386 protein-coding genes, 4 tRNA genes, 6 rRNA genes, 8 pseudogenes and 2 riboswitches (2 of these 406 cut by a window edge) are annotated in these 461,373 nt (G+C 61.4%); of the genes and pseudogenes, 214 read left to right on the forward strand and 190 right to left on the reverse strand.

The genetic code is table 11. From position 1 onward, the window contains the following. Positions 1–1,328, reverse strand: partial view of an alkaline phosphatase family protein gene (locus tag OH764_RS20940; RefSeq protein ID WP_498850614.1) — the 5' portion only. 16 nt of this gene lie to the left of the window's left edge; the window shows 1,328 of its 1,344 coding nt (coding positions 1–1,328); the start codon lies at positions 1,326–1,328; its stop codon lies off the left edge, out of view. 266 nt (positions 1,329–1,594) lie between these two features. Between OH764_RS20940 and OH764_RS20945 the strand changes: the two genes are divergently transcribed. Further along, positions 1,595–3,277 (forward strand): phospholipase C, encoded by a 1,683-nt coding sequence (locus OH764_RS20945; protein ID WP_498850615.1) that lies wholly within the window; start codon positions 1,595–1,597, stop codon positions 3,275–3,277. A gap of 312 nt (positions 3,278–3,589) precedes the next feature. On the opposite strand, the gene OH764_RS20950 is transcribed toward OH764_RS20945, so the two are convergent. Further along, positions 3,590–3,913 (reverse strand): DUF4148 domain-containing protein, encoded by a 324-nt coding sequence (locus tag OH764_RS20950; RefSeq protein WP_498850616.1) that lies wholly within the window; start codon positions 3,911–3,913, stop codon positions 3,590–3,592. Between the two features lie 457 nt (positions 3,914–4,370). Between OH764_RS20950 and OH764_RS20955 the strand changes: the two genes are divergently transcribed. From OH764_RS20955 to OH764_RS20965, 3 genes and pseudogenes are all read left to right on the forward strand, one after another. Then, positions 4,371–5,033, forward strand: coding sequence for a winged helix-turn-helix domain-containing protein (locus OH764_RS20955; RefSeq protein WP_408417171.1), 663 nt, complete (start codon positions 4,371–4,373; stop codon positions 5,031–5,033). Then, the gene (locus tag OH764_RS20960; RefSeq protein ID WP_498850617.1) at positions 5,030–6,433 is read left to right on the forward strand and encodes a sensor histidine kinase family protein; all 1,404 of its coding nucleotides are present in this window, start codon (positions 5,030–5,032) and stop codon (positions 6,431–6,433) included. The genes OH764_RS20955 and OH764_RS20960 overlap by 4 nt, the downstream gene beginning before the upstream one ends. A 130-nt stretch (positions 6,434–6,563) precedes the next feature. Then, positions 6,564–6,662 (forward strand): annotated as a pseudogene (locus OH764_RS20965) (H-NS histone family protein); the annotation flags it as partial. 3 nt (positions 6,663–6,665) lie between these two features. Here the strand turns inward: OH764_RS20965 and hutG are convergent. From hutG to OH764_RS20995, 6 genes are all read right to left on the reverse strand, one after another. Beyond that, positions 6,666–7,634, reverse strand: a complete 969-nt coding sequence (gene hutG / locus OH764_RS20970; RefSeq protein ID WP_498850618.1) for a formimidoylglutamase — start codon at positions 7,632–7,634, stop codon at positions 6,666–6,668. Continuing rightward, a complete protein-coding gene (locus OH764_RS20975; protein WP_498850619.1) occupies positions 7,631–8,407 on the reverse strand; it encodes an amino acid ABC transporter ATP-binding protein in 777 nt (258 codons plus the stop codon). The genes hutG and OH764_RS20975 overlap by 4 nt, the downstream gene beginning before the upstream one ends. Beyond that, the gene (locus tag OH764_RS20980) at positions 8,404–9,072 is read right to left on the reverse strand and encodes an amino acid ABC transporter permease (protein ID WP_020068394.1); all 669 of its coding nucleotides are present in this window, start codon (positions 9,070–9,072) and stop codon (positions 8,404–8,406) included. Before OH764_RS20980 ends, OH764_RS20975 begins: the two co-directional genes overlap by 4 nt. A 17-nt stretch (positions 9,073–9,089) precedes the next feature. Further along, positions 9,090–9,845: a type 2 periplasmic-binding domain-containing protein gene (locus OH764_RS20985; protein WP_498850620.1), complete on the reverse strand. Its 756-nt coding sequence runs from the start codon at positions 9,843–9,845 to the stop codon at positions 9,090–9,092. 85 nt (positions 9,846–9,930) lie between these two features. Further along, positions 9,931–10,683 (reverse strand): IclR family transcriptional regulator, encoded by a 753-nt coding sequence (locus OH764_RS20990; protein ID WP_498850621.1) that lies wholly within the window; start codon positions 10,681–10,683, stop codon positions 9,931–9,933. Between the two features lie 366 nt (positions 10,684–11,049). Continuing rightward, positions 11,050–12,192, reverse strand: coding sequence for an extracellular catalytic domain type 2 short-chain-length polyhydroxyalkanoate depolymerase (locus tag OH764_RS20995; RefSeq protein WP_498850622.1), 1,143 nt, complete (start codon positions 12,190–12,192; stop codon positions 11,050–11,052). Positions 12,193–12,670: 478 nt separating this feature from the next. On the opposite strand from OH764_RS20995, the gene OH764_RS21000 reads away from it, so the two are divergent. Together OH764_RS21000 and OH764_RS21005 are read left to right on the forward strand one after the other, a co-directional pair. Then, entirely contained in the window at positions 12,671–13,273 is a 603-nt protein-coding gene (locus OH764_RS21000) for an SRPBCC family protein (RefSeq protein ID WP_498850623.1), read from the forward strand. Between the two features lie 370 nt (positions 13,274–13,643). Beyond that, the gene (locus OH764_RS21005; RefSeq protein WP_498850624.1) at positions 13,644–14,108 is read left to right on the forward strand and encodes a hypothetical protein; all 465 of its coding nucleotides are present in this window, start codon (positions 13,644–13,646) and stop codon (positions 14,106–14,108) included. 167 nt (positions 14,109–14,275) lie between these two features. Here the strand turns inward: OH764_RS21005 and OH764_RS21010 are convergent, their stop codons facing one another. From OH764_RS21010 to OH764_RS21035, 6 genes are all read right to left on the reverse strand, one after another. Then, positions 14,276–15,454 (reverse strand): porin, encoded by a 1,179-nt coding sequence (locus tag OH764_RS21010; protein WP_498850625.1) that lies wholly within the window; start codon positions 15,452–15,454, stop codon positions 14,276–14,278. 671 nt (positions 15,455–16,125) lie between these two features. Next, a complete protein-coding gene (locus OH764_RS21015) occupies positions 16,126–16,716 on the reverse strand; it encodes a hypothetical protein (protein WP_498850626.1) in 591 nt (196 codons plus the stop codon). Between the two features lie 518 nt (positions 16,717–17,234). After that, on the reverse strand, positions 17,235–19,535 hold the full coding sequence (locus tag OH764_RS21020; protein WP_498850627.1) for a beta-glucosidase: 2,301 nt from the start codon (positions 19,533–19,535) through the stop codon (positions 17,235–17,237). A gap of 976 nt (positions 19,536–20,511) precedes the next feature. Further along, a complete protein-coding gene (locus tag OH764_RS21025; protein WP_498850628.1) occupies positions 20,512–21,105 on the reverse strand; it encodes an energy transducer TonB in 594 nt (197 codons plus the stop codon). 32 nt (positions 21,106–21,137) lie between these two features. After that, positions 21,138–21,494, reverse strand: a complete 357-nt coding sequence (locus tag OH764_RS21030) for a hypothetical protein (RefSeq protein ID WP_498850629.1) — start codon at positions 21,492–21,494, stop codon at positions 21,138–21,140. An 18-nt stretch (positions 21,495–21,512) separates the two neighbouring features. Next, the gene (locus OH764_RS21035; RefSeq protein WP_498850630.1) at positions 21,513–21,695 is read right to left on the reverse strand and encodes a hypothetical protein; all 183 of its coding nucleotides are present in this window, start codon (positions 21,693–21,695) and stop codon (positions 21,513–21,515) included. A gap of 849 nt (positions 21,696–22,544) precedes the next feature. Here OH764_RS21035 and OH764_RS21040 point away from each other — a divergent pair. From OH764_RS21040 to OH764_RS21055, 4 genes are all read left to right on the forward strand, one after another. Further along, entirely contained in the window at positions 22,545–23,138 is a 594-nt protein-coding gene (locus tag OH764_RS21040) for an MDR/zinc-dependent alcohol dehydrogenase-like family protein (RefSeq protein ID WP_498850631.1), read from the forward strand. Positions 23,139–23,198: 60 nt separating this feature from the next. Further along, positions 23,199–24,035 carry a polyphosphate kinase 2 family protein gene (gene ppk2 / locus OH764_RS21045; protein WP_498850632.1) on the forward strand — a complete coding sequence of 279 codons (837 nt, stop codon included), beginning with the start codon at positions 23,199–23,201 and terminating at the stop codon, positions 24,033–24,035. A gap of 251 nt (positions 24,036–24,286) precedes the next feature. Next, positions 24,287–25,072, forward strand: coding sequence for a potassium channel family protein (locus OH764_RS21050; RefSeq protein WP_498850633.1), 786 nt, complete (start codon positions 24,287–24,289; stop codon positions 25,070–25,072). Positions 25,073–25,266: 194 nt separating this feature from the next. Next, positions 25,267–26,988, forward strand: coding sequence for a SulP family inorganic anion transporter (locus tag OH764_RS21055; RefSeq protein WP_498850634.1), 1,722 nt, complete (start codon positions 25,267–25,269; stop codon positions 26,986–26,988). A gap of 41 nt (positions 26,989–27,029) precedes the next feature. Here the strand turns inward: OH764_RS21055 and OH764_RS21060 are convergent. Beyond that, positions 27,030–27,239: pseudogene (locus tag OH764_RS21060) on the reverse strand (IS3-like element ISBvi4 family transposase); the annotation flags it as partial. 342 nt (positions 27,240–27,581) lie between these two features. On the opposite strand from OH764_RS21060, the gene OH764_RS21065 reads away from it, so the two are divergent. From OH764_RS21065 to OH764_RS21085, 5 genes are read left to right on the forward strand one after another with little or no spacing between them, the layout of a single operon-like run. Continuing rightward, entirely contained in the window at positions 27,582–29,918 is a 2,337-nt protein-coding gene (locus tag OH764_RS21065) for a DUF3141 domain-containing protein (RefSeq protein ID WP_498850635.1), read from the forward strand. A 31-nt stretch (positions 29,919–29,949) separates the two neighbouring features. After that, positions 29,950–30,888: a phosphate acetyltransferase gene (locus tag OH764_RS21070; RefSeq protein WP_498850636.1), complete on the forward strand. Its 939-nt coding sequence runs from the start codon at positions 29,950–29,952 to the stop codon at positions 30,886–30,888. A gap of 4 nt (positions 30,889–30,892) precedes the next feature. After that, a complete protein-coding gene (locus OH764_RS21075) occupies positions 30,893–32,071 on the forward strand; it encodes an acetate/propionate family kinase (protein WP_498850637.1) in 1,179 nt (392 codons plus the stop codon). 12 nt (positions 32,072–32,083) lie between these two features. Next, positions 32,084–32,875 (forward strand): enoyl-ACP reductase, encoded by a 792-nt coding sequence (fabI, locus tag OH764_RS21080; RefSeq protein WP_498850638.1) that lies wholly within the window; start codon positions 32,084–32,086, stop codon positions 32,873–32,875. Positions 32,876–32,898: 23 nt separating this feature from the next. Further along, complete coding sequence (locus tag OH764_RS21085; protein ID WP_498850639.1) at positions 32,899–33,153, forward strand: RNA-binding protein; 255 nt, start codon at positions 32,899–32,901, stop codon at positions 33,151–33,153. Positions 33,154–33,179: 26 nt separating this feature from the next. On the opposite strand, the gene OH764_RS21090 is transcribed toward OH764_RS21085, so the two are convergent. Continuing rightward, entirely contained in the window at positions 33,180–34,544 is a 1,365-nt protein-coding gene (locus OH764_RS21090) for a sensor domain-containing diguanylate cyclase (RefSeq protein WP_498850640.1), read from the reverse strand. A 403-nt stretch (positions 34,545–34,947) separates the two neighbouring features. Here OH764_RS21090 and OH764_RS21095 point away from each other — a divergent pair, with 403 nt between their 5' ends. After that, positions 34,948–35,652, forward strand: coding sequence for a TMEM175 family protein (locus OH764_RS21095; protein ID WP_498850641.1), 705 nt, complete (start codon positions 34,948–34,950; stop codon positions 35,650–35,652). A gap of 311 nt (positions 35,653–35,963) precedes the next feature. On the opposite strand, the gene OH764_RS21100 is transcribed toward OH764_RS21095, so the two are convergent. Next, on the reverse strand, positions 35,964–36,776 hold the full coding sequence (locus OH764_RS21100) for a DNA-binding transcriptional activator MhpR (RefSeq protein WP_498850642.1): 813 nt from the start codon (positions 36,774–36,776) through the stop codon (positions 35,964–35,966). Positions 36,777–36,995: 219 nt separating this feature from the next. Between OH764_RS21100 and OH764_RS21105 the strand changes: the two genes are divergently transcribed. From OH764_RS21105 to OH764_RS21135, 7 genes are all read left to right on the forward strand, one after another. Then, the gene (locus OH764_RS21105) at positions 36,996–38,840 is read left to right on the forward strand and encodes a bifunctional 3-(3-hydroxy-phenyl)propionate/3-hydroxycinnamic acid hydroxylase MhpA (RefSeq protein ID WP_498850643.1); all 1,845 of its coding nucleotides are present in this window, start codon (positions 36,996–36,998) and stop codon (positions 38,838–38,840) included. 1 nt (position 38,841) lies between these two features. Next, positions 38,842–39,804 (forward strand): 3-carboxyethylcatechol 2,3-dioxygenase, encoded by a 963-nt coding sequence (locus tag OH764_RS21110; RefSeq protein ID WP_498850644.1) that lies wholly within the window; start codon positions 38,842–38,844, stop codon positions 39,802–39,804. After that, positions 39,794–40,582, forward strand: a complete 789-nt coding sequence (gene mhpD, locus OH764_RS21115; RefSeq protein WP_498850645.1) for an FAA hydrolase family protein — start codon at positions 39,794–39,796, stop codon at positions 40,580–40,582. Before OH764_RS21110 ends, mhpD begins: the two co-directional genes overlap by 11 nt. 9 nt (positions 40,583–40,591) lie before the next feature. After that, positions 40,592–41,533, forward strand: a complete 942-nt coding sequence (locus OH764_RS21120) for an acetylating acetaldehyde dehydrogenase (protein WP_498850646.1) — start codon at positions 40,592–40,594, stop codon at positions 41,531–41,533. A 12-nt stretch (positions 41,534–41,545) separates the two neighbouring features. Further along, complete coding sequence (dmpG, locus tag OH764_RS21125) at positions 41,546–42,568, forward strand: 4-hydroxy-2-oxovalerate aldolase (RefSeq protein ID WP_498850647.1); 1,023 nt, start codon at positions 41,546–41,548, stop codon at positions 42,566–42,568. Between the two features lie 87 nt (positions 42,569–42,655). Beyond that, positions 42,656–43,891 carry an MFS transporter gene (gene mhpT, locus OH764_RS21130; protein ID WP_498850648.1) on the forward strand — a complete coding sequence of 412 codons (1,236 nt, stop codon included), beginning with the start codon at positions 42,656–42,658 and terminating at the stop codon, positions 43,889–43,891. Between the two features lie 77 nt (positions 43,892–43,968). After that, positions 43,969–44,835: an alpha/beta fold hydrolase gene (locus OH764_RS21135; RefSeq protein WP_498850649.1), complete on the forward strand. Its 867-nt coding sequence runs from the start codon at positions 43,969–43,971 to the stop codon at positions 44,833–44,835. A gap of 94 nt (positions 44,836–44,929) precedes the next feature. On the opposite strand, the gene OH764_RS21140 is transcribed toward OH764_RS21135, so the two are convergent. Next, positions 44,930–45,655: a Crp/Fnr family transcriptional regulator gene (locus OH764_RS21140; RefSeq protein WP_498850650.1), complete on the reverse strand. Its 726-nt coding sequence runs from the start codon at positions 45,653–45,655 to the stop codon at positions 44,930–44,932. Between the two features lie 195 nt (positions 45,656–45,850). Here OH764_RS21140 and OH764_RS21145 point away from each other — a divergent pair, with 195 nt between their 5' ends. The 3 genes from OH764_RS21145 to dctA all read left to right on the forward strand — a co-directional run bounded on the left by OH764_RS21145 (position 45,851) and on the right by dctA (position 49,262). Next, a complete protein-coding gene (locus OH764_RS21145) occupies positions 45,851–46,741 on the forward strand; it encodes a hypothetical protein (protein WP_498850651.1) in 891 nt (296 codons plus the stop codon). A 239-nt stretch (positions 46,742–46,980) separates the two neighbouring features. Further along, complete coding sequence (locus OH764_RS21150; RefSeq protein ID WP_027777719.1) at positions 46,981–47,949, forward strand: LysR family transcriptional regulator; 969 nt, start codon at positions 46,981–46,983, stop codon at positions 47,947–47,949. Beyond that, positions 47,946–49,262: a cation:dicarboxylase symporter family transporter gene (gene dctA, locus OH764_RS21155; protein WP_498850652.1), complete on the forward strand. Its 1,317-nt coding sequence runs from the start codon at positions 47,946–47,948 to the stop codon at positions 49,260–49,262. The genes OH764_RS21150 and dctA overlap by 4 nt, the downstream gene beginning before the upstream one ends. Before the next feature lie 40 nt (positions 49,263–49,302). Here the strand turns inward: dctA and OH764_RS21160 are convergent, their stop codons facing one another. Together OH764_RS21160 and OH764_RS21165 are read right to left on the reverse strand one after the other, a co-directional pair. Then, positions 49,303–50,085 (reverse strand): substrate-binding domain-containing protein, encoded by a 783-nt coding sequence (locus OH764_RS21160; protein ID WP_498850653.1) that lies wholly within the window; start codon positions 50,083–50,085, stop codon positions 49,303–49,305. A gap of 54 nt (positions 50,086–50,139) precedes the next feature. Beyond that, positions 50,140–51,438 carry an MFS transporter gene (locus OH764_RS21165; RefSeq protein WP_498850654.1) on the reverse strand — a complete coding sequence of 433 codons (1,299 nt, stop codon included), beginning with the start codon at positions 51,436–51,438 and terminating at the stop codon, positions 50,140–50,142. A 214-nt stretch (positions 51,439–51,652) separates the two neighbouring features. Here OH764_RS21165 and OH764_RS21170 point away from each other — a divergent pair, with 214 nt between their 5' ends. The 5 genes from OH764_RS21170 to OH764_RS21190 all read left to right on the forward strand — a co-directional run bounded on the left by OH764_RS21170 (position 51,653) and on the right by OH764_RS21190 (position 57,939). Then, the gene (locus OH764_RS21170) at positions 51,653–52,540 is read left to right on the forward strand and encodes a LysR family transcriptional regulator (protein WP_498850655.1); all 888 of its coding nucleotides are present in this window, start codon (positions 51,653–51,655) and stop codon (positions 52,538–52,540) included. A 111-nt stretch (positions 52,541–52,651) separates the two neighbouring features. Then, on the forward strand, positions 52,652–53,668 hold the full coding sequence (locus OH764_RS21175; protein WP_498850656.1) for a succinylglutamate desuccinylase/aspartoacylase family protein: 1,017 nt from the start codon (positions 52,652–52,654) through the stop codon (positions 53,666–53,668). A gap of 29 nt (positions 53,669–53,697) precedes the next feature. Next, on the forward strand, positions 53,698–55,071 hold the full coding sequence (locus tag OH764_RS21180; protein ID WP_498850657.1) for an MFS transporter: 1,374 nt from the start codon (positions 53,698–53,700) through the stop codon (positions 55,069–55,071). Positions 55,072–55,114: 43 nt separating this feature from the next. Further along, positions 55,115–55,990 (forward strand): MBL fold metallo-hydrolase, encoded by an 876-nt coding sequence (locus tag OH764_RS21185; protein WP_498850658.1) that lies wholly within the window; start codon positions 55,115–55,117, stop codon positions 55,988–55,990. Between the two features lie 431 nt (positions 55,991–56,421). Beyond that, a complete protein-coding gene (locus OH764_RS21190) occupies positions 56,422–57,939 on the forward strand; it encodes an MltF family protein (protein WP_498850659.1) in 1,518 nt (505 codons plus the stop codon). Between the two features lie 60 nt (positions 57,940–57,999). Here OH764_RS21190 and OH764_RS21195 read toward each other — a convergent pair whose 3' ends face one another. Beyond that, positions 58,000–58,578, reverse strand: a complete 579-nt coding sequence (locus OH764_RS21195; RefSeq protein WP_498850660.1) for an ester cyclase — start codon at positions 58,576–58,578, stop codon at positions 58,000–58,002. Between the two features lie 532 nt (positions 58,579–59,110). On the opposite strand from OH764_RS21195, the gene OH764_RS21200 reads away from it, so the two are divergent. After that, positions 59,111–60,316: an NHL repeat-containing protein gene (locus tag OH764_RS21200; protein WP_498850661.1), complete on the forward strand. Its 1,206-nt coding sequence runs from the start codon at positions 59,111–59,113 to the stop codon at positions 60,314–60,316. Positions 60,317–60,727: 411 nt separating this feature from the next. Here the strand turns inward: OH764_RS21200 and OH764_RS21205 are convergent, their stop codons facing one another. Both OH764_RS21205 and OH764_RS21210 read right to left on the reverse strand, forming a co-directional pair. After that, positions 60,728–61,600 (reverse strand): endonuclease/exonuclease/phosphatase family protein, encoded by an 873-nt coding sequence (locus tag OH764_RS21205; protein WP_498850662.1) that lies wholly within the window; start codon positions 61,598–61,600, stop codon positions 60,728–60,730. A gap of 385 nt (positions 61,601–61,985) precedes the next feature. Beyond that, positions 61,986–62,906, reverse strand: coding sequence for a LysR family transcriptional regulator (locus tag OH764_RS21210; protein WP_498850663.1), 921 nt, complete (start codon positions 62,904–62,906; stop codon positions 61,986–61,988). Positions 62,907–63,003: 97 nt separating this feature from the next. Between OH764_RS21210 and OH764_RS21215 the strand changes: the two genes are divergently transcribed. Continuing rightward, positions 63,004–63,621 (forward strand): NIPSNAP family protein, encoded by a 618-nt coding sequence (locus tag OH764_RS21215; protein ID WP_498850664.1) that lies wholly within the window; start codon positions 63,004–63,006, stop codon positions 63,619–63,621. A 499-nt stretch (positions 63,622–64,120) separates the two neighbouring features. Here the strand turns inward: OH764_RS21215 and OH764_RS21220 are convergent, their stop codons facing one another. The 5 genes from OH764_RS21220 to OH764_RS21240 all read right to left on the reverse strand — a co-directional run bounded on the left by OH764_RS21220 (position 64,121) and on the right by OH764_RS21240 (position 69,822). Continuing rightward, entirely contained in the window at positions 64,121–65,128 is a 1,008-nt protein-coding gene (locus OH764_RS21220) for a zinc-binding alcohol dehydrogenase family protein (protein ID WP_498850665.1), read from the reverse strand. 9 nt (positions 65,129–65,137) lie between these two features. Continuing rightward, the gene (locus OH764_RS21225) at positions 65,138–66,196 is read right to left on the reverse strand and encodes an aldo-keto reductase family protein (protein ID WP_498850666.1); all 1,059 of its coding nucleotides are present in this window, start codon (positions 66,194–66,196) and stop codon (positions 65,138–65,140) included. Positions 66,197–66,263: 67 nt separating this feature from the next. Then, positions 66,264–67,211 (reverse strand): ABC transporter substrate-binding protein, encoded by a 948-nt coding sequence (locus OH764_RS21230; protein ID WP_020068425.1) that lies wholly within the window; start codon positions 67,209–67,211, stop codon positions 66,264–66,266. Positions 67,212–67,250: 39 nt separating this feature from the next. Then, positions 67,251–68,282: an ABC transporter permease gene (locus OH764_RS21235; RefSeq protein ID WP_498850667.1), complete on the reverse strand. Its 1,032-nt coding sequence runs from the start codon at positions 68,280–68,282 to the stop codon at positions 67,251–67,253. Further along, positions 68,275–69,822, reverse strand: a complete 1,548-nt coding sequence (locus tag OH764_RS21240) for a sugar ABC transporter ATP-binding protein (RefSeq protein WP_498850668.1) — start codon at positions 69,820–69,822, stop codon at positions 68,275–68,277. Before OH764_RS21240 ends, OH764_RS21235 begins: the two co-directional genes overlap by 8 nt. Positions 69,823–70,073: 251 nt before the next feature. On the opposite strand from OH764_RS21240, the gene OH764_RS21245 reads away from it, so the two are divergent. After that, positions 70,074–70,775, forward strand: a complete 702-nt coding sequence (locus OH764_RS21245) for a FadR/GntR family transcriptional regulator (protein ID WP_087754384.1) — start codon at positions 70,074–70,076, stop codon at positions 70,773–70,775. 167 nt (positions 70,776–70,942) lie between these two features. Here the strand turns inward: OH764_RS21245 and OH764_RS21250 are convergent, their stop codons facing one another. The 7 genes from OH764_RS21250 to OH764_RS21280 form a co-directional block, all read right to left on the reverse strand. After that, a complete protein-coding gene (locus tag OH764_RS21250) occupies positions 70,943–73,207 on the reverse strand; it encodes a xanthine dehydrogenase family protein molybdopterin-binding subunit (RefSeq protein ID WP_498850669.1) in 2,265 nt (754 codons plus the stop codon). Then, complete coding sequence (locus OH764_RS21255; RefSeq protein WP_020068430.1) at positions 73,204–73,716, reverse strand: (2Fe-2S)-binding protein; 513 nt, start codon at positions 73,714–73,716, stop codon at positions 73,204–73,206. Before OH764_RS21255 ends, OH764_RS21250 begins: the two co-directional genes overlap by 4 nt. Further along, positions 73,713–74,990, reverse strand: coding sequence for a c-type cytochrome (locus OH764_RS21260; protein WP_498850670.1), 1,278 nt, complete (start codon positions 74,988–74,990; stop codon positions 73,713–73,715). Before OH764_RS21260 ends, OH764_RS21255 begins: the two co-directional genes overlap by 4 nt. A gap of 114 nt (positions 74,991–75,104) precedes the next feature. Further along, entirely contained in the window at positions 75,105–76,247 is a 1,143-nt protein-coding gene (locus OH764_RS21265; RefSeq protein ID WP_498850671.1) for an alkene reductase, read from the reverse strand. A 162-nt stretch (positions 76,248–76,409) separates the two neighbouring features. Further along, entirely contained in the window at positions 76,410–77,624 is a 1,215-nt protein-coding gene (locus OH764_RS21270; protein WP_498850672.1) for an MFS transporter, read from the reverse strand. A 43-nt stretch (positions 77,625–77,667) separates the two neighbouring features. After that, positions 77,668–78,816 (reverse strand): FAD binding domain-containing protein, encoded by a 1,149-nt coding sequence (locus OH764_RS21275; protein WP_498850673.1) that lies wholly within the window; start codon positions 78,814–78,816, stop codon positions 77,668–77,670. Then, a complete protein-coding gene (locus OH764_RS21280) occupies positions 78,813–79,466 on the reverse strand; it encodes a DsbA family oxidoreductase (protein ID WP_498850674.1) in 654 nt (217 codons plus the stop codon). Before OH764_RS21280 ends, OH764_RS21275 begins: the two co-directional genes overlap by 4 nt. A gap of 118 nt (positions 79,467–79,584) precedes the next feature. On the opposite strand from OH764_RS21280, the gene OH764_RS21285 reads away from it, so the two are divergent. Further along, complete coding sequence (locus OH764_RS21285; RefSeq protein ID WP_088175343.1) at positions 79,585–80,517, forward strand: LysR family transcriptional regulator; 933 nt, start codon at positions 79,585–79,587, stop codon at positions 80,515–80,517. A 156-nt stretch (positions 80,518–80,673) separates the two neighbouring features. Then, positions 80,674–81,984, forward strand: coding sequence for a chloride channel protein (locus OH764_RS21290; protein WP_498850675.1), 1,311 nt, complete (start codon positions 80,674–80,676; stop codon positions 81,982–81,984). An 88-nt stretch (positions 81,985–82,072) separates the two neighbouring features. Here OH764_RS21290 and OH764_RS21295 read toward each other — a convergent pair whose 3' ends face one another. Beyond that, complete coding sequence (locus OH764_RS21295) at positions 82,073–83,041, reverse strand: LysR family transcriptional regulator (RefSeq protein WP_498850676.1); 969 nt, start codon at positions 83,039–83,041, stop codon at positions 82,073–82,075. 359 nt (positions 83,042–83,400) lie between these two features. Here OH764_RS21295 and poxB point away from each other — a divergent pair, with 359 nt between their 5' ends. From poxB to OH764_RS21350, 11 genes are all read left to right on the forward strand, one after another. After that, positions 83,401–85,122 carry a pyruvate oxidase gene (poxB, locus tag OH764_RS21300; RefSeq protein WP_498850677.1) on the forward strand — a complete coding sequence of 574 codons (1,722 nt, stop codon included), beginning with the start codon at positions 83,401–83,403 and terminating at the stop codon, positions 85,120–85,122. A gap of 203 nt (positions 85,123–85,325) precedes the next feature. Continuing rightward, positions 85,326–87,497, forward strand: coding sequence for an FUSC family protein (locus OH764_RS21305; RefSeq protein ID WP_498850678.1), 2,172 nt, complete (start codon positions 85,326–85,328; stop codon positions 87,495–87,497). Further along, positions 87,494–88,993 carry an outer membrane factor lipoprotein domain-containing protein gene (locus OH764_RS21310; RefSeq protein ID WP_498850679.1) on the forward strand — a complete coding sequence of 500 codons (1,500 nt, stop codon included), beginning with the start codon at positions 87,494–87,496 and terminating at the stop codon, positions 88,991–88,993. Before OH764_RS21305 ends, OH764_RS21310 begins: the two co-directional genes overlap by 4 nt. Continuing rightward, positions 88,977–89,177 carry a DUF1656 domain-containing protein gene (locus OH764_RS21315; protein WP_498850680.1) on the forward strand — a complete coding sequence of 67 codons (201 nt, stop codon included), beginning with the start codon at positions 88,977–88,979 and terminating at the stop codon, positions 89,175–89,177. The genes OH764_RS21310 and OH764_RS21315 overlap by 17 nt, the downstream gene beginning before the upstream one ends. A 49-nt stretch (positions 89,178–89,226) precedes the next feature. Continuing rightward, entirely contained in the window at positions 89,227–90,189 is a 963-nt protein-coding gene (locus OH764_RS21320) for an HlyD family secretion protein (RefSeq protein ID WP_498850681.1), read from the forward strand. A gap of 196 nt (positions 90,190–90,385) precedes the next feature. Further along, positions 90,386–90,823, forward strand: a complete 438-nt coding sequence (locus tag OH764_RS21325) for a PRC-barrel domain-containing protein (protein ID WP_498850682.1) — start codon at positions 90,386–90,388, stop codon at positions 90,821–90,823. 333 nt (positions 90,824–91,156) lie between these two features. Further along, entirely contained in the window at positions 91,157–93,361 is a 2,205-nt protein-coding gene (locus OH764_RS21330) for a PAS domain-containing sensor histidine kinase (RefSeq protein ID WP_498850683.1), read from the forward strand. Then, positions 93,351–94,043: a response regulator transcription factor gene (locus OH764_RS21335; protein WP_498850684.1), complete on the forward strand. Its 693-nt coding sequence runs from the start codon at positions 93,351–93,353 to the stop codon at positions 94,041–94,043. The genes OH764_RS21330 and OH764_RS21335 overlap by 11 nt, the downstream gene beginning before the upstream one ends. Before the next feature lie 346 nt (positions 94,044–94,389). After that, positions 94,390–95,340 carry a helix-turn-helix domain-containing protein gene (locus tag OH764_RS21340; protein ID WP_498850685.1) on the forward strand — a complete coding sequence of 317 codons (951 nt, stop codon included), beginning with the start codon at positions 94,390–94,392 and terminating at the stop codon, positions 95,338–95,340. Then, complete coding sequence (locus OH764_RS21345) at positions 95,327–95,584, forward strand: hypothetical protein (protein ID WP_498850686.1); 258 nt, start codon at positions 95,327–95,329, stop codon at positions 95,582–95,584. Before OH764_RS21340 ends, OH764_RS21345 begins: the two co-directional genes overlap by 14 nt. 24 nt (positions 95,585–95,608) lie before the next feature. Beyond that, the gene (locus tag OH764_RS21350) at positions 95,609–96,022 is read left to right on the forward strand and encodes a DUF3331 domain-containing protein (protein WP_498850687.1); all 414 of its coding nucleotides are present in this window, start codon (positions 95,609–95,611) and stop codon (positions 96,020–96,022) included. A 76-nt stretch (positions 96,023–96,098) separates the two neighbouring features. On the opposite strand, the gene OH764_RS21355 is transcribed toward OH764_RS21350, so the two are convergent. The 4 genes from OH764_RS21355 to OH764_RS21370 form a co-directional block, all read right to left on the reverse strand. Continuing rightward, on the reverse strand, positions 96,099–97,088 hold the full coding sequence (locus tag OH764_RS21355) for a cytochrome d ubiquinol oxidase subunit II (RefSeq protein WP_498850688.1): 990 nt from the start codon (positions 97,086–97,088) through the stop codon (positions 96,099–96,101). A 24-nt stretch (positions 97,089–97,112) separates the two neighbouring features. Beyond that, complete coding sequence (locus tag OH764_RS21360) at positions 97,113–98,510, reverse strand: cytochrome ubiquinol oxidase subunit I (RefSeq protein ID WP_498850689.1); 1,398 nt, start codon at positions 98,508–98,510, stop codon at positions 97,113–97,115. Beyond that, positions 98,497–100,848 carry an FdhF/YdeP family oxidoreductase gene (locus OH764_RS21365; protein WP_498850690.1) on the reverse strand — a complete coding sequence of 784 codons (2,352 nt, stop codon included), beginning with the start codon at positions 100,846–100,848 and terminating at the stop codon, positions 98,497–98,499. The genes OH764_RS21360 and OH764_RS21365 overlap by 14 nt, the downstream gene beginning before the upstream one ends. A gap of 84 nt (positions 100,849–100,932) precedes the next feature. Beyond that, on the reverse strand, positions 100,933–101,232 hold the full coding sequence (locus OH764_RS21370) for a hypothetical protein (RefSeq protein WP_498850691.1): 300 nt from the start codon (positions 101,230–101,232) through the stop codon (positions 100,933–100,935). A gap of 490 nt (positions 101,233–101,722) precedes the next feature. Between OH764_RS21370 and OH764_RS21375 the strand changes: the two genes are divergently transcribed. Beyond that, on the forward strand, positions 101,723–103,228 hold the full coding sequence (locus OH764_RS21375; protein WP_498850692.1) for an ATP-binding protein: 1,506 nt from the start codon (positions 101,723–101,725) through the stop codon (positions 103,226–103,228). A gap of 10 nt (positions 103,229–103,238) precedes the next feature. Continuing rightward, positions 103,239–103,625 (forward strand): response regulator transcription factor, encoded by a 387-nt coding sequence (locus OH764_RS21380; RefSeq protein WP_498850693.1) that lies wholly within the window; start codon positions 103,239–103,241, stop codon positions 103,623–103,625. Between the two features lie 91 nt (positions 103,626–103,716). Here the strand turns inward: OH764_RS21380 and OH764_RS21385 are convergent, their stop codons facing one another. Further along, on the reverse strand, positions 103,717–105,180 hold the full coding sequence (locus OH764_RS21385; protein ID WP_498850694.1) for a catalase: 1,464 nt from the start codon (positions 105,178–105,180) through the stop codon (positions 103,717–103,719). Between the two features lie 1,019 nt (positions 105,181–106,199). Between OH764_RS21385 and OH764_RS21390 the strand changes: the two genes are divergently transcribed. Next, on the forward strand, positions 106,200–106,472 hold the full coding sequence (locus OH764_RS21390; RefSeq protein ID WP_498850695.1) for a DUF3072 domain-containing protein: 273 nt from the start codon (positions 106,200–106,202) through the stop codon (positions 106,470–106,472). Positions 106,473–106,594: 122 nt separating this feature from the next. Here the strand turns inward: OH764_RS21390 and OH764_RS21395 are convergent, their stop codons facing one another. The 3 genes from OH764_RS21395 to OH764_RS21405 all read right to left on the reverse strand — a co-directional run bounded on the left by OH764_RS21395 (position 106,595) and on the right by OH764_RS21405 (position 109,328). Beyond that, entirely contained in the window at positions 106,595–107,668 is a 1,074-nt protein-coding gene (locus OH764_RS21395) for a sensor histidine kinase (RefSeq protein WP_498850696.1), read from the reverse strand. Positions 107,669–108,188: 520 nt separating this feature from the next. Beyond that, entirely contained in the window at positions 108,189–108,779 is a 591-nt protein-coding gene (locus OH764_RS21400) for a hypothetical protein (RefSeq protein ID WP_498850697.1), read from the reverse strand. A 99-nt stretch (positions 108,780–108,878) separates the two neighbouring features. After that, positions 108,879–109,328 (reverse strand): glycine zipper family protein, encoded by a 450-nt coding sequence (locus OH764_RS21405; protein ID WP_498851253.1) that lies wholly within the window; start codon positions 109,326–109,328, stop codon positions 108,879–108,881. A gap of 397 nt (positions 109,329–109,725) precedes the next feature. Here OH764_RS21405 and OH764_RS21410 point away from each other — a divergent pair, with 397 nt between their 5' ends. Both OH764_RS21410 and OH764_RS21415 read left to right on the forward strand, forming a co-directional pair. Beyond that, a complete protein-coding gene (locus OH764_RS21410) occupies positions 109,726–111,537 on the forward strand; it encodes a SulP family inorganic anion transporter (protein ID WP_498850698.1) in 1,812 nt (603 codons plus the stop codon). 136 nt (positions 111,538–111,673) lie between these two features. Further along, positions 111,674–112,204, forward strand: coding sequence for an RT0821/Lpp0805 family surface protein (locus OH764_RS21415; RefSeq protein ID WP_498850699.1), 531 nt, complete (start codon positions 111,674–111,676; stop codon positions 112,202–112,204). Positions 112,205–112,325: 121 nt separating this feature from the next. On the opposite strand, the gene ppk2 (OH764_RS21420) is transcribed toward OH764_RS21415, so the two are convergent. Then, complete coding sequence (gene ppk2, locus OH764_RS21420) at positions 112,326–113,141, reverse strand: polyphosphate kinase 2 family protein (RefSeq protein ID WP_498850700.1); 816 nt, start codon at positions 113,139–113,141, stop codon at positions 112,326–112,328. 212 nt (positions 113,142–113,353) lie between these two features. On the opposite strand from ppk2 (OH764_RS21420), the gene OH764_RS21425 reads away from it, so the two are divergent. Then, on the forward strand, positions 113,354–113,551 hold the full coding sequence (locus OH764_RS21425) for a DUF2964 family protein (RefSeq protein WP_498850701.1): 198 nt from the start codon (positions 113,354–113,356) through the stop codon (positions 113,549–113,551). Positions 113,552–113,561: 10 nt separating this feature from the next. Here the strand turns inward: OH764_RS21425 and OH764_RS21430 are convergent, their stop codons facing one another. Together OH764_RS21430 and OH764_RS21435 are read right to left on the reverse strand one after the other, a co-directional pair. Continuing rightward, positions 113,562–116,051 carry a two-partner secretion domain-containing protein gene (locus OH764_RS21430; protein WP_498850702.1) on the reverse strand — a complete coding sequence of 830 codons (2,490 nt, stop codon included), beginning with the start codon at positions 116,049–116,051 and terminating at the stop codon, positions 113,562–113,564. A gap of 516 nt (positions 116,052–116,567) precedes the next feature. Continuing rightward, positions 116,568–116,852 (reverse strand): hypothetical protein, encoded by a 285-nt coding sequence (locus OH764_RS21435; protein ID WP_498850703.1) that lies wholly within the window; start codon positions 116,850–116,852, stop codon positions 116,568–116,570. A 40-nt stretch (positions 116,853–116,892) separates the two neighbouring features. On the opposite strand from OH764_RS21435, the gene OH764_RS21440 reads away from it, so the two are divergent. Both OH764_RS21440 and OH764_RS21445 read left to right on the forward strand, forming a co-directional pair. Then, entirely contained in the window at positions 116,893–118,221 is a 1,329-nt protein-coding gene (locus OH764_RS21440; protein ID WP_498851254.1) for a hypothetical protein, read from the forward strand. A gap of 489 nt (positions 118,222–118,710) precedes the next feature. Further along, a protein-coding gene (locus tag OH764_RS21445) for an IS5 family transposase (protein ID WP_498846769.1) occupies positions 118,711–119,522 on the forward strand; the annotation gives its coding sequence in 2 pieces (ribosomal slippage) (positions 118,711–119,050 and positions 119,050–119,522; 813 coding nt in all). A 15-nt stretch (positions 119,523–119,537) separates the two neighbouring features. On the opposite strand, the gene ligK is transcribed toward OH764_RS21445, so the two are convergent. The 3 genes from ligK to OH764_RS21460 are packed head-to-tail and all read right to left on the reverse strand — an operon-like array spanning position 119,538 to position 122,146. Further along, a complete protein-coding gene (gene ligK / locus OH764_RS21450) occupies positions 119,538–120,221 on the reverse strand; it encodes a 4-hydroxy-4-methyl-2-oxoglutarate aldolase/4-carboxy-4-hydroxy-2-oxoadipate aldolase (RefSeq protein ID WP_498850704.1) in 684 nt (227 codons plus the stop codon). 2 nt (positions 120,222–120,223) lie between these two features. Next, the gene (locus OH764_RS21455; protein WP_498850705.1) at positions 120,224–121,249 is read right to left on the reverse strand and encodes an amidohydrolase family protein; all 1,026 of its coding nucleotides are present in this window, start codon (positions 121,247–121,249) and stop codon (positions 120,224–120,226) included. Positions 121,250–121,306: 57 nt separating this feature from the next. Then, positions 121,307–122,146 (reverse strand): IclR family transcriptional regulator, encoded by an 840-nt coding sequence (locus OH764_RS21460; protein WP_498850706.1) that lies wholly within the window; start codon positions 122,144–122,146, stop codon positions 121,307–121,309. Between the two features lie 210 nt (positions 122,147–122,356). Between OH764_RS21460 and araD the strand changes: the two genes are divergently transcribed. The 9 genes from araD to OH764_RS21505 all read left to right on the forward strand — a co-directional run bounded on the left by araD (position 122,357) and on the right by OH764_RS21505 (position 134,979). After that, entirely contained in the window at positions 122,357–124,147 is a 1,791-nt protein-coding gene (gene araD, locus OH764_RS21465) for an IlvD/Edd family dehydratase (protein WP_498850707.1), read from the forward strand. Positions 124,148–124,165: 18 nt separating this feature from the next. Further along, positions 124,166–124,900, forward strand: a complete 735-nt coding sequence (locus tag OH764_RS21470; protein WP_498850708.1) for a ribonuclease activity regulator RraA — start codon at positions 124,166–124,168, stop codon at positions 124,898–124,900. 88 nt (positions 124,901–124,988) lie between these two features. Then, positions 124,989–126,317 carry an MFS transporter gene (locus OH764_RS21475; RefSeq protein WP_498850709.1) on the forward strand — a complete coding sequence of 443 codons (1,329 nt, stop codon included), beginning with the start codon at positions 124,989–124,991 and terminating at the stop codon, positions 126,315–126,317. Positions 126,318–126,449: 132 nt separating this feature from the next. After that, positions 126,450–127,517 (forward strand): LacI family DNA-binding transcriptional regulator, encoded by a 1,068-nt coding sequence (locus OH764_RS21480; protein ID WP_498850710.1) that lies wholly within the window; start codon positions 126,450–126,452, stop codon positions 127,515–127,517. A 348-nt stretch (positions 127,518–127,865) separates the two neighbouring features. Then, positions 127,866–128,759, forward strand: coding sequence for a cytochrome ubiquinol oxidase subunit II (gene cyoA / locus OH764_RS21485; RefSeq protein WP_498850711.1), 894 nt, complete (start codon positions 127,866–127,868; stop codon positions 128,757–128,759). 3 nt (positions 128,760–128,762) lie between these two features. After that, positions 128,763–130,778 (forward strand): cytochrome ubiquinol oxidase subunit I, encoded by a 2,016-nt coding sequence (gene cyoB / locus OH764_RS21490; RefSeq protein WP_498850712.1) that lies wholly within the window; start codon positions 128,763–128,765, stop codon positions 130,776–130,778. Between the two features lie 3 nt (positions 130,779–130,781). Further along, a complete protein-coding gene (gene cyoC, locus OH764_RS21495) occupies positions 130,782–131,390 on the forward strand; it encodes a cytochrome (ubi)quinol oxidase subunit III (RefSeq protein WP_498850713.1) in 609 nt (202 codons plus the stop codon). Beyond that, positions 131,391–131,723 (forward strand): cytochrome o ubiquinol oxidase subunit IV, encoded by a 333-nt coding sequence (gene cyoD / locus OH764_RS21500; RefSeq protein ID WP_498850714.1) that lies wholly within the window; start codon positions 131,391–131,393, stop codon positions 131,721–131,723. Between the two features lie 1,933 nt (positions 131,724–133,656). Then, a complete protein-coding gene (locus tag OH764_RS21505) occupies positions 133,657–134,979 on the forward strand; it encodes a hypothetical protein (RefSeq protein WP_498850715.1) in 1,323 nt (440 codons plus the stop codon). Positions 134,980–135,106: 127 nt separating this feature from the next. Here OH764_RS21505 and OH764_RS21510 read toward each other — a convergent pair whose 3' ends face one another. Together OH764_RS21510 and OH764_RS21515 are read right to left on the reverse strand one after the other, a co-directional pair. After that, entirely contained in the window at positions 135,107–136,129 is a 1,023-nt protein-coding gene (locus tag OH764_RS21510; RefSeq protein WP_498850716.1) for an ATP-grasp domain-containing protein, read from the reverse strand. 104 nt (positions 136,130–136,233) lie between these two features. Further along, positions 136,234–137,115 (reverse strand): GlxA family transcriptional regulator, encoded by an 882-nt coding sequence (locus OH764_RS21515; protein WP_027779766.1) that lies wholly within the window; start codon positions 137,113–137,115, stop codon positions 136,234–136,236. A 1,125-nt stretch (positions 137,116–138,240) separates the two neighbouring features. Between OH764_RS21515 and OH764_RS21520 the strand changes: the two genes are divergently transcribed. Genes OH764_RS21520 through OH764_RS21545 form a run of 6 tightly spaced genes read left to right on the forward strand, consistent with a single transcriptional unit; the run spans position 138,241 to position 146,822 of the window. Continuing rightward, entirely contained in the window at positions 138,241–140,559 is a 2,319-nt protein-coding gene (locus OH764_RS21520; protein WP_498850717.1) for a P-loop NTPase family protein, read from the forward strand. A 45-nt stretch (positions 140,560–140,604) separates the two neighbouring features. Then, entirely contained in the window at positions 140,605–141,720 is a 1,116-nt protein-coding gene (locus OH764_RS21525; protein WP_498850718.1) for a glycosyltransferase family 4 protein, read from the forward strand. Between the two features lie 21 nt (positions 141,721–141,741). Beyond that, a complete protein-coding gene (locus OH764_RS21530; RefSeq protein WP_498850719.1) occupies positions 141,742–143,184 on the forward strand; it encodes a hypothetical protein in 1,443 nt (480 codons plus the stop codon). Between the two features lie 42 nt (positions 143,185–143,226). After that, positions 143,227–144,237: a glycosyltransferase family 2 protein gene (locus tag OH764_RS21535; RefSeq protein WP_498850720.1), complete on the forward strand. Its 1,011-nt coding sequence runs from the start codon at positions 143,227–143,229 to the stop codon at positions 144,235–144,237. A 28-nt stretch (positions 144,238–144,265) separates the two neighbouring features. After that, positions 144,266–145,582, forward strand: coding sequence for a lipopolysaccharide biosynthesis protein (locus OH764_RS21540; protein WP_498850721.1), 1,317 nt, complete (start codon positions 144,266–144,268; stop codon positions 145,580–145,582). Between the two features lie 52 nt (positions 145,583–145,634). Further along, the gene (locus tag OH764_RS21545) at positions 145,635–146,822 is read left to right on the forward strand and encodes a glycosyltransferase family 4 protein (RefSeq protein ID WP_498850722.1); all 1,188 of its coding nucleotides are present in this window, start codon (positions 145,635–145,637) and stop codon (positions 146,820–146,822) included. Here OH764_RS21545 and OH764_RS21550 read toward each other — a convergent pair. Both OH764_RS21550 and OH764_RS21555 read right to left on the reverse strand, forming a co-directional pair. Beyond that, on the reverse strand, positions 146,798–147,433 hold the full coding sequence (locus OH764_RS21550; protein ID WP_498850723.1) for a phosphatase PAP2 family protein: 636 nt from the start codon (positions 147,431–147,433) through the stop codon (positions 146,798–146,800). The genes OH764_RS21545 and OH764_RS21550 overlap by 25 nt on opposite strands. A gap of 77 nt (positions 147,434–147,510) precedes the next feature. After that, the gene (locus OH764_RS21555; protein WP_498850724.1) at positions 147,511–148,758 is read right to left on the reverse strand and encodes an O-antigen ligase family protein; all 1,248 of its coding nucleotides are present in this window, start codon (positions 148,756–148,758) and stop codon (positions 147,511–147,513) included. A gap of 612 nt (positions 148,759–149,370) precedes the next feature. Between OH764_RS21555 and OH764_RS21560 the strand changes: the two genes are divergently transcribed. The 4 genes from OH764_RS21560 (at position 149,371) to OH764_RS21575 (ending at position 153,794) form a co-directional block, all read left to right on the forward strand. After that, entirely contained in the window at positions 149,371–150,885 is a 1,515-nt protein-coding gene (locus OH764_RS21560) for a mannose-1-phosphate guanylyltransferase/mannose-6-phosphate isomerase (RefSeq protein ID WP_020068490.1), read from the forward strand. A gap of 39 nt (positions 150,886–150,924) precedes the next feature. Further along, complete coding sequence (locus tag OH764_RS21565; protein ID WP_498850725.1) at positions 150,925–152,301, forward strand: sugar transferase; 1,377 nt, start codon at positions 150,925–150,927, stop codon at positions 152,299–152,301. Between the two features lie 79 nt (positions 152,302–152,380). Beyond that, positions 152,381–153,445 carry an ATP-grasp domain-containing protein gene (locus OH764_RS21570; RefSeq protein WP_498850726.1) on the forward strand — a complete coding sequence of 355 codons (1,065 nt, stop codon included), beginning with the start codon at positions 152,381–152,383 and terminating at the stop codon, positions 153,443–153,445. 22 nt (positions 153,446–153,467) lie between these two features. Beyond that, the gene (locus OH764_RS21575) at positions 153,468–153,794 is read left to right on the forward strand and encodes a hypothetical protein (RefSeq protein ID WP_498850727.1); all 327 of its coding nucleotides are present in this window, start codon (positions 153,468–153,470) and stop codon (positions 153,792–153,794) included. Positions 153,795–153,822: 28 nt separating this feature from the next. Here the strand turns inward: OH764_RS21575 and OH764_RS21580 are convergent, their stop codons facing one another. Next, on the reverse strand, positions 153,823–154,689 hold the full coding sequence (locus OH764_RS21580) for a hypothetical protein (RefSeq protein ID WP_498850728.1): 867 nt from the start codon (positions 154,687–154,689) through the stop codon (positions 153,823–153,825). A gap of 276 nt (positions 154,690–154,965) precedes the next feature. After that, positions 154,966–155,475: a phasin family protein gene (locus tag OH764_RS21585; protein ID WP_498850729.1), complete on the reverse strand. Its 510-nt coding sequence runs from the start codon at positions 155,473–155,475 to the stop codon at positions 154,966–154,968. 511 nt (positions 155,476–155,986) lie between these two features. On the opposite strand from OH764_RS21585, the gene OH764_RS21590 reads away from it, so the two are divergent. Next, positions 155,987–156,373: an ester cyclase gene (locus OH764_RS21590; protein ID WP_498851255.1), complete on the forward strand. Its 387-nt coding sequence runs from the start codon at positions 155,987–155,989 to the stop codon at positions 156,371–156,373. Positions 156,374–156,396: 23 nt separating this feature from the next. Here the strand turns inward: OH764_RS21590 and OH764_RS21595 are convergent, their stop codons facing one another. From OH764_RS21595 to OH764_RS21610, 4 genes are read right to left on the reverse strand one after another with little or no spacing between them, the layout of a single operon-like run. Continuing rightward, complete coding sequence (locus OH764_RS21595) at positions 156,397–157,890, reverse strand: outer membrane factor lipoprotein domain-containing protein (RefSeq protein WP_498850730.1); 1,494 nt, start codon at positions 157,888–157,890, stop codon at positions 156,397–156,399. 10 nt (positions 157,891–157,900) lie between these two features. After that, positions 157,901–159,043 (reverse strand): ATP-binding cassette domain-containing protein, encoded by a 1,143-nt coding sequence (locus OH764_RS21600; RefSeq protein ID WP_498850731.1) that lies wholly within the window; start codon positions 159,041–159,043, stop codon positions 157,901–157,903. Beyond that, positions 159,040–159,990 carry an ABC transporter ATP-binding protein gene (locus OH764_RS21605; RefSeq protein WP_498850732.1) on the reverse strand — a complete coding sequence of 317 codons (951 nt, stop codon included), beginning with the start codon at positions 159,988–159,990 and terminating at the stop codon, positions 159,040–159,042. The genes OH764_RS21600 and OH764_RS21605 overlap by 4 nt, the downstream gene beginning before the upstream one ends. Then, positions 159,987–160,958 (reverse strand): HlyD family secretion protein, encoded by a 972-nt coding sequence (locus OH764_RS21610; RefSeq protein WP_498850733.1) that lies wholly within the window; start codon positions 160,956–160,958, stop codon positions 159,987–159,989. Before OH764_RS21610 ends, OH764_RS21605 begins: the two co-directional genes overlap by 4 nt. Before the next feature lie 181 nt (positions 160,959–161,139). Between OH764_RS21610 and OH764_RS21615 the strand changes: the two genes are divergently transcribed. Next, complete coding sequence (locus OH764_RS21615; protein WP_498850734.1) at positions 161,140–161,964, forward strand: TetR/AcrR family transcriptional regulator; 825 nt, start codon at positions 161,140–161,142, stop codon at positions 161,962–161,964. A 2-nt stretch (positions 161,965–161,966) separates the two neighbouring features. Here OH764_RS21615 and OH764_RS21620 read toward each other — a convergent pair whose 3' ends face one another. Both OH764_RS21620 and OH764_RS21625 read right to left on the reverse strand, forming a co-directional pair. Next, positions 161,967–162,755 (reverse strand): class II aldolase and adducin N-terminal domain-containing protein, encoded by a 789-nt coding sequence (locus OH764_RS21620; RefSeq protein ID WP_498850735.1) that lies wholly within the window; start codon positions 162,753–162,755, stop codon positions 161,967–161,969. Positions 162,756–162,773: 18 nt separating this feature from the next. Beyond that, the gene (locus OH764_RS21625; RefSeq protein ID WP_498850736.1) at positions 162,774–163,478 is read right to left on the reverse strand and encodes an HAD family hydrolase; all 705 of its coding nucleotides are present in this window, start codon (positions 163,476–163,478) and stop codon (positions 162,774–162,776) included. 121 nt (positions 163,479–163,599) lie between these two features. Between OH764_RS21625 and OH764_RS21630 the strand changes: the two genes are divergently transcribed. After that, entirely contained in the window at positions 163,600–164,451 is an 852-nt protein-coding gene (locus tag OH764_RS21630) for a LysR family transcription regulator (RefSeq protein WP_498850737.1), read from the forward strand. 55 nt (positions 164,452–164,506) lie between these two features. Here OH764_RS21630 and OH764_RS21635 read toward each other — a convergent pair whose 3' ends face one another. The 6 genes and pseudogenes from OH764_RS21635 to OH764_RS21660 all read right to left on the reverse strand — a co-directional run bounded on the left by OH764_RS21635 (position 164,507) and on the right by OH764_RS21660 (position 174,531). Continuing rightward, positions 164,507–166,309, reverse strand: coding sequence for an NAD(P)-binding domain-containing protein (locus tag OH764_RS21635; RefSeq protein ID WP_498850738.1), 1,803 nt, complete (start codon positions 166,307–166,309; stop codon positions 164,507–164,509). An 84-nt stretch (positions 166,310–166,393) separates the two neighbouring features. Then, positions 166,394–167,566 (reverse strand): sigma-54-dependent Fis family transcriptional regulator, encoded by a 1,173-nt coding sequence (locus OH764_RS21640; protein WP_498850739.1) that lies wholly within the window; start codon positions 167,564–167,566, stop codon positions 166,394–166,396. A gap of 254 nt (positions 167,567–167,820) precedes the next feature. Beyond that, complete coding sequence (locus OH764_RS21645) at positions 167,821–169,587, reverse strand: methyl-accepting chemotaxis protein (RefSeq protein WP_498850740.1); 1,767 nt, start codon at positions 169,585–169,587, stop codon at positions 167,821–167,823. A 202-nt stretch (positions 169,588–169,789) separates the two neighbouring features. Beyond that, positions 169,790–170,734, reverse strand: coding sequence for a DUF2950 domain-containing protein (locus OH764_RS21650; protein ID WP_498850741.1), 945 nt, complete (start codon positions 170,732–170,734; stop codon positions 169,790–169,792). A gap of 20 nt (positions 170,735–170,754) precedes the next feature. Further along, a pseudogene (locus OH764_RS21655) lies at positions 170,755–172,063 on the reverse strand (DUF3300 domain-containing protein). 464 nt (positions 172,064–172,527) lie between these two features. After that, positions 172,528–174,531: a bifunctional DedA family/phosphatase PAP2 family protein gene (locus OH764_RS21660; protein ID WP_498850742.1), complete on the reverse strand. Its 2,004-nt coding sequence runs from the start codon at positions 174,529–174,531 to the stop codon at positions 172,528–172,530. A gap of 202 nt (positions 174,532–174,733) precedes the next feature. On the opposite strand from OH764_RS21660, the gene OH764_RS21665 reads away from it, so the two are divergent. Next, complete coding sequence (locus OH764_RS21665) at positions 174,734–175,084, forward strand: hypothetical protein (RefSeq protein WP_498850743.1); 351 nt, start codon at positions 174,734–174,736, stop codon at positions 175,082–175,084. An 87-nt stretch (positions 175,085–175,171) separates the two neighbouring features. Then, positions 175,172–175,648, forward strand: coding sequence for an OsmC family protein (locus OH764_RS21670; protein WP_498850744.1), 477 nt, complete (start codon positions 175,172–175,174; stop codon positions 175,646–175,648). A 126-nt stretch (positions 175,649–175,774) separates the two neighbouring features. On the opposite strand, the gene OH764_RS21675 is transcribed toward OH764_RS21670, so the two are convergent. Then, positions 175,775–176,026 (reverse strand): hypothetical protein, encoded by a 252-nt coding sequence (locus tag OH764_RS21675; RefSeq protein ID WP_020068515.1) that lies wholly within the window; start codon positions 176,024–176,026, stop codon positions 175,775–175,777. A gap of 67 nt (positions 176,027–176,093) precedes the next feature. Further along, positions 176,094–176,561, reverse strand: a complete 468-nt coding sequence (locus tag OH764_RS21680; protein ID WP_020068516.1) for an Lrp/AsnC family transcriptional regulator — start codon at positions 176,559–176,561, stop codon at positions 176,094–176,096. A gap of 155 nt (positions 176,562–176,716) precedes the next feature. Here OH764_RS21680 and OH764_RS21685 point away from each other — a divergent pair, with 155 nt between their 5' ends. Next, positions 176,717–177,382 carry a LysE family translocator gene (locus OH764_RS21685; protein ID WP_498850745.1) on the forward strand — a complete coding sequence of 222 codons (666 nt, stop codon included), beginning with the start codon at positions 176,717–176,719 and terminating at the stop codon, positions 177,380–177,382. Positions 177,383–177,399: 17 nt separating this feature from the next. Here OH764_RS21685 and OH764_RS21690 read toward each other — a convergent pair whose 3' ends face one another. Then, a complete protein-coding gene (locus OH764_RS21690; RefSeq protein WP_020068518.1) occupies positions 177,400–177,573 on the reverse strand; it encodes a DUF1289 domain-containing protein in 174 nt (57 codons plus the stop codon). Between the two features lie 172 nt (positions 177,574–177,745). On the opposite strand from OH764_RS21690, the gene OH764_RS21695 reads away from it, so the two are divergent. Next, on the forward strand, positions 177,746–178,066 hold the full coding sequence (locus OH764_RS21695; RefSeq protein WP_498850746.1) for a YnfA family protein: 321 nt from the start codon (positions 177,746–177,748) through the stop codon (positions 178,064–178,066). 80 nt (positions 178,067–178,146) lie between these two features. Here OH764_RS21695 and OH764_RS21700 read toward each other — a convergent pair whose 3' ends face one another. Next, a complete protein-coding gene (locus OH764_RS21700; RefSeq protein WP_498850747.1) occupies positions 178,147–178,656 on the reverse strand; it encodes a DUF1993 domain-containing protein in 510 nt (169 codons plus the stop codon). Between the two features lie 309 nt (positions 178,657–178,965). On the opposite strand from OH764_RS21700, the gene OH764_RS21705 reads away from it, so the two are divergent. From OH764_RS21705 to OH764_RS21725, 5 genes are all read left to right on the forward strand, one after another. Beyond that, complete coding sequence (locus OH764_RS21705) at positions 178,966–180,525, forward strand: S53 family peptidase (protein WP_498850748.1); 1,560 nt, start codon at positions 178,966–178,968, stop codon at positions 180,523–180,525. Positions 180,526–180,579: 54 nt separating this feature from the next. Further along, entirely contained in the window at positions 180,580–182,235 is a 1,656-nt protein-coding gene (locus OH764_RS21710) for a S10 family peptidase (protein WP_498850749.1), read from the forward strand. A 163-nt stretch (positions 182,236–182,398) separates the two neighbouring features. Beyond that, positions 182,399–183,037: a hypothetical protein gene (locus OH764_RS21715; RefSeq protein ID WP_498850750.1), complete on the forward strand. Its 639-nt coding sequence runs from the start codon at positions 182,399–182,401 to the stop codon at positions 183,035–183,037. Positions 183,038–183,193: 156 nt separating this feature from the next. Continuing rightward, the gene (locus tag OH764_RS21720) at positions 183,194–183,553 is read left to right on the forward strand and encodes a hypothetical protein (protein WP_498850751.1); all 360 of its coding nucleotides are present in this window, start codon (positions 183,194–183,196) and stop codon (positions 183,551–183,553) included. Positions 183,554–183,991: 438 nt separating this feature from the next. Beyond that, complete coding sequence (locus OH764_RS21725; RefSeq protein WP_087754310.1) at positions 183,992–184,258, forward strand: hypothetical protein; 267 nt, start codon at positions 183,992–183,994, stop codon at positions 184,256–184,258. A gap of 158 nt (positions 184,259–184,416) precedes the next feature. On the opposite strand, the gene OH764_RS21730 is transcribed toward OH764_RS21725, so the two are convergent. Then, positions 184,417–185,228, reverse strand: a protein-coding gene (locus tag OH764_RS21730) for an IS5 family transposase (RefSeq protein ID WP_498846769.1) whose coding sequence is annotated in 2 segments (ribosomal slippage) — positions 184,417–184,889 and positions 184,889–185,228 — 813 coding nt in all. Because the reading frame shifts where the segments join, the coding sequence is not laid out codon by codon here. Positions 185,229–185,314: 86 nt separating this feature from the next. Beyond that, on the reverse strand, positions 185,315–186,175 hold the full coding sequence (gene nadE, locus OH764_RS21735; RefSeq protein ID WP_498850752.1) for an ammonia-dependent NAD(+) synthetase: 861 nt from the start codon (positions 186,173–186,175) through the stop codon (positions 185,315–185,317). Between the two features lie 334 nt (positions 186,176–186,509). Between nadE and OH764_RS21740 the strand changes: the two genes are divergently transcribed. Further along, the gene (locus tag OH764_RS21740; RefSeq protein ID WP_498851256.1) at positions 186,510–187,463 is read left to right on the forward strand and encodes a L,D-transpeptidase; all 954 of its coding nucleotides are present in this window, start codon (positions 186,510–186,512) and stop codon (positions 187,461–187,463) included. Positions 187,464–187,619: 156 nt separating this feature from the next. On the opposite strand, the gene OH764_RS21745 is transcribed toward OH764_RS21740, so the two are convergent. After that, entirely contained in the window at positions 187,620–189,179 is a 1,560-nt protein-coding gene (locus OH764_RS21745; protein ID WP_498850753.1) for an ABC1 kinase family protein, read from the reverse strand. A gap of 588 nt (positions 189,180–189,767) precedes the next feature. On the opposite strand from OH764_RS21745, the gene OH764_RS21750 reads away from it, so the two are divergent. Beyond that, positions 189,768–191,189: a UbiA family prenyltransferase gene (locus OH764_RS21750; protein ID WP_498851257.1), complete on the forward strand. Its 1,422-nt coding sequence runs from the start codon at positions 189,768–189,770 to the stop codon at positions 191,187–191,189. A gap of 77 nt (positions 191,190–191,266) precedes the next feature. Here the strand turns inward: OH764_RS21750 and OH764_RS21755 are convergent, their stop codons facing one another. Further along, positions 191,267–192,589, reverse strand: coding sequence for an IS5 family transposase (locus OH764_RS21755; RefSeq protein ID WP_498847578.1), 1,323 nt, complete (start codon positions 192,587–192,589; stop codon positions 191,267–191,269). 567 nt (positions 192,590–193,156) lie between these two features. On the opposite strand from OH764_RS21755, the gene OH764_RS21760 reads away from it, so the two are divergent. Next, positions 193,157–193,849, forward strand: a complete 693-nt coding sequence (locus OH764_RS21760; protein ID WP_498850754.1) for a phosphatase PAP2 family protein — start codon at positions 193,157–193,159, stop codon at positions 193,847–193,849. 197 nt (positions 193,850–194,046) lie between these two features. Next, positions 194,047–195,612, forward strand: coding sequence for a hypothetical protein (locus OH764_RS21765; RefSeq protein ID WP_498850755.1), 1,566 nt, complete (start codon positions 194,047–194,049; stop codon positions 195,610–195,612). Between the two features lie 98 nt (positions 195,613–195,710). On the opposite strand, the gene OH764_RS21770 is transcribed toward OH764_RS21765, so the two are convergent. Next, positions 195,711–196,883, reverse strand: coding sequence for a TIGR03118 family protein (locus OH764_RS21770; RefSeq protein WP_498850756.1), 1,173 nt, complete (start codon positions 196,881–196,883; stop codon positions 195,711–195,713). A 284-nt stretch (positions 196,884–197,167) separates the two neighbouring features. Here OH764_RS21770 and OH764_RS21775 point away from each other — a divergent pair, with 284 nt between their 5' ends. Together OH764_RS21775 and OH764_RS21780 are read left to right on the forward strand one after the other, a co-directional pair. Beyond that, complete coding sequence (locus tag OH764_RS21775) at positions 197,168–197,725, forward strand: carboxymuconolactone decarboxylase family protein (protein WP_498850757.1); 558 nt, start codon at positions 197,168–197,170, stop codon at positions 197,723–197,725. 35 nt (positions 197,726–197,760) lie between these two features. Beyond that, positions 197,761–198,606 (forward strand): helix-turn-helix domain-containing protein, encoded by an 846-nt coding sequence (locus tag OH764_RS21780; protein ID WP_498850758.1) that lies wholly within the window; start codon positions 197,761–197,763, stop codon positions 198,604–198,606. 263 nt (positions 198,607–198,869) lie between these two features. Here the strand turns inward: OH764_RS21780 and OH764_RS21785 are convergent, their stop codons facing one another. Further along, entirely contained in the window at positions 198,870–199,079 is a 210-nt protein-coding gene (locus tag OH764_RS21785; RefSeq protein WP_498850759.1) for a hypothetical protein, read from the reverse strand. Positions 199,080–199,552: 473 nt separating this feature from the next. Between OH764_RS21785 and OH764_RS21790 the strand changes: the two genes are divergently transcribed. Beyond that, positions 199,553–200,308: a DeoR/GlpR family DNA-binding transcription regulator gene (locus OH764_RS21790; RefSeq protein WP_498850760.1), complete on the forward strand. Its 756-nt coding sequence runs from the start codon at positions 199,553–199,555 to the stop codon at positions 200,306–200,308. Between the two features lie 256 nt (positions 200,309–200,564). Here the strand turns inward: OH764_RS21790 and OH764_RS21795 are convergent, their stop codons facing one another. After that, complete coding sequence (locus OH764_RS21795) at positions 200,565–200,843, reverse strand: hypothetical protein (protein WP_498850761.1); 279 nt, start codon at positions 200,841–200,843, stop codon at positions 200,565–200,567. On the opposite strand from OH764_RS21795, the gene phnS reads away from it, so the two are divergent. From phnS to rrf (OH764_RS21860), 13 genes are all read left to right on the forward strand, one after another. Then, positions 200,842–201,930 carry a 2-aminoethylphosphonate ABC transporter substrate-binding protein gene (gene phnS / locus OH764_RS21800; RefSeq protein ID WP_498850762.1) on the forward strand — a complete coding sequence of 363 codons (1,089 nt, stop codon included), beginning with the start codon at positions 200,842–200,844 and terminating at the stop codon, positions 201,928–201,930. The genes OH764_RS21795 and phnS overlap by 2 nt on opposite strands. Positions 201,931–202,044: 114 nt before the next feature. Continuing rightward, positions 202,045–203,145 carry a 2-aminoethylphosphonate ABC transport system ATP-binding subunit PhnT gene (gene phnT, locus OH764_RS21805; RefSeq protein ID WP_498850763.1) on the forward strand — a complete coding sequence of 367 codons (1,101 nt, stop codon included), beginning with the start codon at positions 202,045–202,047 and terminating at the stop codon, positions 203,143–203,145. After that, positions 203,123–204,076 carry a 2-aminoethylphosphonate ABC transporter permease subunit gene (locus tag OH764_RS21810; RefSeq protein ID WP_498850764.1) on the forward strand — a complete coding sequence of 318 codons (954 nt, stop codon included), beginning with the start codon at positions 203,123–203,125 and terminating at the stop codon, positions 204,074–204,076. Before phnT ends, OH764_RS21810 begins: the two co-directional genes overlap by 23 nt. After that, on the forward strand, positions 204,066–204,929 hold the full coding sequence (gene phnV / locus OH764_RS21815) for a 2-aminoethylphosphonate ABC transport system, membrane component PhnV (RefSeq protein WP_087754299.1): 864 nt from the start codon (positions 204,066–204,068) through the stop codon (positions 204,927–204,929). Before OH764_RS21810 ends, phnV begins: the two co-directional genes overlap by 11 nt. An 85-nt stretch (positions 204,930–205,014) precedes the next feature. Further along, entirely contained in the window at positions 205,015–205,761 is a 747-nt protein-coding gene (locus tag OH764_RS21820) for a phosphonate utilization associated transcriptional regulator (RefSeq protein ID WP_498850765.1), read from the forward strand. Between the two features lie 97 nt (positions 205,762–205,858). Then, positions 205,859–207,136, forward strand: a complete 1,278-nt coding sequence (phnA, locus tag OH764_RS21825; protein WP_498850766.1) for an alkaline phosphatase family protein — start codon at positions 205,859–205,861, stop codon at positions 207,134–207,136. Continuing rightward, complete coding sequence (phnY, locus tag OH764_RS21830; protein WP_498850767.1) at positions 207,133–208,584, forward strand: phosphonoacetaldehyde dehydrogenase; 1,452 nt, start codon at positions 207,133–207,135, stop codon at positions 208,582–208,584. Before phnA ends, phnY begins: the two co-directional genes overlap by 4 nt. A gap of 4 nt (positions 208,585–208,588) precedes the next feature. Next, the gene (locus OH764_RS21835; RefSeq protein ID WP_498850768.1) at positions 208,589–209,149 is read left to right on the forward strand and encodes an HD domain-containing protein; all 561 of its coding nucleotides are present in this window, start codon (positions 208,589–208,591) and stop codon (positions 209,147–209,149) included. A 530-nt stretch (positions 209,150–209,679) separates the two neighbouring features. Continuing rightward, positions 209,680–211,212 (forward strand): 16S ribosomal RNA (locus OH764_RS21840). A gap of 75 nt (positions 211,213–211,287) precedes the next feature. Beyond that, positions 211,288–211,364, forward strand: a tRNA-Ile gene (locus OH764_RS21845). Positions 211,365–211,418: 54 nt separating this feature from the next. Continuing rightward, positions 211,419–211,494, forward strand: a tRNA-Ala gene (locus tag OH764_RS21850). A gap of 302 nt (positions 211,495–211,796) precedes the next feature. Further along, positions 211,797–214,675, forward strand: a 23S ribosomal RNA gene (locus OH764_RS21855). A 227-nt stretch (positions 214,676–214,902) separates the two neighbouring features. Beyond that, a 5S ribosomal RNA gene (gene rrf, locus OH764_RS21860) occupies positions 214,903–215,016 on the forward strand. The 16S, 23S and 5S rRNA genes sit together here with 2 tRNA genes alongside, the layout of an rRNA operon. A gap of 136 nt (positions 215,017–215,152) precedes the next feature. Here rrf (OH764_RS21860) and OH764_RS21865 read toward each other — a convergent pair. The 4 genes and pseudogenes from OH764_RS21865 to OH764_RS21880 form a co-directional block, all read right to left on the reverse strand. Continuing rightward, positions 215,153–216,090 (reverse strand): annotated as a pseudogene (locus tag OH764_RS21865) (IS3 family transposase); the annotation flags it as partial. 266 nt (positions 216,091–216,356) lie between these two features. Further along, complete coding sequence (locus OH764_RS21870; protein ID WP_498848681.1) at positions 216,357–217,382, reverse strand: IS110 family RNA-guided transposase; 1,026 nt, start codon at positions 217,380–217,382, stop codon at positions 216,357–216,359. Positions 217,383–217,428: 46 nt separating this feature from the next. Further along, positions 217,429–217,737 (reverse strand): annotated as a pseudogene (locus OH764_RS21875) (transposase); the annotation flags it as partial. A gap of 122 nt (positions 217,738–217,859) precedes the next feature. Further along, positions 217,860–218,855: a LysR family transcriptional regulator gene (locus OH764_RS21880; protein WP_498850769.1), complete on the reverse strand. Its 996-nt coding sequence runs from the start codon at positions 218,853–218,855 to the stop codon at positions 217,860–217,862. A 195-nt stretch (positions 218,856–219,050) separates the two neighbouring features. Between OH764_RS21880 and OH764_RS21885 the strand changes: the two genes are divergently transcribed. The 3 genes from OH764_RS21885 (at position 219,051) to scpC (ending at position 223,234) form a co-directional block, all read left to right on the forward strand. Further along, a complete protein-coding gene (locus tag OH764_RS21885; RefSeq protein ID WP_498850770.1) occupies positions 219,051–221,216 on the forward strand; it encodes an FUSC family protein in 2,166 nt (721 codons plus the stop codon). Between the two features lie 138 nt (positions 221,217–221,354). After that, complete coding sequence (locus OH764_RS21890; RefSeq protein WP_498850771.1) at positions 221,355–221,567, forward strand: hypothetical protein; 213 nt, start codon at positions 221,355–221,357, stop codon at positions 221,565–221,567. A gap of 152 nt (positions 221,568–221,719) precedes the next feature. Further along, the gene (scpC, locus tag OH764_RS21895) at positions 221,720–223,234 is read left to right on the forward strand and encodes an acetyl-CoA hydrolase/transferase family protein (RefSeq protein WP_498850772.1); all 1,515 of its coding nucleotides are present in this window, start codon (positions 221,720–221,722) and stop codon (positions 223,232–223,234) included. Between the two features lie 64 nt (positions 223,235–223,298). Here the strand turns inward: scpC and OH764_RS21900 are convergent, their stop codons facing one another. After that, positions 223,299–223,553, reverse strand: a complete 255-nt coding sequence (locus tag OH764_RS21900; RefSeq protein WP_020070279.1) for a GlsB/YeaQ/YmgE family stress response membrane protein — start codon at positions 223,551–223,553, stop codon at positions 223,299–223,301. Between the two features lie 357 nt (positions 223,554–223,910). On the opposite strand from OH764_RS21900, the gene OH764_RS21905 reads away from it, so the two are divergent. Continuing rightward, positions 223,911–224,447, forward strand: coding sequence for a hypothetical protein (locus OH764_RS21905; protein ID WP_498850773.1), 537 nt, complete (start codon positions 223,911–223,913; stop codon positions 224,445–224,447). Positions 224,448–224,522: 75 nt separating this feature from the next. On the opposite strand, the gene OH764_RS21910 is transcribed toward OH764_RS21905, so the two are convergent. Further along, positions 224,523–225,686 carry a metallophosphoesterase gene (locus OH764_RS21910; RefSeq protein WP_498850774.1) on the reverse strand — a complete coding sequence of 388 codons (1,164 nt, stop codon included), beginning with the start codon at positions 225,684–225,686 and terminating at the stop codon, positions 224,523–224,525. 399 nt (positions 225,687–226,085) lie between these two features. Between OH764_RS21910 and OH764_RS21915 the strand changes: the two genes are divergently transcribed. Next, positions 226,086–226,424 (forward strand): hypothetical protein, encoded by a 339-nt coding sequence (locus tag OH764_RS21915; RefSeq protein ID WP_498850775.1) that lies wholly within the window; start codon positions 226,086–226,088, stop codon positions 226,422–226,424. 11 nt (positions 226,425–226,435) lie between these two features. Here the strand turns inward: OH764_RS21915 and OH764_RS21920 are convergent, their stop codons facing one another. Continuing rightward, complete coding sequence (locus OH764_RS21920; protein ID WP_498851258.1) at positions 226,436–227,020, reverse strand: nitroreductase family protein; 585 nt, start codon at positions 227,018–227,020, stop codon at positions 226,436–226,438. Between the two features lie 197 nt (positions 227,021–227,217). On the opposite strand from OH764_RS21920, the gene OH764_RS21925 reads away from it, so the two are divergent. The 5 genes from OH764_RS21925 to yjfF all read left to right on the forward strand — a co-directional run bounded on the left by OH764_RS21925 (position 227,218) and on the right by yjfF (position 233,125). Continuing rightward, the gene (locus OH764_RS21925; RefSeq protein ID WP_498850776.1) at positions 227,218–227,832 is read left to right on the forward strand and encodes an alpha-ketoglutarate-dependent dioxygenase AlkB family protein; all 615 of its coding nucleotides are present in this window, start codon (positions 227,218–227,220) and stop codon (positions 227,830–227,832) included. A gap of 309 nt (positions 227,833–228,141) precedes the next feature. Further along, positions 228,142–229,128: an ABC transporter substrate-binding protein gene (locus OH764_RS21930; RefSeq protein WP_498850777.1), complete on the forward strand. Its 987-nt coding sequence runs from the start codon at positions 228,142–228,144 to the stop codon at positions 229,126–229,128. A gap of 243 nt (positions 229,129–229,371) precedes the next feature. Further along, positions 229,372–230,991 carry a sugar ABC transporter ATP-binding protein gene (locus OH764_RS21935; RefSeq protein WP_498850778.1) on the forward strand — a complete coding sequence of 540 codons (1,620 nt, stop codon included), beginning with the start codon at positions 229,372–229,374 and terminating at the stop codon, positions 230,989–230,991. Continuing rightward, positions 230,988–232,031, forward strand: a complete 1,044-nt coding sequence (locus OH764_RS21940) for an ABC transporter permease (protein WP_204523412.1) — start codon at positions 230,988–230,990, stop codon at positions 232,029–232,031. The genes OH764_RS21935 and OH764_RS21940 overlap by 4 nt, the downstream gene beginning before the upstream one ends. Beyond that, the gene (gene yjfF, locus OH764_RS21945; protein ID WP_498850779.1) at positions 232,028–233,125 is read left to right on the forward strand and encodes a sugar ABC transporter permease; all 1,098 of its coding nucleotides are present in this window, start codon (positions 232,028–232,030) and stop codon (positions 233,123–233,125) included. Before OH764_RS21940 ends, yjfF begins: the two co-directional genes overlap by 4 nt. Before the next feature lie 85 nt (positions 233,126–233,210). On the opposite strand, the gene OH764_RS21950 is transcribed toward yjfF, so the two are convergent. Together OH764_RS21950 and OH764_RS21955 are read right to left on the reverse strand one after the other, a co-directional pair. Next, a complete protein-coding gene (locus OH764_RS21950) occupies positions 233,211–234,512 on the reverse strand; it encodes an MFS transporter (RefSeq protein WP_498850780.1) in 1,302 nt (433 codons plus the stop codon). Between the two features lie 66 nt (positions 234,513–234,578). After that, positions 234,579–235,358: a putative hydro-lyase gene (locus OH764_RS21955; RefSeq protein ID WP_498850781.1), complete on the reverse strand. Its 780-nt coding sequence runs from the start codon at positions 235,356–235,358 to the stop codon at positions 234,579–234,581. A 178-nt stretch (positions 235,359–235,536) separates the two neighbouring features. Between OH764_RS21955 and OH764_RS21960 the strand changes: the two genes are divergently transcribed. Then, entirely contained in the window at positions 235,537–236,478 is a 942-nt protein-coding gene (locus OH764_RS21960) for a LysR family transcriptional regulator (protein ID WP_498850782.1), read from the forward strand. Between the two features lie 12 nt (positions 236,479–236,490). On the opposite strand, the gene mdcH is transcribed toward OH764_RS21960, so the two are convergent. From mdcH to OH764_RS22000, 8 genes are read right to left on the reverse strand one after another with little or no spacing between them, the layout of a single operon-like run. Continuing rightward, positions 236,491–237,423, reverse strand: a complete 933-nt coding sequence (mdcH, locus tag OH764_RS21965) for a malonate decarboxylase subunit epsilon (RefSeq protein ID WP_498850783.1) — start codon at positions 237,421–237,423, stop codon at positions 236,491–236,493. Continuing rightward, positions 237,423–238,130, reverse strand: coding sequence for a phosphoribosyl-dephospho-CoA transferase (locus tag OH764_RS21970; protein WP_498850784.1), 708 nt, complete (start codon positions 238,128–238,130; stop codon positions 237,423–237,425). The genes mdcH and OH764_RS21970 overlap by 1 nt, the downstream gene beginning before the upstream one ends. Then, the gene (mdcE, locus tag OH764_RS21975) at positions 238,130–238,945 is read right to left on the reverse strand and encodes a Clp protease/crotonase-like domain-containing protein (protein WP_498850785.1); all 816 of its coding nucleotides are present in this window, start codon (positions 238,943–238,945) and stop codon (positions 238,130–238,132) included. Before mdcE ends, OH764_RS21970 begins: the two co-directional genes overlap by 1 nt. Then, positions 238,942–239,829 carry a malonate decarboxylase subunit beta gene (locus OH764_RS21980; RefSeq protein ID WP_498850786.1) on the reverse strand — a complete coding sequence of 296 codons (888 nt, stop codon included), beginning with the start codon at positions 239,827–239,829 and terminating at the stop codon, positions 238,942–238,944. Before OH764_RS21980 ends, mdcE begins: the two co-directional genes overlap by 4 nt. After that, positions 239,826–240,140: a malonate decarboxylase subunit delta gene (locus OH764_RS21985; protein WP_027780258.1), complete on the reverse strand. Its 315-nt coding sequence runs from the start codon at positions 240,138–240,140 to the stop codon at positions 239,826–239,828. The genes OH764_RS21980 and OH764_RS21985 overlap by 4 nt, the downstream gene beginning before the upstream one ends. A 5-nt stretch (positions 240,141–240,145) precedes the next feature. Further along, entirely contained in the window at positions 240,146–241,108 is a 963-nt protein-coding gene (locus OH764_RS21990; protein WP_498850787.1) for a triphosphoribosyl-dephospho-CoA synthase, read from the reverse strand. Beyond that, entirely contained in the window at positions 241,108–242,769 is a 1,662-nt protein-coding gene (gene mdcA / locus OH764_RS21995) for a malonate decarboxylase subunit alpha (protein WP_498850788.1), read from the reverse strand. The genes OH764_RS21990 and mdcA overlap by 1 nt, the downstream gene beginning before the upstream one ends. Before the next feature lie 8 nt (positions 242,770–242,777). Further along, on the reverse strand, positions 242,778–243,551 hold the full coding sequence (locus OH764_RS22000; RefSeq protein ID WP_410802524.1) for a GntR family transcriptional regulator: 774 nt from the start codon (positions 243,549–243,551) through the stop codon (positions 242,778–242,780). A gap of 169 nt (positions 243,552–243,720) precedes the next feature. Here OH764_RS22000 and OH764_RS22005 point away from each other — a divergent pair, with 169 nt between their 5' ends. Continuing rightward, positions 243,721–245,019, forward strand: a complete 1,299-nt coding sequence (locus OH764_RS22005; protein ID WP_498850789.1) for an MFS transporter — start codon at positions 243,721–243,723, stop codon at positions 245,017–245,019. A gap of 71 nt (positions 245,020–245,090) precedes the next feature. Here the strand turns inward: OH764_RS22005 and OH764_RS22010 are convergent, their stop codons facing one another. Then, positions 245,091–246,023 (reverse strand): DMT family transporter, encoded by a 933-nt coding sequence (locus OH764_RS22010; protein ID WP_498850790.1) that lies wholly within the window; start codon positions 246,021–246,023, stop codon positions 245,091–245,093. Between the two features lie 102 nt (positions 246,024–246,125). Between OH764_RS22010 and OH764_RS22015 the strand changes: the two genes are divergently transcribed. Continuing rightward, complete coding sequence (locus OH764_RS22015; protein WP_498850791.1) at positions 246,126–247,013, forward strand: LysR family transcription regulator; 888 nt, start codon at positions 246,126–246,128, stop codon at positions 247,011–247,013. A gap of 46 nt (positions 247,014–247,059) precedes the next feature. On the opposite strand, the gene OH764_RS22020 is transcribed toward OH764_RS22015, so the two are convergent. Further along, the gene (locus tag OH764_RS22020; RefSeq protein WP_498850792.1) at positions 247,060–248,619 is read right to left on the reverse strand and encodes a carbohydrate porin; all 1,560 of its coding nucleotides are present in this window, start codon (positions 248,617–248,619) and stop codon (positions 247,060–247,062) included. A 262-nt stretch (positions 248,620–248,881) separates the two neighbouring features. Between OH764_RS22020 and OH764_RS22025 the strand changes: the two genes are divergently transcribed. The 8 genes from OH764_RS22025 to hutC (OH764_RS22060) all read left to right on the forward strand — a co-directional run bounded on the left by OH764_RS22025 (position 248,882) and on the right by hutC (OH764_RS22060) (position 256,686). Further along, positions 248,882–249,565 (forward strand): hypothetical protein, encoded by a 684-nt coding sequence (locus tag OH764_RS22025; protein ID WP_214881613.1) that lies wholly within the window; start codon positions 248,882–248,884, stop codon positions 249,563–249,565. A 28-nt stretch (positions 249,566–249,593) separates the two neighbouring features. Next, the gene (locus tag OH764_RS22030; protein ID WP_498850793.1) at positions 249,594–250,430 is read left to right on the forward strand and encodes an arylamine N-acetyltransferase family protein; all 837 of its coding nucleotides are present in this window, start codon (positions 249,594–249,596) and stop codon (positions 250,428–250,430) included. Between the two features lie 331 nt (positions 250,431–250,761). Beyond that, entirely contained in the window at positions 250,762–251,622 is an 861-nt protein-coding gene (locus tag OH764_RS22035) for a transporter substrate-binding domain-containing protein (RefSeq protein ID WP_498850794.1), read from the forward strand. An 88-nt stretch (positions 251,623–251,710) separates the two neighbouring features. Beyond that, complete coding sequence (locus OH764_RS22040; RefSeq protein ID WP_027780247.1) at positions 251,711–252,433, forward strand: ABC transporter permease; 723 nt, start codon at positions 251,711–251,713, stop codon at positions 252,431–252,433. A gap of 13 nt (positions 252,434–252,446) precedes the next feature. Beyond that, positions 252,447–253,202: an ABC transporter permease gene (locus tag OH764_RS22045; protein WP_498850795.1), complete on the forward strand. Its 756-nt coding sequence runs from the start codon at positions 252,447–252,449 to the stop codon at positions 253,200–253,202. Between the two features lie 34 nt (positions 253,203–253,236). Further along, positions 253,237–254,028 carry an ABC transporter ATP-binding protein gene (locus tag OH764_RS22050; RefSeq protein ID WP_020070309.1) on the forward strand — a complete coding sequence of 264 codons (792 nt, stop codon included), beginning with the start codon at positions 253,237–253,239 and terminating at the stop codon, positions 254,026–254,028. A 38-nt stretch (positions 254,029–254,066) separates the two neighbouring features. Beyond that, positions 254,067–255,743, forward strand: a complete 1,677-nt coding sequence (locus tag OH764_RS22055; RefSeq protein ID WP_498850796.1) for an HAL/PAL/TAL family ammonia-lyase — start codon at positions 254,067–254,069, stop codon at positions 255,741–255,743. A 259-nt stretch (positions 255,744–256,002) separates the two neighbouring features. Continuing rightward, positions 256,003–256,686 carry a histidine utilization transcriptional repressor HutC gene (gene hutC, locus OH764_RS22060; RefSeq protein ID WP_027780245.1) on the forward strand — a complete coding sequence of 228 codons (684 nt, stop codon included), beginning with the start codon at positions 256,003–256,005 and terminating at the stop codon, positions 256,684–256,686. Positions 256,687–256,740: 54 nt separating this feature from the next. On the opposite strand, the gene hutC (OH764_RS22065) is transcribed toward hutC (OH764_RS22060), so the two are convergent. The 5 genes from hutC (OH764_RS22065) to OH764_RS22085 all read right to left on the reverse strand — a co-directional run bounded on the left by hutC (OH764_RS22065) (position 256,741) and on the right by OH764_RS22085 (position 260,755). Then, a complete protein-coding gene (gene hutC, locus OH764_RS22065; protein WP_498850797.1) occupies positions 256,741–257,571 on the reverse strand; it encodes a GntR family transcriptional regulator in 831 nt (276 codons plus the stop codon). A 51-nt stretch (positions 257,572–257,622) separates the two neighbouring features. Continuing rightward, positions 257,623–258,486: an amino acid ABC transporter ATP-binding protein gene (locus OH764_RS22070; protein ID WP_498850798.1), complete on the reverse strand. Its 864-nt coding sequence runs from the start codon at positions 258,484–258,486 to the stop codon at positions 257,623–257,625. 18 nt (positions 258,487–258,504) lie between these two features. Further along, positions 258,505–259,167, reverse strand: a complete 663-nt coding sequence (locus OH764_RS22075) for an amino acid ABC transporter permease (protein ID WP_087754507.1) — start codon at positions 259,165–259,167, stop codon at positions 258,505–258,507. A gap of 19 nt (positions 259,168–259,186) precedes the next feature. Next, entirely contained in the window at positions 259,187–259,837 is a 651-nt protein-coding gene (locus tag OH764_RS22080) for an amino acid ABC transporter permease (RefSeq protein WP_498850799.1), read from the reverse strand. Positions 259,838–259,927: 90 nt separating this feature from the next. Further along, complete coding sequence (locus tag OH764_RS22085; RefSeq protein ID WP_498850800.1) at positions 259,928–260,755, reverse strand: type 2 periplasmic-binding domain-containing protein; 828 nt, start codon at positions 260,753–260,755, stop codon at positions 259,928–259,930. 226 nt (positions 260,756–260,981) lie between these two features. On the opposite strand from OH764_RS22085, the gene OH764_RS22090 reads away from it, so the two are divergent. Then, positions 260,982–261,956, forward strand: a complete 975-nt coding sequence (locus OH764_RS22090) for an isopenicillin N synthase family dioxygenase (protein ID WP_288827778.1) — start codon at positions 260,982–260,984, stop codon at positions 261,954–261,956. A 28-nt stretch (positions 261,957–261,984) separates the two neighbouring features. Then, complete coding sequence (locus OH764_RS22095; RefSeq protein WP_498850801.1) at positions 261,985–263,418, forward strand: FAD-binding oxidoreductase; 1,434 nt, start codon at positions 261,985–261,987, stop codon at positions 263,416–263,418. Between the two features lie 9 nt (positions 263,419–263,427). Here OH764_RS22095 and OH764_RS22100 read toward each other — a convergent pair whose 3' ends face one another. Together OH764_RS22100 and OH764_RS22105 are read right to left on the reverse strand one after the other, a co-directional pair. Further along, positions 263,428–266,838, reverse strand: a complete 3,411-nt coding sequence (locus OH764_RS22100; RefSeq protein WP_498850802.1) for an alpha/beta fold hydrolase — start codon at positions 266,836–266,838, stop codon at positions 263,428–263,430. A 193-nt stretch (positions 266,839–267,031) separates the two neighbouring features. Then, entirely contained in the window at positions 267,032–267,823 is a 792-nt protein-coding gene (locus OH764_RS22105; protein ID WP_498850803.1) for a hypothetical protein, read from the reverse strand. A gap of 341 nt (positions 267,824–268,164) precedes the next feature. Here OH764_RS22105 and OH764_RS22110 point away from each other — a divergent pair, with 341 nt between their 5' ends. Beyond that, positions 268,165–270,102 carry an ATP-binding response regulator gene (locus OH764_RS22110; RefSeq protein ID WP_498850804.1) on the forward strand — a complete coding sequence of 646 codons (1,938 nt, stop codon included), beginning with the start codon at positions 268,165–268,167 and terminating at the stop codon, positions 270,100–270,102. Positions 270,103–270,254: 152 nt separating this feature from the next. Here OH764_RS22110 and OH764_RS22115 read toward each other — a convergent pair whose 3' ends face one another. The 4 genes from OH764_RS22115 to OH764_RS22130 all read right to left on the reverse strand — a co-directional run bounded on the left by OH764_RS22115 (position 270,255) and on the right by OH764_RS22130 (position 273,927). Further along, the gene (locus tag OH764_RS22115; RefSeq protein WP_498850805.1) at positions 270,255–271,016 is read right to left on the reverse strand and encodes a response regulator transcription factor; all 762 of its coding nucleotides are present in this window, start codon (positions 271,014–271,016) and stop codon (positions 270,255–270,257) included. A 342-nt stretch (positions 271,017–271,358) separates the two neighbouring features. Continuing rightward, a complete protein-coding gene (locus tag OH764_RS22120; RefSeq protein ID WP_498850806.1) occupies positions 271,359–271,511 on the reverse strand; it encodes a hypothetical protein in 153 nt (50 codons plus the stop codon). After that, entirely contained in the window at positions 271,486–272,490 is a 1,005-nt protein-coding gene (gene cydB, locus OH764_RS22125) for a cytochrome d ubiquinol oxidase subunit II (protein WP_408487100.1), read from the reverse strand. Before cydB ends, OH764_RS22120 begins: the two co-directional genes overlap by 26 nt. Before the next feature lie 24 nt (positions 272,491–272,514). After that, a complete protein-coding gene (locus OH764_RS22130; protein ID WP_498850807.1) occupies positions 272,515–273,927 on the reverse strand; it encodes a cytochrome ubiquinol oxidase subunit I in 1,413 nt (470 codons plus the stop codon). A gap of 601 nt (positions 273,928–274,528) precedes the next feature. Between OH764_RS22130 and OH764_RS22135 the strand changes: the two genes are divergently transcribed. The 3 genes from OH764_RS22135 (at position 274,529) to ilvD (ending at position 278,854) form a co-directional block, all read left to right on the forward strand. Further along, the gene (locus tag OH764_RS22135; protein ID WP_498850808.1) at positions 274,529–275,383 is read left to right on the forward strand and encodes an NAD-dependent epimerase/dehydratase family protein; all 855 of its coding nucleotides are present in this window, start codon (positions 274,529–274,531) and stop codon (positions 275,381–275,383) included. Positions 275,384–275,409: 26 nt separating this feature from the next. Continuing rightward, positions 275,410–276,708: an MFS transporter gene (locus OH764_RS22140; protein WP_498850809.1), complete on the forward strand. Its 1,299-nt coding sequence runs from the start codon at positions 275,410–275,412 to the stop codon at positions 276,706–276,708. Positions 276,709–276,994: 286 nt separating this feature from the next. Further along, the gene (ilvD, locus tag OH764_RS22145) at positions 276,995–278,854 is read left to right on the forward strand and encodes a dihydroxy-acid dehydratase (RefSeq protein ID WP_481354776.1); all 1,860 of its coding nucleotides are present in this window, start codon (positions 276,995–276,997) and stop codon (positions 278,852–278,854) included. Positions 278,855–278,938: 84 nt separating this feature from the next. Here ilvD and OH764_RS22150 read toward each other — a convergent pair whose 3' ends face one another. From OH764_RS22150 to garL, 3 genes are all read right to left on the reverse strand, one after another. Beyond that, positions 278,939–280,852, reverse strand: a complete 1,914-nt coding sequence (locus OH764_RS22150) for a glycoside hydrolase family 28 protein (RefSeq protein ID WP_498851259.1) — start codon at positions 280,850–280,852, stop codon at positions 278,939–278,941. Positions 280,853–281,157: 305 nt separating this feature from the next. Beyond that, the gene (locus OH764_RS22155; protein ID WP_498850810.1) at positions 281,158–282,051 is read right to left on the reverse strand and encodes an HIBADH family dehydrogenase; all 894 of its coding nucleotides are present in this window, start codon (positions 282,049–282,051) and stop codon (positions 281,158–281,160) included. Positions 282,052–282,115: 64 nt separating this feature from the next. Then, on the reverse strand, positions 282,116–282,922 hold the full coding sequence (gene garL, locus OH764_RS22160) for an aldolase/citrate lyase/malate synthase family protein (protein WP_498850811.1): 807 nt from the start codon (positions 282,920–282,922) through the stop codon (positions 282,116–282,118). A gap of 221 nt (positions 282,923–283,143) precedes the next feature. Between garL and OH764_RS22165 the strand changes: the two genes are divergently transcribed. Then, positions 283,144–284,751, forward strand: coding sequence for an aldehyde dehydrogenase (NADP(+)) (locus OH764_RS22165; protein ID WP_498850812.1), 1,608 nt, complete (start codon positions 283,144–283,146; stop codon positions 284,749–284,751). Positions 284,752–284,858: 107 nt separating this feature from the next. Here the strand turns inward: OH764_RS22165 and OH764_RS22170 are convergent, their stop codons facing one another. The 3 genes from OH764_RS22170 to kdgD form a co-directional block, all read right to left on the reverse strand. Further along, entirely contained in the window at positions 284,859–285,602 is a 744-nt protein-coding gene (locus OH764_RS22170; RefSeq protein ID WP_020070333.1) for a FadR/GntR family transcriptional regulator, read from the reverse strand. Between the two features lie 163 nt (positions 285,603–285,765). Beyond that, entirely contained in the window at positions 285,766–287,115 is a 1,350-nt protein-coding gene (locus tag OH764_RS22175; RefSeq protein ID WP_498850813.1) for an MFS transporter, read from the reverse strand. Between the two features lie 183 nt (positions 287,116–287,298). Next, the gene (kdgD, locus tag OH764_RS22180; protein WP_498850814.1) at positions 287,299–288,216 is read right to left on the reverse strand and encodes a 5-dehydro-4-deoxyglucarate dehydratase; all 918 of its coding nucleotides are present in this window, start codon (positions 288,214–288,216) and stop codon (positions 287,299–287,301) included. 233 nt (positions 288,217–288,449) lie between these two features. Between kdgD and garD the strand changes: the two genes are divergently transcribed. The 3 genes from garD (at position 288,450) to OH764_RS22195 (ending at position 291,957) form a co-directional block, all read left to right on the forward strand. Next, positions 288,450–290,039: a galactarate dehydratase gene (gene garD, locus OH764_RS22185; RefSeq protein ID WP_498850815.1), complete on the forward strand. Its 1,590-nt coding sequence runs from the start codon at positions 288,450–288,452 to the stop codon at positions 290,037–290,039. Positions 290,040–290,164: 125 nt separating this feature from the next. Beyond that, the gene (locus OH764_RS22190) at positions 290,165–291,007 is read left to right on the forward strand and encodes an NAD-dependent epimerase/dehydratase family protein (protein ID WP_498850816.1); all 843 of its coding nucleotides are present in this window, start codon (positions 290,165–290,167) and stop codon (positions 291,005–291,007) included. After that, on the forward strand, positions 291,004–291,957 hold the full coding sequence (locus OH764_RS22195) for an SMP-30/gluconolactonase/LRE family protein (protein ID WP_498850817.1): 954 nt from the start codon (positions 291,004–291,006) through the stop codon (positions 291,955–291,957). Before OH764_RS22190 ends, OH764_RS22195 begins: the two co-directional genes overlap by 4 nt. Positions 291,958–291,972: 15 nt before the next feature. Here the strand turns inward: OH764_RS22195 and OH764_RS22200 are convergent. Beyond that, positions 291,973–292,784 (reverse strand): IS5 family transposase gene (locus tag OH764_RS22200; RefSeq protein WP_498846769.1). Its coding sequence is split into 2 segments (ribosomal slippage): positions 291,973–292,445 and positions 292,445–292,784, totalling 813 coding nucleotides; the frame shifts between segments, so codons are not numbered across the junction. Positions 292,785–293,517: 733 nt separating this feature from the next. Between OH764_RS22200 and OH764_RS22205 the strand changes: the two genes are divergently transcribed. The 4 genes from OH764_RS22205 (at position 293,518) to OH764_RS22220 (ending at position 297,778) form a co-directional block, all read left to right on the forward strand. After that, a complete protein-coding gene (locus OH764_RS22205) occupies positions 293,518–294,510 on the forward strand; it encodes a TRAP transporter substrate-binding protein (protein WP_498851260.1) in 993 nt (330 codons plus the stop codon). Between the two features lie 152 nt (positions 294,511–294,662). Then, on the forward strand, positions 294,663–295,133 hold the full coding sequence (locus tag OH764_RS22210) for a TRAP transporter small permease (RefSeq protein WP_498850818.1): 471 nt from the start codon (positions 294,663–294,665) through the stop codon (positions 295,131–295,133). Positions 295,134–295,140: 7 nt separating this feature from the next. Further along, on the forward strand, positions 295,141–296,493 hold the full coding sequence (locus tag OH764_RS22215) for a TRAP transporter large permease (RefSeq protein ID WP_027779400.1): 1,353 nt from the start codon (positions 295,141–295,143) through the stop codon (positions 296,491–296,493). Between the two features lie 79 nt (positions 296,494–296,572). Then, the gene (locus OH764_RS22220; protein ID WP_498850819.1) at positions 296,573–297,778 is read left to right on the forward strand and encodes a porin; all 1,206 of its coding nucleotides are present in this window, start codon (positions 296,573–296,575) and stop codon (positions 297,776–297,778) included. 110 nt (positions 297,779–297,888) lie between these two features. Here OH764_RS22220 and OH764_RS22225 read toward each other — a convergent pair whose 3' ends face one another. The 3 genes from OH764_RS22225 to OH764_RS22235 form a co-directional block, all read right to left on the reverse strand. Beyond that, positions 297,889–298,080 carry a 4-oxalocrotonate tautomerase family protein gene (locus tag OH764_RS22225; RefSeq protein ID WP_498850820.1) on the reverse strand — a complete coding sequence of 64 codons (192 nt, stop codon included), beginning with the start codon at positions 298,078–298,080 and terminating at the stop codon, positions 297,889–297,891. Positions 298,081–298,182: 102 nt separating this feature from the next. Next, positions 298,183–298,959, reverse strand: coding sequence for a class II aldolase/adducin family protein (locus OH764_RS22230; protein ID WP_498850821.1), 777 nt, complete (start codon positions 298,957–298,959; stop codon positions 298,183–298,185). 54 nt (positions 298,960–299,013) lie between these two features. Beyond that, positions 299,014–299,877, reverse strand: a complete 864-nt coding sequence (locus OH764_RS22235; protein ID WP_498851261.1) for an urea transporter — start codon at positions 299,875–299,877, stop codon at positions 299,014–299,016. Between the two features lie 246 nt (positions 299,878–300,123). On the opposite strand from OH764_RS22235, the gene OH764_RS22240 reads away from it, so the two are divergent. Further along, positions 300,124–300,678, forward strand: a complete 555-nt coding sequence (locus OH764_RS22240) for a putative glycolipid-binding domain-containing protein (protein WP_498850822.1) — start codon at positions 300,124–300,126, stop codon at positions 300,676–300,678. On the opposite strand, the gene OH764_RS22245 is transcribed toward OH764_RS22240, so the two are convergent. The 7 genes from OH764_RS22245 to OH764_RS22275 all read right to left on the reverse strand — a co-directional run bounded on the left by OH764_RS22245 (position 300,653) and on the right by OH764_RS22275 (position 307,786). Further along, entirely contained in the window at positions 300,653–301,597 is a 945-nt protein-coding gene (locus OH764_RS22245; protein WP_498850823.1) for an alpha/beta fold hydrolase, read from the reverse strand. The two genes, OH764_RS22240 and OH764_RS22245, sit on opposite strands and share 26 nt — an antisense overlap. Beyond that, positions 301,594–302,475, reverse strand: coding sequence for a metal-dependent hydrolase (locus tag OH764_RS22250; protein ID WP_498850824.1), 882 nt, complete (start codon positions 302,473–302,475; stop codon positions 301,594–301,596). The genes OH764_RS22245 and OH764_RS22250 overlap by 4 nt, the downstream gene beginning before the upstream one ends. 70 nt (positions 302,476–302,545) lie before the next feature. Next, the gene (locus OH764_RS22255) at positions 302,546–303,454 is read right to left on the reverse strand and encodes an SDR family NAD(P)-dependent oxidoreductase (protein WP_498850825.1); all 909 of its coding nucleotides are present in this window, start codon (positions 303,452–303,454) and stop codon (positions 302,546–302,548) included. A 49-nt stretch (positions 303,455–303,503) separates the two neighbouring features. Further along, complete coding sequence (locus tag OH764_RS22260) at positions 303,504–305,099, reverse strand: flavin-containing monooxygenase (RefSeq protein WP_498850826.1); 1,596 nt, start codon at positions 305,097–305,099, stop codon at positions 303,504–303,506. Between the two features lie 159 nt (positions 305,100–305,258). Next, positions 305,259–306,104: a MerR family transcriptional regulator gene (locus OH764_RS22265; RefSeq protein WP_498850827.1), complete on the reverse strand. Its 846-nt coding sequence runs from the start codon at positions 306,102–306,104 to the stop codon at positions 305,259–305,261. 59 nt (positions 306,105–306,163) lie between these two features. Continuing rightward, the gene (locus tag OH764_RS22270; RefSeq protein WP_498850828.1) at positions 306,164–306,772 is read right to left on the reverse strand and encodes a GNAT family N-acetyltransferase; all 609 of its coding nucleotides are present in this window, start codon (positions 306,770–306,772) and stop codon (positions 306,164–306,166) included. A 126-nt stretch (positions 306,773–306,898) separates the two neighbouring features. Continuing rightward, entirely contained in the window at positions 306,899–307,786 is an 888-nt protein-coding gene (locus OH764_RS22275; protein ID WP_498850829.1) for a DMT family transporter, read from the reverse strand. A 113-nt stretch (positions 307,787–307,899) separates the two neighbouring features. Between OH764_RS22275 and OH764_RS22280 the strand changes: the two genes are divergently transcribed. Further along, positions 307,900–309,342 carry an aminotransferase-like domain-containing protein gene (locus OH764_RS22280; RefSeq protein ID WP_498850830.1) on the forward strand — a complete coding sequence of 481 codons (1,443 nt, stop codon included), beginning with the start codon at positions 307,900–307,902 and terminating at the stop codon, positions 309,340–309,342. Positions 309,343–309,395: 53 nt separating this feature from the next. On the opposite strand, the gene OH764_RS22285 is transcribed toward OH764_RS22280, so the two are convergent. From OH764_RS22285 to OH764_RS22295, 3 genes are all read right to left on the reverse strand, one after another. Next, positions 309,396–310,469 (reverse strand): TAXI family TRAP transporter solute-binding subunit, encoded by a 1,074-nt coding sequence (locus tag OH764_RS22285; protein WP_020070356.1) that lies wholly within the window; start codon positions 310,467–310,469, stop codon positions 309,396–309,398. Positions 310,470–310,527: 58 nt separating this feature from the next. Further along, positions 310,528–311,577, reverse strand: a complete 1,050-nt coding sequence (locus OH764_RS22290; RefSeq protein ID WP_498850831.1) for a hypothetical protein — start codon at positions 311,575–311,577, stop codon at positions 310,528–310,530. A gap of 350 nt (positions 311,578–311,927) precedes the next feature. Next, positions 311,928–313,508, reverse strand: coding sequence for an MDR family MFS transporter (locus OH764_RS22295; RefSeq protein WP_498850832.1), 1,581 nt, complete (start codon positions 313,506–313,508; stop codon positions 311,928–311,930). Positions 313,509–313,582: 74 nt separating this feature from the next. On the opposite strand from OH764_RS22295, the gene OH764_RS22300 reads away from it, so the two are divergent. Further along, positions 313,583–314,386, forward strand: a complete 804-nt coding sequence (locus OH764_RS22300; RefSeq protein WP_498850833.1) for a TetR/AcrR family transcriptional regulator — start codon at positions 313,583–313,585, stop codon at positions 314,384–314,386. A 319-nt stretch (positions 314,387–314,705) separates the two neighbouring features. Next, on the forward strand, positions 314,706–315,227 hold the full coding sequence (locus tag OH764_RS22305; RefSeq protein WP_498850834.1) for a response regulator: 522 nt from the start codon (positions 314,706–314,708) through the stop codon (positions 315,225–315,227). A gap of 61 nt (positions 315,228–315,288) precedes the next feature. On the opposite strand, the gene OH764_RS22310 is transcribed toward OH764_RS22305, so the two are convergent. Together OH764_RS22310 and OH764_RS22315 are read right to left on the reverse strand one after the other, a co-directional pair. After that, a complete protein-coding gene (locus OH764_RS22310; protein WP_498851262.1) occupies positions 315,289–315,900 on the reverse strand; it encodes a Fur family transcriptional regulator in 612 nt (203 codons plus the stop codon). Between the two features lie 147 nt (positions 315,901–316,047). Further along, entirely contained in the window at positions 316,048–316,674 is a 627-nt protein-coding gene (locus OH764_RS22315; protein WP_498850835.1) for a glutathione S-transferase family protein, read from the reverse strand. 199 nt (positions 316,675–316,873) lie between these two features. On the opposite strand from OH764_RS22315, the gene OH764_RS22320 reads away from it, so the two are divergent. Continuing rightward, positions 316,874–318,568, forward strand: a complete 1,695-nt coding sequence (locus tag OH764_RS22320; protein WP_498850836.1) for a DEAD/DEAH box helicase — start codon at positions 316,874–316,876, stop codon at positions 318,566–318,568. Positions 318,569–318,581: 13 nt separating this feature from the next. Here OH764_RS22320 and OH764_RS22325 read toward each other — a convergent pair. Further along, positions 318,582–319,031, reverse strand: a pseudogene (locus tag OH764_RS22325) (phosphoribosyltransferase); the annotation flags it as partial. Positions 319,032–319,112: 81 nt separating this feature from the next. Between OH764_RS22325 and OH764_RS22330 the strand changes: the two are divergent. Beyond that, positions 319,113–319,924, forward strand: a protein-coding gene (locus tag OH764_RS22330; RefSeq protein ID WP_498846769.1) for an IS5 family transposase whose coding sequence is annotated in 2 segments (ribosomal slippage) — positions 319,113–319,452 and positions 319,452–319,924 — 813 coding nt in all. Because the reading frame shifts where the segments join, the coding sequence is not laid out codon by codon here. A 17-nt stretch (positions 319,925–319,941) separates the two neighbouring features. Here the strand turns inward: OH764_RS22330 and OH764_RS22335 are convergent. After that, positions 319,942–320,451: pseudogene (locus tag OH764_RS22335) on the reverse strand (phosphoribosyltransferase); the annotation flags it as partial. Positions 320,452–320,671: 220 nt separating this feature from the next. Here OH764_RS22335 and OH764_RS22340 point away from each other — a divergent pair. Both OH764_RS22340 and OH764_RS22345 read left to right on the forward strand, forming a co-directional pair. After that, positions 320,672–321,214, forward strand: a complete 543-nt coding sequence (locus OH764_RS22340; protein ID WP_498850837.1) for a putative pterin-binding protein — start codon at positions 320,672–320,674, stop codon at positions 321,212–321,214. After that, positions 321,184–323,034, forward strand: coding sequence for an ATP-binding response regulator (locus OH764_RS22345; protein ID WP_498850838.1), 1,851 nt, complete (start codon positions 321,184–321,186; stop codon positions 323,032–323,034). The genes OH764_RS22340 and OH764_RS22345 overlap by 31 nt, the downstream gene beginning before the upstream one ends. 27 nt (positions 323,035–323,061) lie before the next feature. Here the strand turns inward: OH764_RS22345 and OH764_RS22350 are convergent, their stop codons facing one another. The 3 genes from OH764_RS22350 to OH764_RS22360 form a co-directional block, all read right to left on the reverse strand. After that, a complete protein-coding gene (locus OH764_RS22350; RefSeq protein ID WP_027779377.1) occupies positions 323,062–323,916 on the reverse strand; it encodes a helix-turn-helix domain-containing protein in 855 nt (284 codons plus the stop codon). A gap of 280 nt (positions 323,917–324,196) precedes the next feature. After that, positions 324,197–325,537, reverse strand: coding sequence for a type II toxin-antitoxin system HipA family toxin (locus OH764_RS22355; protein WP_498850839.1), 1,341 nt, complete (start codon positions 325,535–325,537; stop codon positions 324,197–324,199). A 2-nt stretch (positions 325,538–325,539) separates the two neighbouring features. Then, positions 325,540–325,794, reverse strand: a complete 255-nt coding sequence (locus tag OH764_RS22360; protein WP_498851263.1) for a helix-turn-helix domain-containing protein — start codon at positions 325,792–325,794, stop codon at positions 325,540–325,542. A 257-nt stretch (positions 325,795–326,051) separates the two neighbouring features. Here OH764_RS22360 and OH764_RS22365 point away from each other — a divergent pair, with 257 nt between their 5' ends. The 5 genes from OH764_RS22365 (at position 326,052) to zwf (ending at position 331,464) form a co-directional block, all read left to right on the forward strand. Then, complete coding sequence (locus tag OH764_RS22365; RefSeq protein ID WP_498850840.1) at positions 326,052–327,392, forward strand: NAD(P)/FAD-dependent oxidoreductase; 1,341 nt, start codon at positions 326,052–326,054, stop codon at positions 327,390–327,392. Positions 327,393–327,440: 48 nt separating this feature from the next. Further along, positions 327,441–328,073: a cysteine peptidase family C39 domain-containing protein gene (locus tag OH764_RS22370; RefSeq protein WP_498850841.1), complete on the forward strand. Its 633-nt coding sequence runs from the start codon at positions 327,441–327,443 to the stop codon at positions 328,071–328,073. Between the two features lie 151 nt (positions 328,074–328,224). Continuing rightward, on the forward strand, positions 328,225–328,488 hold the full coding sequence (locus tag OH764_RS22375; protein ID WP_498850842.1) for a hypothetical protein: 264 nt from the start codon (positions 328,225–328,227) through the stop codon (positions 328,486–328,488). 201 nt (positions 328,489–328,689) lie between these two features. Further along, positions 328,690–329,625 carry a delta(1)-pyrroline-2-carboxylate reductase family protein gene (gene lhpI / locus OH764_RS22380; protein WP_498850843.1) on the forward strand — a complete coding sequence of 312 codons (936 nt, stop codon included), beginning with the start codon at positions 328,690–328,692 and terminating at the stop codon, positions 329,623–329,625. 357 nt (positions 329,626–329,982) lie between these two features. Next, entirely contained in the window at positions 329,983–331,464 is a 1,482-nt protein-coding gene (zwf, locus tag OH764_RS22385; protein WP_020070374.1) for a glucose-6-phosphate dehydrogenase, read from the forward strand. Between the two features lie 75 nt (positions 331,465–331,539). Here the strand turns inward: zwf and icmH are convergent, their stop codons facing one another. From icmH to tssJ, 3 genes are all read right to left on the reverse strand, one after another. Beyond that, on the reverse strand, positions 331,540–332,319 hold the full coding sequence (icmH, locus tag OH764_RS22390) for a DotU family type IV/VI secretion system protein (protein WP_498850844.1): 780 nt from the start codon (positions 332,317–332,319) through the stop codon (positions 331,540–331,542). Then, positions 332,316–333,662: a type VI secretion system baseplate subunit TssK gene (gene tssK / locus OH764_RS22395; protein ID WP_020070376.1), complete on the reverse strand. Its 1,347-nt coding sequence runs from the start codon at positions 333,660–333,662 to the stop codon at positions 332,316–332,318. The genes icmH and tssK overlap by 4 nt, the downstream gene beginning before the upstream one ends. Before the next feature lie 121 nt (positions 333,663–333,783). Further along, the gene (gene tssJ / locus OH764_RS22400) at positions 333,784–334,410 is read right to left on the reverse strand and encodes a type VI secretion lipoprotein TssJ (protein ID WP_498851264.1); all 627 of its coding nucleotides are present in this window, start codon (positions 334,408–334,410) and stop codon (positions 333,784–333,786) included. 372 nt (positions 334,411–334,782) lie between these two features. Here tssJ and OH764_RS22405 point away from each other — a divergent pair, with 372 nt between their 5' ends. From OH764_RS22405 to tssA, 9 genes are all read left to right on the forward strand, one after another. Beyond that, positions 334,783–335,469, forward strand: a complete 687-nt coding sequence (locus tag OH764_RS22405) for a tetratricopeptide repeat protein (RefSeq protein ID WP_498850845.1) — start codon at positions 334,783–334,785, stop codon at positions 335,467–335,469. Between the two features lie 36 nt (positions 335,470–335,505). Continuing rightward, on the forward strand, positions 335,506–336,054 hold the full coding sequence (tssB, locus tag OH764_RS22410) for a type VI secretion system contractile sheath small subunit (RefSeq protein ID WP_498850846.1): 549 nt from the start codon (positions 335,506–335,508) through the stop codon (positions 336,052–336,054). Between the two features lie 14 nt (positions 336,055–336,068). Continuing rightward, on the forward strand, positions 336,069–337,559 hold the full coding sequence (gene tssC / locus OH764_RS22415) for a type VI secretion system contractile sheath large subunit (protein WP_027779364.1): 1,491 nt from the start codon (positions 336,069–336,071) through the stop codon (positions 337,557–337,559). A gap of 72 nt (positions 337,560–337,631) precedes the next feature. Continuing rightward, positions 337,632–338,135, forward strand: a complete 504-nt coding sequence (locus tag OH764_RS22420; protein ID WP_020070381.1) for an Hcp family type VI secretion system effector — start codon at positions 337,632–337,634, stop codon at positions 338,133–338,135. An 85-nt stretch (positions 338,136–338,220) separates the two neighbouring features. Beyond that, on the forward strand, positions 338,221–338,700 hold the full coding sequence (gene tssE / locus OH764_RS22425) for a type VI secretion system baseplate subunit TssE (protein ID WP_020070382.1): 480 nt from the start codon (positions 338,221–338,223) through the stop codon (positions 338,698–338,700). Between the two features lie 111 nt (positions 338,701–338,811). Continuing rightward, positions 338,812–340,650 carry a type VI secretion system baseplate subunit TssF gene (gene tssF, locus OH764_RS22430; protein WP_498850847.1) on the forward strand — a complete coding sequence of 613 codons (1,839 nt, stop codon included), beginning with the start codon at positions 338,812–338,814 and terminating at the stop codon, positions 340,648–340,650. Continuing rightward, the gene (tssG, locus tag OH764_RS22435) at positions 340,614–341,708 is read left to right on the forward strand and encodes a type VI secretion system baseplate subunit TssG (RefSeq protein ID WP_498850848.1); all 1,095 of its coding nucleotides are present in this window, start codon (positions 340,614–340,616) and stop codon (positions 341,706–341,708) included. Before tssF ends, tssG begins: the two co-directional genes overlap by 37 nt. 33 nt (positions 341,709–341,741) lie before the next feature. Beyond that, positions 341,742–344,414, forward strand: a complete 2,673-nt coding sequence (gene tssH / locus OH764_RS22440; protein WP_498850849.1) for a type VI secretion system ATPase TssH — start codon at positions 341,742–341,744, stop codon at positions 344,412–344,414. Positions 344,415–344,449: 35 nt separating this feature from the next. Next, positions 344,450–345,568 carry a type VI secretion system protein TssA gene (tssA, locus tag OH764_RS22445; protein WP_498850850.1) on the forward strand — a complete coding sequence of 373 codons (1,119 nt, stop codon included), beginning with the start codon at positions 344,450–344,452 and terminating at the stop codon, positions 345,566–345,568. A gap of 94 nt (positions 345,569–345,662) precedes the next feature. Here tssA and OH764_RS22450 read toward each other — a convergent pair whose 3' ends face one another. The 4 genes from OH764_RS22450 to OH764_RS22465 all read right to left on the reverse strand — a co-directional run bounded on the left by OH764_RS22450 (position 345,663) and on the right by OH764_RS22465 (position 352,610). Further along, complete coding sequence (locus tag OH764_RS22450) at positions 345,663–346,628, reverse strand: OmpA family protein (RefSeq protein WP_498850851.1); 966 nt, start codon at positions 346,626–346,628, stop codon at positions 345,663–345,665. Positions 346,629–346,632: 4 nt separating this feature from the next. Continuing rightward, on the reverse strand, positions 346,633–347,625 hold the full coding sequence (gene tagF, locus OH764_RS22455) for a type VI secretion system-associated protein (RefSeq protein ID WP_498850852.1): 993 nt from the start codon (positions 347,623–347,625) through the stop codon (positions 346,633–346,635). Beyond that, complete coding sequence (tssM, locus tag OH764_RS22460) at positions 347,622–351,491, reverse strand: type VI secretion system membrane subunit TssM (protein ID WP_498850853.1); 3,870 nt, start codon at positions 351,489–351,491, stop codon at positions 347,622–347,624. Before tssM ends, tagF begins: the two co-directional genes overlap by 4 nt. A 273-nt stretch (positions 351,492–351,764) precedes the next feature. Beyond that, positions 351,765–352,610 (reverse strand): M15 family metallopeptidase, encoded by an 846-nt coding sequence (locus tag OH764_RS22465; RefSeq protein ID WP_027805001.1) that lies wholly within the window; start codon positions 352,608–352,610, stop codon positions 351,765–351,767. Positions 352,611–352,735: 125 nt separating this feature from the next. Here OH764_RS22465 and OH764_RS22470 point away from each other — a divergent pair, with 125 nt between their 5' ends. Both OH764_RS22470 and OH764_RS22475 read left to right on the forward strand, forming a co-directional pair. Continuing rightward, on the forward strand, positions 352,736–353,710 hold the full coding sequence (locus OH764_RS22470) for a hypothetical protein (RefSeq protein WP_498850854.1): 975 nt from the start codon (positions 352,736–352,738) through the stop codon (positions 353,708–353,710). Positions 353,711–353,861: 151 nt separating this feature from the next. After that, positions 353,862–354,998 carry a nucleoside hydrolase gene (locus OH764_RS22475; protein ID WP_498850855.1) on the forward strand — a complete coding sequence of 379 codons (1,137 nt, stop codon included), beginning with the start codon at positions 353,862–353,864 and terminating at the stop codon, positions 354,996–354,998. Positions 354,999–355,042: 44 nt separating this feature from the next. On the opposite strand, the gene OH764_RS22480 is transcribed toward OH764_RS22475, so the two are convergent. After that, a complete protein-coding gene (locus OH764_RS22480; RefSeq protein WP_498850856.1) occupies positions 355,043–355,999 on the reverse strand; it encodes a LysR family transcriptional regulator in 957 nt (318 codons plus the stop codon). A 785-nt stretch (positions 356,000–356,784) separates the two neighbouring features. Then, positions 356,785–357,837: an NAD(P)-dependent alcohol dehydrogenase gene (locus tag OH764_RS22485; protein ID WP_498850857.1), complete on the reverse strand. Its 1,053-nt coding sequence runs from the start codon at positions 357,835–357,837 to the stop codon at positions 356,785–356,787. 342 nt (positions 357,838–358,179) lie between these two features. Here OH764_RS22485 and OH764_RS22490 point away from each other — a divergent pair, with 342 nt between their 5' ends. Beyond that, the gene (locus tag OH764_RS22490; RefSeq protein ID WP_498850858.1) at positions 358,180–359,169 is read left to right on the forward strand and encodes an AraC family transcriptional regulator; all 990 of its coding nucleotides are present in this window, start codon (positions 358,180–358,182) and stop codon (positions 359,167–359,169) included. Positions 359,170–359,179: 10 nt separating this feature from the next. Here OH764_RS22490 and OH764_RS22495 read toward each other — a convergent pair whose 3' ends face one another. Together OH764_RS22495 and OH764_RS22500 are read right to left on the reverse strand one after the other, a co-directional pair. Then, positions 359,180–359,521, reverse strand: a complete 342-nt coding sequence (locus tag OH764_RS22495) for a zinc ribbon domain-containing protein YjdM (RefSeq protein ID WP_027805005.1) — start codon at positions 359,519–359,521, stop codon at positions 359,180–359,182. An 84-nt stretch (positions 359,522–359,605) separates the two neighbouring features. Next, a complete protein-coding gene (locus OH764_RS22500) occupies positions 359,606–361,084 on the reverse strand; it encodes a sensor domain-containing diguanylate cyclase (protein ID WP_498850859.1) in 1,479 nt (492 codons plus the stop codon). Positions 361,085–361,268: 184 nt separating this feature from the next. On the opposite strand from OH764_RS22500, the gene OH764_RS22505 reads away from it, so the two are divergent. The 3 genes from OH764_RS22505 (at position 361,269) to OH764_RS22515 (ending at position 365,279) form a co-directional block, all read left to right on the forward strand. Beyond that, positions 361,269–362,201, forward strand: a complete 933-nt coding sequence (locus tag OH764_RS22505; RefSeq protein WP_498850860.1) for a 2-hydroxyacid dehydrogenase — start codon at positions 361,269–361,271, stop codon at positions 362,199–362,201. Positions 362,202–362,334: 133 nt separating this feature from the next. Further along, positions 362,335–363,444: an ABC transporter substrate-binding protein gene (locus OH764_RS22510; protein WP_498850861.1), complete on the forward strand. Its 1,110-nt coding sequence runs from the start codon at positions 362,335–362,337 to the stop codon at positions 363,442–363,444. Next, positions 363,444–365,279, forward strand: coding sequence for a sensor histidine kinase (locus OH764_RS22515; protein WP_498850862.1), 1,836 nt, complete (start codon positions 363,444–363,446; stop codon positions 365,277–365,279). The genes OH764_RS22510 and OH764_RS22515 overlap by 1 nt, the downstream gene beginning before the upstream one ends. 219 nt (positions 365,280–365,498) lie before the next feature. Here OH764_RS22515 and OH764_RS22520 read toward each other — a convergent pair whose 3' ends face one another. Further along, a complete protein-coding gene (locus OH764_RS22520; protein WP_498850863.1) occupies positions 365,499–366,896 on the reverse strand; it encodes a PQQ-dependent sugar dehydrogenase in 1,398 nt (465 codons plus the stop codon). A gap of 510 nt (positions 366,897–367,406) precedes the next feature. On the opposite strand from OH764_RS22520, the pseudogene OH764_RS22525 reads away from it, so the two are divergent. The 4 genes and pseudogenes from OH764_RS22525 to OH764_RS22540 all read left to right on the forward strand — a co-directional run. Further along, positions 367,407–367,970: pseudogene (locus OH764_RS22525) on the forward strand (DUF4382 domain-containing protein); the annotation flags it as partial. A gap of 80 nt (positions 367,971–368,050) precedes the next feature. After that, positions 368,051–369,004: an IS5 family transposase gene (locus OH764_RS22530; protein WP_498847679.1), complete on the forward strand. Its 954-nt coding sequence runs from the start codon at positions 368,051–368,053 to the stop codon at positions 369,002–369,004. 200 nt (positions 369,005–369,204) lie between these two features. Next, a complete protein-coding gene (locus tag OH764_RS22535) occupies positions 369,205–369,372 on the forward strand; it encodes a hypothetical protein (RefSeq protein ID WP_408475218.1) in 168 nt (55 codons plus the stop codon). A 633-nt stretch (positions 369,373–370,005) separates the two neighbouring features. Next, positions 370,006–370,902 carry an alpha/beta fold hydrolase gene (locus tag OH764_RS22540; RefSeq protein WP_498850864.1) on the forward strand — a complete coding sequence of 299 codons (897 nt, stop codon included), beginning with the start codon at positions 370,006–370,008 and terminating at the stop codon, positions 370,900–370,902. A gap of 92 nt (positions 370,903–370,994) precedes the next feature. On the opposite strand, the gene OH764_RS22545 is transcribed toward OH764_RS22540, so the two are convergent. Both OH764_RS22545 and OH764_RS22550 read right to left on the reverse strand, forming a co-directional pair. Next, the gene (locus OH764_RS22545; RefSeq protein ID WP_498850865.1) at positions 370,995–373,580 is read right to left on the reverse strand and encodes an adenosylcobalamin-dependent ribonucleoside-diphosphate reductase; all 2,586 of its coding nucleotides are present in this window, start codon (positions 373,578–373,580) and stop codon (positions 370,995–370,997) included. Between the two features lie 215 nt (positions 373,581–373,795). Beyond that, on the reverse strand, positions 373,796–374,083 hold the full coding sequence (locus OH764_RS22550) for a DUF3331 domain-containing protein (protein ID WP_027779345.1): 288 nt from the start codon (positions 374,081–374,083) through the stop codon (positions 373,796–373,798). A 362-nt stretch (positions 374,084–374,445) separates the two neighbouring features. Here OH764_RS22550 and OH764_RS22555 point away from each other — a divergent pair, with 362 nt between their 5' ends. Then, on the forward strand, positions 374,446–375,546 hold the full coding sequence (locus tag OH764_RS22555; RefSeq protein WP_498850866.1) for an AI-2E family transporter: 1,101 nt from the start codon (positions 374,446–374,448) through the stop codon (positions 375,544–375,546). Positions 375,547–375,630: 84 nt separating this feature from the next. On the opposite strand, the gene OH764_RS22560 is transcribed toward OH764_RS22555, so the two are convergent. Beyond that, positions 375,631–376,503, reverse strand: coding sequence for an alpha/beta hydrolase (locus OH764_RS22560; protein ID WP_498850867.1), 873 nt, complete (start codon positions 376,501–376,503; stop codon positions 375,631–375,633). A 180-nt stretch (positions 376,504–376,683) separates the two neighbouring features. Beyond that, a complete protein-coding gene (locus OH764_RS22565) occupies positions 376,684–377,793 on the reverse strand; it encodes an OpgC domain-containing protein (protein WP_498850868.1) in 1,110 nt (369 codons plus the stop codon). Between the two features lie 474 nt (positions 377,794–378,267). Here OH764_RS22565 and OH764_RS22570 point away from each other — a divergent pair, with 474 nt between their 5' ends. Continuing rightward, the gene (locus OH764_RS22570; RefSeq protein WP_498850869.1) at positions 378,268–379,428 is read left to right on the forward strand and encodes a porin; all 1,161 of its coding nucleotides are present in this window, start codon (positions 378,268–378,270) and stop codon (positions 379,426–379,428) included. Between the two features lie 140 nt (positions 379,429–379,568). Here the strand turns inward: OH764_RS22570 and OH764_RS22575 are convergent, their stop codons facing one another. After that, positions 379,569–380,012, reverse strand: coding sequence for a hypothetical protein (locus OH764_RS22575; protein ID WP_498850870.1), 444 nt, complete (start codon positions 380,010–380,012; stop codon positions 379,569–379,571). A 158-nt stretch (positions 380,013–380,170) separates the two neighbouring features. Here OH764_RS22575 and OH764_RS22580 point away from each other — a divergent pair, with 158 nt between their 5' ends. Both OH764_RS22580 and OH764_RS22585 read left to right on the forward strand, forming a co-directional pair. After that, complete coding sequence (locus OH764_RS22580) at positions 380,171–380,587, forward strand: hypothetical protein (RefSeq protein ID WP_498850871.1); 417 nt, start codon at positions 380,171–380,173, stop codon at positions 380,585–380,587. A 455-nt stretch (positions 380,588–381,042) separates the two neighbouring features. Further along, positions 381,043–381,975: a peptidoglycan DD-metalloendopeptidase family protein gene (locus OH764_RS22585; protein ID WP_498850872.1), complete on the forward strand. Its 933-nt coding sequence runs from the start codon at positions 381,043–381,045 to the stop codon at positions 381,973–381,975. A gap of 20 nt (positions 381,976–381,995) precedes the next feature. Here the strand turns inward: OH764_RS22585 and OH764_RS22590 are convergent, their stop codons facing one another. Then, positions 381,996–382,823 (reverse strand): alpha/beta fold hydrolase, encoded by an 828-nt coding sequence (locus OH764_RS22590; RefSeq protein WP_498850873.1) that lies wholly within the window; start codon positions 382,821–382,823, stop codon positions 381,996–381,998. A gap of 427 nt (positions 382,824–383,250) precedes the next feature. Continuing rightward, positions 383,251–383,649: a hypothetical protein gene (locus OH764_RS22595; protein WP_498850874.1), complete on the reverse strand. Its 399-nt coding sequence runs from the start codon at positions 383,647–383,649 to the stop codon at positions 383,251–383,253. Between the two features lie 316 nt (positions 383,650–383,965). On the opposite strand from OH764_RS22595, the gene OH764_RS22600 reads away from it, so the two are divergent. The 3 genes from OH764_RS22600 to OH764_RS22610 are packed head-to-tail and all read left to right on the forward strand — an operon-like array spanning position 383,966 to position 387,977. Next, positions 383,966–384,421 (forward strand): (2Fe-2S)-binding protein, encoded by a 456-nt coding sequence (locus OH764_RS22600; protein WP_020070414.1) that lies wholly within the window; start codon positions 383,966–383,968, stop codon positions 384,419–384,421. A gap of 1 nt (position 384,422) precedes the next feature. Next, the gene (locus OH764_RS22605) at positions 384,423–386,672 is read left to right on the forward strand and encodes a xanthine dehydrogenase family protein molybdopterin-binding subunit (RefSeq protein WP_498850875.1); all 2,250 of its coding nucleotides are present in this window, start codon (positions 384,423–384,425) and stop codon (positions 386,670–386,672) included. A gap of 12 nt (positions 386,673–386,684) precedes the next feature. After that, on the forward strand, positions 386,685–387,977 hold the full coding sequence (locus OH764_RS22610; protein ID WP_498850876.1) for a c-type cytochrome: 1,293 nt from the start codon (positions 386,685–386,687) through the stop codon (positions 387,975–387,977). 92 nt (positions 387,978–388,069) lie between these two features. Here the strand turns inward: OH764_RS22610 and OH764_RS22615 are convergent, their stop codons facing one another. From OH764_RS22615 to OH764_RS22645, 7 genes are all read right to left on the reverse strand, one after another. Further along, positions 388,070–388,726 carry an amino acid ABC transporter permease gene (locus OH764_RS22615; protein WP_498850877.1) on the reverse strand — a complete coding sequence of 219 codons (657 nt, stop codon included), beginning with the start codon at positions 388,724–388,726 and terminating at the stop codon, positions 388,070–388,072. Between the two features lie 2 nt (positions 388,727–388,728). Next, a complete protein-coding gene (locus OH764_RS22620) occupies positions 388,729–389,475 on the reverse strand; it encodes an amino acid ABC transporter permease (protein ID WP_214881402.1) in 747 nt (248 codons plus the stop codon). A 40-nt stretch (positions 389,476–389,515) separates the two neighbouring features. After that, positions 389,516–390,352, reverse strand: a complete 837-nt coding sequence (locus tag OH764_RS22625) for a transporter substrate-binding domain-containing protein (protein ID WP_498850878.1) — start codon at positions 390,350–390,352, stop codon at positions 389,516–389,518. Between the two features lie 55 nt (positions 390,353–390,407). Beyond that, positions 390,408–391,481, reverse strand: coding sequence for an ABC transporter ATP-binding protein (locus OH764_RS22630; RefSeq protein WP_498850879.1), 1,074 nt, complete (start codon positions 391,479–391,481; stop codon positions 390,408–390,410). A gap of 40 nt (positions 391,482–391,521) precedes the next feature. Next, entirely contained in the window at positions 391,522–392,412 is an 891-nt protein-coding gene (locus tag OH764_RS22635) for an ABC transporter permease (RefSeq protein ID WP_498850880.1), read from the reverse strand. Then, on the reverse strand, positions 392,409–393,332 hold the full coding sequence (locus OH764_RS22640; RefSeq protein ID WP_498850881.1) for an ABC transporter permease: 924 nt from the start codon (positions 393,330–393,332) through the stop codon (positions 392,409–392,411). The genes OH764_RS22635 and OH764_RS22640 overlap by 4 nt, the downstream gene beginning before the upstream one ends. A 77-nt stretch (positions 393,333–393,409) precedes the next feature. Continuing rightward, a complete protein-coding gene (locus OH764_RS22645) occupies positions 393,410–394,504 on the reverse strand; it encodes an ABC transporter substrate-binding protein (RefSeq protein ID WP_131317538.1) in 1,095 nt (364 codons plus the stop codon). A gap of 529 nt (positions 394,505–395,033) precedes the next feature. Between OH764_RS22645 and OH764_RS22650 the strand changes: the two genes are divergently transcribed. Continuing rightward, positions 395,034–395,927 (forward strand): LysR substrate-binding domain-containing protein, encoded by an 894-nt coding sequence (locus OH764_RS22650; protein WP_087754440.1) that lies wholly within the window; start codon positions 395,034–395,036, stop codon positions 395,925–395,927. A gap of 46 nt (positions 395,928–395,973) precedes the next feature. Here the strand turns inward: OH764_RS22650 and OH764_RS22655 are convergent, their stop codons facing one another. Continuing rightward, positions 395,974–397,056: a calcium:cation antiporter gene (locus OH764_RS22655; RefSeq protein ID WP_498850882.1), complete on the reverse strand. Its 1,083-nt coding sequence runs from the start codon at positions 397,054–397,056 to the stop codon at positions 395,974–395,976. Between the two features lie 401 nt (positions 397,057–397,457). After that, complete coding sequence (locus OH764_RS22660) at positions 397,458–397,823, reverse strand: BON domain-containing protein (RefSeq protein ID WP_020070427.1); 366 nt, start codon at positions 397,821–397,823, stop codon at positions 397,458–397,460. A gap of 433 nt (positions 397,824–398,256) precedes the next feature. On the opposite strand from OH764_RS22660, the gene OH764_RS22665 reads away from it, so the two are divergent. Further along, positions 398,257–398,904 (forward strand): DNA-3-methyladenine glycosylase, encoded by a 648-nt coding sequence (locus OH764_RS22665; RefSeq protein WP_498850883.1) that lies wholly within the window; start codon positions 398,257–398,259, stop codon positions 398,902–398,904. 264 nt (positions 398,905–399,168) lie between these two features. Further along, the gene (locus OH764_RS22670; protein ID WP_498850884.1) at positions 399,169–399,513 is read left to right on the forward strand and encodes a DUF4148 domain-containing protein; all 345 of its coding nucleotides are present in this window, start codon (positions 399,169–399,171) and stop codon (positions 399,511–399,513) included. A 435-nt stretch (positions 399,514–399,948) separates the two neighbouring features. Here the strand turns inward: OH764_RS22670 and OH764_RS22675 are convergent, their stop codons facing one another. Next, the gene (locus OH764_RS22675; protein ID WP_020070430.1) at positions 399,949–400,392 is read right to left on the reverse strand and encodes a CBS domain-containing protein; all 444 of its coding nucleotides are present in this window, start codon (positions 400,390–400,392) and stop codon (positions 399,949–399,951) included. Positions 400,393–400,692: 300 nt separating this feature from the next. Between OH764_RS22675 and ribA the strand changes: the two genes are divergently transcribed. The 3 genes from ribA (at position 400,693) to OH764_RS22690 (ending at position 402,392) form a co-directional block, all read left to right on the forward strand. Beyond that, a complete protein-coding gene (gene ribA, locus OH764_RS22680; protein ID WP_020070431.1) occupies positions 400,693–401,343 on the forward strand; it encodes a GTP cyclohydrolase II in 651 nt (216 codons plus the stop codon). 328 nt (positions 401,344–401,671) lie between these two features. After that, positions 401,672–401,953, forward strand: a complete 282-nt coding sequence (locus tag OH764_RS22685) for a hypothetical protein (RefSeq protein WP_498850885.1) — start codon at positions 401,672–401,674, stop codon at positions 401,951–401,953. A gap of 202 nt (positions 401,954–402,155) precedes the next feature. After that, complete coding sequence (locus OH764_RS22690; RefSeq protein WP_498850886.1) at positions 402,156–402,392, forward strand: hypothetical protein; 237 nt, start codon at positions 402,156–402,158, stop codon at positions 402,390–402,392. 105 nt (positions 402,393–402,497) lie between these two features. Here the strand turns inward: OH764_RS22690 and OH764_RS22695 are convergent, their stop codons facing one another. Beyond that, on the reverse strand, positions 402,498–403,766 hold the full coding sequence (locus tag OH764_RS22695) for an IS256 family transposase (RefSeq protein WP_408968216.1): 1,269 nt from the start codon (positions 403,764–403,766) through the stop codon (positions 402,498–402,500). Next, on the reverse strand, positions 403,744–404,496 hold the full coding sequence (locus tag OH764_RS22700; RefSeq protein WP_498850887.1) for a hypothetical protein: 753 nt from the start codon (positions 404,494–404,496) through the stop codon (positions 403,744–403,746). The genes OH764_RS22695 and OH764_RS22700 overlap by 23 nt, the downstream gene beginning before the upstream one ends. A 126-nt stretch (positions 404,497–404,622) precedes the next feature. On the opposite strand from OH764_RS22700, the gene OH764_RS22705 reads away from it, so the two are divergent. Both OH764_RS22705 and OH764_RS22710 read left to right on the forward strand, forming a co-directional pair. After that, the gene (locus tag OH764_RS22705; RefSeq protein WP_498850888.1) at positions 404,623–404,994 is read left to right on the forward strand and encodes a M15 family metallopeptidase domain-containing protein; all 372 of its coding nucleotides are present in this window, start codon (positions 404,623–404,625) and stop codon (positions 404,992–404,994) included. A gap of 63 nt (positions 404,995–405,057) precedes the next feature. Continuing rightward, positions 405,058–405,513 carry a C40 family peptidase gene (locus tag OH764_RS22710; RefSeq protein WP_498850889.1) on the forward strand — a complete coding sequence of 152 codons (456 nt, stop codon included), beginning with the start codon at positions 405,058–405,060 and terminating at the stop codon, positions 405,511–405,513. A gap of 278 nt (positions 405,514–405,791) precedes the next feature. On the opposite strand, the gene OH764_RS22715 is transcribed toward OH764_RS22710, so the two are convergent. From OH764_RS22715 to OH764_RS22730, 4 genes are all read right to left on the reverse strand, one after another. Beyond that, positions 405,792–406,793: an NADP-dependent oxidoreductase gene (locus OH764_RS22715; RefSeq protein WP_498850890.1), complete on the reverse strand. Its 1,002-nt coding sequence runs from the start codon at positions 406,791–406,793 to the stop codon at positions 405,792–405,794. 47 nt (positions 406,794–406,840) lie between these two features. Further along, the gene (locus OH764_RS22720; protein WP_498851265.1) at positions 406,841–407,671 is read right to left on the reverse strand and encodes an alpha/beta fold hydrolase; all 831 of its coding nucleotides are present in this window, start codon (positions 407,669–407,671) and stop codon (positions 406,841–406,843) included. A 145-nt stretch (positions 407,672–407,816) separates the two neighbouring features. After that, entirely contained in the window at positions 407,817–408,605 is a 789-nt protein-coding gene (locus OH764_RS22725; RefSeq protein WP_498850891.1) for an SDR family NAD(P)-dependent oxidoreductase, read from the reverse strand. A 52-nt stretch (positions 408,606–408,657) separates the two neighbouring features. Next, a complete protein-coding gene (locus OH764_RS22730; RefSeq protein ID WP_498850892.1) occupies positions 408,658–409,740 on the reverse strand; it encodes an alkene reductase in 1,083 nt (360 codons plus the stop codon). Between the two features lie 129 nt (positions 409,741–409,869). On the opposite strand from OH764_RS22730, the gene OH764_RS22735 reads away from it, so the two are divergent. After that, complete coding sequence (locus OH764_RS22735) at positions 409,870–410,463, forward strand: TetR/AcrR family transcriptional regulator (RefSeq protein ID WP_498850893.1); 594 nt, start codon at positions 409,870–409,872, stop codon at positions 410,461–410,463. A gap of 305 nt (positions 410,464–410,768) precedes the next feature. Here OH764_RS22735 and OH764_RS22740 read toward each other — a convergent pair whose 3' ends face one another. The 5 genes from OH764_RS22740 to OH764_RS22760 form a co-directional block, all read right to left on the reverse strand. Then, a complete protein-coding gene (locus tag OH764_RS22740) occupies positions 410,769–411,002 on the reverse strand; it encodes a hypothetical protein (protein ID WP_498850894.1) in 234 nt (77 codons plus the stop codon). 129 nt (positions 411,003–411,131) lie between these two features. After that, entirely contained in the window at positions 411,132–411,365 is a 234-nt protein-coding gene (locus OH764_RS22745; protein ID WP_088173780.1) for a hypothetical protein, read from the reverse strand. Positions 411,366–411,491: 126 nt separating this feature from the next. Then, entirely contained in the window at positions 411,492–411,725 is a 234-nt protein-coding gene (locus OH764_RS22750) for a hypothetical protein (protein ID WP_020068015.1), read from the reverse strand. 363 nt (positions 411,726–412,088) lie between these two features. Then, positions 412,089–412,214 (reverse strand): hypothetical protein, encoded by a 126-nt coding sequence (locus OH764_RS22755; RefSeq protein WP_498850895.1) that lies wholly within the window; start codon positions 412,212–412,214, stop codon positions 412,089–412,091. A 51-nt stretch (positions 412,215–412,265) separates the two neighbouring features. Continuing rightward, entirely contained in the window at positions 412,266–413,162 is an 897-nt protein-coding gene (locus tag OH764_RS22760; RefSeq protein WP_498850896.1) for a Rossmann-fold NAD(P)-binding domain-containing protein, read from the reverse strand. Between the two features lie 202 nt (positions 413,163–413,364). Between OH764_RS22760 and OH764_RS22765 the strand changes: the two genes are divergently transcribed. Further along, the gene (locus OH764_RS22765) at positions 413,365–414,246 is read left to right on the forward strand and encodes a helix-turn-helix domain-containing protein (RefSeq protein ID WP_498850897.1); all 882 of its coding nucleotides are present in this window, start codon (positions 413,365–413,367) and stop codon (positions 414,244–414,246) included. Positions 414,247–414,270: 24 nt separating this feature from the next. Here the strand turns inward: OH764_RS22765 and OH764_RS22770 are convergent, their stop codons facing one another. From OH764_RS22770 to OH764_RS22780, 3 genes are all read right to left on the reverse strand, one after another. Continuing rightward, the gene (locus OH764_RS22770) at positions 414,271–415,098 is read right to left on the reverse strand and encodes an anti-sigma factor family protein (protein WP_498850898.1); all 828 of its coding nucleotides are present in this window, start codon (positions 415,096–415,098) and stop codon (positions 414,271–414,273) included. After that, positions 415,095–415,613: a sigma-70 family RNA polymerase sigma factor gene (locus OH764_RS22775; RefSeq protein ID WP_020071522.1), complete on the reverse strand. Its 519-nt coding sequence runs from the start codon at positions 415,611–415,613 to the stop codon at positions 415,095–415,097. Before OH764_RS22775 ends, OH764_RS22770 begins: the two co-directional genes overlap by 4 nt. 138 nt (positions 415,614–415,751) lie before the next feature. Beyond that, positions 415,752–416,483, reverse strand: coding sequence for an anti-sigma factor family protein (locus tag OH764_RS22780; protein WP_498850899.1), 732 nt, complete (start codon positions 416,481–416,483; stop codon positions 415,752–415,754). A gap of 259 nt (positions 416,484–416,742) precedes the next feature. Between OH764_RS22780 and OH764_RS22785 the strand changes: the two genes are divergently transcribed. From OH764_RS22785 to OH764_RS22795, 3 genes are all read left to right on the forward strand, one after another. Then, complete coding sequence (locus OH764_RS22785; protein WP_498850900.1) at positions 416,743–417,009, forward strand: DUF4148 domain-containing protein; 267 nt, start codon at positions 416,743–416,745, stop codon at positions 417,007–417,009. A 118-nt stretch (positions 417,010–417,127) separates the two neighbouring features. Next, the gene (locus OH764_RS22790) at positions 417,128–418,222 is read left to right on the forward strand and encodes a catalase family peroxidase (protein WP_498850901.1); all 1,095 of its coding nucleotides are present in this window, start codon (positions 417,128–417,130) and stop codon (positions 418,220–418,222) included. Continuing rightward, positions 418,219–418,758 carry a cytochrome b gene (locus OH764_RS22795; RefSeq protein ID WP_498850902.1) on the forward strand — a complete coding sequence of 180 codons (540 nt, stop codon included), beginning with the start codon at positions 418,219–418,221 and terminating at the stop codon, positions 418,756–418,758. Before OH764_RS22790 ends, OH764_RS22795 begins: the two co-directional genes overlap by 4 nt. A gap of 10 nt (positions 418,759–418,768) precedes the next feature. Here the strand turns inward: OH764_RS22795 and OH764_RS22800 are convergent, their stop codons facing one another. Then, complete coding sequence (locus tag OH764_RS22800; RefSeq protein ID WP_498850903.1) at positions 418,769–421,249, reverse strand: GcvT family protein; 2,481 nt, start codon at positions 421,247–421,249, stop codon at positions 418,769–418,771. Positions 421,250–421,524: 275 nt separating this feature from the next. Here OH764_RS22800 and OH764_RS22805 point away from each other — a divergent pair, with 275 nt between their 5' ends. The 10 genes from OH764_RS22805 to OH764_RS22850 all read left to right on the forward strand — a co-directional run bounded on the left by OH764_RS22805 (position 421,525) and on the right by OH764_RS22850 (position 435,656). Beyond that, on the forward strand, positions 421,525–422,379 hold the full coding sequence (locus tag OH764_RS22805; protein WP_498850904.1) for a DeoR/GlpR family DNA-binding transcription regulator: 855 nt from the start codon (positions 421,525–421,527) through the stop codon (positions 422,377–422,379). A gap of 236 nt (positions 422,380–422,615) precedes the next feature. Further along, the gene (locus OH764_RS22810; RefSeq protein WP_498850905.1) at positions 422,616–426,080 is read left to right on the forward strand and encodes a DEAD/DEAH box helicase; all 3,465 of its coding nucleotides are present in this window, start codon (positions 422,616–422,618) and stop codon (positions 426,078–426,080) included. Between the two features lie 232 nt (positions 426,081–426,312). Then, complete coding sequence (locus OH764_RS22815; RefSeq protein ID WP_498850906.1) at positions 426,313–426,585, forward strand: hypothetical protein; 273 nt, start codon at positions 426,313–426,315, stop codon at positions 426,583–426,585. Between the two features lie 193 nt (positions 426,586–426,778). Then, positions 426,779–427,060, forward strand: coding sequence for a hypothetical protein (locus OH764_RS22820; protein WP_498850907.1), 282 nt, complete (start codon positions 426,779–426,781; stop codon positions 427,058–427,060). A 177-nt stretch (positions 427,061–427,237) separates the two neighbouring features. After that, entirely contained in the window at positions 427,238–428,053 is an 816-nt protein-coding gene (locus OH764_RS22825) for a peptidoglycan DD-metalloendopeptidase family protein (protein WP_498850908.1), read from the forward strand. An 89-nt stretch (positions 428,054–428,142) separates the two neighbouring features. After that, complete coding sequence (locus OH764_RS22830) at positions 428,143–428,823, forward strand: septal ring lytic transglycosylase RlpA family protein (protein WP_498850909.1); 681 nt, start codon at positions 428,143–428,145, stop codon at positions 428,821–428,823. A gap of 1,206 nt (positions 428,824–430,029) precedes the next feature. Beyond that, on the forward strand, positions 430,030–430,767 hold the full coding sequence (locus OH764_RS22835) for a response regulator transcription factor (RefSeq protein ID WP_498850910.1): 738 nt from the start codon (positions 430,030–430,032) through the stop codon (positions 430,765–430,767). Beyond that, on the forward strand, positions 430,764–432,329 hold the full coding sequence (locus OH764_RS22840) for a FecR family protein (protein WP_498850911.1): 1,566 nt from the start codon (positions 430,764–430,766) through the stop codon (positions 432,327–432,329). The genes OH764_RS22835 and OH764_RS22840 overlap by 4 nt, the downstream gene beginning before the upstream one ends. A gap of 76 nt (positions 432,330–432,405) precedes the next feature. After that, positions 432,406–434,985: a CHASE2 domain-containing protein gene (locus OH764_RS22845; protein WP_498850912.1), complete on the forward strand. Its 2,580-nt coding sequence runs from the start codon at positions 432,406–432,408 to the stop codon at positions 434,983–434,985. 47 nt (positions 434,986–435,032) lie between these two features. After that, complete coding sequence (locus tag OH764_RS22850) at positions 435,033–435,656, forward strand: DUF4136 domain-containing protein (protein ID WP_498851266.1); 624 nt, start codon at positions 435,033–435,035, stop codon at positions 435,654–435,656. Positions 435,657–435,662: 6 nt separating this feature from the next. Here the strand turns inward: OH764_RS22850 and bluB are convergent, their stop codons facing one another. The 5 genes from bluB to cobA are packed head-to-tail and all read right to left on the reverse strand — an operon-like array spanning position 435,663 to position 439,413. Further along, on the reverse strand, positions 435,663–436,343 hold the full coding sequence (gene bluB, locus OH764_RS22855) for a nitroreductase family protein (RefSeq protein WP_498850913.1): 681 nt from the start codon (positions 436,341–436,343) through the stop codon (positions 435,663–435,665). Next, positions 436,327–437,625: a hydrogenobyrinic/cobyrinic acid a,c-diamide synthase gene (locus tag OH764_RS22860; protein ID WP_498850914.1), complete on the reverse strand. Its 1,299-nt coding sequence runs from the start codon at positions 437,623–437,625 to the stop codon at positions 436,327–436,329. The genes bluB and OH764_RS22860 overlap by 17 nt, the downstream gene beginning before the upstream one ends. Before the next feature lie 2 nt (positions 437,626–437,627). Continuing rightward, positions 437,628–438,230 (reverse strand): cob(I)yrinic acid a,c-diamide adenosyltransferase, encoded by a 603-nt coding sequence (gene cobO, locus OH764_RS22865; RefSeq protein ID WP_020071504.1) that lies wholly within the window; start codon positions 438,228–438,230, stop codon positions 437,628–437,630. Beyond that, entirely contained in the window at positions 438,227–438,649 is a 423-nt protein-coding gene (locus OH764_RS22870) for a cobalamin biosynthesis protein (RefSeq protein WP_498850915.1), read from the reverse strand. Before OH764_RS22870 ends, cobO begins: the two co-directional genes overlap by 4 nt. Next, a complete protein-coding gene (gene cobA / locus OH764_RS22875) occupies positions 438,646–439,413 on the reverse strand; it encodes a uroporphyrinogen-III C-methyltransferase (RefSeq protein ID WP_498850916.1) in 768 nt (255 codons plus the stop codon). The genes OH764_RS22870 and cobA overlap by 4 nt, the downstream gene beginning before the upstream one ends. Before the next feature lie 230 nt (positions 439,414–439,643). Continuing rightward, positions 439,644–439,888, reverse strand: a riboswitch (cobalamin riboswitch). 69 nt (positions 439,889–439,957) lie between these two features. Next, positions 439,958–440,239: riboswitch (cobalamin riboswitch) on the forward strand. A gap of 157 nt (positions 440,240–440,396) precedes the next feature. Here cobA and cobW point away from each other — a divergent pair. The 4 genes from cobW to OH764_RS22895 all read left to right on the forward strand — a co-directional run bounded on the left by cobW (position 440,397) and on the right by OH764_RS22895 (position 447,126). Further along, positions 440,397–441,500 (forward strand): CobW family protein, encoded by a 1,104-nt coding sequence (gene cobW / locus OH764_RS22880; RefSeq protein WP_498850917.1) that lies wholly within the window; start codon positions 440,397–440,399, stop codon positions 441,498–441,500. Between the two features lie 6 nt (positions 441,501–441,506). Then, positions 441,507–445,322 carry a cobaltochelatase subunit CobN gene (gene cobN, locus OH764_RS22885; protein ID WP_498850918.1) on the forward strand — a complete coding sequence of 1,272 codons (3,816 nt, stop codon included), beginning with the start codon at positions 441,507–441,509 and terminating at the stop codon, positions 445,320–445,322. Then, positions 445,319–446,401, forward strand: coding sequence for a magnesium chelatase ATPase subunit I (locus OH764_RS22890; RefSeq protein ID WP_498850919.1), 1,083 nt, complete (start codon positions 445,319–445,321; stop codon positions 446,399–446,401). Before cobN ends, OH764_RS22890 begins: the two co-directional genes overlap by 4 nt. Positions 446,402–446,487: 86 nt before the next feature. Further along, the gene (locus OH764_RS22895; RefSeq protein WP_498850920.1) at positions 446,488–447,126 is read left to right on the forward strand and encodes a vWA domain-containing protein; all 639 of its coding nucleotides are present in this window, start codon (positions 446,488–446,490) and stop codon (positions 447,124–447,126) included. 35 nt (positions 447,127–447,161) lie between these two features. On the opposite strand, the gene OH764_RS22900 is transcribed toward OH764_RS22895, so the two are convergent. Beyond that, entirely contained in the window at positions 447,162–448,106 is a 945-nt protein-coding gene (locus tag OH764_RS22900) for a flagellar brake protein (RefSeq protein WP_498850921.1), read from the reverse strand. A gap of 496 nt (positions 448,107–448,602) precedes the next feature. Here OH764_RS22900 and OH764_RS22905 point away from each other — a divergent pair. From OH764_RS22905 to rrf (OH764_RS22925), 5 genes are all read left to right on the forward strand, one after another. Further along, positions 448,603–450,135: ribosomal RNA gene (locus tag OH764_RS22905) — 16S ribosomal RNA — on the forward strand. Positions 450,136–450,210: 75 nt separating this feature from the next. Then, positions 450,211–450,287: transfer RNA gene (locus tag OH764_RS22910), tRNA-Ile, on the forward strand. Positions 450,288–450,341: 54 nt separating this feature from the next. Next, a tRNA-Ala gene (locus OH764_RS22915) sits at positions 450,342–450,417 on the forward strand. Positions 450,418–450,719: 302 nt separating this feature from the next. Beyond that, positions 450,720–453,598, forward strand: a 23S ribosomal RNA gene (locus OH764_RS22920). A gap of 227 nt (positions 453,599–453,825) precedes the next feature. Next, a 5S ribosomal RNA gene (gene rrf / locus OH764_RS22925) occupies positions 453,826–453,939 on the forward strand. 99 nt (positions 453,940–454,038) lie between these two features. On the opposite strand, the gene OH764_RS22930 is transcribed toward rrf (OH764_RS22925), so the two are convergent. The 3 genes from OH764_RS22930 to OH764_RS22940 are packed head-to-tail and all read right to left on the reverse strand — an operon-like array spanning position 454,039 to position 458,547. Continuing rightward, the gene (locus OH764_RS22930) at positions 454,039–455,238 is read right to left on the reverse strand and encodes a lipocalin-like domain-containing protein (protein ID WP_498850922.1); all 1,200 of its coding nucleotides are present in this window, start codon (positions 455,236–455,238) and stop codon (positions 454,039–454,041) included. Next, entirely contained in the window at positions 455,238–457,811 is a 2,574-nt protein-coding gene (locus OH764_RS22935) for an ABC transporter permease family protein (RefSeq protein ID WP_498850923.1), read from the reverse strand. The genes OH764_RS22930 and OH764_RS22935 overlap by 1 nt, the downstream gene beginning before the upstream one ends. Beyond that, positions 457,798–458,547: an ABC transporter ATP-binding protein gene (locus OH764_RS22940; RefSeq protein WP_498850924.1), complete on the reverse strand. Its 750-nt coding sequence runs from the start codon at positions 458,545–458,547 to the stop codon at positions 457,798–457,800. The genes OH764_RS22935 and OH764_RS22940 overlap by 14 nt, the downstream gene beginning before the upstream one ends. A 647-nt stretch (positions 458,548–459,194) precedes the next feature. Between OH764_RS22940 and OH764_RS22945 the strand changes: the two genes are divergently transcribed. Next, positions 459,195–460,748 carry an NADH-quinone oxidoreductase subunit M gene (locus OH764_RS22945; protein ID WP_498850925.1) on the forward strand — a complete coding sequence of 518 codons (1,554 nt, stop codon included), beginning with the start codon at positions 459,195–459,197 and terminating at the stop codon, positions 460,746–460,748. A gap of 120 nt (positions 460,749–460,868) precedes the next feature. Continuing rightward, on the forward strand, positions 460,869–461,261 hold the full coding sequence (locus tag OH764_RS22950; protein WP_087750799.1) for a carboxymuconolactone decarboxylase family protein: 393 nt from the start codon (positions 460,869–460,871) through the stop codon (positions 461,259–461,261). A gap of 6 nt (positions 461,262–461,267) precedes the next feature. Here OH764_RS22950 and OH764_RS22955 read toward each other — a convergent pair whose 3' ends face one another. Beyond that, positions 461,268–461,373, reverse strand: partial view of an HAD family hydrolase gene (locus tag OH764_RS22955; RefSeq protein WP_498851267.1) — the 3' portion only. The gene runs 584 nt beyond the window's last position; the window shows 106 of its 690 coding nt (coding positions 585–690); the start codon falls outside the window, past its right edge — the gene reads right to left on this strand; its stop codon occupies positions 461,268–461,270.

The following is a 461,373-nucleotide window of genomic DNA, read 5'->3' on the forward strand; positions in this document are numbered from 1 at the left end:
AGGGGCAGAAAGGGGTCCTTCGACCGCGGAGCGCCTTCGCTCGTGGGCCGCGAGTCACCGCTCGCAGCGACGGGCGATGGGCATTGCGGGATATCGGAGCGAGGCGTAGAAAGGCTCAACATCTTCGAGAAGCTGTCCGCTACGCGCACGCGCGCCGTCACGTTGAGGGCTCCGTTGAGCCCAAGCAGCGTGTCCGTTGTTTTCAGAATTGAGCTGTGGTCGTACACCGAATGGTCAATGGTGCCAGCAGGAACGAAAGGAGAAACGACGATGGCCGGTACGCGTACGCCTAGCTTGTCAAACGCAAAGTTATGGGTTTTCAGGCGGCCATTTTCCGGCGAGCCCGGCGGCTCAGCATTCGGAGGTGTCACATGGTCAAAGAATCCGCCATGCTCATCGAAGACGATGAGCAGGACACTGCTCGACCATAGTTTGCTGCCACTGATGGCATCGTACACTTGCTTGACTAACGCTTCCCCATTCCGAACGTCGCCGGCCGGATGCATCGAATTGCCGTTCCTGAAGTCATTCTTCGCATCGTACGTTGGCTCTATAAAGATAAATTTCTCGGTCAATGAATTATCGGCAAGCCGGGAAAGCAGCGTATCCATCCGAACGAAACGGCTGAGCAGATTTTGCATCCCGTGAATACCGCGGGCCTGTGCAACATCGCCTTGCACGATAAGCCAGTCGGAGTCCTGAAGCTTTGAGAAAACGGTCCCATTCGGAAAAGTGAAGAGTGGCGCGTTGAAGAACACCGCTTCCACAACTTGCGCGTCACTCGGAGAATGGTCGAGCCCGGACGAGGTGCCCGCTACGGCAAAGAAACGATTCGGCCACGTTGGTCCCGGCATCGATGCGAACCAGTTATCGCACACACCGTACTGGCGGGCCAGGAAGTTTAGTACCGGGAGCTGGTCGGGTGTGAAGGCGTTGAAAGCGTCGGCTACTACGTCGGAATGGTCCTCGTACGTCGCCGCAAAGCCCATCGTCGAAGCGTCCGTCGCAAAAGGTGGATAGCCGTTCGGACCCAAAACGAGGGAGTCGTTACGCACGGTGTCTCCGCTGGCAACCTGTAGCCCGCACAGCTGGACACAGGCGTCGGTAAATTCGTGCCCCGGGTCAAAGCCCAGCGCGTAGGGCGCACCTTTTCCGAGCTGATAGGCGGTTCCTGACCGTCCGAAATTGACTATGGGCGTCGTCGGCAGTCCGTTGGCGGTTGTGGTCTCACCTGACGGTGTGACGCCAGTCAGATTTGACCATCCAAACACGCTGTCGTAAGAACGATTCTCAAGCATCAGAACGAAAACGTGCTGTATCGCTGCCATAGGTCACCTCAGAGTCCTGTTGGCCGTGCTCTTTCATGTTGGCGGCAAGCCAACACAGAAGGCGCTCGGGCCACCACTGTCAGTTCGACTTCGTGCCACCTACTGTTAGACGTAAGGAACTGGTTTATTTATATGCTGGCTTCCCGAAAACGCAATGACAATACACACGCTACCCGAGTGCCGGCTGCGTCTTATTCCGCTATCAGGCAGCATTGGGAAATCAGACGGGTAAGATCTAGCCCAAAGACCTTCTTGGGAGTTGGCCAATGTTTTTCAGAACCGTTCTGCGAGGCGTTGCATGCATCTCTTTCGCCCTGTCGCTATGTGCGTGGGGCGGTAGCAGGAATGCATCGGCCCCGGCGTCGACACAAGACCAGCTGCCGACGACCACACCCGTGAAGCACCTCGTTGTGATTTACAACGAGAACGTCTCTTTCGACCACTACTTTGCCACCTACCCAAATGCAACCAATCCGTCGGGGGAACCTGTTTTTAATGCTGCTGCGGGGACTCCGGCGGTGAACGGTCTGAGCGGCACACTGCTGACTAACAATCCAAATTTCATCAATAAGCTCAACGGTGCGGGCGCAGCGAATCCGTTCCGGCTGGACCGCATGCAGGCTGCCACAGCCGACCAGGGCCACGCCTATACGGCAGAGCAGCAGGCCTATAACAATGGCGCGGCGGACCTGTTCCCGTTGTATGCCGGTAAAGGGTCACGCGGAGGTGTAGGCGCATCCCGCACGACCGGGCAGGTTATGGGCTACTTCGACGGCAACACCGTGACTGCCATGTGGAACTACGCTCAGCATTTTGCGATGAGCGACAACGCATACACGGATACGTACGGTCCGTCGACGCCCGGTGCGCTGGAGGTTATCTCCGGCCAGACTAACGGTGTGCAACTGGTCAAGACCAGCCAGCAGCCGTTCAATCTGAAGTCCGCCCCCGATTCGTACTACGTCAACGACGGCCATGGCGGCGTTACGCTCATCAATGATGTCGACCCCGCGAATGACCTTTGCTCGAGCAGGAGCGACCAGGTCCTGATGTCGGGCAAAAACATTGGCGACCTGCTCAACGCGAAAAACATAACCTGGGGTGGCTTTATGGGCGGCTTCAACCTGTCGACGATCAACCGCAACGGCACCTCTGGTTGCGAGCGCAGCACAGTAACGCCGGCGGTCGGCCACACAACAGCCGATTACATCGCCCACCACAACTGGTTCCAGTATTACGCATCGACATCGAATCCAAAGCATCTACGTCCGAGCTCGACCGCAGTCATCGGCTACACGCTTCAGTCCGACGGCAAGACGGTTGACCCGGCAAATCACCAGTACGACTCTGACGATTTCTTCACAGCGGTGAAGGCCGGGAACTTCCCGTCGGTCAGCTTCATCAAGGCTCCGGCGTTCCAGGACGGACATGCGGGTTACTCGGACCCGCTTGACGAACAGGCGTTCACGGTCAAGGTAGTCAACTTCCTGCAGCAACAGCCCGACTGGAAGAGCACGGCGGTTATCGTCGCGTGGGACGACTCCGATGGCTGGTACGACCATGCGTATGCGAATCCTACGAACTCGTCGTTCGACCCTGAGGCTGACCAACTGAATGGTCCCGGAAAATGCGGTACGGGTGCGGCTCCGGTAGGTCTAAACGGCGCCGGAGTGAACGGCCGATGCGGCCCCGGTACGCGTATCCCATTCATCGTGATTTCGCCTTGGGCCAAGGCGAACTACGTCGACCACACGCCGATTAGCCAGGCATCGGTGATTCGCTTCATCGAAGACAACTGGCTCGGCAGTCAACGCATCGGCGGCGGCTCGTTTGATGCAACGGCCGGCAGCATCATGGGCCTGTTTGACTTCAGCGGCAGCGGCCAAAATCCGACTCTGTTCGTGGAACCGAACCTAGGCTCCGTGGTTCCTTCCGTACCCGCTATCTAATCACGATTCCCATCCGAGCTGACGCGAGGCGAGCGGGCCAACAGCTGGCATTGCCAACCTTTGAGAGTTGGCAATAACTGTTCTTTTCGGACTGCCGGGTCAATGGCTCGATGCCTGTCCCGCTGGCGGCCCTGACGAGGACCGACACTCTTCAAGACCGAACCCGACCGAGGCTCGAATTGCATCTCGCCAGTTAGCGTCGTGAAGAGCCGACGGCGCGACGCGCTGGCTGCTAACGCTGGCAACGCGCTCGCATTGCACCGTTCGTCGGTGCGGCGCCGCATACATCAATCGGCGAGCCGGTCCACAGCATTAGTGATGTGCAAACAGTGTGTTTGCGCGGGTAGCGGCCGAAGTGCGCTGCCCCGACTGCACCGCTCCGCTGGGCGCTCCACCCACTCCTTGCGTATTGGCTTGCGCCGAAGAGTGTCCTGCTGCCACGCGCGAATCAGCTGCTTGAATGTCAGCGGGATAACGAGCTTCGTCGCGTTTTGCCGGGTTGTAGCCCTCCTTTTCCAACTGCACGACTTCCGCGCGTACCTGTGCCCGGTCGACCGGTACGTTCGACTGCTGGGCGAAAGAGGAGAGCGGTGTGGCCAGCGCGACAACTATAACGACTGCTTGAAGTGATTTCATGATTGGTACCTCCACAGTGATTTCCGTTGCGAACAACCCTGTTCGACCGGTAAATGCAGGTTAAGGTACACATGCTTAAGCGCACATTATGCAAGCCAAAGGAATTGCTAGTCGTGTAAGTCCCAAGCCTTTGTTCCCCTCGTCTGGCTTCCCCATCAGCATGCCTTAAGCTGGAATTGGCAATATGTGATTACAGGCACGGCACGACGGAGGACGAGATGCATCAACTGCTGTTAACCGGATTGATGCGTTGATGTCCGGTCTGCACGGGAATGGCACGACGACGGACCGACAGGCGATAGATATTCACTCTTGACGCCGGTGAGGCACTTCTTTTGCCGGCCTTTTGACCCCCGAAGTGTCGGCCAACGGCATACGTGCGCGGTCCGCACTTATGTCATGCATCATCAAGCATAAAGCTGAAGTACCGCACACTTTGTCGTTGAGGAGACAACGCATGCGCCTACTACTCGTTGAAGACGACATCATGATTGCCGAGACTGTACTCGAAGCATTGCGAGGGCTTGGCCATGCAGTGGACTGGGCGCGAGACGGGCGAGAAGGTGAACTCGCGCTTGGAAATGACGTGTACGACCTGGTCCTGCTGGACCTGGGGTTGCCCAAACAGGACGGCCTGGCCGTTCTTAAAGGCTATCGGGACGGCGGCGGAAGCGCCGCCGTCCTCATCATGACTGCGCAGGATGCGGTGACCGACAGAATCTCGGGGCTCGACGCGGGCGCAGATGACTATCTGGTAAAGCCGTTCGACTTGAATGAGCTCGCCGCACGGGTGCGCGCGCTGCTTCGGCGGCGGGTCGGACAATCGCGGCCTGTATACGTGCACGGTGCGCTCACGCTAAACGAGGTTTCGCACGAGGTAATGGTTCGCGGCGCGCCTGTCACGCTCGTCGCGCGCGAGTTCAGTCTGTTGCGCGCGCTTATCGAAGAGCCGGGCAAGGTTTATAGCAAAGCGGAACTGGAGGAGAAACTCTACGGTTGGAACGAGGAGGTAGAGAGCAATACCATCGAAGTGCACATTCATAATCTCAGGAAAAAGCTGGGCGCCGAACAGATCGTGACAGTTCGAGGCATCGGCTATCGGCTTGCCAGCACAGCATGAGGTCAGTGCGTACACAACTGCTCGTTGGCCTGATTCTGGTGCTGGGCGCAATGAGCAGTCTTGCGGGATATGGCATCTTTCGTAGCGCGCTCGGAGAGGCAAACGAGCTGTTTGACTATGAACTGCGCTCGGTCGCCATTTCTCTGCCGCAGTCGGTGGCCGATACGGAACTGGCGAGTAGGGCGTCTGGCGACTTCGAGGGATTACAAGAGGACCGTGTTGCCATCCAGGTTTGGGACGCGTCCAACCATCTGACCTACGAGTCTATGCCGAGCGCCAAACTGCCGCGCCTCCACGCGGGATTTCAGTCCGTCGAAGTGGGCGAGCGTCACTATCGTGTTTTCGGATTACAGCAGCCTTCCCGCTTTATTCAGGTTGGGCAGCCCCGGTCGGTCCGTGACGAGGCTGCCCTGAAACAGGCGTCAAAGACGCTCTGGCCTCTGCTGGCTATATTGCCCCTTGAAATCGCTCTCGTCCTGCTGGTTGTGAAGCGGGCGCTGCGACCTCTCACTATCATCTCCAGGTCCCTGGCAGCCCGTTCGATTGAAACGTTGGCACCCATCGGTATGGCCGATACTGTACCGACCGAAATCGAGCCGCTCGTTGAGGCATTGAATGACCTGCTAATACGTCTCGACAAGGCACTGTATGCACAGCGCGTCTTCGTTGCCGACGCGGCACATGAACTTCGAACTCCTCTAACGGCGCTGAAGCTTCAGATTCAGGTGGCGCGGCGGCACCATGCGCAGCCCGGTGACGAGGACCTGCTGCGGAAACTGGAAGACAGGGTGAACCGCGCAATCCATCTCGTCCGGCAGTTGCTGACGCTCGCGCGCGAGGATGCGGAGGCGAGCGTGCGCGCGGGGAATGCCGACCTCCGTCGTGTGGCCACGCAGGTTGTCAGCGACCTCTCGGTGATGGCGGAACATAAGGGTATCGACCTGGGTCTGGACTGCGCCGGTCTCGCGGGGTCGAACAGTCCAATCGTCGTAGTTGGGGACGACACCTCGCTCGCGACGATGGTCACCAATCTGGTCGACAATGCCATCCGGTATACCTCTTCCGGCGGCCAGGTCGATGTCCGACTTTGCGTGAACGACGTTGACGTGACGCTGGAAGTTATCGACAACGGACCGGGGATACCGCCGGCCGACCTTGAGCGCGTTTTGGACCGCTTCTATCGTGCGGGAAACACGACTGGACAGGGTAGCGGACTCGGATTGGCCATCGCAGCAAAGGTGGCGGCCAAGCACCACGCGAGGTTTTCTTTGCGTAACCGAACGGATGCCCAAGGATTAAAGGTCTCTATAAGCGGACTGCGTCGTGCTTCTGCGGACGCTCCAGCCGTACCGAGGTCATCAAATGCGCGTCGCGAGCCGGACGGACGCACGCGCACCTGACTGCCGCGTAACACGGCGTGACTTGCAATGCCAGCCGGCCTCCTCGTCAACATGGCATAGTGCAGCATCTCAACCGCGGAAACGGCAATGACGACACTCGAATCCTTGCAAGCAAAAAAACGCAGTGTGTTCCGCTCCTGCTGCCCGGAAGTCAGCGAAGGCCGGAAACTATGTCAGGGGCCCGCAGCCAGCGCTCTATCGTGACCCCAAGAGCGGCGCGACGTGGAGTGATTCAAAGCAACCGGTACGCGAGTCGCGCGGCCGCTCTCGCGGTGCGTCTGTCCTGATCGAGCGTCGGGTTGTACTCTGCGATATCCGACGCGCGGAGCTTGCCCGAAGCCCGCACGCGCAGCACCATCGCTTCAACCACCGATAGCGGTACGCCCAGCGCAGCGGGTGCCGACACACCCGGCGCCGTGGCGGCCGGCAACACGTCGAGATCGATCGTCAGATAGACGTCATCCGCCGCGTCCAGCAACTTCTGAAGCTCATTCAGGCGCTGCGGCAGTTTCGTTTCCTGCATATCGACGTCTAACACGTAGTGCACGCCGAGTCGCTCCGCATGCGCGAATAGCGACGCTGTATTGCCGAGATCGCTGATGCCGAAGCACACATAGTTGAACGACACGCCTCGTTCCACACAGTCAAGCGCGATCTGATCGAACGGCGTGCCGGAATTCGCAGGACGCTTCTGACGCAGATCGAAGTGAGCGTCGAAGTTGATGATCAGCAGCTTGCGCGATATCAGTGGCGTGGCCTTATTCTCCGCTTCACGCTGCTGATGCAGTCGTAAACCGCTATACGTGCCCCACGCGACCTCATGGCCGCCGCCGAACACCAACGGGCGTCCGCCGCCCGCCAGCACCTCGCTGACCACGTGGGCCAGTTCCGCCTGCGCGGCTTCGAGGTCGCCGTCATCGCACACCACATCGCCTGCGTCGGCAAGCGCCGCTATCGCCGCTTTGGCCGGCAAGCCTGCCAGCATACGGCGCAATTCCTTGGGCGCATGCGCTGCGCCGATCCTGCCTTGATTGCGGCGCACCCCTTCATCAGAGCTGAAGCCCACGATCACCGGCGCATCGCGCTGCACCTGCGGCGCGCTACCGAACGGCGTCACCTGATTGAAAACACGCCGCGTGTCGCCGGGTTCGCCGTCGTCGGAACGGCCTGCCCACACCTTGCCATCGAATGGGACTCTCATGCGCGTGACAACACCGCCTGCAGGAATGCGCGTGTGCGCGGCTGCGATGGCGCAGAGAAAATCTCAGCCGGCGGCCCCGCTTCGACGATCACACCGCCGTCCATCACGACCACCACGTCGGCCACTTCCTTCGCGAAGCCCATTTCGTGCGTGACGACCACCATCGTCATGCCTTCGCTCGCGAGCAACTTCATCACTTGCAGCACTTCGCCGACCAGTTCGGGATCGAGGGCAGACGTCGGCTCGTCGAACAGCATGACCCGTGGCTGCATCGCTAGCGCGCGAGCTATCGCAACGCGTTGTTTCTGACCGCCCGACAGACTTGCCGGCATCACGTCCGCCTTGTGCGCGAGCCCGACTTTCTCCAGCAACGCGATCGCAGCCGCTTCGGCCTGCGCCTTGCTGGCGCCACGCAACATGCGCGGACCCACTGTAATGTTATGCAGCACCGACAGGTGCGGAAACAGATTGAACGACTGAAACACCATGCCGACTTCGGTGCGCAGCGCATTCAGCGAACGCTCCTTGAGCATCTCGCCCTGGTCGACTAGCCGATGCCCACAAATGTCGATCGTGCCGCGTTCTGCCTGTTCGAGTCCGTTACAGCAGCGTAGAAATGTACTCTTGCCCGAGCCGCTCGGCCCGATCACCACCACGACCTGCTGCGGATGGATATCGAAGTCGATGCCGTTGAGCACGGTATGCGAACCGAACGATTTGGTCAGCCCGCGAATGCTAACGATGGGCTCATTGAGCTTGGCCACGGTATTCATTGCACCATTCCTCCAGCACGCAAGCGGCGTTCGACGCGATGCAGCGCGTAATTTGTCGCCTGTGTCAACACCAGATACACCAGCGCGATGGCGAGATACACCTCTAGCGAACGATAGGACACACTGATGATCTTTTGGCCTTCATGCATCAGATCGTCGATTGTCAGCAGCGACACCAGCGCCGAGTTTTTGATCAACGCAATGAATTCGTTGCCGAGCGGCGGGATCATCCGCACGATCGCCTGCGGCAGAATGATCGCGCGCATCGCCTGCCCGGACGACATGCCGATCGAACGCGCCGCTTCCATCTGCCCGCGATCGACTGACTGAATCGCGCCGCGCACGATCTCCGATACGTAAGCCGCCGAATACAGACCGAGCCCCAGCATGCCGCACAAAAACGCCGGCAGCAGAATGCCGAATTGCGGGAGGCCGAAAAACAGCAGGAAGAGTTGCACGAGTAACGGCGTGCCGCGGAAAAACGTCAGGTACGCGGTGCAGAACCCGTACACGATGCGCCGCTGCGGCGTCAGCCGGCCGATGCCGATCAACAGACCAAGCACGCAACTGAGCGCGAGCGACGCGGCCGTCACTTCGACCGTCACTATCGCGCCGTGCATGATGTCCGGCCAACCGGCAATCACCGGCGAGAAGTCAAGTTCCATTTGGTTTGTCCAGCCGCTTATTGCGCACTCGCGCCGAACCACTTCTTGACGATCGCCGCATACGTGCCGTCAGCCTTGATCCTGGCGAGCGCGGTGTTGAAGGCTGCCTTCAACTGCGGCTCGTCTTTGCGCACGGCGATGCCGTAGGCTTCGGTTGTCAGCGTTTTGTCGAGTACGCGGAAGCCGGCGCGCGTTTTCGCAACTTGATACGCAGCTGGCTTACCCGTCACAGCAGCGTCGGCACGACCGATGCCCACCAGGTCGAACATTTCCTGGTTCTTCTCGACCTCGACGCGATTGATTTGCGGGAAGTTATCGCGCAGGAAATTCACCGACTTCGTGCCCACCTGCACTGAGACTTTCTTGCCGTTCAGATCGGTCACCGTCTTGATCGGTGAATCGCTTTTGACCAGCACGGCCAGACCCCCGGCGTAGTACGAATCGGTGAAGTCGACCACTTTCGCGCGCTCGTCGGTAATGTAGATGCCGGAGATCGCAGCGTCGAAACGATGCGCGATCAGACCTGGAATCAGCCCTTTGAAGTCAATGTCGGTCCATTGCACGCGTTTGCCCATCGCTTTCGCGAGCGCATTCATGAGGTCGACGTCGAAGCCGGTGCGCGCGCCGTTCTCGGTGTACTCCATCGGTGGGAAAGTAGCGTCGGTGGCGACGTTCAGCACATCCGGCGTTTGTGCTGACGCCGCGCCGGAAAATCCGCCAAACGTCACGGCGAACGTGATGCATGCGAGGGACAACAGTCGTTGCAGCTTCATGGAGTAGGCTCCTTGTGGTTTTATCAAGTCGTGCGGTTAAGTCGAGACCCGAATCGAAGAACGCAATTGAAAACGCTTCGTCCCGCTAGTCGGTTTGCATATGCTCGGAAATGGCGCGGGCCGTACGTAGCGTCCCGTCGATGAATTGGCTTTCTCGTCCGATGGCGCGCGTTGATGGCGCCATCAACGTGATCGACGCGCCGCTACCGGTGCCGCGTCCACTGTGATGAAAGATGGGGGCGCTGACGCCCCACACGCCCGGGTCGACTTCGCTGTCGCTAACGGCGTAACCCTGGGCTCGAATCTGTTGAAGTTCTTCTTCGATCGCGGCCCGGCCGACGGGGTCGTTGTCGAACACGATGTCGAGCACTTCAGCGCGTGCCCTGCCGGCCATGAATGCCAAAAGGCATTTCGCCGACGCACCCGCCTTGAGAGGCACGGCGCGGCCTTTCTCGAACGAGCAGCGCAACGAATGCTGGCTGTCGACCATCTCAAGACACATCACCTGATGCCTGACCGCGACCACCAGCCCAATGCTTTCCTGCGACGCGCGCGCGAGTTGCTGCATCTCACTGCGGCTCGCTTCGACAAGCAGTGAATTCACATCGAAGCCAAGCGCGAGTTGCAAGCTGATCGGACCGGGCGCGTAGTACCCAGCGTTTTCGGCGACGAAACCCCAGCGCTTGAGCAGTGCGATCTGACGGTACAGTGTGCTTTGCGCAAGCCCGGTTACGGCTAGCAGGTCCTTAACCGACATCGCCTTGCCATGACTGGCGAGCGCGGCCAGCACCAGCAACACCCGTTCAGCCCCTGTCACATTCTGTTCAACGTTCACCATCACGCCGCCCGCGACCTATCATGACCGCAGAATGCCAGACCATTCTCGATTTGCAAAAATGATATTCCCACTCAATGGGAACAATAGGGCAGGGATTTCCCTTGGAGCGGCATCGGCGCGCCATACTCGCACGCGAAACGATCTGTTGATTCACGTCGTTGGTGGGCAAATCGTTACCACCGCCGATCGCGCTCGAACGCCCATTTCATCATTAAGCCGCGAGCGTCGGCGCAGCCTGCTGCATGGAATTTCACCAGTGGAAACGGTTTAGCTGACGGCGGACTGAACTAAACCGAAAACCCGTTCCGTTGATAACTGAGTGTTGTCCGCGGCCATCGGCGCTCCGGTCGAACCGCCAGGACGACCCTACGGTCGGCCTGTCACGCGCTGCACCATCCCGTAGAGCACGGACATCTGCAGACCGCTTTTGAGTGCGTAGTTCGGGTCGTATTGATTGGAGTAGCCCCACCAGTCGAAGCATGCGTTCGGGTTGGTCGGCCCCGGCGCAGACGACGCGCTCGTGTCGGGATACACCACCACAAGCTTGTTCGTGTCGGCCCATTCGTTGATGCCGGCCTCGCTGACCCAGCGGTTTCCGATAAGTGACGCCTCCTGCAGACAGCCGTGCAGAGCGAGCACGAATCCGCACGTTTCACCCTTCGCACAGGCTTGGGGAACAAAAACGCTGCCTGTCGAACTCATCGAAACGTTTGCGGACGCCCCGAACTCCGTTTGATCGAATGAAGACAGCGTACCCGTCAGCGCTCCGGTTTTGCGCGGTTTCAATGGGCCGAGGAACATCGTCAACCACGTCTTGACTGAATCGTAGACTTCGCCGTTGGCCGAACAGCGCACCATGTAGGGACTTCCGAGAGTGCCGCACGCAAGTTCGCCGTCAGGCGATTCCCAGCCGTGCTCGGCGGGAAACGTATTGTCAAAATGAACATTCGCTCCGTAATGTGCGTATTCCGAGTCGAGGTCGGCCATCTCACGTGGATTGACGACTTCGTCCAGTGTGCCGGACCACAGATAGACCGGCTGTCCACGCAGATTCGTTGCGGGGTCGATGGTCCCGAGGGACGATTGCGCGTCAAGGTACGCCTCGGATGGCACCAGCGTGCTGTTATACGACGCCTGATTCGTCGGAAGCGTCTCGCCGCCACAGTTTGCCAAAGCCGTAGCGGCTCCGCCGGTGCCTGCACACCAATACACCCCGCCAGCGTAAATAGCGGCTCCTTTGAAAGTAGAAGAGTGGGCAACGTGCATCTGCACTGCCGCGAAACCGCCGGACGAGATACCTGCGACGAACACCTTCGCCGGGTCAATCTTGTAGCGCTGAAGCTTGACGATTGCAGAAGGGGCCGACGCACTGTCCGAGGTGAGACTCGCGGAGCTGGCTACCGCCTTTGCCGACGTTCCGGCCGAATCGCCACTACCGCTGCACCCGGCAAGGCCGATCGCAAATACAAACGCCGGCGCTAACCGCCGGGCCAAAGTCTTCGTTGTCACTGTCGTCTCCTCGGCGGAGCAACGTACACAAGCAGCATCACTCCGACTGTAGAACTGGCCGCGGTTTCGCCTCCCGCCAAAATCTCACTAGCACTAGTGATCGACAAAGCGCGCATGTCTGCGGCGTACGATGCGCCCGACGATATCCCGCGCAGCAAAAACCGCTCCTGCAGCACGGCACTCCTGGAACGTCGGTTCTGACCGCACGCTCCGTCGACGGACCGATGAGCGATGCGGGAACGCCCAGGCTGCTGAGGCAGCAACCACAAAAATAGTGCACGAGCACGGGTACCTTCCGCGCCGCGAATCTCGATGAGATTCCACGAAAATCGACATCCGCTCCGACTCAAACGTTGAACGTCCGCTTTCCCGGCTCGTCTTCGTCTAGTTGTGCTTAGGGTGGGGCACCGCCAATCGTCGGCCCAAGTACTCCGCCGTAAAATAGCTTCGCCTGTTACAGCGAAGGCCACGAGGCACTATGAAAACCCGTACACGGTTCGTTACCGCAATATTGGGGGTGCTCGTCGCGGTTGCGGTGCTCTTTTTCCCGTTGCCGCAGCGGCTCGAGTTCGATACGCGCATCGTTACCGTTGCGTCGATACAGCGCCCGCCCTCGGAAGTGTTCGACTATGTAACGACGCCGGCTCACTGGCCACTCTGGCATCCGTCTTCGCTCGCGGTCAGCGGATCGGTGGACCATTCTCTCGATGTGGGCGAGCAGGTGACGGAGGAGTTCAGGGTGGCGGGGAGGCGCGGCCGGGTTGTTTGGACAGTCGCTGCACGTGTTCGGCCGAGCAAATGGGTGATAGCAGGAAAGATCGACGGCAGATCGGCCGGCACGGTCACTTATTCGCTGACGTCGACCGTGAGCGGAACCCGTTTTGAACGTGACTTCACTTATCGCGCGCCATCGTTGTGGTTTGCGATATTGAACTGGTCCGTGCTGCGCGCGCGGATTCAGTCTGAATCGGATACGGCAGTCTTGCAACTCAAAAGCCTTGTGGAAGCGTCGCCGCAGCGTAAGGCGTTGCTCTATAACGTGATCAGATCGGACTGCTGGTGCGGTTCCTCGCTCCGTTGATCTATCTCAATGGGCGGGCAGCAGAAAGCGACAACATCGAAGACAACCGGATCGCCATTGCGCAACATGCTTCATTCATTCTTTGCTTTTCCCGCCGACGTTCAGCGATTTACCGCCAGATAAACCCGGGCATTTTCACTGCACAGAGCGAGAGCGAAGGAACACGCCGCATGACAGGCCGATGAAGAGCGAACTCGCGTGTATTTTTCAGCGTTGCCGTCGTGAACCGGCGTGCGCTCCGACGATCCAATTCGTTTGCGCAAGCTGGTCGCACCGTGCATGAAAGCAGGATTCCGCGTGCCGCTCCGATCTCCGACGGACCAACCCGCTTGCACCAGCCTGGACCATACTTTCGATCGAGTCGGCGACGATGTTCAATCTTTCTCGCAGTGCAAGGTACTGGCGCAATGCTGTCGGCGTCGCGCTTCTGTCCAATGCGGCGCTCTTCGCGTCGGTCTTCGGCGCAGAAGCGCTTGACGCAAAATTCGACTGCGAACAGCCGCCGCACGAGTTCATCACGGAACTCGTCAATGAGCACGCGATCGCTCCCACTCCAATGCATGTCGAAGCCAATTCCGTGAACGCATTTCGCGCCATCTCCGGAAGCGATCTGAGCGCCTTCGGTTTTCCGGTCTACGCGGTGCTCGGCTATGAGCTCCACGACCCAATGTTCAGGAAAGGCGGTGGGCAGGCAATTTCCGGTCCGGTATACGGCGCCGTACTATCGGGCCCGCGGGAGACGATCGAAACCCGCGTGCGCGAAGCAGGTAGCAAAGCGACGGTACGTTCGGTGGTGCCATTCTTGTTGACGGCCGTGGTGTGCGGACCACCGTAATACCACCGGCCGGCGCGCGCAATCGCAACCAGTTCAGGACAACGGGGGCGCGCGAATGCCGCCGGCCGGCTCGCTGTGACGCTGCCGGTTCGCCGTGCGTGCACTCGCGCGTGGCGCGCATTCCGCACCCCTACGCGTTTTGCTGCATACGGGATCGATGCTTCCGTTCAGAAACGGTGGCGTAGGCCGACGGTCGCTTGTACCTGGTTAGTCGTGGAAGATGGAGCACTCACACCGTTGATCCACGCAACGCCGAGTGGCGAGCTCGAGCTGGCGCTCACACTTTGCCAAGCACCTTGAAGATAGATATCCGTGCGTCGTGACAGGCGGTAGTCCGCCAACGCGCTTACCTGATTCCAGTGCGGGGCGCCGCCACCGGCGTTGCCGCCCGCGCGCGAGTACGTGTAAGCGGCCGCGAGTTCTACCGCGGGCGTCAGCGCATAGCGGATGTTCCCTTCATAGTTCTGGAAGTGTGTACTGAAGCCGGTCAGGAACAATTGGGTCAAATTCGTCTGGCTGTACACGAAGCCGGCTACCGCAGGACCGAACGAGTAGTTGATGCCCGCTCCCCATGTTTGTTGCCGGCTAGCCAGTGCACCCAACGGAACAGGTGTCGGCGTCAACAGTCCGGACAGCGTGGAGCCGGTCGTATCGGTGACCGCACCACCGGTATTGATCTGCGCCGGCGTTGCGGCGGAGTTGTTCAGGTGTAGATATCCAGCGCCGAAGTTCAGTGGCCCCCACATATACGAAAGACCGACACTGTACGCCCGATTATTTGCAAAGCCGTTAGCCTGATTCGAAAAACCGTACAAAGCGCCCAGTTTGAATCCGGCATATTCGGGACTCATGTACTTAACCGAGTTGTTGATCTGGAACGAATCGTTGAGGTTGTCGACATCGAACGGATGGGCAAAGTGAATCCCGCCGTACTCGGTGCCGGTCAATGCGAGCGGCGCCACGAAGTCGACCATGCCATCGGTTTGACGTCCCAGCGTCAGTGTGCCGAAGTCCTGACTCGACACTCCCACGTAAGCGAGACGATTAAAGATCCGATTGCTGGACGCCATCTGTCCGTTGTTCAAGTTGAAGCCGTTTTCCAGAGTGAAGATCGCCTTCAATCCTCCGCCGAGATCTTCCGCACCACGCAGCCCCCAGCGGCTGTACTGGATCCCGCCGCTGGTCATCTGCCAGTTGCTGTGGCCGCCCGATCCTGTCCCGCTGATCTGGCTATTCGTGTAGGTCAGGCCTGCGTCGATCAGACCATACAGTGTGACACTGCTCTGCGCGTGCGCGACGCCTGCCAAGGCGGTTAGCGCAGCGCCGGCTATCAGGGACTTTTTCATCAGAGACTCCGGATTGAACTGCTCACAGGTTCATTGGAACACTTCACGCCCCGTATTAGCGACATGCTTACTGTGAATATTTCTACCGTCGCTTTCAGACGTTAATCCATTTCGTGTACCGGCAGCTATCGTGTGATAGGAGGTGTCGCTCGATGGCAACAACGCGATCCGCAATATGAGTCAGCGTACGCCAACTTCGCGGTAGTACACGCCATTTGCGCCGTATGAAGGCCTGAATCGGGAACCACCCCACGTGTTGTACATACTGCTCTGCACAGGGCCCCGCGCACAGCCGGGAGCAGCGTTGCGTAGATCGCGCCTATCGGGAAGTTAGCACTGCGTGCCGATCACAGGCAGCCGGAAGTCGCGCTCTATCCGCGACTCCGCTTCAAGAAAGCGCTCACGGAGGCACTAGCCGAGGTCGCCAGGCAGAAGCCGCACACCCCCAACCGAACGGGTCGGGCCGACATTGGGCGCCGTCTGGTACCGTGGATCAAGTGTTCGTCGGACGGGGTCGCCGCAAAGCCCCATATCGGGGGTTGTGAAGTTCAACGATGAACATCGACAGTAGGAAGGATTGCCTGACCGCGCGTCGACGCCTTCGACCGCGCAACTGCGATCGGCATGACGACAGAACGCTCAGCGCGCGCCGCGGACGGCTGGGTTCGACCCTACCTGCCCACAGCCGGCTGCATGCCTTGTTCTGGCGGCGGTTCGACGCTATTTTCCGGTGATGGATGGTCCTCTTCTTCCGGAAGTGGCTCGACGCTCTCCACGGTGGCCGGCGAAATGTTCTTGACTACGACGGGCGGCTCAACGCTCTGCACGGCGGTCGGCGGATTGCTGTTGCCCGCGACGGGCGCCGCAACAATTGGCGCCGGGGCTCTGTGCTGCAGTTCGGTGCTCAGGCCCGTTCCGACGTTCGAGGTGGTGGTGTTCGCACTCTTGAGGACGCCGCGCGCATCGAACAGGAACACCGCCGCCGACGTGTGGGTGTCGGCGCCACCGACCAGGGACCCGATAAACGGGATGTAGTTTTCGGGGTGCGGCCTCGACGTCACATACGTGTAAACGAGCAGCATCGAACCATCGTCGAGAGCGGTCTGCACTGATGCCGGGCCGAGCGTGGCCGTCACTTCCTGAACCGTCGTCACGCCACGCCTGAAGGTCGCCATCTGTTCAGGCCTCACTTCGACCCCGGCGGACATGCAACCGACCAGCAGCGCACCGCTCAGCAGCCCGAGTACCAGTCCGTGTTTCATGTCGCCCCCGCCCCGTATTATTTAATTCTAGGACGATGCAGTGCGCTCGGCACGCTGCGAGAAATCGGTACCGGTACACCTGACCTTGCCGGCCACGCAGTTGTGCGCTTCAACCTCGTCCTGGCGTGCGATGCCAATTTCCGCCACGGCCGCGCACGCACAAGCTGTGGTGGCTTTACGCCTGATGTGCGGACATTTCGTGCCAACTCGGACGCGTGATTTCCGTCTCGCTTAGAGCGCCAGAGCATTTGCGACTGGCGCCACAGGTTTGCGGCTCTGCGACAGAGTAGTGCAACTGGGCTACGCCGGTAGACCTGCGACGGCTCGCGGCTAGTTCCGGTCGTTCATTCTGAGAAAGCGGAGACGTTCGAACGGCTCGCCGACGTCGAAAGAGGCCATTCCCCTGCGCACCTTCCGCGTTAGCGCTTGCCCTGCATGCCGTGCCAACGGCTCCCGTTACAACAGTCCAAATGATGACTCGCGAGCGTGCAAAGCGTTCCGGCATAACACATGGGCGTTCATTGCCGTTGAGCCCAATCCCATCCGAACGGATCGGGATCACGGCTTACGTTATCGTCTCCGTCGCCCGTATCGCGCATTGCGGCATTTACCGTAAAAGTAGCCTGAGCGATGATGTTGTCGGATGCATTGCCGACATAGACCGTATAAGTCCCCGGGCCAATCGTCCACGCTTGCGAGGCACTGTCCCAGTAGCTAAGTGCATGGAAAGCATTAATGGGGTAGATGGTCAGCACAAGGTTTTGCTTTTCTCCTGGCTTGAGAGACACCTTCTGGAAAGCAATAAGGCGCTTTGGGGGTTCGCCGATTTTCCGGGGTAACCCAAGATAAACCTGCGCTACCTCCGCGCCTTCGCGCAGCCCCGTATTCGTTACAGACAAACGGACCTGAATAGGGCCATTACCCGTATAGCCACCCGGCGCAACGCTTACGTCAGAGATCTTGAAAGACGTGTACGACAGGCCATGACCGAAAGCGAACAACGGCTTGATCGCGCGAGAGTCGTACCACCTGTAACCCAACAGAAGGCCCTCCGAGTACTGCACCACAGGATTCGGCCCTGACGTGCCGGGATAACGGTCGGGTGTACTCGTCGGGGTATCCGTCGCCAGCTTCGGGTAGGTGACCGGCAGTTTGCCGGAGGGATTCACCAGTCCAAACAGCAATCGTGCGACGATGTTTCCGTCTTCCTGTCCGGGATACCAGGTCTCGAGAATGGCAGGAACCTGGTCTGCCCACGGCATCAAGACCGGGTCACCGTCCTTCAACACCACGACGGTCCTTTTGTTGCTACTTGCGACGGCCGCGATCAGTTTGTCCTGGCCTTTGGGCAATGACAGGTCTGGACGATCACTGCCTTCACTGGTGACGACGCCCGCCATCACGATCGCGACGTCGGCTGATGCTGCAGCCGAGGCGACGGAGGCATCCATGCTGCCGTCGTTCGCTGCAGCCAGCACCTTCACGGTCGCGCCGGAACCGATCTGCTGGAGGACGTTCTTTATCCCTTGCTGCGGCGTTACCGTGTAGGTCGGCAGCACGTTCGAACTCCCCCCGCCGCCGCTCAATGCGCCATCCACATAGGTATTGTGACCGACAATCACAATGGATTTGATCGACTTTGACAGTGGCAGCAGATTACCGCTGTTCTTCAGCAGCACAGCAGATTGTTCACCGACCAGGCGAGCTTCCGCTCCGTCAGTCTGGATCGTTGAAGAATCAAGCGGCGTTCGGACGACTGGGCGATCAAAGATTCCGGCCCTGAACATCTGGGTATAGCGACGGGTCAGCGCCTGGTTGATTGCCGATACTGTCAGTGCACCTGTCGCGAGCGCCTGGCCAACATTGTCTGGCGTGAACCAGATACCCGAAGGCATTTCGAGGTCGAGACCCGCGTCCATCGACGGCGCGGTTGAGTGAGTTGCGCCGAAGTCGGATTGAACGTAGCCGGCAAAGCCCACCTCGCCGCGCAAAATGGCATTTAACGTGTGAGGCGTTTCGCAAGCGTACGTTGGACCAATCTTGTTGTAGGAGCACATCACCGACGCGACGTTGCCGCGTCGTATAGAGACCCCGAATGGGAGCAAATAGATCTCGTGAAGCGTGCGATCGTCGACAAGCACACTGACGGTACCCCGGTTCGCTTCCTGCTCGTTGAGCAGGAAATGTTTCGCCATTGCAATGACGCCGTTCGCCTGCTCAGCGCGGATCTCGTTTTCGGCCATGACGCCCGCGAGAACGGGATCTTCACTGAGGTATTCGAAGTTTCGGCCGCCTTGCCCGACGCGAATGGCGTTCATACCGGGAGCCTCGACGACGTGCAGGCCGAGAATGCGCGCTTCGTGGCCCACGACGTTCCCATATGCCCATGCGAGTGTGGGATCGAAACTCGCGGCGAGCGCCATCGACATCGGCAATGCCGTCGCCCGATCCTGTGGCACGCAATCTCCCGCGCCCACGCCAACAGGGCCATTTGTAATCCGGAAGGTCGGTATGCTTAAGGACGGAATACCCGGGATATGACGCGTACTACTGCCGCACGCAGGTACTTCCGGGATCGGCCCACTTTGGCCGTGTAACTGTTCCACCTTCTGATCGAGTGTCATTGCACCGACTAGCAATGCAGCGCGCTGGCCAGGCGCAAGGGCCGCATTCATCCATGGCAAGGTGCCCGCTGCGATACCGGGCGCGCTGGACAACAGCGCAGCGACTGCTGCGAGAGACAGGGCACTCTGAACTGTAATGTGGATCGCACGTCCTGACGCCCGGTACCAACGCGATGTTGTAGTCAATTCACACATTTCATTTCCTCGCCCTAGTGAACAAGGAAATCGGGGCACGATATGCAGTGAGCCTTTTTCTTTTTCGCCACGCCTCATTGACTATTTGGCGGCCTTCTTTCTTGAGTCACTATTCGCGTGAGGGACAGTTATTGCGATTCATATCCAGGAGTCGACGCTATCCACTCGCATTAAACACGCGCATGGATGATCGGCATATGGATGATTCTAGTTGGCACGTTAGAGGCGACCCCAATGTCGTAAACCCTCAAACGGTGGTCCGCTTTCTGATGGTTAGCACGGTCGGCCCAAGCATCATGACCATACGATTTACCTTCACGTTGCCAGCCTCCACGAACGCTTGGCCCCACGTGAAGCTGGTAGCATTCGCGCAGAAATCGCTGTCATCGCTGTTCGTCTTCACGCGCACAAGACCGGGCATATCCGGACGCACTCATCAAAGTGAGTCTTGCGGGCGACCTTGTCGCCAGGTAGGACGGCGCGCGTCTCGGCCAGTTGGTCACGACTCTGCCATACAGGTCCAATCTACGGAGAGCGGGACGATCTTCGCCGTGCAGATGCCCCGTTTTCCGTCGTTCACCTGCTGACCAGGCTGGTGGCACCGATATATGCTTCAGCTAGCCATTGGGCGGATCAGCCGTAGATCGGACTCGTGCTTCGAATGGCCGTCGTACTCAGGAAGCTGTCCCGTAATGGACATGCAGGTCAATGTCGTCCTCGGGGCGCTTTGTGTCTTTGCATGAGAGGCCGCGCCCGTGGCGATCGTCGCGCTCTGTCGTTAGGCGCCAGACGGCCAGTTTCTGGTGCTCGCCTGAATCATAGGGCGGCCACTCGAACGGCCGGCGCACTCCGGGCCCGGCCACTCGCCGCCCTCGAATTAAAACGACTCCAGCGGTCCCACAGCGCGCCGAACAACGGCAGTGCCAACGTGAATGCCCGATTACCCGGGCAGCACATTCGCAAACGCGCCCGATTACTACCGAAGCTCGGCGGTTTCCTGCATCGCCGACTGCATCTTCTGAACGGCGTCGAGCGTGGCTCGTTGAGCGGCCAGTCCGAAGTTGCGCTTGAATTCGCTGAATTCAGCGTGGCCCGAGCCCGTAACTGCCTTCTTCGCCACGATCTTGCCGCTCGGGTCAGTCACGGTGCATTCGAGCGTCACCGTGAAGTCGGTCGGCGGCCAAGTGAGCAGGCTCGGCGAAGACGAGGTAGTTGTAATCGTCGGGATCACGATGTAGCTCACGTTTTTCGACCGCAAGGTCGCCGCGTCGGGCGTGGTGTTCAGCTTGACGACGTCTTTGAAGATGTTGCTCAGTTCGAGATAGATCGGCAGTTCGAGATCGTGATAGGGCTTGTAGGCGACCTTGTCGCCGCCACCGCCCGGTGTGACGACTTCCTTGTTGCGCTCTTCGTCGGTGATGACGAGACCGACCGTCTTGTCGATCGGCGCAACTGTCTTCGAAACGAGCGCGGCGTTGTCGCCCGAGATCGTTATGTCGTGCGCGCAACCCGACAGAAGCGCGATCACGCTGGCCGCGCATGCCGCGCGGAATACTTTGCTGAATGCCATGAAAAAATTTCCTGATTGAAGTAATGGACGGATTAGCGGATGGCGCTGATGAACGCCGGATCGGAATAGAGTTCGCCGAGAAGCTTCTGCACGATCAGCGGATATTGTTGAGTAGCTCTCGGCACGGCGATTGCCGCCGCGAACGAGGAATCCCATTCGCTGCGCACGGTTTTCACTTGGTCGTAGCGCACGGCATCATCGCGCTTGACGACAAAACGGGCCGCAATCGTCCCAGTAGCCGTGCCGATGCCAACATCAACATTGTTTTCGAGGAGTACCCCATCCAGCTCGACCGATGCGGACGGTGAAAGCGTGCCGGAGAGCCTCAACTCCTGCGTAACAGCATTCGACAGGTACTCCGCGAACGAATTGCCGACGGGCGAGCGCATCACGTTTGCGCGCACGGCTTACGGGTAGCGATTGTTGCCGCCATCCAGACTGCTGAAGTCGCCGATGCGCGCGTGCACGGGCGCTGCGCTCTTGAGCGTCTGGATATTTTCAACGGAAGGCGAATAAGGTGTCGCGACGACCGAACATGCAGCAAGCATGGTCAATGGCGCGAGTAAGGCAAGTATTCTCGGATTGGTCATATTGTTCTGGTCATTGTGCTAGTGAACGGACGGGGCCACGAATCGGTCTGCGGACCCTCTCGTTATATCGGCAGCAATTTGGAGAATTTAAGCGTCGGACGGAGAGATCAGTGCGATGTCGCATTCCGTCGCCTTTGTCAGTGCGCGAATACTTGCGCACGCTGAACTCTTACATCACGATTGCGGACATCCAATGCCAATAAGGCCAGCTGAAGCTGCCTCACTAACGCAGACAGCTGACCGTTAGTTTTTTGGCTGAGCATCCACCGGCCGACGCTGCAACCGAATGGCCGTTGTAGTCAAGTAACTGCCATGGAAGCGTCGCTGGGTCGCGTGACGCTTGCGGGTCGAGCTAAGCCGGATGCGAACTGATGAGCCGCTACTCGTATCGCCGCGTTCCGCGGCGGGCCTCAGGCGGCCGACTCTTGTTGCTGTCGGACCGACGCCGAGCAGTTCGCCGGCGCGTTTGGCGACATCGCTGAACGCGCCAAGAAAGCGATCGGCTTAACGTGCATCCCCCAAACCCAGCTGTCTTATGCCGGCGATCGCCATCCGTTCTCGGATTCAAGCTTTTGGTAAGTTTTTTTCATCGGCGCACCCTACACAGGGTCGGGTGTTGCACTTCAAATCCGATGGCGTGGTTCATCTGTTATCTACACTGGCTAGCTAAGAAAAATAGATCGAAGAAGTGCCTAAACCGTTCGGAGCGGGCAAATGCGCGGGACGGCGCCTTAATCCAGACACACATCATCTCGCTTCGCTATCGGGTTCGAGGCCAACTGACCTATGTCAAGCCGCATTGTGTTCGCGCATGCATACTGCAGTCACGGAGGATGGTCGGAGAGTCCCATGGCACAGTTGATGAAGGCCGCGGCCGTGGACGCATTTGGCGAACCGCTACGCGTCCAGGAGGTCCAGGTGCCCACGCCGGGCTCGGGTCAGATCTTCGTCAATATCAAGGCGCCGCGCGTTCGCCATACCGACCTGCATGCAGCTGACGGTGATTGGCCCGTTAAGCCGACGTTGCCATTCATCCCCCGTCACGAAGGCGTCGGTTTCGTCGCAGCAGTCGACGCGTCGACTACCGATCCGGACGAGGTCATTCAAAAGGAGATCGGGGGAGCTCATGGCGTACCCGTGACCGCCGTATCGCGCGGCGCCTTTGCGCAAGCGCTCGGCGTGGTCCGCCGCGGCGGCACCGTGGCGCTGAACGGGTTGCCGCCGGGCCATTTCCTCTTGCCGATATTTGCAACCGTGCTCAACGGCATCACCGTGCGTGGTTCGATTGTCGGGACACGCCGCGACTTGCAGGAGTCGCTTGAGTTCGCCGCAGATGGCCGTGTACGCGCACGCATTCATCGGGACCGGTTGGAAAACATGAACGCGGTGCTCGCCGATCTGAAGGGGGAGATCGACGGACGCGTGGTGCTGGCGCTCGATTGATCGGCGCCAACGCCTGTTGCAGTGAGGCACGTGTTGACGGTTGTTTTGGAGGACAAAGCAATGTCTGAGATCCAGAAGGAGGCGCAGGTCGCCGGTTCCAAATCGGGCAACAAGCCAGGAAACAAGGAATTGGGCAGCAAGGCATACCAGAAGGAATTGGCTCTATTGCATGCCGAACTGGTGAGATTGCAGGAATGGGTAGTGAAGAGCGGTGCCAAGATCTGCATTGTGTTCGAAGGGCGCGATGGCGCGGGAAAGGGTGGGGTGATCAAGACCATCACCGAACGCGTGAGCCCGCGAGTTTTCCGGGTGGTCGCGCTTCCAGCGCCCACGGATCGGGAAAAGACCCAGATGTACTTGCAGCGCTATCTTCCGCATCTGCCGGCGGCCGGGGAAGTCGTGCTGTTCGACCGCAGTTGGTACAACCGCGCAGGTGTCGAGCGGGTCATGGGCTTCTGCACGGAGGCGGATGTGCAGATGTTCATGATGACTACACCGCTCGTGGAGCGTGCCGTCATCGATTCCGGAGTTATCCTCATCAAGTACTGGCTCGAAATCAGCGAGAAAGAGCAGACGCGCAGGCTCGAAGCCCGGATTCACGATGAGCGCAAAATCTGGAAACTTTCGCCAATGGACATCGAGTCCTACCGCCGCTGGTACGACTATTCGCGGGCGCGCGACGCGATGTTCAGCATGACCGACACTGACTTCTCGCCTTGGTATGTCGTACGGGCGGACCGAAAGAAGCGCGCGCGCCTGAACATCATCAGCCACCTGCTCAACGTGGTTCCGTACGAGACTGTTCCGCGGGAGAAGGTGTCGTTGCCACCACGACAGAAGGCGGGGGGCTATCGCGAATCGGACCATCATTTCAGGTATGTGCCCGAGAAATTCTGAGCGATGCCACATTGGGTCTCGCAAGGAACGGAGATTGATGAGCGCCCACTGTAATCGCCGATGACGCGCCCAGTCCCCTTCCTGTTCCTGCATCGCGTCTTCGCACAGGACCAGAGTCCCCTTTCCGCTGACGGGCCCGGCTGACATGATCTATTCGGCAAAACGGGTCGGATGGCGAGCATGGTGTGCCAGGTGCTCCCTCCGAATGTTTCGAACTGCGATTCGAAGAACGGATTCGAGGAACGATCGGGATGTACCGGATCGAAGAACCCCGGCTTGGCGGCCTGCGTATCAAGGAATGGCGGCGCAGAGCACGCCTCGCGCTCGGCTTGTTGTTTCTGGTGTCGCTGGGATCGTCGGCAGGGCTTGTGCTGCTCGACCACTCGGATTCGCCGTTGCCCACGAAGATGTTCACGGCCTTGTGGGATGCGGTCAACCTCGTTACGACTTTAGGCGACTTCTCGGATTTCAATCCGGACCAGAAGAGATTCATGCTGGTCGCCATACTGGCAACGGTGGTGGTTGCCGGCTACGCGTTGCGCCAGTTGACAGGGATGTTGTCGGGCGACGACGTGATGGTTTTCTGGGAGAACAGGACCATGGAGCACAAGCTGGAAACGCTGAGCAACCATGTCGCAATCTGTCCGTTTGGTCCGGTCGGCCAGGTGGTCGCCGCCCGGCTGCGGGATTTGGGAGCAACGGTGCTCGTGCTAGATACCGACGTAAAGCAGGCTGAAAAGGCGTCCGGACTGGGATACATGGCTATCCTGGGCGATCAGAGCACGTTCGACGACGTACTCGAACGTGCGAGGCTGGATACCGCCAGTGCGCTTTTTTTGACGGGCACCGATCCGAACAGCAATCTGGAGATCACGCTGGTGGCGCACACGCTAAGCCCCGGGCTCCAGATCGTAGTGTCAGGTGAGAATGATCTTCGCAGAATGTTGCTAGCGAAGGCCGGCGCGTCGACCGTTATCGACCAGAACGACATAGTTGCGTGCGCCATGGTCGGGCAGTTCTATACGCCAAAGGCATGAAGCATGAGTGCTCGGCAAGCGCGATTTTCTGGCGCTCTCTCGGCTGTATCGACAGGGTTTCGCATCGGCTGCACGGGTTGCCCTGATGACTGCGGGGTAGCACATGTTCGGGCGATGCGGGCGTCCGAATGGTCGCAGCAACACTTTGAACTTGCTCACTGCCCGTCACGCGATGCTAAGGAGTCCGCTCGATTATGGGACGCGATTTATCAACACATCCCGCTGCCGGCGTTCGCATTCCGGTGCTGGAATGGGTCCGCGACTATCAGAAGGAGTGGATCAAGCCAGATATCATGGCCGGTGTGACCGCTGCAGCGGTCGTTCTTCCGAAGGCCATGGCATACGCGACGGTCGCGGGGCTGCCCGTGCAGGTCGGGTTGTATACCGCCTTTCTTCCGATGGTGATCTACGCGTTCCTGGGATCGTCGCGGCCGCTAAGCGTGAGCACCAGCGCAACGATCGGCATCCTCACCGCGGCGGCCCTGGCCCAGGTAGTCCCCGATGGAGGGGCGGCAGAGCTGCTGAGAGCTTCTGCAACGCTGACCTTAATGGTCGGGGCTATTCTCACGCTCGCCGCGCTCCTGCGGTTGGGATTCGTTGCCAACTTCATCTCCGATCCTGTGCTGACCGGGTTCAAGGCCGGTGTCGCGGTCGTCATCGTGCTAGATCAGTTGCCGAAGCTGCTCGGCATTCACTTTCCGAGGGGGGCGTTCTTCCACAATGTACTAGCCATCGTCACGGGGATTCCACACGCGTCAGGGACGACAGTCGCTGTGGGCGCGATGACGGTGGGCATTCTGGTGGCAATCGGGCATTTCTTTCCGCGCGCACCCGCGCCGCTGGTTGCCGTGGCTTGCGGGATCCTCGCCGTGGGCCTGTTCGGCCTGCAGTCTCACGGGGTCGACACTGTCGGCCGCGTGCCGACGGGCTTCCCTTCCTTCACCATGCCGGACCTTTCGCTCGTCGCGTCGCTTGGGCCATTTGCCGCCGGCATTGCACTGATGAGTTTTACCGAAACGATCGCGTCCGGGCGAGCGTTCCTGGCGCCCGGCGAACCGACGCCACAGGCGAACCGGGAGTTGCTGGCGATCGGTCTTGCCAATGGGGGAGGCGCGCTGCTGGGCTCCATGCCGGCGGGCGGAGGAACGACCCAGACGGCCGTGAACCGACTCGCAGGGGCTCGCAGCCAGCTTGCCGAACTGGTCACGGCTACCGTCGCGCTCGGCACGATGCTTCTGCTCGCGCCGTTAATCGGACTGATGCCACAGGCCACGCTGGCAGCGGTTGTCATCGTCTATTCGGTCGGCCTGATCAAGCCCTCGGAATTTCGCGCGATTGTCGCTGTGCGACGTACAGAGTTCGTGTGGGCACTGGTCGCGCTCTCGGGCGTAGTGCTCTTCGGCACTCTGCTGGGCATCCTCGTCGCCATTGTCGTGTCGCTCCTGGCGCTTGCTCACCAGACGTCCGACCCACCGGTATATGTGCTGCGCCGCAAGCTTGGCACGAACGTGTACCGTCCTGTATCCGCGGAACACCCCGACGACGAGGATTTTCCCGAACTCCTGCTATTGAGGCCGGAAGGACCTATCTTTTTCGCTAACGCTGAGCATGTCGGCCAGAAGATCCGCATGCTGATCGAGCGAACTCATCCACAGACTGTCGTGCTTCACATGCGCGCCGTAATCGATCTCGAGTACACGGCGCTCAAGATGCTGACGGAAGCGGAAAAGGAATTGCGCAGGCAGGGCATAACCCTCTGGCTCGTTGGTCTCAACCCGGGCGTGCTGGCAATGGTGCAGCGTTCACCGCTCGGCGAGACGCTCGGACGCGACCGGATGTTCTTCAATCTGGATCGGGCAGTCGCCGCATGGGAGGCGCAGCGACCACAGGGGGCGGCGCGGGGAGCGACGCACTGATTACGCGTAGTGTGCGTCGGCCGCAGGTTGCGGTGCCAAGGTTCAGCCAGCGCACGCTTGACCGGCGTCAGTTTAGCTTCACTTTCCGTCAACGGCCTCTGAGGTTGACGAGTGTGCGCCAGCCTGCCGGCTTTCGACAATCGATGCGCAGCCTCTTATCGCCCACCATCGGTTATCGCCAACTTCACGGCCTCTTCACGACATTCCTTCGTATAAACAGCCTTCGGGACTCGATTTACTAAAACGTCCAGTCCTTCATTTTACGGAATGTTGGCGTCCACTTTTTTCAACCGCTTCAGCTCGGCCACCGGAATAGATGAGGTTGTGCTCAGTAATGATGATATAGTCAAGTATGGGTCTAGGTTCAATACTTGGTCCCCATGTCGACATTCGCGCGGAGCGCCCGGTCCAACCTGCAGGCGCTGGGTCGAGGTGTCGAAATATGGCCACGTTTGACCTGTGTCATAGCTCGCGAATGGCGCAGGAGCATGCTGCACGAGTTGCGGTGTACGCACAGACGGGCGAGCCCGTGAGCAAACACCGGGGCGGCCGCGGGCCGGGCCTTGATCAATTTCGCAATGGAGGATCGTGTCATGGACGCAGCCACGCAATCGGTGCGCAGTCAGGAAGTTGCCGGAAACATCTTGCTCGGGCTGCAAAAGCGTGTGCAGAACGCGATGGCGCGGTATGAGAAACGGTTGCATGGAGCCCTGGATGGCGGGGCCGGCTCTGACGAGGGCATTGCTACGTTCGCATCGGGATTCAACCCGTGGAACACATGGCATTACGCCGTCGACGTTGCGCAACGCTCCATTCTGTTCTGGGATACCTTGCGCGAGCGCGGCACTGGCTTCGTCGAGAGCGCTGCACAGGGCCTCAAGCCCGCGCTGCATTTCGACTATGAGATCGTGCTCGACGGCAGGCAATTCGGGCGACCTGTCAACTACGCGCTTTTATGCATTAAAGCGCCTGAGGGCGTGGCCATCGACGCGAAGAAGCGCCCCTATCTGATCATCGATCCGCGCGCCGGCCATGGCCCAGGGATCGGCGGCTTCAAGGACGATTCGCAGGTCGGCGTAGCGTTGCGCGCGGGCCATCCCGTCTACTTTGTTGTGTTCTTCCAGAATCCGGAGCCCGGCCAGACCTTGCTCGACGTCTGCGCTGTCGAGCAGGAGTTCGTCAGGAAGGTGCGCGCGCTGCATCCGGACAGCCCCAAACCAGCGATCATCGGCAACTGTCAGGGTGGCTGGGCCGCGATGATGCTCGCAAGTTCCTCTGCAGAAGACACGGGACCGATCGTGATCAACGGCACACCGATGTCTTACTGGAGCGGCGCGTTCAGCGAAGGCGCGGGCGACAATCCGATGCGCTACGCTGGCGGCATACTGGGCGGCACCTGGCTCGCGTCGTTCTCATCGGATCTCGGTAACGGCAAGTTCGACGGCGCTCACCTCGTGCAAAATTTCGAGTATCTGAACCCCGCCAACACGCTGTGGGACAAGTACTACCACCTTTACAGAGACATCGATACAGAGTCGCCGCGTTTCCTGGAGTTCGAGCGCTGGTGGGGCGGCTACTACCTGATGAACCGCGACGAGATCGAGTGGATAACGCGCAACCTGTTCATCGGGAACAAGCTCTGGTCGGGCGAAGTGCGTGGCGCCTCGGGCAAGGCGTTCGACCTGCGGGATATCCGCTCGCCGATCATCCTGTTCGCCTCGATGGGCGACAACATTACGCCACCGCAGCAAGCCTTCAACTGGGTAGCCGACCTCTACGGCAGCACCGAGGAAATCAAGGCGCGTGGCCAGGTCATCATCGGTCTGATGGACGAGGAGGCCGGACATCTTGGCGTGTTCGTGTCGGGCAAGGTGGCGAAGAAGCAGCATGCGCAAATCGTCAACGTGCTCGAGACAATCGAGAGGCTCGCACCGGGCCTGTACGCGATGTTAATCGAGGAGGCGGAGAGCGCCGACGGGAAGGTTGCCTACGAGGTGACGTTCGTCGAGCATCGTCTCGAGGAAGTCGTCCGCCGTTTAAACCGCTTCGGGCGCGAGGACGAAAAGCCTTTTGAAGCCGTGGCGGAGCTTTCCGAATTCAACCAGCGCCTCTACGAACTGTTCGCCCAGCCATACGTGCAACTGGCGTCGAACGAGACCACAGCGCATCTGCTGCGGGAATTTCATCCGCTGCGCTTTCAGCGCTGGGCCTTTTCGGACCTGAATCCGTGGCTTGCCTGGCTGCAGCCGATGGCCAGCGCGGTCAGGGCGAACAGGCAGCAGAACAGCGACATCGGGCCGTGGCGCGAGGCAGAGCAGCGCGGAGCGGAAGTCATCAGCGCCTCGCTGGATCACTACCGGGCGATGCGCGATGCCGCGGCCGAGACGCTGTTCTTTGCTGTCTACACCCATCCCTGGCTGACCCATTTCGCTGATCGGCACCGCACTCGCGAAGCAGCCGCGGCCGTCTCCAACGATCCGCGCGAGCTCCCTTTCGTGAAGGACGCGCTTGCATCGATCGGGCAGGGCGGCTACGCCGAAGCGGTCGCGCGCACGGCATTCCTTCTGTTCGCTCGCAAAGGAGAGCCTTTGCCGTTTGCGCTGCTTGCGACGGCGCGGGAGGTAGTGGACAGCTACGCGGAATATCTGCCGAGCTTGCCGCTCGACGAGTGGCGGCGCATCCGCGGCGAACAGGAACTGGTTGCCACCTACGAGCCGCAGCAGGCGATTGCGACGTTGCCGGCTTTGCTCGCCAAACCGGAAGACCGCGAGCGGCTATTGGCGTTGATGGACAGGTTGCTGGCTGACGAGCGCCTAAAAGGCGTGACGCCGACCGCACAGCGATGGGAGGCGTTACAGCGCATTCGCGCGGTGCTCGGCGGGCCGCCGGCAGCTCGCCCTGTTGCGGGGCTCGAGCGTGCGCCGTCGTGAACGTGCCACTCTTTTCGTAAACGGATCCGCCATGGAAGCCAGACACTCGAAGTATCACGAACTCATTGGCCACTGCCGGACGCTGGCGCCGATACCCACAGCTGTTGCCCATCCATGCGACAGGAGCTCGCTGGAAGGCGCCGTGGAAGCCGCGCGGGAAGGTCTGATCGCACCGATTCTGGTCGGGCCGCGCGCGCGCATCGAATCGATTGCCGCGCAGTGCAACCTGTCGATCGGCGATTACCCGATCGTCGATACGCCGTTCAGTGAGGCTTCGGCGGCAGCCGCCGTGCAACTGGTGCGCGAGGGCAAAGCCGAGGCGCTGATGAAAGGTAGCCTTCACACCGACGAGTTCATGGCGGCGGCGGTTCGGCGCGATGCCGGGCTCCGCACCGGCCGGCGCATCAGTCACTGCTTCGTCATGGACGTGCCTGCGCACGCAGACCCGCTGATCGTGACCGACGCCGCCGTGAACATCGCGCCGACTCTCGAGGAGAAGGCTGACATCTTGCAGAACGCGATCGACCTCGCGCACGCGCTGCGGTTTCCGCAGGTACGCGTGGCCATCCTTTCGGCGATGGAGACCGTCAATCCGAAAGTGCCTTCGACGATCGAAGCCGCCGCGCTGTGCAAGATGGTGGACCGGCGGCAGATTACGGGAGCGCTCGTCGACGGCCCGCTTGCGCTCGATAATGCCATCGACCCCAAGGCAGCGCGCATCAAGCAGATCGATTCGGCCGTGGCCGGGCGGGCCAACGTCCTGATCGTGCCGGACCTCGAAGCGGGCAACATGCTCGCCAAGAGTCTCTCGTTCCTCGCGGGCGCGGACGCGGCCGGCATTGTGCTGGGTGCGCGCGTGCCGATCATCCTGACGAGCCGTGCCGATTCGCTCATTACGCGGCTCGCGTCGTGCGCGGTGGCGGTGCGCGTCGCGCTTGCGCGGCGCGACGCCGCTAAGATCGTCGGGTGACGCCATGGCAGACGTGATTCTGGTATTGAATGCCGGCTCGTCGAGCATCAAGTTTTCCGCATTCGAAGAGGAGGGCGACGCGCTCGAACTGGTCGTGCATGGGCAGGTCGACGGCCTGTACACGTCAAGTGCGCGGTTTGAAGCCGTCGACGGTCACGGCGAGAAGCATGCGAGGGAATGGAGCGACGGCGGCGAGCTGGATCATCGCGAAGGCCTCGAGCACATCGGTGCGTTCCTGAGTGAGCACCGCGAAGGACACGAACTCGTCGCGGTGGGCCATCGCGTCGTGCACGGCGGCCAGCACTTCAGCGGTCCGGTGCGAGTCACGCCCGCCGTAGTGGACGAGCTGGCGAAGCTCACGCCGCTTGCGCCGCTGCATCAGCCGCACAACCTGAAGCCCATCCGCATCCTCGAAGAGATGCAACCGGACGTGCCGCAGGTGGCGTGTTTCGACACGGCTTTCCATCGCACGCAACCGGAGGTGGCACAGGCGTTCGCGCTGCCTGCGTCGATCACCAGCCGGGGCGTGCGCCGCTACGGCTTTCATGGGCTGTCCTACGAGTACATCGCGAGCGTGCTGCCTGACGTCGATACGAGAGCAGCCAGCGGACGCACTGTCGTCGCGCACCTTGGCAATGGCGCGAGCATGTGCGCGCTCGTCGCGGGCAAGAGCGTGGCTAGCACGATGGGCTTCACGGCCGTCGACGGCTTGCCGATGGGCACGCGCTGCGGCAACCTGGACCCGGGCGTAATGCTCTACCTGATGGAAGAACTCGGCATGGACGCGCGTGCCGTCGAGGATCTGATCTATCGCCGTTCGGGGCTGCTCGGCGTGTCCGGCGTATCGAGCGACATGCGCGCGCTGCTGGCAAGCGACGATCCTCACGCCCGTTTCGCCATCGAGCTCTACATCTACCGCATCACGCGCGAACTCGGCTCGCTTGCTGCGGCCATGGGGGGCATCGACGCGCTCGTTCTCACGGCGGGAATCGGCGAGCATGCAGCGGCGATCCGCGAGGGCGTGGTGCGGCATGCAGCGTGGCTCGGCGCGGAGCTCGACGCCGAAGCGAACGGCAAGGGCGCTCCCCTCATCACCACTGCGTCGAGCCGGATAGCGGCGTGGGTTATCCCGACTAATGAAGAGCTGATGATCGCGCGCCATACGCGAGCGGTCCTCGAATGAAGGAGAAACGCCATGTCACCCGACGACACTGATCGATCACGCCCGGTACTTGCGGGCATGAAAGCGCTGATCACCGGCATTGCCAACGAACATTCGATCGCCTACGGTTGCGCGAAGGCGTTTCGCGAGCTTGGTGCGGATCTGGCCATCACCTACGCGACGGAAAAGGCCCGGCCTTATGTCGAGCCGTTGGCGAGCGAGCTTGAAGCAGATCTGTTCCTGCCGCTCGACGTCGGCGACGCGGCGCAGCTGGAAGCGGTATTCGGGCAGATCCGGCAGCGCTGGGGACGTCTCGACATCCTGCTGCACTCCATTGCATGGGCGCCGAAAGACGATTTGCAAGGCGGGCTGTTGCATTGCTCCGCCGAGGGCTTTGCGCGCGCGATGGACATTTCGTGTCATTCGTTCGTGCGCATGGCGGCGTTTGCCGCGCCGCTCATGGACAAGGGCGGCACATTGCTCACGATGAGCTACTACGGTGCGAACAAGGTCGTGCCGAACTATAGCGTGATGGGGCCGGTTAAGGCCGCGCTCGAAGCCTGTGCGCGCTATCTCGCTTACGAGCTTGGACCGAAGGGCATTCGCGTGCATGCCATTTCGCCGGGTCCGCTCAACACACGGGCGGCTTCCGGCCTCAAGAACTTCGACCTGCTGCTCAACGAGGCGGCCGAGCGCGCGCCGCTCGGCGAGCTGGTCGACATCATGGACGTCGGCTATACCTGCGCGTTTCTCGCAACCCCCTACGCGCGTCGGGTTTCGGGCGAAACGCTGTATGTCGACGGCGGCGTCAACATCATGGCCTGACATGGCTTCGGAAAGGAAACACCATGACTCAACTTTTACTGGGTAACGTCGAAGAAAACGTGCGTGACGACGAAATCAACGAGTTCCTGCAGAGATACGGATTCCCTCCGTTCGATTCGATCGAACGCGTGCCCGCGGGAAGCGGACAACCCATCGCGCTGCTCAGGTTCGGCGACCTCTCGTCTGAGGCGCTGAACCTGCTTCGTTCGAGGATTCACAACATGTTCTGGAAGGAACACACGATCAGTGCGCAGATCCTGCCGGAAAGGCAAGATTGAGCCTCAAGGTTGCGGCCGAGAATCTTCTAATGACCGAAACGATGGGAAGCGCCACTTTCGCAGAACGACTGCCGCTCGGCAGTGTCCATAGCATCGACCACCCGATTGCGACCGTTTGCCTTCGCTCGATATAGGGCTGTGTCTGCCTGCCCCAAAAGGGCGGGCGCCGATTCGGCCGGATTTGGGAACGTGCTGGCGAGGCCGACCGAGACGGTGACGGGCGCCCCGGTCGGTGATGCCGATCTGATCCCAAGTTTCTCGACAGCAGCTCTTAGCGACTGCGCGACGCGCAGTCCCGCCGCCGGTTCGCACGTCGGCAGAACCACCACGAACTCTTCGCCACCGTAGCGCGCGACGAAATCGCCCTGCCGCCGCAGGGTGCCTGATAGCGCCCCTGCGACCCTCTTCAGGCAGTCGTCGCCGGCCATATGTCCATACGTGTCGTTGTACTGCTTAAAATGGTCGACGTCGAGCAGCAGGACGCATAACGGCTGTTTGCTTGCCGAAGCTAGTGAAAATTCATGCGCGAACCGGTCGTCGAAATAAGCACGGTTGAAAACACCGGTGAGGCCGTCGCGTGCCGAGGTCTCAACGAGTTTCCGGTGCGTCTCGGACAGTCGCCGATAGAGGCCCGTAGTCTCGTAGATGAGCATGCCGAGTACGGCGCTTGATGACACCATAGAAGCTACACGCGCTGCGTACCATCCGACGCTGTATCGCGCGCCCGCCGAAAGGGTGAGCGTCACGTCAATGAGCGCACCGACCAACGCGACGGCGAGCCACAAGTCCATCAACGAGCGCACGCGGGTTGTCGACACATGCAGCCCCAGCGCCGCGAGGCAGAGCGCTTCGACAATGATCCCTGCGGGGCTGTCCGACAACTGGGTGTACGAACCGGATGTCGCGACCAAAGGCGGGAGGTGAGATTGTCCCGCGGTGGCGAGGATGCACAGTCCAACCGCCACACCGACGGCGCCAACTGCGACGACTCTGGCACGAGCGCGGTGTTCCATGCTCGCGGGAACCGACCGGGCGAACAGCGATGCTGTAACCAACGCGGGAAAGCCGCCGTGCCAGAAAACCCAGATCCATACCGCCGTCTGCGGTCCCGCGCCTAACAGGCCGGTAGGCGAAAACACGCCCGGAAAGACGAGCAACTGGATGGCGGCGATGACACTGGTGAACGAATATGCGCCGCTGAGCGCCGCGAACAGCAGCCTGCCTGAGACCGCGTACTGTGTCCACAGCAGCAGGGCCGTCAGGGCTTCGGTCAACGTAACCAAGGTTGAGAACACCGGGAGAAACGGCGGAACGACCGGACCCGGATCTTTGGCATACGGCCAGACCAGAGCGGCGGCGGCAATCGCCAGTACGGCGACAACCGCGGCCATAACTTTGTGTCGGGGCGTGGACGGCAGGTGGACAAGCGTCGTTTGCATTGGAAGAAGAGTCGCAAGTGCGGCGGGCGCCACTATAACCCGGGCCGCGGAGGGAAACCCTTCGCTTTGACGGCAGCATGCGGAATTTCTTGAGCACCGACGCCTTCCAGGCGGGTCTCCTTGCCCGCTTTCTTCCGAAGCGGTGTTTGTCATTCTTGCCGCGAGGCAGGCGCAATTGGACATGTCACGCACTCGAGCCATAGGCAATTGGCGGCCAAAGCCGTCATACTTGGTCGCGGACAATTCGATGCTTATTTTGCAACCTTCCCATGGAAGGATGTAATTCAGATCGTCGAACAAGGATTGTGCATGGTGTGCCGGGAAGAGCGGCTCCGGCTTGCGCGAAAGGACTCACATGATGCCAGGTAATAAGCGTAACCAATCTACCGACGCGCAAACGCATGGAGCCGAGCGCGGACTTGACCGCTTCGAGGGATTCAGCGACGCGGTTTTCGCGATCGCGCTGACCCTGCTGATCGTCGAGATCAAGGTCCCCGGATCTCCCGAGGGCACGCATGGCTACAGCGACCTGGCACGCGCCATGGCGGAGCAATGGCGCGAATTTCTCGCGCTCATTCTCTGTTACGTCGTGATCGGGGCGTACTGGCTGCAACACCATTATTCCGGTCGCATTTATGCGAAGAGTGATCACTGGTTCGGCGTGATCAACCTCCTGTTCCTGCTGGCGATCGTCGTCATTCCTTATCCAATCCGCGTCTGGTGCTTCCACCTCGGCACGGCCTTCGAGCCCGTCGCGTCAGTGACCCTGGTTGCCGGTCTTGCCCTGACCGCCTGCACCTGGATGGCGAAGTGGTTCTATGCAATACCCGGCCGCCGGCTGATGGACGAACGGCTCGCGCCCGATTTCCTTCAGCAGATGACACGCCGCTACGGCGTTGCAACGCTGGTCCAGATCGCTGCAATTCCCGTCGTGATCGCGGCGTCGCGCATCGGAGTGGCCATTGCACTGCTGTGCGTCGCCTTCTTTCTGCTGCCACAGCCCACGCCGCGCTACAAACCGAAAGAGGAGCCGAGCGAGGCTGAGAAACTGAACAAGTAGCTATTGCGCAAGGTGAATCCAGGAACAGTAGGTGAAGACGACCAGACTGGAGGACGCGTGATCATGGAAACAGTCGCGACAACATCTCACCGAAGAGGGGACGCCGCAGAAGAACAGGCACCGCGAATGTCCGCTTCCTGGTGAATGGGAGGTGACTTAAGCGTCGGTTTGACGTCTTCGCCGACGGTCCGATGGCGGTCAGGCGTCGGCGGTCGCCATCAGGCGGAACACGGCCACTCGCGAACGTTCAACGACCTACTACCGATGACTGGAGTACTTCCCAAAGTGGCCAGGAGACGCAACCACTTTCGCTACGCCTTCCCACGCGGGTTTGCATCGTCCTGGGCTTCCAACGCCGCGACCATTTCACCTGCGGCCAATTGCAGTTCCGGTACATAACGACGCGTCGCTTCCACAAGTGTCACCGCGCGTGACAGAAAAACGACGTTCAAACTCGCGAGGACGCGCTCGCGCGATACGATCGCGACCGCAACGGCGCCGATCCTGCTCTGAGCCGCCCAATCACCGTGATTCGACCCGAAACCATCGGCGCGCACGCGTCGAATGAGGTTGCGAACTAGTGCATCGCTGGATGCCAGCGCCTTTTGTTCATCCCCGCCCGCACCCGAGCGCAGCAAGTCGAGAATATCCTCACGCTCGCTGTCGGGACACATCGCGAAATAGGCGCGGCCCGCCGCCGTCAAAAGAATCGGCAAGCGCCGGCCTACCATCGACCGATGAAACGATAGTTGGCTGAACCGGTGCGTCGTCTCGCGGATGATCATCGCGTCGCCGTCGGGCGTCGTCAGATCGGATGGCCACGCTACGCGCTGCAGCATCCGACCCATGATGGGCGGGGCGACCGTCGCGATGCGTTCGTCGTCGGTGAAGCCTTCGCTCAATGAACGGACATTGAGCGTCAGGCGAAAGCTGTCGTCCGACGCGCTGCGCCGCACGAACCCTTCTTCGACCAGCGTCTCGAGCAAGCGCCGCACGGTGGTGCGGTGCAAGCCGATTGCGTCGCTGATCTGCTGGCTCGTGGCGCGTCCACTTTCCATCGCATTGAGCGCACGCAGAACCTGCAGTCCGCGCGCCAGACCTCGAACGTTCGTGTACGTCGCCACAGAAAAATCCGTTTGAAATCAACTATGTGCATTGTATGCACATTTCTCAGATTTTGTTGAGGGTGCGGGTGACGCTCCCTAGACTTGCATCAAAACCAACTATTCAAAAGGAGACGCACCGGGTGACCGACGTCACGTGTGCCTCTCCTGAATCTGACTGAACGAACCAGTATCGGACGCGACCACGGACCTCATCCGGGCGCGATCAAGGAGACAGACATGGAACCCGCCGTCGACACGGTGGCCGCTAGCGGCCGCCCCGAGATTGTGTCAACCGACATCGCCATTATCGGCGCCGGACCGGTTGGCCTGATGATCGCCAATTATCTGGGACTACAGGGCGTGCGTGTCGTGCTGCTCGAAAAGCTCGATCAGATCATCGATTATCCGCGCGCCATCGGCCTCGACGACGAAGCCTTGCGCGTGTTCCAGTCCGTCGGGCTGGCCGACGACCTGCTGCCGCATACGACGCCGGAACACTGGATGCGCTTCGTCACGCGCACTGGTCGCTGTTTTGCTTCGATCGAGCCGCGCACCGATGAATTCGGCTGGTCGCGCCGCAACGCCTTCATTCAACCACTGGCCGATCGCATTCTGTTTCAGGGATTGCAACGGTTCCCGCACGTACAGGTGCTGTTCGGACACACGGTCGATGGCTTCACACAGGACGACACCGCCGTAACGATCTACGCGCACGATGAAAGCGGCGTGAGCAAATCGATCCGCGCGGCCTATATGATCGGCGCGGACGGCGGCAACAGCTTCGTTCGGCGCACGCTCGACGTGCCGTTCGAAGGACGCACCAAGGCGAATCAATGGATTGTCGTCGATGTACGCAACGACCCGATTGGCTCACCTCATGTCTACATGCATTGTGATCCGGCGCGGCCATATGTGTCGGCGGCTTTGCCGCACGGCATCCGGCGCTTCGAGTTCATGGTGATGCCGGGCGAGACGGAAGAAGAACTCTCGACACCGGAGAACATGGCGGCACTGATCGGTAAGGTCGTCGCCGACCCCGATCAGGTCGACTACATCAGAAAGCGCGTGTACACGCACAATGCGCGCCTTGCGAGCACGTTCCGCATGAAGCGCGTGCTGCTCGCGGGCGACGCCGCGCACATCATGCCTGTGTGGCAAGGACAGGGCTACAACAGCGGCATCCGCGACGCGAACAATCTTGGCTGGAAGCTCGCCATGGTGGTCAAAGGTCTCGCGGGCGACAGTCTGCTCGACACCTACACGACGGAGCGCCGCGCCCATGCGCGCTCGATGATCCATCTGTCGGAAGTCGCGGGCGACATCTTCGCGCCGACGAGCCGCCTCGGCACGACGTTCCGCGATGCTTTCGTGCGTTCGCTCGCCGTGCTGCCGTCGCTCAAGCGCTACTTCGTGGAAATGCGTTTCAAACCCATGCCGCGCTATGAATCGGGGGTGGTGCTGCTGCCTGAGCGCGAGCGCCGTGACGGCTTTCTCGCTCGATTGCTGGAGCGCTCTGGCCATTCGGCAACTGGTCGCATGCTTGGCCTGATGAGCGAGAAGCGCGAGTCGCTGATCGGGCGTCTTGTGCACGGACGCGATCCGCAAAGCCAGTCGCCCGTGGGCCGCATGTTCATCCAGCCCCCCGTTCGCACGGAGGACGGCGCAGTGATGCGCCTCGACGATGCGATCGGCAATCGCTTCGCCATCATCGGATGGGGTACGGAGCCGACGTTCGGACTGACACGGGAGGCACGCGAGACGTGGGCGCGAATGGGCGGCTGCTTCGTGATCGCCAAGCCCGACACGCAGTTGGACTATCGCGACGACGTGCCGGCAGACGTGATCGCCATCGGCGACGTGAGCGGTCGTCTGAAGGAATGGTTCACGCGCGCCCCAGAGTCGGTCGTGCTGCTGCGCCCGGACCGCTTTGTCGCAGGCATATGCATGCCGCAGCAGGTGTCGCGCAGTATCGCGGACCTGGCTGGCAAGCTTGATTTGCGATCGCTCGCTACGCCCGCCGTTCAGTACACAGACGATGAAGCTGGCTGTGCCGCGACCGTCGCAGTCGAAACAGGAGCCTGACATGCCGATCCTTCTCGAATGCCTGTCCCACACGCCGCTTCACGGTTACTTCGACCCCGCGCCGGAGATCGTCGCCGAGGTAGAACGTGTGCAGCGCAAAGCGCGCGCGCGCGTCGAAGCATTCGATCCGGAGCTGGTCGTGGCCTTCGCGCCTGATCACTACAACGGATTCTTCTACGACGTGATGCCGCAGTTCTGCATCGGCGTCGCCGCGACGGCGATCGGCGATTTCAATAGTCTCGCCGGCCCGCTCGACGTGCCGCAGGACATCGCGCTGGCGATGGCAGAGCACGTGCTGGCGAGTGAAGTCGATGTGTCGGTGTCGTACCGGATGCAGGTCGATCACGGATGCGCGCAGGCGTTGGAAGTGTTGACTGGCCGCCTCGATCGTTACCCGGTTGTCCCTGTCTTCATCAATTCGGTGGCGTCGCCGATGGCATCGTGCCGCCGTTCGCGCCTGCTCGGCGACGGGATCGGCCGCATTCTCTCGCGTACAGACAAGCGTGTGCTCGTGATCGGCTCGGGCGGCATCTCCCACGAACCGCCCGTGCCGGACATCGCAGGCGCAAGCGCAGAGGTCGCCGAACGATTGATCGACGGACGCAGTCCGTCGGCTGAAGCGCGCGCGGCTCGGCAAGCAGCCACGGTAGCCGCGGCGAAGTCGTTCACGAGGGGCGACAGCCATTTGCATCCCTTGAATCCCGATTGGGATCGCGCGTTTCTCAATCGGCTCGCAGCGGGCGAAGTCACCGCCGCCGACGGCATGACCAATGCCGCGATCACGCGGGACGCCGGCAAGTCCGCACATGAAATCCGCACATGGATCGCGGCGTTCGGCGCGCTCGCCGCGTACGGCCCGTACCGCGCATCGCTTGATTACTACCGTCCTATTCCCGAATGGATTGCGGGCTTCGGCGCGATGCATGCGCAGCCTGACACACAAGGAGATGTTCATGTCCAATGAAGCAATCGAACGTGCATTGGCTGAACGCCTGCGCGATGCCGAACACACAAGGCAGCCCATCGCGCCGGTGCGCGGCGAGATTTCCACCGACGATGCCGCACTTGCGTACGCCGTGCAGCGCGCGAACGTCGACGCGCGATGCGCTGCCGGCGAGCGCGTGGTCGGCCGCAAGATCGGTCTCACGTCGCCTGCCGTGCAGCAGCAACTCGGTGTCGATCAACCCGACTTCGGCACGCTGTTCGCATCGATGGCCTACGGCGACAACTCGCCGATGCGGCTATCGCGTCTCATCCAGCCGAAGGTCGAAGCGGAGATCGCGCTAGTACTTCAGCGCGACCTCGTGCAGGACGAGCACACGTTCGCCGACCTGATCGGCGCGACCGCCTACGCGCTTGCTGCGATCGAGGTCGTCGACAGCCGTATCCGGAACTGGGACATCCGCTTCGTGGACACCGTCGCCGACAACGCGTCGAGTGCGATGTTCGTGCTCGGAAGCCGTCCGGTGCCGCTCTCCGCAATCGATTTGAGAGCCTGCGCAATGACGCTTTCGCAGGACGAAGAGGTGCTGTCGCGCGGCAATGGCTCGGCATGTCTCGGCAATCCGCTCAACGCAGCCGTGTGGCTTGCTAATCGCATGGTGCAACTCGGCACGCCGCTTCGCGCCGGCGACGTCGTGCTGACGGGCGCGCTCGGACCGATGGTAACCGTCACGCGCCCCGGCACGTTCACCGCGCAAATCGACGGACTCGGCAGCGTCTGCGCCACTTTCACCGACTAAGGAACTCACATGGCAACCGACAAACTCAAGGCCGCTATCATCGGCTCCGGCAACATCGGCACGGATCTGATGATCAAGATCATGCGACACGGCAAGCATCTGGAAGTGGCCGCCATGGTCGGCATCGACGCGGCGTCCGATGGTCTCGCGCGCGCTGCGCGCCTCGGAGTCGCGACGACGCACGAGGGCGTTCAGGGACTCGCACGTCTGCCCGAGTTCGACGACATCGACTTCGTGTTCGATGCGACCTCTGCTGGCGCGCACGTCAAGAACGACGCGTTTCTGCGCGCGCTCAAGCCAGGCATTCGCCTGATCGACCTGACGCCAGCGGCGATCGGCCCGTATTGCGTGCCCGTCGTGAATCTGGACGCGCACATCGACAGCAGCAACGTCAACATGGTGACCTGCGGCGGGCAAGCGACCATTCCGATGGTGGCGGCTGTGTCGCGCGTGGCGAAGGTTCATTACGCGGAGATCGTCGCGTCGATCAGCAGCAAGTCGGCCGGACCCGGCACTCGCGCGAACATCGACGAGTTCACGGAAACCACGTCGAAGGCGATCGAAGCGGTGGGCGGCGCCCACAAGGGCAAGGCGATCATCGTGCTGAACCCGGCTGAGCCTCCGTTGATGATGCGCGATACGGTCTACGTGCTCTCCGAGCTTGCCGACCAGGCAAAGATCGAAGCATCGATCGAAGCCATGGCCGCCGCCGTGCAGGCCTACGTGCCGGGCTACCGTCTCAAGCAAAAGGTTCAGTTCGACGAGATTCCCGCCGCCGAGCCGCTCAGCATTCCCGGGCTCGGCCGCGTCAGCGGATTGAAGACTTCCGTGTTTGTCGAAGTGGAAGGCGCCGCGCACTATCTGCCGGCCTATGCCGGCAACCTGGACATCATGACCTCGGCCGCGCTTGCGACGGCGGAACGCATGGCCAAATCGCTCGCGAACGCATAAAGGACCATCGAAATGAGCAAGAAACTCTATATCTCGGACGTCACGCTGCGCGACGGCATGCATGCGATCCGCCATCAGTATTCGCTAGAGAACGTGCAGGACATCGCCCGCGCGCTGGACCGCGCGAAGGTCGACAGCATTGAAGTCGCACACGGCGACGGCTTGCAGGGCTCCAGCTTCAACTACGGCTTCGGGGCGCACAGCGATCCGGCATGGATCGAAGCGGCCGCCGATGTCGTGAGCCACGCGAAGATTGCGACGCTGCTCTTGCCCGGCATCGGCACGATTCACGATCTCAAGGCCGCCTACAACGCGGGCGCGCGCGTCGTGCGCGTGGCAACGCATTGCACGGAAGCCGATATTTCGAAGCAGCATATCGAGTACGCGCGCGAACTTGGCATGGACACTGTGGGCTTCCTGATGATGAGTCACATGACCACGCCGGAAAAGCTGGCCGTCGAAGCGAAGAAGATGGAGAGCTACGGCGCGACCTGCATCTACGTGGTGGACTCGGGCGGCGCGATGAACATGAGCGACATTCGCGCGCGCTTCAAGGCGTTCAAGGCCGTGCTGGAACCTGCCACGCAGACGGGCATGCATGCGCATCACAACCTCAGCCTCGGCGTGGCAAATTCGATCGTCGCAGTGGAGGAAGGATGCGACCGCATCGATGCAAGCCTTGCAGGGATGGGCGCGGGAGCCGGCAATGCGCCGCTCGAAGTGTTCATAGCGGCGGCAGAACGGCTCGGCTGGCATCACGGCACCGACCTCTACACGCTGCTCGACGCCGCCGACGACCTCGTACGACCGCTGCAGGACCGCGCCGTCCGCGTGGATCGCGAGACGCTCGCGCTGGGTTATGCCGGTGTCTATTCGAGCTTCCTGCGCCACTCGGAAATCGCGGCGAGGAAGTACGGCCTCAAGACCGTGGACATCCTCGTCGAACTGGGAAGGCGCCGCATGGTGGGCGGCCAGGAAGACATGATCGTCGACGTCGCCCTGGATCTCAAGCGCGGGCTCAACACGCCCAACTAGCGCAACTTCTCGTTTGAACGGATGCAGTCATAGACCGCAGCGCTATCGCCGCCAAGAGCGATGCTGAACCTACATTGGAGACATCATATGAAAACCTCAAGACCCGCTCGCGCGAGCGGCGCCATTACCGTCGGTTTGTGCCTCATCGTCGCATTGCTCGAAGGACTCGATCTGCAATCCACAGGGGTCGCCGCGCCACGCATGGCGCGCGAATTTCACCTCTCGGTCGCGCAGATGGGATGGGCGTTCAGCGTCGGCGCCCTCGGCCTGCTGCCAGGCGCGGCAGTTGGCGGGCGCCTCGCGGACCGGCTCGGCCGCAAGCGTGTGCTGATGCTCGCGGTGGCGCTGTTCGGCATTTGCTCGATTGCGACGACTCAGGTCTGGAACTTCGAGAGCCTGCTCGCCGCGCGCTTCCTGACGGGCCTCGGACTCGGCGCCGCGATGCCGAACCTGATCGCGCTCTGTTCCGAAGCCGCGTCGCCGCATCAGCGCAGTTCGGCAGTCGGCGCGATGTACTGCGGCATGCCGTTCGGGGCGGCAATCGCAGCCGTGATCGGGATCGTCAGCCCGGGCGATGAAGGCTGGCGGCACATCTTCTATGTCGGCGGGGTTGGACCGTTGCTGATCCTGCCGCTGCTCGCGTTCTTCCTGAAGGAATCCGCTCACTTCATCGCGGCCAGGTCGACCGAATCTGCGCATCATGATCCGGCACCCGGTGTCGCTCAGGCACTCTGGAAAGAAGGCCGCGCCGCTACGACGCTCGCGCTGTGGATCAGCTTTCTCGGGACGCTGATCGTGCTGTACTTCTTGATCAACTGGCTGCCGTCGATGGTGCTGAGCCGGGGCCTCACGCGCGTGCAATCGAGCGTCGTGCAGATGATGTTCAACATCGGCGGCGGCATCGGTGCCATCGTCATCGCGGGGCTGATGGACCGGATCGGCCGGCGGCCTACCGTCACGGGCATGTACATCGGGATCGCAGTGGCGCTCACCGTGCTCGCGAGTGCTGGCTCGAGTATGGGGATGGCGTTCGGCGGTCTGCTGGCGGGTCTGTTCCTCGTCGGCGGACAGTCTGTGCTGTATGCGCTCGCCAGCAACATCTATCCGACGCAGGTTCGGGGCACGGGTGTCGGCGCCGCCGTCGCGGTGGGGCGCATGGGCTCGATCCTCGGGCCATTGATTGCCGGCCAGTTGCTCGCGATCGGGCGAAGCGCGTCGGTGCTGGTTACCGCAAGCATCCCGATGATCGCGGTGGCTGCCATCGCGGCGCTGTTCGTGGTAGCCAGGTTTCCGCGGGCCTCATACATGGCGGTGGCGCAGTAGGTCGCGCGCACTCGAATCATCCAATGCAGCGGGCTTTCGCCCGTTCCGATACCGACTCTGAAACGAGGTGACTTGAAATGACAGCAACGAAGGTTCAAAGCGAAACGGCGACCAGCAAATTCGTGAGCATCAAGGAAGGCGAGGGCGAACTGCGCGTGCATTACAACGATGCCGGCCAAGGCGACGAGACGGTCGTGATGTTGCACGGGTCTGGTCCCGGCGCGAGCGGTTGGGCGAACTTCAACCGCAATGTCGACGCATTCGTCGACGCCGGTTATCGCGTGATTCTGCTGGACTGCCCCGGGTGGGGAAAGTCCGATTCCATCGTGTGCCGCGGTTCGCGTTCAGAACTGAATGCACGCGTCCTGAAAGGACTGATGGATGCGCTTGACATTGAACGCGTCCACATAGTCGGCAATTCGATGGGCGGTCACAGCGCGGTCGCGTTTGCCCTGGCCTACCCGGAACATGTGGGCAAGCTGGTCCTGATGGGCGGCGGCACGGGCGGCCCTAGCCAGTTCGTGCCGATGCCGACGGAAGGCATCAAGCTGCTTCAGGCGCTCTACCGTGAGCCGACGCTCGGCAACCTGAAAAGCATGTTGAACGTCTTCGTGTTCGACACCAGCACGCTGACCGATGAGCTGATGCAAGCGCGGCTGGAAAACATGCTTGCGCGGCGCGATCACCTTGAGAATTTCGTCAATAGCCTCGCGGCCAATCCGAAGCAGTTCCCGGACGTCGGCCCACGTCTCGGCGAGATCACCGCGCCGGCGCTCGTCATCTGGGGGCGCGACGACCGCTTCGTGCCAATGGATATCGGACTGCGTCTTGTGTGGGGAATGCCGAATGCCGATCTGCATGTTTTCGGTCGATGCGGCCATTGGGCGCAGTGGGAGCATGCCGGGAAGTTCAATCAGATGGTGCTGGAATTCCTGGGGCGTTGAGGCGATTTACAACGGCGTGTGCGTGCGGTCGGCGTTCGATCGAAAGACCAGGCGCCGAGCCGCTGTGTGCGTCGGCGTCACTGGAAACGCCGGTCTAGGCAGTCCGATTTGCGCCTCGAGGACCGGGATCTTCGGCACTGGCAGCGTGCAGGCGTTCAAAATCAAGAATAACAATTTCCCCGAATTTCAGATCGACGATACCTTGACTCTCAAGGTTCTTCAGTAGCTGGTTCGTCGTCTGTCGAGTAAGCGAAACCATTGAAGCCAAGGTATCTTGCGAGAGCTTTATCCTACTCCGTTCAGCATTAATCCCGCCGTAGCCACCAGCGATCAGCAATAAGCGACTTGCCAGGCGCTGAGCGGCGGGCAACAGTATCATTGCTTCGTTGTTCTCAAAGGAGATCCGGATTTTTTGCGCCATCAACAAGCCAAAATTCCGCCAGTAACCAGGGTGAGATCTGAGCAGGCTTTCCAACGCGGGACCGGGTACGTGAAGCACGAGAGTCTTACTTAATGCTGAGGCATCGTGTGGGCGAGGCAGCCTGTCGAACATTGAGACTTCTCCGATCCAGGCGGTCGGCCCAAGTACGGCGAGCAACGCTTCTTTTCCATCCGCACCGACGGTGCCGATCGACAATGCACCATCGAGAATCGCGTACAGGCCGAACGACTGTTCTCCGCGCCGATAGAGCTGTTGCCCCTTCTTCAATCGGAGCAGGTCTGAGCGATCGACAAGATAGTCCTGAAGCTCGGTCGGTAGATCCTTGAACCACGGTGTTGTTGCAAGTTGTGGCCGGTAGCGTTGTACATCGGAATTCATAGGGTGCCAATCTGTCGGGTAGCCGATAGATATTAGCCGCTTTTGACGGCATGATCGGGGCTCATATCTGACGACGCGAGAAGGCCATCGCGGGCGTCAGCCCTGATCCCGCGGCACGAGCGGCAGTGATGGCAAAGTGGCCAGGCCTGCTGCCCCACGCGCGCGGAACGAATGACTCCCTCGAGGTACACAGTCGTGGAACATAAACACATTCCGGGTCTTGTCGATGTCATCAAGGTAGACCAGCCTGCTGGCATTCTTCAAATCGCACGTGATGGCACGGTTGACCGTGCCTTTGGCTCTGGTAAGCCATTGCTCAACAGCCTGTTGGTCCGCCGCATACTTGGGGTGCTGTCCTACAATGGACATCGATTCCCAACGATGAGCGCGAGACAAGCGATCCGACGCGAGGTTCAACAAGACGCGTTGTGGCAGAAGCTCAACGCAACCGCACCGGATATCCGCGCGGCCCCCGCCGACCTGGAACCATTGGCGGTATGGATTCGCGACTCGAACCCCAACATCGCGGTCGGGCCGCTCGTGCAGCAGGTCATCGGCCGCTTATTCAGTCCCACCTTCGAAGCTGGCGAGGCCACCTGGGCCGCTGCGCAAATTATCGCTGCGTCGTTAGCGCCGGGTAATGCGCTGCGTAATCTGGCCTGGAAAGTCACGGGCAAGGTGACGCGCGCCAAGGCGTTACTCGCTTCGATGGTCGGTGGAGACCTTGCAGGCGTCCACGCGGTCAGTGTAGCAATACACAATATCGTAAGAGGCCTGGATCGAATGCGCGATCTTTATCTCGACACCTCCATGCGGCAGACACTCACGCCCGAGATGGCCAGCCAACGCTGCCTTTTTGCCCCGAACGTGGTCCTTCGTCAAGCGACATCGAGTGGAACGGTGGGTGGCTGTCCCTACGCCGCGGGTACGCTGCTGTTGCTGGAGCTGGAGAAGGCCCGGCAGGCGAGTGGTGACGAATCGATGGTTTTCCTTGCCGACACATGGAGTCGCTGCCCGGCCGAGCAATGGGTACCGGCGATGCTGGAAGGCGTATGGAGACGAGCCACTCACGCTCACGGACAGTAAGACTCGCGTCGTCTGTCGCCCGACGTGCGCCAGTTGAAGGCTAGCGATTCGACGATCAGATTAGACAGCGGTCGATTCGATAAACAGCGTGCCCGCTTCCGACAGTGCCAGTCCTGCAGTTCGGCGTTTAGCTGCGGGGGAGAGGGAAGCAAGGCTTTTGTGTAGCGAACTGGTGGCTATGCCAAAAAATCCAGCCGCGTCATGCAAAATGAGCACATCTAGGATGTGGAGAGTGACTCGTGGGCGTCAATTTCGATTTGAACGACTTGCAGGCGTTTCGCGCGGTGGTGGAACTGGGGAGCTTCCGCAAGGCCGCCGAGGCTGTCAGCATCTCCCAGCCGGCCCTGAGCCGTCGCATTGAGAAGCTCGAGGAAGCGCTCGGCGTGCGTCTCTTCGAGCGCACCACGCGCAGCGTCACGCTCACCACCGTCGGCCGCGTGTTCGCTCCAAGCGCCGAACAACTGCTCGACGATCTCGACGTCGCGTTGCTCGGCATCCGCGATGTCTCTTCTAGCCGGCTGGGTCATGTGACCATTGCCTGCGTGCCGTCGGTGGCGTACTACTTTCTGCCCAACGTCGTCGCAAGCTACCATCGCCGCTTTCCGCGCATCAGGGTAAAACTGCTGGATTCGAGCGCGAATGAGGTGCTCGGCGCTGTGATCAGCGGTGAGGCCGATTTTGGCGTGAGTTTCATGGGTAGCCAGGAGTCCGAGGTCGAGTTCAAGGTGCTGCTGCAGGAGCGCTTCGTTGCCGCTTGCCGTCGCGATCATCCGCTCGCGCGCAAGAAGCGCGTCACCTGGAACGAGCTTTACGAGCATGAGTACGTGTCAGTGGACAAGACTTCCGGGAACCGCCTGCTGCTCGATCAGGCACTCTCGGCAGTGGCGCCGCGCGCGCCGAGCGTTTGCGAGACCCGTCATGTCACGACCATGCTCGGCCTCGTTGAAGCGGGGCTCGGTGTCGCCGCCGTACCGTCGATGGCCATGCCCGGCCGCGATCATCCGATCCTCACGAGTGTGCCGCTCGTTGAACCGGTGGTGAAGCGGCGCGTGGGGATCGTGAGGCGCCGGGGGCGTCCGCTTACTCCGGCCGCGCAGGAATTTCACAGAACGATTGTCGAGATGAGGCAGGGCGGGGTCGAAGGCAGCGATGGCTCTGACGTCAACACGTCTGCGAAAGAACGGCCAGCCCGGAAGACCGCATCGTGAGGTCGGCGAGACCGCTTCGTTCGCTTTATGTACAGGTGCTGCTGGGCATGGTGCTCGGCGTGGCAGTCGGTCATTTCCTGCCGCAAGCGGGCGCGCTGCTCAAGCCTTTCAGTGATGCGTTCGTCGGCCTTGTGAGGATGATGATTGCGCCTATCGTCTTCTGTACGATCGTCTCCGGCATCACGTCGCTTGCAAGCGGTAAGGCTATCGGGCGCACGATCTTGAAGGCGCTGGCGCTCTTTTACTTGCTCACCGTCGTGGCGCTAGCTTTCGGGCTCGTCACCGCCATCGTTCTGCGACCGGGCGCGGGTATGCACATCGACGCGCACGGTCTGGACACGAGCATCCTCGCGCAATATGTGAAGCACGCACAGCCGGGCGGCCTGGTCGCATTCGCGCTGAGCGTCATTCCGGAGACGATGCTCGGCGCCTTCGAGAAGGGTGACGTACTGCCAGTACTGCTGCTCTCGCTACTCTTCGGCTTTTCGCTGAACTCCTGCCCGAAGGCGGCCCGGCCGGTGCTCGCGCTAATCGACGGCGCCGCGCACGTCCTGTTCCGGATTCTCGCGATGATCATGCGACTTGCCCCGCTCGGCGCATTCGGTGCGATGGCGTTCACGGTGGGCCGCTTCGGCATCCGCTCGGTCGGCTCTCTCGGCATGTTGATGGTGTGCTTCTACGTGGCATGCCTGCTGTTCATTGCGCTGGTGCTCGCTTCACTCGCGCGGCTGCACGGTTTCGCGCTTTGGCGGCTGTTGCGTTATATGCGGGAGGAGTTGCTGATTGTTCTCGCGACATCTTCCACGGAGCCGGTACTGCCGCGCCTGATCGTCAAGCTCGAGGCGCTGGGTTGCGACAAGGGAGTCGTGGGGCTCGTGCTGCCCGCCGGATATTCGTTCAATCTCGACGGCACCGCGATCTATCTGACGCTGGCTTCAATGTTCATTGCGCAGGCGTGCGACGTGCCGCTTTCCGCGCCTCAGATCGCAATGATGCTCGCGGTTATGCTGCTCACGTCAAAGGGGGCGGCCGGCGTGTCGGGTAGCGGACTCGTCGCGCTCGTGGCGACGCTGACGGTGATCCCGGATCTGCCCGTAGCTGGTGTGGCGCTATTGGTGGGCATCGACCGCTTCATGTCCGAGGCGCGTGCCCTGACGAGCGTGATCAGCAACGCTTGCGCTGTGATCTTCGTTTCGATGTGGGAAGGGGCGTGCGACCGTCCGCGTCTCGCTCAGATGCTCGGGCCCGCAGCGGAAACTGCAGGCGACGCGGACGGTGCGGAAGACTCGGCGAGACGAACCCCAGGAATGTGACAGGAAGGCCGCAGCGAGCAAGCCTTCCTTCAGGTTTGCGTCAATGAGCGGAAACGGTATCCAGCCCGGTCGACTTCACTTCTGGCTGGACGCCGGGCGAAGCGAGATAGTCGAGCAGCGCTTTTGCTTCTTTCGGGTGCTGCGCACTGACCGGAATGCCGGCCGCGAAACGCGTGACTGACTGCAGCGATTCGGGGATCTTGCCGACGAAGGTCGCGCCCTTGACAGGCAGCAACTCGCTCACCTGCTGGAAGCCGATTTCGTAGTCGCCGTTCGCCACGACCGAGGCCACTGGAATGCGCGGGATCATCTTCGCCTTCGCTTTGACCTGATCCTCGATGCCAAGCTTCTTGAACAACTCCCGCTCGATATAGACACCGCTGGCGCTGTCCGAGTAGGCGATCGACTTCGCATGCAGCAGCGTCTGCCGGAGCCCGTCTACGGAACTGATATCGGGCTTCGTCGCGCCTTCGCGCACGACCATGCCGATGCGCGAATCGGCCAGCTCGACGCGCGATCCGGGGACGACCTTGCCTTTCTGGATCAGATCGTCAAGCGCATATCCGACCATGATGACGGCGTCCGCCGGCTCACCACGCTCCAGCCGGTTGGGAATCGCTTCAGGCGATTTGCCCATCGACGGACCGAGCGCGGTGTCGAGCGTGTTGCCCGTCTCCGCCGAGAATTTCGGGCCGAGCACCTTGTACGCCGCAGTAAAGCCGCCGGAACTCATGACGTGCAGATCGGCGGCTTGCACGTTCGCCGCGGCGGCCGAGGTTGCAACCAGTGCTGCGGCGCACAGTTTTCGAATCAGGTTTCTCATGATCGTAGTGTTGTCGGAATGTGGGTGTTTCTGGATGCGGAGCGCGGAAGCGGATCAGTGCGCCGGAGTCAGCGTCGTTGCGCGGCGGCGATACAGTGCGAACGTGGCCATCAGCGCGCATGCAGCGGCGAAGCTCATCCAGTAGCCGGGTGCGGCCTTGTCGCCCGTCATGTGAATGAGCGCCGTGGAGATCGCCGGCGTGAAACCGCCGAACACCGCCGTCGCGAGGCTATAGGCGAGCGAGAAGCCTGCGACGCGTACTTGTGCCGGCATCACTTCTGTCAGTGCGACGACCATCGCGCCGTTATAGATGCCGTACATGAACGAGAGCCAAAGAAGCGCGAGCAGCATGTTGAGGAAGCTCGGCGCGTGCGCGAGGAGTGACAGCGCCGGGTACGCGGTCGCGATGGCGAGCACCGTCATCGCGACGAGGAGCGGCCGGCGGCCGAGCTTGTCGGAGAGAGCCCCGCCGATCGGCAGCCACACGAAATTCGACACGGCGACACACAGCGTCACAAGCAGACTGTCGGCGGTGCTCAAGTGCAGAACGGTCTTGCCGAAAGTCGGCGCGTAGACGGTGATCAGATAGAAGCTCGCGGTGGTCATCGCCACCAGCATCATGCCTGCAATCACCACGGTCCAGTTCTGGACCAGCGTGCGGAACACTTCCTTCATGCTCGGACGATGCTGGCGCGCCTTGAACTCCTCGGTTTCCTGCAGATTACGACGCAGCATGAAGATGAAGGGCACGATCATGCAGCCGACGAAGAACGGAACGCGCCATCCCCAGGACGCAATGGTAGCGGCGCTCATCGACTGGTTGAGCGCGAAGCCGAGGGCCGCGGCCACGACGATCGCGACCTGCTGGCTCGCGGACTGCCAGCTCGTGAAGAAGCCCTTGCGGCCCGGCGTGGCCATCTCGGCGAGATACACCGAGACGCCGCCCAGTTCCGCGCCCGCCGAGAAACCCTGCAGCAGCCTTCCGATCAAGACGAGCGCCGGCGCCACGAGGCCAAGCGTTGCGTAGCCCGGCACGAACGCGATCAGGATGGTGCCGCTCGCCATGATGGAGAGCGTGACGATAAGACCTTTGCGGCGACCGACGTCGTCGATGTATGCGCCCAGCACGATCGCGCCCAGCGGTCGCATCAGGAAACCGGCGCCGAAGACCGCGAACGTCATCATCAATGAGGCGAATTCGCTGTCAGCCGGGAAGAAGACCTTGGCGATCTGGGTGGCATAGAAGCCAAACAGGAAGAAGTCGAACTGCTCGAGAAAGTTTCCGGCCGTTACGCGGAAAACCGCCGCGGCCTTTGAACGGCCCGACGTAAGAGTAGAGGGCGAGGGGTGCATCGTTGTCTCCTGAAATCCCGAAAGATGCTGTGGTTCCGCTCTTTGTGGATTCGGGAATATTGACTCTCGCCAGTCAAAACGATAAGTGCAATCTTTTTAACGATTGATGTTCATTGGTTATCAATCGGCGCTGTGCCGGCTCTGCCTGGCCGAGCAGGGTGGTTGCGGCGCAATTCTGCGATCATTGCTGACAATCTGAACTGCTGGAATGAGCATGGAACTTCGGCATCTTCGCTATTTCATTGCTGTTGCTGAGTTGCGCAGCGTGCGGGCGGCGTCCGAGCAGCTGCACGTCACGCAACCGGCGATTTCCCGCCAGATACAGGATCTCGAAGACGCCATCGGCGCCGCGCTATTCGAGCGCACGCCGCGCGGGCTGAAGCTGACGCCCGCCGGCGAGGCGTATCTGCTGGAAGCACGCGAGATCCTTGCGCGTGTCGATGCCGCGAACCGGCTGGCGCGGCGCATCGCATCCGGCGTGCAGGGTCACCTGCGCATCGGTTTCGTTGAAAACGCCGTGTGGAGCGGCCCCGTTTCGAGCGCGTTGAGCGCTTTCGAACAGGCGGCACCGAATGTCGCCCTCGAACTGACGCCGATGAACACGCCCGAGCAGCTCGACGCGCTCGCCGCGGGACGGCTCGACGGCGGCTTCTGCTATCGCTTCGGCGCGTTGCCGGAAGGCATCGCGAGCCTGCATGTGCTCGACCAAAGCGTGGTGCTTGCCGTGCCGCAAGCGTGGCCGCATGGCAGCGCGGGCGCGGTCAGCGCACATGAACTCTCCGGCAGGCCGTTCATCGCGTTCCCGCGCCGCGTCTATCCCGCTTACTATGATCGCCTGCTGTCCGCCTGCGCCGAACGCGGGCTCACGCTCGATATCAGGCAGGAGGCGTCGACGGAAACCGCGATACTTTCGCTGGTTTCGGCGGGGATGGGCGCGGCCATCGTCAATGCCGCGAATCGCGACCGGCCGCCCGCGCGCGTGCGTTTCGTCGACTTGCCCGACCTGGAGATTTCCTTGCCGCTCGAATTCTGCTTTGTCGCACAGGAGGCGGCGCACGAAGCGAATCCCACGCTGAAACGTTTTTTGGGCCTGCTGACATAGCGGCGGGCAAGCGATGCCTGCAAGGCATCGCCCAGCGCAGAAAACGGCATTGGCCGGACGTTTTTTCGTCGCCGATAGTAAAGGCACCCCAAGCTCTTTACTGTTCGAGCCATGTCCACTTCCGCTTCGCTGATCACTACAGATATCGACTTCGAACGCTCCGGCTTCCAGACCGGCACGCTCCGTCTGCCGTATTCGCATGACCGCTCGGCATACGGCCACGTGCCGATCCCGCTCGCCGTGCTGAACGCGGGTGCCGGCACGGGCCCGACCGTTCTTCTGACGGGCGGCAATCACGGCGACGAATACGAAGGACCCGTCGCGCTGATGAAGCTGATGCAGCGCATGCCGTCGATGACCATACGCGGTCGCCTGATCGTGATACCGGGTCTGAACTTTCCAGCCTTCATCAACGGCACGCGAACATCGCCGATCGACCGGGGCAACCTGAACCGCCTGTTTCCCGGCGCCCGAAATGGCCCGCCGACGGAAATGATCGCGCACTACGTTGAAAGCGAACTCCTGCCGCGCGCCGATGTCGTGATCGACCTGCATGCCGGGGGCGCGTCGTTCGAGCATGCGCCCACGCTGCTCGCGTCGCCGCCTGCCGAAGGCGAGCGGCACGCGTTGTATATGGACCTCGTGCGCGAGTTCGGCGCGCCGAACACGATGATCATGGACCTGCTCGGCGAAGACCGCACGTTCGCGGCCGCAGCCGAACGGCACGGCAAGCTCTTTCTGTGCGGCGAGTTCGGCGGACATGCGGGCTGCGACGCGGCGAATCTGGCGATTGTCGAAAGCGGCTTGCAGCGCGTGTTGGTCCGGCTCGGCGTGGTCTCCGACACGCAGCCGGAACCGGCCGGCAAGACGCGCTTTCTGCGCGTAGAAGGCGCGCGTGCGTACGTGTACGCGCCGCTTGCGGGTGTATTCGAACCCGCGTTCAGACTCGGCGATCAGGTGCGCAGAGGTCAGCTGGCGGGGCGCCTGTACGACCCGCACCGCCCGTGGCAGGCGCCGGCCGATATCACGTTTGGCAGCGACGGCATGGTCATCTGCATGCGGACCTTTGCACGCGTGGAGCCCGGCGACTGCATCGCGCTACTCGCTGCACGAGCCAACGCCGATTGAGCTAAGACTACCTACGCCGGAGACCGCGCATGAACGTTCACCCTGTTTCACCCCAGCCCGCCGATGTCGTTGCACGCACCGGATCTTTCGATAGCGTGCGCCATCCCGTGTATGTCGTGCTGCTGTTTTTCGTCTGTTTCGCATTTTCGTATCTGGACCGCCAGGTCGTCAGCATTCTCGTACAGCCGATCAAGCAGTCGCTCGCGCTTACCGATACGCAGATCGGCCTGCTGCAAGGATTTTCATTCACGATGTGCTACGCAACGGCAGGTGTGTTCGTCGCGAGGCTCGTCGATCGCGGCAACCGCGTGAAACTGATCGCCGCGTGCATCGCGATCTGGGCGATTTCGACAATGGCGTGCGGCTTCGCGACCAACTTCACGGAACTGCTGCTCGCCCGCGCCGGGACGGCGGTTGCCGAGGCCGCCTTGAGTCCCGCGGCGCTGTCGATCTTCAGCGACATATTTGCTCCGCGCCGCGTTGCGCGCGCGAGTAGCGTGTTCATGCTCGGGCCATACGTAGGCGGTGGCGCCGCGCTGTTCGGCGGCGGTATGCTGTTGTCGGCGGCAGCTGCGGACGACGGCAGCGCATGGCTCAGCGTACACGGCTTTGCGCCGTGGCAAGCGGTGTTTGTTGCCGTGGGCTTGCCCGGCATACTGCTGGCCGCGCTCGTCGCGTTCACGGTTCGCGAACCGGTGCGGCTCGAAACCAGCATGCGTGGCGCGCATGTGCAGAATGAGATGCCGTCGCTACGCGACGTGCTTGCCGAACTGTTCGTGCGTAATCGCTTCTGCCTGCCTTACTTTGCGGCCTACGTCGCGCTGATCACGCTGTTCTACTCGCACGCCGCATGGTTCCCGACGTTGCTGATGCGCCATTTCCACCTCGCGCCGAAAGCCGTTGGACAGATGGCCGCACCTGCGTACATGGTCGGCGGAATTCTAGGTGTGGCATGCGCGGGAATGCTCGCAACGCGCGTGACCGACGACACCACCTTGCGCAAAGTGCTGGGCTTCTCCGCGTGCGCCGTTGCCTTGCTCGTGCCCGCCGCCATCGCAATGCCGCTCGTTGCGAGCAGCAGCCTTGCCATCGTGCTCTATGGCGTCAGCGCTTTTACAGCCAGCATCGCAATGGGGCTTGCACCCGTGCCGTTGCAAATCGCCGTGCCGAACCGCATGCGCGGCCGTTCGCTGGCGCTCCTCGTCTTCATGACGAATGCGATCAGCGGTGGCGTGGGCCCGCTCTCGGTTGGCTATCTGAACGAACGGCTGGGGCACACGGGAACGAGTCATGGAAGCGCACTGGCGCTGGTCGGTGGCGTGTCGGCGCTCGTCAGCGCGTTACTCTATGCAGTGGCGACCCGGCGCGTTCGCGCTGCGACGGCTGAGCGAAACGCGCACTGACACACACTGAAATCTGCAGTCGAACCGAAGAGAACGGATTGCCATGAAACCCGTCTCACAAGTCCATCACGTCGGCGCCGCGACCATCACGCGGGTCGATGAAACCGGCTTCGCGCTCGCGCCGAACCTGTTGTTCCCGGCGTGGAGCGATGAAGATGGTCGCGAGCTCGAGGAACGCTTCGCCACCGAAAGCTTGGATTTCACTAACGCGCGAGTGTCATTGAAAACGCATCTGTGGGTCGTGGAAGTCGGCGGTGTGAAGATGGTCGTCGATACGGGTATCGGCAATGGCAAGTCACGGCCGTTCAGCGCGCTCTTCGACAAGCTCGACAATCCCGTCCTCGACCGCTTCGAATCGGCCGGCTTCAGGCGCGAGGACATCGACTACGTGCTGCTCACGCATCTGCACGTCGATCACGTCGGCTGGAATACGCATTGGCAGGACGGCCGCTGGGCGCCCGTGTTTCCGAACGCGACCTACGTGTTCGGCGAGCGCGAACGCGACTTCTTCGCTACCCCGGAAGGCGCGGCGCGGCGAATGGTATACGACGACAGTGTGCTTCCGGTCATCGAGTCCGGTCAGGCGCGTGCCGTGCCGGATGCTGGCGCGGAGATTCTCGACGGCATCCGTTTCCTGCCGACTTTCGGCCATAGCATCGGTCACATGGCCATCGAGCTTCGTTCGCGTGGCGAGACAGCGCTCTTTTCCGGCGACGTGATGCACAGCGCGGTGCAAGTGCATCGGCCCGAATGGAATTCAATGTTCTGTCTCGATCAGGAGCAGGCGCGCGCTTCGCGCGAGCGTCTGCTCGCGCATGCAGCGGACATGGGCGCGACGGTGTTTGCCGCGCATTTTGCCGAGACATCGGCGGGGACCGTGCGGCGCGTCGAAAAGGGTTTTGAATGGCGCTATGCGTGAGGGCGGGGAAGTGATCTTGCCGTGCGGTGCATCGGCGATACAGCACGCACGAATCCGCGCAGGACGCATCGGCTTCGGACTCGCGCCGTGCGCGAAGTATGGCGGCCCTTCCAATCACGGAATCTGTCGCGTCGATCGCCTTGAAGTTGGCGACGCCGACGCAGAACTGATGAAAGCCAATCATGAGCGATGAAGAACAGCGCGAAGCCAGCCGACGGAGACCAGTTTTGCCATCAGCTTGAAACTACAGCTGTATTCACCGCTTCGCAAAGCCGCGATAAACCTTGAACCGTTTTCGCAGGCAACTATGCTTTAAAAGAGCCGGAGCGCAATGCTGAACCGGCTTCCCGCTCGAATCGACCGCCCCGCAGGACGACGGTCAACATGGGCTAACGCTGACGCGGCGGCCCGGAACCGCAACGGTGTTCATCATGCGTTCTGCTCGTTTCTGGACGGTGGCAGGCCTGCTTGCGCTGTGCGCGTGGAGTACGGTTTGCGCCGCAGCTGGGCCGGCATCCACGGCTTCGGCTGCGTCGTCGCCGTCCATGCCTTCCAAAGGAGTGCGCGCAAGCCCGCCGCGCCGGATGGATCTGACGAACAAGCCTCGGCGCGGCGATTTCGACGCAATGCTCGAACGCCGCGCGATCCGCGTGCTCGTACCTTTTAGTCGTACGCTGTATTTCAATGACCGGGGACGTGAACGCGGATTGAGCGCAGATTTCGTGCGCGATTTTGAACGGTACGTCAACAAGACCTACGCCGATCGCCTTGGCAAGCGCCCGATCACCGTGTTCATGATTCCGACGACGCGCGATCGGCTGCTGCCCAGCCTCAACAGCGGCATAGGCGATATCGCCGTTGGCAACCTGACGGTCACCGACGAGCGTCTGAAACAGGCCGACTTCGTCACGGCGCGCGCCATGAAGCCAACGCGTGAGCTGGTACTGACGGGGCCGAAGTCGCCGGAATTGTCGAAGCTCGACGATCTGAGCGGAAAGACCGTCGACGTGCGTCGCTCCAGTAGTTACTACGAAAGTCTGAGTGCACTTAACGGCCGCTTCCAGAAAGCCGGTAAGCCGCCGATGCGGCTAGTGCTGCTGCCGGATGCGCTCGAGGACGAGGATGCGATGGAGATGCTGAACGTCGGTCTGCTTCAGATCCTGGTCGTGGACGACTGGAAGGCGCGGATGTGGGCGCAGATGCTGCTGCATGTGAAGGTGCACGACAACATGTCAGTGCGTGATGGAGGCTATGTGGGTTGGGCTATTCGCAAACAGAGTCCCAAGCTCAAGGCTGTGATCAGCGATTTTTACGACAATTTCATCACGAAGCAAAGCGTCGCTGAGGTTCGCCTCAAACAGTACATGCAAGGCATCAAGCAGATCCATAACAATGCTGAGAGTGCCGAACTGAATCGCTTCAATCAGACGGTGGCCTTATTCGCGAAGTACGGCCATCAATACGACTTTGATCCGCTCATGCTGGCGGCCCAGGGTTTTCAGGAGTCTCAGCTCGACCAGCAGGCCAAGAGCCGCGTGGGAGCCGTCGGCATCATGCAATTAATGCCGGCCACGGGTAAGGAACTCAATGTCGGGGACATCCGGGTAACGGAGTCGAACATTCATGCCGGCGCCAAGTATCTCGATCGACTCATGACACGTTACTTCCAGGGCGCGCACTTCTCGGAGGTCGACCGCCCGCTGTTCGCCTTCGCGAGCTATAACGCGGGGCCTGGAAGCATCGCGAAGATGCGCAAGGAGGCCGCGGCCCGCGGCCTCAACCCGGACGTCTGGTTCAACAACGTCGAGATCGTCGTGGCAGAGAAGATCGGCATCGAGACAACCACATACGTGCGAAACATCTACAAGTACTACGCGTCGTATCGCCTGCTCACGGAAGCGCAGGCGCAGCGAAGCCGTGCAGGGCAGCAACTGGGCCGCCAACCTTGACGTTAGGTGAATGCCTCGCGGGTTGCTTCGGGCGCGCGTGACGTGGTTGCGTACCGGTGATTACTCTACGACGACGCCGAGTTGCTGAAGGAATGTCAGGTTGTCTTCGAGATGCCAGTTGTCCGTGATCTTGCCTTCACGAATGCGGTAAATGTCCGTTGCGATGAAATCGACTGTTTGGCCTTTGCCCTGAGCGCCGTTGAATGTGCCGGTGAAGTGGCCGGTGAAATGCAGATGCGTCACGACGCGATCGCCGGCCACGATCATCTGCTCGACCGACGCCTTAACGTCGGGCACGGCCGCATGGAACGCCCTTGATGCTGCGAGCGGTCCGGCGATACCTTGCGGACGGCCCGGCGGCAAGGTGCGATCCGTGAAGTTCTCCGCTAGCGCGGCGCGGGCCTGCGCTTCGTCGCCGGTGGTCCAGAAGGTATCGTAGGTACGCGCCGCGCGAATCTGTGCGTCGAGCTGCTTCTTCGGAAGCGTGCGATCGACAATCAACGTTTGCGGCTCTACGAGATCGTGGTCAGGCGCGGACGACGTGGCTGCGGCTGCAGGTAATGCGGCGGCAAACAGCATGATGGCCGAAGCAGCGAAAGCGGCACCGACTTGCGAAACGAATGGGAAAGCGCGGGGCATGATTGTTCTCCGGATGCGTAGGTGTGGTGAGAATCGGTTTTGAGTTGCTCGGTGGCCACGGAGCGCTGGGAACCGAATGCATTCTCCATTCAGCAGGGCCTGTTTGATAATTGGTCTAGAGGTTGATTGTTTTTCAATCAAAACTGAATAATGCTTCGCCTCGCGAAGGCGCAAAAAGCATAGGTATCGGCATGCATCGGCGAGGCGGGTGTCTATTCTTCAGACACTATGACCAACGCGTGTCAGGTCAGCTCTGCAGTCGTCGTCAGGCATTCCGCGCCTCACGCGGAATGGGGGCTGACATTCTCCAAACTACCTCGGCCCGCGCGGGCGCAATGCGCCGCCGGCCGGCAAACGGACGCGTGTGGCTCGACATCGGAGCGCGCTCACGGGCTGTCCTTTTACCCATGCGACGCTCGCGAGTGAGCTGGCCAGTAGATGGCGAACGTTTGGCTGCAAGCGCATGGACCTCGCCATGAAGCAAATGCTTCCGTGAAAATCGTTTCAGCTGTTCACCTCAGGGAGGTCAGCGATGAAATGCTCCTTTCGTGCAAGGCTTATCCAGTCTGCCTGTATCGTGCTGCTCGCCGTACCTTATGCAGCATGGGCGCAATCTCAAACAATAGTCACGATCGCTGGCACTGGGGTGCAAGGGTACGCTGGCGACGGCGGGCAGGCTACGTCAGCGCTCATTGCTCCAGAGGGTCTGTCTGTCGACCACCACGGCAACCTGTTTGTCGCCGAACCGGTGAACCACGTGGTCCGGCGTATCGACCACGCCACGGGGATCATCACCACCTTCGCGGGCACCGGTCAAACGGCCTATAACGGCGATGGGTTGGAAGCAACAGCGACAAACCTCGGCTATCCACAAGGTGTCGCGGTCGGACCAGACGACGATGTGTATATCGCCGATTATGGGTCGACCAGTCGCATCTGGCGCGTCGATCATCACACACTGACGATTCACACGGTTGTCGGAGGAAGCCAACGTGGGTTCTCAGGCGACGGAGGACCGGCAAGCGCTGCATTGATCAACGCGACGGACATCGCCTTCGATCGCGACGGAAACCTCGTGATCGGCGATTCTGGCAACCAGCGCATTCGCCGCGTCGATCGACGCACCGGCATTATCGCGACAGTGGTGGGCGGTGGCATAAATGGAGCGGGTCCGGCCAGCGGCCCTGCGGCCGCAGCCGGCTTCCTGTACTACATCACGACGGCGTTTAACCAGCGCAACGACATGTTCTTTGCCGACGCTGTTCTTAGCACCGTTCGCGAACTGGACAGACAGCGTCAAACATTTACGACAGTCGCGGGCGTCTATCCGGGGACGACAGGAGTAGCTTTTCAGGCGGGCTACAATGGTGATGGACAGCCTGCCACACAGGCGCTACTTAACTATCCCTCGCATATTGCGACAGATTGCGCAGGAAACCTAACCATCAGCGATAGCGCCAATTACCGCGTGCGGCAGGTGGACCGGGAGACAGGAACCATTGAGACTATCGCCGGCACGGGTACGGCGGGCTACTCGGGTGACGGAGGTCTCGCGATTCAGGCTATGGTCATGCAGCCACGGGGCCTCACGTTCGCGCGTGACGGTGCCCTGTATGTCGCCGATGGTTTTCGGATTCGCAAGATTGCCGGGCTACCGGGCCATCATCGCTGGGATTGCCGCGATAACCGTCGCTACGGTCTTGACCGCGACGGTCATGACGGTGACGACAAGCACTGAGGAATTGTGACCGGCCGAAGTTCGTTGTGCGCCGCTAGGTGCAGTGGGCCGGTTTCCGGCCGCTCGCTGGAGTCATGGGGCGGCCAGCCGAAGGGCCGGTGCTCGCAAGACCATTGGCGAACTTACCGGTTTCTGCCTGATCACGCCGGTCTCTGGTACCTATGCGAAGCCGCATCCAGACGCGCCTTGGCAGACCGATCATCGGTCGGGTTCCCGGATGAGCAGCCGCAGTACCGCTGGGGAGACGTGGGCTGCCAAACACGTCTGGCCCTTTCGCGCCTCTGACAAAGCGGTCATCTGGCCACATACGAGATGCCCGGCGTGCGTCTTGCAAAGAGGTTGCCGCGGGGTTCGGCGCTTGTTGCCTTGGTCACGCGGTAGCCATGGCTTGCCCACATCCGTGTTCGTGGATCAGCGCAGTTCGAGCCACAGCGGCTGATGATCGGACGAGCGGCTATTCTGGTCCACGTCACAATCCACGATGCGCGGCTTCAAATCCTCGGTGACAAAAACAAAATCGCATGCGAATGGTCCGTCGGACCATTGCTCGTGATCATACAGACCGACTGTCGCAGCCCGCGGGGCACCGGGGTGCGCGCAGGTCCATGCGTCGGCGAAGGCGGGCGCGCCAGGGATCGGCTCCAGCATTTTGCAATAAGCAGAACTTTCGAACGCGCTGTTGAAATCTCCGCACACGATGGCAGTCATCGGACGTGCCGTGTCGGCGAACGGACTGTCCAACTTTTCCGCTTGTGCGGGACGGCGGGCATGGTCGCACGCTTCCTTATGCAATTCGCGCAGCCTCGTCACTTGCGCCAGCCGTTGTGCTTCGGAGTAGAACTCAAGATGAGTGCTGATGGCGCGCAGCGGGCCAATATCTGTCTCGATCACAGCTTCGAGAGCGACACGCAGCATCGACGGCTTGGCGGGGTCGGCTGGCCACGGGAGCGAATGACGCAGCACCTGCTTGACAGGCAGTCGGCTCACGATTGCATTACCGAACTGACGCCGCTGTCGTGCTGCCCCGATAGGCGGAAGATCGGAACCGATCGCATCGACCACAGTCGCGTCCGGCAGCAACGCGGCGAGTTCGGCGAACTGATCGGCAGACGGGCCGCCTGCCAATCCGCCCTGCGCCTGTCCCTCATGAAAGCCGCGCGTGACTTCCTGAAGGCACAGGATGTCGAAATCGCACAGCGCCTTTGCCTCGCGCACAATGCGGGCGAGGTCGACGCGGCCGTCTACGCCGCGTCCCCACTGGATGTTCCAGTCGACGAGACGCATGACATCCTCCTGCAGAAGTCATGATTCACAGTTTACCGCCGCGATGTCCAATAGATAAGCCGTGAATGCCCAGAAAACGACAAACTGTTTGCCTCGTTGCGAGCGTGCCCTCCTCATAGACGTTAGGTTATTCCCGGCGACGCTGCACGTGACGCCATTCCAGCCGTCAAATCGGGCCGGTCGATGCTGACGTGCTTTCCAGGAGGTTTGAATGCAAGCAGAGGCGGATAGCGGCCGGTCGTTGGTCCCTGTTCGGTCACCCGCGGACGTTCGACATCGCCGCGCATACTGCCCACAATCAGCGATGGAGATGCGAACCGTGACGGCAGACGTAGATGCCAGTTGTTCTACAGATTTGACGACGCCTCATGCGCGGGTGCCGGAATTACACCGGGCGGGCCGTGTCAGCACCAAACCGCTCAACAACAAACTCAATAAAACCGCGAAGCTTCGGCGATCTCTGTCGCTCTTGCAGATAGAGAAGACTCATCGACCGTTTGGGCGCGGCAAAGTCTGGCAAGATCTCGATCAGACGCTTCTCGCGAATGTCCTCTCGTATCAACATCGAAGGGAGCAGCGCGATACCTAGTCCTCTCAATGCTGCCCGGCGCAAGGCTTCGGCGTTGTCGATTTTCAATCTGCCATCCACGGGGACGCTGACCGGCCCATCCGGTCCGTGCAGCGTCCATCCGGGTCGCGCCGTGTGCCATTCCGATCGCGGCGGGTATGCATAGGTGAGGCATTGATGGTCGCCAAGCGCTTGCGGTGTGGTCGGCGTTCCGTTTACGTCGACATAGCCGGGCGACGCGCATAGCACCAGCCGATACGGAGCAAGAGGACGCGCCACCGCTTTCGGGTTGGCCAGAGCGCCGATGCGAATTGCAGCCTCAAAACCCTCGTCGAACAGATCCGCGAGCGCGTCGGTGGCGACGATATCCAGCTTGATCTCGGGGTAGCGCTCGTAATAGTCCGCAAGCGCGGGAATCAGGCATTCGTTTGTAAACACCACCGGCGCAGTGACGCGTAAGCGTCCTCGTGGCTTCGCGAGGTGGTCGAGCGCCAGCCGCTCTGTGTCGTCGATCAGGTCGAGTATCTCAATGCATCGCTCGTAATAAACCTGTCCGAACGCGCTGATTTTCTGTCGGCGGGTCGTGCGGTGAATGAGCTGCGTGCCGAACCGATTTTCCAACGCCTGAAGATAGTTGCCGACCATGGTTGGCGACAGGTCGCATGCCTCCGCCGCCGCCGTCAGGCTGCCAGTTTCCACGACACGTGCGAAGACGGTCATCGCCTTGAGAAGGTCCATTGCTCAATGGTAGTGGATTCTGCTTCAAGACGTGGTGCGTTTATCGATCTGCAATCGAGGAATACATTGCTGTTACGTGAGCGAAAGGAGAGGCGAAATGCTGTATGAACTGGCGACGTTGTCGTGTCCGCTCGTGGAACAGGACGCGGTGTCCAATTGCGCCCATCGCTGGGTATCAAATGCCGACGCGGCAGGCAGGCTGCTCGGAGCATGGCGCACGGAAATCGGCGAACTGTCGCGCATTGTGGTGATGCGCAGCTTTGAGACGATGGATGAGCTGCAACATGATAGAAATCGCGCATTGACCGCCGAGCAACCCTTCGGAATTGAAAGCGCGTGCGTTCAATTCACCATGGAAAGCTACGCTCTTTTTCCCTTCTTACCGGATATCGAGCCGGCGGCGACCTTTGGCAACTTCTACGAGATTCGCCGTTATTGGCTGAAAGCCGGAGGGATTGCACCAACCATTACCGCCTGGGAACGCGCACTGGGTCCGGCCGAAGCCTACACATCGCACCTCATTTGCAACATGTACGCACTCGATGGACCACCGCGCATTACGCATATCTGGGGATTCTCGAGTCTTGAGGAGCGTATGACATTGCGAAGGCGGCATTACGCTGAAGGCCTTTGGCCGCCCAAAGGCGGTCCGGAACAGATTACAAACGCAACGTCGGCGATTTGCCTGCCGGAGGTGTGGTCGCCTCTGCGTTGAATGCTTGCTGGCGCAGCGCTCCTGAGCGGATTGACAGTTTGCCCACGCACCAAAACGTGTTCTCATGCCTTCGGCTTGGCGTAAAAGCCACACGGTATGTCTTGGCGGTATGAGAGAGGCATGAATGTCCGCTCCAGAGGAAGGCGACCGACCGCTCCGGCTCGTACAAGCGTCTCTCGTTCTAACTTTGCGCAGGTAAGCGGCAACGAACGTTGGCGTTGATTCGCGGCACGGCATCCAGTGTTTATCGGCTTGCCCGAGCGATGTGTGCAACGCCGGGGAGACGGGCGCGACTGCGCGCGCCCGGCACAGGCGGCCTGAGTCGTTCAAGCACGCCCGAGCGTCTCAAGCCATCCGCGCGCAAGCGTTGCACCAGTCATCAGATGGCATTACTTCGAACGTGACGCTTTTCCGTTTTCTCTCGAACCACATTAAGAGCGAGCGGCATGCGATCTGAAAGAGCACGTCCGCCCGTCTCGAACAACTGCAACGAATCCAGTCAGCACTCGACCAGCGCCTTCACGACGGTCCGCCCAGGCTCCATCAGCTTCGGAAATTCGGTAGGCACGTCGGCCAGGCTCATGCGGTGAGTGTTGAGCGCTTTGTCGGGAATGCGGCCCGCACGCATCGCTTCAAGAACCGTTTCGAAGTCTTCGGCGGTCGCATTGCGGCTGCCGAGCAGGGTCGCTTCGCGCTTGTGAAACTCTGGATCGGAAAACGTGATCTGGCCCGGCACGATCGAAATCAGCACGTACTTGCCGCCGTGGGCGATGAACTCGAAGCCGCGGTTCATCGCATTGACGTTGCCGGTTGCATCGAACACTACGTCGAAGAACTCACCGTCTGTGAGCGCCGCAAGTTCTTCCACGTCGTTCGGACCGATCTGAACTGTCGAAACGGCAATGTGCTCGCGGCAGAACGCAAGACGGTCCGCGCGCGTGTCCAGGCATGAGACCTGCCCGCCGCGCAGGCTCGCAAACAGCATGGCCGCCATGCCGATCGGCCCCGCGCCTACGACGAGAACCCGCTGACCGGCCGACACGTCGGCGCGCCGGACCGCGTGAGCGCCGATCGCGAGAAACTCGAGCATCGCCGCCTGGTCCAGTGTCACGCCATCGGCCTTGTGCACGAACTGCGCGGGCACCGACAGGTATTCAGTCAGCGCGCCGTCACGATGCACACCGAGAACCTTGATGTTGACGCAGCAGTTGGTTTTCCCCTGCCTGCAGGCAATGCACTCTCCACACGACAGGTAGGGCATCACATAGACGGCGTCGCCGGGCGCGACGTGCGCGCCGGGGTCCGCCTCGGCGACGATGGCCGACAGTTCGTGTCCCATCACCCGCGGGTATTGCAGGTAAGGCTGATTCCCCGAGTAGATGTGCATGTCCGTGCCGCAAATACCCACGCGGCTGACCCGCAGAAGTACTTCGCCGTCTGCGCGGCGAGGTGGTTCGCGGTCTTCGCGGCGCAGCACGCCAGGCGATTCACAAATGACGCTGAGCATGGGCTTCCTTTATTGGGCTTGTCGATCGCCGGACGGCCGATCGGTTGTGAAGAAACGGCGGGCCTCGGGAACCGGAGCCGATCCGGCTATCAGCCCTTCGTGCTGCAAGGCCTGCCACAGCTCTGGCGGAACTGGCGTTTCAAGCCATGCGATGTTCTTTTGCAACTGCTCGATACTGCGCGCACCGACAACGCACGACACGACAGCGGGGTGGGCCAACGGAAACTGGAGCGCCGCTGCAGCGAGCGGAACCTCGAACTTCGCGCAGGCGTCGGCAAGACGCGCGACTTTCCGTGCTACTTCGGGCGGCGCGTCGGTGTAGTTGAACTTGCCGTTGCCCACGAGCACACCGGAATTGAATACGCCGCCGGCGACGATCCTCACGCCGTTGCTCACACACTGGTCGAGTAATGGCGAGAGCGCTTCCTGTTCGAGCAGCGTATAGCGGCCCGCCAGCATGATGAGGTCGAGATCCGCTTCCTGCATCGAATCGACTGCGACCTGCCATTCGTTCACGCCGAGTCCGATCGCGGAAACGGCATGCGAGTCTCGCAGTTCCGCGAGAGCCCGAAAGCCGCCGCCACGTGTCAGCTGTTCCCAGTAGCGTGAATGCGCATCGCCGTGCGTCGCCGCGCCGATGTCGTGAACATAGAGGATGTCGATCGTCTGCATGCCGAGACGTTGCTGGCTATCCTCGTACGAGCGCATGATGCCGTCGAACGTATAGTCGAAACGAGGCCGGAAGGGCAGGGGTTGCGCCCAGTTGTCATCGCCTGGCTGCACCGTGTCGTCGGGCCGCATGAGCCGCCCGACCTTGGTGCTCAGTACGTAGCGTTCGCGCTCGCGCATCTGCAGCGATTGTCCGACGCGCCGCTCCGAAAGCGTATAGCCGTAGAACGGCGCAGTGTCGAAATAGCGGATACCGGCGTCCCACGCCCGCTCGAGGAGCGCATTGGCCTCGGCGGTCGACATGGGCTTGTAGAGGCCGCCCAGTTGCGAGCAACCGAGGCCGAGTGTGGTCATCGCCAGCCCGCTTCGCGGCAGCGCGTGAGTTGCAAAAGCTTTCATGAAGGCGTGTCTGAATGGAGAAGATGCCGGCGAACGGCTTCTAAAAACCGCTGCGCCGGCCCGTTCGTCAATAAAGAACGTTCTTTGCTTCTGACGAATCGAGGTTCTGTTTCTCGACCATCATGACGCCCGTGTCCACCTGCTTCGAAACGGGCTTGCGTTCAATGACGTTGACGAGGGTCTGGATGCCCTTGTAGCCCATCTGATAAGAGCTTTGAACCGCAATGGCCTGAATCGTGCCGTCACGAACGAAGCCTTGCAGGTCCTGATTGCCGTCGAAGCCGATTGCAATGACCTTGCCGCCTTTTCCGGACTGCTGAAGAGCGCGTCCCATTCCCACGGCGGTGGGCTCGTTCGCGCCGAATATGCCCTTGAGATCGGGGTTGGCCGACAGCACGTCGGTCGTCTGATTCAGAGCGTTCGCCATCTGCGACTGCGAGTAGAACGGACCCACCAGTTGCAGCTTCGAATGCGCCGCGATGTACTTGCGGAAGCCGCCGACACGGCCCACTTCCGAGCCTGCCCCCGGCACGTACGACATGACCGCGACCTTGCCGGTCTGCCCAACCCGATCAATCATGGCCTTCGCGCAGAGTTCGCCGGCTTTCACGTTGTCGGTAGAGAGGAACGACTGGTAGTACTGCTTGCCGGCATCGGACACCGTCGAGTCGATCAGCACGACAGGGATATGGGCTTCCCACGCTTTCTTCATGGCGGGAACGAGCGCATCGGGGTCGGACGGCGCCAGCACGATGCCCGCGACATGCCGGTTCACGGCATTCTCGACCATGTTGACTTCATCGGCGATGGCGGATTCGGCTGCGGGACCCTGGAAGGTCATCGTATAGCCCTTAGCGTCGGCCATCGCGGCGGTCGCGCCTTTCTGCACGTTCTGCCAGTAGTTGGAGTTCGCCGTCTTCACGATGACTGCAATTTCGCCGCCCGCCGCCTGCGCATACGCGCTGAACATTGCACACATTGCTGCGGCCGCAGCCAGCACGGATACCTTTTTCATGTCTCGCTCCTTGATTGTGGTCTGTACTTCGTCTTCTGATTACAACTTCCGGTTTCGGAGTTGATCGATCCATACGGTGCCGAGAATCACGACACCGATGATGATCTGCTGGATAAAGCTCGATACACCGTTCATGTTCAGGCCGTTGCGCAGCACTCCGATCACGAATGCGCCGATGGTGGTGCCGGAGATCGTGCCGACGCCGCCCATCAATGACGTGCCGCCGATCACTGCGCTTGCAATGGCGTCGAGTTCGTACATCACGCCTTCGTTCGGCTGGGCGGTGACGAGGCGCGACATCAGTACGCAGCCGGTAGCGCCTGCCAGCAATCCGGACAGCACATAGGTGAAGAGCTTGACGCCCTGCACGTTGACGCCGGAAAGCCGCGCGGCTTCTGCGTTCGATCCGACCGCGTAGATGTGACGGCCGAGCGAGGTTCGCGACAGCAGAACAGAAACCGCCACGAATAGAATCACCATGATGACGACGGGATAGGGAATGCCTGGGAAGACCGTGTCGGGAAAGCCGTCAGCGCCGATATGCGAGACCTTGAAGAGGGCGCCGTTGCCCAGTTCGCCAAAGGCGTCGCCGAGCCCGGAGACGGGTCTTGCGCCCGTGATCTGCAGCGCGAGACCGCGAGCGACCAGCATCATGCCGAGGGTCGCGATGAACGGAGGCAGCCCCATGCGCGTGACGCAGATGCCGTTCACCCATCCGCAAGCGGCGCCGACGAGCATGCCGCCCGCCATCGCGACGGGTACCGGCACGCCGGCCTTGACGAGCAGGGCGGCCGCGACACCCGCCAGCGCCAGCACCGATCCAACCGACAGATCGATGCCGCCGGTGATGATGACGCACGTTGCGGCCACGCCGAGATACGCAATGGACGTGACCTGCAGCGCCACCGTCATCAGGTTGCCGACAGAGAAAAATGCAGCGCTGGTGAGCGAAAATGCGACGATCAGTACTACGAGGCTACCCAACGCGGCGAATTTTTGTATCAGATCGCGGCGGCGCTGTCGTGCCTGTTTGTCCAGGGCCTGCGTGCGGCCCGATGTGATTTCAAGCATGACTTCTCCCGGATGCGTAGTGCAAGATCTCCTCCTGACTGGTCTGTCTGGTCTCGAGTACTGCGGTAATGAGCCCCTCGTGAAACACGGCGATGCGATCGGTCATGCCGAGCAGTTCGGGCAACTCGGAACTGATCAGGACAACGCCGACTCCGTCCGCGGCCAGCCGGTCCATCAATTTGTAAATGGCGTACTTCGCGCCGACGTCGATGCCTCGCGTCGGCTCATCGAAAAAGAGGATGCGCGAGCCGCGGTACAACCATTTGCTGATAACAATCTTCTGCTGGTTGCCGCCAGAAAGATTTCTTGCGATCTGCTTCACCGTCGGTGTACGGATCGCGAGTTCGCGAACGTAGCGCTCGGCAATAGCCGTCTCTTCCGAAAAACGCAGGAAGCCACGCGACGATATAGCGCGGACATTAGACAGCGTGATGTTTGCGGCCACCGGCATCGACAGTGCAAGTCCGTCTTTCTTCCGGTCCTCCGACAGATAGGCGATCCCGTGGCGGATAGCCTCGCGCGGCGAGCGGATCGTCACGGGCGTGTCACCCAGCTGGATCGAGCCGGAGTCGAGCCGCTCCGCGCCGAAGATCGCGCGGGCGACTTCGGTGCGCCCAGCGCCCATCAGGCCGGCGAAACCGAGAATCTCGCCCTTGCGCAGGTCGAACGAGAGCGGGCCGAAGGTGTCCGTCCGCTGCAGATCGCGCACCCGCATCAGAACCTGTTCCGTCGGGACCGACTCGCGCGGCGGATAGGCGTCGTCGAGCGCGCGCCCCACCATCCGGGCCACGATTTCGTTGATGGTGGTCGATGCGAAATCGCTCGTTGCGATATGGCGGCCATCGCGCAACACGGTGACGCGGTCCACGATCTCCGCCATCTCGTCGAGACGATGCGAGATGTAAAGAATCGCTACGCCGTCGGCGCGCAGTTCCCGGATGATGCGAAAGAGTTGGACCGTTTCCGATTCGGTCAGCGATGACGTGGGCTCGTCCATGATGAGTACACGTGCATCCAGTGACAGCGCCTTTGCAATCTCCACCATTTGCTGCTGCGCAATCGAGAGGGCGCCGACCAATGTAGTTGGCGACACGTTCAGCCCGATGCGCTGCAGGCAGCGCTGCGCATTGGCGTTCAGCGTGCGGTAGTCGACGAACGGGCCGCGCTTGGGTTCGCGCGCAAGGTAGATGTTCTCCGCGACCGACAGGTGCGGCACCAGGTTCAACTCCTGGTGGATGATCGCAATACCTGCGGCCTGGGCGTCCGACGTGGAGGCGAACTGCACCGGCTTGCCCTCGTAGCAAATGACGCCGTCGTCCGCGTGATATTGGCCGCTGATGATTTTCATCAGCGTCGATTTGCCCGCGCCGTTCTCTCCACAGACGGCGTGTACCTCTCCGGAGCGCAGATCGAGATCGATGCCATCGAGCGCCACGACACCGGGGAATCGCTTGCTTACACCCTTGAGTTGCAGGATTTCCCGAGGGGGCGGCACATCGGGCGCACGGCCCGGCCTCCGCTGTGTGGTCGCTTCTGTCAATCCCGTCTCCAATATGTTCAGGACTTCACCGTTCGACCCGTCGAAAGCCAAGCCAGCGGTCAGTCCAATTTGGGCAGATTAAAACGCACAAACGGTTGTTTGGTCAAGCCAATGTAGAATTTCATAACTGTTCATTCCAGTAGGGAAAACCCCGGCGGCGACGCCGCTGCTTGGCCTGCCGAGGCCATCGGACCCCATGCTAGACTTTGGTGCGGTCCGTTTCGCGGCTCGTCGACAGGACATTTTGAACAATGAAGCAAACTGAACCAAAGCGGCTTTACCAATCTGTGGCCACGCAGATCCTTTCTCTCATTCGAAAGGACGAACTGGCGCCCGGCGCACGTCTTCCGCCCGAGCGCGAGCTTGCCAATACGCTGGGTGTCTCACGCCCTTCATTGCGCGAAGCATTGATTGCGCTCGAAATCGGCGGCCAGATCGAGATACGGATGGGGTCGGGCGTGTACGTGCGCGCTCCGGACGAAGGCGGTGACAACGCGGTGCCGGCTCTGGGCGAAAGTCCGTCCGAATTAATGCAGGCCAGAGCGGCAATAGAAGGAACAGTGATCGTACTGGCCGCCGGCAAACTTTCGGCGGCCACGCTCGACAGGCTGCGGCGCACGGTCGAGCGAATGAAACGCCTCGCATCTGCCGGAAAGTCGCCCGTCGATGCGGACCGGCAATTCCATATGCTGATCGCGGAGACGGCGGGCAATTCAGTGCTGAGCCGCTTCGTTGCCGAAATGTTCGATAGCCGCCACGACCCGATCGCTGCGGCAATTCGTGACCACTCGGAAAGCACCGAAACATGGTCGGTCGCGGTAAGGGAGCACGAGGAAATTCTGAAAGCGCTGCAGTCGGGAGATCCGATCGCGGCGCAGACGGCGATGCGGACGCACCTCAAAGCGTCGGAGGAACGCTGGATAGCAGGTGCATTGCGGCAGGAAGACGTTTGAGTCTCCAGCCGACGCATCGGTCGGCCTAAGCGCCTTTCCGTGAACTAGCCGGCGGTCACGTTCAGTAGTGAGCCGCCGGTCGTTCAGCAGATAACGTGCAGTGCGTCAGGCGATCGTGTCGGCCACTGCACCATCCAGCGCGCAACGCCGTGCCGGTGGTGAATGTTCTAGGCGTCGATCTGCCGACGCAAGCTCTCTCCGGCCAACGGCATGTCGCGCAGCCGCTTGCCGGTCGCATCGAATAACGCATTGGCGATCGCGCCCGCGGTCGGACCCATCGATGCTTCTGCGGCGCCGAGAAACGGCGCGCCCGGCCGGTCGATCAGATGCACATTGACGCTGTGCGGCGCCGCCGAGTACCGCAGAATGGGGTAGCTGCTCCAGTCGAAACTGCGAATTCTCGATGTATCGAACTGCAGCTCCTCGTAGAGTGTCCAGCTCGCCGATTGAATCACACCGCCTTCAATCTGGTTGCGTATGCCGTCAGGATTCACGATCTGGCCCGAGTCCACGGCGACTTCCGCGTGTTCGAGCCTGACCTGGCCGGTCTCGGGCACGACCGACACCTCGACGGCGATCGCGACATACGCCATCAGATTTTTATACTTCCCGAACGCAAAACCCACGCCGTGATTACGCTTGCGCGGCGGTCTGGGCCAGCCGAATCGACGCGCGGCTAGCTCGATCACGTCGCGGGCGCGCGGATCTTGCATATGCTTGAGCCGGAACGCCACCGGATCGGCGCCAGCGGCCGCGGCGAGTTCGTCCATGGTGGCTTCGATCGAGAAGACATTCATGTGCGCTCCCAGCGAACGCATGGCCGACGTGTGCAGCGGCATGGTCGGCGAGAAGTTGTTCGTCACATGCATGTTCGGGAATGCGTAAAGCGGAATCGCGTTGCGGTCGCCGCCGCCTTCCGGTTGCACCATTGGCACCGACGGCGCCGGCGCGAACGGCTTTTCCAGCATCTGCGCGGGAATGAGCCGCCCCGCGTTGACGATACGTTCATTGTGGGAACTGCTCCACAGCGAATAATTCCAGTCGACGATCGTGCCGCCCGCATCGAGCGACGCGCTGACCTCCGTGACCATTGCAGGTGTGAAGTGATCCCACGTGTGTTCCTGCTCGCGCATCCACTGCACGCGCACGGGTGCGCCATCCATCTCGCGTGCGATCAACGCCGCGTGCGCGGCTACGTCGTCGGCGCCGTTATGGCCGTAGCAGCCTGATCCCTCGACATGGACGCAGCGAATCTTCTCCTTTGGCATCGACAGCATTTCGGCGAGCCCGTCGCGCAGCGGATAGACGCCTTGCGAATGCGTCCAGACCGTCATCGCGCCGTCTTTATAGAGCGCCACCGCGCACGACGGTCCAATCGAGCCGTGCATCATGTAGCGTTTGCTGTACCTCGCGCTCAATGTCCTGGCCGGCGTTCCGGCCGGTGTATGAACGTTGGCGATCTCGATGTGTTCAGTTGAAATCTGCTTCAGGTCGCGATGCACCGTAGACGGATCGGGCAAGCTGCGCCCGGCAGTCCATCTGGAGCCCGCCGACAGCGCGCGCTGTGCTTGCACGGCCTGCCATTCACCTTTCGCAACCACCGCGAGCATGCTGCCGTTGCGAACCACCTTCACCACTCCCGGCATCTTCAGAATCTCGGGCGCGTTGGTCTCCAGCAGTTTCGCCTCGTAGACGGGCGGCATGACGACGCGTGCGTGCAGCATGCCAGGCATCGTCATGTCCTGGACGTAGCTTGGGAGGCCGGTGACCTTCGCCGGAATATCCAGCCGCTGCAGCGAGGTGCCGATGACATCGAACTTCGCCGGGTCCTTCAGCGGCGAAGCAGGCGTGGCCACCCGATGCAGATTCACCAGACGGACCGCTTCACCGTACGTCATGGCGCGGCCATCGGGTGCCTTGATCACTGCGTTGCGGGCGGTCAGTTCGCCGCTCTGCACGCCGAAATGCGTCGCTGCCGCGTCGACCAGCAGGCCGCGCACCTGGGCTGCGGCGTTCAACAGGGCGCTGCCGCTGTCGGCAATCGTGTGGCTGCCGGCGGTGAGACCTTCGTCCGGCGACGCACCGGTATCGGCTGTCAGAAACGTGATCAGCGAAGGTGCCATGTCCAGTTCTTCCGCCGCGACCTGCAACAGCGCAGTGCGCACGCCGGTGCCGAGTTCGACCTTGCCGGTATGCACGGTTACCTTGCCCGCCGCGTCGATCCTGATCCAGGCGTCGAGATACGGATTGGTCTTCAGGCTGCCTGCGAGCGCTTGCGTTGCCTTGCCGATATGTACGGCGGCGCCTTCGTCGGCGATCACTTCCTGCGCCATTGCCTTGACGCCCGGCAACATGCTGAAGCTCACCATCAGCGCGCCGGACATCATGAAGCGGCGGCGCGTTTCATCGATCTTTTCGTCATTGCCGCTCATTGCGCGCCTCCGCGGCTTGCCGTGTGTAACGGTTCGTTCGTGAGCGTGCCGCCGGCGGGCAGATGCGCAACCTCGCGAATCGCGGCGAGAATTCGCAGATGCGTGCCGCAACGGCAAAGGTTAGGCTCCATGTGTTCCAGCATTTCCCGCTCGGTCGGCCGCGGGTTGCGATCGAGCAGAGCCTGCGCGCGCATGATCATGCCGGCGATGCAGTAGCCGCACTGCGCCGCCTGATGATCGATAAACGACTTCTGCAACGCTCCGGGGTGCTCGACGGTGCCGAGGCTCTCGATGGTGCGAACCGGCCGCGCGCCGATCGACGAGACCGGAATCAGGCACGAAAACACGGCCTGATCGCCCACGATAACCGTGCAGGCTCCGCATTGTCCGAGCCCGCAGCCAAACTTTGCGCCATGCAAATGCAGGTCGTTACGCAGCGCATACAGCAACGGGGTGGACGGATCGATATCGAGCGAGTGCTGCACGCCATTGACGGTTAGGGTGATCATCGCGCGTCGTTCTCCTTTCTGACTTTAGCTACCGACTCTTCGACGTCGTCCCACGGGCTGCGCTGCGAGTAGGTTGCGCGAACGTACGGCGCCAGGTCGGCGACCTGCCTGTTGTTGTAAATCTGTGCGAAGGCGGGCATGTAGTTGAGCGCATCTTCGCCATGCCAGTTGATGCCCCCAAGGATCATCTGGATCGCGTTGCGCGGCGTCGAGGCGTTGACGGCCGTGCTGAGCGCGAGACTCGGGCGCTCTCCGATGGATTGCATCGGCGCTTGCGGACCATGGCATTGCGCGCACGACGCGCCGAACAGCACGGCGCCCCTTTGCGCTTCGGCTGGAAGCGATGTGCTGACCACCGGCCTTGCATCGGCGGATCGCGGCTTCTGGATCGACAGGATGTAGGTGGCGATAGCCTGCACATCCTGCTCCGGCACGGTGGCCAGATCGCGCGTGACGGGCAGCATCGGCCCAGCTGCGGCGCCATGCTCGCTGGCTCGGCCGGTGCGCAGGTAGGTCACCAGTTGCGCCTGCGTCCAGGGCTTGGGCGCAGCATCCAGAGCATTGAGCGCGGGGGCTTCCCATCCGTCCACGATGCCACCGTCGAACGCGTGGCCCGACTTTTCTCCACCGATCGGATTAAGCGGGGAGTGGCACGACGCGCAGTGACCCAGGCCATCGACGAGGAGCTTGCCGCGATTCCACTGCGCATCTTTGCTTGCGTCCGCCGCTTCGGGGCCGGGGCGCAGGAACAAGATGTTCCAGAAAGCGAGCAAAGGCCTGAAGTTCAACGGAAAGATCAGTTCGTTGGCCGGCGCGTTTGCCTTCACCGGCTCGCGCGTCATCAGATACGCGTAGGCGGCCGAAATGTCTCCGTCCGACATGCGGGTGAAGTGAATATAAGGAAACGCGGGGTAGAGCAGGTGCCCGTCACGGGCGACGCCGTGGCGCATCGCGCGCGTGAACGCGTCAAGAGACCAGTTGCCGATACCCGTGCCGACGTCGGGCGTAATGTTTGTCGAGTAGATCGTGCCGAAGGGCGTCGCGAGTGGCAGGCCGCCTGCGAACGGCTGACCGCCCTTGGCGGTGTGGCAGACGATGCAATCGCCGAGCGCCACCACGCGCGCGCCGGCAAGTTTCGTCTGTGCGTCGAACGATGCAACTGGCGGCGCACCGATGGGGGCGATGGCCGGCTTCCACATCAAGGCCGCGGCGATAGCCAGCACGGCCACGACGGCCCCGCCGGTTCCCCACAGCAATCTGGGTCCTGGAGTCATTCACACGCCCTTTTTCAGATGGATTGATTGCAAACTTCGGATGCCTTAGCGTATGCCTTGGCGCATGTTTGAATGCATGCGCTGATAGATGCGCAGGCGCACGCCTGCGCGCTGTCAGGCTTCAGCAGCGCCGGCTCGCACAGCGTGGCCGGCGCTGCTGCCGAACGGATAGTCGATATAGCCGCTCTCGCCGCCGCCATACCAGCCGGCCGATTTAGGCGACGCGAGCGGCGTTGCTGTTGCAATCCGCGCGACGAGGTCCGGGTTGGCAATGTACGCACGGCCGAACGCGACGAGGTCGGCGTCGCCAGCGCGGATCAACGCGTCGGCCCGGTCGATGTCAATGCCGCCGTTGACCATCAACGTGCCGTCGAAAACCTTGCGGGTGCGTTCGATAATGCGCGGCAAGTCCGGTGCGCCGCTCCAGCCGTTCGTATCAGCGGCATGCACATACGCGACGCCGAACTCGTCGAGCATCGCGCCGACGTAGTCGTAGGTGCCGTCGGGGTTCGTGTCGCGAACGTTGTTGTAATGCGCGTACGGGGAGATGCGTACGCCGACCTTGTTCAGCGGAACCGCCGTGCCGATTTCCGTCAGTACATCGCGCAGGAAATTGGCCCGTTTTGCAATCGACCCGCCGTACCGGTCGTCGCGGGTATTCGTTGTGGACGAGAGGAACTGGTGCGGCAAGTAACCATTTGCAGCATGTACTTCCACACCGTCGAATCCTGCGGTGATCGCGTTGACCGCGCCTTGCCTGAACGCATCGATCGCGAATCTGACTTCCTGCAGCGACATGGCGCGCGACGGCGTTGCATGAATGCGCGTGTAGTGGCCGTTCTGCAATTGAGCCCACACCTGCAACTGTTCCAGGTCGTCATTCACGCCGGAGGGCGACAGCGGCACGTCGCCTTCGAGCAGCGTGAATGAACTGACGCGCCCGCCGTGCCAGAGTTGCATGAAGATTCGACCGCCGGCGGCATGCACGCGGCTCGTGACCATGCGCCAGCCGTCGATCTGCTCAGCGGTCATGATGCCCGGCGTGAGTTCGAATGCAACCGATGCGGGACTGACATTCGTCGCTTCGGTAATGATCAGTCCGGCGGACGCTCGCTGCGCATAGTATTGCGCCATCATTTCGGTTGGCAGCCCACGCACGGGTGCGCGCGAACGCGTCATGGGCGCCATGACCACGCGATTAGGCAGACTCAGGCCATTCAGGTCGTAGCTGTTCAGCAGGGACGATTGGGAAGACATGTTCTATTCCTTTTGCACGATCGGGCGTTGCTCAGACGCGGCACTGCACGCAGTAGCGTATTCGCAGTGCCGCGCTTATTCCTGAAATCGCGCTGAATTTTTGTTAAGCCGGTCGGCATGTGCGCCGGACCCGGCGGCAACTCGCATCTCTGCAAGATCGGCTTATGCGTTGCGTGCGGCGTGCGGCCGTCCGATGACGAGGTAATGAATCAATGCGACGACCGGGAAGGCCGTGGCCACTGCCGCGACCAGCGGCCAGCCGCCGTGCTGATACAGCGGGCTTGCGAGTGCGGAACCGGAAGCGCCGCCGACGAAGATGCTCGTCATATAGAGCGCGTTCAGACGGTTCCTGCTCGCTGCGTGTAGCGCGTATATCTCGCGTTGACCCAACACCATGTTCATCTGCACGGCGAAGTCCAGAATGATTCCCGTCGCGACGAGGCCGAACACGCCCCAAGCCGGATGGATCAAGGCCGGCGTATAGGCAAGCGCGCCTACGACGAGTGCGATCAACGTGGCGCGGACCGTATGCCCGGCGTCGGCGAGGCGTCCTGCGACCGGTGCGGACGTCGCGCCGATTGCGCCGACTAGCGCGAAGATGCCGATTGCCGTTTGCGACAGCCCGAAGTGCCGCGTCAACTCGACGGGAATGGCCGTCCAGAACAAACTGAACGAAGCAAACATCAGCCCTTGATACAACGAACGGTGACGCAGAATGGGCATGGTGCGCAGCAGATGCGCAAGCGAGCCGATCAACTCGAAGTAGGTGGCCTTATGTTCCGGCTGGCGGCGTGGAATGGTCAGTGCAAGCACGCTCGTCACCAGCGCCATGAGGACGGCGGCGGAACCGAACACGGCGCGCCAGCCGAAGTGACCGGCGATCACGCTGGAGATCGGACGCGACAGCAGGATGCCGAGCAGCAAGCCGCTCATGATCGTGCCGACTACCTTGCCGCGCGATTCGTCCGGCGCAAGATGGGCGGCGAGCGGAATGAGGATCTGCACGGCTACGGAACTGAAGCCGACCAGCAGCGAGATACCGAGGAACCAGCCCGGCTGATGCGCGAACGCCGCAGCACCCAGACTCGCGATGGACACGAGCGCGGTCGTAATCATCAGCTTGCGGTTCTCGAGCAGATCCCCGAGCGGCACGAGAAAGAACAGGCCGAGTGCATAGCCGATCTGGGTCAACGACACGATCAGACTCGCCGTATTGGAGGACATGTGAATGTCCGGGGCGATCAGCTCGGTGATCGGCTGAGCGTAATAGAGGTTGGCGACGATAGCGCCGCAGCAAAATGCGAACAGCGCGATCAGTGATTGCGTTAATTTGACGGTACTCGTGCCGGGAGTGGCAACAGATGCCTCGATTGACATGACAGCTCCTTGAACTGGGGAAACAAAATAGCGAAAGCGAAAATCAGCGCGCGATGTTCATCAGCCGGTTGCCGAGCGATATGCCCAGTTCGGTCATGCGCCTGCCGCGCTCTAATTGCTGGGTCTCCCAACGCTTGAGCGCCGAATCGATCGAGTCGCCGCTTTGCTGTGCCGAGCGCAGCGCGAGCGCCAGCGCGTGCGCATTGGAAGCGGCCTTTGCCGTGCTGCCTGCCGTATGCGGACGCGGCACCGAGGCGGCGTCGCCGAGCAGCAGGGCGCGGCCGAAGACCATCTGCGCAGCGCGCAGATCCACGATAGGCTGCATGAACGGCTCGTCGGTCGCATCGACCAGCGCGCGGAATGTCGAACCCATCATGAGCTTCGCGTCGTCCCGCAACTGGGCGATGTCCGCACGCTTCGTCGAGCCCGGCGGCAACGAAAACGACCGCGCCACGCCGTCACGGTCCATGAGCAGCGCGTCTAGTTGCGCGCGGCTGTATTTGCGGTACCAGACCCAGTTCCAGCGACGCTCTCCGGCCACCGTCGAATCATCGTCGCCGGGTATCAGGTACGACAGCGCCGAATGGCCGTCGCCATGCTGGAACGAAAAGCGCTCACGCAGCGTGTCGGCCGCGTGAACCGGCAGATCGCGCTCCTGGACGAGTCCACGCCACGCGACATAACCGGCGTAGGCTGGCACCACTTCAGGCAGCAGGCGGCCTCTCACCGTCGAGCGGATACCGTCGGCGCCGATCAGCAGATCCGCCTCTTCATGGCGGCCGCTTTCAAAGAGCGCGATGGTTTGCTCGCCCTGCACGCGATAGTTGACGAAGGCTTCGCCAGCATGCAGATGTTCAGCCGGCAGTGCATTCTTCATTGCGCGATACAGCAGACTCCACGACGTCTGCATCTGCGGCATGTGAAGCTTCTCGACAATGTCGTCATGCCGGTCGAGATAAATGCGCTCGCCCGAAGCGACGCCGGGCGGGTCGGGCAATTCGACGCCGGCAAAGTGGAGCGCCTCCAGTACGTCGGGCTGCAGCACGACGCCGCCGCCGCGGCTCTCGAGTTCGTTTGACGACGTCTCGAACACGTCGACGTGCCAGCCCACCGCGCGCAAGGTTGCGGCTGTCAGCAGGCCGCCGAGCGAACCGCCAATAATCACGGCGCGAAGTCCGGAAGGGGAACTCATGCTGCGCTCCTCAGCGCTGCAGATCGCAGCGCATGCGCGAAGACGGCAGCTGGCTGTGCGCCGCTCACTGTTTCGCCTTCGATCACGGTGGTCGGCACTGCCTGTATGCCGAGTTTGTCGGCCCGTGCGCGCGCAGCGTCGATCTGCTCTTCGCCTGCGTTCGACAGCAGATACGCGCGCGCCGCCTGTTCGCCGAAGGCATGCGCGGCGGCAATTGCAGCAAGCGTGTCGAGCGAGCCGATGTCGCGTCCTTCGGAAAAGTAGGCGCGGTAGATGGCTTCGTAGAGCGCCGCTGTCGTGTTCGGTTGGTCGCGCTCCTGGGCGAACTGCATCAGATGATGCGCAAGACGCGTGTTCGGTGTGAGCAACACCCGGCTGTAGTCGAAGTGCGCGCCGGCTGTCAGTCCGGCGGCTGCGACCTGCGCGTCCATTGCCTGCGAATGCGCCCAGCTGCCGAACTTCTTGCTGCGATAGGCGCGCCGGTCCATTCCTGCGACCGGCATCGACGGATTCAACTCGAACGGCACATAGCGGATCGAAACCGCGTGAGCCAGGCCCGAATCCGCGAGCGCGGCGGCAAGGTTGCGTTGCCCGATCCAGCACCACGGGCAAATGAAGTCGTAATTGACCTCGATATCGACGGTTTGCATGTTTCACCTCTCACTATGTATAGGAATGCAGCATAGGCGTTGCGCACTGATGGCGGAATGGGCCTAAAATGCAATCTCGCGTTGCGCTGGACGCAATGAATCGTTGGTCGGGCCTTATATGGACAAACTCCTCGCTCTCACTACATTGCTCGAAGTCGCCGATGCGGGCGGCTTTTCAAAGGCCGCACAACGTCTTGGAGTGGCGACCTCGTCGGTCACGCGCCTGATGGATTCACTCGAAGCCTCGTTAGGCACCGCTTTATTGACTCGCACGCCGCGCAAGGTGAGCCTGACTGACGCCGGCATTGCTTATGTGGAACAGGTGGGCAAGGTGCTCGACGATCTGGCCGAGGCGGACGAAAGTGTGTTCGACAGCGGCGCCTCGCCGGTGGGGGCGCTGCGCATATCGGTGCCGTCCACGTACAGCCGGTTGCGGCTTGCCCCGCACCTCGCGGCGTTCCTGTGCGCCAATCCCCGCGTGTTTCTCGACGTCGTCGTTGCGGATCACTTCTCCGACCTCGCGCTCGACCGGATCGACGTCGCAATCCGCATCGGTCTGCCTGATCGCGACGCCAACCTGATCGTGCGCAAACTGACGGACAACCCACGTTATGTCGTGGCGAGCCACGACTACCTTGCGCGTTGCGGCACCCCGCCAACTCCAGACGCGCTCGCCTCACACGAGTGCCTTCGGATTGCATACGGCGGTGGCTATCGTTCGCGTCAGGTGTGGACTTTCCGGCGCGAGTCGGTTGAAGGGCGCGTCGAAGAGCGTGTCGAGGTGCGAGGCCATCTGCTATCCAACAGTCTCGATATCCTTCACGAAGCCGTTCTTGCAGGACGGGGCGTGGCCTTGCTGCCGGAATGGCTCGTCGGCGACGAGATTCGTGCGGGACGTTTAATGCGACTCTTCGAAAACTTCGACGCAAGCCCTCATCAGGGCGACGCAATCGTGTACGCGGCGTACCTGCCGAATCGACGTCATTCGAGCAAGGTGCGCGCGCTCGTGCAGTTTCTCGAAGCCCGGCTCCAGATGGCGCTGGAAGGCTGAGCGCCGACGTGGCAATCAACGGTACTTTTGCAGGCGTTCCTATTCGAACATTCAGTGCGTTTTCTACAGGCTGCATTAAAACCGCGTCGGTAAAATGGGCCTCCATTTAGCCGGCACGCACGCCGGTTTCTGAATCCCTTAACTCCAACCTTCCACATGCAACCACTAGAATCGCGCTCCATTGGGCACTCGTTGCGCTGGGCCGCAGTGGTGGTTCTGATCGGAGTAGCCGGCGGCGTGGCCGGGTTGGGTCTCGCCGCGCTCTTGCATACGGTTCAGCATGTCGCCTACGGCTACAGCATCGAAACGATCTTCAGCAAGGAGAGCTTTCAACAGGGCGTGACGGCTGCGAGCCGCTCACGGCGAGTGGAAATGCTCGCGCTCTGCGGGCTGGTCGCGGGAGTCGGCTGGTGGGCGGTCTATCGCTGGTGCCGACCGTTGGTGAGCATCGCGCGAGCGGTGAGCAGCGACGATCCGCGCATGCCTGTTTTCGCGACTGTCTGCCACGCATTGCTGCAGATTGTCACCGTCGCGCTGGGCTCGCCGTTGGGGCGGGAGGTCGCGCCTCGCGAAATCGGCGTGATGCTGGCGGGCAGACTGACGTCGTTCGCCGGACTCACGGTGGCCGAGTCCAGAATCATGGTCGCATGTGGCGCTGGCGCGGGCCTTGCCGCCGTCTACCACGTGCCGGTGGCGGGTGCGGTTTATGTGCTTGAAGGATTGCTTTTCACTATCGGCCGGCGAGCCGTTGTGCCGGCCGTCGTCACTTCGGCGATCGCGGGGTTCATCGCGCGAGCCGGTCTCGGCGACTTTCCACAATACGACGTGCCGCATTATGCGTGCACCGCTTCGTTGATCGTGTGGTCGGCGCTGGCGGGGCCGCTGATTGGCCTCGTGGCCTGGCAGTTCACGAGGCTCACCGACCATGCACGCGCCCGCGCGCCGCGCGATAGCAGGCTGATGCTGCTGTGCGCGGTCAACTTTCTCTGTATCGGGGCGCTCGCCATCAAGTTCCCGCTGTTGCTGGGTAACGGTAAGGGACCGGCGCAGGTAGGGTTCGACGGCTCGCTCACACTGCAGTTCGCCGCTGTTCTGCTCGTGCTTCGCGTGCTGATAACGTGGACGAGTCTGCGTGCCGGCGCGGCAGGCGGACTGCTGACGCCCGGCTTGTGCAACGGCGCATTGTTCGCCATCGTGCTGGGCAGTGTCTGGTCGGCGTGGTTGCCCGGTGCGCCGTTGGGCGCGTTCGCTGTGATCGGCGCGGCGGCGTTTCTTGCTACCTCGATGCGCGTTCCGTTGACGGCGATCGCACTGATTTTCGAGTTCACCCGGCCGTCGCCCGAATTCATGATCCCGGTAGCGATCGCAGTTGCCGGATCGGTCGCCATGTCGAGCTACGTTCGCCAGGTGTTCGACCCGGCGCGCCGCCCCGACTTGTCCGCGAAAGTAGAGCGCGCGAACGTGTAGCCTGCTTCCTGTTCGAGTGTGGATTCCGCCTCGCCTTCGATATGTCCGCTCAGACACGTCGGGCGCAGGTTGTCGGCATCACGCCGACTTATTGCAACGCGGCGTATTGTTGCCTGCTAACGGTCTGTACCGGCCGCCCTGGCTGCAAGCGTGCAACCTGCACATCCAGTTTCTGCCGCAACGAGGTGGTGAGAAATTCAACGAACGTTTTGACCTTCGCATCGACGTACTGGCGCGACGGATAAATAGCGAACACATTCACGGTTTCAAGTGGGTAACCGGGGAAGAGCTGAACGAGCTTGCCCTCCTTGATGTCCTCCGCGACCGAATAGGTCGGCACCGCGCCCACGCCGGCGCCTTCGAGCAATGCGATCCGAAGCGCCTGCATATTGTTGACGATGAAATGCCCGGCCAGTTCCGTGCCGACTGGAGTGCCGGCCGTGTCTGCTGGCCACTCCGGCGGCGCGTCGAACGCGGAGCTGACTTGCATGAGCGTGTGATTCGCGAGGTCTTTCTCTGCGGCGATGGGATGCCGTGCGAGATATTCGGGCGCGGCCACGAGAATGCGTTCGCACTGCCCGATCAGCTTGCTGATATTGCGAGAGTCCGGCAACGTCGACGCCGATACGATCGACACGTCGAAATCGTCTTCGATCAGATTAGCCATGCGCGGCAGCAGTTTCAGGTCCACGGAGACAGCCGGGAATGCCTCGCGATATTCGACGATCGTCGACGTCAGCTGTTTGAGCCCAATATCCGGTACGGCGTGAACGCGCAATCTGCCGCGTGGCAGGGTGTGCGCATTGCTCGCTTCCGCCTCGGCCGCGTCGAGATCCGCAAGAATCTTCTTGCAACGGTGGTAGTAGCGTTCGCCGCATTCCGTCAGCGATACGCTGCGTGTCGTTCTCTGCAGGAGCCGCGTGTGCAGATGTCCTTCGAGCGAAACCACCGCGCGCGAAATGTTGCCGGCGCTGCAGTCCATATGTTTTGCCACTGCGCTGAAGTTGCCGGTCTCCGCGACTCGCGAGAACACGCGCATGCTGAAGATTCTGTCCATAACCGCTTCGCCTCCCGATCAGATTGAGCCGGGCATTCAATGTCGCCCGTTGAGAGAACAATACTTTTGGCGGCAAGCGCGCACCATCACCTCAAATGGATGCGCGGATCATCAATGCATTCAGCCATCTAATCCGGAGGTATAGGTAGCCTTCGTGCCGCCGGGCGACTGACACAATTCTGCCGGGGCAATTAAGTAGTTTTTAGATGCGTTTCAGGACATCTGGCCGCAACTCACATAATGTTGGACAGGTCTCAAAGCATTTGCCCCCGCGCATGCGGGGGCGCATTCGCGTCGGTCCGGACACGCGTTCGAGTTCGGCGCCCAGTCGATCTTCATCTTGCGAGAAGGAGTCAAACATGGCTAGCAACACGATCGCCGCATATCTTGCGGGCAGTCTCGCCGCGGCAGGCGTCGAGCGGATTTGGGGCGTGACCGGCGACAGTCTGAATGGGCTGGCGTACAGCCTCGACCAGATTGGCTCGATCCGCTGGATGCACACGCGTCACGAGGAAGCGGCGGCCTTCGCGGCCGGCGCGGACGCGGCGTCGACCGGGCGTCTCGCCGTATGCGCGGGCAGTTGCGGACCGGGCAATCTGCATCTGATCAACGGTTTGTTCGATTGCCATCGTAATCATCAGCCGGTGCTCGCCATTGCGGCGCACATTCCGTCGACGGAAATCGGCACAGGCTACTTTCAGGAAACGCATCCGCAGGAGTTGTTCAAGGAATGCAGCCATTACGTCGAGCTGGTCTCATCCGCGTCCCAGTTTCCGCGTGTGCTGGCGCGCGCAATGCGCACCGCGATCGAGGAACGCGGCGTGGCCGTCATTGTCTTGCCAGGCGATGTCGCGCTGAGCGAAGGGCCGGCGGAAGCGCCTCTATGGGTCGACAGTGCACCGGCGCGCATTCTCCCGGCCGAGGCGGATCTGGACCGGCTCGCGCAAATGCTCAATGAGTCCGACGCGGTGACGATCATGTGCGGCAGCGGCGTGCAAGGTGCGCACGACGAAGTGGTCGCACTCGCCGACACGCTCGGCGCGCCGGTGGTTCATGCGCTGCGCGGCAAGCAGTTCATCGAATACGACAATCCCTACGATGTCGGCATGACAGGGCTGATCGGCTTCAGTTCGGGCTATCACGCGATGATGTCGTGCGACACGCTATTGTTGCTGGGCTGCGACTTTCCCTATCGTCCGTTCTATCCGGCTGACGCGAAGGTCATTCAGATCGACTGGAAGGGCTCGCAACTCGGACACCGGGCGCCGCTTGCACTCGGACTTGTCGGCACCGTGAAGGAAACCGTAGCCGCCACGTTACCCAGGCTGCAACGTAAAGCGGACCGCGGCTTCCTGGAAAACGCCCGCAAGCACTATGCGTCGGCACGCAAGGGTCTCGACGATCTGGCGACGCCATCCGGCGCGGGCCGCCCGATCCATCCACAGTACCTGGCGAAGATGATCGACGAGACCGCAAGCGACGACGCCATCTTCACAGCCGACGTCGGCACGCCCACGGTATGGTCCGCCCGCTATCTGACCATGAACGGCCAGCGCCAGTTGCACGGTTCGTTCAATCACGGGTCCATGGCGAACGCCATGCCGCAGGCGCTGGGCGCGCAAGGCGCGAACCTTGGGCGGCAGGTGGTCTCGCTCTCGGGCGACGGCGGGTTGTCCATGATGCTGGGAGACCTGCTCACTGCCCGCCAGCTCGATCTGCCGATCAAGGTCGTGGTGTTCAACAATAGCCTGCTTGGATTCGTCTCGATGGAACTCAAGGCGAGCGGTTATCTCGACACGAACGTCGATCTGAGCAAGACCGATTTCGCGGCGATCGCGAAGGGCGCCGGCATCTTCAGCATTCGCGTCGAGGAATCGGAAGACGTAGCGGGCGCGTTGCGGCAGGCGTTTGCCCATCCTGGGCCGGCGTTGGTCGACGTCGTCGTCTCCAAACACGAACTCGCCATGCCGCCAACAATCGAGCTCGCTCAGGCAAAGGGCTTCAGCCTTTACATGATGCGCGCGATCCTGAACGGCCGGGGCGACGAGATCGTCGAGCTGGCGCGGACCAATCTGCGCTAGCCGTACGCGTAACAGGCGTCACATGAAAGCGGCCGCTACCGGCCGCTTTCTCTTGAACGTCGCATAGACAAAAACAGTGCATTTGCGCAAATCGCAGCGGTCCGTCTATCGCAAGCTAGACGCGTGAGAAGGCCCGGCGCGGCACTGGTCAGGGCCGCGCGGAAAATCAACGCTTCCGAAGCCCACGCCCCGAAGAACAAGCCATGAATGTGCAGACGGACAGCGTCGTTCTCCCGCGATGGCGGGACGAGTTGACGGCGTACTGGAAAGACGACGGGCCGCGCTTCTTGCATATCGCCAAAGTTGCGGTCGCGGTGACGCTCGCAATGGGGCTATGCATGCGACTGGAGCTTCGCGCGCCCGGCACGGCGATGGTCTCGTGCGTCATCGTCATGATGCATCAGCAGAGCGGCATGGTCATCGCGCGAGGCTTTTACCGCGGCCTCGGTATGGTGTGCGGTAGTTTTGCCGGCCTCGTGATCGTCGCGCTGTTCCCGCAGCAGCCCCTGATGTTTTTTCTTGCGTTGGCAACGTGGATCGGCGTCTGCGTTTTCGGTGCGTCGTACTATCGCAACTTCCAGTCGTACGGTTTCGTCCTGACGGGATACGGCAAAGCCATCACGGCGATGCCGGCCTGGTCCAACCCGTATGGCGTGTTCGACAACGTCGTGTTCACGGTCAGCGAAGTCGTGATCGGCGTAGTCAGTGCCTGCCTGGTGAGCGCGCTCGTGTTCCCCCGGCGGGTCACGCCGGCGCTCCTGGCGGCGGGCAGCAAAAACTTTTCCGAATTGCTCGAAGCGCTGCACACGATGCTCGGACGGGCGCCCGCAAGCGTTGGGTTCAAACCGTTTGTCGATCTGATCAGCGAGCGCGCCGGTATCGAAAGCCTGCGCAGCGGCGCGTTATTCGAGGATCCGTCGATCCGGCTGCAACACCATGTCCTGCTGGCGCTCGATCGAAGCTTTCTCGACATGGTCGCGTGGATTCACGCGCTGCATCAACTGAAAGCGCGCGCTTCAGCTAACGCGCACCCGCGCGCCGTGGCCGCGGTCGACGAACTGATCGACGCGTTGCTCGCCATTGTGCCGGGCCCGGTTCAACCGGAGATCGTCACGCTCGACCAGGTACGGGCATTGTGCAGCCGGCTCGCCGCGTTCGAGCAGGCTCTGCCTGCGCGGCTGAGCGGGCTGCTCGAGTCGCTGGCGGACCTGTCGCCGCATCAACGGCAGTTCGTTGCGACGACTGGGGCCGCGTTGTTTTATTCGATTGCCGACCTTCGTGTGTTGTGCAGCAGCTATCTGCAGATACGCACGACAGACGGGCGCTCATGGCCGCAATCGGTGATTCAGGCGCTCGGCCGTTTCGGGCGCACACGTGCAACCGCCAATCGAGTCGCCGCGCTGATTGCCGGCGTGCGCGCTGCCGCCGCGGTGTCGGTGGTCGCGGCGGCGTGGCTCGCGTCGGGCTGGCTCGGCGGATCGAGCGCGATTGTTGCGGTCGCGATCACGAGTTCGCTGTTCGCGCTCGTGCCCAATCCGACGATTGCGAGTCGGCAGATTTTCGTCGGTTGCCTGCTCGGCTGGGCGGCCGGCTTCGCATTCAACTTCCTTCTGTTACCGCACTTCGACACTTTTGAGTTGCTCGCCCTGTCGATTGCGATTTTCGTGATGGTGGGCAGTTACCTGAATACGTTTCCAAAAACCGCGATTCTCGGACTCGGCTTCAGTCTGTATTTCTGCTTCATCGTGAATATCTCGAATCCCACCGTATATAACCCGAGCGCTTATCTCGACACCGGGTTTGCGTTGCTCGTCGGCATCGGCACTGCGGCGGTTGCGTTCTCAATCATCGTGCCGCGTGCAGGAGACTGGATCACGGCTCAGTATCTGAAGCAGATACGCGCGTTGGTCGCAACGGGCGCGCGCGACGGTGCGCTGGACGATCTGCTTTTCACTTTTGAATTGAACGTGCGCGATTTCATCATCGAGATCGCGTCGGCGCCCACGGATGCCCGTGTGGATCGCAGCCGGCTGATCGGCTGGGCGTTCGCAGCGCTCGAAATCGGCCGGGCGATGATTCAAGTGCGGCTCGACACGGAGGAACTCGGCGAAACGCTGCCGGCGAAGTGGCCCGCCGTCCAGCAGGCGTGGCTATCGGCAACCGCCAATGTATTCGCGCAGTGCTCGCCGCAGGCCGCAGATGCCGCGCTCGCCGCGACCCTGGAAGCGCTCGAAGCGCTCCCGCTCGCGCCGAACATCACGGTCGATGCGACGATGCTCGCGCACTGTCGGATGCGCGCACTGCTGCATATCACTGAACTGACTTTGCATGACGGTACGTTGTCCTTCTGGGCCAACGTGGAGAAGCCAGCATGACGGCCCGCTGTCTGTCGTTTGGCGCGGCATGCCGCTCGCCGGTCGTCGCGCTCGCGTCTGCGCTGCTTCTGAGCGGATGCATCAACAGCGGCGGCATCCATACGCGCGAGTCGATGATCGATCCCGCATCACTCGATCCAGGCGCCGCGCTCAGCGCGACGCAACATGACGCGAACTGGCCAACCGATCACTGGTGGCAGCGCTGGAACGACCCTCAACTCGACGCGCTCGTGCGGGACGCCACCGCCGGCAACCCCGGCTTGCGCACGGTCGAAGAGCGGACCGAGGCGGCGCGCTATCAGGCGCAGATCGCCGGTGCCGACGAACTGCCACAACTCAACGCCGGCGGCACTTTCGAGCGCAGGCGTTACGCGCGCTACACGACGCCTGCGCCGCCCGGCGGAACAACCGTGTGGAGCAACAGCGTTCAGGCGGACCTGTCGTTCGACCTCGATCTATGGGGCAAGACACGTGCGTTGCGCGAGGGCGCGCTCGACAACGTGCGGGCTGCTGCCGCGGACGCGCGCTTCGCCGAGATCGAATTGCAGACCGCGGTGGTGCGCAGCTATGTGCATCTATCGCTGCAATACGCGCTGCTCGACGTTTATCGCGCGGTTCAGGAGGAACAGCAGCGCACGCTGGACATTGCGACTCGCCGCTGGCGCGCGGGCGTCGGCAGCCAGCTTGAAGTAAGCCAGGCAGCGACCCAGTTTCAGACCAGCGCCACGCGGGTACAGCAGGCGCAGCAGCAACTGGCGTTGAGTCGCATCCAGATTGCCGGCCTGGCGGGCAAGGGGCCCGGCTACGGCGAGGCACTGCGCCGGCCCGTGCTGGCGCTGAGCGTACCGGTCGCGCTGCCGGCATCGCTGCCGGCTGAACTGATCGGGCATCGGCCGGACGTCGTTGCCGCGCGCTGGCGAGTGTTGGGCGCGGACAAAGGCATCGACGCCGCGCATGCCGACTTCTACCCGGACATCAACCTGATAGCCACCGCATCGCTCGGTTCGGCTGCGACCTTCGGCGGCTTCTTCAATTTCATCGACAGCAACGGTGTCGGCCACGGCGTCGGAGCGGCGATCTCACTGCCGATCTTCGATGGTGGACGCCGGCGCGGCCAGTATGGCGTGGCCGTCGCGTCTCGCGACGCCGCAGTCGACGCTTACAACCAGAGTGTCGTGAGCGCAATGCAGGCCGTCGCCGTGCAGGTCGTGTCGTTGCGCTCGCTCGCGCAGCAGCAGGCATCGATTGAAAGCACGCTGGAGTCGTCGCGTCGCTCGTTCCGGCTCGCCGACGCCGGCTATCGCAGCGGCATCTCCGAATTCCTGAACGTGCTGGCGGCGCAGAACGTTCAGCTACAGCAGGAAGAAAACCTCGCGAATATCCAGGCCGGGCAACTCGACGCCTGGGCGCTGCTCATGAAGGAGCTGGGTGGCGGATTCACGCCGGAGCAGAGCGGTTCCGCTTTTGAAGGAGCGCAACGTGCCGGGCGAGATTGAATTCTTTTCCTTGCTGCTGCCCGGACTGCTGCCGATTCTCGCGGTGTGCGCGGCGAGCTTCGTCGTGATCGACCTGATTCTGGCGAAGCTGGGGCTCTATCGCTATACGTGGCACCCGAGCCTGTTCCGCGTCGCGCTGTTCGCCGCTATGTTCAGCGGCGCGTCGCTGCTTTTATGGCGATGACCCATAGCCGAGGAGAGACCATGAAATCAACGACCGCCGACCCCTACCAATGACGATAAACAAGCAATCGATCTTACGCGCGGTGTTCACGCTCACGGCTCTCGCCGTGGCGGTCGTGCTGGTCCGCCTGTTATGGCTCGACTACATGTTTTCTCCGTGGACGCGCGACGGCAGGGTACGGGCGAACGTGGTGCAGGTCGCGACCGACGTCTCCGGCCTCGTCGCCGAGGTGCGGGTCAAGGACAATCAGTGGGTACGCAAGGGCGACGTTCTGTTCATTCTGGATCCGGCGCGATTCCACTATGCGCTAGCGCAGGCCGACGCCGACCTGCTGAGAGCCGAGGCTCAGGTCGCACAAGCGAAGGCGCAGATGGCGGCCAGCGAATCCAGTTTTGCGATGAAGCGTGCGCAGGCCGCGCGCCGGGCTAATCTGGCCGGCGATGTGATCTCGGACGAAAGCCGGGCCGATTCGGCTTCGCTTGCGAGGCAGTCGGGCTCGTCTTACGCCGCCGACGCAGCCGCGTATAACGCCGCTCAGGCCGCGTATAAGGCAGCCGGGGTCGCGCGGCAGACGGCGGCATTGAACCTCGCGCGCAGCGAGGTTCGAGCGCCTTCGGATGGCTTCATCACTAACCTGAATCTGTATCCCGGCGACTTCGCAACAGCCGGCACGGCGCGCATGGCGCTGATCGACTCGCATTCTTTCTGGGTGTACGGCTATTTCGAAGAAACCAAGCTGCCGAAGGTCCATGTCGGCGACCGGGCGGTGGTGCGACTGATGTCGGGCGGAAAGGAGATCCAGGGCCATGTGGAAAGTCTGGCAAGCGGTATAGCGGACCGCGACAACCCGACCGGCAGCGACCTGCTTGCCGACGTCAACCCGATCTTCACCTGGGTGCGGCTCGCGCAGCGGGTTCCAGTGCGCGTACATCTCGACCGGATTCCGGCGGATATCAAACTTGCCATGGGAATGACCTGCACCGTGACGCTGCAGCCACGAAACATGGATTAAGCAAGAGAAGGCGCGCCCGCGGGGACGGTTGAGTGACCATGCCGCCGACGCCGTGCGAATTCGAAAACAGACCGGCCGAAATGACGCGAAACTGCGGGACGGCGCAATGCATTCGAGCCGTCACGCGGCTGCGAGCGTGCGAATGGGTAGGCAGTGAGCGGGCATTTTTAACCGGTTGGTCTTTTGGAGAAACAATATGAAGCTCAAGTGGGCACTGGTATTCGTAGCGGCATCGACCTTCGGTGCTATGTGTCAATCCGCGAGCGCACAGGTGGCGGGCGCTCAGCCCATCGGCATCAGCGTTGAGCAGGCTGAATTGATCATTGAAGGCTGGAGCGCCAAGAAGAGTTTGCTGGGCAAGAGCATCTACAACGATAACGGTGAAAAAGTGGGCGTACTGCACGACATCATCATCGCGCCTGACAACGCCGTTTCGTTCGCAATCGTTGCGGCGCATCAGTTCCTTGGCGTATCGGCGCACGATGTGGCGATTCCCTTGTCGCAACTGGATTACGTGAACGGCAAGCTGGTGTTGGCGGGCGCGACTCGCGACGCCGTCAAGGCGATGCCTGTCTTCCAGTACACGAAGGTCCGTACGGTCCCGATCGCGCGCAAGGACTTCGGCCACCATTGAGGCATCCTCCCGCCTTGGCATGACGCCCGCAAACCGCCGTGGAACATGGCTTTCACGGCGGTTTTCGGTTCTACGACGGCAACTCGTCGTGCAACGTTTAAGGAAAAATAAGTATCACCTTTTGACGCGGGCTCGCGCATGATGCCATCAGATTTGAAAGGGGTTGGTTCCGGTAGATCTGAGTGTCATGTGCCCGGACAGCCGCGCCGGCTGACCGGTGACGGACAGGCTGCCGGTATTCGTTCACGAACGCCCGTTCCAAAAAGTCCTATGTCCATGGTTGTCAGCCTCGTCACGCCCGGTTTTCACCTGGTAGCGCGTTGATCCGCCGGCATGAAAACTTACCCAAGCGTTCTACTCGCCGCGAACCGCGACACCAGCATTCCCATGGCGCTCGCCGCGCTCATCGCGCTGGTCGTGTTCCTGATCGACGCGCTCACGCCGCTCGACATCGCCATCGCAGTCCTTTACGTGGTGGTGGTGCTGCTCGTCGCGTCGACCAACAATCGAGCGGTCACTGTCGCGACAACCTGGGGCTGCGTGGCGCTCACGCTGCTCGGATTCGTGATGTCGCATGAAGGCGGCTATCTGAACGGTGCGGCCGCGCGCTGCCTCGTGAGCCTGGTCGCGATCGGCACCACGTCGGTCCTCAGTCTGAGGAACCAGGCCTCCGCGATGACGCTGCAGGAGCAGATCCAGCTGCTCAACCTGGCTCATGACGCGATCGTCGTTCACGACATGAACGACCGCATCACGTTCTGGAACCACGGCGCGGAAGCCTTGTATGGCTGGACTGCGCAACAGGCGCTCGGCCAGTCGATTCATCAACTCACACAGACCTCTTTTCCGGTTTCGCCCGAAGACATCAAGGACGAACTGCTGCGCACCAATCGCTGGCATGGCGAGCTTCAGCGCGTTCGACGCGACGGCCGCGTGGTCGCCGTTTCGACCCGCGCGGCGCTCTGGCGCGACGCGACCGGCACACCTCGTGCAGTGCTCGCCACCAACAACGACATAACCCGCCGCAAGGAGATGGAGGCTCGGGTCCAGCGTCAGCAGGAAGAGCTGCGCGCCACCATCGACGCGATTCCCGGCATGGTCTGGAGTTCATCGGGCGACGGCACGCTCACGTTCATCAACCGGCGCTGGACCGACATGGGTGTGACGCTGGAAGAGGGCGGGAGCGGCGCGGATGTCTGGCCGGCGATCGTGCATCCGGCCGATTTGCCGCAGATGCAGCGCACCTGGCGCTCGGCAATCGCAACCGGCGCTTCGTTCGAGAACGTGTCCCGAGTCCGCACCGGCACCGGCGCCTACCGGTGGATGCACCTCGGTGCGGAGCCGCTGCGCGACGAAGCCGGTGCGATTTTGCACTGGTATGGCGTCAATACCGACATCGAAGACCGTAAGCAGGCCGAGCAGGCACTGGAACGCAGTGAGGCATTCCTCGCCGACACCCAGCGTTTGAGCCGCACAGGCAGTATTGCCACGCATTTTCCCGACGCGTCGATGTGGTGGTCGGACGAGTCCTACCGGATCTTCGAATACAGCCGGGAAGTCGTCCCGTCCTTCGACGCGATCCTCGCACGGACCCATCCCGCAGACGTCGCGACGGTTCGTGGCGCTTTTGAGCAGGCGAAAGTCGGCGTAGCACTAGTCGATGTCAAGTACCGCCTTGCAATGCCCGATGGCTCCGTCAAATATGTGCACTACGTTGCCCATTTGACCAGGCCGCAATCCGGCGGCACGGAATATGTCGGTGCGCTGATGGATATCACCGAAACTACGCTCGCTCAGGAAGCACTCGCGCGCTCGAGCGCCGAACTCGCGCACGTGACCCGAATCACCATGCTCGGCGAACTCGCGGCGTCGATTGCACACGAAGTCACGCAGCCGATCGCGGCCGTCGTGGCATGTGGCGGCGCAGCCTTGCGGTGGCTGAACAGACCGACCCCCGAGTTGGACGAAGCCACGCGATCCGTCACGCAGATTGTCCGGGACGCAAAACGTGCCGGTGAGATCATCCAGCGAATCCGGGCAATGGCTAAAAAGCGCGACAGTGTTCCTGCACCGGTCGCTCTGAACGGCATCGTCACCGAATCCGCGGAATTGATGCGGCGCGAGTTCGAGTGGCATGCAGTCGAAGTGCAATGGGACCTTAGCGAGCCGTCACCGGAAGCGTGTTGCGACCGAGTGGAATTACAGCAGGTGTTGATCAACCTGCTAATGAACAGCGTGCAGGCAATGGCCGACGTGAGCGGCCCGCGAAAGCTTCGTATTGCCACAGGTATGTTCGACGCCGGCCATGCGCTCGTGAGCGTGCAGGATTCGGGCACGGGCATCAGCGAGGACAATGCGGACCGTATGTTCAGTACGTTCTTTACGACGAAGTCCGAAGGCATGGGCATGGGACTGTCGATCTGCCGCTCGATAGTCGAGGCTCACGGCGGCCGTATCTGGGCGGAATCGCCGGCGACAGGCGGCGCTCTGCTGCAGTTTATCCTGCCGATCGACGATGGGAGATGTCATGAGCAGTAGCAATACGAGCCAGGATCAGCCCGACGGTGCGGCCGCATCGGTGGTCTACGTAGTGGACGACGACGAGTCGATGCGCGGCGCCGTCAGCATGTTGCTGCGTTCGGTGGGGCTAGCCGTGCAAACCTTCGCCAGCGCGCAGGAATTTCTTGCCTTCGAGATGCCCGACGTGCCCAGTTGCCTGATTCTCGATGTTCGCCTGAAAGGCCAAAGCGGACTCGCGGTTCAGGAGCAAATCGCGGCGAACAAACTGGGCTTGCCGATCGTTTTCATGACGGCGCACGGCGACATTGCAATGACCGTGAAAGCCATGAAGGCTGGCGCAATGGATTTTCTGGCGAAGCCGTTTCGCGACCAGGACATGCTCGATGCAGTCACGCACGCGCTCGCGCGCGATCAGGAGCGGCGCGAAGCCAATCGGGTCGTCGACGATCTGCGCCGCTCTTATGAATCGCTGACCGCGCGCGAACGCGAAGTGATGGCGTTCGTCGCCGCCGGGCTGATGAACAAGCAAATTGCGGGCGAGATGAACCTGAGCGAGATCACTGTGAAGATCCATCGCGGGCAAGCCATGCGCAAAATGGGTGCACGTTCGCTTGCGGAGTTCGTCTTGAAGGCCGAAGCACTCGGCGTAAAAGCGCCGCAAAGTACCGCTGGTCCGGCGGCGCGCGGCTCGCGTAACTGAACAGGCAGCGCTTTCGACTTTAACCGTCGTCGGAGCGCTGTTTCGCCCCGAAGACGATCCGCGTTATACGCGCGTATAGGTCATATATCCGCTTCGCTTTAGAAAAAAGCGCGGCAATGCTTTCTTTCTTGACACGCTAGAACCCCAGTGCGCGCGACGCACAGCGAAGGGCCGCATCCGCACGTCCGTTGCGCAATTAAACCTGCAGATGAGTCGACCTAACCATTGGTCATTTGACTCAACCTTATGTAGGGCTAGTGGGCGCATTTGCGGTGCGTTACCTTGTCGTCACTGCAGCATTCATTCCAATTCGCACTATCACATCACTTATTCTGGATGACCGATCATGACCAGTTCGATGTCTTTGCCCGCCGTGGATGTCATCCATAAAAGAAGGGCGAGTTCGATTGGCAGCGAGCGTCAGTGGCGCTGTCCCGACGACGAATGCGACGAGAACACGCCGCAGAAAAACGCTATTGTCATATCGCGGTGGATACGTAACGACAGCGAGCGGATCGAGGTAGTCAATGAGGGCAATACCGCGCATCATTGTATTGCGATGAATCTGAAATGCACGTCGCTGACTTTCTCTCACGCGGGGCAGATCTTGGTTCGCGGACGCGTCACTGCTGGGGCCATTCAAATTACCGCTCCCGACGTGCCATGCGGCGCGGTGTTCGACTCTGCCGCCGACGTGCTGCATCTATTCGTCTCCCAGCAGGTTCTGGGCGAGTGCTTCGAGGACACATTCGGCCGTCCGCACAAAGGCGAATTACGCATCGACGATCCGAAGCTGGTGCGCGATCCCGCTCTTGAACGCCTCGCGCAGGCGCTAGCCGTATCGCAGTCGGACGACGCGACGCTCGGCAAGCTCTTTACCGATAGCGTCAGTCTCGCGATTGTTTCGCGTGTCATTGCGCGGCACTTCACCGTGACGGAGCGCAAGTCGCGAGAAGCAAGCGCACTGCCGCCGTGGCGGCTGAGTCGCGCGATCGAATATGTCGACGCCCATTTGTCGGAGCCGATCGGACTCGCGGACATTGCCGGCAGCACGGGTCTCACCCGCATGCATTTTGCCTCGCAATTCCGGCGTGCGACCGGCATGCGACCTCACGAATATCTGTTGCGTCGGCGGATCGAGCACGCACAGCAGCTTCTTCTCAACTCGCGCCACAACGTTCTCGACGTGGCGCTCAGCTGTGGTTTCCGCTCGCAAGCTCACTTCACGACCGTATTCAAACGGCTGGTTGGAGAGACACCGTATTGCTGGAGGATGAAAAAGAATGTCGATCGCTAAACAGATCCATGCGTTTCTGCAAGTCAGTGAAGCCTTCTTCCGGCAATCAGGCACGCCCATGCATTTCTTCCCGATGCCTCGCAACCAACATGCTCTCGAGGCAATTGACGCTGACGGCAATGAGGTTGCGTGCAGCGACGGCAGCAGGGCGTACGCACATAACGACATGAGAATTTCAAATGACGTGCTGGCGGGTTCGGGCGCTGCGATATCGAACGACGAACGGCGCACGCTGATCGGCTGATTCACCTGATAGAGGAGTGTCATCATGCTGGACAAAGCGAACTACACGGACCCGTGGCTGCGCACACTCGGCTTGCTGTCCGCGCTGTCGGGCGACACGGATTTCGACGACCACGAGTTCGTGGCGGCTCTTACACACAACGGACAGTGGGATCGCCGCGCGTCGGTCCGGGGACAGCATCGCGAAGTCCAGGTCCGCGTGATCGACCGGCCTTCGCCGTCCACCGCGACGCTGGCGTGGCGCGACTCGACGCACTGCTCATATGGCGATCAGGTCTGGCACATGAGCCATGCACGCGTTGCCGGCGTGTGTGCGATGAGCGGACGGCCGATCCAGCGCGGCGATGCAATTTACAAACCACGTCCGTGCCGGCCCGCGCCGCTCAATGCCGGTGCGATGATTCTGTGTACCGTCCTGAACACTGCCCTTGAGGCGTGATCGGCAAGCAACAAAGCCGGCACGAGGCCGGCTCAGTTTCCTCGGATCGGCGAGGTATCAGGAGAAGCACGTTGCGCTAGTCGCCCGCATGTGATCCGGTCACGACCTTGCCCCGGAAGATGTAGTACTGGTAGAGGTTATAGCCAATCATCACCGGGAACAGAAAGCCAATCCCGATCAGCATGAAGACCAGCGTCGACGTGTCCGAGGCGCTTTCCACGATGCCCAGCTTGCCTGGCACGAAGTCTGGAAAGAGGCTGATTGCGAGGCCGGCGAATGACAGTACGAACAGCACGACAGCGCCCCGGAACGGGCCGCGCGAACTGCCCAGATACAGCGCGGCCAAGATGAACGCGAAGGCAACGGCGGCGGCGAGCCCCAGCATGACGAGTACGTGGAACACGCCTGGTTGACTCCAGCGGACGTGCCCCACGTCGCTGACAAACCACGTAGCAACGGTCAGAATCACGGCGGCCGCCACAGTGACGAATGCGCTTAGCAATGCAAGCCGCCGCGACCATTGTTCGATCGTACCGACTGTCTTGTTGACGAGATAGGTCGAGCCGAGCAACGAATAGCCGGCCACCACGCCGACTGCCGACACCACGACGAACACGTCGCTCAAACCGCTGGGCGTGAGACCCGTAATGACTTTGCCGAGCACGATGCCCTGCGCGATAGCGGCGACCAGGCTGCCGACTCCGAATACCTTGTCCCAGAGCGGACCGTGGCTCACGCTGTGCCTGAATTCGATTGCCGCGCCGCGCATGATCAGGCCCGCGATCAGCAGCATGATGGGCAGATAAAGATCCTGCAGAAGCAGCGCATAGGCCTCGGGAAAAGCGCCAAAAAGTGCGCCGCCCAGCACGACGAGCCACGTCTCGTTGGCGTCCCACACAGAGCCGATTGTCTGCACCATCACATCGTGATCTTCGCGCCGCTTACGCAGCAGGCTGAGTATTCCGATGCCGAGGTCGAAGCCGTCGGCGATGACATAGAACACGAGCATGAGACCGATCACGCCGAACCATGTGATCGCGAGCATCGTGTGAGTCGAGCTGTCCATTGGAGGGCCTCGCAATGAAGTGGTTTAGTACTCGGTGACTGCCGAATCGCGCTCTGCCAGCGCGGCGGACTGCGGATTCACGCTGAGGTCGGGGCCGGTTCGCAGCCAGTTGCGCGCCAGTACGAAAAACGTCAGCAGCAGAACCACGTAGAAGACGAAGAACATAACCATGCTCAACGTTACCGACGAAGCCGACACGGTGGAAACGGCGTCTTTCGTGCGCAGCAGACCATAGACGACCCAAGGCTGGCGTCCCACTTCGCGCACGATCCAGCCGGCCTCAACGGCTACGTAAGGCAGCGGGATACATAGCACCCATGCAAGCAGCAGTTTGCGCCGCGCGAGCAACTGTTCGAGATTGCCGCGCGTCTTGCGCAGAACGTATGCGGTCCAGAATGCCAGCACCATGAAGAGAAAGCCGATGCCGGCCATCACACGGAACGCGTAATAAAGCAGCGGAAGCATCGGCGGCTGGTCGTCGGGCGCGAAGTCCTTGAGCCCCTTCACCTGGCCGTGCAGCGAATGGGTGCCGAGAATGCTCAACATGCCCGGAATTTCAATCGACCAGTCGTTGCGCTGCGCCTGCTCGTTCGGCCACGCGAGCAGCGACCACGACGCGCCGGTGCCGGGCGCATTGGTGACCCAATGTCCTTCGATCGCCGCGCCTTTGGCCGGTTGAGTCTTGAACACGCTACCGCCGCTCGAATCGCCTAACCAGATCTGGATTGGCGCTGCAAATACGAGCACGAGCAACGCGATCCTGAACGACTGCGCGAAGAATTCCGGATGGCGACGCTTGAACAGATTCCATGCGGAAATTCCCGCGATCACGAACATGCCGGTTTCGATCGCCGCGACCCACATGTGGGTGACGCCCCAAACCATATCCGGATTGAAGATCGCGGCGGCATAGTCGGTGACGATGATCTTGCCGTTCTCGACCGTTACGCCCGCGGGTGTCTGCATCCACGAATTGGCAACCATGATCCAGAACGCCGAGATACTCGAACCGAGCGCGACCATCGAGGTGGCGAACAGGTGCACGCCGCGCGGCACGCGTCCCCATCCGAGCACCATCACGCCGATGAAGCCCGCTTCGAGCATGAAGGCCATCGCGCCCTCGAAGCCGAGAATGTTGCCGAAGAACTGTCCGCTATAGCGCGAAAAACCCGCCCAGTTCGTGCCGAACTGAAACTCCATCGGAATGCCGCTGACCACGCCGACCGCAAAGTTGAGCACCAGCAGCTTGCTCCAGAAGCGCGCCTGGCGGTAATAGGAGAATTTGCCGGTATGCAGCCACAGTGCCTCGATCAGGACCAGAAATGCAGACAAGCTGATGGTGAGAATCGGCCACAGGATGTGAAAGATGGCTGTCATCGCGAACTGCGCACGCGACAGATCGAGCACGTCACTCAGATGCATGATGAACCCTCACAGTATCGAGAACGGTCGCATGGTGGGAAGAGTCGGCGCCGACGGCCGCGGCGCGCGAGATCTTCACCGGCACGGACTTGTAGGATGGCGTACGGCTTTGCGGGTCGAATGCGTACAGTGGAACGAGAGGGTTCGCCTCCGGATAATAGGCGCCGCAGCAGCCGTCGGGCAGCGAGTATTCGACGACCTTGAAGCTTCGAATCACGCGCTCGATTCCGTCGGTCGACAAGGCCCAGACATCGATGCGTTCGCCCGGATGCAGGTTGCGCTTGTGCAATTCGCGCGGATTCATGAAGACGACATCGCGCTGCCCAAAGACGCCGCGATAGCGGTCCGAGTGCGAATAGAGCGTGGTGTTGTACTGATCGTGACTGCGCATCGTGGTGAGCCATAGCGCGTCGGGATCGTGGTGTGCCGGATTTTCGTCGAGTCCTTTGAAAACCAGAAAGTTGGCCCGGCCGTTGGGCGTGGCCCAGACCCGCTCCCGGGCAGTCGATGCAAGATGAAAACCGCCTGGCACGCGAATGCGTTCGTTGTATGCCTGGAACATCGGATAGACGATTTCGATTTTCTCGCGGATGCGGTCATAGCTCGCCACAAGGTGTTCCCAGTCGACGTGTGAGCCGGCTCCGAGAGTGGCGCGCGCAATGCCCGCGACAATCGCCGGTTCGCTTTTCAGATGCGGCGAGGCTGGCTCGTTCCGGCCGCCTGAAGCATGCACCATCGACATGGAGTCTTCGACGGTGATCGACTGCGGTCCGTCTGCCTGAATATCGATCTCGGTGCGGCCGAGGCACGGCAGGATCAACGCTTCCTTGCCATGCACGAGATGGCTGCGATTGAGTTTCGTTGCGATGTATACGGTCAGGTCGAGTTTGCGCATTGCGGCCTGCACGCGCACCCAATCGGGCACCGCTGCGGCGAAGTTTCCACCCAGCGCGACGAAGACTTTCGCGTCGCCGCGCATCATCGAATCGATCGTGGCGATCACGTCGTGGCCGTGGTCTGCGGGCGGCCGGAAACCGAACGCTCGCTCGACGCCGTCGATCAACGCCGCCGACGGCTTCTCCGTGATCCCGACGGTGCGATTGCCCTGCACGTTCGAATGTCCGCGCACCGGGCACACGCCCGCGCCGGGGCGGCCGATATTGCCGCGCAACAGCGCGAGATTCGCGACCTGCTGAACGTTTTCCGTGCCGCGATGATGCTGTGTCAGCCCCATGCCATACACGAGAATCACATTCTTCGCGCTCATGTAGATGTTGGCGGCGTTCTGAATATCGTCGCGCGACAGGCCGCTCTGCTGGACGATGAGATCCCACCCGGTGGCGCGCAGATCGGCGGCGAGGTCCTCAAAGCCGTGTGTGTGTCCTTCGATGAACTCAATGTCGAGTACACGGGGCTGGTCCGCGGCGAGCGCCGCATCGTCGGCCTCGACGAGCGCTTTCATCATGCCTTTGAGCGCGGCGACGTCGCCGCCGACGCGGACCTGATAGAGAAACGAACTGATCTGCGTGGAGCCGAGCGTCGCCATCTCCACAGGATCTTGGGGTGCCGCGAAGCGCTCCAGCGCCCGTTCGCGGAACGGATTGAACGAGACGATTTTCGCGCCGCGCCGCGAGGCGCTATGCAGATCGCTCATCATGCGCGGGCTGTTGGTGCCGGGATTCTGGCCGAAAATAAAGATCGCATCCGCATGCTCGAAGTCCTCGAGCAGCACAGTGCCCTTGCCGACGCCGATCGATTGAGGCAACCCGACACTCGTTGCTTCGTGGCACATGTTCGAGCAGTCGGGGAAATTGTTGGTGCCGAATTCGCGCACGAAGATCTGATAGAGAAACGCCGCTTCGTTGGATGCACGCCCCGACGTGTAAAAGTCCGCCTGATCAGGATGGTCGAGACCGTTCAGATGCTTCGCGACGAGCACGAACGCGTCGCTCCATTCGATCGGCACATAACGGTCAGACGCCCGGTCGTACACCATTGGATGCGTCAGGCGGCCGGCCATTTCGAGGTCGTAATCGTCCCAGGCGCTCAGCTCGGAAACGCTATGCGCTGCGAAGAACTCCGGTGTGCAGCGATTGACGGTGGCTTCCCAAGCCACTGCTTTCGCGCCGTTCTCACAGAACTCGAACGACGATGTGTGCTTGGGATCGGGCCACGCGCAGCCGGGGCAGTCGAAGCCTTCGGGCTGATTCATTCGCAGCAACGTCTTCGCGCCCGATATCGCGACGCCCTGCAGTGTCAATGCCTCGCCGGTTGCCTTGAGCGCACCCCAGCCGCCGGCGGGTTCGCTATATATACGGATCTGCTTCTTCTTTGCCATCACCATTTCCCGCCGTTTTGTAGAGGGCACGGGCGCAGCATGGCACGCCGCCCGACGCGGCAATTGTGCAAACGCCCGTCCGTTTCAGATTCGCACGCCGGTCTCCGGCTTGCCTGCGTCGCGCGCGACTGGCAGGCGGCTCGAAGCGGCCAACGATCCCGACGTTGAACAAGGGGATTGCGCCTGGATCCTGGAAGCTCGCTGCGGCGCCTCCGATCGGCCGGCTTCGAGCGCGATGCGTTCGAGCGGTAGCCGGGTGTCGCGGTCGGTCTGTTCGAGCGCTTTGCGCAAGTCCGGTGCGCAATGGCTAGTCGCGACACACCACGCCGAAATCAGAAGGCCAGCCGCAACGGCTGCAAGGCGATAACCGGGACGAAATTGCATTGCTCTGCGGGCGGCCATGTCGTGCAATCCCCAAAAGGAGGCCGCAACAGGCCGTGCGGCCAGAGCAGCAAGTCGGATGATGGCGGCCAGTATGTCGGCCGTTGCACATGCGAGCTTTCGTTCCAGCACGGCTAATTGTTTATTTGCACGTGGGCGGCCGTTGCGCGGCGCCGGCTTTCTGTTTCGCGCGGCCACGGCTCGCGTCGAGCATCCGCAAGCATGACGGTCTCATACGAAAGTGTGAGTAGGCGCATGTAAACCACGACGCGCCACGGGCGAGAGCCCGTCGCGCGCAATGGGACAGCGGGAAGGATGCGGCAGCCTGCCGAGGCGGTGACTGCCGTATCCCTATGGATAGTGGTTTCGGCTGACGCCTCCTATTACCATGACTTAACCGGCGCTGGCCTCGTCACCGCCTCGTGGGCAAGGTTGCGAAAGCATGAAAGCTATTGCTTCGCCGTCCCGCTAATCAACCAGACGTGAATCCCGCATGATCAAAATCGGTCGAATAACAGTGTCGCTGGAAATGCGCGAGGTCTATTTCGGTGCAGAATTGGTACCGCTGGGAGCGCGCGCGTTCGGCATCCTCGAACTGCTGATCCGGGCTCGCGGCGCAACCGTTACGAAAGACGAGATCTTCGAGCACGTGTGGTCGAAGTCGGTGGTTGGAGAAAATAACATCCATGTGCAACTGTCCGCCTTGCGCAAGATTTTCGGCGAAGATAAGCAGGCTATCCGCACGATTCCCGGAAGAGGTTATCGCCTGACCCTGGCGGTGGAGATAGAAGACTCTCTGGAAGTGCCCGCGTCTACGCCGACGCCTCGCATTGGGGCCGGTCGCCTCAACAGTTTGCCGGCGATGCAAGGGCCTTTGATTGGCCGCGACAGCACGACCGCGGAACTCGCGCGGGCGCTCACTACGGGGCCCATCGTGACACTGGTGGGTGCGGGTGGCATCGGCAAGACACAACTGGGTATCGCAGTCGCGCGGTCAATCGCGGATGCGGCCGGGATGGAAGTGTGTTTCGTGCCTTTGGCATCGGTCGCAAGGGCGCAGAGCATCGTCAGCACCGTGGCAGCGGCGTTGGGTATAGCAGGCGACAATGGCGACGCTCCCGAGTTGAAAGATCTGGCTGCGGCCGTTCAGGGCCGCAAGCTGCTCGTTCTACTGGACAACTGCGAGCATGTCATTGAGTCGGCAGCGACCGTTTGTGACGTACTGGTCCAGGCAAGCGCCGATGTGCGGATTCTTGCGACCAGTCGCGAGCCGCTCCGAACGAGGGGCGAAATTACGCATTGGGTCGATCCAATGGAGACGCCCGCCGTGGGGGCGGGACTGCATGCCATCCTCGCATGCAGTTCGGTGAAGCTCTTCCTTGCGCAATTGAGCGCGTTCGATGCCGCCGCAATAAGCGACCGTTGCAGTCTCGAGATGATCGCTGCAATCTGCCGTCGGCTCGACGGCGTACCGCTCGCTATCGAACTGGCGGCGGCACGCTCAGCAGTGTTCGGCATCGGCAGGCTGATATTCGAACTCGACGACCGGTTCCAGTTTCTGACTGGTGGGCGCCGTACCGCGCCGCGCCGTCAGCAGACCCTGGAGGCATCGCTCGATTGGGGCTATGAATTGCTGAGCGACGTCGAGAAACTCGTGTTGCAACGGCTCGGCGTATTTCCCACTCGTTTTTCACTTGAAGCGGCATGTGCTGTCGCCGCCTTCAGTCAATTGTCGTGCAACGAGGTCACGGAAGCGATCGTCGGCCTCGCGTCGAAGAGCTTCGTGAGTACCACTGGCGGCAGCAACACCAAGGAATATTTTTTGCTCGAAAGCACCCGGGAATACGCGCTGCGCAAGCTGTACGGATCCCGAGAAGCGAACGAGGCGTTGTCGCGGAAGGCGGCGTTTCTCGCGAAATCGGAAACCGTGCCCGAGCGCAGTCTGGGGATGGTCGCGCGACGCAGCCTGACTGTGGTTGAAGCCGTGGCCTCCTGGTAACGGCATTGGAGTGGTGGCAGCTATGAGTTTTGTGTGCATCGTTGACGATGACGCCTCCATACGGAGCGGCGTCGGCGATCTTCTTAAAGCCGTGGGTTACAGCACGTTGGCTTTCTCTTCCGGCGAGGAGTTTCTCGCGTCGCCGCTGATTGACGATGCGCTTTGCGTATTGCTGGACGTCAGGATGCGCGGCATGCCGGGACTGGAAGTCCAACGTCGATTGAACGCGGGCCACCGGTCGATACCTGTGGTATTCATGTCGGCGCATGGCGACGGGCAGACGGTCGAACGGGCCATGCGCGACGGTGCGGTGGGATTTCTTCGAAAGCCCTTCGCTGAGGAAGTGCTGCTCGATTCGATCGAGCTTGCCATTGCGCGGAAGAATGACGAGGCTTGATTCCATGATCGATCGCTGCGAGCTTTTCGTAAAGGCTCGCAGCGATCGCATATCAACTGGTTGGTCGACTGCTAGTCAGCGTGATGTGACATCACAACCCACGATTCGGCGTCGGACTCGCTCTGCTTGCCGACTCGATAGCCGCCGCGACTCCCTGACCGTAAGCCGGATCGGCCTTCGTGCAGTGCTCGATGTGCAGCTTTTGAATCGGTTCTGACACGCCCGCCATCGCGCGTGCAGTGTTGTCGAAGAGCGCCTGCTTCTGCTCCGGCGACATCAGGCGGAACAGCGCACCTGGCTGCGAGAAGTAGTCTTCGTCGACGCGATGGTTCCAGTGATCCGCAGCTCCTTCGAGCGAAAGCGGCGGCTCGCTGAAATCCGGCTGGTCGAGCCATTCGCCGCGGGTATTCGGGTTGTACGGCGTCGTGCCGCCCATGTTGTTGTCCACGCGCATCGATCCATCGCGATGGTAGCTGTGGGTCGGACACCTAGGCGCATTGACAGGAATCAGGCTGTGATTCACGCCGAGCCGATAGCGCTGGGCGTCGCCGTACGAGAACAGGCGACCTTGCAGCATCTTGTCCGGAGAAAAGCTGATGCCCGGAACGACGTTCGCGGGATTGAACGCGGACTGTTCGACTTCGGCGAAATGATTGTCCGCATTGCGGTTCAGCTCCATCACGCCCACTTCGATCAGCGGATACTCTTTTTTCGACCAGACCTTGGTGAGATCGAACGGGTTGAATGACGTCTTTGCGGCATCCTGCTCGGGCATGACCTGCACGAACATTGTCCACTTCGGGTGTTCGTTGCGCTCAATTGCTTCGTACAAGTCGCGATGCGAGCTTTCCCGATCCACGCCTACAAGCGCCGTCGCTTCGGCGTCGGTCAGGTTCTGGATGCCCTGTTGTGTGTACAGATGGAACTTGACCCAAAAGCGTTCCTTGTCCGCGTTAATGAAGCTGAACGTGTGGCTGCCGAAGCCGTGCATATGCCGGAACGACTTGGGAATGCCCCGGTCGCTCATCACGATCGTGATCTGATGCAGCGCTTCGGGCAATTGCGTCCAGAAGTCCCAATTGCTTTCAGCGCTGCGCAGGCCGGAACGCGGATCGCGCTTGATCGCGTGATTCAGGTCGGGGAACTTGAGCGGATCGCGCAAGAAGAAAACCGGCGTATTGTTGCCTACCAGATCCCAGTTGCCTTCGTCGGTATAGAACTTCACTGCAAAGCCGCGAATATCGCGTTCGGCGTCGGCGGCACCGCGCTCGCCGGCAACCGTTGAAAAACGCGCGAACAGGTCGGTCTTCTTGCCGATCTGCGAGAAGATCTTCGCGCGTGTAAATCTGGTGATGTCATGCGTAACAGTGAAGGTGCCATATGCGCCCGACCCCTTGGCGTGCATACGCCGCTCGGGAATCACTTCGCGGTCGAAATGCGCGAGCTTTTCGAGGAACCAAACGTCTTGAAGCAATGCGGGGCCGCGCGGCCCGGCTGTTTGAACATTCTGATTGTCTACAACAGGTGCGCCAAAAGCAGTCGTTAGCTTCTTCACTTACTACCTCCAATGATGGAAGAAAAACTCCTGAATGCGGGGCCATGACGTACCGCGGCGTTATGCGGAACGGCTGCCGCCGGTTCGAACGGCTTGACAAGCCCACGCGAAAGGTCCGCCGCGCGGGTCCTACGGCTGCAATCTTAGCGCTCGCCTGGTAGCGCGGGGTGCACACCCGTGCTGTTTTGGGGCGAGGCATGAATCATGTGCAAGACAGTCGGTATTGAAGGATACCAATATGAATCGCTTTTAACATGTTCGTTAGCTCCGCTCCGATTTTCCGGGAGACACCGACGAGCGGCATTGGTCGGCGCGACACCTGAGGCGACGGGTTTATTCCATTGCATGACAACAAGTTTGTGGACCGTCCATTTCAGGAATTCCAGCGTGCTGTGAAATAGTCGCGCTGCGTCGACTGTTATGGATGGGCGGTGATGATCGGCATGTTGGCGCGACCGTTCCGCTCGATTTGAACGGAGCATCCGGCTCTGCTGGTAACTCGCCCTATCCGGGCGAACATGTGTTCTATAAGTGGCGCGTTTCGCCCCGACGATCCTGTCCAACGGCGTCGCGCTGTCGTCGGATCCGCTGCTTACGCGTGCCGGATCCGCGGCCGCCAGGATTGGCGTTCAAGTCGGCTGAGCGCTTGCGGTATGGAGGCAAGCCGCTGGTTCAGATGGTTTACCTGCCCGAGCGCGGCGTGCCCGTCACGCTTTGCGTAATCAAAGATTCGCGGCCCGATGAGTCGATCGCGCAGAAGAAGGTAGACGGCATGACTGCCGTGTCCTGGCGGCAAAACGAACTTGCATATGCGTTAATCGGCACTCCGCTGACGCTGCCGCGTTCGCGCGACCTGCATTTGCGGGGTCGTCGCGGCATGACTCGCGACCCGCGCCGCTTCCTCAATGCTGCGGCCACTGCAAAAGGCATGCGAATTGCTCACCTCCTGAGACCGTTGCGACGGTCGCGATTGCAGGCGGGCCACGTCAGCGTCGCGCAACATGACGGAGCAATTCAATATGACGCAAAAGAAAATCGCACAAACGGAAGATGAATCGACGTTGAACGCCGGCTCTGGCGACGACAATCCGAAGGTGCATCCCACGTCCAATGCCGAGAAAGATCCGGACGACTGGGTCACGGGCGAAGAACCGATGACGGGCGCTCAAGCCTCGTACTTGAAGACGCTGTGCGAAGAAGCAAAAGAGCCGTTCGACGGCTCGCTGACGAAGGCAGAAGCGTCTCGACGCATTGACGAACTTCAGGGAAAGACCGGTCGCGGAAAGCCCTGATCGGGCATTCTTTCGCCATCCATGTGGTGCGGCGCGCGCGTGGAGTAGTCCAGGGCAGTGAGGTGGTTCTCTGCACGCCGTCCGCGTGACCGGCATATTTACTAATCGCCTGCAGTTGGCACCTATTCCGGAAGCGTCAAATCCCACGCAGTTCCAGGGGCGGGTTGCGAGCGGTGATGAAGCTGGCCGCCGATGCTCGACAGTATCCTACGGCTCGTACGCAGGCCGATGTGTTCAAGAGCACTCGGGAGCAGGCCGCGTCCATTGTCGGCTACGCAGATTGAGTATCCGCCAGACGGGTTTCGCGTCAAACTTATTGTCAGCTGCCCAGGAGTCCCGGCGAAAGCATGTTCTACCGCGTTCGCAACGAGTTCGTTCACCACTGTCCCGATTGCGGTGCACGTGTCCAGAGTCACGGAGATGCCCGATACGAGATTGATCTCAAGCGTGATACCGCTCTCGCGCAAGCCATAAAAGTCGTGGAAGCTGTCGGCCATCGACGCGAGGTATCGCCCGAGATCGACAAGTTCGCCATGATCGCCTAGCCCCAGCAGATGGTTGTAGAGCGAAGCCATGGCGAAGACGCGGCGCTCGACTTGCTTGAAGCTATCGCGCACATGCGGATCTTTGGCTAGCGCGCCATTGCGTTGAAGCATTGCAACGATGAGCTGGAAGTTGTTACGTATGCGGTGCTGCTGTTCCCTTAACAGGTCTACCTTGGCATCGCGATCGGCGGTGAGCATGGAGCGCGTCCGGTACTTCTCGATACTCTCCGAGAGTGCGCTCGCCACCGACGCGAGAAACGACATCTCCAATGCCCCGAAGTGCGTCGGCTCGCGAAAATCCACCTCGAGAATCCCGTAGGCGCCGCTGCGATTGATAAGAGGAAGGTTGACCGACGTGACGACCTGGTACTCGATGAGAATTGCTGGGACCTTATCCTGCGGACGCAGGCGAACGTCTGGCTCGACCACCGGCTTCGCATTGGCCAGTGCCTCGCCGGCTGGATTCCAGGCCTGAACGGCGCCCGCAGAGCGGCCAATCACTTCTGCGCCCATGCCGTATTGCCCCCTGACGACTAGCGCGCCGCCGTCTCCTTCGACTTCGAGCACCTTTGACATTGGCGCATTGCAGCCGAGCGCGGCGCATTTTGCCGCCTCGTCGAGGATGGTTGCGAGAGAGACGTTGTCTTGCAAGGCCTCTGTCATTCTTGCAAAGGCTCGCCAATGGCGCAGAACGTCGGTGAGCGCAGCTGTCTCGCCGGGTGCTGGCCGAAGCTCGTCGATAGATGCCGCCAACGTTGCTTTGCGTGCGTAATGCGCCATATGCGTACCGTCGTCTGTAAGCCCGATGATGCATCCTAGCACTTTGCACAGGTGGATCCGATTGACGTGGTCATGAATGCGGCCAGACGCGGCATGCGGATCATGCTGTGATGCAAAGGAAAACGGGATCGACGCTGCGCAGTAGTCAGCGGGCGCACCATGTGGTGAGCGGACAATGTTGGCGCACATGTCCGGTTTGTCGGAGCTTAGGAGAAGCTTCTGCCATGCACGCAGAACAGTGAAAGTCGTCAGTTCTGGTATCTATCGTGAATCCGAAATAAAACATTGACCTTGCACAATTCAGGTCACTGCGGTCCGCTCGATCAATCAGCGCGCGCAGCTCCGCAACACGGCGGAGCGCGCACGTGCGTCTCGTGACTTCCCGCCGTTCCTATTTGCTGATCTGCTGCGGCTCCACCGATATGGCAACGGCTTCGTTGTAGACGACTTCTACCTGATCCCCTTTCTTGACGCGCTTGAACTGTTCAGGATCTTCTACCACGATATCGACCAAATTGCCCTGCGGACCCTTCAGCGTCACCGTTCTGGTGTGCGGGTTCAGGGCGACGACATTGGCCATCACCGTGATCGCACGGGCAGCCGAGCCTCCGGGTTTTGCGCCTTCTGGTGCGCGGTTGAGCGTTTCACTCTGGCTGATTGTCGCGGGTCCGGTGGTTTTCTTCAGGCTCAGCGTGAGCGCTTGTGTGTATTCGGCTGCGACCGTATCGCCGAGCTTCAACTGGTCGAAGTTCTTCGCTTCTTCTCCGACCGTGAGTTGCACGATCTTCCCTTTGGAGTCTTTCAGCCAGACAGTCCGGGTATCGGCTTCGATGCCGACGATGGTTGATTTTGTCTTGACAGTTCCAGTCACGGAAACCTTGCCCGGCTCTCTCGTCACGTCGTACTGCGGTGTCGTATCGGCGATTACTCCATGTGAAAAGGCCGCAGCCAGCGCGACGATAACGAGCTTTGTGGTGTTCATTGCTGATCTCCTCGAGTGTCCGACCGGGGGCCGCCGCGCGAATTACGCGGCGACGGCGTCACACATAGGCATGTGTGCAGCGCCATCACCAGGCGCTGTTCATTTGATGGTGTAGCCTCGCCCTTCCATACATGCGGCATACGCGCGGTTGAACGTATCCATGGCGCCTTGAGATTGCGCCTGACCGGAAGCCTGCGCTGCACGCTTGTTCTGCCGCGCCCTGGCGCCGCCGACCATGGTGCCCGCGGCTGCGCCGACGGCCGCGCCTTTCCCGGCATCTCCGCCAATAGCACCGATCACTGCGCCACCGGCCGCGCCCCGCGCGGCACCTTGAACGCGCTCGCCACCGCCCACAGCGGGGCCCGATGGCGGCGGCGGAGCGTTGGCGACCGCAGCGGGGTCGACGCCCGTGTTGTTCTTCGCCCAGGAATAACACGCACTGTCGTCCTGCTGCTGCTTCTGGGCGCTTTGTCCTTTGGCCGGGTAGGCTATCGGTTTGGCCTGCGGCGCGCCGGAGCCTAATAGTATGCAAATGGCGAAACCGTACACGGAGCACTTCCTTAGTGTGTTCACAGCACCTCCTCGGTCGGGCAATGTGCCGTAGCGGCCCGTCTCCTGATGATTGCGTTCATAGGCCGATGCACACAATGAGACCATGGTCCTATTCGGCCAGGTGCGACTCTACATCGGCCTCCCATCGGGGCCTCTGGTCATGCATTCGCAGTGACGTTGCCTTTACGCCCCATTTGCACGCGGTGCTGTGACCGCAATGTCAGGTGGCAGAACCCGCAATTCGCTTAGGACCAAAGTCCGATTCCAGGTCTCTGAGGAGCGGCTTACGCTTGAGTGCGAGTACGGTCATGGGCGCTGCCAGTGGCGCTAATGCAGCCGTCCCAGTTGCTTGGGACGTGCTGCTCGCCGGCTCTCGCACTGGAGGAAAACTTTCGTGACCAATAAAGTGCGCGCCGCTGGCCGGGCGACGGATGCGGCCGCGCCCAGCGGTTGGCGCTCGGTCTTTCCGCCTGCACAATGGCTCGCTTCCTATCAGCGAAAGTGGCTAAGGAAGGACGCGATTGCCGGCGTCACGTTAGCCGCGTATGGCATTCCTGTGTCATTGGCTTATGCGTCGCTGGCCGGCTTGCCGCCGCAATACGGTATCTATTGCTATCTAGTGGGCGGCGCGTGCTACGCGCTTTTCGGATCGTCGCGGCAACTTGCGATCGGCCCGACGTCGGCTATTTCGATGCTGGTCGGTCTCACCATTGCAGGCATGGCGGATGGCGATCCCGCCCGGTGGGCCTCGATTGCCGCGCTGACTGCCTTATTGATTGCAGGCATGTGCTGCATTGCGTGGCTGCTGCGTCTGAGTTCGCTCGTCAACTTCATCAGCGAAACAATACTCGTGGGCTTCAAGGCGGGCGCTGCGCTGACCATCGCGTTGACCCAGCTTCCGAAACTTTTGGGCACGAAAGGAGGGGGCGAGTCATTTTTCGAACGTCTCATGGTTCTCGGCGGACAGATCCCCACTACTTCGCTGACGGTGCTGATTTTCGGTCTCGTCTGCATCGCCGTTCTAGTGTTGGGCGAAAAGTACCTGCCAGGCAGGCCGGTCGCGCTCGCGGTCGTTGTCGTCTCGACCATTATTGTTTCCGTTACTTCATTGGCGGCGCACGGCTTCTCTGTTGTAGGTGCCTTGCCCCGAGGGCTGCCCGAATTCCATCTGCCGACGCTGCGCGTGCGAGACGTCGATGGCATCGTCTCGCTTGCTTTTGCCTGTTTGCTGCTGTCTTACGTCGAGAGCGTCTCCGCTGCGCGCGCGCTCGCGCAAGCCAATGGTTACGAGATCGACGCCCGTCAGGAATTACTGGGCCTCGGTGCGGCGAACCTGGCCGCCGGGCTGTTCCAGGGCTATCCGGTCGCCGGTGGACTGTCTCAGTCTTCCGTGAACGACAAGGCCGGTGCACGAACACCATTGGCGCTCGTGTTTGCATCGTTGACGATCGCCTTGTGTCTGATGTTTCTGACCGAACTGCTCAGGAACTTGCCGACCGTGGTTCTCGCGGCAATTGTGATGGTCGCGGTCAAGGGACTGGTCGACGTGAGAGAGATTCGTCATCTCTGGCGCGTAAGTCGCTATGAGTTTGCCGTCTCGTTTGTCGCATTTGCGGCAGTTCTGATGCTCGGCATTCTGAAGGGCGTGATCGTCGCCGTTCTCGTCTCGATGCTGTTGATTATCAGGCGGGCCGCACGCCCGCATGTTGCGTTTCTTGGCCGCATTCGCGGAACCCGGCGCTTTTCCGATATCCAGCGTCATGCGGACAACGAATCTATTGCGCACGTGCTTGTGTTTCGGGTTGCGGCGTCGCTGCTGTACTTCAACATCGAGCACGTGCGTCAGACAGTATGGGCAAAAGTCCACGAAGTCACCGAACCGATCAAGCTCGTGATATGCGATCTGTCGACGTCGCCCGTGGTCGATCTTTCAGGAGCGCGCATGCTGTCCGCATTGCATGGCGCGCTACTAGCTGAAGGGATAGGCCTGCGGATAGTCGGCGCGCACGCTGAGGCGCGCGACATACTCCGCGCCGAGAATCTGGAGGCACGTGTTGGTCCGATTGGACGCCGGTATTCGGTGGCAGACGTTGTCGATGAATTCGAATCCGGCCGTGCGGCAGGCTCGAAAGGGGCGCTGCGCGACACCGAACAAGCGGTGACGACGGTCGTGACTAAACCGGACCGAAGCGGACAAGGTTCTTGACGGGAAAGGCGCCAAAGCGCACTCGAGCGAGACAGGCGATTGGCGCTGCATATCCTGGCGTGCCGCAATAATGCCGCGCAACAGGTCAGCGCATGTTAAGCACTCAACGCAGTTTGGCAGCAACGAGGAGAACGAGATGAACAGACAGATGAGCGATGACTCGCGCGTTCGTGCGATCGCGGCAGCTCCGGTTCCGGCTGCGGTTGCTTGTTTCTTTCAGCCGGTGCGTTCCGAGCCGTCTCCTTCAATGGCCGGGCGCCCCGCACTTGCCCAGATGCGACCGACACGCTCGCTTGCTCGCCTGTTTCTACGGTGCCTGACTGGGGCTGCGCTGCTTGCCGTGAGCGCGGGCAGCGTTGCTTCGAATTTGAACTTCCTGAAAGACACGCCGATCAGCTTCATGAGAGAAGCTGATCGCAAGGCACTCAACGACGCCGCGCAAAAGGCGCTGGAAAAGAAAGACGGCGAGGTGGTTCCGTGGAGTAACGAAGGAACCGGTAACCCGGTTGCGATCAATGGCACCATCACGCCGCACGACACGTCGACGAAAGGGGACCGGACGTGCCGTACCACGACGCTCGTGGCAAATGCGAAAGGTCAGACACAAAGTTGGACACCGACTGTCTGCAAGACTGCCGGCGGACCGTGGAAAATACTCAAGAAATAGCGGATCGAAGGCATCAGGGCGTGCAGATACGCAGGTATCTGCGCGCCATGTCCGGCGGGTCGTTCAATTCCAGTGACAGCGTCGCGCTCCGCTGCGCCAGAGAGCAACGCAATCGGCGCGGTCAGAATCGTTCGGCCACGTATTTGAATGGATAGTCGGGCTCCTTGTAACCGTTCGGCTTTTGCCGGGCCGGTAGGGTGACCTTTTCGCGCGCGATCGCCTTATAGGGAATCTTTTGTAGCAGATCGCTAATGATATTGAGTCGCGCACGCCGCTTGTCATTGGATACCGCGACAAACCATGGGGCGAAATCGGTGTCGGAGGCTTCGAACATTGCGTCGCGCGCACGCGAATAGTCGTACCACCGGCTATAAGACTTCAAATCCATGCCGGAGAGTTTCCAGACTTTACGCCCGTCGGTGATGCGATCTTGCAGACGGCGAGTCTGTTCTTCTTGACTGACTTCGAGCCAGTATTTGAGCAGAATAATGCCGGACTGAACGATTGCACGTTCCACCAGCGGCACCGCTTTGAGAAAGCTCACGGCTTCATTTTCCGTGCAAAAACCCATTACGCGCTCAACGCCTGCACGGTTGTACCAGCTGCGATCAAAGATCACTATTTCTCCGGCCGCGGGCAGGTGAGGCAGGTAGCGTTGCACGTACATCTGGCTTTTTTCGCGGTCCGTGGGTGCAGGCAATGCGATCACACGGAATACACGCGGACTCACTCTTTCGGTGATTGCCTTAATCGCGCCGCCCTTGCCGGCGCCGTCGCGCCCCTCAAAAACGATACAGATCTTTTGCCCGGTTTGAACGACCCATTCCTGCAGCTTTACCAGTTCAACCTGCATTGGCGTGAGTTCGCGCAGATATTCCTTGTTGGATAACGTCTCACGCTTACCTGGCTCGTCCTGCTTACTTTGGTGCTTCGTCATTGCAATCTCTCCGCGCGCCGCCACAGCCTCGGTTGATGATTCACTAGAGTAAGCGGCGGCGTCGAGTCGAACAATGAGCCTTTGGTCCAATAGCGCGGCTGGTCGTCCTGTTCTATCCTCGGGACGTCCCGACGGGTGCAAGGGTAGAGCAAGACGCGCCGCGAACACCGGGCATGCCAGGTCGTTCGTGAAGCTAACGAACCGGAACCGCGATGAGACGATCCGAAACCAGCATAGCGTTTGCATTACTCGGCGTATTTGTCTGGCTTGGCGGTCTTTACGCCACGATACGCGGCCTTATCTATGAAACACCGGGTTGGTTCCGCTGGGGCGTGCTGGCCATCATTCTCGGCGTAGCGACATTTGTCATTGCGCTGAATCCGCTTGCGAATCGTGGGTCGCGAAAATGACAGAGGTTACCTACTGGGCAACCTGCCATCGCAACACCGGATGCGTCGCACCCGCAGGCATGGCCCACGCGCCAGTGGAGCTGAAGTCGTAGGTGGGACCGAAGCTCGACGGCATGCTCATCTGTGCCGTGGTCAACCCCTTTGCTGCCGAGGTGCCCGCGCCACTATAAACATCGCGTGTTGCCAAGGTGGTTTGAATGTCCCAGTACACGTCACCCGCAATGGTGCCGTTGTTGGTGCTTGCGACGCCTAGCGGGGGCGGGCCGAGCGTCGGATTGGTGTTCTGTACAACTTTCCCGGTGGCGAACGACTGCTCGATGGTGCCGCCGTTTCTTTGAACCAGCGCGGCACTGCCGTCCGAACACTGTGCGCCGTTTCCGCCGCCGCAATAGTTCGGCTGGAACGACACCTGTCCTGTCGCGTATGACTGCGAGATGAGTCCCGAGTTGCTGCCGACCAGTCCTCCGCCTCCTCCTGTATGCGCCTGCGCCGCCACTGCGCCCGTTGCATACGACTGCCGGATCGTCCCCACGTTGATTCCGACCAGTCCGCCGAGCGAGCCTTCGGCGGACACGTCCACGTTGCTGCCAGAGCGCGTGATCGTGCCGTAGTTGTATCCGATCAGCCCGCCTGTGCTGGAGGCGTAGCGGTAGCCCCCAAACGCGGAAGCGGATCCATTAGTGCGTACGTAAGTGACGAGTCCATAGTTGAATCCGGCCAGCATGCCGTAGGAACCGTAGTCCTGCTGATTATTGATCTTCCCATTCACGTCTACATGACGCACGACACCCGCCGCGCCGATCACACCGAACAGGCCGGCTGCGCGCTGATCGGGACCGCCGGTCATGGAGCCGGGTGTGACGAGCACCGTGCTCGACAGTGAGAGTCCATTGATTGCATGCCCCATGCCGTCGAACTGACCCGAGAACGGCGTCGCGCCGTCGCCGATCGGTGTAAACGGAAACGGTGGAGGGAAGCCCGAGGTCGCGCTTGCGTCGATGTCTTTGCCAAGCGCGTAGCTACCGGCGAGATCCGTCGAGATCTGCTGCAGGTCGCTCAGCGAATTGATCAGTTTATAAGCTGTCTCCTGGGTCAATAGACCGCTGTATGGCGCGGCCGTCCACGCGCTATTGGTAAGTACTGTGCCGGGGCTGTAACTGCCGTTCATATCGTATAGCGCGCTGACGATGCCCGTACTCGCGGACCAGTCGAGCGTGCCGCCGTTCACGACGCTGCCGGTGTTGTCGATGCCCGACGCGTCCGCGCGCAACGTCAGATTGCCGGAGCCCGAGTTCTTGAGGGTGACGCCCGGCGCAATCGACACATCGTGGTAGGCCTCGAGCGATAGGGCGGCGGGGCCCTGCCAACTGATGCCTGAAGCGACGCTTAGATCGCCGGATGCACCGTTCGCGCCCGTGGTCGTTACGTTCACCGATGTGCCCGCGTCGAGGCTGCGCCGAAGTGCTCCGGCAGCCGGCTGGTCGATCGTAAAAGCGGGAGTCGTTACGTTCCATTGCGACGCTAGCACTCGTGCGCCGGGGACGAACGAAAGCACTCGTGCCTGTGTATCGACAGTGCCGCCGCTGCCATTCGCATTGAAGGCGGAGATCGTGCCGCCCTGCGTGATCCCGCCCGTATCGGCGACGAGCCAGACGTGTCCATCGCGCGTTGCGGTGCCGGTTGCGCGTGTGCGTGTGCCGCCGCCCGCAAGCGCATAGATGTTGCCATCCGCGGCTTGCAGGTTGATCTGTGCGGCCAGCAAAGGCCCCTCGTTCGCGATGGTGCCGTTGCTGCCGGTCTGCACGAAAAGCTGTTTGCTACTCGACGAATCCTGCAGCAACAGTTTTGCGCCGACACCGAATTCCGCTGTCCCGTTAGGTGCCTCGACGGTACCCGCGTTGACGACAACCTGCCGAGCGATCAGAAATACGTCGCCGCCAGTCGAGCTGATTTTGCCCAGATTGACCACACTCGCATTCGAGTCGCCGGAGAACGTCAGCGAGCCGCCGTTCATGAACGCGCAGTTGCAGACATTGAGCGTCGACGCGAGGAAGCGTCCACCCGTGCTCACGACGCCGGACGGTCCAACGACGATTCCTTGCGGGTTGATCAGATAGAGGTCGCCTGTCGCGCCGAGCTTTCCAAGGATTACGGAAAGCGAGCCGCCCGTCACGCGATTGAGCGTTGCGCCCGAGCCGTTCTGGAACGTGACGGCATTGTCCTTGCCGATTGAAAAGCTACGCCAGTCGATCACGCCGCGCGTGGAGCCGGGCTGGGTCACGACCAGGTTGTTGCCGCTTGCGTTAATGGAGCCTTGCCCGCTAACGAATTGACCACCTTGCGGTAGTACGCCACCTGCGAGGGCGACCGTAGCCGAAGAGACTCCCGCAAGTGCAAGTGCAAGTGCGAGTGCGAGTGCGATGGCGATCGAGCGATGCGATGTGCCACAGACTCGGCAAGCGGGATTTCCAGGTGGTGATAGTGGTAACCGAAACGACATGGATGCCTCCTCGGTATCAGTCTGATTTCGTCTGCGGCGGTAAACAGCTGCTGATGGCTAACGACGCATCGTCTGACGTAACTGGCTCAGATCAGCTTAGCAGCGCGGTTGGCTGACACGCCGTAATAATCACATCAATTTGCGCCTGACGATGCCGCTTTTGGCGGATGTGTCGGCAGGCGGCCAATGCCTGCCGCTTGGCATGCGCTTTCGCGCTCAACGTTTTTTTTGCATCCGCACCCTACGCAAGCAGCAATTTATTGCCGACATCCAGACATGAGTTGCATCGCCTGAAGCAGGCGACGGGAAGAATTACCGAGCCCCATTTCTCGTGGCGTTCTTCTTATTGGCGCGAACGCCATAGATAAGGATGTCGAAGGAAATCGGCGCTCCTCCCGGACACGCATCCCACATCCCCTGATCGCGGATTTTTTCTGGGCGCGCCCCGGCGCTGGATTGCCTTGTCATGGTTAAACGACGTGAGTTTATCGGCTTGCTGACGGCTGTCGGCGGCAGTTATATGTTGAGCGCCTGCGGCGGCGGTTCGGGCGGAAGCGCTGGCGGCACGGCCAATGCCGGCGTGACCAGCAGCGCGGCGCCCGGTTCGAACGGCGCGGGTGCCGGCACAGGCAGCAACGGAACGCCGGCGACAACAGGAAGCCCTGCGAGCACCCAGACCAGCGCGACGTCGACGGGCACGAAGGGCGGGTCGTCAGGGTCGAGCAGTAACGGCGGCGCGTCGAACCACGGTGCGCCTGCATCGGCGGACGGCACGTTGGTCCCGCCTGCCGTGTCGATCATCGACAACCAGGCGGCGGTCTGGACGCTCGTCGGCGGATCGGTGTACCGGAATGGCGCACGGGCCGGCAGTACGTACAACGTGTCTTTGCTGCTCTGGTACGGCGGCGGCATCTATCACGAGGGAACCGGCGGCCAGTTCTACGGCTGGAACGGTTCCAACTGGTTCGCGTGCAACGATCCGCGCCTTGGCGGCACCTCGGCCGACGGTACGACGATCCCCGGCGCGTCGTACATCATCGACAAAGTGGGCGCGATCTGGAGCGTCGCAAATGGAGTCGTGCTTCGCAACAACGCCGCGGTCGGCGTGACCTCCAATGTCTCGCTGTTGCTGTGGTACGGCGGCAAGCTGTGGTACAGGGCAACGGGCGGCCAGTTCTATGTGTGCAACGACATTGAGCAATGGCTGCCTTGTACCGATCCGCGCATTTCCGTGGCGGCTACTAGCGGCACGTTCCATGGCATCAACGGGCATTACGATTATCGTTACACGCCCGCGCAAGTCGTGTCCATCATGACGAACATGGGATGTTCGACCTATCGCGTCGGCGCCACGGACGATCCAACGCAGCTCGGCGCGGTGGTCAGTCTTGCGCAGGCGTTCCAGGCAGCAGGCTTGACGCTGTTCGTGCTGATCGACATCGGTGTGCGGGACTGGAGCAACGTGCTCTTTGCCAGCGAGTCAGTGGCGTACGCCCGGGGGCACTCGTGCGGCGCGACGGTCGCTGCCGCGCTGGCGCCGTATGGCGTGGTTATGTACGAGTGCGGCAACGAGTTGACCCGAGATCCCGCGATCATTCTCGACTCGACCAATGCGGGGACGAAGGCCGTCGACTTCAACAACGGCAACTGGCCAATCATGCGTGGCGTCATGCGGGGCATGATAGAAGGCGTGAAATCGGCGCAGGCCTCGGCGAAGTGTGGAATCAACTTCTGCGTCGCCGACGTCGGCGCGGCCGACGCGTTGTGGGACGGCACGCAGCCGGACGGCACAAGCGGTTATCCGACGGTACGCTGGGACCTCACGACGTGGCACAACTACGAGGTATACGGGGACATCTTCGATATCGGCTCGGACGGCTCCGGCCCCGGCTTCGATCTGCCCGCGTACTGTAAAGCGCGCTACGGTGCGCCGTTTCTGCTCACCGAGTGGAACACTGGACCGGAGAAGACTCAGGCGTATCGCGCGGATTACATCAGCTCGCGCTATGCGACCTACTATCAGGCGAGAAAAACGAAGAACGTCCAGTCGGTGATGTATTACGTGCTCGATAGCGGTAACGCGACATATGGCCTGATGATAGATGGCGTGACACTCAATCTGCCGTACAACGCGTTTGTCAGTTTTGTTGCGAGCCATCCCGACAACTAAGCCTCGGGCTGGACGAGTGGCTCGCTCTATGGACAGCGATTAAAGCCCGGTCCGGCGCTGCGAACACTGGTAGAAAAAGAGCGGCGAGGGCGGGGCAACGAGCGGGCAGCTTCAGGTCAACCGCTACTGCTTACGCAGGCTTCAACAGTGTCCGCCATTCCCGCAGGCTGCCTGTGGCCGGTGGATTGTGGGAATGACTGAGGCATACAGGAGCTCCGGAAAGAGCCTCGCGCATCTCACGAGCGCGAAGCCGGTCAGCAATGACATGAGCAGCACAGGCAGGCTGTCATCGCCGTCGACCGCGGAAAACAACTCGTGCGAAACGAACGGCGAAAATGCCTGTGAGCGGGAATCGACCGCTCGCGCGCCGCGTTGGGCCGGCAAAAGCCCAACGTCATACTTAGAAGCTGTTGCGAAATTAAGTTCTGGGCCTGTTAACTTTTCTGACTTGGTGTTAACTTCCTGTCTTGTTTTGTCCAACAGGAAGCGATGCCTAAAGAACTCATCGACGACGAATTGTGGTTGCTCATCGAACCGCTTTTACCTGCTCGGGCACCGCGCAATCGCCAGTATGCGGGCCGCAAGCCGACTCCCGACCGTGCCGCGCTGACGGGCATTGTGTTCGTACTGCGCTCCGGCATTGCGTGGAATCTGCTACCGCAGGAGATGGGATGCGGTTCGGGCACCGCCTGCTGGCGGCGGCTCGTGGCATGGCAAGAAGCAGGAGTCTGGCAACGCATCCACGAAACGCTGCTGGCCGAACTGCGTCGCCGTGGCGAAATCGACTTGTCACGAGCGCTTGTAGACAGCTCGTCGATTCGCGCGATGCTGGCGGGAAAAAAACCGGCCCGAATCCCACGGACCGGCGCAAGCTCGGCAGCAAACACCACCTCATCGTCGACGCGAAAGGCATCCCGCTCGCGGTCATTCTGAGCGGGGCGAACCGCCACGACGTCACCCAGCTTGATGCACTCGTCGATGCCATTCCACACATTAGAGGCAAGCGGGGACGCCCGTTGCATAAACCGCAAATCGTTCAGGGCGACCGGGGCTACAGCTCGGAACCACATCGACAGCGTTTGAGAGAGCGCGGCATCACGCCGGTGCTCGCAAAGATTGGCTCGCCCCATGGCAGTGGTCTGGGCAAAACGCGTTGGCCAGTCGAGCGCTCGATTGCATGGCTTCACTCGTTTCGACGCCTGAAGATTCGCTACGAACGTTATGCCCATGTCCATGAAGCCTTTCTGTCCCTGGCTTGCGCCTTGATTTGCTGGACGCGACTCAGGCCAATGTTTAACTAATTTCGCAACAGCTTCTTAGTCGACGTAGCGCAAACCCAACTGTTTCAACGGCTCGCGCATCTGATACATGTCGAGGCCGAGCACGCCCGAGGCAAGCTTTTCACGCTTCTGCCCTTCGTTTGCCTCGCGTGCGGTGGCTTTATCGAGCGTGTCTTGTGCTTTTGCCGACGGCACCACGACCACGCCGTCCTGATCCGCAACGACCACGTCGCCCGGTGTGACGAGCGCGCCCGCGCAGATCACCGGGACGTTGACCGAGCCAAGGGTCGCCTTGATGGTGCCCTTCGCCGAGATCGCCTTGCTCCACACCGGAAAGCCCATTTCGGTGAGCACGCTCACGTCGCGCACACCCGCATCGATGATCAGCGCCCGTGCGCCGCGCGCCTTGAAGCTCGTTGCAAGAAGGTCGCCGAAATAGCCGTCGGTGCAGTCGGCCGTGACGGCTGCCACTACGATGTCGCCGGGTTGAATCTGCTCGGCCGCAACGTGCATCATCCAGTTGTCGCCGGGATGCAGAAGCACAGTGACGGCAGTGCCGCTCACCGGCGCGCCTGCATAGATTGGGCGCATGTACGGCTTCATCAGGCCCACGCGTCCCATGGCTTCGTGAACGGTGGCACTGCCGAGAGCGCCGAGGGCGTCCGCGACACGGCTGTCCGCACGCGCGATATTGCAATAAACCACTCCGAGTTCGTACATGTTCAACGTCCTTGTGCTTTGAGTGCGGCATCGAGGCGCGGATAGACGCGCCGTGCGTTGCCCTCGTAGATCTGGTCGCGCTGCTCCGGATTGATGGCCGCTGCCTCTACGTAGCGCTTCGTATCGTCGAAGTAATGGCCCGTTTGCGGGTCGATGCCGCGCACCGCGCCGATCATCTCGCTCGCGAACAGAATGTTGTCGACGGGAATCACGTTCGTAAGCAGGTCGATGCCCGGCTGGTGATACACGCAGGTGTCGAAGAAAATATTCTTGAGCAGATGCTCTTCGAGCAGCGGCTTCTTCATTTCCTGCGCGAGGCCGCGAAAGCGTCCCCAGTGATACGGCACTGCGCCGCCGCCGTGGGGAATCACGAAACGCAACGTCGGGAAATCGCGGAACAGGTCTGACGTCAGGCACTGCATGAACGCCGTGGTGTCCGCGTTCAGGTAGTGCGCGCCCGTAGTGTGAAAGCACGCGTTGCAGCTGGTGCTCACGTGGAGCATTGCCGGGATGTCGTATTCGACCATCTTCTCGTAGATCGGATACCAGTAGCGGTCGGAGAGCGGCGGGCTCGTCCAGTGGCCGCCCGACGGATCGGGATTCAGATTGATCGCGACATTGCCGTACTGTTCGACGCACTTCACGAGTTCGGGAATGCAGGTAGCCGCGTCCACGCCGCGGCTCTGCGGCAGCATCGCGGCGGGAATGAAATGCTCGGGGAACAACTGGCTTACGCGATAGCACAGTTCGTTGCAGATCGCGGCCCACGTGCTCGACACGTCGAAGCTGCCGATGTGATGCGCCATGAAACTGGCGCGCGGACTGAACACGGTGAGGTCGAGCCCGCGTTCGCGCATGAGGCGCAACTGATTCGTTTCTATCGACTCGCGCAACTCGTCGTCGCTGATCCGCAACTCGGACGGCTTGGGCGCCTCGGTGGGGTTGCCCAGTGCGGCGATCTGGCGGTTACGCCACGCCTCCAGCGCTTTTGGCGCGGTCGTGTAATGACCGTGAATGTCGATGATCATTTATGTACTCCGAAATAAAATGCGGTATGACGGGACTTTTCGCGTGACTACCTAGGCCTACTCGTTCGCCTCGGTCTGTCCCAAGGCGTCGGGACGCCCGTCGTTCAATGACTGATGCTCACGTCGCGCGTTTGCAGATGCCGCGTCAAGAGAAGCCGCTTTGAGCAAAGGCTCTTGGTCGCCGCCTAGCGCCTTCGTCGCGCGCGCCGCGAATTCGAGCAGGCGCGGGCGGTAGCGCTCCATTTCCCGCATGCCCATGCGCGCGGACGGTCCGACAATGCCGAGCGCGCCGACCAGTTCCTGACCGACGCGGAACACGGGGGCCGAGATGCCCGACGTTTCGCGGTCGCGTTCGCCCATCGACAGATAGACGTAGCGCGAGCGGACCGTCTCGTACGGCTCACCCGGTTCGCCTGCAAACGCGAGCAGCACCCGTCCACCCGCGCCGCGTTCGAGCGGCTGAGTGTCGCCTTGCTGCACTTCCGCGCGAATCGAATGACGCGATGCGATGCGGTAGAGGCACACGCGGTGATCGTGCTCGCGCACGTGAAACGAGACGGCCTCGCCGGTTTCCGCGCTGAGTTCCTTCATGGCGGGCAGCAGGACGTCGCGCAGATCGAAGCCGGCTTCGTAGACGGCGCTCAGATGCACTGCCGCAGACCCGATCCAGAAGCGGCCGTCGTCGCGGCGAATCAGAAGCTGGTGGTGGCAAAGCGCCTGCGCGAGCCGCGAGAGGGTGCTCTTGTAGAGTCCCGTGCGCTCGGACAGCTGGGTTAGCGTGAGCGGTTCGTCGTCGCGGCGAAAGGCGAAGAGAATCGACGCCGCACGGTCGAGAACGTCGATTCCACTGGCCGTGACGCCTTGCGGCGCGCGCACAGTTTCGCTGTTGCGAGGCATATGTCCGTTTCCGTTTAGTTCTATCAGATAGAACTGATAATCGCAGAATGGAACAATGCTATTCCGGTCGCTTGTGTCCGTCAATCACTCAGCCGCGCGGCGTGTCGGTGATATCCCTGAGCGACAGGTCGGAATGGTATCGCTACCATCGCAATCATCCCGAAAAGCTCCGCCCGCCGGCAGGATTTGCGGCGTGATGGTAGCGCTACCATGGAGACATCAGTGGCGAACCGTAAAACCTCGGAACAGCTGCGCAGCTATCGCTGGTATGGCGTCAACGACCTTCGCTCATTCGGCCATCGGTCGCGCACTGCGCAAATGGGCTATCACGCGTCCGATTACATGGGCAAGCCGGTGATCGCCGTCGTCAACACGTGGAGCGAGATCAACTCCTGTCACACGCATTTCAAGCAGCGCGTGGAGGAGGTCAAGCGGGGCATCTGGCAGGCCGGCGGCTTCCCCGTCGAGATGCCGGTCATGACGCTCGCCGAGCCGTTCCAGAAACCGACCACGATGCTGTACCGCAACTTCCTCGCGATGGAGACCGAGGAAATTCTGAAGTCGTATCCGTTCGACGGCTGCGTGCTGATGGGCGGCTGCGACAAGACCACGCCCGGCCTGTTGATGGGCGCAATTAGCATGAACCTGCCGTCGATCTTTCTGCCCGCCGGCCCGATGCTGCGAGGCAACTGGAACGGCCGCACGCTCGGCAGCGGGTCGGACACGTGGAAGTACTGGGCCGAACTGCGCGCGGGCAAGATCACGGAAGACGAGTGGAAGGGCATTGAGAGCGGCATCGCGCGCTCGCCTGGCCACTGCATGACGATGGGCACCGCGTCGACCATGACGAGCGCTGCCGAAGCACTCGGCCTCACGTTGCCCGGCTTTTCGTCGATTCCCGCGGTCGACTCGCGGCATGCGCAGTTCGCGTCGCTGACGGGGCAGCGCATCGTCGAAATGGTGTGGACCGATGTGAAGCCGTCGGACATCCTCACCGCGAAATCATTCGATAACGCCGTGACCACCGTGCTGGCCATGTCGGGTTCGACTAACGCGATCGTGCATCTCGTGGCGGTCGCGCGCCGCGCCGGTATCGACCTGACGACGGCAAGGTTCGACGAGCTTTCGCGCATCACGCCGGTGATCGGCAATCTGCGCCCGTCGGGTCAGTATCTGATGGAAGACTTTTTCTATGCGGGCGGCTTGCGCGCGCTGCTGCTGGAACTCGGCGATCTGATCGACGGCTCGCAGATGACGGTCAACGGTTCGACCCTCGGCGAGAACATCGCGGGCGCTGAAATTTTCAATGACGATGTGATCCGCAAGCGCAGCAATCCGGTGGTGGCGAGCGACGGCCTTGCGGTGCTGACCGGCAATCTCGCGCCGGACGGCGCCGTCATCAAGCCCGCGGCGATGGAAGCGCATCTGCTGAACCATCGCGGCCGCGCCGTGGTGTTCAAGGACTACGCGGATATGGCGGCGCGCATCGACACGGAGGACCTCGACGTCACCGCCGATTCGGTGATCGTGCTTCAGCACGCGGGGCCTGTGGGCGCGCCCGGCATGCCCGAATGGGGCCAACTGCCGATTCCGCAGAAACTGTTGAAGCAGGGCGTGCGCGACATGGTGCGTATTTCCGACGCGCGCATGAGCGGCACCAGTTATGGCGCGTGTGTGTTGCATGTGGCGCCGGAGTCGTTTGTCGGCGGCCCGCTTGCTCTCGTGAAGGACGGCGACATGATTCAACTCGACGTGGCCGCGCGACGTCTGCATCTCGAAGTGAGCGACGAAGAACTGAGCGCGCGCAAAGCCGCATGGCAGCCGCCGAAGCTTCCCTTCGAACGCGGCTTCGGCGTGATGCATCAACTGCATGTATTGCAGGCGAATAAGGGTTGCGATTTCGATTTCCTCGAAGAGCCGGTGAAAACAGCGGCTGCGCCAAGCGCGCCGACCACGCACGATGCGCCGGGTGCGAAAAGCAGCGAACCCGAAATTCACTAATCAAACCGGAGCCCTGAGATGACCGCATCCGAAATCGTCTTGAGCGAAGAGACGCTCGAACAACTGAGACACGTGAGCACGGCGACGTTGACCACACAACTTTTCAAGCGCGGCTTGCGCAACGTGTTTTTGCAAGGCGTCGCGCCGCTCGCCAAGCCGGCACCAGGCACGCCGAATCTGGTGGGACCCGCGTTCACGTTGCGCAATATCCCGGCGCGCGAAGACCTCGATCACGTCGGCGTGTTTCAGGACCCGGACCATCCGCAACGCAAGGCAGTCGAGACCGCGCCTGTCGGCAGTGTGCTCGTGCAGGACTGCCGCGGCGAGCGCTCGGTGGCGTCGGTGGGCTCGATTCTCGCGCTGCGCCTCGCTAAGCGCGGGGTCGCGGGCATGGTGTCCGACGGTCCGGTGCGCGATAGCGGGACCATCGCGGCATTGGGCTTGCCGATCTGGTGCGCGGGCGCGAGCGCGCCGCTGAATCTGGCGAAACATCATGCGGTCGACATGAATGTGCCGATTGCCTGTGGCGGCGTGCCGGTTTATCCGGGGGATATCGTCGTCGCGGATGTGGACGGTGTCGTTATCGTGCCGCGCGAGATGGCCGCCGATGTCGCGCGCGATGCGGCCGAACAGGAACAGCTCGAGCAGTTCATCGCCCAGCGGATCGACGAAGGCAGGCCGTTGCGCGGCACTTATCCGCCCAATGAAGAGACCATGGCCGCTTATGCGCAGTGGCGCGCACAACGCCAATGAGCCGCTGCGCCGCCCGAGTACACATCATTCACGCTTGATCTATCGCAGGACACAGGTCCGCGCATCGAACGCGGCCGGAGGAGACGCTGTGAGCACCACGACACCGGCAATCGCCGAATCGCGCCTGATCAACCGCCTTGCGCTGCGCCTGATCCCGCTGCTGGGGCTGCTCTATCTGGTCGCTTATATCGACCGCTCCAATATCAGCTTTGCCAAGCTGCAAATGCTCGGAAGCCTCGGACTTTCCGAGGTTGCCTATGGGCTTGGCGCGTCGCTGTTCTTTATCGGCTACCTCATTTTCGAAGTGCCGAGCAACGTGATGCTGCACAAGTACGGCGCTCCGCGCTGGATGGCGCGCATCATGTTCACATGGGGCGTCGTGACGATACTGCTCGCTTTCACGCAGAACGCCACGATGTTCTATGTGCTGCGCTTTCTTCTCGGCGCATCGGAAGCCGGTTTGTATCCTGGTGTGATCTATTACCTCACGCTGTGGTTTCCGGCGCGGCATCGTGTACGTATGCTCGGCTACTTCACGGTGGGCAGCAGTCTCGGGAATATGCTCGGCGCGCCGATCTGCGGCTGGCTGCTCGATAAGGGCGGGATTGCCGGGCTGCATGGCTGGCAACTGGTGTTCATCGTCACGGGGCTGCCGTCGGTTCTCTTGACGGTCGTTGTGCTGTTCCTGCTGCCGTCGTCGCCGAAACAAGCAAAGTTTCTTTCCGCCGACGAGAAAGCGTGGCTCACGCACACACTCGACGCCGAACGCGCGCAGATCAAGTCGGGCGTCGCGACGCACGGCTCGTTGCTCAGCGTACTGACCGAGCCGCGCGTGATCGGCATGGCGCTCTACTACATGATGCTGTCGATCTCCGTCTACGGCGTGAGCTACTGGTTGCCGACGCTGGTCAAAGGCTTCGGCGTGAGTAATACGACGAACGGGCTGCTGAACATCATTCCATGGCTGATGGCGACCATTGTGCTTGCGTGGCTGCCGTCCAGACTGCGCGGTGCCGGCAATCGCGCAATCATCGCGATGCTGGTTTCGGCTCTGCTGGGTGTTGTGTGTTTTCTGAGCGCGGTGTTTCTGCCGACCAACACGCTGCGATTCATCGCGTTGTGCTTCGGCGCGCCGTGCATGTATCTGCTGATTCCGTGCTTCTGGACCTTGCCGCCGAAATTCCTGTTCGGCGCGCGTGCCGCGGCCGGCATCGCCGCGATCAATTCGCTCGGCAATATCGGCGGCTTCATCGCGCAGAATCTCGTGCCGTGGGTTCGGCAGACAACGGGCAGCGTGAAGGCGCCGATGCTGATTCCCGCGACCTGTCTGCTCGTGTTCGCCGTCATTACGCTGTTGATCTTGCGCCGGGAAAGAGGCGCACGCGGGGCGCAACGTGCTGTCCCTCTGACCGAGTAGGCTGTGCGACCACGCTTTGACATGCGGGGAGTCTGGCCGGGCCGCGTTTCGGTTGCCGCGATTTAGCGAAAGTCGGCGTGGTTCAGCCAGTTTAGAATACGGCGCGCGATCCATTAACTTCCGTCAGCACCCATGCCGAACCAGAAACCGCCCGCTGCCGCCGACGCCGATCTGCCCGACGCGGCGGCGCGCGCCAGACGCATGCGCGGCGGCCCGAAAGGCCTGCGCATCACCGACGTCGCGGCGCAAGCGGGTGTCTCCCCGATCACGGTATCGCGCGTATTCAATAGTCCTGCGACGGTGGCGCCGGAAACGCTCGAACGCGTGCGCCAGGTCGTGCAAAAGCTCGGCTATGTGCCGAACAGGCTTGCGGGCGGCTTGTCCTCGTCGCGCTCGCGGCTGATTGCCGCGATCGTACCGACCATCGCCCACTCTCTGTTCTCGGAAACGATCCAGGTCTTCAGCGAGACGATGTCGCGCGCGGGCTACCAGGTGCTGCTCGCCTTGAGCGGCTACGACGATTCGAGTGAAGAGGCGTTGCTCGACGCAGTGCTGAGCCGGCGACCCGAAGGCGTGCTGCTGACCGGCGTCGCGCACACCGACTCCTTGCGCGAGCGGCTTGCGAACGTCGGCATTCCGATCGTCGAAACGTGGGACATGACGGATCAGCCTATCGACATGCTGGTCGGTTTCTCGCATTACCGGATCGGCGTGGCGGTGGCCGAGCACTTCCTGCAAAGGAACGTGCGCAAGCCCGGGCTCGTGTCGGCAAACGACGAACGGGCGCTCGCGCGTCGCCGTGGCTTTTGTGAGCGGCTCGCGCAGGCGGGCATTCGCGATATCGCGGAAGTACTCGTCGCGCCGCCTAGTTCGGTTGCCCTCGGTAAGGCGGCATTGCCCCGGCTCGTTGAGCAGTCCCCCGATATCGACGCGGTTTTTTGCGGGTCGGACCTGCTCGCCATTGGAACGTTGAGCGCGGCCAGACAATTGGGGTTGAGCGTGCCGTCGCAACTGGCGATCTGCGGCTTCGGCGATCTGGAGTTCGCGACCGAGACGACGCCCGAGCTTACCTCTGTGCACGTCGACGGCACACGGATCGGGCTCACCGCGGCGCGCTGCCTGCTAGACCGGCTGGCCGGCACAGAGCAGAACAAAGTAACCGACGTGGGCTTCCAGATCGTGGAGCGCGCAACGACCTGATCCGGCTTCGGCCATATCTCCATCACGCCGTTGCATATGCGGCGCCTGTCAGGCCGTCATGGCCTCTTTCTCCTGGTGTCTTTGCGATTGACGAGGCGGCGAATCGAGCACCGCGAGCGCGCAACACTTGACGCAGATCAGAAATACACTCACTCGCGACTATTGCGCATGAGCACGCGCACGTGCATCGAATGCCGATGCGGACATTGTTTGATTTAGCTTGTCCGAGATCATGTTCCAGTCCGGTGGGCGCTCTTAGAATCCGACCGCGCATGAAGTAATTGGTCTGGTCTTCATGGCGAGAACATTTTGTAGCGTTCCAGATCGGTCCATGGAAATCAGGCAGATATGGTGAATAAGAAGACCATTGAACGGGTGTTGGTACCCGTGGGGGCTGGACTCGTCGCGTGTCTTGCGGGGTGCAGCAATCTCGACGTGCTCGATCCAAAGGGCAGCGTAGGTGTGGCCGAAAAGTCGCTGATCAGTACGGCGACAATGGCCATGCTGATCGTCGTCGTGCCGGTGATCGTCATGATCCTGGTGTTTGCCTGGCGTTACCGCGCAAGCAATCGTAGCGCGACCTATGCACCAGAGTGGGCGCATTCCACGGCAATCGAAACGGTGGTGTGGACCGTTCCCACTCTCATTATTCTGTTCCTCGGAATTCTGACGTGGAATACCACGCACGAACTCGACCCATACCGACCCATCGAATCGGCGGTCAAGCCGATCAAGGTCGAGGTCGTGGCGCTCGACTGGAAGTGGCTTTTCATCTACCCGGAACTCGGCGTTGCTTCGGTCAATCAGCTTGCGTTCCCCGTGGGTACACCGGTTGATTTCAAGGTCACGTCCGATTCCGTGATGAATTCGTTTTTCATCCCGCAACTGGGAAGCCAGATCTACGCAATGGCGGGCATGCAGACGCAACTCCATCTGATAGCCGACCATGCCGGCGATTACGCCGGTATCTCCGCGAACTTCAGTGGTAAAGGTTTTTCCGACATGAAGTTCCGCGCGCTCGCCGTGACGCCCGCTCAGTTCGACGCGTGGGTCGAAAAAGTGAAGGCCTCGCCGCGCCGGCTCGATATGAACGAGTACAACTCGGTGGCGCAACCGAGCGAGAAGGAGCCCGTCGGCTATTTCTCGACGGTGGACCCGAAGGTCTTCACGAACATCATTGCAAAGTACAACAACGGCAATGTCCTCGATTTGCAGAACAGCAATTGCCGCACAAGGGGTTAGCATATGCTCGGAAATCTGACACTCTCCGCGATCCCGTTCGATCAGCCCATCATCATGGGAGCGGGCGCACTCATGATCGTCATGGTGCTCGCCGTGGTCGCGACACTGACGCGGCTCCATAAATGGAAATGGCTATGGCACGAGTGGCTGACTAGCGTCGACCACAAAAAGATCGGCGTCATGTATATCGTGGTCGCGGTGCTGATGCTCGTGCGCGGCTTCGTCGACGCGGTCATGATGCGTCTTCAGCTTGCTCTGACGTATCACTCGCCAGGCTATCTTCCACCGCACCATTACGATCAGATCTTTACGGCTCACGGCGTCATCATGATTTTTTTCATGGCAATGGCGTTGATGGTCGGCCTGTTCAATCTGGTGGTGCCGCTGCAGATCGGAGCGCGCGACGTCGCGTTTCCCTTCCTCAATTCGCTCAGCTTCTGGATGACTGCGATTAGTGCGATCCTGATGAATCTGTCGCTCGTGATCGGAGAATTCGCGCAGGTCGGCTGGCTCGCGTATCCGCCGTTGTCGGAGTTGAAGTTCAGTCCGGGCGTCGGGGTGGATTACTACATATGGAGTCTGCAACTGTCAGGTGTCGGCACACTGATTACGGCGATCAACTTCTTCGTGACGATCGTGCGGATGCGCGCGCCCGGCATGACGCTGATGAAAATGCCGGTGTTCACGTGGACGGCGCTCTGTTCGAACGTGCTGATCATGGCCACGTTCCCGATTCTCACGGTGGCCTTGGCGCTGCTCGGGCTCGACCGCTACATGGGCATGCACTTTTTCACGAACGAAGCAGGCGGCAACGCAATGCTTTACCTCAATCTGATCTGGGCATGGGGCCACCCCGAGGTCTACATTCTGGTGTTGCCCGCATTCGGCATTTATTCGGAAGTCATTGCGACCTTTTCGAAGAAGCCGTTGTTCGGCTACCGGACGATGGTTTATGCAACGTGCGCAATCATGGTCCTCGCGTTTCTCGTCTGGCTGCATCACTTCTTCACGATGGGCTCGGGTGCGGACGTCAATGCATTCTTCGGCATTATGACCATGGTCATTGCCATTCCAACCGGTGTGAAGATATTCAACTGGCTGTTCACGATCTACCGCGGGCGACTCGAGTTTTCCGCGCCCGTGTTGTGGACGATCGGTTTCATGATCACGTTCACTATCGGCGGCATGACCGGCGTGATGATGGCGATTCCCGGTGCGGACTTCGTGCTGCATAACAGCCTCTTTCTGATCGCTCACTTTCACAACGCGATCATAGGTGGCGTGGTCTTCGGCTACCTCGCAGGCTTCCACTACTGGTTCCCGAAAGCATTCGGTTTCAAGCTGAACGAGAAGCTCGGCAAGTGCGCGTTCTGGTGCTGGTTCGTGGGCTTCTATGCTTCGTTTATGCCGCTCTACGTGCTGGGCTTCATGGGTGTGACTCGCCGTCTGAACCATTACGACAACCCGGCGTGGCATCCGTGGATGATTGCGGCTGCATGCGGAGTAGCCCTGATCGCGGTCGGCGTGGTCTTCCAGGTGGCGCAAGTATGGGTCAGCGTGGCAAACCGCAATAAACCCGAGTACCGCGACGTAACGGGCGACCCTTGGAACGGTCGTACTCTGGAATGGGCGACCGCGTCGCCGCCGCCGGTCTATAACTTCGCCGTCATTCCGACGGTGCATGAACTCGACGCCTACGCTCACATGAAGGAGACGACAAGCGGACTCGCGAAAGTCCCGGCCTATCAGGCGTATCAGGACATTCACATGCCGTCCAATACCAGTGCGGGGTTGCTCATCGGTCTGTTCAGCCTCGTGCTCGGTTTTGCCGGCGTCTGGCACATCACCTGGCTCGCTGTCGCGGCACTGCTGGCTATCGTGGCCACGCTAATTGCACGCAGCTTCGGCGACAACGACGGTTATTACATCTCCGCCGACACCGTGCGGGAAATCGAAAGTAAGCGTGGCCCGGCGGCCGCGGCGGTCCAGAGCCGCGAATTCGAAGCTGTGGAGGCCTGATCGATGTCGCAAAAAACAATCCCTATGGCGCACTACGGCGCACACGATGACCACGGTTCGTCGGATACGGTGTTCGGCTTCTGGCTGTATCTGATGACCGATTGCGTGCTGTTCGCATCGCTATTCGCTGTGTTTGCGGTCATGTCGCATCAGTTCGCGGGCGGCCCGTCGGGCAAGGATCTGTTCGACATGGGCGACGTCGCGGTAGAGACTGCCGCACTGCTGTTGAGCAGTATCAGCTATGGCTTCGCGATGCTAGGCGCCCGGCGCGGCAGGTCCGCCGCCGTCCTGGGCTGGCTTGCGGTGACCTTCGTGCTCGGTCTTGCGTTTCTCTTTCTGGAAATGCGCGAGTTTTCGCACCTGATTGCCGAAGGAGCCGGACCTGGCCGCAGTGCATTTCTGTCGTCGTTCTTCACGCTGGTGGGCACGCACGGACTGCATGTTACGGTGGGCCTCGTATGGATGGCGGTACTGGCCGTGCAGATCATGCAGAGTCCGAAATTGTCGGAACGCCAGATCACGCGTCTCACGTGTCTAAGTCTTTTCTGGCATTTCCTCGACATCGTGTGGATCTGCGTCTTTTCCTTTGTCTACCTCGGGAGCGTGCTGTAAATGGCTCATATGCAATCAGTTCCGGCGCAGCAGGGCAACGGCAGCATGCGCGGTTATGTTGGTGGATTTCTGCTTTCCGTGGTGTTGACCGCCGCTGCCTTCGGGCTTGTGATGCGCGGCGCTTTCCCGGCGCAGACGGCGATGATCGCGCTATCGATTCTTGCTTTCGTGCAGATCGTCGTGCATCTGGTGTTTTTCCTGCACATCGACATGTCGGCCGGACAACGCTGGAACGTCATGGCGCTCGGTTATACCGCATTAGCCGCATTGTTCCTGATCGGCGGCACCGTGTGGGTCATGCATAACGTCAGTATGAACATGATGTCGCGGTAGTCCGTCGCCCGTGCGGTCTTGCGGAACATGGTCGGTCTGCTTGGTCGCGACGTACGGACCAACGCCGGCCGATAGTGCGAGGCGGTCGCAAAGAATGCGCGGGTAGCGCGCAGTTGCGCCGCGACACTGTCGCGGCGCGATTGGATATGCTCGTCTTCGTGGATGAATGACCCGCTCACGTCGACAATGCACCACAATCCCTGCGGATATTCGAGACTTCCTGGGCTGCTCGATTCCGAGCCGTTGCTGTTGAGGATCGTTTTGCCGAACAGGGTGGTGAGTTCGTCACCGGTGACGTTCGACGTCCGCGACATCGGCCGTTGACGTGGCCGCGGCTTACCGACGCATCGAGTTGATAACCGACGCCGAACATCAAAGCAGTCGTGTTCGGGCCGCCGAACGCATGCACGTAGTTAAATTGCGCCTGGGCGATCCAGCGTCGGGCGAAATCATAGGCGGCGCGCACACTCCCCAATACCCCCCCAGCCGTGTGTGTTGGAATAGTCACCTCCGGCGGTATGGCCCGCCGACAGATCGAGCCGGTCGTTCCATGACGACAGGCATCCCGATGCTTGCAGTGCCTGTCCGTCGCGATGATAGTTGGGCAGATGGCCTTCGCTGAGCCATGAAAAACTCCATGCCGCGTATCGTCCCGAGCGCTCGCGATAAATGGCGCTCTATGAACAGGTGTTCGTGCCCGCACTGAAGAGCGGTGGGGCCAGCAGCGAGAATTCCTGTGCCTGCGCGTGCGGCGACAGGCGACGGGCACGTGCGCGCGCCGGCCTATTCGTTTCGCAATGTCGTTGAACGGCGGCGAGCAGTTGAGCCGGCATCTATATACGGCGCACACCTTCTCCTGCGCGAAGTTCGCGAGGCGCGGTACGGCGCCGGCCGCCATCTCCGTGGTGTCTACTCGCCGTTTACATTCGACGACGCGCCAAAGATCAGCGCGATTTCTTCAAAAACGCGACGGCGGGTATCGTCATGATTTAATTTCGCGCGGTTCAGTGTCCAAGATTAAAACTGGACGCTTGATGAATTAATCTGGATTACTACCGCGTTAAATCTAAAGGGCGACGCGGTCGCCGAGCATCAGGACATTTTGATCGCGTTAGTTCACTCGTGGAGTGAGTCGACCACACCCCGTGGTTGGACACTGCCTCTGGCCGCCGTTTCGCCCCGAGCGCTGGAAACTAAAGCGGAATAGCGTAAACCACGAGAAAGGAAATTTCTTCAGAAGATTGAAAGAGGAAATTTCCATCCGTGCGGATATCAAACGACGATGTTGTCCGGTCTACAATCATCTGATTTAAGAATAAATTTCCCGTTCGTTCGATGACGCGTGTCAGATTGGGAAACTATTACTGAAAGTGGCGTCAAAAACGAAACGTCTTACCGGGGTCAGCTAACCCTACGTGCTATCCATCTAATCTTCCGATCATCATCAGAAAGCAGAAATTTTTGCGAAATGCGAAGTTCACGGAAAGGATCGTGCTTTTTGGCCGAAAACGACTATTTTCCATGTGACCTACCTGACATAAGCGGGTACGATTTACCCCTGTCGCGGCATGGAAGCGAACAACTTTCCGAGCAGTGCAGTCACTTGCGTTCTCTTGGTTAAACGTTTGCGCGGCAATGCGACGTGTTCCAGCGGCGAAAGCGCCGCAGCGGTTGTTCCAGATGGTTCATTAAGTATCGCGGCGTCAAGCGCAGCGCGATAGGCGCAGCTTTGTCTGTTTGCCTGGGCATGTCAGTCCACGTTGTCTTTGGCAATGTGATTGCAATTACAGCGGTTGCTGGCGATATGACACGTCATTCTGGATCACTAAGTACAACGAATTAATAAGAGCTGTTTAAAAACAACTCTGCTGAACTTCAAAAACTCATCTTCGGCTTTTTTATCGAGACTTTCTCGACAGTGGGAAAAACAAACATGGTAAAACGACGACAATTTCTTGGAGGCCTGACGGCCCTTGCCGGTAGCTATCTTTTGAGCGCCTGTGGTGGCGGCGGTGAAGACGGCGGCGCGAGCCTGGCAGCCAAGGCTTCCGCAAGCCCAACGGCGAAAGCTGCCGCTGCATCCGCGAACGGAACTGCCATCCCTTCGGCCGCTTCTATCACCGACAGCTCCGGCGACGTATGGACGCTCGCCAACGGCGTGATCTACAGAAACGGCTCTACCGTTGGCAATACGTACAACGTGTCGCTTGTGCTCTGGTATGGCGGCAAGATCTGGCATTGCGGCACCGCCGGTCAGTTCTTCGTGAACGCGGATGTTGCAGAGCAATGGCTCCCTTGCAACGATCCGCGCATCGACGTGGCTCCTGTTCCGGGCAGCTTCTATGGCATGAATGGCCACTACGACTATACGTACACGCCCGAGAAGGTCGTGTCGATTCTGAAGGCCATGAATTGCACGAGCTACCGCGTTGGCGTGTCCGACGATCCGAGGCAATTGAATGCTGTAGTCAAGCTCGCGCAGGCTTTCCAGTCGGCAGGACTCACGCTGCTCGTGTTGATCGACGAGGGTGTGTATGACGCAAGCGGCGCTGTGATCGGAAGTGAGTCGACCGCGTATAGCCGCGGTTACTCCGTGGGTTCGACTGTCGCGAATGCATTGAAGCCCTACGGCGTCACGATCTACGAATGCGGTAACGAGTTGACGCGGCAAGACGCGACCGTAATGGACTTCACCTACGCCGGCTCAAAGGCGAGCGACTTCAACAATGCAAACTGGCCTGTCATGCGCGGCGTCATGCGCGGAATGATTGACGGTGTGAAGTCGGTGCAGTCGTCCGCGAAGTGCGGCATCAACTTCTGCGTTGCAGACGTGGGTGCAGCCGACGCGCTATGGGACGGCAGGCAACCCGACGGCAGCGGTGGTCATCCGCAGGTACGTTGGGACATTACGACCTGGCACAATTACGAAGTCTATGGCGACCTGTTCAACATCGGGACCGACGGCGCAGGTCCGGGCTTCGACCTCGCAACTTACTGCAAGGCCCGCTACGGGGTGCCGCTTATCGTCACTGAATGGAACGCAGGTCCGGAGCGCTCGGAGAGCTACCGCGGAAATTACATCTCGGACAGGCTTGCCGCATTCTACGGCGCACGAAAGACGCACAACATTCAGTCGGTCATGTACTACGTGCTGGATAGCGGGAACAACACCTACGGCATCATGATCAACGGCACACCGATAGACGCGCCGTACAACGCATTCACCAGCTTTACGTCGAGCCACGCCGACACCTGAGCGCGCTTCACCGCTCATCGGTTAATGAACCTGGTTCCCGCCTGCGTTGCAGGCCGGGGCCGGGTTCATTTCGCATCTGATTGCTATTAATAATTGGTTCGTGCTGGGACGATGCGACTGTCCGATGTCAGCGGCAGAACGTGTCCGGAACGAGTCTTCCCCAGTCGTAATCGGTGCTATCCGGCGTGAAGGGCAGAACACCTGCTCCCGGCGTAAAAGTTAGTTCCCCGAAGTACACCAGGTTGTCCGGTGCGTACAGGTCGACGCGAACATAGTCGAAGTCTTCGCAGAGCTTCGTGGCCGCTTGCAGAATCGCGTCGAGGTTCTCGGGGCGGGGTGCCGGCACCGGACTGCGTTTGTAATAACCGATTGCTATGTCGAGATGGTTCCAATCGACGTCGTACACATCGCCTCTTGTGTTCCCGCCAAATCTGTCGGAGATCACCAGGATGTAGATGATGGGTCGTCCGCTACGGCCGCCGAAGCAGTGCAGTTTGTAGTCGGCGGGAATGTTGCCGCTGCTGTCGAGTAGCAGCTGCTCGAAGAAGATGCGCGGCTTGATCTTGCGGTAGTGCCTTTCACGAGCAATCTTGTAGAAGTCGAGCGACAGCCAGTAGTTTGCAAGGTCCCGCAACTGTTCGAATGAAGTTGCCGACTTGTTTTTGACGACCTCCACATAGCTGCTGCCGTGATTTGCCTTCATTACGAATGCATTCGGCAGAGCATCGAACACTTCTTGCGTGAAAGCGTCGGGGACGGCTAGCAACGGTATAACGTGCTTTTCGCCCAGCTTTTTCGCGACATACTCACGGACCGTGAGCTTGTCGGTCAACTCGACGAACCATGGATCCGGCCGCAAGTTCTTCTGCAGGATCTTTTCGTTGAAGGTGGTGGGCCGACGCAGATTCGGGTAGCGGCCAATCTCCTTGTGATGTAGCAGACTGAGAAACAACGGCGCCGGCAGCATCGATTTGGCCGCTTCCTTGAGCCTTCTAACGCTCGATTGTCTGCGCGGTTGCGCTGGCTTTCCGGCGTCGTGCGACAGCAGCCAGTCGTCGGGTACGTCGTCTTCCGACATGCCGGCCTTCCTGCCCCGCAGGGTAGATGTACCGGCTTCGTTGGAGAACCGCGCAGATTTGGTGGTTGTCATTTTCTGTTCCATATCTGATAGCTTGGCGACGCTCGATTCGCGCGCAAAGCCGGACGGCACGGTCTCTCAACCGCGCGCCGCCTGGCTGTGTTGATGCCGGACCGTCAGTCGTCGATTGCCACGCATCGTTCTGCCACTTCCAGGCGCTGTTGCGCGCGGAATTGAGTGGGAGACATGCCGTAGCGTTCCTTGAATAAGCGGCCGAGGCGATTGCCGTCGCCCATTCCACACCGCCGGGCAATCTTGTCTACCGGCAAATCGGTGTTGCGCAGCATTGCGCGAACAACTTCAAAACGGGTGCGCAGCAGGTATTCGAGCGGGGTCATGCCGAACTCAAACTTGAAACGACGCTGATAATTTCGTTTGCTCATGGCCGCGCACTCCGCAGCCTTTGCCACGGAGATAGGGTTGCTGTAGTTCTCCTTGATCCAACGCGCAGATTCGCGAATCTTCTCTGTCGTGGTGGTAATGCTCGCATCGTCCAGTTCGAATTTGTCCGACTCGACATAGGTCGTCTGCAGCATGTCGGCAATCTTTCGGGCGATCTCGGTACTGAGGTCGCGTTCGATTTGCGCAAGGGCGAGGTCTGTCGGCGTGGCACTGCTGGTCCGCGTCGTCGTCGGAGCGTCGTCGAACACGAAGATCGGCACTGTGGAATGCAGCGGATCCTTGCAAATGACGACCATGTTCGCGCCTTGCTGGATATCGAACGATGCAATAGAACCTTGACGGGCTATCCATGAGAGCAGACGGTCGTTGGATTCCAACGCCCTGGCCGCGTCGCGACAGGCGACGAACAACGCGTGGAATTCGCCGAGCCGATGACGCTCGATACTTTGGGTCCAGATCGATATGCCAGACGAACTGGTTACGAGTCCGCCGCTTTCAGAAAGCACTGAAAGCGAATAGGGAGACCCGGGTGCTGTGTCTTCTGACAATTCGTTTGCCAGACGGAATGCGTCGCCGATAGATCCAGCAGTCGCCATGGAGCATTCCTGGGACACTAAGAGTCCAATTTGTTTCGCTGCTTTCCGTGTTGCAGCCTTTGGACTGGTCCGGTGCGCATCAATGTACGACCTGAGAAAATCGGTGGAAGTCGTCACGCTTAGTTCTCCAAACAGGGTGAATCACTGCCTACGTGACGAGATTAGCGTACTCAAATGACCCTGGCGATGGTGGCCGGTAATCGATGGTGTTTTGGCGCAATTCGGATGATTGGAGAAATACTTACCTTGTGTGGCTGAATAAAGGCATACGAAAGCCTGTCCGAGTCAGCAACAATTGCTTGATCGAGCGAATGAGTGGTTGCCGGGGAAAAGACCGCTTTTCGCCCCGAAAGGCCCGTGGCAGAAGGGATTGCGAGGCATTCGACACCAGCAGCGTCGGATCGGCCCCGTCAGAGGAGACAGAAATGGCGCATAACGCTGAATGCGCAGACCGGTATCACTCTGTTACATCCATTGCAGATAGCTACAACACTTTCTAAATTGTGTGTTGCGTGGTGATCTCTTCCACGGAATCGGCCATTAGCACCCGAATTTACGCCCCGGATGATGCACTCATTCGAACCGACGCTATGCTTCACTGCAGCATCTGTAGAAAAGTAGCGGTTGCCCCGGTAGGCGCTATCGAATGCCAGCAATGCGCAATTTCTTCACCTTAGTCATGTAAAGAAGTTGGTTGGGGTGTAGTAATTGCCGTGTCTTTAAGTGCTTTGCACTGACGACGTACGACGAGGCATCGCTCACGTGAGTCCGGGGCGGACCGCGCTTTGCGAAGTCGATCGTAGGTCGGTCTCAGGTGTAATAAAAAGCTAACGATTTGTAGTACGGAATTAAACGCGGAGCGCGGTGTCAAGCGTATCGCTTCGTGATCTGGGGGATTGAAAGTCTGGAGACGGGGGCGAGCCGTGTTGCCAACGGCGCAGCCTTTGATCAATTCAAGCAGGTGGACAGCCACTTGGCTTGGCAAACCATGACGTAGTCCCCGATCAAACGTCGGGCCTACGCCATATGCGTTCCTGTCAGAGACGGCGGGAGCCGCGGACCGTTGGTTGAGCCAGGCGGTGTCGACTCATTACTGTGCCCATCAAACATGGAAGGATCAAACCGGTGGACTACTATCCTCTGAATTCGCTCCCGGCGACTGCCAGTACAGAGCGCGGCCAACTTAGCCCCAGTGCCATGTTGCGTCTGATGCGCGACCATATCTGGGAGATCGTACTTACCACGGTCGTCGTGTTCAGCCTCGCCGCCGCTTATCTGCTCATCGCGTCACCGATCTATTCGGCGGATGTACTCATTCGCGTAGATCCGCCCGAACCGAATGCGCTTGGTCTCGCACTCCAGAATCAGGAGAACCTGCCTCCGCCTGCACCGTCTACTGTGACGGAGATGGGGGTCATGCGCAGCCGCTCCGTGCTCGAGCCAGTGATCCAGCGTTTCCGGTTCGACGTCTCGGTGACGCCGCACAAGCTACCGCTGCTCGGCGACATTGCAGAGAAGTTTGCGACGCCTGGTGAACCATCCCGGCCATGGCTTGGGCTCAAGTCATACGCATGGGGAGGCGAACAGGTAAAGATCGGCACGCTTGACGTTCCCAAAGATCTGGAAGAAGAAAAAATGACGCTGGTTGCTGGAGAGGACAATACCTACGAATTGCGCGGGCCGCAAGATCAGGTATTCCTCCATGGCGTTATCGGCAAACAGGTGTCCAGCAATGGCATTTCAATGCGCGTGGACGAACTTGTCGCGCGCCCGGGCACCGAATTCACGGTAGTGCGGTGGAATGCTGTGGACGCCATCAAGCGTTTCGACGCGACCATCAAGGTTAGCGACAAGGTCAAAGACTCCGGTCTTCTTCAGATCGAGTACACCGACAAGAGTGCGGCGAAGGCTGCTGAAGTCGCGAATGCGTTGGGTCAGCAATACCTGGCGACGGCGATTGCTAGCCGGCAACTCAATGACACCACTACGCTTGCGTTCATCAACGGAGAACTTCCTCGCCTGCTCGCAGACCTGAGGAAAGCCGAAGAAGCGCTAAAGGCATTCCGGGCCAATTCTCAGTCGATGCAGCCGACAGCAGAGGCGCAGGCCTACCTGCAAGGCGGTCTCGACATCGACCGGCAAATCGCAACGCTCCAGCTGCAACGCACACAACTGCTCGAGCGTTATACGCCGCAGAGCCGTTGGGTACAAAGCGTCGACACGCAGCTCGCGCAGCTGAAGAACGCAAAGGCGAGTTTCGACGGACATTTCAACGGTATGCCCGCGTCCGAACGTTCGAGCGTCGATCTGATTCGCGCGCAGAAAGTGGCGGAAACGATCTACCTGGGCATGGTGCAGAAGGCCGAGCAATTGCAGGTGCGGCGCGCAAGTACCACTGGCGGAGCGCACGTGGTCGACGAAGCGATTACGCCGCATCGTCCGGTTAAACCCAAGCCGATTCTGGTGCTTCCTGGCGGTCTCGTACTCGGCCTCGTATCCGGCGTTGTGCTTGTCTTCATGCGCCGACATGTGCTGACGGGCGTAACGGATCCGCGTTATGTGGAACGCAGAATGAGCGTGCCGGTATTTGGCGAAATCCTGTTTAGCCAGCAGCAGTTGTTGCTCGACAGAACGAACGCCAACGCGAAATCGCTGCCTGGTGCTGCCGCGCGAGCAGGACTGCCTCAGCCGGCCACGGGCGGCGTGCCAGAAATCCAGGTGGCGGGCGGTGGCACCAAGGTGCTTGCTGAACGCTTCCCGAACGACACTTCTGTGGAGGCGTTACGAGCAGTGCGCACTTCGCTGGCTCGCGATCTCGCGCATTCACGCAACAACATCTTGATGGTAATCGGGCCGACTCCATCGGCGGGGAAGAGCTTTGTCGCGGCCAACATTGCGACTTTACAGGCCGAGATCGGCGCGCGAGTTCTTCTGATCGATGCCGACATGCGTCGCGGCCATCTTGCATCGCTCTTCAATCAGAGCAATCGCGGCGGACTTTCCGAGGTGCTCTCGGACCGTATGCCACTGCGCAATGCGCTGCGTCATACGGGTATCGACGGTCTCTCGTTCATGTCGTGCGGTTCGCGCCCTGACAATCCAGCCGCCTTGCTCGCGAGACCGCGTTTCAAGGAAGTGCTGGAGCGCCTGAGCGGGCAGTTCGATCTGGTGATCTTCGATACGCCGCCGTTCCTTGCGGTCACCGACGCGTCGATTATTGCGAGCGAAGCGGGTGCATCGCTACTCGTGTTGCGCTCGGGCATGCAATCGGAGGAAGAGATCGAGGACACCGTGAAGAAGATGGAGCGCGCGGACGGCCGCATCGCTGGTGCGGTGTTCAACGGTATTCCGCTTCGACGCAGTACTCGCACGTACGGTTATGCAACCAACTATGCGAGCGACTATGGCGATGCCGACGCAACCAGTGGATCCCTGCGAACGTGAGCGAGTTGCTACGTCGTTCGATGAACTCGCAAAACGGAGAAGCAGATGGCGTTTGCAATCAACGGTAAATTCACTTCGCAGCCGGTCACGGGCGTGCAGAGAGTCGCGTATGAGTTGACGAGAGCGATGCAAATGCGGGTTCCGCCGGGCGAGAAGCTCGAGGTATTCGTTCCGCGCGATGCAAAGGAGCCGGGCGCGCTGCTGAAATGGCAGCGACGCTTCCCATGGCTTCGCGGCACGCTGTGGGAACAGATCACACTGCCCATTGCCGCGAGAGGCGTCAGGCTCGTCAACCTGTGCAACATGAACCCGGTGTTGAAACGCCGGCAGGTGGTGATGCTCCACGACATGGCGGTGTATGACGTACCGGGCGGGTTCTCCAAAAAGTTCGTGCTGTGGTACCGCCTTTGTTTCTTCATACTGCCACGAATGCAGCCGATGATTCTGACGGTGTCGAAGTTCTCCCGATCGCGCATCTGCCATCACCTGAAGATCGACGAATCGCGAGTCGCGGTTGTAAGTCCCGCTGCGGACCACCTGGACCGCGTTACCTCGGACCCTGCGGTGATCGAGCGACTCAATCTCGTCAAGGACGCCTATTGCGTCGTGGTCGGCAGTCTCGATCCACGCAAGAACCTGCAACGCGTTCTGGAAGCGATAGAGAAGCTCGGGCATCTCGACCACGTCAAGTTCGTAGTGGTCGGCGGCAAGAATGCACGCGTCTTCAATAGCGAACTCGCGGAAGAGAAGCCGCAATCGGAAAGAGTGGTGTGGGCCGGGTTCGTCACCGACGGCGAGCTGAAAGCACTCTACGAAAACGCAGGGTGCCTTATCTTTCCGTCGCTGTACGAGGGTTTCGGCTTGCCTCCGCTCGAGGCCATGTATTGCGGCTGTCCCGTAGTCGCATCGTCGCTGACCTCTATACCGGAGGTTTGCGCAGATGCGGCGATGTATTGCGACTCCACATCGGCGGACGACATTGCCGCGAAGATCTCTCTAATGATGACAGACGACGTATTGCGGCAACGTTATAGGGCAAAGGGACTCGCTCGTGCGCGCGAATTTCGCTGGGACGTGACCGCGCAAACCGTGCTCGAGATTCTCAAGGGGCAGGCGGGCGTGCGGTTGTCTGGCGTGCCGGCCCGCGCGTCGGCGGGCTAGCGCATGTCGGTAGGCAGGCCAATGTTTCGCATTCGAAAGAGTGTTGGCAGACGTCGGGCGTTGGGAACAATCGCGGCCCTTTTTGGTGCGGCCATAACGCCTGCGCGCGGCAAGACTTCGTCGTCGGCCGGTACAGTGCCGCAAGCGCAAAATACGGGCGGTCGCAGGATCACGGACCTGATCGGCTCGAACGGATGGGCTGGCGCAAGCAACGACGTCGAGATGTGGCGGCAAATGGGCATCACCTGGGGGCGCGATTCGGTCGGCCCCGGCCAGCCGGATTCACCCGCGGAGCCAATGCGTGTCGACAAGACTGGATCCCAGTTCGACAACGACCTTCCGTCAGCGCTGCTGCTGAACAATCGCAATGGCATCAAGTCGCTGTTGCTGCTTGGCTATACGCCACCCTGGAATGCCACCGTGCCCGGTGACAGCAATTCTGCGCCCGTGGATGTCCGGGCGTGGACCCGTTACGTCGAGGCAGTCGTGCGCAAGTACTCCGCACCGCCGTTCAACCTGCGCTATTTCCAGATCTGGAACGAGGCGGCCGGGAAATTGTCCGGCGGTTTACCGCAGGCTACGTTCTGGCACGGTCCGAACTTCAATAAGGACGAAAAGCACGCGAAGCCGTACGAGCGTGCGATGCAGGACTACGTTGAACGAGTGCATCTACCTGCCGCCCGCATCATCCGGAAGTACAACGCGTATATCGTCTACGGCGGTTGGCCCGATCAGGGCGGCGTGTCCAACTTCTGCAAGTGGCTCGAGTACCGAAGTCCCGCTTCGAATGAACGCATGCTGGACTGGGTCGACTATCTCGACACGCATTACCTGGGCGTCGCCGATCTCGATCCGCTGTATCAGCAATACGTGAAGAACGGGCCGGCGCGCGGTATCTGGCAGACCGAAATCGGCGATGCGTACATGAAGAATCCGCATTACCTGCCGGAGTACTTCTTCGACTTTGCGGTGTGGGCGCTCGATCGTAACTGGAACGAACCTAACAAGTACGTGTCCATGATCTATCACTGGGACGGATACGAGCCGTTCCGTCTTACTCATCGCGGTCCACCCAGGCGGACCTACAACGTGTCGGGCAGAAGCCTCTGCGTACTTCATCAGACTGTTTCGGGCTCGCTGGCAAGTTTGGCGAACCCGTTGAAATTTGGTGCAGGCGCGTCCGGCAGCGGTCTGCGCTCCGGCAATGACATCGTGCTTCAGGTTAATGGATCCGCCGGGTGGCGCACTGTGACAGTTGCGGGGCTTAAGCGGCCTTCGGGCCGCGAAGTAAAGATTGATTTCATAGACGCGGTGACGGGCACAGTAAGTGCACCTGATGCCATTACGACCACTTGGAGTGACGACAGTTTGCAAATGCGATTCAAGGTGCCGGACAAGGTCAATGGCGCCGAAAACGATCCGCCAACCCACCTTGCTTACATCGCCGTCCGCTCGCTTGCGTAGCAATTCCGACTCACCGAAAACTTCAAAATAGCGTCGAATGCCATGAACCAGGTCACAGTTGTCATATGCAACTACAACTACGAACGCTATCTAGCGGCCGCGATCGATTCCGCACTCAACCAGGACTATCCAGGCACGCAGGTTGTCGTGCTCGACGACGGTTCGACTGACGGATCGCGGAAAATTATAGAAAGCTACGGTAGTCGGATTACCGCGATCTTTCAGGAAAACGGCGGCCAGGTCGCCGCATACAACCACGCGATCAGTGCGCTGGAAACGGAATACGCGATCCTTCTCGATTCGGACGACATCCTGTATCCGAGCGCCGTGTCGGAGGTAATGCAAGTCTTCAATAGCGGCTCCTGGGCGAAGGTGCAGTTCCGGCTCGACGTCATGGACGCAAGCGGAGCGGCGACAGGTGCTTACGTGCCGAACACCGAACCGCCCGTCAATTGCGGAGAGCTGCTGCAGGCGGGGTGGCTCTATCCGTCGCCGCCGGCCTCTGGGAACGCGTATCGGGTGAGCGCACTCAAGCAGGTATTTCCTATTCCCGCGCCGGGAATCAATCGCTACGGCGCCGACTTCTTCGCGATCTACGGTGCTGCATTAGTCGGCCCGGTGGCCACGGTGCGCAAGTCGCTTGGCGGCTATCGCGTGCATAACGCCGACGGCGGCACGGTGTCCTTCGCAAATTCGGAACAGATCTCCAAGGCGCCGAAGGCGCTGGGCATGCGCTGGGCGATCCTGAGAAATATCGCGCGGTCGCGTCTGGAGATCGAGCTGCCCGCGACGTTTCATGATTTTGGCCACGAGAAGGCGATCTTCTGTTCAAGCGTGTATCGGGCGACGCTCGTTCATCGGTGGCGCTGGATGTTGCACGATTCGCGCGGCTACCTGCATGCGATCGTGGCCAACCCATTCTGGAGCGTGAAGAAGAAGTTCGGCACGCTGTTTCTTTCCGGCCTGTGCCTCGTACCGTACTCGCCACTTTCTGACTTCGTCGTTCGCTACATATCGAACCCGCTCGCACGCCGACGCGTGGCACAGCGCTAAGGTCAGGAATACGCAATTGGAGAACGGAATGGAAAGACGAGACAACGCAAGCGTCATTGCGTTCGTTTACGGCGGATATTTGATGAGGTACGTGTACCTCATCATCGTGGTGCCGTTTTATGGAAGAATTCTCGGCGTGTCCGAGTACGGGCGGGTGCTCGCGTCGATGTCGCTCATGAACGTGATCTGGATGCTCGTGAGCTACGGATTTACGTTTGTTGGAATGCGCGAAGTCTCGAAGGCGCATTCGGTGCAAGAGTGCAATTCCATCTACTCGCTGCACGTCAGCGCGCGTCTATTGCTGGCCGCGCTCGGCGGATGCATTGGCCTCGTCGCCACCATGTGCTCGCCGACATTGTCTGAGCGACCTCTTATCGGTGTACTGGCTACATTGCTCGGCATCGTCTCGGCGCTGAATCTGGGCTGGCTATTCCAGGGGCGTCAGCGTTTTCGTACGCCGATCATGATCGAGGTCTTCGGCTTCGCCTTGAGCCTAGTTCTAGTGTTGAGCTTCGTGAAGGAGCCTTCGGATTCGGTGTGGGTGCTTGCGAGCCTGCTGATAGCGGGAGTGGCGTCGTCGATCATTTCGTATGGCATTACCACTTCACAACTGGGATTGCCGCGTCTGAAATTAGAAGGCGTGATGCCGCTGATTCGCAGCTCGACGATGCTGTTCTGCTATTCGTCCGGCTCCGTGGTACTCACGGCGTCGTCGACGTATCTGCTGACGCTGTTGTCCACGCCTGCGCAGGTCGGGTATTTCGGCGCGGCTGAGCGCTTCGCGACTATCGCGCTCAGCCTGATGGGCCCCGCATCGCAGGTATTCGTCCCGACGATTTCGCGGCAGCTTGCTCATGGCGATAAGGACGGCGCGCATGCAACCACTCGCCAGGGCGCGGCGCTTCTGCTCGGCTATGGCCTACTCGTTTTTTGCGGCGCAATGACGTTGTCGCCTTTTGTCTTGCCGCTGATTCTCGGGCCGGCGTTCGAGCCTGCCGCTCGGGTTCTTCAATGTTTCGCATGGATGTTCCCGTTCGTCGCCTTCAACGAGTTCGTCGCGTTCTATGTATTCGTTCCGCGCAGAAAGGACCGGCTCCTTGCGTTTGCGGGAGTGGCCTCCGGCCTCGTCAATCTGGCCGCGGCGCTGCTTCTCGCGCCGCGTTTCGGGGCAATTGGCATGGCAACTGCGCGGGTCATCGGCGAGGCGACCCTCGCCGTCATCCTGATGGTCATCATGGTCCGGCTCGAATTGGTTGGGCTCGTGCCGGGCGCACGGCGCGCTGCAGGAATGCTGGGGCTTGCATGGGGCGCAAGAGCCCAAGCAGGCGCGACCAAGGACGACTGAACCGGACTGCCGGCGCTGAAGCGTCCGGCGCGTAATCTCACAGGAGGTTGAAGTGAAAGTCGCTATTGTTCACGATTGGCTCGTGGTTTCGGGCGGCGCAGAGAAGGTTTTAAAGAGCATCGTCGAATGCTTCCCGAAAGCGGACATCTTCTCGATTGTCGACTTTCTCGAAGATCGCGATTGTGTGAAGGGTAAACCTGTCAACACATCGTTCATTCAGAAGATGCCTTTTGCGCGTAAACGTTATCGGGCGTATCTGCCGTTGATGCCGATCGCGATCGAACAACTGGACCTGTCTGCCTACGACCTCGTTATTTCGAGCTCGCACGCGGTGGCCAAGGGCGTGCTGACGGGCCCCAATCAGATTCACATCAGCTATGTGCATTCGCCGATTCGCTATGCGTGGGATCTCCAGCATCAGTATCTACGCGAATCGCACCTGAACAAGGGCTTCAAGTCCATTATGGCCCGTGCGCTGTTGCACTATATCCGAGGGTGGGATTCGCGTTCGGCGAATGGAGTGGACCATCTGCTTGCGAATTCGCACTTCATTGCGCGAAGAATCAGGAAGGCGTACCAGCGAGACGCTACGGTTATCTATCCGCCGGTCGATCTCGACAACATGGTCATGTGCACGCAGAAGGAGAACTTCTACGTGACCGCATCACGCATGGTGCCGTATAAACGCATAGACCTGATCGTGCGGGCTTTCTCGCAGACGCCGGAGCGCAAGCTAGTGGTGATCGGCGACGGCCCGGAAATGAAGCGCATCAAGGCGGTCGCGGGCCCCAACGTGACGATACTGGGCCACCAGCCTCTGGAAGTGCTGGTCGATCATCTGCGGCGCGCTCGCGCTTTTGTGTTCGCTGCGGAAGAGGATTTCGGCATCTCCGTGGTGGAGGCTCAGGCATGCGGGACGCCGGTGATCGCGTTCGGCAGGGGAGGCGCACTGGAATCGGTTGTAGGCTTGCCACTTGAGCAACCAACCGGTGTCTTCTTCGGTGAGCAGACGGCTGAATCTTTGCTCGAAGCAGTAACACGGTTTGAGCGCAATGCTACGTTGTTCGACCCGGTCAATTGCCGCCAGAATGCCGAACGGTTCTCGACTGAGAACTTTAAAACCGCATTGACGGATTTCATTGACGCACGGCTTCTTCGCAGCTCAATCGAACAGCTCCGCCCATACCTCGTGCGCGAGCGGGCTGTTGAAGAACGTCATCTGGCGAGCGTGCCTTCGTAAGTCTGAAGGCGATATTTGACGCGGCCGGCAAGAGCCATGATCGAGTGAGCGTGGCTGTGTATTTGCGGGGACCGCGTTTCAATAAGCCGCTGAAGCGGCGCCTGGTGTCCATAGGCGAGCGCGCAGACGAACAGAAGGCTCGCGGCCAACCACGCGGGCCGCGCACGTTCGGACTGCTCGGAAAGGGCCTTTCGCAGGAACATCAGGCCTACGATCGCGCCAAGAATCCACCCTGCAATCACCTCCGGCAAGGTATGCGAGAGGTCCATCAGGCGCGATACGCCCGTTAGCGCGCCGATTCCCATTCCAGCCGCAACTCCTAGCGACGGCGGCAGACGCCACCACTTCAATTGCAGTGCGAGCGCGACCATCCACACGCATGTCGACAGCATCGCGTGGCCGCTAATCACGCGGAAATGCGAGGCGGGAAAAGAAATGCCCCAGCCGGCGTAGAAGATCTTGCTCGCGCCGACAATGGCGATGCCGGCAGAAAGCATGACGATCCACCGGCAGGCGAGCTTAACGTTAAAGAGAGCGATCCAGCAGGCGCAGACAGCGGCCACGGGTAAGGTGACGGCGGCATCGCCTATGTTGGTGAATACTGTCCACATAGGGTTCCCGTTCTTGTTGGGTTTCGCTATAGCGGGAACTGACGTTCCCGCTACAGCGCGGCAGGCGTAGCAACTTCTTAGACGCGACGGCGGACCAGCGATTTGCGCCGATTGAATTCCGCAGTGATCGCATTGGCGGATTGTGACGCCAGCAGCAGGGAGATGACGAGCGAGAGTATCAAAACGTTCGAAGGCGACACGAGCCGATGCTCTGTTGCCGCCATGACCAGCAAACACACGGACGAGATTTCGACGAAGCGGAACGCAGAAAAGTTCTGGCCGCCTCCGACCAGTGCACTGGCAGCCGCTCCATCTTTACTCCACTCCACCAGCTTCCAGAAGAAGCTCAGCGTGAGGAACAGACCCACCACACCAGTTTCGGCGAGCGCATTCAGGTAAGAGTTATGAGCGTGCGAATCACTGTGTTCGACCACGATGTCGGAAGGCGCACCGAACAGGTGAAAGTACGACGTTACAGTGCCGATGTGATCGTCGAATGAACCAAAGCCGAGGCCCACGATCGGGCTTTGCTCAAAATAGGCGAGGGCGCGCGGCCACAGCCATTCGTAGCGGATGTTGAGGTTGGCGACCTTGGCATCCTGATTGTGGATATTGAACGGGTAGCCCATGTAGTCGATGGTCCCGTCGGTGTGGAAGACGGCCATTGCAAGGGAGCCTGCAATCAGACCGCCCATCAACACAGCCAGTAGCCAGCGCTTACGGCCGAAGTAGAGGTATGGCAGTACTGCTGCGGCACCGAGCAGAGAGCCGCGACTGTATGTTGAAAACAGCATCATTGCGTTGGCCGCGATCAGCGCGAGCAGCAGTTTGCTGCGCTTTTGCAGATAGCATCCAACACCCAGGCAGAACAGCATTGCGAAGAATCCGCCCGCTGCGTTGCGCGCGATGAAGTAACTGCCGAAGCTGTTGTCGGGGTTCGTGAAGATGCTCAGTATGCCGGTCTCGACGACGTAGTAAGCGTACGGCGGAATATTGATCCCGACCGCGAAGATGAAGAACGTGCGAAGCACTTTGTTCAGATCCAGCCGATGCACATAGAGGCAACCGGCAAAAATGGGAGCGTAGGAAATGAAGAAGTTGCCGTCGCGCCGGTAAAACTCGAATTCGGTAAACGATTTCGGATCGTAAAGCAGCGTGGATACGACGATTAAAGCGGTCAGCGCCGTCAATGGTGTAATAAAAGCCGGATAGCGCCGGCCGAAAAAACGCCATGAGCAAAGAACGATCGGTACAAAGCCGACCGCGCTAAGAGGCACGAGATTCGTAACAGTAAGAAACAACGCAAGTAGCGAAATGTAAGCCATTGCGACTCCCGAAAAACAAATGGCGCATAGCCTGCAATGACATGGCCATTACGTGCGAACACAACCTGGTTGGAGATGCGGCGCGCTGCAGCGGGGCGGCGAACCTGAATTGAATTGGGTCCTGCGTATGGATGAATGAGCTACCCAAGCACCCACGAAGGTACCACGTATAGGCACTGATTTCCACGCGCTGCCGCACAGACGGCGGCGATAACAATGGTCTCGCAGACGTGCGCGCTCGCTAATGCCACCACGCTGGCCAAAACCTCAACTGTTCGCGCCACGATTGCTGTGGTGCAGCGTGAGGTGTCTATGATTGATCACATCGAGTAATGCTTCAGTGGCATCTGCATTCTGGCGCCACGCCGATATGTATGCCGTTTGTTTTTTCGTGAGCGACCCGCTGCTGCCTGAGTGCGCAAGGGTGGACGCTCACGGACGAGAACCCGGTGTGCATCCTTGCTTTACGCGGACAGAACGGCTCGCGTAGCCCGTTGATGCCCACACCCCGTCATTGATCACATGTGAGACCGGAAAGTGCCGACGTATAGCGTATTTCGTCGGCGCTTATGCGATTAATCGCTGTCCGGCCCATATGTCTTGGAGCGATAAATGGATAAAGTTTTTGCAACCGCCGGCGAGACGGACTTCGAAGCTCAGCACGTAGCATCCCAGGAATGCCCACCGCTCGCGCAAGTCATTCTCGCAGGCGGCTCGGGCACGCGTCTATGGCCTGTGTCGCGTGAGCAGTTCCCGAAGCAGCTGATCGATGTGATTGGCGATAAGACCTTGTTGCAGGCCACGATGAACCGGATGGATGACTTCAATCCGCTATGGAGCGTCGTGCCCGATCCGGTAATTGTGTGCGGTGCCGAACATTATTTCGCAACTTCTGAGCAGGCTCGCGAAAGTGGCGTGAATGCCCGTATCGTCGTCGAGCCCGGTCGCCGCGATACAGCGCCTGCGCTGACCCTTGCCGCGCTGACAGCAGCATCTGAAGGCACGGACGTAATTCTCGTCGCGATGCCTGCGGACCATGCGATTGCAGATCTGACGGCGCTCCATAAGGCAATTGAAATTGCGGCTCGCCACGCGGACGCGGGCGCTATTGCCACGCTGGGCGTTCCGCCTACCGGCCCGGACACGGGCTTTGGGTATATCCGCCTCGGCAGTGCACTGTCGGACGGCGCACATCGAATCGAACGTTTTGTCGAGAAGCCGGCGCCCGAGCTGGCCGCGCAGTACGTCGAGTCCGGCAATTACTGGTGGAATAGCGGGATGTTCGTAGTGCGCGCATCCGTATGGCTCTCCGTGATCCGTCAGTTCCAGCCGCAAATACACGATGCATGCGTGCGAGCTTATGAAGGCGCCAAGGTCACCGACGGCTGTGTCGTTCCCGATGCTGAAGCGTTCTTGCAGTCGCCGTCGGACTCGATCGATTATGCGGTCATGGAACATTTAGGTAAGCCCGAATCGCCGTTCTCGGGCGTGGTCGTGCCTCTGGAAGCCGGATGGTCGGATCTGGGCTCGTGGGACGCCGTGTGGCAGGCGATGGAGAAAGACGATTGCGGCAACGCGTCGAGCGGACGTGTTCTCTTCGAAGGCGCGACGGCAACTTACGCTCGCTCGCAAGGTGGCCGACTGCTCGCATGCGTCGGTACGAACGATCTGATTGTCGTCGAGACGGACGACGCTGTCCTGGTGGCTGACCGTTCGCACGTGCAGGACATCAAGGGACTCGTGTCGCGTATCAAGGCGGAGAAGTCACCCGAAGCGGATGCGCACAGAAAGGTGCGTCGCCCGTGGGGCTTTTACGATTCGATCGATCAGGGCGACCGTTTCCAGGTGAAGCGAATTGTTGTGATGCCGGGCGCGCGCCTGTCGTTGCAAATGCACCATCACCGCGCAGAGCATTGGATCGTGGTGAGCGGTACCGCTCTCGTCACGCGCGGCGAAGAACAATTTCTTCTTGGTGAAAACGAGTCGACGTATATCCCGCTGGGTATTCGTCACCGGCTTGAGAATCCCGGTTGCGTTCCGCTTCAGATCATTGAGGTGCAATCCGGAACCTATCTCGGCGAAGACGACATCGTTCGATTCGACGATAAGTATGGCCGTGCTGGTTGATCGGCCGTGGCGAACCAGAGAGCGTACGAGGGAACTGCTATGCGATTGATCACAGGTCTAATGGCCAGGCTATTCGATGTGGCGATGATCCTCGGAGGCGCGGTTGCCGCGTCTCACATCCGCTTCGACGATTTCGCGCAACGAAACTTCTACCTGGCATTTGTCGCGTTTGCGGCGGCGTTTTCGCTCGCTGTGTTTCCGGCACTGGGCGTCTATCAGTCGTGGCGCGGCCGGTCGAAACGCGTTCTCGCCGGGCAGGTGGCGCTTGGCTGGCTCGTGGTGCAGGCCTGCGCACTTGCGTTGATGTTCTCGCTGCACCGCATCGATTTCGTGTCCCGGTTATGGTTTGTGTACTGGACCGGCATCGCTGGCGGTGCAATGATCGCAGGGCGCATGGTCACCCACGTTCTTCTCGGACGAGTGCGCAACGCAGGATTGAATCTCCAGAAGGTCGCTGTCGCCGCGTGTGGAGAACATTGCGACGAAATCTTGCGCAAGATGGAGATGGAGCCGGCTGCGGGCTTTCGTGCAAACGCTGTCTACAACCTGCGTCCGGACAAGGAAACCACGATGTCCGTGCCCGTGTTCGAGCAGCGCGCCGCGTTCGCGAAATACGTGCGCGAACAGCAGATAGATGAAGTGTGGCTGGCGTTGCCTTTGTCGGAAGAACGGGCGATTCTGGAACTGGTCGATGAATTCCGCAACGATCTGATCAATGTGCGCTTTATGCCGGATGTCCGGGCGCTGGCCCTTTTCGATGGAAGCGTGACCGAGTTGCTCGGCTTTCCAACCATCAACCTGGCCGCCTCGCCACTGCCGCCGAACGCTCTCGTGAAGAAAGAACTGTTCGATCGCATCTTCGCACTGATTGCGTTGATTGCTGTCTCGCCGATTCTTCTCGCGTGTGCGATAGCGGTGAAACTCAGCTCGCCCGGTCCTGTGTTCTTCAAGCAATGCCGAAAGGGCGCGGACGGCCGCGTCTTCATGATTTACAAGTTCCGGAGTATGCGCTTGCATGCGAAGAAGGAAGGAGTGCTAGAGCAGGCTACGCGTGGCGACCCCCGCATCACAAGGGTCGGACGGTTCTTGCGGCGTACGAGCCTCGACGAGTTGCCGCAGTTCTTCAACGTACTGCGTGGCGACATGTCCGTCGTGGGGCCGAGGCCGCACGCGCTCGAGCACGACGACCTTTATCAGCACATCGTATCGGGCTATATTCACCGCTATCGGATCAAGCCCGGTATTACCGGGTGGGCACAAATCAATGGCTTTCGCGGGGAGACGGACCGCATCGAGAAGATGGAAGGCCGCGTAGCGCACGATTTGTACTATCTTCGGAACTGGTCGTTCGCGCTCGACGTCAAGATCATTTTCGCGACTATATTCAAGGGGCTGCATCATCCCAACGCTTACTGATCCGTCCGTTGGATCGAGGCCCCAGTAATGCAGTGAAGTACGTGCGGAGCTCAAGCATAATCAGCAGGGGGAGGGGACTATGAAACTGATCGACGTGGAGACAGTAGCCAGACGTTCAATAAAGAGCGTGGGGCGATACGCATTCCACCGGGTGCATGGCGTCCAGGCTAAGCGCGTCCTGCGGCAACTGGAGAAGAAATACGGACCAGCGGACCCGGCGACTCTCAAGCAGGCCGATACGTACGCACTGGACGTATTCGGCGATGCGATCTACGCACCCTGGCTTCGCGTTTATGCTGCGTTCAGCGGCACGTTCAAGGAAGGCTGGATCCCCGACAACTTTTACGGCGGCGTGGTCGTGCCCAATATGAAAGGCGGCTACGGCAGGATCTCGAATCTGAAGCCCATGTCGCGGGTTATTTTTGGCGGTGACGCGTTTCCCGACATTGCCTACTTCGCGAATGGCCTGTTCTTTACGGACCGCAACGTGGTGGTTCCTGAAAGCGAACTAGCAGACGCGGTGTTCCGCGACTGCGATAAGGTCGTCTTTAAACTGGACGGCTCAGGGCAAGGCAAAGGCATTCATTTCTTCGACCGGAAATCGTTTGACTGCAATCTCATCAAATCGCTCGGCAACGGAGTACTACAGAAGTTCATCGTTCAGCATCCATTGTTGAGCGCGTTCGCCGCCAACTCGGTCGCGACCTTACGCTTGACCACGGCGGTGGATGACCTTGGTCGCGCCTCGCTGCGCGCCGCATTTTTGCGCGTGGGCAGGGCGAGTCATACCCATATCACGGTGGATGACGAAGTCTGTGTGCCCGTGGACCTGGTAACGGGTGAATTCGCTCGCAAAGGTTTCATGAGCGACTGGGGCGCGACTGAAGAGCACCCCGATTCTAAAGTCAGGTTCGCCGGATTGAAGATGCCTGCGTTCAGCGATTGCATCGACACCGTTCTGCAACTCCATCGCAAGGTGCCGTTTGCGCGCTGCATCGGGTGGGACGTGACAGTCGATAGTGACGGCAAAGTGCAGATTATGGAATGGAACGGCGAACACAACGATGTGAAGTTCAGTGAGGCGACGCAGGGCCCCTGCTTTCAGGACCTGAAGTGGGAACTGCTGAAGGGTAGCGCCCTATGACGGTATTCAGCGAGGAACGCGCGTGAGCGAACAATTGTGGTGCGTCCATATTGAGGGGCCGGACGACTTTATTGCTATGGCTTCGCGAGAAGCGGCGCAGCGCGAAGCGTCGGCTATCAATGAGTATGTGGAGCGCTCAGGCCAAGCTCAGGGCGCCGCGCGTGCGCGCGCGGTCGCAATGGAATGGCCGTTCCCGCCGGAGGGCCACGCCCGCGCGCTGGAGAGCGACTGGGAAGACTTGCAGCGCATGCCGCATCGTCAGCAGCAGGGCGGGTCGTCGCAACAGGGCCTGTTGACGAATATCGCGCGGCGCGTGAAGGAGCTCATCGAAGTCGCGCGAGGCGCATGACTGAACGGCCACGCGGCCGCTCAAGTGTTCAAACCCCCAGACGCTTCACAATTGCCGTCTTTACGACCGGCATGCCAATCTGCAAGAGCTTGCGGAAGCCTTCGTCGCGCCCAACCTTTTGCTCGACGTTATCTATCATCGCCTGCATGACGTTCGCGGGATAAAACTCCCGGAAAAGACTGTTCGCCCCGATTTGCTCGAAGACGTGATGAAGGAATGAGCCGCGCGGCGGTCCCACTCGTTTGAACAAGCCCATCTTCACAACGCGATTATTCCAGAGGTGCAGCGAGTACGAATTGGCGCACAACGCTGCGCACTCGTCGAAGTACTGCGGAAGAAATACCTTGTAGTAATCGTCGAAATGTACCGGATAGAAGTCGCTTTCCGGTACTCCGGCATCTACGCCATATATGGACGTCAGCAAACGCGGACCTGTGTCACCCCATTTTATGGAGGTGCCTTTCATCGCTTCGATCCGTTGTAAAAGCTCCAGCAGGCGCGGATCGGTGGGGTCGAGGCGCAGCAGAGCAGTGCAAATGCTGGTGGCCGACTCCCGCCCGATAATGTTGCCCTCCAGGCTGCGATCAAACGCGCGCAAAAGCAGCATGTCGGTGTCAATCCAGATTTCGTCCGTCTTCGTAAACATGACGAAGCGAAAATAGTCGGTGAAATGCGCTATTGACGGGGTACCGTCAATAGAAAATGCTGTTAACGCGTCGGGTTTCACAATTTCGCTTGCGTCCTTGACGATCACGCCCTTGGGTACGTTCTCTACCTCGCCATAGGTATAAAGCGCGACATCACTGCCATAGGCGGTGAACGAACTCAAACAGGCCACCTCATAGGCCGAAAGCTCTGGGCCATGCCAAAACGACGCGAAACGTGCGCTACTCATAGTCTATCCATTGGGAAATATCTGGTGCGGTGGGAAGCAGGCGGGACCCGAAACTGGTCGGGCCACTAGAGGGCGGACGGCGCACGCGCCTCTGCCTGGAATGCATGTGGCCCAATGATAAACACGCGACAGATTTTCATATTAGTAAAGACCCTAAATGTAGGACATTTGTCGCGAAACGTTGAGTGTAATGGCCGTTAATGTCCTTTCGCATCGCTACCGGACGCGACGGCGCGGCAGGCCGACACGCCTTTGCCGCGCCACTTTTGCGCTACGTCAGTGCAGATCGGTTCGTCCTGTGGACGACACGACATTGCCTGCACCGTCCAGGATTGCGACAGGCCCGCTTTGCGTGGCTGGCGGCTCGTCAATCACGAGCGGGCTTGTTACGGTTGTGCGTTCCGCCGGTGCAATGCCGATCGCCCCAGCGCTGCCAAGAAACGAAAACAGCGTGGACAGGTAACTGCTTACGCTGTCCTGGAGCACACCTGCTAGCTCGTTATGCGTATCCACGGCGATGTCTTCGACATGCCCCCAATACGCGCAGGTCTTCTTCATTGCGGCGGGGATTTGCTGGAACTGCAGATCGATTACCTGATCCAGGGACACCGAAGATAGCGCGGCATCGACAAGCGCCTGCTGCTCGGACAAGGACGTCTTGACGGTCTGTACGTTCAATTCGACAACTTTCTCGAGGCCGGCAACTGCTTTGGCTGCCATTTCGTAGGCGACAATTGCATTGTCTTCGTGGCGAATTTCCGGCTGGGTCAATACAACAGCGTTCATAAGGGTGCTCCGTGTCAGTGCGAGGGGAGGGAATGCGCAACAACGCGCAGTGTTTAAGCAACGGCTATTCCTCGCCATGCAAACGGATCGAACGCATGTCGGCAATTTCGCCAGTGGCGCGGCTCCCAGCGTCAAAATACTATTGACTTGCGCCGGCAGGCGCGTCGCTTGCCGCAGTGGCGGGCGCCGACACGGCAGGCCCGCTTTGCGCGGCGCCACTCACTGCGGCCGCGCCGCTCGCCTGGTCTGTTGACGAAGTACCGGAGCGGTTGCAACCGGCCAACGCCATGGCAAGCGAGACTGCGCACGCGGTGACCCACAAAGCCGAATTTTTCATGGTCGTGAAATAACGTGTGTTGAGGCGACACAAGGAGCGCGCCGCATCGCCACGGTGCAGCAATGCGTATGCCGCGCGCGCAGTACTGTCGTCTCGAACAGCGCGACCACGCAACCCAGCTTTCGAGCGGTTATGCTGGAACCCACTCACCTAGACGACAAATGGAAACTTGCCATGACTGAGCCCGACCTCTCAAACGTGTATCGAGGCTACATCGCCTGCCTTAACAGTCAGGATTGGATAAGGTTGGCGCAATTCGTCCACGACGACGTTTACTACAACGATCAGCGGATCGGCTTGTCGGGCTATCGCACGATGCTGGAGAGGAATTTTGCGGAGATTCCAGACCTTCATTTCGACATCGAACTGATGGTTACCGACCCTGCGTATGTGGCGGCGCGGCTGCGCTTCAATTGCACACCGAAAGGGAAATTTCTCGGTCTCGAAGTCAACGGCAGAACGGTGACTTTCACCGAAAATGTGTTCTACGAATTCCGCGGCGAAAGAATTGGTCAGGTGTGGTCCGTGATTGATAAGGCGGCTATCGAAGCGCAGTTGTAATTCCAAGCAAAGCGAGCAGACTGTTATGGGTTGCTGCCAAGCGGATTGCCAAGCGGATCCCCAGGCGAATTCCCAGCCTGGCTGTCAGGCTGCGTGCCAAGCGCCTGAAACAGCGCAGCAGTGTCGGTGAAGCGGTTTGCTTGAGCCCGCGTTTGATCGAGTGCAGTTTGCAACATCTGACGTTGAGCATCGAGTAGAGCAAACTGGCTGATTCCGCCGGCCGCATATTGTTGAGCCGCAACGCCAACGCTTGCCTCGGCCTCCTGTGCGGCCTCGGTGCGCGCCTGAAGTTCTCGAGCGTCGTTCTGCATTGCCGTCAGCGAGTCGGCGACCTGTTGCAATGCTTCGAGCACGGTTTGCCGATAGCTCGCGAATGCGGCGTCGTATGCGGCCTGCGCCGCGCGTTTCTTCGCGTGCAGTTCTCCGCCGTGAAAGATCGGCTGAGTCAGATTCAGGCCGATATTCCACACGTTCAGCCCATTCACGATGTCGCCAATGCGCGTGCGTTCCGAGCCGATTCCCGCCGACAACACGAATTGCGGATACAGGTTCGCCGTGGCGACGCCGACATTTGCGCTGGCTTGATGCAGCAAAGCTTCCGAAGCCTGGATGTCCGGCCGCGCACGAGCGAGTGTTGACGGCAGAGCGACTGGAATATCGACTGGCAGATGCAGCGCGTCGAAAGTAATTGTGTCGAAATCTGCTTCAGATGGCGCTCTCCCGAGCAGAATGGCCAACTGATGATCCGCAGCGGCCAACTGGGTTGCCAGCGGCGGCAAAGACGCGCGAGTCTGTGCAAGCAGCGTGCGCTGGCTGCGTACGTCGAGTTGCGACACGCCGCCGGCAGCTAAACGCGCTTCCATGATCGACAATTGATGAGCCTGTGCGTCGACAAGCCGCTGCGTGAGCGTTATCTGTAGTTGCAGCGAGGCGCGGCGCACGGCGGTAGACACCACATTTCCCGCAATCGCGAGCCGTGCCGCATCGAACTCATACGATTCGTAGTCGACTTGGGCCATGCTTGCCTCAAGCGCGCGCCGATTGCCGCCGAAGATATCGAACACATACGAAACGCTGACCGATGTGCTAAATAAAGAGAACGGCCCTGGGTTCTCGACATTCGGAATGCCGAACGCAGCGGGGTCAACCTTTTGCCTTGCACCCGAGACAGTTGCGTCGATGCCCGGGAATTGCGTACCGCCCGCGAGTGCGGTGTAATTTTCGCGCGCTTCGAGCAGCTTGGCGCGCGCTTGTGCGAGCGTCGGACTTTCACGCAATGCGGCGTCCACGAGACGGTTCAGCGCGTCTGACTGGAATTGACGCCACCACATCGACGTTGGCCTTGGCGTGAGGCTGAATTTCTGCGCGGCGCCCGCCGCTCCGTTGGACGCGACAGTACGCTCGGGCAATGTCTCGCGTGTATAACTTTGCGTGCCGGGCGCCGCCGGTGCCTGAAAGTCCGGTCCCAAGGTGCAGCCGCTCAAAGCCACTGCGCAGGCAAGAAGAAGTGTTCTCATGGACATTCTCCTAGTCGAGCGTGCGCCGGTAAAAGCGTAGCGCAATTGCCATGACGATGGCTGTAAACAGAGCCATGGGCCACACCGAAGGCCAGAGGTCCACCCATCCGACGCCCTTGAGCAAAATTCCGCGAATGAGCCGGTTGAAATACGTCAACGGCAACAGGTTGCCGATGAATTGAGCCCATTGCGGCATACCCGCAAACGGGAACATGAAACCGGATAGAAGAATATTCGGCAGGAAATAGAACACGGTAAGCTGCATGGCTTGCAGCTGATTCTGTGCGAGCGAAGACAATGTGATCCCTACCGTCAGGTTCGCGGCAATGAAGAGCAGCGCCGCGAGGTAAATCGCCACCGGGCTGCCGACAAAAGGCACATGAAACACGAACCGCGCCGCAAACAGAATGATCGATGCCTGGATAAGCCCGATGGCGACGTACGGCACGATCTTGCCGGTCATGACTTCGATCGGCAGAACCGGCGTAGCCAGCAGGTTTTCCATGGTGCCGCGCTCACGTTCACGGGTGACGGCGAGCCCAGTCATCATGACGAGTGTCATCGTCAGGATTACGCCCATGAGTCCGGGAACGACGTTGTACTGGGTAATGCCTTCGGGGTTGTACAGATTGTGAACCTGCACGCCAAATGCGCTCTGCCCGCCATTCAGATGTGCGAGTGGTCCTGTGATGTCCTTGTCGGCGACCGGTTGCACAAGGTGCGGGAGCGCGGCGACGGCGGTTTGCGTTGCGGTAGGGTCGGTCGCGTCGGCTTCGAGCAGCAGCGAAGGGTGCTCGCCACGCAGCAGCTTTCTGGAGAAGTCGATGGGTATATTCAGCACGAATTGCACGCGGCCCCTCGCAAGCGCGCGGCGCCCGGCTTCTTCGTCTGGCAGCGTCTCGACGATGTCGAAATAGGCCGAGTTGGTCATTGCAGCAACGAAGCTGCGCGAAAACTCGCTCTCATCGTGCACGATGATGGCAGTGGGCAAATGCTTCGGGTCGGTGTTGATTGCGAAACCGAAGAGCGCGAGTTGAATAATGGGCACACCCACGATCATCGCGAATGTGACGCGATCGCGCCGCAGTTGAAGGAACTCTTTCAGTACCACACTCCACCAGCGCGTCAGCGAAAAAGCAGTACCGGTGCTCACGTTTGCCCTCCAAAGTTGTCTTTCGAATGACTCATCAGATAGATGAATACGTCTTCAAGACCTGTTTCTATGGGCTCCATGCGAAGCGTCGTGCCTGCGGTGGCCTGCCTGATGGCGCGTTCGAGCGCCGCGTGATCCCGCCCGCTCGCATGCAGTGCGGCGCCGAATACAACGGTCTGATCGACACCGGGCGTTGCACGTAGCTTCTCCGACAGTTCGGTCAGGTGCTCGCCTTCAATCGACCACGTCGCAAGATCCTGCGACTCGATCACCTCTTTCGACGTGCCTTGCGCGAGCAGCTTGCCGTAGGCGATATAGGCGAGCTTGTGACAGCGCTCGGCTTCATCCATGTAATGTGTGCTGACGAGTACGGATATGCCGCGTGCCGCGAGGCGGTGCAGTTCTTCCCAGAAGTCGCGGCGTGCAGTGGGGTCGACGCCCGCAGTCGGCTCGTCGAGCAGCAGCAATCTGGGTTCGTGCAGCATGCATGCCGCGAGCGCGAGACGTTGCTTCCAGCCTCCTGAAAGCGACCCTGTCATCTGATTCGCGCGGCTTTGCAGCCCGAGTGCTTCGAGCGATTTATCGACTGTTTCGCGCCGGTTGCGCATCTGGTAAATGCGTGCGACGAAGTCGAGGTTCTCCCGAATGGTCAGATCTTCCCAATACGAGAACCGTTGAGTCATATAACCGACATTGCGCTTGATCTGCGCACTGTCGCGACGGATATCGTAGCCGAGGCATGTGCCGGTGCCCGAGTCGGGTGTGAGCAGTCCGCACATCAATCGGATGCACGTGGTCTTGCCGCTGCCGTTCGGGCCGAGGAAACCAAAAATCTGGCCACGCGCCACTCGCAATGAAACGTTGTTTACGACGTGCTTGTCGCCGAAATGTTTGTTGAGTTCATGCACGTCGATGACGTACTCGCGGGAGTCGGAGTCACTGCTCATTTGAGCACCACCGTCACCGGCTGACCGGGATGAAGTTTTGTTGCATCCGCAACGGAGGGGTGCGCCTCGATCATGTAAACAAGCTTTGCTCGGCTTTCGTTGCTATAGATGACTGGCGGCGTGTATTCCGCGTTGTTCGAAACGTAGGTGATTTTTGCCGGCACATCCGCCGCACAACCGTCGCAATGCGTGATCACCTCGCGACCCGGCGTGAGTGCGCCAACCAGCGTCTCGGGCACGAAAAAGCGTACCTTGATGTTCTGCGGCGGTAGCATCTGCACAACTGGGCTGCCCGCCGGTACCCATTCGCCGTTGCGATAGAGCGTGTCGTAGATCAGTCCGTCGGCGGGCGCATTGACACGCTTCTGATCCAGCTTCCACTGCGCCTGCGCGACCACGGCTTCAGCCGCTGCGACCTGCGCCTGCTGGGCGCTGATCTGCTGCGAACGCCTGGGCAAACGCGCGACTTGCACCTGATTCGTAAGTTCACGCACTTGCGCCGACGTGGCGTCCGCATTCGCACGCGAATCGTCGAGTTGAGCTTTCGAAATGCCGCCTGCGCTGTACTGCGCTTCGTCGCGTGTGAGTTGCAGCGCCGCCTTACGCGCGTTCGCGGCAGCCTGAGCGAGCTGTGCGCGATTGACGTTGACTTCCGGCACGCGCTTGCCGGTCTGGATATCGGCGAGCTGGGAGCGCGCAGCCGCGAGTTGTTCCTGCGCCTGCTGCAGGGCGGCCGTTTCGTCGACGACGTCCAGAGCGAATAGCGGTGCGTCTGCTTTGACGGTTTGTCCGCGCGTGACCTGCAACTGCGTGAGCTTGCCCGCCTGCGACGAACCCAGGTAGACATATTCGCCCTCTACATAGCCCTGATAGGCATTCTCGTCGCGATGCGAGCACCCCACGACGAGCAGGACGCCGAAGAGGAGCGTCCATGCGGAATGCCTGATTGATTTGATGAAGTTCTTCATTGATCTGGTTCCACTCTACGCACCGCGGTCGCGGCGCGTGCTCAGCGGGCATTCCATTCTCATCGCCGGGAAGTGTCATTCCTGATGCTTCCCCGAATGCTCGATCTGCAAGGATGAAGTAAAATGAATGCTATGTGAATTTGAATTCAAATTCAAACTGTTTTTCGAGCGAAACTGAGTCATGCCAACAAAACCAGTGACGACCCCAGGACACGTCGACCGCAAACAGAAAGCTGGAAAGCCGCAGGGAACAACACCGGCCCAAGCGACGAAACCGACGAGCCGGGCAGTGCAACCCGACGCCAAACCTCGTGCAAAACAAGCAGCAGAGCGTGAGACGCCACCGCGGCCGAAAGCAGTGAAGCGCGCGAGCCGGCCTGACGGAGCGGCGACACGCCAGCATCTGCTCGACATTGCGGGGCAGGTCTTCGCAGCGCGCGGTTTCGCCGAAGCCACCAGCAAGGAAATATGCGAGCGTGCGGGCACGCCGATGGCGTCAGTCAATTATCACTTCGGTAGTCGCGAGGCGCTATACGAGGCGGCACTCGTGGAGGCGCATCGTCAGGTAGTGAGCCTCGACGAATTGACCGCACTGACAGAAGGGGCGGGCGACCCTCGCGACAAGTTGCGCGCGGTGATCTCGCGATTCGTCGGCCTGTCCACCAGCACGAGCGCGCCGTGGGGATTCATGCTGATGTTGCGCGAGATGCTGTCGCCGTCGCCCGCTATTCCGGCGCTCATCGAAAAGGCGGTCCGGCCAAAAGCTGCGGTTCTGCTCGGTTTGATGGGGGAAGTATTGCAGCTGAATCCGCAGGAGCCGACTGTGCAGCGAGCAGTGATGTTCACCGTGCTGCCCTGCATCGCGTTAATGATTGCCCCCCGGCAGGCGCAGGCAGCGTTGCTGCCCGCCGTTGCCAAAGATAAGAATGCGCTCGTGGAAGACTTCGTCCGCTTCGTCATGGCGGGGCTGGATGCAGTCGCCGCAGCGCACCGGGCGCGCAAGTAATTCTATTGGTCGAACGCGATTGCGCGCCTGCGCAGTTCTCGCATTGCGCTGTCCAGATGAGCGCGCGCGCTCTCCTTGTCGCCGTCGCGCATCTGTTCATAAGTGCGCTGCGCTACGTCGTGCGGCACGGCTTTGAGTGGGCGATTGCTGCTCATCGCCTTTAGCTGGACTTCCGCGGCGCGCTCCAGGTAGTAGAGGTCGTCCCACGCTTCTGCAATACTCGCGCCGGCTACCATTACGCCGTGATTCTTGAGGAACAGGATATCCGCATCGCCGATCGTCTCCGCAATGCGATCGCCTTCCGAATCGTCGAGCGCAAGCCCGTTGTAGTTCTCGTCGACTGCGGTGCGGCCATAGAACTTGAGTGCTGTCTGCCCGAGCCACAATAGCGGCGGACCTTCGAGCAGGCACAACGCCGTGGCATTCGGCATATGCGTGTGAAACGCGGCCTTCACGCGCGGCTTCAATCGATGCAAACGTGCGTGAATATAAAACGCGGTTGCTTCCGGCTGGCCCTGGCCCGCTACGACATGCCCGTCGACGTCGCAAACCAGCAGCCGTGAAGCCGTGATTTCGGAGAACGCATAACCATACGGATTGACGAAGAACAGGTTGTCGTGCCCGGGCACCACAGCCGAGAAGTGATTGCAGATTCCCTCTTCAAAACCGTACTGCGACGCCAGTTGAAAGCATGCCGCGAGTTGAATTCGTGCTTCGTTGATGGCGTCGGATTCGAGCCGCAACGTCGGTTGCGGATTCGCCGCGCCAATGGATGAAAGCGTGTGCGCCATGGTCGTAGTTCCTGAAAGTCACCAGCCGAGCGAAGCGAAAAGTGCCGGTACCTGATCGAGTGTGGAGAGCGTTGCATCGGGTGTGTAGTCGGGCAGCAGCGTGCGGCCTGTTGCACGATCTATCCACACGCAGCGAAAGCCGACGTCGCGAGCGGCCGCGTGATCGAGATGCGGACTCGCGCAGATATGTACGACTTCGTCGCGCGTCACGCCGAGTTGCTCATGCGCGTAATCGAACAGCCGTCGCGCGGGTTTGTAGGCACCCGCCTGTTGAGCGGTGATGACGCGGTCGATATGGCCGCCGAGTTGGGCGACGTTGCCGGCTATGACGTCGTCGTCGGTATTCGACACGATGCACAGACGGTAGCCATCCTGCTTCAGTCTCTGCAATGTATCGACCACTTCCGGAAACGGCGGCATGGCGGAGATGCGGTCGGTCAATGTGCGGACATCGCGTTCGTCAGTGGGCAGCCCGAGTTCCGTGAGTGCGAGATGAAGCCCAGCGCCTGCCACCTCGCGAAACGAGCGATGCGGCGCAGTCTGTTCGAGCGCATGCTCGTGCCGGTCGTACACTGCGATGAGCCGTGCCGGATCGACGTCGTGCCCGCGCTTGGTTTCGAGAATTTCGCGGACGGCCGCCTGCAACCCTTCGTCCCACTGGATCAGCGTGCCGTAGCAGTCGAACGTAAGCCAGCGGGGGCGGGCGGTGTTGTGCAGTGACATAAATGGACTCCGACGTAAGTAGATCTGTGAATGACGTCAGATTAAGCGGATTGACAGATATTTGAAAATTAAATTAACCTCTCGACGTCAGTTGCATCTTAAATAAGGAGGCGAGTCCGTCATGCTTGATCTCGACCTGCTGAACACGCTTATTTGCGTCGTCGACGAAGGCAGTTTCACGCGCGCGGGCGAGCGCGTGCATCGCACGCAGTCCACGGTGAGCCAGCAGGTTCGGCGGCTCGAAGAACTCGTCGGGCGCACGTTGCTGATGCGGGACCGCACCGGCAATCAGGTGACGGCAACCGAGCACGGCGAACTGCTCGCGCAATACGCGCGGCGGCTGCTCGCGCTGGCGCAGGAAGCACAAGATGCGTTGACGAGCGACGTCGCGGTCACGCCGCTTCGAATCGGCGTACCGGAAGATTTCGACGCGCGCCGCATGTCGGCGATGTTGTCCGGCTTCGTCAAGACGAAACCAGGCGTGCGGCTCGAAACGGTGGCCGGCATGAGCGCCGAACTGCAACGCAGGCTCTCGGGTGGTGAGATCGAGATCGCACTGGTCAAACGCGAGCCGGCGAGCGGGGAGTGCCTGGCATCATGGCCGGAGTCGCTCGTCTGGGTGCGAGGCGCGCATGCTCCAGCGCCGGAGGAGTCGTCAGACGAACCCGTCCCTCTCGCGCTATTTCCGCAAGGCTGTGTCTACCGGCAGCGCGCGATCCGGGGTCTCGACAAGGCGCATCGCCGCTGGCGAATCGCATTCGGAAGCCATAGCCTCACGGGTATCCAGGCGGCGGTTTCTTCAGGGCTCGGCATCTCCGTTCTGCCGACCACCGCGGTCCTCCCGGAGCACCGCGTATGCAACGGCTTTCCGCCTTTGCCGCCGACAGAGCTCGCACTTGTCAGCTCCGGCGGCGTGCTCAACGTGCATCAGCGCGCGCTGGTCGACTTCCTGCTGGCGGAGATGGAGGCGTAGAAGGGCCGGTGGAATGACAAACAAGAATTGAAAAACCGGCCCGACTGCTCGACGCCTACGACAGGTGATGCACTTCCTGCAACCCGAACACTGGCGTTGGAATGCCTTCCATGCGAGCCTTCAGTTGCAGAGAGAGATACTGCGAGTAATGCCGCGACTGATGCAGGTTTCCACCATGAAACCACAGCGCCTGCTGCTGTGTGGGCTTCCACATGTTGCGCTGTTCACCTTCCCACGGACCTGGATCTTTCGTCGTATTCGAGCCGAGTCCCCACACCTTGCCGACCTTGTCGGCCACTTCGCGTGAGATGAGATCGGCGGCCCAGCCGTTCATCGAACCGTAGCCTGTGGCATACACGATGAGGTCCGCTTCGAGTTCGCTGCCGTCGCTGAGCAGCACCGAATGCTCTTTTAGTTCCACCACGTCCACGCCGCTTTTCAGCTTGATCTTGCCGTCGGCGACGAGTTCGGACGCACCGACGTCGATGTAATATCCCGAGCCGCGACGCAGGTACTTCATGAACAGACCCGAATCGTCGTCGCCGAAATCTAGCATGAAGCCGCTCTCTCCGAGCCGCGCGTAGAACGCAGCATCGCGTTCGCGAATTGCGTTGAAGACCGGGATCTGGAACTCGTGAAGAATCGCATATGGTATGGAAGCAAAGGTCAGGTCAGCCTTCGCGGTCGTCATTCCCGCCGCCACTGCGCGCTCCGAATAAAGATCGCCGAGCGCGAACTCCATCAGCGAATCCGATTTAACGATGTGCGTGGACGAGCGCTGCACCATGGTCACGTCGACGCCGGCTTCCCACAGGGCCGCGCAGATGTCGTGAGCCGAATTGTTCGCGCCGATCACGACGACTTTCTTACCGTGATACGCGTCCGGACCGGGATGCCGCGACGAATGATGCTGCTCGCCCTTGAACACGTCCATGCCCTTGAAGCTCGGGATATTCGGCTTGCCGGACATACCGGTGGCGAGCACGAGTTGCTTCGGCCGAAGTGTGAGATTGCGGCCTTCCCGTTCGACTTCGACGATCCATTCGCCCTTGGCTTCGTCGTAGCGCGCGGATTGACACACAGTCGAACCCCAGTAGTTCAACTCCATGACCTTCGTGTACATCTCGAGCCAGTCGCCGATTTTGTCCTTCGGTGTGAAAACCGGCCAGTTGTCCGGAAAGGGCAGATAGGGCATGTGGTCGTACCAGACCGGATCGTGCAGGCAGAGCGTCTTGTAGCGCTTGCGCCATGCGTCGCCCGGCCTCTCGTTTTTGTCGATGATGATGGTCGGCACGCCAAGCTGCCGCAGCCGCGCACCCAGTCCGATACCGCCTTGTCCGCCGCCGACGATCAGGCAGTACGGCTCTTCCGAGGTGCCGAGTGCGTCCAGTTCCGCCTCGCGCCGTTCTTTCCAGCTGGTGCGGTCGCGGCGTGCACCGTGCTCGGCGCCCATAGGCCGCCTCGGGCCTTTCGGCTCCTCATGGCCTTTCAGTTCCGCCATGGTCGTGAGCAGGGTCCAGATAAGGCCGTCCTTCAGGCGAATGAAACCGCTGCCTCGCGCGACTCCGGTTTCGAAAGTGATCCAGCCTTGCGCAATGCCGTCGGCTTGCGTCGCCGTTTCGTTCTCTGCAAGCCGGAGTCTCGACGGCTTGATCGCGTCCAGCTGCGCATCGAGCATCGCGGCGATTTGCTCGCGGCCTTCGAGTGTCTTGATGTTCCATGTGAACGCGACCAGATCGCGCCAGTAACAATCCGGCTGAAACAGGTCGACGGCGGCCTGGGTGTCGCCGCGTTTCAGCGCGGCTTCGAGGCTTTCGAGCACCTGGGATATGGCTTGATTTGCAGTGTTTTCAGACATGGTTGCTCCTCCATTTGAAACGGATAGTCGGACTTCATTGGTAGCGCGGGTTCTACGCCCGCTAGGGGAATCGGGGCAGCGCCGCTAGCACTTGTGCGGCGGCAGGATGCGCAGCTTCGCAATCCGCCGGTACAAGGTTGCGCGGGACATGCCGAGCGCTTGCGCGGCCAGTTCAGTGCGCCACTTCGCGTCGTTCATTGCATCGACGATGCGGCGGCGTTCGAGCGCGTCGCTTTCGGACAGAACCGGTGCAGCGTGTGGCGCGGCACTCTCAGCGTTATCGCTACTGCTGTTCTCTCGCGGCGCGGCCGTCCTGCTTCGCGCAAGCCGCGCGGCGGAGGGCTGACGCACGCGTGCATAGAGCGGCGAGCCGGTGTCGCCCAGTCTCAGCGAGACGAGGCCGCGGCCCGCTTTCGCGTTGAAGAGACGCTCGGCGGGAACGTCGAAAATCTCCGACACCTGGCGCGGCAACTGGTTGAGCGCCGGCACACATTCGCGTGCGCGGCGGTTTGCGGCGACGACGTGGCCGCGGGCGTCGATCGCAATCAGGATCTCGGGCTGCGCTTCGACGTAATGGCGGTTGCGATGCGCAAGCAGCACCCAGCAATCCGCGGCCGCGTTGAGAAAGCAGGCGTCTTCGATCAGCAGCGCGCTTTGCCGCACGATGTGATTGACGAGCCGCTGGCTTTCGCGATCGTCGGGGGAGCGCACGGCCGACGCATCGAGTACGCCAAGCAATTCGCCATGCAAACCGAAAATCGGCGATGCGCTGCATGTGAGGGTGGTGAAGGCCGCACGGAAGTGATCAGTTCTATGCACGGTAATGGGTTCGGCGTCGAGCAGCACCGTCGCGACACCGCAGGTTCCTTCCTCGCTTTCGGACCAGCATGAGCCGAGATAGAGCCCCGCGCGTTTGAAATCGTGCCGGCGGTCTTTATCGACGCGGTAGTCGATCGTCACGCCCTGTGCGTCGGTCAGCATCACGCAGTAGTCGGCTTCCCGCACCATCTCGTGCAGCCGCGACAGGCACTGGCCCGACGCGCGCAGAAACGATTCCTCGCGATGCTGCACGTCGCGTAATTCCGGCACGGTCAGAATGCGCGGACCGGCGGTCGCGCCCGGATCGAGGTGATATTGTTCGAGCGAACGTTTATACGACGACGCAAGCCGCTTCCCGTCGGCCCCCGCACGCGTCGTCCGTCCTTCTATGACGTTGCATATGCGGTCGATATGTCTCGTTGACGGAACGTAGGGCATGACGAGTCTCCGGGCGAACTCAGCGCGAACTGGGTGCTGGAGACATTCTGCGCCTCTACCCGGCGCGTGTCTCCGAAGCCTGAAACGTACGGTACGTTTGTAGCATGCGCGAATCGGCAGAGCACATTGCAGTGCACCATCGTCGCCGGTGAGATTTTTTTCTCAGCGTGCAAACGCGCGCGAACGCGGTGTGCACGCTTGCCGGGAGCAATAAAAAACCGGCCCGCAGGCCGGTTTTTTATCAGGTGTAAAACTCAGAATGTTTGCCAGGTGTCCGCGCCTGCGCTCTGTAATTCACGTTCTTTGGGCTGCGTTGGCGCCGTGAGCGACGATACAGCGGCTTTTGCGAAAGTCGTGACTGGTTTTGACTGCGACGTCGCGGGTTTCCTCGACGTCGCAATGGCGCGCGCCGGCTTCATTCGAACGCTGTGCGCCGTGTTTTGCACCGCCTGCTGTGCCGCGTCGACACGGAAGATAGATACCGCCGCACGGAGGCTTTCCGCCTGGTCCGACATGGCCTGTGCAGCGGCGGTGGCTTGCTCGACGAGCGCCGCGTTTTGCTGCGTCACCTCGTCCATTTGTGTGACGGCCACGTTGACCTGCTCGATACCCTTCGTCTGCTCGGACGATGCCGACGCTATCTCGCCCATGATGTCGGTCACCTGTCTGACCGAGTGCACCACTTCACCCATCGTTTGACCCGCATTTTCAACGAGCAGCGAGCCGTTTGTCACATGAGACGCCGACGCTTCTATCAGGTCCTTGATTTCCTTTGCCGCTGTCGCGCTGCGCTGCGCGAGCGTGCGGACTTCGCCGGCAACCACCGCGAAGCCCCGGCCGTCTTCGCCTGCGCGAGCGGCCTCGACCGCCGCGTTGAGGGCGAGAATATTCGTCTGGAACGCAATTCCTTCGATGACCGAAATGATTTCGGTCACCTTCGCCGAACTCGAAGAAATGTCTTGCATGGTGGCCACGACCTGCTGAACCACTTCGCCACCCGAGGCCGCCGTCGCCGACGCCGCCGACGCGAGCGTGCTGCCCTGGCGCGCGTTATCGGTGTTGTTGCGCACGGTCGAGGTCAGTTCTTCCATGCTAGCCGCGGTTTCCTGCAGCGATGCGGCCTGTTCCTCGGTGCGTTGCGAGAGATCCTGATTGCCTTGTGCGATCTCGCCGGCAGCCACGGAAATCGACTCCGCCGATGTTTTGATGCCTGACACAATCGACGTGAGCTTCTCGCGCATTGCCTCCAGAGAAGCCATCAAACTCGTCCGATCGCCTGGGGCCACTCGCACGCTGACGGTGAGGTTGCCTTCGGCGATCTGTGCCGCCATTTCTTGCGCGGCGCTCGGCTCGCCACCCAACTGGCGCAGAATGCTGCGCGAGATCAGCGCGGCGGTGACGATTCCCAGCAGCACGGCGATACCCGCAATGACCGCGACCATCGTGCGGACCTTCGCGTAAGTGGCGACAGCGCTCTCTCGAGCTTCCTTATTCTGCTGGTCCTCTAAAGCCGCCAGCTCGACTGCGCGTGCGAGCCACACTCGCTGCGGCGGACGTGCGTTCTGCAACAGCTCCTGCATCGCGCCGGCGGTGTCGTGCGCCAGTGCGAGGTCCATCGCCTTGCGCTGCGGCGCGATCGCTGCAGCTTCATCCTGCTTGATCTGATCGAGCAGCGAACGCTCCTTTGGCGCCGTGTCGGGCTCTTCAGCGAACATACGTGCGAGTTGCTGGAATGCGTCCGCATAAAGCTGGTCCTGCTTTTTCATGCGTTCCGCCTCTTGCGCAACGTCGCGCGGATCGCTGATCAACGCGAGGTTGCGAAGCGCGATGGCGCGATCCTGTATCGACGAGCGCAACTCGTTCGCAAGACGCGTTTCCTCGTTATTCACGCGAGCGATGCCGTCCAGACTCGCGTCCAGTTCCGAGAGACCATATAAGGCAATGGCGGCGAGCACCAGCATGAATGCCGTCAACAGCCCGAAGCCGGCTTGCAATCGTGTCGATACCTTGATGTTGTTCATTTCCGTCCGCATTAAGAAAAGGCGTATGTCTGGTTTACGTCTGCCTGACGGAATACTGAAGGTTTGTAATCGACGGCGTCATGTCGCGCCGCGACGGACCGGTGCAAGGACATCGCGGCAAGATGGGGACCAGCAAAATTTGCCGGACGTGTTGCGCCGATGCGTTACTGCTGTCATCGGCGTCGCATGATTCGCGGCCCGTTCAAGGCTGAACCGGTATCCATGTCGGGTCGGGATCGAATGCTTTCAGCGCTGCCGCTTCTCGCGCCGAATTCGGCCCGAGGTTCTTCTGATAAACCTGGCCGTCCTGATTAACCATAAAGCTCATCACGCCGGTCTTGCCATACTCGCTCGGCCACGCAACAAGGCCGCAGCCGTTTGTCATCGCGCCGTTTTCGACGTAGTTGAGCGCGCCGCGTTTCGCGTGCGGTCCTTGTGCGGTCAGGATACGGAAGTGATAACCGTGGTAGCCGTCCTTGCTGAGCGAGCCGGTTTTCGGCATGGCGACAGCGAGCGGGCCGAGCGGGCTCTCGGCTTCGCCCTCAGCGGTGGGCCAGTAGAGACCGTCATGCTTGCCTGGCGTGCTGAGCAGCCGCTGCGCATAGTGACCGGTCGACGCACGATAGTCGCGCTGAGCGTCGAGATAGGCAAGCGAGGTCATGATCGCTGCGCGTTCGTTGCGGCCGATCCTGCGCGTCAGAATTTCGTCGCTGCCGGCCGGCGGATCGAAGCGCCAGCCGTTGGCCGCCTGCACGAGCGGAATCGGCAGTGTCCAGCCGCTCGTGCCCACCGACAGGTGCTTGCTCGGACGGCCGTGAAGCGGCGCTGCGTCGTCCACGATCCGATGGCCCGCAGCCCAGGCGCCGAGGAATTCGTAGATGTCTTCTTCGCCGACGTCCTTCGTCGGAATGAAGCGGTTGTAGTTCGTGCCAAGCACGTGTTGCATGGCCGCGTGATCGTTGGTGGCGATCGCGTCGACGAGTGCGTCGGCGGCGGCTTCCGGTGTCGGATACACGGCTTGGGCCTGCGCCGGTGCGGTGCAAAACAATAGCGTTGACAGTGCGATTGCAGCGCTGGCAAGACGAGGTGATGAGCGCCGTGCGGCGACGTTCGCGAGGAAAACGCGGGTCGAGTGAATGCGGTTCATGAGCGGCTCCTGGGTATCGTTCAACGTTGCCGGCCAAGGTGGCGCTGTCCGCCGCCGCCCGCACCAAAGCCGCCGTGCGGCTGTCCGCCTCCCCCCGCGCCGAAGCCGCCAGTGGGCGGGTGTCCGCCGCCGCGAGATTGCCCACCGCCGCCAGCACCCAGGCTACCGCCGTGCGCTTGTCCGCCGCCGCCCGCGCCGGAGCCGTTGCGTGCGCCGGCTTGCGCTTGCCGGCTCTCTTGCCCGCGGTGCATGTCCTGCTGCGCCGCCGCGCCGTTGCCGGCACCGCGCAGCGCATTGTCGCGATTCACATTCTGTGCGCTCGACCGGATATTGCTCGCGTCGGCGCCGCCGTGCTGGATGCCCTGCAAACGCTCGCTCGCGCTGCCGCCCAGATTCTGGCCAGTGCGGTTCTGCAAGGTCTGTTGCGCCTGCGCGCGAGATGCCGACATATCGCGCCCCCGGTAAGCGTCGCGCTGAGCGTTACCCATATTTGTGGACGCGTTACGGTTGAACGTGGTCTCGCGGTTCCATCGGGTCGTGTTGCTGTTCACATCGAGGCGCCGGTTGACGTTCACGTTGTTGTACCGGTTGACGTTGATATTGACGCTGTGATTGTTCCAGTTAACGTCGCTCCACAGCGCGCTCGTGATCGCGATGCCCGCGCCGAACGCAAGGCCCGCGGCGAGTCCGCTCGCGACCGCGTAGCCCGGAGGCGGTGGTACATACACAGGCGGATACGCGGGATAGGGCCACGCACCGTAGACCACAGTCGGGTTATACGTCGGCACGTACACGACTTGTGGATTGGCCGGCACGATCTGGATCGTGCTCTGCTCGACGATAACCTTCTGTTGTTCGGATGTCTTCAGATTGCCCGCCTGTTGCGCCTGCTTGCGCAGCCGTTGCACGGAGTCCATCACGTCGTTCGGCTGCGCTAGAAACGCATTGCCGAGCTGCGCGACCCAGTCGGGTTTCGAGGCCATCGTGGCAAGCACCTGGGGGAAGGCCACCAGTGATTGCACGCTCGGGTCCCACGGCTCTGCTGCGACCGCTTTGACCGCATCGCCTTTGATGTTGGGGTTTGCTTTCGACCAGGTCGCGGCGGCCCCGACGTCCTGTGGAAAGGTGGATGCCATCAGCACCTGGGCGAGCAGTGCGTCGGGGTAGAGCGCGATCGGCGCGGTGAGCGAATCGAGTTGCTGCTTCGACACGTTCGCTGCGGTTTGCGCATGAGCCGCGGGAACCGCGACCTGAAGCATGACCGGCAAACCATGCCAGCATGGCGAGGGCGATCAGCGTCGCTCTCTGGTTTGCGCGTGAGCGTTTCACGATGGACTCTCCCTATTTCTAAGCTGCGTCAACTCATTACGGCGTACAACATATATCGGACTTCGAAAGACGTGGCGTCTGCAGGAGACATACGTACCGTATTTCATGCACGCGTTTTGAGGTCCGGTAGTGCGCCAATGGAGAGATTATTAACCGGCTTTTATATGGAATTTCAATGCGCGGGAAAATATATTCAGGTTGAAGTTGGCGAAACGATCACCTAAGAGCACGATTTATCTATTGCTTCAGGGCATAAAACCGGCGGTCGCGAAAATACAGACACGTCTAATTGTTTCCTTGCGTTTCGTCCTGAGTTTTTCTATCTTCGATGCAGGAAGCTGCCACCTCCGGCATACGCCGCGGCGTAAAATGCGGCTTGCAAATGCGCGTACAAACGCGGCTTACTAGCGAATAAGGCGATGCAATACAGCGCTCGCTTCAACGCGTCGTTCGAATGACGTGGGTCACTCTGCAATGGAGGCAAGCAGCGATACCGGCACGCCATGACAGCTCACTGTCGCGACAACCCCGACGCCGAGGCCTTCGACGAACTTCACGCGAGTGTCGAACGGCGACACCTGTTTATCGACGCGCAGAATGTTGAGCGGCCACGTTGAATGCGATAGCCGTTCATGCGCAATGGCGCCGATCCACAGCGGCACGGCTGCCGCGCCGTCGCCGACCGCATAACCGCTCGGCCAGAAGCGCAACACGTCGCGCTCAGAGCGCGTGTCGCCGGGACGCATGAAAACGAGCGACGACGGCACTCCGTTGTTCAGCCTCGGCAGTACGGGCAGAGCGATCGCGGGCACGTCGGGCGAGGCCAGCGAGAGCAGGCTATGGGCGGACACGTCCGTGCCTTCGAGCCATCCCTCACTGCGCAATTGACGGCGGATCGCGTCGCCATCCGATACCCATTGCAGCGTGAGCGGCTCCTCGCGGTCGCCGCCCATATCCGAGCGATAGCACGGCAGATGCTTCCACACGGAATGCGTCCATTGCTGCTGCGTCACGCGCGCGAGCGGCAGAGGCGCTGGCGTGCCGGGCGGCGTCATCATGCCGAGACCCGACTGCAGACCCATGCTCGCGAGCACCACCACGAGGACGATTGCCGGCATCCAACGGCGGGTCGGTGGCGGCTGCGGATGTCGCAATATCGCAGTAAGCGCGACGATCGCCACCCACACGTACGAGAGCGCGGCGCCGCCAATCGCGTCCGATACCCAGTAGCGGCCGAAGTACACGCCCGCAAGCGCGACCACGGATACGACAAGCGTGCTCGCGGTGACCACCAGCAATCCTTCGAGCATGCCGACCCGCCGCGCGAGCAGGAACGCAAGAAATCCATAGACGATGACCGTGGCCGCCACGTGGTTGCTCGGAAACGCGTAGGTATTCGTCATGAGCGCGTTCGGCGCGGCGCGTTGCATTGCGAACTGCAAGGCGAAGATCAGCATCTGCGAAAAGACGACGGCCGCGAGCCAGTAGCCCACGGTGAGCCAGCGCCGCTCCAACAGCATCCACAGCGTAACGGTAATGATCAGCGCGGCGAGCGTCGCGCTGCTGCCGAGCGTCGCGAGAGCGGCGAGCACCGTGTCGCCCCACGGCGTGCGCACCGATTGCATGAAGCGGTACACGGACTCGTCGACATGGGTGAGCGGATCTCCGGCGATCACCTGATGAAGCACGCCGAAGAACAGTGCGCCGCACACCAGCACGACCAGCGACGCCAGCAGGACGCTGGTGGCATCCGGCGCTTGCGGGTCCAGCAATCTTCGCGCAACACGGCCAAGCGGCCCGGGATGACGGCAAGCCCAGCTGCCGAGATGCCGCCCGGCCGCGTTCGACCACGCGCTGGCGTGCGACAGCAGGAATGCAGCGGCGCGATAGCTGAGCCAGACGCTGCCGACGAGCAGCGCGAGGACCACCACGAGCCGGAACGAGACGGCCCCGGCGAGCAGCACCGAAGCGCCGAACACGACGCCCGGCAGGATATGCGCCGGTGCCCATAGCAGCGCCGAGAGCACGTTCATCGCGTAGAAGCGCACGGGCGACATGCCGAGCATCCCGGCGACCACCGGCACGATCGCGCGCAACGGTCCGACAAAGCGCGCGAGCACTACGCTCTTTGCGCCGTGCTTGTCGAAAAAGCGGTAACCCGCTTCGAGCACTTCGGGATGTCGGGAGAAGGGCCAGAGCTTGACGATGCGTTTCTTGTAGCGGCTGCCGAGCCAGAAGCTGAGGCCGTCGCCGGCAATCGCGCCGACGATTGCCCATACGAGGACCCAGCCGAGGCTCAGCGAGCCGGTGCCGGTCAGTGCGCCCGCGAGAAACATTGCGGTGCTGCCGGGAACGAAGGTACCGACGACCGCGACCGACTCCAGAAAGGCCGCGAAAAATACAACCGTGAGCATCCATTCCGGATGGCCGGCCAACTGATGCAAGAGATGAAGGTAGGCTTGCTCCATTGTGCTCGATCGGCCGTTATGGCGTCACGATCGATCATAACGCGCATGGAGCGTTTCTATTCCCCAACCGGTCCTTTTCGCGGGCGTCGGGTTGCACGAGGACCTCGGTAACCCGTCCCGTAGAACCTGTGACGGCGTGAACGAAGTGGGCAACGGTTCGTCATACTGGTCGAGGGGCGCGTTACCTAACGGAGTGCAGCAAATGAAAATCGCAACTGGCGGTGTGGGGCGGACGGTGGTGATTGCGGCATGCTTCGCCGGCTTCAGTGGAATGGCTTGCGCGCAGTCGGGCAGCACGAGCGCGGGCGTTGGCGGCTTGAGCGCTACGCCGTCGGGCGGAAACGTCAATGACGGTGGAGCAGTGGGCACTACTCTGGCCCCCACGCCTGGCCTTGCAACGCCGGGAGGCGCTGCGGGAACTGCCGGGACCGGCGTGATGGGTGCCGGCGCTGGCCGCGTGCCCAACAACATGCGTGCGAACGGCACGAGCCTGAACCAGAACCCCGATCCCCGCGTACCGAATCTGAGCGGAAGGCCTCCGGCGCCGCGATAGATCGAGCCGCGCGAGCTAAATCAACTGGCGCGGCCGGCTTAAAATGGGCGTTCCACCAACCGGTTGATTCGACTACAGGAAGCGCCCATGGCATACGGTGAGCACAAATACGAAGTGTCCGTGCAGTGGACAGGCAACCTCGGCAGCGGCACCTCAGGATATCGCGACTACAGCCGCGATCATGTGATTGCCGCGGGAGGCAAGCCCGACATTCCAGGCTCGTCCGATGCCGCGTTTCTCGGCGACGCGAAGCGATGGAACCCGGAAGACTTGCTGGTCGCATCGGCTTCGGCCTGTCACAAGCTGTGGTATCTGCATCTTTGCGCGGACACCGGAATTGCCGTGGTGCAGTACCAGGATCACGCCGAAGGGACCATGCTCGACAGTCCGCAGCAAGGGCGCTTCTCGCAGATCGTTTTGCGCCCGCGCGTCGTGATTCAGTCGGGCGGCGACGTCGAACTCGCGCGGCACCTGCATCACGTCGCGCACGAGAAGTGCTATATCGCGAATTCGGTGAACTTCCCGATTCGGTGCGAGCCAGTGATCGAGACGAACCCGGGCTGAGCGATCCATTGCCGGGCGCTGCTGGCTGCAAGTAACCGGAAGCTAGCGCGCCTTTCCTGTTGAGCGCCTATCAAGCGCCTATCAGGCGGCTATTCAGCCGCTATCGCACGGGACACCCCCAGCGCTTTAGCGATTGCCGTCGAGCAGATCGCCCAGCAGTTCGTCGAACGCGGCCTGCGCGTCTTCCAGTTCCTGCAGCGCGGCGTCGAAAGTCTGCAGCGCGAATTGCGAAGGATTGCCGCTGCCGGCCGGCGGAAATTGCGATTGCAACGATGCAAACGCTGTCTTCACGCGTTGCGTCGCGGTCAATACGCGCTCCATTGCAGCGCTCTCTTCGGCGCGGGCCTTGTCGTGATCGATGTTGCCGGTGTTGTCCATTCGGTACTCCGTGTTCGTGGGTGCGGCGCGCGCCGCGTGAAATGGCGTGACTATGCCACGTTCGGGCTCACGATAGCGGCAAGCCGCCGTCGGCCTTTACTTCGCGCAACGACAATGCCGATTCGACCGACGTCACGCCCGGCAGACTGCGCATCTGGTCGCGCATGAAGCTGCCGTAGTCGTCCAGATCACGCGCCACCACCTGCAAGATGTAGTCTGCGCTGCCCGACACGTTGTGACAGGCGATCACCCGCGGTATGGCCTGCACCTCGCGCTCGAACCGGTTGGCCAGATCTTTGTCGTGCACGGCAAAGCGCACGAGAATGAATGCGACCACGCCGAAGCCGAGCGCCGAACGTGCGAGCACTGCGCGGTACTGGCCGATGTAGCCGTCGTTCTCCAGACGCTTGAGGCGTCGCGCGCACGGTGTTTCACTCAGGCCGACCAGTTCGGCGAGCTTCGCGTTCGACATGCGGCCGTCTTTCTGCAGCGCGGCGAGGATCGCGCGATCGGTCTTATCGAGGTCAGTTGACATGGGTTGGCGGGCGCTTTTCGGGTTTTAGTGGGAAGCTGACGGAAACAGCGCGATGTTAGCGCATTCCGCCAAATTTCCAGTCTGAACTCCGGAAATTCGCCAGCAAAACCTCCGTCGACAATAGCAAGATAGAGCCTCGAAACAACGAGGCTCTCATGATTTCCGCACACCTTCTTGCTGTCTATATTGCCGCGCTGCTGGTCGTCTATGCCGTACCCGGTCCCGACATGGCGTTGATCCTCCAAACCAGTATTGGACGCGGTGTGAGGAGCGGCTTTGCGGCGGCTTGCGGACTTGGTCTGGCGCGTGCGACTCACGTCACGCTCTCGGCTTGCGGCGCCGCCGCGCTGTTGCGCAACGCGCCGTGGCTGTACGACGTGGTGCGTTATGGCGGCGCGGTTTATCTCGCCTGGATCGGCATCCAGATTTTCCGCTCGCCGATGTTCGCCTTACCAGAAGGCGGCGCGGCGGGCGTCGAAGCTAACCGCTCGACGGACGCAGTGGCGACAGCAGGCATGCGGCAGTTGAGGGCGGCGTTCGTCAAAGGTTTGCTGACCAATCTGCTAAATCCGAAAGCGCTGCTGTTCTGTTCGGTCTTGTTGCCGCAATTCGTGCGTCCGGAGGCGGGGCCCGTTGCGTTGCAGATGATCGAGTTGGGTTCGGTGCTGCTCGCGGTAGGCTTTTGCTTCGACCTCACGTATGCGATCGGCGCGGCGCGGATCGCGGGATGGATGCGCGCGCACCCGCTTGCTCAAACGTTGCAGCGCTGGACTTTCTCCGCGGCGTTGATCGGATTCGCACTGCGACTTTCTCTGGATTGACGCGGATTCAACCGGCTCTAGCGGTTCAGCTTGCGTTCGCGGCGCGAACGGTCGTCGATAATTTTTCTGCGGTGCTTGTCTTTCATCTTCTTCCAGGTTTTGCATTCGTCGCGGGTGCGCAAGCAGCCAATGCAAAAGCCGGTTTCACTGTCGAATTTGCAGATGTCGATACAGGGCGATGCTGTGCTCATAGCCGGTGGACAGGTTGTGAAGGGCAGTGGAGGTGAGGCGACTTTCGCACGCCGCATGCCTGTGCGCCAAGTGATTGTGTTAATAAAGCTGATAGAGCGCCGATGGAGCGCCCATTCAGCGGCCATGTCCGGCCCGCAATTACACGAACACCACCGACATGCTTCGCCTTCGATGAAAACTTTTCTGCTTTATGCAATTACCGCCCTCGCCGAGATTATCGGCTGCTATCTGCCGTGGCGATGGCTGAAAGAGGGCGGCTCTGTCTGGCTGCTCGTGCCGGGCGCGCTCAGCCTCGCGCTCTTCGCCTGGCTGCTCACCCTGCACGGCACCGCCGCGGGCCGCGTGTATGCGGCGTACGGCGGCGTGTATGTGGCGGTGGCGATCTTGTGGCTATGGGGCGTCGACAAGGTGCGGCCTACGTTCTGGGACGCAGCCGGCGTCGCGGTGACGCTTGCCGGCATGGCAATCATCGCATTTCAGCCGCGCGCCTGAGCGCGTGAACCAGCGCGCCCGGCTGCCGATGCACCGCGGCGCAATGCCGGCGCGGCCCAGCGCATCCCTATTCCTATCGCTTACTTCAACCCGCCCAGATAGTCGAGCTTGCCGAGTTCCACGCCGTTGTGGCGCAAGATGTCGTACGCCGTGGTTACGTGGAAAAAGAAGTTCGGCAGCACGAAGCCCAGCAGATACGACTGTCCCGTGAACTCGACGGGGCCGCTGCGCATTTTCAGCGTGACTGTGCGCTCCTCCGATCCGTCGATCTGCTGCGGGCTGAATTCCTGCAGATAGTCGATCGTTTTCTGAAGGCGGGCATGCAGTTCGTCGAAGGTCTGTTCGACGTCGTCGTATTTGGGCGCTTCGACATTGGCGAGGCGCGCGGCGCAGCCCTTTGCGGTGTCGCTTGCGATATACACCTGACGCACGAGCGGCAACATGTCCGGCGCGAGGCGGGCGTTCGTGAACACCGACGGATCGATCTGCTTTTCGGCTGCGTGTGCCTGAGCCTTGCCGAGGATGGCCTGCAGATTGGTGAGGCCGCGAATCAGCACGGGCAGTGATGCTTGATACATCGAAATTGACATGGGGTTCCTCTGATTCTTCGATTGCCCGCGCGGACGGCGCGTAAGGCAATGTAACGGCGGGATAGCCGCTGCAGCATCATAGCGGAGCGACGCGAACCGCGCATGACGCGCCGCCGCGTTAGCCATTCGGCCTACTGCCGCCTGCGCCGGAACTGTGTTCGAATGCATTGGTCCGAGGGTTTGCGAAGTCCTGCAAGCCGCACCTTGAAATCAGCAACGTGCCGTCTGTCGTCGGGCAGAGAGCGGACAGGGCGCCCCCGCCAGTCCCTCGTGCATCCGGCGCCGTCACGCCAACAGGAGAGTCGACACATGGCCACCAAGCACCCGCTGCCCGGAAGCGAGCGAACGGTAGAACAAGGTTCGAAACTCATCGGAGCTTGCGATCCGTCGGAAAAGATCGAGGTTTTCGTGATGCTGCGCCGCCAGCAGCAGGCGCAGTTCGACGCGCTGATGAAACGCATAGAGGCAGGCGACCCGAACGTGGAACCGCTGTCGCGTGAGACGTTGGCCAAAGACTATGGCGCAGCCCCGGGCGACATCGCCAAAGTCAAGGCATTCGCGGCTGCGCACGGCCTGAGCGTGGTGCGTGAAGACCCGGCCGCGCGCTCCGTGCTGCTCTCCGGAACCGTCGCGCAATTCCAGAGCGCATTCGGAGTCAAGCTTGAAAAGTATCAGCACCATACGGCCGGGGAATTTCGCGGCCGTACCGGCTCGGTCAGCGTTCCCGACGATCTGCACGGCGTCGTGGAGGCGGTGCTCGGGCTGGACAACCGTCCGCAGGCACGGCCGCACTTTCGCATCCGCCCGCCGTTCCGCCCGGCCCGGACGCATCAGGCTTCGTTCACGCCGATTGAACTGGCGTCTCTCTACAAATTTCCCGAAGGCGACGGCGGCGGCCAGTGCGTCGGCATCATCGAACTGGGCGGCGGGTATGACCCGGCTGACCTCTCGTCGTACTTCAAGAGCCTCGGCGTGCCGTCGCCCACGGTGAAGTCGGTGAGCGTCGATCAGGCGCGCAATGAGCCGACTGGCGACCCCAACGGTCCCGACGGTGAGGTCACTCTCGACATCGAGATCGTCGGCGCGATCGTGCCCGGCGCGACCATTGCCGTGTACTTTGCGCCGAACAGCGACGCGGGTTTCATCGACGCCGTCAGCCGTGCGGTGCACGATACGGTCAACAAGCCGTCGGTCATCTCGATCAGTTGGGGCGGTCCAGAATCCATCTGGACCAGCCAGTCGCTGAAGGCGTTCAACAGCGTGCTGCAAACCGCGGCCGCGCTCGGCGTGACGGTCTGCGCCGCGTCGGGCGATAGCGGATCGAGCGACGGCGCGGGCACGGGAGATCAGGTCGATTTCCCGGCGGCGAGTCCGTATGTACTCGCGTGCGGCGGCACGAGCCTGAGCGCATCGGGTACGTCCATCACGCATGAGGTAGTCTGGAATGACGGCCCGCAAGGCGGCGCCGGCGGCGGAGGCGTGAGTGGCGCTTTTTCGTTGCCGGCCTGGCAGGAGGGCTTGTCGGTTGCGATGTCGAAAGGAGGCAAGAAGCCGCTTGCGAAGCGCGGCGTGCCCGATGTCGCGGGCGACGCCTCACCGCTGACCGGCTACACCGTGCTCGTCGCGGGCACACAAACCGTAGTTGGCGGCACGAGCGCGGTGGCGCCGCTCTGGGCCGCGCTGATTGCCCGCATCAACGCAGCGAAAGGCAAGCCGGCGGGCTTCGTGAACCCGAAGCTCTATAAGGCGGCGGGCGTCTGCAACGACATCACGCAGGGCAACAACGGCAGCTTCGCGGCGTCGGCGGGCTGGGACGCCTGTACGGGACTCGGCAGCCCCAATGGTCAGAAAGTGGCCGGAGCACTATAGTCAGCAGGAATCCGCAGCACCGGCACAAGACGTGAACGTACCCAGGGAGTCATCATGACAAGCACAGAGTCAACGTCCGTTAGTCCGCAATCGTCGCAGAATTCTCAAACCTCGGGCACGCCCCCAGCGGCCGGTGCGAAACGCAAGGCGGCGGATCAGCCTTTCTTCGATCCAGTTGCATACGGCAACGGGCCTGACGACTCCGTCACGGCCACGGACGAGAGTGCTGCGATCACGCATCACTCGGTCACGATAGGCGGCAAGAAGATCAATTACACGGCGACGGTGGGTCATCTCGTGATCGTCGACCCGAGCAGTTCGGAACCCGCCGCGCGGATGTTCTACGTCGCGTTCACGCAGGACAACCAGAAAGAAGAAACGCGGCCGCTCACCTTCTTCTATAACGGCGGACCGGGCTCGTCCGCGGTGTTCGTGCTGCTCGGCTCGTTCGGGCCGCGCCGCATCAAGACGTCGATGCCGAACTTTACGCCGCCCGCGCCCTACACGATAGAAGACAACCCCGACAGCCTGCTCGACAGAAGCGACCTGATCTTCATCAATCCGGTCGGCACTGGCTATTCGGCGGCTATCGCGCCGAAGAAGAACCGCGATTTCTGGGGCGTCGACCAGGACGCGGATTCGATCGCGCAATTCATCAAGCGCTTTCTGACGAAGAACAACCGCTGGAATTCGCCGAAGTACCTGTTCGGCGAGTCCTACGGCACGGCGCGTAGTTGCGTGGTCGCCTACCGGCTGCACGAAGGCGGTGTCGATCTGAACGGCATTACGCTGCAATCGTCGATTCTCGACTACACGCAGGCGGGCAATCCTGTCGGCGCGCTGCCCACGGCCGCCGCCGACGCGTGGTATCACAAGAAGCTCGGCATCGCGCCGCGGCCGACCGATCTGGGCGCATTCGCTGAAGAAGTCGCGCAGTTCGCGCGCACCGACTACCTGGCGGCGCTGCGCAAATTCCCGACCACCGATTCTGCGACGGTCGAGAAACTCGCCGAATACACGGGCATCGACAAGACAACCTTGCTTGCGTGGAGTCTCGATGTCGCGTCGTACGACAGCCGCGGCAATTCGCTATTTCTGACCACGCTGCTCAAGCCGCAAGGCCTCGTGCTTGGTGCATACGACGGCCGGGTCACCGCGATCGGAACCGGCATAGCCGGCAAGGTCGATCCCAATTCGGGCGGCAACGACCCGACCATGACGGCGGTTTCGGGCGTCTACACGACGATGTGGAACGTCTATCTGAACGAGCAGTTGAAATACACGTCGAACTCGGCGTTCACGGACCTGAACGATCAGGCGTTCCAGTTCTGGGACTTCAGTCATATCGACCCGACCGGTGCTCAAAAGGGCGTAGACGACAAGGGCAACGTGATTCTGTACACGGCCGGCGATCTGGCCGCCGTCATGGCACTGAATCCGGACCTCAAGGTGCTGTCGGCAAACGGCTTCTACGATTTCGTCACGCCGTTCTATCAAACTGTGCTCGACCTGCAGCAGATGCCGCTGCTCAGTCAGCAGGTTCGGCAGAATCTTTCGGCGCGCTTTTATCCGTCGGGTCACATGATTTATCTCGACGGCGGCTCGCGTACCGCGTTGAAGGCGGATCTCGCGGCAATGTACGATTCGGCGGTGGCGAACACCGAGGCACTCAGCCGTATCCGGGCGCTGCAGGCTCGCGTGGCACAGTAGGTCGGGCGGTGGTGAGTCCGCGGCGGCATTTCGTCGCCGTGGAAGGTCCATCGCAATGCGCGTCGTGCATCCGGCGGGCAAGCATTTTTTTCGCATGCGTATTGAATGTGTTTTAATTACCTTGCGAATTGACTATTGCGTGCCTCCGCAGGCGCGCCGACGAATGAACGCAGACATTGCAGACAGGCGTCGCAGCGGCTATTCCAGCGACCACACAGGTAGGATCTTTAGAGCACATCTGCTCGCGCTTGCGTCCCGGCGTCCGCGCTCGTTGCGGTTCGCCATGGCGCTGAGCGCCACCGCGCTTTTCGCGTTGCGCGTTGGTGGCGCGTACGCGCAGGAGGCACGCATGCTCGACGAACGCGTCACGCAGCAATCGATCGGCGAAACGATATGCCGCCCTGGCTATGCGAGCGCGGTCGCGCCGCCGTTCGATGAACTCATGGCGCACAAAGACCGGATGCTTGCCGAGCGCGGTATCGATGCCGACGATGGCGCCGATTTCGCACTGGACAGGCGCGTACCCGTGGTGCTGGGCGGTTCACCGGACGCGCCTGCCAACCTCGGTCTGTTGCCGTGGGCGGGCCGCCAGGGTGAGCGCCGGAAAGCGCGCGCGGCGGTCATGCTCAAGCGCTGTGTCTGCGAGGGCAAGGTCAGTCTCGCGGAGGCGCAAGCGGCGATCGTCGGCAACTGGTCGGTGGTCTATTCGGGCTTCAGCCAGACCTCGTGTGACGTCAGCCGGCTGGACGTCGCCACCAGCGCCGAGAGCGGGCGAGCCGCCGGACATGGCTCACAGCCTTGAGGCTGTGTTCCCCGGAACCTGCGTGCCGCTAATTAAATTCGTTCGCATGGGCCTGGCCGCGCTTATGTGCAGACTGAAGAGGGTTTTCTCTCGATGTGCGCCCGTGAGTCGCTTGCCGTTCATCGCGCCATCTGAACTTATTCCTGGAGAATCATCATGATCCATTCACCTCTTGCCCCGGCGACGCTTGCCGCACTGACCTTCGCGTGTGCCGCCGGCAGCGCGTCCGGATTCGCCGCCGAGTCGGTTCATTGCGGTAAAGCCGACGCGCTGCAGATTCGCGGCGATGTGCCTGCAGCCATCAGCTTCGACGTGTATCGCCAGTTGCGTCCGTTGAATGCGCAACGCGTTGCGCTGTTCCAGTCGGCTGGCGAAGTGAAGCACCTACCCGATGGACTTGCGGTGTGCGAGGTCGCGGACGACGGCGTCGACGATCCGTCCGCAGTCCTGGTCGAACTGCCGCAAGGCAAGAACGCATGGTGGGTGAGCGCAGCCAACGTTCAACAGGCTGATTGATCCTCTTGCGATAAGCCGGGTTGGCCCGTTGCACCGGCGTGATCACTGCGGCGATGGACGCGGCGGTCCGTTTCTTGCCGCCCGCGTCCGCAGGCCGACAGGCGCGGTCCCTAGCCCGGCGGACCCGAAAAGCATGCGGCTTCGCTACCCAGCGAATGTTCCGCTGTTCAGGTACAGTGCACTGACTGCGTCTTTAACGCGGGGTCTCCAAGACGCCGTGACGTGCTGCATGCGTGGACGCAAGTGGCTTTCTGAAGCAGGGCCAGCCCAATTACCGGAGATTCGAATGATTGCCTTCTACCTGTCATTGGCCGCGCTTGGCGCAGCGGGCGCCGCACTCATCCGTGAACTCGCCGCCGCGCAGGCCAGACAGCGTGCCGCCTTGCGCCGCGTACACATACATTCCGCCGACCGCAGTACCCGTCGAGGATAGGCCGCATGAACCTGATCGTGCGCAACATCGCGCCGTCGTGCAGCGAGCAGGAAGTGCGCGAATTCCTCCAGCGCGAACTGGGACACTACGCCCGGAATGTAGAGGTCGTCGACGCCGGTACGCCCGGCGCCTATGCCACGGTCGAACTGGACGCGCAGGTGCCGTATGTCGGCGACGTTATCGCGCGCCAGATTCATGGCAAACAGCTGGGCGGCATGGTGCTCGAGGCGAGCGCCGATCTGTTCACCGACGAGCCGCCACCGGAGCAGTGACTGCTGGGCCTTCCTCTGGCGTCTTCCGCAGGGAAGGCGCGAGTGGGGTGCGGACGATGCGCAGAAAGAAGCGCTTCAAGACTTGAGCCGGCGGCGCGCCCAACTGGTGTTCGCTGCGTTGCTGTGCGCCTCGTGCCGTCTTAGAAGCTGTTGCGAAATTAGTTAAACATTGGCCTGAGTCGCGTCCAGCAAATCAAGGCGCAAGCCAGGGACAGAAAGGCTTCATGGACATGGGCATAACGTTCGTAGCGAATCTTCAGGCGTCGAAACGAGTGAAGCCATGCAATCGAGCGCTCGACTGGCCAACGCGTTTTGCCCAGACCACTGCCATGGGGCGAGCCAATCTTTGCGAGCACCGGCGTGATGCCGCGCTCTCTCAAACGCTGTCGATGTGGTTCCGAGCTGTAGCCCCGGTCGCCCTGAACGATTTGCGGTTTATGCAACGGGCGTCCCCGCTTGCCTCTAATGTGTGGAATGGCATCGACGAGTGCATCAAGCTGGGTGACGTCGTGGCGGTTCGCCCCGCTCAGAATGACCGCGAGCGGGATGCCTTTCGCGTCGACGATGAGGTGGTGTTTGCTGCCGAGCTTGCGCCGGTCCGTGGGATTCGGGCCGGTTTTTTTCCCGCCAGCATCGCGCGAATCGACGAGCTGTCTACAAGCGCTCGTGACAAGTCGATTTCGCCACGGCGACGCAGTTCGGCCAGCAGCGTTTCGTGGATGCGTTGCCAGACTCCTGCTTCTTGCCATGCCACGAGCCGCCGCCAGCAGGCGGTGCCCGAACCGCATCCCATCTCCTGCGGTAGCAGATTCCACGCAATGCCGGAGCGCAGTACGAACACAATGCCCGTCAGCGCGGCACGGTCGGGAGTCGGCTTGCGGCCCGCATACTGGCGATTGCGCGGTGCCCGAGCAGGTAAAAGCGGTTCGATGAGCAACCACAATTCGTCGTCGATGAGTTCTTTAGGCATCGCTTCCTGTTGGACAAAACAAGACAGGAAGTTAACACCAAGTCAGAAAAGTTAACAGGCCCAGAACTTAATTTCGCAACAGCTTCTTAGTCTCCGCTTCCAGCCTCCGGCCAATCGAACAGCGTGTACGGCAACGCGCGCTTGTGCCGCGTGATCTCGTAAAACCGCAAGATGATCTTGCGGGCCTCATCGCTTACGGATTTTCCTTCCAGGAAGTCGTCGATCGTCTCGTATGGAACGCCGTAGGCGTCTTCGTCGGGCCGTTGCGGGCGCAACGCTTCGAGGTCCGCGGTCGGCACCTTGTGAGCGAGCGCGTCCGAGGCGCCCAATGCTTTCGCGACCGCACGCACCCGCCGCTTGTTGAGTCCGGCGAGCGGCAGGACATCGGCGCCGCCGTCGCCGAATTTCGTAAAAAATCCCATTAGCGACTCGGCCGCGTGGTCGGTGCCGATTACCACGCCCATGCGCGTGCTGGCTACCGCGTACTGCGCGATCATCCGTTGCCGAGCCTTGATATTGCCGTGGACGAAATCTTCCTGCGCCTCGTCCGCGAACGGCAGTCCGCTCTGATGCAACGACGCGAGCATCGCGTCGGCGGCGGGCTTGATGTCCACGGTCAAGGTCTCGTCCGCGCGAATGAAGCTCAGTGCCTGCTGCGCGTCGGCTTCGTCTTTCTGCTCGCCGTGCGGCAAGCGTATCGCGACGAAACGCGCGTCGTAGTTCGCGGCGCGCAGTCGCTCGACGGCCAGTTGCGCGAGGCGCCCGGCGGTAGTCGAATCGATGCCGCCGCTGATACCCAGAACGTAGGCTTTCAGGCCGTTGCTGCGCAGATAGTTCGCGAGAAAAGAGGCGCGGCGCTCGATCTCCGCGTGGGCGTCGAACTCGGCGGTGACGTGCATTTCGGCGGCGATGTCCGCTTGAATCGCGGCCGGATCGGTTTGCTTCATGATCTTCTGCTCCTCGCGCCCGGGCGCAATGTCAAAGAAACAACTTCAGCGCGACAGTGGCGAGCACGTAGCGGACCCGCCGAAGGTCCATCCGCCGAAGGTCCATCGACAGATTGCCATACGCTGAGTAACATCCTCGTTCCGAGCGCCGCATCAACCTGCGAGCAACCAATAATAATCACATCAGTGCGAACCCGCGATGAACCATCTCAAGCGGCCTCGCCCGCCTGTATTCGTCTGTCCGACTTTTGCGCGAGTCGCCGCGCAGTGCAAAGCCGGCTGTATGCCGTATGCATTTTCCTTGCCGCTTGCCACGCGCGAGTTGTATTGCGTCATGCGGCGGACGCCTGGCCAGGTGCTATCCACCTTTGCCAGGCTGTGCAAGCTCACATGCGGCGTTGCGCTTGCCGTCTCCGCTTGTGCGGCCTTCGCTGCCGGGCCGCCCGCGGCAACGGGCGACGCGGCGTTTTCCGTCGATGCGTCGTCCGTCGCGGCACCCGATGCGGCCGGCGGCGTGGACCCGCGCCGGGCATTCGCGTTGCGCGATGTATTCGCCCACCACGTGACGCGTCGGCTCAATGTACCGGCCTCCGAGCAGCGCGCCTACGCCGCTCGTCTGCAAGCGGCGTTGCATGAGCACGAGCTCGGCGAACTGTCCGGGGAATACGTCGTGATGGTCGACCGCAATGCAAACGTGCAGGCGCTGCTGATCTATTTTCGCGCGGCGCCCGCCGACGCCTGGCAGATGATCGGCGCGTCGCCCGTGTCCACCGGACGGCCCGGCGAGTTCGACCACTTCGTCACGCCACTCGGCGTGTTCGAGCACACGCCGTCCAACATGGACTTCCGCGCTGAAGGCACGGAGAACGAGAACCATATCCGCGGCTACGGCAAGCGTGACATGCGCATTTTCGATCTGGGCTGGGCGCAGGCAGAGCGTGGCTGGGGCAAGGGCGGGATCTCGCAGATGCGGTTCCAGATGCACGCCACCGACCCCGACCGGCTGGAGCCGCTGCTCGGCGTGCGCCACTCGAAGGGTTGCGTCCGGATCCCCGCATCGCTCAACACTTTTCTGGATCATTACGGGATCCTCGACGCGGAATATGAGGCGCTCGTCGACTCGGGCAAATCGCTGTGGGTGTTGAAGAGCGATCGGCAGATCATGCCGTGGGCAGGGCGGTATATCGTCGTGGTGGATTCGGCGCGCAAGGCCCGTCCGGCGTGGGCGCCGGCGCCCGACGCAAGGACGCGCGCCAAAGTGCCGGCAGCGGCGGACACGGCGGATTGATGTGCGGCGTTTGGCCTGCGGTCAGCGTCTCGAGCGCCATGCGATCCGCGCATTAGTGCAGTCGACACGATGCCGTCCGCGCATCACCGCAGCTGACGCCTTGCCATCAGTGCATTAGTGCAACCAACGTATGCCATCAATGCGTCAGCGCAGCCATCAACGCATCAGCAACATCGTGCCCGCGCCAAGGATTCCGCCACACAAAGCGCACGCCCACAACAGCGCCCGCGTACGCCGGTATTCGCGGCCGATGTCGGCGAGCAGTTGGGCGTTGTGCCGCGGCGTGCGCGCGCGGTCGTGTTCGTGCTGCAGATAGCGCACGGCCAGTTGCGGCACGCGTGGCAGCATATGGGCGAGATGCGGCAGCTCGCGTGAAATGCGCTGGAACCAGCCCCGATGATCGACGTCGCGCCGCGCGATGTCCGCGAGCACCCGCCGCGCGATGTTCCATGTATCGACGCCCGGATGCAGCGCGCGCGCGAGCATCTCTGCCTGATGGAACGATCGTTGCGCGGTAGCGAGTCGGCCGGAGACAACACCATCGAACGGAAGCACCGCGTGCAGCAGTTGATGGAAGAGCGACCCGGCGGAGCGGTCTTGCGCAGCCGCCGCAAAATGCGCTTCGGCTCGGGTACGCAATTCCGCTTCGAGCATTTCGGGGCGAGTCTGATGCGGCACATGCCCGGCGTCGCGATGCAGTTCGGCGAGCCGGCCGTAGTCCTGCTCGAATAGGGCGGTCGCGCCATGAACGAAGAACTCGCGCTCGCCGGTCGAGAGGCTCGACATGATCGAAAATTCGGCCAGCACGAGTCGTCCTAAAGAATTGGGCTCGATGCTTACGCGAACCCGTCGCGCGTCAAGCGTCGCGTGAAAGAAGCCGTGTTCGAATGCCTGCTCGGTCACCACTTCCACAATGTGGGCAGCGAGCGGTGCGAGTTTCACCTGATGCGCATGTAGACCGCCGAGGTCGGTAGCCGGCAGCGTGTCGATGCGCTGCATAGTGAGCGTGTGACTGGTGCAAAGGTCCCAGATCACGTCCGGTACGGCGAGGCGCGTGTCGCCCTCGAAATGATGGCCCGTCTGGCTCAGGTTGGCGGCTTCGGATCGTAGATCGAAGCGGCGCTGAATCTCGTCCGCGAAGGTTTGAGTCAGCGCCCGCAGCCGCAGGCGGCGCGCGGTGCTCGACAGCTTTTCCAGCCAGCGGGCGACCCAGCGCAAAAGCGCAAGCTCGTCGCCGATCTGCTGCAACTGGCCGGCGCGTAGCAATTTGATCGCCACTTCGCGATGCCCGTTGACCGGCATCAGCAATCGCGCGAAATGCGTCTGTTCGGCGAAACCGCTGCGCACCGGTATCAGGTCGACCGCGCTGAAGAGGGTGGCGAGCGGCCGGCCGAACGCTCGAGTCAAGGCTTCCTCGGATTCGCGCGGCGGCAGCGGCGTTTCCATATGATTGATCGCGTCGATCGCGTCGTGCAATGTCGAGGTTGCCAGTTCAGGGCGCTCGACCAGCGTCTTCGCGAACTGGCCCGCAAGTGGGCCGAGCGCGGGCAGCAGGCTGTGAACACTGCGCGCACTGCGTGTCGACGAATGCACGCGGCCGACGAGTTCGACCAACCAGTGCAGCTTGCGATTGGCTGGCGCGGCGAGCCAGATCAGGCGCGCGCCGTAACGCAGTGCGTGGTAGAGCAGGAGTAAGCGGCGAAACAGTGGGGGCATCGGCAGTTCGGTTGGCGGCAATGCGGCGCACAAGAGCTGGGCGCGGCGTGGCCAGGACAATCAGATTATCAGGAATGCGCGCCGACGGCGCATCTGCGAACCGGCAGCTCGGTCTTGCCAGGGAGTCCGCGTGCTGGACGCGTCAGTCTCGCTATGCGCTCTATGGTGATCGCATCTGACCATTGTTCGATCATCAACACTGGTTTTTCCCGAAGCCAATGAGGCTCGCGATTGCGCTGATTGATTCGATATCGAGCACATGCCGGAAGAACGAACGAAGCTCATAACCCACATAAGCAACACGTGTCAGCGCCGTTGTCTTCTGAGGAAAACAGTTCTCGAAATAGTGTTCTCGCGGCGGCGGCGGCGGGGAACATACATCCGTCACGATGCTATGGCGAAAAACTTAAGGAAAACTGAAGGAAATTGCTTTGCAGATTTTATGACGGTTTTTTTAACGACGCAGTGACAAATGTGTTCTGACGCACAGTTTGGAACAACTAGACCACTATTCTCGAAGCGGGAAGTGTATGCAGTGCGCGTTGCGTGAACGTATCGAGCATCCAAACACATTCACACGAGGAAATGATGGCCGAAGCGAGCGTACCCCTTTGTGTCGATCTCGATGGCACGCTGACGAGCACCGACCTCCTGGTGGAATCGTTTCTCGTGCTTGTAAAACGAAATCCGCTGTATGCGTTCTTATGCATTGGCTGGCTGTTGCGCGGTAAGGCTCATTTGAAGGCGCAGATCGCACAGCGTGCCGCGATCGACGTGACCTTGCTTCCTTATAACGCGCGCCTCGTGGAGTTTCTGCGAGAAGAACGGTCGTATGGCAGAGATCTTTATTTATGCACCGCTGCAAACCGCAAGTTCGCTGAAGAGATAGCCTCGTATTTTGGCTTCTTCAAAGGGATTCTAGCGAGCACTGACGCCCACAATCTGTCGGGTGTTCACAAGGCGTCTGCGTTGTCCGAAGAATTCGGTCCGCACGGTTTCGACTATTGCGGCAACGCGCTGTGTGACGTGCCGGTCTGGAAGCAATGTAGACGGGCGATCGTTGTGGGAACGCGCCAGATCGCCGAGGCGGCCGAACTGGTCAATCACAAGGTTCTCTTCTTCGAGGATCGGCGATCGCTAATCGGCCTTACTGTCAGGGAAATGCGTGTTTACCAGTGGGTCAAGAATCTCCTGATTTTCGTGCCACTGCTCGCATCGCACCGATTTACCGAGGGGGACACGCTGCAAGCCGAAGTCATTGCATTTTTTTCTTTTTGCTTCTGCGCTTCGTCTGTATATCTGCTGAATGACATGCTGGACCTCGACGCGGACCGACGCCATGTTCACAAGCGCGATCGGCCGTTTGCGTCAGGACAGTTATCGCTGGCTTTCGGCATGCTTCTCGGTTGCGCGCTTCTTATCGCCTCGGCGGGATTTGCTCTGCTGCTGCCTTTTACCTTTCAGCTGGTACTGGCCGGTTACTTTGCGACCACGCTTGCTTATTCGCTCAGGCTCAAACGGTTCATGCTTGTCGACGTCTTCGTTCTAGCGGCTCTTTACACCGCGCGCGTCGTGGCCGGCGGCGCCGCAGGCGACATCCCGCTTTCCGACTGGTTGATCATGTTTTCGATTCTGATCTTTCTGAGCCTCGCCATGGTCAAACGCTATGCCGAGCTCGACGCACTATTGCGTGAAGCGAAGGCCTGCGCAGTGGGGCGCGGGTACGTCACACAGGATCTGGGCATTCTGCGTTCGTTCGGCACGGCCTCCGGTTATGTCGCAGTGCTGGTTCTCGCGCTGTATATGAATTCGTCCGATGTACGCGCGCTTTATCGACATCCGCATGCACTCTGGCTGCTATTCGGGCTGCTGCTCTTCTGGATCAGCCGTGTATGGATGTTAGCCTTTCGCGGCGAGATGCACGACGATCCGATCGTATTCACCATCAAGAACCGCCTGAGTTTGCTCGTCGTATTCCTTTGCGTGGCGACGGTGATAGCGGCAAGTTGACCTTTGAGCATTCAATCGATGCAACTGGTTTTCTTTGTTAGTCGGCCCTGAACAATTCGGTTCTCGTGCCATTCGCGTTACGCCGGCACTTCGGTGGCAGTGTGGCAGTTGAACAGGGCAACGAGAACGAAGACACAAAGAAGCCGCAGCTTCCTCAGGATCATCCGGAAGTTGTGACCGGCGCCGCACAGCACCGCGTGCATCGCATCGCCGAGCGCGCCTTTGAGCCAGTTGCGATCAAGTTTTCCGTCTGTCTTCATGTGACCGATGGCTGGCTCGATTGCGCTGCGTCGCCTGATCATCGCTCGTAGTCCGCGTGTGATGCCACGCCGCAACCCCGGGTGATAGATCTTCACGCCATCGACGGCGACACCCTTGTAGCCGCGATCGACGATGGCGACTTCTGGCGTGTCGTCGCACAGGATTGCCGCCTGCTCCAGCGCTTCAGCCAGCGTGTGCCCGTCATACGGATTGCCCGGCATCGAGCGCATGCCAACGACCAGGCCTTCCTTGTGGGTCGTCGTGATCGACACTTTCACGCCGAATTCGTAGGGCGTGCGGGCCTTTCCCTTTGCCAGACATTCAACTTCCGGTGCGTGCAGCGCGTAGAGCTTATTTTTGTCCTTCGGCTTCTGCGCCAGGATGCGCTTCGTGCGACCAATTAACTCCTGCAACGCCACACGACCTGAGTCTGGCACGTGGGAGAGCTGCCGCTCCACATCACGCATCACCCGTCCAACGCGCGAACGCAGCGTGCGCAATGTCTTTCTCATGCGTTTGTACTGCTTCGCGTGAGCGTAGCGGCCAATCTGCAGCCCCAGTCGCGGCGCCTCGCGGTTGTAGTTTTGCCTCAGTTTCAGACCATGCCGTGCCGCAGCCTTCACCAGATGTTCGCGACACCGTTCGAGCAATCGCGAATCGGTTGGGTGTGCGATCGCCTTCTCCATGACAGTCGTATCGACAATCACGCGCTTGACGCTCGAGGCCTTGATCACGCCAGCGCGCTTCGCTGCTTCGATCGTCTCGGCGAGCAATTCTTCAACGCCGGCTTCGCCCAGTCGTTTGCGCCAGCGCGTCAGGCTCGACGGGTCGATTGGCGGCTCCGTCTGGAGATACGTCTCGCCCGTAAAGACCTGCCAGTAGGGGTTCTCAACCCATTGCCAGACGACCTCTTCGTCGGACAGGTCGAACGCGTGCTGCAAATACAGCAGCCCGGCAATCAGTCTGGGCGACGTCGCCGGTCGCCCCTTGCGCGATACAAAGCTTTCGCTCATCGACGCGCCCAGTCGCGCCCAGTTGATCAGGTCGGCCAAACGTATCAACGGATGCTTCAGGTTGATCTGTTCGCGCAGCGGTTGGCGGAAAAAATCTCCCTCCGTCACAGGTGTCTTCGGACCCATCCGCACCTCGTCGAAAAATGCAGGGTTCTCGCGTTAATGTGCCAGGTTCCTGCAATTCTCACAACACCATTTCGGCCTCAAAGCTCTGCTGCACAAGGAGCTCCGAATTGTTCAGGGTCGACTTGTTATTTTCGTCAGACCTCCGTTGCTATAAATGCCGGCTCGGTTAGGTCTGCGAGCAAGTCGAATGCCTATACATTCCTCCAAAAGTGCGGGCGCTGCGGCGCGCACTTTTCCGGCCTTAATGTCCCCTGCTTGTGCCAGTACTTCGCGCGATATGTTGCGCTGAGCAGCGTTGCCCGATGACGGCGATCATTGGGCTGACGTCGACTAGAGAGCTTGAGGGCAATGTGAAAGCATTCCGCATTTTGCGGCCGGAGCGGAGACCTTTCTTCATTCTTGCGTGCGCCAACGCGCATTCGGGAGCCGGTTCCCGGCATCGCACGGTGGTAAATAACATAATCTGGGTGTACCGCAGGCAGCAAAGCGACTCGTTGGGCGGGCCTATTCCGCAAGACGGATGGTTACCGTCCTGTCCCAGTACGTACCTTATTGTCTACGCGAAAAATGAATAGCTTCGACACGAGCATCGAGACTTTTTTTAGCGGATTCCATTCTTGTGTCCTCTGTAATCATGCGGTGCAAGCCATCGCGGACATGTACACATTTAAAGGTCTGGTGCTGATTCCCGTTTTGTGGTGGCTATGGTTTCAGTCTGCCGAGCGTCGGCAATGGCGGCGTGAGGTCGTCATTGCGACTACCGTGAGCGGGCTATTGGCTCTGCTCGCTGGAAGACTTCTGGCGCATTTTTTACCGTTCCGCACGCGCCCGGCGTTTTCGCCCGACCTGCATCTTCACTTCCCAGTTGTCCCGCAAAGCGAAAGCTTGTTATCAGCGTGGAGTTCATTTCCGAGCGATCACGCAATGTTGTGGATGTCGGTTGCGGTAGGGATCTTCATCGTTTCTCGCCGCGTTGGCATTCTGGCGCTGCTGTATGTTGCAATATTCATTTGCATGCCGCGCGCTTACCTCGGCTTCCATTACCCGACCGACCTGTTGGGAGGAGCCGCGATTGGCATCGTCATCACCTACGTCATGACTCGCGACTCCGTGAGAGCGCATTACGCGACGCCCATGTTGCGCTGGATCGAGCGCAATCCAGGACCATCAGCCATGTTGGGTTTCGTGCTGTGCCTGGAGCTCGTTACCCAGTTCGATGAAATTAGAGCCTTCGCCACTTCCGTCTTCAAGGTTGTCTGATTCGTTTTATTAGACGGTAGACCGGACGATTCAAGCGGACCGGTTACGCGAATACTGGCTCTCTCGACTCTTATCCCGCCCGTAGCATGCAGTCACGTGGCTGTCTGGTTGCGTGAATAAAGAGGCGAGATGAGCGTCGTCCTTCTCCAGGTCGTATCCAAAAGGCCGAACGTCTACACAATCTGAAAGGGGTGTTGATGACTGCTCGAAACGGAACGGCATATACCGGCAGGCCGTTGTATTTGTGGAGCGTCTGGCTCATTGCTACTGTGGTGGCTTCCACGCCGCTCTTTGTCTCGTCGATTCCGCCGTTGGGACAGCACTTCTATAACATCGTCAGAGTAGACATTCTGGCGCATCCTGGTTCCTACGCTGGCAACTTCGTCGTTCGGTGGGACCCGTTGCCCGACCTTGCAATGGACCTGACCTTGCCGTGGATCGCGAAGCTGATGCCGGTGGAGTGGGCAGCATGGTTCTTTATCGTGGTCGAACTCGCGTTGCTGAGCTCGGGCTGTCTGGTTCTCAGCCGTGCTCTGAATGGCCGGTGGTCGTGGTTCCCGCTGTTCAGTTTCCTGCTTCTCTACAACTGGATCCTGATACGCGGTTACGATAACTTTCTGTTCGGGACCGGCCTTTGTTTGTGGGCGATAGCCTTGCATGTGGCGCTTCGCCGGTCCACGGTCGCGCGGATCATAGCGTCGTCGTGCAGCGCCCTTGTGATTTACTTTTGCCATCTTTTTCCTTTGGCCGTTTTTGCACTGGTCATAGGAACGTGGGAGCTTGGCTGTTTCCTGCAGGAAGGGAAACTGCGAATCCGCTCGCTTGTCATGCACGCAAGTGCAAGCCTGGTTCCGTTGGTACTTCCCGTTGTGTTACTGGCGCATAGCAGTACCGGCGGACTTCGTGGCTCTGTCGACTTCGGCGTCGTTCATATATTCGCCAAAATCAGCCGTTGGCTCGATGTCTTCGCAATCGGCAATCCCCCGGCCGACGTCGCAGTGCTGGCGAGCATGGGCCTGACAGTAGCCGTCGGCTTTCTAATGAGATGGTGGACCTGTAAGCCTGAGTGCCGGATCACGGTGATTGCGCTTCCGTTGGTAGCGCTATTCGCGCCGTTCTCCGCATTTGCTTCTTATGGCGTTGTCGAGCGATGTGCGCTGAGCTTCGCATTCCTGCTGACAGCCCTGGTAGATGTGCGGGCCTCCGCACCGCATCTGCAACGTATCGGCGCGCTAGCGCTTGCGATTGTTTTCTTGTTTCGCATTGCGACGGTGACGGCCGATTGGCGTGCGGCGAAGCCTTCCATTCAGGCGTACCGCGCTACTTTCGCGTCGTTGAAATCGGGCTCGGTTTTGTTTCAATACAAACAGGATACGACGTATCCGTCGCCAAGGACCGCGCCTCACCGCTGGAATCCGTATCTGGATAAGGTCGTTGCGCTTGCAACGCTCGATCGGGTTCTCGTGCCGGATCTCTATCTGAAGGCGGGCCAGCAGCCAGTGCTTTATCGCGCAGAAAACGCCGCATTGAGGAAGTTCCAGGACGATATCGAGAATGGCGACACGGCATTCCGGGCGAACGACGGTATGTTGCGCGCGTGGGCCGCGGACTTGCAGAACAGGTTTCCAGACCTGCAAACCCGATTCACGGAAGTCTATCTCGCTGTGTTCGATCCGCAACGGCGCCTGTCTGAAACACTAACCGGTTGGCAACTCGTTGCGACGCTACCGGAACATCGACTCTACCGAATGCTTCCTCGTTGAGCGCGGTCATCGCGAGTTGCGTCACAGACTCCGGCGCTCGCGGTGTTCAATCAATGCGGCCGCTCATTGTGGATGAGCGGCCGTGCATATTCGCGAACCTACATGCCGATGCTCGACCCTCCGCTCGAACTCGTGCCTGTGCTCGTTCCCGTGGCGGAACCCGAGGTCGATGCCGGATTCAGATCGATTCTTCCATAGACGCCGTCTGCTTCGTCATTGGGCCCCGCCGCGAAGAAGAGCGTAGTAGCAGGCTGATTGTTGAGCCCGTTGCCGAACGCAATGCCCCACAAGCCCGGCTCGACGATCGCACTGCCGTTCGAACTCTTGATGGCGCCCATCGACTGGCCGCTCGATGCGTTGAAAGCGTTAATCGTGCCGTCGCCGAAATTGCCGATCAATATCGCGCCGCTCAATGAGCCGAAATTGCTTGGCGCTTGCGCAATACCCCATGGTGCATTCAGCGCACCGCCCGTTGCAAAGTGCTGCTTGAGGTTACCTGCCGTATCGAATACATCCACCATACCCAGTCCCGCTCCGGCGACGTCGTCATGTTTCTCTGCATCCTGCTCCGCGTAAGTGACGAACAGGTTCGATCCGATCAACTGGATGCCAAACGGCGCAAAGCCGGCAGGAATCGACGGATCCGTAAAGGCGCCGGGCATGGCGACCTTGGCAAAATTGGTGTCGAAGACGTCGATTTTTCCGTTATGGAAATCGGTCGCGTAGAGGAAGTTGTTGCCGTTGTTGGCCGCGAGCGCGAGGCCCTTGTACACGGCGCCGCCGGTGCCGTCGTCGTACATGACGAACGCATTGGTTGGCCCAACGGCAGGCGCCCATGCGGTGACGGTGCCGCCTTCGCCCACGAAGATAAATGCGGCGACGCCAGACTTGCCGTTTTGCGTCACGTTGAAGCTTTGCGTGCCGTTGAATACGATGCCTGTTGGCGACGCTGTCCCATTCTTGCCGTCCGGGATCGTGACGACGAGCGATTGCGGCACGCCGTTGCCGTCATAGAGTGTCGCGAGGTTGGTTCCGTTGTCGGCGACCCAGACGAAGCCTTTCGGATTGAAGGCCACGCCCCAGGCATTCTTCAGATTGACGTCGGTGTGCGCCGCCGACACGGCGCCATCCGAGACGAGCGCCGTTGCGGTGAACGACGACTGTGCAGGCGGCCCAGAACTGGGAGAACTGGAACTGCCACCGCATGACGCGAGTGTCGCGATAGCTGCGCTGCAGGCTACGACGGTGAACGCTGCGAGTAGAGACTTCATGGCCGCACTCCTTGTTCCGTCCAAAGGTCACAACGCTCAATGAACGAGAGGGCGATCGGGTTTATTCCAGTGGAGGGAACTTATTTGCGAGTACTTTCTATGGCTGAACTGGATAGATAAAAGGAGGTTGCGAATTCACGTGCTGGCCTTGCGTTTGCCGCGTGGCGACTAACTCCGATGTCGCGCAGCGATTACATCCAATGTAATTGGCGCCATGAGCGGCGGCATCTAGTCTCTGTCTGTCGCGCTTCCATTCCGGTTGCGCTCGCCGCCAAGGAGATACCATGTCCCGCTTTCCCACGTACACGATCGAATCCGCTCCGGCAGAATCAACGCCCGTGCTCCAGCAATTACAAAAGGCGTTCGGCCTGATACCGAACATCGCGGCCAAGATGGCGCGGTCGCCTATGCTGATCAACGGTTTTATCGGCCTGTTCGAGCGTGTGCACGCGAGCAGTTTGACCGAGCCGCAAATTCAGACGCTGCTGCTGACCAACGCAGTGACGAATGCAAGTGTCTGGGCCGTCGCATTTCACACGGCGCTGGCGTTGAAAGAAGGTGTGCATCCCGCCGACGTAGACGCAATCCGCCACGGTGTCCTGCCTGATGACCGCGAACTGGCCGCGCTATCCGCATTGGCGCGCACGCTGATAGAAAAGCGCGGCCACCTGAGCGAATCGGACCAGACAGGTTTCCTGGAAGCCGGGTTCAGCGTTGAGCAGATACTCGAAGTTATTGCGGTGGTTGCCGCATCGACGATCACGAACTATGCGGGCAGCGTCACCCGGCCGCAGCTCGAAGCGCAGTTCGAGGAATTCGTCTGGCTTGCGCCCGCACGCTGAATTATTTTGTTCTTTACATTGATCCCGGAAATCCGATGAACGCGAGCAGTCACGATCCGAAAGTGCCGCAAAGTGAGCTTGGCGACTTGCTGCGCTATTGGCGCGATATGCGTGGCGTGAGTCAACTGGATCTGTCTCTCGAGGCTGGTGTTTCGCAGCGCCAGATCAGCTTTATCGAAAGCGGGCGCAGCGTGCCGGGCCGGGACACGCTGCTGACGCTTGCACAGACGCTCGACGTGCCGCTGCGCGAGCGCAATGCGCTGTTGCTCGCGGCTGGCTACGCACCGGTGTATTCGGAATCGCCATGGAACGCACAGGAGATGCACAGTGTGATCGCCGCGCTGGAGCGCGTGGTTCGCCACCATGAGCCTTTCCCGGCGATCGTGATGGATCGCTACTGGAACGTTCTGATGACCAACGACGCGGCGCCGCGCTTCTTCGACTGTTTCATCGACATGACCTCGCGCAAAGGTCCACGCAACATGCTGCATCTGATCTTCGATCCGCAGGGCATGCGTCCCTTCGTGGCCGATTGGGATACGGTCTCGCGAAGCTTGCTGCAGCGGGTGTATCGGGAGTCGATCGGTCACGTCGTCGATGCCGGCACGAGGCATTTGCTCGACGAACTGCTGGCCTATCCAGATGTGCCGCGCGACTGGAAGACGCATCATGCGCCGGCCGCCGGGCCCACGATTCCCGTCATTCCGATAGGCTTCATCAGCGGGGACGCGGTGCTTCGATATTTCTCGATGGTTACGACCGTTGGTGCGCCGCAGAACGTTACCGCACAGGAGATACGCCTGGAATGCATGTTTCCCGCCGATGACGAAACCGAAGCGCGCCACCGGCAGTTGTTCGCCGGACATTCGGAAAAACGTTGAACCCGTGTGCGATGGGCATAAGGCAGACCGCCGCCCATCCCGGCAGCCTTGACGATTTGCGGCTGGTTTTACTCGGCGCTGAACAGTCATCGCACGGGCGTTGAGCCGTGTGCAAGAGAGGCGAGCGTGAACTCAAAGTCGCGTGCGGCCAGCCGACGAGCGTTTCCAATCACGGTGGAACGGTAGTTCCTGCCGCTGGCAACGCCGCGTCCCGCCAGTGCGGCACGCGTGTCACGACCCATTCAGCCGCGGTTAGGCCTCAATCAAGCTTCGGGCTTTCCGCCGATGGTGTTGCCTTGTTGCCAGGCGCGCTTACCTTCCTCGGACAATTCTCCGCTGCTGTGCGACGCGTCCGGCTGTGTACCTTCTACTGCCATCGAGCCGCCCGGCTGTTCCTGGGCAGGGACGCGTTCACCCTTGCGCGCTGCCGCGCGATCGTCCTGAGTGCGTCCCGCGTAAGTTTCTGTTGCCATTTCAACCTCCGGAAAGAAGAGAATCACCCCGCGTCACTGTGCGCATTGCGCGTGCCAGACGCGGTGTGCGCGTCGCATCGAAGGCGTTCCATACGGCCGGTGAGGAAATCGTCACACAATTTTCTCTCCGTGTATGATTCCGGCGTCGAAAGCTGTTGCGGCACGGTTGAATGCATTGCGTGTAAGAGTCGGGTCTGCGCGAACGTCGCGTCGCGCTCGCATTGACGCACTCGCCGGGCGAGGTAGAAATCGCAGTGCATTGCTCTCGCGACTGCTGGAAGGGGCATTGAACCGCGCTGGTGCAATCGCGGGCAGACCAATGCGCAGATGAACATCTAGCCAATGTGCGAGCCCGGCAACGTGGAGTTGCACAGACGCCGCTTGGAGATACATAAAGCGGTTCTGGGAAAAGGCTTTGACGAAGATATGCCCCGCGTGACAGCTCTCGCGGGAAGAAGAAGGAACAACGCTGAATGCTCGCAGAACAACGTCACCAATACATCCTGGCGCAAGTCGCTAAAACGGGCGCGCTGTCAGTCGCCGAGCTGGTGCGCGAACTGAACGTGTCGCGCGAGACCATTCGCCGTGACCTCAACGCGCTCGCCGGACGCGGCCTGCTCGTCACCACCCACGGCGGCGCGCTGTCGGGCGACCGGCGCGAGCCTGACCTCGACACGCGTGAAGCGGCAAACGCCGGCGCGAAGCGCGCGATCGGCGAACGTGCGGCTGAGTTCGTTCCCGACGGCGCGTCGCTGATCGTCGATTCCGGCAGCACGACGCAGGCGGTCGCGCGAGCCTTGCTCGACCGGCACCGTCTGTCGGTTTACACCAATGACTGGCGCATCGCGCTGCTGCTCGGACGGCGCAACGACAATCGCGTCACGCTATTGGGCGGCGAACTGTCCGATATCGAAGACGCCACCTTCGGGCTCGACACGGTCCACCAGCTCACGCAATATCACGCGGACTTCGCATTCATCGGCGCAGGCGGCATCTCGCCGGACGGTTATCTCACCGACTACAGCCGCATGGCGGCCGAAGTCCGCAGCCGCATGATCGCCGCCGCCGATACGGTGGTCGTCGTGGCCGATCATTCGAAGTTCGGCCGCGTCACGCCGGTGCGGATCAACGGCATTGAGTCGGCGCGGTATCTCGTGACCGAGCTGGCCCCCGAGCGCGCCATCGGCAAGGCGATTACGGCCCATGGCCCGGAAATCGTGATTGCCTGAGTCCATGTGCGCGGCCGGTGCGCGCGCTACGGCGACGGGTTGCGACACGCGTCGCGCCGCCTGCTGCCGGTAGAGCGCAGTCCCGCATGATCCGATTCCCGATCAGCGGCGATGTGGCAGCGGCTGTGCTCAATCTCATCACGTCACTTTCCCGCTACTCCGTCGGCTTGGCTATTATTGGCGAATTGTGTCAATTTTTGGAATTCGACAGAATAGTCATGGCGTTGTCATCGAAACCTGTGATCCTTGCCGTGCCTTACAGGCATGGCAGGCAGCGCGAACGTGATAGACAGGTTGCAAATCTCGGTTGGGAAGACGCCGCCAGGTTGTCGGCAATCTGCAATCGCTTGATCGCATCGGGGTCGGCTGCGGCAACATGCAATAAGTCACGCAAGCAGCACATAAGCGGCACATCAGCAACACGCACCCAAGCAGCAAATAAAGCGCAAACGGCGCGCGCCACGCGCCGTTCAATCACAACAGGTATCGGGTTTTCCCGACCGTCTGGTTTTTTGCCTTTCGGAGAAAGCGACATGACAAAGACAAACTCCCTTCAGACCACGGGCCTCGCACGCAAGCTTCTGCCGGCGCTGGTTGCCGCCGCGATGTTCGGTGGCGTGGCCATGCAGGCGCAGGCCGCCGATGCGGTGGTGCTGTACACCGCCGACGGCCTGGAAAATCTTTATAAAGACGTGCTGCCGGCCTTCGAAAAGAAGGAGGGCGTGAAAGTCAACGTCGTCACCGCGGGCAGCGGGGAAGTCGTGAACCGCGCGACAATTGAAAAAGACCAGCCGAAGGCGGACGTGATCGTCACGCTGCCGCCGTTCATCCAGCAGGCGGATCAGAGCGGTCTGCTTCAGGCATACCAGAGCGCGAACTACAAGAACGTGCCGGCGATCGCCAAGGCGCCGAATGGGGCTTGGGCGACCTTCGTGAACAACTACTTCTCGTTCGCGATCAACCCGGAAGTCACGAAAAACCAGCCGAAAACCTTTGCCGATCTGCTGCACCCGGACTACAGCGGCAAGGTCGCTTACTCGAACCCGGCGACGGCGGGCGACGGCATGGCCGTGATCATCCTGACGTCATCGCTGATGGGTGAGGACAAGGCATTCGACTATCTGAAGAAGCTGGAACAAAGCGCCAAGTTCCACACCAAGGGCACGGGCTACCTCGACGTTCTGCTGTCGCGCAACGAAATCGCGTTCGCGAACGGCGATCTGCAGATGGATCTGGACGACGCGGCCAACGGCGGCCTGTCGCTCAAGCCCGTGTTCCTCGCGGCGGCGCCGGGCGAGCAACCGACAACGTTCCAGTTGCCGTATGCAATCGGCCTCATCAAGAACGGTCCGAATCAGGCGCAAGGCAAGAAGCTGATCGACTATCTGATGTCGACGGAAGTGCAGGCCAAGGTACCGGACATCTTCGGTATTCCGGGCCGCACCGACGTGCCGCTCGCCGGCAAGAACGGCGAGACCGTCAAGCAGGCGATTGCGGGCGTGAAGCTGATTCCGGTGGACTGGAACCACGTGATGGCCAAGAAAGCTGACTGGACCGCGCGCTGGAAGAGCGACGTGATCGGTTCGTCGGGCAAGCAGATCGAAGTGGTCAAGCCGAAGTAAGCCGCTTTTTAGGCTTTTCAGTCTTGCTTCCCAGTCGAAGCACGCAGCGCTCTCGCGATCGGTGTGATCGCCGGCGCGCTGCCTGAGCATCAATCTTGTTGGAGGATGAATCCGGTGAATACGGCCAGTCTTGCTGGGCGAGGCGCGCTCGACGCCTCGCTGGACGCGCTCGGCGCCGCGCGTTCGGACGCGCCTGGCGGCGTGCAGATCGATCACCTGACGGTGCGCTTCGGCTCGCGCACCGTGCTCGACGATCTGTCGCTGACCATCCAGCGCGGCGAACTGCTCACCGTGCTCGGCCGCAGCGGCTGCGGCAAGACTACGCTGCTGCGGTTCATCGCCGGGTTTATCGAGGCGGACGGCCTGTCCGGCACGCTCACAGTCGCGGGCCACGATCTCACGCACGTGCCGCCGCATAAGCGCAACCTCGGCCTGTTGTTCCAGAGTTACGCGCTGTTCCCGCATCTGTCGGTATTCGAAAACGTCGCGTTCGGCTTGCGGGCGCGGCGCGTATCGGCGAAGGACATCGCACGACGCGTGGCCGAGGTGCTGAAACTCGTGCAACTCGGCGACGCCGGGCACGTGATGCCCGCGCAGCTTTCCGGTGGCATGCAGCAGCGCGTGGCTCTTGCGCGCGCGCTCGTGATCGAGCCGGACGTGCTGTTGCTCGACGAGCCGCTCTCCGCGCTCGATGCCAATCTGCGCGTGTCGGTGCGCTCCGAACTGAAGGCGCTGCATGAGCGCCTGCCCAATCTGACCATTGTCTGCGTGACGCACGACCAGGATGATGCGCTGGTACTGTCGGATCGCACGCTGTTGATGCGCGATGGCCGTATTGCGCAGCTCGGCACGCCGCAACAGTTGTACGACGCGCCGAACGACGGCTTTGTCGCGCGCTATCTCGGCACGGCGAATCTGCTGCCGCCGCAAGTCGCTTTCGGCATGGACGACGCGCGCTACAACGAGCGCGAGCGGGTCGCCTGTCTGCGGCCGGAAGCGCTGCGCATCGTGCCGCTTGGAGAAGGACAGCTGCACGGCGTAATAACATCGGTCGAATGGTATGGCGCGGTATTGTCGGTGTCGGTCGCTTTGGACGCGATGCCAAACGAACCGCTCCTCGTCACCATGCAGCGCGGCCACGGCATGATGCCGGAGAAAGGCGCGCGCGTTTCCCTGCGTTACGAGGCTGACGATGTCGTCCTTATCCACCCCTGAGGCATCGGATTCGCTTCCCGCCTCGGCGGCAGCCGCAGCCGACGCCCGCCGCAGCGCGAGCGCCGCTTTGCATCGGGCCGCGGTGAAGCGCCGCGAGCGCATGGCGCAATGGCATCTTTTGTTCATCGCGGTGGTCGTGCTCGGGCCGCTCGTCATCTACCCGCTCGTGCGCCTCGTGTTGCTGAGCCTGGGCGGGCCGCATGGCATCGGCCTGCAGGCGTATGCGGCGTTCTTCGGCAATCCCGAGACGCGCGGCGTGATCGGCACGACGCTGTGGATTCTGTTCGCGAGCGCCGGACTTGCATCGCTGCTCGGCGTCGCACTGGCGTCGTTGCTGTTTTTCAAGCCATTTCCGGGCGCGCGGATGGTTACGCGCTTTCTCGAACTGTTCGTCGCGTTCCCGTCGTTTCTGGTCGCCTTCACGCTGATTTTTCTGTACGGCTCGCAGGGCTCGGTCAGCATCGGCTTGCAGCGGCTCTTTCATCTGGAGGCGCCGCCGCTCGATTTCCTGTTCGGCGTGGGCGGCGTGATTCTCGCCGAGGTCGTGTTCTACGCGCCGTTCGTCGTGAGGCCCACTCTGGCTTCGTTCGCCACGCTCGACATGCGTCTGATCGAAGCCGCCAGAAGTCTCGGCGCTAGCGGCTGGATGGTCGCATTCAAGGTGATCGTGCCGCTTGCGTGGCCGGGTATCGCTGCAGGCACGATCCTGTGCTTTCTGCTGACGCTCAACGAGTTCGGCATTCTGCTCGTGCTTGGCAGCGCGCATCTGATCACGTTGCCGGTCGCCATTTACAGCTCGGCCACTGTCGACCTCGATCTGCCGACGGCGGCAGCCGGCGCGGTCGTCATGCTGATCATGTCCTTGTCGCTGTACGCGTTGTATCGCCAGGTCAACCGTCGCAAGGTAAAAGGAGCGGGCCATGGCCGTTGAACTCGACCCGACCGTGCTGCCGGTCATGCACAAGAAGGCGCGCCCGGTGCGCCGGAGTTTGTTCGTGCGGATGCTCGGCGGCCTGTTTCTCGGTTTTGCCGCGCTGTTGTGCTTCTGGCTCTTCGTGTTGCCCGTGATCGTGGTCGGCTTGTCGAGCGTGGCGGCGCACTGGTCCGGCACGATTCTGCCGGCCGGCTTCAGCACGCGCTGGTTCGAGCGGCTCGGTTCCAGCGACTTCGACGCGCTCACAACGAGCCTCGAGATCGGCATGGGCGTCGCCGTGCTCGGCACGATTCTGGGGTTGTGGCTTGCGCTCGCGCTCGAAGGACGCGACCGGCGCGGGCTCGGCGCGTTCGTCGACACCATTGCCATGATGCCCAACGGCGTGCCGAGCGTGGTGCTCGGTCTCGCGGTGCTGATCGCGTATCACAAACGGCCTGTGGACCTGTCGAGTTCCGCGGCGATCGTCGTCTTTGTTCAACTCGCGCTCGTGCTGCCGTTCTGCTACCGGTGCGCGGCGGCTGCGTTGCGCCCTGAACTGACGATTTTGCGCGAAGCGGCCGCGAGCCTCGGCGCGCCTCCGTCGATGGTGCTGCGCCGCGTCGTGCTGCCGCAACTCGTGCCGGCGATCCGCGCGAGTCTCGCGCTCGGGTTCGCGCTGTCGCTGGGCGAACTGGGCGCGACCCTCACTGTTTATCCCCCCGGTTTTGCGACGGTGCCGATCGTCGTGGTCGGTCAGGTGGAGCGCGGCTACTACCTGCCGGCGTCCGCGCTGTCGCTGATTCTGCTGCTCGTCTCGCTCGCCGCGCTGCTGCTGATTGCGGCCCGTGTGCCGCGCCGTCGGATCGACTGAACCTGCGTTTTCCTCGTTTTCCCGTCTGCGCGTCGTGCGGGGCGCAGACATTCCACATACTTTCGATGTGGCGAAATTTGTCAAAATGACCGAATATATGCAAACTGCTTCTGTCGATCCGATTGAGGTTGTGCGCAGGCATTCGCTGACAGCACTGGTTCGCGACGAGATCGAAAGACACATCGTCGAAGGCGAACTGGCGCCGGGCGCCAAACTCAACGAGGCAGACTGGGCGGCGCGCCTGCAGGTGTCGCGCGGGCCGGTTCGCGAGGCGTTCCGCGCGCTCGAGCAAGCCGGGCTCGTGCGCACCGAGAAGAATCGCGGCGTGTTCGTGCGGACGGTGTCGCTCGCCGAAGCCGACGAGATTTACGCGGTGCGCGCGGTGCTCGAAGAGGCGGCGTGCCGGATGTTGGCCGCGAACATCGACGCGAGTCAGTTGGCGGTGCTGCGCGATTGGCTCGGTGCCATGCGCGCTGCGCTCGATGCGCAAGATCACAATGCTTACGCGCGGGCCAACGTCGCGTTTCATGACGCGATCGTAGCGGCGGCGGGCAATCTGAAGTTGTATGAGACGTATCGAAGGCTGGTGAGCGAGTTGAGTCTTTTCCGGCGCGCGGCACTGGTGGTGCATGCCGATGCGATGGAGCGCTCGCTAGCGGAACATCGCGCGATTCTGACCGCGCTCGCTTCGCGCGATGCCGCGCATGCCGCGGCGCTGATGCACGCGCACGTGCACGGCGGGTTGCAGCGCGCGCATGAGGCGTGTGAGGGAGGCGGTGTGCCGGGTAGGCCGTTGGTAACGGCGCGCGGTGCGTCTGCTGCGGGCGATTGACCGATGACTGCAGGGCGACTGAAGGGCGACTGAAGCGATCGCGTCGTCGTAACGCATTGGCTTGAGCACGCGTGCGTAGCACGCAGGGACGGGAACAATGGCAAGCGCAAACGAAAACGCGAAGCAACGCACGATCGAGGTCAACGGTCGCGGCTACCGGCTGCCTGAGGAGCCGACGATTGTGATCTGCGTCGACGGCTGCGAGTTCGATTATCTGGAAGCTGCGGTCGCGGCGGGCGTTGCGCCGTTCATCGGCAAGATGCTCAAGGGCGGCGCGGCCTTCAAGGGCGATTGCGTAATTCCCTCGTTCACGAACCCCAACAATCTGTCGATTGTCTGCGGTGTGCCGCCGTCGGTGCACGGCATCTGCGGGAATTACTTCTGGGACCCGAACGCGAATAGCGGCGCGGGTGCGGAAGTGATGATGAACGATCCAGCCTATCTGCGTGCCGGCACGTTGCTGGCCGCGGCAGCGGAAGCGGGCGCGCGCGTCGCGGTGGTCACCGCTAAAGACAAGTTGCGCCGGCTGTTGGGCTGGCAACTGAACGGCATCTGCTTTTCCGCGGAAAAAGCGGACACGGTGACGCGTGAGGAAAACGGCATCGACGAAGTACTGGAACTGGTCGGCTTGCCGCTCCCCGACGTGTACAGCGCGGCGCTTTCGGAATTCGTGTTCGCTGCCGGCGTGCGGCTCGCGCAAACTCGCGAGCTCGACCTGATGTATCTGTCCACGACCGACTACATACAGCACAAATGGGCGCCGGGCACCGAAGGCGCGAACGCGTTCTACGCGATGATGGACGGCTATCTGGCGAAGCTCGACGCGCTCGGCTGGGTGATCGGGCTCACCGCCGATCACGGCATGAACGCGAAGCACGATCCGCAAAGCGGCGAGCCCAACGTGATCTATCTGCAAGACATGCTCGACGAATGGCTCGGCGCTCGCAAGGCGCGCGTGATCTTGCCGATCACGGATCCGTATGTGGTGCATCACGGCGCGCTCGGTTCGTTTGCGACAGTTTATTTGCCGCGCGATGTCGATGTCGCGCAGGTGATCGAGCGGATTCGCGGGCTGCAGGGCGTCGAAATTGCGCTCGATAACCACACGGCGTGTGAGCGCTTCGAGCTGCCGAATGACCGCGTCGGCGATATCGTCGTGATCGGCACGAAGCATGTGGTGCTGGGTACCCGCCGCGACGAGCACGATCTGTCGGGGCTCACGGTGCCGTTGCGCTCGCACGGCGGCTTGTCCGAGCAGGAAGTGCCGCTCCTTTTCAACCGGCGTGTCGACGGATTGCCGGGCGCGGAGAGCGGAAAGAGGCTGCGCAATTTCGATATCTTCGACGTCGCGTTGAACCGCGTGTCGGCATCATGAACGCGACGCTGCGGGACCATCCGGCGTTCCGCGCGGAAGCGCTGCGGCTCGAAGGCGAGCGCGCGGCGCGTCCACGCTCGCTCGATGTAGTCGATCCGTACACGGGTACGCGCGTGGGCACGGTCGCGCTTGCGAGTGTCGATGATGTGCGCGCGGCATTCGAATACGCCGCTGCTTATCAGGCAAAGCTCACGCGTTATGAGCGCTCGCAGATTCTCGAACGCGCGGCCACGTTGTTGCGTGACAGGACCGAAGAGGCGTCGGATCTGATCTCGCTCGAATCGGGTTTGTCGAAGCAGGACTCGCGCTATGAAATTGGCCGCGTGGCCGACGTGTTCAGGTTTGCGGCAATCGAAGCATTGCGCGACGACGGGCAAAGTTTCTCGTGCGATCTGACGCCGCATGGCAAGCGGCGACGCGTGTTTTCGCAGCGCGAGCCGCTTGCTGGAGTGATCGTCGCGATCACTCCGTTCAACCATCCAATGAACCAGGTTGCGCACAAGGTCGCGCCGGCAATCGCGACGAACAATCGCGTGGTGCTGAAGCCGTCCGAGAAAGTGCCGCTGTCGGCGCTTTATCTCGCCGACATTCTGTACGAAGCCGGCTTGCCTGCGCCCATGCTGCAAGTGCTGACCGGCGACCCGCGCGAAATCGCCGATGAACTAATCACGCACCCGTTGGCTGAACTCGTCTCGTTCACGGGCGGCGTGGCGATTGGCAAATACATCGCGGCGAAGGCGGCGTACCGCCGCGTCGTGCTCGAGCTAGGCGGCAACGATCCGCTGATCGTGCTCGAGGACGCCGATCTCGAGCGCGCGGCGACGCTCGCGGTGCATGGCTCGTACAAGAACTCCGGGCAGCGCTGCACGGCAGTCAAGCGGATGCTCGTGCAAAAGCGCATCGCCGCCGATTTCGCCGATCTGGTCGTCGAGAAGACGCGGGCCTGGACTTTCGGCGATCCATTCGATGCGGCCAATCAGATGGGCACGGTCATCGACGTCGCCGCGGCGCAGCTTTTCGAGGCGCGGGTGAACGAGGCGATTGCCGGCGGCGCGCGGTTACGTATCGGCAATCGACGCAATGGCGCGCTGTATTCGCCTACGGTGCTCGACGGCGTGGAGCCGGACATGACGCTCGTGCGAGAGGAAACCTTTGGGCCGGTGTCGCCGATCATCAGCTTCGACACGCTCGACGACGCGATACGCATCAGTAACGGCACATGCTTCGGATTGTCTTCAGGTGTATGCACGAATCGGCAGGACGCGATCACACGGTTCATCAACGAACTGCGAGTGGGGACGGTCAACGTGTGGGAAGTGCCTGGCTATCGGACAGAGTTGACGCCGTTTGGCGGCATCAAGGACTCGGGGCTCGGCTATAAGGAAGGCGTTCAGGAAGCGATGAAGAGTTTCACTAACCTCAAGACTTTTTCGTTACCGTGGGAGTAATAGCGTGGCATTGAGTGTGACGGACATCCGTTCGCTGTTCGAGCAATACGGTGACATCGCTTATAGCGGCGAACCGGTAACGCAGCTTCAGCACGCATTGCAGAGCGGCGCGCTGGCTGAAGAAGCGGGTGCCGGCGACGAACTCGTCGCCGCTTCGTTTTTGCACGATCTCGGGCATCTGCTGAATCTTCAGGGCGCGACGCCGACGGAGCGGGGCATCGACGATCTGCACCAGTACTTTGCGTTGCCGTTCTTGCGGGCGGTATTGCCCGATGCGGTATTGGAGCCAATTCGTTTACACGTCGACGCAAAGCGCTGCCTTTGCGCGATCGACCAAGGCTATTTCGATCAGCTTTCCGCCGATTCGGTGCGGAGCCTGAGTCTGCAAGGCGGCATCTTCAGCAGCGAGGAAGCGGAGAGATTTCTGCAGAAACCGTACGCGCAAGACGCGCTCCGGCTGCGCAAGTGGGATGACCGCGCAAAAGAAGAACACCGCATCACGCCGGCTCTCGATCACTACCTCGATGTGGTCGAGCGAGTCATGCGTAAGAGCGCGATGATCTGACCCGGTTGGTGTAGTTCTGGCTTGTCCACGTTCTTGTCTTGGCGCTGGTTCTTGCGCAAATTCCGTGTGTCGAAATAACGCTTGCAAGGTGCTGGCTGGCTCGCTAGAATCTCGCTCTTTCGTGCTCCGGACGCCGGGGCACGGGAAGCGGGAAAGCCAGTAGTGGCAAGGCTTCGAGCGGTGGCAGCGGGTTCAGGCAGTAACAGAAACCTGTTGACGGCGCAGCCGGAGTTCTTCATAATCTCGTTTCTCTGCTGCAGATGCAGCGACGCAGAGCGAAGCGGTGCCGGGTAGGTGTGGTAAGGCGGCGCGGCGTGAGGCGGACCGATCTTTAAAAACTAACAGCCGATAAGTGTGGGCGCTTGATGCGCGACGCGAGCCGGGCCTTTCGGGGTCTGGCGCAAAGCGAAAGTATCAAGTCTCACACAGTAATGAAAGGAAGGTTTGGTCATCGAGAGATGGTTGAACACTTCGTCAGTACGTTGAGTGAGCGACCGGTTGGTAAAACAACCGAAAACAGTAACAGGTTTGAACTGAAGAGTTTGATCCTGGCTCAGATTGAACGCTGGCGGCATGCCTTACACATGCAAGTCGAACGGCAGCACGGGGGCAACCCTGGTGGCGAGTGGCGAACGGGTGAGTAATACATCGGAACGTGTCCTGTAGTGGGGGATAGCCCGGCGAAAGCCGGATTAATACCGCATACGCTCTGCGGAGGAAAGCGGGGGATCCTTCGGGACCTCGCGCTACAGGGGCGGCCGATGGCAGATTAGCTAGTTGGTGGGGTAAAGGCCTACCAAGGCGACGATCTGTAGCTGGTCTGAGAGGACGACCAGCCACACTGGGACTGAGACACGGCCCAGACTCCTACGGGAGGCAGCAGTGGGGAATTTTGGACAATGGGCGCAAGCCTGATCCAGCAATGCCGCGTGTGTGAAGAAGGCCTTCGGGTTGTAAAGCACTTTTGTCCGGAAAGAAAACCTCGTGGTTAATACCCGTGGGGGATGACGGTACCGGAAGAATAAGCACCGGCTAACTACGTGCCAGCAGCCGCGGTAATACGTAGGGTGCAAGCGTTAATCGGAATTACTGGGCGTAAAGCGTGCGCAGGCGGTTCGCTAAGACAGATGTGAAATCCCCGGGCTTAACCTGGGAACTGCATTTGTGACTGGCGGGCTAGAGTATGGCAGAGGGGGGTAGAATTCCACGTGTAGCAGTGAAATGCGTAGAGATGTGGAGGAATACCGATGGCGAAGGCAGCCCCCTGGGCCAATACTGACGCTCATGCACGAAAGCGTGGGGAGCAAACAGGATTAGATACCCTGGTAGTCCACGCCCTAAACGATGTCAACTAGTTGTCGGGTCTTCATTGACTTGGTAACGTAGCTAACGCGTGAAGTTGACCGCCTGGGGAGTACGGTCGCAAGATTAAAACTCAAAGGAATTGACGGGGACCCGCACAAGCGGTGGATGATGTGGATTAATTCGATGCAACGCGAAAAACCTTACCTACCCTTGACATGTATGGAACCCTGCTGAGAGGTGGGGGTGCCCGAAAGGGAGCCATAACACAGGTGCTGCATGGCTGTCGTCAGCTCGTGTCGTGAGATGTTGGGTTAAGTCCCGCAACGAGCGCAACCCTTGTCCCTAGTTGCTACGCAAGAGCACTCCAGGGAGACTGCCGGTGACAAACCGGAGGAAGGTGGGGATGACGTCAAGTCCTCATGGCCCTTATGGGTAGGGCTTCACACGTCATACAATGGTCGGAACAGAGGGTCGCCAACCCGCGAGGGGGAGCCAATCCCAGAAAACCGATCGTAGTCCGGATCGCACTCTGCAACTCGAGTGCGTGAAGCTGGAATCGCTAGTAATCGCGGATCAGCATGCCGCGGTGAATACGTTCCCGGGTCTTGTACACACCGCCCGTCACACCATGGGAGTGGGTTTCACCAGAAGTAGGTAGCCTAACCGCAAGGAGGGCGCTTACCACGGTGGGATTCATGACTGGGGTGAAGTCGTAACAAGGTAGCCGTATCGGAAGGTGCGGCTGGATCACCTCCTTTCTCGAGCTAGACGTGTCAAACGTTGAGCGCTCACGCTTATCGGCTGTAGTAGTAAAGAAACGCAGACAGACTCAGGGGTCTGTAGCTCAGTCGGTTAGAGCACCGTCTTGATAAGGCGGGGGTCGATGGTTCGAATCCATCCAGACCCACCACTGTCTTGTCTGGTGCGCTGGGCGTCTGAATACCTCTGGGGTCACTGTATGACTGGGGGATTAGCTCAGCTGGGAGAGCACCTGCTTTGCAAGCAGGGGGTCGTCGGTTCGATCCCGTCATCCTCCACCAATCCTCAATGCGTAGGGTTCTGTGTCAGGTACACAGAGCGTTGTGCATTGGCGATTGAGCCAGTCAGTAAGGATACGCGGTTACAGCAATCGCGCTATCGGCTGAACGTTCTTTAACAATCAGGAAGAAGTAGTAAAGAGATTCACGAAAGTGTACTTAGAGATGGGTACATGAGTAGGTGAATCAGGGTTGTGATTGTATCGATGTATTTTTAAGTGATCGAAAGATTGCTTTGGAATACGGCGCAACACGAATACTCAACCTGTAACGATTGTGAATCGACAGAGACACACCCGTTATAGGGTCAAGCGAACAAGTGCATGTGGTGGATGCCTTGGCGATCACAGGCGATGAAGGACGCGGTAGCCTGCGAAAAGCTACGGGGAGCTGGCAAACGAGCTTTGATCCGTAGATGTCCGAATGGGGAAACCCACTCCGTATGGAGTATCCATGACTGAATCCATAGGTCATGTGAAGCGAACGCGGTGAACTGAAACATCTAAGTAACCGCAGGAAAAGAAATCAACCGAGATTCCCAGAGTAGTGGCGAGCGAAATGGGAGCAGCCTGTACTCTTTATCTTCATTGTTAGTCGAAGGCTCTGGAAAGTGCCGCCATAGCAGGTGATAGCCCTGTAGACGAAAACAGCGAGGAAGAACTAGGTGTACGACAAGTAGGGCGGGACACGTGAAATCCTGTCTGAAGATGGGGGGACCATCCTCCAAGGCTAAATACTCGTGATCGACCGATAGTGAACCAGTACCGTGAGGGAAAGGCGAAAAGAACCCCGGGAGGGGAGTGAAACAGATCCTGAAACCGCATGCATACAAACAGTCGGAGCCTCGTAAGGGGTGACGGCGTACCTTTTGTATAATGGGTCAGCGACTTACATTCAGTGGCAAGCTTAACCGATTAGGGCAGGCGTAGCGAAAGCGAGTCCGAACAGGGCGTTCAGTCGCTGGGTGTAGACCCGAAACCAGGTGATCTATCCATGGCCAGGATGAAGGTGCGGTAACACGTACTGGAGGTCCGAACCCACTAACGTTGAAAAGTTAGGGGATGAGCTGTGGATAGGGGTGAAAGGCTAAACAAACCTGGAAATAGCTGGTTCTCTCCGAAAACTATTTAGGTAGTGCCTCGTGTATCACCTTCGGGGGTAGAGCACTGTCATGGTTGTGGGGTCCATTGCGGATTACTACGCCATAGCAAACTCCGAATACCGAAGAGTGCAATCACGGGAGACAGACATCGGGTGCTAACGTCCGGTGTCAAGAGGGAAACAACCCAGACCGCCAGCTAAGGTCCCCAAATATGGCTAAGTGGGAAACGAAGTGGGAAGGCTAAAACAGTCAGGAGGTTGGCTTAGAAGCAGCCATCCTTTAAAGAAAGCGTAATAGCTCACTGATCGAGTCGTCCTGCGCGGAAGATGTAACGGGGCTAAGCCATATACCGAAGCTGCGGATGCACATTTATGTGCATGGTAGGAGAGCGTTCCGTAAGCCTGCGAAGGTGCACTGGAAAGTGTGCTGGAGGTATCGGAAGTGCGAATGCTGACATGAGTAGCGATAAAGGGGGTGAAAGGCCCCCTCGCCGTAAGCCCAAGGTTTCCTACGCAACGTTCATCGGCGTAGGGTGAGTCGGCCCCTAAGGCGAGGCAGAAATGCGTAGCTGATGGGAAGCAGGTTAATATTCCTGCACCATTGTTGAATGCGATGGGGGGACGGATCGCGGAAGGTTGTCCGGGTGTTGGAAGTCCCGGTCCTTGCATTGGAGAAGGCGCTTTGGCAAATCCGGGCGCGTAATTCAAGGGTGTGAGGCCAGTCACTTCGGTGACGAAGCAATCGGAAGTGGTTCCAGGAAAAGCCTCTAAGCTTCAGTTCAACAAGACCGTACCGCAAACCGACACAGGTGGGCGAGATGAGTATTCTAAGGCGCTTGAGAGAACTCGGGAGAAGGAACTCGGCAAATTGGTACCGTAACTTCGGGATAAGGTACGCCCCTGTAGCTTGACTGGCCTGCGCCAGGAGGGTGAAGGGGTTGCAATAAACTGGTGGCTGCGACTGTTTAATAAAAACACAGCACTCTGCAAACACGAAAGTGGACGTATAGGGTGTGACGCCTGCCCGGTGCCGGAAGATTAAATGATGGGGTGCAAGCTCCTGATTGAAGTCCCGGTAAACGGCGGCCGTAACTATAACGGTCCTAAGGTAGCGAAATTCCTTGTCGGGTAAGTTCCGACCTGCACGAATGGCGTAACGATGGCCACACTGTCTCCTCCCGAGACTCAGCGAAGTTGAAGTGTTTGTGATGATGCAATCTCCCCGCGGCTAGACGGAAAGACCCCATGAACCTTTACTGTAGCTTTGCATTGGACTTTGAACCGGTCTGTGTAGGATAGGTGGGAGGCTGTGAAGCGTGGACGCCAGTCTGCGTGGAGCCATCCTTGAAATACCACCCTGATCTGTTTGAGGTTCTAACCTTGGTCCGTAATCCGGATCGGGGACAGTGCATGGTAGGCAGTTTGACTGGGGCGGTCTCCTCCCAAAGTGTAACGGAGGAGTACGAAGGTACGCTAGGTACGGTCGGAAATCGTGCTGATAGTGCAATGGCATAAGCGTGCTTAACTGCGAGACCGACAAGTCGAGCAGGTGCGAAAGCAGGTCATAGTGATCCGGTGGTTCTGTATGGAAGGGCCATCGCTCAACGGATAAAAGGTACTCTGGGGATAACAGGCTGATACCGCCCAAGAGTTCATATCGACGGCGGTGTTTGGCACCTCGATGTCGGCTCATCTCATCCTGGGGCTGTAGCCGGTCCCAAGGGTATGGCTGTTCGCCATTTAAAGAGGTACGTGAGCTGGGTTTAAAACGTCGTGAGACAGTTTGGTCCCTATCTGCCGTGGGCGCTGGATATTTGAAGGGGGCTGCTCCTAGTACGAGAGGACCGGAGTGGACGAACCTCTGGTGTACCGGTTGTCACGCCAGTGGCATCGCCGGGTAGCTATGTTCGGAAGAGATAACCGCTGAAAGCATCTAAGCGGGAAACTCGCCTTAAGATGAGATATCCCCGGGGCTTCGAGCCCCTTGAAGGGTCGTTCAAGACCAGGACGTTGATAGGTCAGGTGTGTAAGCGCAGTAATGTGCTCAGCTAACTGATACTAATTGCCCGTAAGGCTTGATCCTATAACAGGTGTGTCTCGACCAGCGTTGGCGCTTCAGCGCCTACACTGGTCCGATCCCCGAAGGGGATGCGCTTGAACTCGCAGTGAGTTCGCGCCAGACACCCAGGTTCAGAGATCAGTGTTGTGCCCGATACAGCACAACCCCGCATCGTCTGGTGAGCATCACCAGAAACTACTTCTTCCCGATTGGCTGTACCGCCCCACCGGCAGTACGGCAACCCGTCAAAGCCTGATGACCATAGCGAGTCGGTCCCACCCCTTCCCATCCCGAACAGGACCGTGAAACGACTCCACGCCGATGATAGTGCGGATTGCCCGTGTGAAAGTAGGTAATCGTCAGGCTCCCCAGCAGTATCAGAAACCCCACCCCAGCAAAGGTGGGGTTTCTGCGTTTACGCAGCGGTAAATTCACACGACGGAGACCTTGGGCCGGCCGAGCCCTGGACTTGCCCCCGCATGACCGGACATGCGGTCACGCTTAGGTTGGTGAATTTGCTCGCTGGCGAAACTCGCGTGGCGAGCAGTATTTCAGGGCGCTGTGCGGATGCGACTCGTTGTAGTGGTCAAACGCGATGGCCAGGTTCTGCAACGCGGTTCTCGCGTCCGGCTTGGGCATCCACGAGACGTAGTCTCTCTTCATCGTTTTGACGAAGCTCTCGGCCATGCCGTTGCTCTGCGGACTTCTGACCGGCGTCGTGATGGGTTTCAGGCCCACTTTTTTCGAGAACGTCAGCGTGTCCTCGGCCAGGTAGCAGGAACCGTTGTCGCTGAGCCATTCGATTTCGTTGTCGGCTTTCAGCGCACCATCGAAACGGTTTTCTACAGCCTGAAGCATCACATCGCGCACCATGTCTCCGGTATAGCCTCCAGTGGTCGCAGCCCAGCTCATGGCCTCCCGGTCGCAGCAGTCGAGTGCAAAGATGACGCGCAGCGGCGAGCCGTCATCACAACGGAATTCGAAGCCGTCCGAGCACCAGCGCGCATTGCTCCGGTCCACCGCGACCCTGCCGTCGTGTCGGCGCGTTGACTGGGCATGGCGCGGGCGGCGTTCGAGCAGCAGGCCGTAGGTATGCATAACCCGATAAACCCGTTTTGCATTAACGCGAGGCTGCCCCTGTGCGTCGCGGTTTCGCCGTAGCAGGGCCCAGGCGCGCCGGTAGCCGTAAGTTGGCAAATCAGCGACCAACTCCTGGAGCTCCGCGACGAGCGGCATGTCGTCACGGGCGGGCGTCTTACGCCTGTCGACCCATTCAGCGTCGCGCTTTGATTTCACCGCGAGATTCGAGCGCGACACACCCAGGACTTCGCAGACCGTCTTCATCGGTCGTCCCCCGGCAGCAATGGTGAGCGCGCAATCAATTTTTTTGCCCGGCCGTACTCCACTGCTTCGCGGAGGATTTCCACTTCCATCGTCTTTATATGGACGCCTCCGGCTTGCCAAGGACTTGTTGCGTTGTCGAACAGATGCAGGCTGCGGTTTTATATTCGGCCCGTGCAGGTCGATGCCCGCTGGCCCCAATGGAATCCGCTGACTCAATCCTCATTTTTGCCACGGACCATGACGTCCGGAAGACGATGCAGGTTTGATGAGTCTCGGTCTTACCTGTTTACCATTGCAACGTCACCTTGCGCAACCTTGAACGATAGAGTTGAGAATCAGAACGACGTGGTACGGTGGTGGGTCAAGTCGCCGCGACGGGCGGTGGGTAGCTAGCGCTGTATGAACGACCGTGGGCCAGCAGCGCCCATATAGTTCGGGCAATTTTGTTTGCCATCGCAACGACTACGACATTGAGCGGACGACGCATGCTTAATTGCACGGCCCACGAACCTGGGTCTTTCGCATGTTTCATGACGGAGCGGGCACCGTGAATCATAAGGGTCCGCAGATATCGGTCTCCTCGCTTACTGATGCCAAGCAGGCGGACCTTGCCACCAGTTCCGAACTGCGCGGGAACAAGCCCCAGCCACGCCGCGAATTCCCGCCCGGACCGGAAGGCTTTCGGGTCGCCCATGGAAGCGACAGCGGCAGTAGCAGTGAGGAATCCCACGCCCGGGATTTCTGCGATTGCCCTGCAGGCCGGGTTCTCACGTAACCATGCACGTAGTCGCTGCTCAATGACAGCAATCTGCTTGTCGATATCGACTAGCCGCTGCCATTGCTCTCGAAGAGAATCTATCAATACCCGTGGCAGGCGCGAATCGAGACGCTGCAGGACGTCTGGCATGGCCCGGTTCATTGCCGCACGCCCAACGCCCATCACTTCTCCGTACTCTCCCAGCAAACCCCTCAGACAGTTGGACTGGGAGCGTCGGAATATAACGAGCTGCTGCCGCATTCGATGCAACGCAAGAACGGCCTGCTGGGCTTCAGTCTTAACCGGCACGGCCCTCACACCCGGGTGTTTTGCTGCTGCCCAGATGGCACGCGCATCAGCTACGTCATTCTTGTTTCCTGTCACGAACGCCTTCACCAGCTTGCCGGGCATCAGCTTGACCTCGTGCCCGAGCTCAATGAGACGACGTGCCCAGTGCTGTGAACCTCCACAAGCCTCCATCCCAACAAGGCATCGTTCGCGATTAGCAAAGTGCTCCAGAAACTCGGTACGACGAAGCTGTCTGTCGAACACCTCGCCGGTATCTGTAACTATCCAGTGCAGCTGGAAAACCCGCTTGGCGATGTCTACGCCCACGACTGTCGGTTCCATTTGCGCTCTCCGGTAGGACGAGGCCTCAATTATGCGATGAGGAGGCGTCCATACCATTTTTGCCCAGCAGTCGCTGGAGTTCACGAATCTGCTTCATCGCTTCGGCCAGGTCGGATGCAGGCACAACCTGCTCGCCAGCACTGACTGCTGACAGGCTTCCGTCCTGATAGAGCTTGCGCCAGGCGAACACCTGGTTTGCATTCACCTGATGACGACGGGCAACTCCGGAAACGCTTGCTCCGGGCTCGAAGGTCTCGCGCACTATCGCGAGCTTCTCATCGACAGAGCGCCGGCGGCGCTGTTCGGGCTGGGTCAGAACTTCAATCGGTTCCACGTTAGAGCTGGGCTTAAACATAGGCGTAAGACTACCTCAAAGTTTAAGCGTTACCTCGTGTCCGGTTTTCGCGGGGGCCGGCCCAAGCCCGCACAGCTTCGCCGCCGCGGTCGAAACGCCGCGGCGTTTCCGCGTCCAGCTTATTACGTCGTGGTTTCTCCAGCCAATCCCGAAATCACCACCGGCACCGTGCCCACAGCGGTATCCATTTGACGCATGTCGGCCAACAGCGCCTCATCGCGGGCGATCACCTTCGGCAAATGCGTGCGCAAAAACTCGACCCATGTCCTCGTCTTCGCGTCGATGAACTTCCGGGATGGATACAGCGCATAAACGTTCATCTTCTGCAGCGTATAGTCCGGCAGTACCCGCACCAATGTGCCATCCCTCAATCCGGCGATGGCAGCGTAAAGCGGCACCATGCCAATTCCCATCCCTTCCCGGATCGCAACGACTAGCGACTCCGCGATATTCACCTGCACCGGGCCGTCGATCTGCATCGCCTCACTGCCGTTGGGCCCGTCGAGTACCCACTCGTGCGGCGCAAACGCTGGCGTATGCAGGATCAAGCACTCGTGATTCGCAAGATCAGCGGGTCGTTCGGGCACACCGTGCGCTGCGACATACGCGGGCGATGCGCAAAGTATGCTGAACGTCGTTCCAAGCGGGAACGAAACAAGGTCGGAATCGGGTAGCGCAGACGCACCAATCACTGCGACATCCGCGCTGCCTTCGAAAAGATCCGGTATGCGCTGCGACAGCGTCAACTCCACGGTCACCTCAGGATAAAGCGCGCGATAGTGTGCGATCGCGGGCAGCACATAGTGTTGTCCGATGCTTGCAAAGCTATGCATACGAAGCGGGCCGCTCGGGCGCTCATGTGCGCCGCTGGCTTCTTCTTCGGCGGTGTCGACGTCGGCAAGTATTTGCTGACATCGCTTCAGATAGCGCTCACCGGCGGTAGTCAGCGCCAGACGGCGCGTCGAACGGTTCAACAAGCGTGTGCGCAGATGGGCCTCAAGTTCGGACACTGCGCGCGACATCGCGCCCGTCGTCGAATTGAACGATTGCGCGGCAGCGGTAAAACTGCCGGCTTCCACTACGCGCGAGAACACCCGCATGTTTTGTAACGTATCCATCAATCCTTCTATTTCATAGCTGAAGCCGTATTGTCCGCTCGACTGATCGGCTCATTGTTGTTTGTTCTGGAAGGGAGGTTCCGCGGCTGGTCTGTTAATGCCGGCATCGCATGCTTCTACAATCGGCGCCTTACTGCCGGTGTCCACATCAACCGGCGCTTTCTTCCGCGACAAGCCCAGGCGCATTGCCTTCCAATGAAACGCCAACATGCGATTAGTCCAAACTCAGATTCCATTGAAAAGTGGCATGCGTTATTGCAGGGTTTGAGTCCAGGCGTCCGCGACTGGGTGAGTACGGACGGACTCGTTTGGCTGCACCTACTGAAAACGGTCACCGCAGGATTGCTGGCACTCGGCATAGCGATGGTGCTGGATTTGCCCCAACCGCGTATTGCTATGAGCACCGTGTTCGTGCTCATGCAACCGTTCAGCGGGATGGTGCTCGCGAAGAGCTTCTATCGGATTGTCGGAACGGCGGTGGGCGCGATGGCAGCGCTGGCGCTCGGCGCGTTGTTCGTCCAGCAGGCTGAGTTGCACATGCTCGGCATGACCGTCTGGGTCAGCGCATGTATCGCAGCGGCAGTCCGGTATCGGCATTTCAGATGGTACGGCTTTGTTCTCGCGGGTTACACAGCGGCGCTGATCGGCATTCCGACCGTAGCGACACCTCACGATCTTTTCCTCGCGGCGCTTACGCGCGCAGCCGAAGTGACGGTTGGGATCGTGTGCTCAAGCGCGGTAAGCGCGTTGGTCGTACCCCAGCGCTCGAGCCTTGCGCTACTGCGCGCACTGGAACTCCGGTACTGTAATTTTACTGCGTTCGCGGCCGACGTGCTTTCTCGCCAGATGAGTCGCAGCGCGTTCGAGCGGCGTTTCGCGGCTCTGGTCGACGAAATCGTTGGCTTTGAAGCAACGCGCATCTTCGCCGCTTTTGAAGACCCGGCGATGCGTTTGCGCAGTCATCGCCTCGGCCGTCTGAACAGCGAGTTCATGGATGCCTGCGCGCGTCTGCATGCGCTGCATCAGTTGCTCAAGCGCTCTCACGCCGGCAACGCGTCCGCAACGATGGCCACTATCGACCCGTGCCTTCGTGAACTGGCGGCATTGCTCACCTTGCAGCGGAACGCGTCCGACCATGTATCGCATGTGAGCGCCCGACTCCGTCAATTTCAGACGGCGCTTCCGCGGCAGATCCGACAGATAAGAGGACAGTTGCACGAGGCGTCGGCAGAATTGCTGGCGGATTTCGATACAGCAGCAGAACTGCTATACCGCTTTGTCGATGAATGCGCGAAGTACTCGGACACTTACAGCGCGCTTGCCCGGCGAGATGAGCGTCCACAACAACGCAGCGCAAACCACTACGTTAGTATAACGAACGGTTATGTGGTGGCCTTCACGTTTATCCGCTCGGCTACTGTGATGGGCAGCGCCGCCTGCTTCTGGATTGGGACCGGTTGGCCGAGCGGCGGCCTTGCCGTGATCGGCGCAGCCCTCGCTTGCGCGCTGACGTCGACCGCGCCGGACCCTACAAACATGGCTGTCCAGATGGCGCTCGGTTCCGCATTGGCGACCCTGGTTGGTTACGCATTCACCTGCTATGTGTACCCGAATATCGACGGCTTTCCGCTTCTCTGCGTAATGCTTGCTCCTGTGTTGGCCATAGGTGCGTATCTGGCGACGCGGAAGCGGACAGCGGGGCTCGGCGTCGGCTTTTCGGTGTTCTTCTGTCTACTCGCCGGGCCGGATAACGTCGTGGCTTTCGAGCCTGACCTTCTCATCAACAACGGCGTTGCCCTCACGGCATCGATGTTTCTCGCCGCCATTGTCCTCGCCACGGTCTTTCCCGCCGATATGCGGTGGCTCATCGAACGAATCATAGGTGATCTGCGGGCGCAAGCCGTGCTCGCATGCAAAGACCAGCGGCCGGAACTCAACCAACGTTTTCAGTCGAGTACCCACGACCTCGCTTCGCAATTGCGTCTACTGCTGACGAGGCGATCGCGGCGTCGCCGTCACGCGTTGCGCTGGATGCTGGCGACGCTCGAAGTGGGCCACGCCGTAATCGATCTACGTAACGAAGTGAGCCGTGCCCATTATCTGCAACCGCTCGATCCGCGTTGGCGTCCGGCTGTCGAAGCCGTGCTCGATCGTCTCGCGCAGCTGTTCGAGCGGCCCGACGCGCGAACTTTGGACCGCGCCTTCGTGGCGGTTCGCTCGGCTATCTGGATCGCGCAGGACCTGTTGGCCGCGGTTCGCACAGATCCCGGCGAACGTCACGACGTGCAGCGCATTCTTAGTTGCCTTCATTTCATCCGCACAGCGTTGTTGGACAAAGATGCGCCTTTCGCATCGCGCTGACGGAAGTGTGCGCCTTCATCGACGGGATCTTTCCGCCGGATGGAAAGGTCACTTCTGGGCCGCCCCGTTTATTCGCACATGCAGCGGCCATATAGTTTCATCGTTGTCTCGCAGTAACCGTTAGTCTTGGAGAACGAAATGAAATTGAAGATTGTCCTGGCCGCATGCTCTTTGTTTGCCGCTGTCGCTCATGCACAGACGCCGCAGGTCGCCCCGCAACAGCAGGCGCCGCAGGCGATTGCCCAAAGCAACGATAGCGTTGCCCCGGCGAAGCCGGCTGTCGCGCCTGCGAACAACGCCGACGAGTGTGTCGGCCCAGTGAGCTTCTGCAACATTTACTTCGGCAGCTAGAAGCATCGAGCGGCATTACGCCGCGTCCGAGAGCGTGGCGCGACGCATGGATGATGACGCCGCGGCCACTGTGAAAAGCCGACCGCCGACCAAAGCGCACCGCAGACGCGCGCACCGGTAGAGCGATCGCTGACCATGGAGGGACCCGTTTCATGTACGAAGACCGGATTCGCTGCGATTCGCTGCGCAATAAAATTACATCCGCCGCCGACGCAGCACTCGCAATTAAGGACGGCATGCGCGTGGGCGCGAGCGGCTTCACGCGCGCGGGAGACGCTAAAGCGGTTCCGCTTGCATTGGCCGAGCGCGCTCGCCACGAAGACAAACCGCTGCGCATCACCTTAATGACGGGTGCGTCGCTCGGCCATGACGTGGACCGCATGCTCACCGAGGCTCATGTGCTGGCGCGCCGCTTGCCGTTCCAGGTCGACAAGACCCTGCGGGACGCAATCAACCGCGGCGAGGTGATGTTCGTCGACCAGCATCTCTCGGAGACGGTCGAAATGCTGCGCGCCAACCAGCTCGGCAAACTCGATGTCGCGATCATCGAAGCTGTAGCTATCACGGAAAGCGGTGGCATAGTGCCGACCACATCGGTGGGCAACTCAGCAAGTTTTGCGATACTCGCCGATAAGGTCATTGTTGAAATCAACCTGGCCCAACCGCTTGCATTGGAAGGGCTGCACGACATCTGGATCCCAGGCCGTCGGCCGAATCGCGACCCGCTCCCGCTCGTTCAGCCGCGCGATCGCATCGGCACGCCGGCGATCGAAATTCCAGCCGACAAAATCGCGGCGATCGTTATAACCGACAAGCCTGATAGCCCTTCTACAGTGCTGCCCGCAGACACGGAGACGAGTCTGATAGCGGGTCATCTGATCGAATTTTTCCAGCATGAAGTTGCGCACGGACGTATGCCGCGGCGGTTGCCGCCGTTGCAGGCGGGCATAGGCACGATCGCGAACGCTGTATTGGCTGGCTTCGTGGATGCGCCTTTCGACGCGTTCGAAATTTACTCCGAGGTGCTGCAGGATTCCACTTTCGACCTGTTGGACGCCGGCAAGGTTACGTTCGCCTCGGGTGCGTCGATCACGTTGTCTGCCGCGCGTCAGGCGCAGGTGTTCGGCGAACTCGAACGCTATCGCAGCCGCCTCGTGTTGCGCCCGCAAGAAGTGAGCAACCATCCCGAAGTGATTCGCCGGCTCGGACTGATCGCATTGAACACCGCACTCGAATTCGACATTTACGGCAACGTGAATTCAACGCATGTGGGCGGCACGCATATGATGAACGGCATCGGCGGGTCCGGCGACTTTTCGCGCAATGCGTCGTGTGCGATCTTCGCGACCAAGTCGACGGCGAAGGGCGGTCTCGTTTCCAGCGTCGTACCGATGGTTCCCCACTGCGACCACAACGAGCATGACGTGGACGTGGTCGTGACCGAACAAGGCTTGGCAGATTTGCGCGGTCTCGCCCCGCGCGAGCGCGCCACGCTTATTATTCAGAACTGCGTGCATCCGCAATATCGCGAGCTGCTTCGCGACTACTACCGGGATGCGTTGCGAGCCGGAGGTCAGACACCGCATCGGCTCGAAGAAGCTTTCGCCTGGCATGCGCGGCTACGCGACACTGGGTCGATGTTGCCGGCAGCGCAGGCAACTGCTTAAGTCAGGACAATGCTGGCGTCAGGTGCGTTGCCCCCGACGCCAGCATTGTGCAACAGCGCTACGTTTAGCCGCCGCGCCGAACGAGGCGGATAATAAACAGCAGGATGACCGCGCCGATCACAGCAGTGATGATTGAGCCGATCCAGCCGCCACCCAGCGAAATGTGCAGCACGCCGGCGAGCCAACCGCCAATGAACGCGCCCACAATGCCGACGATGATGTCGACGATAAGGCCGAAGCCGCCGCCTTTGACGAGCACGCCGGCCAGCCAGCCAGCGATCGCGCCGATGACAAGCCAGGCAATGATGCCGTGTTCCATAATCGAGACTCCATGGTTGAATGTGGAAAATACGCGGTCACAAAGCTTAGTCGAAGCCGGTGGGGCAGTCCATATTCAGGATGCAGAATTAACATTGTCTGAAACTGTTGTAAGCCAGATGTAGACAATGCATGCGCACCAGAGCGACCAGGAAATTTCGACGACCAACGCAGACCGATCAACAAACTAATACGGAGTCCAAACGTTGACGGCGGTCATCATGATATACACACTATCAGCACGTTTCGTATTTCTCCGGGCATCGCAAGATTCTTACGCCTGCCTGGAAGAATAGCCAGTTTGCTGAACCGCGTTGGTTCTCCGCCGTTCTCTGCCGTTCATGTCGTCGAGGAATGTATGAAAACTAAAGCTCTTGGCATCATTGCAGGCGCATTGATTGCCGCCGCCCCGTTCGCGTCCTTCGCCGCAGGTCTACCTGCTCCGTTTGAAGGAAGTAGTACGCTGCAGGCGGAAGGTGTCGTGACATCTGTCGACCGCGCAAAGCATTCCGTGACCGTGCGAGACGTGCAGGGCGGTGAGGCGTCGTTCGACGTTTCGGATACCCGAGACCTTGCGCGAATCAGCCAGGGCGGCAAGGTTCATATCCGTATGATGCGTACCGCTGTGATCAGGGTTACCCATGGTGCGAACGGGGAAGGCGCAATCACTCCTGCCGCTGCGCCACTCGGGCAGCCCAACCCCGAACAGAATGTAAGCGCTCAAGTGCAGGCAATCGACCATGCTTCCGGCGTGATGGCGCTGAAAGACGCAAACGGCTCGGTCTTCCATCTCCAGAGTCGCGATCCGGCAAAGCTGGCAAACGTAACGCCGGGCATGCAAGTGTCGGTGGCGTTCGCGCCGCAAATCAATGTCGCGGTCGCGCCCGTGCAGTAACGAGCGTTTTGATGTGCCTGCCTGCTGCGTCGGGCGAACAGAGCATGTGCTTTCGTACGCCGCTTCCAGCGGCACTTAGTCTGGCTCGCCGGGCACAAGGCGCACCCGGGTGATCTCCGAAGGCGCCCCAAGCCGCTTCGGCGGTCCCCAGTAACCGGTGCCGCGGCTCGTGTATACCCACAATCCGTTCAGACGTGCGAGGCCAGCGGTGAACGGTTGCTGAATCCGCACGAAGAAGTTCCACGGGAAGAACTGGCCGCCGTGCGTATGACCCGACAGTTGCAGCGTGAAGCCGGCGGCAGCGGCTGCTTCGGCGGAGCGTGGCTGGTGTGCGAGCAGCACTTTGATCAGCACATCGCCCGGTGCACCCGCGATCGCTGCCATCGGGTCACTGCGGTGCAGCGGATCATGATGGCCAGCCGAATAATCGGTTACGCCGGCAATAACGGCGCGCGCGCCGTCGTGTTCGACGATCACGTGTTCGTTCAGTAGCACGTTGAGCCCGAGGCGCCGGAATTCGTCGATCCACGCGTTGGCTCCCGCGTAGTACTCGTGGTTGCCAGTAACCAGGAACGCGCCGTGGCGTGCGCTCAGGCGCGAGAGCGGCTGTGTGTGATGAGTCAGTTGTGGGACCGTGCCGTCCACCACGTCGCCTGTCACGGCAATGAGGTCGGGCTTCAGATGATTCACCGCGTCGACGATAGCGTCCACATACCGGCGCTTGATGGTCGGACCCACGTGAATGTCGCTGATCTGAACAATCGTGAAGCCATCGAGGGCGGCTGGCAGATCTTCGATCGGCACCTCGATCGTCACAACGCGGGCGCGGCGGCGGGCATTGAAGAGTCCGACCAGTGTCGACAGTATTGCAAGCACCGGCACGGCAGCCGCAGTGCCGGTGCGCCACCGAGCAAGGGCGATTGTGCCTGGCCAGATCGCGTCCACGGTCATCAGTGAGGCCAGCACCAGGTCGCGCGCAAATGTGAGAACCAGCAGCGAAGAGAAGAAGCCCATTGCCAGCAAGCCGACCCACGCGAGCCGGTCGCCGAGCGGTTGCTGTTTGATCGTGCGCGCAAGCATGCCGAGCGGAATGAGCAAGACCGACAGCACGAGCCACAAGCCTGCTAGCGTACGGACGGTCATGCTCACCGGCATGTCCGGGATCAAACGGAAGCCGACGTAAATGTGCAGCAGGATGCCAATCAGGATCAGGCGTACAAGGAACGATGAGCGGCGCATAGAGAACTTGAAGGCGGGTAGGGGCCGGGAGGACGAGCGCCGGCGGTGGTCGGTCGCTGCGGCGATGTAACCGACGGGCTGGCTCATTCTACCGGCATGCGCAACGGCGTGCCGGCGCACGAAATGCACGGGTGTCCGCGGGAAGTCGAGTGCTTCGCTGCAGCGCAGCGATAGTGGCATGCAGCCAATGCGTCGACAAAGCATTTGCCGGAAGCCATCCACCACGAGCAGGCCTCGGCACGCTGATAACCCTAATTAAATGGGCTTTGAATTAAGCGTGGGTGTGAGCTATGCTGAAAGTGAGCCGGCTGGCAGAAAGAGTCGCTGCAACGTCTATCGACACGACAGCGATCGAATTCAGTCGGCGTTATCGCCACAAAGGCGAGGCAGGAGGCGATCATGAAGCTGCTCGGATCAGGTCATCGTTTTCACCCCGGGGGGCCTGCGCACCGTACTCATCACGTGGGATACGAGGGCAGTCATGTGATGTTGCCTCTCGTCGGCCTGTCGTTGATGGCGTTGGGTTTGTACCTCGGCGTGCGCAACATAGACTTCTCCGAGCTCGGCAAGAGCGCCCTATTCGGTGTCGTCATGCTGTGCGTCACGCTTGGTATTGCGGGGCTGTTCGGGGTCGTCGGCGCCTGGCTTCGTTCCAATGGCGACGAAACCGTAGAAAATTTCTGCTTCGTCGGCGCAGTGATAGGCGTCGTCGTGTTCTACATCGCAATCTTCACCTGAAACGGCGTGCGTCAGACTATCCGCGCGGCCTCGGCGAAGCTCAAGCGGGGGCTGCGCGGAAACAGTTTCGACGCATCACCGTATCCGAGATTGACCAGGAAGTTCGACCGGATCGTCGTGCCGGCGAAGAAGGTCTCGTCGACCTGGGTTGCGTCAAAGCCCGACATTGGCCCGGCGTCAAGGCCAAGCGCCCGAGCGGCGAGGATCAGGTAGCCGCCTTGTAGCGTCGAGTTGCGAAACGCCGTGTCGTCAATAGCTTTGTCATTGCCGGCAAACCAGCTGCGCGCATCGGCATGTGGGAAAAGCTTCGGCAGATGCTCATAAAATGCCAAATCCATCCCGACAATGACCGTCACCGGCGCCGCCATCGTCTTGTCCACGTTACCGGGGGACAAAGCGGGTCGCAGCTTCTCCTTGGCAGCCGGGGTTTTGACAAAGACGAATCGCCCTGGACTGGAATTCGCCGACGTCGGGCCGAGCAGCGTCAACTCGACAAGTTGCTCGAGCAATGCGTCATCAACGGGTTTCGGCTGCCAGGCACTATATGTGCGAGCTTCCCGAAACAACTGGTCGAACGCCTGATCCGATAGATTCATCATAATGGTCCAATGAAGGTGGCACCGGAAAGTGCTGGACGCGCTCGTGCCGCGATCGCAGCGCAATGAGAAGCGCCATTAGACGCATCCGCCGAGTCCAATGAAACCGCAAAGCCGCTAAAGCAGGCGGGTAGTCTTTGCCACCATAATAGTCAACGTTCCATTGCGCACGCTTCGCGCTCGTTTCAAGCAACCATATGACGGACCTATTCGATGACCTTCCGACGCCTGACGTCGCCTGGTATCCCGACTGGCTCGCGCCCGATAGAGCCGAGCAGTGCCTTGCGCAACTTCTAGCCGAAGTCGAATGGCGGCAAGATACGATGGGTACGCCCGGCGGCCGCGTCGCGCTGCCGCGGCTAACCGCGTGGCAGGGCGATCCCGACGCGGTGTATGTCTATTCCGGCATACGCAATCTGCCGCAACCGTGGACGCCCACAGTCGCGGAACTAAAGACCGCTGCCGAAGCGGCCAGCAATGCGCGGTTCAATAGCGTTCTGCTCAATCGCTACCGCAGCGGCACGGACAGTATGGGATGGCATGCGGACCGCGAGCGCGAGCTCGGGCCACAGCCGGTCATCGCATCGGTCAGCCTGGGCGCGGCGCGCACGTTCGACCTGCGGCATAACAAAACCGGCACCATCCAGTCGTTCTCGCTGAAAAGCGGCAGCTTACTTGTAATGAAGGGCGAGACACAGGCCGAATGGCGGCATAGGGTGCCGAAAGAGCCGCGCGTAGCAGGCGAGCGCATCAACCTGACCTTCCGATGGGTCACACCCCGCGAGGAAGCGAGTCGGCCGTCGCGCGCCTGAACGCCCGCTCGCAGATTCGACTTCCTGGACGCAGCAAAACGCGTGTCACTCAGCAGGTAAGCACATAAAAACCACCGGCCGCTTTGCGCCACTCCGATCCATGAGCGGATTAGCGCCCCCGAGCTTTGCACCCGCCGTCTCCGCATAAGCCCGCGTCCTATATCAAAATTGATATTGCCGCCGCGAATCATATGATTGGACTGTTAAGGCCCGGCACACTACGCTACATCACGATCCACGCATCGCGCAGGCCTCAGGGCCGCGCGGATTCGACGGGGTCGCCTACACAACAACGATCAGGAGACAGTCATGGCGAATACACGACGCGCCGCATGTCGTGCGTTGGGCGCGCTCGCCCTGTGCGCGGGTTTCGGTACGCTGACGCTGGCAACGCCCGGCGCCTATGCGCAGGACAAACAGATCACGCTGGGTTTCGCCCAGGTCGGCGCCGAAAGCGCATGGCGGACCGCCAACACGGAGTCGGTGAAATCCGCGGCGGCCGACGCCAAGATCAAACTCAAGTTCTCGGACGCGCAGCAGAAGCAGGAAAACCAGATCAAGGCGATCCGTTCGTATATTGCGCAGAAAGTCGACGTCATTGCTTTCTCGCCGGTCGTCGAATCTGGCTGGGAACCGGTGCTGCGTGAGGCTAAGGCCGCGAAGATTCCTGTGATCCTCACTGACCGCAATATCGACGTCAAAGATACCTCGCTGTACGTGACGATGATCGGCTCTGACTTCCTTGAAGAGGGCCGGCGCGGCGGGAAATGGCTCGCCGACCACTATAAAGATGCTCAAGGTCCGCTCAACATCGCTGAATTGCAGGGAACCGTAGGCTCTGCACCGGCGAACGACCGGCACGCTGGCCTCATCGAAGTGATCAAGAGCGATCCCAAGTTCAAGGTTATCGCGTCGCAAAGCGGCGACTTCACGTTGGCCGGCGGCAAGCAGGTCATGGAAGCGTTTATTAAAACCTATGGGAATAAAATAAATGTAGTTTATGCGCATAACGACGATATGGCGCTCGGCGCTATCCAGGCAATGGAAGAGGCGGGCATGCATCCAGGCAAGGACGTCATTGTCGTTTCGTTCGATGCAACCAAGGGCGGCTTCCAGGCGATGGCCGCGGGCAAGATGAATGTCGACGTGGAATGCAGTCCGTTGCTCGGACCGCAACTCATGTCGGCGGTAAAGGATGTGGTGGCCGGCAAGCCGTTGCCGAAGCGCATCCTGACCGAAGAAACAGTCTTCCCGATGAGCGTTGCGGCGCAGACGTTGCCGACGCGAAAGTACTAGGAAAAGTAATTAGTCTTCCTTGCTATTTTCCTGTATGCCATAACAGTTAATCCAGCACTGGCAGTAGCAGAGGAAGCTGTAATCGAGCTTCAAAAGTTTCTCCAGCGGTGCCTGACCGTCCGATTGCTTGGGCAGCGGACGGTCTCTTTTCACCCGATGCTGGGGCTTGCCGTAACGATGGCAACACAGGCACGACGCGCCAAGGCACCACGACACCAACGCACCGCCGCTCGAGCGAGGTCTATGACGCATCCCGCTTCCGAACCGAATCCGCCGGCCACGAGAACGCCCCCGTTCGTTGCAGCTACCGTTGCGGTAGACCGCGACGTGGACCCCTGCGAGCCGATTCTTGCGACCACCGGTGTCAGCAAGACGTTCCCTGGCGTCAAGGCGCTCCAACGCGTCGATTTCCGGCTGTTCCCCGGCGAAGTTCACACGCTGATGGGGCAGAACGGCGCAGGCAAGTCTACTCTGATCAATGTGCTCACTGGCGTGATCGCACCCGACACCGGGACGATCAGGCTGGCGGGCGAAGTCGTTGCGTTCGCTTCGCCGCAGGAAGCCGAGGCGGCAGGTGTACGCACGCTGTATCAGGAAGTCAATCTGTGCCCGAACCTGTCGGTCGCTGAAAACATTTTCGCCGGCCGGCAGCCGCGGCGGTTCGGCGCGATCGATTGGCCCGACATCAAACGACGCGCGCAAGCCGCACTGGCACGCCTCGATATCTCGCTCGACGTGACGCGCTCGCTCGACGCCTATCCGATCGCAGTGCAGCAGATGGTGGCCATTGCCAGAGCGCTTTCCGTCGATGCACGCGTGCTCATACTCGACGAGCCTACGTCGAGTCTCGATGACAGCGAAGTCGCTCAGCTCTTCAAAATACTTCGGCATCTTAAGCAATCTGGAATCGCGATTCTGTTCGTCACGCACTTTATCGAGCAGACGTATGCTATTTCCGATCGCATTACGGTTATGCGCAACGGCGAGCGCGAGGGCGAATACCTCGCGCGGAATCTGTCGGCCGATCAACTGGTCGCGAAGATGGTCGGTCACGAGCGCATGAGTGAGCGCCTTCGCGAAGCCGCGCATGAAGCGTCCGCTCCGGGCGGAACGGAACGAGGCGAGCGGGCAGCGTCGGCGTTTATCGAATTGCGCGGCGTGGGCAAGCGCGGCACCTTGCAGCCGATCGACCTGAATGTCGAGCGCGGTCAGATACTCGGACTCGCCGGACTGCTCGGTTCCGGCCGCACTGAGACGGCGCGGCTGTTGTTCGGCGCGGATCGTGCCGATAGCGGCACGATGCTCGTGGATGGCAAACCCGTACGGCTGCGCTCGCCGCACGATGCGGTGCGCCACGGCATTGCGTATTGCGCGGAAGACCGCAAGAAAGAGGGCATCGTCGCGGACCTGTCGATTCGCGAGAACATCCTGCTGGCATTGCAGGCAAGACGTGGATGGTGGCGCAAGATCAGCCGTCAACGCGCGCGCGAACTGGCCGACTTGTGGATTGAACGGCTCGGCATCAAGGTCTCGGACGCTGAGCAGCCTATCGGGCTTCTATCAGGTGGCAACCAGCAGAAAGCGCTACTTGCGCGCTGGCTCGCCACCGATCCGAAACTCCTGATTCTCGACGAACCCACGCGCGGCATCGATGTCGCTGCGAAATTCGACATCATGGACCGTCTGCTCGCGTTGTGCGCAAACGGTCTGAGCATTCTGTTCATTTCGTCCGAGATCAGCGAAGTGCTGCGCGTCAGTCATCGCGTGGCCGTCTTGCGCGACCGCCGCAAGATCGCTGAAGTCGAGGGCAAGGCGTCGAATGAAGACAATATCTACCGACTCATCGCGGGGAGCGGCGAATGAAGCTATCGAACTGGCTCGCGCGTGACGGCGTCGAGCGTCCGTTGATCTGGCCGTGCGTGACACTGGCGTTGTTGTGCGCGTTGAACCTCTGGGTCAATCCGCATTTCCTGTCGCTGCGTATGCTCGACGGCCATCTGTTCGGCGCGCCGATCGACGTGTTGAACCGCGCCGCGCCGCTCGTGCTGGTCGCGACCGGCATGACGCTCGTTATCGCGACGCGCGGCATCGACATTTCGGTGGGCGCGGTCGTCGCAATCGCCGGCGCCGCCGCGGCGACGATACTCGCGACGCAACCTGTGCCGACCGGCAGCCTGATCGCGCAGGCGTTGCTTGCGGCGCTGATCGTCGGTGTGTTGAGCGGCATGTGGAACGGTTTGCTCGTGTCCTTTGTCGGCATGCAGCCGATCATTGCGACGTTGATTCTGATGGTCGCAGGTCGCGGCATCGCACAGTTGTTGACGGCCGGGCAGATCATTCCGATCGGCGCGCCCGGCTATCTGTTCGTCGGCGGCGGCTACTGGCTCGGTGTGCCGTGCTCGGTATGGATCGCGACGATCGCCGTGCTGGCGACAGCGGCGCTCGTCGAGGGAACGGCGCTCGGGCTCTTTATCCGCGCGATCGGTGTGAATCCTGTTGCGACGCGCCTCGTCGGCTTGCGCTCGAAAGCGCTCGTCTTCGCGGTGTACGGCTTCTCCGGCCTGACCGCGGCGATGGCGGGCATCCTGATCAGCTCGAACGTGCGCAGCGCCGACGGCAACAACGCCGGCCTTCTGCTGGAACTCGACGCTATTCTCGCCGTCACGCTCGGCGGCACGTCGCTGCTCGGCGGCCGCTTCAGTTTCGCCGGCACGGTGCTCGGCGCACTGATCATCCAGACGCTGACCTACACGACGTATTCGATCGGTGTGCCGCCCGAAGCTACGTTGGTCGTGAAGGCGGCGGTCGTGCTCACGGTTAGCGTAATCCAGTCGCCAGCCGCGCGCGCACTCGCAATGTCGGTCGGCATGCAGATGATCAAGCAACGCGGGGTGGCACGATGAGACGATTCTTCTCTGCGTGGGCGCATATTGTCGATCCGCGCACATTGCCCATTGCGGTCACGATCCTGCTGTTCTGCGCGCTGTTCGGCTTCGGTTCCGTGATGTACACCGGTTTCTTCTCGTGGCAGGTGCTGCTCGATCTGCTTGTCGACAACGCTTTTTTGCTGATCGTTGCGATCGGCATGACGTTTGTGATCGTGTCCGGCGGCATCGACCTGTCGGTGGGTTCCGTGGTTGCGCTCACCACCATCGTCGAAGCGGTATTGTCGGAACGCTATCACTTATCGGTGTGGGTGATCGTGCCGATCGTCTTGGTGATGGGCACCGTATTTGGCGCAGTGCAAGGCGCGCTGATTCATTTCTTTCGCCTGCAGGCGTTTATCGTGACGCTTGCTGGGATGTTCTTCGCGCGCGGCTTGTGTTTTCTGATCACCACGCAGTCGATCACGATTACGGATCCGACCTTTCACGCGATCTCGGCATTCCGGCTCGACATCGGCATCGGCTCTGTGACGGCGAACGTGCTGATCGCATTCGTCGCGCTGCTCGGGGCGATCTACGTCGCTCACTTCACGCGTTTTGGCCGCAACGTGTACGCGGTAGGCGGCAATGCGCGCTCCGCTTTGCTGATGGGGCTGCCGGTCGCGCATACGCGCATCGGCGTGTATGCGCTGAGCGGCTTCTGCTCGGCGCTCGGCGGCGCGGTGTTCACGTTCTACGTGTTGTCCGGCTACGGCCTGCAAGGGCAAGGCATGGAACTCGACGCCATCGCGGCAACCGTGATCGGCGGAACGCTGCTGACGGGCGGTGTCGGCTATGTGGTCGGTTCGCTGTTCGGCGTCGGCATTCTCGGCACGATTCAAACGTTGATTACGTTCGACGGCACACTCAGTTCCTGGTGGACCCGCATCGTGATCGGCGCGCTGCTTTGCGCTTTCTGTTTGCTGCAACGGCTGATCGAACGGCATGCAAAGTCGGTGCGGCGACCTGGCGGCACCGGCGCGGTCGTCACGTCGGGACGCGGGCGCGGGCAAACCGAGCCTTCAGGCGCATCGGATTCGCACGTGATAGGACGCGCGCCCGAGCAGGCGTGAGCAGTGGCCGGCGGCGGGTGAGAGCCGCGGACTATGAACAGCGAACTCAGCGGCCCATCAAAACGCGCCACACCCGCCGCGTACCTCACTCCCTCAGCGCCTGCCCCCGCGTTTCCGGCAGCGTAAGCGCGGCGAGAATCACTATCCCGTAGGCTGCCGCCGCGAATGCGCCGATCGCATGGCCAAGCGTCATTGTCTGCGACACGTAGCCGATCAGGAATGGAAACGTCGCGCCGATAGCTCGCCCAAAGTTGTAGCAGAACCCTTGGCCCGAACCGCGAATCCGCGTAGGAAACAACTCGGTCAAAAACGCGCCCATGCCAGAGAAAATCCCCGATGCGCAAAACCCAAGCGGGAAACCGAGCACGAGCATCGACAGATTATCCAGCGGAAGCTGCGTGTAAATCGACGCAATCGCGCATGAGGCGACAGCGAACGCGATGAACGCGCGCTTGCGGCCAATGCGGTCGCTGACATAGGCGCCCGTCAGATATCCGCAATACGAGCCGACGATCACGACGCCCAGATAGCTGCCGGTGCCGATCACGCTCAAGTGCCGCTCGGTTTTCAGATACGTCGGCAGCCACGTGGTCACCGCGTAGTAGCCGCCTTGCACGCCGGTCGCGAGAATAGATGCACGCAGCGTCGTCCAGACAATATCGCCGCGGAAAATGTCGAGCATCGAAGGACGCGCCTGAGCCGCATCCTGAGCTTCTTTTTGCCGCCGATGTACCTCCGGCTCTTCGACGAAGCGGCGGATCCAGATCACGAACGGCGCCGGCGCAATGCCGATCGCGAACAGCACACGCCACGCGTAATCGGCGGGGACGAGCGAGAAAACGGCCATGAAGAGCAATGTCGACACGCCCCAGCCGATCGCCCAACCAGCCTGCACCAGTCCCACCGCCTTGCCGCGGTCGCGCGCGCGGATCACTTCGCCGATCAGCACGGCGCCCGCGGTCCATTCGCCGCCGAAACCCAGCCCCATCAATCCGCGCGCCCACAGAAGTTGCGAGAAGTTCTGCGCCAGCGCGCAGGCCAGCGTAAAAATCGCGAACCACAGAATCGTGATCTGCAAGGTCTTCACCCGGCCGACGCGATCGGACAGTACGCCCGCCGCCCAGCCGCCGACCGCCGAACTCAGCAGCGTGACTGTGCCGATCAGTCCTGCATCGCCGCGCGTGATGCCCCACGTCGCGATCAGCGTCGGAATCACGAAGCTCAGGAATTGTGTGTCCATTGCATCGAGCACGTAGCCGATCTTGCAACTCCAGAACGCGCGTTTCTCGGCAGCGGAGATCTGCCGATACCACGCAAATGGGCCTTTCGCTGCGACGGAGCCGTCGTAGCGCTCGGCGTCCGCGGTCAACTGCGCTTTGGTTTCCATGCTTGAACTCCGGTCGTCGTGATGGGCCGCGTCTAGCGCGCGGCTTGCGGATGAAATGGCGCCGCGCTAGATGACGGCGAGCGAGGCGTTGGGAATGTCGGTGACGAGCATGTGTCCCGGCTTGTGCGCGATCGCGAACGGCAGGCGCGCGCTCTCTATGGCGGCTTGCGGGGTGACGCCGCATGCCCAGAACACCGGCAGTTCGTCGCTGCGCACTTCGACTGCATCGCCGAAATCGGGCCGGCTCAGATCGCGAATGCCGATCAGCGACGGGTCGCCGATATGTACGGGCGCGCCATGCACGGCGGGAAAGCGGCTCGTGATCTGAATCGCGCGGATTGCGTCGGCGGCTTTCAGTGGGCGCATCGAGACGACGCGGTTGCCGCCGAACACGCCTGCCGGCACGTTGCGCTCGCGTGTGCGATACATGGGCACATTGACCTGCTGTTCGATATGGCGCAGGCCAATGCCTTCGCGACGCAGCATTTCTTCGAACGAAAACGAACAGCCGATTGCAAACACCACCAGGTCGTCGCGCCAGAGCTCGTTGAGGCTGTGCACTTCTTCGGCGCGCTCGCCGTGGCGATACACATAGAACGCAGGTACGTCGTTCCGAATATCGAGGTCGGCGCCGAGCGAGGGCACGCGCCACTGGCCTGGGTCTCCGATCCCCAGCAATGGGCACGCCTTCGGATTGAGCGTGCAGAAACGCAGAAAATCGGCGGCATATTGCTGCGGAAGAATGGCGAGATTAGCTTGCGCGTAGTCGCCGCAAAAGCCTGCGGTGGGACCCGACAAGCGGCCGCTGCGTATCTGCTGACGAAATTCGGATGGCGTGTAGGACATGAACGGCTCGCTTCGGATTTAACGGACTGACCTTCTGATGCGTTCCAGAGTAGTAACGTCAAAAATATCCATCCAGCGAGATTTTCTTCCGTTCCGTTAAATTAAACTTAACGGCGAGAGTGCCGCTTTACGACGATCATGCCGCCTGTTCATCCGCTTTATTGCGAGACCACATGCAATGAATACCCGCTTCGTGGAAACATTTCTGACGCTCGCCAGGCTCGGCAGTTTTCGTGCGACGGCGGCGGCGATGCACGCAACGCCCGCCGCCATTTCACTGCGTATCAAGACGCTGGAGTCGGAGCTCGGCGTCGAATTGATCGAACGCGATGCGCCCGAATTCAAGCTCACCGCAAATGGCGAGCGGCTGCTTGCGCACGCGCGCTCTGTGGTGCAGGCCACGCGTTCGCTGCAACTGGCCGCACAGGACGAAACGCAGTTGGCGACCCGGCTGCGCCTCGGCGTGATCGAGACGGTCGTGCATAGCTGGTTGCCCGACTACATCCGCATGCTGAACCTGGAGTACCACCGCATAGTCGTGGACCTGACCGTCGATCCGAGCGCCGTGCTCGGACCTCGCCTGCGCGCCGGCGAACTCGATCTCGTGATCCAGGTGGAAGAAGCGGGCGAGCGCGAGACATCGATTGTGTCGGCATTGCTGGCAAGTTATCCGGTGCGCTGGATCGCGCGCAGCGACCTGATTCCCGCGAGCCGTGCGAAGCATGTCGGGGCGCTGCTGCGCAAACCGGTACTCACGTTCGGCCGCGGCACGGCGCCGCAAATCGCGGTGGAGACCATCGTGCACACGCTGGCCACGCGCGCGGGCGTACCGCTCGCCGATACGCAGGTGACGTGCATGCCGTCGGTCGCGGTCATCGTCAAACTATTGCGCGACGGCTTTGGCATCGCGGCTGTGCCCGCGCTTTTTGTCGAGCCGTATCTGACGAGCGGAGAGTTGGGGCAGTTGCAGGTGCGTCCGTTGCCGCCGCCGATCAACGTGGCGATGTACTACCGCGACGATGCCGACGTCGGCGTGCTTGCAGCGGCGCGCGTTGCGCGCAATGCCTGCGATGCGTATGCGAAAGCGATGGGGCGGCAGTTGATCGAGAAGCGCCAGTGAGGCGCGGCTTGCCTATCTGGTTTCGAGGCGCCGCTGTGCTGTCGCCGTCAGGCGTTCGAGCGGAAGCGTGCTGGCCGCGAGCGCGGCGATGTCGGGATAGTGTTCGCGCGTGATGTCGGTCAACACCTGGCCGGGCGGCGCTTCTATCGCGACGCGCATGCCCATTTCCTGCATGACGGTGAGCGCGTCGAACCATCGCACGGTGTAGCGCATGTTGGTCGCAAGGTCGTCGCGAATCGCGTCAGCCGTGTATAAAGGGCGGCCACCGCGATTGCCAATGTAAATACTTTGCGGCGCGCTGAAGTGAAGGGTACGCGCGTAGGCCGACAGTTCGTTGCTTGCGTTCGCGAGCAATTCGCAATGTGAAGGCACGCTGACCGCAAGGCGCGTCGCCTTGCGCGCCCCCGCCGCTACCGCGCGGGCGAGGAAGCTGTCCAACGCGGCGTTCGCACCCGCCATGACTATCTGCCGCGGCGCGTTCACATTGCCGATGTAGACGGGCGGCTCGCCTGCGTCGGCATGTTGGGCGGCGAGCGTTGCGAGCTGGTGCTCCGTCAGCCCCGACACTGCCGCGAGACCGTAGCCCGATGGGTAGGCGGCCTCCATCAGTTCGGCGCGACGGTGGACCATCTGCAATGCGTCGTGGAAGGCGAGCGCGCCGCAGCTCACCGCCGCCGGATATGCGCCCACCGACAACCCGGCGCTCATCTCGGGCGACAGCCCTTCATCGGCCAGCGCGCGGGCGAGGGCCACCCCCGCCACGGTCAGGCCGCACTGCACGGCAACGGTCGAGCGCAATGCATCGGGTGTGTCGAGCGAAAGGACGTCGATGCCGAGTACGTTGGAAGCCTCGTCGAGCGTCGCATGCACGGCGGGATGTGGCGGCAGCCGATGCAGGAAGCCGTCGGTCTGCGAACCCTGGCCGGGGAAGATCAGCGCGAGCATCAGACGTCGGTCGGCTGAACGGCGGCCCACGGATCGGCAAGCAGTTGCGGACCGCTTGCGTGGCGCGCCATCACGCGTGCTTTGCCCGCGGCCCACTCGGTTAATGCGACACCGCCTGCCGGCGTTTCCAGTTGCGCGTCGATGCGAATGCCGGTTTGTCGCGAGAGCGCGTCGAACCGGTTCAGCAAGTCTGCGGCGCAATCGCGCGATAATCGTTCCGGTGTCCGAATCAAAAGATCCAGGTCGCTCGATTCCGACACTGTGTTTCTCCGCGTTGCCAGTTCAAAACCCGCGCTTCCGGTGGGGCCCCACACGAGTCGATTCAATGCGCTGGTCGAATCCCGCTGCAACGCGGCGAGCGCGACAAAGGCGGGCAATGCGGCGCGCCCCGCGAGCGGCTCGTTCCGCACGAGCGCTTCGGGCGCGGTTGCTTCGACGATCTCCGCCGATGCCACCCACGTGCCGTACCGCTGCGAGCGCTGCGCGCCGCGCACGCCGACTGCGACGACGCCCAGCGCGGTAAGCGCACGCCGCACGACCGCATACGGCGCGCGCTCGAAAGCGTCGCGGACCCATGCGGGTTCGCCTTCGAACGTAGCGAGACGCCGCAAGTGCAGCAGGTCGTGCGGCCGCCAACGTGTATCAGACGACCCGGCGCACGGCGCAGCGGACTGCGCGGTGAAGGGCGGCGCGGCACAGACACGCATTACACGGCATCCCATTGTTCAGCGAGCCGCCGGCGCACTTCGATAGACGCCGCGCGGCTCTTCTGCGCGGCCGCCGATTCCAGCCGCCGCGACAGGTTGCGGCTGCCCGTGCGTGCGCTGCTGATCTGTTCGCACAACACCTGCCGTACGCGCTTGATTTGCGCGGCGTCAGGTGCATCCGCGTCGATGCCTTCTATCAGTTGATCGAGCAGTCCGAGCTTCGCAAACGAGGCCATTGAGTACGACATCGGCACAATGGTTTCGCCGAGTGCATCGAGTGCTTCGACCGTGCGACGGGTGACGCGCGCGGCGGCTTCCTTGCCCATCGCATGGACCATCGTGCCGGGTGCATCGAGCGCGACAATGCGATTCGCTTGATAGCCGTGTGCGAGGAATGCGCCCGACATCGCCGGTCCGACGATCAGCGCGATAACCGGATGTCCCGCATCGCGAGCCGATGCATAAGCGTCGACGGCGGCGGCACACGCGAGGTGAATGCCGAGCATTTCCTCGCGATAGCCATACGCCTGGCTTTTCACGTCGACGATTGCGACGATAGGGCGGCGCGTGCTGCTCGCCGCATCCGCCGCGATTGTTTCGCGGACCGCTCGTGCAAGTTGCCAGCCTTGTTCGAGACCGACCACGTTGTCGGTCGCGCGCGGAAAGCGGTTGGCGGGATCGGGCACGACGGTGATGAAGCGCGCGGTCTCGTCGCCGAGCGGCGCATCGCCGCTCCACACCGGCGCCGCGCTACGGGAATCGCCGGCGAGCGCGTGGAACCAGCGCGCGCCGCGGCTCAGTTGGGTGTCGCTCATGCTTGCTCCTTGCGCGGCTGATTGGCGTCTTGCTTCGTCGAATAAACCTCGCGCATGCTTTCCGGCGTCACGCTGGCCGGGTCGATCCGCGCAAGCCGTTGCAAGAACACATCGACCTGTTCGCTTCGGTGTGCTGGCGGCACGCCGAGCGCGAACGCGGAACGCACGGCGGCGCGCACGGCCTCGGCGTCGTCGTCGACGAGGCTATCGGCGAGCGCCGTCGCCGCGCGCTGTTCTCCGCCGATCAGCTGCCACACGCGGCGCCGGTCGCTTGCATCCAGCTCTTCGATGCCGGCTTCCTGTTCGATCACCTCGGGCCCGTTCATGCCGAGCCGGCCCTGTTTCGTCACGACGAGGTACGAACACAGCGCTGCCGCGAGCGACATGCCGCCGAAGCAGCCGACCATGCCCGCGATCACGCCGACCACCGGCACATGACGACGCAGCGCAACGATTGCCGCCTGCATCTCGGCGATCACAGCGAGGCCCAGGTTGGCTTCCTGAAGGCGCACGCCGCCGGTTTCGAACAGCACGACCGGCCGCACGATCTTGCCGCGCTCGCAATCGCGCAGCGCCAGTTCGAGAGCAGCGGCGATCTTGCTGCCCGATACTTCGCCGATGCTGCCGCCCTGAAACGCCGATTCGATCGCGGCGATCACAGCGGGCTCGCCGTCGATCGTGCCGCGCGCGATCACGCCGCCGTCGTCTGCCTGGCAAACGACGCCTTGCAGCGGCAGCCAGGGCGACTCGATCCTGTCGAATGGGCCGAGCAATTCGCGGAAGGTGCCCGCATCGAGCAACGAGCGGGCCCGCTCGCGAGCGGGCAGCTCGATGAAGCTGTCGCGCAGCAGCGGCGCGGCATGCGTGCTGGCAAGCGTGCTCATGCGTCGTCTCCCTGTTCGGCGGCCTCGACGGCTTCGGCGAGCCGCAATGCCACGACGCCGGGCGTCGCACCGAAGTCGTTGATTTCGATTTGCGCGGCACCGTCGTAGCGAGTGAAGAAGCGGTCGAGCACGCTCTTCCAGATGTGACTGTAGCCGTCCACGCTCGTGCGCACGACGACATGCGCGGTCAGCGCGTTGGCGTTATCGGCGGGGGCGAGCAGCACTTCCAGATCGCCCGAGCCGACCACGCCGACATGCGCGCGGGTCGTGACGGCGCGTTGCGCCGGATAGTCGAAGGTCAGATGTTCCATGTGGCTCAGCTCCCGCTGGCGTCGTGATGCGCCAGCATGTCGAGAAAGAGGGTGGCGGCGAGCAGGTCGGCTGCGCCGCCGGGCGATGCGTTGAGCGACAGCAATTGCTGTTCGAGTGCGGCGAGGGCGATCTGGCCTTCGCGTGTCGAGCTGCCACCGGCTTGCACCACGCGCTGCGCGCCTCGCTGACCGGCATGCAAGCCGTCGAGACCGGCGCGATGCAGCAGGCAGGTGTCGTCAAGCGAAGCCATGATCGAGAGCAGGGCGTCGACGCGCGCGGCGTCTTCGGCGATGCCGCGTTCGCGTGCCGCGATCAACGCGGGCAAGCCCGTGCCGATCACATGCGGAAAGCCTTCTTGCGCTTCGCGGCGTGCGCCGCCGACCTGATAGCGCTGCCGCACGCGCTCTCCGTGACTGTCGGTGGCAGCGGCAAAGCGGTCGGGGAAGCAGGCGATCTGCGCCGCGCGCCGGCAGATGCCCGATGCGTCGAGCCGGCTCGCGGTCTGCTGCAACGACGCGCCCGCGACCAGCAGGCCGACAATCCAGATTGCGCCGCGATGCGCGTTGCTGCCGCCTGTCGCGCGCAGCATGTCCTGCTCGCCCGCGCGGCCGATCTGCGCGAGTTCGGTGCGCAATAGCGCCGACGGTTCGCCGCGGCGGCGCGCCGTGCGCGCTAGCGCGTCAAACGTCGGTTCGAGCGCATGCGCCGAGCGCCGCATGATTGCGAGGTCGAGGTCGCGATGCGCGCCGCTGCCGCGCCGATCGACGAGCGCGGGCTTCGGCGTGAGTTCGGCTTCGTCGATTAGCGCGGTCACGGCGTAATGGGCGAGTTCCGCGTCGGTGAGCAGCTTCTGGGTAGGCTTGCTGACGCGAGCGCCCGGCAACTGCGCGGGCCCGACTTGCACGGCTTGCCCAGAGTGTGTAGGCGACCGCTCATCGCGCTCGAACAAAAGAGCAGCGGCTCTCATCACCAGCTCCTGAAGCGAGCCGGCGGCGCATACAAACCGCCCGACCACGTGACCAGATCGTCGATGCTGCGTGCCGCCAGCAGCGAGCGCTTCGCTTCACCGCGGCGAATGCCAAGATCTTCCGGATACGCGACGATGCCGCGCCGGCGAAGTTCGGCAGTTTTCTCAGGTCTCGCACGCAAGCCGATCGGCGTCACGCCGGCCACGGCGGCGATCGCGGCGCGCCGTTCGTCGATGCCTTCGGCCTTGTGCAAATGCGCGATGCCTTCCTCGGTGACGACATGGCTCACGTCGTCGCCATAGATCATGACCGGCGCAATCGGCATGCCGTTTTTCGCACCCACGGCGACGGCATCCAGTTCGTCGACGAAGGTCGGCTCGCCGCCTTTCTTGTATGTCTCCGCGAGTTGCACCACGAGCTTCTGACCGCGCGACACGGGCCCCTGATCCTTGAGAAGCTTGAGCCACGCTTCGCTCGAATGACGGCGGCCGCGCGGATCGTGGCCCATGTTCGGCGCTCCGCCGAAGCCGGCGAGACGTCCGCGCGTCACCGTGGATGAATTGGCGTCCGCGTCGATCTGCAACGTCGAGCCGATGAAGAGGTCGACGCCGTATTGGCCGGCCAGTTGGCACAGCACGCGGTTCGAGCGCAGCGTGCCGTCGTTGCCGGTGAAGAACACGTCCGGACGCGCCTCGATATACGCCTCCATGCCGACTTCGCTGCCGAAGCAATGGATGCTGTCGACCCAGCCCGATTCGATCGCGGGGATCATCGTGGGATGCGGATTAAGCGTCCAGTTGCGGCAGATCTTGCCCTTCAGGCCGAGCGACTCGCCGTAGGTGGGCAGCAGCAACTCGATCGCCGCGGTGTCGAAGCCAATGCCGTGGTTCAGAGAACTCACGCCGTACGGTTCATAGATGCCGCGTATCACCATCATCGCGGTCAGCACCTGCAGATCGCCGATATGGCGCGGATCGCGCGTAAAAAGCGGCTCCACCGCGAACGGCCGGTCCGCTTGCACGACGACGTCGACCCACGAGCCTGGAATATCGACACGCGGCAGTTCATCGACGATCTCGTTGACCTGCACGATCACGATGCCGTGACGAAACGCGGCGGCCTCCGCGATGGTCGGTGTGTCTTCGGTGTTCGGGCCCGTGTAGAGATTGCCGTGACGGTCCGCTTTTTCTGCGCAAAGCAGCGCGACGTGCGGCGTCAGGTCCACGAACATGCGCGCGTAAAGTTCGACGTACGTGTAGATTGCGCCGATTTCCAGTTGCCCGTCTTCGAGCAGTTGCGCGACGCGCAAGCTCTGCGGCCCGGCAAACGAGAAATCCACTTTATGCGCGATGCCGCGTTCGAACAGCGCCAGATGCTCGGGGCGGCTGATGCTCGATATGAGCAGATGCACGTCGTGAAGCTTCTGCGGATCGACCTTCGCCAGCGAGCGCGACAGAAAATCCGCCTGCTTCTGGTTGTCGCCCTCGAGCGCGACCCGGTCGCCTGGCTGGATCAGCGTTTCTAGTGCATCTACGATGCGGTTGGGCGGCAGGACGCCGTCTTCGAGCCATGGCGCGATAACGGCGAGGCGGCGGTTCTTTTCGTCGCGGCGCGTGGTCCACGAACGTGCGGCGGATGACGCTTCGGCGGATGGATTCATCGGCTCAATCAGCTCCCGGTGGTGATGCGCGGGGGTCTGCCGCGCGGCTTGGGCCGGTTCGCGAGCGCGGCTTCCGCCTGCGCGCGTTCGGTCAGGAAACGGTGGAGCAGATCGCCCGTGCCGAGCAGGTGCGCGACGACTAGCGCTTGCGCGCCCGGCACGTCGCGCCGTTGCACGGCGTCGAGCAATTCGCTGTGTTCATTGTCGGATTCGCCCTTGTAAGAAGGCAGACCGAATTTCAGGCGCAGATACCGTTCGCCACGCCGATGCAGCACGCGGATCAGGTCTTCGAGCTGAGGACGCGCGGCCGGCGCATACAGGCTCATGTGGAACTCGGCATTGCGCGCAACATATAGCGACGGGTCCGGCTCGCGCTCCGCCGCGCGGCACAGCGCCGCGCATTCGCGCAGCGTGGCCGCCGTGTGTCTGGGTATTGCCAGCCCGATCGCAAGGCTCTCCAACGCGGAGCGGATCTCGTAGATTTCACGCGCTTCATCTGCGGACAAGGGCGCGACGGTCGCACCCTTGTGCACCGCGACCTTCGCCCAGCCTTCGGTCTCCAGCAGGCGCAAGGCCTCCCGCACCGGGATCGCGCTAACCGAAAAGTGCCGGGCGAGCGCGTCCTGGCGCAGCGGCGCGCCGGGCGCCAGCGTGCCGTCGATAATTGCCTCGCGCAACGCCTCCGCGATTACGCGGGACGTGCTCTCTCGTGGCGCGGCTGCAGGAAGAAGCGGAGCGCGCACGGGGGCATCCAGGGGAAAACCATCTGTTGCGTCGTTCATGGTTCAAATATTATATATAAAACGACGCGAATTAAACGCGGGCAAACCCGGAATTTCTCTCCGGGCCCCGCAGGGTGCTGTGGGCTTGTACGGCAACCATGGCTTCACGACAGCTCGCGTCCGGTCGTTTCCCTTTCATATGCAGGTAACAGCAGGCAGGAGGAGCACGATGAGTTCACTCACCGACCGCACGTCGGCCGCACGGCGCCGCACGCCGTTGAATCGCTCGCAGATTGCGGGTTTTTGGGGCGCTTGGGCCGGCTGGACGCTCGACGGCATGGACTCGTTCATCTACGCGCTCGTGCTCACGCCGGCGCTGACCGAGCTATTGCCGCGCTCCGGCTACGCGGCGACGCCCGCCAACATCGGGCTGGCCGGTTCTATTCTGTTTGCGCTGTTCCTGGTCGGCTGGGGCATGTCCTTCATATGGGGGCCGCTCGCCGATCGCTTTGGACGAACCAAGGTGCTGGCGGGCACGATCTTCACATTTGCGATTTTTACGGGGCTTGCCGCGACCTCTCACAACGTGTGGGAGTTGGGAATCTATCGCTTCATCGCGGGAGTCGGCATAGGCGGGGAATGGGCGCTCGCCGGCACCTACGTGGCGGAAGCGTGGCCGGAGGATCGTCGCAAGATGGGCGCCGGCTATCTGCAAACGGGGTATTACGCGGGCTTCTTCCTGGCCGCGGCACTCAACTACACGATTGGCGTGCATTTCGGCTGGCGTGCGATGTTCCTGACGGGAGCCGTGCCGGTCGTCGTCGCGATTCTGATTTTGTTGCGCGTGAAGGAGTCCGAGAAATGGCAGAAGGCCGAGGCGAACGCTGAACGCGCGAAACCGCTGCGCGAGATCCTGGGACCGGCCTACCGGCGACGCACATGGGTCGCGTGCATTCTCTTGACGATTGCCATTATCGGTTTGTGGGCGGGGGCCGTGTATGAGCCGTCGGCCGTCATTCAGCTTGCGTCCAAGGCGGGGATGGCGAAGAACGATGCGATCAGAATGGCGTCGCTCGCAACGGGCTTGCTGTCCATCGGCACGATTCTCGGATGCCTCGCATTGCCGCCGCTCGCTGAACGCTTCGGGCGCCGCAAGACGCTAGCGTTCTACTTCGCGGGAATGGCGGTGGCGATCACCGGCAGTTTCGGCTGGGCCTTCTATTTGCCGAACGGGCTCGCGCCTTTCATCGCATGGCTGTTCGTGCTGGGTTTCTTCGGCGGCAACTTCGCGCTGTTCAGCTTGTGGTTGCCCGAGCAGTTCGAAACACGCGTGCGTGCGACGGCGTTTGCGTTCTGTACGTCGTTCGGACGGTTTGTTGGTGCGGGCGTGAACTTTCTGCTTGGCGCGGCGGTTCTTCACATGCACACGCTTGGGGTGCCGGTGGCTCTGACGGCGCTCGTGTTCGTCGCCGGTCTGTTTGTCATTCCGTTCGCGCCGGAGACGAAGGGTGAAGTGCTGCCGCAGTAAATTCGACGGGCTTCGCAGCGCGGTGCCGGCCGTTTGCCGGCACTTGTCTGCCACCAAGCCTGAACGTCAACTCACTCTGCATGACCCCGCGCGCGCCGGCGCGGGAGCAGCAACGAAACAAGCGGCCAGCCGAGATTCACCCCGAGACTCGCAATCACGATGAGCGCCATACCCGCGAGTTGCGGCAGCGAAAGCGCGCGGCCGTACACGATCGCATCGACGGCAATCGCGGTGAGCGGATAGATGAACAGCAGCACCGCGATGATCGGCGTGGTGAGCTTGGGCAACGCGCCGTAGATCAGCACATACGAGAGCCCCGTGTGCAGCACGCCCATGCCGACGATCCAGAACCACTGCATTGCCCCAATGTGCCCGGCATCAAAGGGCGCAATAAACGGCGCGATGATCGGCAGGAACACCACACCCACCGCGCATTGCGCGAGTGTCAGCAGGTGCGGGCGCAAGTCGCCGAGTCCCTTGGCGATCAACGTGACGCTCGCATAGAGCACCGAGCCGCCCAATGCTTCGCCGATGCCGATCAGATAGCTCGTATGGCCTTGCAGATTTTCCGTGGCCGCCACACCCGACGCGAGCACGAGCCCGACGAACGCGGTCGCGATCCAGCCAAGCCGATCGGCGCCTAGCCGTTCGTTGAAGAGCGCGGCGCCGATCAGCACGACCCAGAAGGGCTGCACGTGGAACACCACGGTCGCGACAGCAATACTGGTGCGATGGATCGCATCGAAAAAACCGACCCATTGCGTGACCATCAGCACGCCGGAGATCAGCGCGAGTACGACCGTACGCCGTGTGAAATGTGCGCGCGTGAAGAAGCCCTTCCATGCGCAGTACGCGGCCAGCGAGAGGAATCCAAACAGGCAACGAAAGAACACCAGTGTCAGCGCGCCGAGTCGCGCTTCCTCGACAAAGACGCCGAGCGTGCCCATCAGCAGCCCTCCGCCGGCCAACGTGATGGCGCCCTGTTGACGTTGGGTGAGGGTCATGCCGATCGTCTCCGTGAAGTGATGCAGCCAAGTATTGCGCCGGTTGCGCGGCGATCACAAACGAATTAAATTGAGAAATTCCATAAGCGGGATTGATAAATCATGCACCCCGAGTTCGACGCCGATCTGTTGCGCACTTTCGTCGCGGTCGTGGATACAGGCAGTTTCACGAAAGCGTCGGCAATTGTTCACCGCTCGCAGGCCGCGGTCAGCATGCAGATCAAGCGGCTCGAAGCCATGCTCGGCACCACGCTGTTCGCGCGCAACACGCGCAACCTGTCGCTCACGCGGCCCGGCAATACGCTGCTCGAATATGCGAGGCGCGTGCTGGCATTGCACGAGGAAGCGTGGTCGGCGATCGTTCGGCCCGAAGTTACCGGACGCGTGGTGCTCGGCGCGCCGGACGATTACGTGTCGTCGCTGTTGTCGCCGGTCTTGCGGCGATTTTCGAATCTGTACCCGCACGTGGAAATCGAAATCGTTTGCGCGCAGAGCACTTCGCTCGCGCCGATGCTGGCCGACAACAAGATCGATCTCGCCTTTGTCACGCGCGACCGCAAATTGCGCGGCGAATTCGTTCGCAGCGAGCCGATGGTGTGGGTAGGGGCTAGCGTCGATACGCCGGTACTGGCAGCGTCGCCGTTGCCCGTCGGGCTGTACGAGCCCGGCTGCGTGGCGCGCCAGCATACGCTGGCCGCGCTCGACGGCGCGCGGATTCGCTATCGCGCGGCATTCAGCAGCGCGAGCCTGATGGGCCTCGTCGCAACGGTGGACGCGGGTTTGTCGGTGGTGGCGCTCACGCGTTGCAGTGTGCCGCCGCGCCTCGCTATTCTCGGCGAAGCACAAGGCTTGCCGAAGATAGAGCCGCTGGAAATCGTGGTCGCGCGCAGCGCGAAGTCAGACAGGCCGACCTGCGATTATCTGGCAGCGCAGATGGTTCAGGATCTGTCGTTACGCAACCAGCCGCGCGGCTCGGCGGCCGCCCAGTGAACGGGTGCGGACGACTTCACGCTTTTCGGTCGCAGCGCGATGCGAATCAAAACGTGATGTTGGTGCGCAGGCCGACGACGAACGTGTTGCGCAGCGGCTTCGTCGGATCGTTCGGATTCTGACCGGCGCCCGCGTTGAAGGTGTATTGCGCGTCGGCCTGAAGCATCCACCACGGGGCGATCTGGTACTGGTAGGTCGCTTCGAGCGCGGTTTCACTCGTGCGAACACCGTACGGGCCGCCGCTGAATGCCAGGTTATCCTGATCGATTCCGTGTGCGTGGTTGCCGATCTTGATGTACGTGAGCGCCAGACCCGCGCTGTCATTGTCGCGGCCGGCGAACGGCGCTTTGAGCACGACGCCCAGATTAGCCGCGACGCTCACCAGGTTGCGGTCACCCGGCGCACCCATCACGCGCGCGAACACGCCGAGGCTGCGCGCTTCGCCCGGGTTGGGCCGCCAGATCATCTGATCGGCCACTGCGTAGAAGCTGTAGTCGCCGCGATGGTTCGCCGCGACGCCCGTTGACGCGGGACTTGCTAGCGACACACCGTTGCTGTCGTAGCGTTGATCTGCGAAGTGGCCATTGTTGTACCAGACACCGATCTTGTAGGTACCCGGCAGTCCGCCTCCGGCAGTGCTCGCCGCAGGCGGCGTGTCGCTGTCTGCCGGCTGGTTGATCGCATACTGCAACTCGCCGATGAACAGCGTGCCGTTATGCAGGTTGAAATTAGTCCCGCTGCGGTTGTTAGGATTGTTGCCGAGCGGATCGCCGTCGAACACACCGGCGAGCGCCGTCAACGAAGGCGTGATCTGTCCGCGCACGCGCACGCCGAGCGCCGACAGTGGGTACGCCGGCCCGCCCGACGGCATGTCGTAAGTGGGCAGCGCGGGCCAGCCGAACATCGTGTTGATGAAAAGCGCGGAGTACGTGCTGGAAATGAACTCCTGGTCGATACTTTGCTGACCGACCTTCACGTCGATCCGTTTGTTCAGGAACGACTGCTGATACCACAGCTCCCACAGGCGCGTGCTGTTTTCGGCTTCAATGCCGCTTGCCGTATTCAGCGTGCCGAGTTTGTCACCGCTGAAATTGCCGCCGTGAATCTGCAATGCGCTCACGTTGAACTGGCCGCCCGGCAAGCCGAACGCCTTGTCGGTATCCAGTTGGACAGTCGCGGTAGTCACGCCGTCGTACGCGGCGCCGCGCGCGAGGCCGCCGCGCAGGTTGCCAAGCAGTTCGCTGGTTTCAGTGAGAGCGAAGCTCACGCCATATTTGCCGAGCCACGGGCGCAAGCCACCCATATCGCCGAAAATCTGGTCGCGGCTCCAGAAGCCGGTCTCGCTGGCTGCGGCTTTGCCCGTATCCGCGCCTGCTGCTCCGCTTGCTTCGCTTGCGTCTTGCGCGGCGTCGGCATTTGCGCCTGCGTTGGCATCGCCTTGCGCCATTGCCGCACCCGAAGTGCAAGCCCACGCGAACGCCGTGCACCACGCTATGCGCCGAAACGAACGCGTGCGGCTGCGCCCGGCCGCCTTGCTGCCAGATGACAGAAATTCGAAGCGGACAGGCAAGGATGCAACGGGGCGAATGGATCGGGCGAGCTTCATCAAAATGCCTTGAATGTTGTTATCGACTGCTTTCGTGCGCCGCGGCGTTAAATAGCCATTTAACCGGGCGCAGGCCGGCATCGGTTCGCGCGAACCGGACAATGGGCGTGATCGTACCGAGGCATGTACCGGTGCGTCAACGAGATGCAAATGACTGGCGCCAGCATGCCGGGACTCACGCGTCGAAAATTCGTGCGAACGCGTAACGGTGCGGCTTGTCGAACCGCACGAGTTTCCGCAGTCTCTTACAAGGGAGTTACATATGAAGCGTGTCCTTCTGATTTCGTTGCTGGCGAGCGCCGGTCTTTTCGCAAGCGGCGTTTCGAACGCACAGTTGAATCTGAAACAGTTTGGCATTGGTGGCGGGGACACATCCGCGGATGCTGGCGCGGCATCGTCTGGCGGCATATCGCAGTTGTTGCAAACGTATGTGGGTGCGAATCAGCAGGTGCTGAGCGGGCAGTCGTCGCTTGCGTCCGCAATGGGTCTGTCGAGCGCGGCCGGACAGGCGCAGCAGGCCGCCGGCTTGCTGAGCGGCGGTACGCCGTCGGTCAGCCAGTTGACGCAAGTGGGCAGCACGCAGCAGTCGCTGTCGCAAACGTTGACGCAGGCATTTGCCAGCCGTGCGGGTGGAACGGGCAACGCAACGCAAACGCCAGTGAACAAGCAGGCGTTCACCGACGGGCTGGCGTCGCTCGGTAAAGGCGTCAGCCAGTATTCGAGCTTGCAGTCGGGCCTCGGCAGCATCGGGCAGATGAATCCTGCTTCGCTGCTGCAGGCCGGCATGAATCCGCAGACCGCGCAGAGCGCGTCGTATATCGCGCAATCGGCGCCGGGGCAGTTGCAGTCGCTGATGTCGACGCTCAGTTCCGCGGTACAGTTCGCAACGAGCAACGGTATCAGCGTGCCGTCGATCGCGAAGTCGGCGCTCGGAGGCGGGCAGTAGCGCAACTAGAATCAGACGGACGACGCCCATGTCACACACACTCAATCTCGACAATTACTTCGAGCGCATCGGTTATACGGGCCCGCGTGCGCCGACGCTCGAGGTGCTGAAGGCAATTCACCGGTTGCATCCGCGAGCCATTCCGTTCGAAAACCTGAATCCGCTCACGCGTCGCGCAGTGAAGCTGGAACTGGAATCCGTCGAAAGAAAACTGGTCGACGATCACCGGGGCGGCTACTGCTTCGAGCAGAACGCGCTGCTCGCGAACGTACTGATCGAACTGGGCTTTCAGGTCACGCCGTTGCTTGGGCGAGTGCTGTGGGGCCGGGAGCCCGACGCGGTTCCACCTCGTACGCACATGGTGCTGCGAATCGATGTGGATAACGAAGCATGGATCGCGGACGTGGGTTTCGGCAGCGTTACGCTGACATCGCCGGTGCGGTTGACGCCGGGCCTTGCGCAACGCACGGACCTGGGCATCTTCCGTCTCGCCGACGCCTCGCACGACGCGCTGTATCTCGAAGTGCAGGCGCGCGATCAAACGTGGTCGCGCGTCTATCGCTTCGATTTGCATCCGGTCGAGTGGATCGATTACGAAACGTCGAACTGGTACACCTCGACATCGCCGGAAGCGGTCTTCGCGAACAATCTCATCGTGTGCCGCGTGTTGGACGACACGCGCCTCACGCTGCTGAACGATCAACTGAACGAGCGCGCGGCGGACGGCGGTATTTTCCGCGAGCAGCGCCTCGCAAGCGTTGACGAACTCGCGGCCTGTCTGCACGATCGCTTCGGTCTGAAGACCGGCGACATCGACCTGGCGGAGATTTTCGAGCGCGTGCGCACGCCGGCCGATTCCGCGTAATTCCTCGCCCGCGCCGTCGGTCCTTTCATCTCGCCGACGTGTCCGCGCAGCGCACCTCCGCGTTGCATTCCTCGAACCTGTCTAGACAAAGTGCATCATGCCGACGCATCCGCTGCGACCCGGCAGGTGTACGCCTTCGCCGCCGATCCCCTCGGAAAGCCCCGATTCGCCGCTCCTTATAGGGGCTTACCCGATGATCGCGCAATTTTTCCAAGAATCCCCTTGCGACGGCTTTTTGACTCATGCAGACTTGTCTATACAAATTCAGCGGCGCTCAAAACGCTGGTTCGCATTCCGGTTCGACGGTTTACTCAATCAAAGGAGTTTCGACGTGAAAGTGAAACGCACCACGGCAGCAAAAGCATTGATCGGCGCCGTGCTCGGCGCCGCGGCGATTTTGGGCGCACCGGCGCAGGCGAAGGAATGGAAGACGGTGACGATCGCGCTCGAGGGCGGCTATGCACCGTGGAACCTGACCTTGCCCGGCGGCAAGCTCGGGGGTTTCGAACCTGAACTGGTTGCGAACCTCTGCGAGCGCATCAAGCTGCGATGCAACCTCGTCGCGCAAGACTGGGACGGCATGATCCCGGGTCTGCAAGCCGGCAAGTTCGACGTGTTGATGGATGCGATCTCGATCACGCCGGAGCGCGAAAAAATCATCGCGTTCTCGAAGCCGTATGCGGCCACGCCCGCTACGTTTGCGGTGGCCGACGCCAAGGTGCTGCCCAAGGCCGCAGCGGACGCGGGCGTCGTCAAGCTCACGGGCGATCCGAAGTCCGATCAGCCGACCGTCGACGCGCTGCGCAAGCATTTGAAGGGTAGGACCATCGGCATCCAGTCCGGCACCGTCTATACCAAGTTCATCAACGACGGCTTCAAGGACATCGCCACGATCCGCGTCTACAAGACGTCGCCCGAGCGCGATCTCGATCTGGCGAACGGGCGTATCGACGCGTCGTTCGACGACGTGACGTACTACGCCGCGAACATCGACAAGAAGGAAACCGCATCGATCGTAATGGCCGGCCCGAAGATCGGCGGTCCGATCTGGGGCCCGGGTGAAGGCCTCGCGTTCCGCAAGCAGGACGCCGACCTGAAAGCGAAATTCGACACCGCGATCAGCGCGGCGCTCGCCGACGGCACCGTCAAGAAGCTGTCCGCCAAGTGGTTCAAGACCGACGTCACGCCCTGATTCACGAGGCGTTGCACGAATGCTGCATGCGTGGGCGCGAGCTCGCGCGTGCAGCTGTTTCATCGTCCGTCAAGACGGGAGGTAGGCAATGGCTCTGATACAGATGCTCGGCTTCGGGCCGGAAGGTTGGGGCGGCGTGCTGCTGCTCGCGGCGTTGATGACTGTCGCGCTCACGCTCGCGGCGCTCGCGGTCGGGGCCGTATTCGGCGCCCTGGTCGCTGCGGCTAAGCTGTCGCGTCTGCGCACACTGCGCGTGATCGGCGACATCTACACGACGGTGTTTCGCGGCGTGCCCGAACTGCTCGTCATCTACCTGTTCTACTTCGGCGGCTCGACGCTCGTGACGACCGTGGGCCAGTGGTTCGGCGCCGAGGGCTTCGTCGGCGTGCCGCCGTTCGTGATCGGCGCGCTCGCTGTCGGCATGATTTCCGGCGCTTATCAGGCCGAGGTGTATCGCTCGGCGGTGCTCGCGGTATCGCGCGGCGAACTCGAAGCGGCGCGCTCCATCGGCATGCCTACCCTCACCATGGCGCGCCGCATCCTGATTCCGCAAGTGCTGCGTTTCGCCTTGCCCGGCATCGGCAACGTATGGCAACTGAGCCTGAAAGATTCCGCGCTGATCTCGGTCACGGGTCTCGCCGAACTGCTGCGCACAAGTCAGGTGGCGGCGGGCTCCACGCATCAATACTTCACGTTCTTCGTGGTCGGCGGCGCGCTGTATCTGCTGATGACCAGCATCTCGAACCGGGTCTTCAACCACGCCGAGGCACGCGTGGGCCGGTCCTTCAAGCGCAACTTCGCGCGCAACTGACGGCGACGGCATCATGAACTTCGACTTCGATTTTCTGCTCGATACGGTGAAGCAACTGCTCGCCGCCGTACCGACCACGCTCGGCCTGTTCTTCTGTTCGCTCGTTCTCGGGGGGCTGCTGTCGCTCGTGATCGTCACGATGCGCGTGTCGCCGCACTGGCTGCCGAACCGTTTCGCGCGCGCTTATATCCTCGTGTTCCGCGGCTCGCCGCTGCTGATCCAGATGTTCCTCGTGTACTACGGCATGGGGCAGTTCGGCGTGATTCGCGAGAGCTTCATGTGGCCGGTGCTGCGCGAGCCGTATATGTGCGCTGTTTTATCGCTCGCGCTCTGTACCGCCGGTTATACGGCCGAGATCATTCGCGGCGGCCTGATGGCCGTGCCGGTCGGCCAGATCGAGGCGGGTTACTCGATCGGTCTGTCGGGCTTTGGGCTGCTGCGCCGCGTGATCGGCCCGATTGCACTGCGCCAGTGTCTGCCTGCTTATTCGACAGAAGCCGTACTGCTCGTCAAGTCCACCGCGCTCGCGAGTCTCGTTACCGTGTGGGAAGTGACCGGCGTCGCACAGCAGATCATTCAGCAAACGTATCGCACGACGGAAGTGTTTATCTGCGCCGCGCTGATCTATCTGTTCCTGAACTTCATTATCGTTCGCGCACTCGGCATGCTCGAAACGCGCCTGTCGCGGCATCTGCGTGCGGCGCCGAAGCAGACCGCGCCGAGCCGCCCGGTGTCCGCCACTACCGAAGCACGCCGCGCCGCGCCCTGAGCGCCGGCCATTCCGGATGAACCTGGAGAATTCCATGAACGCTACGGCACCCGTTGCACTGTCGGTCAAGAACATTCACAAATCGTTCGGCGACCACCACGTGCTCAAAGGCATTTCGCTCGACGCTCATCAAGGCGACGTGATCTCGATTCTCGGCGCGAGCGGCTCGGGCAAAAGCACCTTCTTGCGCTGCCTGAATCTGCTGGAGACACCCGACGACGGTTCCGTCGCGCTCGCCGGAGAAGAACTGAAAATGAAGCGCCGCGGCGACGGCAAGCTGCAACCGAGCGACCGCCGCCAGGTGGACCGCGTGCGTTCGCAGCTCGGCATGGTGTTCCAGAACTTCAATCTCTGGTCGCATATGACGGTGCTCGAAAACCTGATCGAAGGGCCGATGCGCGTGCAAAAGCGCAGCCGCGCCGAGTCGGTGGAAGAAGCCGAGGCGCTGCTCGCGAAAGTCGGTCTCGCGGAAAAGCGCGGCCATTATCCGGCGCATCTGTCGGGCGGCCAGCAGCAGCGTGTGGCGATTGCGCGCGCTCTTGCCATGCATCCCAAAGTGATGCTGTTCGACGAACCCACGTCGGCGCTCGATCCCGAACTCGTTGGCGAAGTGCTGCGCGTCATGCGCTCGCTTGCCGAAGAAGGGCGCACGATGCTGGTCGTCACGCACGAAATGGGTTTTGCGCGGCACGTGTCGAACCGCGTGATGTTCCTGCATCAGGGCCAAGTGGAAGCCGACGGCACGCCTGACGAAGTATTCGTCGAGTGCAAGTCGGAGCGCTTCCGTCAATTCGTGTCGAGTCATCAGGACCGCACGACCAACTAATCCGTATCGCCACGCACTCTACCGAGCAGAGCAACATCATGGCCGTGATTCGTTCCGATCGTCCTCTCGACTGGGCCCAGGTGGCGGCGGTCGCCGCCGGGGAGCCGCTCGAACTTTCCGCCGACGCGCGCGCGCGCATTGCGGCGGCGCATGTCCTGGTGCAACAGATCGTCGAGCGCGGCATTCGAGCGTATGGCGTCAACACGGGCGTGGGTGCGTTGTGCGACGTAATCGTGTCGCCCACCGAACAGCGCACGCTGTCGCGCAACATTCTGATGAGTCACGCAGTCGGTGTCGGCACGCCGCTCGGTGTCGCCGAGACGCGCGCGATCATGGCCGCCGCCGTCAACAATTTCGCGCATGGGCACTCGGGCATCCGTATCGAGGTCGCGGATCAACTCGTGGCCTTGCTCAATGCCGACTGCTTGCCTGAAGTGCCGGCGTTCGGCTCGGTCGGTTATCTGAGCCACATGGCGCACATCGCGCTGGTGTGCATCGGCGAAGGTCATGTGCGATATCGCGGCGAGCGTATGAAGGGCCGCGACGCGTTGTACATGCTCGGCCGCGAACCGCTCGTGCTGGAAGCGAAGGAAGGCCTCAGCCTGATCAACGGTACGCCTTGCGTGACCGGGCTTGCCGCATTGGCGCTTGCACGCGCGGTGCGTCTGCTCGATTGGACCGATGTCGTCGCGGCCATGAGCTTCGAGAATCTGCGCGGCCAACTGGCAGCGTTCGATGAAGATTCGCTCGCGCTGCGCATCTCGCCGGGCTTGAACCTCGTAGGCGAGCGGATGCGGACCGCGCTTGCCGACAGCGGCATTCTCGCGGCCGTGGTCGGCCAGCGCACGCAAGATCCGCTCAGCATGCGCACCATTCCGCACGTGCACGGTGCGGCGCGCGACGTGCTCGCCGCGACCGCGGACGTGGTCGATCGCGAACTGGCGTCGATCACCGACAACCCGATTGTCGCGGGCACGCCGGAAGATCCGCGCGTCTATTCGCAGGCCCATGCGGTGGGCGCATCCATTGCGCTTGCGATGGACAGTCTCGCCACCGCCATCGCGCAGGTCGCCGCAATGGCCGAACGGCGGCTCGATCGTCTCGTCAATCCGCTGGTGAGCGGCTTGCCTGCGTTTCTGGCCGAGCCTGGCGGTACCTGCTCGGGCTTCATGATCGCGCAGTACACGGCGGCCTCGCTGGTCGCGCAGAACCGGCGGCTCGCGCTGCCAGCGAGTCTCGACGGCGGCATCACGTCGGGCTTGCAGGAAGATCATCTGTGCCACGCCACGCCTGCCGCATTGAAGGCGCTGGAAATCATCGACAACGCGGGGCGGATCGTCGCGATAGAGCTGCTGGCCGCGGCGCAGGCCTACGACCTGCAAGCCACCGACGCCCCACCGGCGCCGCATACGCAGGCGTTGTGGCAGCGCGTGCGGCAGATCGTGCCGACGTATCGCGACGACCGTCCGCTCGCTGACGACATGAGCGTGGCGTTCCGGATGATCGCTGGCGAGGCGCCGCCGCCGTTGCCTGGCCCTGACAAGCTGAGGCAGCGCAATTTCAGTGTGGTTGCGGACGCGTCTATCGGGAAGGTCGCAGCGGCGAGTAACCTCCCAGCCGCCGCAAATAGTGTGGGCGATAGCGCGGGCGTGATGAATGTAGCGGGCCATGTCGCCATTGCAGGCAGCGTGCCGGTCGTCGCTCACGTGGCCTGACAGAGACATATCCGGTGAGCGGGCTTACCCGCCGGCGAACCGACCGAGGTGTCCCCAAGGGACTTACTGCGGGGCGTACAAGCGGTACAACGGATGCGATCCGAAACCCACCCACGAGGTCGGAGTGAACACAACTACAAATGAGCAGAAGCGCGCACAACAAAGCGCGGAGACAGTTTCACAAGCCGCCCCGCAAATAAGCGCGGCAAATGGCGGCAACGCGGACCGCGCCGTGTGCAAGGAGACGCCCGCGAAAGCAATGCCCGCCTATGAACAGATCAAGCGCTATGTGATCCGGCGTATCAGCGAAGGCGACTGGAAGCCGGGCGGACTGATCCCGTCCGAAACGGAACTGGTAAAGGAGTTCGGCGTCGCTCGCATGACGGTCTCGCGCGCGTTGCGCGAATTGACCACGGAGCGCGTGCTGACCCGTGTGCAGGGTTCCGGTACGTTCGTCGCGCCGCAGCGCTACGAGTCGACGGTGTTGGAAATCCGCAATATCGCCGATGAAATCACCGCGCGCGGTCATCGTCATTCGGCCCGCGTGTTGACGCTCGAACCGAGCGACGACCCGCAGGCGCTCGAAGCGCTCGGCCTGTCGAGCGGCCCGGCGTTCCACTCGTGCATCGTGCACAGCGAAGAGGGCGAGCCGATCCAGTACGAGGATCGCTACGTGAACCCGAAGGTGTTCCCCGAGTATCTGCAGCAGGACTTCACCATCGAGACGCCGAATCATTACATGGTGCGCCTCGCACCCATCCAGCGCGCGGAGTTTCGCATCTACGCGCAGAAGCCGGACGCGTATGTGCGCCGTCATCTGTCAATGGAAATTGGCGAGCCGTGCTTGCAACTATGGCGTCGTACGTGGGTCGGCGAAGACGTGGCGACGTCCGTGCAGTTGTGGCATCCGGCGTCGCGCTTTCATCTGGCGGGCAATGTGTGACGGGTCAGCACGTGCACCGGCACGGCGGGAAACCAGGTTGTGACGCGTGGCGCGTCAGCCTTGCCGTTGCGACATATCCGGCGAAAAGCGGCAGCCGAGCCGGTACCGCGAGCCGGGATGTACGAACCGCGCGAACGTCACCGCAACACCGCTCGTCCAGGTTCGACGCACGAGCGTGAGACACGGTTCTTCCGCGCGAATTTCGAGTAGTCCGGCTTCGGCCTGAGTCGGTAACCCCGCGTCGACAATGTGTTCGACGTCGTGCGCAGGCACCGTTTCGAACAGATACTCCGACGGCCGGATCGCCGAGAAATCCTGCTGCAGAAAATCCGGCGCAATGGCCGGATTCACGTAGCGATCCTCCAGTTGCACCGGCAAGCCATTCTCACGGTGCACGCAAACAACATGAAAAACCGAAGCGGCCGGCGCGAGCCCTAACGCATTCGATACGACGACAGATGCCGTCTCGCGCTGCAAAAGCACGGTACGGTAGCTGTATTCGTGTCCGCGTGAGCGAATCTCATCGCCGATATGCGCGATCATCAGGAGCGTGGATTGCGGTCTTGCTTGCGCGACGAAGGTGCCGACGCCCGACACCCGCGTAACGAGCCCTTCGTGCGCCAGCTCGCGCAGCGCGCGATTGACGGTCATGCGCGAAACACCCAGCGTCGAAACGAGGTCCAGTTCGGAGGGCAGACGCTCGCCGGCCTGACGCGCGCCCGATTCGATGATGCCAAGAATATGCTGCTTGACCTGCTCGTAGCGTGCAGCCGGCGCTTCACCTGCAGCGCTCGTACCCGCAGTCGCGTCGCGCGTGCTTCGAACCGCGGCGGCTGGCGGCTTGCTGTGGGCTTTGTGGCTCTTGCCGCGAAGCATGGAGGACATCGGCAGCCCCTGGTTACTGTCCGCGCAATGCGGTCGGGGCAGGGCGCGCGTTCATAGCGGCTCTGCGTCGTCTGGGCCGCGCGCCCAGAAAGCGTTGCGGTCGAAGTAGTTCTGCAGGAACTGCCGCAAGCGCGGCTGTCCGGCGTCATGGAAAACTTCGCGCGGTTGGCCCTGAACCGCAATGCGCCCTTGGTCGATGAACATGACTTTGTCCGCGACCTGCGCGGCAAAGCCCATTTCATGAGTGACGACGGCCATCGTCATGCCGTCGCGCGCGAGTTGCTTCATCACTTGCAGCACCTCGCCGACGAGTTCGGGATCGAGCGCCGAAGTGGGTTCGTCGAACAGCATGATGTGCGGCTCCATTGCGAGCGCTCGCGCAATCGCGACGCGCTGCTGCTGGCCGCCTGAAAGTTTCGCCGGGTACGCGTCGCCCTTATTCGAGAGGCCCACTGTTTCCAGCATCGCGTTCGCGCGGCGGCGCGCGTCGGCGTGAGGCAGACGCCGCACACGCAGCAGCGCTTCCATGACGTTGCCGAGCGCCGTCATGTGCGGCCATAGATTGAATTGCTGGAATACCATGCCGACGTTACGCCGCACGCGATTGATTTCGCCCTGCGTCGCACGCACGCGCTTGCCGTTGCGCTCGCTATAGCCGAGCAGTTCGCCTTCGATGCGCACGTCGCCGTGATCGTATGTTTCCAGCGCAGCGAGGCACCGCAGCAGTGTGCTCTTGCCCGATCCGGAAGGCCCGATGATGCATACCACCTCGGAGCGGGCAATCTCCAGATCGACGCCGCGCAGCACTTCGACTTCGCCGAAGCGCTTGCGAAGATCGCGCACCTGGATCAGCGGCGATCCATGTCGGGCGTGAACGGCGGACACGGAGGAGGGCATGTCGGCGATAGCGTTCATGAAGTGATCCGATTCCTTTTATGCCATGAAACGCGCGATGCGGGTTTCGGCCCACATGCCCGCGCGCGACGTCAGTTCGACGAGCGCGAGATAGCACACGCACAGCATGAGCAGCGTTTCCACGAAAGCGAAGCTCGCCGAGCCGATGCCGGTCAGCACGAACGTCAACTCGGGGACCGTGACGATGGACAGCACAGCGGTCTCCTTGCTCAATACGATGATGAGGTTGGTCAGCGCGGGCACTATCAACACCAGCATTTGCGGCATCTGGATGCGCCACACGGCCTGTGTGCGCGTCAGGCCGAGACACGACGCCGCTTCGAGATGACCGGGCGGCACCGATTGAAAGCCGGAGCGAAATGCTTCGGCGAAATACGCACTGCCATAGAGGCCCAGACCGAGCACGCCGGCTGTCATCGGTTCGAGCGTGAGGCCGAACGACGGGCCGCCGTAGTAGAGCAGAAACAGTTGCACGAGAAATGGCGTGCCGCGAAATAGCTCGATATAGAAGCGCAACAGACCGCGTACCCAGCGTCCGCAAAAGAGCTGCAGTACCGCGATCAGAAAGCCGATCACCATGCCGATCACGACTCCCGCGGCCCAGGTGCCGAGCGTGGTGGCAAGGCCCGCTGCGATCGGCTGAAGATTGTGCGTGATGACGGTGGGATCGAACTGTTGCATAGCGAAGGCTCCGGGCCGATCAGGCGTGCTTCAGACGGAACTCGGCGGCATGCGCGATCAGCGCGAGCGCACCGCAAATCACGAAGTAAATAAGCCCGGCGGCAAGATATGCCTCGAGCGGTCTGTAAGTACTCGCGGCGATGTTCTGCGCGGTGCGGGTCAACTCCGCCACGCCGACAACCGAAATCAGCGACGAAGCCTTGATCAGCAACACCATTTCATTGACGAGCGACGGTAGCGTCAGGCGAAACGCCTGGGGCACGAGAATGCGCCGGAGCGTGTCGAACGGCGAGAGGCCGAGCATGCGTGCGGCTTCTATATGCCCCGGCGGAATGCTGAGAAAACCGCCACGCAGAATTTCGGCAATGTAGGAGGCCGAGCACAGCGACACCGCGCTGATCGCGGCGACGAGCGGCGATACGTTGATGCCTGCGAACGGCAGCAGGTAATACACCAGCAGCAATTGCACGAGCATCGGCACGCCGCGAAAGAAAAACACATACGCACCGCCGAATCTGCGCGCGACGCGATTCGGCGACAGGCGCGCTGCGCACACGCCGACCGCGACGAAAAAGCCGATGAAAAGGCCCGTCAGCGAAACGCCGATGGTGGCAAGCGCCGCGTGCAACAGGAGCGGCATGCCCTGAACGAAGACGGTCGTGCTGAACATGGGCGTCGACCTCGCCAATGTGCGTTAGGTACGCATTAAACAGGCACTAGCGTGCGCTGAATATGCGTGCAATGTGCTTCTGGAACAAACTCAATAGTTCGGCGCGGGCATGGTCGTCGGGGCGTCCATTGCAACGCCGAACCACTTCTTCTGCAAAGTCGCGAGCCGTCCGTCGTTGTGCATTTTCACGAGCGCCGCATTGAACGCGTCCGCGAGCGGCTTGCTGTCGGCGTCTTTGCGCAGGCAGTAAGCAAAGTACACTTTCGCGCCGAACGGCGGCTGCACCACCGCGAAGGTTTCAGGACGCTGTTTGGCGACGTAGGCGATGTTGGTCATTGAATTCGCCACCGCGGCAATGCGGCCGGCGGCGAGGTCGGCATACGCCTGATTGTTGTCGACGTATTCACGAATTTCAGGCGGCTTCGGCAATGTGGCGACATATGCCTTCAGCTGATCGAGCTGAGCCGAACCCTTGCCGGCGCCCACGGTCTTGCCCGCGATGTCCGACGATTGCTTGAGGGCGGTGTCGTTCGCGCGCTTGAGCAGTGCGTCGGTGGCGTCCGCAACCGGCAGCGTGTATGTGTAGCGTTCCATGCGCGCCTTGGTGACGGTGAGCGGGCCGCCCACCATATCGAACTTGCCCGCTTCGAGGCCGGGCAGCACGCTCGGCCACGGCAAGTCGATAAAGCGCACCTTTACGCCGAGTTCCTTGCCAACCTCGGCGAACAGATCCTTGTTGAAACCAGCCTGTTGACCGTTTTCGAGGAAGTCGAAAGGCGCGAACTGCATTTCGGTGCCGACTACGAGTTCACCGGCCTTCTTCACTTTGGCGAGCTGGTCATCCGCATGAGCGGCAACACTCGCGGCGCACAATGCCAGCATGACCAAACGACACTTCCAGCCTGAAAGGATGCTCATGAGATTCTCCGGTTGGCAAAGCGAGGCCCGCACAAAGCGGCTCGGCGTAAGTCATGCGAGGCAGTATATACCGCAGTATTCGCGCGAAATAAATAAACGCGCCAGTAGAGAAAAGCCCTTATGGGAAGAGCCGCACGTTCACTTGCGAGCACGCTTTTGGCGGTATATACCACTGCAATGACCTGGCGACCCGCCGGTCCGGCCGGCCCTCCTACGGAGCAACGCGATGCCTGTGACCCGTATTCCACTCATTGACTTTGCCGGCGTGCGCGCGGGCGACCCGCATGCGTTGCAGCGCGTGGCGCGCGAAATTAGCGAAGCGTGCACGACGATCGGCTTCTTCTACATCGTCAATCACGGCGTGCCGCAAGCGACAATCGACGCGGCGGCACAGGCGGCGCGCACGTTCTTCGCTTTTCCACCCGAGATCAAACGGCGCGCGGCGGTCAATCATCGGCATCGCGGTTTCAATGCGCTTGGCGACGCGACCATGTACCAGGCAAAACGGCCTGATTACAAAGAGTTCTTCAGCATCGGACTCGAATTGCCCGAAGACGACCCGGATGTGCTCGCGGGCCAGGCGCTACGCGGACCGAACAACTGGCCGGAGTTCATGCCCGAGCTGCGTCCCGCGTTGTACGGCTACTACGAGGCGGTGGGCGCATGCGGCGCCGATCTGCTGCGCGCGGTGGCGGTCAGTCTTGGCGTCGACGAACATTTTTTCGCGCCGCGTTACACGAAGCGGATGCAGCGCACGCAGATGGTCTACTATCCGCCGCAGCCGCCTCAGTCGGACGAGGACCAATTCGGTGTCGCGCCGCACACCGATTACGGCTGCATCACACTGCTATGGCAGGATCAGGTGGGTGGCTTGCAGGTGCGTGAAATCGCTAACGATACGTGGATCGATGCGCCGCCTGTGGAGGGCAGCTTCGTCGTCAACGTCGGCGATCTGCTTGCGCGCTGGACCGACGACCGGTTTCGCTCGACACTTCATCGCGTGATCAACGCGTCCGGGCGTGAGCGTTATTCGATCGCGACGTTCTACGATCCAACCTACGGCGCAATCGTCGATCCGCGCGATCTGGGCGCCAGCGCGGACCATCCGAAGTATCAGCCGGTGGCCGCGGGTGACTATATTCTGGGGCGCATCAACGATTCAATGGGCTATCGCAAGAAGCACGCTGCACAAACGACATAAGCAAACAGGTAACCGAAGGAACACTTGCATGACCGACAACAGCAACGCGAACCCGCCGCTCAGCACGGCTGCGCTCACTGCTCCGCTTGCCGCAACGCTCGACGCGCTGCGTGCCGCGCTCGGCGACGAGGCGGTGCGCGTGGGCGACGAGATCGGCGAGCGCGCGCTGACCGACTGGACGCGTCACGCTCCGACCCGGCCTGCCGCATTGCTGCTGCCGCGCAGCACCGAGGACGTCGCACGTGCGCTCGCCATTTGCCATGCTGCCTGTCAGCCAGTGGTGCCGCAGGGCGGTATGACGGGCCTCGCCGGCGGAGCGATTGCCCGCGCCACCGACATCGCGTTGTCGCTGGAACGCTTGACCGGCATCGAGGAAATCGACGCGGCATCAGCCACGCTGACCGTACGCGCCGGCACTACCTTGCAAACCGCACAGGAGGCGGCGGCGCAAGCGGGCTTTGAACTCGCGCTCGATCTCGGCGCGCGCGGCTCATGCCAGATCGGCGGCAATCTCGCGACCAATGCAGGCGGCAATCGCGTGATCCAGTCGGGGACGGCGCGCGACCAGGTGATGGGCCTCGAAGTCGTGCTCGCCAATGGCGACGTGCTGACCTCGCTTGGCAAGATGGTCAAGAACAACACCGGCTATGACCTCAAGCACTGGTTCATCGGCTCCGAAGGCACGCTCGGCATCATCACGCGCGCGGTGCTGCGGCTTCATCCGCAGCGCGCCGCGCGTCACACGGCGCTCGTCGCACTCGACGGCTATGAGGCGGCCGTCAATCTGCTTCGGCGTCTGTCGACGCGTTTCGGCAACGACATCGGCGCATTCGAAATCATGTGGCCGGACTTCTACGAATTCGGCGTCAAGCTGACGGGCGAGCGTTCGCCGTTCAACGGATCGCATCCGCTCTACGCGCTGATCGAACACGCGAGTTTCGATGCGAGCGACAACGGCGAGCGCTTTTCCGCCGCGCTCACCGACGCGCTCGAGCAAGGCGCGATCCGCGATGCGGTGATAGCGCAATCCGTGGCAGACGCGCGTGCGCTATGGGCAATTCGCGAATGCACCGCCGAATTTCCAGTTCGGCTCGACGCGATCAATTTCGACGTGAGCCTGCCGATCAGCGTGATCGGCGAATTCGTAGAACGCTGCCGCTCGGCCCTGAACGAACGGTGGCCCGGCAATGAATCATATTTCTTCGGGCACATCGGCGATTCGAATTTGCATGTCACTGTGGACGGCCATTCGATCCCGGGCGTCGATCATCACGCCGTGTACGCGTTCGTTTATGAAATGCTCGGGCCGCTGCATGGGTCCGTGTCGGCCGAGCATGGAATCGGTTTGCTCAAGCGCGAGTTTCTGCCCATCTCGCGCTCGCCTGCCGAACTCGCAGCCATGGCAGCAATCAAGCATGCGCTCGACCCTCACTGCATTCTCAATCCAGGCAAGCTGTTCTGAAATGCGGCTTTAGTGCGCGTTCAGATAGCGCGCAATAGACGGATAGACATCGACTGCCGCGTTTTTGCCGAAGATGCAGTCGATGTGTCCGTAACCCGGGATCAGATACCGCTCATAAGGCTGCTCGGGAAACGCATTGACGAGCATTTCGTAGGTGAGCGCGGTGCTTTGCGGCACATACGTTTCGTTGCAGTCGCCGTGAATAAAACCGATCGGAATCCGCATGCCTTCCAGGCCTTTCATGCCGCGCTCGCCTTTCAGATAAACGTCGTCACCATCGGCGTTGACGACGTTTCCCGCGCGCACCATGGCAGCGAGATGCTTGAACACGCCGACGTCGTGTACGCCGAGCAGTTCCTGCAAATTCGAATGAAGCGTCTCGCTCACCTGCGCGTGTTCGTACAGCAGGCCGTACATGAAAGTCGCGCGATGACAGATCGGGTTGCCGCAGCCCTCGTCGTGATCGACCGGATAGAGCCGCAGTGCTTCGTCGAACAGATTGTGCGGCCACCTTTCGTCCTTCGTGTAGGCGGTGAGGTCGGTCACGCCAAGGTGCTGCATGATGTCGGGGATATGCAGGCCGGCCTTGATCCTGCCGAGCCGGCCGGGCACCGGATGCGCGGCCACCTGTGATATGACCGCAGAGCGCACGCCTTCTAGTCCCGCCATCAGCGACATGCTCAACGCGAGGCCGCCCATGCAGTGGCCTAGCGCCTGGATATCCGCTGCGCCCGTCACTTCGCGAATCTTTGCAACGGCTGCGGGAATATCTTCGAGCGCGACCTTATCGACGTTCGTCGGCACGAGCATGCTCGGCATTTCGATGCTCACGCGAAGATCCACGAGCCACACGTCGTAGCCCGCGGCGCACAGATATTCGACGAGGTTGGTGCCGACCAGATCCGTCGAGAAGATGCGGCTCGACACGCCCGAGCCGTGAATCAGCAACACAGGGCGCGCGTTCTTGCGCGCGGGATCGACGTAGCGCGTGAGCCGCAGATGCGTGCCGTCCAGCGTGTCGAAAAAGAACACCTGTGGCGCCGGCGCACGAAGGGCACGCTTCAGGCGTGGCGCCCCGTTCGGGTCGTAGTACTGCAAAGGCGCGGCAACGCCGCCATATTCGCTGAACAGCACGCCAGCAAAGAACTTGCCGAACTTCAACGTCCATTCGAGACGCGTTGTCAGATCGGGCGCATTGGTGACTTCGAGCGTGCGTTGCTGCTTCAGGAAGTTTTCCGGCGTGATGATCAGCTTCGCGCTGCCGACAGGCGGCGCGTCGATCGACGGTGCATCGCGAACCTGCGCATACAGCGTATTCGTCTGCTCCCACAACTCGAGCGGCGACGTACGTGTAATGATCTTTTGCCCGCTCAGATACCAGGTCTTGCCTTCTGCCGAATTGAGCGTCATTCGATAGTTCATGTTGCGCTCGTCAACGTCGTCCGTGTCGGCCACGAAGAGATTGAAGGTGCCCTCGGTGATCGTCATTGGCTGCGCGGACAGAGCAGGGCAGGTCAGCGTGCCGGCCGTCCTCGCCATATGATCTGGATTGCCAAGCATATCGGCGAGGTCGTCGGATTCGACGGTGAGCGTGAACGCCATGGGGCTTGCAGCGGCCTCGTTCGCGCCGGCCGGCGTGTAGTGGCCGACCATGGTTTCGGTGAAACGCAGTCCGATCTTCTGCACGGGTGGCGTGCCGGCAGTGCCCTTCGAATCGTAGTCGATCGTCCAGCCGCGCGATGCCGCCAGCAGCGCGCAATTGCGCTCGGCGAGCGCCGAGATCGTCCACAGCGGATTCACGCCGAGCGACATGGGCATGACTGCGCCGTCCATCACGTAGAGGCCCTCGTGTACGTCGGTGCCCGTCTTGCCGCTAAAAACGCGGCCCAGATGATCGACCACGCCATGCTCCGCGTCCTCGCCCATCGCGCAGCCGCCAAGCGGATGCACGGTCACGGTCCGGTTGCCGAAAATATCGTTCGAAATCGGATCGCGCAGGTATTTGCCGCCGAGCGGGACCGTCGCCTTTTTCAGCGTGTCCTCGACGGTTGCGAAAATCGGCTGCTTGCCCGCGTTTTCCCATGCGATGCGCGGCCGTCCCTTTTCATTCACGCTGATCTGGCCGCTTTCGTCGTCATGCGCCATCACGAGGTAGCTTTGCGTGTGATTGAGCGCGCCGCGATAGGGTCCGTGCAGCAGCCCTTCGACGACCCGTGCGTCGTAAGCAAGCTGCTGTTCGATCGTGCGGGGTCCCGAAACATCCACGCCCGAGAGCGGCGCAGCGGCGCCTAGCATGCCGACGAGCGCCGCGCCGATCGGCCCGGCGAGCGAACCTTCCTCGATCACGAAGCCGTCTTTGACGTCCGCGGTATTGCGATGATCGATCAGGCCAGTGATAGTCGGGCCGACCGGAGGTATTTCGCGATCGACATGCGCGCCCCAGCCGACGCCGTTGATCACTTCGTCGGTGTTGTACGCGAAGGCGAGCACGTCGCCGTTGCCGGTGAAGCGCTCGCCGAGCATGGCGGATACGGTCAAGCCCTCGTTGCGCGAACGCAGGAGCAACGCGCTCGAGCCGATTGTTCCCGCCGACACGATCACGATGTCGGCGGTGACGAAGAGGTCCGGCGCATCGTAGCTCTCGCGGCCGAGGCGCACGAGCTGGTAGGCGACTTGCCACTTCTGCGTGTCTGCATTGCGCACCACCGAATGTACCGCAGCTCCTGTGAAAATCTGCGCGCCGTGCGCGACGGCATCGGGCAGATAGTTCATGTGTGTGGAATTCTTGGCCTCGTAGTTGCAGCCCGAGTTGCAGTCGCCGCAACCGGTGCACGCTTTCTGCGGGACGCCGGCCGCGTTGGTGCGGTCCTCGAACGTAACGGTCACAGGTGGCGTGCTGAAGCGGTCTGCCATGCCGAGCGCCTCGGCGGATTGGCCGAGCGCAACCAGTTTCGGCAATTTGCGGAAGTGCGCCGGGACGGGCGACGGTTCGAGCATGTCCCACGCACGCTGATAACCTTTGTCGCGTTCGGCCTGATCGGCGCGCAACGCGGCGGGCCAGCGCGGGTCGTCCCACAAACGCGGATCGGCCTTCAACGCGACATTGGCGTTGATCAGCGAAGTACCGCCGAGGCCGCAGCCGACCACGGCGTTGACGTCGTCGTTCACATGCACTTCGAGCAGCGCAAGCGGCGAGCCGATTTGCGCGAGCGCCGTGTTGTATTGCACCTGCTCGGCGCCCTGAAACGGCGTGCGCGGGAATTCGCCGGCCATGAATTCGCGCCCGCGTTCGAGCACGCACACGCTACGACCCGCGCGCGCCATGCGGCTGGCGGCGATGGCGCCGCCGTAGCCCGAACCGATCACGACGACTTCGTAGTGCGATTTCATCGCCGTCATGGCGCTCGATAAGCGGTTCATACTGGACCACCTCGTCAGGAATCGATGCTGGGAAACGGATCCGGGCTGCGCAACGAAGACGGCGCGCTCTCGCGGTTTTTTTATCGTAGGCGGTGCGGGATGACAAAAAAAGGCGCATCGAAGCGATGCGCTACGCGGCATTGGTGCCGCCCCCGGTTTTTTCCTGCTGCCTCGCGCTGATGCATGTGCGCTGTTACGCGGCTACTTCATTCATTTCGCTATCGCTCGATTCTGCCGCAAGCAGGTTGAGCGCAAGCAGAATGGCGCCACGATTGTCGACGTCTATTTCGATGCCCAGCACGTCCGTGAGCCAGCGGCCGATCTTCGTGTTGGAAAAATCGTCGGCGGTGGCCGTCTTTTTCATGGTGACGCCGAGTTTGACGGCGCGATAGTGATACGAGGGCACACGATGCTGGGCCGCAACCGCAGACAATCCGCCTTTGCCTTCCGAGCACCAGCCAAGGCTGCCGGCCAGCACGATGCGCTCGGGCTCGTCGAGGCTTTCGATAAATGCGCGAGCTGCGAGCCGCACCCCTTGCTCGTTGAGACCATATTGCAGCAGCACGCTTTGCACGGGGTCTTCCAATGCCTGGGCGTGCAGATCGATTTCCTGCGCCATGCCGTCGGTTTCCATCGACACGTTGCGTTGATGGCCGGCGCTGCGCAGGCAGTCGATCAGATAGCGGCGAAAGTACGCGCACAACGCGTAGCCGTTGGACGGCGCGCTGTCCGCGCAGGCATGCGTTTCCGTGTGGCCGGGCGCGAGGCGCAACACCTTGGAATAAATGAACTGCGCGACCAGTTCTTCCTTGTCTTCGCCGAGCGCCTGCAACTCCAGCGGGTGATACGTACGCAAGGCCCGCTTGACCAGTTCGACCATGGACACCATCTCGTCGGCGGACAGCTGGGTACGGCGGCGCCATAGATCGGGCAGGATCGCATCGTCGAGATTGCGGACGAACTCGTGGCTCGGAACTGCGCCCATGAAAGCCTCCATTAGGGTAAGGCGAGAAGCGCGGTGAGCCTCGACTGCAGGCGAAGAATCGACGATGGAACCGTTTGGGCCGCGCGATGTTGTGAAAGCAGTATGGTCGCCGCCGACGGCTTCGCATATATGGATTAAGTCGTAGCTGATGGGTAAACTGCCGGGTAAACCATCCGACGGGGCGCCCCTCATTCGTCTGATGAGAAAGCGGTTGCGCCTCGCCGCTGCATTGCCGTAGACCGTGCAAGCTCTTGCGCAACACGCCGGGCCGCGCTTCATGCCAGCGCCGGGCTTTCGCGCCACATCACCGAATTTGCCGTGCCCCACAAGGAGACCGCGCGATGCGGGCTGACCCGATCCAGCGTGCAATCGACGAAGACCTGGTGCGCGTGCTGTACGCACAAGACCCGATCGCGTTCTTCTCGCACTGGTTTTCGATCGCGGTGCTGGTGGCGCTCTACTGGCCCGCCATACCCTCGCCGCCGCTTTTCATTGCCTGCTTCGGGTTCTATGCGGCGGCCAATTGTGCGGGCCTCGCGCTGTGGATCTGCAACCGGCGTTATCCGCATCTCGTTTCGCCGCGCGGCTGGATCAATCTGCATGCCGTGCGTGGCGTGCTGCTTTACAGCGCGCCTGGAATCGCCATCTGGTTCGCGTTCCAGAGTCCGCAGAGCGATTTGCCGCTCTTGCACACGGTGATGCTCGTCACGCTGGCAGCGGGCGTGTTCATGTCGAACGGTTTCGACATGCTCAATTTCGCCACGGCCATTCCATTCCTGCTGTTCCCGTCGATCCTGCTGCACTTCGGCACGCATACGTTCGACCGCACGATTCTGGCGATCGTGCTCGCGTTCTTCTTCTGCGCGATCAACGTGTATGCGCTGAGCTACCGGAAGCTCTTCCAGCAGGTGGTGCAGGCGCGCGTCGATCAGCAGTACCTCGCGGAATCGCTTGCGCTGCAAAAGCATGTCGCCGAAGAGGCCAGTCTCGCGAAAACGCGCTTTTTCGCTGCAGCGAGCCACGATCTGCGTCAGCCGCTGCACGCGATCGGCCTGCTCGCGGCGTCGCTGAACGATCCGGCGGCGACGCCCGCGCAGCACGCGAAGACCGCCGAGCACATTGTCTATAACGTCGAAGCACTGAATCAGCTGTTCAACCAGGTGCTCGATCTCGCGCGGCTCGAGAGCGGCGTCACGCAGGTGATCCGTCTGCATTTCCGGCTCTCCGAGTTGTTCGAGCGCGTCGGCAGCCAGTATCGACCGCAGGCGGCGGCGAAAGGGCTCGCGCTTCGAATAGCGCCGACGTCGATGGTGGTCCACGACGATCCGGTGCTGCTCGAACGCGTGCTGAGCAATCTGCTGTCGAACGCCGTGCGCTATACCGAGGAAGGCGCAATCTGGCTCGGTGTCCGGCGCGCGGGGCGAACCACGGGCGGCTATATAGAGGTGCGCGATTCAGGCATCGGCATTCCTGCTGAAGAGCACGAACGCATTTTCGAGGAGTTCTATCAGGTCGCGAACCCGCAGCGCGACGCGCGCCAAGGTCATGGCCTCGGGCTGCCGACGGTCAAGCGACTGGTCGGCATGCTGGGCGGCGAGTTGCAGTTGCGCTCGGCGCCGGGCCGCGGTTCGGTGTTCCGCTTCCCGGTGCAGGAGGGCGACGCGAGCGCGATCGTCGCGAGCCTGAACGAAGCGGGGGCGGGCGGGCCGTCGGCGCAAGGGCGGCAGGTGCTGTGCATCGACGACGAACCGTCGATTCTCGAAGGCCTTTCCGCGCTGCTGGGGCGATGGGGCTGCACGGTACGCGGCGCACGCGACGAAGCCGCTGCGCTGGCCGCGCTGGCGGACGGTTTCGTGCCCGATGCGGTGCTATGCGACTATCAGTTGGCCAATCACAGGACCGGCGCGCAGGCGCTCACGGCAGTGCGCAGCATGCTCGCGCACGCAGGCCACGAAGGTGTGGTGACGCTGCTGATTACTGGCGACATGGCGTCGGCCGAACTGGCTGCGCTCGCGTTGCAAGGCATTCCGGTCTTGCACAAGCCGGTGACGGCGGCGCGTTTGCGCCGCACGCTGGAAATGCTGTGGCAACAGGCGGAATTGGACAAGGGGCATCAGGGCGCCGCTTCCGAATCGCCTGCGGGCCACAGCGTCGATGCAGGCAGTGAAGGGACCGTGCTGAGCGAAGAGACTGGCGGCGCGCGGGCGACCATGCCGCGAGGCAGGGCGGGTGTCGAAGTGCGGCATCGTCCGCAGAGCGCATCGCAACAGGAAGGGTAGGCGGCGATAGCAGGGAGGTCGCGGGTTTTCGCAGCAGCGCGGCGCCAAAGTCAAGAATAGGCGCAGGCAAGCACGAGCAAAAGCGGTTCTGCGTCACGACGTGCCCGCCAGAGTCCATAAATGCAAGCACGTCGCGCTGCCGACCACCGCCGCTACAGCGTTTTCCCAGCTTCGAGCCAGCCGTTGATCACCGCGATTGCCATGGACCGGTTGTGCACGCCGAGCGCCCGGAAAATCACCGATAGATGCACCTTGACGGTGCCCTCGGCCACGCCGAGTTCGCGTGCGATCATCTTGTTGGTCCAGCCCCGATGCACGAGCCGCATGATTTCCTGCTGACGCGGCGACAGGTTCTCGAGCAGATGCTGCTGATGCGGCTGCAACGCCTGCAACTGTGCGATCGGTTCGGTCAGCGTCGCCGTGCTCTGGCCGGCGCCGCCCGGCGCTGCCTGCTGCGACGATCCTGCACTGGCGCGCTCCGCGCATGAGTCCGCGGATTGGGAGTCGCGTGAGCCAAGCAGGCTGAGTGCTTCCATCGGCACATATGCGCCGCCCGACAGCACCAGCTCGATCGCCTTCAACATGACGCTTGCGGGTTGCCGCTTGGGCACGAAGCCAAGCGCGCCGGCGGCGAGCACCGCACGCATCTCGTCCGGCGACTCTTCGGCGGAAAGTACGACTACCGGGAGAGCCGGATTCGCCTTCAGCAGTATTTCGAGCGACGACGCGCCGCTCATGCCCGGCATATGCAAATCGACGATTGCGAGATCGTAATCGGCATCGGGCCGCGCCGCGGCGGCGAGTGTTTCCCAGGTATCGGCTTCGTCGAACTGGGCGTCGGCGTCGAGTCCGCGGAGCATGCCTTTGACGCCTTGCCGGATCAATTCATGGTCGTCCGCCACAAGAAACTTCATGATGTCTCCACGAGTCGGGCTTGCGCGTTGTGGACTACCGCTGTTGCTGGGTCTTGTTTTACTTCTCTTGTCGTGAATCGCATCATTGCCGGCTACCCCGTGATCATAAGCCGATCAGTGCGGGACGGCGGGCCTTGCGGCTCGCCGTCTCGGTCATTCTCTGCTGGTGGCATCGCCGGCGCCACGTTTTCATCTATGCCTGATCCAGGCAGGTCTCTCTCGCGCATTGGTTCCGGCTTGCTACGTAGACGAGCCGTGCGCGTCGTTTTTGAAGCCGCGGCGGCCTGATACGAAAGCTTATGCGAGCCGGATAAACCGTACGGGCGCACGCGCGGCGAGCGGTCATTTCACGGCAAATAGCGTTGCATTCATCAGAACCTTGAAGGCGAAGCCGAGCGACATGGCCGAGCCCACTCCGAGGCACCACAGCGCAATGAACCAGAGCCAGCCCGGCAGCTTGCGCGCGGAGTTAGTGATAGTGATGTTGGTCGCCATGACGCACCTTGCCTCGGAATACCCAGTAACCCATCGTCGTGTACGCGATGATGATCGGCAGAATCACCGCTGCGCCGACCAGCGTGAACGTCTGGCTGGAGCGCGGCGCGGCCGCGTCCCACAGCGTCACGCTCGACGGTATCGCATACGGCCACAAGCTCACCAGCAGTCCGGCATAACCGAGCAGCACGAGCAGTAACGCGAGGACGAACGGCGTGTTGTGATGCCGCTCCCGCACCGCGCGTCGCATCAGGACCGCGCAGGCCGCGACCATGAAGGGAACAGGCAGCAGCCGATAGAAGAGGCCGTCGTGGAACCAGCGCTGCGCGATGTTCGGGTCTTGCAGCGGCGTCCAGAGACTCACCATCGCGATGAAGCCGAGCAGCACCACCGTCAGCGGCCACACCACGCGATGCAGGCGGCGCTGCAGGTCGCCCTCCGTTTTCGCGACAAGCCAGCAGCAGCCCAGTAATGCGTACGTGACGATGAGCCCGAGGCCCGTCAGCAGGCTGAACGGGGTGAGCCAGCCGAAGGCGTCGCCGGCATAGGCGCCGTCGATCACCGGAATGCCTTGCAGAAATGCCCCGAGCACGACGCCCTGGAAAAACGTCGCGCCCGCCGACCCGCCGATGAACGCGAGGTCCCACATATGCTTCGTGCGATTCGCCTTCGCGCGAATCTCGAAGGACACGCCGCGAAAGATCAGGCACACGAGCATGAAGATGAGCGGCAAATACAGCGCAGACAATACGGTGGAATACACCATCGGGAACACGGCGAAGAGCGCGGCCCCGCCGAGCACGAGCCAAGTCTCGTTACCGTCCCAGACCGGCGCGACGGTGTTCATCATCAGGTCGCGTTCGCTTTCCTCGGGGAAGAACGGAAAGACAATGCCGATGCCCAGATCGAAGCCGTCCAGCACGACATACATGAAAAGGCCTAGCGCGATGATTGCGGCCCACACTACGGTTACGTCCATTTTGTTACTCGCAGGCGATCAGGGTTAGGCGGCGTCGATCATCTGATCGGCGGCGGAGAAAGGGCGGCGCGCGGTCTGGTTTGGCGTTTGCCCGGGCACGCCGTGCGGCGTGTGTCCAGGAAGCGCCGGGCCCGAACGCATCAGCTTGAGCATGTAATAGATGCCCGTGCCGAATACGAGGAAGTAGACGACCACAAACGCCATCAGCGAAATGCCGACCTGTTGCGCGGTGAGCGGCGACACGGCTTGCGACGTGCGCATCACGCCATAGACGACCCATGGCTGACGGCCGGCTTCAGTCGTGACCCAGCCGGCCAGCAGCGTGATGAAACCGCTCGGACCCATCGCCACGGCGACGCGCTGGAACCACATCGACTCGAACAGGCGCCCACGACGGCGCAACACCCACGCGGCGACCGACATGACGATCATCAGCACGCCCAGCCCGGCCATGATCCGGAAACTCCAGAACACCACTGTCGAGTTGGGCCGGTCTTGCGGCGGGAATTCCTTCAGACCGCGTATTTCGCCGTCCCAGCTATGTGTGAGAATCAGGCTGCCCAGGTGTGGGATCGACACTGCATAGCGCGTGGTCTCGGCCTGCATATCGGGAATGCCGAATAGGTTCAGCGCGGTGCCGCCTTTTTCGGTGTCCCAGAGGCCTTCGATTGCAGCGATCTTGGCCGGCTGATATTCGCGCGTGTTCAAGCCATGCTGATCGCCGACGAACGCCTGGATCGGCGTGAGAACCAGCAGCAGCCAGAGCGCCATCGAGAACATCTTCTTGACGGCCGGATCGCGCCGTCCGCGCAGCAGATGCCACGCGCCCACCGCCGCCACGACGAGCCCGGCGACGATAAACGCCGCGAGTGCCATATGCGCGAGCCGGTACGGGAACGACGGATTGAAGATGATCTTGAACCAGTCGAGCGGCACCACGCGGCCGTTCACGACTTCGAATCCTTGCGGCGTCTGCATCCAGCTATTCGACGCAAGAATCCAGAACGTGGAGATCAGCGTGCCGATGGCGACCATCAGCGTCGCGCCGAAGTGTGCGCGCGGACTCACGCGCTGCCAGCCGAACAACATGATGCCGAGGAAGCCGGCTTCGAGGAAAAACGCGGTCATGACCTCGTACATCAAGAGAGGTCCGGTGACAGGGCCGGCGAAACTCGAAAAGCCCGACCAGTTGGTGCCGAACTGATAGCTCATCACGACGCCGGACACCACGCCCATGCCGAAGGCGACGGCGAAAATCTTCGACCAGAAGAGGCACAGGTCCTTGTAGTACGCCTTGCCGGTTTTCAGCCAGCGCCATTCGAGTACGGCGATAAAGCTCGCGAGGCCAATGCTCAGCGCCGGAAAGACGATATGGAAAGAGACGGTGAACGCAAACTGGATGCGGGCAAGGTCGAATGCCGATATTGCGGAGTTCATGATCGTGAAGTGCGTGATGCCGCGTGGGCGGACTACGCGCGTCGACCGGTGTCGGTGCGCACTGCGTTTCGCAGATGGCCGAAGATTAGGGGAAGAGCGGGATTTATGCTGCGCCGCGACGTGCGTCAAAAAACCGCGTTGTTTTATAGGTTTTGGCGGTTCTTATGCTGCAAGCCGTTGACACATATCAGGTTTTTCTTATTGCCAGTTTTGCGCTGGTTAAGCGGCGTGACTCGAAACTGCGGCAATCGACCGCGTCGCAGCAAAGCTGTGCGAAAGCGGTGCTGCTGCGGACGATGCACTTCGGAGGCCTAAGACCTCCTTGGATCAGATGCGCGGCATGTCGTGGTGCTATGGACCGATACAATGTCCACGAGAAGTTATACGACATCGCATGAAGATTAAACGCTTTACATCGCAATTCGTCTGAGAGAAAGCTTTGAAAGGCGCGTTTTCTCAGGGTAAATGCCTAATTGAATTCCGCTTCCGCATCATAGATAGTACGTTATCGTACAACTAGATCGAGCAGTAAGCGATCTCACCCAAGCCGAGGTGTGGATTATCCCCGCCGCTCGCAAGCCGGTGCAGTAAAGGAACCCCTATGAAGAAGATTGCCCTGAGTGGCGCCGGAGGCCAGCTTGGCTCGGTCGTGCGCGCCGCATTCATTGCGCGCGGCACTCCGTTGCGTTCGGCGGCGGGCTCGAAGCCGCTGACGCCTCTCGTCGAAGGCGAGGATGTAATGCACGGCGACTTGCGCGATCCGGCGGTCGTCGATCGGCTGCTCGACGGGGTCGACGTGTTGATCCACTTCGCCGGGACGAGCGTGGAGCGTCCGCTGCCCGAGATCATCGAAAACAATCTGCGCGGTCTCGTCGAGGTCTACGAGGGCGCGCGCCGGCACGGCGTCAAGCGGATCGTGTTCGCGAGTTCGAATCACGCGATCGGCATGTACCCGGTGACGGAACGCCTGAGCCTTGACTGCGAACTGCGCCCGGACGGCTTCTATGGGCTGAGCAAGGTGTGGGGCGAAGCGCTCGCGCGCATGTACTGGGACAAGCACGGTATCGAAAGCGTGTGCGTCCGGATCGGCAGTTGTCTCGAGCGTCCGACGGAGCCGCGCCATCTGAGCACCTGGTTCGGTCACGCGGACCTGATGCATTTCCTCGACCGCTGCATCGAAGCAGAAGACCTGGGCTTCATCACCGTGTGGGGCGTGTCGGCCAATACGCGCAGCTGGTGGGACAACAGCGGAGCCGAGCGTCTCGGCTACACGCCGAAGCAGAACGCCGAAGACTACGCCGAGGAGGTTCTCGCGCGACCCAATCCGCTCGACGCATTGGGTCAGCGCTTCCAGGGCGGCGGGTTTGTCGGCATCGACTATTCGCGCGACGACGCGGACAGCGGCACGGAGAGCGGCGCGGGCGGTGCAGCCGCTTCGGCCGCGCGGCCGTCCTGAACGATCAGGTATTAGGAGACGCAGCAATGAAGATCAAGGGCATCCGTTGGTGGATGGTCAGTCTGGTCGCGGCCGGGCTCATCATCAACTATCTCGCGCGCAATACGCTGTCGGTGGCCGCGCCGACGTTGATGAAGGATCTGCACATCACGACCGAGCAATACGCTCACGTGGTCGTCGCGTGGCAGCTTTGCTATGCATTCATGCAGCCGGTTGCGGGTTTCCTGCTGGATACGGTCGGCACCAAGATCGGTTTCGCCGCGTTCGCGCTGGCGTGGTCCCTCGCCTGCGCGGCGGCGGCGTGGTCGACCGGATGGCGCAGCCTGGCATTTTTCCGCGGCCTGCTCGGCATTGCCGAAGCGGCTGGCATTCCGGCCGGCGTAAAGGCCACCAGCGAGTGGTTCCCGGCAAAGGAGCGCTCGGTTGCGATCGGCTGGTTCAACATCGGTTCGTCGATCGGTGCGTTGCTGGCGCCGCCGCTCGTGGTGTGGGCGCTGCTGCACGGCCTGTGGCAACTGGCGTTCGTGATCGTCGGTGTAGCAGGCATTGTGTGGAGCGTCGTATGGATGGTGCTGTACAAGCATCCGCGCAACCAGAAACTGCTCGGCGACGGGGAGCGCGACTATATCCTCAGCGGCCAGGAGGCAAAGCACAGCGACGCGGGCGCGCCCAAGCGCAGCTGGTCGGCCATGCTGCGCAGCCGCGACTTCTGGGCGATCGGCATTCCGCGCATTCTGTCGGAACCGGCATGGCAGACGTTCAACGCGTGGATCCCGCTGTACATGATGACCGAGCGTCACATGAATCTGAAGGAAATCGCGTTGTATGCATGGATGCCGTTTCTCGCGGCGGATATTGGCTGTGTGCTCGGCGGCTATCTGAGCCCGCTGTTTCATAAGTATGCGAAAGTCTCGCTGTTCACGTCGCGCAAAATGGTGTTCGTGGTCGGCGCGCTGTGCATGATTGGACCGGCGTGCGTGGGCCTTGTTGCGAGTCCGTACGTCGCGGTTGCGCTGCTGTGCGTCGGCGGCTTCGCGCACCAGACCTTGTCCGGCGCGCTGTATGCGATCACGTCCGACATGTTCGGCAAGAACGAAGTGGCTACCGCAACGGGCATGGGCGGCATGGCCGGTTATCTGGGCGCTGCGGCGTTCACCGCGTTGTTCGGTGTCCTCGTCACGCAGGTCGGCTACAGTCCGCTCTTCGTCGTGCTGGCCGTGTTCGACATTATTGCGGCCGCCGTGGTGTGTCTGCTCGCGAAAAGCGCGGACAGAACGGCAGAGCCGCGTTGGTCCCAGCCTGGCGCTGCGGTCACCGCGAAGTAAGTGGCGACAAGTCCGCCACGAGCCGGCGCGACGTTCCAGCCTGAGTGGAAACGCCAAGCGGCGCCTTCGTGCTCCGCTTTTCTTTTCGAACCACCTTTCCCGCATTAAGGCGATCTTCAGCGCGATGGCCGTCAGGTCGCGCGCGTGAGCCACACGGTGCCGGGGCCTGTGGGATAATTGCGAGCTTTGCCCGGGGCGCGGCTCAAAAGGTTGTTCGCACGGGCGCTCGAGGGGCCTTCACTCCCTTGGCCCGCTTCTTTCAAGCGATATTCATTCAACCACCACGATGCCCGCATACCGTTCCAAAACCTCCACCGCCGGTCGCAACATGGCTGGGGCGCGCTCCTTGTGGCGCGCCACCGGCATGAAAGACGAAGACTTCTCGAAGCCGATTATTGCGGTGGTCAATTCGTTCACCCAGTTCGTCCCCGGACACGTGCACCTGAAAGACCTTGGCCAGCTCGTCGCACGCGAGATCGAAGCCGCAGGCGGCGTAGCCAAGGAATTCAACACCATCGCCGTCGATGACGGCATTGCGATGGGCCACGACGGCATGCTGTATTCGCTGCCGAGCCGCGACATCATCGCGGATTCGGTCGAATACATGGTCAATGCGCACTGTGCCGACGCGATGGTGTGCATTTCGAACTGCGACAAGATCACGCCCGGCATGCTGATGGCCGCAATGCGCCTGAACATTCCCGTGATCTTCGTGTCCGGCGGCCCGATGGAAGCCGGCAAGACGCGCCTCGCCAATCCGAAGACCGGCACGATCGAGTTCAAGAAGCTCGACCTCGTGGACGCGATGGTGATTGCCGCCGACAAAGCGTATTCCGACGCCGACGTGGCCGAAGTCGAACGCTCCGCATGCCCGACCTGCGGATCGTGCTCGGGTATGTTCACGGCTAACTCCATGAACTGCCTGACCGAGGCGCTCGGCTTGTCGTTGCCCGGCAACGGCACCGTGGTCGCGACACACGCGGACCGCGAGCAGCTCTTCAAGCGCGCCGGCCGCCGCATCGTGGAACTGGCCCGCCAGTACTACGAGCAGGAAGAGGCGAGCGTGCTGCCCCGTGCGGTCGGCTTCAAGGCGTTCGAAAACGCCATGACGCTCGATATCGCGATGGGCGGTTCTACCAACACGATTTTGCACCTGCTGGCAATCGCGCGCGAAGCCGAGATCGACTTCACGATGACGGACATCGACCGTCTGTCGCGCATCGTGCCGCAGCTGTGCAAAGTGGCGCCCAATACGAACAAGTATCACATCGAGGACGTGCATCGCGCAGGTGGCATTATGGCGATTCTCGGCGAGCTGGACCGCGCCGGCAAGCTGCACACGGACGTGCCCACGGTGCACGCGCCCACGCTGAAAGACGCGCTGGATCAGTGGGATATCGTGCGCACCGGGGACGAGGCCGTCAGGACCTTCTACATGGCGGGCCCGGCCGGTGTTCCGACGCAGGTGGCATTCAGCCAGAACACGCGCTGGCCCAGTCTCGATCTCGACCGTGCCGAAGGTTGCATCCGGTCTTACGAGCATGCGTTTTCCAAGGAAGGCGGTCTTGCGGTGCTGACCGGCAACATCGCGCTCGACGGCTGCGTGGTGAAGACCGCCGGCGTCGACGAAAGCATTCTGGTCTTCGAGGGCACGGCTCACGTCACCGAATCGCAGGACGAAGCGGTGGAAAATATCCTCGCGGGCAAGGTCAAGGCGGGCGACGTGGTGATCGTGCGCTACGAAGGCCCGAAGGGCGGCCCGGGCATGCAGGAAATGCTATATCCGACGAGCTACATCAAGTCGCAGGGTTTGGGCAAAGCGTGCGCGCTGCTGACGGACGGCCGCTTCTCCGGCGGCACTTCGGGCCTGTCGATCGGCCATTGCTCGCCGGAAGCAGCGGCAGGCGGCGCGATTGGCCTAGTGCGCGATGGCGACAAGATCCGCATCGACATTCCGAACCGTACCATCAACGTGCTGCTGTCGGACGCCGAACTGGCGAGCCGCCGCGACGAGCAGAACGCGAAGGGCTGGAAGCCTGCCAAGCCGCGTCCGCGCAAGGTGTCGGCGGCGCTGAAGGCCTACGCGAAGCTGGTCATGTCGGCCGACAAAGGCGCGGTGCGCGATTTGTCGTTGCTCGAGGACTGATTGCGATAGCGGCTGCGGCCGGTTTTCGTTTCGAAAAAAACCGCTCATCCGAGCGGTTTTTTTCGGGCCCGCCGCGCTCGCCTTCTAACGCTGATCGGTCACATTCGTGTTGTACGTTGTCGAGCCGATGACGACGTTCTTCAACGTGATGCCGTTGACGTTGTACGCATAGATCGGTCCGGGCGTGGTCGATGTAGCCGGTCCCGCGCAAACCGCCGTGCCCAGGTTGCAGTTCGAGATGGTGACGCCTGTGATCGGCGGGATCGTCGGCGCGGGCGTGGGTCCGTTGTAGTCGAACGCAACCGGACCTTGTGCGACGATCGCCTGGAAGCACGAACCGGTGACGCCGCCGGAGGTCACGTTGCTCGCCTGCACATTCGATATGTTCACGTTCTGAACGACGGCAGGCCGTGTTCGTATCGCGTCGTTGGCGGGCTGATAATCGCAGTCGAACGTGATGAGGCCGCCTTGGGCCGCTGACGGATTCGCCGCGCTCGGGGTGACCACGCCGAGCGGCACCGTGCCGTTGATCGGGCTGCCCGCGAGCAGCGCGCTGCCGTAGCCTCCGCCTTTCAGTGCGACGCCGTTGGGCAGCGTCACCTTGTCGACATAGAAGTTTTTCACGAAGCCGCCGCGATTCATGTTCGTCTTGATGCGGATCGCGATGTTCAGCGGATTGGTCGCCCAGTTCTGATTCAACATTTGCAGATTGCGTGCGTAAATGTTCTGCACGCCGCCGCCCATTTCACTGCCGAGCGTAATGCCGCCGTGACCGCTATTCATCGTGCAGTTCTGGATGACGTGGTTCTGCGCGGGACCGTATTGCGTGTCGAGATCCTTGCCCGACTTGATCGCGATGCAGTCGTCGCCCGTATTGAACGTGACGTTGTCGCAGAGCACGTTATTGCACGCGTCCGGATCGAAGCCGTCGTTATTCGGGCCGATACTGTTGGTCGTGACGCCACGAATTACCACGTTCCTGCAATCGGTCGGATGATGCTGCCAGAACGGCGTGTTATTGGTGCAATAGTTCTCCATCAACACGTTCGTGCAGCCAATGAACTCGACCATGCACGGGCGCAGATAGTGGCCGATGCCGAAGATACGCTTCGCAATCGGAACGCCAGCTTCCGAGAGAGCGGGCAAGTAGTTCTGATCCTGTTGCCATGGCGTCGTCGGACTCGTCAGCTGTGCGTAGAGCGCATCGGAAATGCCTGGTGCGGCGGTCCGGAGGTCCACATTGTTCGGATTCCGATATACCTGCGAAGGCGTCGACGAATTCACGCATCCGTACGCGCCATTCGAACCCTTGAATGTCCACCAGCATGTGGCTGTGTTGCCCGAACCGGAGAAGGGCGTCATGGCATGGCCGTTCAAAACCGAGGTTGCATCTTCGCCGGTCAACGCGATGTTGGTCTGATTGCGGGCGTACACCGGTGAGCCGTAGTTCAGGCAATCATTGGCCTGCCAGCGGCTGTAAAAGAGTTTGCCGTTCGCACCGCAGTCTACCGGGCCGTCCTTCGCATAGTCCGCCGGATTCGGGCTGAAATAGATCGTGCAATTCGCGCTCAGGTGAAAGTTGACGTTGCTGAGCAGCACGATCGGCCCGGCGCAATACCATGTACCGGAGGGCACCACGACGCGTCCGCCGCCGGCCGCGTTGCAGGCCTGAATCGCGGCGAGAAACGCGGGCCGCGAGTCGAACGACGACGGCGCGTGAGTCTGGTTCGAGCCGGGGCTCGCGGGTGAAGAAGAACCCGTGTATGGATTGGTCGCGGCGACAACGGCGCAAGGCTGTGCGCCGTATTGCGTGACGACGAAGTCGTGTGACGGGAACATGGACTGCGTGACGCCGGCGAGCGACGCGATGATTTGCGTCGCCGCGCCGGCACTGCCCCAGATCGGATCTTCAGGTGTCAGGCCCGAACTGCCCGAGCCGCCGCATGCGGACAGCCCGCCGACGAGCGTTGCGCCCGCCGAGGTCCCGGCGAACACCATGAAAGCCCGGCGCCCCGGCGAAGCAGGCTCGGCGCGACCGGAGTTTGTCGATGTCGCCCCTTGGCTGCCGCTTTTATATTGAGTTGTCACGAATGTCTCCATGCCCTTGAGGGCGTTGTAAATAATCGTCGATGCTCGAAAGTACGCGGTTCATCGCGACCGCTTTAATTCAGTCAGTCATCCTTAATAATTGAAAGAAACGAAGGGATTTTGTCTTCTTGCGTGAGTTGAAACGCAATACGCGCCGCTTTGCCGGTTCGTCGGAGTGAACGGAAAAAGCGGCGCGACCGGATGCGCGTGGCGGGTCAGGCTGTTTGCTGGCCGATTTCGTGATTGGCAAGCACTTCGAGCGCGCGCACCATCGCGGAGTGGTCCCACGCCTTGCCGCCGTGCGCGACGCATGCGTTGAAAAGTGCCTGACAGGTGGCGGTATTCGGCAACGAGACGCCGAGTGTCTGCGCGGTCTGAAGCGCGAGATTCAAATCCTTTTGATGCAGTTCGATCCGGAAACCGGGGTCGAACGTGCGTTTGGTCATACGCTCGCCGTGTACTTCGAGAATGCGCGACGACGCGAAGCCGCCCATCAGAGCTTCTCGCACGCGAGCCGGGTCCACGCCGGCTTTCGACGCGAGCAGCAGCGCCTCGCCGACTGCCTCGATAGTGGCTGCCACGATCACCTGATTGGCGACCTTGCATACCTGTCCGGCGCCGACCGCGTCGATTAGCGTGACGTTTTTGCCCATCATGTCGAACAACGGCTTCACGCTGTCGAAGGTGTTCTGCTCGCCGCCCACCATGATGGTGAGCGAACCCGCCTTCGCGCCGACTTCGCCACCCGACACCGGAGCGTCGAGATAATCCGCGCCGGTTTCACGCACGCGAGCGGCGAAGTCGCGGGTGGCCATCGGCGAAATCGAACTCATGTCGACCACCGTCTGCCCGGCGCGCAAGCCGCTCGCCAGCCCGTTTTCGCCGAACAGCACGCGCTCGACGTCCGGCGTGTCCGGCACCATGATGAAGATCACGTCCGCTTGTGCGGCGACGGCGGCGGGGCTGTCGCAAGCCTGCGCGCCGGCTTGGGTGAGATCGCCGGGCACGCCGCTGCGCGTGAAGGCAGCGAGCGTGACGCCGTTCTTGAGAAGATTGGCAGCCATGGGCTTGCCCATGATGCCGAGTCCGATAAAGCCTGCTTTTTGCATGGAATGCTCCGGAGATATCGTGGCGGCCACGGCTGTGCCGGGTAGTGTGCGCTTAGCGCGCGGTTCAGCTTTGGCCCGCCGGTTTCTGTATGAAGTGTTGGTGGACCGTCTGCGCGGCGTTCCTCAAAAGCCCGAGGTCGGCGCAGACGGCGAGGATGCGGCAGCCCATGTCACGATAACGCTCCGCGTCGGCTTGCACCGGTGCAAGAATGCCGCTCGGCTTGCCGGCGGCCTGCGCGCGCTCGAACACATGCGCGATCGCCTGCTGCACGTCGGGATGTCCGGCGTTGCCCAGGTGCCCGTATCCCGCGGCGAGGTCCGACGGCCCGACGAAAACGCCGTCTACTCCGTCCACGGCAAGAATCTCGTCGATGGCCTCTACCGCATTGCGGCTCTCGATCTGCACGATCACGCAGACGTTGTCGTTGGCAATGTCAAAATAGTCGGGTACCGTCGCATAGCGGTTGCCGCGGTGACCCACCGAGACGCCGCGAATGCCCTGTGGCGGATAGCGGGTGGCCGCGACCGCGCGCGCCGCGTCGTCGGCGCTATCGACGAACGGCACGAGGAAGTTGGAAAAACCGCTGTCGAGTAGCCGCTTGATAACGACGCTGTCGTTGCTGGGCGGGCGCACCACCGGCGCGCTGCGGCTGTCCTTCAGCGCCATCAGTTGCGGAATCAGCGTGAGGACGTCGTTGGGTGCATGCTCGGCGTCGAGCAGCATCCAGTCGAATCCGATCACGCCGAGCAACTCCGTGACGATCGGGCTGGCGAGCGAGGCCCAGCAGCCAATCAGGGTTTCGCCTCCGCGAACCGCCTGGCGGAAACTATTGGGAAGGGACTGATAAGGCTGGCAGGGCGCGGCGGGCATGAACGTTTTCCTCGACGGCAATGGATCGGGCTAGTTCCGACGATGGCTGACCGCATGTTATAGGTCGTCGTATATCTATTTCAGATTAGCACCCGGGGAAGACGTTGTAACGGGCACGTTAACCCGAATCTATGCCGAAGCAGGGCGGTTCAGGTTGCGCAGGAATGCCGCTATGTTGTAGGATGACTTATATCTTTAGCATTCAATCCAAAGGAAAAGACATGTCCAGTTCCAGCGAAGTCATCGGTCGGATCACCGGCGAAATGCTGATCGGCCGTCAATCGGTGCGTGGCGCCGAAGAGGCGCTGCACGCATTCAATCCCGCCACCGGTGCGGACATCGCCGAGCCGGTTTTCGGCAGCGGCACGGCTCGCGACGTCGGCCTTGCGTGCGAACTGGCGCAGAAAGCGTTTGATCCGTACCGCCTACTGCCGCTCGCAGTGCGCGCAGAATTCCTGGAGCGTATCGCCGACGGCATCACTGCGCTGGGCGATGCTCTCGTCGAGCGTGCGCAGCAGGAATCGGGCTTGCCGAAAGCGCGCCTCGAAGGCGAGCGCGGCCGCACGACCGGTCAGTTGAAGCTGTTCGCGCAATTCGTTCGCTCGGGCCAGTGGCTCGACGCGACGCTCGACTCGCCGCTGCCTGATCGCAAACCGCTGCCGCGTTCCGACCTGCGCATGCAGAAGATCGCGATCGGCCCGGTCGCCGTGTTCGGCGCAAGCAATTTCCCGCTCGCGTTTTCGGTGGCAGGCGGCGATACGGCTGCGGCGCTCGCGGCCGGTTGCCCGGTGGTGGTGAAGGCACACCGCGCTCACCTCGGCACGTCGGAAATGGTCGGCCGCGTGATTCAACGCGTCGCACAGGAAATGGATTTGCCCGAAGGCGTGTTTTCGCTGATCGTCGGCGCAGGCAATTCGGTCGGTGAAGCGCTGGTCGCGCATCCGGCGATCAAGGCGGTCGGCTTCACCGGTTCGCGCGCGGGCGGCTTGGCGCTGATGCGCGTCGCGGCGGCGCGTCCCGAGCCGATTCCGGTCTTTGCGGAAATGAGCAGCATCAACCCGGTGTTCCTGCTGCCGAACGCGCTCACGCAGCGCACCGAGAACATCGCTCGTGGTTTCGTGGATTCGTTGGTGCTCGGCGCCGGCCAGTTCTGTACCAACCCGGGCCTTGCAATCGCTGTGGACAGCGACGCGCTAAAGAACTTCGTCGCCGTGGCGTCCGAGGCGCTTGGCGGCAAGCCCGCGCAGACCATGCTCACATCGGGCATCCATTCGGCGTACACGCAAGGCGAAAGCAAGCTGGCCGGTATTCCGGGCGTGGAGACGGTGGCGCGCGGCGTCGACGTGACGGGGCCGAACCAGGCGCGCGCGGCATTGTTCGTGACGGACGCCAAAACGTTCCTCGCCACGCCGGCGCTGGAAGACGAGGTGTTTGGACCGGCATCGACGATCGTGCGTTGCAAGGACGAAAACGAACTGCTGCAGGTTGCCGAGCACTTTGCCGGCCAGTTGACCGCGACAATCCAGATGGACAGCGCCGACGTACCCGCAGCCAGAAAGCTCGTGCCGATTCTCGAGCGCAAGGCTGGCCGGCTTCTGGTCAACGGCTATCCGACCGGCGTCGAAGTGTGTCACGCCATGGTTCACGGCGGCCCGTTCCCGGCTACATCGGATAGCCGCGCGACGTCGGTCGGCACGACCGCGATCGAGCGTTTCCTGCGCCCGGTCTGCTATCAGGATTTCCCGGCCGACCTGCTGCCGCAGGCGCTGGCTGACGGCAATCCGCTCGACCTGTGGCGCCGCCGCGATGGCGAAATCACGCGCAGCTAATCGTTGCGATTGAACTGCGGCTGGAACGAAAAATGGCCGGGGAGGCGACTCCCGGGCCATTTTTTTGCGTATCCGCCGTGAGAAAGGGCGAGGTGCTCAGCGGCCCGTCAACTATGGCTTTCTGAGATTTCGTTCGCGCGTCGCAGCCGTTCGCGGCTGTTGGACAGATGCATGCGCATGGCCGCGCGCGCGCCTTCGGCGTCGTGCCGGCTGATCGCCTCCAGAATGCTCTCGTGCTCCAGGTTGACGAGCGACAGGTACGCGTCCGGCTCGGCGCGCGCAATGCCCGCCGAGTCGAGCCGGTTGCGCGGAATCAGCGCGCTGCCCATTTGCGTGAGGATGTCCACGAAATAGCGGTTGCCGGTAGCGCGCGCCACCGAGATATGGAACTGCAAATCGGCGTCGACGCTGTCGCGTCCGTTGTGGCGCGTCGCCTCGATCGCGTCGAGCGCGGCGCGCATGCGGGCGACGTCTTCCGGCTTCGCGCGTTGAGCGGCGAGGCCCGCACATTCCGTTTCGAGGCTGATGCGCAGTTCGAGAATCGACAGCACGTCGCGCAGCGTGGTGGCCGGCACCATGTCGATGCCGAGCTTTTCGCGCTGCGGTTCGAGCACGAAGCTGCCGATGCCGTGACGCGTCTCAATGATCTTGCCCGCCTGCAGGCGCGAAATCGCTTCGCGGATAACCGTGCGGCTTACGCTCAGCGTGACCATGAGTTGCGATTCTGTCGGCAGCTTGTCGCCGGGCTTGAGGGCGTTTGACGCGATCTGCTCGGTGACGTAATTGACGACGAGCTCGGCGAGATTACGAGCGCGTCGTGGCGGTGCCGCGGATGCCAGTGGTGTAGCCATCGAAAACGCCCCTTGAATCAGGTAGTTGCAGAGACTTCGTGCGATCCATTATACCGTCGTCTGACGACTGATTATAGAAAGGCCGGATCATTTAGCGCCGTGCCGCGGCCGGGAAGCGGCGGCGCGCGGTACGGCGCTGTCGGGCGGCGACGCGGCGCGGCGCTTAGCGCGGGCGCAATTCCACGCGCTTGATGTCCTTCACGATTACGAGGTAGCTGAACACAGTGAGCAGCGCATTTGCGCCGACGAAGACCAGTGCGCCATTGAACGAGCCGCTCTTCGCCACGAGATAACCGATCACGATCGGCGTGACGATGCCGGCCACGTTACCAAACATATTGAAGATCGCGCCGGACAGACCGAGCGCTTCCTTCGGCGACGTATCCGCGACCACCGCCCAGCCGAGCGCGCCGATGCCCTTGCCGAAGAACGCGAGTGACATCAGCGCGACGACGACCCAGTCGGTGGACACGTAGTTGCAGCCGATGATCGACACCGACAGCAGCATGCCGCCGACAATCGGCACCTTGCGCGCGACGGTCAGCGATTGGCCGCGCCGGATCAGCGAATCGGACAGGATGCCGCCGAGCACGCCGCCCGAGAATCCGCAGATCGCGGGCAGCGACGCCACGAGGCCCGCTTGCAGGATCGTCATGCCGCGCGCCTGCACGAGGTAGATCGGAAACCACGTCAGGAAGAAGTACGTCAGCACGTTGATGCAGTACTGCGCAAGATAGACGCCGACGAGCATCCGGTTGCTCAGCAATTGACGCACGAGGGACCAGCCGCCTGCCTTCTCGACGTTTTCACGACGCGCGTTATGTTGGCCGCTTACCACGCCGCCGCCCTGTTCGATGTACTCGAGCTCCGCAGCGGAGACGCCAGGGTGGTCGGCGGGATGCTTCATCACCTTGAGCCAGGTGAGGGCGAGCAGTAAGCCGGCGACGCCCATCACCACGTAGACCATGTGCCAGCCGAACGCGTGCGTGAGCCAGGCCATCAACGGTGTGAATACGACTGCCGCGAAGTACTGCGCCGAGTTGAATATCGCCGATGCCGTGCCGCGTTCCTTGGTCGGAAACCAGCTTGCCACCACCTTGGCGTTAGCCGGAAAGGCAGGCGATTCCGCCGCGCCCATCGCGAAACGCAACAGGAAGAGACCGGTGACCGCGGCAGCCGCGCTGCCGAGCAGGCCGATCGAGCTTTGCAGCAGCGTGAAGAGCGACCAGAAGAAAATGCTCGCGGCATACACGCGCCGCGCGCCGAAGCGGTCGAGCAGCCAGCCGGCCGGCAGTTGTGAGAGCACATACGCCCAGCTGAACGCGGAGAAAATGTAGCCCATCCGGATCGCGTCGAAGCCGAACTCGGCGCGCATTGCCGAGCCGGTGACCGACAGCGTTGCGCGGTCCGCGTAGTTGAACGTGGTGATTACAAAGATAAGCAGCAGGATTGCGTAGCGGACTTTCGTGCGCTTCGCAACGTTCGCGGAACTTGCCGTGCGGCTCAGGTCCATGGTCATCTCCTTAGTTCTTATGCAAGGGGGCGGGTGTCCGGCCTTGGCGGCGCGGCGGCTCAGATACGCATGTGCAAAAAACGCCCGGCGACGGTGTTGTCCCCGGGCGCTGTTGCGCTGCCGCTTGTGCGGCGCTTATTTGCTGACCGGCGCGAAATCCACGCGCCGGTCAGGCGCGCAGCATTACTGCGGGCCGAGCGTCTTGATGAGCGCGTCGAGTTGCGCCGTTTCTTCTTCGGTCAGATCGGTCAGCGGTGCGCGCACCGGGCCGGCGCTATGGCCAACCAGCTTTGCACCTGCCTTGACGATGCTGACCGCGTAGCCGGCGCGGCGGTTGCGGATCTTCAGGTACGGCAGGAAGAACTCGTCGATCAGCTTGCCGACGGTTGCGTGGTCGTCCGCGGCGATAGCGCGGTAGAAGTCCATCGCCGTCTTCGGAATGAAGTTGAATACTGCCGACGAGTACACCGGAACGCCCAGCGCCTTGTATGCCGCGGCGTAGACTTCCGCGGTCGGCAGGCCGCCGAGGTACGAGAAACGGTCGCCCAGACGGCGGCGGATCGTTACCATGTTTTCGATTTCACCCACGCCGTCCTTGAAACCGATCAGGTTCGGGCAGCGCTCGGCGAGCCCTTCGAGCATGTCGGCGTTGAGCTTGGAGTTCGCGCGGTTGTAGATGATCACGCCCATGTTCGGCACGGACTTGCAGACCTCTTCGGCGTGCGCGGCGATACCTTCCTGGCAGGCTTCCGTCAAATAATGCGGCATCAGAAGAATGCCGTTCGCGCCGTGGCGCTCGGCTTCCTTCGCGTACGCAATCGCGACGCGCGTCGGGCCGCCTGCGCCGGCCAGAATCGGTACCTTGCCCTTGCACACTTCAGTCGCGGTACGCACCACGTTCGAGTAGTCGTCATGCGTGAGCGAGAAGAACTCGCCCGTGCCACCCGCCACGAACAATGCCGACGCGCCGTACGGAGCCAGCCATTCCAGGCGCTCGGCGTAAGTGTCGGCGCGGAAATCGCCGTTCTGGTCAAAGTCGGTGACGGGGAAGGAGAGGAGGCCTTGCGAGACGATCTGCTTGAGTTCCTGCGGTGTAGTCATGATGTATGTATCCGGGCGTCGCTAAGGGTTGAGATCGGTTGGACCGTCGATCGATAGAAATGAAGATTTCTTATACGTCATCGTACAACAACAATTCGGCTAACTCAACGGAGTTTTCGCGGCATAATGCTGGTCATAGGGTAAATACGGAACATGCGGGCAAACATGTATGTTGTAGGATGACGTATGAATTGCTGCCGCAGAAGGCGTAAATCGCCATAAGGATCGATGCAATGGAACTCTCACCCCTCTACATTCGCGTTCACCCCAATGACAACGTCGCGATCGTCGTCAACGACGGCGGCCTGGGCGAGGGCGCGGTATTTCCCGACGGCCTCGTGCTGCGCGAGCGCGTCCCGCAAGGTCACAAGGTTGCGCTTGCGGATCTGGCCGAAGGCGACGAAGTCATCCGCTATAACGTGGTGATCGGCTATGCGCTCAAAGCGCTGCCCAAGGGAAGCTGGATCAACGAACACGTGATCCGCATGCCGAGCCCGCCGGGGCTCGAGGACCTGCCGATCGCCACCATCAAGGCGCCCGAAATGCCGCCGCTCGAGGGCTACACGTTCGAGGGCTACCGGAACGCCGACGGCTCAGTGGGCTCGCGCAACATCCTGGCGATCACCACGACCGTGCAGTGCGTCGCCGATGTCGTCGAGCACGCGGTGGTGCGCATCAAGTCCGAATTGCTGCCGAAATATCCGAATGTCGACGACGTGGTGGGTCTCGGCCACACCTACGGCTGCGGCGTGGCGATCGACGCGCCGGACGCAATGGTGCCGATCCGCACGGTGCGCAATATCGCGCTGAATCCGAACTTCGGCGGCGAGGTGATGATGGTGAGCCTCGGTTGCGAGAAGTTGCAGCCGGAGCGTTTGATGCCGCCGGGCACGATCCCCATCGCCGCGGCGCAGAACCCGAGCGAAATCGCGGATATCGGCGATCTCGGCGCCGACGAGAACGGCGACGTGGTCGTGCTGCAAGACGAAGCGCACGTTGGCTTTCAGTCGATGGTCGAGTCGATCATGAGAACGGCCGAAAGTCACCTGAAGCGGCTGAACAACCGGCGTCGCGAAACCTGCCCGGCGGCGGATCTGGTCGTGGGCGTGCAGTGCGGCGGCAGCGACGCGTTCTCCGGTCTCACTGCGAATCCGGCCGTCGGCTTCGCGACTGACCTGCTGGTGCGCGCCGGCGCGACGGTCATGTTCTCCGAAGTCACCGAAGTACGCGACGGCGTCGACCAGTTGACGGCGCGCGCGGCGAATGCGGACGTCGCTCAGGCGATCATTCGCGAAATGCAGTGGTACGACAATTATCTGAAGCGCGGCGGCGCCGACCGCAGCGCGAACACCACGCCGGGCAACAAGAAGGGCGGCCTCTCCAACATCGTCGAAAAGGCGATGGGCTCGATCATCAAATCGGGAAACTCGCCGATTTCCGGCGTGTTGTCGCCGGGCGAGAAAGTGCGCCAGAAAGGCCTGATCTACGCGGCCACGCCGGCGAGCGACTTTATCTGCGGCACGCTTCAGCTTGCGGCCGGTATCAACCTGCACGTCTTCACGACGGGCCGCGGCACGCCATATAGTCTCGCGGAAGTCCCCGTCATCAAGGTCGCTACGCGCTCGGATCTGGCGCGCCGCTGGCATGACCTGATGGACATCAACGCGGGCACGATTGCAACAGGCTCGGCAACGATCGAAGAGGTGGGCTGGGAGCTGTTCCGCTTCATGCTCGACGTTGCGAGCGGCCGCAAGAAGACCTGTGCGGAGAAGCTCAAGCTGCACAATGCGCTGGCGCTCTTCAATCCGGCGCCGGTGACCTGACCGCCGGATTCAGCGGGCCGCGATTTCGCGGCTCGTTTTACATTGGGCTTGACGGCTCGTTGCATGACTGGCTCTATTCGCCTTTATTGCTTGACTGACAGTAGCTACTCATAAATACAAAAGACATGACTGATTCGAACTCTGACCGCGCGGCTGCACAAAAACCTTTCCGACGCCTTCTGCTCACCGGGGCGGCGGGCAACCTCGGCACGCAATTGCGCGGCGCACTCGCGGCGTGGGCCGACGTCGTGCGCGTAACCGACATCGCGCCGCTCGGCGAAGTGGCTGAGCACGAAGAAGCGGCGATCGTCGACCTCGCAGACGAAGCCGCGGTTCACGCGCTGCTCGAAGGCGTGGATGCGGTGATCCATCTCGGCGGCATTTCCGTCGAGGCGCCTTTCGAAGATCTGCTCGAAGCGAATATTCGCGGACTGTACAACCTGTATTCGGCTGCGCAGAAACAGGGTGTGAAGCGCGTCGTGTATGCGAGCTCGAATCACGCGGTGGGCTTTCACCCAGTGACCGAAGTGGTGGATATCGACGCGCCGTTGCGTCCCGACAGTCTGTACGGCGTGACCAAATGCTTCGGCGAATCGCTGTCGCGCTATTACTTCGACCGCTTCGGCCTGGAGACGGTGTGTCTGCGGATCGGCTCGTCGTTCGAGCAGCCGAAGAACCCGCGCATGCTCGTCACGTATCTGAGCTATCGCGACTTCATCGAGCTGGTGCGCTGTTCACTGTTCACCAATCGCGTCGGCCATGCGATCGTGTACGGCGTCTCGGACAATCGCACGAAGTGGGTCGATAACACGAAGGCGGCGTTCCTCGGCTTTCGTCCGCAAGACAGTTCGGTACAGTTCGAACATCTCTTCCCCGTCGCGGCTCCGACCACCGATCTCGACGATCCTACGCAACGCTTCCAGGGCGGCGCGTTCGTACTGGCCGGACCGATGGAGCCAAAGCGATGAGCGCGGCGGCCAATCCGCGCGTCGAGCGAGTCGAGGCGGCGGGGCAGGCGCCGGCTCTCGTCGGCGAAAGTCCGGTCTGGCGTGTTGCCGAACAGGCGCTTTACTGGGTGGACATTCCAGCGCGGAAAATCGTGCGCCTCGTGGTGGAGACGGGCGAGCGCTCTGAATGGCTGTTGCCGGAGAAGGTCGCGTGCATCGCGTTCGACCGTCGCGGCACGGTACTCGCAGGCTGCGAGACTGCCTTGTTTGCGGTGACCTTGAGCGGCAGTTCGGCCGATGCCACGGCGCAAGCCGTGCGCGCCAACGAGCCCGTCGAAGTAACAGGACGCAAGCTCGCCGCGCCTGTTTTCCCCTTTGAGGACATGCGTTTCAACGACGGCCGCTGCGACCGGCAAGGCCGCTTCTGGGCAGGCACGATGGTGCAGGACATGTCTTTGGTCAATCCAGCCGGTGCGCTCTACCGGTTCGACGCGCAGGGCGTGCTCTCGGCGCCGGTTGTCGACGGACTCATTACGCAAAACGGTCTCGGCTGGTCGCCGGATGGCAGGACCATGTATCTGTCCGACTCGCATCCGCTGCGCAGGCAGATATGGGCTTTCGACTACGAAGTCGAAACGGGTGAGCCGAGCAACCGCCGCGTCTTCGCGGATCTGAACCATTATGTTGGCCGGCCCGATGGCGCCGCTGTGGATGCCGACGGCTGCTACTGGATCTGCGCGAACGACGCGGGCGCATTGCTGCGCTTTACGCCGCAAGGCAAACTCGACCGGCAGATTGCCGTGCCTGCAATCAAGCCGGCCATGTGCGCGTTCGGCGGACGCGATCTCGACACGCTTTTCGTCACGTCGATTCGTCCGGGCGCGGGCGCGAGCGAACATGACGGGCATCTTTTCGCGGTACGTCCTGGCGTGACCGGCTTGCCTGAGCCCGAATTCGCCGGTGATCTCTAAGAAGCTGTTGCGAAATTAGTTAAACATTGGCCTGAGTCGCGTCCAGCAAATCAAGGCGCAAGCCAGGGACAGAAAGGCTTCATGGACATGGGCATAACGTTCGTAGCGAATCTTCAGGCGTCGAAACGAGTGAAGCCATGCAATCGAGCGCTCGACTGGCCAACGCGTTTTGCCCAGACCACTGCCATGGGGCGAGCCAATCTTTGCGAGCACCGGCGTGATGCCGCGCTCTCTCAAACGCTGTCGATGTGGTTCCGAGCTGTAGCCCCGGTCGCCCTGAACGATTTGCGGTTTATGCAACGGGCGTCCCCGCTTGCCTCTAATGTGTGGAATGGCATCGACGAGTGCATCAAGCTGGGTGACGTCGTGGCGGTTCGCCCCGCTCAGAATGACCGCGAGCGGGATGCCTTTCGCGTCGACGATGAGGTGGTGTTTGCTGCCGAGCTTGCGCCGGTCCGTGGGATTCGGGCCGGTTTTTTTCCCGCCAGCATCGCGCGAATCGACGAGCTGTCTACAAGCGCTCGTGACAAGTCGATTTCGCCACGGCGACGCAGTTCGGCCAGCAGCGTTTCGTGGATGCGTTGCCAGACTCCTGCTTCTTGCCATGCCACGAGCCGCCGCCAGCAGGCGGTGCCCGAACCGCATCCCATCTCCTGCGGTAGCAGATTCCACGCAATGCCGGAGCGCAGTACGAACACAATGCCCGTCAGCGCGGCACGGTCGGGAGTCGGCTTGCGGCCCGCATACTGGCGATTGCGCGGTGCCCGAGCAGGTAAAAGCGGTTCGATGAGCAACCACAATTCGTCGTCGATGAGTTCTTTAGGCATCGCTTCCTGTTGGACAAAACAAGACAGGAAGTTAACACCAAGTCAGAAAAGTTAACAGGCCCAGAACTTAATTTCGCAACAGCTTCTAAGTCGCTGCGCCCTGTTCTCGGTAGGGCGCTGGCCTGGTAGTCCGGTCGGCGCCCCTTCCTCGCAGTCACTAATTCATCACTCGTCATACAACATTGTCGTGCGGACGCGACGTTTTTTCGGTTATTCCGAATAATGTCAGTCGTTCCGCACGCGTTCTTCACTTCTACGCGCAATCGGGCAGACCGCCTCGCCGGGCCTCGCCCACGGCGCGTTCAGGTCATTCATAGCGAACTGTGGTTTCCTCGGGTAAATACCGTCTGTACAACTCAAACTGCGTTTTATAGACTTCGTAAGTCGTCGTACAACGTATAAGCGCAAACAGACAGCTTTCTGCGCTTTTCGAGATTGCAACGCGATGAATGGCAGCTTTGGCGCGCGCAATCGCTCGCGTGAAAGTGCGCCGACGCAGCAGAAGTACAAGAAGTCGAGTTGTCCGACAGGAGTGCTGATCATTGTGCCGGGACGTTGCACGGACAGCACGGCAAAGCATTTGCCACGTAGGAGACCGCGAGCGCCGCATCGGGATACCCAGCCAAACCATGTCACATCCGGGACCGTCCGTTTGCAGCCGGCCGTTCGCGTTTGGCCAGCCGTCAGCAGCCCTTCGCATCGATTGGGTGTCTATTTTTCAAGGAATGTCATGATGAACAAGAAGTTCGCCTCTTCCCGTGTTTCGTTGATTGTCGCCGCATCGGTGCTGGCCTTTGGCGCCATGTCGGCGCAAGCGCGCGTGTTCCGCGTGTCGGACGTGCACGGCGACGCTTACCCGACCAATATGGCCGTGAAGTACATGGGTGAGCAGATCAAGACGGCAACCGGCGGCAAGGATTCCGTGAAGGTCTTCGGCAATAGCGCACTTGGTTCGGAAAACGACACAATCGATCAGGTGCGCATCGGCGCACTCGACATGGCGCGTGCAAACGGTGCGGCATTCAACGAAATCGTACCTGAGTCGATGATTCCGTCGCTGCCGTTCCTGTTCCGCGACATCGACCATTTCCGCAAGGTGATGTACGGCCCCGAAGGCCAGAAGATTCTGGACGCCTTCAAGGCAAAGGGCATGATCGCGCTGACTTTCTATGAAAGCGGTGCTCGTTCCATCTACACGAAGAAGCCGATCCGCACGCCGGCCGACATGAAGGGTCTGAAGGTCCGCGTACAGCCGTCCGATCTGATGGTCGACGAAATCAGGGCAATGGGTGGCACGCCGACGCCGATGCCGTTTGCCGAAGTCTATACGGGGCTGAAGACCGGTCTCGTCGACGCAGCGGAAAACAACCTGCCTTCTTACGAAGAGACCAAGCACTTCGAAGTCGCGCCGGTCTATTCGGAAACCCAGCACTCCATGACGCCGGAAGTTCTCGTCTTCTCGAAGAAGGTGTGGGACACGTTGTCGCCGCAGGAGCAGGAAATCATCAAGAAGGCCGCGGCCGACTCGGTGCCTTACTACCAGAAGCTGTGGACCGCGCGTGAGAACGACGCGAGCAAGACGGTGACCAAGGGCGGCGCGCAGATCGTTGCATCGTCGCAGATCGACCGCGCGGCTTTCGTCAAGGTGATGCAGCCGGTTTGGGCGAAGTACGAGAAGACGCCGCAAATGAAGCAGCTCGTCGACGAGATTCAGGCAATCAAGTAACGCTCGCATCGCGCTTTCGCGACAGCGGAATAGCCTTGCAGAAGTACTGCGAGGCTTTCCGCTGTCTGCGCGATTGCGTAACGGGTGACGGAAGTAGCACGTCTAACGAGTAAAAACGGTCCGTCGTAGGCAAGAATGGGGTCAAGAGATTCATGAAACGCCCAAACGATTTTATCTTTCGCGCGCTCGCTGTCATCGCCTCGCTCAGCCTCGCAGCGCTGAGTCTGCTGGTGATCTACAGCGTCGTCATGCGCTACGTGTTTAGCGACGCTCCCGATTTCGTCGAGCCCATCGCACTGTTGCTGGTGATCGTGATCGCGATGTTCGGTGCGGCGCTGAAGGTCCGCGAAGGCGGCCATATCGGGCTCGATTCGCTGGTGAAGAGTCTGCCGGTGAAAGGTCAGCTCGCTGCACACACGTTCCAGCATCTGTGTCTCATCGCGCTCGCCGTGGCGATTTTCTTCGGCTCGCTGCAGATGGCCGAGACCACGCTGCATGACAAAATTCCAATTCTCGGTTTGCCCGAAGCGCTCCGCTACGTGATCCCGGTCATTGCGAGCGTCTGCATCGCGTTGTTCTCATTCGAGAACCTTCTGACGCTTTTCGCAAAGAAACACAAATAGAACAATCATGGAACTTGCACTCCTCTCTATTAGCTTTATCGTCTTTCTGGTGCTCGGCGTTCCTGTTTCGTTCGCGCTGGGGCTGTCGTGTGTGCTCACGTATCTGTATGAAGGGCTGCCGGCGGCCACCGCGATGCAGTCGATGATCTCGGGAATGAACGCGTTTTCGTTCCTCGCAGTGCCGTTCTTCATCTTCTCGGGCGAACTGATGTTGCACGGAGGCATTGCCGATCGCATCCTGCGTTTCGCGCAGGCAACGGTCGGTCATTTCCGCGGCGGCCTCGGCATGGCGAACGTCGTCGCATGTACGCTGTTCGGCGGCGTCTCGGGTTCGCCCACGGCGGACACGTCGGCAATGGGCGGCGTCGTGATTCCGCTGATGAAGCGCGAGGGTTACAGCGCCGCTTACGCGGTCAACGTCACGACGCATTCGTCGCTCGCGGGCGCGCTGATGCCGACGTCGACGAACATGATCATCTACGCGTTTGCGGCACAGGGCATTACCGGCACGCTGAACGGTGTGCCGATGAGCGGCGTGTCGATCGGCGATCTGCTGTTCTCGGGGCTCTTGCCCGTGTTGTGGGTGATGGGCTTCGTGCTGATCGCCGCGTACTGGCAAGCCGTGCGCTATGGTTACCCGCGCCGTCCCGACGGTTCGACCGAACTGCAGCGCTTCCCGGGCTGGATGGCGGTCGCGCGGACCTTCCTCGGCGCATTGCCCGGCCTGATGGTGATCGCGATCATTCTGGTCTGCGTGGCGAAGGGCATTGCAACAGCGACGGAAGCCGCTGCTATTGCGGTGGCTTATTCGCTGGTGCTGACGGTCGTCGTGTATCGCTCGATGACGCTGAAAAAGCTCTCCTTCGCACTGTCGAAGGCCGCGAAGACCACAGGCGTCGTATTGCTGCTGATCGGTGTATCGAACATGCTCCGCTACCAGATGGCGTATCTGGAGATCCCCGATGCGATCGAGCACATGCTGGACGGCGCGACGAGCATTCCCTGGTTGATGCTGCTCTATATCAACATCATTCAGGTATTCCTCGGCACGTTCGTGGACATGGCGGCGCACATTCTGATCACTACGCCGCTGTTCCTGCCGATGGCGATGCACAGCGGTGTCGGTCCCGTGCAGTTCGGCATCATGATCCTGCTGAACTGCGCATTGGGCCTCGTTCACCCGCCGATCGGCTCGGTGCAGTTCATTGGTTGCGCGATCGGCAATGTGTCGATTGGGGAAACTACCAAGGTGGCTTGGCCGTATTACCTCGCTATCTTCAGCGCCATCAATATTGTGACCTACGTGCCGATGTTTTCCACGTGGTTGCCGAGCGTGATAAATGGACACCCGGTTTTCTGACCTGAAATCCCCGATTCACCGGTTGCGCGGTTCAGACAATGACCGGTAGTCAAGAACAATTTTTTAAAGAGGAGCATAAATGAAAAAGGCACTAGCAACCTCCGCCCTTGGCCTGTTCGCCCTTGGCGCACACGCACAGAGCAGCGTGACGTTGTACGGTATCGTCGATACGGGGATCGGCTACCAAAGCAGCTCGACGACGCTCGGCTCGACTTCGGGCGGCCGATCGGTTGTCAAGATGAACAACGGCATCTGGGCGGGTAGCCGCTTCGGCCTGAAGGGTAGCGAGGATCTTGGCGGCGGCACGAAGGCCATTTTCCAGTTGGAGCAGGGCTTCAACAGCGCTACCGGCGCGCAGAGCGTGAACGGCCTTGGCTTCAGCCGCCAGGCATGGATCGGCGTGACGAACCCCACGTACGGTACCTTGACGGCTGGCCGTCAGTACACGTCGTACTACACGCTGCTCTCGCCGTATAGCCCGACTACGTGGCTGACCGGCGCTTACGGCGCGCACCCGGGCGATCTCGATTCGCTGGATACGATCTATCGCGCGAATAACTCCCTCGTGTACACGTCGCCCAACATGTATGGTCTGACGGTAAGCGGTTCGTACTCGTTGGGCGGCGTGCCGGGCAGCTTCAACGCCGGCTCGACGTGGAGCGCCGCGGTGCAGTACCTGAACGGTCCGTTCGGCATCGCAGCAGGCTTCCAGCGCATCAACAACTCGACGCCTGGCGGCGGTCTCTGGGGCCCCGAGTCGACTACGTCGAATAACGGCGCGACGACCGGCCCGGGTCTGTCCGGCATCACCAACGGTTACCGCACGGCGCAGGCTCAGCAGCGCGTTGCAGTCACCGGCGGCTACACGTTCAACTCGCAATGGGACGTGTCGTTCTCGTACTCGAACGTGCAATACATTCCGGGTGTGAACTCGGGTTTCCGTCATCAGGCGACGTTTAACACGGGTGGCGCAGTGGTGCACTTCAAGCCGATCGGTGCACTGGATCTGGCAGCCGGCTATAGCTACACGCGTGCGACGGAATCGAATGGCATCTCGAGCGCAGCTAGCTATAACCAGTTCAACCTGTCGCAGTACTACAGCCTCTCCAAGCGTACGGGTCTGTATGCGGTGGAAGCGTATCAGCGTGCGAACGGCCAGACGATCGGCAACAACGGCGTGAGCATCATCAACGCGACGGCCAATATCGGCGACGGTCAGAACAGCGCGCCGTCTTCGTCGCGTAGCCAGGTTGCAGGCGGCGTGGGCATCATTCACCGCTTCTAATGGCTTCAGGGTAGCGGCGGCGTGTTGTTACGCCGCCACAGCGGCGCATTTAATTCATGCGTCGCTGAGCAATAAAACCGCTGCGCGCACCACGCGCGCAGCGTATCAATTCAGCTTTCGCTGTCGGACCACAAGCGTCCTCCTGTTGCCCAATTCTCGCGCTTCACGTCGGTAAGAGTGATGTCGACCGAATTCGGCTCGACGCCGAGCGATTCGCAAGTCGCTTTCGTGATTGCTTCGACGAATTGGCGTTTCTGTTCCAGCGAGCGGCCTTCGAACAGTTCGATACGAAACGTGGGCATGGTTCGGCTCCGTTGAGAATCTAATTGATATCACGCGCCGCATAAGCAATTGCGGTAGTCATTGCGCGGTATGGTCAGGGTAATTCAGGTACTAATCGCCCGTCAGTCGCGATAAGTCGGGTCTAGGCGGTCCAGCTTGCGCAGCAACGCAGGCCATTCCAGTGTTCCTTCCACTGCGCCGCCGTCATAGAGTTGCTCGGCTGTGCGCGTGGCGACCGCGTCGTCAGGCACGACAAGCGGGGCGCCGCATGCTTGCGCCTGCAACTGGATCTCGCACGCTTTGAGCAACGTGGCCATCAACACATACGCTTCGGCGACGGTGCGGCCCACGGTCAGCGGGCCGTGATTGCGCAGCAGCATGGCGGGTTTGTCCGCCAGATGCTCCACGAGGCGCCTGCTTTCGGCCGGCGTAAAGGCGAGGCCGTCATAGTCGTGATACGCGAGCTGACGATAAAACCGCAGCGCGTGTTGTGACGCGGGCAGCAAACCCGCAGGCTGTGCCGACACGGCCACGCCTGCCGTACTGTGCAAATGCATAACGCAGAACGCGTCTGCGCGTGCCGCATGCACGGCGGCGTGAATGGCGAAGCCGGTCACGTTCACCACATGTTCGCTGGCACCGACAATATTGCCGTCGATGTCGATCTTCACGAGATTCGACGCGCGCACCTCGTCGAATGCAAGACCGAATGGATTGATCAGAAAGTGGCCCGGCTCGTCCGGAACGCTCGCGGAGATGTGCGTGTAGATCAGGTCGTCCCAACCGTTGAGCGCGACGAGGCGATACGCGGCGGCCAGGTCGACGCGAGTCTGCTGCTCGGCTTGCGAAGTCGGCCCGGATTGCTCAATGCGGCCTGCGGGTGTGTGGATGAAAGACATAAATGGCTCCTGAGGTGGTCTGGTATTCCCCGATCTTGCCTGACAGGCGGAGTCTCAGCGAACAGCACGCTGCCTCAGCCATTGCACGCTCCACGTTGCCGCGACGAAAGGCGCGCTTAGCGCGGCGAAGCCGACGTGAGCCGCCGCCGCTTGCAACGCCACTGAGAGTGCCACGCCGCCGAGCATCCACAAGACGCCGCAGTCGGTCAGTGCAAGCGCGGTGAGGGCGCCGTTGAATCCTAACAGGCCTGCATCGAACGAGGTTGCCCCCGCGCCCAGTAGAACATGTAGGCTGGTTGCGAGCGCCGCGCCCGTCAACGCGCACAGCGCATGCCGTGTCGACGCCGCCGCGATCCCGAGCAACACGAATGCACCGGCCATTGCGCCCGAGGCGAAGCCGGTTTGCGCGAGACCGGCGAGCACGCCACCGGCGAACTGCGCCGCGTCGAGCGTAGGAGTTGCTGCGAGACGCGCCGGCTCGGGTCCGCTTGCAGCGATCGGCAGCCAGAGCCACGTGACGATCAGACACGAGCTCGAGAAGTAGCCCAACTGTCGCGTGCGCAGCCATCGTGACCACGGTTCGTGAAGCCATGCCGTGCCTGTGGCTGCGAGAATCGCGACGGCGGTGGCGGTCGCATTGTCGGCGATGAAGCTGAACGCGGCGAGTCCCGCCAATGCACCGTTAAAGCCGTACAGGCCAGCGCGCAGGTCGTCGTCGGAGTGAGCGGCGAGCATCGCGCTCACGTTGGCGGCCACTGCGCCGATCAAAGCAGCACAGGCAAGGCGCGGGTCGCAAAGCAGCCAGCCGGCAACGAGGCATGCCCCCGTGAATGCGTTCGCCTGGAGCACGATCTGCCCGCAGCTGCGCAGCAGGGTGCGCAAGGCGGCGGAACGCGCTTCGGTCGCGGCGGCATGCATGGTATCGGTCGATGAGCGTTTGGCGGAGCGCATCTGGAATCGAATGGCGCGCCGGAGGCGAACAGTTGCGAAACGCGAGGATAGGGCACTCGCGCGGCTGTGTGCATGCCCGCGCATTGATAGTGGCTATTTGGGCAGCATCCGCACGATGTGCCGGTAGGCACGCGCATCGGCGAGTCTCCCGCGTTAGGCTACGATATGAAGTGCGACGCGCTTGCTGCGCGTTTCACCATAAGGAGGCATCTGATGCGGGAAGTACGGTGGGCATCGCAAGAGGCAGATGGAATCGAACACCTGTCGTTCGACGCACGCGACGACGGCTTCGACGTGGAAAGCGTCGTGGTCGGGCAGCGTTACGGCAAGGCTTACGGGTTGCACTATATGGTCCGCTGCGATGCGCAATGGCGCACGCGTTACGCATGGCTGAAGATCGTGGGCGGCGGAGAACTGGAACTGCACGGCGACGGCGAGGGCAACTGGCGCGATGGGCACGGCCTTATGTTGAGCGCGATCGAAGGATGCATTGATATCGACATTGCCGCCACGCCGTTTACCAATACGTTGCCGATTCGCCGGCTGCAACTTACGCAAGGTGAGCGTCGCCCTATACAAGTCGCGTACATTTCCACACCGGACTTGCAGGTCACGCGCGTCGAGCAGGCGTACTCGTGTATTGAATCGGACCGCGAGTACCGCTATGAAGGCATTTTCCGCGACTTCACGGCGAATATGAAAGTCGACGATGACGGCCTTGTGATCGACTATCCGACGCTATTCACCCGCCTGCCGCGCGAGCGTTGAACGTGGGCGCGACCGGGCCACCCGGCTCTGACAGATGTCGCGCGACAAATCGTTCTATGTTTGCAGCAACTAATTGCGGCTCGCGCAGCACGACCCAATGACCTGCGTCGAGTTCGACGCGGTCATAGGGTCCCAACCACGCTTCCTGGCCCACCGACAATTCCGGCCCAACATAGCGGTCACGCAATGGCACGATGAACTGAACGGGCACATGCACGGGGCGCGCGCGCGGATGCAAGAGTTTGTCGATGAAATTCGCGCGATAAAGGTTCAGTCCGTTGATCGCATTGCGCATCTGCGTGGAGTCACGCGACGCGTCAACGCGTTCCGTGATTCGTAGCCACAACGGCCACAAGCGCACTCCGCCCATGCGCCACACCAGTTCCGGCAGCCATGGCAAATGAAAGAAGAAGATGTACCAGGATCTGAGCAATTGACGAATGCTGAGACGCGGCGATCGATTCGCTATCCTATGTTTGTTGTGAGCGTCACGCGTGCCACGCAGCACGACCGAAGCGTAATCGAGGCACGGGCCCGAGATAGAGGTAAATGACCTGATGCGTCCTTTGAGCTGCGGGTCGGTTACGGCTTCCCAGCTTTGAATCGAACCCCAGTCGTGGCCGACCAGATGAAAGGGCTGCTCACCGCAGGTGGCGTCCACGACTGCGCTCAGATCTGCGGCAAGTTGTGCAATACGGTATCCGTCGCGCGTGGTCGGCGCTTCCGATGCGCCGGCGCCGCGCACGTCGTAGCTTATAACGCGGTAGCGCGAGTCGAGTTGCGCGCGAACCGGATCCCATACGGCGGCCGAGTCGGGATAGCCGTGCACCAGTACGATCGGCGGCGCGTCACGCGGTCCGCTCACGTAGGCCGCAAGCCGCACGTCGCCGGCATCCACCGGCAACGCGTCGCGTATCACGCGGCCGCCTGCACGCCGCGCCGTGCTGCTCTACGCGAATTCGGCGCGGCCGCGTTCGAGGCGTCGACCGCCGCTACGAGGCCGTCGATACGCGCGAGTTGCGCGCGATTGTCGTGATCCCACGGATGAAAGCCGGGCCGGAAAAAGCTCAGCCATTCGGCCGCTATACGCGGAAAGACGCCATGACGCGGGCCGTACAGGTATTTCACGACGCGCCACATGCCGCGCAGATGACCGCCGCGTTTGCGGTCCGCAATCAGAAGACGCACATGAAAGTCGAACACGATCAGCCAGAAAGTGATGGTGGTGGCGAGCATAACGCCTGTACGTAATAGATAACGCCCCAGTCCAGGTTTGAGTACCGTATTCCACACGTCGTAGGAAACGGCTTTGTGCTCGGTTTCTTCGAGCGCGTGCCACGTCCACATTTGCGCGTAACCGTCGGCGGACCCTTCGATGCGTGACGCGTCCTCGAGCAGCAAGCCGGCGAGCATCGCCGTGTAATGTTCGAGGCACACGGTGACGGCCAATTGATACGAATGCGGCAACACCTTGCGGCCGAAGTTGAGAATCGCCCATAGCCGTTTGTCGAGCTTATGCGCGGGCAAACCGGCTTGTTCCAGTAGATCGTTGTATTCAACATGCTCGCGCGTATGCATCGCTTCCTGGCCAATAAAACCCAGTACCTGCTTTTTCAGCACCGGGTCGTCAATCTGATCGCGATAGTTGCGCACGCTGTCCATGAAAAAGCGCTCTCCGGCGGGAAAGAGCAGCGAGAGCGCGTTGAAGAAGTGTGTCACATGCGAGCCTTGCGCGTGCCAGTCGCACGCACGGTCCTGCGGGAGGTTGAAGCGTAAATCGCGGCGAACGGGCATCATGGCCTTTCTCCTCGTGATTCTATGAGCGTCTGGATAGTGCTGTCAGGCGCGTACTATCGGGCGTGCATCATCAAGCGCGCCTTCCGTCCAGTTGCGCCGCGCGCCGGGCGCGTTTTTCCGCATTGCGCTTCATGCGCCGCGTTTGCAGCACGACAAGTGCCTGGTAAGCAGCGGGCAACGTGCGCGCGAGCCAGTCGGCGGCGCGTGCATCGCGGCCAATTAGCACGCGCCGCTTGTTCCTGCGAACGCCGTCGAGAATCGTACGGGCGGCTTTGTCGGCGGTGGTGATGAAGAACTTCTCGAAATCGTCCTTGCCTTGCTGCTCGCTCTCCAGCATGAAGCCGACCATATTCGGCGCAATGCGGCTCGACTGCGCGATGCTTGTACGGATGCCGCCCGGATGCACGCAGGTAGCCGACACGCCGCATTTCATCAGATCGAGTTCCTCGCGCAGTGCCTCGGTGAAGCCGCGGACCGCGAACTTCGTCGCGTTGTAGCCACTCATCCCAGGCTGCGCGAAAAGGCCGAATACACTTGACGTATTGACGATATGGCCTTCGCCCGATGCCCTCAAGTGTGGCAGAAACGCCTTGGTGCCATGTACGACGCCCCAGAAGTTGATGCCGACGATCCACTCCAGATCTGCGTATTCCATGCCTTCGATCGTACTGGAGAGAGCGACGCCCGCGTTGTTGAACACGAGGTTCACGCGCCGATGCTGCTCGACGGTTTCCGCGGCCCACGCGAACATTGCGGCTCGGTCGGAGACATCGAACACAGCGGTGGTGATCAGCAGCGGCGCGCCGACGATATGTGGTGCGGCGGCTTGCGCAAGTCGAGCGGTCTCCTCGATGCTCGTCGCGTTGCGATCGGCAAGAGCCAGGTGGCAGCCTTCTCGCGCGAGCCGGATCGCGAGCGAGCGACCCATGCCGGAACCCGCGCCTGTGATCGCAGCGACTTTATCGTTGAAATGCTTCATTGGTTTTATCTCCCGTCCTCTCTGAATGTGCGTTGTCGTTATGTGTGTTTCAGGTGACTTCGGTCGACGCGGCAGGCTGCGCGCTACCGTGCACGCTGTGCGTCGAGGTGGTCTGCGCGATCGTTGTCCCGGACGCTGACGTAAAAGCGAAGTAATCGTCCATATTGAAGATGCTGGTGGCCTGGCGGAATTTGTACGCGAACCCCGGCCACAGCGTAGTGTTCCTGCCGGTTCTCGGATCGAGATACCAGCTCTTGCAACCGCCCGTCGACCAGATTGCGCGGCCGAGTTTGTGCTGGATCTTTTCGTTGTACGCACGCTCCACCTGCGGGCGAACTTCGATAGCCTCGGCACGCTCGCTGCGCATGGTTTTCAGCGCGCGCAAAATGTACTCGACTTGCGACTCGATCATGAACACCATCGAGTTATGGCCGAGTCCCGTGTTCGGACCCACGATCATGAAAAAGTTGGGATAACCAGGCAACGACGTGCCGAGATAGGCATGCGCGCCGTCACGCCACGTATCGACGATGTCTACGCCGTTGCGTCCCCGCACCACGCCTCGCGCGAACGGATCGGCGACCTGGAAGCCGGTGCCGAAGATCAGACAGTCGACCGGATGACGCGCGCCGTCACTGGTGATGACCGCGTCTTCGTCGATGCGCTCGATAGCGCTCGTCGTCACCGTTACGTTCGCCCGCGATAAAGCGGGTAAGTAGTCGTTCGAGATCAGAATGCGCTTGCAGCCCATTGTGTAATTCGGCGTGAGCGTCGTGCGCAATTCAGGATCGGGCACCTGACGGCGCAAATGCCGCTCGGCGACTTTCTGCGCGGTCTTCATTAGCGACGGATGGATCGCGAAGCCGAGCGCGCGCGATTCGAGCATGCAGTAGAGTGCCGAACGCATGATCTTTTGCGTAAATGGCACGTGCCTGAAAAGCCACTGCTCGAACGGTCGCACCGCGCGGTCGGCCTTCGGCATGATCCACGGCGGTGTACGCTGGAACACATCGAGATGCGCGACGCGAGATGCGATTTGCGGCACGAACTGGATCGCACTGGCGCCGGTGCCGATTACGGCGACGCGCTTGCCTTCGAGCGGATAGGCGTGATTCCAGTGCTGCGAATGAAACGCCTTGCCCTTGAATCGTTCAATGCCGGGAATGTCGGGTATCGCCGCGCGCGACAAGCCGCCGATCGCTGAAATCAGTACCCGCGCCGACCACTGTTGCCCGTTGGCGAAACGCAGCTGCCAGCGGTGGCACGTGTCGTCGTAGACCGCGCTCACGAGTTCATGTCCAAAACGCAGATGACGCTCCACGCCGAAGCGTCGCGTGCATTCCTCGAGATATGCGCGGATTTCCGGCTGACGCGCGAACATGCGTGTCCAACGCGGGTTGGGTGCGAACGAAAATGAATAGACGTGCGATTGCACGTCGCACGCACAGCCCGGGTAGTGGTTGTCGCGCCATGTGCCGCCAACCGACTCGGCCTTTTCTGCAACGATGAAGTCGGTGAAGCCGGATTGCCGCAAGCGAATCGCCATGCCCAGCCCCGCAAAGCCGGTCCCGATAATGGCGACGTCCGTCTCGATAGGCGCGAACGCGCTGTGGCCCGCGGCGTCGTGTGGCGTGCGTGCGTTCATCCGGATCGCCTCCTTATTACGCTGATAACTGTTACATTGATGGATGTAACGATAGGGCGGAAGTACGGACGACGCAAGGGCACGTCTAGACGCCAAACTCTAGGGTTGAAAGGCGGGGACTCAGGCCATTGCTGACCGAACGCCGACCGGCGCCTCGGACTACTTCTTCGGCCGCTTCGGTTGACCGGCGGAGCGGGCCAGTTTCTTTTCCATGATGGCCGCGACGCGATCGCCGAGGTAGTCGCCGGAGGCCTCTTCAAGCGCGCGGTTCATCTCGCTTTCGACGAGCACCATAGCGAGTGGCCGCACGCGCCAGATCGCGTCCACGAGGGCCGGCACGTCGGCGGGAGGCGGCAGCGCGTCCGGATCGTAGCGGTCCAGTTGGCGGACCACCAGATCGACGAGTGCGTGGGCGATTGCGCTGAAATGCGGCCGTGCGACCCCGACGGCATCGAGCAGATCGGCCAGCGGAATGCCTTCTTTCGCGAGCGTGGCGCCAGCGGCGAGTGCAGTGGGGCTGCCCGACACGAACGACAGGCCCTCGCGTTCCAGCAGGCCAAGATCGACCGCTTTCGCGAGCGCGCTCGGCGAAGCTTTGTCGCCGAACATTTGCAGCAGTTCGACCAACGAATACTTCTTGGGATGTTCGCGCGACCAGCGCCCGCCAATCGCGGTTTCGAGGCCCAGAATGGAGCGAAGATCGTGGCCTTCGTCCACGGCCTTGATCAGATCCTGGATGTTCGCGAGTGTGTAGCCGCGAGAGAGCAGATGATTGATCAGCTTCAGACGCGACACGTGAGCGTCGTTATACACGCCCACTCTGCCGCGTTTTTCCGGCGGCGCGAGAAGGCCGCGGTCCTGGTACGCCCGCACGTTTCGCACCGTTGTGTCGCTGACGCGCGCGAGTTCGTCGACCGTGTACTCGTTGCGCAGCGCGGCGCCTGCGGACGTGTCCGAGGCGCCGGACGAGGACGGCGGCGAGGTGGAGGGCGGCGTGTTAGGCATGCCCGGAATTTTACCCCCGCTGTATGGAGGCGGACCAGCACGACGCTCGGGTTGCGCCTTTACGGTTCGTAGTCCGGCGGCGTCGAAGCGCCCGCACCCAAAGTCCGCTGCATCAGCGTGGTGTCGAGCCATCTGCCATGCTTGAAACCGACGGCCCGCAACGTGCCGGTCAACTCGAAACCCAACTGTTTATGCAGCGACAGTGATCCGCCACTCCCGCCGTCCGCGATCACGGCGACCATCTGGCGCCATGGCCCGGTTTCGCATCGGTCGATCAGCGCCTGTAGCAGCACGCGGCCGAGGCCTCTTCCGCGATAGGCGTCGCTCACATAGATCGAATCTTCGATGGTGTTCCTGTACGCCGCGCGAGGGCGGTAAGGCGTCGCATAACAGTAGCCCGCGACCTCTCCGCCAATCTCGGCGACCATGTACGGCAGTCCATGGCTGCGCACCGATGCGAGCCGCATGCGCAGATCGTCCACGGAAGGCGGCACTTCTTCGAACGACGCGACGCCGGTCAACACATGGTGCGCGTAGATGGCCTGGATGGCGGGCAGGTCGGCTTCGGTTGCGTCGCGGATAAGCGGGTCGCTGCCGGTCGACTCAGCGGTTGCTGCGCTTGCAGTGGTTGCGTCCGGGGCGCCGGATGCTGGGCGGGCTGTGGTCATACGTAGTCCTGGTGCGGCCGGTGCGGCCTGTCGTGTCTCTTCTTCTGAGGATACGTTTGACTATGCCCGCCGCGCGCGCAAATTTGAAGCCGGACAAAAATCGTTGCGTGACGACTCGGCGCCAGGTCAGGCCGTGCGGCGCGCCGGCGTCGCTTTGGAGAAGTGCCGGGCGCCGGCCACGCACGCTACGACTGCGACGGCGACCGCGATCATCGAGGGCGGCACCTGTTCGTGCAGCAACAACCCTGCAAGCACCAGTCCGAAAAACGGCTGCAGCAATTGCAACTGTCCGACTCCCGCGATGCCGCCGAGCGCGAGGCCGCGATACCAGAATACAAAGCCGATCAGCATGCTGAACAGCGACACATACGCGAGCCCCCAAAGCGCTGCGTGGCTGACGCCCTCGAAAGAAGCCGGGCGGGTCCACCATGCGAGCGGCAACATCAGCGGAAGCGACAGCACCAGCGCCCATGAAATAACCTGCCAGCCGCCGAGATGCCGCGATAGCCGCGCGCCTTCCGCATAGCCCAGCCCGCACACGACGATCGCGGCGAGCATCAACGCGTCGCCCACCGGAGACGCGTCGAGACCGTGGCGCATCGCAAATGCGATCACCGCGCCGCTGCCGAGCGCCGAGAAGAACCAGAAGGCCGCTTGCGGACGTTCGCCGCCGCGCAGCACGCCGAAGATCGCGGTTGCAAGCGGCAGCAGCCCGACGAACACGATCGCGTGCGCGGAACTCACGTGGCGCAGCGCAAGCGCGGTAAGAAGCGGAAAACCGACCACCACGCCGAGCGCGACGATTACGAGCGGAACCATGTCGCGCCGTGCGGGACGCGCCTCGCGGAACACGAGCAGCAGCAACAGACCGAGCGTGCCCGCGATGGTCGCACGCGCCACCGTCAGGAACACCGGATCGAGCCCTTGCACGGCGATGCGCGTAGCCGGCAGCGAACCGCTGAAAATCAGCACGCCTATGAGCCCGCTCAGCCAGCCATTCGTTGTCTTGTCCACTAGAGGTCCACGCGTATTGGAATGAAGCGTATAGCATCCGCTTTCATCGCGAAAAGGTTAAGCTACGGATCAGTACAATTCGTGCAAACTGTACCGACGAAGGAGCAGTACAGATGGAGCAAGGTGGGCAGATCCAAGGACTCGGGAAACCGCAAGGAACACGCGTAGGCATCGTCATGGACAATTTGCGCGAACGCATTGCGAGCCGCTCGCTGATGCCCGGCGCGCGCGTGCCGTCGATCCGCGTCATGACTGAAGCGCTCGGTGTGTCGAAGTCGACGGTGGTAGAAGCGTATGACCGGCTCGTCGCTGAAGGTGCGATCGTGGCCCGGCGCGGCTCGGGATTTTTCGTGTCAGGCCATGCGCCGCCACTCGCGCTCGCCGATCTCGGGCCGCGCCTCGATCGCGAGGTCGATCCGCTGTGGCTCACTCGCCAGTCGCTACAACCCGGCTCCAAAGTGCTGAAGCCGGGTTGCGGCTGGATGCCGGCGTCCTGGCTGCCAGAGGACGGCGTGCGTCGCGCATTGCGGGCCATTGCGCGCGATCCGCAGTCGCCGCTCGCCGACTATGCGAACCCGTATGGCCTGCCCGCGCTGCGTCAGCAGCTTGCCTGGCGGCTCGCGCAGCACGGCGTGGAAGCGCCGCCCGAACAGATCGTCCTCACCGACGGCGGCACGCACGCGCTCGACCTCGTGTGCCGTTTTCTGCTCGAACCGGGGGACACGGTTCTGATCGACGACCCGTGCTATTTCAACTTCCAGGCGCTGTTGCGGGCGCATCGCGCGCGCATCGTCGGCGTGCCTTATACGCCGTCGGGTCCGGACCTCGCAGCCTTCGAGCGGGCGCTGGTCGAGCATCGTCCTCGGCTTTATGTGACCAATTCCGCGATTCATAACCCTACCGGCGCGACGCTCGCGCCAGCGGTCGCGCATCGGCTGCTCAAGCTCGCCGGCGAACACGGACTGATCGTCGTCGAGGACGATATCTTCGCGGACTTCGAAGACGAAGCCGCGCCGCGGCTTGCCGCCTTCGATGGGCTCACGCGGGTGGTGTCGATCGGCAGCTTTTCGAAGACGCTTTCCGCGGCGGCGCGTTGCGGCTACATCGCCGCGCGCGCCGAATGGATCGAGCCGCTGATCGACCTGAAGCTCGCCACGTCGTTCGGCAATGGGCAACTCACGGCGAGCGTCGTGCATCGGTTGCTGGTGGACGGTACTTACCGGCGTCATCTTGAATCGATGCGCGCGAAGCTCGCGGACGCGATGGGGGAAACCATGCGCCGACTGAACTACGCGGGCCTCGACGTATGGACGCAGCCGCGTGCGGGCATGTTCGTGTGGGCGCGCTTGCCCGATTCGCTCGACGCCGCCGACATCGCGCGCCATGCGCTAGGCGCAGATGTCGTGTTCGCACCGGGCAATGTATTCAGCGTCTCGCAATCGGCGGCCGGTTACCTGCGCTTTAACGTCTCGCAATGCAACCGGCCGAAAGTGTACGAAGTCTTGCAGCGCGCGATGGAGAACTCTGCCGCATCCGGCGAGCGCAAGCGGGCATAAACCGCAGCAGGAGCGCTCACTGATGCATTGGCGCTCCGCATGCGGATGTATTACTACTTGCACAGCAGAAGCAGGCGTTCCTGATTCGTACAGTTGCTGCGCGGCTTTTCCGAGACCTGAGCCGCGGCCGCGTTGATGCCTGCACTTCGGTTCGCAAGGCACGCGCGTAAATGCTTCTCTACAGGTGGGTAATATTTCCAACCGCGCACGAGGCTGGGCAATTCAAGCTTGACCTGTTTCCATTTCGGATGCCCATGCTCCTGCAGATTGTCGAAGTTCGCGCATAGCGAGTCGGCAAAATGATTCAGGTTGCCGACGGTATCGCGCAGACCATAGTCATAGGTGACGAGAAAGGCCTTGACCGTGAGCGTGGGCACGTCTTCTTTCAGCCAGTTCGGATAGCTGCTCGCGCGGATCGTCGCGGGGAAATAGGTCTGCTTGGCACGGACGGTTTCGGGTGCAGTGGGTTCGGCTTTCAGCAGACGGATCTGCTGCAGCAGCTCCGGGTTCATATCGTTGAACAGTTTTGCCGGCTGGCCGACCACGATGATCGCAACGTCTACTTTCTTGACGATCAATGCGGCAAGTGCGTCTTCGTTGCTCAGGTGCTGGATGTTCTGTTCGGGAATAGGCTGGCCGAACATAAGGCGATACAGGGTAGTCGCCGATTGCGCGGTCCCGCTGCCGAGCAGGCCGACGCTGATGGTCTTGTCCCTGATGTCGCCTAGACTTTTGAGCGGCGAATCCGCACGCACCACGACGTTAATCTCTTCGTCGTAGAGCGGCATGATGAGGCGCAGCGGGCGGATGGCGGTACCGGCGTCGGGATTGCCCGAGTTGGCCATGTCGATGTAGGCCTGATACACATCGGACTGCACCAACGCGAGTTTCACGCCCGGCTCAAAGCGCATGCGCTGCACGTTTTCGGCAGATCCCTTCGACGCGACCACGGCGAGATCGATGCCCGCCGGCTGCGCGACCCATTTCGACAGATCCTGACCGATCTGAATGTAGGTGCCGCGTTCGGGGCCAGTGACGATCTTGTAGTGCGCGGGTTCGGCACTCAGCAGCGAAGACGTGATCAGCAGCATCGCTCCCAGCCATCCCGTCAGAAATCTCTTTAGCATGATCTGCACCTATCGGGTCGGGTTGGCAATTTTACAGCCATTAAATTCGGTGTCCGAACTATTTGGCGGCCGACTGCCGCGGCAGCCTGGCATTGCTCGTTGTCTGGGTACTGAGCGGTGCCCAGCCGGTTTCGCGAATCACACGCTCGAGGATCGTCTTTGCCGTGTCGTTGCCGGTGTCTAGCGCCAGCGCCTCGTTCGCATGCTCTCGCGCGCACGGCCATGTTTGCTGGTCCGCGCACATTTGCGCCGCCAGCAACGCGGCGTCACGGCGCGCGGTCAACGGCTTCAATTCGGCGGCGAGACTTTGCGCGTCGCTGCTCTCGGGTTGCAGCGATTGTGCTGCGCCCAGGGCCGCTTGTGCCGCGTTCAGATCGTTGGCGCGCAATGCGGTGCGGGCCGCCCGCAGGGCTTGCGCGCCGTCGCGGAATTGCGGTGTGGCCGTTTTCGCTGAAACCACCGCGATCGGTACTGTGGCCGGTATTGCCTGTACGGTGTTTCGCAGGCCTTCTGTGCCGGTGGATTTGCCGGGCATCGCAGCGATGCGCGAGTCGGCTGCCTGATCGGGCGAGTACAGCGCGATGGTCCCCGTTGTCGTTCTGGCGTCGCGGGCGGTTTCTGCAGATTGCTCGCCGTTGCCGTAGTGCAGGTCGCGGCTGTCGTTGAATAGCGCGTAGCCGACATACGTCAGGCCCGCGGCGACAATGGCCCCGGTCGCGAGTAGCGCGTGGCGCATGCGCAGACCCGCGCGCTGCGTCACTTCGGCAGGATCGGCAACGGGCAACAGCGGCGTGTCGGGCGAAACCAGCGACGAAGACGACGCCTGAAGCGCGCCTGCCGGAGCGAGGTTGAGGCCGGCATGCAGGGCGCCGCCGGGGAAGTCGGGCTCGTTGAACGCCGGCGCGCCGAATCCGTCGTGCAACGTCGACATGTTCAGCGTGCTGGCTCGACTCTCATGCAGCGCGCTGCGCACAGGTGCGCGTGCGTCGGCATCGAGCGGATGAAGCGAGCCGCAATACGGGCAATGATCCACTCGCCGGTAAAGCGCACCGCCACATTGTTTGCATGGCGTCGGAAAGCGATCGCCGGCTAAGGTCTGAGTGGACATGCTATGGCCCCAACTGAGGAAAACAATGCCGTTACGGCATGCTTCCGATCGCGCTTGAAGCGGTATGAGTGTCCGCGGAAACCACGATCTACATGCGCCAGAGAGTCCGGGCAGGCAAGCGAGGCTTGCGTGCCGTCGTTTTCAATATGTGGCGTTTCGAAGCGGACGTCAATGGACGATCGACCCTATGTTGTGTGCGCTACCGCACATTGCCAGGTAGGACGAATGATCGTGCACATCATGAGGACGAACGCGCGCAATTCTTTTTATGGTAGGGCGCGCATTTCGCAGACGAATTTCGGGCGCATGCAATCGATATTTCCATGTGGCGCCCGACGAAGTGCGATGCTTCAATGCTCACGCAACGGATGGTCCTTCAGCAGCCAGGCGAGCACGAATGCGAGCAATACGACACACGCCGCGGAGAGATACACGGTATGCAACGCGCCGGCAAATGCCTGTAGATAGTCGGCGCGCAGTGCGTCAGGCAAATGGCGGATCGCGGCGGGTCCGAGCGCATGCGGCAATTCCGTCTCCGGTGGGATCAGCTTTTCAAGCCTTGCGGCAAGGCCGTTGGAAAAGACGGCGCCGAACGCGGCCACACCGATCGATCCACCGATCGAACGAAACAGCGTGGCGCCCGATGTGGCCACACCCATATGCTTGAATTCGACGGTGTTCTGCACGGCGAGGATAAGCACCTGCATCACCATGCCGAGACCGCAGCCGAGCACGCCCATGTCGAGATACATCACATGAATCGGTGTGTCGATCTGCAGGCGCGCGAGCAGCATCATGGCTATCGCCACGAGCAAGGTGCCCGCAATAGGGAACATGCGATAACGGCCAATTTTGCTGATCAGACGACCTGTCACCATCGACATGACGAACAGGCCGCCCATCATCGGCAGCATCTGCATGCCGGCTTCTGTCGGCGTCGAGCCTTTGACCACTTGCAGATAGAGCGGCAAAAACGTGACGGAGCCGAACATCGACACGCCCACGATGAAGCCGATCAGACTGCTTAGTAAAAACGTGCGCTGCCTGAAAAGTTCGAGCGGCATGATCGGTTCAGCCGCGCTGCGTTCTTCGTGGATGAAACCCCAGATCGCGACGAGCCCCATGCCGAGCGTGATCCACAATTGCGGCGACGACCACGGCAAGATCGTGCCGCCCTGGCTCGTGAACAGAATGATGCAGGTGAGTGCGCCGGCAAGGAAGGCAGCCCCCATATAGTCGATGGTGTGCTTGACGTGATGCAGACGCGGCTTGAAGACCGCGCCGATCACAGCCAGCGACACGATGCCGAGTGGCAGGTTGATATAGAAAATCCAGCGCCACGTAAGGTGCTCGACAAGAAAGCCGCCGAGCAGCGGACCGACCACCGTTGCGAGACCGAACACGCCGCCGAACACGCCTTGATAGCGGCCACGTTGCGCGGGCGGAATGACGTCTGCGATTGCGGCCATTGTCACGACGAGCAGACCGCCGCCGCCGAGCCCTTGCAATGCCCTCAGCACGATCAACTGGGTCATGTCTTGCGCTATGCCGCACAGCGCGGAACCGACGAGAAAGAGCACGATCGCCGTCTGGAGCACGATCTTGCGGCCGAACTGATCGCCGAACTTGCCGTACAGTGGCACGACGATCGTCGAGCTGAGCAGATAGGCTGTCACGACCCACGACAGGTTATTGAGTCCACCCAGTTCGCCGACAATCGTTGGGAGCGCGGTCGACACTATCGTCTGATCAAGCGCAGCGAGCAGCATGACCAGCAACAGCGCGGGGAACAGCAGGCGGATCGGCGGGTGGTCGGCGGTCCGTTCGACTGACTCCGGAGCCGGCTCGTGTCGCGTCACTGCGGCGTGCGGGCCGTCGTTCAGCAGTCGCTGCGGCTGGGCGAGCGCGGCTTGTCGGCTGGGCTGTTGCATGGCATTAGCGCCTTGAAATTAATTAACTCGAAAGTTAATATATGCGACATTCTATCGCGCGTCAAACGAGTGCAATGGCAAGAACTCCATCAGTTGGTAAGAAGACGAGCGGCGCGAAGGCTTCCGGCGGTAGCGGCTCTGAGGCGAAGCCGCACAAGCGCGCGGGGCAAACGGCGGCGGTTGCCGCAGATCCCGCGACAGGCGCCCCGGCAAAAAGCGCGTCAGAGGGCGCATCTTCGAGGCGGCCTGGCAGACCGCCGGGCGCTTCGCGCGGAGCGGAGCAGCGCACTCGTCTGCTCGACGCGGCGCTCGTGCTGTTCGCGCGGCAAGGCATCGTCGATACGACGCTCGGCGAGATTGCCCGCGAGGCGGGCTTCACGCCGGCCATGATGCATTACTACTTCAAGACGCGTGAGCAACTGCTCGACGTGCTCATTGAAGAGCGCTTCGGCCCGTTGCGCGCGAGTCTCGGCGTGCCGTTCCAGGAGCATGCGGACGATCCCGTCGCGGCGATCACGCAACTCGCACAGCGCATGGTGCAGGCTGCGGTCGAGCGGCCGTGGTTTCCGTCGCTGTGGGTGCGCGAAGTCATCAGCGATAGCGGCCTGCTGCGTCAGCGCATGCAGGAGCGTTTCGGCGACGCAACTCAGAAGACGTCGCTTGCCGCCATTGAGCGATGGCAGAAGGAAGGGCGTTTGAATCCGGCGCTCGAGCCATCGCTAATGTTCGTCACGCTGCTCGGGCTGACACTATTGCCTCTCGCCACGTCGAAGCTGTGGCGCCGCGATCCCAAACGTCGCCTGATTGGCGGCGACGAGATCGCCCGCCACGCGGTGGCGCTTCTCGCGCAGGGCATTAGTCCGAAGAAAATTGGTTAACCATGCAACTTACTTGCTGCATGCCTTGCGATGCGCGGCACATAACGTGCTACCAGTGGGGTAAATGCGAACGCCGGGCAACGGGGCTGCGGGCGTCGCAGAAGAAATCGGCAGGAATGACGAAATGACGCCGCGGCGGCAAGTGAAAGCAATCAATCGCCTATGCCGCTGCGGCGAATCGGGTGTCGGCCCCGGTCGCCGGGAGCCGTTTTTTCATTGGCGTGCAATTTTGGCGCGTTACTGTGCGCGCGTTGCAGGGGGCCATGTCTACAATCGTGGGCCTTTTTTGCAACTCGGCACATGAATTCGAGTCGGAACCATGAACAGCAATTTCGCGGCCGCGCAAATCGGCGGCAAGCAACCCTCCCAGCAGGGCGACACATTGGCCAAGCCTGACGGCCTGACCGGATTTTTAGAGCAACAACATAAAATGAACGGAGCATTGAGACTCGATCAGGCCACGATCGTGCTCGTAGAAGACGACCCGGACAGCCGGGAATCGCTGACCTTGTTGCTGGAAGCGGAAGGGGCAAACGTCGTTGCCGTGGCGGATGCGGAAGAGGGCGTCGAAGCGGCCGTCCGGCTGCTGCCGGATGCAGTGGTATGCGACCTCGAGCTGCCTGCCATGGACGGCTTCTACCTGATCCAGCGGCTGCGTGATCACGAGATTCGCAGCGATCATGCGCCTTCTGTAGCGGTTGCGCTGACGGGACATACCGACGACGCTTACCGTCTGCGAAGTATCGGCGAAGGCTTCCAGCACTTCATGACCAAACCGGCGTTACCGGAAGATCTGGTGACTTTGCTGCACGACGCCATAGGTGCACGCGGAGCCCGCTGAGCAGGTCACAACGCGGCGCGAAGCGTAAAAGGCTTTGCGCCGCAAGCACAACACATTGCCGCTATTTAGCCGCAATGGGCGCCGTCGATCCCGTCTTCGGCACAGCCGCTGCGGCCGCCTCTGCCGCCTGACATGCGGAACACAATCCCTTCAGTTCGATTTCGTCGCTTGCGATCCGGTAACCCGCATCTTCGATTTGCGCGACGAGCGCCTGGCGAAGCTTCGGCTGATGCAGTTCGGTGACGTTGCCGCACTGCTGACAAACCACGAGAATGCCGTGCTGGCATTGCGTCAGATCGTGGCACACCGTAAATGCATTAATCGATTCGATCCGATGCACGAGACCCGCCGACAACAGAAAGTCGAGCGCACGATAAACCGTGGGCGGCGCAGATCCCGGATGAATCTGGCGCATGTCGTCGAGCAGCGAGTACGCCTTGGTGGCACGTCCCGAATTCAGCAGCAATTCGAGCACTTTGCGGCGAATCGGCGTGAGCTTCTCGCCGCGTTCGCGGCAATACTCTTCCGCGAGAGCCAACGCGGCCTCGGGTGAGTCGCTGTGCGCGTGCCCCGGCGCCTGAGCAGCGGCATCCGCGGAAGCTGCGGTTTTCTCCGTGCGCACAGGACTGGCTGGGTTTGCGGCGGTAGCGGCGGCGGGCTTGGCGTTCTTCATGCGTCGATTATAAAGGCCAACCATGGCCAACGCCTGTTGCCAACCGGTTGCCGCGTCGGCGTGAGTCGCCGCGCTTGACGCGCTCACAGTAGGCGAAGGCGACCGGCCCGACGTCTCCGCCGATTGCGCACCGCTGGCCGCACTAGTTCACGTGAGCGGAAAGTCGACGTATTTCTTGAAGCCCGGGCGGGTCGCAATGCGCGAATACCAGCGCTCCAGGTTCGGTAGCGGCGGACGCTCCACGCCGTCCAGGCCGAACCAGCGTTTCGCATACGCACCGATCACGATATCGGCCAGCGTAAATTTGTCGCTTTCAAGGAAGAAGCGTCCCTGCAGATGCGTGTCGAGCATTTGCCACAGCGCGGTGACGTTGCGGATGTCTTCGGCGAGTCTGACCGCATCGCGCTGTTCGGGCGGCGTGCGCACGAGCGTCCAGAACACTGGCCGCTCGGCCGGTTGTAGCGTGGACAGCGACCAGTCCAGCCAGCGGTCGATGCTCGCACGTAGCCGCGGTTCGGCGGGATACAGCGGACTGCCCGCGCCGTACTGCAGCGCCAGATAACGCAGTATCGAATTCGATTCCCACAGTTCGAAGTCGTCGTCGACCAGCGTGGGAATCTTGCCGGTCGGGTTCATTGAAAGGTACGCCGGTTCGTTGTTGCGGCCGAATTGCATGCCCGCGTCGATGCGCTCGTACGGCAGCACCAGTTCATCGCAGCACCATAAAACTTTTTGCACGTTGACTGAATTCGTGCGTCCCCAGATCGTAATCATCCGGTTAATCCTTTTTTGTCGACAGTTGGCAAGCCGTGCATCGTGCTCGGCGTTCAACCAGTAACGATACACGATGCGCATACGTTTGGATGCGTGCGCAGCGATGCGGCCATCTCGCAACGCAGCGCCGGACCGCCGGACCGCCGGCCGCTCAATGCGTTGCGTACAATGAGCGCACCGAAATACGACGAGGCACCGCATGGCCCGCATTGTCCCCGACGACTGGAAGAGCCTCGCCGCCACCGGCGCGGCGTCGCGCGAGCGGGAAACGCTCGCATTGCTGGAACAGGCGCTCCCCGACGATTACACGGTCTATCATGGCGTGCACTGGACGCGGCTCAACCAGAACTTTTCTGTATTCGGCGAGGCCGATTTTGTGATCGTCAGTCCGGCCGGGCGCGTGATGATCGTCGAACAGAAGACGGGCTTTCTGCGCGAAACACCGAAGGGGCTCGTCAAGGTTTATCTGCAGACCGAGCGCAACGTGGCGATCGCGCTCGCGCATACCATCGAAGGGTTGCACCGGCGCTTTACTGCCGCGTTCGGCGCGGGCACTTATTTCATCGAAGAATTGCTGTATTGCCCCGACCATATCGTGAAGGACGCCGCGATTGCAGGCGTGAATCCCGCCCGGATCGTCGACGCGACGCGACGCGACCGGCTCGCCGCGGTGATTCGCGAAGCGCTGCCGGCCGACGAGCCGCGCCTGCCATGCGCGTCGAAAATCCACCACTTTCTCGCCGATGAACTCGCGCTCACCCCAGACGCAAGTGCTCTCGTCGGCCAGGCGGGCACGCTCGTCACACGCCTCGCGGGCGGTCTTGCAACGTGGGCGCGGCGGCTTGAATTCTCCCCGTTTCGCCTGCGCGTGATCGGCACGGCCGGCTCCGGCAAGACGCAACTGGCGGTGCAGGTAATGAAAGACGCCGTCGCGCGCGGCCAGCGTCCGCTATATGTGTGCTTCAACCGGCCGTTGGCCGACCATATCTCGCGCGTGGCGCCGCCCGAGGCGAAGGTCGCGAACTATCATCAACTGTGCGACTGGATTGCGCGCGATGCTGGCCGCGAGCCCGACTTCGAGTCAGGCCAGGTGTTCGATCAACTCGAAGCGATGTTTGCGGAAACGCCGATCGACGCGCGCTGGCAATTCGACGTGCTGATCGTCGACGAAGGCCAGGATTTTCAGGAGACGTGGGTCGCCGCACTCGAACGCCTGCTGAGCCCGGGCGGCGCGTGGTGGTGGCTCGAAGATCCGCTGCAAAATCTCTATATGCGTGAACCGGTGTCGCTGCCAGGTTGGACGACGCTGAAAGAGACCACCAACTACCGAAGCCCGCGCGACATTCTCGACTACGTGCGCGACGTGGTCGGCGCAGCGGTGCCTGTTGCGGCGGCGCTTGCGTCGGGTAGTCCATTCGACGGCTCCGATATTTCGCTGTCGGTCTACGACGAAGCGAACGCCGCCGACGGCAGCATCGAAGCGACCAAGCGCGCGATCACCCAGGCGCTGTCGCTTGGCTTTCGCAAACAGGACATCGCGGTGCTGTCGTTTCGCGGACGCGAAGGCTCGGCGATGACCGCGCAGGATCATCTCGGCCCGCATCGGCTGCGCAGTTTTACCGGGAAATATGATTTGTTTGGCAATCCAGAATATCGCGACGGCGACGTTCTGTTCGAATCGATCTACCGTTTCAAGGGGCAGGCGGCGCCTTGCGTGATTCTCACTGAAGTCGACTTCAGTGCATTCGACGAACGTATCGCACGCAAACTTTTTGTCGGCGCCACGCGGGCAACGATGAAGCTCATCATCGTCGCTTCGCAGCGCGCGGCCCAGTATCTGCATTTGCGCGACGGCAAGGAGAGAAAGGAGACTAAGGAAGCGCGCGAAGCCTGACGCGCGCTCACCCTCACTCGGACGCCCACGCGCGCGCGCCGACCAGCATACCGGTGTGCGTCTGGGCGTCCCACCAGATCACGCGCAATAGCGGCGCCTGCTGTGCAATCAGCAAAGCTTGCACCGGATCGCTTTCCACGAAGTGCGTGACGCCGCCCGTGAGCGCCGCAGCCGCTTTGTGAGCGGCCGCACCGGCCGGGCTCTCATCGTGCGTGACGGGCGTGCGCATCACCAGTTGCATATGGCCGAAGCCATGCCGCTCCAGCCACGCTTGTGTTCGGGCGCGGTCCATTTCAGGCCGGCCCGTGATGATTGTGCGAACGCGCTTGAGGTCGATGCCCGGCAGCACTTCGAACGGCAGCAGTGCATCGCGTTCGAGCAGTGCCGCGGCGAGATCCTCGTCATAGCGCGCAAGCGGCACGTCGGGCAGCAGAATGCCGTCGAGGTCGATCGCATAAGAAGCTGTTGCGAAATTAAGTTCTGGGCCTGTTAACTTTTCTGACTTGGTGTTAACTTCCTGTCTTGTTTTGTCCAACAGGAAGCGATGCCTAAAGAACTCATCGACGACGAATTGTGGTTGCTCATCGAACCGCTTTTACCTGCTCGGGCACCGCGCAATCGCCAGTATGCGGGCCGCAAGCCGACTCCCGACCGTGCCGCGCTGACGGGCATTGTGTTCGTACTGCGCTCCGGCATTGCGTGGAATCTGCTACCGCAGGAGATGGGATGCGGTTCGGGCACCGCCTGCTGGCGGCGGCTCGTGGCATGGCAAGAAGCAGGAGTCTGGCAACGCATCCACGAAACGCTGCTGGCCGAACTGCGTCGCCGTGGCGAAATCGACTTGTCACGAGCGCTTGTAGACAGCTCGTCGATTCGCGCGATGCTGGCGGGAAAAAAACCGGCCCGAATCCCACGGACCGGCGCAAGCTCGGCAGCAAACACCACCTCATCGTCGACGCGAAAGGCATCCCGCTCGCGGTCATTCTGAGCGGGGCGAACCGCCACGACGTCACCCAGCTTGATGCACTCGTCGATGCCATTCCACACATTAGAGGCAAGCGGGGACGCCCGTTGCATAAACCGCAAATCGTTCAGGGCGACCGGGGCTACAGCTCGGAACCACATCGACAGCGTTTGAGAGAGCGCGGCATCACGCCGGTGCTCGCAAAGATTGGCTCGCCCCATGGCAGTGGTCTGGGCAAAACGCGTTGGCCAGTCGAGCGCTCGATTGCATGGCTTCACTCGTTTCGACGCCTGAAGATTCGCTACGAACGTTATGCCCATGTCCATGAAGCCTTTCTGTCCCTGGCTTGCGCCTTGATTTGCTGGACGCGACTCAGGCCAATGTTTAACTAATTTCGCAACAGCTTCTAAGTCGCGTAGTGGTGATCGTCTGCCATTGCCGGCGCATCGCCTGCTTCGACGCGCGCCCAGTCGTTGCGATAGCGCTCGGTGTAGGCCTGGCGTTCCCACGGGAATAGCGCGAAGTAGCCGCGCGCATCGATTGCGTAGTCCGGCTGCGTGCGGCTGAGGTCGTCGACGGCGCCCGTCAGCGTCTTCACATCGAGGCCATGCTGTTTGAGGAACGCAAGGCAGTCCACCAGCGTAAAGCCGCGGCCCGCAATGTCTTCGCACAACAGGACCTTCGAGCCGGCCGGCGGGATGGGCAGCGTCGAGTCCCACGCCACTGTGCGCGACGTGCGGTCATAGCGCAGAAACGCGACCGGCGCGCCGGCCGAGTGCGAAACCATCAGTGCGAGTGGAGCACCGCCACGCAGAATGCCGATTGCCATCGCAAAACCTTCGGCGAGCAACGCGGGTTGCAGCGATTCGATCCAGTGATCGAGTTGCTCATAGGTAAGGGGCAAAACCGGCTTGTTCATAACGCTCGTGAGGTCGCGCAACGCGAGTGGGAAAACCGCCGCCTGAAGCGCGACGCGTGTTGGCAGGTAGCGCGGCAGTGGGCCTTCGTTTTTTCCTGCAACGAATTTTGACGATATTATGCATGCCGTTCAGCGATCGCGCGTCGGGGTGGCGCGTGTGACGGCAAACGCGGGGCGATGCGCCGCAAGAAAAACAACAGACCACGGAATAAAAGAGCAGATGACCAAAGTAACTGCAAGACTGCAACGCAGGTTTGGCGCGCAGGCGCGCGCGCGGTGGGCGATCGGGTTGATGTTCGCGCTGACCGCCTGGAGCGTGCAGGCACAAACCGACGCTACGGCGCTCTCGCTCGACGTGTCCGGCAAAATCGGCAAGACGAACGACGCTGCGCACCGTTCATATCGCTTCGCCGAGGCGCAGCTGCTTGCGCTGCCGGCCCACTCGATCACCACTGCCACGACGTGGACGCCGCGCTCCACCTTCACAGGACCGCTGCTCGCGGATATTCTGAAGACGGTTGGTGCGTACGGCACGCAGGTTGAAATCCGCACGCTCGACGACTACACCTACACGGTCCCAGTATCGGATTGCGACCGCTACGGCGTGGTTGTGGCGTACAGCATGAACGGCCGGCGCCTGAAGATCAGCGACTTCGGGCCCCTGTTCCTCATCTATCCGCGCGACGCGTTCCCCGATGAACTCGCGGGCGCCTCGGGCGACTCCAAATTCGTATGGCAGATCAAGGCACTCATAGTCAAGTAACGCGCCGTCCGTGGCGCCGGGTTTTGTATGTGCTGATCTGGCTCACCGCGCTCGCCGCGCCGGCCGGCGCGATCGGCTATCTGCTCTACGCGAACCTGCTCAATCCGGGCACGACCGAGTCCCTCACAGGTTCGTACGACGGCTTCTATTGGGACGCGGCGCAACTGCAAATCGCCTACGCACGCTTCGAGAACCAGCTGTTGCTCTACCAGGCCGGCGTCGATGACGACTATCAGCGGCTCACGTTGCGCTACCAGTTGCTGCAATCGAAACTGCACGTCATGGAAGGTTCCACGCTCAGGCTCACGACGCAAGTCGCGCTGGTGCAACGGCAACTCGACGAGATCCATGCGCTCGACCGCATGCTGACCGGCCTGGCGCCTCAGGTCGCGTCACTGCCCAACGATCCCAGCGGAGTCAACCGGATCGTCGCGCAGTTGCGCCAGCACTGGAACGAAGTGAACGATCTCGCGCTGAGCCGCCGTTTCGCCGATGTCGCCGACCGCGAAGCGATGAACCGCGATTACATCGACAAGCGCCGGCTGCTTTTTGCAGGCGGCATGATCCTGCTGCTGCTGTCCGCTGCGGCGACGCTGCTGCTCGTGGTGAATGGCCGGCGTCGCACGCGCCTCATGCATCAGCAGCACGCGGCGCTCGAAGCCGAGCACCAGGCGAGCCGTGCGGCGCGCGAGGCGAGCCTCGCGAAAGACGCGTTTCTCGGCATGATCAGTCACGAGCTGCGCACGCCGTTGCACGCGATTGTGTCGTCGATCGAGTTGCTTGGCTTCAACTATCACTCGGAAGCCGACCGCAAGGTGATTCAGCGGCTCGAAACCGCAGCGCGGCATCTCGAAGCGCAGATGAAGGACCTGACCGATTACGCGCGCCTCGGCGCGGGCAAGCTCGAACTGCGTCACGAGCATTTCGAGCCGCGCGAGCTGCTGGCGTCCATCGTCGACGAACATGCCATGTCCGCCGCCGCGCGCGGCCTCACGCTCGAGAGCGAGGCGAGCGGCGTGAGCGGGCTCGTCGATTCGGACCCGCACCGCATTCGCCAGATCGTCAATAACCTCGTTACGAACGCAATCCGCTATACGGAAACCGGCACGGTGCGCGTGAAGCTGATGCAGCGGCCGGCGCTGCTGAGCTTCATAGTCAGCGACACGGGGCCGGGCGTATCGCAGGCACAGATTCCACTGATCTTCGAAGAGTTCACGCAGCTGGACAGTTCGCGCACGCGCCGCTTTGAAGGCGCGGGCATGGGACTCGCAATCGTTCAGGGACTCGTCAGGTTGTTCGGTGGAAGCGTTGAAGTGTCGAGCATGGTGGGCGAGGGCACCACTTTCACCGTGACCATTCCTGTTACGCCGGTCGCGTCTGCTCAGGTGCCCGGCGTCACTGCGCAGGCCGAGCCGGGCGGCGCGCGGCCCAGCGTGCTGATCGTCGACGATAACCGGCTGATGCGCGAGTCGCTCGGTGAAATGGTTGCGCATATGGAGTTCGACGCGCACGCCGTCGCCAATGCCGACGATGCTCTCGCGTGGCTCGATGCGCATCGTTGCGACGTGGTGCTGCTCGATTTGCACATGCCCGAACGCGACGGCTACGCGTTTCTCGCGGATCTGGCCGCGCGCGGCGGGCCGTCGTCGGAAGTGCCGGTAATCGTGGTCAGCGCTTATGCGCCGGAGACCGGCGCGAGGCAGAGTGGCGAGACAGAGAACGGCGCGCTGCCGTTCTTCGAGGCGTTATTAAAGCCGATACATTACGGGGATCTGCGCAACGCGTTGCAGCGCGCGCTGGCTTCCCGGCACACCGTCTAGGACAGCGCTGCGCGGTTCACGACCCGGTCATGGCCGGTTCAGCCGCTTGGATAGATCGGCCACCAGAATCGCCATGCGCGCTGGCTTTTCGTAGCAGGCGACGTCGTAGTTGCGGATGACCTGGCTGATCTCCGATTCGCTCGCCTTGCCGGTGAGCAATTCGCCGGTCAGCACGAAGATCGGCGCATCGGGATTTTCCGACGCGCGCACCGCACGAATCGCGGCCGCCGATGTCTGCGTGCCGAACAGCCAGTCGATCACGATGCCGTCGAACACCTGGGTTTGCAACTGTTCGGCGAAAGCCGAAAGGCCGTAGATCGCCACTGCGGTGAAACCGCTGCGCTCGAGATAATCTCGCAGATTGTCGGCGCTCGCCTGATCGTCGTCGACAACGGCGATGGTCGGCTTGTCCGTTTCCGCGCGGCGCGGATAAATCTCGATCTTGTGGACTTCATACGCGCTTTGGTAGAGCGCGCCGTCGTGACGCGCGACGCGCCACTGGCCGAGCTTGGAGTACGCGACGAATTCCGGCCGGCTGCCCGGTTCGAGCGCGGCGCCGACCCAGGCGGTGCAGGGCAACTCGATTGCGCCGATGCAGAACACGGCCTCCTGCGCAATGGCGCCGACCATGCCTGGGTCAAGCGATTGAGCGCCGAACAGTTGCGCCGCAGGCTCGCCGTACACCTCGGCGACTTTCTTGATTTGCGACAGGGTCCACGGGCTATTGCCGCGCAGCTTGCGGTGCCCCTGCGAAAAACTCAGATCGAGGATGCGGCAAAGTTCTGTGGTTTGCTGTCGCTTGCCGATTCCATGCCGGCTCATCAACTCGCGCACGCGCTCGGCGACTGCGATGGAGTCTGGTGAGTGTGTTTCGTTGGTCATACTGCGTGAAAATCCGCCGTCTTAAAGGGCTGTGGGGGCGATACGGCAGGCGTAGCGCGGCCGTGCATCATGGACACAAGGCAAAGCAGTACGCGGGGGACAGCAAATGTACCGTAAAAACATCCCGGTCAGGGTTTTTGTAAAGGCGCCGCTGTTTCTGTCAGGGAAAGCCCGAAATTCGACAGATTTACGGTCATACTCGCGCACGCCGCTATGCGTAGTGCATAAAACGCATTTTACCGGCGAAACCGGGCCGCATCCACCGAGCGCCCGGCCGGCGTCAAGCCGCGGGCATCTTCGCAAGTTTCGTAGCGGAGTTCCGCAGGCCCTTGAAGATCCGCTCGGCCACCTTGCCCGGGAATCGCTCGGGCAATTCTGCCGTGACCTGTTCTATCACGCTCGGCGTCTGCCCGATCAGGCGCTCGATCAGCGGTTCGGCGCTCGCGCCATACGAGCACTTGAGCGCCATCGTGTTGAAGTGGCGCCGCTGCACGTCCCGAAAAGCGTCGTGCTTGCTGCGCGACCACATGCCCATTGCGAGGCGTGCCTTGAACCACGACCATTGGTTAGGGCCGTTTCCCTCCACCGGCCAGATAGACATGACGTCGTAGAGCGGTGTTAGCCGGTACTGGCCGCCCGCCAGCAGGCGAATACTGAAGTTTTTCGCGTGGCCGTCCGGCGCGGCGAGCATCCAGAAGAGAATCTGGCTCGCGAGCAGCGTCTCGATGTCTTGCTCGGCCGCGACCGACTGTTGCAGCACGCGCGCCAGATCCAGCACGCCAGGACCTCCTTCGTTCTCGTACTTGAGATGCGAAGGCACGCCGTACACCTGGCAAAAGTCCTCCTGAGGCAGGCGCAGCAGCCATTGCCCGCTCGAATGCAGTTGCCGGTCGAAACGCTCGACGCTCAGCACGCGTTGCTTGCCAAACGTCACGATTTCCGTGTTCGCTACCGGCAAGCCGAAAGCGCGCAGTATGCGCAGGCACAGCCATTCGTTTTCGACCGACGTGCTCAGATCCGCCAGCTTGTTGCCGACGAGTCCGAGCGGCAGCTTGAAGATATGGGTGGTGGGCGTGGCGCCGTGCGGCCGTTTCCATTGTTCGTCGTGCCACAGCAGCGCAGTTTTCTCCTGTGCGCCAGCAAGCGAAATGCGGAAATCGTCGATTTCCTCTGTCGCGCCGAGCGCGGGTGCGCTGACGGTGCGCGTCAGCATGGTCTCGATCTCGGCATCGGTCAGCGGCGTGCCCTCGATGCGGTCTACGCCCACCGGCGCATCGTCTTCGGGCAGCAACTGGACGGCGCCCACGCAGTCGCGGCCGATAGCTTGCAGCAGATCGAACGCGTCCAGCGTTTCAGTCCGGTAGCGCTGAGCGATACGCTTTCTGATGATGTCGCTGTCGGGCAGCAGGTTGTCGAAGTAGTTGAGCACCCGCGGCCCTTTGTGCGCGAGGTTGCCGGGCATGAAAGGCAGCGAGAGCGACAGCGGCCGGCCGGCGGGCGAGCCGATCCAGGTGGCGTCGTAAGAAAATTCCATCGGACCGCGGGCAGGAAGACGCCACACGCCGACGCGTTCGCCGTTCGCCCAGACGGAAAGCGCGCGTGAGTGGGTAGGGCGGGCCATGCTTACCATTCGGTGGAAAGCGCCGGTGCGGAGGCCGGCTGGTTCTTGTCGCGCAGTTGCAGCTGCAGCCCATAAGCACCGCACAGCGATAGCAGCTGGGCGACGGTCAGCGCTGCTGCGTCGGTTTCCCACGCCGAAATACGGCTTTGGCTCACGCCCACTCGTGCGGCGGCTTCGGCCTGCGTAAGACCCGCTTGCCGGCGGCTTGCAGCCAGCAGTTGGGCAATTTGGTCTGGTGTGGCGATGGGATGGAGCATGGCAAATATCCGTCGAACGAATAAATGCATTTTATTCGCCATGCGAATATCTGGCAAATATTCGTGTGGCGAATAAACGCCAATATCTGCGAGACGGATATTTGCAAATTATTCGTCTCGCAGATAAACCGCATCCTCCCTGAACTGCGCGAACGACGCGGTTCCGAGCGACTCCTGCAGGGCTCCGGGCGCCGTCGCCATTGCGGACAATCGGTTCGCCTGCGAAGATTACGCTCGCACTTAAAACCACTCGCCCGATGACCACGACTTATCCGCTGCACGCCGGCTTCAGCGTCAACGACCAACCGTTTCCCAAGCACGCCGACGTAGTCATTGCCGGTGCCGGCATCATGGGTTGCGCAGCGGCCTACTATCTCGCGCGGCGCGGGTTGTCCGTGGTCGTACTCGACAAGTCCCGCATCGCCGGCCAGCAGTCGTCCCGAGCCTTGGGTTTCGTGCGCCAGCAGGGCCGTGAATCCGCCGAAGTCCCGCTGATGATGGCGAGCATACCGTTGTGGGAAACGCTCGAGCGCGAGTTGAACTTCGACCTCGAATGGCGTCAGGGCGGCTGCCTGTATGTGGCGAGCAGCGAGGAGGACTGGACCTCCTTCCAGCAATGGATGGACGTCGCGCGGGAACACGGGCTCGACACGCGTACGCTCGATCGGAAGCAGATCGATTCGGTGGTGACCGGCATGCAAGGCCCGGCGCTCGGCGGCCTCTATACGCCGAGCGACGGTCAGGCCGAGCCGCGCCGCGCCGCTGCCGCATTCGCGGCGCGGGCGCGGGAAGCGGGCGCGCTATTTTTTGAAGGCTCCGGCGTGCTCGGCGTGGAACGCGCGGGCGGCGCGATCGCCAGCGTCGTCACAGAGCGCGGAACCATCCGCACGTCGCGTTTCATTTGCGCGGCCGGCGCGAGCAGCTGGCGTCTTCTGAAAACACTGGGCCTGGAATTGCCGCAGCAGGCGGTACGGGGCACTTGCATGCGCACGAACCCATTGCCGCCCGTCACCGCGTCCACGTTCTGGGGACATGGTCTGGGCGTGAGGCAACGCGCGAACGGCGCGATCAATCTCGCCGACGACATGCAGGTCGACGTCGACATGACGCTCGGCCATTTCCGCGCGCTGAAATGGTTTCTGCCCGAACTGTGGAGTCAGCGTCAGAAGTTCAGCTTTCATCTGAACGGCGCCTGCTTGCAGGACTTGCGCGACCGGCTGCCGGGCAGCGTGCCGCAGAGCGAGCGCGTGCTTCATCCGCGCGACCCGCACCCGCAGCCTAACGTGAGCCACGCGCCTCGCGCGCTTGCCAAACTGCGCTCGCTGTTTCCCGCGCTGAAGGACGCGCAGGTGGTCGAGTCGTGGGCGGGTCTGATCGACGTGTTGCCCGACGGGATTCCGGTGATCGACGCCCCGCCGCAGGTCAGCGGTCTTACGATCGCCACCGGCTTTTGCGGCCATGGTTTCGCGATGGGACCTATCGTCGGCAAGCTGCTTGCGGAGATGAACGACGGCGGGCAGGCGTCGCTGGATCTGTCGGCGTTTCGCCTGCAGCGTTTTTTCGACGGCACCATGCAACGGCCTCGCAGCATGTTGTAAGCGCGTCTACCGTCTTCGCGTCCCACACTTTTCATTGATCGCCTCAGCATGAACGAACCGACCCTGCGCCACGCCGGCGTGCCGTATCACCCGCAATGGGGCAGCCCCGAATGGGTCCGCCATATCGTCGAGCAAAACGGCGATCCTTGCGACGATCCCGGCTGGCAGAAGAGCGGCTTTTCGGACCCGGAGCAATACCGCTTCTGGGCCAAACGCCTGTGCGGTCTGACGTGCCTAGAGTCCGCACTCGACTACTGGCGTATCGAACATCCGCCGCGCGCCGCGCTGCTCGACGAAGCGCTCGCGCGCGGCGTGTATCGAATTCGCGACGACGGCGGCGTCGACGGTCTTATTTATCACCCGTTCGCGGCGTGGGTGCAGCAGGCGTTCGGGGTGCGCGTCGACGTACTGTCAGAGGCGACGCTCGAAGAAATCGCCTCGCGTCTGAATTCGCGGACGCTCGCCGTTGTCTCCGTCAGCCCTGAGATCCGCTATCCAGAACGGCCTAATGAGCGCCGGGGCGGTCATCTGATTCTGCTGCACGGCCGCGATGCGAACGGCGTGTGGTTCCACAATCCTTCGGGGATCGGGCCGCAACAGGCCGACGTCTATCTGCCGTTCGCGACGATGACGCGTTTTTACGCCGGCCGCGGGATGGTGCTTAGTGTGGGCGCGGGCTGAGGGCGAAGGCTTGAGGCGAGGGCTGTAAAGCAAGCGCGGCAAGATGGGACGGCATGCACCGTGGGCACAACCGCCCAACCGCACAGCCCGCAGTTGATCAGGCCCGTTTTCTGCTGTGACGTTGTATCGACATTGCGATACGGGACCCGATATGACCAGAATCCACGCCTTGCTCGCCGCGAGCTTTTTCGCCATCAGCGCCATTACCACAGCACATGCCGCGACACAGGACGAACAGGCCAAGGCCTGTCGCGGCGACGCAATGCACTTTTGCGCCGCGGACATTCCTAACAAAGCGAAAATTACGGCCTGCATGAAGCAGCACGTCGACGAACTGAGTCCGCCGTGCCGAGCTATGTTCAAAGGCGGCAAAAAGTCCGGCGACAGCAGCGCGAATTCGGGCGCTGCGCAGTGAGTCGGCAGTGAGTCCGCTGTGAGCGAGCGGCACTCGCGTGACACGCGGGAAGGGAGGCCACCCGGGGAATTGCAGCGCGGTCATGGCTACCTTCACGGTCACCGTCACCGCCATAGTCATCGTGCGAGATCTCAATGCGCGCTCTGAAGGCGGCGCGGCGTCGTAGAATCGCCTGTCTCCACTGTGACCAGACATCCGCTCATGACCCGTCCGACCACGCAGATTTTCGACGCCGCCGCGACCGCGCGGCTCACACCGTATGCCGAACTCGTCGACGCGCTGAAGAGCGCGAGCATCGAGTACGCGCAGCAACGCATAGCGAGTCCCGAGCGGCTTGTCGTGCCGCTGAATCAAGGCGGCATTTTGCTGTCGATGCCGGCAACCTCGCCGGATCTCGCAATCCACAAGCTCGTCAACGTGTGTCCCGGCAACGGGTCGCGCGGCTTGCCAACGATCCACGGTCAGGTGATGGCATTCGACGCCGACACTGGCGAGACGCTGTTCATCCTCGACGGCCCCACGGTCACGGGCCGCCGCACCGCGGCGATGTCGATGCTTGGCGTCCGGACACTCGCCGCGGCCGCGCCTCGCGAATTCGTGCTGATCGGCACCGGCACGCAGGCGCTGAATCATCTGGAAGCAATAGGCGAGCTGTACCCGGACGCGCGCGTGTGGGTGAATGGCAGTGCGCCGGCCCGCGCCGAAGCGTTTTGCGCCGCCCATCGCGGCAAGGCATTCGAAGTCCTGCCGCTTGCGGATCCGGACGCAGCGCTGCCCGAGTCGGTCGACACGGTCATTGCTCTGACCACGAGCCGGCAACCCGTCTATCAGGAAGCCCCGCGCGCGAGCCGCCTCGTGATCGGCGTCGGCGCCTTTACGCCCGAGATGGTCGAAATCGGCGCCCGGACGATCGCGGACAGCGCACTTTTTGTCGACGACGAAGCCGGAGCAAAACACGAAGCCGGCGATTTCATCCAGGCAGGCGTGGATTGGAGCGACGTTCGGGGCATCGCGGCAGTGCTGGATAACTCAATGCCGCTGCCGGATCGAACGCCGATCGTTTTCAAAAGCGTCGGCTGTGCGGCTTGGGATCTGGCGGCGTGCCGGGTCGCGCGCCAGGCTTTGGCCGGCGGCTGAGCCGGGCGCCGCGCATTCTGCACAGAGGAAGCGAACGGCAGTTGCCCGGTGGACCAGGTCGACCAGCCGCCGCCGCGGCCTACTCAGGCCCGGTAACGCTAATCGCATCAAGCGCAATAAGAAATCCCATCAAAACAGTGGCTTGCCGGGCCCCGTTGGCATATTGCGCCAATGTGCGGCGCATGTTGCCGTGCAAACAATCCCAAAACGTTGCACCATAGGCGTCTGCCAGAAAATTGTGCCGATCAGCGTGCCGAGGCCGCCTGTCCACTTTTTCTGCCTTTGCCCCAGGCCTCGGCCCGAACGGCCCGTTGGCTCCTGGCAACGCTTTCTTTCTCACGACGCTGCGACCGCGCTATGACGACCCAACACGCTTCTGCGACTCCCGACCTTCCGCTCGACATGATCATCTTCGGCGGCACTGGCGACCTGTCGTTTCGCAAGCTGCTCCCTGCGCTTTACATGGCGCATCTGCACTGCAACCTGCCGCCGGAAACGCGCATCCTGACGATCGGGCGCAAGCCGTGGTCGCGCGATGAGTACATCAACGAATTTATGGAGCAGAAGGCCAAGCCCTTCATCGAAAAGAAAGCATTCGATGCCGCCGCGTGGGACAAATTTCTCGCGCTGTTCGAATACGTGCGCATGGACGTCGACTCGCCAGAAGACTATCAGCGGCTGAAGGAAGCGTCGCGCGAAGGCGTGCGCCGCGTGTTCTATCTCGCGACGTCGCCCGATCTGTTCATGAATATTTGCGAGAACCTCTCGGGCGCGGGCCTCGTAGACGGCAACTCACGCGTCGTGCTCGAAAAGCCGCTCGGTCACGATCTGGCGTCCGCGCAGGAGATCAACACGGCGGTCGGCAAGCATTTCAGCGAAGCGCAGATCTACCGGATCGACCACTACCTCGGCAAGGAAACCGTGCAGAACCTGATGGTGCTGCGCTTCGGCAATCCGATTTTCGGCCCGCTGTGGCAGGCGCCCTATATCAAACGCGTGCAGATTACGGTGGCCGAAACGGTCGGCGTGGGCAGCCGCGCGGGCTTCTACGACAAAACCGGCGCGCTGCGCGACATGGTGCAGAACCACCTGCTGCAACTGTTGTGCATCGTCGCAATGGAGCCGCCCGTGTCGCTGGACCCGGACGCGGTCCGCGACGAGAAGCTCAAGGTGCTGCGCTCGTTGCGGCCCATGACGCCCGAGGACATCGCCCGCGATACCGTGCGCGGCCAGTACACGGCGGGTGCGGTAGACGGCGAGGCCGTGAAGGGCTATCTGCAGGAAGACAACGTGCCGGCCGGAAGCCGCGCGGAGACGTTTGTCGCGTTGCGCGCGCATATCAACAACTGGCGCTGGGCCAACGTGCCGTTCTTCCTGCGTACCGGCAAACGTATGCAGAAAAAGGTATCGGAGATCGTCATTGAATTCTCCGAACTGCCGTTCTCGATCATTCCGAGTGGCGGACGCAACTACGGCAACCGTCTCGTGATCCAGTTGCAGCCCGAAGAGTCGATTCAGCTGCAAATGCTCGCGAAGGAACCGGGCAGCGGCATGCACATGCTGCCGGTGAATCTGAACCTCGACCTGCAGCAGGCGTTCACCGAGCGTCGCGCGGAAGCCTACGAGCGTCTGCTGATCGACGTGATTCGCGGACGCCTCACGCACTTCATGCGTCGCGACGAACTGGAAGCTGCGTGGGCGTGGGCCGAGCCGATTCTCGAAGGCTGGGCCAAGTCGGGCGAGCGGCCGCGTAACTACACAGCGGGGACGTTCGGACCGGCTGCGTCGACGGCACTGATGGCGCGTGAGAATGCGGTGTGGGCGGAGGAGTCGCAGTAAGCGGTTTTTTCTGTCGCACCGTGAAAAACGGCCCGCTGAATCAATGCGGGCCGTTTTACTTGTAGCGAACTGACCTCAGGGCAACGAAATGGTCAGCGTGGCCGATTGCGGCCCCAGCTTGACCACCTGCGAATAGGGCGCCAATGTGCGCAACGTCTGATCGCGCAAATACGTGTTCAGGCCGAGATAGGCGAGCAGTCCCACCAGCGCGAACACCGCGCCGATCGACCACAACGGCACTTCGCGCTTCAGACGGTGCGCGACCTGATCGGGCAACGGCCAGTGCGGTGCGAACGGCGCACGCTTGCCCTTCATGTGCGCGATTTCGTCGCCGATACGCGCGGTCAGATACGCAAGCTTCTCCGGCCCTTCCAGCAAGTACTTGCCTTGAAAGCCGAGCAGCAGGCACATGTGGAACACCTCGAGCGACTGCAAACGAGCCGCGCCTTGCGCGCGGCATTCTTCCAGATACTGGAAGAATTTTTCGCCCGCGAGCTGCTCGCCGAACAGCACCAGTTGCAGCGGCCGCCGCTCCCATTCCGTGCGAATCTTGAACGTGGACGACAACACCGACTCGTCGATCGCCGCACAGAACGCAAACTTCGACGCGTAGACATCTTCGGCGGAGGCATTGAGCTTTTTCGCGCCGCGCTCGAAGTCGCCGAGAAACTGCTGAATGCGCTGGCTGAACTCGTGTGCTTCGCCAGGCTCGCGGCCGTTCTTCAACAGGAACAGCATGAAGAAGCCGTCGTACAGCAGGTCGAGTAGCGAACGGACCTGATAGCTCGGCTCGGTCGCCGGGGCGGGCGTCGTGGCAGGCGTGCTGCCGCCGAAAAGTGAAGGCGCGTAGCTCATGATGTGACCGCGATCAGTTCAAGTTGAAGATCGTTGATACCCGAGGGTGCATAGATCATTGCGGATTGCGCTTGCAACATGCGCTCATACAGGGCGCCGCGCGGCTCGAAGGAGAAATAGCACGCCCCTGGCCGCACCGGAATCGCAGGGGGCACCTGTGGCGTGTAGACGAGTCGCACGCCCGGCATGGCCGAGAGCACGAGCTTGTCGACGTCGTCTGGCGCGCCGACCTTGAAGCGTGCCGGTACCGCTTCGACCAGTTCGGCGGTGGGCATGTCGGCGGATACCGCGATATAGAAGAGCGTTTTGTCGTCGATCTTGCCCGAGTCCAGTCGCCCGGCATGGAACGACGGACGCACTTCTTCGAGCGCGATCGCGAAGTAGCGTGTGGAGATCACGGTTTCCAGCAGATCGCGCAGGATCATATCGAGCCGGGCAAAGCCGGGGCCCGGATCGTCGTGACGATAAGCCGGCAGATCGGACAGCGCGTAGCCCTTGGAAAACGTCATCAACTGGCCGGCGAGACGCAGCAACTCCTGAAACAGCCGCTCCGGATGCAGCGCCGAATGCTGATATAGATGAGCGAGCGACGCGAACGCCGCGCTCGCCGTGTGCAGCAGCCAGAACGACGCAATGTCGCCCGAACGGAACTCGATGATGTTCTTGGTCGGTTCGCGGTGAAACCCGTATAGCGCGTTGACCTTGGCCTGCAACGCGTCGATCAACTGACGCAGCCGTTGATGCAGAACCGGCGAAGCGTCGATTGCGAGGCAGGGCGGCACGAAGCTGTCGTCGATTTCGAAGCCCGACGTAGCTGTGCGGCGCACGCGCACGAGCGGCACCGAAAGCAGTTGATCGCGCGGCTCGCTGTGCGCAATCAGCTTGACGCTCGTCTTGAGGAAGGTGATATCGGCTTCGGCCGCGTCGGTGAAATGATCGGCGACGGGAGTCTGCTCACTGACGTAGCGCGCGACGAACCCCGCGTTGTTGTCGTGCGAATAGTTGGCGCCCGTCTCGCGCAACGGATGCAGCGCAAGATAAAACGTAAATTCGTTGATGCCGTCGGGCAACGTGTCCAACGCGATGGGCGGTGGCAGGTCGTCCGCTTGCGGCGCCGAATACAGTGCGCCGTCGGGGAACACCAACGAAAGCTCGCTGACACGCAGCACGTTGCTGCCAAGTGCATCACGGTCGAAGCGCGCCGAACGCACGCCCCAGTTGTACGGCTGGATAGCCTGAATGGACTCGAACAGGCGCGCCTCGTGATAGGCGTCCTGACGCTGAAAATGCTGCGGCCTCAGAAACAGGCCTTCCCCCCAGAGCACTTTTGCGGAATAACTCATCTCAAACCTGTTATATGGATTCAGCGTGCGGCGCGCCCGCAATAAGCCCATTCGGGCGCCGCATTGTTAATTCTCTTGAAAATGTTAAATCTCACTGCTTCCGCATCTTTCGCGACGGGTTTTAACCACAGCTAACAGCGGAAAGCATATTCAGCGGCTGCGCGGGCAATCCCTGTTCTGGCGGGATCACCGTGCCGTTGGTCACCGTCATTGCGCAGTTATGCAGGCCGATCATTATGCCGGATTTCTCCGACTTCGCCGGGTCGAAGGCGAATTTCCAACGCTGCATGGCCGGATCGCGGAATAGAGCGACGATACCGAAGGCTTGCGCTTCACGCGATACCTTTTCGGTAACAACGTAACGTTGGCCCGGGATCAGCGTCACTTCACGCACGCCCAGCAGATCGCCGCCGAGTATGGTCTTTTCCTTCGCCGGGTCAGTAAATGCGTCGAATGGCGCCTGCTGGAATGAAGTGGGATCTTTCAATGTGTAAAGCCGCACCACCAGCGCAAATGGCCGCCTGTCATTTGCAGCATTCAGATTGGGCGCCGCATATAACGTGAGGCCGACATTGCGCGGCGGTTTTTGCGCGTCCGGCAAATCCGGCTTGCCGAGGCCGCTCGCCTGCAAAGCCGCATTGGCAGCGGCTCCGAGCACGGTAACGCCTGCGGCACAACCGCCCAGCGCGGCGCACAGAGCGGCGTTTGCAATCAATAGCGATGCATGGCGAACAAGACGCGAATTCATATACATCGACCGGCTGGCCGCCGTCCCCCGTCTAAACATCGATAACAAAAATGATTTCTGCAAAACTTCACCAACTAATGCCGCTTTCTGCCGTTTACTGCCGCGCGATGCCGCTTGCATGTAATACCACGCATACATTGGCTTTGCGGCCGCCGAGTGGCAAAATTTCCCGTTTACCCTACTGCCCTATTGCGACAGGAAACAATTTCTGCATGCGTGGTTTTAAAGATCCATGCGTATTTTTTTCGTGCAATGCTTCTTCACGTGAAAGTTGAATTATCGAAAATTGGCCTGTACTATACCCGCGCACTTGAAGCAAAGCAAAACTCCGGTTTCTCCTTGAATTAAAAAATCGCACGTCGGTGAAAAACGATGAATGACCGTCTGTTAGTAAAACTATCTGGGGTAGTGTTGGCATGCGGCGTGATGGCCGGTTGCGCGACACAAGGCAACAACACGGCGACCACACCGGAGGCTTTTAATAAGCAGCTCGCGGACGCAGATACTGTAGCGAAAGGCGGCGATCAGGATCGTGCTATCGCGCTTTATCAGCAGCTTTCAAAATCAGATCCGACGCGCGAAGAACCTTGGTCGCGCATTGCGCAGATCCAGTTTGCGCAAGGTCATTACGGTCAGGCTATCGTCGCCGCGCAAGAGGCCTTGCAGCGCGACCAGACCGACCGTCAGGCAAAGAGCGTACTGGCCGTGGCGGGCCTTCGCGTTGCCACTCAATCGCTCGGTGAATTGCGTCAGGACGCGTCACTCGCGGGCGACGCCAAGTCGGACGCGCAAGCGCTCGCCAAGCAGTTGCGCGACACGCTGGGCGAAGCCACGCTGTTCCCGCCTGACCCGAGCGACAAGACGGCTGCAAAGAAAAAGCGCGTGATTCGCCGCGTCGCGAAGAGCAAGACGGTGGAGGCGCCGGAAGCGAACACCACGGCTGCGGCTCCGGCCGCCACGCCGGCGGCTCCGGCGGCGCCTGCTCCTGCGGCACCCGCAGCGCCCGCCAAAGCTGCGCAAAGCGGCGGCGCGTCAGATCCGTTCAGCGCGCTGCGCTGATCTCCACGTCTCACCATCAGCATTCGGGAGCCGACGATGGCGAAGAAAGAAAGCATACAAAAACGCTTGCAAAAAGTGCGGCCGCCCCGCGTGCAGCTCACCTATGAGGTCGAGCGCGGCGATGCGATCGAGGTGAAAGAGCTGCCGTTCGTCGTCGGCGTGGTGGCCGATCTGGCGGGGCAATCTGAAGTCGATCAGCCGAAGCTTCGCGATCGCAAGTTCGTCAATATCGACCGCGACAATTTCGACGACGTGATGAAGGCGATTGAGCCGCGCGCTGCGTTCCAGGTGGAGAACCGCCTGAGCGAAGCCGGCGGAAAATTTGCCGTAGATCTGCGTTTCAAGTCGATGGCTGATTTCAATCCGGACGAAGTCGTCGCGCAAATCGAGCCGCTGCGGCGTCTGCTCGAAGCACGTTCGAAGCTCGCGGATCTGCGCAACAAGCTCGCCGGCAACGACAAGCTCGAAGATCTGCTTTCCGAGGTGCTCAACAACACGCAACAGTTGCAAACCCTGGCGAAAGATCAGGGCAATGCGGCGGGCCAGAACGGCGGCGCGCCGGACCACGACAAGCAAGGCGAATAAGTACGGGGTGTGAGATGAACCAGCAAACAGCAGCGGCCCAACTCGCTACTGCGCAAAGCGGTCCGGAATCCACGCTGCTCGACGAGATCGTCGAGAAAAGCCGCGTGGCGAAGTCCGATTCCGAACATGCGCGGGCGAAAGACCTGATCGGCGAACTCGTGCACCAGGTGCTCGACGGCACCGTGGTCGTCTCCGACAACCTGTCGGCAACGATCGACGCACGCGTTGCGGAACTCGACCGCCTCATTTCCGCGCAGTTGAGCGCGGTGATGCATGCACCCGAATTCCAGCGTATGGAAAGCACCTGGCGCGGTCTGGACTATCTGTGCAAGGAGAGCAACACCGGCGCGACGGTCAAGATCAAGGCGCTGCATGCGCCTAAGCGCGACCTCGTACGTGACTTCAAGACCGCGATCGAATTCGATCAAAGCGCGCTCTTCAAGAAGATCTACGAAGAGGAGTTCGGCACGTTCGGCGGCTCGCCGTTCGGCGCGATCATCGGCGATTTCGAGGTCACGCGTCAGCCCGAAGACGTCTATTTCATCGAGCAGATGTCGCATGTCGCGGCGGCCGCGCATGCGCCGTTTATCGCTTCGGCGTCGCCCGAATTGCTAGGCCTCGAAACGTTTGCCGATCTCGGCAAGCCGCGCGACCTCGGCAAGGTGTTCGATACAGTCGAATACGCGAAGTGGAAGTCGTTCCGCGACTCGGAAGATTCGCGATATGTGGGCCTCACGCTGCCGCGCTTTCTCGGCCGCCTGCCGTTCAATCCTAAAGACGGCGCCACGGCAGAAGGCTTCAACTTTGTCGAAGACGTCGACGGCACCGATCACAGCAAGTACTTGTGGTGCAACGCGGCGTGGGCATTCGCTGCGCGCCTCACGGCTGCATTCGACGATTTCGGCTGGTGTGCAGCCATTCGCGGCGTGGAAGGCGGCGGTCTGGTGGAAGATCTGCCGACTCACACCTTCAAGACCGACGACGGTGAAGTTGCGCTCAAATGCCCGACCGAAATCGCCATTACCGATCGCCGGGAAAAAGAGTTGAGCGACCTGGGTTTCATTCCGCTCGTGCATTGCAAGAACTCCGACTACGCCGCGTTCTTCGCCGCGCAATCGGTGCAGAAGCCCAAGAAGTACAGCACCGACAGCGCAAATGCGAATGCCGTTCTGTCCGCGCAATTGCAGTACATCTTCTCGGTATCGCGCGTTGCGCATTACCTGAAGGCAATGATGCGCGACAAGATCGGCAGCTTTGCATCGGCGCAGAACGTCGAAGTCTTCCTCAATCGCTGGATCTCGCAATACGTGCTGCTGGATGACAACGCAACTCAGGAACAGAAAGCGCAGTTCCCGTTGCGCGAAGCGTCCATCCAGGTCTCGGAGATTCCGGGCAAGCCCGGCGCATATCGCTCGGTTGCTTTCCTGCGCCCGCATTTCCAGCTCGACGAACTGTCGATCTCCTTGCGGCTCGTCGCCGACCTGCCGAAACCGGCCAATTCATAAACGAAGTCAGAAAACCCGGGCCGGCCGCCCGGGTTAGCTGTTAAAACCACCTCTTTGGGGAGTCGATGAGTTATGAAGGACATCTATTTAAAATTCGGCAATCCGGCGATCAAAGGCGAGTCTGCCGATAAAGATCACGCTGGCTGGATCGAAATCGATTCGTGGAGCCACTCGATCACGCAACCGCGCTCGGCCACGGCTTCGACCGCGGGCGGCCACACGTCCGAGCGTTGCGAACACGCGGACATGCAGTTCACGAAAGACATCGACGTAGTCAGCCCGCTGATCTATCAGCACGCATCGGGCGGCACGACGTTCGACGAAGTCACCATCGACTTCATGCGTTCGGACGGCGAAGGCAATCGCATCAAGTACCTCGAAGTAAAGCTGAAGTACGTGATCATTTCGAGCGTGACGCCGAGCGTCGTCGGCGAAGGTCTGCCTACCGAACAGTTCTCGCTGAAGTACGCAGCCGTGCAGTGGAAGTACACGCAGCAGAAGATCGGCGGCAACCAGGGCGGCAACGCGCAGGGCGCGTGGAGCCTGACGAAGAACGACAAGACGTACGCGGTCTGATGCATGGGCGCGCACGCGGCGCGCGGCCCGCGAGGGCTGCAGCGCAAGGCGTGCGCACTGCATCTAACCGCTTCTTCGGACGCCGATGAAACGCTTCGAACCCAGCTTTCTCGACAAGCTGTTCGACGACGAACCGCATCTGCCGGCTTCACCGGCGATGCGGCAATTGTCGTTGGAGGAGTTAAAGGGCACTGTCGCGCGAGATGTCGAAGCGATACTGAACACGCGCATCGCGCTGACCGAGCATGAACTCGCGGCTTTGCCTGAATGTCAGCGCTCCGTGCTCACGTACGGCCTGAACGACTTCGCAGGACTGAGTCTCGCGAGTCACTACGACCGCACGTTCATCTGCAAATCGATTCAACAGGCAATTGCGCGGCATGAGCCGCGCTTGCAGCAGGTATCGGTCACGCTCGAACTGAACGAACAATCGACCAACGCGCTGAATTTCGCAATTCAGGCGCTGCTGGTCGTTCATCCGGCAGAAGAACCGGTGAGTTTCGACGCGATGTTGCAGCCGTCCACATTGCAATACTCGGTGACGCGCGCACGCGCAAAATTGTAAGCGCTGTTTTTAGCTTGATACCGCTTGGCTTCAGTGCCGCTTTTCCGCCGCCGCCACGCGCACCGGTGGCAGTTGTGAAGCGGAGAAGGTTCGGGTTCGGGGATTAGATCGATGGAAGAATTGCTGCCGTACTACGAGCGCGAGCTGTCATTTTTGCGGCGCTATTCGCGCGACTTCGCGGAACGCTATCCGAAGATCGCCGCGCGTCTTGCCATGTCGGGCGAGCACTGCGAGGACCCGCATGTCGAGCGAATGATCGAGTCGTTCGCGCTGCTCGGCGCGCGTATCAACAAGAAGCTTGACGACGACTACCCCGAGTTCACCGAAGCGCTGCTCGAAGTGCTGTATCCGCATTATCTACGGCCATTTCCATCGTGTTCGATTGCGCAATTGGGCAACTCCGCCGCATTGAGTCATCTGACGGAACCGGTCAAGATCGAACGCGGTACTGAGCTGAAGTCGCGGCCCATTCGCGGCGTGCAATGCCGTTTCCGGACCGCGTTCGACGTCACGCTCGCACCGGTCCGTATCTCCGAGGCGAAGTACACGTCAGTCGCGATGGCGCCCAGCGCGACCGTGTTACCCGGCAATGCGACCGCAATCGTTTCGATCACCTTCGAATCCACCGCCGCGCAACTCGATCTGTCCGCGTTGAAGGTCGGTACGTTGCGCGCGCATCTGCACGGCGAGCAGTCGTTCATTGCGGCGCTCGCCGACTGCCTGTTCATCAATGCAATGGCCGTCTATGTCGAAGCCGACCGACGCGGGGTATGGACGCAACTGCGTGCATCGCCGCTCGCGCAAGCAGGCTTTGACGAGCAAGACGCGCTGATCGACTATCCTGCCAAGTCCCATCCGGCTTATCGGCTTCTCACCGAGTACTTTGCATTCCCGGAAAAATTCAATTTCGCCGACTTCGATCTGACCGCAATGACGCGCGCGGCGGGACGCTGCCAACGGCTGACACTGCACGTCGTGCTGAAAGACGTGCGCAGCGATTCGCATGTCGCCAGGCTTCTCGATGCTTTGTCGGCGCATCATTTCCGTCTCTTCTGCACGCCGGTGGTGAACCTGTTCGAGCAGCACGGCGAACCGATTCGCGTGACCCATCAGGCGGTCTCGTACCCGGTGATCGCTGAAGCGCGCCGCGCATTTGCCTATGAGGTTTATTCGATCGATTCGGTCAAGCTCGTCAGGCAACAGGCCCACCAGGAGTCGGTCATCGAATTCAGGCCGTTCTATTCGCTGCATCACGGCGAGGCCGCACGCGCCGGACACTACTGGTTCGCGCGCCGCAACGATTGGGTCGCGCAAAAGAGCCCAGGCTACGAGACCGAGATCTCGATTGTCGATATTGACTTTGAACCGGCGGCGCCGCAAACCGACACGTTGAGTCTCGATCTGACCTGTACGAACCGCGACTTGCCCGCAGGCCTCGCCGTGGGTCTGGAAGGCGGCGATCTCTTTCTGGAAGGCGGGTCGCTGACGGGCAGCATTGCGATGTTGCGCCGGCCCACGCCGAGTGTGCGTTTCGAACGCGGTCGGGCCGCGCATTGGCGGCTCATCTCGCATCTCGCGCTGAACCATGTGTCGCTCGCGAATAGCGGGCTTTCCGCGCTGAAGGAAATGCTGGTGCTCTACGATTTGCGGCGCACGGCGGTGTCGGCGCGGCATATCGACGGTCTTGTCGGGATCGAGCAGCGCGCGGCCGTGCAATGGCTGCCCGGTAAACCGTTCGCGACGTTCGTGCGCGGCATCGAGATTCGCTTGACCATCGACGAAGAACATTTTGTCGGCACAAGTCTCGCGTCTTTCGTGCGCGTGATCGACACATTCTTTGGGCTTTACGTACATTTGAACAGCTTTGTGCAACTGGTCGTCGTGTCGAAGCGCACTGGCGAGGAGATCTTGCGATGCAAACCGCGCAGCGGCGAATCGATCCTGGCGTAGTCGAGCAGCTTCTCGACGAACCACATCGCTTTGAATTTTTTCAGGCGGTGCGGCTGTTCGAAAAGTGGTTCGCACAACAATCGCCGTCTGACACGGGACGTTCCGGCGATATCGTCGCGCAGCGCATTGCGTTTCGCAATTCGCTCTCCATGTCGTTTCCGCCGAGCGAGATCCACGGTGCGCAATCGTACGACGAAGAAGGCACTGCGTTAAAGGAAAAGGCCCAGCGTACGGCAGCGCTCGAAGACGGCTCGCTCGAAAAAGTGGACATCACGCCGGCATTTTTCGGCTTGCTCGGCGGGCAGGGCGCGTTGCCGCTGCACTACACCGAGCAGATCATCGCCCGTGAACAGATCAAGCGTGACCGCGCCGCGCGCGAATTTTTCGATGTGTTTTCCAATCGCGCCACCGCGCTTTTTTACGCGGCCTGGAAGAAGTACCGCTTGCCGTTTCATTACGAACTGGATCGCGACGAACGCTACTTGCCACTGCTGCTTGCGCTCGCGGGCGTTGCGGACAACGACACCCGCACCAGTCTGCAAACTGGCGAGGGCGCGCTATTCGACGAAGCGATTGCCGGCTATGCGCTGCCTGCGCGACACAGGCCAGTGTCGGCAGCGTATTTACAACGCACGTTGTCTGAATACTTCAAGGTGCCGGTGCGTGTCGAGCAGTTCGTCGGCAAATGGTATGACGTGCCGCGCGATCAATTGACGCTGCTCGGCAGCGTCAACGCGACACTCGGCGCAACGGCGCTCGCCGGGGAGCGCGTCTGGCAACGCGACATGCGCGCGCGGCTCGTGATAGGACCGCTCGATAAAGCTGACTACGAGGCGTTTCTGCCCGGTGCGGACCGTGCCGTTGCGCTGGAACGCATGCTTACGCTGCTGGCAGGCATCACGCTCGAATACGAAGTGGCGCTAGTGCTGCGCCGCGAGGCCGTGGGCCCGACGTTTCTCAGTAACGGCGCACGCCTCGGTTGGGACGCGTTTCTGTGTACACGCGACGCCGAGCGCGACCGGATGGATGCGCGTTACGAACTGCACGTGATTCACTGACCATAACGATAGAACCTGACCGGATCGCACGACATGAGCACGTCCCTCAATACCCTGATCGCGAAACTGAATCCGACTTGCCGGCAAGCAGCGTTGCTGGCGGCGAACAACTGTCTTGCCCGCGGTCATTACGAGGTGGACCTCGAACATCTGCTGCTTGCGCTGCTCGATGAACCGGCAAGCGATGTTGCGCTAGTGCTGCGCGCAAGCAGAATCGATCCACATGCATTGCGCGCGGATATCGAGCGTGAGTTGCAGCGCCTGAAAACAGGCAACACGCGTACGCCAGTGTTCTCCAAACAGCTGATCGATCTGCTCGAACAGGCATGGCTGATTGCGTCGCTCGATTCGCAGATTGGGCGCATCCGTTCCGGGCATTTGCTGCTCGCGTTGCTGAGCGCACCCGATCTCGCACAATTCGCCGAGCGGATGTCGCCATTGCTGGGCGATGTGCGTGTGACGGATCTGAAGCATAAGTTCGATGAGTTGACTGCGGGCTCTCGCGAAGTCGAGCGCAGCGCGGCGCAGGGTCCGGACGAAAGCGCGAGCGGGGCGGCGAGAGCGGACGCGGCCGTGGGCGCACCGTCGAAGACGCCGGCACTGGATACCTACACCAGCAACCTCACGCAGCGAGCGCGTGAAGGCAAGATCGATCCGGTGATCGGCCGCGAAGGCGAGATTCGCCAGACCATCGACATACTGATGCGGCGCCGGCAGAACAATCCGATCATGACAGGCGAGGCGGGTGTCGGTAAGACCGCGGTAGTCGAAGGGCTCGCGCTTCGCATTGCGGCAGACGACGTGCCCGCGCCGCTGAAAGGCGTGGCTGTGCATGTACTCGATATGGGCCTGCTGCAAGCGGGCGCCAGCGTGAAGGGCGAATTCGAGAACCGCCTGAAAAATGTGATCGACGAGGTCAAGAAGAGCCCGCATCCGATCATCCTGTTCATCGACGAGGCGCATACGATCATCGGCGCTGGCGGGCAGGCTGGCCAGAACGATGCGGCGAATCTGCTGAAGCCGGCATTGGCGCGCGGCGAATTACGCACGATCGCGGCGACTACCTGGAGCGAGTACAAGAAGTACTTCGAGAAAGACTCAGCCCTGGCACGCCGTTTCCAGGTCGTGAAGATCGAAGAGCCGAGCGAAATGCTTGCGGCGGCGATGTTGCGCGGCATGGCGTCGTTGATGGAAAAGCACTTCAACGTGCGGGTGCTCGACGACGCGATTACCGAAGCAGTGCGCCTCTCGCATCGGTACATTAGCGGCCGGCAACTGCCGGATAAGGCGATCAGCGTCCTAGACACCGCTTGCGCGAAAGTCGCGCTCGCGCATAGTTCAACACCGGCCGCGATCGACGACACGAAGAAGCGCCTCGAGCGTATCGACGCGGAAATTGCGGCGCTCGAGCGCGAAGTGGCGAGCGGGGCGCTTCACGACGAACGCCTCGCGCAGTTGCGCGAACTGCGCGAAGAAGACCTGAAGGATCTCGCCGACGACGAAGCGCGCTACGACAAGGAGCGCGCATTGGTGAGCGAGATCGTCGGCTTGCGGGCGGAGATCGACGCCGCGCGGGTGAGTAGCGCGGACGCGGAGCAAGCGGCGAAGGCGCAACAGGCGCGCGAAACGCTCGCGGTTCGCGTCGCTGAATTGCATGAATTGCAAGGCGGTCAGCCCATGGTGCCGTTGCAGGTGGACGGCCACGTCGTCGCGGAAATTGTCGCGTCGTGGACAGGCATTCCGCTCGGCCGCATGGTCAAGGACGAAATCCAGACTGTACTCAACCTGCAGCCCTTACTTGGCGCGCGGGTGATCGGACAGGATCATGCGCTCGAAGCCATCGCACAACGAGTCCGCACGGCAAGTGCGAATCTCGAAGATCCGAACAAGCCGCGCGGTGTGTTCATGTTCGTCGGACCGTCGGGCGTCGGCAAGACCGAGACGGCACTCGCACTCGCCGATGTGCTGTACGGCGGCGAGCGCAAGATGGTGACAATCAACATGAGCGAGTACCAGGAAGCGCACAGCGTGTCTGGCCTCAAAGGATCGCCGCCGGGCTACGTCGGCTATGGTGAGGGCGGTGTGCTCACAGAAGCGGTGCGCCGCAACCCGTATTCGGTCGTATTGCTCGATGAAGTCGAAAAGGCTCATCCCGATGTGCTCGAAATGTTCTTTCAGGTGTTCGACAAGGGCACGATGGACGACGCTGAAGGCCGCGAAATAGACTTCCGCAATACGCTGATCATTCTCACGTCGAATGTCGGTGCGCAAGCGGTCATGCAGGGGTGTCTTAACAAAACCGCCGAGGAATTGCCTGACGCCGACGCACTTGCAGAAACCTTGCGCCCGCAACTATATAAAGCATTCAAACCGGCTTTTCTCGGGCGCATGAAAGTAGTGCCCTATTATCCGATTTCCGACGACGTGCTTGCCGAGATCATCGTGTTGAAGCTGGAGCGGATTCGCCGCCGCATAGAATCGAATCACAAGGCGGTGTTCGAGTGGGACGAGTCTCTCGTCGATGCGGTCCTCGCGCGCTGCACCGAAGTGGATTCCGGAGCCCGCAACGTCGACCATATTCTGAACGGCACGCTGTTGCCCGAAGTCGCACAACACGTGTTGGAGCGCATAGCCAACGGCGTGACGATTCAACGTATTTCGGTGCGCGCAAGCGAGGCTGGCGAGTTCGAATACGCCGTCGCCTAAGCAATTTCACAAATGCATTCTGATAGCTCTGTGCCATGCCGACCAATCTGAACACGCTGCTCGCTCCAATCAGCGAAGCCGCACCCTGTGGCGAAGATCTGCTGTTTTCCGCCGACTTCGATGCGATCCAGCACGCCCGGCGTTTCGAAGACCCATCGCTGGATCAAGGCGAATGGATCACCGAGATCAAGGAAGCTGACTGGCCGTTCGTTATCGAGCGTTCGAGTGCTTTGCTGCAGACGCAGACGAAAGACTTGCGGCTCGCTGTGTGGCTCACGGAAGCGCTTGCCATAGAAGAAGGCGTGAGCGGACTCACGCAGGGTTACACGCTGCTGGCGGGGCTGTGCGAGAAGTTCTGGGACACGGTTCATCCGCTGCCGGAGGGCGACGACACCGAATATCGTCTCGGCAACGTTGCATGGCTTGTTGGGCGCACCGGGGATCTGCTGCGCGCCATGCCCCTTACGTCGTCGCAAGGCAACCTGTACAGCACGATCGATTGGGACGTGGCAACACACGTTGCGCAAGCTGTGAAGCGCGATCCCGATCATGCCGACGACATTGCGCGCGGCAAGCCGTCCATCGAGCAGATCGACTCATCGAAACGCGCGACGCCGCCCGTGTTTTACTCGACACTGCTAGCCGAACTCAAGGCGTTCGAAGCGGCAATGCTCGCACTCGAACAGGAACTGGACCGTCGCGCCGCCGACTCGGCGCCGAGCTTCCGTCAGGCGAAAGACGCGTATGAAAGCGTTTATCGTCTGGCCGAACGTTTTGCGCGCGAACTGGGCGTGAATGCGGATGCGCAACCGACGTCTGTCGACAGATCGAGTGCGCCCACGCATCACGAACTGGAACGGGCCGAACCCACCTTCAAGACTTCACCGCAACGCGAGGAGCCCGTGTTGACGACGCCGCCGACCAACGCAATCGCAGGAATCCAGAGCCGCGCGCAGGCCGTCGCGCAGTTGCGCGCGGTGGCCCGGTTCTTTCGCACTACGGAGCCGCATAATCCTGCTGCTTACTTTGCCGACAAGGCCGCCGAGGCCGCGGACATGCCGTTGCATCAGTGGCTTTCGACCGTGGTGAAAGACGACGGGTCGCTCGCGCATATCCGCGAGTTGCTCGGTGTAAAGCCGGAAGAAAACGGCTAGAGGTCCGCGCTAAAACAAAAAACCTGGCTTCGAGTCGCTTGACCGAGCCAGGTTTTTTTACGCGAGCAGTTCAAGTGCCGACGCGTTGGTTCGCTCAGGAACCCGCGCGAAATTCGATGCGGCGATTGCGTGCGCGCCCATCGGCGCTATCGTTCGATGCAATCGGCTGATCGGGTCCGACGCCGGTCGTGCTCATCTGTTGCGGCGGAATGCCCTTCGCGACGAGGTAGCCTTTCACGGCATCGGCGCGTGCCTGGCTCAAGGCGATATTCGAGCTTCGGTTACCCGAGTTGTCAGTGTGACCGATAATCGCCACCGTCTTCGTGGTCATCTTCAGCATCGCAGCAGCCATCTGATCGAGAATGGCGCGGCCTTGCGGCGTCAGCGTCGCGCTGCCGGTCTCGAATTCGATCGTACGATTCGCGAGCGTCTGGTCCAGCAGGCCCTGCTCGGACGCACTGACGCGCAGACCGTTCTTGATCGTATAGGTGGGATTCAGCGCATTCGCCATATCGCTCGCAAGTTGCTGACGCTGCGACTCGTTGCGTACTTCTCCCTTTACGTCGATCTGCGTACCGTCGATTTTCAATTGGCCCTTGCTGATCTGCTTCAGTTGCGGGCCGATCAGCTTTTGTACGTTGGCGGACCAGTTGGGCGGCGTCGCGACGTCCGCGACTTCGATCTGATCGACCACGCTGGCTGCACCATACGTGTCGCGCAAACGTGCGAGCACGGCCGCCTTGGTCGCTTCGTCCGGTACTTTGCCGCCCACCACGACCTGGCCCGGCGCCGCGTTAGCGGGCGGCGGCGATGCCGTGACGGCGCCGGTGCCCGCGCCGGTCGTGCCGCTCGCGAGGCCGGCGGTGTTCACCGCGGGCCCCACTTTGCCAGCAGTAGCAGACGGGCTGGCCGAAGGCGCGGGCAGTGTCGTGGTGCGAATCGAAATGCCGCTGTTGTCGACCGGCGTGACGCGGGCAGGGCCGTCGTTGTCGGCGTGCGCCGAAGCGTTGAACATCAAGCCCGCGAGTAGCACGGCGATCCTGGTGCGTGAGTTCAGCATTGCATTACGCTCCCGTGAAGGCTTCGCGGAACGTGTCGATGCTGACGCGCAAGGACAGTTGCGGTTGGTCGAGGTAGCTGACAAGCTTGCTGATGCCATGATCGTTTTGTGCGTGTTCGTCGATCCATTCGGGATCGTCGATATCGATGTTATGTGCTGCGTACGCTTGCGGATCGACGACGCTATGCAGCGTTTTCGCCGACGCGCCGTTGAACCCGACAATGAGCCGCTCGCGTTCGGCGATCGTGCCGATAAAAATCGCCAGCTCGAAATCCGCCTGCGCGACGAACGGCGCGATCAGTTCGAGCCAGAATGCCGCAACGAGACTGCGATAGAACGGATCGTTGGGCAGCGGCAGCGTGAGTCCGCGTTCCAGATGCGACGAGCCGCTTTGCATCACGGGACGCAGTAGAGAACCGAGCGCGAGCATCGCGCCGCGCAAGCGCACCGGATGGCCGCTTGCCAGCAACATCTGTTCGAGCCCGGCGAGTGTCTGGTGCTCGACAAAGTCGTTGAAGGTGCCGTCATGCGGATTGCCCGGACCGCCGCCAATCTCGATCGGCACCTGCGTCTCGCCCAGCGCCTGCAATGCGCCGGCCGGCTCGCTTGCGCCAAGCAAAGGCCTCATTTGCGCCGACACGCGCGACCACAAACGCGCGAAAGCGAGCGGGCTGTGCGCGAGGAACGTGAGCGGCTTTTCGACTTCGAGTGCGGTTGCCGCAAGAAACGGAAAGCGGCGCGACGACTGATCGTGACTCGCCACCATATGGCCCGCAATGGCGAGCTTGCTGCGCGAACCGAGGAACGCGAAGTGCATGGGCTTTGCATTTTCATAGACGATCTTCCAGCGCGGATCGTCGGTGAGTAATTCCATTGCCTCGGCAATCCAGCGGTCGAGCGTGGCGAGCAACTGCGGGTTGTGCGCGCTTTTTACGAAGTCTCCACGCGACGGAATCTTGCCGAAGTACGCGATCTGCGCCTGCACGGTCTGCGTCATTGCGCACTCCCTGTGTTCGAAACCGCAGTGGCGGCCGTGGCCGGCCGCGCTGCTGGCGACGCGGGCGCCGCCGTGTTCGTGGCCGTCGCGGTGACCGAGTTGGCCGCCGCACTCACGTCCGCTACCGACGACGGCAGGCGCAAACCGCGCAGGCTCTGCTGTTGTGGCGCGTCACTGCTGCTGCCCGATGCTTGCGACGTGCTGATGATGCGCATGCTCACCGCCACCGTCACATTGCCCTGGGTCCAGGACAGGTCGAAGGTCCCATCCGGGCGGCGCTTTCGTTGCGCCGAGTTGATCAACTTCTCGAGACCGTAGCGGCCCGGCTCGTTGACGAGTTGCAGCGTGCGACCGTCGAAGGTCGTCGCGTTCAGCGTAGCGCCTGGCGAGCCCGACGGATTCGGCCACACGAAGTTGGTCCACTGCGGCGGCGTGTTGCGGTAGCGCATCTGCTGACCGTCGATCGCGAGCGTGTACTCGGTCGTTCCGCTGCTCGGCTGCGGCAGAATCTGGAACACCGTCTGTGGCTCGGCGGAACTTTGACCCGCCGACGCACCTGCTGCGCCGCCGGCGAGCGGCGCGACCCAACGCGCGAAGCCGTTGGTGAAGTCGGGCGTGAGCGCGAGGCCCATGTCGCCCCACGTCCGGGCGGTGAGCGTGTCGCCGCGGCGCACCGCGAGCGGTCCGAGCGTGGTGCCGACGAACTTCGCAATCGAGCCGTCGGGTCCGAACACCTGCGCAATCTCACCTGCGCCGGCTTCCACCTTCGCGTCGCCGGCAAACGGATACTTGTTCGAAAGCGAACTCTGGAACGTCTGATACACCTGCGCATTCCACACCTTGTTGACTTCGACGCTCGCGGGCTGAATCACCACTGCATACGCGGCCATCAGCGGACGCACCAGCAGCGGCCGCAACGCCTTGCGTTGTGAGTCGGTGAGACCCGTCAACATCTGCTCGTCGACATACTTGAGCGAATCGGCCAACTCGGAGCCGCTGCCGTCGAGCGTCTGCTGCATGAGTTGGCGCGCGCCCGGCCCGGGATCGCCCTGATTCTTGATGACGTTAAAGCGCGTACGGACCTTCGACAGCGTGTCCATGTAGCCCTTGAGCATCGAGCCGTTGTCGCCCGTCACGACAATGCGGCCGAGCGCGGAGAACTCCTGGCCGATCGGGCCCATCGGCAATTCGACCGGATTACCGTTGATGTCGATGTTCGCGTTCAATTGACCGGTCGGCGCGCGCGCGAACCATTGCTTGAACCAGCTCGTCACGCCGCTTTGCGCGCGTTTCAGGTTCGCATTGAAAAGCGACGGGTTATCCCACGAGGTCTGGTCGTAAGCAGTTTCGAGTACTTTGCGAATGGGCGAATCCTGCGGATCGCCGAGACGGTTCATTGCGTCCACCGCTTGTCCGAAACTGCCGAAGCTCTGCACCGCAATACCTTGCATGAACTTCTGCCAGTGCATTGCGTACTCGGTCTTGTACATCGTGACGAGTGCTTTCTGAATCTGCTCAGGGCTGCCTTCGAGCGTGAGGTCGTCGTGTGCGGAGGTGTTGAGCACCCAGTCTTTCGCTTGCAGTTCTTTCGTCGCGGCGTCGCGGATTGCAGGCTGCACGTACTGGAACCACGCTTCGCGTGTGAACGTGCCGGGGATCGCGTAGCTGCCCGCCACGAGCGCCGTATTGTTTTCGCCGACGATGCGCGCGATGGTCATTGGCGCGAAACGGGTCGACGCGCGCGCCTTGATCTCTTCGTAGACACGCTGACGCGCCGGCATGCCGCGCACCACGCGGCGCAGGTTCTCGCGCGTCTGGTCAACGAGGCCGAGATTCTGGTCGATCATCGGCCAGTCGTCGTCGGATACGCGTGACAGGTAGAACGTGATCATGCGCTCCGCGCTGCGGATCATCTCGTCGCGCGGCATGTTGCCGCGATTCGTTTCAAGCCAGCCGCGCCAGAAACGCGCAACCTGGTCGGTCAGGTGAGCCGTTTCCACGTGACGTTTGTCACTTAGCATCAGATACGTCTTGAGCGCGTTGTACGCGTCTTCCACATTGGTTGGCGATGCGTCGCTATAAAGCCCGCCCTGGCTGTTCGCCGCCATGGCCGTGTGAGCCGAGACGGGAATGGCGGCTGCATCGGGCGTGCGGTTAAGCGGCGCAAGCTGGTCGGGATGCGCGTTGACTTCCTTCAGGAACGACGCGAGGTTCTGCGAAACCGGATCGAGCAGGATCTGGCGCACGCCGTTGTAGTACTCGGTAAGCAGGCGCTCTTCGAGACGGTCGCCCTGGTACAGACCGAATGAAACGGCGAGCGGCTTGTCGCGGCGGAACTGTTCCAACTGGTCGATACGGTCTTCGAGAACGTCCATGGCCTGCAGGCGCGATTGCAGATCGTTGCGGTTCTGCTGCAGGCGCACCACGTTGTCGAGGTCGGCTTTCACGTTTTCGGCGAGTTGCTGATTGCCGATAGTCGACCAGGTCCAGCCGCCGAGTGCGAGCGCCAGCGCGGCGACGAAGCCGAAGAACGTTGCATAGCGCATGCGTGTTTTCGCGGGGCTTGCAAACTGCTTGACCGTTTGCCGGTCTGCGAAAATTACTTTCGAAAAAAGATCGCGCAGAAAGAAGCCGTTCTTCGAGAATGCGCTATGCGGCTTCGGCATGCTGTCGGCGCTCAGGCCGAAGCGGTGGGCGATACGCGTGGCCGCGGAGCTATTGGTTTCGCCTTCCTGCAATGCGCTCGTGAAATAAAAGCCGCGGAAGATCGGCTTGTACTGGAACGGGTTCGTTTCAAACAACGTGGCAAGGAACGCTCGCAATGCCGGCTTGATCGTCGAGAATTCCAGTGGAAAACTCAGTTGACCGGGCGAGAGCTTATTGCCGCGATTGATTGACATCTGCGCGACGCTGATTTCTTTCAGGCCGTCGTACAGTTCTTCGAAGTGCTCGTCGAAAAGCCCCACTACGTCGCGCTTCTCGTCCGGTTCATAGGGCAGGGTGGCGCCCCACACCCGGTCGTATTCATGACGGTCGCTGCCGCTGAAGAATTCGGTGAAGCCCGTAATCAGGTCTGCCTTCGTGAACATCACGTAGACAGGCGCGAAAACTTCGAGCTTCTCGGTCAATTCCTGCACGCGCTGGCGGAGGTTCTTCGCGAGATTGATTGCAAATTCCGGCTTGCTGCTGGTGAGCTCCGCAATGCTCGCCGTCACGATGATCCCGTTGATTGGTGCTTTGGGCCGGAAGCGTTTGAGCAGGCCGAGAAAGCCGAGCCATTCGGTGCGGTCTTCCTCATGCACCGAGTAACGGCCGGCCGTATCCAGCAGAATGCCTTCCGTCGTGAAGAACCAGTCGCAGTTGCGCGTGCCGCCAATGCCGTGAATTACCGCGTTGTTCTTGTCGGCGAAGGGAAATTGCAAGCCCGAGTTCAACACCGCGCTGCTCTTGCCGGCGGCGGGGTTGCCGATCACGATGTACCAAGGCAACTCATAAAGTGCGGAGCCGCGCGAGACCTGACCGATCTTCGAGGTCTTGATGGTCTTGACCGCATCGACGAGGCGCGTGCGCAGCACATCGAGTTCCGCCTGACGGGCGGGCGTGGGCGCAGGACCGGCCTCTGTGCTCTGTTTCTCGGCCTGCTGTTCCAGCATCTCGCCGAGCTTGCGGTTCGCGCGCCGCGCGCGCAGGCGGCGCACCGCCCACACGAGCAGCCATAGCGCGATGACCACGCCGAGTGCGATGGCCGGCCACATCAGGTCGATCTGCAATGTATCGGCGCCGACGAACAACACGGCAGCGAGCGCGAGCAGGCCGATGATCGAGAGCGTGCGTGGATGGGTCAACACGTTGAGAATGCGTCGCATAAGCCGTTCAGGTCTTGATGATTGGTGTTGTGGCGCGTGCTGTGGCAAACGGCATCACGCGAGTGCAGCGTTTGAAACCGAAGCGAAAGAAAACGAAAGCGGGTTCGGGACAAACATGAAAACGGGCGAATTGTTAAATGCGTGACTGCGGTGCTTGCAAATAGCGGCCTGATGAATGCACCGTTGTATGGCCGATTGCGGTTTGCATTGCCGCTTTTTGCCATAAATAATGATTGAACGCCCCATTTTCCGGCCTCTTGTACCCGTTACGTCTTAATGACCCCGTCCGAGGACGAAGCCGGGTTTGTGATATTCAACGTGTCCGAGATCCATCATTTTCCAGCGGCCACCCCATGTCAGGCCGACCTGTTCGGCTGTTTGCCCATATAACTGATAGCCTCGCATCGCCCAGGGATCTTTTTCTGAAATGACGAGCTTGCCGTCGCGTAGAAACGCATTGTCCGCCGCAAGACCGTATTGGTGATAGCTTTGAAATGCAGCGGCATTGGTGACGTTGCTCCCCATTTGCGCGAGCCGGTTTTGCCGCTCCGGACTGCGATAACCTTCAAGCAAAGCCATTTCGTACCCGTGCTGCTCGTGCATGATTTTGTAGACGAGCAATAAACGCGTTCTGAAATCGGCATCGAGCAGATTCCAGTCGCGGCTCGCATCTTTCAGCGCGGGCCGGATCTGCTCGACTTCACGCGTGGCAAACACCTCCGGCGGCAGCGGCGGCGGGGGTACGAGCTGTTCGCCGTTTAGTAAGGCGGCAATTTTCTCGTCGGGTACCCGCGCTGTTTCGTCGAATTGGAATAACTGCCGGCCGCGTAATGCCAATGCCACCAATGGCGGCGTCGCAAGAATACCTGTGGTGGTAAAAATCAGCAAGCGCCGACGCGCCAGTAATTTCTTCATATCCACCGCGGTAGATTGCGAAATTCTTGCCGAGCGTGCTAATTGGCCGCGTGCGACAGATGCGCTACGCGATGCCCCGCGCATAACGCGTCCATGAATGGTCAATGCAGCGTCTAATAGAGAAGCTCGGACTGCCGGCAAAAGCAGCATTGCGGCGATCACAACCGCAATGGCGAAATAGGCAAGAAGTACTACGGCAATCAATGGCGACCCCGGAAATTGGAAACAATTGTATTTTGTAATGCTTGCTCTTAGAATCAGGCCTGCTCGGAGAGGAGCCGGAGCAGTATTATCACGGCGAAATAATCCAGGATTCAATGAGACAGTGAATGAGTGCGCCGGAAAATTCAAATTCCAAAGCCCCGCCTAGCCTGTTATCCGATAAGGCTAAAGGCGCAGATGGCAATGGTTCGCGAATTCTTGCGAATCTGGAAGGCCGCGTCGCGCCGCCTAACGATAAACCACGCCGGTCAAGAACGCCTCTTGCGCTGGTCGCCTTGCTTGTGATCGCAGCGGGGGGCTGGGGCGCGTGGCACATGCAACAAGGTGCGCCTGTGGAACCGGTCACCGGCGCTGTGCCCGCGGGTGGGGCCAACGTCGTCAGGGCCCCCGTACCGGCCTCCGTTGCGAGCGCAACCGTGCAGGTCGCCGCGAATGCGCAAGCGCCCGCGCCGGCATCCTCGCAAGCAGCGACGATCATCGCCGATGACAGCGACAGCAAAGCCGCGGCTTCTTCTGCATCGGCGTCCGCGGGTCTCGCGGACAACCGCTTGTCGCGGGCGCTTGCTGACGGCGCGGTGCCGAGCGGCGCTTCAACCTCGGTTGCTGCGGTCGCGCCGGTCGCTGGCGCGTCCGGAACGGCGCCAGCGGTTGCGCCGGCGGCGAAGCACGACAAGAGTTCAACGGCCGTTGCAAGCAGGAGCAAGCACGAGGCCGCGGCGCACGGCAAGAAGGAAACCGTAACGGCAAGCGCGGGCAACCATCGTTCGGGCACGACGACCGCCGCCACGCAGACGAAGAAAGCGAAGCCGGACACGACGTCGAAAGATGATTCGGATGCCGATCTATTGGCCGCGCTCGTTGCGCGGACCAAACCGGCGGACAGCAAAGCAGGCGGCAATAGTCCGGCGACCAGGGTGCCTACCTCGGCAGCGGCGGGCAATGCAAAGCTTGCCGAGCGGGTGAAAGAGTGCGGGCAGCGTGGCTTTTTCGAAGACCAGTTGTGCCGCTGGCGCGTGTGCGACGGTCACTGGGGCAAAGATCCCGCATGCCCAAGCTCTGCGCAGCAAGCGCGTCAGCCCTGACTCTTTGCCATACGAGTGTCCCGTTCAAGAGACCTCGACGAGGTTGGCATTATCCGCGAGCCTCGTCGATACTCCGGTTTGATTCTGGCGTCTTTAAGTCTATGATGACTCTCCCCAGTCGCACACCGATGCGATAGAACAGGAGACATCAATGAAGCGGTTTTTCGTGGCATTGAGCTATGTAGCAAGCGTCGTGACTGCTCTGGTCATTGCGGCATGCGGCGGCAGCGAACTGAATTCCTCCAATCCCCCCAAAGTCATTATCGACAGCGACTACAACACGCTGAGCGACGACGGCCAGCTCGGCGTCATGGCGGCACAATTGCAGGCACAGGGATCGCTGAAAGTACTCGGCATTACCGTAGTGTCGGGTAATCAATGGTTGAAGCAAGGCGTGGCGGATGCATTGAAATCCGTCGAACGGCTCGGCGTTGAAAAGCAGATCGGTGTCTATGCAGGCGCAAACTATGCGCTGTCGCATGACTTCGCCACGATCCAGGCAGAAATGGCGAAATACCCCGGCGGCGACGGCTATCTCGGCGCATGGGGCACTCCCGAGCCGAAGTCGGATAGCGACCTCGTGGCACCGCCCGACGGCTTCGCGACGCACACCAAGGTGCAGGGCAAAAGCGCGGTGGATTTCATCGTCGATTCAGTGAAGCAGAATCCCGGCGAGGTGACGATTCTTGCAATCGGACCATTGACCAATATTGCGCTCGCCGCGCGTCAGCATCCCGAGATCGTGCCGTTGATCAAACAGATCATCTATATGGGGGGCGCGATCGACGTGCCGGGCAATACGACACCAACGGCGGAATTCAACTGGTGGTTCGATCCGCAAGCAGCGAAAGAGGTGCTGCGTCTGCCGGTGAAACAGGTCGTCGTGCCGCTCGACGTGACTGACACCGTGAAAATGGATAAGGCGCTTTACGACCGTATCGCGCACGATCCGACGAAGCAGACCATCATTACTCAATTGTTCAAGACATTGAATGGCTACGGTTTCGATGGCAAGAACGGCTTCGAGACGAACCCGAACTACACCACGAACATATGGGACACACTGACACTCGGGTATCTGATGCATCCTTCGTTTGCAACCCAGACTGTGGACGAGTGGGTGGACGTGGATACGAGTTTCGGCGCGAATGACGGCAAAGCTAGCGGCTATGCAAGCTCACCGCCGGCTGGCTTGCAGAAGATGACCATCGTCAAACGCTTCGACAACCAGAACTTCTTCAACTTCTATGTGGACTTGCTGACCCGGCCGGTGCCGCTGCCAGGCTGATCTGTTGTCACCCGCGTACTGCTGCGAGGCCGCACGAGTCCGCTTCACGCGGGATGCAAGCCACGCAGCAATTGACGCACGCGCGAGAGGTCCTGATCGACGTGTTCGGCGTTTTCGAACAACTCCGCGAGCCAGTCCACGAATGCGCGCACTCGGGGCGACACACGGCGATTCTTCAGATAGGCAACCGAAACAGGCATGGGCACAGGCTTCCATTGCGGAAGTACTTCACGCAATAGTCCAGAGTCGAGATATGGTTGCGCGACGATCCGCGCGGGTTGAATGAGCCCGTGGCCTTGCAGCCCGCAGGTGAGGTACGCCTGCTCGTCGCTGACCTTCACGAAACCATTCACTTTGACGCTTTGCGCTTCGCCGTCCACTTCGAAATCGAATGCCACTTCGCGGCCGTTATGCGGCGACATGCAATTGACTGCGACGTGTCCGCGCAGGTCGTCGAGGTCGGTGGGCGTGCCGTATCGCGCGAGATAATCCGGGCTTGCGCAGGTCACATGCTCGAGCGTGCCGAGCTGCCGCGCGACGAGATTCGAGTCCGGCAATTCACCGAGCTGGATGCTGCAGTCGATGGCTTCCGACACCAGATCCACCGTACGGTTGCTGACGCCAACGGCAAGGTCCAGGTTGGGATAGCGCATGTGGAAGTCGTCGAGCGCAGGCAGCACGATTGCGCTTGCCACCGAGCCGGGCATTTCGATGCGCAGGCGACCGGTGAGGTTATCGGTGGCGTGACGGATGCTGGCTTCCATTTCGTCGATATCGGCGAGGATTTGCGCACAGCGTTCGTAATAGGCGGCGCCTTCCGGAGTGACGCTGAGCCGCCGCGTGGTGCGGGCGAGCAACTGCGTGCCGAGCAGGGCTTCCAGATTCTGGACGATGGTAGTCGCCGTCGCGCGCGGAATGTTCAGCGATTCCGCTGCGCGGGTGAAGCTGTTTGTGTCCACGATCCGGATGAATGTGCGCATGGCGGTTATTCTGTCTATCATTCGGTGCCTCTCGTTTGGGTTTAGCTTTTTGCCTTTGCGGCGGGCTGTTTGGGTGTTTGCTTGATTACGTTGGGGTTCTGTTTTTTGGAACCTTTGGCCTTTCCTTGATTTCACGGCGATCTATTAGCGCTGCCCCTGTGCGGGGCGGCACTTACTTTCTTTGCGGCCGCAAAGAAAGTAAGCAAAGAAAGCGGCTCACACCGCTAGCTCATAAGTGGGTCCCCCGGCTCAAAGGGGGCAGTGGTGCATCTGGAATCCGTGCCCTCGCACATTCCGCACTCGTGACAAGGCAGTCATTCTTCCGGCAACGCTTCGCGCGCCGTGGCGGTAGTTCATAAAACCGTCGGTACTTCGTGTTCCAGGCAGTCATGCCGCGCCAAGCGTTTTCAAGCGGAAGCACTACCTATACGCAGCAACGAAGCGGATGGCGTTTGCTTGCCTGTCCGACGAGCGCACCGCGCGAGGCGGGAAGTATGACTGCCTTGTCACGAGTGCGGAATGTGCGAGGGCACGGATTCCAGATGCACCACTGCCCTCTTTGAGCCGGGGGACCCACTTATGAGCTAGCGGTGTGAGCCGCTTTCTTTGCTTACTTTCTTTGCGGCGGCAAAGAAAGTAAGTGCCGCCCCGCACAGGGGCAACGCAAATAGACCGCCGTGAAATCAAGGAAAGGCCCAAAAGGGCCCTAACCAGAAACAGAACGCCAAACCACAAAAAAGCCAAAAAAACAAAGCCACCGCCCGCAGGCGCGAAAAAAACCACGCCGCAGGCAGCAACCCTCTCAATCACTTCCGCAAAGAATCCAGATCGATCACAAATCGATACTTGACGTCGCTCTTCAACATCCGCTCATACGCCTCATTGATCTTCTGCATTGGAATGACTTCCACGTCCGAAGTGATTCCGTGCTCACCGCAGAAGTCCAACATCTCCTGCGTCTCGGCAATTCCGCCGATCAGCGAGCCGGCCAGGCGGCGGCGCTTGAAAATCAGGTTGAACACTTGCGGCGACGGATGGTCGTGCTCCGGCGCGCCTACCAGCGTCATCGTTCCATCGCGCTTGAGCAGGTTAAGGAACGGGTTCAGGTCGTGCGGCGCAGCCACCGTATTCACAATCAGGTCGAAGCTGTTCGCATGCGCTTCCATTTCTTCCGCGTTCTTCGAGATCACCACCTCATGCGCGCCTAGCCGCTTCGCGTCCTCGATCTTCGACGGCGAAGTCGTGAACAGCACGACATGCGCGCCCATCGCACGCGCCAGCTTCACGCCCATGTGACCCAAACCGCCGAGGCCGACAATGCCGACCTTCTTGCCGGGGCCGGCGCCCCATGTGCGCAGCGGCGAATACGTCGTGATGCCCGCGCACAGCAATGGCGCAACGCCGGCGGGGTCGAGATTTTGAGGCACACGCAGCGTAAATTCTTCGTCGACGACGAGTTGCGTCGAATAACCGCCGTACGTAATCTGTCCGTCGACGCGGTCCATGCCGTTATAGGTACCGACAAAACCGTTCTCGCAATACTGCTCGAGCCCTTCGGCGCAACTTGCGCAGGTGCGGCACGAGTCGACGAGGCATCCTACGCCTACGAGATCACCCGTCTTGTACTTCGTGACGTCCGGTCCCACTGCGGTGACGCGGCCGATGATCTCGTGACCGGGCACCACGGGATACACCGTGTTCTTCCATTCGTTGCGGGCCTGATGCAGGTCGGAGTGACACACGCCGCAATACAGCACTTCCATCTGCACGTCGTGCGCGCGCAGTTCGCGGCGCTGGATTTCAAACGGGGCGAGCGGCGCGCTGGCGTCGGTCGCGGCATAGGCATATGTCGTGCTCATGGGTAGCTCCAGCAAAAGAGGGTGAATGTTGCAAGGCGCTCGCGATGGGCGATACATGTCGCCGATGCGGCCAGGTCTTGCCAATGTTTCGATCAGAGCGTCGGACCACCGCGCGGATCGGAACGCCCGCATGGGTGGCGAGTTCACGACGTGAACTGCCGACCAGGCTGCTGGCGTAGCGCGGAAAGGATGATCCGGCAGGGTTCCCATAGTAGGAGCGCGAGGCCACTCAGTGAATACCTGAATGTCTTGAAGATTTGCCTAAAACTCCTGGAGAGGAGCGCACCAGGCAGTTTGGTGCTAAATTTCAAGCATTATTCTCTTGCACGTCACTATATCGTCATGTCGCAGCACTCGTCCGAACTGTCGTCACCCTCAGCCGAACTTCCAGTGGCTGACGCCGCGCAGCAGCGCCTGATCGAAGTATTCGACATGCTCGCGCCGAAGCCCGGCATGACGCGTTCGAGCCTGGAAGGTGTGAATCTGATGCGCGCCAACACCCCGCTGCCGCGCATGCCGGTCATGTACGAGCCGAGCATCGTTATTGTGTGTCAGGGGCGCAAGCGCGGCTATCTCGGGGACCAGGTGTTCCAGTACGATGCGCAGCAGTACCTCGTGCTGTCCGTGCCGCTGCCGTTCGAATGCGAGACCGAGGCGAGCTTTGATCAGCCGTTCCTCGGCATCTCGATCCGGGTCGATCTGACCATGGTGGCCGAGTTGCTGATGGCGCTCAACGAAACGCAAGGCACCGCGAAGAACGAACCACTCGGCATCTACTCCACGCCGCTCGATCCTGCCTTGAGCAGCGCGGTGCAGCGTCTGCTGGATGCGCTTGCGGCGCCGCTCGACGCGCGCATTCTCGCGCCCAGCATCGTGCGCGAAATCTGTTATCGGGTGTTGACCGGCGAGCAGGGCGACGCGATTCGCGCGGCGCTCACGCATCAGAATCACTTTGGCCGCGTTGCGAAGGCGCTGCGTCGCATCCACGCCGATTATCATGGCGCGCTCGACGTCGATACGCTTGCTGCGGAGGCCGGTATGAGCATCGCTGTTTTTCACGCGCAATTCAAGGCGGTGACAGCGACTTCGCCGATGCAATACGTGAAGACCACGCGTTTGCATCACGCGCGCCTGTTGATGGTGCAAGACGGTTTGAATGCGGGCGCCGCAGCGGCGCGCGTAGGTTATGAAAGCGCCTCGCAATTCAGCCGCGAATTCAAGCGCCTGTTTGGCCTGAGTCCCGTTGACGAAGTGAAGCGCATGCGGGCAATCTACGACTCACCGCCGCCGCGAGTCGTGCAGCCGGTCGCACGTTATGTTACGGCCGTGTAAGCGTGCTTCCTCACACCTTCTTCAGATACGCGGCCTTCAACATGAAATTGCCGGCGTCCATTTTGCAGTCCACCTCATGATCGCCACCGGCGAGCCGAATGCTCTTCACTTTCGTGCCCATTTTCAGTGTGATCGACGAGCCCTTTACTTTGAGATCCTTGATCAGCACTACCGCATCGCCGTCGGCGAGCACATTGCCGTTGGCGTCCTTGACCACGCGTTCGTCTGACTGGTCAGCGGATGTGACGGCGGCGATTGGCCACTCGTGCGCGCAGTCCGGGCAGACATAGTTCTCGCCGTCCGGGTAAGTGTTGTCCATTGCGCATTGGGGGCAGGCAGGAATTGTCGACATGATTCTTTTCGGAAGGCGCGTGCGCCGAGGATTCTCTTAAGGGGGGGCGAGTATAGCCGACGCCTGCGTCGCGCTATCCCGCTTTCAGACGCCGCTCGCGTCCACACTTGGCCGCAGCTCGTAGTGCGAGCGTTTTTCTTGGTACATCAGTAGATCCGCGCGCTGCACGCCGGCTTCAAGGCGGTCCCCGCGTTGGCAGGTCGCGGCTCCCATTGAAAAGCTCAGCGGCGAGCCCGGATAAAACTGGTTGTTCATTTCGACGAGTTGGCGAATCGCGTCGATCATCGCCGCGCCGCCGCGCTCGTCGGTGTTCGGCATCAGGATCGCGAACTCGTCCCCGCCGATACGGGCGGCCTGGAACGGCGACTCCAACGCTTTCGCCAGCACTTCGCCTGCGCGGCGCAGCAGCGCATCGCCGGCAGCGTGGCCGAGTTGGTCGTTCACGCGTTTCAAGCCGTTCAGATCGGCCATGATGATGGTGACGGGCCACGGACCTTTGCGCTCCAGCCGGTTCAGTTCGTCAACATAGAACGAACGGTTGCGCAGCTTGGTGAGCACGTCATGCTTGCCAAGAAATTCCAGGTACGCTTCGGCCTTCTTGCGTGCGGTGATATCGGTCAGCGCGACGAGCACGAGGTCCCAATTCTTCTCGTGGCCAGGCAGCACGGAGAATTGCAGGTGTACGTGTACCTCGCTGCCGTCGAGCGAATAGTTGAGCACCTCGCGCTGCTGGAACAGTTTGCCTTCCCACAGGTCGAGTAACTGCTCGCGGAAATGCGGACCCATGTCGTCGCGGAAAACTTCCGGCAGGCGCGCGAGCAGCGTTTTTTTGTCCGGCGCGGCGAACATTTCGAGCGTGTGCCAGTTCACGTCGAGCACGTGAATCTCCTGCATGCAGCGCTCGACGAACTCCGGATGCACATCGGTAAATACGCGGAAATCGCTAATGCCGGCCGCCCGCGCCTGATCGAGCAGTTGCTTGACCGCGCTGAAATCTTCGACCCATAGCGATACCGGCGAATGTTTAAACAGGCCGCGCGCATATTCCTCGGCGAGCGTCACGCGACGCCGCGCGGCCTCCAGTTCGGTGATGTCTTCCACCGACACCAGCACGCGGTCCCAGCGCTCTTCGTGACCCGGCAGCACGGAGCCCTTCAGCAGTACGTCGAGGCGCCGACCACCAAGCGTGTAGTTCACGGTCTGGCTCGTGAAGTGGGCTTGCCCGGCCCACAACTGACACAGCTCTTCCAGGTGCGTCTTCAGCATATCGTCGCGGAACACCGTGGCGAGATTGTCGTTGAGCGTGGCGAAATCGGCGGCTTCGAATTGCGTCAGCGTCTTCTGATTCACCTTGATGACGCGAATGCTACGGGCGCATTCCGCAACCCGTTCGGGCGCATTCGCGAAGTGCGCGCGCAGGTCGGTCACGCCTTCGGCGCGCCATGCGTCGAACAGATCGCGCACGCCGCTGAAGTCTTCGACCCATAGCGAGACGGGCGCGAGGTCGAACATCTTCGAATCGTCGTTGGCGGGCTTGGGGACGCCTGGCAGAGTATCCAGCATGAGGTTCTCTTAGCGAAAAGTCCGGCTATTTTACGGCCCCTTTGAAGCCGCCTAAAAAACAAACGGCTTTCATCGGCTTGCAGCAGGGCTTCGCGTCAGCACGCAATAATTGGTCTTGCTACACTCGATTCGACACGTTTCGTTTGCCAACCTGCACACACGCCACCGGGAAAAAAGGACGGACATGAAGCCTTCTCTGCTGATTCTCATTCATCTCGACGACGCGAGCCGCGCTTCTATCGAGGCGGAATTCGATAGCGTCTACGCGCCCGATCCGGCGCAACATGCCGCTGTCATCGCCACTCACGGCGCAACGATCCATGCGGTGCTGACGAACGGCACACGTGGGCTCAGCGCGGCTGAGATCGATCGCATGCCAAAGCTCGGATTCATCAGCGCACTCGGCGCAGGCTATGAAAACGTTGCCGTCGACAATGCGCGCACGCGCGGCATCGTGCTCGTGAACGGAGCGGGCACCAACGATCACTGCGTCGCCGACCACGCGTTTGCGTTGCTCCTGTCGATCGTGCGCGATGTGCCGCGACTCGACGAGGCCACGCGTGAAGGCGTATGGCGCGATGCATTGCCGATGCGTCCGAACGTCTCGGGCAAGCGTCTCGGCATCGTGGGGCTCGGCAACATCGGCGAGAAGATCGCGCGGCGCGGCGCGGGCTTCGACATGGAGATCGGCTATCACAACCGCAAGCCGCGCGAAGGCATATCGTTATCGTATTTCGACGACGTCGAAGCACTCGCGCGATGGTGCGACTTCCTAGTGATCGCGACGCCTGGCGGTGCGGGTACGCACCATCTGATCGACGCCAGGGTTTTGGAGGCGTTGGGCCCGCGTGGTTTCGTCGTCAACGTTTCTCGCGGCAGCGTGCTCGATACCGCTGCGCTCGCGCAAGCGCTCGTAGCAGGGACGATTGCAGGCGCGGCACTCGACGTCTACGAGGGCGAACCGGAGCCGCCCGCCGCCTTGCTGAAGCTGCGCAACGTCGTGTTGACACCGCACGTCGGCGGACGCTCGCCCGACGCGATAGCGGCAGCGGTGAACAATTTTCTGCGGAACGCCGCACGGCATTTCGCCGGCGAGCCTGTGTTGACCCCGATCTGACCAGGCGCCGCTGTCTTTCGTCTGTCCATTGCGACCGCCGTGAACGCCGCCGCCTACGCATTTGCCAGAGGTGCAATGGTGCGGCGGTAGACTCATAATGAGTGTCCCGCGTCATGGTCGACCTATTGGTGATATGAAACGCAGAGATGCGCTCGCTGCATGCTCGCTAGGCGCTCTGCTCGGCCCGGTCAGCCTGGCTCGCGCATCGGCGGGCAGACCTCGGGTGGTGTTCCTCAACCCGGGTGAGGCCGTCGAGCATGGCACCGGACAGCACTGGCAACTTGTGTCGGAATTCATGGGCATTGCGGCGCGGTCTTTCGACATGCGTCTCGACGTTGTGTACGCCGAGCGGGATCATCTGCTCATGCTGCGTCAGGCCGAAGAGGTCGCGCGCCGCACCGATCCTCCCGATTACGTGGTAATCGTCAATGAAAAAATGGCCGCCCAGCAGATGCTTCAGTCGCTCGCTCGCTCGTCTTCGAAAGTTGTCGTCATTCATAACGACCTCACCGAGCGGCAACGTCGCGAGATCGGCGACGAGCGGCAAGCCATACGGAACTGGATCGGAACGGTGACAGCCAACGCGACGAGCGGCGGCTATCGTCTGATGAGCTACTTGTGCGGCAGGCTGGCCGGCGAACCGGCCAGGGTGATCGGCATCACCGGAGATCCCAACACGCCGGTGTCGCAGGAGCGCGCGTCGGGTGTCGACGCGTTCCTGTCGCGCGCCCGCGGCTCGCGAATGTATCAACTGGTGTTCAGCGACTGGAGCTACGCGGATAGCGAGGAAAAGACACGCGTTCTGCTTGCACGCTACCGGGATGCCAATCTCGTTTGGGCTGCTAATGATTCAATGGCGCTAGGTGCGTTAAGCGCGGTCCGGTCGCGCGGCGCGCGCGTGCTCGTGGGCGGCATGGGCGCGCTGCCAGGCGCGCTGCGCAGTGTCGCCGAGGGCGGACTGGCCGCGATGGTGGGCGGCGACTACTTCATCGGCGCGTGGGCGATGGTGCTGCTATACGACTACCATCACGGCAAAGATTTTGCGGCATCGGGAGGCGCCCGCCAGACGCTGGACTTTCTGAGCGTGGTTCATCAGGGCAACGTCGAGCGCTTCAGCCAGGCGATCTTCGATCATGGCGACGAGCTCGATTTCACGATGTTTTCGAAGGTGCGGCATCCCGAACCCGGCCCCTACGATTTCAGTCTCGCGCGGCTTGTCGGTCCATTCGCCGGGAGCGGGTGATGCGTCCATTTTCGCTTCGGGGTCTACGCTCGTTGAATCTGCACGCGAAGCTCATGCTCGCGCTTGCGATACTGGTCGCGGTGGTCGCGGGCACGTCGGCTTATCTGCTGATCGAGCGCCAGCGCGCGCAGAAATTTTCCGAACTCGAAGAACGTGCCGCCCGCATTTCCGATCTGTTCAGCCGTTCGCTCGCGTTGCCGCTCTGGAACGTGGACCGCGGCGCGATCAGCGCCCAGCTTTCCGCACTTTCGCCGAATCCGGAGGTCGTGCAGTTCACGGTCACAGCGGTAGGCTATGGCGTCGTGGCCGAGGCGAAGGGTGCACGCCGCGCCGACCCGTCCAGCGACGTCGTGCGCGTGCGGCCGATCGAATACCAGCCACCGGGCAATGCGCCGCGCGAGAAGCTCGGTGAGGTCCGCGTCCAACTGTCGAGAGCACCGGCAATGCAGGCAATGCGCGATGCGCGCAACGCAATTCTCGCGACGATAGCCGCCATGGTCGCCACGCTCTATGCGGCCACGCTCGTCCTGTTGAACGGCATGGTGCGCGGCCCCATCAACCGGCTCGAAGAAATGGTGGATCGCATTGCAGGCGGCAATCTCGATGCGCGCTGCGCAGTGGAGTCCGACGACGAACTCGGCCGCCTCGCTGCGCGCGTCAATGCAATGGCGGACCGCCTGCGCGAATCGACGGCGCGCCTTTACGACAGCGAACAGAAGTACCGGAGTATTGTTGAGAACGCGCTCGAAGGCATTTTCCGCCTGCATCGCAACGGCTGGCTGGAGGAAGCCAATCCGGCGATGGCACGTCTGCTCGGCTACGGCAGTGCGGCGGCGCTGGTCGCTGCGGGAACCGGCGAGCCGGGCAAGCGGCCGTTTTCGTCCGAGCTGGTGGAGGACCTCTTTGCGCGCCTGAAGCGGGACGGCGAAATAGCCGAGTTGGACTTGCAGCTCACGCGACCTGACGGCACTGCTATCTGGGTACAACTGAGCGCACGCGGCGTCGCGCACTCGCATGGCGAAATCGTTCGGCTTGACGGCCTGCTCGCCGATGTCACGGCTCGCAAGCATGCGCTGGACAATCTGCGCCGCCACCGCGACAGGCTTCAGGTGGAAGTCACTGAACGCAAACGCACTGAGCAGGAACTGCGGGCTTCGCGCGAGGAGCTTCGGCAATTGTCCTGGCACCTCGAAGTGATTCGTGAAGAGGAAAGAAAGCGTATCGCACTCGAGATCCACGACGAGCTCGGCCAGCTTCTGACCGCGCTCAAGATAGACATTTCATTGCTGCAGATGAAACTGGCGGGCAATCCAGACGCGCTGCGCAAGACTGAAGCAATGCGCGAACTCGTCGAGAAAACCATGTGGATGGTGCGCAACGTGGCCAATCATTTGCGGCCCGCAGCGTTGAATTTCGGCATTGTGTCCGCGCTCGAATGGCTTGCCGAGGACTTCCACGGACGCCACCATATTCGCTGCTCGTTCGTGACGTATGGCGACGAGCCCGTACTCGAGGATTCGTGCGCGACGGCCATTTTCCGCATTGCGCAGGAGTCGCTCACCAATGTGGCGCGCCACTCGGGCGCGTCGCGCGTGGTATTGACGCTGCGTTCGGACGACGCGTCGATCGACCTGGAGATTCGCGACGATGGTTGCGGTTTCGATCTGAATGCCGTGTCGGCCGGGCACCGCGGCTCGTATGGATTGCTCGGCATGGCCGAGCGCGCCCGTCTGATCGGCGGAGCGCTCTCGATTGCGAGCAGCGCCGGTTCCGGCACTGTCGTCGCGGTGCGCATTCCTCTATCGGACGATGTGCGGGCAACGTTCGTTTCGTGAGTTGGTGCGATGAGTCGTTTCAGACGAGTCGGCGCGCGTCGGCTACGAAAGTCTCTCGCAGTTCCGTGGTGAGCCGTCTGCAGTGTCGTCGGACGCTATCCGGTCCCAAGCCGTTATGAGCCCGATCGTCACTCGGACGCTCAGAGGCCGACTCCGCCGCTGCAGACCGTCATTCCGACTAACCGGCCGCCGGAATGCGGTCTAGCGGCAATCTCCCGGCTATTTGTGCGTGATGCGCCTGACCGTACTGGTAACCAGGTCGACGTAGAAGAGGTCTCCGTCTTGACCTGCTTTCAAATCCACCGGTCCTCCTTGCAGACCCTTCGCGAAAGTCTGTGGCGTGTTGTCGGGAGGCCGCATTGTCCAGATGCATTTGCGCAAAAGATCACCGAAGTACAGCGCGCTCTTGAACTGAACGGGATAGGTTGTGCTCGTGTCGTCAGTGAACCCAATGGCTGAGAGCACGCTGCCGTTCTGGTCCGGCCCTCCGCCGGACGGCTTGCCGCCGCAGGTCCTCCCTCTTTGATCGTCGAGCGTGACGTAACCCAGGTGAGCGTAAGCAAAGAACGGCGCAGTGACACCCCCCACGCTCCCGCAGTAGGCAGTGTTCTGGTAGTCGGGTTGCGGAGCCGCAGCAGCGTTGTTACTGGGGTTCCATCCTTCGTAGCACGGCCATCCAAAGTTCTGGCCCGCGACGCTCACATGATCGATGGACTCCCAGGCGTTCCAGCCGACATTGCCGATATACAGTTCATCCGTGCTGGGCGCGCGCGCAAAGCGGAAAGGATTGCGCAGGCCGTTTGCAACCATGGCAATGCTTTGGGTGGTCGTGCCTGGATTTGCGATCCGTAAAATAACGCCATCGCTGTAGGGCGAGACACTCTGACTACGGAACGCCCCCTGTGGCAGATTCGTGCCATCGCCGCAAGCGTTATCCAACTGACCGTAGTCGACCTGATTGAAGCTTGCGCCGTCGCCAGCGCTAACGTAGAGCGTTTTGTTATCCGTTCCGAAAACCAGGCCACCGATACTGTGGGACGTGTAGAAGAAGCACCAGGTCTGGTTGCCTGACGCTGCGGCGGGCAGGATCTTCGTTTCGCCCGTCCCTGTCAAAAGGGAAAGCTGGCCATGGGTAAGGACGTTTCCGCTGCACGCCCCAGTAGCAGGTGGCGTGGTGTAAAGCACGTAGACATTGCCGTCGTTCTGGGGATCTACTGCAAGTCCTAGCAGTCCCCGGTCGGAATCATTGCAGACTTCGCCGCTCAGGTCGGCAAACAGCAAACAGGTGGGAGCTGACAAATCGCAATTCCAAACCCTGCCGCCTTTTTCGGCAACGAAAACCCTCGTTTTATTCTTATTGAAACTTATCGCTGTCGGCTGGTTAAGACAGCCGTTGAATAAAATCTGCTCGGTGAAACCCTTTGGGAGGGTCGGTTGCGGCCTGGTGATGGAAGTGCGTTGGCACGTAACCGACTGCGTAACAACCGCAGCGTTGCGGACAGCGGCGTCGGGGGAAACCGCCTCCGCCGCACCGGGCAGAAACGGTAAGGTCAGCAACAGTACCAGCGCGGCGATTGCGCCGCTTTGGCTTAACCAGTTTTTGCTATAGCGCGACATTTTGACCTCCCGCACGGATCGGACCGCGAGGCAGCGCCACCCACCGCGTGAATCGTTTGCTTTCGACGCCGCAGATGTTAAATAGTGGTCTGTGCAACGGTGGGCGGCGGACAAAACACTGTCAGCGTTTGCCACGCGAGCCAGCTGAGCGGGACGCTGAAGCGTAGCCGGCACGCGCGCTCGCAAGGATGCGCAGTCGTAATGCTGTGCATCGAGCCGCTGATGAGCGGCCCTTGTTATGTAACGAAGAGCTACTTTCATACGCAACCAAGTGGCACACATTAACGAGTGCGTTGGTTCGAAACCGCCTCGCTGGGCCGCGCGCTCTTCATCGCGAAGATTCATCAATGCATCGCATGCAAACTGGCGGCCCGGGGTTTTCCCGGCACGACACAAGTTGATAAAAAATCTCGGTTACTGATCGTTGCAATTTGCTCGATTTATTTGGACCGCCTTTCCGTATCCTTCGGCAAACAACAACGAAGGAGAATTTCCCCATGAGAACAACACGCGCCGGCCGAAGTTGGGGCTGCCGTTTATGCGGAGCAGAACGGGCAAGTCATCAAAGGCACTGTTGCCGACAGCAACGGGCAATTCGTGCTGACGCCGCTCGAGCAGAGTTCAACCAAGGGGAACTACGATGTCGTCATCGTAAAGAACAACGTTGCGACGGGCATCGTGCGCTCGGTGCCGGTGGTCGTTAACACGTCGACCATCGTCGCTACATCGTCAGTCCCGATCATATTGCCCACCTCCGTCATGCACGTTGCAAGCGGGACGGTTCTGCCGGTTAGCGCGCAAGCCATCGTGCGGGCGTTGCAATCGATTAGCGGCATCAACTACGAAGTCACCAGCGCCAACGCCAATTCGGACACCGGTGTCTACGCGTTGAGCAAGCCAGCCGCTGCACCTCTGGTCGGCACATATTCGGGAAGCCTCCCGATTGCGCTGACCCCGGTCGCAAGCGCCGCCGGGCAGTACACAGCGGAAGCCGATAGAGTCAGCGGTGCCACGCACTCCGCCGCAGTCAATGTATCGACGTCCGATCAGACCGGCGTCAATTTCAGTTTCTAACTAGGGATGGTCTGCAAAAGTCCTGGCGTCGAAGTCTGGTTGTCCTATCCTGGAAGAACGGGAATTAAAGGAGTTCCTCGATGACACAGCTCGGTCTTGGCCTGGATCTTTCAACGAAACGCACGCGCAAGCGGGAATTTCTCGATGAGATGAGGCGCGTTGTGCCATGGTCGAGGTTGATTGCGTTGATCGAACCGCACTATCCGAAGGGTAAGACTGGAAGGCCGCCGTTTCCGGTTGCGACGATGCTGCAGATTCACTTCATGCAGCAGTGGTTTGGGCTTTCGGACCCGGCGATGGAAGAGGCGCTTTATGACGTGCCGCTGTACCGTGAGTTTGCGGGGCTGGACGAAGGTATGACGCGTTTGCCAGACGAAAGCACGATTCTGCGGTTCCGCCACCTTCTCGAAACGCACGGACTGGCCGCGCAGATGCTCGCCCTGGTCAATGAGATCCTGAGTGAAAAAGGCTTGATGTTGAAGGCAGGGTCAGCGGTCGATGCGACCTTGATTAGCGCACCGAGTTCGACAAAGAACGGCTCTGGCAAACGGGACCCGGAGATGCATCAGACGAAGAAAGGGAATCAATGGTACTTCGGGATGAAAGCGCACATCGGCGTGGACGCAGAGTCGGGGCTGGTCCACACCGTCATTGGTACGGCAGCCAACGTGCACGACATCAATGCGGCCGAAGCGTTGTTGCACGGCCAGGAAAAGGATGTGTACGCTGACGCCGGATATCAGGGTATAGAAAAGCGATGTCAGGCGAACCCGGTACGCTGGCATGTCGCGATGCGACCGGGCAAGCGTCGACAACTGGACCTGACCAATCGTCTGGACGCGATATACAACCAGATTGAGCGCCTGAAGGCTGGCGTGCGCGCCAAGGTTGAACATCCGTTTCGCGTGCTCAAGCAGCAGTTTGGTTACACGAAGACCCGCTACCGAGGATTGGTGAAGAACACCGCGCAGATCACGACACTGTTTGCGCTGGGCAACCTCTGGATGGCGCGCAAGGCTTTAAACAAAGCGTGAAACGCCCGGCGCATCAGGCCGTGAATCTCGGCAAACGAAGGTCATCATGCTTCAAAAGCCGCACGATCAACCTGCTGGCAGACTCTGCGGCCGATACGCCCAACGTGAAAAAAGATCGGCGCACATGAAAACATGTTGTGCAGACCTTCCCTAGAACCATGTGATAAAGGAAGGGCGCAAGCCCTTCCATAGGGAATACGATGAAAAAAATCTTCTGTCTGCTGACGGCCGGGGCCGCTTTGTTGAGCGGCTGTGCGTTGTACGTGCCGGATTCTCCGGGCGTCGTTGTCGTGCCACAAGGCGGCCATCAGGGCGGCCCGGGCAACGGCTTCTGTCCGCCGGGACAAGCGAAAAAAGGGAATTGCTGACGAGAGCAAAGAAATACAGACGGCGCCTGCGGGCGCCGTCTGTATTTCATCGAGTCGAATGGCTGATTGCAGTGTGCGGCTGCGAAACCTTCATCGAGCGACTATCTGTTTCAGAACAGAATGTGCGCCTCGCCGCATCTCTCGTCGCGCCAGTACCCCCGTTTGGTCCATCGCTGATTCCGATCGAGTGTGCTCGACGCACCTTCTTGTCGAATGAAGGCAGCCAGATGCTCGGTGACGCTGATGTTCAACACACGTTTGCTCGGGGCTGGCAGCAAAGCGTCGAAACGCTTTTCAACTTCCCCTATGGCTCGCAGCTACGCCCCCGCCGGCAAGCGCGAACATGGCTACTGTGTGCTACCTTTTCTGCTCGACGGTGCGCTTGTAGCGCGCGAGGACCTGAGGCGGATCGCAAGCCTGGCGCGCTGACTTTTCAGCGGTGTGCTTGTGCCGGATGCGCCGCGACGCTCGGCGCAACGGCTGATCGATGAGCTTTATTTGATGGCGTTGTAGTTGGGTTTGTCGGAGTACGCCGCCGCAGCTGCTGCGAGCGACTCTTTTCGGCGATCCAGCGCGTCGAGGGTCTGCCAGCGTCTGTCAACCTGGAACCTTAACCCATCGGAGGTGACCTGCATGAACGAGCAGCCGGTGAGAACGGTCGCGACCGAGAGTCTGCGAATCGCTTTCCTCGACTATGGTCCCAGCGACGGTTGGCCCGTCATCCTGTCGCACGGTTTTCCCTACGACGTTCATGCCTTCGATGACGTGGCGCCGATCCTCGTCGACGCTGGAGCGAGAATCATTGTTCCCTATACGCGCGGGTTCGGTCCTACCCGCTTCGCTGCCGATGAGATCATGCGAAGCGGGCAACAAGCCGCGCGCGGTCGCGATATCGTCCAGCTTGCGGACGCTCTCGGCCTTGAGCGCCCGATCCTCGCCGGCTTCGACTGGGGCGGCAACGCGTCGTGCGTCGTCGCGGCGTTGTGGCCGGAGCGGATAGGCGGCCTTGTCTCGTATGCGGGCTACGACATCATCGACGTCAGCGCCCAACGACGCCCATCCGCGCCTTCGCTCGAGCACGTTTGCTGGTATCAGCATCTGTTTCAGACCGAGCGCGGGCGCGCATGCCTCGCCGAACACCGCCGTGACCTGTGCCGGATGCTGTGGGAAGAGTGGTCGCCGGGCTGGCGGTTCGACCAGGCGATGTTCGACCGTACGGCGGCGTCCTTCGACAATCCTCACTTCGTCGATGTCGTGATCCATTGTTACCGCCACAGCTTCGGCCTCGCAGCCGGCGACCCAGCGTTGGACTCTCTCGAAGAGCGCCTCGCGCAAAAGCCCGCCATAGCGGTGCCTGCAGTGACGCTCGACGGCACGAGAGACCCGCTGAAACCCGGCGGGACGTCAGATCACAGCCGCATGTTCATCGCCGCGCACGAACACCGCGTGATCGATGCGGGGCATAACCTGCCGCAGGAGCAGCCCTCGGCTTTCGCCGACGCGATCCTCAAAGTGCGCGAGTGGCAGTAAGAGCGACCTGTCGCGCTGTCCGATGACCTGGACACGCGGGTGAGTAACTCGCCGTCCTTCCCGTCACGCCGAGCAACGAACGATGGCGCCCGTCACCCGCAAGCCCCCACTTCGCCGCACGCCGTGCAGAAGTCGCAACCGTCCTTGCGAATCACCGCATTCGCGCCGCACGACCCGCATTTGCGCCCCAGCATCGTATGCAGTCCTGGTAGCACGCCGGGCTGCGTCGATTGCAACGTGCTGGTTTCCGCTTCGCCCGGATGCGGGCGGATGCCGAAATCCGCGGGCAGCGCGGTTTCCGCTCTCATCTGTCCGCGCGGCAAACGCGCGAGCAGGCGCGATGGAACCTGATTGCCCTCGGCATCGAGGAATCCACGCCGGTGCAGGATCTGCTGGATTGCAAAGGCGAGGGCGGCGACTTCTGAATCGTGCCAGCGCGGCGTGCGGTGACCGTCCAGACGCTGTACTTCGCCAAGACGCACCTGCCCGCGATCCCACGACACCTTGCGCATGTCCTGCAGATTGCGTGCGACGAACCCGCCGCGCGCGGCGAGCGACAGCGAACGCATCGTGGCCGTGATCCATTGCTGCGACTCGTCGCGCTGACCGGTCGGGATAAAGAACTCGATGGGCCGCTCGATCGTCACGTCTTCTCCTCCGAGACGCCCTGTCACCTCGATAAACGACACCGCGACGTACAGCGATTTCTTGCCGGCTTGCGTCAGATACTCGACCTTCTCGATGATCGCCGGCAGTTCGCCTTTCGGCCGATGGTCGATCGCGATACGCAGCGGATCGAGATCGGTTTCAGCCAGCGTGTCGTCGGCTTGCGGCGGGCTTACGCTGAGCACCGCGCCGAGGGTTTCATTCGGCCGATACGTGGCGAGACCCTTGAGGCCGCTTTTCCACGCATCGAAATAGAGGCTCTCGAAGGCTCCGAACGGATAGTCGGCGGGCACGTTGACCGTCTTCGAGATCGACGTGTCCACGTAAGGCTGCACGGCCGCCATCATGTCCAGATGATCGCGCGCGGACATTTCCAGTGCGCTGACAAAATAGTCGGGCAGCCTGCTCACGTCGCCGCCCAGCTCGCGGTAAAGCCGGTACGCGTAGTCTTCGACGTCGAACGATTCGCGGCCGCCGTCCGCCATCACTTTCATGCGCGTGTAGGTCCACGAGAATGCAGGCTCGATGCCGTTGGACGCGTTGTCCGCAAATGCGAGGCTTACGGTGCCGGTCGGCGCGATCGACAGAAGATGGCTATTGCGAATACCGTGGAGGCGAATCGCCTCCTTGATGTCATCGGGCAAGCGCGATGCGAACGTGCCGGCTTCCAGGTAGCGCGCGGCATCGAAAAGCGCAAACGCGCCGCGCTCCTTCGCGAGTTCCACCGAAGCGCGATACGCCTCGTCGCGCATCAGCCGCGCGATGCTCACGGCGAAGTCGCGGCCTTCCTGCGAGTTGTAGCGCAAGCCGAGCATCACCAGGGTATCGCCGAGGCCGGTAAAGCCCACGCCGATGCGGCGTTTCGCGCGCGATTCGTCGTATTGCTGCGGCAGCGGCCACAACGTGACGTCGAGCACGTCGTCGAGAAAACGCACCTGCGTGCGCGTGCGCCTCGCGAGACCGTCCCAATCGAATGATGGCTTGCCGCCTTTCATTTGCGCGAACGGATCAATTACGAAACGCGTGAGATTCAGCGGGCCGAGGTTGCAGCAGCCGTAAGCCGGCAGGGGTTGTTCGCCGCAAGGGTTGGTCGCGCGGATCGTTTCCACGGCGCGCAGGTTGTTGTCGTCGTTCATCCGCGAGATGAACACGATGCCCGGTTCTGCGACGTCGTAAGTGGAGCGCATGATGCGGTCCCAGATCTCACGCGCGGGCCGCTCGCTGTAGACCCACATACCGTCGTTCCGCTGCCTGACGTCGCCTGCCGCGCGCAGCGCCGGCGATGGCTCGGCGCGATGCACGAGTTGCCAAGGCTGATCTTCTTCGACGGCCCGCATGAATTCGTCGGTCACGCCGACGGAGACGTTGAAGTTGTTCCAGCGTCCCTTCGAGTGCTTCGCCTCGATGAATTCGAGCAGGTCCGGATGATCGCAGTCGAGCACGGCCATCTGGGCGCCGCGCCGCGAGCCGGCGCTTTCGACCGTGCGGCAGGACGCGTCGAACACATCCATGTAACTGCACGGACCGGACGCCGACGAACTCGTGGTGTGAACGCGCGCGCCCTTGGGCCGGATCGCCGAAAAGTTGTAGCCGACGCCGCCGCCGCGCCGCATCGTCTCCGCGGCTTGCAGCAGCGCGACGTAGATGCCGGGCAGCCCTTGTTCGTCGACGCCTTGAATCGCGTCGCCGACCGGTTGCACGAAGCAGTTGATCAGCGTGGCCGCGATGCCGGTGCCCGCCGCGCTCATGATGCGTCCGGCGCCGAGCGCGCCGTGTCGCAGATTATCGACGAAAAGCGCTTCTACCGACTCACGCAGTTCCGGCGGTTCAGCCTCGGCGACGCCACGGGCGACGCGCCTGAAGACGTCGTCGGCGGATTGCTCGTCGCCTTTCGCGTACTTTTCGAGCAGGACGTCGGTGGAAAATTGTTGCGGAGCGACTGGAGGAGTGGGAGGCGCGCTCGCCGCGCCGGTGTCCTGCCGGGTCGACGGATGCGGCGTGTCTTCTGCCATGGTATGCCCTCGAGCAGCGCCGTGGCGCGCACGGCGCGATAGGTGAATATGCACGTCACGTTACCGCCGTGTGGTGAGCAGGCAGGATGACGTGACGCAAGCAGGTCCACCTTAACGCACGTGGCGAAGGGCCGCAATCGGGAAGGGATTGTGCGCGGCGCGGTCTGGGAACCGCACGGCCGCGCCGGCATGCAGACAGGGATACAGCAGAAAAATCAGGCTTCGGCAGGTAGCGCGCCGACAATCTCGGCGCAGATCATGGCGGACGCATTCGCCGGCGCTGGGCGCTCGGCCGGCTTGAATACCGCGTCGCCGCGTCGAATCTTGCGACGCGTCACTGCGCACGTTCCCGAAGTGTGCGCGGATCTGCGCCGCCAGCGCTGCTCGCCGTAATGACATCGCCCCGGCTCGACCCAGCGGATCACCAGCGTCGTGTCGGAGCGCTCGAGAATTTCGATGCGTACGCCGTTGGTACCGTCAAGGGGGATGGACTCCAGGGTCATCATCGTCGGCTCCGTATTTGTGGGTGTGCCGAATGTAGACCTGCGCGCGCCGCAGAGCCATTGTGTCCCCGTTGAAACACTGTTCCCCAATTAGCAACAATCAGACTTGACTTTCGAAGGGGCTTGAATCGGCGGGGCCTGGCGGCGAGCTTGCTAGCACGAAATGGGATAGGAGCGTTTTTTGCAACGCAGTGTTGTAACCGCTGAGACACCAGAACCGCGGCCAGAGGCGTGCGCGCGCTTCCTTTAAGATGTCATTGCGATGGTTCGAACGCGTCCTGCAAGTCTAACGTGTTTGGCTTTGGCGAGTCGGCTCGCGCGCATCCCGGTTTCAACACATAGGCATTCATAGAAGAGCTCACATGAATTCACGTCCACCCGTCACCCCGCCAGAGTCGACGCATTCCACGGAGTTGCTGGCAACGCCTGGGCGCGTCAACAAGCAGAGGGCGGCTTCACTGGTGCTTTACATTGGGCTCGTGCTGCTGGCGTTGTGGGTCGTGCGAGACTTCATCCCGGTGGTCGCGTGGGCAGGCGTGCTGGCTATTGCGCTGTGGCCGTTGCTGCGCAAGGTCGAAGGCCACCGCTGGCTCAACGGCCGCACCACCTTGATCGCGGCCGTGCTGACACTTGCGATAGCGTTGCTCGTGGTGTTGCCGGTCGGCATCGGCATTGCTCAGGCCTTGCGCGAAGCGCGTGACCTCACCGAGTGGTTCAAGACCGCGCAGGAGAACGGCATCGCAATGCCGGATTTCATTCACCGTTTGCCGTTCGGTGCGCAGCAGGTCGCGGCCTGGTGGCAGACCTATCTCGCGCCGCCGTTGCGCGATTCCGCAGCGATGAAGGGCTTGCACGGCAACACGGTGGTCACACTCGGGCGGCACTTCGGCGCGCGCGCCGTGCATGCGGTCACCGTCTTCGCGTTCGTGCTGGTGACGTTGTTCGTGATCTTCCAGGCAGGGCCGCGTCTGTCGGGCGCATTGAGCCGAGGCCTGCGGCGCGGTTTCGGTGAAGACGGCGCGCAGCTCGTTCAACGCATGGCCACGGCGGTACGCGGCACCGTGTCCGGACTGGTGGTGGTGGGACTAGGCGAAGGCGCGTTGCTCGGCGTCGCCTATTTCGTGACGGGCTTGCCGCATGTGGCGCTGCTTGCGCTCATCACCGCGATTGCCGCGATGTTGCCGTTCTGCGCGCCGATTACTTTTAGCCTCGCCGCGTTGTGGCTGTTCTCGCAAGGATCGGTGGCTGGTGCAATCGGTCTGCTGGTGTTCGGTGCGATCGTGGTGTTCGTCGCCGAGCATTTCGTGCGGCCGGTGCTGATCGGTAATTCGACGCGCCTGCCGTTTCTGCTGGTGCTCTTTGGCATTCTAGGCGGCGCCGAGACGTTCGGCCTGCTCGGCCTCTTTATCGGCCCGGCGTTGATGACCGTGCTGATGGTGCTGTGGACCGATCTCGTGCAGTAGTTGCATGCACATCAATGCAATGCCCGGTCCCGCTCTGCGCGGCGCCCGCGTCTGCGCAGCGCCCGCATCTGCGCGGCGCCCGCTTCAGGGCCGCTGATTCGACGGATGCTCCTGCACCGGCGATCTCGCGCAGCCGAGTGTGTATTTGAATGCGCCCGGCAGCAGGGCGCTCCAAACGTCCCACGTGTGGCCGCCGTCGATAATGCGCAGCGCTGCCGGATTGCCGGCTAACCGAAGGTGCGTGTAAAGCAAAGACGCGTCGGCCTGAATGGCGAGATCGTCGTCGCCGGCGGCGATAAAGATGGGCACGCGATAAGGCCGGCTCATATAGCGCTCCCACTGCGCCGGGTAGTTCAGCTCGTGCCAGATGCGCGGATCGAATTGCCGCTCCCCGAACACGCCGACACGACGCGCCGCCGAACCGCGCGGCGGCTCGTTTGCATAGATGGCAGGGCTCAGCAGCAGCGCGCCGCAAAACCGTTCCGGCTGCGTCATCACGTAGCGCAACGCGCCGAAGCCACCCATCGAGACGCCGCCGATCATCCGCCCGGCGCGCTGGGTCGATACGGCGTAGTGCGTTTCGATCTCTGGGAGGAGATCGTCGAAGAAAGCCGTCTCCATCTTTTCCTTGCGATCGACGTACCAGTCGGTGCCGCCTTGCGGCATCACGACCGCAACCGGCGGGATATCGCGGTGTTCGATCAGCGCGTCGACCGTGCTTTGCAGATGGCCTTGGGTGATCCAGTCATTCGCGTCGCCATTGTTGCCGTGCAGGAGATAGATGACCGGAATGCGCGCCGCGTCCGGACGATAGCCGGTCGGCAGATAAAGCGTGTAGGACCAGTCGCGTCCGAGCGCGGACGAATGGAAGCTTCGATTCGTTACCGTGCTTGCAAAAGACGAAGCGCCGCAAGCGGCGCAAAGAACAGCCAGCACGGAATGTAGGAATGGACGCATGTCAGGGTAGGAAGCAGCCGCGCCCGATGACGCGCGGCCGTCATGCTATCAGCATCCGGTGGATGTTTGTCCAAACAGCTTTACGGCGATCCTCTGTTCTGGATCCTGGGCACGCAGTGGGGTAAAAGCTTTGCAAAGCGGCGTGTCGAGGGTGCCGCCATGCGCATTGCCTTAGGCGCGTTACGGCGACGTGCGAAGCCGCGTGCTGAAAAGACGTGTCACCAGGCGCTTGAGCGGCTCGGTCCCGCATGCGACGGCGAACAAGGCCGTGACCGCGCAAGCGTCGGCGAGCAGACCTAGCGGATAGTTCAGATAGCCGTCGGTTGCCGCATACAGCACCGAGTCCACCACGAGCGAGATCACTGCGCCGGCAATGAAGCAAAGCAGGCCCTTGCGTCCGATGACGCCGATCAAGGGCAGCGACTCGGCAAGTTTTCTTGCCCAGCCAAGCTCGATCAGGTTGGCGACGAGCCACGCGATAGCAAGGAAGTTGACCGCTCGCAAGTAGGACAGGTTCTGCTTGAAGCTCGCATCGAGCGGCTGGCGTTCGATAAGAAGCTTGTAGTAAGCGGCGAGCGCGACTACCGAGCAGGCCGCGAAAGTGACGAGCCAGCCGAAGCGATGTTCGCTCACTCGCTGATAGACGGGCTGGCAGCGCGCGAGCGCGCCGAGCACGAACAGCAACTGCCAGGCGAACGGGTTGAAGTCCCAATGCATGTCGGGCGCGGCCGGCAGATACGCATTGATGGCCGGCGCGCCGGCCCACAGCGCGACGCTGCCCGCAAGCAGAAGCCAAGGCTTGCTGCGCGCAAGCGGCAGGATCATCGGCACGAGCAGCGCGAAGAACGCGTACATGGGCAGCACCGACGCAAGGTAAGGCTGGCGGCGGAACAACAGGATGTCACGCATGGCGGCGACGGGCGTGTCCATCAGGTCGTCCAGGTCGGTGATCGCGAGGTTCGGCGCCTCGATGCTGAATGCGTTCAGGACCGCGCTCACGAGCAGCATCAGGCCGGCGGTCACGAGGAACGCCCGATAGATTTCCAGCGAGCGCCGCAGGAAGCGGTTGCGCGCGATGGTTTCGCTACGCCGCTCGGCGAGCGCCGCGTAGGCCGTCGCGGTCGCAAAGCCGCCGAGAAAGACGAAGACTTCCGCGGCGTCGCACAGCGCGTACGCGTGCAGCGTGACGCGCGACAGAATGCTTCCGCCGATGTGGTCCACCACGATGATCAGCAAAACGAGTCCGCGAAAAAAGTCGAGCTCGACTAAACGGGATTGCGACGGTTTCATTGTTTTTATGCCAAAAGCAGCCGCGTGCGACGGCGCGCTCTTTCAGCGCGTCGGGCGTCTCACAAGGCTTTGGAATAGTGGATGAGTGCTGCGGCGGCCGCGCAATTGCGTTGCCGCTGTCGACCGGCACGAAGGCACGGTTGCACGATGCAGTAAAAATGACCCGGGCAGAGCGGCGGAGTTCCGCTTCGGTGCCGCGAAAGTCAGCGATTATATTTCTTTCTGTGACAAGTCTGCTTGGAGTCACGCAAATGGGAAGCCCGCCCACATGGGTTGTCGGCCGGATAGGCGGTTAAAGACAGTGGAGATTTCGCAACGTTTTGACATATCCACGCGACACCCAATGGACGGACGGCTCACGGCGTGTGAGGATTTCCCGTAAGCGCGTCAGGCATCTAGAAGCGCGTTGTCGTAGGGTCAAGAAGAATGCGTCGGATCGAGTTAGGCCCATTACTCGAGTGCAGGGGGATCGTCATGAACAAGCAAGTGTTCGCGCTCGCTGTTTCCACCGCTGTGTCCGCTGCTTTTAGCGCACCGGCTTCGGCGCAGACGAGCGTCACGCTGTACGGCGTGCTCGACGAAGGTATCAACTACACGAACAACGTCGGCCGTGGCCATGTCTACGAGTTGGCGAGCGGCTATGCGCAAGGGAGCCGATGGGGGCTCAAGGGCGCGGAGGAACTGGGCGGCGGCCTCAAGGCAATTTTTCAGCTCGAGAATGGTTTCGACCTGAGTTCCGGGCGATTCAATCAGGGTGGCCGTATGTTCGGGCGGCAGGCTTTCGTCGGCCTGAGCGCGGACCGCTTTGGCACGTTGACGTTTGGGCGCCAATACGATTCGGTAGTCGATTATCTGGCGCAGACAACGGCCAATGGCAATTGGGCCGGCTCGCTCTTCTCGCACCCCTACGATAACGACAACACGGATAACTCGTTTCGCCTCAACAACACCGTCAAATACACGAGCCCGTCGCTTAGCGGTTTTCAATTCGGCGGCACATACAGCTTCAGTAACGATACCAACTTCGGCAATAACCGCGCTTATAGCGTCGGCGGACAGTACGCCTATGGAGGGCTGCTCGTGAGCGCCGCCTATTTACAGGCCAATAATCCCGGCAATGGCGTGAATGGTGCAATTACCGCCAATGACGCCAGCTTTATCGCGACCCGTATGCGCGTATTCGGCGGCGGCATTACGTATAACTTCGGTCCGGCTACGGCGGGCTTTGTGTACAGCAACTCGAATTATCTGAATCCGACCGGCAATGGTTATCTCGGCGTTACGCCGCTAGTGCCACCCGGCGTATTGCTGAACTCGTTGAAATATCAGAACTTCGAGTTGAATGGGAAATACCAGTTTTCACCGGTGCTGTTCGTCGGGGCGCAATACGTGTACACGATTGAAAACTATGATGCGTCGAGCGGCGGCGTCAAACCGAAAATCCATTCGTTTGGTTTGATGGCCGACTACAACCTGTCCAAGCGTACCGATGTCTACATTCAAGGCGAGTACCAGCACGTGACTGGCGACTCGACTTACTCGATACTCGATGATGCGTTTATAACCGGCACACAAGCGCCGTCGTCTACATCGAAACAGGTCGTGGTGCGCGCCGCGATACGACATAAATTCTAGATCCGGTCTGCACGCCGCCGCCGATAACGACCATAACGACAAGACAAAACGACAATACAAAGAAAAACGCGCCCCGATGAGCAGTTCACGAGGCGCGCCGTTTTTTGCCGGCCATTCGCACCGGCTGCTTTATTCGATGCTCAGTTCATCAGGACGTTTTGCACCAGAATGCCGGCCATCACGCCCGCGGGAATGCCGAAGGTTCGCCCGCGAAGAGTCGCACTCAGATCTTCGTCAAGAATAAAGCTGCTGCGGCGCTTGCTCCACAGGGTCTTGTACAGAACCGGCCTGGTGTCGGCGATAAGGAGCGAGATGACCGCCGTCGCAATGACCTGTTCGACTGCATGCAGTCTGGCCATGAACGGGGAAAGTTCAGCCCCGACGCAGAACAGCACCATGATGGCGGTAGCGATCACGGCGCCAAAGAAGAAACCGCTCATGAAGCGGTTGGCTGATGTAAGAGAATCCACTTGAGCCTCGACTTCTTCATCATCCCGGTGGGGGGGTGATGAAGCAAAATATTCTGAAGGGAAGGTTTTCAGTTGAGCAACTGGGGAGCTTTTTCGTTGCGCGGCAGTCAGCATCAAAAGAGGCCTAAGAATATTTTCTTTATGCTCTTCAACCTATCGTCCATTTCCTAATCACGCTTCGGAGAAATCCTAAAGCGCGAGGGCGGATGCGGGCGCCGCCCCGGGCTCAGTCAACCGTGGGACATTGACCCGACTTCTTCGATGGAGATTCCATGAGCAATCGTGCGACGCAAATTCTTCCTCACCATCGCTATGTTCATTCGCTGGGCGCGCCGCTCGCCTGCGTGCAAGGCACAATCAGCAAAGTATTCGCAAGTCCGGACAACCACCACGGCGCGAATCATCAGCATATGGTCATCAAGATCGACAAAGTGTTGAAGTTCGAAGGCGGCACGCAAAGCCTCGTCGGCACAGAAGTGTTCGTGGCGGTTCGATTCGGCGACAACGAGGGACTGGCCGAAGAGATTCCCGGACTACAGGCCGGCCAACCGATCGAGGTGCAAGGCGAATACATTCCCGAGGCGAGCGCCTATCCGACCGACGACAACTCCGACCCCGTCCTGCCAGTCCTGCACTTCACTCACCATCCCGTCGGCTACGTGCGCTATGCGGGGCAGTACTACAGCTGACGCTTGCCGGTTCGACCGCCGTGCGTGGCCCATCGCGTTTTCGAACCGGCAATTCAAGTTATGACGGCAGCGTGCCGTTAAGCAGATGGCGTCGACCGCGTTGCCCGCCCGTTGCGCGCGCAACGACGCATGCAAGGCCGTGCGTAACGTTTGTATCAGACTGTGTGACGCGCCGGGTTTTTTGTTGAAGCCACTTTACAATTCTGCTGGGAATTTAGTCCGGTCTGGCCCGTCCGCGGCGGGAGTGGCTGCTTTGAGCGCCCGAATCCGCCGCCGCGCGAGCGACGAATCGACGAGCCGGGCCGGTCGAATGCAAGGCAATGACAGCAAGGGTGCGGGGCGCGCGACGCGCGCTCGCCAGGTCGCAACACGAAAGGCCGCGCGTCGTGCAATCGCGCGCATCGCATGCGGCCAGGCGTCTGCGACCTGCCAACAAGATACGTCAGGATTTGAACATGATCGGAAAGCGTTTCGACAGAGCAATAATGGTCGGCATTGCCGGCGCGTCGCTGGCGCTTGCGATGACCGGTTGCGCGAACGTCGGGCAGCAGGGTGCGCAGGGCGAGGGAGCATCGGCAACAGGCGCCACAAGCCTGGCAGGCACGGCGGGACCGTCTGCATCGGCGAATACGCCAGCGCCAGCCGCCAATGAAGCCTCACCACTCAGGAAAGCGCCGCCGCTGGTGTATCGCGTTAAGCGCGGAGACACGCTGGCGCGCATCGCGCAGCGTCATCATTGCAGCGTCGGGCAGTTGCAGGCGTGGAACGGCCTCAAGGCTTCGTCGCGGTTGAAGCGGGGCCAGGTATTGCGTGTTGCATCGCCGGAAACCGTGCAGGCGGTCAACGCGGCAGCGGCTGCCGCCAAAGCCACCGCTGCTAAGTCGAGCGCCTCCGTCGCGCAGACTTCCGCGGGCGATGCCGCCGCAGCCGGAACGCCGCCAGCCGCGCAAGCTTCGGCCGGCCCGAGCGCTGCCGAAGCGCGCGAAGTCGCGCAACAGACCATGCGTCACGCGAACGGTGTTTCGCTCGCGTGGCCAGCAGGTGGCCGGGTGGTCGAGGGGTTTCAGCCTGGTGAGACGCGCGGCATAGAGATCGGCGGCAAGGCAGGCGATCCGGTTCGTGCTGCGGCCGACGGCAAGGTCATGTACGCCGGTACAGGGCTGAACAGCTACGGCAGTCTCATCATCGTCCAGCACAACAAAGACTTTCTTACCGCCTACTCGCATAACCGCAAGCTGCTGGTCAAGACGGGAGACATCGTTCGTCAAGGGCAGCAGATCGCCGAGATGGGCGATCAGAACAACTCACGCGTCTCGGTCGGTTTCGAATTGCGCCACGACGGCAAGCCCATTGATCCAATGCCGTACCTGCCGCAAGGACGCGGCTAGGCGCACCTCGGCGGGCGGCTTCAGTCGAGCTGCCCAAGCCACCCCAGCGCCGCCGCGACGATTGCTTCCGGCGCATCTTCCTGCACCAGATGGCCTGCGCGCGGCACGGCCTGAAAGCGTGCCTGCGGAATCAGCGCGGCCAGACGACGGCCGCGCTCCAGTTCAATCCACCGATCCTCTTCGCCCCACAGAATTTGCGTCGGGCAGTGCAGTTGCGCATAGCGGGGTTCGACTTCGTCTGTGTAGCGCTGATCCATTTGCGCGATCTGCCGGTAGAACGCAGCTTGCCCCATCGCGCCGAGCCACGGCGTCACGTACGGCGCAAGCTCCTGATCCGTGATGTCGCGCGCGATCGCGCCGCGCACATACGCGTTGACCACTGCCTCGTGAATATAGGGCGGCAGCCCTGCAAAGGCGTCGCCGTGGCGGCGCACATGCTGGACGAACGGCGAACCCCACGGCGCGAGCGCGACCGGATCGATCAGCATGAGGCTGCGGTAGTCACAACCGTTAATCAGATGCGCACGCAACGACGTGGCTCCGCCGAAGTCATGCGCGATCACATCCGGGCTCTCCAGTTGCCAGTGCGCGAGCAACTCGGCGAGCAACTCATTCTGGACACCGAGCGACACGTCCTGGCCGTCGCACATGGCGGACTGCCCATAGCCCAGCAAATCGTAATAATGGACCGTGCGATGTTGCGCGAGATATGGCGCGATGCGATGCCACACATAGGATGAAAACGGTGTGCCATGAACCAGCACGAGTGGCGGACCGGTTCCTGTCACGTTGAAGCGCACGCTTTGATCGCGGAACGTATAGGTTTGGGGTAGTGGCCAGTCGTTCATGGCAGTGAGCGGTCGTGACGAAGTCTGCTTACGTTAGCAGGGCTCGCGACAGCATGCATGACGGTTTTGCGTGGTTTTACGGCAGGCGGCGCGATGCACCTCCAGACTCGGCTCGGCTTGACCGCCCACGTCCCGCAAAAGCTCACCTTAAAATTGTTCAGCAAACCCAGGCAATTTGGTCGATAGGTCTTTCATCGCGTTTGCACGGCACCTCCGTCGACCAGTCACGCATCCCTCATCTTTACGAATCGCGCATGAATGCCCTTGAATCAGGGCGATTTTGCGCCGTGATGGTTGGCAAAGCCTGGTAATCGCTGATTGGCGAAGCTTCGCCGCCTATGAACAACCACACCGGATAGACGCAGATTCCTCACATGCAACGGCTTGCGAACGGTGAGGAAATCCGGGAGACGCTGGCAGTCGGTGACTACTTCGCTTGCGCGCCGCGCAAGAGTTGCGATACCTGGCCATGCATATGCAGTATCGCCGGATCGGCTTGCAACAGCGGCAGATAACGCGGCAGGAAAATATTGTTCGGCTGGTCGGGGGAGAAGAGGCCGGTAACGGCTTCGGCAGCGGCGATCCGGTCCGTGGCGTCGGCTTCCTTGTCGTCGAGAATTTCATCGACGTTCGCGATGATCGTCGAGAGCGGCGTGAGCCAGCGGAAGCCCGTACCGTTGATCAGCACTTGCAGAAAGGCCGCAGGCGTGACCGGGCCGAATTCTTTCTCGTACGACGCGCGCTCATGATCGAGTATCGCCTTATGCAGCCCCAACAAAGGTTTGCGGATTTCCGAGAGGAATTGGGTGCATTGCTGGTCGTTCATGATGCGGCTCCTTCGGATAGTCAGTGCAGGTCTCGTCCATGCTAACAAAAATGCGGCGCCTGGGGCCGCTCAGGTGCCATTGCACACCAATGGCGGCGTCCAGGCGAAGTTCTTAATGCACGGCTACAATTCGCCGAACCCTCGCAGCCGATAGCGCGATGCCTGGCGTGCAGTTACGCGACGACGCCTTTGCAACGGCGCATATTGGCATTGCGCATTAGTCATTGCTGTCGAATAAACGCGGCGAGTCATTGCGTTTTGAACGCCGGTCGTGACTAAACAGCTTGGCAAAAGATAACCCCACAAGGAGTCGCTCATGACAACATTCAATATCAACGGCGAGACACATACCGTGGACGCGCCGCCCGACATGCCTCTGTTGTGGGTCCTTCGCGATCTCGTCGGCTTGACCGGCACGAAGTTCGGCTGCGGTATCGCTCAATGCGGCGCCTGCACCGTTCATCTCGACGGCGTCGCGGTGCGCTCGTGCGTATTGCCGGCGGCGGCTGTCGGCGACAAGAAGATCACGACCATCGAAGCAGTCGGCAACACGCCCGCGGGCCAGAAGGTGCAGCAGGCGTGGCGTCAACTCGACGTGGTGCAATGCGGCTACTGCCAGTCGGGCCAGGTCATGTCGGCGGCCTCGCTGATTGCGAGCAACCCCAATCCTACCGATGCTGACATCGACGCAGCCATGGCCGGCAACATCTGCCGCTGCGGCACGTACAACCGCATTCGCGTTGCAATCAAGCATGCGGCGAAGGGGGTCTGATATGTCGCAAGGATTGCTCGATGCACAGAACGGCGCAACGTCCTCGCCCGAAGCAAACGGAAAGCGCGGCGTGTCGCGCCGCACGTTCCTCAAGCTGAGTGTGACCGTGGGCGCGGCGGCGGGCGGCGGGCTGCTGCTCGGCTTCAGCATGCCGGCCGTCAGTCAGGACCAGAAAGCCGGCAAGTCGGTGATTGGCGGCGACGCAAACGAAGCGGCGCAGAACGGCATGTTCGCACCGAATGCGTTCATCCAGATCGACACGGCGGGCAAGGTCACGCTGGTGATTCCGAAGGTCGAGATGGGTCAGGGCGTCTATACGTCGATTCCAATGTTGATCGCCGAAGAACTCGAAGTGCCGCTCGACACAGTCACGCTCGACCACGCGCCGCCGGACGAGAAGCTCTTCACCGACCCGCTGCTCGGCGGCCAGCTCACTGGCGGATCGACGTCGATTCGCTATGCATGGGAGCCGATGCGCAAGGCAGGGGCCACCGCGCGCATGCTGCTTATCGGCGCGGCCGCGCAGCAATGGCAAGTGGACGCCGCGAGCTGTCATGCGAAATCCGGCCAGGTCATTCACGCGGCGAGTAACCGCAGCATCGGCTATGGCCAACTGGTGGATGCCGCGGCCAAACTGCCGGTGCCGCAGAACGTGCCGCTGAAGGACCCGAAAGACTTCAAGATTATCGGCACGGCCGTGAAGCGCCTCGATTCGCCGGAAAAAGTGGATGGCACCGCAACGTTCGGCCTCGACGTGCGACTACCCGACATGGTCTACGCGGCCATCGCTAACTGTCCCGTGTTCGGTGGCAAGCTCGCGAGCGTCGACGATACCAACGCGAAGAAGATTCCCGGCGTGCGTCAGGTCGTCAAGATCGACAACGCGGTCGCCGTGATCGGCGATCACACGTGGGCAGCCAAACGCGGGCTGCAGGCGCTCGACATCAAATGGAACGAGGGCGCGGATGCAAAGCTTTCGATGAAGCAGATCGTCGACGATCTCGCCAATGCGTCGCAACGCAACGGCGCGGTCGCACGCAAAGACGGCGACGTGGTGCACGCCTTTTCCAACGCGAAGACGCGAGTCGATGCCGTCTATCAGCAGCCGTTTCTCGCGCATGCCACGATGGAGCCGATCAACTGTACGGTGCATGTGCGCCCCGATGGCTGCGAAATCTGGCTCGGCTCGCAGGTGCCCACGCGCGTGCGCGACGCGGCGATGGCCGTGACCGGCTTGCCCGCCGACAAGATCGTCGTGCACAACCATCTGATCGGCGGCGGCTTTGGTCGCCGGCTCGAGTTCGATATGGTCACGCAGGCGGTCAAGATCGGCAAGCAGGTGTCGACGCCCGTCAAAGTGCTGTGGACGCGCGAAGAAGACATTCAGCACGACATGTACCGGCCGTACTACTACGACAAGATTTCCGCAGGCCTCGACGCCAACGGCAAGCCGCTCGCGTGGCAGCACCGGATCGTCGGTTCGTCGATCATGGCGCGCTTCGCGCCGCCTGCATTCAAGGACGGGCTCGATCCCGACGCGGTCGAAGTCGCGTCCGATCTGCCGTACGACTTGCCCAACCAGCTTGTCGACTACGTGCGCCAGGAGCCGCACGCAATTCCCACCGCGTTCTGGCGCGGCGTGGGCCCGACGCGTGGCACGTTCGTGGTCGAAAGTTTTATCGACGAACTCGCGGCCGAGGCCAAGGTGGACCCCGTCAAATACCGGCGCGATCTGCTCGGCAAGACGCCGCGCGCGCTGAACGTGCTCAACACTGCCACGCAGGCGGCCAATTGGGGCAGCGCGGTGCCGAAGGGGCAAGGGCGTGGCGTGTCGGTCATGCATGCGTTCGGCAGCTACTTCGCGATCGTCGTCGATGTCGCGGTCGATCAGGGCGAGGTGGCGGTCAAGCGCGTGGTGTGCGCGGTCGATTGCGGAATGGTCGTCAATCCGAATACCGTCGAAGCGCAGGTGCAAGGCGGGATCATCTTCGGCATTACGGCAGCGCTTTATAGCGAGATCACGATCAAGGACGGGCGCGTGGAGCAGAACAACTTCACGGACTACCGGATGCTGCGTATCGACGAGACGCCGCCTATCGACGTGCATATCGTGAAGAGCAGCGAGGCGCCGGGCGGCATCGGCGAGCCGGGAACAGCCGCGCTCGCGCCCGCGCTGACCAACGCGATTTTCGCGGCCACTGGCAAGCGGCTGCGGCAATTGCCGGTCGGCAGCCAGTTGAAAACCGCTTAACGGGAGCCCGACATGAAAAACACTCTGAAGGGTTTCGGTGCGGCGCTATGCGTGGCGTTGCCTTTTCTGACCCAGGCATCGCCGGCAAGCGCGGCATCGGCAGCCGACCCGGCACTCGTGCAACGCGGCGCTTATCTGGCCAAGGCCGGCGATTGCGCCGCATGCCACACGGCGCCGAAAGGCAAGCCGTTCGCGGGCGGCTTGCCGATGAACACGCCGATGGGCCAGATCTACACCACCAACATCACGCCCGACGCGCAAACCGGCATCGGCAGCTATACGGAACAGGACTTTGCCCGCGCCATGCGCGAAGGTGTCGCGAAAGACGGGCACAACCTGTATCCGGCGATGCCGTATCCGTCGTATGCAAAGGTCAACGACGAAGACATGAAAGCGCTGTATGCGTTTTTCATGAGCGGCGTCGCGCCGGTGCAGCAGGCCAATCGCGAGTCCGACATCAAATGGCCGATGAACATGCGCTGGCCGTTGAAGCTCTGGAACATGGTGTTCCTCGAGAAGGGCGTGTACCAGAACAAGCCGGGCAAGGATGTCGCATGGAATCGCGGCGCGTATCTGATCCAGGGACTCGGGCACTGCGGCTCATGTCATACGCCGCGCGGCATTGCGTTCCAGGAGAAGGCGCTCGACGAAACCGGCAGCGCGTTCCTGACTGGTGGTCTGCCCGACGACTGGTACGCGACGAACCTTACCGGCGAACATAACGTCGGCCTCGGGCGCTGGAGCGATCAGGACTTGCAGGCGTTCCTGAAGACCGGCGCGAATCGTCATGCTTCCGCATTCGGCTCGATGACAAGCGTGATCAACAACAGCACGCAGAACCTGAACGACGGCGATATCGCGGCGATGACGACGTATCTGAAGTCGCTGCCGGCGGTGGGCGGCGCCGGTGCGCCGCCCTACAAGTACGATCCGCAAACGACGAAGGTGTCGCTCAACCGTCCCGCGAACGATGCCGGCGCGCGCGTCTACACCGCGTATTGCATGCATTGTCACGGCGTCGACGGACGCGGTTTTGCGCCGATGCTGGCGCCGTTGGCCGGCAATCCGAACGTGCTGGAAAAGGACGCGTCGTCGCTCATCAACGTGACGCTGAACGGCACCGAGGACCTCGTGATCGGCGGTATTCCGGCGCCGTATCCGATGCCGAAGTACGCGCCGGTGCTCAACGACCAGCAGATCGCCGACGTGCTCACGTTCGTGCGCGCCGGCTGGAACAACGGCGCGCCAGCAGTCACCGCCGCCGACGTGACGAAGCTGCGCAAGTCGACTCAAGCGGCGCGCTAGCTGTAGCGTAAAGCGTGAGCGCATGAAAAAGCGTCAACCGTCTTTCGGCGGTTGACGCTTTTTTCCATTCTGCGACGCACGTGGCTCGCGCTCTAGCGATGCTGTCCAACCTTTTGCCGCTTCTCCAGCACGCGTGCGTACCAGGTCAGCGGAAAGCACATCGCGAAGTAGATCATGGCGACCATCCCGTAGATCGGAAACGGCCGGAACGCTGCGTTCGTGATCATCGTGCCGGTCTTCGTCAATTCAGTGAAGCCGATAATCGACGCCAGCGCAGTGCTCTTGACCACCTGCACGAGAAAGCCGACCGTCGGCGCAACGGCGATTTTGAGCGCCTGCGGCCAGACGATATAACGCAACTGCTGGCTGAAGGTCATGCCGAGACTGGCGCCAGCGGCCCACTGACCGCGCGGCACGGCTTCCACACAGCCTCGCCAGATGTCGACCAGATACGCGCTCGTGTAAAGCGTGAGGGTGACCGTGGCGGCGACCCACGGCGACACGTCCACGCCGAGGAACGGCAGACCAAAAAACGCGAGAAAGAGTTGCATCAGCAGCGGGGTGCCCTGAAACACCTCCACATAGAGCACGACGATGCGGCGCAGCCACGCGAGCGGCGACACACGCATGGCGAGCAGGATCAGGCCAACGATGCCGCCGCCGACAAACGCGATCAACGAAAGCAGCACTGTCCAGCGCGCCGCGAGCAGCAGATTGCGAGCGATATCCCACAGGGTGAATTCGACCATGATCAACGCTCCGCGGGGAGGGTGCGGGCGCCGCGCCACATCAGGCGGGCGCGCCAGCTGCGAGGCGCGCTGTCGGCGCCGCGCGCGGTGCGGCCTGCGAACAGGCCACGTCCGAACCGGTTGAGGATTTGCCGCAGCACGATGGACAGGAGCAGATACGTCGCCGTGATGATCAGGTAGCTCTCGAACGAACGGAAATTGCGCGACTGAATGAAGTTGGCTGCGTACGTGAGATCGGGAACGGAGATCTGCGACACCACCGCCGAGCCGAGCATCACGATCAGCACCTGGCTCAGGAGCGCGGGAAACACATTGGCGAGCGCCTGCGGCAGCACGATGTAGCGAAACACTTGCCGTCCATGAAGACCGAGCGCTTGCGCGGCCTGAACCTGGCCGCGCGAAATGGAGTCGATGCCTGCGCGCACGATTTCGATTGCGTAGGCACCGAGGTTGACGGTCATCGCCAGAATCGCCGCCTGTATTTCGTCGATATGAATGCCGAGGCTCGGCAGGCCGAAGAACACGAAGAACAACTGCACGATGAACGGCGTATTGCGGATCAGTTCCACATAGCTCGCCACGACCCAGCGCGCCCATTTTGGTCCGGCCACCGCGACGCTCGCGCCCGCGATGCCGACCACACCGCCGAGCAAGGTCGAGATCGCCGTGAGTCCCAATGTGACGGCAACACCGCGCGCGAGCATCCCCGCATAGAGGCCGAAGCCGCTGAAATCGAACGCATAGGTCATGGCGTGGCGCTCATCGTGAGTCAAACTCCGTACAGGAAATTCAGAGGTCGGCCGGCAACGGCGTGCGCAACCATTTCTGCGAAATCGCGTTCATGGTGCCGTCCTTGCGGGCCTTGGCTATGGTTTCGTCGACTTTCTGCTTCAGACGCGGCTCGTTCTTGTTCAAACCGACGTGATCCGGCGAGCTGAAAAGCGAGAACTTCTGCTCGGGATCGTTCGCGGGATGACGCGCGAGAATCGTGGCGCCCACGTCGTTGCCGACGACCATCAACTGTACCTGACCAGAAAGAAACGCCGAAATTGCTCCGTTAGGATCGTCGAAACGTTTGATGTTCGCGCTGGGGGGCGCGATTTTCGTCACGCTCAGGTCTTCTAGCGTGCCGCGCGCGACCGAAATGGACTTGCCCGCCAGATCGGCGGCGTTTTTCACCGGCAATGCTTTCGGGCCGAACACGGCCAGGTAGTACGGTGCGTACGGCTGCGAGAAGTCGATTACCTTCTCGCGCTCGGGCGTCTGACCGACCGACAGCAGCATGTCGGCCTTGCGGTCCGCGAGGTACGCCATGCGGTTGTCGCCCGTCACCTGCACCAGTTCGACCTTGGCGTTGAGCGCGCGGCCGATCAGATTCGCGACGTCGATGTCATAGCCCATCGGCTTCATGTCCGGCCCGATCGAGCCGAACGGCGGATAGTCCATGAACACGCCAATGCGCACGGTGCCCGATTTGGCGATGCTGTCGAGCGCATCGGCATGAGCGGCCGGCGAAAACGCGCTGAGCGCGCCGGCGCCGGTGAACGCAAGCGCTGCGGCCAGCGTAGCGAATGCGCGTCGCGCTGTCGATCGAACGGGCTTGAGTTGATTAATGAGCTGATTCATGGTCTGTCCTCTGTCGAATGTGTGCAACTGTCGTGTTGGAATACGATTGATATCACTACGCCGCGCGCGCGGCGATCAGCTTGCACGCGTGCGGCGGCAGTTCGGCCAGCACCGGCATGCCGAGCGCGAGGCCCGGTGTTTCGCGGGGTGTGGTTGCGGCAGTCAGCGTAAAGCCGGCGCAATCGATCGTCGCCTCAAGCGATGCGCCTACGTCGCGGATGAACGTGACCGTCCCGGCCAGCCGGTTCGGGCCCGCGGCGGCGCCGGTCGCGGATTTCACGCAGACGTCCTCGGGACGTATCAGCAAACGGATGTCGCTCGTGGACTCCGGAACGCGAGCCGCCTGCGACACCGCAATGCGCACGCCGCCAGGCAGACTGACCGCGCCCGCGCCGTCGTAAGTGACCGGCAGGATATTACCTAGTCCGATAAAGTCGGCCACGAACTCGCTGACCGGGTCGCGATAGATGTCGAGCGGCTTGCCGACCTGAGCGATGCGGCCTTTTTCCATCACGACGATTTCGTCGGCCATGGTCATTGCTTCGCGCTGGTCGTGCGTGACCATGATCGTCGTGATGCCGAGGCGCTGTTGCAACAGGCGGATCTCAACCTGCATCGCTTCGCGCAGTTTGGCGTCGAGCGCGGAGAGCGGTTCGTCCAGAAGCAGCAGTTTCGGCTGCGACGCGATCGCACGCGCAATCGCCACCCGTTGCCGCTGACCGCCGGAAAGCTGGGTGACCGGCCGGTTCGCCATGTGCGGTAACTGGATCAGTTCGAGCAGTTCGGCAATCCGGCGCGCCTGTTCGGGCTTCGGCGTCTTACGCAGCTTCAGCGGATAGGCGACGTTTTGCGCGACGCTCATATGCGGAAAGAGCGCGAGCGACTGGAACACCATGCCGAAGTCGCGCTGATTGGCCGGCACGCGCGTGATGTCGCGGCCCGCGAATTCGATGCTGCCCGAGGTCGGCGTTTCGAGGCCGGCGATCATCCGCAGCAAGGTGGTTTTGCCGCAGCCCGACGGGCCGAGAAAGCACACGAGCTTGCCGTCCGGCACGCTCAGATCGACGCTGTCGACGGCATAGGCCGCGCCGAAGCGCCGGGTCACGGCCTGCAAGGTCAGATGAGTCATCGAATGCTCCAGCAAGAAGGCGTCGGAAAAACACGAGCGGTCACAGCGCAACCCCTTCGTCGCCGATCAGCTTTTCGAGCAGCCAGATCAGCGCGAAATCGATCGCGACGATAAACACCGCGAAGCAGAACACGGTTGGATCGAGCGACGACACGGTGCGGCTGTAGAGCCACACCGGCAAGGTCATCGTGTCGATGGTGTACAGGAAGAACGTCACGGTGAATTCGTTGAACGACACGATGAACGCGAACAGCATGCCGGCCAGAATGCCGGGCCGCATCAGCGGCAGGATCACGTCGACGAGCGCGCGGCCGGGGCTCGCGCCCATCACGCAGGCCGCTTCTTCGAACTCGGGACCAATCGACGCGACCGACGCCGCGCAGTTTTTCACCGTGAAGGGCAGGGCCAGAATCACGTGCGCGACGATCAGGCGGAAGACGCCGAGTTCGATCGGCAGCACGTTGAAGACGAGCAACAGCGACAGGCCCAGCATCACGAGCGGATAGACGAGCGGCAGCGCGACCAGTTGTTCGACCGCCGGTTTGCCGCGAAAGCGATAGCGGCTCAGCGCGTAAGCCGCAGGCACGGAGACGAGCGTCGCGATCAGCATGGTCGACAGCGCGACGATCAGGCTCGTGCTCAACGCGGCGCCCATCGAAAGCGAACTGGTTGCGTCCGGCGACACGAGGCTTTGCCATGCGGCGCGATACCAGTGCAGACCGTACGCGCGCGGCGGGAATTCGAGCGTGTCGGCCGCGCTGAACGACATCGTGATCATGGTGAGAATGGGCAGCGCCGCGACGAACAGCACGACAGCTGCGAGCAAGGCGGTGGCCTTGCCGAGCTGACCGGGCAGAGCGTTGGATAGCCGCGGCCCGCGGGGCGGCGGCGACGCGCGATGCAGGCGCGCGCTCGGGATGGGCGTGCTCATGCGTGGGGCTCCTCGGCGAGACGTTGCGTGCGGCGCACGAGTCGTTGTGAAAGCGCCATCACGGCGAGCGTCGCGATCATCAGCACGACACCGGATGCCGACGCGGCCGGCCAGTTCAGCAAAGGCGCAACCTGATCGTGAACCAGCACCGCGAGCATCGGCACGCGGCGCCCGCCGAGCAGCAGCGGCACGGCAAAAGCGCTGGCGTTATAGGCGAACACGAGTAGCGCGCCCGACACCAGGCCCGGCATGGCGAGCGGCAACAGGACATGCCGTAGCGTTTGCCAGCGCGTCGCGCCGAGCGTCGCCGCGGCTTCCTCGAACGAACTGGAGACGGCGCGCATGGCACTCGAGAGCGGCAGCACGGCAAGCGGAAACGCCGTCTGGATCAGGCCGAGCAGCACGCCGTTTTCACGGTACAGCCACATCAACGGACGATGGATGAGACCGCTGCCGAGCAGCGCGTGATTGAGCAAACCGGCCGGGCCGAGGATGATCAGCCAGCCATAGCCTTGCAGCAGCAGATTGACGAGCAGCGGCAGCAGCACGCCAGCCAGCAACAGCCGCCGCGCGAGACGCGACTTCGTGCGCGCCATCGCGAGCGCGACCGGAATGGCCAGCAGCACCGCGCAGATCATGCTCTGGAACGCGAGCTTCAATGTGAGCCACAACGACCGCATGAAGTAGCCGTCCAGCAGATCAGCGTAGTTCTGCAGCGTGAAGCCATGCCATTCGTTGCCTTGCGTGCCGAAGCTCATGCGTAACACGACGAGCGCCGCCGCGCCGAGCACCGCGAGAAACAGCAGGATCGGCGCGAGCAGCAGCCATGGCCGCGCCTTCTGAGCGACGCTGGCTGCAGGCGCGTCGGGTCCTGCGGCGTCGGGCCCGGGGTTGAGTGCCGCGCGGGACGCGGCGCTCATGCCAGGCGCCGCCTCGTGAGCCGTAGCATCGGAGGAGGCCGCTGAAGCACGCCGCGAGAAGCGCGCGGGCATCGTCGTCATGCCGAAAAGATTTCGGTGTAGCGCTTGATCCAGGCGGGCTGCACGGCGGCGAGCGCCTTGTCGTCATGCAGCACGGCTTTCTCTGCGATCTGCTGCGCGCTCGGCACGAACGCGCGGCTCTCGGCGGGAATCACCGCTTTCGAATTGACCGGGCCGTTGAGCACGTCGGCGGCCATGCGGCCTTGCACGCCTGCATCGAGCGAATGGTTGATGAACGCGTGGATGAGATCGATGTCGCCGGGATGCGCTTTCGGGATCACAGTGAACATCAATTGCGTGGCGAAGCCCTCTTTCATGCCGTACGTCACGCCCATCTTGTATTCGGGCTTGCGAATCTGATCGGGGAAAAATGCCGGCGAATAGATGCCGCCAATGTCGAGCGAGCCGGTGCGAAAGAGATCGGCCACCTGATTCGGATTTTCACCGAGCGTCATGACGTGGTCTTTCAGCTGCATCAGTTTCTTGAAACCGGGCTCGATGTTCTGCTGGGAGCCGCCGTTCATCTTCGCGGCGATGATCGCCAGGTCGACCGCTTCAGCCCATTCCGGCGGCGGCAGGAACAGGCGGCCGGCGTATTTGGGGTCCCACAGCGCTTCATACGACGACGGCGCGGTTTTCACCGTCGACGTGTTGTAGATCAGACCGTCCGACCACAGCAGGTAGCCAATGCCAAATCCGTTCGCGCCGGTGCGGTATTGCGGCGCCACTTCTTTCAGGTTGGGCAGCTTGTCGAGATCGGGCTTCATCAGCAAGCCCGCATCGCCGAGACCGGCTGCGCCCACGCCCGCGAGGGTGATGACATCGTAGGTCGGGCGCTCGCCTGCGGCCTTGACCTTCGCCACCATGCCCGATGTGCCGTCGGCGCGGTCGGCGATGACCTTCGCGCCGGTCTTCGCGGTGAACGTCGCGGCGATGTTGCGTAGCGCGGCCGCGCCGGTGTCGTCCGACCACGTCAGGAGGCGCAACGTCTTGCCGCTGAAGTTCTGCTGCTGCGCGCGCAGATTGACGAACGGCATCGGCAACGTGGACGCCGCGAGCGCTGCGCCAATCGTCTTGATGGCCTGCCTTCTGCCCCGTTTGATCTCTTGCATGGCGGTCTCCCTGTGTTGAACGCCTGTTGCCTGGTGATAATCGCTGTGACCGCTGCCGCCGCACCGCACAGCACCGTTGGTTGGCGTTGGCGGATGCGTACTGTGGATGCACTCTAGGTTTGCCAAAATCCGTCAACAAACGAAATATGCGCATGGAGGGCATGACGTAATCTCATGACGGGCCCGTCTCGCGAAGTGCCGGGAGCGCGTCACGCGATCCGCTCGAAGGTTGAGCCACCGGCGCATTCGGGTTAACGTCCATGCTTTTCCCCACTCCGCGCTCGCCGGTAGGTATGAGCAAAGCTCGGTTCTGGTGCGCTTGCGGGAGCCCCGTGCCCCACTGCAGTGCGCGCTGCGCATCTGCGGCGCGGTTTTCCATCGGCGCATGAGCGCAACGCATGCCGCTACGCGTTGCCACGACTCGTGCGGCGACGCGTGATCGCGTATCCTGTGGGCAGGCGACGAGTATGGACATCGGTCCTTCTCGCCGCCTCAATGATTTTTTCTGATCCGGATACCTGATACTTCGATGCGACGCCTTCCGCCGCTCAACGCGCTGCAGATTTTCGAAACCGTTGCGCGCCACCGCAGCTTCACGCGTGCCGCCGATCATTTGTGCCTCACGCAAGGCGCGGTGAGCCGGCAGATCATCGCGCTGGAGGACTACTACAAGTTTCCGCTCTTCAAGCGCCACGCGAAAGGGCTGACGTTGACTGCCGAAGGCGAGTTGCTGCTGCCGGCGGTGAAGGAAAGCTTCGCGCGAATCGAAGAGATTTCGCTGCGCTTGACGCGCCAACGCACGGACCTCGCGCTGAAGGTGCCCACTTGCGTCATGCGCTGGATGCTGCCGAAGATCATGCGCTTCCAGGCTGAATATCCGGATCTGCATGTGCAGATCACCACGACATGGCAGCACGACGTTGACTTCCAGCTCGAACCGTTCGATGCCGCGATCATTTATGGCTCGTCGCCCGGTGCTGACGTGCAGGCGGTGCCGTTATTCGAGGAGCGTCTCACGCCCGTGTGCGCGCCCGATCTGTTGAAGGACAAGCCGCTCGCGGCCGTCGGGGATCTCGCGCGGCATACGCTGTTGCATCCCACGCGAGATCATCGTGACTGGAAAATGTGGCTTGCCAAGGTCGCCGAAGCAGACACGGCAGACGCGCGCGAGATCGACGCCGAGCACGGGCCGAGCTTCGACACCCTCGACATGGCAACCAACGCCGCGTTGCAGGGCTTCGGCGTGGCCATCAGCGACCTGGCGCTAATCGACGAAGACGTGGCCGCGAGGCGTCTCGTTCGGCCTTTCGATATGGTCCTCAAAACGGGTTGGCGCTACTACTTCGTGTATCCTGATTCGGTTGCGCACCAGCAGAAGCTGAACCTCTTTCGCGACTGGATCGCCGCGCATTGGGAAGAGTAGGTTTCGATGTTCCGCGCGTTCGAAGGCGGCGCGGTGGAGCGCAAACCTACGGCGCGAACGACAGGAACAGATATGCGGCGAAGAGCGACAGGTGCACCGCGCCCTGAAGGATCGTCGTGCGTCCTGTGCTCAGGGTCAGCGTGCCGACAATCAATGTAAGCACGAGCAGCACGGTCTCCTTGCCGTCGAGGCCGAGCACGAGCGGTTGCCCCGTCGTCAGGAACACGGCCGCCACGGTAGGAATGGTCAAGCCGATACTCGCGAGCGCGGAGCCGAGCGCCAGATTCAGGCTGTTCTGCAAGCGGTCGGCACGCGCCGCGCGCACGGCGGCGAGACCTTCCGGCAGCAACACCAGCGCGGCGATGATGATGCCCACCACCGCCGCCGGCGCGCCGGCATTCTGAACCGCTGTCTCCACGACCGGCGACAACAGTTTCGCGAGCAGCACCACCGCGACGAGGCACACCACTAGCAGGCCGCCGCTCGTGAGCGCGAGTCCGGCGCTGGGCGGCGCGGCGTGCACGTCTTCGTCGGACACGTCGGCGAGAAAGTAATCGCGATGGCGAACCGTCTGCACGAATACGAACACGCCGTACAGCACTAGCGACGACACGCCGGCGAAAGCAAGTTGCGACGGCGACAGCATCGGGCCGGCGCTCGTCGTCGTGTAGTTCGGCATGACGAGCGTCAGCACCGATAAGGACGCCAGCACGGCGAGAGCCGCAGCCGCGCCGCGGCTCTGAAAATCCTGCTCGCGATGGCGAATGCCGCCCACCAGCAGACACAGCCCGACGATCCCATTGCAGACGATCATGACCGCGGCGAACACGGTATCGCGTGCGAGGTCGGCTTTCTCGGGGCCGGACGTCAGCATGACGGAGACGATCAGCGCGACCTCGATCACGGTCACAGCCACGGCGAGCACTAGCGTGCCAAACGGCTCGCCGACGCGGTGCGCGACCACTTCAGCGTGATGCACTGCCGTAAACACCGCGGCGCAGAGCGCGATACCCACTAGCACGAGCAGTAACTGGTTGCCCGGCAACGCGTAGGCCGCGCCCAGTACGATCCACGCAACCAGCGGCACGGCGAGAGTCCAGCGGGGCAAGACGGTCGGCGGCTTGGCCATCGGGCTTCCTTTTGTCTTGTACTTGTTTGTGAATCGTGCGACGAGGCAGGCTTTGGAAACGGGAGCGACGAATTAAACCGGTGCCTTAGGAGGATGGTGCAACGGTTTGGATGGTAGAGCTTTTTTGTCAGGCGCGGGGAAGGTTTGTTGATGGCGGTGCGGGTCCTGGCAGCACGAGATTGGGTAGGGGATTGCCGCGCTGGAGGCCGCGCTGGAATGGTCTGGCCGGGATTGCCGACTGTGGGGTGCGGACTGTGGACTGCTACGCGCCACAATGCAGCGACGCCTGCTAAAGAGTTGCTCGAGCCTGTTACGCCCGGCAGAGTGCCAACGTCAGGCAACTCGACGCCGGCACCTGCCGAGGTTGCAGCCGGCGCCACGCGAGCGCCGGCTTCTGGTCGTTACTGGCCGACCGGGCGAACCGTCAATGCGTTCTTCACCGACGTCACGCCGGCCACGCCTTGCGCCGCTTGCGTTGCGATGTCGACTTGCGACTGGTCAGGCACCGTGCCGGCCAGCGTCACAGCGCCTCCGCGTGCGCGCACGTTGATGTTCGCGACGCTCAAGCCCTTGGTCTTGGCGAGCGCGCTACGGACCTTGCGTCCGAGCGCACGGTTGGCAGCCTTGGCCTGCTTGCCCGTTGCCGCCGACGACGCCGCGGTTGCCGGTGCGGACGCTGCCGCGTCGCTGCTTTGTGCGGATGCGTTGAGCGATGCCAATACGATCAGCGCGCCGCCGACCATCTTCATTGCCGTGGATGCTTTCATGCGAGTTTCTCCTTGTCGTGAATATGCTCGTCCCCTGGCGGAGACCATGTGTTGCACTACGGGTACAGCGGAATCAAATCGGAAGGACGTCACTGCGGGTCTTGCAAATGCTTGAGTCTGGCGAGCTCATTTTGGCTGCTTCGACGGGCCGAAGCCCGCGTGAGCCGGTGCAGGCTTGCTTGGGGCCGGAAGCAAACGATACTCCAATTGGTTCCAGGGTGAATGCGGCGGTGGCCGGAATGAGGCTTTGCTACAACGGTGAAGCCATGATGAGCAAAGCTTTGCTGCATATCCGGGCGGGCTGGTGTAAGGCCGTGGCCTCGCGTGTTCCCAAAGAGTGGGCCTAACCGTGGACTAACCAGCCCATCAGCGGGCGGCCGAACCGACGCACCAATCACTGCAACAACCGACGCATTCAAAAAAGGCACGCTGCATGAGCAAATCATTGCTTCCCATCATCCCGTTGTCGCGTAACGATTTGCCCGTGGGGGCCGCGGACCTCGCGCGTTTCATGGTCGGCAAATACCTCGTGCACGATGTGCCCGAGGGGCGTATGAGCGGCCGCATCGTCGAGACCGAGGCATATCCGGTAGGCGATTCGACCAGCCATGCGTTCATCGGACGCCGTCCATACAACGGCTCGATGTTTCTCGCGCCCGGCTACGCCTACGTGCGGCTCACCTACGGCCTATCGTACATGCTCAATATGTCTGCCGAAGCGGAGAACATCGGTGCGGGCATTCTGATTCGGGCGATAGAGCCGCTCGAGGGCCTGCCGCTGATGGAAGCGCGCCGCCCCGGCGTGCCGCTGCGCGACCTGGCGCGCGGACCCGGCCGCCTCACTATGGCGTTGGGCGTCGGCCAATCGTTCGACGGCCAGGACCTTTGCGGCGGGCGCGACCTGTGGATCGGTGTCATCGAAAAAGGCGATATGCCGGTCGGTGTGACGACACGCATTGGCTTGTCCCGCGAAACGCATCGGCCGCTGCGTTTCTTCGAGCCCGGCAGCGCGTTCGTCAGCGGTCCGCGCAAACTGCTTCTTGCGCCTCACGCCGACCTCGGCGGCAATTTGCAAAATTGACCGTCTTGCCGACGCCGATCTCGCGGATAAATACCGCAGCTTCGGACCTCGGGAAGACAGGCGTGGCACGTCGGCGAAATTATTACGGCAACGATGCAAGCTGCATTTCGCGTGGCGGCAATTCAGTCTGACTTTTTCGATTACGACAATTATGTATCTCACAATTAGGGGTTTTCCCTTGGTGCGCCGGTGACTAGACTGGAATCACTCGCTTCCACGCGGTGTGGCAAGCAGCAAATAAAACCAAGTCTGGAGGTAATAATCATGAAATCGCTTATGAAGGCAGTCGCCATTGCAGCCGTCCTCGCCGCTCCGGTCGCATCGTTCGCTCAGTCGAGCCAGCAACCCGTGACGCGTGCGGAAGTCCGCAACGAACTGATCCAGTTGGAACGGGCAGGTTACAACCCGGCAGTCAGCAGTGACCCGACCTACCCGGCCGACGTCCAGGCCGCCGAGCGTCGCGTCCAGGCGCAAAACCCCGCGGTTGCGCAAACCCAATTGCCGGTTGCCGACACCAGCGGTTACGGCGGCGTGGCGAATGGCTCGTCGCAATCGGGCGGCGTGCGTGAGCCCATGACCGGCCCGAAGTCGGTGTATTTCGGCAACTAAAGTTGGGCAACTGAGTTTCGGCAACCAGGCCGCGTCGGCAGTAGCGGCTGGTTGAGTCTACAACCGGCCGGTCAGTTTCATACGGCCGCAGAGCGCTGGATTCATCAAGCGCGACACGGCCGGTGCCGCAAGCATTGCCAGTCTGGATGAGAGCAGGAGAGCGCGCCGCTGGAACAGGCGGCGCCCGTCTTCGAGCCGGGATGGAAACACCGAATTACGTGGTTCTGACACGTTGGGCGGGCTAGCGCAGAGACTCAAGCCCGTGGCCGACACCGCGTCACACAGCGCTGTAGCCTCTTACGCAGGCAAAGCGTTGCGCGGTGTCACATACCGCCCAGGAATTCACAGGAACCTCCGCTGCCGCAAGGTAGCTTGGCCCAACCGTTCAGCGATTGGGCTTTTTTTGCGGCTCATACATGCGGCAGGCGCGGCGCGTCAGGGACGCTCGCCGTGAATATAGAACTCGAGTTGCTGGATGGTGAACTGCTGTTCGGCGATGATGTTCTTCACGAGGTCGCCGATCGACACCATTCCCACGAGCCTGTCGTTTTCAATCACCGGCAAGTGGCGCATACGCCGCTCGGTCATGAGTGCCATGCAGTCGTCGGTGGTCTGCTCGGGGCGCACGAAGCGCACGGCCTTGCTCATGATCTCGCGCACCGGCGTGGCCTTCGATGACCGGTCCATCAACACGACTTTGCGCGCGTAATCGCGCTCGGTGACGATCCCCGCGATGCTGTCGCCGTCCGTCACGACGAGCGCGCCAATGCCTTTCTCAGCCATCAGCTTGATCGCTTCGTACACGGAGTCGTCGGCCCGTATCGTGTAGACGGTCGTGTTGTTCGGTTTGGTTTTAAGAAGCTGTGCAACGGTTGTCATGGAGCGGCTCCGTTTCGCGGTGCAGCACGCCGGCGCGGCGGCTGTCGAGGACCAAGCAATTCCAGTATAGGCGCGAGACGCCAGCCAGTGTGTTCGGGAATACCTGGAGCGCGCGAAGCGTTTACTTCGGGTAGTGCGGCCTCACACTGTTGCACGAGCGGTGCATCGGGCGCTTCGCTGGTGCAAGATTCGTGCGCTATGCATGGGCATACGGTGAGGTCGGCCGATTAGCGGTAAACTCCTGTCCGTACCTTATCCCCGGTTTCATCGGGTTCATGTTCAGCACCTTTGTCTAACGCCATGCTCACGTCTCACGATCCGTCGCCCGTAGTAGACGGCGCCATCAACGGCGAATGCGTCGTTCTCGACGCCACCGCCACGCTTCCTACGCGCTACGGCACGTTCACCTCTTACGTGTTTCGCGTGGTTGAAAGCGGCGCCGAACATCTTGCCCTCGTGATGGGCGACGTCGCGAACAGGTCTTCGGTGCTGACACGTTTGCACTCCGAATGCCTGACGGGCGACGTGCTCGGCTCGTACCGCTGCGATTGCGGCGAGCAGCTCGATCTGGCGCTGCGCTATATCGCTGCCGAAGGTTGCGGCGTGCTTCTGTATCTGCGTGGGCACGAAGGCCGAGGCATCGGTCTGTCGAACAAGATCCGCGCTTACGCGCTGCAGGAGCAGGGCCGCGATACCGTCGAGGCCAATCTCGATCTCGGTCTGCCAGACGACTCACGTGAATACGACTCGGCGGCGGGCATCTTGCGCACGCTGAAAGTGACCTCGGTCCGCTTGATGAGCAACAATCCCGAGAAGTTCGACACACTGTCCAAACACGGGATTCCGGTCTGCGAACGCGTCGCGCTCGCCATTCCGATGCGCGAGGAAAACGAGCGCTATATCCGTACGAAGCAGCTCAAATTCGGGCATTACTTTGATGAGAATGAGTAGGCGGAAATCGGTATCTGTGCGTAGTTGCGTGCGGTGAGCCGGATCGGCGGATAGCGGACGCGTCGCTCAGTGGGGCGGGCGAGAACGGCTAAACACCCCAAGCCTTGACGTCATGTTACGGATGCTCATTGTGATCGGAGTACTCGCTGCCACGTTCCAGTGGCGCGATGCTGTGCGTGCAACGGGAGTGCCAACATACCTCTGAATCACTGCTGGCGTCGTCGGCGCTTGCTGCGCAGCCATTTTCCTTATATGGGCAGTCCGTCTATATATGTCTCAGGCCACCGGTCGTGTTCGAGCAGACGATCTAACAGATCCATCGAGCCGAGTGGGGATCGAGCTTGCGAGTGAAGTCGCGGATCGACTTGATGCTGGGTACGTCCTTGCGCACGGTCATGCCTACTATTGCGGAATGGGACTGACCAAATACGGCGATGCCTATATTTATTCGGTCGTGGAAGATGGAGAGGTCATCACGCCAAAATCCGGCGAGGAGTTTGCCAGGGTTGTGGCGGTCGCGGGAGGGAAGATGTTCAAGTCGTTTTATCGGCTCTCGCCTGGTGGGGCTGAGCGCTTCTATACGCCTATGTTCGCCGGTCCCGACGCGTGAAGGGAAATCAGCCTGCCACTGGCGGGTCGAGACTGCGTGACTTTAGAGCCGCCGTTCAGCCGCGTTGACCTTTATATCGACCGGTTTGCAAGGATCGAGCGAACGGATGTGAAGTACGGGCTTCTTCGATCGCTTCCAGATCGACGGGATCGGTCACTCAAAGGGTCAATGAGTTTGCTCGCGTGTATGCGGCGCAGAGCCGATGACGCAGTCCCTATTGCACCTATCTGACCTGCAGCGAACCTGTCATGTCGGTGATTATCGGCGACCAGAAGGACTGTTCGCCGGCCGGGTACGAGAATTGGACCGCGACAAGGGTGTCGCCGTGGATCAGCATCTTCTGGTACACAATCTCGCCTTTTGGTGTCCGGCACGAAAAGGCGATGAGATTGCGCTTGCTGACCTCAAAGCTGGCCTGTTCGCCGGCACATTGCACTGATTGCTCAAAGCGAAGGAGCTGTGCCGGCGTCTCACCGTTCGCGTTATATCGGCCCCAAACCGGGAGGTGTCAGGAATTTTGTGTGCTGAGGTCGGTTAAAAAATCTCAGCTCATGGCGGCGGTGAATCGCTCGCCGAACAGAATGGCGAACTGATTGACAGCTTGCCGCCAGGTGATAGGCGGCATCTTCCAATCCTTTTCGATGTTGCGCAAGGCCAGATACAGCAGTTTGCTGGCGGCTTCGTCGCTGGGGAAGTGGCCGCGATTCTTGACGATTTTGCGCAACTGCATGTGCATGCTCTCGATGGCGTTGGTCGTATAAACGATTCGACGCACCTCGGGGGGATAGGCGAAGAAGGGAATCACCTGTTCCCATTGGCGTTGCCACATGGCCGCGACGGTAGGGAATTTGCGGCCCCATTCGCTTTGCGCAAAGGCGTCGAGCGCCACTGCCGCCGCCTCGGCCGAGGCGGCCTGATAGACCGGCTTGAGCGCAGCCGCCAACGGCTTGCGGTCCTTCCAGCTCGCCAGATTCAGCGAATTGCGGATCAGATGCACGATGCAGGTCTGAATCTGGGCGGCCGGATAGACCGCTTCGATCGCCTCCGGGAAGCCGCGCAAACCGTCAACCACCGCGATCAGGATGTCGTGCAGGCCACGGTTCTTCAGTTCGTTGAAGACCTTCAGCCAGAACTTGGCTCCCTCGGTTTGCTCGATCCACAAACCCAGCACTTCCTTGCGGCCGTCGGCGCGAATGCCCAGCGCGAGATACACCGCCTTGTTCCTGACCGTGCCTTCGTCGCGGATCTTCAGCCGAAGTGCGTCGAAATACACGATCGGATACATCGCCTCAAGCGGGCGTTGCTGCCACTGTTCGACCTCGGCCAGCACTTCATCGGTGACAGTCGAAATCAGATCGGGCGACACCTGCAGGCCATACAGTTCCAGCAAATGGCCCTGGATCTCGCGCACGCTCATGCCGCGCGCGTACATGCTGATGACGTGATCGTCGAAGCCCGGCAGCCGGCGTTGATACTTGCCGACCAGTTGCGGCTCGAACGTTGCCTGCCGATCACGCGGGATATCCAGATTCAGTTCGCCGTTGGGCGTGATGACCGTCTTATGGCTCGTGCCGTTGCGGTGGTTGCCGGCCTTGCCTTGCTCAACCTCGTTCTCCAGGTGATGCGTGAGCTCCGCCGCCAGCATGCGCTCAGCCAGTTGCTTCTTCAGTTGCCCGGCCAGGCCCGATTCGCCGAGAACCGACTCCGCATCCTTGTTTTGAATCTGCGCCAGCAGTTGATCGATCAGTTCATCGGGAAACAGCTTCGGCGCCTTCGGGTTCTTGATCTTCTTAGTCACAGTTGCTTCGGTCATAGGACGTTGTTTCCGTTATCGTCTCATGACCTCGGCACACTAAAATTCTGACAGGCTCCCAAACCGCGACGTCTCCATGACCTGATCGCGCTGAAAACTGCACGCCGTCGCCGTTGTCTGACTCGCGGCCCTTTACAAGTAGATCCGCCGGATACTGAATAGAGAAGTCATAGCGCACGTTGGTGTAGACAGCCGGTCGCTTGCCGCCTTTCTTCACGTCCGCAGCCGGCACCGTCGCTGTCTGATCGGCAAATGTCATGAATCGGACGCCCTCCACCGGAACGCAGGGCTGGGCTGGCCTGGAGGGGTGCTCAAGGCTGAAATCGATGAAACGCGGATGCGCTGCATCCACATCGAGCGTAAGAACCAAGAGGCCATTCGGCCCCATGTCGCGGAACTGATTTATCGTGGCCCAGTCACCGTTCGGCAGCGCTTCGCTACTGTCGCCGGCCTCGTCGGTGTCGGAGTGAAAACGGGCGTTGCCATCGAAGACGGCGCGGCACTGGGCAGACCCTGCGTATTCGACGTGGTAGTGAACCGAGCGCTTGCCGTCGATCGGCGGACCTTCGGAGACAGTAGCGTCGGCTGTCCGTCCTTTCTCGGCCCAATGAAGGGTCGTCTTTTCTAGAGCCTTGCCGGCGGGCACCTTTTCGGCCGCCATGCTTTTGCCGTGCCCCGCGAGGAGAACAATTAAGAGAAAGACGGCCGTTACTTGATTCCTGAGCGACATAGTGGATAGTTCTGAAAGTGGGGCGCCCGATGATGGCACAAGCGATGAAAACGGGGACATGAAAAAGCTGCAACCTCGTGACGATCATCCTCAGGCTGCTGTCCGCACCGAACCTCAGAACACTGCGTGCATCGCATCGCCGAGGGTGCGTTTGAGCCAGTTCCGGTCGAGTTTTGGGTCCGTCTTCATTTGGTCAACACCGGTGCGATCGCGCTGCGTCGTCGCATCACCGCGCCGCCTGAGGTCGCTGCACATCCCGCAGGCGCGGTCGTCGATTGCTCGCTCGCAACCTTCGAGAGTACTGAACTGAATATCGGAAGCGTATTGAATGCAACCGATGAAGAATCTTCTGGCGCGTGTTACACAGCATGCCGGTTTATTAGCCGACCGGCGCAAGAAAATCGACTGTTGCTGTCTAATGCATGGCACGAGCCGGCTTTGCCAATTACCCCTGAGAATGGCAACACCGGTCATACGGCGGTCGTTATTGGGCGGTAATTCCGGACAGCCGCATGCAATCTACCGCCCACTCGAAGAGGACCACCTGTAAGGAGCACATTTATGCGTGACGGGGTTCGTTATGAGCCAGCAGCGACCGGATTCACGCCTGCCTGGCTGGATATTGCGTTCAAGGAACGGGGCGTCAGCCGTTACGGACCAGGAGAATCCAACCCGAGGATTGCCGAATACAACAACACAACTCAACTCGCCGGTTATGACGACAAGATTTCGTGGTGCTCGTCATTCCTCAACTGGTGTATGAAGCAGTCAGGCATTCCCGGAACGGGATCGGCATTAGCTCGCTCGTGGCTCTCATGGGGCAATCCGCTCGCTGCGCCGAGACTTGGTTGCGTTGCAGTGTTGACTGCCGACGACGCCGTCGAATGGAAAGGACATGTCGGGTTCTTTATCCGATCGGACGCCGACAACGTCTACCTGTTCGGAGGCAACCAACTTGGAGAGGTGAGGGAATTGGCTTATCCGCTCGAACGCGTGCTGGCGTATCGCTGGCCGTAAGCAAAACCCGTTCGAATGACGAGGCAAGAAAGCGGCTTGGGACGCTATAACGGGCGAAATGCATCGCGCGGAGAGACTGCGGCCTCATGTGGAATGTCGAGGCGTTTTCTGAGCGCGAGCGCCCGTCGAAGCACCGCCACATCGGTCGAACGATCCGTTTCCAGTGACCCTTATATGCGTCGTGCGTTAGCGCGGTCATCGGCCGCCAGACAGGCTAACGCTTCGCTCGCAATCGAGGCCGTCTGCACCTGCGCCCCAGAGCTACGCCCCTCCGGAACTCACTTCATTCTCACGACGACCTTGCCCCTGGCGCGTCCCTGGGCCAGGTATTCGAGCGCTTCCTTCGCCTGCTCAAACGGAAACACCTTATCGATCACTGGACGAACCTGTTCCGACTTGAGGAGTTCGCCGATTTCAGAGAGTTGGGTTCCGTCGGGGCGCATGAAGAGAAATGAATACGCCACATCCCGCTTCTTCGCGAGCCGCTTGATCTTGCGGCTCATTAGGCCGAATACCAACCTCAAAATAAAGTTCAGCCTGCGGGCGCGGGCGAACGCTGCGTCCAGCGGCCCGATGAGCGACACGATCTTGCTCCCCGGTTTGAGAATACCTATGGATTTCTCAATCGCATCGCCTCTGATGGTGCCGAGCACGACGTCGTAGCCGTCCAGAACTTTCTCGAACTCCTGCTTCTTATAGTCGACAACCTCGTCTGCACCCAGACCGGTTACCAGTTGTACGTTGCCCGTGCTGGTTGTCGTTCCCACGCGGGCACCCAAGTGCTTTGCGAGCTGGATCGCAAACGTGCCAATGCCGCCCGACCCGGCAGGAATGAAAACTTTCTGGCCGGCTTGAAGATTGGCGCGCTCTTTCAACGCCTGCCACGATGTAAGCCCGACCATTGGAACGGCCGCGGCCTGCACAAAATCGAGGTTGACAGGCTTCGACGCAGCAACGCTCTCCGGCACCGCCGCGAATTCAGCGATTGAGCCCCTACCGAGATCGAAAAGGCTGGCAAAGATTGCATCGCCCGGTTTGAAACGTGTCACGTTACTGCCGACCTCGGTCACCACACCGGCAATATCGCTGCCCAGCGTAGCGGGCAGCTCGAACTTGAGGACGGGCTTGAAGGTCCCCGACGGAATCATGTTGTCGATTGGGTTCAACCCCGCCGCGTGGACCTGGACCAACAGTTCATCAGGCTTGAGCGTGGGGCGGGGCACTTCGGCGAACCCGATTTCAAGTGTCTTGCCGTAGCGTTTGAAGGTGAGCGCTTTCATGGTGTTCTGAATCCAGTTCTGGGTACCTATCGCCGGCCGCGATGTCTTCAATGCGCCAGGAATTCCAGCGCTTTGATCACGAAGTCGGTGTGATACTGAAAGATGCCTCCGTGTCCTGCGTCCTCGTAAACGACGCATTGCGCGTTGGGAATGCGGCGGGCCATATCGCGGCTCAAGGCGGTAGGTACCATGATGTCGTTGTCTCCATTGGCGATCAGGACAGGCATGTGCAGGCGGGCGAGATCCTGCGGCGCCTGCCGGCCCCAAGCCTTGATCGCCTTGAGCTGGCGAAGCAACGCGCGGGGTGTCGGCCCCTTATCGCGCTCCGCCGTGCGTTCCTTCAGCCTCTTCAGGAATGCGCTCGCTGCCGCGCGGCCATTGGCGGTAGAGGTGAAGAACAGATAAGTCTTGGGATCGCGCATCGTCACCAGGCCCTTGAGCATCAATGGCCAGGACTTGGCCCCCACACGGTCGATGCCCCGACCGCCCGCGGGCCCCGTACCTGTGAGGATAAGCCTGCGCACCAGATCCGGCGCCTTTAGCGCCACGTCCTGCGCGACGAAACCGCCGAGCGAAAAGCCGAGCAGATCGACCTGACTGAAACCCATCGCGTGAATCAACGCGATGGTGTCGCGCGCCATCTCATCCACTGTCACGGGCGCGAGGCCGCCAGACAGCCCGATTCCGCGATAGTCGATGGCGATGATGCGATGCTTGCGAGCGAGGCCATCGACGATGCGCGGATCGAAGTTGTCCAGCACGGCGCCCCAGTGATTGAGCAGGATCAGCGGAATGCAGCCGTGCGGGCCAAGCTCGCGGTAAGCGAAGGTGGTTCCGGCCGCCCCGATCTGGCTGTTCTGTGCACGGGCATAGGACATTGCCGACTGGCTAACCTTGCCGGTCGAGTCGATCGTCTGCAACGCGCGCGAGCGTTGTGTGTGCGTGATGGTCATCGAGCTACCTATGTCGGGTACCGGTCGATAAGACATGGCTGGGTTTCGGGTAAAACAGAAGCCTCAGTGCTCAGGCTTCTGACCGGTAGCGATCGGCCGCGTGCGCCTGTCGAATATCCGACAGAAGCCCTTGACGCGCGCCATCCAGCGCGTCCCAGCGGCCGGCCACATGCAAAGGCGGGATGGTGACCAGTTCGCGGCGGTCGAAACCGACGAGCGCCGCGTCAACCAGTTCGCCGACCTCCATCACCTCAGTAAGCGAATTGACGTCGATGCCGGCGCGCTCCCAGATTTCCGTACGGGTCGCTGCCGGCAGCACCGCCTGCACATAGACGCCGCTGGGCGACAACTCGAGGTGCAATCCCTGCGACAGAAACAGCACGAACGCCTTGGTCGCGCCGTAGATCGTCATGCCAAACTCGGGCGCGAAGCCCACCACCGAGCCAACGTTGACAATGGCGCCTGTGCCCGACTCGACAAAGCGCGGAGCGACCGCGGCTGCCAGCCGTGTCAGCGCCGTGGTGTTGAGCGTGATCAGGCGTTCGATGCCCTCAGTGGTCTGCTCCAGGAATCCGCCCGACTGGGCCATTCCCGCGTTATTGATCAGGATACCTATGCGAGCGTCGTCGCGCAGACGAGTCTCGACTGCCGCCAGGTCCCCCGGCTGGGTCAGGTCAGCCTGCAGCACTTCGACGGCAACACCGCTTTCTTCACGCAGGCGTGCGGCGAGCGTATCGAGGCGTGCCTTGTCGCGTGCAACGAGCACAAGGTCGTGGCCGCGGCGTGCGAAGCGCTCGGCGTAGATGGCACCGATGCCGGAGGATGCGCCGGTGACGAGAACAGTCGGAAGTGTGGTCATGAGTAGTTTCCTTCGAATGAGTGGTTTGAATGGGGCGCAAGCGCTGCGCGCCTCAAGCGGTGATGGTTGGGTAATCGGTGTAGCCCGCGGCGCCGCCACCATAGAGCGTGGCGAAATCGGGCTGAGCCAGCGGGGCGCCGGTCTTCAGGCGTTCGACCAGATCGGGATTGCTGATAAAGGCACGGCCGAACGCGAACAGGTCTGCGGTGCCCTCGTTGAGCCTGACGGTGGCGAGCTCCAGGCCGTAGCCATTGTTGGCGAGATAGGTCTGCCTGAACCGCTGCCGCAGTGCGTCGTAGTCAAACGGTGCGAAATCGCGTGGGCCGCCCGTCGCGCCCTCGACCACGTGCAGGTAGACGATGCCCAACGCGCTGAGCTGCGCGGCGATGTAGTCGTACTGCGGCTGAGGATCGCTGCTCGAAATGCCGTTTGCCGGCGACACAGGAGAAATGCGCACGCCGGTGCGATCGGCACCAATTTCTTTCACCACGGCCGCGACGACTTCCAGCAACAGGCGCGCACGGTTCTCGATAGAGCCGCCATAGGCGTCAGTGCGCTGGTTGGCCCCGTCCTTGATGAACTGCTCCAGCAGATAGCCGTTCGCACCGTGAATTTCCACGCCGTCGAAGCCGGCCGCAATCGCGTTGGCCGCAGCCTGACGGAAATCGTTCACGATGCCCGGCAATTCGACAAGCGCCAGCGCACGCGGCTGGGATACATCGACAAATGCGTTGTTGACGAAGGTCTTTGTCTCCGCGCGGATCGCCGAAGGCGCGACCGGCGCAGCGCCGCCAGGCTGGACATCGGCGTGCGAAACGCGCCCGACGTGCCAGAGCTGCGCGAAGATGTGCCCACCCTTGGCGTGCACGGCCTCGGTGACCGTGCGCCAGCCGGCAATTTGCTCAGGCGTGTATAGACCCGGCGTGTCCTGATAGCCCTGAGCCTGGGCCGACACCTGGGTGGCTTCGGTAATGATGAGGCCAGCCGAAGCGCGCTGAGCGTAATAGGTCGCGGCCAGTTCGCTTGGCACGAGCCCCGCGCCCGCGCGATTACGGGTCAACGGTGCCATGACAAAGCGATTGGCAAGCGTCAGGCGGCCAAGGGCGTACGGCTCGAAAAGCGTCTTTGCGGTCATGTCGGTCAGTTTCTGGGTTGTCAATGGACGCAATGATGATGAGCATAATCTAACGTGTCAAGGTTTTGATGATGATCGACATCAATGTATAATCGAGCCATCGAGCACATGAACCACTGTGGTCACGAAATGAAGATCACCAAAGCACAGGCGCAGGCCAACCGGGAACACGTCGTCGAGACGGCTTCAAAGCTGTTTCGGGAGCGCGGCTACGATGGAGTGGGCGTTGCCGATCTGATGGCAGCCGCTGGCTTCACGCACGGCGGCTTTTACAAGCAGTTCGGCTCCAAGTCCGATCTGATGGCGGAATCGACGGCCTGCGGTATGGCGCAGACCGTGGCGCTGAGCGCGGGTGTCGACGCACCTGAGTTTGTGCGGTACTACCTTTCCCGCGAGCACCGCGACGCCCGCGCGACCGGTTGCACAATGGCTGCGCTGGGTGGGGATGCCGCACGTCAGTCGGACGCAGTTCGGGCCGAGTTTGCGGCCGGCATTGAGAAGCTGCTGACTGTGCTTTGCCCGGAAGGCGGTGCGGGGGACGGTGCGGACACGAGCCAGGCGCGAGCCAGGTCCCTCGACATGCTGGCGCATGCGGTCGGTGCGATTGTCATGTCGCGCGCCTGCCCGGACGATTCGCCGCTGGCCGACGAAATCCTTGCGGCTTGCCGCGACCAGATTCTGGCGTCAATGAGCCCGTCGACGACCGCCGGCGAAGAACCGTAAGGCATTGGCCTGCACCTGCGCATGCGTTCGTCGTGCGCATTCACGACGGAGAGAATGCCAAGCCCGCATGTTCGCGATCGCCTGGCTGTTGAGCCACAGCCCATGAAAAAAACCCGCCGGGCGGACTGGCCGGCGGGCTCCGAGATCCGAACCTCGGGAACAAGTCTGGAGGGTTCGGAAGGAGAACGAACTGCGATGGCTGGACCAACCGCCTGGTCTTCCCACTGTGCTCCCGGGTATGAAGCCGTCACACGCTGCAAAGCATCCATCATGCGGTCCGGGCTTGCGACGCCCGATCCCTGGACTCACGCCTTGACAAATTGCAGGCCGCCGAAATTCTGGATCGTGGGAATGTCGACTTTCGTGTACGTGCTGATCTGGGTAACTGGTGCGACCACGATACTCGGGCTGGCGAAGCCGCCACCATAAGCAGCATTGAAGTTCCCGAAGTTGTAGTTGCTGCCGCCGCGTACAGCGGAGAGAGCCTTGGCAGACAGTTCTTCGGTGTGGGCAATATCTCTGATGGTCAGCGAGGTCATGGTAGGTCTCCTGGAGCTGTTTCTTCTGTTTCGGTTTAAAGAGTGTGGTTCGACGTGCAAGCGGGGAGAGCGCACCTCTATGGGATCGGACGGCATCCGCTATCAGCGCGACTCTCCGCGGCGCTTAACTCACGCCTTGGCAAGCTGCAGGCCGCCGAAATTCTGGATCGTGGGGATCTCGACTTTCGTGTACGTGTCCGTCTGCGTGACGGGTGCCACTACGACGCCCGGGCTGGCGAAGCCGCCGCCATAAGCAACATTGCCGTTTCCGAAGTTGTAGTTGCTGCCACCGCGTACAGCGGACAAGGCCTTGGCGGACAGTTCTTCGGTATGGGCGATATCTTTGATGGTCAGTGAGGTCATGGTAGGTCTCCTGGAGCTGTTTCAGTTTCGGTTTAAAGAATGTGGTTCGACGTGCAAGCGGGGAGAGCGCACCTCGATGGGATCGGACGGCATCCGCTGTCAGCGCGACTCTCCGCGGCGCTTAACTTACGCCTTGGCAAGCTGCAGGCCGCCGAAATTCTGGATCGTCGGGATCTCGACTTTCGTGTACGTGTCCGTCTGCGTGACGGGTGCCACTACGACGCCCGGGCTGGCGAAGCCGCCACCGTAGGCAAGGTTGAGGTTTCCCGCGTTGTAGTTGCTGCCGCCGCGTACAGCGGACAGAGCCTTGGCGGAAAGTTCTTCGGTGTGGGCGATATCTTTGATGGTCAGCGAGCTCATGGTAAATCTCCTGTGAAGGGTCTTCGGTCTGGATGGAAGAGCACTATTTGTCGCGCTCACAGGGGTATTTGCATAGGGTGTGCCAACGTGAACCGGGCAAGCTGGAAGACTCACATAAGTCGCTGAATATAAATGAAAAAATAAAGTAGCTTGCGAGGTTTGAAGGCGGTTGCGGGGCGGGGAGGCAGCAACAGGTGTCGTGCTATAGCAAACACGTTCTGGCCGAGTGTCTGCATTGAGTGAACGGCTGCCCATTCAAGCACATTGATTCGTTCGAATACGGGGACTCGTCAGTTTGTTGGCGCCATACCTCATGTACTTGGGCCTGCCGCTGCGACCGTCACAACAGCGCAAAAACACCGCTTAAAACAAGCTGAAATCATCGTTGCTGTCGGGAATCGCATTGAGCAGATCCCGAAGCGCACGCCAGCCCAGCAGTGCCGATAAAGTCATCACGAGCGCGAGCAAGCCGCTCGCACGGCTGGCCATTCTTCTCGCCTCGCATCTCAAAGGGCAGGTCGACATCTCCGTGGTCCTCGATCAACCGTTCTGTGCCGCGTCCTGCGGCATGATCGTCGCTAACGCCTGCGCCAACGCAGTGGGACCGAATCGCCGTTCACTAACGCCCGCTTGCACGTCGATGCGTCCCGCGTTGTGCGCGTCGTACAGATCCACGATGAGCCGCGCGTGTTGCTCGCTCAAGCCCGCGCCTTCGAGCATCGCGGCCCATTGCTCCCGCGGCACCGCGTGCGGCACGACAGGCCGGCCCGACAGTTCGCCGATAGTGCGGGCAACTTCGTTCACACTGACGCGTACTTCACTTTCTATGCTCACCACGCGAGGCGAACGCTCACGCGGCTCGACGTCGAGCAGCAATTGAGCCGCCAGCGCGCCGACATCTTGCGCAGCCACAGTAGGAAAGCGCTTTTCCAGCGGATGATGCAGGCTCGGCAACACGCCCTTGGACAATGCGAGCGGCAGTACGCGCGCCCAGTTGTGCATATGCTCGGCCGCGCGCAGGAACGTCAACCGGGTGTCGACGGTACCGAGCTGCGTTTCGAGGTAATGGAAAAGCGTCGTGATGCCCGTTCCGCTCGGATGCTCGGCGCCATAGTCCGAAAGCGCGAGTACGTGCGGCGGCGGATTCGCGCGCAATGCTTCGACGCTCACATCGATCATGTCGCGCATCGCGTTTGCCGGGTCGTCGTCATGGCGCGGCAGCGGACACACAATCTGCACCGCGTGCGCGTCTTCTAATGCGCGCGCCACCGCTGCCCGGTCGTGCAAATCCACGACCGCGACATCGCAGCCGATTCGCTCGAACGCATCGGCCTGCGCCACGCTATGAACCACGGCGCGCACGTCGCGGCCGGCGCGTCGCAACGCGGCTACGCTCACTTTGCCAACATTGCCGCCTGCTCCAAAAATCACGAACATCAGGTGCTCCTTACCGGATCGTCATGAGAGGATCATAAGGACGCGCCAAGCGCAAAACGCGCATGCAAGGATGCCCGTGAGCAGATTCGGATGACTTGTTGCTCGTCGGCGCTGCGCACGGGAAGTCAGGAGGCGTACTCAGCGTAGGCGCTAAAAACCATGCACAATGCCCGCAGACCGACTGCTATCCGCGAGATAAACGATGAATGCCGTCCCAGAGACCCGCACGCAGATCCCACCCGCGCATAGCGGCGCCCGTATTGCGCTGCGTTCGAGCCGGCTGCTCGGCTGGCAGGGTTTCGGCGCGGAGCTGGTGAACGTGTCAGCTGGCGTGCACCGGATACCTGCTTTCAAGCATCATCGAATCGGCGTGCATGTGGGCGCGCCTGTCCGCGCGCACTGTCGTTGCAACGAGAAACCGCACTCGCGCATTCAGGCGCACGGCGACGCCGACGTGATTCCGGCAGGACTCGACGGGCAGTGGAGCGATGAATCGGCCTGCACGATTTTCAGCATCTGGATCGGCGAAGATTTCGCGCGCAGGACCGCTGAACAGTTGGCGCTCAAACCAGACGGCGCGCAGATCCGCCCGCAATTCCAGATGCGCGATCCGCGTTTTCAGCACCTGGCGTGGGCGTTGCGTGCGGAACTGGAAGCAGACGTCGCGTCTGACCCGCTCTATGCCGAAAGTCTGTGTACGGCAATGGTGGTACGGCTGATTGGCGGCGCTGCGTCGCTAGACAACAAGCGGCGCACGCTCGCACCGCGGACAGCGGCGCGTGTGACGGAGTTTATCGAAGCACATCTCGACCGGCGTCTCACGTTGAGCGAGCTTGCCGCGCTTGCCGACCTCAGCGTGCCGTACTTCAAGGTGCTATTTCGCGCGACGCTCGGCGTGCCTGTGCATCAATATGTGGTGCAGCGGCGCGTAGAACGCGCGCGAATGTTGTTGCTGCAAGGCCGGCTGAGCGCCAGCCAGGTCGCGCTCGACGCGGGCTTCGCACACCAGAGCCATATGGCGCACTGGATGGGGCGGCTCCTCGGCATCACGCCGCGCGAACTCGTGAAGTCGAGCTCGCGCTGACGAGCACAATAGGCCGTACCGGCATCAGCTCGACGGCGCCGCCGCTCCCGTCAGTTGCGAGTACACGTCATGCGACAGTTGCAGCAACTGCTTGCGATCGATACCGCCTGACACCGCATAGCCGAAATCGCCGTCAACCCAATAGAACACGTTGACCGGCCCGTCCTGATACAGCTTGAACGCTGTCGTGTTCGCGTTCACCTTGCGGCGCGAGATGCACAGCGTCACCCGTTCGCCATTCTGGCCGCGATACATGAACTGCGCGGTGTCGCCGTCCGGACCGGGCAGCAGGCGGCCACCGGAGAGCGCGAAGCCTGCCTTCGACAACATGGGCGGATGCACATTCGTGCCGAGGCGGCTTGCCAGCCACTTCACGAAGTCCTGCTCGTGATCCGCGTTCATGTCGGTGGGCCGGTCCACCGCCGGCATATAGACGACATGCGCAACCGCAGCCTGACGCGCGAGTACTTCGGTGCTGTCCGCACTGACAGGGCGCGTGTCGGACGAACCCGCCACCGAAGACAACGTGTCGCGTCCCATGTGCGTGCCGACGCCGATGCCAATGCCCATTACCAGCGCCGCCGCCATGCCCGCGAACTGCGGCCAATTGGCCGCGATGCGCGAGCGGCGCGGCGCGCCCGGCTGCAAGCGCTTCGGCACGGGCTCGTTCAGCACGCGGTCGTAGCGCTCATGGAACATGCTGTTCAGCGAGAAATAATCGCTGATGCGCGTGGCCAGATCCGGATTCTGTTCGAGCGCGCGCTCGACGTCCGCACGTCGTTCCTCGGACAGCGTGCCGTCCACATAGGCGTGCAGTTCTTCTTCGCTAATTGGCGTAATTTGCTCGCTCATCGCACCACCTGTAATTTCGCACCGGGCTGGCTGCCCGCCATCAATGCCCGAAGCCGTTCGCGACCGCGCGAAAGCCGCGACATGACCGTACCGATAGGCACGTTCAGCGCGAGCGCGACGTCGGCATAGCTCATTTCCTCCAGCCCCACCAGCAGCACGACTTCGCGCTGCTCGACGGGCAAACGCTGCAACGCGTAGTCGAGATCGCGCATTTCCAGCGAACGGGATTGTTGCGCCGGCACGGCGAACTCGCTTTCATGCACGCTTTCGTCGTCGACCGCCACGTGAACCGCGCGTGACGACGCCTTGCGCGCCTGATTCGCGAATACGTTGTGCATGATCGTAAATAACCAGGCGCGCAGATCGGTGCCGGCCTGGAACATTTCGGTGCGGCCGAGCGCGCGTTCGAGCGTGTCCTGCACCAGATCGTCCGCGAGGTCGCGATTGTTGATCAGCGCCCGCGCATAGCGCCGCAAGCGCGGCACGTGTTCCATCAACTCGTCACGAACATCCATTATTCATCCCGGTCATGGGGCCTCTCGTGGACACGGAGCGGCGGCGCTTCGTCGGGCGTCGCACGCGTTTGTAGTGCAAACACGCGTGAACGCATTTTATTCCGTTGATTAAGCGACTCGCCGCAAGATCGTGCGTTGTCATTGCATGGTCATGACGTCGGCGGCGCGCATCAGACCGTGTGTGCGTGCATTGCCGGCGACCACGAAGCGCTGCCGCTGCGCCGTCCATGTCAACAGCCGCACATCGCCGATGCGGCGCGCCGACCATTGCGGCTGAGCGGGTGCGAGCAGTGCGAGCGTCGACAGCACCACGACGGGCTCGTTATCGCCATTCAGATAAATGAATTCGGTGGCGCGCTGCAGCAGACCGAGCGACACGACGCGCTGATCCACGAGCCGCAGCCCGATTGCTTCGAGGTTGGGAGCGGACGGGTCTCTGCGAGTCGGCGACCCGGCGGGAAACGGGGCGGCGGCGGTTTCGGCCAACGCCATGATGGCTGCGTTGTTAAGCGCCTGCCGCGTGACCTCGGTGGCCGCGAACCATCCGCTCACGGCGATGCACGCGATGACGAGCGCAACCAGCACCTTGAGCGGCTTGCGCAAGCGCAGCCTCACCGCGCTGCCCCAGCGGCTGCCGGCGTTGCGCCGCCCGTTGAACGCGCTAGCCTCGGGTTCGTCGGCGGTCTGAAAGGAGCGTTGCATCTGTTCGTTGAGCTTGCCGTAAAAGGCGACCCGGCGGGCTTCCGCCGGATCGCGGCCGAGATAGTCGCGCAGAAACGCGGCGCGCGCCGGCGACAACGTGCCGTCGGCGTAGGCCTGAATGTCGGCTTCGGAAAGCGGCGAATCGTTGGGGGCGTCGGTCGGGTTCATGGGAAAAGGTCTCCGGGCAAAATCCGGCTATTGAGGTGCAAACACCGCCGCGCTGCGGTTTATTCCGTTCTCGTCACCGGGTTTGCGCAACATCTTTTACTGTGCCATCGCAGCGTCGCGGAAGCTAGCAAACCCGTTCGCGAAGTGCTTTATTCCGCGCAACGGAAATGTTTTCTCCACGTGGCTTGCGCAGGAATAAAAGCCGGTGAGGCGTGGTTCTCCCTGATGCAAACCCGCAACCAACTCACCGGAGTTCATCATGAAGAAGATCGCTTTTGCCGCATTGTCCGTCGTCGTTCTGGCCGCTTCGTCGAATGTTTTCGCGCAGGGAAAAACCCGTGCTGAGGTCTACCAGGAACTGATCCAGGCACAACAGAACGGTCTCGATTACGTGACCGACGCATCATATCCGGACGTCAGCCCCGTCTTCGCGCATATGGTCGAACAGCACAAGCAGGCGCTTGCTGCCGAGGCGGCCGCGAACCGCGTCGCGAGCGACGCCAGGCCAACGGGCAGCATGAATTGAGGGCGTTGAATTGCCGACGGCCGGCGCGCGTGGCGAACGGGCGCGTCGGAAATTGAACGGAATAGACTTGCGTCGCGCGTGTTAGCAAATCAACGCCTCGATTCGGCAAGGAGTCTCCGTGACAAAAAACACCGTTCCCGATCATCCACCTCGTTGCGTGCCGTGCCGGCTTGCCGCGATAGGCGCCGTCGTGCTTCTGTCCGCAGGCGGCTTCGCTTATACGGCGGGGTGGTTGACGCCGCAACGCCTGAGCGCGCCGCGCATCGTCAATACGCTTCAGGCCGTGGCGGGTCAACCGCATCCGGGCTATCGACGCAATCATGCGAAGGGCCTGTGCGTCGAAGGTTATTTCGACAGTAACGGCCAAGGCGAGCGCGTCTCGCGCGCGGTCGTATTCGCGCCCGGACGCACGCCGGTCACCGGACGCTTTGCGGTGCCCGGCGGCAATCCGTCCGCGCCCGATACGAGTTCCCCGGTCCGCAGTCTCGCGCTGCTCTTTCAATTGAAGGACGGAGAGCAGTGGCGCACCGGAATGAATTCGACGCCGGTCTTCGCCGTGCATACACCTGAGCAGTTCTATCAGCAACTGCTCGCCGCAACGCCCGATCCGGCGACCGGCAAACCGGACCCGGCCCGGCTCAAGGCCTTTTATGCAGCCAATCCGGAGACCCAACCCTTCCAGGCGTGGGTGAAAGCGCATCCGCCTTCGTCGAGCCTCGCGAACGCCGCGTACTACGGCATCAACGCGTTCCGCTTCACTAACCAGGCCGGCGACACGCGCGCGGTGCGCTGGGCGATGGTGCCGGAGACGCCGTACGCGCCAATTACGGACGCGCAAAAGGCCGAGAAGAATTTTCTCGCGGCGGACCTGGACGAGCGTCTGCAGAGCGGACCGTTGCGCTGGCATCTGATCCTGACCGTTGCTCATCCGGGCGACCCCACCGACGACGCCACGCTGCAATGGCCCTCCGATCGGGAAAATATCGATGCGGGGACGCTCGTGATCGAACGCAGCACGTCGCAGGAAAACGGCACTTGCCGCGACGTCAACTTCGATCCGACGATCGTGCCGGCGGGCATCGCGCCGTCCGACGATCCTTTGCTTGCCGCGCGCTCGGCGGCCTATGCGCTGTCGTTCAAGCGACGCACGCGCGAGGAAAAGCTGCATCCGGAACTTCATCAGATCCCGACGACACATGGAGAGCGCTCATGACGTGGACCCGCACGCACTTCAGTCCGCTAGCGCGGTTTCTGCACTGGACGATGGCGCCGCTCATCGTCGCGATGCTGTTTATCGGCGTCGGCATGGTCGCAACGGTGTCGCGCGCGCATGACACGCTGATTGCGATTCACAAGCCGCTTGGCATCGCTTTGCTGCTGCTCGTGGTGATACGCGCAAGCGTGCGCATCCGCCGCGGCAGTCCGCCATTGCCTCGCGACATGCCCGCATCGCAAAAAATGGCGGCGAAGGGCTCGCACGCGGTGCTCTATGCGCTGATGTTTGCGATGCCGCTGATCGGCTGGGCGATGCTGTCCGCGGCGGGCTATCCGCTCACGCTATGGGGTCCGTTGCATTTGCCGCCGATCGCGCCGCATAACGTCGAGCTTTTCGCGGTACTGCGCGCGTTGCACACGTGGCTTGCTTTTGCGCTGTTCGGCACGGTGCTGCTGCATCTCGCGGCGGCGCTGTTTCATGGCCTGATCCGCCGCGACGGCGTGTTTTCGAGCATGGCGCGCGGCGGACGCTAGATGCTGCGCGCTAGTTGCGGATTCGCTCGGACCGGGGATCGTAAGGCGCCTTCAGGTGAAGAGTAGCCGGCAGCAATTCGCCGGCTAGGTCGATCGCATATACGCCGCTCGTCAGATAGGCGGAGTCTGCTGCGCCATCGGAGTTATTGACGTAGCCCATCGCGACCGGACACCCGAGCGTATGGCCGAATGCCGCCGAACTCACGAAGCCGACCGGTTTGCCGTCGCGCAGAATCGCTTCGCCGCCCCAGAGCATGCGATCCGCTGCGCCGTCCGCGGTCAGCACCACCATGCGGCGGCGCAGCGGTTTGTCGCGGAGTTCGAGCAGTGCGTCGCGGCCGCGGAATGCAATGTCGGTGTCGAGTTTGCACGCGAATGCAAGGCCCGCTTCAAACGGATTCGTGTCCGGTGTGAGCTCGCGGCCCCATGCGCGGTAGCCCTTTTCGATACGCAGCGAGTCGATCGCGTTGTAGCCCGCATTGACGAGGCCGAACGCTTTGCCGGCTTCATGCAGGATCTCGTACACGCCCACTGCGAATTCGACCGGCACGTACAGCTCCCAGCCCAGTTCGCCGACATAGGTGAGGCGGGTCGCGCGCACGGTTGCATAGCCGATATCGACTTCGCGGCTTTGGCCGAACGCGAACGACTCGTTGCGCCAGTCTGCTTTCGACACGCTTTGCAGAAGTTCGCGCGAACGCGGCCCCATCACGGCGAGCACCGCGTATTGGCTCGTCACGTCCACGAGCACGCAGTGCTTATCGTGCGGAATTGCTTTATCGATCATGTCGAAGTCGCGCGTGGTTTGCGCCGTGCCGGTAACGAGCAGGTACTGATCTGCGGCGAGGCGCGTGAGCGTGAAGTCCGATTCGTAATTGCCGCGTTCGTTGAGCATGCCGGTGTAGACCGTGGTGCCCGGCGGTACGTCGACGTCGTTCGCAACCAGGTTTTGCAGGACGCTTTGCGCGTCGCGGCCTTTCACAAGAAATTTGGAAAACGACGTCATGTCGAATAGCGCCACGCGTTCGCGGCACGCACGGTGTTCGGCGCCGCTTAACGGCAGCCAGTTTTGCTGGCCGAACGCATAGTCGATGCGTGCTTCGTCGCGCGTCGGCGCGAAGAAATTCGCGCGCTCCCAGCCCATCTTGCTGCCGAAACACGCGCCGTCCTCGCGCAGCAAAGCGTACAGCGGCGAGCGGCGAAAAGGACGGGCGCTGTCGAGTTCGCGATTGGGCCACGGCATCGCATAGTGCAGGCCTAGCGTTTCCTTCACGCGATCGTGCAGCCACGTGTCGTTACCATTAAAGCGTGCAAAGCGGCGAATGTCGACCGGCCACAAATCCATGGTCGGCTCGCCCGCCACAATCCATTCGGCCAGCGCCATGCCGGCGCCGCCCGCCGAGGCGATGCCCATCGAGTTGAAGCCCGCGCCGACAAAAAAGCGTCGCAGTTCGGGCGCCTCGCCGAGCATGAAGTTGTTGTCGGGAGTGAACGATTCGGGACCGTTGTAGAACTGGCGTACCTGCGCCGTTTCGAACGCGGGTACGCGTTGCAGCGCGTTCGTCATCAGGATTTCGAATTGATCCCAATCGTCGGGCAGCAGCTGGAATTCGAAGTGTTCGGGAATGCCTTGCATGCCCCACGGTTTCGCGTTGGGCTCGAAACCGCCCATGACGAGGCCGCCCACTTCTTCCTTGAAATAGATGAAGCCGTCCGGATCGCGCATGACGGGCAGGTCGGGGTGCACGTCGGCAATGCGTTCGGTGACGATGTAGTAGTGCTCGGCCGAGTGCAGCGGCACCGTCACGTCGCACAGGCGGCCCACGGCCTTGGCCCACTGTCCGGCGCAATTCACGACGATCTCGGCGCCGATCGTGCCCTCGTCGCCGTTCTTGTTGCGCCACGCGACGCCAGTCGCTTCCCGTGCGCCGTGGGCGTCGCGTGTGTGGATAGCCGTCACGCGCGTGTTCTCGACGATGCGCGCGCCGCGCATGCGGGCGCCGCGAGCGAGGGCCTGGGTGAGATCGGTGGGATTCGCCTTGCCGTCGCCGGGCAGCCAGACGGCGCCCAGCAGGTCGTCGGTGCGCATGACAGGCCATAGATCGCCGGCCTCGCGCGCGCCGATCACGTCGCAGGCCACGCCGTACGCGCGAGCCACGGCGGCGGTGCGCTTGAGTTGAGTCATCCGCTCGGCAGTGCGGGCGACCGACAGCGAGCCGCATTGTTTCCAGCCCGTTGCAAGACCCGTCTCGGCTTCGAGTTCTGCGTAGAGCGCGGTCGAATAGCGGATCAGCTTCGTCATGCTTTCCTGAGCCCGCAACTGGCCGACGAGACCGGCCGCATGCCACGTCGTCCCGCAGGAAAGCTGGCCTTGTTCCAGCAGGACCACGTCGGTCCAGCCGAGCTTGGTCAAGTGGTACGCAACGGAGCAACCAATGATGCCACCGCCGATGATGACGACGCGCGCGTGCTGAGGGATGGATGTGGACATGTGTTGAATCAGAGGAGTGATGCGCGAAGATTGCCGCATCAATGCACATAATGCAACGGGCGTTGTTGCAAGCATCTAAGATGCTGTCTCGACACAGAGCCGTCATTTATTAGCTGTAAGGGTACTGTGCAGGCTGAGTCACGCGGCGCTAGCGCAGGTCATCGGCTCTGCACTCACTGCGGATTTAAATGTGGATGTGTGTGGAAATCAATGAGGATGGCCACCCCGAACCGTGGTTTTTGCTAGACTCACCGAAGCCCACATTCGTGCACTCCATGTTCTCTACCCAACGCCAGAGCGAAATTCTGCAGCTTGTCCGCGAGCAACGCACCTGTACGATCACCGGTCTCGCCGCGCGCTTCGAGGTTTCAGACGAGACCATTCGCCGCAATATCAAACCGTTGATTGCGCAGGGCCTGCTTCTAAAAGTCCACGGCGGCATCATGTTGCCCGAGCGCCTCGACGAACCGCCGTTCGAGCGGCGCATGGCGGCCAGCCTTGCGGGCAAGCGGGCAATCGGCGCGCGCATCGCTGAACTGGTGAGCGACGGCGATTCTCTGATTCTCGACGGCGGCAGCACCTGCGTGCATATCGCGCGGGCGCTGACAGCGCGCTCGCGGCTCACGGTCGTGACCAACTCCATCGAAGTGGCCCGGCTGCTCGCGCCGCGCAACGGCAACCGCGTGTTCATCGCGGGCGGCGAAGTGCGTGCCGACGATAGCGCCGCGATTGGCGACAGCGTTCAGGGTTTTCTGCGCCAGTTCCATGTGCGTTACGCGATCGTCTCGGTGACCGCGATCGACATGCAGGCGCATTTCATGGACGCGCTTCCCGCCGACGTCGCGTATTCGCTCGCGGCGTTCGCTCAGGCGGAGCGTCGGGTGGTGGCGGCGGATCACGCCAAATTTGGACACAGCGCGCTGCTGCACGCGTTCGCCGCGGATGGCGTAGACATGCTCGTTACCGACGAGGCTCCCGCGCCGGCGCTTGCACAAGTGTTGACGGCCGCAGGTGTCGAGGTGCTCGTCGGCGCGCCGCACGGCGGCGGGGCGAGAAGCGGCGAGAAGGGCGGCCAGGACCAGTACGACGCGAAGAACGGGAACGGCGGGAACGGCCCGCGCTCGCGCTAGCACCCGGCCTCGTTGAGAGCGGCTCGAACGCTGGCACTGGCCGACGCACCTGAACTCAGCCCCCAGCTTCGCCCTAGGCGAGCGCCGCCGCGCACAGCCAATTCCCGCCGACGCGTAAAATGGCCGGCTATCACTGGCAGCTTGGCTCCGGGCGAACGTAGCAGTGGACAGCGCCGTCCGCCGGCAGTTGCCTGCCGCGCCGCCTGCCTTCGCCGGCTTGAAGAGGATGCACCCTGATGTCGTCAGTTTTCTTTGATCGGGAACGGATTGCAGAATGGCTCGGTGAGAACACCGTCGCCAAGGCGCGCGCGGTCGGGCCCGTCAGCAAAGTTGCATGGCACGGGGCCACGCTGACTGGCGACGTACAAGGCTCGCAGCCGCTTCCTTACAGAACGCGGGTCCGTTTTCGCACCGACGGCGGCTTGCCGTGGGCGCAGAGCGACTGCACCTGCCCGGTCGGCCGCAATTGCAAGCACGTCGCCGCGCTGCTGCTGGCCGAGCTCGAATACCACGACGAGATGGACCACATCATCGACGTGGACGGCAATGAGCGCGAAGACAGCGCCGCCGTTTTCGCCCGATCTGCATCGGCGGAACACGCTGCGTTGCAACCTGGCGTGCGTCCCGAACTGGTCAGCTGGCTCGAACGCTTCCGGGCACGCGCGGAAGCCGCCGATGCCGCTGTCCAGAAGGCAAGCGCCGCGCGCACCGAGACGCTCGCCTACCGGCTGAACTGGTCTGACTTCCACATGCGGCACGAGGTCGTGCTGCACCGCGCGCGCTGCCATCCGGACGGTCGGATCGTCTCCGTCGGCGAAACGTGGGGCAACGTCGAAGCGGCGCTCGTCAAGCAGCCTGGGTTCGTCTCCGACGAAGATCTGTCCATCTTGCGCGGCCTGTGGCTCGGCCGTTCCCGCGAAGATTTCGGGCAATTCGTTCTTCGCGGCACGAACGGCGCCGAGATGCTGCAAAAGCTCATTGCCACCGGGCGTCTCTTCGTCGACTTCGGGATTGCGCCCGGCCATGACGGCCCCACGCCGCTCGCGCGTGCAGCCGACCGACCCGGGCGCATCGAATGGGAGCCGCTTGCCGACCAGCGGCTGCGCCCGGTTCTGTGCACCGAGCCGCGCGCGAGCATGGTGTTGCCGACCGAGCCCGTCTGGTATGTGGACGGCGTGGCGAACGAGGCTGGTGTGGTCCGCTCGTCGTTACCGTTCCAGCAATTGCCCGATTACCTCGCAATGCCGCCGATCTCGCTCGCCGAAGCGCCCCTTGTCGCGTCGGTGCTGCGCGAGGTTGCGCCCGACTTGCCGTTGCCGCCCACGCATGACTCGCGGGCGATCCGGGTGATCGACGTGGAGCCGGTGCCGGTGCTCACGCTCAATAGCCACGCGCTGCCGTCCGCCGGAAAGGCCAAAGGCCTGGCCGTCGAACTGGCCGGCGTGAGCTTCGACTACGATGGCGTCAGCATCAACGTGGACAGCAGCGTGACGCTCGTGCCCATGCCGGGCGGCGACGTCATTCATATCCGCCGCCGCTACGAGGTCGAGAAGAAGCGCCTGCTCGAACTTCGCAAAAGCGGGCTGCAGAAGGTGCCCACGAGCCGCGTGTTCACGTCGCGGCAACTGCCCGATACGATGCTCGGCCTGGCCGATGCGGACGCCTGGTCCTCGTTTGTCAGCGACGCGGTGCCGGAACTCGTCAGCAAAGGCTGGCGTGTGACGATGGCGCCCGAGTTCCGCTACAACGTGATCGAGATCGACGCGATCGACGGCACCGCGAATCAGGCGGGCGACGGCTGGTTCGATCTTGAAATGGGTATCCGCATCGGCGAGCGCAATGTGCGGCTCGAGCCGCTGCTCGCCGATCTGTTCCGGCGCGACCGGCGCTGGCTGGGCGGCACGCTGGAGGCGATCGCCGACGACGAGCCGATTGAACTGAAGACCGAAGAGAACAAGCGACTGCGGCTGCGCGCGGACCGGTTGAAGCCGGTGGTGCGCGTGCTGGTCGATCTGTTCGATTCACTCGGTGCGAGCCTGGCCGAGGGCGCGCCGCTGCGCGTGCCTTCCGTGGACGCAGGCCGCCTCCAGGCATTGAACGATACGGGACGCTGGCAATTTCGCGGCGACGATTCCATCCGGGAACTCGCGCAGCGTCTGCAAGCCGGTCCTGGCTTGCGCGAGGTGCCGGTGCCCAGCGGTCTGCGCGCTGAACTGCGCGCGTATCAGCAGCAGGGTCTGAACTGGATGCAGTATCTGCGCGAGCAGGGTCTCGCCGGTGTACTCGCCGACGACATGGGCCTTGGCAAAACCGTGCAGACGCTTGCGCATATTCTCGCCGAGAAGGAAGCGGGCAGGCTCGACCGGCCGGCGCTGATCGTAGTGCCGACCACGCTCGTGCACAACTGGCGCGAGGAGGCACGACGCTTCGCGCCCGAGCTGAAGGTGCTGGTGCTGAACGGCCCGCAGCGCAAGGAGCGCTTCGATCAGATCGGCGAACATGAACTGATCCTGACGACGTACGCGTTGCTGTGGCGCGACCAGAAGGTACTCGCCGAACACGAATATCACCTGCTGATTCTCGACGAGGCGCAGTACGTGAAGAACGCGACGACGAAAGCCGCGCAGGCAATCCGCGGCTTGAACGCGCGGCACCGGCTGTGTCTGACCGGCACGCCGCTCGAAAATCACCTGGGCGAACTGTGGTCGCAGTTCGATTTCCTGCTGCCGGGTTTTCTTGGCAGCCAGAAGGATTTCACGCGCCGCTGGCGCAATCCGATCGAAAAGAATAACGACGGCGTGCGCCGTTCGTTGCTTGCGCGTCGCATCCGGCCATTCATGCTGCGGCGTCGTAAGGACGAGGTCGCGAAGGAATTGCCGGCCAAGACGACGATTGTGTGCTCTGTCGACCTGGAAGGCGCGCAGCGCGATCTGTACGAAACCGTGCGTACGGCGATGCAGGAGAAGGTGCGCGCGGCCGTCAGCGCACAAGGCCTCGCGCGCAGTCACATCATCGTGCTCGACGCGCTGTTGAAGCTGCGGCAAGTGTGTTGCGATCCGCGACTGGTGCGCACGCTCAGGACCGCGGGCGAGGGCGCCGAACGCAGCGAACACGCAGCGGCGAAACCGGCGAACCCTGATAAGGCGGAAAAGGGCGCACGCGGTATGCGCTCCGCCAAACTCGACCTGCTGTTGTCCATGCTGCCGGAACTGATCGAAGAGGGACGCCGCGTGCTGTTGTTCTCGCAGTTCACCGGCATGCTCGCGCTGATCGCCGAGGCGCTGGATGAAGCGGCGATTCCCTATGTGATCCTGACGGGCGAAACGACGGACCGGATCACGCCCGTCGAGCGCTTTCAGCAAGGCGAGGTGCCACTGTTCCTGATCAGCCTGAAGGCGGGCGGCGTGGGCCTGAACCTCACCGCTGCGGATACGGTGATCCACTACGACCCGTGGTGGAATCCCGCCGCCGAGAATCAGGCCACCGACCGTGCGCATCGACTCGGACAGGATAAGCCCGTGTTCGTCTACAAACTGATCGCGGCGGGCAGCATCGAAGAAAAGATCGTGGAATTGCAGGAGCAGAAGGCAGGTCTTGCCGACAGCATTCTTTCGGAAGACGCCGCCGGCGCAGCCAAGTTCTCCGACGACGACATCGACGCGCTGTTCGCGCCGATGCCCGAGCTCGAAGGCGGAAGGTGACGCGACCCGTTTTCGGGACAGTGCGCGCGAGTCACGCACTCATCAGCCACTGAATGCCGACGTTTTCCGGTATCGAATATTCCCAGATTTGACTCCGCATTGTTCAAAGACGTCACAAGTCGTCAAGAAACGCGGAGTTTGTCTGCCTGCCGTCAACGGTTGCTTCCCGTACTCGTTGAACACGCGACCATCATCAGGTCAGTCAACGCAGTATGTTAAGGAAATAACCGTTATGAACAAGCATTTCGTCGCCGCCGCTGTTGCCGGCCTTTTCTCGATCGCAGCGTTTGCGCAGGCTTCGGCACCGGTCGCGGCATCGTCGCAAGCTGCTGTTGCTGCTACCCAGCAGGAAGCAGCGCCGGCAGTCAAGCAACACCACGCCACGAAGCAACACAAGCACGCGCATAAGCATTCGCACAAGCATTCGCACCATGCGGCATCGGCTGCAGGCGGCGAACAGAATGCCGCACCGATGTCCGACGAAGCAGCGCCCGCCAAGCCGTAACCGTTACGCCGCGTAGCGAGCCTGTGAAGACGCGGGCCGGTGCATGGCATCGGCCCGTCTGCCGCCTGCAGTTCATCGACGAAAACCTGCGCGAAACATAAAACACGGTCTTTTTTCGGGCAGCCCGGTGGCTGACGCAGAGCGTCGTTCGCGTTGCCGCTTGCAATCACGTCTATTTAGTTAGGACTCTTGTATGAAACGTAACTGTCTTTCGATCGCGTTTGGCTGCGCGATGAGCCTGTCCGTCGTCGCTCAGGCAAAGAGCTTCGGCTTCGAGCTCAGCCCATCCACACGCACGACTGCGAATGCTCCAACGACACAAGGCTGGCACGACGGACGTTATTGGGACGGTCACCGTTCGTGGAGCCGCGACGAGTGGGAAGGGCGGCGCACGCGTGCAGGTCACGATGATGCTTATCGCTTCAATCGCGGCACTCATTGCCCGCCGGGCCACGCGAAGAAACACGATTGCTGATGTTCTCGCCCGCAATGAACGCGCGCGCCGCCTGCGCAGCGTGTTCGGCAGGCGGACCTCGCCGTGCTGACCGCCGCGCTGACCGCCGTGCCGACGGCCGTGCCGATCGCCGCGCCGCCGCAGCAACGGTAGCCCGATGCGCCGCCTTGCACTACCCCGATCTCGCCCACTGCTCTAATGAAAATCTGTTTGCCCCGTTTCGCCACACCGGCTGTCCCAATCCTGCTCGTCTTCTCGTTGGCCGGCGCGCTGAGCGGTTGCTCCCTGCTCGCGCCGAGCGGTGCGCCTGCGAGTCCGCCGTTGGCGTGGCCCTCCAACTGGGCGCCCGCAGTGCCAGCAGTGCCAGCAGTGCCTGCAGTGCCTAATGAGGCAATGGTTCCGGCTGGGTTCTATCGGGTGAATTCGGGCGATACCTTGACCGGCATCGCCAGGGCTTTTGGCCGCGATGCAGCGGCCATTGCGCAGTGGAATCATCTGTCGGCGGATGGCGCCCTGGATGCGGGGCAACTGCTGCGTGTCGCGCCGCCAGCGGGAGTGCCGAGCGCGCCTGCCGGATTGAATGCGCGCACGCCTGCAAGCTCCGAACCCCGCGCGAACGCAATGCAGAGTGTCGCGCCCATCGGCAAAGCGCGACTGGCATGGCCGGTTAACGGGCCGGTTGAAGCGCCGTTCGTCACAGGAAAAACCAGGGGCATTGCGATCGCTGCGGCCGCTGGCGCACAGGTGAGAGCGGCGGCGAGCGGCAGAGTCGTGTACGCGGGAGGCGGCATTGCGGCTTATGGTCTGCTGATCATCATCAAGCACGACTCACATTTGCTGACCGCCTACGCCAACAACCGCGCACTGCTGGTGAAAGACGGCGCGCTCGTCAAGAAAGGGCAGGCGATTGCCGAGCTTTCGTCGGACTCCCACGGCGACGCGTCTTTGCATTTCGAAGTGCGCGACGGCGGCAAGCCTGTCGATCCGCTCCTCTATCTTCCGAAGCGCCCTTAAGCCGGTGCTCACGCGGCATTGCCGCTTTCCTCGAACCGGACCGACGCGGCGCGCTGTTACATGCAGCGCGCTGCGCAATGTAATGCCCTATGACCTTTCGCTTCACCAACTGCACCGGCTCAACCGGTCTCACCGGTTTTCTTCGCGAGGCAGCAAATCCTCTCGGTCTCACGCTCGCGTCGCTTGGCTGTGTGTGGGCGCTGGCGGGCTGCGCGCCGTCGGTCGTCGAACCCGTCGCGCTGCGCAGCGGCGAGCCGCCCATTCGTACAGTCACGCAGACAGCGCCTCATGCGTTGCAAGGTAGCTCGACCGATGATGACGAGCGAGGCGCTGCACTTGCGCCGAGCTTATCGGCTGCCGAGCCGCAATCCGACGCGCAGTCCGCGGATGAAGATTCGCCGGTCGCGCCGGCTTGCGCTTGCAGCAGGCGCTTTCTGCAGACCGGCCTCGCGTCGTGGTACGGGAAGATGTTCCATGGCCGCCGCACCGCGAGTGGCGAGCGCTACAACATGCACGCATTGACGGCCGCGCACCGCACTTTGCCCTTGGGCGCCTGTGTGCGAGTGACGGCGGTGGGGCGAGAACGTTCGGTGGTCGTGCGCATTAACGACCGTGGGCCGTTCGTTCACGGACGGATCATCGATCTCTCGTATGCCGCTGCAGAGGCGATCGGTGTGAACGTTGCGGGTACCTTGCCCGTCAAGCTCGAACACATTGCGCCCGCGCGTGGTCAGGACGGCGCTCGTCGCTGCACAGACCGGGCAGCCTGAGGGTTGGCTGCATATGTTGGCAGGTTCCGATGCGGCCGGAGTTCAGGCGACTAAAAGCTTGAGCGAGAGGATTACCTGCGTGCGAGTTTCTCGCCTTTACGGCCTTGTGTAACAAATCATCGCCGTCTGTAAATGTTCACACGGCCACACTTTTCCTCCAGAGGGTTCGTTGCCGCGCGGTGTTGAAACGTCGGCGGTTGTTGTTATGGCCTGCGTAATATCTACCGCCGCGTTCGTTACAAACGTAGTTCTTTCATCTTGAGAATCAATTTCTGAGCGGTTAATTTCTGTGCACTCGTGAGGTAGCCCCCGCGAGCGTGTGATGTTTTTTACGGCGTCGTCCCAACCAGGCACGACGCCGTTTTTTTTTGCAGTCGACAGCCGACGCGCAACGACTCATTGGCGCACTGTTGGACAACCGCCTTAGGCGGTGCGTCGGCTGAGCCGCGAAACGCGCGGGTCGCCCGGGCAATCGGAGCGCGGCACGGTGTATTGAGCGGTTGCCCAAGACATAACCTGAAAGCGCGCCGTCACCGTGAGATGTCGATCCACTGATCCATTGTTTTTTGACTGGTTTGTGCGGACTTGACAGCTTGATTGCAAATCTACAACAGCGGCACCACCGATTTGACAATCCTTAAACGATTTATTTTGAGACCGTTTCTATACTCACTCAAATTGTCAAATCGCTGTTTCCCGAAAAGCTTGTCGCGGTTTGAAAACACAGGCGCGGGGCTTGAACCGTGCGAGAGAGACCAATTTTTATATGGCGAGCCCATGCCGGCCGAAACTCTAGCCGGCGTAATCTGAGGTGTCGGAAACGGCGCGCAAAACCGGCAAAAGCGGCATGTGAGCCGACAGCCGTCGCTGAACCGTTTAACGGCATTCAGCAAAGATCGTCCGTCTTTTCGATTATGATTATCGGCGGTTGATAATCGCCGTTCCCAAATCGAAAAATGCGCGCTAATTTTGAGATGGGGTGGCAGCAGGGTTGTACGGGGCGCGAGGCGAAGGACCATTAGTCGAAAGAGAGTTAAACAAACTTCGAACCGAAGCTGAATGAAAGGCCGGATCGCCGGTGCCAGCGAGCACGGGCATCCCGGTCGATCCGCCGGCTGGCCGGTAATGGCCGTGGCCGCTGATGCGCCGCTGCGCCCGTTACCGGCAAACGACGAACGAACGACGAAGTCGCGTTGCGGGGTTTTTATGAGAATTGCTGTCCTGGATGACGATTCGGCTCAGGCCGATCTGGTTTGCCAAACACTGTCGGCAGCGGGCCATGTCTGTCACGCATACGTTGCGGGACGCGAACTGGTGCGGCAGTTGCGCCGCCAGACATTCGATCTGCTCGTGCTCGACTGGAATGTGCCTGACATGTCGGGCGAAGAAGTATTGCGCTGGGTCCGGGAAAGCCTGTCAGAACGCTTGCCCGTGCTGTTCATGACGAACCGCGGCCAGGAGAGCGACATTACGTCGATCCTGAACATCGGCGCCGACGACTACGTCGTCAAGCCGGTCCCGGCCGCCGTGCTGCTCGCGCGCGTCGGTTCGCTGCTGCGCCGCGCTTATCACCTGAAGCCGTCGGCGGCGACGGAAGTCTTCGGCGAATTTGAGTTCGATCTGCATGCAAAGCATGTAGTGGTGCGCGGCACCAAGGTGGCGGTCACCCAGAAGGAGTTCGAACTCGCGCTGTTGCTGTTCCAGCATCTGAGCCGGCCGCTGTCGCGCGCGCATATTCTCGACGTCGTCTGGAAGCAGGCGACGGACATTCCGTCGCGCACGATGGACACGCACGTGTCGATGCTGCGCAGCAAGCTCGGCCTGCGGCCCGAACACGGCTACCGTCTGACGCCGATATACGGCTATGGCTACAGACTGGAGCGGCTCGAGTCGGCCAGCGATACACCGGCAGGCGCAGACCGTTCGCAAGCGGGGCAGGCGTGACGTTTTCCGTCGACGACGCTTCAGCGATACCCGGCAGGACCGCATCGGCTGGCCGCCGCGCGAGCGCCGTGCTGGTCGCCGCGGGACTCTTCGCCTTCGCCTGCTTCGCGCCCGCTTCGGCACATGCGCAGCCGTCACGGGCGCCAAAGCAGCGCGCGAAAGCCGCGCCTGCCGCCTATGTTTCCTATGTGACGCACGCAGGCGACACACTCTATGAAATAGCGAGGCGCTATCTCAGCGACACCGCCGACTGGGCCGTGCTCAGTCGCTTGAATCAAGTGCCCGCACCACGTCGCATGCCGGCCGGCATTGTGCTGCGTCTGCCCGCCGACAAACTGAAGCAGGACCCGGAGACGGCACGTGTGATCGCGACGAGCGGTCCGGCCGAACATGCGTCGGGCGCGAGCCCTTATCTGCCGCTTACGACGGGCGCAACGCTTGGCGAAGGCGACCGCATCCGCACTGGACCTAACGGTTTCGTCACACTGGAGTTGTCCGACGGCTCTCATCTCACGATGACGCAGGACGGCGCGCTCGACATCGATCGGTTGCGGCGGACCACACTGACGGGCGCGGGCGACCGTCAACTGGAACTGCGCCGCGGGCAGGTCGAGAGCCAGGTCACGCACGCGACGAAGAAAGACGACCGCTTCCAGATCCGTTCGCCGTCGGTGGTTGCGGGCGTGCGTGGAACGCGCTTCAGGGTCGCTTACGACGGCGACGCGCAAACCACGGCTGTCGAAGTGCTGGACGGCGCGGTCGGCGTCGATCCGGTCGTGGCGCTCGCGCGCAAGTCGGCACCGCCGCCAGGCGTGCCGCTGCAGGCGTCGGCGCAACTGCTCACGGAACGCTTCGGCAGCGTGACACGAGCCGGCGCCGCGATAGGGGATGCAGTCGCGCTGCTTCCCGCGCCCGTGCTCAAGGAGCCGGCGAGAGTGCAGGACGGCAAGACGGTGGCTTTTGATCTGATTCCGGCCAAGGCCGCCGGAGCCGCCGAAACCGCCGAAACCGCCGAAACCGCCGAAACCGCCGAAACCGCCGAAACCGCCGAAACCGCAACAACCGCAACAACCGCAACAACCGCAACGACCTACCGCGTGCAGATCTCTCGCGACGCCGACCAGCTCGACCTAATCCGCGACATTCGCGTGAGCGCGCCACATGCGGAATTTGGCGATCTGGCAGACGGCACGTATTTCGTGCGCATTGCGGCGATCGACGCGAACGGGCTCGAAGGTTTGCCGCAGGTGTATGCCTTCGAGAGACGGCAATTCGCGGTCGGCGCGTCGGCCGCGCCGCGCGGGGGTAGCCACGATTACGAATTCCGCTGGTTCGTGAGCCGCGCGCCGGCATCGACGCAAACGCGTTTTCGCTTCGTCATGGCGACGACGGCCGATCTGCGTCATCCGATTGTCGACCGCGCGGATCTGACGGGCGGGCAACTGGTGGTGAGCGATCTGCCGCCAGGCGTCTATTACTGGACCATCGTTGCGGAGCAGTTCGACAACGGCCGCTTGTACGCGACCGCCAGCGGAGTTCGCATGTTCACGCTTGCGCGCTGACGCTGGTAGATTCACTGGCCCGGAAGTGGCCCGGTCCGTTTGCTGTTTTTGGCTTTCTACCTTCTGACATCGCGCCTTGCCCACCACATCCACGCGCTTGAGCCTCGACCCGCGCGCCCGTCTCGGACGGCGTGCCGGGCGTCGTTTTCTGATCGAATGGGCGGCTATCGGATGCCTGGGTCTCGTCGTGATCGCGCTCAGTTCGTTGGGTCGCATGAGCGCGAGCGTCGATCATCTGGTGTACGACCGCTTACTGAGCCTGCATGCGCAGGCGGTGCTGCCGGACATCGTCGTGCTGGAAATCGACAATGAAAGCATCGCGCAGCTCGGCCGCTGGCCGTGGCCGCGCAGCGTTCACGCCCGATTGCTCGAGCAGGTCGCGAAGGCAAAGCCCGCCGCCGTCGTCTACGACGTGCTCTTCACAGAAGCTAATCCAGACGATGCCGAACTTGCCCGCGCCATCGCGCTGAGTCCGACCTATCTGCCGGTGCTCCTCACGGATGCCGGGCGAGGCGCGCCCGCTGTCGTCGTCGAACCGGTGGCGCCGCTCATGGGTGCGGCGGCCGGCCTCGGGCATATCAATCTCGAAGTGGACAGCGACGGCATCGTGCGCAGCGTCGCCCAGTTCGAAGGCGACGCCGACTCGCGCTGGCCGCAGTTGATGCTCACAGTGGCGCGCGCGGCAGAACGCGGCGCGCTAGGGTTGAACGTGCAGTCGGCGAGGCGCGCGTCTCTGGAATCGGCGAGCGATGCAAGCGATCGGGACACCGGTGCGCGCAACGACGCAGCGAGCGACGGCCGCTTCCTGATCCCGTTCAGCCCGAATGCACAGAGCTACGAGAAGCTCAGTTTCGCGAGCGTGCTCGCGGGCCAGGTGCCGCCCGAGAAATTGCGCGGGCGCATCGTCGTAATCGGCGTGACCGCATCGGGTCTCTACGACCGGTTTGCGACGCCGGTATCCGGTGCATTGGGGCCGCTGCCCGGCGTCTATATCCACGCGAACGTGCTCGATACGCTGCTCACCGGCCGCGAAGTCGCGCCCGCCGCACGATGGCTGCTGCTCGTCGTCTCACTGGCGCCGCTCGCGGCGTTGCTGGCCGGTTTCCTCGTGCTGTCGCCGCGCCGCTCGCTGCTGCTGACGGGCGCGCTGTGCCTGCTCGCCATGTCCGGCAGTGCAATTCTGCTGTACGGCGCGCAGTTGTGGTTGTCGCCCGTGCCCGCGATTCTCGGCGTGGTGGCCGTTTATCCGATCTGGAACTGGCGCCGCCTCGAAATGACGATGGCGTATTTGCGCAAGGAGTTGCAGCGTCTCGCGGACGAACCGCATCTGCTGCCGCAAACGCCGCAGCGCCGGCGCCAGTTCGGCGGCGACGTGCTCGAACAGCACATGGCGCTGATGGCGCAAGCTGCACAACGCGTTCAGGACATGAAGCGCTTAATGTGGGACAGTCTGGACAGCATGCCCGAGCCGATTCTAGTGAGTGACATGCAGGGCATCGTGCTGATCGCGAACCATGCCGCGAAGGCGCACTTTGCACGGCTTGGCGCGCCGATGCCCGAGGGGCGCTCCATGCAGAAGGTGCTGGGTGGCCTGACGTTCGTCAAGGCCATCGACAGCGGAGCAGGATCGGATGCCGAAAACGATCTGCTGGCCCGCGCGCATTGGCCCGCGCTGCTCGATCCCACGAGCCGCGAATTTGCCGCGCTGATGGCGCAGGGCGTCGAAGTGCGCGACGCCGACGGGCGCGATCATCTGCTGCGTTACGCGAACTGCACGAACGCTCAGGGCGAGACGACCGGATGGATAGCCGGTCTCGTCGATGTCTCTGCGTTGCACGCCGCCGAGCGCCAGCGCGAAGATGCACTTCGGCTGCTGTCGCACGATATGCGCTCGCCGCAGGCGTCGATCCTGGCGCTCGTCGAGATCGAGCGGGCCCGCGAGAAGCCGGTGCTCGCGCGCGGCTTGCTAGAGCGCATCGAACGTTACGCGCAACGTGCGTTGACACTCGCCGACGACTTCGTACAACTCGCGCGCGCCGAGTCGCAAACCTACCTGCTGGAGCCGGTGAATCTCGCCGAGCTGATGATCGACGCGTGCGATGAAGTCTGGCCGCAGGCACACGCGAAGCGGATCGCGTTGCACACGGAAACAGACCTATCGGCGGAAGGCCGCGACATAGACGATATCGGCGACGAGGGCCACTGGATCTGCGCCGATCGTTCGCTGCTGACGCGTGCCCTCGTCAACATCCTGAACAACGCGGTCAAATACAGTCCGCCCGATACGCGTATCACCTGCGAGCTATCGGACGAGGCGCCCGCGCGCACCTCGGCGACGCCCGGTTTCACTTCGGCCGTTACATCGGATCGCGTGACGCGGCGCGTGTCGTGCACGATCCGAGACCAGGGCTATGGAATACCGCAAGAGCAGCAGGCACAGCTATTCGAACGCTTCAGACGTTTTCACGAAACAGAGCGGCCAGAAGTGGGCGGCGCCGGGCTCGGGATGGCCTTCGTCAAGACCGTGGTCACGCGCCATGGCGGTGAAGTGAACGTGGTGAGCGCGCCCGGGCGGGGCACCGCAGTCACGATCTATCTGCCGGCACTGGAAGAAGCGCAACTGGATCGGCCTGCGAGCCGGCGTCATGACGCCTGAGCGCGTCTTATCGAATCGGGGAGCGAACCGTGAAAGCGGTGGAAGCGATGAAAGCGATGAAAGCGGTGAACGCAATGAAAGCGACTCTGGTGTGTACGGCGCTTGCTGCGGCGACCCTCGCCGGATGTACCGGCATGCACGCCGACGTGCACACCGCGACGCCCGCATCCGCCCTAGCTGGCGAGCGGACGTACACGTTCGCGCGTCTGCCGATGCAGGAAGCGCGGGCCGACCATGTGCAGTTCGAAACCGTGCTGCGCGACGAGCTGGCGAAGCAAGGTTTCGCGGATACGGCGGAGCGGCCCGCGCATTACGTGCTCTCGGTCGGATACGAGACGCGGCCCGCGCAAATCGGCGTTGGCGCGAGCGACTGTGCGTCTGGCAATTGCGGCCCGCTGACCGACGCATCGGTCTCGCTATTCGGCGCACGCGTCTACCGTCATACGCTCACGCTGCGGTTTTTCGAACGCGAGAGCGGGCGCGAAGTGTACAAGGTCAGCGCGGCCAGTACAGACCGCGACGCCGATCCGCTGCGCGCCATGCCCGCATTGATCAGAAGTGCGCTGGTGCAGTTCCCGTTCAACGCACCGGCCGACTGGCGCGTGAGATTGCTCCCGAATCAAAAAGGCAGCCTGCCTGAAGTAGTCTCGGTGACGCCGTTGCAGAGATAACGCCGGCTACAGCGGATCGCGCGGCGACTGCTCCTGCGGTATCGAATCTTCGGGCCAGCGGTTTTCAAATACGCAATCGGCGAGCGGCATGCGCTCTGCCCATCGTTCGGTTTGCAGCATCGGTTCGCTATAAAATCGGTCGACGTGGCCAAGGCACAGTATCGCGACCGGCCGCGCGCCTTCCGGCATGCGCAGCAGCCGACGCACTGCATCGACGTCGAAGAGGGACACCCAACCCATGCCGAGCCCTTCCGCGCGGGCGGCGAGCCACATGTTCTGGATCGCGCAGGCCACCGATGCGAGGTCCATTTCCGGCAGCGTGCGGCGGCCGAAAATATGCCGCTCGCGGCCGTCCATCAGCGCCATGACGAGCAGTTCGCCGCACTCCAGTATGCCTTCCACTTTCAGCTTCATGAACTCTTCGCGGCGCTTGCCGAGCGCGTCGGCCGTAGCCAGCCGTTCGCTTTCGACGTTCGCATGCAACGCGGTACGCAAGGCGGGATCGGTGATGCGCGCGATGCGCCAGGGCTGCATGAAACCCACGCTCGGCGCGTGATGCGCGGCATCGAGCAGACGCTGCAATACCGCGGCATCGACGGGATCGCGCACGAAGTGGCGCATGTCGCGGCGCTCGTAGATCGCGCGATAAACCGCGTCGCGGTCGGCTTCGTTAAAAGGCTTCGCCATTGAACAGAGCGGCCGTGAAGGCCGGGTTGGAGGGCCAGTAAGCATGCATGTAAGTCGCGACAATCGAGCCGACGCGATATACAGCCTCGCCGGGTGCATCGCCTTGAGGCCGCGTGGCTGAGCGCAACGGCGAAAGCGGCGTGCCGAGCTTCGAGTAGTGAAACGTGTGGCCGGTCACTGGGCCATGCATGCTGTCGATCTGTTGCATGCCGAGCGCGGTGAAGCGTGTTTGCATCGTCGCGTGACCGGGCAGCAAGCCCAGCATCGACGTGCTGACACCTTGCGTGTCAGTGAGCTTATCGAGCAGATAAAGCATGCCGCCGCATTCGGCGACGAGCGGTTTGCCGGCCGCCGCGTGCGCGCGGATCGCCGCGGCGCTGCGGGCATTCGCGGCGAGCGCCGCGGCGTGCAGTTCGGGATAGCCGCCGGGCAGATACAGCGCATCGGTGTCGGAGGGCGGCGCTTCGTCGGCGAGCGGCGAAAAGTAGTGAACGTGGGCGCCGAGCGCTTCGAGCAGCGCGACATTGGCCGGGTAGATGAACGAAAACGCGGCATCGCGCGCGATGGCGATTTTTTTGTTGTGCAGAAGGCCGGGAAGTACTTGCGGCGTAGCCGCGCCGAACTCCACTGCGGGCGGCAGCCCGGCCAGAGTTGTATGACTGAGCGCATCGGCGGCGCGATCCAGACGCGCGTCGAGATCGTCGATTTCCGCGGCCTGATGCAAGCCGAGGTGGCGATCGGGCAATTCGATTTCGTCGCTGGCGGTAATGTGCCCGCACCAGCGCAGAGTCGCCGGCAACGCCTCTTCGAGCATCTGCGCGTGACGCGAGGAACCGACGCGGTTCGCGAGCACGCCATGAAACGGGACCTGAGGCCGGAAATTCGCGAGGCCGAACGCGACCGCGCCGAAGGTCTGCGCCATCGCCTTCGCCGAAATCACCGCGAGTACCGGCACACCGAACTCGGTCGCCAGATCGGCGCTGCTCGGCGTGCCGTCGAAGAGGCCCATCACCCCTTCGATCAGGATCAGATCGGCTTCGTCCGCCGCCTGCGCGAGAAGATTGCGGCACGCGTCCTTGCCGACCATCCACAGATCCAGCGACAGCACGGGCGCGCCGCTTGCGCGCGAGAGGATCATCGGATCGAGAAAGTCGGGCCCGGTCTTGAACACGCGCACACGCCGCCCCAGTCGCCGATGGTAGCGCGCGAGGCCCGCGGTGATCGTGGTCTTGCCTTGACCCGACGCGGGCGCGCTGATAAAGAGCGCAGGGCAGGCGGACACGTTCAGAACTCCACGCCGCGCTGCGCCTTCACGCCTTGCTCGCGATACGGATGCTTGACGATGCGCATTTCGGTGACGAGGTCGGCGGCTTCGATCAGCGCATCGGGCGCGTGGCGGCCGGTCACGACCACATGCAGCATTGCTGGACGCGCGTTGATGACGGACAGCACTTCGTCGAGCGGCAGATATTCGTACTTGAGCACGGTGTTCAGTTCGTCGAGGATGACCATCTGATAGTCGCCGCTTTCGATCATCCTGCGTGCTTCGTCCCAGCCTTTGCGCGCGGTGGCCATGTCGGCGTCACGGTTCTGTGTGTTCCAGGTGTAGCCGTCGCCCATCGTCACGAAGTCGCAGTTGGCAATCGCGCCGAGGAAGTCGCGCTCTGACGTATGCAGCGCTCCCTTGATGAACTGCACGACGCCAAGCCGCATGCCGTGGCCGAGCACACGCACGGCCATGCCGAAAGCGGCGGTTGTCTTGCCCTTGCCGGTGCCGGTGTTGACGATCAGCAGGCCCTTTTCGACGGTCGCGTTGGCCTGCTTCTTTTCGTGGCCTTCGCGCCGGCGTTCGGTCATGCGTTGATGCGATTCGGGGTCCGTCTTCATGGAAGGTCCTGTTGGATGGTGGTGACACTGTGTGCTGGCGCTGGTGCGGTCGATGCGATCGCCACGGTGACACCAGCGTAAACGGTTTTGCGAGCGATCAGATGTGCGGTGCAACCGGCGGCCACCGCAAGCAACGCGCACGGTTCGCATACGCCGTCCACGCCGAGATGCTCGCGCGCGGCGGCCGACGGTTCGTGCACATCTATCGCTAGAATCTGCTCGCGGCTGAACAGCTGTAGCGCGAACCTGTGACGCGCGCAGAACTCCAGCAGGCCCGGTTCGTCCGCTTTCGTTTCAATAGAGGCTACCGTTGCGATCTGTCCGAACGTGTGCGAACCGAGCGCGGCGCGCACCGCCGTTTCGATCTCGTCCGCCGATGTATGCAGGCGGCAGCCGATGCCCACGCTAAGCGTTTTCATTTCGCGTCCGGCGAAGATGCCGTTTCTGATGAGCTTGCCGCGGCGGCACGCGCGAGCGCCAGCGACGCCACGCCGCCTACCACCACGATCGCAGGCGAGCCGAGTCGCGCGCGCGCGACGGCATCGGCAAATTCGCCGAGCCGCGAAAGCGCATGGCGTTGCTCCGGACGCGTGGCCGACTCGATTGCCGCACAAGGCGTGTCGGCGCGCATGCCGGCCGCGAGCAATGCGCTGACGATATCGTTCAGACGCCGCATGCCCATGTAAACGACGAGCGTCATGTGGGTGGCGGCGAGCGCGCCCCAATCCGGCTCGCTGCTGCTCGCGCCGTGGCCGGTCACGAATATCACGCCTTGCGCGTGATCGCGGTGTGTAACCGGAATGCCGATAGCTGCGGGCGCCGCAATACCGGCTGTGATCCCGCTGATGATCTCCACCTCGATACCGGCCGCATGCAGCGCCTGCTGCTCTTCGCCGCCTCTGCCGAATACGAACGGATCGCCGCCCTTGAGTCGCGCGACGCTGCGCCCAGCATGCAGATGCTCGAGCATTTGCGCGACGATGCCTTCTTGCGGCGTCGACGGATGACCGCCGCGTTTGCCGACGTAAACAATCGACGCGTCAGCGCGCGCGAATTGCAGCACGTCGGGATTCACGAGATCGTCGACGAGTATCACGTCGGCTTGTGCCAGGGCGCGCGTTGCCTTCAACGTCATCAGTTCGACGTCGCCGGGCCCTGCGCCGATCAGCCACGCGCGTGTCATCGCGCCTCGCTAACCGTGCACGGCAACGACGTTGCGCGCCCCGCCGGCGTACGCCATGCAGTGCGGCACGCTAACGGGCCCAGGTGATTGGAGATCGAAGTCATTCAAGCGGTGTCTTCACGCACGACAGCACGCGCGGGTGCGAACCCGGTTGCCACATCGTGCTTCAGCGCCTTCACATCCGTCCCTCGCGGATTCCGGCTGCCGGCGGCGTGACGTCGAGAAACGCACGGCCACCTCCGCATCTGGCCGGTATCCGGGCTGGCGGCCTCACGCGCTTTGCCTTCCCGCCCGCATTCATTCGAATGTATCGGACAGTGGCATCGAAAACGCATGCGCGGCGCAGCATGAACATTGCACCGCAGGTCGCTTACCGTTGCGGGGACAGCACAGATTGAGCGCAGGAGCGCTGCCTGTTTCCCGTTTAACTGCACACGCGAATGCATGTGCGGGCACCAAACGCGCGCATACGATAGCACACGAGAAGCCCGTGTGATAAGCGCGCCGGGCCCGCGTTTACTTGACGGCGCCAGACGGTCGGCCTAAACTCGCACGCACTTCTGGTGCTCGTGTGCGCGCTCGTGCGCATGCAGTTAAACGGGAAACAGGGCGCCCGCCTGTCACGGTTTTGGGTCAACCTGTGCTGCCCCCGCAACGGTAAGCGAAAAGTGACGTCACGGCGGTTTGCGTGGCGTCGCAGTGCCGGCTTCGGTGTCCACGCGCAAGGCCGCGTGGGCATATCACCACTGGGCGAGAAATCACTCGTTCGGGAAGGGGAAGCGGCGCTTTCGCCAGCCCGGATACCGGCCGGAACACGAAGGGCGAACGTCGCGGGGATGCGGCGCTGCGCTCATGCCCTCACACCCGTTTTCTGCGTTTTTCCTGTTGTAGCAAGGCCGTCGTTCATGCTTGAGGTACGCGCTGGACCTCTTGCGTGCGGACTACGCCGGCCGGCGCCTGCAACTCCTGGGATGGACCTCACGATGCAAACTCAAATGCGCAAGATCCCCGTCACCATCGTCACGGGCTTTCTCGGCAGCGGCAAGACCACTCTGTTGCGGCACATTCTCCAGCACGCGGGCGGCAAGCGCATCGCGGTGATCGTCAACGAGTTCGGCGAACTTGGTATCGACGGCGAAATCCTGAAGGGTTGCGGCATCGGTTGCGACGAGAATGGTGTCGAAACGGAAGGGCAATTGTATGAACTCGCGAACGGTTGCCTCTGCTGCACGGTGCAAGAGGAGTTTTTTCCGGTGATGGAAAAGCTCGTTGAGCGCCGTGAGCAGATCGACCATGTGCTGATCGAAACATCGGGTCTCGCGTTGCCGAAGCCTCTCGTACAGGCGTTCAACTGGCCGCAGATAAAAAACAGTTTTACCGTCGATGCAGTGATTACCGTGGTCGACGGTCCCGCTGCCGCAAGCGGCCAGTTCGCGGAAAACCCGCTCGCTGTCGACGCGCAGCGCAAAGCCGATCCCAATCTGGACCATGAATCGCCGCTCCACGAATTGTTCGAAGATCAATTGGCTTCAGCCGATCTGGTGATTCTGAACAAAACAGATCTGCTCGATGAGGCTCGTCAGAACGCGGTCGAAGCCGTGATCCGCGAAGAGATTCCGCCGCAAGTGAAGGTCGTGCGCGCGCACATGGGGCAACTCGATCTGCACACGCTGTTCGGGCTCGAAGCGGCATCCGAAGAAACGATTCACCTGCGCCACGACCATCACGGATCGGCTGACGACCCGGATCATCACCACGATGAATTCGATTCGGTAGTGGTGCATGCAAACGTGCTGTCGCGTGACGCGGTAATCGCCGCACTGCAAGCGCTAGTTCAGAGCAACACGATCTACCGTGTAAAGGGTTTCGCGGCCTTGCCGGGCGCAGCAATGCGTCTCGTGATTCAGGGCGTGGGCCGGCGCTTCGACAGCTATTTCGATCGGCGCTGGCAACCCGGCGAGGCGGGCGAAAGCCGCTTCGTGCTGATCGGTGAAGACCTCGATCAAGCCGCGCTGCAGCGCGCGTTCGACGCGGCGCTGGGCGTGTCGAACGCGCAGGTGCCGGGCGTCGCAGTGCAGCAGGCGTAAGCGCACATGCATCTGCTGCGCACCACGCCGGGCGGTTTCGTCGACGATACGCAAGGCGTGATCCGTATCGATCAGCGGCCTGCGGATATCGTCGTGCTCAGTTCTGCGGACACCACGTTGTCGCTGCTGGCAAGCGTGTTTCCTCGTCTCGGCGACGGCTTTCCGAGCGTGCGCCTCGCGAACGTAACGTATCTGCGGCAACCGGCGTCGGTGGATTTCTACGTCGAAGATGTGCTGCAACACGCGCGCGTCGTCGTAGTCGATCATCTTGGCGGCGAAGCGTATTGGCCGTACGGTATCGAACAGGTCGTCGCGCTAGCGGAGCGCAAACAGCAAACGCTCGCGATGTTTTCGGGCGATCTGCAGGAAGATCCCAATCTGCTTGCGCGCAGCACCGCGGACGCGGATCTATGCCATCAGTTGTGGCGTTATTTGCGGGAAGGCGGTCCCCAGAATGCCGAGGCGTTTCTGCGCTGCATCGCGTATCGCGCGCTCGGTTGGGGACACGAGCCTGCGCCGCCCCGCGCGTTGCCGGCCGCGTCGCTTTACCATCCACAACGCGACACGCCGACAATCGCCGACTGGCAAGCGCGCTGGCGGCACGACGCGCCCGTCGCGGCGATACTGTTCTACAAGGCGCATCTTCAGGCGGCCAACACAGCGGTGTTCGACGCGCTGATCGAAGCGCTCGACGCACAAGGCGTGAACCCGCTGCCAATCGCGATTACGTCATTGAAGGACGCGGTGAGTCGCGAAGTCGTACAGTCGTTGTGCGCGCAACATAACGCGGCGCTCGTACTCAACACGACTGCGTTCGCCGCGTCCGCGATCGATGATCCCGAACCGCTCGCGCTCGCCGGCGACGCGCCTGTGCTTCAGGTGATTCTGAGCGGCGGCAACCGCGAGGACTGGCTGAAGGACAATCAAGGCCTGAATTCGCGCGACATCGCCATGCATGTCGCGCTGCCCGAGGTGGACGGTCGCATCATCACGCGCGCAATCAGTTTCAAGGGACTCGCGTATCGCTGTCCGCATACGGAAGTCGACGTGGTGCGTTATCAGCCCGATCGCGAACGCGTGAATTTTATTGCCGAGCTGAGCCGCCGCTGGGGCCGCCTGCGCTCGCTCGGCAACGCGGACAAGAAACTCGCGCTGATTCTCGCCAACTATCCGATGAGCGAGGGTCGCATTGGGAATGGCGTCGGACTGGATACGCCGGCGTCGGTGGTCGGAATTCTGTCGATGTTGCGCGACGAAGGCTATCGCGTGGCAACCGTGCCCGAAAACGGCGATGCGCTGTTGCAGAAGCTGACCGAGGGCGTGACGAACGATCCGGTGGTGCGCGATCTGCGGCCTGCTTTGCAAAGCTTAGCGCTTGCCGATTACCTCACCCATTTCAACGCGCTGCCCGCCGAAGCGCGCAATGCGCTGAATGCGCGTTGGGGCTCGCCAGAGCACGACCCGAGCGTGCGGCGCGGCCGTTTCATGATTGCGGGTTGGCGTTGCGGCCACGTGTTCGTCGGCATTCAGCCGTCGCGTTCGCGCGAGCAAGGCGATTACGCGAGTTATCACGACGCCGAGCTCGTGCCGCCGCATGCATATCTCGCGTTCTATTTCTGGCTGCGTCATCAGTTCGGCATCGACGCGGTCGTGCATGTCGGCAAGCATGGCAACCTCGAATGGCTGCCCGGCAAGAGTGTTGCGTTGAGCGATACGTGCTGGCCGGATCTGATTCTCGGGCCCATGCCGCATCTGTATCCGTTCATCGTCAACGATCCGGGCGAGGGCAGTCAGGCCAAGCGCCGCGCGCAAGCCGTGATCGTCGATCATCTGATGCCGCCGCTCACGCGCGCCGAAAGCTACGGTCCGTTGCAGGACCTCGAGCGCCAGGTCGACGAATACTATGAAGCGTTGATGGTGGACCCGCGCCGCTCGAAGCTGTTACGGCGCACGATTCTCGCGACTATCGTCGAACATAAGCTGCATGAAGAATTGAGCCTGTCCGAGCCGAAAGGTGAAGACGACGAAGATGCGTTGCTCACGCGCGTCGATGCGTGGCTGTGTGAACTGAAAGAAGCGCAGATTCGCGATGGTTTGCACACGTTCGGCCAATCGCCGCAAGCAGCGCAACGACGCGATACGCTGCTTGCGTTAGCGCGCTTTCCCGTCGGCGATGGGCAAGGTGGCAACGCAGGGTTGATCGATGCGTTGGCGCGCGATCTGCAGATCGATCACTTTTTCGACCCGCTATCGGTGGATTGGTCCGCGGCCTGGACGGGTGCGCGTCCCGACATTCTGCAACAGGTCAGCAATGCGCCCTGGCGGCATTGCGGCGATACGCGCGAGCGTCTGGAACTGTTCGCGGCGGAAATGCTGCGGGGCCTATGCGAGCCGCAAGCGCATGCGCATACAGATACGGCGAGCGCATTGGCGAAGGCGCCGCTGCCGCAAGCAGAGCGCGTGATCGAGCGCTTGCGCAACGACGTGCTGCCTCGGCTCGACGCATGCGGTACGCAGGAAATGACGCATCTCAGACGCGGTCTCGAAGGGCGATTCGTGCCGCCGGGGCCGAGCGGTTCGCCATCGCGTGGCAGACCCGATGTACTGCCGACCGGCCGAAACTTCTATTCGGTCGACACGCGTGCGGTCCCAACGCAAGCGGCCTGGTCGTTGGGGCTCAAGTCGGCGCAGCAGTTGATCGAGCGGCATTTGCAGGAACATGGCGATTACCCGCGTGCGATCGGTCTGTCCGTGTGGGGCACCGCGACGATGCGCACCGGCGGCGACGACATTGCGCAAGCGCTCGCACTACTTGGGGTGCGACCGAAGTGGGCGCCTGGCAGCCATCGCGTGACCGACTTCGAAATCATGCCGATCGAAGCGTTCGACCGGCCGCGCATCGACGTCACGCTACGTGTGTCCGGTTTTTTCCGCGACGCGTTTGCGAACGTGATGCATCTGTTCGATGTTGCGGTGCAAGCCGTCGCCGAACTGGACGAACCAGCAGAACTAAACCCGATCCGCGAGCGTGTGCTGCGGGAACGCGATGCGTTGATCGCACACGGTATGGACGCGACCGAGGCACGCAAGCGCGCCGGCTGGCGCGTATTCAGTGCGCGTCCGGGCGCTTACGGCGCCGGTTTGCAGGACATGATCGACTCGCAGCAATGGCAGACCGACGCCGACCTCGCGAATGCATATCAGGCTTGGGGCGGTTATGCGTACACGCAGAAAAACGCCGGCGAAGAAGCGCGTCACGCATTCGGCACACGCCTCGCCGCGATGGACGTCGTATTGCAGAATCAGGACAACCGCGAACACGATCTGCTCGATTCGAACGACTACTATCAGTTTCAGGGCGGCATGGTCGCGGCCGTACGCCATCTTGCCGGCAATCAGCCGAGCATTTATCACGCCGACCACAGCAACCCCGCCGCACCGCGCGTTCGCACGCTTCACGAGGAAATCGCGCGCGTAGTGCGCTCGCGCGTGGTCAACCCCAAATGGATCGACGGTGTTAAGCGCCATGGATATAAAGGCGCTTCTGAAATTGCAGCAACGGTCGATTATCTCTATGGCTATGATGCGACCGCGCGCGTGGTTGCGGACCATCAATATGCGCTCGTCACCGATGCTTACCTGAACGATGCGGATACGCGCGAGTTCTTGCAACGGCACAATCCACATGCGTTACATTCGATTTGCGAGCGCCTGCTGGAAGCGATGCAGCGCGGTCTGTGGCAGACGCCCGGCGACTATCGCGCTCAGGTCGAACAGCATCTGCTCGCGAGCGAACAGCAGATTGAAGGAATGCAATCATGAATGCAGCCACGCAAGATGCGCGGCCAAATCCTGCGCAAAACCCCGCGCAAAGGCCGGCGTTTCCTTTCTCCGCATTGATCGGTCAGGCGCCGTTGCAGCAAGCGCTGTTGCTCGCCGCGATCGATCCGGGGCTGGGTGGCGTGCTGGTGAGCGGGCCGCGAGGCACGGCTAAATCGACAGCCGCGCGCGCGCTCGCCGAGCTGCTGCCCGAAGGGCAACTGGTTAATCTTCCGCTGGGCGCGAGCGAGGATCGTCTGATCGGCACGCTCGATATCGAAACCGTATTGCGTGACGGCTCCGTGCGCTTTTCGCCCGGTCTGCTAGCCAAGGCGCATCGTGGCGTGCTGTATGTGGATGAAGTGAATCTGCTGCCCGATGCGCTCGTCGACGCGTTGCTCGACGTCGCAGCGAGCGGTGTGAACACCGTCGAACGCGACGGCGTATCGCATAGTCACGAGGCGAGCTTCGTGCTGATCGGCACCATGAATCCCGAAGAGGGCGAGTTGCGGCCGCAGTTGATCGACCGTTTCGGCTTGATGGTCGAGTTGCAGAACTGTTTCGAGCCGCGCGTGCGTGAAGAGATCGTGAAGGCGCGGCTCGCATACGATCTCGATCCGATGGCCTTTCGCGCCAGTTATGCTCGTGAGCAGGCGCATTACGTCGAGCGGATCCGTGCGGCACGCAACAAGCTCGCGCAGCTTTCTTTCGACGGCGCCGTGCATGCGCATGTCAGCGCGTTGTGCATCGACGCCGCAGTAGACGGCTTGCGCGCGGACCTGGTGATGCTCCGCGCCGCGCGAGCGCTCGCGGCGCTGGAGCAGAGCGATGCTGTAACGTCGCAGCACGTGGATAGCGTCGCCGAAGCGGTGCTCGTGCACAGGCGGCGTCAGCGGGATACGTCGACTGCTGACAATGCGGCTGGTGGCGAAGCAATGTCACGCGATTTGCCGCAGAGTTCGGCTATGCCCTCATCTTCTGATGTCGAGGCCGGCGATGGCGACTGGGGCTATTTGCCGCCGCAGCCATCCGCGACGACGCACGTCAAAGGCGTCATACCGCTTAACGTAAAAAAACGCTGAGCCATCGGAAGGGCGCCGCCGCTGACTCGCGCAGCGGTTTCCGATGGCGGCAACGGGCGCAGACGCACTCGCGTTCGTGCAGCAATGTGCGTGCAGATCCGCGTGGCGAGCCAACGCGGCGTATCGCATGGCCGCAGACGTTTGCTGCGAGTGGACAGCGACGAGCGAAAGAGCAGCGAGAAGAGCGCGGGCAACCCGCGCTGCGTGCCGAAGATCTGCGTTTCGTGCGCGAGACGCCGCCCGGCGGTGTGCTGCACTGTTTCGTGCTCGACTGCTCCGGCTCGATGCTGGCCGGCCAGCGCCTCGCACTCGCGAAAGGTCTGCTGATTGCGCTGTTCGATCGCGCGAGTGCAATGCGCGCCGAGGCTGCGCTGATCTGCTTCGGCGGCGCCGGCGCAGACCTGCGCTTTGGCCCCGCAGTGCCGCGCTGGTGGAACGAGCGTTGGCTTGAGCCCGTCGGCGGTGGCGGCGGGACGCCGTTCGCAGCGGGCATTCGACATGCAACGCAGTTGCTCGGGCGCAGTGCGCGCCGCAGCCCGGCGCAACAGCGCTGGCTTTGGGTTCTGACCGACGGCCGCACAACTGATCAAGCGACGCGCCCATTGGATGCAGACGAAGTCGTATTCGTCGACTTCGAGCGCGGCTCGATACGGCTCGGCCGCTGTGAGCGGATGGCGAGCGCCTGGGGCGCACGCCGTGTCACGCCGGAAGAACTGATTGGTTGATACGCAAGCGCGCTTCGCAGACTGCTCGCTGCGGGTTATTTCAAGCCGTGCGACCACTGCTGCACATCGTCCTGACGATCGAACACAAAGACCTTCAACGCTATCTGCTGAGCCGGTTCGAGTTGATCGAATTCGAGTCCATGAACCGAAGAAGTGTCGGCGCCAGTGCTTTTCTGCAGGTTTCGGATCACAGCCGTGGTCCGTAGCTCTGTGTCCATCTCCGCCGATCCGAGCCGGAAAGCCACGCGCAACCGGTCGCCGACGGCACCCAGGGTCCACGGCGCCATCAGCGACATGCCAAGCGCACTGAGGCTCTTCGCTACGCCGAGACCGTCGTAGGTGTCCCCGGTTTCGCCGACGCCGAAGCGCACCGCGAAATGCGTTTGAACGCGCATCGACTTGCGTTCGCGCAGACGCCGGATTGGGCCGGGGCGGGATAGCACCACGTAATCGAACGGAGAGCGGCAGACGGCTTCGACGGTGCATACGAATCTGAACACTGCCTGACTTGCAATCGCTACGATGTCGACGTTTTCACCCAGGCCGAGCGCAAGCATGCGGCCCTGCTGAAGCGGCGGAGTGATGAACAGCGAATGATTGGGCGCAAAACCGATGATGCGGCATGGATGCATTGGCGCGCCGCTGCCCATTTGCAGGCGTACGCCAACCAATGCACCGATTTCGACGTGCATGTCGGCGAGCGTCAGCGGTGTCTGCGCTTCGGCATGCGTATCCGCTACGGCCGCTGGCTGTGCTGGCGCGTCCGGCAGGTCGCCGCGGCGCGGCTCGAAGTGCTTGAAGAGAAAGGCTTTTTCGTCGGCAGTCGCGAGAACTGTGCCGCCTGCAAAAAGCAGCGAACCGTCTGCATCGACGATCGGCCACTCGAGCGGTGTGCCTACCGGTACGGCGTCGGCGCTGAGGACCGACGAAGGCGCTGCTGGCGCGGGATTCGGGACTTGCTGGTCGGCTGATTCGTCCATTGAGCAGCGATCGTTTGAGTGGCGGGATATCCAGTTTAACGGCGACCGGCGAGAGATCTTTAGTTGGTGCGGGACCGCAGGGTCGGTTCTTCCGTGTGTTCGTAATCGGACAGGCGGCCAAATTGTGTTGGATACCTAACTATTTTTAGATACCCGGAAAAAGTACTGCCAGTTCCGTTTTCAACTTTTTGAAAATAATTGCAGATGAGGGGTTGACGGGCTGCGGGCTGCATCGCATAATTCGCCTCCCGTTTGATGACGGACGCGAAGAAAGCAGAGCTTCTTCACGAATGATCTTTAAAAACTAACAGCCGATAAGTGTGGGCGCTTGATGCGCGACGCGAGCCGGGCCTTTCGGGGTCTGGCGCAAAGCGAAAGTATCAAGTCTCACACAGTAATGAAAGGAAGGTTTGGTCATCGAGAGATGGTTGAACACTTCGTCAGTACGTTGAGTGAGCGACCGGTTGGTAAAACAACCGAAAACAGTAACAGGTTTGAACTGAAGAGTTTGATCCTGGCTCAGATTGAACGCTGGCGGCATGCCTTACACATGCAAGTCGAACGGCAGCACGGGGGCAACCCTGGTGGCGAGTGGCGAACGGGTGAGTAATACATCGGAACGTGTCCTGTAGTGGGGGATAGCCCGGCGAAAGCCGGATTAATACCGCATACGCTCTGCGGAGGAAAGCGGGGGATCCTTCGGGACCTCGCGCTACAGGGGCGGCCGATGGCAGATTAGCTAGTTGGTGGGGTAAAGGCCTACCAAGGCGACGATCTGTAGCTGGTCTGAGAGGACGACCAGCCACACTGGGACTGAGACACGGCCCAGACTCCTACGGGAGGCAGCAGTGGGGAATTTTGGACAATGGGCGCAAGCCTGATCCAGCAATGCCGCGTGTGTGAAGAAGGCCTTCGGGTTGTAAAGCACTTTTGTCCGGAAAGAAAACCTCGTGGTTAATACCCGTGGGGGATGACGGTACCGGAAGAATAAGCACCGGCTAACTACGTGCCAGCAGCCGCGGTAATACGTAGGGTGCAAGCGTTAATCGGAATTACTGGGCGTAAAGCGTGCGCAGGCGGTTCGCTAAGACAGATGTGAAATCCCCGGGCTTAACCTGGGAACTGCATTTGTGACTGGCGGGCTAGAGTATGGCAGAGGGGGGTAGAATTCCACGTGTAGCAGTGAAATGCGTAGAGATGTGGAGGAATACCGATGGCGAAGGCAGCCCCCTGGGCCAATACTGACGCTCATGCACGAAAGCGTGGGGAGCAAACAGGATTAGATACCCTGGTAGTCCACGCCCTAAACGATGTCAACTAGTTGTCGGGTCTTCATTGACTTGGTAACGTAGCTAACGCGTGAAGTTGACCGCCTGGGGAGTACGGTCGCAAGATTAAAACTCAAAGGAATTGACGGGGACCCGCACAAGCGGTGGATGATGTGGATTAATTCGATGCAACGCGAAAAACCTTACCTACCCTTGACATGTATGGAACCCTGCTGAGAGGTGGGGGTGCCCGAAAGGGAGCCATAACACAGGTGCTGCATGGCTGTCGTCAGCTCGTGTCGTGAGATGTTGGGTTAAGTCCCGCAACGAGCGCAACCCTTGTCCCTAGTTGCTACGCAAGAGCACTCCAGGGAGACTGCCGGTGACAAACCGGAGGAAGGTGGGGATGACGTCAAGTCCTCATGGCCCTTATGGGTAGGGCTTCACACGTCATACAATGGTCGGAACAGAGGGTCGCCAACCCGCGAGGGGGAGCCAATCCCAGAAAACCGATCGTAGTCCGGATCGCACTCTGCAACTCGAGTGCGTGAAGCTGGAATCGCTAGTAATCGCGGATCAGCATGCCGCGGTGAATACGTTCCCGGGTCTTGTACACACCGCCCGTCACACCATGGGAGTGGGTTTCACCAGAAGTAGGTAGCCTAACCGCAAGGAGGGCGCTTACCACGGTGGGATTCATGACTGGGGTGAAGTCGTAACAAGGTAGCCGTATCGGAAGGTGCGGCTGGATCACCTCCTTTCTCGAGCTAGACGTGTCAAACGTTGAGCGCTCACGCTTATCGGCTGTAGTAGTAAAGAAACGCAGACAGACTCAGGGGTCTGTAGCTCAGTCGGTTAGAGCACCGTCTTGATAAGGCGGGGGTCGATGGTTCGAATCCATCCAGACCCACCACTGTCTTGTCTGGTGCGCTGGGCGTCTGAATACCTCTGGGGTCACTGTATGACTGGGGGATTAGCTCAGCTGGGAGAGCACCTGCTTTGCAAGCAGGGGGTCGTCGGTTCGATCCCGTCATCCTCCACCAATCCTCAATGCGTAGGGTTCTGTGTCAGGTACACAGAGCGTTGTGCATTGGCGATTGAGCCAGTCAGTAAGGATACGCGGTTACAGCAATCGCGCTATCGGCTGAACGTTCTTTAACAATCAGGAAGAAGTAGTAAAGAGATTCACGAAAGTGTACTTAGAGATGGGTACATGAGTAGGTGAATCAGGGTTGTGATTGTATCGATGTATTTTTAAGTGATCGAAAGATTGCTTTGGAATACGGCGCAACACGAATACTCAACCTGTAACGATTGTGAATCGACAGAGACACACCCGTTATAGGGTCAAGCGAACAAGTGCATGTGGTGGATGCCTTGGCGATCACAGGCGATGAAGGACGCGGTAGCCTGCGAAAAGCTACGGGGAGCTGGCAAACGAGCTTTGATCCGTAGATGTCCGAATGGGGAAACCCACTCCGTATGGAGTATCCATGACTGAATCCATAGGTCATGTGAAGCGAACGCGGTGAACTGAAACATCTAAGTAACCGCAGGAAAAGAAATCAACCGAGATTCCCAGAGTAGTGGCGAGCGAAATGGGAGCAGCCTGTACTCTTTATCTTCATTGTTAGTCGAAGGCTCTGGAAAGTGCCGCCATAGCAGGTGATAGCCCTGTAGACGAAAACAGCGAGGAAGAACTAGGTGTACGACAAGTAGGGCGGGACACGTGAAATCCTGTCTGAAGATGGGGGGACCATCCTCCAAGGCTAAATACTCGTGATCGACCGATAGTGAACCAGTACCGTGAGGGAAAGGCGAAAAGAACCCCGGGAGGGGAGTGAAACAGATCCTGAAACCGCATGCATACAAACAGTCGGAGCCTCGTAAGGGGTGACGGCGTACCTTTTGTATAATGGGTCAGCGACTTACATTCAGTGGCAAGCTTAACCGATTAGGGCAGGCGTAGCGAAAGCGAGTCCGAACAGGGCGTTCAGTCGCTGGGTGTAGACCCGAAACCAGGTGATCTATCCATGGCCAGGATGAAGGTGCGGTAACACGTACTGGAGGTCCGAACCCACTAACGTTGAAAAGTTAGGGGATGAGCTGTGGATAGGGGTGAAAGGCTAAACAAACCTGGAAATAGCTGGTTCTCTCCGAAAACTATTTAGGTAGTGCCTCGTGTATCACCTTCGGGGGTAGAGCACTGTCATGGTTGTGGGGTCCATTGCGGATTACTACGCCATAGCAAACTCCGAATACCGAAGAGTGCAATCACGGGAGACAGACATCGGGTGCTAACGTCCGGTGTCAAGAGGGAAACAACCCAGACCGCCAGCTAAGGTCCCCAAATATGGCTAAGTGGGAAACGAAGTGGGAAGGCTAAAACAGTCAGGAGGTTGGCTTAGAAGCAGCCATCCTTTAAAGAAAGCGTAATAGCTCACTGATCGAGTCGTCCTGCGCGGAAGATGTAACGGGGCTAAGCCATATACCGAAGCTGCGGATGCACATTTATGTGCATGGTAGGAGAGCGTTCCGTAAGCCTGCGAAGGTGCACTGGAAAGTGTGCTGGAGGTATCGGAAGTGCGAATGCTGACATGAGTAGCGATAAAGGGGGTGAAAGGCCCCCTCGCCGTAAGCCCAAGGTTTCCTACGCAACGTTCATCGGCGTAGGGTGAGTCGGCCCCTAAGGCGAGGCAGAAATGCGTAGCTGATGGGAAGCAGGTTAATATTCCTGCACCATTGTTGAATGCGATGGGGGGACGGATCGCGGAAGGTTGTCCGGGTGTTGGAAGTCCCGGTCCTTGCATTGGAGAAGGCGCTTTGGCAAATCCGGGCGCGTAATTCAAGGGTGTGAGGCCAGTCACTTCGGTGACGAAGCAATCGGAAGTGGTTCCAGGAAAAGCCTCTAAGCTTCAGTTCAACAAGACCGTACCGCAAACCGACACAGGTGGGCGAGATGAGTATTCTAAGGCGCTTGAGAGAACTCGGGAGAAGGAACTCGGCAAATTGGTACCGTAACTTCGGGATAAGGTACGCCCCTGTAGCTTGACTGGCCTGCGCCAGGAGGGTGAAGGGGTTGCAATAAACTGGTGGCTGCGACTGTTTAATAAAAACACAGCACTCTGCAAACACGAAAGTGGACGTATAGGGTGTGACGCCTGCCCGGTGCCGGAAGATTAAATGATGGGGTGCAAGCTCCTGATTGAAGTCCCGGTAAACGGCGGCCGTAACTATAACGGTCCTAAGGTAGCGAAATTCCTTGTCGGGTAAGTTCCGACCTGCACGAATGGCGTAACGATGGCCACACTGTCTCCTCCCGAGACTCAGCGAAGTTGAAGTGTTTGTGATGATGCAATCTCCCCGCGGCTAGACGGAAAGACCCCATGAACCTTTACTGTAGCTTTGCATTGGACTTTGAACCGGTCTGTGTAGGATAGGTGGGAGGCTGTGAAGCGTGGACGCCAGTCTGCGTGGAGCCATCCTTGAAATACCACCCTGATCTGTTTGAGGTTCTAACCTTGGTCCGTAATCCGGATCGGGGACAGTGCATGGTAGGCAGTTTGACTGGGGCGGTCTCCTCCCAAAGTGTAACGGAGGAGTACGAAGGTACGCTAGGTACGGTCGGAAATCGTGCTGATAGTGCAATGGCATAAGCGTGCTTAACTGCGAGACCGACAAGTCGAGCAGGTGCGAAAGCAGGTCATAGTGATCCGGTGGTTCTGTATGGAAGGGCCATCGCTCAACGGATAAAAGGTACTCTGGGGATAACAGGCTGATACCGCCCAAGAGTTCATATCGACGGCGGTGTTTGGCACCTCGATGTCGGCTCATCTCATCCTGGGGCTGTAGCCGGTCCCAAGGGTATGGCTGTTCGCCATTTAAAGAGGTACGTGAGCTGGGTTTAAAACGTCGTGAGACAGTTTGGTCCCTATCTGCCGTGGGCGCTGGATATTTGAAGGGGGCTGCTCCTAGTACGAGAGGACCGGAGTGGACGAACCTCTGGTGTACCGGTTGTCACGCCAGTGGCATCGCCGGGTAGCTATGTTCGGAAGAGATAACCGCTGAAAGCATCTAAGCGGGAAACTCGCCTTAAGATGAGATATCCCCGGGGCTTCGAGCCCCTTGAAGGGTCGTTCAAGACCAGGACGTTGATAGGTCAGGTGTGTAAGCGCAGTAATGTGCTCAGCTAACTGATACTAATTGCCCGTAAGGCTTGATCCTATAACAGGTGTGTCTCGACCAGCGTTGGCGCTTCAGCGCCTACACTGGTCCGATCCCCGAAGGGGATGCGCTTGAACTCGCAGTGAGTTCGCGCCAGACACCCAGGTTCAGAGATCAGTGTTGTGCCCGATACAGCACAACCCCGCATCGTCTGGTGAGCATCACCAGAAACTACTTCTTCCCGATTGGCTGTACCGCCCCACCGGCAGTACGGCAACCCGTCAAAGCCTGATGACCATAGCGAGTCGGTCCCACCCCTTCCCATCCCGAACAGGACCGTGAAACGACTCCACGCCGATGATAGTGCGGATTGCCCGTGTGAAAGTAGGTAATCGTCAGGCTCCCCAGCAGTATCAGAAACCCCACCCCAGCAAAGGTGGGGTTTCTGCGTTTACGCGGCGAAAAAACGCGACGATAAAACAGCGAGGCCACGTCACCCCTCACTGCCTGCCGATCCGCAGCGCGTTCGCATAACCCGTCAGCTCCAGATAAGCCCGCCCGAGATCCGCGCCGTCGCGGCTCACGCGCACCGCGCCTTCCCAGTACACCGCGCCCGTAGACTGCCGCGAGTCCAGTTCCTGGTCGTCCATCAGCGGATCGAGTTGCCATGTCAGCGCACCGGTTCGCACCGACATCGACACCGGGTATGACGCGTTCGTACGCGGCGAGCGCCATGTGCGACGAGCCGTAAAGTCGACTTCGCCCGGAGCGAACGTCGTGACTCGTCCGTCGCGGTCGCGGAATGCAGCATGGGCCCACGTCGCATGTCCGTCGCGGCTGCGCACCTTGAAGGCCATCAGCGCTGAACCGTCGGATAGATTCGCGCCCAGCCAGTCCCATCCAACCGCATTTGCGTCGAGCAAAGTGCTCGACCACTCATGATCGAGCCATGCAACGCCCGTCACGGCAGTGTCGCCTTGCGACGAATCGCTGTTGACGCCCGGTCGCCTCACGCTGCCCGACACGCGCAATTGCGGCTCGCTGTAGTAGTAACTCGCCTGTTCCGGCCGCGGGCCTTTGCGTGAGTAGCCATGTTCGCCCTGAATCAAAGGGGCCTGTGTCGGCGTTAGCTGGAGATGCAACGCGAACTCGCCGGCATCGGCAGTGACATCGTAGCGGCCATTGACGGCACGAACGATTTTCCACGCGTCGAGCTTGACGTCGGTATTCGCGGGCTTTGCGTAGGCAAGGCCAAATCCCTCGCGGCCAATCCGCTGGTCGTGCACGAGGTGACCGAGTGTCGGATCGCTCAATGCGGCGTGTGCGATGATCAATTGAGAAGGCGCGAAAGCACTCGGATCGGCGGCATCGTGTCCCGTTGCTGAACGAAAGAACGTGATCTGAAAACCGAGCGGCCGGTTATCGGGCGTAGTCAGCCAGCCGGTGGCGTACCACCACTCGGTGCGAAAATCGGCGTGAGCGCCGGTGTCCATCGGCAGCGCGATCTGATGGTCTTTCGTGACAACGGCGAATTCCGGCGTTGCGGCAAAGGCTATGTTGGCCGACAAGGCGAACGCGCCGACAACGAACAAGTGCGAGACCCGTGGGCGAGTCTGGCGGAAACGCGCGGCCGAAACCTCGATCCCCGCTTTCGCCGAATGCATGGATTGAAGCGCCAATAGCCGGCGCAAAGCTCGCATCACCAGTCCTCCTTGACCGCGCGCACTGCATCCACGGAAATGGCGCCACGTCCCGCAATCACCGCTGTCGAACACGACGACGCAAGCATCACGAGCGCAACTGTGGCCAGCATCGTCCACGGAACATGCAGCGACATGCTCCAGTGGAACGACTGCGGATTGACGACGAATACGAGAATCAGACTGATCGCGAAGCCGAGAACGAAGCCCATTGCGATGCCGCATGCGGTGAGCATGCCGCCTTCGAGGGCGAGGATCGCGAGAATTTGCGAGCGCGTCACGCCGACGTGCCGCAGCATGCCGAACTCGCGAGCGCGTGCGAGCGTCTGCGCCGAAAATGTTGCGGCCACGCCGAACAAGCCGATGACGATAGCGACCGCCTCCAGCAGATATGTGACTGCAAAGCTTCGGTCGAATATCACGAGCGTGCGCGCGCGAATGGCGCCAGGTTGCGAGATGTCCAACCTCGCGCCGAAAGGCAGTGCACGCAACCCGGCTATCGTGCGCTCGATGCTCGAACCTCGCTCGACGGTGACCGCGACATCGGTAGCGCTCGTGTCGGCGGTGAGGCGACGGTAGTCGGCAAGCCGTATCTGGATCGCGCCCGTCTGCCGCGCGTAATCGCGCCATACGCCGGCCACCACGAACACATTTGCGCGCTCGCCGACGGGCAAGCGGATACGCTGTCCGGGCTTATAACCATATAGATCGACCATTGCTTCGGACACCCAAACAGGTGTTTCAGCGCTTTGCAGATCGCGCGGCGTAAGCACAGGTCCCGTCATTTGCAGATTTGCACCCGGATCGGTTGCGTCGATCTCTCGTGCGAGTATCGCGACGTCCGGACGCGCCGGGTCGAGCGTGATATGTGAAGTGCGTGCGAACGCCGCCCTTGCAATGCCCGGCACCGCTGCAAGCCGCGTCTGTTCGGCAAGACTCAAGCCGCCTGTGTCGCCGTTTTCCGCGACGCGCACGTAAAGATCGGCCGACAGTAGATGAACCAGCCAGTCCTCGACGGACACGCGGAAGCTGGCCACCATGATCGCCATCGCCACGATCAGCGCGAAACTCGACAACACGCCGCCCATTGCAATCGACGCATGGCCCGGCGCATTCGCGAGACGCGCGAGCGCAAGCGTACTGGCCGCGCCGGCCCGTGAGCGGGATGCGAACCCCCGGCTCGCTACGCCGAATATGAAGGCGGTGACCCGCGGCATCAATGCAATTCCGCCGATCAGCAGTAGCGCGACGGCCACATAACCGCCAATCGGCGCGTCGAACCATGGCGGCGCTTGCGTGAGAAGCGCGGCGATAACCAGGCACAAGAGGGCGGGCCACGGCGTGGCGAGCCGCGCGAGCGCCCCTTCTTCGGCACCGGCCTTGAGTGCGGAGGCGGGCCGTGCGCGCGCCGCTTCCAATGCCGGCGCGAGGCTGCCGAGAACTGCCACGGCGATGCCGAGCGTCAGGAAAATCGCACTTGCGACTGGTTCGAAGCCGACCTGCGGCTGCACGCCGGGAAAGTAGCCGCCGCCGAGATCGCTGCCGAAAAAACGCAACGCGCCGGCAGCGAGCGCATAACCGAGCGCGAGGCCGCATAGCGAACCAAGCAAGCCGAGTAGCGCGCCTTCCAGCAGGATCTGACGCAACAGTTGGCCGCGCGTCAGTCCGAGCACGCGCAGCATCGCAAACTGCGCGCGACGACGCACCACGCTGAGTGCCTGCGTCGAGAACACGAGGAACGCCCCGGTAAAAAGCGCAACCAGCGCGAGCACGTTCATGTTGATTCGATAGGCGCGCGACAGCCGGTCCGTGCGGCTCTCGACGTCACGCGCTTCGGCGACGACCCATTGGCTGCCCAACTCATTTTGCAGATCGCGTTTGAAGCGCTCGCGGTCGACACCGCGCTCGAGCTGCACGTCGACGCGCGAAAGCTTGCCGACCTTGCCGAATTTCCATTGAACCGCGGCAATATCCATGATCGCGAGCCGTTGACCCGGCCTTGTTCTCACAATGCCACCGGCCACGCGCAAGTGCACGATCGACGTGCCGCTCTGGAGCGCTACCTGATCCCCCGTCTTTACGTGCAACCATTCTTGCGCGGCGGTCGAGAGAAACACGGCGTCGGACGCGAGCGTGTCGAAAGGCTGTCCGGTCGACGGCACGCCCATCAGGTCCGGCGCAATGCGGCTTGCCTTGAACACGTCGATGCCGAGAACAGGTAAAGCCGTGTTCTGTCCCGGCACCGTGACGTCTAGCGCAAGAACGGGACTTGCAAGCGCGACACCTTTTTGCGTGGCGAGGCGCGGATAGATCGACTCGTCGAGTAGCGGTTGAGCGCCGCGAACCTGCAGATCTGCCTGGCCGGAGAGGCTGCGCGCCGCAGCGGAGAACTCGTTGAAGGCCGCGCTGTTGATCAGTTGCACAGCGTAACCGAGCGCCACACCCAACGCGATGGTTGCAATCGCAACGAGCGCGCGTGCCCGATGACTGCGCCATTCGGCGGCGAGCAGCCAGCGTGCAAGAATGCGATGTCCGCGTCCGAGTGCGGAGCGCTGCGAATCAGCGGGCGTCATCGGTTGAACGGGCAGTGGTTCGCGCGCCGTGTTGCACCTGTGAAGATGCCGGCACTTCCGACGCGGCGTGCAAGCCGCCATCGCTGAGAATCATGATGCGGTCGGCGACGGCGGCAGCGGCCTCCGAGTGCGTCACCATCATCGTGGCCGCGCCGGTCGCCTTGCTTTGCGCACGAAACAACGCGAGCACGCCGTGGGCGGTATCGGGATCGAGGTTGCCGGTCGGTTCGTCGGCGAGGATCAGAGTAGGGCGATGGACCAGGGCGCGTGCGATCGCAACGCGTTGCATTTCGCCGCCCGACAGTTGCCGCGGAAAGTCGTCACCGCGGCCTTCGAGTCCAACTGCCGCAAGCATGTCGAGCGCCGCGGAAGAGGGCAACTCGTTTAGCAGCAGTGGCAGCGCGACGTTCTGCGCAAGCGTCAAATGTGGCAGCACGTGAAACGCCTGAAACACGAAACCGAGTTTTTGCCTGCGCAGACGCGTCGCGGCATTGTCGTCGAGACGCGACACGGCATGGCCGCCGATCATCACATCGCCGCTGTCCGCCTGGTCCAGACCGGCGATCAGATTGAGCAGCGTCGATTTCCCGACGCCTGAGTCGCCCATAATCGCGACAAATTCTCCGGGCGCGAGCGAGAAGTCGAGATTTGCGAGCACGACGCGGCCCGCGCCGTAAGTCTTGCTGAGCCCGCGGCACTCGAGCGCGGGAACGACACCTTCGTGAGAAAACACCATGCAAGGTCCGGAAAATGAGGTCGACGCGGCTGCATCCGCTCGCTGAATGAGCGGCCTTCGATGTGTTGACCGCCGAAGTATATTCGGCTTCTGTAAGGTGCGTCGGCGCATCCGCTCGTCGTGTGAAGCCTGCGTCCGGTGACGGCTTTTCCCGACACCGCACCGCGTCCCGTGCCTGCACCTGCATAAAAAATATTTCTGTCCAAGACAGCGCGGGCCGCAGATCGGTGCGCGAAAAGACCCATACGCGGCGCTGTCGAACGCATTGTGTGTGCCTCGCGACGATATGGCCATCGAGCACGTCATGAACTGCCCGCAAATGGGCCTCAAAATGCGTGCTTCTGCGGGGAATTCGCTTGGCGGGAAAGGATCTTCGCGCTGTTTGTGCAAGTGCACATTTTTGCAGCTTGTGCAAGTGAAGCTGCCGCAATAAGTCATTGTCTAGGGCATCAGCGCAATGTTGCGCTGCAAAACTATTCTTATCTTGGTAATCTCCCACCTCGTCGTTCGACTGCGGGTAAACGTGTAGTCGAGCGAAGTCTGCACACGTCGCCCTGCTGGCCCCGAACCCTACATATTCGCTTCAATGCTTTCGAAATCGAAAGCGTTGGTACGACGTTTTGTACTTCAAGTTTTCGACAGCGCACATGCCATTGCCTCTCCTTAGTCTGCTTATCTGGATCCCTATCGTTGCCGGCCTCGTCGTTTTGCGAGCTGGGTCGGACACGGCTCGCGACCGTACGCGGTGGCTCGCATTGATCGGCGCGTTTGCGGGCTTTGTGCCCGTGATTCCGCTGGTCGCAAATTTCCGCAACGAAGCGACGTCGATGCAATTCGTCGAAAACGTCAGATGGTCGCCGACTTTCGATATCGCGTGGCACATCGGAGTAGACGGCATTTCGCTGTGGCTCGTCGCACTGACCGCGCTGACGACGATCATCATCGTGGTCGCTTCGTGGGAATCGATCACCGAGCGCACTGCGCAGTACTTCGGTGCATTCCTGATGTTGTCCGGTTTCATGCAGGGCGTGTTTACGTCGCTCGACGGCATGATGTTCTTCGTCTCCTTCGAAGCAACGTTGATTCCGCTTTATTTGCTGATCGGCACATGGGGGCACTCCAATCGCTCGTATGCCGCAGTGAAGTTCTTCTTCGTGTCGTTCCTTGGCTCGCTGATGATGCTGATGTCGATGCTGTATCTGTACAGCCAGACGCATAGCTTCGACCTCGCGCTGTGGCGGGAAACGCGCCTTGGCACGATGCCTCAAGTACTGATCTTTCTCGGCTTCCTCGCGGCATTCGGCGTGAAGGTGCCCATGTGGCCGCTTCATACATGGTTGCCCGACGTGCACCTCGACGGTCCCACTGGCGCTGCCGTGATGATCGGCATGCTCAAGCTCGGCGGCTACGGCTTGTTGCGTTTCGCATTGCCGATTGCACCGCAGGCAAGCCACTTTTTCGCGCCGATGATAATCACGCTGTCGCTGGTCGCAGTGATCTATTCGAGTCTTCTCGCGCTCGTGCAGACCGACATGCGCCGCCTGCTTGCGTATTCGACGGTGGCTCACATGGGCCTCGTCACGCTCGGTCTGTTCGTCTTCAACCGTATCGGTCAGGCCGGCGCGATCGTGCAGATGCTTTCGTACGGCGTGGTGTCCGGCGCCATGCTGTTGTGCACGGGCATGCTCTACGATCGCACCAAAACGGCCGCGATCGCCGAGTACGGCGGCGTTGCCAACACCATGCCGCGTTTCGCCGCGTTCGTGATGTTGTTTTCGATGGCGAATGTCGGCCTTCCGGGCACGTCGGGTTTCGTCGGGGAATTCATGGTGCTGATGGGCGCGATTCGCTTCAACTTCTGGATCGGCGCAATGGCGGCGTCTACGCTGATTCTGAGCGCGGCCTACACGTTGTGGATGTATAAGCGCGTGATTTTTGGCGCGATTGCGAATGCGCGTGTGGGCAACCTCAAAGATGTCGGCAAGCGCGAATTCGTGTTGCTCGGCGCGATGGCGCTGCTGGTGCTCGCAATCGGACTGGATCCGAAGCCTTTCACCGATGCCATCGACCCGTCGGTCGGTACGTTGCTGGCGCAATCGGAGCGCTCCACGCGTCCGGAGCCGACGCCTCGCGATGGCGGCGAACACCTGCAAGCAGCCGCCCCCGCAGCGGTCGTTGCGGCGACGCGTACGCCAGGGTGACAGGGCAGTGTGAATGCCGGAATAGTCGATTCCAGTTCGGCAAAATGCGCGCACAATAGATGTCGCATATGCCGAACTGAGCCCGAATCGCACTTTCATGCAGTCACAACAGGAGAGCCCATGAGTCAGCAGAAAGCCGTGGAGTATTCCGCAGCATCGCCCGAAGTCAAAGCCGTATACGACGATATCAAGGAGACGCGTCAGGTCGACGACGTCAACAACTTCTGGAAGTACATCGCGCAGCATCCGCCGACGCTCGCGCGCACGTGGGACAGTCTGAAAGACGTGATGAAGCCCGGCGCGCTCGATCCGTTAATGAAAGAACTGCTCTACGTGGCCGTGAGCGTAACGAACAACTGCGGTTATTGCGTTGCGAGTCACACGGCCGCCGCTCGCCGTGCGGGTATGACCGACGAGATGTTTGGCGAACTGCTCGCAGTAGTTGGCATGGCTAACGAAACGAACCGCCTCGCGGTGGGATACCGCGTGCCGATCGACGCAGCGTTCGAGTAGGCCGATTCACGCCTTGCCGCGCCACGCGGCAAGCAAACCCGGCAAGTCGTTCATGTCGCGAAACACCCGAGCCACGCCGACTGCCTGCAATGCGGCAGCGCTGCTATGCCCG

This window comes from Burkholderia sp. M6-3 (assembly GCF_050858985.1).
GTDB lineage: Bacteria > Pseudomonadota > Gammaproteobacteria > Burkholderiales > Burkholderiaceae > Paraburkholderia > Paraburkholderia caledonica.

Excerpts from the sequence above, each read along its gene's own strand:
- OH764_RS21745 (WP_498850753.1), bottom strand. The coding sequence starts at position 189,179 with ATGCCCCCACTGTTTCGCCGCTTACTCCTGCTCTACCACGCACTGCGT.
- OH764_RS22640 (WP_498850881.1), bottom strand. The coding sequence starts at position 393,332 with ATGAGCGCCGCGTCCCGCGCGGCACTCAACCCCGGGCCCGACGCCGCA.
- OH764_RS22220 (WP_498850819.1), top strand. The coding sequence starts at position 296,573 with ATGAAAAAGGCACTAGCAACCTCCGCCCTTGGCCTGTTCGCCCTTGGC.
- OH764_RS21075 (WP_498850637.1), top strand. The coding sequence starts at position 30,893 with ATGGCAGACGTGATTCTGGTATTGAATGCCGGCTCGTCGAGCATCAAG.
- OH764_RS22110 (WP_498850804.1), top strand. The coding sequence starts at position 268,165 with ATGCGGGCTGACCCGATCCAGCGTGCAATCGACGAAGACCTGGTGCGC.
- OH764_RS21750 (WP_498851257.1), top strand. The coding sequence starts at position 189,768 with ATGGCCGAAGCGAGCGTACCCCTTTGTGTCGATCTCGATGGCACGCTG.
- OH764_RS21885 (WP_498850770.1), top strand. The coding sequence starts at position 219,051 with ATGAAACGCCAACATGCGATTAGTCCAAACTCAGATTCCATTGAAAAG.
- OH764_RS21035 (WP_498850630.1), bottom strand. The coding sequence starts at position 21,695 with ATGACCAATCCGAGAATACTTGCCTTACTCGCGCCATTGACCATGCTT.
- OH764_RS21920 (WP_498851258.1), bottom strand. The coding sequence starts at position 227,020 with ATGAATCTATCGGATCAGGCGTTCGACCAGTTGTTTCGGGAAGCTCGC.
- OH764_RS22520 (WP_498850863.1), bottom strand. The coding sequence starts at position 366,896 with ATGTCGCGCTATAGCAAAAACTGGTTAAGCCAAAGCGGCGCAATCGCC.
- OH764_RS20990 (WP_498850621.1), bottom strand. The coding sequence starts at position 10,683 with ATGGTGAACGTTGAACAGAATGTGACAGGGGCTGAACGGGTGTTGCTG.
- OH764_RS21540 (WP_498850721.1), top strand. The coding sequence starts at position 144,266 with ATGGAAAGACGAGACAACGCAAGCGTCATTGCGTTCGTTTACGGCGGA.
- OH764_RS21040 (WP_498850631.1), top strand. The coding sequence starts at position 22,545 with ATGGCACAGTTGATGAAGGCCGCGGCCGTGGACGCATTTGGCGAACCG.
- kdgD (WP_498850814.1), bottom strand. The coding sequence starts at position 288,216 with ATGACTACACCGCAGGAACTCAAGCAGATCGTCTCGCAAGGCCTCCTC.
- OH764_RS20955 (WP_408417171.1), top strand. The coding sequence starts at position 4,371 with ATGCGCCTACTACTCGTTGAAGACGACATCATGATTGCCGAGACTGTA.
- OH764_RS21950 (WP_498850780.1), bottom strand. The coding sequence starts at position 234,512 with ATGGAAACCAAAGCGCAGTTGACCGCGGACGCCGAGCGCTACGACGGC.
- OH764_RS22105 (WP_498850803.1), bottom strand. The coding sequence starts at position 267,823 with ATGGGCGCAGTTCCGAGCCACGAGTTCGTCCGCAATCTCGACGATGCG.
- OH764_RS22195 (WP_498850817.1), top strand. The coding sequence starts at position 291,004 with ATGAGCGCGGCGGCCAATCCGCGCGTCGAGCGAGTCGAGGCGGCGGGG.
- OH764_RS21215 (WP_498850664.1), top strand. The coding sequence starts at position 63,004 with ATGCTGTATGAACTGGCGACGTTGTCGTGTCCGCTCGTGGAACAGGAC.
- ppk2 (WP_498850632.1), top strand. The coding sequence starts at position 23,199 with ATGTCTGAGATCCAGAAGGAGGCGCAGGTCGCCGGTTCCAAATCGGGC.
- OH764_RS22305 (WP_498850834.1), top strand. The coding sequence starts at position 314,706 with ATGAACAGCAATTTCGCGGCCGCGCAAATCGGCGGCAAGCAACCCTCC.
- OH764_RS21980 (WP_498850786.1), bottom strand. The coding sequence starts at position 239,829 with ATGAGCACGCTTGCCAGCACGCATGCCGCGCCGCTGCTGCGCGACAGC.
- OH764_RS21250 (WP_498850669.1), bottom strand. The coding sequence starts at position 73,207 with ATGAGCGGCAATGACGAAAAGATCGATGAAACGCGCCGCCGCTTCATG.
- poxB (WP_498850677.1), top strand. The coding sequence starts at position 83,401 with ATGGCTAGCAACACGATCGCCGCATATCTTGCGGGCAGTCTCGCCGCG.
- OH764_RS21350 (WP_498850687.1), top strand. The coding sequence starts at position 95,609 with ATGCTGGACAAAGCGAACTACACGGACCCGTGGCTGCGCACACTCGGC.
- OH764_RS21320 (WP_498850681.1), top strand. The coding sequence starts at position 89,227 with ATGACGATAAACAAGCAATCGATCTTACGCGCGGTGTTCACGCTCACG.
- OH764_RS21255 (WP_020068430.1), bottom strand. The coding sequence starts at position 73,716 with ATGATCACCCTAACCGTCAATGGCGTGCAGCACTCGCTCGATATCGAT.
- OH764_RS22320 (WP_498850836.1), top strand. The coding sequence starts at position 316,874 with ATGGCCCGCATTGTCCCCGACGACTGGAAGAGCCTCGCCGCCACCGGC.
- OH764_RS22815 (WP_498850906.1), top strand. The coding sequence starts at position 426,313 with ATGAACAAGCATTTCGTCGCCGCCGCTGTTGCCGGCCTTTTCTCGATC.
- OH764_RS21990 (WP_498850787.1), bottom strand. The coding sequence starts at position 241,108 with ATGAGAGCCGCTGCTCTTTTGTTCGAGCGCGATGAGCGGTCGCCTACA.
- scpC (WP_498850772.1), top strand. The coding sequence starts at position 221,720 with ATGTACGAAGACCGGATTCGCTGCGATTCGCTGCGCAATAAAATTACA.
- OH764_RS21565 (WP_498850725.1), top strand. The coding sequence starts at position 150,925 with ATGCGATTGATCACAGGTCTAATGGCCAGGCTATTCGATGTGGCGATG.
- araD (WP_498850707.1), top strand. The coding sequence starts at position 122,357 with ATGGAGACATCAGTGGCGAACCGTAAAACCTCGGAACAGCTGCGCAGC.
- OH764_RS22620 (WP_214881402.1), bottom strand. The coding sequence starts at position 389,475 with ATGACCTATGCGTTCGATTTCAGCGGCTTCGGCCTCTATGCGGGGATG.
- OH764_RS22170 (WP_020070333.1), bottom strand. The coding sequence starts at position 285,602 with ATGGCTACACCACTGGCATCCGCGGCACCGCCACGACGCGCTCGTAAT.
- OH764_RS22535 (WP_408475218.1), top strand. The coding sequence starts at position 369,205 with ATGAAAAAAATCTTCTGTCTGCTGACGGCCGGGGCCGCTTTGTTGAGC.
- OH764_RS21580 (WP_498850728.1), bottom strand. The coding sequence starts at position 154,689 with ATGAGTAGCGCACGTTTCGCGTCGTTTTGGCATGGCCCAGAGCTTTCG.
- OH764_RS22600 (WP_020070414.1), top strand. The coding sequence starts at position 383,966 with ATGACAACATTCAATATCAACGGCGAGACACATACCGTGGACGCGCCG.
- tssA (WP_498850850.1), top strand. The coding sequence starts at position 344,450 with ATGCCGACCAATCTGAACACGCTGCTCGCTCCAATCAGCGAAGCCGCA.
- OH764_RS22365 (WP_498850840.1), top strand. The coding sequence starts at position 326,052 with ATGACCACGACTTATCCGCTGCACGCCGGCTTCAGCGTCAACGACCAA.
- OH764_RS21635 (WP_498850738.1), bottom strand. The coding sequence starts at position 166,309 with ATGTCTGAAAACACTGCAAATCAAGCCATATCCCAGGTGCTCGAAAGC.
- OH764_RS21935 (WP_498850778.1), top strand. The coding sequence starts at position 229,372 with ATGACGCATCCCGCTTCCGAACCGAATCCGCCGGCCACGAGAACGCCC.
- OH764_RS21605 (WP_498850732.1), bottom strand. The coding sequence starts at position 159,990 with ATGAGCAGTGACTCCGACTCCCGCGAGTACGTCATCGACGTGCATGAA.
- OH764_RS22665 (WP_498850883.1), top strand. The coding sequence starts at position 398,257 with ATGAGCAAATCATTGCTTCCCATCATCCCGTTGTCGCGTAACGATTTG.
- OH764_RS22025 (WP_214881613.1), top strand. The coding sequence starts at position 248,882 with ATGAAGCGTGTCCTTCTGATTTCGTTGCTGGCGAGCGCCGGTCTTTTC.
- OH764_RS22085 (WP_498850800.1), bottom strand. The coding sequence starts at position 260,755 with ATGAGCATCCTTTCAGGCTGGAAGTGTCGTTTGGTCATGCTGGCATTG.
- OH764_RS21515 (WP_027779766.1), bottom strand. The coding sequence starts at position 137,115 with ATGGCGACTGCTGGATCTATCGGCGACGCATTCCGTCTGGCAAACGAA.
- OH764_RS21455 (WP_498850705.1), bottom strand. The coding sequence starts at position 121,249 with ATGATCATCGACATTCACGGTCATTACACGACCGCGCCAAAAGCGCTG.
- OH764_RS21550 (WP_498850723.1), bottom strand. The coding sequence starts at position 147,433 with ATGTGGACAGTATTCACCAACATAGGCGATGCCGCCGTCACCTTACCC.
- OH764_RS21915 (WP_498850775.1), top strand. The coding sequence starts at position 226,086 with ATGAAGCTGCTCGGATCAGGTCATCGTTTTCACCCCGGGGGGCCTGCG.
- OH764_RS21010 (WP_498850625.1), bottom strand. The coding sequence starts at position 15,454 with ATGAAAAAGTCCCTGATAGCCGGCGCTGCGCTAACCGCCTTGGCAGGC.
- OH764_RS21765 (WP_498850755.1), top strand. The coding sequence starts at position 194,047 with ATGACTGCTCGAAACGGAACGGCATATACCGGCAGGCCGTTGTATTTG.
- OH764_RS21610 (WP_498850733.1), bottom strand. The coding sequence starts at position 160,958 with ATGAAGAACTTCATCAAATCAATCAGGCATTCCGCATGGACGCTCCTC.
- OH764_RS22155 (WP_498850810.1), bottom strand. The coding sequence starts at position 282,051 with ATGCAAAAAGCAGGCTTTATCGGACTCGGCATCATGGGCAAGCCCATG.
- OH764_RS22740 (WP_498850894.1), bottom strand. The coding sequence starts at position 411,002 with ATGACCTCGCTGACCATCAGAGATATTGCCCACACCGAAGAACTGTCT.
- OH764_RS21820 (WP_498850765.1), top strand. The coding sequence starts at position 205,015 with ATGACCGAATATATGCAAACTGCTTCTGTCGATCCGATTGAGGTTGTG.
- OH764_RS22405 (WP_498850845.1), top strand. The coding sequence starts at position 334,783 with ATGAATGACCGTCTGTTAGTAAAACTATCTGGGGTAGTGTTGGCATGC.
- OH764_RS22615 (WP_498850877.1), bottom strand. The coding sequence starts at position 388,726 with ATGGTCGAATTCACCCTGTGGGATATCGCTCGCAATCTGCTGCTCGCG.
- OH764_RS22235 (WP_498851261.1), bottom strand. The coding sequence starts at position 299,877 with ATGCATGCCGCCGCGACCGAAGCGCGTTCCGCCGCCTTGCGCACCCTG.
- OH764_RS22940 (WP_498850924.1), bottom strand. The coding sequence starts at position 458,547 with ATGGTGTTTTCTCACGAAGGTGTCGTTCCCGCGCTCGAGTGCCGCGGG.
- OH764_RS22090 (WP_288827778.1), top strand. The coding sequence starts at position 260,982 with ATGCCTGTGACCCGTATTCCACTCATTGACTTTGCCGGCGTGCGCGCG.
- OH764_RS21165 (WP_498850654.1), bottom strand. The coding sequence starts at position 51,438 with ATGCACCCCTCGCCCTCTACTCTTACGTCGGGCCGTTCAAAGGCCGCG.
- OH764_RS20960 (WP_498850617.1), top strand. The coding sequence starts at position 5,030 with ATGAGGTCAGTGCGTACACAACTGCTCGTTGGCCTGATTCTGGTGCTG.
- OH764_RS22030 (WP_498850793.1), top strand. The coding sequence starts at position 249,594 with ATGTCACACACACTCAATCTCGACAATTACTTCGAGCGCATCGGTTAT.
- cydB (WP_408487100.1), bottom strand. The coding sequence starts at position 272,490 with ATGGACGTAACCGTAGTGTGGGCCGCAATCATCGCGCTAGGCCTTTTC.
- OH764_RS21930 (WP_498850777.1), top strand. The coding sequence starts at position 228,142 with ATGGCGAATACACGACGCGCCGCATGTCGTGCGTTGGGCGCGCTCGCC.
- OH764_RS22000 (WP_410802524.1), bottom strand. The coding sequence starts at position 243,551 with ATGAACGACGCAACAGATGGTTTTCCCCTGGATGCCCCCGTGCGCGCT.
- OH764_RS22250 (WP_498850824.1), bottom strand. The coding sequence starts at position 302,475 with ATGATGCCCGTTCGCCGCGATTTACGCTTCAACCTCCCGCAGGACCGT.
- OH764_RS21295 (WP_498850676.1), bottom strand. The coding sequence starts at position 83,041 with ATGGACAGAATCTTCAGCATGCGCGTGTTCTCGCGAGTCGCGGAGACC.
- cobN (WP_498850918.1), top strand. The coding sequence starts at position 441,507 with ATGCATCTGCTGCGCACCACGCCGGGCGGTTTCGTCGACGATACGCAA.
- OH764_RS21055 (WP_498850634.1), top strand. The coding sequence starts at position 25,267 with ATGGGACGCGATTTATCAACACATCCCGCTGCCGGCGTTCGCATTCCG.
- OH764_RS22580 (WP_498850871.1), top strand. The coding sequence starts at position 380,171 with ATGAGCAATCGTGCGACGCAAATTCTTCCTCACCATCGCTATGTTCAT.
- OH764_RS22475 (WP_498850855.1), top strand. The coding sequence starts at position 353,862 with ATGAAGCGGTTTTTCGTGGCATTGAGCTATGTAGCAAGCGTCGTGACT.
- OH764_RS22570 (WP_498850869.1), top strand. The coding sequence starts at position 378,268 with ATGAACAAGCAAGTGTTCGCGCTCGCTGTTTCCACCGCTGTGTCCGCT.
- OH764_RS21555 (WP_498850724.1), bottom strand. The coding sequence starts at position 148,758 with ATGGCTTACATTTCGCTACTTGCGTTGTTTCTTACTGTTACGAATCTC.
- OH764_RS20945 (WP_498850615.1), top strand. The coding sequence starts at position 1,595 with ATGTTTTTCAGAACCGTTCTGCGAGGCGTTGCATGCATCTCTTTCGCC.
- OH764_RS21030 (WP_498850629.1), bottom strand. The coding sequence starts at position 21,494 with ATGCGCTCGCCCGTCGGCAATTCGTTCGCGGAGTACCTGTCGAATGCT.
- tssG (WP_498850848.1), top strand. The coding sequence starts at position 340,614 with ATGCAAACCGCGCAGCGGCGAATCGATCCTGGCGTAGTCGAGCAGCTT.
- tssE (WP_020070382.1), top strand. The coding sequence starts at position 338,221 with ATGAAACGCTTCGAACCCAGCTTTCTCGACAAGCTGTTCGACGACGAA.
- OH764_RS22095 (WP_498850801.1), top strand. The coding sequence starts at position 261,985 with ATGACCGACAACAGCAACGCGAACCCGCCGCTCAGCACGGCTGCGCTC.
- OH764_RS21570 (WP_498850726.1), top strand. The coding sequence starts at position 152,381 with ATGAAACTGATCGACGTGGAGACAGTAGCCAGACGTTCAATAAAGAGC.
- OH764_RS21170 (WP_498850655.1), top strand. The coding sequence starts at position 51,653 with ATGGAACTTCGGCATCTTCGCTATTTCATTGCTGTTGCTGAGTTGCGC.
- phnA (WP_498850766.1), top strand. The coding sequence starts at position 205,859 with ATGGCAAGCGCAAACGAAAACGCGAAGCAACGCACGATCGAGGTCAAC.
- OH764_RS21275 (WP_498850673.1), bottom strand. The coding sequence starts at position 78,816 with ATGAGTTCCCCTTCCGGACTTCGCGCCGTGATTATTGGCGGTTCGCTC.
- OH764_RS21365 (WP_498850690.1), bottom strand. The coding sequence starts at position 100,848 with ATGGCAAAGAAGAAGCAGATCCGTATATATAGCGAACCCGCCGGCGGC.
- OH764_RS22745 (WP_088173780.1), bottom strand. The coding sequence starts at position 411,365 with ATGACCTCACTGACCATCAAAGATATCGCCCATACCGAAGAACTGTCC.
- OH764_RS22055 (WP_498850796.1), top strand. The coding sequence starts at position 254,067 with ATGGCCGTGATTCGTTCCGATCGTCCTCTCGACTGGGCCCAGGTGGCG.
- OH764_RS22150 (WP_498851259.1), bottom strand. The coding sequence starts at position 280,852 with ATGGTGTTCGCCGGGACCTCGGCGGGCGCAACGCTCGTCGGCGGGCTG.
- OH764_RS21370 (WP_498850691.1), bottom strand. The coding sequence starts at position 101,232 with ATGCAATTTCGTCCCGGTTATCGCCTTGCAGCCGTTGCGGCTGGCCTT.
- tssM (WP_498850853.1), bottom strand. The coding sequence starts at position 351,491 with ATGCGACGCATTCTCAACGTGTTGACCCATCCACGCACGCTCTCGATC.
- OH764_RS22115 (WP_498850805.1), bottom strand. The coding sequence starts at position 271,016 with ATGAAGTTTCTTGTGGCGGACGACCATGAATTGATCCGGCAAGGCGTC.
- OH764_RS21460 (WP_498850706.1), bottom strand. The coding sequence starts at position 122,146 with ATGCCTCGCAACAGCGAAACTGTGCGCGCGCCGCAAGGCGTCACGGCC.
- phnY (WP_498850767.1), top strand. The coding sequence starts at position 207,133 with ATGAACGCGACGCTGCGGGACCATCCGGCGTTCCGCGCGGAAGCGCTG.
- OH764_RS22690 (WP_498850886.1), top strand. The coding sequence starts at position 402,156 with ATGACGCAGTCCCTATTGCACCTATCTGACCTGCAGCGAACCTGTCAT.
- OH764_RS21680 (WP_020068516.1), bottom strand. The coding sequence starts at position 176,561 with ATGTCAACTGACCTCGATAAGACCGATCGCGCGATCCTCGCCGCGCTG.
- OH764_RS22210 (WP_498850818.1), top strand. The coding sequence starts at position 294,663 with ATGAAACGCCCAAACGATTTTATCTTTCGCGCGCTCGCTGTCATCGCC.
- OH764_RS22370 (WP_498850841.1), top strand. The coding sequence starts at position 327,441 with ATGAACGAACCGACCCTGCGCCACGCCGGCGTGCCGTATCACCCGCAA.
- nadE (WP_498850752.1), bottom strand. The coding sequence starts at position 186,175 with ATGAAGCAAACCGATCCGGCCGCGATTCAAGCGGACATCGCCGCCGAA.
- OH764_RS22765 (WP_498850897.1), top strand. The coding sequence starts at position 413,365 with ATGAATGCCGTCCCAGAGACCCGCACGCAGATCCCACCCGCGCATAGC.
- OH764_RS21305 (WP_498850678.1), top strand. The coding sequence starts at position 85,326 with ATGAATGTGCAGACGGACAGCGTCGTTCTCCCGCGATGGCGGGACGAG.
- OH764_RS21760 (WP_498850754.1), top strand. The coding sequence starts at position 193,157 with ATGAATAGCTTCGACACGAGCATCGAGACTTTTTTTAGCGGATTCCAT.
- OH764_RS21660 (WP_498850742.1), bottom strand. The coding sequence starts at position 174,531 with ATGGAGCAAGCCTACCTTCATCTCTTGCATCAGTTGGCCGGCCATCCG.
- OH764_RS22825 (WP_498850908.1), top strand. The coding sequence starts at position 427,238 with ATGAAAATCTGTTTGCCCCGTTTCGCCACACCGGCTGTCCCAATCCTG.
- OH764_RS20950 (WP_498850616.1), bottom strand. The coding sequence starts at position 3,913 with ATGAAATCACTTCAAGCAGTCGTTATAGTTGTCGCGCTGGCCACACCG.
- OH764_RS21790 (WP_498850760.1), top strand. The coding sequence starts at position 199,553 with ATGCTCGCAGAACAACGTCACCAATACATCCTGGCGCAAGTCGCTAAA.
- OH764_RS20985 (WP_498850620.1), bottom strand. The coding sequence starts at position 9,845 with ATGAAGCTGCAACGACTGTTGTCCCTCGCATGCATCACGTTCGCCGTG.
- mhpD (WP_498850645.1), top strand. The coding sequence starts at position 39,794 with ATGTCCAATGAAGCAATCGAACGTGCATTGGCTGAACGCCTGCGCGAT.
- OH764_RS22775 (WP_020071522.1), bottom strand. The coding sequence starts at position 415,613 with ATGGATGTTCGTGACGAGTTGATGGAACACGTGCCGCGCTTGCGGCGC.
- OH764_RS21005 (WP_498850624.1), top strand. The coding sequence starts at position 13,644 with ATGTTCAATCTTTCTCGCAGTGCAAGGTACTGGCGCAATGCTGTCGGC.
- OH764_RS21675 (WP_020068515.1), bottom strand. The coding sequence starts at position 176,026 with ATGGACAACACCGGCAACATCGATCACGACAAGGCCCGCGCCGAAGAG.
- OH764_RS22660 (WP_020070427.1), bottom strand. The coding sequence starts at position 397,823 with ATGAAAGCATCCACGGCAATGAAGATGGTCGGCGGCGCGCTGATCGTA.
- OH764_RS22515 (WP_498850862.1), top strand. The coding sequence starts at position 363,444 with ATGCGTCCATTTTCGCTTCGGGGTCTACGCTCGTTGAATCTGCACGCG.
- OH764_RS21195 (WP_498850660.1), bottom strand. The coding sequence starts at position 58,578 with ATGCCCCGCGCTTTCCCATTCGTTTCGCAAGTCGGTGCCGCTTTCGCT.
- OH764_RS21795 (WP_498850761.1), bottom strand. The coding sequence starts at position 200,843 with ATGTCGCTTTCTCCGAAAGGCAAAAAACCAGACGGTCGGGAAAACCCG.
- ligK (WP_498850704.1), bottom strand. The coding sequence starts at position 120,221 with ATGTACGAACTCGGAGTGGTTTATTGCAATATCGCGCGTGCGGACAGC.
- OH764_RS21535 (WP_498850720.1), top strand. The coding sequence starts at position 143,227 with ATGAACCAGGTCACAGTTGTCATATGCAACTACAACTACGAACGCTAT.
- OH764_RS21705 (WP_498850748.1), top strand. The coding sequence starts at position 178,966 with ATGGCCACCAAGCACCCGCTGCCCGGAAGCGAGCGAACGGTAGAACAA.
- tssJ (WP_498851264.1), bottom strand. The coding sequence starts at position 334,410 with ATGAATTCGCGTCTTGTTCGCCATGCATCGCTATTGATTGCAAACGCC.
- OH764_RS21015 (WP_498850626.1), bottom strand. The coding sequence starts at position 16,716 with ATGAAACACGGACTGGTACTCGGGCTGCTGAGCGGTGCGCTGCTGGTC.
- garL (WP_498850811.1), bottom strand. The coding sequence starts at position 282,922 with ATGCCCGCCGCGCCCTGCCAGCCTTATCAGTCCCTTCCCAATAGTTTC.
- OH764_RS21355 (WP_498850688.1), bottom strand. The coding sequence starts at position 97,088 with ATGGACAGCTCGACTCACACGATGCTCGCGATCACATGGTTCGGCGTG.
- OH764_RS22020 (WP_498850792.1), bottom strand. The coding sequence starts at position 248,619 with ATGAAGCTCGCCCGATCCATTCGCCCCGTTGCATCCTTGCCTGTCCGC.
- OH764_RS22555 (WP_498850866.1), top strand. The coding sequence starts at position 374,446 with ATGAATTCACGTCCACCCGTCACCCCGCCAGAGTCGACGCATTCCACG.
- OH764_RS21910 (WP_498850774.1), bottom strand. The coding sequence starts at position 225,686 with ATGCGCCGCTCATCGTTCCTTGTACGCCTGATCCTGATTGGCATCCTG.
- OH764_RS21905 (WP_498850773.1), top strand. The coding sequence starts at position 223,911 with ATGAAAACTAAAGCTCTTGGCATCATTGCAGGCGCATTGATTGCCGCC.
- OH764_RS21200 (WP_498850661.1), top strand. The coding sequence starts at position 59,111 with ATGAAATGCTCCTTTCGTGCAAGGCTTATCCAGTCTGCCTGTATCGTG.
- OH764_RS21340 (WP_498850685.1), top strand. The coding sequence starts at position 94,390 with ATGACCAGTTCGATGTCTTTGCCCGCCGTGGATGTCATCCATAAAAGA.
- OH764_RS22300 (WP_498850833.1), top strand. The coding sequence starts at position 313,583 with ATGGCAAGAACTCCATCAGTTGGTAAGAAGACGAGCGGCGCGAAGGCT.
- OH764_RS22480 (WP_498850856.1), bottom strand. The coding sequence starts at position 355,999 with ATGATAGACAGAATAACCGCCATGCGCACATTCATCCGGATCGTGGAC.
- OH764_RS21590 (WP_498851255.1), top strand. The coding sequence starts at position 155,987 with ATGACTGAGCCCGACCTCTCAAACGTGTATCGAGGCTACATCGCCTGC.
- OH764_RS22165 (WP_498850812.1), top strand. The coding sequence starts at position 283,144 with ATGTCCAGTTCCAGCGAAGTCATCGGTCGGATCACCGGCGAAATGCTG.
- OH764_RS21180 (WP_498850657.1), top strand. The coding sequence starts at position 53,698 with ATGAACGTTCACCCTGTTTCACCCCAGCCCGCCGATGTCGTTGCACGC.
- OH764_RS22630 (WP_498850879.1), bottom strand. The coding sequence starts at position 391,481 with ATGACTCATCTGACCTTGCAGGCCGTGACCCGGCGCTTCGGCGCGGCC.
- OH764_RS21530 (WP_498850719.1), top strand. The coding sequence starts at position 141,742 with ATGTTTCGCATTCGAAAGAGTGTTGGCAGACGTCGGGCGTTGGGAACA.
- OH764_RS21415 (WP_498850699.1), top strand. The coding sequence starts at position 111,674 with ATGAACAGACAGATGAGCGATGACTCGCGCGTTCGTGCGATCGCGGCA.
- OH764_RS21085 (WP_498850639.1), top strand. The coding sequence starts at position 32,899 with ATGACTCAACTTTTACTGGGTAACGTCGAAGAAAACGTGCGTGACGAC.
- OH764_RS20980 (WP_020068394.1), bottom strand. The coding sequence starts at position 9,072 with ATGGAACTTGACTTCTCGCCGGTGATTGCCGGTTGGCCGGACATCATG.
- OH764_RS21190 (WP_498850659.1), top strand. The coding sequence starts at position 56,422 with ATGCGTTCTGCTCGTTTCTGGACGGTGGCAGGCCTGCTTGCGCTGTGC.
- OH764_RS22900 (WP_498850921.1), bottom strand. The coding sequence starts at position 448,106 with ATGGACGAATCAGCCGACCAGCAAGTCCCGAATCCCGCGCCAGCAGCG.
- OH764_RS22005 (WP_498850789.1), top strand. The coding sequence starts at position 243,721 with ATGAGTTCACTCACCGACCGCACGTCGGCCGCACGGCGCCGCACGCCG.
- OH764_RS21375 (WP_498850692.1), top strand. The coding sequence starts at position 101,723 with ATGATCAAAATCGGTCGAATAACAGTGTCGCTGGAAATGCGCGAGGTC.
- OH764_RS21070 (WP_498850636.1), top strand. The coding sequence starts at position 29,950 with ATGGAAGCCAGACACTCGAAGTATCACGAACTCATTGGCCACTGCCGG.
- OH764_RS22375 (WP_498850842.1), top strand. The coding sequence starts at position 328,225 with ATGACCAGAATCCACGCCTTGCTCGCCGCGAGCTTTTTCGCCATCAGC.
- OH764_RS22715 (WP_498850890.1), bottom strand. The coding sequence starts at position 406,793 with ATGAAAGCGCTCACCTTCAAACGCTACGGCAAGACACTTGAAATCGGG.
- cobW (WP_498850917.1), top strand. The coding sequence starts at position 440,397 with ATGCAAACTCAAATGCGCAAGATCCCCGTCACCATCGTCACGGGCTTT.
- OH764_RS22770 (WP_498850898.1), bottom strand. The coding sequence starts at position 415,098 with ATGAGCGAGCAAATTACGCCAATTAGCGAAGAAGAACTGCACGCCTAT.
- tssF (WP_498850847.1), top strand. The coding sequence starts at position 338,812 with ATGGAAGAATTGCTGCCGTACTACGAGCGCGAGCTGTCATTTTTGCGG.
- OH764_RS22265 (WP_498850827.1), bottom strand. The coding sequence starts at position 306,104 with ATGCCTAACACGCCGCCCTCCACCTCGCCGCCGTCCTCGTCCGGCGCC.
- OH764_RS21360 (WP_498850689.1), bottom strand. The coding sequence starts at position 98,510 with ATGCATCTGAGTGACGTGCTCGATCTGTCGCGTGCGCAGTTCGCGATG.
- OH764_RS22550 (WP_027779345.1), bottom strand. The coding sequence starts at position 374,083 with ATGACCCTGGAGTCCATCCCCCTTGACGGTACCAACGGCGTACGCATC.
- OH764_RS22820 (WP_498850907.1), top strand. The coding sequence starts at position 426,779 with ATGAAACGTAACTGTCTTTCGATCGCGTTTGGCTGCGCGATGAGCCTG.
- OH764_RS21940 (WP_204523412.1), top strand. The coding sequence starts at position 230,988 with ATGAAGCTATCGAACTGGCTCGCGCGTGACGGCGTCGAGCGTCCGTTG.
- OH764_RS22540 (WP_498850864.1), top strand. The coding sequence starts at position 370,006 with ATGAACGAGCAGCCGGTGAGAACGGTCGCGACCGAGAGTCTGCGAATC.
- OH764_RS22710 (WP_498850889.1), top strand. The coding sequence starts at position 405,058 with ATGCGTGACGGGGTTCGTTATGAGCCAGCAGCGACCGGATTCACGCCT.
- OH764_RS21955 (WP_498850781.1), bottom strand. The coding sequence starts at position 235,358 with ATGTCCTACACGCCATCCGAATTTCGTCAGCAGATACGCAGCGGCCGC.
- OH764_RS22345 (WP_498850838.1), top strand. The coding sequence starts at position 321,184 with ATGGCAGATCAAGGCACTCATAGTCAAGTAACGCGCCGTCCGTGGCGC.
- OH764_RS22355 (WP_498850839.1), bottom strand. The coding sequence starts at position 325,537 with ATGGCCCGCCCTACCCACTCACGCGCGCTTTCCGTCTGGGCGAACGGC.
- OH764_RS21780 (WP_498850758.1), top strand. The coding sequence starts at position 197,761 with ATGAACGCGAGCAGTCACGATCCGAAAGTGCCGCAAAGTGAGCTTGGC.
- OH764_RS21480 (WP_498850710.1), top strand. The coding sequence starts at position 126,450 with ATGCCGAACCAGAAACCGCCCGCTGCCGCCGACGCCGATCTGCCCGAC.
- OH764_RS22175 (WP_498850813.1), bottom strand. The coding sequence starts at position 287,115 with ATGGACCTGAGCCGCACGGCAAGTTCCGCGAACGTTGCGAAGCGCACG.
- OH764_RS22755 (WP_498850895.1), bottom strand. The coding sequence starts at position 412,214 with ATGGCCAGCCGTGCGAGCGGCTTGCTCGCGCTCGTGATGACTTTATCG.
- dmpG (WP_498850647.1), top strand. The coding sequence starts at position 41,546 with ATGAGCAAGAAACTCTATATCTCGGACGTCACGCTGCGCGACGGCATG.
- OH764_RS22935 (WP_498850923.1), bottom strand. The coding sequence starts at position 457,811 with ATGACGCCCGCTGATTCGCAGCGCTCCGCACTCGGACGCGGACATCGC.
- OH764_RS21665 (WP_498850743.1), top strand. The coding sequence starts at position 174,734 with ATGAAAATCGCAACTGGCGGTGTGGGGCGGACGGTGGTGATTGCGGCA.
- OH764_RS22735 (WP_498850893.1), top strand. The coding sequence starts at position 409,870 with ATGAAGATCACCAAAGCACAGGCGCAGGCCAACCGGGAACACGTCGTC.
- OH764_RS21645 (WP_498850740.1), bottom strand. The coding sequence starts at position 169,587 with ATGAACAACATCAAGGTATCGACACGATTGCAAGCCGGCTTCGGGCTG.
- OH764_RS21595 (WP_498850730.1), bottom strand. The coding sequence starts at position 157,890 with ATGAGAACACTTCTTCTTGCCTGCGCAGTGGCTTTGAGCGGCTGCACC.
- OH764_RS21185 (WP_498850658.1), top strand. The coding sequence starts at position 55,115 with ATGAAACCCGTCTCACAAGTCCATCACGTCGGCGCCGCGACCATCACG.
- cobO (WP_020071504.1), bottom strand. The coding sequence starts at position 438,230 with ATGAAGACGGACCCCGAATCGCATCAACGCATGACCGAACGCCGGCGC.
- OH764_RS22080 (WP_498850799.1), bottom strand. The coding sequence starts at position 259,837 with ATGTTCAGCACGACCGTCTTCGTTCAGGGCATGCCGCTCCTGTTGCAC.
- OH764_RS22835 (WP_498850910.1), top strand. The coding sequence starts at position 430,030 with ATGAGAATTGCTGTCCTGGATGACGATTCGGCTCAGGCCGATCTGGTT.
- OH764_RS21985 (WP_027780258.1), bottom strand. The coding sequence starts at position 240,140 with ATGGAACATCTGACCTTCGACTATCCGGCGCAACGCGCCGTCACGACC.
- OH764_RS22270 (WP_498850828.1), bottom strand. The coding sequence starts at position 306,772 with ATGACCACAGCCCGCCCAGCATCCGGCGCCCCGGACGCAACCACTGCA.
- cyoD (WP_498850714.1), top strand. The coding sequence starts at position 131,391 with ATGGCTCATATGCAATCAGTTCCGGCGCAGCAGGGCAACGGCAGCATG.
- OH764_RS21095 (WP_498850641.1), top strand. The coding sequence starts at position 34,948 with ATGATGCCAGGTAATAAGCGTAACCAATCTACCGACGCGCAAACGCAT.
- OH764_RS22805 (WP_498850904.1), top strand. The coding sequence starts at position 421,525 with ATGTTCTCTACCCAACGCCAGAGCGAAATTCTGCAGCTTGTCCGCGAG.
- OH764_RS21715 (WP_498850750.1), top strand. The coding sequence starts at position 182,399 with ATGAACGCAGACATTGCAGACAGGCGTCGCAGCGGCTATTCCAGCGAC.
- OH764_RS22730 (WP_498850892.1), bottom strand. The coding sequence starts at position 409,740 with ATGACCGCAAAGACGCTTTTCGAGCCGTACGCCCTTGGCCGCCTGACG.
- mhpT (WP_498850648.1), top strand. The coding sequence starts at position 42,656 with ATGAAAACCTCAAGACCCGCTCGCGCGAGCGGCGCCATTACCGTCGGT.
- OH764_RS22360 (WP_498851263.1), bottom strand. The coding sequence starts at position 325,794 with ATGCTCCATCCCATCGCCACACCAGACCAAATTGCCCAACTGCTGGCT.
- OH764_RS21880 (WP_498850769.1), bottom strand. The coding sequence starts at position 218,855 with ATGGATACGTTACAAAACATGCGGGTGTTCTCGCGCGTAGTGGAAGCC.
- OH764_RS22140 (WP_498850809.1), top strand. The coding sequence starts at position 275,410 with ATGAAGATCAAGGGCATCCGTTGGTGGATGGTCAGTCTGGTCGCGGCC.
- OH764_RS22890 (WP_498850919.1), top strand. The coding sequence starts at position 445,319 with ATGAATGCAGCCACGCAAGATGCGCGGCCAAATCCTGCGCAAAACCCC.
- OH764_RS22505 (WP_498850860.1), top strand. The coding sequence starts at position 361,269 with ATGAAGCCTTCTCTGCTGATTCTCATTCATCTCGACGACGCGAGCCGC.
- OH764_RS22575 (WP_498850870.1), bottom strand. The coding sequence starts at position 380,012 with ATGCTGACTGCCGCGCAACGAAAAAGCTCCCCAGTTGCTCAACTGAAA.
- ilvD (WP_481354776.1), top strand. The coding sequence starts at position 276,995 with ATGCCCGCATACCGTTCCAAAACCTCCACCGCCGGTCGCAACATGGCT.
- OH764_RS21725 (WP_087754310.1), top strand. The coding sequence starts at position 183,992 with ATGAACCTGATCGTGCGCAACATCGCGCCGTCGTGCAGCGAGCAGGAA.
- OH764_RS21435 (WP_498850703.1), bottom strand. The coding sequence starts at position 116,852 with ATGATCGACACGGCAGGCGGGACCAACGTGCCGTCCGCCGATGCAGGC.
- OH764_RS22700 (WP_498850887.1), bottom strand. The coding sequence starts at position 404,496 with ATGTCGCTCAGGAATCAAGTAACGGCCGTCTTTCTCTTAATTGTTCTC.
- OH764_RS21000 (WP_498850623.1), top strand. The coding sequence starts at position 12,671 with ATGAAAACCCGTACACGGTTCGTTACCGCAATATTGGGGGTGCTCGTC.
- fabI (WP_498850638.1), top strand. The coding sequence starts at position 32,084 with ATGTCACCCGACGACACTGATCGATCACGCCCGGTACTTGCGGGCATG.
- OH764_RS21050 (WP_498850633.1), top strand. The coding sequence starts at position 24,287 with ATGTACCGGATCGAAGAACCCCGGCTTGGCGGCCTGCGTATCAAGGAA.
- OH764_RS21505 (WP_498850715.1), top strand. The coding sequence starts at position 133,657 with ATGGTAAAACGACGACAATTTCTTGGAGGCCTGACGGCCCTTGCCGGT.
- OH764_RS21510 (WP_498850716.1), bottom strand. The coding sequence starts at position 136,129 with ATGACAACCACCAAATCTGCGCGGTTCTCCAACGAAGCCGGTACATCT.
- OH764_RS22075 (WP_087754507.1), bottom strand. The coding sequence starts at position 259,167 with ATGCAACAGTTCGATCCCACCGTCATCACGCACAATCTTCAGCCGATC.
- ppk2 (WP_498850700.1), bottom strand. The coding sequence starts at position 113,141 with ATGACGAAGCACCAAAGTAAGCAGGACGAGCCAGGTAAGCGTGAGACG.
- OH764_RS22785 (WP_498850900.1), top strand. The coding sequence starts at position 416,743 with ATGAAGAAGATCGCTTTTGCCGCATTGTCCGTCGTCGTTCTGGCCGCT.
- OH764_RS22015 (WP_498850791.1), top strand. The coding sequence starts at position 246,126 with ATGCACCCCGAGTTCGACGCCGATCTGTTGCGCACTTTCGTCGCGGTC.
- OH764_RS22500 (WP_498850859.1), bottom strand. The coding sequence starts at position 361,084 with ATGCTGGATACTCTGCCAGGCGTCCCCAAGCCCGCCAACGACGATTCG.
- phnS (WP_498850762.1), top strand. The coding sequence starts at position 200,842 with ATGACAAAGACAAACTCCCTTCAGACCACGGGCCTCGCACGCAAGCTT.
- OH764_RS22215 (WP_027779400.1), top strand. The coding sequence starts at position 295,141 with ATGGAACTTGCACTCCTCTCTATTAGCTTTATCGTCTTTCTGGTGCTC.
- tssB (WP_498850846.1), top strand. The coding sequence starts at position 335,506 with ATGGCGAAGAAAGAAAGCATACAAAAACGCTTGCAAAAAGTGCGGCCG.
- cobA (WP_498850916.1), bottom strand. The coding sequence starts at position 439,413 with ATGACACGCGCGTGGCTGATCGGCGCAGGGCCCGGCGACGTCGAACTG.
- OH764_RS22610 (WP_498850876.1), top strand. The coding sequence starts at position 386,685 with ATGAAAAACACTCTGAAGGGTTTCGGTGCGGCGCTATGCGTGGCGTTG.
- OH764_RS22260 (WP_498850826.1), bottom strand. The coding sequence starts at position 305,099 with ATGAACGCACGCACGCCACACGACGCCGCGGGCCACAGCGCGTTCGCG.
- OH764_RS21650 (WP_498850741.1), bottom strand. The coding sequence starts at position 170,734 with ATGAACCGCATTCACTCGACCCGCGTTTTCCTCGCGAACGTCGCCGCA.
- OH764_RS21265 (WP_498850671.1), bottom strand. The coding sequence starts at position 76,247 with ATGTCTTCCCAATCGTCCCTGCTGAACAGCTACGACCTGAATGGCCTG.
- OH764_RS21620 (WP_498850735.1), bottom strand. The coding sequence starts at position 162,755 with ATGGCGCACACGCTTTCATCCATTGGCGCGGCGAATCCGCAACCGACG.
- OH764_RS22120 (WP_498850806.1), bottom strand. The coding sequence starts at position 271,511 with ATGGCGACCAACATCACTATCACTAACTCCGCGCGCAAGCTGCCGGGC.
- OH764_RS21290 (WP_498850675.1), top strand. The coding sequence starts at position 80,674 with ATGCAACCACTAGAATCGCGCTCCATTGGGCACTCGTTGCGCTGGGCC.
- OH764_RS21625 (WP_498850736.1), bottom strand. The coding sequence starts at position 163,478 with ATGTCACTGCACAACACCGCCCGCCCCCGCTGGCTTACGTTCGACTGC.
- OH764_RS22930 (WP_498850922.1), bottom strand. The coding sequence starts at position 455,238 with ATGCGAGCTTTGCGCCGGCTATTGGCGCTTCAATCCATGCATTCGGCG.
- OH764_RS21105 (WP_498850643.1), top strand. The coding sequence starts at position 36,996 with ATGGAACCCGCCGTCGACACGGTGGCCGCTAGCGGCCGCCCCGAGATT.
- OH764_RS21140 (WP_498850650.1), bottom strand. The coding sequence starts at position 45,655 with ATGAATTCCGATGTACAACGCTACCGGCCACAACTTGCAACAACACCG.
- OH764_RS21345 (WP_498850686.1), top strand. The coding sequence starts at position 95,327 with ATGTCGATCGCTAAACAGATCCATGCGTTTCTGCAAGTCAGTGAAGCC.
- OH764_RS21310 (WP_498850679.1), top strand. The coding sequence starts at position 87,494 with ATGACGGCCCGCTGTCTGTCGTTTGGCGCGGCATGCCGCTCGCCGGTC.
- OH764_RS21720 (WP_498850751.1), top strand. The coding sequence starts at position 183,194 with ATGATCCATTCACCTCTTGCCCCGGCGACGCTTGCCGCACTGACCTTC.
- OH764_RS22655 (WP_498850882.1), bottom strand. The coding sequence starts at position 397,056 with ATGGCCAAGCCGCCGACCGTCTTGCCCCGCTGGACTCTCGCCGTGCCG.
- OH764_RS21640 (WP_498850739.1), bottom strand. The coding sequence starts at position 167,566 with ATGCCCTACGTTCCGTCAACGAGACATATCGACCGCATATGCAACGTC.
- OH764_RS22240 (WP_498850822.1), top strand. The coding sequence starts at position 300,124 with ATGCGGGAAGTACGGTGGGCATCGCAAGAGGCAGATGGAATCGAACAC.
- OH764_RS21785 (WP_498850759.1), bottom strand. The coding sequence starts at position 199,079 with ATGGCAACAGAAACTTACGCGGGACGCACTCAGGACGATCGCGCGGCA.
- yjfF (WP_498850779.1), top strand. The coding sequence starts at position 232,028 with ATGAGACGATTCTTCTCTGCGTGGGCGCATATTGTCGATCCGCGCACA.
- OH764_RS22565 (WP_498850868.1), bottom strand. The coding sequence starts at position 377,793 with ATGAAACCGTCGCAATCCCGTTTAGTCGAGCTCGACTTTTTTCGCGGA.
- hutC (WP_498850797.1), bottom strand. The coding sequence starts at position 257,571 with ATGTCCTCCATGCTTCGCGGCAAGAGCCACAAAGCCCACAGCAAGCCG.
- OH764_RS21685 (WP_498850745.1), top strand. The coding sequence starts at position 176,717 with ATGATTTCCGCACACCTTCTTGCTGTCTATATTGCCGCGCTGCTGGTC.
- mdcE (WP_498850785.1), bottom strand. The coding sequence starts at position 238,945 with ATGAGCGACACCCAACTGAGCCGCGGCGCGCGCTGGTTCCACGCGCTC.
- OH764_RS22295 (WP_498850832.1), bottom strand. The coding sequence starts at position 313,508 with ATGCAACAGCCCAGCCGACAAGCCGCGCTCGCCCAGCCGCAGCGACTG.
- OH764_RS21335 (WP_498850684.1), top strand. The coding sequence starts at position 93,351 with ATGAGCAGTAGCAATACGAGCCAGGATCAGCCCGACGGTGCGGCCGCA.
- OH764_RS22190 (WP_498850816.1), top strand. The coding sequence starts at position 290,165 with ATGACTGATTCGAACTCTGACCGCGCGGCTGCACAAAAACCTTTCCGA.
- cyoC (WP_498850713.1), top strand. The coding sequence starts at position 130,782 with ATGTCGCAAAAAACAATCCCTATGGCGCACTACGGCGCACACGATGAC.
- tagF (WP_498850852.1), bottom strand. The coding sequence starts at position 347,625 with ATGACGCAGACCGTGCAGGCGCAGATCGCGTACTTCGGCAAGATTCCG.
- OH764_RS21325 (WP_498850682.1), top strand. The coding sequence starts at position 90,386 with ATGAAGCTCAAGTGGGCACTGGTATTCGTAGCGGCATCGACCTTCGGT.
- OH764_RS21615 (WP_498850734.1), top strand. The coding sequence starts at position 161,140 with ATGCCAACAAAACCAGTGACGACCCCAGGACACGTCGACCGCAAACAG.
- lhpI (WP_498850843.1), top strand. The coding sequence starts at position 328,690 with ATGACCCGTCCGACCACGCAGATTTTCGACGCCGCCGCGACCGCGCGG.
- OH764_RS22280 (WP_498850830.1), top strand. The coding sequence starts at position 307,900 with ATGGAGCAAGGTGGGCAGATCCAAGGACTCGGGAAACCGCAAGGAACA.
- OH764_RS21900 (WP_020070279.1), bottom strand. The coding sequence starts at position 223,553 with ATGGAACACGGCATCATTGCCTGGCTTGTCATCGGCGCGATCGCTGGC.
- OH764_RS21960 (WP_498850782.1), top strand. The coding sequence starts at position 235,537 with ATGAATACCCGCTTCGTGGAAACATTTCTGACGCTCGCCAGGCTCGGC.
- OH764_RS22530 (WP_498847679.1), top strand. The coding sequence starts at position 368,051 with ATGACACAGCTCGGTCTTGGCCTGGATCTTTCAACGAAACGCACGCGC.
- OH764_RS22560 (WP_498850867.1), bottom strand. The coding sequence starts at position 376,503 with ATGCGTCCATTCCTACATTCCGTGCTGGCTGTTCTTTGCGCCGCTTGC.
- OH764_RS22590 (WP_498850873.1), bottom strand. The coding sequence starts at position 382,823 with ATGAACGACTGGCCACTACCCCAAACCTATACGTTCCGCGATCAAAGC.
- OH764_RS21430 (WP_498850702.1), bottom strand. The coding sequence starts at position 116,051 with ATGTCGTTTCGGTTACCACTATCACCACCTGGAAATCCCGCTTGCCGA.
- tssK (WP_020070376.1), bottom strand. The coding sequence starts at position 333,662 with ATGAGTTATTCCGCAAAAGTGCTCTGGGGGGAAGGCCTGTTTCTGAGG.
- OH764_RS22100 (WP_498850802.1), bottom strand. The coding sequence starts at position 266,838 with ATGAACCGCTTATCGAGCGCCATGACGGCGATGAAATCGCACTACGAA.
- OH764_RS22725 (WP_498850891.1), bottom strand. The coding sequence starts at position 408,605 with ATGACCACACTTCCGACTGTTCTCGTCACCGGCGCATCCTCCGGCATC.
- OH764_RS22470 (WP_498850854.1), top strand. The coding sequence starts at position 352,736 with ATGAGTGCGCCGGAAAATTCAAATTCCAAAGCCCCGCCTAGCCTGTTA.
- OH764_RS21630 (WP_498850737.1), top strand. The coding sequence starts at position 163,600 with ATGCTTGATCTCGACCTGCTGAACACGCTTATTTGCGTCGTCGACGAA.
- OH764_RS22070 (WP_498850798.1), bottom strand. The coding sequence starts at position 258,486 with ATGAACGCTATCGCCGACATGCCCTCCTCCGTGTCCGCCGTTCACGCC.
- OH764_RS21205 (WP_498850662.1), bottom strand. The coding sequence starts at position 61,600 with ATGCGTCTCGTCGACTGGAACATCCAGTGGGGACGCGGCGTAGACGGC.
- phnV (WP_087754299.1), top strand. The coding sequence starts at position 204,066 with ATGGCCGTTGAACTCGACCCGACCGTGCTGCCGGTCATGCACAAGAAG.
- OH764_RS22040 (WP_027780247.1), top strand. The coding sequence starts at position 251,711 with ATGGCTCTGATACAGATGCTCGGCTTCGGGCCGGAAGGTTGGGGCGGC.
- OH764_RS22490 (WP_498850858.1), top strand. The coding sequence starts at position 358,180 with ATGTCGCAGCACTCGTCCGAACTGTCGTCACCCTCAGCCGAACTTCCA.
- ribA (WP_020070431.1), top strand. The coding sequence starts at position 400,693 with ATGCTCACGTCTCACGATCCGTCGCCCGTAGTAGACGGCGCCATCAAC.
- OH764_RS20975 (WP_498850619.1), bottom strand. The coding sequence starts at position 8,407 with ATGAATACCGTGGCCAAGCTCAATGAGCCCATCGTTAGCATTCGCGGG.
- OH764_RS21870 (WP_498848681.1), bottom strand. The coding sequence starts at position 217,382 with ATGGAACCGACAGTCGTGGGCGTAGACATCGCCAAGCGGGTTTTCCAG.
- OH764_RS22830 (WP_498850909.1), top strand. The coding sequence starts at position 428,143 with ATGACCTTTCGCTTCACCAACTGCACCGGCTCAACCGGTCTCACCGGT.
- OH764_RS21260 (WP_498850670.1), bottom strand. The coding sequence starts at position 74,990 with ATGACTCCAGGACCCAGATTGCTGTGGGGAACCGGCGGGGCCGTCGTG.
- tssC (WP_027779364.1), top strand. The coding sequence starts at position 336,069 with ATGAACCAGCAAACAGCAGCGGCCCAACTCGCTACTGCGCAAAGCGGT.
- OH764_RS21690 (WP_020068518.1), bottom strand. The coding sequence starts at position 177,573 with ATGAGCACAGCATCGCCCTGTATCGACATCTGCAAATTCGACAGTGAA.
- OH764_RS22585 (WP_498850872.1), top strand. The coding sequence starts at position 381,043 with ATGATCGGAAAGCGTTTCGACAGAGCAATAATGGTCGGCATTGCCGGC.
- OH764_RS22495 (WP_027805005.1), bottom strand. The coding sequence starts at position 359,521 with ATGTCGACAATTCCTGCCTGCCCCCAATGCGCAATGGACAACACTTAC.
- garD (WP_498850815.1), top strand. The coding sequence starts at position 288,450 with ATGGAACTCTCACCCCTCTACATTCGCGTTCACCCCAATGACAACGTC.
- OH764_RS21740 (WP_498851256.1), top strand. The coding sequence starts at position 186,510 with ATGCGGCGGACGCCTGGCCAGGTGCTATCCACCTTTGCCAGGCTGTGC.
- OH764_RS22635 (WP_498850880.1), bottom strand. The coding sequence starts at position 392,412 with ATGAGCACGCCCATCCCGAGCGCGCGCCTGCATCGCGCGTCGCCGCCG.
- OH764_RS21560 (WP_020068490.1), top strand. The coding sequence starts at position 149,371 with ATGGATAAAGTTTTTGCAACCGCCGGCGAGACGGACTTCGAAGCTCAG.
- OH764_RS22350 (WP_027779377.1), bottom strand. The coding sequence starts at position 323,916 with ATGACCAACGAAACACACTCACCAGACTCCATCGCAGTCGCCGAGCGC.
- OH764_RS22420 (WP_020070381.1), top strand. The coding sequence starts at position 337,632 with ATGAAGGACATCTATTTAAAATTCGGCAATCCGGCGATCAAAGGCGAG.
- OH764_RS21235 (WP_498850667.1), bottom strand. The coding sequence starts at position 68,282 with ATGCTTGAAATCACATCGGGCCGCACGCAGGCCCTGGACAAACAGGCA.
- OH764_RS21160 (WP_498850653.1), bottom strand. The coding sequence starts at position 50,085 with ATGAGAAACCTGATTCGAAAACTGTGCGCCGCAGCACTGGTTGCAACC.
- OH764_RS22290 (WP_498850831.1), bottom strand. The coding sequence starts at position 311,577 with ATGTCCACTCAGACCTTAGCCGGCGATCGCTTTCCGACGCCATGCAAA.
- bluB (WP_498850913.1), bottom strand. The coding sequence starts at position 436,343 with ATGGCGAAGCCTTTTAACGAAGCCGACCGCGACGCGGTTTATCGCGCG.
- OH764_RS22870 (WP_498850915.1), bottom strand. The coding sequence starts at position 438,649 with ATGAAAACGCTTAGCGTGGGCATCGGCTGCCGCCTGCATACATCGGCG.
- OH764_RS22135 (WP_498850808.1), top strand. The coding sequence starts at position 274,529 with ATGAAGAAGATTGCCCTGAGTGGCGCCGGAGGCCAGCTTGGCTCGGTC.
- OH764_RS22255 (WP_498850825.1), bottom strand. The coding sequence starts at position 303,454 with ATGAAGCATTTCAACGATAAAGTCGCTGCGATCACAGGCGCGGGTTCC.
- OH764_RS22450 (WP_498850851.1), bottom strand. The coding sequence starts at position 346,628 with ATGCTGAACTCACGCACCAGGATCGCCGTGCTACTCGCGGGCTTGATG.
- OH764_RS22050 (WP_020070309.1), top strand. The coding sequence starts at position 253,237 with ATGAACGCTACGGCACCCGTTGCACTGTCGGTCAAGAACATTCACAAA.
- OH764_RS21025 (WP_498850628.1), bottom strand. The coding sequence starts at position 21,105 with ATGGCATTCAGCAAAGTATTCCGCGCGGCATGCGCGGCCAGCGTGATC.
- OH764_RS21065 (WP_498850635.1), top strand. The coding sequence starts at position 27,582 with ATGGACGCAGCCACGCAATCGGTGCGCAGTCAGGAAGTTGCCGGAAAC.
- OH764_RS21390 (WP_498850695.1), top strand. The coding sequence starts at position 106,200 with ATGACGCAAAAGAAAATCGCACAAACGGAAGATGAATCGACGTTGAAC.
- OH764_RS22810 (WP_498850905.1), top strand. The coding sequence starts at position 422,616 with ATGTCGTCAGTTTTCTTTGATCGGGAACGGATTGCAGAATGGCTCGGT.
- OH764_RS22310 (WP_498851262.1), bottom strand. The coding sequence starts at position 315,900 with ATGAAGAACGCCAAGCCCGCCGCCGCTACCGCCGCAAACCCAGCCAGT.
- OH764_RS22670 (WP_498850884.1), top strand. The coding sequence starts at position 399,169 with ATGAAATCGCTTATGAAGGCAGTCGCCATTGCAGCCGTCCTCGCCGCT.
- OH764_RS22595 (WP_498850874.1), bottom strand. The coding sequence starts at position 383,649 with ATGAACGACCAGCAATGCACCCAATTCCTCTCGGAAATCCGCAAACCT.
- OH764_RS22130 (WP_498850807.1), bottom strand. The coding sequence starts at position 273,927 with ATGAACTCCGCAATATCGGCATTCGACCTTGCCCGCATCCAGTTTGCG.
- OH764_RS21585 (WP_498850729.1), bottom strand. The coding sequence starts at position 155,475 with ATGAACGCTGTTGTATTGACCCAGCCGGAAATTCGCCACGAAGACAAT.
- zwf (WP_020070374.1), top strand. The coding sequence starts at position 329,983 with ATGACGACCCAACACGCTTCTGCGACTCCCGACCTTCCGCTCGACATG.
- OH764_RS22720 (WP_498851265.1), bottom strand. The coding sequence starts at position 407,671 with ATGTCCTATGCCCGTGCACAGAACAGCCAGATCGGGGCGGCCGGAACC.
- OH764_RS21225 (WP_498850666.1), bottom strand. The coding sequence starts at position 66,196 with ATGAAAGCTTTTGCAACTCACGCGCTGCCGCGAAGCGGGCTGGCGATG.
- cyoB (WP_498850712.1), top strand. The coding sequence starts at position 128,763 with ATGCTCGGAAATCTGACACTCTCCGCGATCCCGTTCGATCAGCCCATC.
- cyoA (WP_498850711.1), top strand. The coding sequence starts at position 127,866 with ATGGTGAATAAGAAGACCATTGAACGGGTGTTGGTACCCGTGGGGGCT.
- OH764_RS22340 (WP_498850837.1), top strand. The coding sequence starts at position 320,672 with ATGACCAAAGTAACTGCAAGACTGCAACGCAGGTTTGGCGCGCAGGCG.
- OH764_RS22760 (WP_498850896.1), bottom strand. The coding sequence starts at position 413,162 with ATGTTCGTGATTTTTGGAGCAGGCGGCAATGTTGGCAAAGTGAGCGTA.
- OH764_RS21400 (WP_498850697.1), bottom strand. The coding sequence starts at position 108,779 with ATGAACACCACAAAGCTCGTTATCGTCGCGCTGGCTGCGGCCTTTTCA.
- OH764_RS21525 (WP_498850718.1), top strand. The coding sequence starts at position 140,605 with ATGGCGTTTGCAATCAACGGTAAATTCACTTCGCAGCCGGTCACGGGC.
- OH764_RS22950 (WP_087750799.1), top strand. The coding sequence starts at position 460,869 with ATGAGTCAGCAGAAAGCCGTGGAGTATTCCGCAGCATCGCCCGAAGTC.
- mdcA (WP_498850788.1), bottom strand. The coding sequence starts at position 242,769 with ATGAATCCATCCGCCGAAGCGTCATCCGCCGCACGTTCGTGGACCACG.
- OH764_RS21425 (WP_498850701.1), top strand. The coding sequence starts at position 113,354 with ATGAGACGATCCGAAACCAGCATAGCGTTTGCATTACTCGGCGTATTT.
- OH764_RS22045 (WP_498850795.1), top strand. The coding sequence starts at position 252,447 with ATGAACTTCGACTTCGATTTTCTGCTCGATACGGTGAAGCAACTGCTC.
- OH764_RS22625 (WP_498850878.1), bottom strand. The coding sequence starts at position 390,352 with ATGAATCAGCTCATTAATCAACTCAAGCCCGTTCGATCGACAGCGCGA.
- tssH (WP_498850849.1), top strand. The coding sequence starts at position 341,742 with ATGAGCACGTCCCTCAATACCCTGATCGCGAAACTGAATCCGACTTGC.
- OH764_RS22750 (WP_020068015.1), bottom strand. The coding sequence starts at position 411,725 with ATGAGCTCGCTGACCATCAAAGATATCGCCCACACCGAAGAACTTTCC.
- OH764_RS22945 (WP_498850925.1), top strand. The coding sequence starts at position 459,195 with ATGCCATTGCCTCTCCTTAGTCTGCTTATCTGGATCCCTATCGTTGCC.
- OH764_RS21220 (WP_498850665.1), bottom strand. The coding sequence starts at position 65,128 with ATGCTCAGCGTCATTTGTGAATCGCCTGGCGTGCTGCGCCGCGAAGAC.
- OH764_RS21135 (WP_498850649.1), top strand. The coding sequence starts at position 43,969 with ATGACAGCAACGAAGGTTCAAAGCGAAACGGCGACCAGCAAATTCGTG.
- OH764_RS22645 (WP_131317538.1), bottom strand. The coding sequence starts at position 394,504 with ATGCAAGAGATCAAACGGGGCAGAAGGCAGGCCATCAAGACGATTGGC.
- OH764_RS21330 (WP_498850683.1), top strand. The coding sequence starts at position 91,157 with ATGAAAACTTACCCAAGCGTTCTACTCGCCGCGAACCGCGACACCAGC.
- OH764_RS21230 (WP_020068425.1), bottom strand. The coding sequence starts at position 67,211 with ATGAAAAAGGTATCCGTGCTGGCTGCGGCCGCAGCAATGTGTGCAATG.
- OH764_RS22650 (WP_087754440.1), top strand. The coding sequence starts at position 395,034 with ATGCGACGCCTTCCGCCGCTCAACGCGCTGCAGATTTTCGAAACCGTT.
- icmH (WP_498850844.1), bottom strand. The coding sequence starts at position 332,319 with ATGAGCTACGCGCCTTCACTTTTCGGCGGCAGCACGCCTGCCACGACG.
- OH764_RS22800 (WP_498850903.1), bottom strand. The coding sequence starts at position 421,249 with ATGTCCACATCCATCCCTCAGCACGCGCGCGTCGTCATCATCGGCGGT.
- hutG (WP_498850618.1), bottom strand. The coding sequence starts at position 7,634 with ATGAGAGTCCCATTCGATGGCAAGGTGTGGGCAGGCCGTTCCGACGAC.
- OH764_RS21110 (WP_498850644.1), top strand. The coding sequence starts at position 38,842 with ATGCCGATCCTTCTCGAATGCCTGTCCCACACGCCGCTTCACGGTTAC.
- OH764_RS21090 (WP_498850640.1), bottom strand. The coding sequence starts at position 34,544 with ATGGCCGCGGTTGTCGCCGTACTGGCGATTGCCGCCGCCGCTCTGGTC.
- mdcH (WP_498850783.1), bottom strand. The coding sequence starts at position 237,423 with ATGCTCGCGCTGATCTTCCCCGGCCAGGGTTCGCAGACCGACGGCTTC.
- OH764_RS21245 (WP_087754384.1), top strand. The coding sequence starts at position 70,074 with ATGAAGCAAACTGAACCAAAGCGGCTTTACCAATCTGTGGCCACGCAG.
- OH764_RS22225 (WP_498850820.1), bottom strand. The coding sequence starts at position 298,080 with ATGCCCACGTTTCGTATCGAACTGTTCGAAGGCCGCTCGCTGGAACAG.
- OH764_RS21670 (WP_498850744.1), top strand. The coding sequence starts at position 175,172 with ATGGCATACGGTGAGCACAAATACGAAGTGTCCGTGCAGTGGACAGGC.
- OH764_RS21970 (WP_498850784.1), bottom strand. The coding sequence starts at position 238,130 with ATGCGTGTCTGTGCCGCGCCGCCCTTCACCGCGCAGTCCGCTGCGCCG.
- OH764_RS22675 (WP_020070430.1), bottom strand. The coding sequence starts at position 400,392 with ATGACAACCGTTGCACAGCTTCTTAAAACCAAACCGAACAACACGACC.
- OH764_RS22285 (WP_020070356.1), bottom strand. The coding sequence starts at position 310,469 with ATGCTAAAGAGATTTCTGACGGGATGGCTGGGAGCGATGCTGCTGATC.
- OH764_RS22545 (WP_498850865.1), bottom strand. The coding sequence starts at position 373,580 with ATGGCAGAAGACACGCCGCATCCGTCGACCCGGCAGGACACCGGCGCG.
- OH764_RS21020 (WP_498850627.1), bottom strand. The coding sequence starts at position 19,535 with ATGTGTGAATTGACTACAACATCGCGTTGGTACCGGGCGTCAGGACGT.
- hutC (WP_027780245.1), top strand. The coding sequence starts at position 256,003 with ATGCCCGCCTATGAACAGATCAAGCGCTATGTGATCCGGCGTATCAGC.
- OH764_RS21285 (WP_088175343.1), top strand. The coding sequence starts at position 79,585 with ATGGACAAACTCCTCGCTCTCACTACATTGCTCGAAGTCGCCGATGCG.
- OH764_RS21470 (WP_498850708.1), top strand. The coding sequence starts at position 124,166 with ATGACCGCATCCGAAATCGTCTTGAGCGAAGAGACGCTCGAACAACTG.
- OH764_RS21270 (WP_498850672.1), bottom strand. The coding sequence starts at position 77,624 with ATGTCAATCGAGGCATCTGTTGCCACTCCCGGCACGAGTACCGTCAAA.
- OH764_RS22230 (WP_498850821.1), bottom strand. The coding sequence starts at position 298,959 with ATGTCTTTCATCCACACACCCGCAGGCCGCATTGAGCAATCCGGGCCG.
- OH764_RS21890 (WP_498850771.1), top strand. The coding sequence starts at position 221,355 with ATGAAATTGAAGATTGTCCTGGCCGCATGCTCTTTGTTTGCCGCTGTC.
- OH764_RS21120 (WP_498850646.1), top strand. The coding sequence starts at position 40,592 with ATGGCAACCGACAAACTCAAGGCCGCTATCATCGGCTCCGGCAACATC.
- OH764_RS22605 (WP_498850875.1), top strand. The coding sequence starts at position 384,423 with ATGTCGCAAGGATTGCTCGATGCACAGAACGGCGCAACGTCCTCGCCC.
- OH764_RS21280 (WP_498850674.1), bottom strand. The coding sequence starts at position 79,466 with ATGCAAACCGTCGATATCGAGGTCAATTACGACTTCATTTGCCCGTGG.
- OH764_RS21775 (WP_498850757.1), top strand. The coding sequence starts at position 197,168 with ATGTCCCGCTTTCCCACGTACACGATCGAATCCGCTCCGGCAGAATCA.
- OH764_RS22795 (WP_498850902.1), top strand. The coding sequence starts at position 418,219 with ATGACGTGGACCCGCACGCACTTCAGTCCGCTAGCGCGGTTTCTGCAC.
- OH764_RS21700 (WP_498850747.1), bottom strand. The coding sequence starts at position 178,656 with ATGTCAATTTCGATGTATCAAGCATCACTGCCCGTGCTGATTCGCGGC.
- OH764_RS21810 (WP_498850764.1), top strand. The coding sequence starts at position 203,123 with ATGTCGTCCTTATCCACCCCTGAGGCATCGGATTCGCTTCCCGCCTCG.
- OH764_RS21210 (WP_498850663.1), bottom strand. The coding sequence starts at position 62,906 with ATGGACCTTCTCAAGGCGATGACCGTCTTCGCACGTGTCGTGGAAACT.
- OH764_RS22510 (WP_498850861.1), top strand. The coding sequence starts at position 362,335 with ATGAAACGCAGAGATGCGCTCGCTGCATGCTCGCTAGGCGCTCTGCTC.
- OH764_RS21755 (WP_498847578.1), bottom strand. The coding sequence starts at position 192,589 with ATGGGTCCGAAGACACCTGTGACGGAGGGAGATTTTTTCCGCCAACCG.
- OH764_RS22010 (WP_498850790.1), bottom strand. The coding sequence starts at position 246,023 with ATGACCCTCACCCAACGTCAACAGGGCGCCATCACGTTGGCCGGCGGA.
- OH764_RS22780 (WP_498850899.1), bottom strand. The coding sequence starts at position 416,483 with ATGAACCCGACCGACGCCCCCAACGATTCGCCGCTTTCCGAAGCCGAC.
- OH764_RS22850 (WP_498851266.1), top strand. The coding sequence starts at position 435,033 with ATGAAAGCGATGAAAGCGGTGAACGCAATGAAAGCGACTCTGGTGTGT.
- OH764_RS21175 (WP_498850656.1), top strand. The coding sequence starts at position 52,652 with ATGTCCACTTCCGCTTCGCTGATCACTACAGATATCGACTTCGAACGC.
- OH764_RS21925 (WP_498850776.1), top strand. The coding sequence starts at position 227,218 with ATGACGGACCTATTCGATGACCTTCCGACGCCTGACGTCGCCTGGTAT.
- OH764_RS22485 (WP_498850857.1), bottom strand. The coding sequence starts at position 357,837 with ATGAGCACGACATATGCCTATGCCGCGACCGACGCCAGCGCGCCGCTC.
- OH764_RS21770 (WP_498850756.1), bottom strand. The coding sequence starts at position 196,883 with ATGAAGTCTCTACTCGCAGCGTTCACCGTCGTAGCCTGCAGCGCAGCT.
- OH764_RS21710 (WP_498850749.1), top strand. The coding sequence starts at position 180,580 with ATGACAAGCACAGAGTCAACGTCCGTTAGTCCGCAATCGTCGCAGAAT.
- OH764_RS22695 (WP_408968216.1), bottom strand. The coding sequence starts at position 403,766 with ATGACCGAAGCAACTGTGACTAAGAAGATCAAGAACCCGAAGGCGCCG.
- OH764_RS21695 (WP_498850746.1), top strand. The coding sequence starts at position 177,746 with ATGAAAACTTTTCTGCTTTATGCAATTACCGCCCTCGCCGAGATTATC.
- OH764_RS22315 (WP_498850835.1), bottom strand. The coding sequence starts at position 316,674 with ATGATTACGATCTGGGGACGCACGAATTCAGTCAACGTGCAAAAAGTT.
- OH764_RS22205 (WP_498851260.1), top strand. The coding sequence starts at position 293,518 with ATGAACAAGAAGTTCGCCTCTTCCCGTGTTTCGTTGATTGTCGCCGCA.